Genomic DNA, 461,373 nt, shown 5'->3' on the forward strand with positions numbered 1-461,373 from the left:
TTAATTGCTGAAGGGAAAATATCCGGTAATGGGGGTATGGCCATTAAAGGCGGCAAAGGAAAATATACTGCCACCTTTGAAGGCAATATCAACCACACAAGCGGTGTGATTACCTCCGTTGACGTCACCATTAATGGCGTTAAAATCGGAACGCACAAACACCCGACCCCACACGGCATGTCTGACACGCCGGTTAATTAAGTGCTGAACACCCTCACCTGATTCTGACCTGTCCATGCTGCCAGACTGGCGGCATGGACCAGACGATTTCACCTGCAACCGGCGACTACGAACGCCGCCGGATTTATACACTCCATAACGCGGTTTATCTGCGACTGGCGACACCGCTTGGCAGTTACTGGGCGGATGCGTCGCTGGGGTCACGCCTGCACGAACTGAAGCGGGAAAAAGACGTTTCCCGTGTTCACAGGCTGGCGGCGCAGTATGCCAGCCAGGCACTTCAGCCCCTGCTTGATGACGGGCGGGCAAAATCCATTACCGTTGACACGAAAGCGGGCCAGCGAGGCTGGCTGTTGCTGTTAATCACCGTCACGGATAACGCGGGCACACCGCAGACGTTTGAACACCCTGTGAGGATTATGTAATGCCGTTTCCTGTTCCGGGCGTTGCTGAAAACACAGAACGCCAGCTACGTGATATCGCTAACGCCCTGCCGGGAGAAACCATCGACACCGGCGCTGACAGCGATTACCGCATTCGTGCAAATGCCGTATCCGGCGTGGCGGACGGACTTTATATGCATCAGGGATGGATCCTCCGTCAGGTGTTTCCTGACACGGCAGACCCTGAATATCTGGAGCTGCACTGCCGTACGCGCAATGTTTTTCGTAAAAAAGCAACGGCCTCATCCGGTCCGGTAGTGATTACCGGCACACCCGGTAAGACGCTGCCAGCCGGTGCGGAAATTCGTGGTGAAGGTGTCAGCGTGGCCACCACAGCAGACTGCACCATCGGTGATGAAGGCAGCGCAGAGGTGACGGTAAAAAGCACCGCCACGGGTGTACAGACGAACGCATCCGCAACGCAGACGGCAACGCTGGTCAGCCCGCCGGAAGGCATCAACAGCACGGTGACGATTAAATCCCTGACCGGTGGAACGGACAGGGAAAGTGACACCGACCTGCTGGCGCGTTATCTGGATATCCTGCGCAGGCCGCCCGCTGGCGGTAACAAATATGATTACAAACGCTGGGCGCTGGAAGTGGATGGCGTTACCTCAGCATATGTGGAGCCGTTACGTCGTGGGTTGGGGACGGTTGATGTGGCCATTACGTCAGCCAATGACCTCCCTTCGCAGGAACTGATTAATGCCGTGCTGGCACATATTGAGGAAGTCCGCCCGGTCACAGCGAAGGACACAATGGTACTGGCCCCGACGAAAAAAGCCGTTGATTTCGTTGTTCGGGTAAAAACCAGCGGCCTGACCGTTGAGCAGATAAAACCGCAGATAACTGACGTTATCACGGATTTTATGAACCGGCTGGAGCCGGGGCAGGAATTAATAATTTCACAACTGGAAACCCAGATTTCATTAATTTCCGGTGTCAGTGACCGGCGAATCATTACGCCAGCAGACAACGTAAAAGCCATTATTAACGCGTCAACGTGGGAATGGCTGCGCCCGGGAAATATTGATATTCAGTCTTTTCCACGTGAGGGGTGATTTTATGAATATGGTCGATTTATTTCGCGCCATGCTGCCACCTGTCAGTTATGACCTGAACGGGAAATATATTTCCGCAGAACTGACAGCCGAGGCTGACGTCATGGAGGCCGTGAAGGCCTCAGCGGCGCGCGTTCTGGCACAAATCACCCCGTTGCAGGCATCGATGACGCTGTCCGACTGGGAGCGCGTGTACAGTGTTGTCCCCCGTGAAGAGGCAACACAACAGGAGCGGCGGCAGAACATTCTGGTAAAAATGGCAGCCACTGGCGGACTGTCAATCCCTTACTTTAAGAGCCTTGCCGCCAGTCTGGGCTATACCATCACCATTACGGAGCCGCGACCGTTCCGGGTGGGGATAAACCGCTGCGGCGACCGTCTGCTGATACCGGAAATCCGCTGGGCGTGGCAGGTCAACGTTATCGGGACAAAAACACCGGTCTACCGGTTCAGAACGGGCGCATCGGCAACCGGCGAACCTCTGACGGCCTTTGGTGAATCCATTTTAGAAAACACGTTTAAAGACCTTAAACCGGCTTTTACAGACTGTTATTTTACGTATGAGGTGGAGGAATAATGCAGAATTTAATGCCCCCGGTGAATACGCCGGATAAGTTATTTCATGATGGTGACCCGACTCAGGGAATTGAGGGAACCATCGTTACTGCTGAATTTATGAATAATCATCAGGCAGCAACGCGTGATTTGCAGCAGGAGGTGATTAACGTCCTTAAAGAGGCTGGCGTCACCCCTGACCCGGAAAAACAAAACCAGCTGGTTGAGGCGCTGACCTCGTTTATTGGTCAGAAAGTCCCGGATGCATCACTGACGCAAAAAGGCGTGGTGCAGCTTAACAGTGCTGTTAACAGTGAATCAGAAACAGAAGCTGCCACACCAAAAGCGGTCAAAATTGCGATAGATAACGCAAACGCCAGACTGGCAAAAGACCGTAACGGCGCAGACATCCCGAATAAACAGTTGTTTCTGGATAACATCAGCGGTGTGCCAAAAGCACGCAAGGTCAACGGTATGGCCCTGACTTCGGATATCACCATCAGCAGCATCAGCGGCAACGCCGGAACAGCAACCCGCCTTCAGAACGCCCGCAGAATCAACAATGTGCTGTTTGATGGCTCCAGCGATATCACAATCACCAGTACCGATTCTGGTGCTGTGCGTAATTTCCAGTATACCAACGAGGTGTTTCATAATCCCGGCGGTACTGAAATTACATGGACATTCCGGGCACCTTCCGGCTGTCAGTTGTCAGGCATTTATGTCCAGGAAACGGGAGATAATACAGCAGACAATATCGGTGGTGTGTATTACAAATCCGCGCAGATTTATATCAATGGCTCATGGCGCACCGTATCCGGTTAATTAAGGAGAAAATAATGGAACTCAGAAACGTCACGCGTTATTACCCGGAAGAAATGCCTTATGGTGAAAACATTCAGTATTTCCGCAGTGAAGACGGACAGGATTTTTATGAATCACTGGATAAATTCACGAAGAAATACAAATTGTGTATTCACCCTGAAACCGGCGTGATTTATTCGATGGCGGAAGACGTGTCCCGTCTTTATCCGGCTGGTTTCACTATTGTGGAAGTGGACGAACTGCCGGAGGGTTTTGGCATTGAAGCCTGCTGGTATTACCGGGATGGCGAAGTGCTGCCGGTTCCGGTTGATTATTCGCAACTGGCAGAAAAGCAACGCCAGCGTCTTCTGGCTGAAGCCAGGGACATCACCTCCGACTGGAAAACCGAGCTGGGACTGGGCACCATCAGCGACGATGACAAAGCCCGTCTTACGCAGTGGATGGCATATATCAAAGCGGTGAAGGCGCTCGATTTAAGCCTGGTCAGTGATAAATCTTCCTTTGATTTAATTCAGTGGCCGGAAAAACCTGACGTGTAAAACAGTAACGGTCGCTGTCTGGTGACCGTTTTCAGTTCAGAAGGCTTTATGTCTGTATTAATTTCAGGAGCGCTGATTAATGGCGCTGGCATTCCGATGGCGGAATGCAAAATTTATTTAGATGCACTGGTTAATACCAGTGAAGTGGTTATTGAATCATTTGCGGTTATTGAAACCGATGCGGCGGGACAGTATGCCTTTGAAGCACAAAAAGGCAAATACACCGTACACATCAAACAAAAGAACGGCCCTAAGTGCTGTGTGGGTGATATTTCGGTTTACGATGACTCAAAGCCCGGCACACTGAATGATTTTCTGACCGCGCTGGATGAAGGCGACCTCAAGCCCGACGTGGTGAAACGCTTTGAGGAAATGGTGGCGCAGGCGCAGCAGAGCGCGGAAGCAGCAGCGGAAAGCGAGCGACAGGCCGGGCAACATGTCGCTGATGCGCAGAAGATAAAGGAAGACTGCGAGACGCTGGCGGATAACGTACAGCAGAATGCAGAAGCCGTTGCCGAAGACAAAAATCAGGTGGCGTTGCTGGCGTCATCTGCCACACAGGATGCGGCCCGCGCAGAGCAGGCTGTCAAGGATGCCGACACGATAGTCCGGAAAGCGGTCGATAAACTTGCTGATGCCGCAACGCTGACCGGCGAGGCAAAGGCCAGTGCCGAAGCTGCCGCACAAAGCGAACAGAATGCGGAAAATCACGCTGATAATGCAGCACAAAGCGCACAGCAGACCGCGCAGGATGTGGAGGCAACGGTCACCGCACGTGATGATGCGGAACGTTTTGCGGGTGAGGCAGAAAACAGCGCACAGACATCAGGCACAGCGCGGGACGAATCAGTCGATGCCGCCGAACGTGCCCGCCTTTATCATAATGCCGCATCATCAGCTGCAACCAGCGCGGAAAATGCAGCAAATGCTGCACTCGGGCATGAAAACAGCGCCGCTGAATACGCCCGACAGGCTAAAGCCAGCCAGGATGCAGGTGCAGACAATGCGCAGGAAGCGAAACAGTACAGGGATGAGGCGCAGCAGATAGTTGATGACCTGAATGCAACAAATGCCTCCACGACAGAAAAAGGTCTGGTGCAACTGTGTAGTGATACGGACAACGACAGCGAGGAACTGGCTGCCACGCCAAAGGCTGTCAAAACCGTCATGGACGAGACGAAAACAAAAGCGCCACTGGACAGCCCGGCCTTCACCGGCACCCCAACCACCCCAACCCCACCGGATGATGCAGCCGGTCTGGAAGCAGCGAACGCAGCGTTTGTGCGCAAACTGCTTGCTGCGCTGGTTGGCTCATCGCCGGAAGTTCTGGACACCCTGAACGAGCTGGCAGCGGCGCTGGGCAATGACCCGAACTTTGCGACGACAATCACAAACGCGCTGGCAGGCAAACAACCGCTTAATGACGTCTTAACGGCAATCAGCGCACTGACGCAACGGGCAGATAATCTTCTGTACTTCAATACAGACGGGAATGCCTCACTGTCTCTGCTGTCAGAGAAGGGCCGCGCATTACTGGCGCATGACACGGCTGAAGCCATGCGCACGGAGCTTGAGCTGAGCGCGTCTGCGACGATGGAACCCCAGAGTGATATCCGTGACCGCACACCGGGCAGGCTGGCCCTGTCCGGGATGTATGGGTTTGGACAGGCATTCACCAGCGCCGAAGCTCTGTCATTTAACGGACAGGCTGATTTCGTTGAGTGGTTGAAGAAAGTCACGCCGGGGCGGTATGCGGTCAGTATTGCGGACTCCTCCACGCTGCTGGTGGGCACCACGAAATTTAACGGTATCATTGATGTGATGTGGTCACCCTCTGATAACAATGGTTCAGACTCAGCGCGTAAATTCAAAACGCTGCTGTACTACAACCAGTATTACGAGGATGAGCACAGCATACATTGTATGCGTTATCGCTACAGTGGTAACAGCTGGAATGCAACATCAAGCCTTATTGTGTATGACGGCAACTCCCTGGCATATCTGATGTCCTCAACCGCCGGTAATGGTCCGTTCTCATATTACCAATACCCGGCCGTCGGTGTGCCGATTATGGCGGTATATCAGGGAGAAAGTTTTGGTGAAAATGCTTCTCTGGGACTCGGTGATACTGTGCCGGGTTCCCGTCTTGGTCCTCTGGCCATGAGTGCACAGGTTAGTGATACAGGGACATACGCATCCTCACCGCAGGTTGTGATTGGCGGTGCCGGTGAATACAACTTCCCCGGTCGTTACAAGGCGCTTTCGGGCCTGGGTAACAATTATGGTACTCAGCGTGGCTTTATCGGTCTTTTTGTACGCATTGAGTAATGAGGAAATCAGGCATGAAAATCAGAGCGGTGAAAGGCATCAGAAACGCACATTATCTTGAAAATGGTGCGGTTGACTGCGAGGTGTTATTTGAAGGTGAAACGGAGTTTGCCCTGTATACCGCCATACAGGATGACACGGCCCCGACAGGCCAGCACATCTGGCAGGAGCTGCAAAGCGGGAAATGGGGCGAAATCGCCCCGTTCACTGTCACGCCTGAACTTATTGCAGCGGCAAAGGATGCCAAAAGGCGGGAAATTGAGGCATGGCGCGACAGTCAGGAAAACGTTGAGTTTATTTTCACGTTTGATGGCCGTCGTTTTGATGGCGGAAAAACCTCGCAGTCACGCCTTGCCCCCGTGGTTGCAACAGCACAGGCCGGACTGCTTCCGGATGGTTTTTTCTGGACTGATGCGGATAATAACAACGTCGTACTGACCAGGGAGAAACTTATTGCGCTGAACGATGCCATGATGGTGGCCATGGTGGCGGAGGGCTTTAAAATCCACGAACGTCAGCGGAAGATGAAAGAGGAACTGAGTAGCCTGGAGGATTTACGCTCAATCAGAGCGATGGCGATTAGTGGTAATTAGCGGTCAATTCTGGGCTTTTGGGTTGCGCGCTCCCCGCCCGGAATTGCGCGTCAATTAGCCCAGAAAAAAACGCGAAGTTACACATCGGAAACTCTGCCGCACTGTTACCCGCATGACCATAAACAACGTGAGACTGGATAGCGAGAATATTTTTCATCATGTTCCCTGTATAAAAACCAGGGGGAGTGATTTCTCACTCCCCCTTTCCACTTAATGCATTATTTCCAGCAAATCAGACAGTAATTCTTTTTGCCGCGACGCAGTAAGGTAAAACGACCAAACAGACGATCTTCTTCTTTAAAGAAGTATTCAGGATCGGACTGTTTTTCACCGTTAATGGTGATGGCATTGGAGGCGATAGTTTTACGCGCCTGACCACGGGAAGGTTGCAGTTCGGAATCGACCAGCGCCTGCATCAGGTCTGCACCTTTTTCCATCTCAACCATCGGTACGCCGTCCTGCGCCAGCTGTTCGAAGTCCGCTTCACTCAGCGCACTCAAGGAACCACTGAACAGACATTCGGTAATACGTTTTGCTGCCTGCAAACCTTCTTCACCGTGCACCAAACGTGTCACCTGCTCCGCCAGAACATACTGAGCGCGCGGAGCTTTACCGCTGTTTTTATCTTCTTCTTCGAGGGCATTGATCTCTTCAATGCTCATGAAGGTGAAGAACTTCAGGAAGCGGTAAACGTCCGCATCCGCAGTGTTGATCCAGAACTGGTAGAATTTGTACGGACTGGTTTTCTTCGGATCCAACCAGACTGCGCCGCCTTCAGTTTTACCAAATTTGGTGCCGTCTGCTTTGGTGATCAGCGGAACGGTCAGGCCAAACACCTGATTCTGATGCAGACGACGGGTCAGGTCGATACCAGAAGTGATGTTACCCCACTGGTCAGAACCCCCGATTTGCAGCACGACACCGTACTGTTTGTTCAGACAGGCGAAGTCATAACCCTGCAACAGGTTGTAGGAAAACTCGGTGAACGAAATCCCCTGATCTTCACGGTTGAGACGCTGCTTAACCGCTTCTTTGTTGATCATCTGGTTGACGGAGAAGTGTTTGCCAATATCGCGCAGGAAGGTCAACACATTCATATTGCCGAACCAGTCATAGTTGTTCGCCGCGATAGCAGAGTTTTCTCCACAGTCGAAATCGAGGAACGGGGCAACCTGCTTGCGGATTTTGTCCACCCACTCCTGAACAGTTTCTTCGGTGTTCAGCTTACGCTCGGCAGCTTTGAAGCTCGGGTCGCCAATCAGACCCGTCGCGCCGCCTACCAGCGCAACCGGCTTGTGGCCCGCCTGCTGGAAGCGTTTCAGGCATAACAATGGAACAAGATGCCCCAAATGCAAGCTGTCAGCGGTAGGATCGAAGCCGCAATAGAGCGCGATCGGGCCTTGCGCCAGTCGCTCTGCTAACGCTTCCTCGTCCGTCACCTGGGCTACCAGCCCCCGCTCTTGCAATTGTTTAATCAAGTTACTGCTTGCCATCAAAATCTCCATGTATATAACGACTGCACCTTTGCCGGTACACGACTTTTCGCCAGATGCGAAAGAGACATAGAATAAAGTGCCAGAATCAGGAGTACCAGCGATTAAAGCAAGATTTTTGCATCTTTTCAGGGGGCAAGACGATCAATCTTCCACGCATCATTTTCACGCTGGTACAAAAAGCGGTCATGCAGGCGATGCTCACCGCCCTGCCAGAACTCAATCTGTTCAAGGCTGACGCGAAAACCGCCCCAAAAACTCGGCAATGGCACTTCGCCCTGTTGAAACTTCTGCTTCAGCTCCAGGAATTTACTTTCAAGGATACCGCGGGCAGAAATGCGACTGGACTGCTTCGAAACCCATGCACCAATCTGGCTATCACGTGGGCGACTATGAAAATATTTCATCACTTCGAGAGTCGAAAGTCGTTCCGCTTTACCGATCACCATCACCTGGCGCTCAAGGGTATGCCACGGGAACAGCAGGCTAACGCGCGGATTATTTTCGATTTGATGTGCTTTACGGCTGCCGAGGTTGGTGTAAAACACCATGCCTTTTTCGTCGTAATGTTTGAGTAAAACGATGCGCTGATAAGGCTGACCATGTTCATCCACGGTAGCGACCACCATCGCGGTAGGGTCCGCCAGTTTGGCTTCACACGCCTGAGAGAGCCAGCGTTCAAAAAGGGTTAATGGATCGGCGGGAAGATCGCGGCGGCGTAATCCGCCTTTGGTGTATTCACGGCGCAGATGCGCGATTTGCTGCAATTCGTCGTTATCAGACATGGTTTTCTTTACGGATTGTCAGTGGGTGACGCTATTGTGCGCCGCCCCTGGAAAAATCTCAACGCTGTGGATTTTGTAACTGACAGTTATTCAAGACGATGCGGTCGCGTTTATAGACAGTCGCTTCCTCGCCTTTCGACCAGAAAACATAGATCCCGTCGGTGTAACGTGCACCAGACGCAGAAATGCCCTGTTTGAGATGCAGTAGTTGATTATCGTAAACAAAACTGACTTCCTGGCGCGGATTATTCAGTTTGACCGTCAACGGTTTTTCATCACACTGGTATTCCAGCGTATCGGTTTGCATGCGCTCAACCAGTTGATTGAACGCGCTACAGCCGGTGAGAAGGACCGGCAAACAGATCAGTAACAGTTTTTTCATAGACATATCCCGAAGACTTTCCTGGTCTGGAGGGCAATACGCCCTCCCTAACGTTCCAAGTGTAACGGCAGACGCGGTAAGAAAAATTCAGTTAACTCTGATATCACGGGTTAGCGGGGAAAATAGCCCCCAGTACCGTCTCCTGGCTTGCGCCAGTGACGGAAGGCAGATTTCCTGGTAATCCCGCCAGCGTCCGCCAGGCAAGCCAGGCGAAAGCCAATGCTTCCATGTCATCGCCACTAATGCCAACGGCATCGGTGGTGGTGACTTCTGTGCCTGGCAGTAATGCCGCCAGACGCGCCATGAGTAGCGGATTACGACTTCCTCCACCACATACCATCAATCGTTCGCAGCCACCGCTCAACAAAACTTGTTCAGAAATGGTCACGGCGGTGAGTTCTGCCAGTGTCGCCTGTACATCTCGGGGATCAACACCCGGAAAATGGCACAAATGGCGCTCCAGCCAGCCGTAGTTAAAGTATTCGCGTCCGGTGCTTTTCGGTGCGGGTTGCGAGAAATATGGGTCGCTGAGCATATTTTGCAGCAGTGGGAGAATAACTTTACCCGCCCGTGCCCACTCGGCATCTTTATCGTAAGGTTTACCTGCCTGACGCCAGATCCAGGCATCCATCAGCATGTTACCAGGGCCGGTATCGTAGCCCCCTACCGGCTGCCCAAGAATGAGCAGTGACAGATTGGCGATGCCACCAATATTGAGCACCATTCGTCGCTCGGTTGGGTGGGCCAGCAGCGCATGATGGAACGCAGGTACCAGCGGTGCGCCTTGTCCTCCCAAGGCAATATCGCGACGGCGAAAATCACCGACAACCGTAATTCCGGTGCGTGCCACAATTTGATTGTTATCGCCAATCTGTAAAGTGTGTGGTGCCACGCCCGTCGGTTCATGCCAGACGGTTTGACCGTGACAGCCGATCGCAACGATATCTCTCGCCTGCAGGTTTTGTTCCTTAAGCAAGGCATTGACCGCATCAGCAAAAAGTCGCCCGAGTTGAGTATCAAGCTGTCCAAACTGCGAAAGTGTAAGCTGCTGGCCCTGGCAAATATCCAGTACAGCCTGTTTCAGAGACACCGGGATCGGCCAGCTCAAACTTGCCAGCTGTGCGACCCGGTGTTCATCAATTGTCGCCAACACAACATCAACACCATCAAGGCTGGTGCCTGACATAACGCCAATAAAGCGGCCCGATTTCATAGTTCATCCTTTTTCAATCTGACGTTTGCGCACCACTCAAACATAAACTTTTCGTGAATACCATGCGGAATGACCGATTTTTACCGTTGGTAGTAAAACATTATCTTCAAATCAATAATCATCATGAATGTTTTGTTTATAATTGGTTGATCCTACTTTCATTATGATTTGCTCATATTTGGTAGAACATGTAACCATGGATTCACATATGCCATATACTTTGACCATGAGGGATGCTTGCGTGGCGTTTCATGGTGAACAGGAGATTTTTCAATGATTAAACGCGTATTGGTTGTTTCAATGGTAGGTCTGTCTCTTGTCGGTTGTGTTAATAACGACACCCTGTCAGGGGATGTTTATACCGCTTCTGAAGCGAAACAAGTACAGAATGTCAGCTATGGCACCATCGTTAACGTACGTCCGGTACAGATTCAGGGCGGTGATGATTCCAACGTTATCGGCGCAATTGGCGGTGCTGTTCTTGGTGGTTTCCTGGGGAATACTGTTGGTGGCGGAACCGGGCGTTCTCTGGCTACTGCAGCAGGCGCTGTTGCAGGTGGCGTAGCCGGTCAGGGCGTACAGAGTGCAATGAACAAAACGCAGGGTGTCGAGCTGGAAATTCGTAAAGACGATGGTAATACCATCATGGTGGTACAGAAACAAGGCAACACTCGTTTCTCTCCGGGCCAACGTGTCGTACTGGCCAGCAATGGCAGTCAGGTGACCGTTTCCCCGCGCTAAATAAGTTTGCGTGTGGTCAGGTTACTGACCACACGCCCCCTTCATTTCACCCTTTGGCCTGTAACTCAATGATATTATGCTCAAGTTTTGCGATGAGCTTAATCAGTTGTTCCAGTTCCTCTGCGGAGATGCCATGTAAAATTTCCGCGCGGGTTTTGTTAATAACAGCTTCCATTTCGCTGATCAGCGGCTCTGCCTTTTCCGTCAGTTTAATACGTTTAGCCCGACGATCGCTGGCACAAGTTTGACGCGAAATTAACCCTTTTTCTTCCAGTTGGTCCAGAGTACGGACCAGTGATGGCTGCTCGATGCCAATCGCTTTTGCCAGTTGAATTTGCGACTGGTCTGGAGGTAACTGATGGATATTGTGTAACGTAACCCAATGGGTTTGTGTTAACTCCAGCGGTTTCAGGCGATGGTCTATCAGAGCACGCCATATGCGCACCAACCGTGCCAGATCAGAACCTAGTGGCGATTCCAATTTCATCTCCTTATAATTAGCTTGCTAAGATATTATGCGGCTTTTAGAATAGTGTGCAGCAATTGTATTGCTAAAACAAATGTATTGCTGCATTTGGTTACCGTCAGACATATTTTTCAGAAATTGCGCGTAAATTTTTCGCACTTAAAGAATATTTATTAATCTAACGCAATATATTCGGTCGTAAAGGAATCTACTTTGTGAAGTTTATGCTCAATGCAACAGGATTGCCCTTACAAGATCTGGTGTTCGGTGCGTCCGTCTACTTTCCTCCGTTTTTCAAAGCCTTCGCGTTTGGATTCGTCATCTGGCTTGTCGTACACCGCCTGCTTCGTGGCTGGATCTACGCCGGTGACATCTGGCATCCCTTGTTAATGGATTTATCGCTGTTTGCGATTTGCGTTTGCCTTTCCCTGGCAATACTGAATGCGTGGTAACTATGTCAATTAAAACAATTAAGTATTTCTCAACAATCATTGTAGCGGTAGTTGCGGTTCTTGCCGGATGGTGGCTGTGGAATTATTACATGCAATCTCCGTGGACACGCGACGGGAAAATACGCGCAGAACAGGTTTCTATCACCCCACAGGTGTCGGGACGTATTGTTGAGCTGAATATAAAAGACAACCAGCTGGTTAACGCGGGGGATCTTCTGCTCACGATCGATAAAACGCCCTTTCAGATCGCCGAGCTGAACGCACAGGCTCAGCTGGCGAAAGCGCAATCTGACCTCGCAAAAGCCAATAACGAAGCGAATCGTCGTCGTCATCTCTCACAAAATTTTATTTCTGCCGAAGAACTCGATACCGCTAACCTCAATGTTAAAGCGATGCAGGCCAGTGTTGATGCCGCACAGGCGACGTTGAAACAGGCACAATGGCAACTGGCGCAAACGGAAATTAGCGCCCCGGTGAGCGGATGGGTGACTAATCTTACTACCCGCATCGGCGATTACGCTGACACCGGGAAACCGCTGTTTGCTCTTGTCGATAGCCACTCGTTTTACGTCATTGGTTATTTTGAAGAAACCAAGTTGCGCCATATCCGCGAAGGTGCACCAGCACAAATTACCCTCTATAGTGATAACAAAACGTTACAGGGTCACGTTTCCAGTATCGGTCGGGCGATTTATGATCAGAGCGTTGAAAGTGACTCAAGCCTTATTCCGGATGTGAAACCTAACGTCCCCTGGGTTCGCCTCGCCCAACGTGTTCCGGTCCGCTTTGCGCTGGATAAAGTCCCAGGCGATGTCACGCTGGTGTCGGGCACCACCTGTAGCATTGCCGTAGGTCAATAATGAGTGCATCGTCATGGTCCTTGCGCAATTTGCCCTGGTTCAGGGCCACGCTGGCGCAATGGCGTTATGCGTTACGCAATACCCTTGCCATGTGTCTGGCGCTGACGATTGCCTATTATTTGAATCTTGATGAGCCCTATTGGGCGATGACCTCGGCTGCCGTGGTTAGCTTTCCCACCGTTGGCGGTGTCATCAGCAAAAGCCTCGGACGCATCGCTGGCAGTTTACTGGGAGCCATTGCAGCACTGATTCTTGCCGGACATACGCTCAACGAACCTTGGTTTTTTCTATTGAGTATGTCGGCGTGGCTTGGCTTTTGTACCTGGGCCTGTGCGCACTTCACGAATAACGTCGCGTATGCATTTCAACTGGCGGGCTACACGGCTGCCATCATCGCCTTTCCGATGGTTAATATTACTGAGGCCAGCCAGCTGTGGGATATCGCTCAGGCGCGCGTTTGCGAGGTGATTGTCGGTATTTTGTGCGGCGGCATGATGATGATGATCCTGCCTAGCAGTTCCGATGCTACAGCCCTTTTAACCGCATTGAAAAACATGCACGCCCGACTACTTGAACATGCCAGTTTACTCTGGCAGCCTGAAACAACCGATGCCATTCGTGCAGCACATGAGGGGGTGATTGGACAGATACTGACCATGAATTTGCTGCGTATCCAGGCTTTCTGGAGCCACTATCGTTTTCGCCAGCAAAACGCGCGCCTTAATGCGCTGCTCCACCAGCAATTACGTATGACCAGCGTCATTTCCAGCCTGCGACGTATGTTGCTCAACTGGCCCTCACCGCCAGGTGCCACACGAGAAATTCTCGACCAGTTGCTGACCGCGCTCGCCAGTTCGCAAACAGATTTTTACACCGTCGCACGTATTATTGCCCCGCTACGCCCGACCAACGTCGCCGACTACCGGCACGTCGCCTTCTGGCAGCGACTACGCTATTTTTGCCATCTTTATCTGCAAAGCAGTCAGGAATTACATCGTCTGCAAAGCGGCGTAGATGATCATGCCAAACTCCCACGGACATCCGGCCTGGCACGTCATACCGATAACGCCGAAGCTATGTGGAGCGGACTACGAACATTTTGTACATTGATGATAATTGGCGCATGGAGTATCGCTTCACAATGGGATGCCGGTGCCAATGCATTAACGCTGGCCGCAATTAGCTGCGTACTCTACTCCGCCGTCGCGGCACCGTTTAAGTCCTTGTCACTGCTAATGCGCACGCTAGTGTTACTTTCGCTATTCAGCTTTGTGGTCAAATTTGGCCTGATGGTCCAGATTAGCGATCTGTGGCAATTTTTACTGTTTCTCTTTCCACTGCTGGCGACGATGCAGCTTCTTAAATTGCAGATGCCCAAATTTGCCGCACTGTGGGGGCAACTGATTGTATTTATGGGGTCGTTTATCGCTGTCACTAATCCACCGGTGTATGATTTCGCTGATTTTCTTAATGACAATCTGGCAAAAATTGTTGGCGTAGCGCTGGCGTGGCTAGCGTTCGCCATTCTGCGACCTGGGTCTGACGCTCGTAAAAGCCGTCGTCATATTCGCGCACTGCGCCGGGATTTTGTCGACCAACTAAGCCGCCATCCAACACTGAGTGAAAGCGATTTTGAATCACTCACTTATCATCACGTCAGTCAGTTAAGTAACAGCCAGGATGCGCTGGCTCGCCGTTGGTTATTACGCTGGGGGGTGGTGTTGTTGAACTGTTCTCATGTTGTCTGGCAATTGCGCGAATGGGAATCGCGTTCCGATCCGTTATCGCGAGTACGGGATAACTGTATTTCATTGTTACGTGGAGTGATGAGTGAGCGTGGCGTTCAGCAAAAATCACTGGCGGCCACACTTGCAGAATTACAGCGGATTTGCGACAGCCTTGCCCGTCATCATCAACCTGCCGCCCAGGAGCTGGCGGCAATTGTCTGGCGGCTGTACTGCTCGCTTTCGCAACTTGAGCAAGCACCGCCGCAAGGTACGCTGGCCTCTTAGTTACTTAATTACACCGCAGGCATAGCGTTCACCGCCACCGCCCAGCGGTTTAGGTTGATCGGACATATTATCGCCACCAACGTGGATCATCAGCGCTTTATCTTTGACTTGATCCAGTGATTTCAGACGAGGCGCGATGACGGCATCGGTAGCTTTGCCGTCATTATTGACAACCAGCGCAGGCAGATCGCCTAAGTGCCCAGCACCTTCTGGCCCTTCATGTTTACCGGTATTTTGTGGATCAAGATGCCCGCCTGCGGATTCCGCCGCTGTGGCTTTGCCATCTTTGGTAGCTGGCTGGCAGCTTCCTTTGGCATGAATATGGAAGCCATGTTCACCGGGGGGTAATGCTTTCAGATCGGGCGAAAACTCCAGACCTTTATCGGTTTCAGTAATGGTGACGCTACCAATTGACTGCCCAACCCCTTGCGACGTGACGAGGTTCATCTCGACTTTTTCACTGGCAGCTTGCGCGCCGGTAGCAACAACCAGCGCCAGAATAGCCAGACTAAAACGTTTCATAGGACCTCCGTTCATTGTGCATTCCTGAATAAGTGTAAACCAGTGACACATTTTTGAACGGCGGCTATTCCTAAAGTGCTTACGGTACGTCGTAACCCAGTGCCGCTTTACGGATACGGAACCATTGTTGGCGAGTCATTTTCAGGGTTTCTGCTTCAACAGCTGCTCGCACGCGCTCAATTTTACCGGAGCCGATTATCGGCAGCGGCTGCGACGGTAAACGTAAAACCCAGGCGTAAACCACCTGTTCAATAGAGCCCGCGTTTAACTCCTCCGCCACCACAGCCAGTTCATCACGCAGAGGCTGGAAATAATCATCATTAAACAGACGACCACCACCAAGGCAAGACCACGCCATCGGACGAACACGCAGTTGTTGCAGTTGGTCGAGCGTGCCATCCAGCAGTAACGGCTGATGCACCGGGGATATTTCCACCTGATTAGTGGCAAGGGTAAACGGCAGGCGTGATTGCAACAGCGCAAATTGCGCAGGCGTAAAGTTCGATACGCCAAAATGGCGAACTTTGCCGCTCTGATGCAGATGTTTAAAGGCGTCCGCCACTTCATCGGCATCCATTAACGGGTCTGGTCGGTGGATTAACAGTAGATCCAGATAATCGGTCGAAAGATTAATTAGCGACTGTTCGGCGCTCTTAATGATGTGATCGCGGTCAGTAATGTAATGACCAATGACGTTTTCTTCACGCGCGGTCGTCGCGATACCGCATTTGCTGACAATTTCCATCCGTTCACGCAGATGAGGTGCCAGTTTCAGCGCCTCGCCAAACGCTGCTTCGCACTGATAGCCGCCATAAATATCAGCGTGGTCCACGGTAGTTACGCCGAGATCCAGATGCTCTTCAATAAAGCTGACCAGCTGGCGGGCGGACATATTCCAGTCCATCAATCGCCAGTAGCCCATCACAAAACGGGAAAACTCCGGGCCTTGCGGCGCAATAGTAATACGCTGAACCATAATCGCTTCCTCTTATCAGATATGAGAGGAGTATACGCAAGATTATGCTCAAAAGAGTGATGGTTGCTCCGGTTCGTCTGATGACGCTGGCTTATTTGCACGTAATTTGCGCATTAATCGCTGCCGACAAAGGCGCAGCACCTCTTGTTTTTCGCCATCGCTCATTTTATTCCAGTTAAAACGCTCATCCCGACTACGAAAACAGCCGCGACAAAATCCGCGTTCGTCAGACTGGCAAATTCCCCGGCACGGGCTCTGGACGGGAAAGAACTCTAATTGCTCCGCCACCTCGCCCTCCTCAGATAAGATTATTACCATTATTGAAGCTGTTAATGCCCAAAGTAGCAACTTTACTTGCACTAGACCGACTGGTCTACTACACTCCAACACATGAACAAACACACCGAACATGATACTCGCGAACATCTCCTGGCGACGGGCGAGCAACTTTGCCTGCAACGTGGATTCACCGGGATGGGGCTAAGCGAATTACTAAAAACTGCTGAAGTACCGAAAGGGTCCTTCTATCACTACTTTCGCTCTAAAGAAGCGTTTGGCGTTGCCATGCTTGAGCGCCATTACGCCGCATATCACCAGCGACTGACGGAGTTGCTGCAATCCGGCGAAGGTAACTACCGCGACCGCATACTGGCTTATTACCAGCAAACACTGAACCAATTTTGCCAACATGGAACCATCAGTGGTTGCCTGACAGTAAAACTCTCTGCCGAAGTGTGCGATCTGTCAGAAGATATGCGCAGCGCGATGGATAAAGGGGCTCGCGGCGTAATCGCCCTGCTCTCTCAGGCGCTGGAAAATGGCCGTGAGAACCATTGTTTAACCTTTTGTGGCGAACCGCTGCAACAGGCACAAGTGCTTTACGCACTGTGGCTTGGCGCGAATTTGCAGGCCAAAATTTCGCGCAGTTTCGAGCCACTGGAAAACGCGCTGGCCCATGTAAAAACCATTATTGCGACGCCTGCCGTTTAGCAGGCATTTTTTATCACCAGACCACCGGGAGCCTTTATGTCATCTGAAAAACTGTATTCCCCACTGAAAGTGGGCGCGATCACGGCGGCAAACCGTATTTTTATGGCACCGCTGACGCGTCTGCGCAGTATTGAACCGGGTGACATCCCTACCCCGTTGATGGCGGAATACTATCGCCAACGAGCCAGTGCCGGTTTGATTATTAGCGAAGCCACGCAAATTTCCGCCCAGGCAAAAGGATATGCAGGCGCGCCTGGCATCCATAGTCCGGAGCAAATTGCCGCATGGAAAAAAATCACCGCTGGCGTTCATGCTGAAAATGGTCATATGGCCGTGCAGCTGTGGCACACGGGGCGAATTTCTCACGCCAGCCTGCAGCCTGGCGGTCAGGCACCGGTAGCGCCTTCTGCACTTAGCGCGGGAACGCGTACTTCTCTGCGCGATGAAAAAGGTCAGGCGATCCGCGTTGAAACATCCATGCCACGTGCACTTGAACGGGAAGAGATTCCGGGCATCGTCAATGATTTCCGCCAGGCCATCGCTAATGCCCGTGAAGCTGGGTTTGATCTGGTGGAGCTACACTCTGCTCACGGTTATTTACTGCATCAGTTCCTTTCTCCTTCTTCAAACCATCGTACCGATCAGTACGGCGGCAGCGTGGAAAATCGCGCACGTCTGGTGCTGGAAGTGGTCGATGCCGGGATTGAAGAATGGGGTGCCGATCGCATTGGCATTCGTGTTTCGCCAATCGGTACTTTCCAGAACACGGATAATGGCCCAAATGAAGAAGCCGATGCACTGTATCTGATTGAACAACTGGGCAAACGCGGCATTGCTTATCTGCATATGTCAGAACCAGATTGGGCGGGAGGTGAACCGTATACTGATGCGTTCCGCGAAAAAGTACGTGCCCGTTTCCACGGTCCGATTATCGGCGCAGGGGCATACACGGTAGAAAAAGCCGAAACGTTGATCGGCAAAGGATTGATTGATGCGGTGGCATTTGGTCGTGACTGGATTGCGAACCCGGATTTGGTTGCCCGCTTGCAGCGCAAAGCTGAGCTTAACCCACAGCGTGCCGAAAGTTTCTACGGTGGCGGCGCGGAAGGCTATACCGATTACCCGACGCTGTAATCCAACATTGCGAGCGGCGCAAAGCCGCCGCTATACTAAAACAACATTTTGAATCTGTTAGCCATTTTGAGGATATAAAGATGCGTCTTCTTCATACCATGCTGCGCGTTGGCGATCTGCAACGCTCCATCGATTTTTATACCAAAGTACTGGGCATGAAACTGCTGCGTACCAGCGAAAACCCGGAATACAAATACTCACTGGCGTTTGTTGGCTATGGCCCGGAAACCGAAGAAGCGGTGATTGAACTGACCTACAACTGGGGCGTGGATAAATACGAACTCGGCACTGCTTATGGTCACATCGCGCTTAGCGTAGATAACGCCGCTGAAGCGTGCGAAAAAATCCGTCAGAACGGCGGTAACGTCACCCGTGAAGCGGGTCCGGTAAAAGGCGGCACTACGGTTATCGCATTTGTGGAAGATCCGGACGGTTACAAAATTGAATTAATCGAAGAGAAAGACGCCGGTCGCGGTCTGGGCAACTAATCTCCTGCCGGGCGTGAACTCATCGCGCCCGCATCTTTACTGCATCGACAAGTAATATTTGTCATAATGCGCGCTGCAATTTATCCGTATTAAGAGAATCAGATGTCCGATAACGCTCAACTTACCGGTCTGTGCGACCGTTTTCGTGGTTTTTATCCTGTTGTGATCGATGTTGAAACAGCTGGATTTAACGCCAAAACCGATGCGCTGCTTGAGATTGCCGCCATCACCCTGAAAATGGATGAACAAGGCTGGCTGATGCCGGACACCACATTACATTTCCACGTCGAACCATTTGTCGGCGCAAATTTGCAGCCAGAGGCCCTCGCCTTCAACGGCATTGACCCGAACGATCCCGATCGCGGCGCGGTCAGCGAATACGAGGCGCTGCACGAAATTTTTAAAGTTGTACGTAAAGGCATTAAAGCGAGCGGCTGTAACCGCGCCATTATGGTGGCGCACAACGCCAATTTCGATCACAGCTTTATGATGGCCGCCGCAGAACGCGCCTCACTGAAACGTAACCCGTTCCACCCTTTCGCCACTTTTGACACTGCTGCACTGGCCGGGCTGGCACTCGGACAAACCGTATTGTCAAAGGCTTGCCAGACCGCTGGCATGGACTTCGACAGCACCCAGGCGCACTCCGCGCTGTACGACACCGAACGCACTGCTGTGCTGTTTTGTGAAATCGTCAACCGCTGGAAACGTCTGGGAGGCTGGCCGCTACCTGCCGCCGAAGAGGTGTAATCGAGTCGATGCCTGATGACATGCAATGATTCAGGCATCTATAGTGAGGCTATTCCACGCATCATGCATGATATTCACGGGGAATAGCGTTAATGGCAGATAATCTAAACCCTTCATCGCCCCTGCCGGACGTGTTTTCACCGGCGACCCGCGACTGGTTTCTTCGCGCCTTTAAACAGCCGACCGCTGTCCAGTCGCAAACCTGGCATGTGGCGGCGCGAGGCGAACATGCGCTGGTGATTGCACCGACTGGCTCCGGGAAAACGCTGGCAGCATTTCTCTACGCCCTCGATCAGCTCTTCCGCGAAGGCGGCCAAGATACCCGCGAGGCGCATAAGCGTAAAACCTCACGCATTCTCTATATTTCACCGATCAAAGCTCTGGGCACCGACGTTCAGCGCAACTTGCAGATCCCGTTACAGGGTATTGCCGATGAACGGCGGCGGCGCGGCGAAACGGAAGTCAATCTTCGCGTGGGGATCCGTACTGGCGATACGCCTGCACAGGAACGCAGCAAACTCACCCGTAATCCGCCGGATATTCTGATCACCACACCCGAATCACTCTATCTGATGCTGACCTCCCGCGCGCGCGAAACGCTACGCGGCGTCGAAACGGTAATTATTGATGAAGTCCACGCGGTAGCGGGCAGTAAACGTGGTGCGCATCTGGCGTTAAGTCTGGAGCGGCTCGATGCGCTGCTCCACACCTCAGCACAGCGAATTGGCCTTTCTGCCACTGTACGCTCAGCCAGCGATGTGGCAGCATTTCTTGGTGGCGATCGCCCGGTTACGGTAGTCAACCCGCCTGCAATGCGCCATCCGCAGATACGGATTGTCGTACCGGTCGCCAATATGGATGATGTCTCATCGGTCGCCAGCGGCACCGGCGAAGACAGCCATGCCGGCCGAGAAGGCTCCATCTGGCCATATATTGAAACGGGTATCCTTGATGAAGTTTTGCGCCATCGCTCGACCATTGTCTTTACTAATTCACGCGGGCTGGCGGAAAAACTGACGGCACGATTGAATGAGCTTTACGCCGCACGCTTACAGCGTTCCCCGTCTATCGCCGTTGATGCGGCCCATTTCGAGTCGACCTCCGGCGCAACCTCTAACCGTGTACAAAGTAGCGACATTTTTATTGCCCGCTCACACCACGGCTCCGTGTCTAAAGAACAACGAGCAATCACCGAACAGGCGCTGAAATCGGGTGAATTACGCTGCGTGGTCGCAACCTCCAGTCTCGAACTGGGGATTGATATGGGCGCGGTGGATCTGGTAATTCAGGTGGCAACGCCGTTTTCTGTTGCCAGTGGGTTACAACGCATTGGACGTGCCGGACACCAGGTAGGTGGTATCTCCAAAGGGCTTTTTTTCCCCCGAACCCGGCGTGACTTAGTCGATTCCGCAGTCATTGTTGAGTGTATGTTCGCAGGCAGGCTGGAAAACCTGACACCACCGCATAATCCACTCGACGTCCTTGCGCAGCAGACCGTTGCCGCCGCGGCGATGGATGCATTACAGGCAGACGAATGGTACTCCCGCGTACGCCGTGCCGCACCGTGGAAAGATCTGCCAAGACGTGTTTTTGACGCCACGCTGGATATGCTTTCCGGGCGCTATCCCTCTGGCGATTTTTCTGCTTTTCGACCAAAACTGGTCTGGAACAGGGAGACCGGGATATTGACCGCCCGACCTGGCGCTCAGCTGTTGGCGGTGACCAGCGGTGGCACCATTCCGGATCGTGGCATGTATAGCGTGTTATTACCCGAAGGTGAAGAACAGGCCGGTTCGCGGCGGGTGGGTGAACTGGATGAGGAGATGGTATATGAGTCGCGGGTGAACGACATTATCACTCTCGGCGCTACCTCATGGCGGATCCAGCAAATCACCCGCGATCAGGTGATTGTGACTCCTGCTCCAGGTCGTTCTGCCCGCCTTCCCTTCTGGCGTGGTGAAGGTAACGGCCGTCCGGCTGAATTAGGTGAGATGATCGGCGATTTTCTCCATTTACTGGCAGATGGCGCTTTCTTTTCCGGGAATATTCCCCCGTGGCTGGCAGAAGAAAATACGATCGCCAATATTCAGGGGTTGATTGACGAGCAGCGCAACGCGACGGGCATCGTTCCGGGTAGTCGTCATCTGGTCCTCGAACGGTGCCGTGATGAAATTGGCGACTGGCGTATTATTTTGCACTCTCCCTATGGAAGACGGGTGCATGAACCCTGGGCGCTGGCGATTGCCGGGCGAATACATGCACTATGGGGCGCTGACGCGTCTGTGGTTGCCAGTGATGACGGCATTGTTGCGCGCATTCCTGACACCGATGGTAAATTGCCCGATGCCGCGATTTTTTTGTTTGAACCAGAAAAGTTACTGCAAATTGTCCGTGAAGCGGTAGGCAGCTCGGCACTTTTCGCCGCCCGTTTTCGTGAATGCGCCGCGCGGGCATTATTAATGCCGGGCCGCACGCCGGGCCATCGCACCCCGCTCTGGCAACAACGGCTGCGCGCCAGTCAGTTGCTGGAAATCGCTCAGGGATATCCGGATTTTCCGGTCATTCTCGAAACCCTACGCGAATGTCTGCAAGATGTTTATGATCTTCCCGCGCTGGAGCGTTTGATGCGTCGTCTGAACGGTGGCGAAATTCAAATATCCGATGTAACGACCACTACGCCCTCGCCTTTCGCCGCCAGTTTATTGTTCGGCTATGTCGCGGAATTTATGTACCAGAGCGACGCCCCGCTGGCAGAGCGCCGGGCATCCGTACTGTCGCTGGACAGCGAGTTACTGCGCAATCTACTCGGACAGGTCGATCCGGGGGAATTACTCGACCCGCAGGTCATTCGCCAGGTGGAAGAAGAGTTGCAACGACTGGCTCCTGGCAGAAGAGCGAAAGGTGAAGAAGGATTGTTCGACCTGCTGCGCGAACTGGGGCCAATGACCGTTGAAGACCTGGCGCAACGGCATACAGGCAGCAGTGAAGAGATTGCGTCGTATCTGGAAAATCTTCTTGCAGTAAAACGAATCTTCCCGACGATGATTAGCGGGCAGGAGCGTCTTGCCTGTATGGATGATGCCGCCAGGCTGCGCGATGCCCTCGGCGTACGACTACCAGAGTCACTGCCAGAGATTTATTTGCACCGAGTCAGTTACCCGCTTCGCGACCTCTTTCTGCGCTATCTCCGGGCTCATGCTCTGGTCACGTCTGAACAACTGGCTCATGAGTTTAGTCTCGGTATTGCCATTGTCGAAGAGCAACTTCAGCAACTGCGCGAACAGGGGCTGGTGATGAATCTGCAACAAGACATCTGGGTGAGCGATGAAGTATTTCGTCGTCTGCGTTTGCGCTCGCTGCAAGCCGCCAGAGAAGCGACACGTCCCGTTGCGGCCACGACCTATGCGCGATTGCTGCTGGAACGTCAGGGCGTATTACCCGCCACCGATGGTAGCCCGGCACTCTTTGCCTCAACATCGCCAGGCGTTTATGAGGGCGTGGATGGCGTCATGCGGGTGATCGAACAGCTTGCCGGAGTCGGTTTACCCGCCTCACTCTGGGAAAGCCAGATCCTGCCTGCCCGCGTACGCGACTATTCGCCAGAAATGCTCGATGAATTACTGGCAACCGGTGCGGTTATCTGGTCGGGGCAAAAAAAACTGGGTGATGATGACGGTCTGGTGGCACTGCATCTACAGGAATATGCCGCAGAATCGTTCACTCCCGCCGAAGCGAATCAGGCGAATCGTTCGGCGCTGCAGCAAGCGATAGTCACGGTTCTGGCTGACGGAGGAGCCTGGTTTGCACAACAAATCAGCCAACGGATACGCGATAAAATCGACGAATCGGTTGATCCCTCAGCCCTGCAAGAGGCGTTATGGGCGCTGGTCTGGCAAGGCGTCATCACCAGCGACATTTGGGCACCGTTACGCGCCCTCACCCGCAGCAGTACCAACACACGCACCTCAACTCGTCGCAGCCACAGGGCTCGACGTGGACGTCCTGTCTATGCGCAACCCGTCTCGCCGCTGCTATCTTACAACACACCAAATCTGGCTGGACGCTGGTCGTTATTGCAGGTGGAGCCACTAAACGATACCGAAAGGATGCTGGCGCTGGCGGAAAATATGCTCGACCGCTACGGCATCATCAGTCGTCAGGCGGTGATAGCCGAAAATATCCCTAGCGGGTTTCCATCGATGCAAACGCTTTGTCGAAGTATGGAAGACTCCGGGCGAATTATGCGAGGTCGTTTTGTAGAAGGTCTGGGTGGCGCGCAATTCGCTGAACGTCTGACTATTGACCGATTGCGCGATCTGGCGACACAAGCCACGCAAACGCGCCACTATACACCAGTGGCGCTCTCTGCCAACGATCCGGCTAATGCATGGGGAAATCTTCTGCCCTGGCCTGCACATCCGGCAACGCTGATACCAACGCGTCGGGCGGGTGCGCTGGTGGTCGTTTCTGGCGGCAAATTGTTACTCTATCTGGCGCAAGGTGGCAAAAAAATGCTGGTCTGGCAGGAAAAAGAGGAATTACTCGCCCCAGAGATTTTCCACGCGCTGACTACCGCACTGCGTCGCGAACCACGGCTGCGCTTTACGCTAACAGAAGTGAATGACCTACCGGTCCGGCAAACGCCGATGTTTACGCTGCTGCGTGAGGCGGGATTTTCAAGTTCGCCACAAGGACTGGATTGGGGATAGAGAAAGGATTGACGGATGCCCGTTCGCATCCGTCAGTATTGCAGGACGGATTATTCAGCGTCCGGCTCTTCAGACTTGTATTTAGCGGCAGTTTCTTTGATCAGCTGCTGCAGTTCGCCACGCTGATACATTTCGATCACGATATCACAACCGCCGACCAGCTCGCCGTCAACCCATAGTTGCGGGAAGGTCGGCCAGTTAGCATATTTCGGCAGTTCCGCACGAATGTCCGGATTCTGCAGGATATCAACATAGGCAAAACGTTCGCCACATGCGGCAAGCGCCTGGACTGCCTGGGCAGAGAAACCGCAGCTCGGCAGTTTCGGTGAACCTTTCATGTACAGCAGGATCGGGTTTTCAGCAATCTGGCGTTGGATTTTTTCGATAGTGGTGCTCATTGTCTTGCTTCCTCAAACTTCTTTACGGCAGTAATCTGACATTGTAGCGGGTCAGTGCGGCATCGGAAAATAACATTTTCATCACGCTTTTGCTATTTTATCCCTTTGTTCTATTTGTTGCATTTCAAATATTCGTTTCTTCCCTTATGCACGGCAAACTGGCGTATTTATAACCATTTTTAGCTTCCACTGCTGCATTTTTTTGCGCTCGCCGACGAAACGTATTTTTTAACAATAAAAGCTATTAACTTTCTCTTCTTCTATGCATTAGAATCATCAAGTTTTGTAAATCAGACGCAGGCATGATAGACCTGCCTTAACAGAGGGACGCTCAGTGGCGCGGATAAACCGTATTTCGATCACGCTCTGTGCTTTACTTTTTACCACCCTGCCTTTAACGCCTATGGCCCATGCTTCAAAGCAAGCCAGGGAGAGTTCTGCTACCACTCATATCACCAAAAAAGCAGATAAAAAGAAAAGCACGGCAACCACCAAAAAGACCCAGAAAGCCAGCCAGAAAACAGCGAAAAAAGCCGCCAGTAAAAGTACGACCAAAAGCAAAACCGCTTCTTCCGTTAAAAAATCTTCCATTACCGCTTCTAAAAACGCCAAAACTCGCAGCAAACACGTCGTCAATAAAACGGCCTCAGCCAGCTTTACCGAAAAGTGTACCAAACGTAAGGGCTATAAATCGCATTGTGTGAAAGTCAAAAATGCCGCGTCAGGAACTCTTGCCGACGCACACAAAGCGAAGGTGCAAAAAGCCACAAAAGTGGCAATGAATAAACTGATGCAGCAAATTGGTAAGCCATATCGTTGGGGCGGCAGCTCACCGCGTACCGGTTTTGATTGCAGCGGCCTGGTTTATTACGCTTATAAAGATTTGGTGAAAATTCGTATTCCGCGTACGGCGAATGAAATGTATCACCTGCGAGATGCAGCGCCAATCGAACGTAGTGAACTGAAAAACGGCGACCTGGTCTTTTTCCGTACTCAGGGACGCGGTACAGCCGATCATGTCGGCGTATATGTCGGCAACGGCAAATTTATTCAGTCACCGCGTACGGGTCAGGAAATTCAAATCACTTCTCTCAGTGAAGACTACTGGCAGCGCCACTATGTTGGCGCTCGCCGGGTAATGACCCCAAAAACACTTCGCTAAAACTCTACCCTGTTGTTACGGCAACAGGGTAAGTTCATCTTTTGTCTCACCTTTTAATTTGCTACCCTATCCATACGCACAATAAGGCTATTGTACGTATGCAAATTAATAATAAAGGAGAGTAGCAATGTCATTCGAATTACCTGCACTACCATATGCTAAAGATGCTCTGGCACCGCACATTTCTGCGGAAACCATCGAGTATCACTACGGCAAGCATCATCAGACTTATGTCACTAACCTGAACAACCTGATTAAAGGTACCGCGTTTGAAGGTAAATCACTGGAAGAGATTATTCGCAGCTCTGAAGGTGGCGTATTCAACAACGCAGCTCAGGTCTGGAACCATACTTTCTACTGGAACTGCCTGGCACCGAACGCGGGTGGCGAACCAACTGGAAAAGTCGCTGAAGCTATCGCCGCATCTTTTGGCAGCTTTGCCGATTTCAAAGCACAGTTTACTGATGCAGCAATCAAAAACTTTGGTTCTGGCTGGACCTGGCTGGTGAAAAACAGCGATGGCAAACTGGCTATCGTTTCAACCTCTAACGCGGGTACTCCGCTGACCACCGATGCGACTCCACTGCTGACCGTTGATGTCTGGGAACACGCTTATTACATCGACTATCGCAATGCACGTCCTGGCTATCTGGAGCACTTCTGGGCGCTGGTGAACTGGGAATTCGTAGCAAAAAATCTCGCTGCATAATAACTGATGGCAAATGCAACATTGCCTGATGCGCTTCGCTTACCATGCCAACTCGGATGAGTCGTTAACACCGCATCCGGCAAGATAAATCGCACGTTGCCAGCAACTGTAACGCAGAAGGTTATCCTTCTGCGTTTTTGTTTAATTAGCTGTTGGCAACGCAAACTGCCTCAGGTTGTTTTCTGGCTGACATAAACACCAGCAATAATGCCAGTCCCGCGACAATCGCCCCCATCACCGGCACAAAACTGTATCCCAGCCCAGCGGAAATTACCGCACCACCAGCAGCTGCTCCCAGCGCATTTCCAAGATTAAAGGCACCAATATTGACTGATGAAGACAGACCAGGCGCTTCACTGGCGACACGCATCACGCGCATCTGTAACGGCGGTACGACCGCAAAGGTTGCAGCTCCCCACACCACCATGCTAATAGCTGCGCCGAACTCATTGCGGGCCAGGAACGGGATTGCCAGCATAATCACCATCAGCAGCAACAAAAAGCCTTTCAACGTGCCGTTAACTGAACGATCTGCCAGTTTGCCGCCGAGATAGTTCCCAATAGAGAACCCGACACCAATCAGCACCAGCATTGCCGTGACGAACACCGGTGTTGCGTGGGTAATACTTTGCAGTACCGGAGAGATATAGGTGTAGAGGGTAAACATGGCGCCAGCTCCCAGCACCGTCGTCAGCAATGCAGACAGCACCTGCGGACGCATTAATACCGCCAGCTCTTTTTTCACTTCAGGTCGCGCCCCTGCGCCACCTTTAGGTAATGAGAAGAACAGACTTACTATTGAAATCACGCCCAGCCCCGCCGTTGCCAGAAATGACATCCGCCAGCCGATGGTTTCACCCAACCAGGTCGCCGCCGGAACACCACCGATATTTGCCAGGGTTAACCCCATAAACATAGTGGCAACTGCGCTGGCCTGTTTATGTTTTGGCACCACGCTTGCGGCCACAACTGAACCCAAACCAAAAAATGCTCCGTGATTCAGGCTGGTCAAAATGCGTGAAAGCATCAGGGTCATATAATCCGGCGCGATGGCGGAAAGTACGTTGCCAAGCGTGAAAATCGCCATCAGGACAATCAACGCACTGCGGCGGGCACGATGAGAAAGTAGAAGCGTCATCAGCGGCGCGCCCACCATTACGCCAACTGCATAGGCACTGATTAACATTCCGGCAGCGGGAATCGAGACATCCACACCGCGCGCAATGACGGGCAACAAGCCCATTGGCGAGAACTCCGTTGTCCCGATACCAAACGCGCCAATCGCCAGCGCCAGCAACGGATAGTTAATTTTCATGCCTTATCTCCACCTCTTCGCGTCATTACGCGATATTCATTAAAGTGGCGAAAGCATGACAGCAATCACAAAAAAATGAAAATAACAAAAAGAGAAAACACTTTTGCCATTTTGCTAACAAACAGGAAGGAGATGCGAGGGAGAACGCGCTCCCTCGAGAGGAAATCAGTGCAGCGCGGCAGTCAAACCCACGGCTACGATCAAACCGAGGACGATAATCGTTGTTACCAGTGAAAATTTAAGGTCGGTGCTCATCAAGTTTTCTCCTTTTTTATTACCACACAAAAAGTGATATTACGCATTTTTACACACTGTGATGAAAAAATCTCCCGTCATTTATAATGATAAGTGTTTTTACCACTTCCCCTTTTCGTCAAGATCGGCCAAAATTCCACGCTTACACTATTTGCGTACTGGCCATTGACCCCTTCCTGACGCTCCGTGTCGTTTTTCCGGCGTACCGCAACACTTTTGTTGTGCGTAAGGTGTGTAAAGGCAAACGTTTACCTTGCGATTTTGCAGGAGCTGAAGTTAGGGTCTGGAGTGAAATGGAATGGCAACAATAAAAGATGTAGCGAAACGAGCAAACGTTTCCACTACAACTGTGTCACACGTCATCAACAAAACACGTTTCGTCGCTGAAGAAACGCGCAACGCCGTGTGGGCAGCGATTAAAGAATTACACTACTCCCCTAGCGCGGTGGCGCGTAGCCTGAAGGTTAACCACACCAAGTCTATCGGTTTGCTGGCGACCAGCAGCGAAGCGGCCTATTTTGCCGAGATCATTGAAGCGGTTGAAAAAAATTGCTTCCAGAAAGGTTACACCCTGATTCTGGGTAATGCGTGGAACAATCTTGAGAAACAGCGGGCTTATCTGTCGATGATGGCGCAAAAACGCGTCGATGGTCTGCTGGTGATGTGTTCTGAGTACCCAGAGCCGTTGCTGGCGATGCTGGAAGAGTATCGCCATATCCCAATGGTGGTAATGGACTGGGGTGAAGCAAAAGCTGACTTCACCGATGCGGTCATTGATAACGCGTTCGAAGGCGGCTACATGGCCGGGCGTTATCTGATTGAACGCGGTCACCGCGAAATCGGCGTTATCCCCGGCCCGCTGGAACGTAACACTGGCGCAGGCCGCCTTGCCGGTTTTATGAAGGCGATGGAAGAAGCGATGATCAAGGTGCCAGAAAGCTGGATTGTACAGGGTGACTTTGAACCTGAATCCGGTTATCGCGCCATGCAGCAAATACTGTCGCAGCCGCATCGCCCTACTGCCGTCTTCTGTGGTGGCGATATCATGGCAATGGGCGCACTTTGTGCTGCTGATGAAATGGGTCTGCGCGTCCCACAGGATGTTTCGCTGATCGGTTATGATAACGTGCGCAACGCCCGCTATTTTACGCCGGCGCTGACCACGATCCATCAGCCAAAAGATTCGCTGGGTGAAACAGCGTTCAACATGCTGTTGGATCGTATCGTCAACAAACGTGAAGAACCGCAGTCCATTGAAGTGCATCCGCGGTTGATTGAACGCCGCTCCGTGGCTGACGGCCCGTTCCGCGACTATCGTCGTTAATCACCCGTTGCGGGAGTCTCTTCCGGCTCCCGCAGCCACTCCTTATTCAGCATCTCACTATCGCCGAGATACTCAAGCAACCAGGTTAACGCAGGCGACATATCATTTTGCTGCCATGTCAGACAACATGCCGAATCCGGAAAGGGGTTTTCCAGTTCTAATGCTACCCACTTCCCCTCATTAAGCCACGGTTTGGCGAAATGTGTTGGCACCATCCCTATGCATAATCCTGCCGAGATACAGGTTGCCGATGATTCCCAGTCAGGCACGACAAGTCTTTTTTGGTTATCCAGCAACCAGGTAATACGTTTAGGTAGCGTTCGCGAGGTGTCTTCGCGCACCAATGACGGCCAGTTGCGCAACGTATCATCGCTGAACGGGCCATCCATCAACGCCAGCGGGTGGTGGCTGGCAACAACGCAACTCCAGCTTAGCATCCCCATATCCCGGAAGGCATAACGACCGCCTACCGGAATCGCGCGTGTTGCGCCAATCGCCAGTTCCACGCGCCCGTCGGAAAGCGCATCCCAGACACCGTTGAACACTTCCTGAAAGACAAGAAGTTCGACATCATCAAAATGGCGATAAAAATCAACGATCATCTGCCGTGTACGTTCTGGCCTGACAATATTATCCACTGCGATAGCTAACTGACCGCGCCAGCCGTTCGCTATCTGCTGACATTGCTGCCGAGTGATCTGCATTTTTTTGACAACAGAGCGCCCTTCTTTGAGAAACCACGCCCCGGCAGCGGTCAGTTCCACATCACGGTGACGTCGTTCAAACAGAGGCACCGCCAGCCACTCTTCCAGCTGACGCACGGTATAGCTGACCGCAGAAGGAACGCGATGCAACTCCTGGGCTGCAGCGCTAAAACTACCATTACGCGCTACCGCATCAACAACTTCGAGTGAATATTCTGACCACATAGTCTGCCTGCAAAATTTTTGAAACCAGTCATCAAATATTACCGTTTCACAACACTAATTTCACTCCCTACACTTTGCGGCGGTGTTTAATTGAGAGATTTAGAGAATATACATGCAACCTGGGAAAAGATTTTTAGTCTGGCTGGCAGGTTTGAGCGTACTCGGTTTTCTGGCAACCGATATGTATCTGCCTGCTTTCGCCGCCATACAGGCCGACCTGCAAACGCCTGCGTCTGCTGTCAGTGCCAGCCTTAGTCTGTTCCTTGCCGGATTTGCCGCAGCCCAGCTTCTGTGGGGGCCGCTCTCCGACCGTTATGGTCGTAAACCGGTGTTATTCATCGGCCTGACAATTTTTGCGTTAGGTAGTCTGGGGATGCTGTGGGTTGAAAACGCCGCCACGCTGCTGGTATTGCGTTTTGTACAGGCTGTAGGTGTCTGCGCCGCGGCGGTTATCTGGCAAGCGTTAGTGACGGATTATTATCCTTCACAGAAAGTTAACCGTATTTTTGCGACCATCATGCCGCTGGTGGGTCTATCTCCGGCACTGGCTCCTCTTTTAGGAAGCTGGCTGCTGGTCCATTTTTCCTGGCAGGCGATATTCGCCACCCTGTTTGCCATTACCGTGGTGCTGATTCTGCCTATTTTCTGGCTCAAACCCACGACGAAGGCCCGTAACAATAGTCAGGATGGTCTGACCTTTACCGATCTGCTACGTTCTAAAACCTATCGCGGCAACGTGCTGGTATACGCGGCCTGTTCAGCCAGTTTTTTTGCATGGCTGACCGGTTCACCGTTCATCCTTAGCGAAATGGGTTACAGCCCGGCAGTGATTGGTTTAAGCTATGTCCCGCAAACTATCGCGTTTCTGATTGGTGGCTATGGCTGTCGCGCCGCACTACAAAAATGGCAAGGCAAGCAGTTATTACCGTGGTTGCTGGTGCTGTTTGCTGTCAGCGTCATTGCGACCTGGGCTGCGGGCTTCATTAGCCATGTGTCGCTGGCCGAAATCCTGATCCCATTCTGTGTGATGGCGATTGCCAACGGCGCGATCTACCCGATTGTTGTCGCCCAGGCACTGCGTCCTTTCCCACATGCAACTGGTCGCGCCGCAGCGTTGCAGAACACTCTACAACTGGGTCTGTGCTTCCTCGCAAGTCTGGTAGTTTCCTGGCTTATCAGTATCAGCACGCCATTGCTCACCACCACCAGCGTGATGTTATCAACAGTAGTGCTGGTCGCTCTGGGTTACATGATGCAACGTTGTGAAGAAGTAGACTGCCAGAATCATGGCAATGCCGAAGTCGCTCATAGCGAATCACACTGATCTATATCGATATGCTTATACTTAGGCTGCTAACAAAATTTTGTTGTATGATTGAAATTAGCGGCCTATACTAATTTCGAGTTGTTAAAGCTACGATAAATATTATGTTTTTACGGGGACAGGATCGTTCCCGACTCACTATGGATGGTCATTTCGGCAAGGGTTCCTCCTTTCCCTCTGTTCTACGTCGGATTATAGACTCGCGGTTTTTTCTGCGAGATTTCTCACAAAGCCCAAAAAGCGTCTACGCTGTTTTAAGGTTCTGATCACCGACCAGTGATGGAGAAACTATGAGTTCATCGTGTATAGAAGAAGTCAGTGTACCGGATGACAACTGGTACCGTATCGCCAACGAATTACTTAGCCGTGCCGGTATAGCCATTAACGGTTCTGCCCCGGCGGATATTCGTGTCAAAAACCCCGATTTTTTTAAACGCGTTCTGCAGGAAGGATCGTTGGGGTTAGGCGAAAGTTATATGGATGGCTGGTGGGAATGTGACCGACTGGATATGTTTTTTAGCAAAGTCTTACGCGCAGGTCTCGAGAACCAACTCCCCCATCATTTCAAAGACACGCTGCGTATTGCCGGCGCTCGTCTCTTCAATCTGCAGAGTAAAAAACGTGCCTGGATAGTCGGCAAAGAGCATTACGATTTAGGTAATGACTTGTTCAGCCGCATGCTTGATCCCTTCATGCAATATTCCTGCGCTTACTGGAAAGATGCTGATAATCTGGAATCTGCCCAGCAGGCGAAGCTCAAAATGATTTGTGAAAAATTGCAGTTAAAACCAGGGATGCGCGTACTGGATATTGGCTGTGGTTGGGGCGGACTGGCGCATTACATGGCGTCTAACTATGACGTAAGCGTGGTGGGCGTCACCATTTCTGCTGAACAGCAAAAAATGGCTCAGGAACGCTGTGAAGGCCTGGATGTCACCATTTTGCTGCAAGATTATCGTGACCTGAACGACCAGTTTGATCGTATTGTTTCTGTGGGGATGTTCGAGCACGTCGGACCGAAAAATTACGATACCTATTTTGCGGTGGTGGATCGTAATTTGAAACCGGAAGGTATATTCCTGCTCCATACTATCGGTTCGAAAAAAACCGATCTGAATGTTGATCCCTGGATTAATAAATATATTTTCCCGAACGGTTGCCTGCCCTCTGTACGCCAGATTGCTCAGTCCAGCGAACCCCACTTTGTGATGGAAGACTGGCATAACTTCGGTGCTGATTACGATACTACGTTGATGGCGTGGTATGAACGATTCCTCGCCGCATGGCCAGAAATTGCGGATAATTACAGTGAACGCTTTAAACGGATGTTTACCTATTATCTAAATGCCTGTGCAGGTGCTTTCCGCGCCCGTGATATTCAGCTCTGGCAGGTGGTGTTCTCTCGCGGAGTCGAAAACGGCCTTCGAGTCGCTCGCTAGAGGCTATTCTATCGCCCCCGCTCCGGGGGCGATTTCAGATCAGGCTTCTGTACCTGGTTGATTCATGGCATTTTCTCGTGCCGCCAGCACACGTTCTACCGTATCTACCACTGCCTGAGTTTGTGGATCGATCTCAATATTGACGCGTGCGCCGAGTTTTTTCTTCCCAAGGGTAGTGCGTTCCAGTGTTTCCGGAATTAAATGGACGCAAAAACGCGTTGGCGTTACTTCGCCGACTGTCAGGCTAATACCATCGATTCCAATAAATCCTTTGTACAGGATATATTTCATCAGCTGACTATCCTGGACTTTAAACCAGATCTGGCGATTATTTTCCGAGGTTAATATTTTAGCCACTTCAGCGGTGGTCATAATATGACCTGACATTAAGTGTCCGCCAATTTCATCGCTAAATTTCGCCGCCCGCTCAACATTTACCCAATCCCCCGCTTTTAAATCGCCAAGATTGGTAATACGTAACGTTTCTTTCATCAGGTCAAAACTGACATGGTTGCCGTTAATCTCCGTCACGGTCAGGCAGCAACCGTTATGCGCCACGGACGCACCGGTTTCCAGACCGTCCAGCATGTAGTCAGGTAACTCAACCACATGTGTGCGAAAATTTGGTTTCTCGTCAATCGACACCAGTTTTGCGGTGCCCTGTACAATCCCCGTAAACATACTCACAACTCCTGAAATCAGTTAAGACATTCTGTTCAGCACAATAGCAGGTGGAAAACGCCCTTACCAGTGAAGGGGTAAGAATGGCTATTTTTTCACTGGAGAATTAATAAATCCTCGCTACAATAGACTGAATTTCCCCTGCTTCTTCTTTTTGCTGCCCATTCAGGCGGCTTTTTAGTCTCTCATATAACTACAAATAAAAGGTGTTCACGTGCAGAAGTATATCAGTGAAGCGCGTCTGTTATTAGCATTAGCAATCCCGGTGATTCTCGCGCAAATCGCCCAAACTGCGATGGGTTTTGTCGATACCGTGATGGCGGGCGGCTATAGTGCCACCGACATGGCGGCGGTCGCTATCGGTACTTCTATCTGGCTTCCGGCGATCCTCTTTGGTCACGGGCTGCTGCTGGCATTAACGCCGGTTATCGCGCAATTAAATGGTTCCGGTCGACGTGAGCGCATTGCGCATCAGGTGCGACAAGGGTTCTGGCTGGCAGGTTTTGTTTCCGTTCTTATTATGCTGGTGCTGTGGAATGCGGGTTACATTATCCGATCTATGGAAAATATCGACCCGGCTCTGGCGGACAAAGCCGTGGGTTATTTGCGTGCATTGCTGTGGGGCGCACCGGGCTATCTGTTCTTCCAGGTTGCCCGTAACCAGTGTGAAGGTCTGGCAAAAACCAAGCCGGGTATGGTGATGGGCTTTATCGGCCTGCTGGTGAACATTCCGGTGAACTATATCTTTATTTATGGTCATTTCGGTATGCCAGAGCTCGGTGGCGTTGGTTGTGGCGTAGCTACAGCGGCGGTGTATTGGGTCATGTTCCTTGCCATGGTTTCTTACATTAAACGCGCCCGCTCGATGCGCGATATTCGTAACGAAAAAGGCACCGCGAAGCCCGATCCTGCGGTTATGAAACGACTGATTCAACTCGGTTTGCCGATTGCACTGGCACTGTTCTTTGAAGTAACGCTGTTTGCCGTCGTGGCTCTGTTAGTGTCTCCGCTCGGTATTGTTGATGTCGCAGGACATCAGATTGCCCTGAACTTTAGTTCACTGATGTTCGTGCTTCCCATGTCGCTGGCGGCAGCGGTAACTATCCGCGTAGGTTATCGTCTGGGTCAGGGCTCAACGCTGGATGCGCAAACCGCTGCGCGGACCGGGCTTATGGTGGGTGTCTGTATGGCAACCCTGACGGCCATATTCACGGTTTCACTGCGGGAGCAAATCGCCCTGTTGTACAACGACAATCCCGAGGTTGTAACGCTGGCTGCGCATTTGATGTTGCTGGCGGCGGTATATCAGATTTCTGACTCAATCCAGGTCATTGGCAGTGGGATTTTGCGTGGATATAAAGATACGCGCTCCATTTTCTATATCACCTTTACGGCTTACTGGGTGCTGGGCTTGCCAAGCGGCTATATTCTGGCACTGACCGATCTGGTCGTTGAACCTATGGGGCCAGCAGGCTTCTGGATAGGGTTTATTATCGGCCTGACATCGGCAGCTATTATGATGATGCTGCGAATGCGTTTCCTGCAACGTCTGCCGTCAGCCATCATTCTGCAACGAGCGTCCCGCTAATAAAGACAAGGCGCAACCTTCACGGGTTGCGCCTGTGTTTTTACGCAGGCTGGAGCGTTGCGCCAATCCCGTCTTCGTCTGGCTGTAGTTTCAGTGCGTTACACAGAGTTTGCCGACTGGCATCGGTTATCTCAACGTGTATATCACCGTTAACTTCCCCTTTCACATTGATGAAGTCAGGTGAAATTTCTTTCGCACTGGTTTGCAGGCAAATCGCTCCCTCTCCGCGCAGGTGTTTCACTTTCAGTTGCACATGCGTTGCCGCATCAGTGATCAGCCACAGTTTTCCACCATTCAGATTGATGTTACCAATATTGAAAGTGACACTGTCACCTTTTACCGTGCTGCCATCGAAAATCAACACACCGCCTTGCTGTACAGTAATCGATGATTGTTGCAGATCTGCGCCATAGCCAATAATCATTGAAGCGCCGTCCAGTAATGCAACACTCCCGGTCAGTTCAACCGGTGCGCGATCTTCCTCTACGACAAAATTTTCGTCCGCGCTGGTGGGTGACAACAAGATCACTGTCCCACCTTGTATTACCGCGTTTTCCAGCGTACCAGCATGCACTTCAGCCCGACCACCCACATTAACGGACAGGTTTTGCGTCTTACCGGAACTATAGAGCTGAAGGCCATCCGTCCCCAGACGATAAGTGGATCCATTCTCAACAATAGTGTCAGAGTCTTCACCACCGAGATTATTCATGGTGCCACCAGCAAGCAATGTATCACTGGCTTTCCCCGCCAGCATAAAAACGCCGCCCTGATTAATCTCACAATTGCTGGCTTCCCCACCTGGATACACCAACAATTCACCACCTTCATCTACCACGACCGCTGAGGTTGTCCCATTGACCAACAGGCCGCCCTCTTGATCGAGAATGATTTTTTCCGCGCGATGGCCTTCCAGTACACGCAGGTTACCGCCATTTTCCAGCAACAAACCGCAGGCATAACCCTGATCAACGCTAAATTCACCTTCGGGATGGCGGCCATTAACCGTAGCGAGCGTAGAGAGACTAATTGCGCCTCCCTCTGACTGAACAATATCTGTGGCAATGGCACCGTCACTGACCGATAGCGTGCCATTGTTGCCGTACTGTGTGCATTTGGCGATCCCACCGGTTGCAACTTTCAACCAGCCAGCCCCCGTGACCACGGTATTTTCGGCTCTTCCGCCAGCTTCAACAATTAACTCACCTTCAGTAAGTTGCGTCGCGCCAATGACCTCGCCGGTCTTAACAATTTGCACGTTCCCGTCGCTCATCAAGTTTTTCGCATCAGATCCCATGATTTATTCCTTTGCTGCATCTGTGTGCCTTTATTGCTACCTAAGTGTAAAGGCTACGGAGGATTTATCCACGACAGATTTTGAGATGGTGGCAAACAACTCTGTTTAAACTCTGATACACAGATTATTGGGTTGTGTCAGATGTAAATGCGATCCTGAATAAAAATCGCCCTTGCAAATCAACAAAATATAGCCAATTTGCTTAAAAGCTCTGCAAACGGTCGAAATACCGCAGAAAAATACGTTTTGCCTCTTGCCACCTTCCCACTCTGCCGCTAATATTCGTCCCCGTTGTCACCTACAACGTTGCGTTCATAGCTCAGTTGGTTAGAGCACCACCTTGACATGGTGGGGGTCGTTGGTTCGAGTCCAATTGAACGCACCATCCTGCGTCCGTAGCTCAGTTGGTTAGAGCACCACCTTGACATGGTGGGGGTCGGTGGTTCGAGTCCACTCGGACGCACCAGATTTTCTTAATCTGGTCTTCTCCTTTTCCCCTCTGTTTCTTCTCTGTATCCAATACGTTAAAAGATTTACACTGTCTTCGTATGCGTTATCAGAAGGAGAATCGCTATGGCAACTTTGTTACAACTTCATTTTGCTTTTAATGGCCCATTTGGCGACGCAATGGCTGAGCAGCTTAAACCGCTTGCTGAGTCGATTAATCAGGAACCTGGTTTTCTGTGGAAGGTATGGACAGAAAGTGAAAAGAACCACGAAGCCGGTGGGATCTACCTTTTCACTGATGAAAAAAGCGCCCTTGCCTATCTGGAAAAACATACTGCCCGACTGAAAAATCTCGGCGTTGAGGAAGTTGTCGCCAAAGTTTTCGATGTCAATGAGCCACTGAGTCAAATCAATCAGGCAAAACTCGCCTGACAGATTTTAACCAAGGGCGGTTAGCGCCCTTTTCATCCCTGTCTGAAATTTCTCAAATTCTAAAAATTTCAACCAAACTTATCTGATAACACTAAATTCGAAAGAATGCGTACAGGTAAGTAACAATGAAAAAAATTGCTATTGTGGGTGCCGGGCCTACGGGGATCTACACCTTATTCTCGCTTCTACAGCAACAAACTCCACTTTCTATTTCTATCTTCGAGCAGGCTGACGAAGCCGGTGTCGGGATGCCATACAGTGATGAGGAAAACTCAAAACTGATGCTGGCAAATATTGCCAGTATTGAAATACCGCCGATTTATTGTACATATCTCGAATGGCTACAAAAGCAAGAAGCCAGCCATCTCCAGCATTATGGCGTTAAAAAAGAAACCTTGCACGATCGCCAGTTTTTACCGCGTATTCTGCTGGGCGAATATTTCCGCGATCAATTTTTACGATTAGTAGACCAGGCACGACAGCAAAAATTTGCAGTGGCTGTTTATGAATCATGCCAGGTTACCGATCTGCAAATTATAAATGCTGGCGTCATGCTCGCTACAAATCAGGATTTACCCAGCGAGACGTTTGATTTAGCAGTGATCGCGACGGGTCACGTCTGGCCTGATGAAGAAGAAGCAACCAGAACGTATTTTCCCAGCCCGTGGTCAGGCCTGATGGAAGCAAAGGTCGATGCGTGTAACGTGGGTATTATGGGAACATCCTTGAGCGGACTGGATGCGGCAATGGCAGTGGCTATTCAGCATGGTTCGTTTATTGAAGATGATAAACAACACGTCGTTTTTCACCGCGATAACGCAAGTGAAAAGCTAAATATTACGTTGATGTCGCGCACGGGTATTTTACCCGAAGCCGATTTCTATTGCCCTATTCCCTACGAGCCCTTACACATCGTCACTGATCAGGCATTAAATGCTGAGATTCAAAAAGGCGAAGAGGGCCTTTTGGATCGGGTATTTAGATTGATAGTAGAGGAAATCAAATTTGCTGATCCAGACTGGAGCCAACGCATAGCCTTAGAGAGCCTGAATGTCGATTCCTTTGCTCAAGCCTGGTTTGCCGAGCGCAAACAACGCGACCCATTCGACTGGGCAGAAAAAAATCTCCAGGAAGTCGAACGCAATAAACGAGAAAAACATACTGTTCCCTGGCGTTATGTCATTCTGCGCCTGCATGAAGCCGTACAGGAAATTGTTCCTCATCTGAATGAACACGACCATAAACGGTTCAGTAAAGGCCTTGCCCGGGTTTTTATCGATAATTATGCGGCAATCCCTTCAGAGTCTATTCGTCGACTACTGGCCTTACGTGAAGCGGGAATCATTCATATTCTCGCCCTCGGTGAAGACTACGAAATGGAAATTAATGAGTCGCGCACCGTCCTGAAAACGGAAGACGATAGCTACTCGTTTGACGTTTTTATTGATGCCCGCGGGCAGCGTCCGCTTAAAGTGAAAGATATTCCTTTCCCTGGACTACGCGAACAATTACAGAAAACAGGGGATGAAATCCCTGATGTTGGCGAAGATTATACGCTACAGCAACCCGAAGAAATTCGTGGGCGCGTAGCGTTCGGCGCGTTGCCCTGGTTGATGCACGACCGGCCATTCGTACAGGGACTTACGGCATGTGCAGAAATTGGTGAGGCGATGGCTCAGGCGGTCGTAAAGCCTGCATCCCGTGCTCGTCGGCGTCTTTCGTTTGATCAAATGTAAAGCTATCAGCACTCAACAAACTGATGCTGTTCATTAAGGCGATAGCGGACTCCGGCTCGAATATTGTTTTCACCTTCAATGGCGACGGCGAAGCGAACTCTTTCGCCGTCATGATATGCCAGTGCGGCGCTTCCCCCTGGCCCGAGAATAATTGAGTCGACCACGCCCGTGCTCACTATTGTTGAATCTTCACCGCTGGCAATGATGTGTACATTGTCGCCGCTGTTGGCAATTCTGGCGTTTGCGCCAAAGCTGGCGATTTGCACCAGGTCACCATTACTGGCGACATGACACCGTTCACCCAATGTGCAAACGCGTACTCGCATTCCGGTATTCGCAATCCGACTACTATCTCCAGCGCTGCTTATCCGCGAAGAATTACCGGTTACAGCAACCCGTGCGCGTTCACCGGAGCTGCCAATGTGACTGTTAAAGCCGACACTTCCAATCCGCACGCTATAACCCATACTGGCAATTTGTGCAGCATACCCAGCGGTTGCGATTCTGGCATTATCCTCACAACAGCCGATGCGAGCATGATCGTCGCTGCGGGCAAACTGACTGCAAAATGCTCTCTCTCCGGGATCTGTGGCCAATTTTTGCATAGAGGAAACTTCCTGATGCGCGAAGTTTTCATCCGCCAGCCATTTTTTCCACGCATACTCAACCAGACTCTCCGCCCAGTCCGTATATCCTTCCTCAATCAGTGCATGATGAATATCGGCATAACTACCGCCGCGTGGGAAATGGAGCAGGAACCAGCGATACATCACCGCTCCGATACGCCATTCTCGCAGGTCTGCTCGTGTAATGATCATTCGTTAGTGCCGGTGATAGCCATCGACCATGCTTTTAACGGTTTCGTGTGGCGTACGCCCCGTGGTGCAAAGATAAAGATGACCGAAGATAAAAAAGAGGCTTATAAATGCCAGAGCAAAATGCGCCTGCAATAACCAGTATCTTACGCCAGGAAACACATCTCCCACGGCTTGCGGATAGAGACACAGCAGCCCCGTCAATAGTAACAACGGCAGCAATCCATACATGACACCAACATAGGCGACCTGCTGTAAGGGATTAAATTTAGACTGTGTTGTTGCCGGGAAAGGATGTTCTTCCCCCTGCATAATGCCAAACAAATAAAATCGCGTTTGTTTTGCCGCTCGCTCCAGCCAACCCTGACGACGAATGCGATAGTGGTGACCATTACCCCCAACGGCATTGATCAGAACAAAGCCGAGCCAGCATGCCAGTAACAAAAATCCGCAAACTTCATGCACCGCAACCAGACTTTTAACCGCAGTTGCTCCCACCAGCGCAAAGTGATTTATCAGCCCACTTGCCAGCAACAATACAAAGAGTAACGCATTCGACCAGTGCCATAATCTGACCGCTTTGCTGTAAAGATAAATCATCTCACCATGATCGGTGGCTGATTTCTTCACGCCACGAGCACGAAGCAAGGCATGCAGCCCCAGCACCAACCACATCCCAACCAGCAATAGTCCGGCAATGATCAACCACACCGGCCAAAATTCGGGAGTGAACTGTGGCACATAGTTCGCCAACTGGCTCTGAAACTGTTCAGCATGTTGCGACGGGTTCATACATTTTCCTTTTTAATCAAATGTTGACCGAATCGGCGATACAGATGCGGTTTCCCGGCACCAGGTAGCTGATATTGATAATATTTATTTTCTTGCAACCACGCTTGAATTTCTGGGCTATCTTCGCGACCAAAGATCAATGCATGTTCCGGGCAGGCGCTAACGCAAATGGGCGGAAAGCCTTTTGCTAGTCGGGACTCAGCGCAGAAATCACATTTATCTGCCACTTTAGTGACAGGGTTAAGGTAGCGAACCTGATACGGGCAAGCGCCAATGCAATAACTGCAGCCGATGCACTGCGATTTTTCTACCCGCACGATCCCCTGCATATCACGCCATGACGCTCCTGTTGGGCAAACGTCAATGCAAGGAGCATCTTCGCAGTGCTGGCATGACTGGCGAAAAAAGTGATACTGTGTTTCGTTGTCGTTATCGGTGACTGGAATGTGTGCTATCGATAAACGGCTTCCCTGAGCGGGGACGTGGTTAGTTTTACGGCATGCGCGGGCGCAAATATTACAGCCATTGCACCGTGACTCGTCATGAATCATGGCATACCGAACTTCCTTTTCTTGCCTCGTGTTCGCTAACAGAGAAGACGCAGAACCAGTAAAAAAGATTACTGTTCCCATCCCCAGAACAAATTTGCGTCGAGTGAAGGACATCTGATTATCCCCTAATGCAGTGGCTGCTACTGTCCACCCTATCCATGACATCTCCCTGAAATTTCAGGGGTTCTGAAACTGCTCTACCTCGAACCATTCGCATAAGCCATACGCCTTGCCATAGGTCATAAATCGCTCGCTAAACAAGTACAACACCGCCGTCGATGACTCCACCTGCCGTATATCGGCATATTCAGGTGCAACATCCATCGCGGCGATCGCGGCTTCAATCTGCGCTTCCTGGAAGTAATATGGCGCTTGCATCAGCATGGCGACTTTGTAAGGACGAGGATACGTCTGGCACTCAAAACGAACGGCGTGTGCAATAGCGCGACAAATGTCCTGCTCCACAACTTGCAAAGACATCGCCGCGTAGTTTTCACTCATGGCCTGCGTTGAGTAATAGTAATCATCCTGGCTTCCCGTCATACACGCGATATCCGCGTAGTCTCCGTTCTGCTTAATGTTTTCCAGCAAAACTGACAGTTCCTCTTCTGCAACCGAATAGGGTGGCGAGAGAAACACGGCGCGCGCCACCAGCTGCCCAGCCGCAGAATGCTGGCGAATGAACTCTGCCAGGATTTCAGCAGGTTCTGGTTCTGTGATGTCTTCAATTACCGTATCAACGGGGTGCCGCATCCCCTGCAACCATTGCCGCTTCGCCTCGTCAATTTCGCTGATTTCCGCTAACGGCAAGACATCCTGATGGTTCATCTCACCCATTCCTTACGCAGGCAGTAGATTGTGTGCTGCCAGATCGGCGGCAATATCTTCCAGCCCCAGACGCTGCAATGTTTCGCGGGTCGGACAACCAAGCTGTGGGTCCCAGCCCATTTCTTTGTAGAACATCGTGAGCGAAGCATGCATATCGTCACGATCCATTTTGTCAGTACCTTCAGTAAAGACCGGGATCTGCGGATCCTTGTCGAATACCCAGGAACAGATAAGATCGTGTTCATTACGCATATCTTTGGTTTGCATCAGTTTTACCGTGTAGGCGCGATGCAACGTAAAGATACGCTCTGCAGCTAAATCTAATTTTTCCTGAGTCATATCTTCGCCAGTGATCGCTTTGAAGAATTTGGCTTCAAGCGCCAGATCGCCCCGATAATTACGGCTTTTCAGCGGCGAAACGGTCATTGGCCAGACCCAGTTGCACAGGGTGACGGCGTTATGCAAACAGACCCGCAACAGCGACCACTTAGCATATTTAATTTTTGCGTCATTGATTGGCGTGTAGTTTTTGGTTTCATCGTAAGCATCTTCAGAACCAAAAAGCTCTTTCGCCACTTCACGTTGCAGTTTCAATGGCAAACCGGAACCAATGAAGTTGATATGGGTATGCGTCATGCAGTCACGGTTGAACATACAGTTAACAATGGAGCCGACCTGCGCTGACGCTTCATTGGCGTGGTGAACTGGATAGCCAAACGGCGACCAGAGTTTATTTTTCGCGTAGCCCCAGTACTCTTCACCCAAATTCCAGCGTTCTGCGATAGCATATGAACCATCAGCCAGGTGACTCAGCTCACCCACACGATGCGCCAGACGGTAGTAAAAATCTTTAATGAAGTTAACGTCACCCGCTTCCAGTTGATCCCAGCGAATTTCCGCATACTCTTCAGCAGGCAGAACACGCTTGAACACCCCTTTGCTGTAACAATAGGTAAAGTCGCGATGCAGCTGACCGTAGTTACACCATAGGCCGTAGTCATCGAACAGATTCAAACCAACAAGGTTACCAATCACACGACCATCGTCTTTATCTTCAAAATCTTTCGGACCGTTCGGGAAGATGGTGGTATGGACAAAGTTTGCAACACAAGTGTTACCACCTGTGCTGGGCACGCCAAACTCTTTCACCCGAGGAATATTCATTTGGGTCATACAACGGATCGGGCAAGAGTGGCAGCCGCTCATTTTTACTGTGTATTTCTCTGCCGCCGGACCTAAGTCAAAAACGGATTTATAGGTACGAAAGCCGACCGTGTTCTGATTGCCTGGCGGAATTTCCCCCGTTTCAATCGGACCACCTTCAGCCGCGCCCCAAAACAGCCCTTTACGTGCTGTCCAACGTGATTTGGGATCTGAATACTCTGCCCACGATTGCGGCGTACTTGGCACGACATGGTTGTTATTCGCACCGATAAGTTCAGTCATCATGTAATCGTTGAGACGCTTCATCTCCTGACGATCGGCAATGTTGACTCCTTTCGTCCCTTCCACCGCAATCGCTTTCAGGTTTTTCGAACCCATTATTGCGCCAGTTCCCGCACCACCGCTGTGATTACGGCTATTCAACATGCCAGAGAGAGGTACAAGGTTTTCCCCAGCCTGACCAATAGCCGCCACACAGGTTTCAGGGCTGGTCAATCGACAAATCTCTTCCGTAGTTGCGCGCGTCCCTTTTCCCCATAAGAAATCGGCTTTTTCCAGGCTAACTTTGTCATCTTTAATATTCAGCCATACCGGTGATTTCGCTTTCCCTTCGATAATAATGACGTCGTATCCAGCGAATTTCATTTGCGCTGCAAAAAAGCCCCCCATATGGGCATCGACGACTAAATTTCCTTTGGTAAAAGTAGAAAGTGAGGTGATATTTACGCGAGAACTGCAGGGGGCACCAGATCCAGTTAATGGGCCGGTAGCAAAGACTAATTTATTCGCTTCATCGAAAGGTTTCGTGCCTGGCGGTACTTCGTCATACATAATTTTGTAGCCGAAGCCCATACCACCGACAAAACTTTTAAACTTACTGGAATCTTCGAGGGTAATATTTCCTGTCGTGAGATTGACTCTTAATATATTACCTGTCCAACCGTTAGCCATGATTTTTTCCTTTGCAAGATTCACACAGTAATATCTTTCCACTCGATAATTTTTAACGCCCCTGTTGGGCAGGCGTTTGCGCATTCACCGCATAACACACATTTCGAGGATTTTTTACTTTCGGTATTTACGGTGGCCATCATCCACGGGCATGCCGTCGTACAGGCGCTACAACCAATACAACGTTTATGATCGACGGTAATACAGCCTTCTTCCTGTTGCCAGGTAATCGCACCAATCGGGCAGACATTCATGCATTGCGGTTCTTTGCATTGACGGCAGGTGTCCGCGGTATAGTTGAGATCGCCATACAGGCCGCCACCAGAGCCAACCCCGTTATCGCCAAAGAAATAATTGCGATGGATTTTGATACGGGAGAAGAATGTCCCTACTGAGCCATCGTTGAAGTTGGTACAAGAGATTTCACAGCGGTGGCAACCCGTGCATCGCGCACGTTGGGTCACCAGCACCCCTTTGGGTGTATTAATCAACCCTACTGTGCCGCTATCAATATCTTCCTGTTTGCAACCCAAAAGTGACAGTAACGCAGGGGCAATTGTCAGACCAGAAAGGCCTTTTCCTGATATACGCAAGAATTCTAATCGCGTTAAGCCAATATCTAATAGTGGACGATCAACCGGGTTCATTTATTTCGCATCCTCTTCGCAAACACAGTGCTGACAATTCAGCAGCCTGATATTAAGCATTCAACTAATACGCTGCTGACTCTGTCCCCAACACCAGATATTTTCCCTAACCCGATAGTGTATGAGAAAAGATTTAACGCTGATAAACTAATCCTTTATGGTTAGGAGGAAAAATAATGTGATTATTCTGAGCTCTTAACATTGATCGTTATCAATTAAAAACACAAAGAAAAAAAATATAAGTGAAGTGATATTTATTATCATTTGAAATGAATTTAACTGATCCGACAATTATTTGTGACATTCATAGCAGAAAATAAAAATAATATTGCCGCTATAAATTAAAAAACATATCGAAATTCGTATAATTTCAGAAGTCGTCATTTACAAAAATTAACTGACTCGCAACTGAACTAAAAATATCAGGATGAAGCTTACCGCCTCATCCTGAATGGTCATTTAACCAGTGCGTTAATGACGGTTTCCATCGCCTGCTTTTCCAGCTCACTGCGCTGAATGCGTTTATTGGCTAATGCTGTACGTAATACGCCTGCGATAACAATATGCTTTGGTTCCTGCCCCAGATCGCGCATTTCCAGCACAACTTTACCGACAACTCTGCACATTTCTCGGTACAGTTCATCCTCTTTTGTCCGATTTCCCATTATTTATACCTATTTATCATGCCAGCTATCAGCATATATCAATCTAATCAATTAAACAAAAACCAAAGAAAATCACACAAATAACGCGATAAATTATTTTAACTGAAGCAATTTAGCGATGATGTATTTGTACACCTAATGAATTTTCACTCGTCATCACACTGACAACCCAGGCACCAGACGTTGCGCAAACAGCGAAGTTTTTGCGTAACGTTTTCCCTGGAACGTTAAATCTTTGATAACAATTTATTGTCTAACGAGTTGTATATTTTTTGAAACGCTGTTTTTGTTTTCCTTTTGGATTAATTTCAGCGTATAATGCGCGCCAATTGACTCTTGAATGGTTTCAGCACTTTGGACTGTAGAACTCAACGACTCAAAAACAGGCACTCACGTTGGGCTGAGACACAAGCACACATTCCTCTGCACGCTTTTTCGATGTCACCTATCCTTAGAGCGAGGCACCACCACTTTCGTAATACCGGATTCGCTTTCCGGCAGTGCGCCCAGAAAGCAAGTTTCTCCCATCCTTCTCAACTTAAAGACTAAGACTGTCATGAAAAAGACCAAAATTGTTTGCACCATCGGACCGAAAACCGAATCTGAAGAGATGTTAGCTAAAATGCTGGACGCTGGCATGAACGTTATGCGTCTGAACTTCTCTCATGGTGACTATGCAGAACACGGTCAGCGCATTCAGAATCTGCGCAACGTGATGAGCAAAACTGGTAAAACCGCCGCTATCCTGCTTGATACCAAAGGTCCGGAAATCCGCACCATGAAACTGGAAGGCGGTAACGACGTTTCTCTGAAATCGGGTCAGACCTTTACTTTCACCACTGATAAATCTGTTATCGGCAACAGCGAAATGGTTGCGGTAACGTATGAAGGTTTCACTACTGACCTGTCTGTTGGCAACACCGTACTGGTTGACGATGGTCTGATCGGTATGGAAGTTACCGCCATTGAAGGTAACAAAGTTATCTGTAAAGTGCTGAACAACGGCGACCTGGGCGAAAACAAAGGTGTGAACCTGCCAGGCGTTTCCATTGCCCTGCCAGCACTGGCTGAAAAAGACAAACAGGACCTGATCTTTGGTTGCGAACAAGGCGTAGACTTTGTTGCTGCTTCCTTTATTCGTAAGCGTTCTGACGTTATCGAAATCCGTGAGCACCTGAAAGCGCACGGCGGCGAAAACATCCAAATCATCTCCAAAATCGAAAACCAGGAAGGCCTCAACAACTTCGACGAAATCCTCGAAGCCTCTGACGGCATCATGGTTGCGCGTGGCGACCTGGGTGTAGAAATCCCGGTAGAAGAAGTTATCTTCGCCCAGAAGATGATGATCGAAAAATGTATCCGTGCACGTAAAGTCGTTATCACTGCGACCCAGATGCTGGATTCCATGATCAAAAACCCACGCCCGACTCGCGCAGAAGCAGGTGACGTTGCAAACGCCATCCTCGACGGTACTGACGCAGTGATGCTGTCTGGTGAATCCGCAAAAGGTAAATACCCGCTGGAAGCGGTTTCTATCATGGCGACCATCTGCGAACGTACCGACCGCGTGATGAACAGCCGTCTCGAGTTCAACAATGACAACCGTAAACTGCGCATTACCGAAGCAGTATGCCGTGGCGCGGTTGAAACTGCTGAAAAACTGGATGCTCCGCTGATCGTGGTTGCTACCCAAGGCGGTAAATCTGCTCGTGCAGTACGTAAATACTTCCCGGATGCCACCATCCTGGCACTGACCACCAACGAAAAAACGGCTCATCAGTTGGTACTGAGCAAAGGCGTTGTGCCGCAGCTGGTTAAAGAAATCACTTCTACTGATGATTTCTACCGTCTGGGTAAAGAACTGGCTCTGCAGAGCGGTCTGGCACACAAAGGTGACGTCGTAGTTATGGTTTCTGGTGCACTGGTACCGAGCGGCACTACTAACACCGCATCTGTTCACGTCCTGTAATATTGCTTTTGTGAATTAATTTGTATATCGAAGCGCCCTGATGGGCGCTTTTTTTATTTAATCGATAACCAGAAGCAATAAAAAATCAAATCGGATTTCACTATATAATCCCACTTTATCTAAGATGAATCCGATGGAAGCATCCTGTTTTCTCTCAATTTTTTTATCTAAAACCCAGCGTTCGATGCTTCTTTGAGCGAACGATCAAAAATAAGTGCCTTCCCATCAAAAAAATATTCTCAACATAAAAAACTTTGTGTAATACTTGTAACGCTACATGGAGATTAACTCAATCTAGAGGGTATTAATAATGAAAGCTACTAAACTGGTACTGGGCGCGGTAATCCTGGGTTCTACTCTGCTGGCAGGTTGCTCCAGCAACGCTAAAATCGATCAGCTGTCTTCTGACGTTCAGACTCTGAACGCTAAAGTTGACCAGCTGAGCAACGACGTGAACGCAATGCGTTCCGACGTTCAGGCTGCTAAAGATGACGCAGCTCGTGCTAACCAGCGTCTGGACAACATGGCTACTAAATACCGCAAGTAATAGTACCTGTGAAGTGAAAAATGGCGCACATTGTGCGCCATTTTTTTTGCCTGCCATTTACCGCTACTGCGTCGCGCGTAACATATTCCCTTGTTCTGGTTCACCATTCTGCGCTGACTCTACTGAAGGCGCATTGCTGGCTGCGGGAGTTGCTCCACTGCTCACGGCAACTGGATACCCTGCCCGACGATACAACGCTTTATCGACTAACTTCTGATCTACAACCTTATTATCTTTAAATTGCGTGAAGCCTGCTGGCAGTGTGTAAGGCATTGTCTGAACGTTCTGCTGTTCTTCTGCTGATAGTGGTCGATGCACTTCCACATAACGCATCCCGTTAGGCTCCACAGAATATTTCACCGGTTCGTTGATCACTTTCACCGGCGTTCCCGTCCGCACGCTGGAGAACAAGGCTTTAATATCCGGTGCATTCATGCGAATACACCCTGAACTGACGCGCAAACCGACGCTGTCCGGCGCACTGGTGCCATGAATGAGGTATTCGCCATTACCATGCGCGAGGCGCAGTGCGTAACGTCCTAGCGGGTTATTTGGCCCGGCAGGAACGACGGGCGGTAATTTAATGCCACGCTCCAGCGAACGCTGACGAATGCCCGCCGTTGGCGTCCAGGTTGGATTAGGGATTTTCTGCCCCACACGCGTTTCCATCACCGGCGTTTCCAGCCCCTGCAATCCAATACCTATCGGATAGACCTGCACGATATTTTCTCCCGGCGGATAATAATAAAGGCGCAGCTCTGCAAGGTTAACGATAATCCCCTGACGCGGCGCATCAGGCAATAACAGTTGCGAAGGAATCGTTATCGTCGTACCGGGTTTTGGCACCGGAGCGATAGTGTTATTGGCTTCAAGTATCAACATTGCCGCAGTATCAAAACGTCGGGCGATGGCCTGAAGGTTTTTATCCCCTTCTTGCACCGTATACGTTTGATTTTGCCCAACCAGTCGGCTTCCGGTTGGTGGTAGCGGATAATCAACCGCCCAGGCAGCCTGAATGGCGCTAAAAGCGCCGATAAGCGTGAGTGTAAGCAAAGACGCGCGTTTCATTGTAAACCTCCTGTATTTGCCGGAGACTCACGCTGAAACGTCGGATGGCGCTTATGTTCACCTGAAACCAAAACACTCCTGTGCAGGCCAGTGTAAACATTGACCACCCGGCAATGTGAGTCAACCGGATGAAAGCTGTCCCTTTAGTTTAGCTAAGTGCAGCGGCTTTGGCGCGAATTGCGCGAATCATCGCTTCCAGACCTTGTGAGCGTGATGGGGTGAGATGTTGGGTGAGCGCCATTTTTTCAAACCACGGGCGCACATCGAAATTGACAATATCCTGCGGTGTCATTTGATCGTAAAGAATAAAGACGACCGCAATAAGCCCTTTCACAATCGCCGCATCGCTGTCGCCCTGTAATTCAATAATTCCCTGCGCATTTTGACGCATCACAATCCATACCTGACTCTGGCAGCCCTGGATGCTATTTTGTGGGCTTCGGTCTTCGTCGCGTAATTCTGGCAGACGCTGGCCCAGCTCAATAATGTAGAGATATTTCTCTTCCCAGTTGGCGCAGCGTAAAAAATTACGCAGCAATTTTTCTTTATCCGGCAATACAGCCATAGTGCCTCCCTGTTATCCCAGCAGACGGTGAATACGTTGCAGGCCGGTCACCAGACGATCCACTTCTTCATGGGTGTTATACATAGCCAGCGACGCCCGACACATGGCAGGAACGTTGTAATAGGCCATTAATGGCATAGCGCAGTGATGTCCGGTACGCACAGCAATGCCGTAATTATCGAGAAAACTGCCAACATCATAGGCGTGGTGTTTACCAAGATTAAAAGCAATAACGCCAAGTCTGTTCTGGGGACCATAGAGAGTGAGATCCGGTACAGACTCCAGCTGTGACAGCGCGTAATGCATCAGATTCTGTTCATACTCGGCTATGTTATTAAGCCCCAGCCCCGAAACATACTCGAGTGCCGCGCCAAGACCAATGATGCCTCCGGTATTGGGTGTGCCGGCTTCAAACCGCCATGGTGCTTTAGTCCAGGTAGTGCCTTCACTCAGGCTGACGGTGGCAATCATCGAACCGCCCCCTTCCCACGGCGGCATCTCCTGCAACAAGGCTTCTTTGACATAAAGAATGCCAATTCCAGTGGGGCCATACAGTTTATGCCCGGAGAACACGTAAAAATCGCAATCCAGCGCCTGAACGTCCACCGGATGATGCATCACCGCCTGAGCGCCATCCACCAGTACTTTTGCGCCATGTTGGTGTGCAAGGGTGATCATCTCGGCCAGCGGATTTTCTGTCCCAAGCACGTTGGAGACATGGGTAATTGCCAGCAGGCGAGTTTTCTCATCGAACAGATTAGGCAGTATCTCCAGCTGCAACGTACCGTCGGGGTTGAGAGGAATCACACGCAGCTCTGCACCCACTCGCGCGCAAAGCATTTGCCAGGGAACAATGTTAGCGTGGTGCTCCATCTGGCTGATGATGATGTTATCGCCCGCTCGCACGTTGCTGTTGCCCCAGCTATTGGCGACCAGGTTAATGCCTTCCGTGGTGCCGCGGACAAACACCAATTCTTCCGCGGAACGGGCATTGATAAACAGCGAAGCACGCTTGCGCACGTTTTCCATTTTCTCGGTCGCCTGGGCGCTTAAGGTATGAATACCGCGATGTACCGCCGCGTAGCCGTGACGATAGAACACCGCCTCGGCATCAATCACCTGGCTCGGTTTTTGCGCACTGGCAGCGCTGTCGAGATAAGCCAGCGGCAAACCGTTTACCTCACGAGAAAGCACCGGAAAGTCGGCCCGCACTTTGTCGACGGAAAAAGTCATCTTGCACCTCCTGGCAGTCGTTGACCGATTCGGGCCAGCACCTGCTGTTTAAGCCCCTCATCACGCAGTGCTTCCGTCAGTTCGGCAGCAAAGGCGTAAATGATCATCTGCTGGGCATCCTGCTGATTGATCCCACGCGAGCGCAGATAGAACATCTGTTCATCATCAATACGCCCCACCGTCGCGCCGTGGCTGCATTTCACATCATCTGCATAGATTTCCAGCTGCGGTTTCGTATCCACTTCTGCCAGTTTGCCCATCAGCAGATTATTGTTGGTCATCTGACCATCCGTTTTGATGGCGTGCTGCGCGACGTTGATCAAACCGTTAAATACCGCGCGGCCTTTGTCGCTGACGATAGTTTTGTGCAACTGTCGGCTGTTACAAAAACCTTTATTGTGTTCCAGCCAGGTACGGGTATCACACACCTCGTTTTTCACCGGCATCGCCAGACTATTGATCCGCAGCGTGCTGTTTTCGCCATTGAGTTGCGTACTGGTGTTGTGTCGTAATACTGCGCCACCCAGCAGGAAACTGTGGCTAATTGCAGTGGCATCGTCAGCCAGCAACAAATCGTTATGGGCAAAGTGGTGACTGACCGGGTTTTCAAACGCCAGCTTGATATGCTGCAAGTGGGCGTTCGCTGCGACATTGATGGTAAAGCGCGCTCCGGTGAAATGACGAGCGTCATTCAGGCTAACGAAATGCTCAATCACCGTCGCTTCGGCACCTTCAGCCAGATCCAGATGATGCCGGTAATGAGCTGTGTTCACCACTTCACCTGCCACGCCCTGGGTGATATGCATTAACAGTAATGGCTTTGCCGGCCGTTGACCGCGCTTCACGGCGATATGCGTCACGCTTTGCGCCAGGCTTTCCGTCAGATGGAGAAATACTTCCGCCTGAATAGCATCGGGCAATCCCTGACGGTCGTCGTTAATGCTCACTTCATACCCGCTGCCTTCAGTTGTATCGCTAAGTTCTGGCACGTAGCGTCCATCAACATAAACCAGCCGCACAGCGTCTAATGTTAACGCTAAGGCATCACGCTGCTGTGGGGATATCTCTCCCGCAATGCTGACAAACTGGCTATTGGTCAGCCCTTCCAGCGGCGTATATTTCCAGTTTTCATGTTTACGTGTCGGCAGTCCGGTACGCAGCAATTGTTGTAAATGCTGCTGTGCTTGCGGGGAGCGTTTTGCACCCTCGGCTTCAAACAAATGATGCCACTGTTGCAGCACGTTACTGCTGTTCGGTAAGCCAGCCATAACCCTGCTCCTCCAGTTGTTTGACCAATGTGAAATCGCCGGATTTCACAATTCGTCCCTGATACAGCACATGGACGTAATCAGGCTTGATGTAGTCGAGAATGCGTTGGTAGTGCGTAACAATGATGAATGAACGCTTGCCGTCACGCAGCGAGTTCACGCCATCGGCAACCACTTTTAATGCGTCAATATCCAGCCCGGAGTCCGACTCATCAAGAATGCATAACTCCGGTTCCAGCACCGCCATTTGCAAAATATCGTTGCGCTTTTTCTCGCCGCCGGAAAAACCAACGTTTACCGAACGCGTTAATAAATCTTCCGGCATTTTCAGAAGAGCGATTTTCTCTTCCATCAAATCCTGAAAATCAAAGCGGTCGAGCGTTTCCTGGCCGCGATAGCTGCGTACCGCATTAAGTGCCGTTTGCAGGAAAAACTGGTTACTGACGCCGGGTATTTCCACCGGATACTGGAAGGCCATAAAGATGCCTTCGCCTGCACGTTCTTCCGGCGACAGCGCAAGCAAATCTTTGCCTTTAAACTCAACCGTGCCAGCCGTCACTTCATAATCTTCGCGTCCGGCAAGCGTTGCCGATAAGGTACTTTTCCCCGAACCATTGGGTCCCATAATGGCGTGAACTTCGCCGGGACGAACGTCGAGGCTTAATCCGCGCAGGATAGTTTTATCTTCCACGCTGACGTGTAAATCTTTAATACTTAACATGTTTATTCCTTATCCGACGCTGTGTTCAAGACTGATGGCGAGGAGTTTTTGTGCTTCAACGGCAAATTCCAGCGGCAGTTCTGAGAACACGTCTTTGCAGAAACCGTTAACAATCATCGAGATGGCGTCTTCTTCGCTGATCCCGCGTTGCAGGCAGTAAAACAGTTGATCTTCACCAATACGTGATGTCGTTGCCTCGTGCTCCAGTTGTGCGCTGTTATTGCGACATTCGACATACGGGAAGGTATGCGCCCCACAATTAGCGCCAATCAGCATTGAGTCGCACTGAGTGAAATTGCGCGCATTGGTTGCCGTCGGCATGATTTTCACTAAGCCGCGATAACTGTTCTGACTATGTCCGGCAGAGATCCCTTTCGAGATAATGGTCGATTTGGTGTTTTTACCGATGTGGATCATCTTGGTGCCGGTATCCGCTTGCTGATGACCGCTGGTCAGTGCCACCGAGTAAAACTCACCAATGGAGTTATCGCCGCGCAAAATGCAGCTGGGATATTTCCACGTAATCGCTGACCCGGTTTCTGATTGCGTCCATGACATTTTGCTGTTTTCGCCTTCGCACAAAGCACGCTTGGTGACGAAATTGAGAATACCGCCGGTGTTGTTATCGCCAGGGAACCAGTTTTGTACCGTGGAATATTTCACCTCGGCGTTTTTATGGATGATGACTTCCACCACCGCCGCGTGTAACTGATAGCTGTCACGCACCGGAGCGGAACAGCCTTCAATGTAGCTGACGTAGCTGTCTTCGTCGGCCACCAGAATGGTGCGCTCAAACTGCCCGGTTTTTTCCGCGTTAATGCGAAAATAGGTGGAAAGTTCCATCGGGCAGCGCACGCCTTTAGGCACATAAATAAACGTACCGTCAGAGGCTACCGCCGCATTAAGCGCGGCAAAGAAGTTGTCATTCCCCGGCACCACGGTGCCGAGATATTTACGCACCAGTTCCGGGTGATCGTGGATCGCCTCGCCAAAGGAGCAAAAAATAATTCCCTGCTCCGCCAGTTTTTCGCGATAAGTGGTGGCAACCGAAACAGAGTCGAAAATGGCATCCACCGCCACCTCTTTGCCTTCCCGCACGGGAACGCCCAACTGCTCAAACGCCGCCTCCACCTCTTTACTTAAAAAGGCGTTCGCGCCAGTTTGCTGCACCGCGCCGGGTTCAGACGCGCAGTTGTCGTCACAATTACCGCACGATGGTGCTGAGTAGTAGCTGTAATCCTGATAATTCAGCTTGTCGTAGTGCGCTTTCAGCCAGTGCGGCTCTTCCATCTCCAGCCATGCGCGATAGGCATTGAGACGAAACTCCAGCATCCACTCCGGCTCATTACGCTTCGCCGATATTGCGCGCACCACCTCTTCGTTTATCCCCTTTGCCAGCTCATCAGTGGCTAACTGGGTGAAGAATCCTTCTTTATAATTCAGCGGGCCGCCGGTCCAGGTTTTGACATCGTCAGTTGCTTCAGTATTACGAGACATAGTACCGCCTATACCCCAAAGCTTTCGCCACAGCCACATTCATTCTGGGCTTTCGGGTTGTGAAATTTGAATATCTGATTAAGTCCTTCACGAACGAAATCGACTTCCGTGCCATCAATAAACGGCATCGCTTGCAGCGGGACAAACAGCTTCGCGCCGTCATGTTCAAACAGCAGATCGTCTTTGTCTGGCTCGCTAACACTGTCGAGCACATAGCCAAATCCCGCGCAGCCCGTTTGCTTCACGCCTAAGCGCACGCCGACCATACCTGGTTGCTTTGCCACCAGCTCACGGATGTGGACAGCGGCTGCGGGTGTCAGCGTTAAACCCTGCCAGGCGAAATCCTGTGGATTAAAGGTTCCTGAATGCATGTCCATCGATTTACCTCACTTCATCGCTTTCAGCGTATAACAGCATGTTAGTGATAATGATTATCAGTTCAACCCAGCAAACGCAGGGGCTTTACCGTAAAACATGCTTTTTGCCTGCTTTTAATAAGCATAGACCCTGATGTGTGGGTTAACAGGCACGCTAAGAATTAGGTATCTCATTGTTAGATAATGATTATTATCTAAGGAGCATTAAGGCTGTGATGAAAAAGAAAAAGTTGTATTGAAAATGACTATTTAAGAGATAGGTAAAAAAGTGCAGCGTTCAGAAATAAGAAAACCCTTAAGTCTGTGCATCACAGGCTTAAGGGTTTCTACCCCATCCGGCGCTTATCTCCGGCACTCACAGTGGCTTAGCTCTTGAAGGGGCGATAAGAATAGTCTCATAAAGCTAAGCCGCCGTTTTAGCACAAACTGCGATTTGTATTATTTTTGAACGTTATCAGGCGGGTAGATAAGCAGTATTAAGAAGGCCCTCGAACCTGGACGAAGATTAATCCAGGCCGATTTGGCGAACTCGCGGCATTACGTCAGGATCAATGCACGCCCAAACGCCAGGCAAAGTAGATTTCTTCTTTTAATTCAGCAGAAGAGAGAGTAAGCAAGTCAGCGAATTCAAGTTCTAATTGTTTCAGACGTTTGAGATATTGGGCAGGTGAAAGATTGCTTTGGTCACGGCGTAAAAATTCAATGGCCAGCTGGGTGGGATCAAGTTGAGTAGACATAGCATCCTCGCTTTTAGACAAGACCTGCACAGTATACCACCGTTTACTGTGCAGATAATGACCAAAAGCAATATGCGTCACATTTTTCTGGTGACAACGTCACAAAATGGCTGTCGTCAATCGTGACGAACAGCACAAACGCCCTTTCTCATCGAGGATTTCTATCTGCCAAACCTGATGACGTGAACCGAGATGCAACGGTTTACATACGCCGCGTACCCGCCCTTCTCGTGCCGAGCGAACATGATTAGCATTGATTTCCAGACCAACCACCTTTTGCTCACCTTCGGTACATAAATAACCGGCAACGGAACCGATACTTTCGGCCAATACCACGGATGCCCCTCCATGCAGCAACCCGAAAGGCTGCTTTGTCCGCGAGTCTACTGGCATTGTCGCTTCAAGGGTGTCATCACCAATATGTTCAAAGCGAATATCCAGCAACCCCACCATGTTTCCTTCACCCATTGCATTCAGTGCTTCCAGGGTGATTTTTCGTTTCCATATCATTTAATAATCTCCAGTAAAGCCTGCACAGGATGGCGTACCCCCGTGCCTTCAACCCGTTTTACCTGGCCGCGACAGGAATATCCGGTCGCCAGACAGCGGTTACGCGGCAGTCGCTGCATCGCCTGATGCCAGGATAACTCATAGATCCCGAGCGAGTTTTTATGATTTTTCGCTTCATGTCCGTAAGTCCCTGCCATGCCGCAGCAACCCACGCTGACATTTTCCAGTTTCGCGCCAAAACGGGCAAATATCGCAGCCCATTGTGCTGGCGCGCCCGGCAAAGCGGTAACCTCGGTACAGTGACCAAAGAAATACCATGATTCACCGCTGACTGTAGCCACTGGCTGTGAGTCAAGTGCGCTTGCCAGCCATTCATTCGCCAGTAAGACGTTAAACTCGCCACGTTCCTCGCCCAGCGCCAGTTTATATTCATCGCGATAACAAAGTACCAGCGCCGGATCGACGCCCACCATTGGCATCCCCAGCTTCGCCACACGGTTGAGGAAATCCGCCGTCTTTTTCGCCGTCTTCGCAAAACGATTAAGAAAGCCTTTGATATGCTGGGCTTTGCCATTCGGCGAAAATGGCAGTAACACGGGCTGGAAACCTAATTTTTCGACCAGACGGACAAAATCCGCCACCACTTGCGCATCGTAATAGCTGGTAAAGGGGTCCTGCACCACCAACACCGTGCGCGCTTTCTGCTCTGCATTGAGAACTTCAAGCTGTTCCAGCGTCATGTTTGCCGAGCGATGCCCCACCATTTGTTGTTGCAGCGAGGGAACCGACAGCAGCGGCAAATCAACCATGCCGATATGTTTTTCGGAGAGTTTGCGCACCAGCGGCTGGTTAATGAAGAAGTTAAAAGTCTTCGGTGCACGAGCCATCAGCGGTGCGTAGCTCTCGACCGTGGCGACGAGGTGGTCGCGCAGGGGGCGCAAATAACGGGTGTGATAGAGTTGCAGAAAGCGAGAACGAAACTCAGGCACGTCAATTTTGATGGGGCACTGAGTCGAACACGCTTTACAGGCCAGGCAACCCGACATCGCCTCTTTGACTTCGTGTGAGAAGTCATATTCGCCTTTATTCGCATGCCAGCTATTGCGCGTGCGGGCAATTAACGTCCGCAAACTGACTCCGGATTCAGGCAGTTCTTGTTCCAGTTTGAGTGGGTCAACGCCGCGATCTGCCAACAAACGCAGCCACTCACGCACCAGCGTTGCGCGTCCTTTCGGTGAATGAATCCGGTTCTGAGTAATCTTCATCGACGGGCACATCGGACTGCGGGCATCAAAGTTGAAGCATAAACCGTTGCCATTACACTCCATTGCCCCGCGCCACTGCTGGCGTACCGCGATGGGGATCTGTCGATCATATGTGCCACGCTTCACCGCGTCCACTTTCATCATCGGCGCATCGAGACCTTCTGGCGGGCAAATCTTCCCTGGGTTGAGTCGGTTATGCGGGTCAAATGCCGCTTTCACTTTGCGCAGTTCTGCAAAAAGTTCCTCACCGAAAAACGCCGGGCTGTATTCGGCACGAAAACCTTTACCATGTTCGCCCCACAACAAACCACCGTATTTCGCAGTCAACGCCACTACATCATCAGAGATTTGCTTCATCAAAATCTCTTGTTGCGGATCGCACATATCCAGTGCCGGACGGACGTGCAAGACACCTGCGTCGACGTGACCGAACATACCGTAGCTTAAGCCGTGGCTGTCGAGCAGCGCGCGAAATTCAGCAATATAATCCGCCAGATGTTCCGGCGGTACGCAGGTATCCTCAGCAAACGGAATCGGTTTGGCTGCTCCTTTGGCATTACCGAGCAGGCCGACGGCTTTTTTGCGCATGGCATAAATACGCTCAACACCTGCCAGTTCGCGGCACACCTGCCAGCCAATCACACCTGCCTGTTGGCTGGCAATCAGTTCATCCAACCGCGCACAGAGTGCATTTACCCGCTCATCAATCAGCGTCTCATCATCACCAGCAAATTCCACAATGTTCAGCCCGAGCATTTCTTTGTCAGGCACATCGGTAATCAACTCGCTGACGGAATGCCAGACAATATCTTCCCGCGCCAGATTCAGCACTTTTGAGTCTACCGTCTCTACCGAAAGCGCCCGCGCCTCAACCATAAACGGCGCGTTACGCAGCGCGGAGTCAAAAGAGTCATATTTGACGTTCACCAGACGGCGCACTTTAGGCAAGGGCGTAATATCCAGCCGCGCTTCGGTAATAAAGGCCAGCGTCCCTTCTGAACCCGTCAGAATGCGCGTCAGGTCGAACTCAGTCATCTCATCGTTAAAGACATGACGCAGATCGTAACCCGTCAGAAAACGGTTAAGTTTGGGGAATTTGTCGATAATTAACTGGCGTTGCTGACGGCAACGTTGATAAACCGTGTTATAAATTCGCCCGATTGTAGTATTGGATTTACCCAGCGTTTCCGCCAGTTCGACGGGTAAAGGTTGCGTATCGAGAATATCGCCCCCCAACAACACCGCGCGTACGCCAAGTACGTGATCTGACGTTTTGCCATAGACCAGCGATCCCTGACCGGATGCATCGGTATTGATCATCCCACCGAGCGTTGCCCGGTTGCTGGTCGAAAGTTCCGGCGCAAAAAAGTAGCCGAATGGTTTCAGGTACTGATTGAGTTGATCTTTTATCACCCCGGCCTCAACGCGCACCCAGCCCTCTTCAGGGTTAATTTCGATGATGCGGTTCATATGGCGGGACATATCAACAATAATCCCCTGGTTGAGCGCCTGACCGTTAGTGCCGGTGCCGCCGCCGCGGGGGGTAAAGATCAGCGATGAATAGCGTTCCTGCGCGGCAAGACGGGCGATCAGCGCCACATCTGCGGTTGAACGCGGAAATACCACCGCATCGGGGAGAAGTTGGTAAATACTGTTGTCGGTCGACATTGTCAGACGATCGGCATAACTTGTCGCCGTATCGCCGGTAAAACCCTGTTGCTCCAGCTCTTGCAAAAAATTAAGCACCAATTGAACGACGCCGGGTGCCTGGGAAATCTGTGGAATCATTATATTGACCCTTTCCTGCGGTCTGTGATGTAGAACGATACACTGTTCTTTCAGGCTGCTAATAGCGCACTGAAAGGTGATGTTTGTTTACTCTATGGATTTCGAGTTGCAGGAAGGCGGCAAGCGAGTGAACTCCAGGAGCTTACAAAGTAAGTGACTGGGGTGAACGAACGTAGCCGCAGCACATGCAATTTGAAATACGACGAGTAAATCGTTTGCGTGTTGCCTGAGTTGTTGTACCACATTTTTTTCTAACACGCCCATCAGAATTAAGGGCAGAATCGGCCTGTTAAAAACCGCTGAAATTGCTCATCATTATGCAGGTGAGTTTCGCGTGTTCACGTCGCGTCGACGATTTGACGCACAAAAAAGGTGAAAAGTAGTTATGGTAAATGTTCGTCAGCCCAGGGATGTCGCACAAATTCTGCTTTCGGTGCTGTTTTTAGCCATCATGATTGTGGCATGTCTGTGGATTGTTCAACCCTTTATTCTCGGCTTTGCATGGGCCGGTACGGTGGTTATCGCCACCTGGCCGGTATTGTTACGTTTGCAAAAGATAATGTTTGGCCGCCGCTCTCTCGCCGTTCTGGTGATGACGCTGTTATTAGTGATGGTGTTTATCATCCCTATTGCCTTGTTGGTTAACAGTATTGTCGATGGCAGCGGCCCGCTTATTAAAGCTATTTCCAGCGGTGACATGACGTTACCCGATCTGGCGTGGCTTAATACCATTCCGGTGATTGGCGCGAAGCTATATGCAGGCTGGCACAACTTGCTGGATATGGGGGGTACGGCGATCATGGCGAAAGTCCGTCCTTATATTGGCACCACCACCACCTGGTTCGTTGGGCAGGCGGCGCATATCGGGCGCTTTATGGTGCATTGTGCGCTGATGCTTCTCTTCAGCGCCCTGCTGTACTGGCGCGGTGAACAAGTGGCGCAAGGCATTCGCCATTTTGCTACCCGTCTGGCAGGCGTTCGTGGAGATGCCGCCGTGCTGCTAGCGGCACAAGCTATCCGCGCAGTGGCGCTGGGTGTTGTGGTGACTGCGTTAGTACAGGCAGTGCTTGGTGGTATCGGCCTCGCGGTATCCGGCGTACCTTATGCAACGTTGCTCACGGTGTTAATGATCCTCTCCTGCCTTGTCCAGCTTGGCCCATTGCCGGTACTGATTCCGGCGATTATCTGGCTCTACTGGACCGGCGATACCACCTGGGGAACGGTATTGTTAGTGTGGAGCGGTGTGGTTGGCACGCTGGATAACGTCATCCGCCCAATGTTAATTCGCATGGGTGCCGATTTACCGCTGATCCTGATCCTCTCTGGCGTTATTGGTGGTTTGATTGCTTTCGGGATGATCGGTCTGTTTATTGGTCCGGTTCTGTTAGCCGTTTCCTGGCGTCTGTTTGCCGCGTGGGTGGAAGAGGTCCCACCGCCGACGGATCAACCGGAAGAAATTCTCGAAGAACTTGGCGAAATCGAGAAACCGAATAAGTAATTTCTCATCAGGCGGTTCTGCCGCCTGATTGTTAACCACCGCTAATTGATATTTGCTTGCTCTTCACTATATTTTCCTGCTTACCGCCATTCAGCTGGTAGTACCTGTCGCAAATTCTTTACAGTTTTTAAACTAATGAGACGAATCTGATCGACGCAAAAAGTCCGTATGCCTACTATTAGCTCACGGTTATAAATCAACATATTGATTTATAAGCATGGAAATCCCCTGAGTGAAACAACGAATTGCTGTGTGTAGTCTTTGCCCATCTCCCACGATGGGCTTTTTTTTAACATTTTTCCGCTTCGCTACCTCGCCCCCTCACTCTTTCCAATAATGTTGCACAAGATACTGTGACTCTCTTCAAGCCGTCGGCAGGCTGATAATGTTATTTATATTTTATTGTTTATTTCATGCAGCCATTACACGATGAACGCTTATGAACTCCAGGCACTTCGCCATATTTTTGCCATGACTATTGATGAATGCGCGACCTGGATTGCCCAGACCGGTGACAGTGAAAGCTGGCGTCAGTGGGAAAATGGCAAATGCGCCATTCCTGATCGTGTGGTCGAGCAACTGTTGGCTATGCGACAGCAACGAAAAAAACATCTTCATGCCATCATAGAGAAAATAAATAACCGCATCGGCAACAACACCATGCGTTTTTTCCCTGACTTAACCGCGTTTCAACGTGTCTACCCTGATGGCAATTTTATTGACTGGAAGATCTATCAATCGGTAGCCGCTGAATTATATGCACACGATCTGGAGCGCCTTTGTTAATTTTCCAAAGAAAGGAATTGTCGTTGTTATAACAATAATGAACGGATGCTGACACAACATCGCTTCACTTTTTAAAGCACCTTTGCTAAGTAGAACCTATGAAAAATCCCTATTTCCCTACCGCACTTGGGTTGTATTTTAATTACCTGGTGCATGGTATGGGCGTCATTTTGATGAGCCTGAATATGGCCTCGCTGGAGACGCTTTGGCAGACTAATGCCGCAGGCGTCTCAATAGTTATCTCATCGCTGGGTATTGGTCGATTAAGTGTCTTGCTTTTTGCAGGATTATTATCCGATCGCTTTGGTCGCCGCCCTTTTATCATGCTCGGGATGTGCTGCTATATGGCCTTCTTTTTTGGCATCCTGCACACCAATAACATCATTATCGCTTATGGTTTGGGCTTTCTGGCGGGAATGGCAAACAGTTTTCTCGATGCAGGCACCTATCCCAGTTTGATGGAAGCTTTTCCACGTTCACCGGGTACAGCTAATATTTTAATTAAAGCATTTGTTTCCAGCGGGCAATTTTTATTACCGCTAATCATCAGCCTGTTAGTGTGGGCTGAACTGTGGTTCGGCTGGTCCTTTATGATTGCCGCAGGCATTATGTTTATTAATGCTCTGTTTTTATACCGTTGTACGTTCCCACCCCATCCGGGTCGTCGCTTACCTGTCATAGAGAAAGCCACCAACTCTACGGAACATCGCTGTTCAATTATCGATTTAGCCAGTTATACCTTATATGGCTATATCTCAATGGCAACCTTTTATCTGGTTAGCCAGTGGCTGGCACAGTACGGACAATTTGTTGCAGGCATGTCATACACTATGTCGATCAAACTACTCAGTATCTACACCGTGGGTTCGCTGCTTTGTGTATGGATTTGCCCCTATATTTCCAGACATCTGTTATCACTTAACCCATTACAAGCCCGCTGCCGCAGATATTCCCGTGGCGAGCGATAACCCAGCGCACTATGCGGATGCCATTCGTTATAATGCTCGAACGCCTCTGCAAGGTTCTTTGCTGCCGTTAACCCGTCTGGTTTGGGCATGATACTGATGTAGTCACGCTTTATCGTTTTCACGAAGCTCTCTGCTATTCCGTTACTCTCCGGACTCCGCACCGCCGTGTTCTTCGGTTCAAGTCCCAACATCCGGGCGAACTGGCGTGTTTCATTAGCCCGGTAGCATGAACCATTATCCGTCAGCCACTCCACTGGAGACGACGGAAGATCGTTGCCGAAGCGGCGTTCCACCGCTCCCAGCATGACGTCCTGTACTGTTTCACTGTTGAAGCCGCCAGTAGTCACCGCCCAGTGCAGTGCCTCACGATCACAGCAGTCCAGCGCGAACGTGACACGCAGTCTCTCTCCGTTATCACAGCAGAACTCGAACCCGTCAGAGCACCATCGCTGATTGCTTTCTTTCACGGCCACTCTGCCTGTATGTGCCCGTTTCGATGGCGGTACAGCAGGTTTTCGCTCAAGCAACAGCGCATTCTGGCGCATGATCCGGTAAACACGTTTGGCATTGATCGCAGGCATACCATCAAGTTCTGCCTGTCTGCGAAGCAGCGCCCATACCCGACGATAACCATACGTGGGCAGCTCTCCGATAACATGGTGTATACGGAGAAGCACATCCGTATCATCAGTGTGACGACTGCGGCGGCCATCCATCCAGTCATCGGTTCGTCTGAGAATGACGTGCAACTGCGCACGCGACACCCGGAGACAACGGCTGACTAAGCTTACTCCCCATCCCCGGGCAATAAGGGCGCGTGCGCTATCCACTTTTTTGCCCGTCCATATTCAACGGCTTCTTTGAGGAGTTCATTTTCCATCGTTTTCTTGCCGAGCAGGCGCTGGAGTTCTTTAATCTGCTTCATGGCGGCAGCAAGTTCAGAGGCAGGAACAACCTGTTCTCCGGCGGCGACAGCAGTAAGACTTCCTTCCTGGTATTGCTTACGCCAGAGAAATAACTGGCTGGCTGCTACACCATGTTGCCGGGCAACGAGGGAGACCGTCATCCCCGGTTCAAAGCTCTGCTGAACAATTGCGATCTTTTCCTGTGTGGTACGCCGTCTGCGTTTCTCCGGCCCTAAGACATCAATCATCTGTTCTCCAATGACTAGTCTAAAAACTAGTATTAAGACTATCACTTATTTAAGTGATACTGGTTGTCTGGAGATTCAGGGGGCCAGTCTAGTGTATTTATTACCGCTCCACTCATTCGTAATACCGTTCGCCCAACAACATTACTCATGCTGTACACCTTTATCTCATTTATTGCTCTGTTTACCGTCTGTCTGCATCCCACATTTTATGTGGTGATAATATTTGCTTTTGTCATTGGTTTTACCTCTGCTGGAGGTGTTGTGCAAATTGGCCTGACATTAATGGCTGAACGTTTCCCCTACGCTAAAGGTAAAGCTACAGGGATCTATTACAGTGCGGGCAGTATTGCGACCTTTACTATTCCGTTGATTACGGCTCATCTATCCCAAAGAAGTATTGCCGATATTATGTGGTTCGATACCGCCATCGCTGCCATCGGCTTTTTACTGGCACTGTTTATCGGCTTACGCAGCCGCAAAGAAACGTGGCATCACTCGCTAAAGGAAAATGTCGCTCCGGGTGGGTAATGCAATATTCTTTTCAGGTCATGCAAGATCTTACGGATAAATAACTCTTTCTGCGCCAACTAAGGAAAATCGCGATAAAAAACAAACTATGACATGCAATATTCCTGGAAACATAAACTTTATGCCATGTACCCAGGGAAAATCATCTTCAGTATAGTAATTATGTAAACCGTCGGAGAACAATACGTACGGTAACGAAATTATCTTTCAGCAAGGAGCTGTGAAAATGTCTCAAAATAAGGCTTTCAGCACGCCATTTATCCTGGCTGTTCTTTGTATTTACTTTAGCTATTTCCTGCACGGCATTAGTGTTATAACGCTTGCCCAAAATATGTCATCTCTGGCAGAAAAGTTTTCCACTGACAACGCGGGCATTGCCTATTTAATTTCCGGTATCGGTTTGGGGCGATTGATCAGTATTTTATTCTTCGGTGTGATCTCCGATAAGTTTGGTCGTCGGGCGGTGATATTAATGGCAGTAATAATGTATCTGCTATTCTTCTTTGGTATTCCCGCTTGCCCGAATTTAACTCTCGCCTACTGTCTGGCAGTGTGCGTAGGTATCGCTAACTCAGCGCTGGATACGGGTGGCTACCCTGCGCTCATGGAATGCTTTCCGAAAGCCTCTGGTTCGGCGGTCATACTGGTTAAAGCGATGGTGTCATTCGGACAAATGTTCTACCCAATGCTGGTGAGCTATATGTTGCTCAATAACATCTGGTACGGCTATGGGCTGATTATTCCGGGTATTCTGTTTGTACTGATCACGCTGATGCTATTGAAAAGCAAATTCCCCAACCAGTTGGTGGACGCCAGCGTAGCTAATGAATTACCGCAAATGAACAGCAAACCGTTAGTCTGGCTGGAAGGTGTTTCATCGGTACTGTTCGGTGTAGCTGCATTCTCGACCTTTTATGTGATTGTGGTGTGGATGCCCAAATATGCGATGGCTTTTGCTGGTATGTCAGAAGCTGAGGCATTAAAAACCATCTCTTATTACAGTATGGGCTCGTTGGTCTGTGTCTTTATTTTTGCCGCACTACTGAAAAAAATGGTCCGGCCCATATGGGCTAATGTATTTAACTCTGCACTGGCAACAATAACATCAGCCATTATCTACCTGTACCCTTCTCCACTGGTGTGTAATGCCGGAGCCTTTGTTATCGGTTTCTCAGCAGCTGGCGGCATTTTACAGCTCGGCGTTTCGGTCATGTCAGAGTTTTTCCCCAAAAGCAAAGCCAAAGTCACCAGTATTTATATGATGATGGGTGGATTGGCTAATTTTGTTATTCCGCTGATTACCGGTTATCTGTCGAACATCGGCCTGCAATATATCATCGTTCTCGATTTTACTTTCGCGCTGCTGGCCCTGATTACCGCAATTATTGTTTTTATCCGCTATTACCGCGTTTTTATTATTCCTGAGAATGATGTGCGGTTTGGCGAGCGTAAATTTAGCACCCGGTTAAACACAATTAAGCATAGAGGTTAAAGGAGTTAATTATGGATGTTACCGCAAAATACGAATTGATTGGGTTGATGGCCTATCCTATCCGCCACAGTTTATCGCCTGAAATGCAGAATAAAGCCTTAGAAAAAGCGGGATTGCCATTTACCTATATGGCCTTTGAAGTGGATAACGATAGTTTTCCCGGAGCAATTGAAGGATTAAAAGCCCTCAAAATGCGCGGAACTGGTGTATCAATGCCGAACAAACAACTGGCGTGTGAATATGTTGATGAATTAACACCAGCGGCCAAACTTGTGGGTGCCATCAACACCATCGTTAATGATGATGGCTATCTGCGTGGCTATAACACCGACGGCACGGGCCATATTCGCGCCATTAAAGAGAGCGGTTTTGATATCAAAGGCAAAACAATGGTGCTGTTAGGGGCCGGAGGTGCCTCAACGGCGATTGGCGCGCAGGGGGCAATTGAAGGTTTAAAAGAAATTAAACTCTTTAACCGTCGGGATGAGTTCTTCGATAAAGCCCTCGCCTTCGCGCAGCGGGTTAACGAAAACACCGATTGTGTCGTCACGGTTACCGATCTCGCCGATCAGCAAGCCTTTGCTGAAGCCCTGGCTTCCGCCGACATTTTAACCAATGGCACAAAAGTGGGTATGAAACCCCTTGAGAATGAATCATTGGTTAATGATATCAGTCTGTTACATCCGGGACTTCTGGTCACTGAATGCGTGTATAACCCGCATATGACGAAGTTATTGCAGCAGGCGCAACAAGCTGGTTGCAAAACGATTGATGGATACGGCATGTTGTTGTGGCAAGGGGCTGAACAGTTCACGTTATGGACTGGCAAAGATTTCCCTCTGGAATATGTTAAACAGGTCATGGGGTTCGGTGCCTGACAGGCTGACCGCGTGCAGAAAGGGTAAAAAATGAAAACCGTAACTGTAAAAGATCTCGTCATTGGTACGGGCGCACCTAAAATCATCGTCTCGCTGATGGCGAAAGATATCGCCAGCGTGAAATCCGAAGCTCTCGCCTATCGTGAAGCGGACTTTGATATTCTGGAATGGCGTGTGGACCACTATGCCGACCTCTCCAATGTGGAGTCTGTCATGGCGGCAGCAAAAATTCTCCGTGAAACCATGCCAGAAAAACCACTGCTGTTTACCTTCCGCAGTGCCAAAGAAGGCGGCGAGCAGGCGATTTCCACCGAGGCTTATATTGCACTCAATCGTGCAGCCATCGATAGTGGCCTGGTTGATATGATCGATCTGGAGTTATTTACCGGCGATGATCAGGTTAAAGAAACCGTCGCCTACGCCCACGCGCATGATGTGAAAGTTGTCATGTCCAACCACGACTTCCATAAAACGCCGGAAGCCGAAGAAATCATTGCCCGTCTGCGCAAAATGCAGTCCTTCGATGCCGATATTCCTAAGATTGCGCTGATGCCGCAAAGTACCAGCGATGTGCTGACGTTGCTTGCTGCGACCCTGGAGATGCAGGAGCAGTATGCCGATCGTCCAATCATCACGATGTCAATGGCAAAAACTGGCGTAATTTCTCGTCTGGCTGGTGAAGTATTTGGCTCGGCGGCAACTTTTGGTGCGGTAAAAAAAGCCTCTGCGCCAGGGCAAATCTCGGTAAATGATTTGCGCACGGTATTAACTATTTTACATCAGGCATAAGCAATAATATTTCGGCGGGAATACCCTCCCCCGCCGAACTAAAAAAATATATTCAACCGTATTTAATAAAAATATTTCGTGAGTCTCTGCGCTCTAATTCTCCATCTGGCGTAGGGAAAATCACACCTGAATCAGGAATTAACAATGAAACCTGTAAAACCACCTCGTATTAATGGACGAGTGCCGGTCCTGTCGGCACAGGAAGCGGTGAATTATATTCCCGACGAAGCAACACTTTGTGTGTTAGGCGCTGGCGGCGGTATTCTGGAAGCCACCACGTTAATTACTGCTCTTGCTGATAAATATAAACAGACTCAAACACCACGTAATTTATCGATTATTAGTCCAACAGGGCTTGGCGATCGCGCCGACCGTGGTATTAGTCCGCTGGCGCAAGAAGGTCTGGTGAAATGGGCATTATGCGGTCACTGGGGACAATCGCCGCGTATTTCTGATCTCGCAGAACAAAATAAAATTATTGCTTATAACTATCCACAAGGTGTACTTACACAAACCTTACGCGCCGCCGCAGCCCACCAGCCTGGTATTATTAGTGATATTGGCATCGGAACATTTGTCGATCCACGCCAGCAAGGCGGCAAACTGAATGAAGTCACTAAAGAAGACCTGATTAAACTGGTCGAGTTTGATAACAAAGAATATCTCTATTACAAAGCGATAGCGCCAGATATCGCCTTCATTCGCGCTACCACCTGCGACAGTGAAGGCTACGCCACTTTTGAAGATGAGGTGATGTATCTCGACGCATTGGTTATTGCTCAGGCGGTGCACAATAACGGCGGTATTGTGATGATGCAGGTGCAGAAGATGGTTAAGAAAGCCACGCTGCATCCTAAATCTGTCCGTATTCCGGGTTATCTGGTGGATATTGTGGTAGTCGATCCGGATCAAACCCAACTGTATGGCGGTGCGCCGGTTAACCGCTTTATTTCTGGTGACTTCACCCTTGATGACAGCACCAAACTTAGCCTACCCCTAAACCAACGTAAATTAGTTGCGCGGCGCGCATTATTCGAAATGCGCAAAGGCGCGGTGGGGAATGTCGGCGTCGGTATTGCCGACGGCATTGGCCTGGTCGCCCGGGAAGAAGGTTGTGCTGATGACTTTATTCTGACGGTAGAAACAGGCCCAATTGGCGGTATTACTTCACAGGGGATCGCCTTTGGCGCGAACGTGAATACCCGTGCCATTCTGGATATGACGTCCCAGTTTGATTTTTATCACGGTGGTGGTCTGGATGTTTGTTATTTGAGTTTTGCTGAAGTCGACCAGCACGGTAACGTCGGCGTGCATAAATTCAATGGTAAAATCATGGGCACCGGTGGATTTATTGATATCAGTGCCACTTCGAAGAAAATCGTTTTCTGCAGCACATTAACTGCGGGCAGTTTAAAAACAGAAATTACCGACGGAAAATTAAATATCGTCCAGGAAGGACGGGTGAAGAAATTTATTCGGGAACTACCGGAAATTACTTTCAGCGGAAAAATCGCTCTCGAGCGAGGACTGGATGTTCGTTATATCACTGAGCGCGCCGTATTCACGCTAAAAGAAGACGGCCTGCATTTAATCGAAATCGCTCCTGGCGTCGATTTACAAAAAGATATTCTCGACAAAATGGATTTCACCCCAGTGATTTCGCCAGAACTCAAACTGATGGACGAAAGATTATTTATCGATGCGGCGATGGGTTTTGTCCTGCCTGAAGCGGCTCATTAACAGGAGTATAATGATGGATTTTTCTTTAACTGAAGAACAAGAACTGCTGCTGGCCAGTATTCGCGAATTGATTACGACCAACTTCCCGGAAGAGTATTTCCGCACCTGCGATCAAAACGGGACATACCCGCGTGAGTTTATGCGGGCACTGGCGGATAACGGCATTTCTATGCTTGGCGTGCCGGAAGAATTTGGTGGCATCCCTGCGGATTACGTCACCCAGATGTTGGCGCTGATGGAAGTGTCAAAATGCGGTGCTCCGGCATTTTTGATTACCAACGGTCAATGTATTCACAGCATGCGCCGTTTCGGTTCTGCTGAGCAGCTACGTAAAACGGCAGAGAGCACCCTGGAAACGGGTGATCCCGCCTATGCCCTGGCGTTGACGGAACCAGGCGCAGGCTCAGACAATAACAGTGCCACTACCACTTACACGCGTAAAAATGGCAAGGTTTACATCAACGGCCAGAAAACCTTTATTACCGGCGCGAAAGAGTACCCATATATGCTGGTGCTGGCGCGCGATCCAGAACCGAAAGATCCCAAAAAAGCCTTCACCCTGTGGTGGGTCGACTCCAGTAAGCCCGGCATTAAGATTAACCCGCTGCATAAAATCGGCTGGCATATGCTCAGCACCTGCGAAGTCTATCTCGACAACGTAGAGGTTGAAGAGAGCGACATGGTGGGCGAAGAAGGAATGGGTTTCCTCAATGTGATGTACAACTTTGAGATGGAGCGCCTGATCAACGCCGCGCGCAGCACCGGCTTTGCCGAATGCGCATTCGAAGATGCCGCCCGCTATGCCAACCAACGTATCGCTTTTGGTAAACCCATTGGTCATAACCAGATGATCCAGGAAAAACTGGCGCTGATGGCGATTAAGATCGACAACATGCGCAACATGGTGTTGAAAGTGGCATGGCAAGCCGATCAGCATCAGTCACTGCGCACCAGCGCGGCGCTGGCAAAACTGTACTGCGCACGTACCGCAATGGAAGTTATTGATGATGCGATTCAAATCATGGGCGGTCTGGGCTATACCGATGAGGCGCGCGTCTCTCGCTTCTGGCGTGATGTCCGTTGTGAACGTATCGGCGGCGGTACAGACGAAATTATGATTTACGTAGCGGGTCGGCAGATCCTGAAAGATTATCAGAACAAATAATCTGCAGGCGGCGCAGCTTCTTAACAAACTGCGCCGCCAGATTTATCCGGCAAGACTTACCGGTTGAGGAAATTCAGATAAGATTTCTTGTTCCGCAAAACAGTTTTTAAATTGCCTGCGGTAATCGCTGGGCGAACAGCCGACATGGCGCAAAAACAGTTTGGCAAAGTGATCGACATTTTCATAACCCACACGCCAGGAGATCTCTGCCTGTGATAATTCAGTATTGGTGAGTGACCATTTCGCTTCCGTCATACGCCGTTGAATAACATAGTTAATAGGGGAAATACGATACTCTTTGGTAAATTCATGGCAAATATAACTGACGCTGGCACGAAATTTTTTCGATAACTGCTCTAAAGTGATTTTTTCGCGATAATTATTATTCAGATAGAAAAGAATATCTTTTATCAGAACATCTTTTTTAATATATCCCTGCTCCGAACGATAAGCATTTTTAAAGTTTTCGTAGTAAAGAATTGCTAACGTATAGGCAAATGCGTCCCATAACGAAGATGTTTGGCTATTTTTACTTTGCGGCAAAATCACACTTAGCTCATTAAATAAGGCTTTAATGATTTCTTTTCCCTGCCCTGCGGCAATGACCGGGCAAGAATGCGGTTGCAGTAGCTGATTTTCCTCAGTCCCCTGAAACTGAAAGCCGTACAGCGCACAGGTACACGTCGTTGCTGGATCGTTAACGTCAGAGGCCACCGCATGCAACCTGCCACGTTCTATCACCACAATGTCATCGGCATGCGCGACATATAACGAAGAATCGATGGTAAACCTTGCTACCCCTTTCTTGACGTAAATCAGCTCGGTTTCATTGTCATGAACGTGATGTCCGGACTCCCATTTTGGATCATCGCTAAATGCAAAACGTGAAAGCCGTGGCGTTTTACCGGCGACAAACAGCGTTTCGCTGGCGTTATCAAAACAGCGTTGATACATGACAACCTCCCTATTCCATGAGCAAGCAAAAACAATATATGCCGGATAAAATACGGCGTGTATTGCGGTTATACAACCGCGTTTAGCGAGAGCTAAACAAGATTATTTACACTGAATGCAAGATTGTACGGTCATGGAATAACAACTTTGCCGCAAATTGCACTTTTGTTTTAGCGATCGCATTTTTTTTGCAAGATTGTTGGCAAGGAAAACAGCTTGCTCCGTCGAAAACCCCGCACCGCTATCGCACACTATTTTCAGGCCATTTTTACCTTCCATCGGAGATGGTTCCGTATGCGACTCACAGGAGAAATCATGAAAATAATAACCTGCTTTAAGCTGGTGCCTGAAGAACAGGACATTGTTGTCACTCCAGAATATACCCTGAATTTCGACAATGCCGACGCCAAAATCAGCCAGTTCGATCTCAATGCCATTGAAGCTGCAAGCCAGATTGCAACAGATGACGATGAGATAGCCGCGCTGACCATTGGCGGCTCATTGTTGCAGAACTCGAAAGTGCGCAAAGACGTGCTATCCCGCGGGCCGCATAGCCTGTATTTGGTGCAGGATGCGCAACTTGAACATGCACTGCCTCTCGATACCGCAAAGGCGCTGGCGGCAGCAGTTGAAAAGATCGGCTTCGATTTACTGATCTTTGGTGAAGGTTCCGGCGACCTTTATGCCCAGCAGGTTGGCTTGCTGGTCGGAGAAATTCTGCAACTTCCGGTGATTAATGCAGTGAGTGCTATTCAGCGTCAGGGCAATACACTGGTGATTGAACGCACGCTTGAAGATGATGTTGAAGTTATTGAGCTCTCTGTTCCAGCCGTGCTCTGCGTCACCTCCGATATTAACATGCCACGCATTCCTTCGATGAAAGCCATTCTCGGCGCGGGTAAAAAACCGGTAAATCAGTGGCAGGCAAGTGATATTGGCTGGAGCCAGAGCACACCACTTGCTGAACTGACCGGCATTCGCGTACCGCCGCAAACAGAACGTAAGCACATCATTCTCGATAACGATTCGCCGGAGGCCATTGCCGAGCTGGCGGAACATCTGAAGAAAGCCCTGAACTGAAGCCTACGGAGAAGAAAGGATGAGTCAATTAAACAGCGTCTGGGTCTTTAGCGATAATCCTGAACGTTATGCTGAACTGTTTGGCGGCGCTCAGCAATGGGGCCAACAGGTGTATGCCATTGTACAAAATACCGACCAGGCGCAGGCAGTTATGCCTTATGGGCCAAAATGTATTTATGTTCTTGAGCAAAACGACGCGCTGCAACGTACTGAAAATTACGCCGAAAGCATTGCTGCCCTGCTGAAAGATAAACACCCCGCTATGTTGCTGTTGGCCGCGACGAAACGTGGTAAAGCTCTGGCAGCACGGTTAAGTGTGCAACTGAATGCGGCGCTGGTGAACGATGCCACGGCGGTGGATATTGTCGATGGTCACATTTGCGCCGAACACCGGATGTATGGCGGGTTAGCGTTTGCTCAGGAAAAGATCAACAGCCCGCTGGCGATTATTACCCTTGCACCCGGTGTTCAGGAACCGTGCACCAGTGATATCTCTCATCAGTGCCCGACAGAAACGGTACCTTATGTTGCCCCGCGTCATGAAATTCTCTGTCGCGAACGCCGTGCGAAAGCGGCAAGCAGCGTGGACCTGAGCAAAGCAAAACGTGTGGTTGGCGTCGGTCGTGGTCTGGCGGCGCAGGATGACCTGAAAATGGTCCACGAACTGGCGGCGGTGCTGAATGCTGAAGTCGGCTGTTCACGTCCAATTGCCGAAGGCGAGAACTGGATGGAGCGTGAACGTTATATCGGTGTCTCCGGCGTGTTGCTGAAATCCGATCTCTACCTGACGCTGGGGATCTCCGGGCAGATCCAGCATATGGTTGGCGGCAACGGCGCAAAAGTGATTGTCGCCATCAATAAAGATAAAAATGCGCCAATCTTCAACTATGCCGACTACGGTCTGGTGGGCGATATTTACAAAGTCGTCCCTGCCCTGATTAGCCAGTTGAGCCGCTAATTCCCCTTTCAACCACATCTCCCGCTGTAAATGCAGCGGGAAGGGAGCATAACGCATGTCGGATGACAAATTTGATGCCATTGTGGTCGGTGCGGGCGTTGCCGGTAGCGTTGCCGCACTGGTCATGGCGCGAGCCGGGCTGGATGTCCTGGTGATAGAACGCGGCGACAGTGCCGGATGTAAAAACATGACCGGCGGGCGTCTTTATGCCCACACACTTGAAGCGATTATTCCAGGCTTTGCAGCATCAGCGCCGGTAGAACGCAAGGTCACACGCGAGAAAATCTCCTTCTTAACCGAAGAGAGTGCCGTTACCCTCGATTTTCACCGCGAGCAACCAGATGTTCCGCAACACGCGTCTTATACTGTATTGCGTAATCGTCTGGACCCGTGGTTGATGGAACAAGCCGAACAGGCTGGCGCGCAGTTTATCCCGGGCGTTCGTGTCGATGCGCTGGTTCGTGAAGGAAATAAGATCACTGGCGTTCAGGCCGGGGATGATGTTCTTGAAGCGAATGTGGTGATTCTGGCTGATGGCGTTAACTCGATGCTTGGCCGCTCGCTGGGAATGGTTCCCGCTTCCGATCCGCATCATTACGCTGTTGGTGTTAAAGAGGTTATTGGCCTCACACCAGAACAGATCAACGATCGCTTTAATGTTACGGGCGAGGAAGGTGCCGCCTGGCTGTTTGCCGGTTCCCCTTCTGACGGCTTGATGGGCGGCGGATTCCTCTATACCAACAAGGATTCCGTATCGTTGGGGCTGGTTTGTGGATTGGGTGATATCGCTCATGCGCAAAAAAGTGTGCCGCAAATGTTGGAAGATTTTAAACAACACCCCGCCATTCGCCCGCTGATTAGCGGCGGCAAACTGCTTGAATATTCCGCGCACATGGTGCCGGAAGGCGGTCTGGCGATGGTGCCGCAGCTGGTTAATGAGGGCGTGATGATCGTCGGTGATGCCGCAGGTTTCTGCCTCAATCTGGGCTTTACGGTTCGCGGAATGGATTTAGCCATCGCATCGGCCCAGGCTGCCGCCACAACAGTGATTGCCGCTAAAGAACGCGCTGACTTCTCCGCCAGCAGCCTGGCGCAATACAAACGTGAGCTGGAACAAAGTTGTGTTATGCGCGATATGCAGCATTTCCGCAAGATCCCGGCGCTGATGGAAAACCCGCGCCTGTTTAGCCAATACCCACGAATGGTCGCCGACATCATGAACGATATGTTCACCATCGACGGCAAACCAAACCAGCCGGTACGCAAAATGATCATGGGACACGCGAAGAAAATTGGGCTGATCAACTTGCTGAAAGATGGCATTAAAGGAGCAACCGCGCTATGAGCCAGAACGCTACGGTTAACGTCGACATCAAATTAGGCGTCAATAAATTCCATGTTGATGAGGGCCACCCGCATATCATTTTGGCGGCAAATCCCGATATCAATGAATTCCGTAAATTAATGAAAGCTTGCCCTGCCGGACTTTATAAGCAGGATGACGCTGGAAACATTCATTTCGATTCCGCCGGTTGTCTGGAGTGCGGCACCTGTCGGGTGCTGTGCGGCAACACTATTCTCGAACAGTGGCAATATCCCGCAGGCACCTTCGGTATTGATTTTCGCTACGGCTAATCATGCATCCCACAGGCCCGCATCTCGGGCCTGATGTTCTGTTTCGAGAGTCCAAAATGAAAGTGACATTAACGTTCAACGAACAACGTCGTGCGGCGTATCGTCAGCAAGGATTATGGGGCGATGCTTCGCTGGCCGATTACTGGCAGCAGACCGCTCGTTCGATGCCAGATAAAATTGCCGTGGTCGATAATCATGGTGCATCGTACACCTATAGCGCGCTCGATCATGCCGCGAGCTGTCTGGCAAACTGGATGCTGGCGAAGGGTATTGAATCAGGCGATCGCATCGCATTTCAACTGCCAGGCTGGTGTGAATTTACCGTTATCTATCTTGCCTGCCTGAAAACCGGTGCGGTTTCCGTGCCGCTGTTACCTTCCTGGCGGGAAGCAGAACTGGTGTGGGTACTCAATAAGTGTCAGGCAAAAATGTTCTTTGCACCGACGTTGTTTAAACAAACGCGTCCGGTAGATTTAATCCTGCCGCTGCAAAATCAGCTTCCACAACTACAACAAATTGTCGGCGTGGACAAACTGGCTCCCGCCACCTCTTCCCTCTCATTAAGTCAGATTCTCGCCGACAATACCCCACTGACTACGGCGATAACGACCCACGGCGATGAATTAGCCGCTGTGCTATTTACCTCCGGAACCGAGGGTCTGCCAAAGGGCGTGATGCTAACGCATAACAATATTCTCGCCAGTGAGCGGGCTTATTGCGCGCGGCTGAATCTGACCTGGCAGGATGTCTTTATGATGCCTGCGCCACTTGGTCACGCAACGGGCTTTCTGCATGGCGTAACAGCACCTTTTTTGATTGGTGCTCGCAGCGTGTTGTTAGATATTTTCACTCCTGATGCGTGTCTCGCGCTGCTTGAGCAGCAGCGTTGCACCTGTATGCTCGGCGCAACACCGTTTGTCTATGACCTTTTGAATTTACTGGAGAAACAGCCCGCAGACCTTTCAGCGCTGCGCTTCTTTCTTTGCGGCGGCACCACGATCCCCAAAAAGGTGGCGCGTGAATGCCAACAACGCGGCATTAAATTATTAAGTGTTTATGGTTCCACAGAAAGTTCGCCGCATGCGGTGGTAAATCTCGACGATCCTTTGTCGCGCTTTATGAACACCGATGGTTACGCTGCCGCAGGCGTAGAGATTAAAGTGGTCGATGATGCACGCAAGACCTTACCGCCTGGTTGTGTAGGTGAAGAGGCTTCGCGTGGTCCCAATGTGTTTATGGGTTATTTTGATGAACCTGAATTAACCGCCCGTGCGCTGGATGAAGAAGGCTGGTATTACAGCGGCGATCTCTGCCGAATGGATGAAGCTGGCTATATAAAAATAACCGGGCGCAAGAAAGATATTATTGTCCGCGGCGGGGAAAATATTAGCAGTCGTGAAGTGGAAGATATTTTATTACAGCATCCTAAAATTCATGATGCTTGTGTTGTGGCAATGCCCGATGAACGCTTAGGTGAACGTTCATGCGCTTATGTCGTGCTTAAAGCGCCACATCATTCAATATCGCTGGAAGACATAGTGGCTTTTTTTAGCCGTAAACGGGTAGCAAAATATAAATATCCTGAACATATTGTGGTAACAGAGAAATTACCGCGTACTGCATCAGGTAAAATACAAAAGTTTTTGTTAAGGAAAGATATTATGCGGCGATTAACTCAGGATATCTGCAAAGAGGTTGAATAAGTTTCATACTCGGGGATCACGTAAACCCGGCGACAAAACGCCGCCGGGGATTTATTTTATTTCTTCAGTTCAGCCAGGCTTAACCAGGTTTGTACCACAGTGTCCGGATTCAGGGACAAGCTATCGATCCCCTCTTCCATCAGCCAGGCGGCAAAGTCTTCATGGTCGGACGGACCCTGACCGCAAATCCCGACATATTTGCCCTGCTTCTTCGCGGCACGAATCGCCATCGACAGCAGTGCTTTCACTGCATCGTTGCGCTCATCGAACAGTTCAGACACCACGCCAGAGTCTCGGTCCAGACCAAGCGCAAGCTGCGTCATATCGTTTGAGCCAATTGAGAAGCCGTCGAAATATTCGAGGAACTGCTCTGCCAGTAAGGCGTTGGACGGAATTTCACACATCATGATGATCTTCAGCCCGTTTTCACCACGTTTCAGCCCCTGGCGCGCCAGTTCTTCAACCACCGCTTTCGCCTGATCTACGGTACGCACGAACGGGATCATGATCTCAACGTTGGTCAGTCCCATGTCGTTGCGCACACGTTTCACCGCTTCACACTCCAGTGCGAAGCAGTCGCGGAAGCTGTCGGAAACATAACGTCCCGCGCCACGGAAGCCGAGCATTGGGTTCTCTTCATCTGGCTCGTAACGTTCACCACCGACCAGGTTGGCGTATTCGTTCGATTTAAAATCAGAGAGACGGACAATGACACGCTTCGGATAAAACGCAGCACCCAACGTCGCGATCCCTTCAGTCAGACGACCAACGTAAAACTCACGCGGAGAATCAAAACCTTTCATCATCTCGCGGATTTCGTTTTGCAACTGCGGTTCCTGATCGTCAAACTCAAGCAGTGCGCGTGGGTGGACGCCAATCATACGGTTGATGATAAATTCCAGACGCGCAAGGCCCACGCCTTCGTTCGGCAGGCAGGCGAAATCGAAAGCACGGTCCGGGTTACCGACGTTCATCATCACTTTCAACGGCAGATCCGGCATCGTTTCCACGCTGGAGCTTTTCACGCTAAATTCCAGCAACTCAGCATAGACGTAACCGGTATCACCCTCTGCACAAGAAACAGTGACGTTCTCACCGTCTTTCATCCGTTCTGTTGCATCACCACAGCCCACTACCGCCGGAATGCCCAGTTCACGAGCGATGATCGCCGCGTGACAGGTACGTCCGCCACGGTTAGTGACGATAGCCGATGCTTTCTTCATGATCGGTTCCCAATCCGGGTCGGTCATGTCAGTAACCAGCACGTCGCCAGGTTCGATGCGGTTCATTTCGCTGATGTCATGGATGACTTTCACCGGACCCGCGCCGATGCGATGACCGATAGCACGGCCTTCGGCGATAATCTTACCCTGTGAATGCAACGTATAACGCTCCATGACCTGACCGCGAGAACGCACAGTTTCTGGACGCGCCTGCACGATAAACAATTTACCGGTGTGGCCATCTTTCGCCCACTCAATATCCATCGGGCGACCGTAGTGTTTCTCAATTTGTACGGCCTGTTTTGCCAGTTCCTGCACTTCTTCGTTGGTCAGCGAGAAGATGTCACGCTGTTCCTGCGGTACGTCTTCGATTTTAACCTGCTTGCCGTGCTCCTGGGTCGGCGCGTAAACCATGCGGATTTTTTTTGACCCCATGGTGCGGCGCACGATAGCCGGGCGATTCGCCGCCAGTGTCGGTTTGTGCACGTAAAACTCATCCGGGTTAACCGCACCCTGCACGACCATTTCACCAAGGCCCCATGCGGAAGTGATAAACACCACCTGGTCAAAGCCGGATTCGGTATCAATGGAGAACATCACGCCAGAAGATGCGAGGTCGGAGCGCACCATCCGCTGAACACCGGCGGAGAGCGCCACGCCACGGTGATCGTAACCCTGGTGCACACGATAAGAGATGGCGCGATCGTTAAACAGAGAAGCAAATACATGTTTCACTGCCACGAGAACGGCGTCAAAACCCTGAACGTTGAGGAAAGTTTCCTGCTGACCGGCAAAGGAAGCGTCCGGCATATCTTCTGCAGTAGCGGAGGAACGCACCGCAAAAGAGGCGTTTTCGTCATCGGCGGAAAGCTGCGCATAGGCTTCGCGGATGGCGTTTTCCAGCTCAGGCTGGAAGGGAGTGTCGATAATCCACTGGCGGATTTGCGCGCCCGCTTTCGCAAGCTGGGTAACATCGTCAATATCCGTTTTATCCAGCAGTTCATAAATGCGCTGGTTTACGCCGCTTTGGTCCAGAAACTGGTTAAACGCGTCGGCGGTTGTGGCGAAACCATTCGGAACGGAAACACCCATTCCGGAAAGGTTAGTAATCATTTCACCCAGGGAGGCATTTTTGCCCCCAACCCTGTCTACATCATTCATGCCGAGTTGGTTATACCAAAGCACCAGCGGTGACGAGCCATTGTTGGACATCGAACAATCCTTTTGTGATAAATGAACGGTTTGAGAAACACATTTCTGCGCATTTATCTTTGCATATTTAACCGGATGAAAAAAACGGTGAATCGTTCAAGCAAATATATTTTTTTACTTTTTAAGACTGATCCCAGCGTTGCGCAAATCTGCTCTCTTCGACAATTTCCACATAAACCATCGGTATAAACGAAACCGTAAAAATGAAATGCTGTTTTCATAAAAAATAAAATTGAAGGTTCATTTTATAAACCAGACATAACGTTCTACGCTTCTGTGCGTTTTTAATTTATGCTTTCATAGAATTATGTCTGCATTACGGGAAGAACAAAATGGATAATGCTGTTGATCGCCACGTTTTTTATATTTCTGATGGTACGGCAATAACTGCGGAGGTATTAGGACACGCAGTAATGTCACAATTTCCCGTCACTATCAGCAGCATTACGCTGCCGTTTGTCGAAAATGAGAGCCGTGCACGGGCAGTGAAGGATCAGATTGACGCAATTTATCACCAGACAGGTGTGCGCCCACTGGTATTCTACTCCATCGTGTTGCCGGAGATTCGCGCCATCATCTTGCAAAGTGAAGGCTTTTGCCAGGATATCGTTCAGGCGCTGGTTGCCCCGCTACAACAAGAGATGAAACTGGACCCAACGCCGATTGCTCATCGTACCCACGGCCTTAACCCTAATAATCTCAATAAATATGATGCACGTATTGCGGCGATTGATTACACCCTCGCCCATGATGACGGCATTTCATTACGCAATCTGGACCAGGCACAGGTGATCCTGCTCGGCGTTTCTCGCTGTGGTAAAACCCCCACCAGTTTGTATCTGGCAATGCAGTTTGGTATCCGCGCGGCAAACTACCCCTTTATTGCCGACGATATGGATAATCTGGTGCTACCCGCGTCGCTCAAACCGCTTCAGCATAAATTGTTCGGCCTGACTATCGACCCGGAACGTCTGGCGGCGATTCGCGAGGAACGTCGGGAGAACAGTCGCTATGCCTCGCTTCGTCAGTGCAGGATGGAAGTCGCGGAAGTGGAAGCGTTGTACCGTAAAAATCAGATCCCGTGGATTAACAGTACCAATTATTCGGTAGAAGAGATTGCCACCAAGATCCTTGATATCATGGGCCTTAGTCGTCGAATGTACTAGAGAACTAGTGCATTAGCTTGTTTTTTTGTTATCATGCTAACCACCCGGCGAGGTGTGACACACCTCGCACTTGAAATCAGCTGCGATTGGTTTATCGTGATGCGCATCACTTCCCGGTAGTCCTGCCGTAGAAGCAACAAATTTCTGAGACTTGTAATGAACAGAACTGACGAACTCCGTACTGCGCGTATTGAGAGCCTGGTAACGCCCGCCGAACTCGCGCTACGGTATCCCGTAACGCCTGGCGTCGCCACCCATGTCACCGACTCCCGCCGCAGAATTGAAAAAATACTGAATGGTGAAGATAAGCGACTGTTGGTCATTATTGGCCCCTGCTCGATCCACGATCTCACCGCTGCAATGGAGTACGCCACCCGTCTGCAGTCGCTGCGCAACCAGTACCAGTCACGGCTGGAAATCGTAATGCGCACCTATTTTGAAAAACCACGAACTGTTGTCGGCTGGAAAGGGCTAATCTCCGATCCGGATTTAAACGGCAGCTACCGGGTAAATCACGGTCTGGAGCTGGCGCGCAAATTACTTTTACAGGTCAATGAGCTGGGCGTCCCTACCGCGACTGAGTTCCTCGATATGGTGACCGGTCAGTTTATTGCTGATTTAATCAGTTGGGGCGCGATTGGCGCACGTACTACCGAAAGCCAGATCCACCGTGAAATGGCTTCGGCACTCTCTTGTCCGGTAGGTTTTAAAAATGGTACCGATGGCAACACGCGAATTGCCGTGGATGCTATCCGCGCTGCCCGCGCCAGCCATATGTTCCTCTCGCCTGACAAAAACGGTCAAATGACCATCTATCAGACCAGCGGCAATCCGTATGGCCACATTATTATGCGTGGCGGCAAAAAGCCGAATTACCATGCGGATGATATCGCCGCTGCCTGCGATACGTTGCACGAGTTTGATTTACCTGAACATCTGGTGGTGGATTTCAGCCACGGTAACTGCCAGAAGCAGCACCGTCGCCAGTTAGAAGTTTGTGAGGATATTTGTCAGCAAATCCGCAATGGCTCTACGGCGATTGCTGGAATTATGGCGGAAAGTTTCCTGCGCGAAGGAACGCAAAAAATCGTCGGCGGTCAGCCGCTCACTTACGGTCAATCGATTACCGACCCGTGTCTGGGCTGGGAAGATACCGAACGCCTGGTCGAAAAACTCGCCTCTGCGGTTGATACCCGCTTCTGAATGCGTGCCCATTCCTGACGGAATGGGCATTTCTGCGCAACTTGTTGTCTTCTCAACAAATTACTGCTTGCTCTGGTCCGCCAGAATATTGATAATAAGAATCATTGTTATATCAATTATTATTAATTTTTATGCGTTATACGGATAGCAGAAAACTCACGCCTGAAACGGATGCCAATCACAAGACCGCCTCCCCGCAGCCCATTCGGCGAATTACCAGCCAGACACTGTTAGGTCCGGATGGCAAACTGATTATCGATCATGACGGGCAAGAATATCTGCTTCGTAAAACTCAGGCTGGCAAGCTGCTGTTGACCAAGTAGCCTTTAACTCGAGCAGCTGACTTGAAGCCGTTTACCCCAGTCAGGTGGACGACTGACATAGTCATCATCCCTGTCGCTGAAAGGATTTCGCAACGCCTCATGCAGGCGGTGCAATTCCGTCATATCACCCTTTTCTGCCGCTTCAATCGCCCGTTGCGCCAACCAGTTGCGCAACACCAGCGAAGGATTTACGCTTTGCATCAGCTGCTGACGCTCACTATCGGTAACCTCGTCTTGTTGCAAACGTACCCGATAACGTGCAAACCAGTCATCAAATGCCGCACGATCGATAAACTCATCACGTAGCGGTGACGCCGCGCTGTACTGCTCGGTCAGACTCAGCATGCGGAATGTTCGGGTATAATCGCTGCGCTCTCGCGCCATCAGACTGAATAATTCATTCAGTAGCGCGTTATCCTCTTTTTGCTCCGTCATGAAGCCCAGTTTCTGCCGCATCCGTTGTCCATAATGCGTCAACAAAACCTGCTGATAGCTGTCCAGGGCCTCATTCAGGGCATCTACGGTAACAAATGGTGACAATGTCTGCGCCAGACGCTGTAAATTCCACAACGCGACGGCAGGTTGATTATCAAAGCTATAACGCCCCTGGTGATCCGAGTGATTACAAATAAAACCGGGTTCGTAATCATCAAGAAAACCAAACGGCCCGTAATCAAGCGTCAGCCCCAGCAGCGACATGTTGTCGGTATTCATCACCCCATGAGCAAAGCCGACCGTCTGCCATTGGGCAATTAACGATGCGGTACGTGCGACAACATCGGTAAACCAGAGACGGTATTTGTCCTCATCATCTGCAAGATGTGACCAGTAATGACGAATAGCAAATTCAGCTAACTGACGAACCTTTTCCGGCTCGCGGCGATAGTAAAAATGTTCGAAATGACCAAAGCGCAGATGACTTGGTGCCACACGCATCAGCATCGCGCCTGGCTCCACCGTTTCCCGATACACTGGCGAATCGCTGGTGACGATACTTAACGCGCGGGTCGTCGGAATACCCAGATAATGCATCGCCTCACTGGCGAGACTTTCTCGTATCGTCGAACGTAAAACCGCCCGTCCATCACCCATTCGCGAATAAGGCGTCAGGCCAGCACCTTTCAGATGCCAGTCCATTGTAGTGCCATCAGCAAGCCGTTGTTCGCCGAGTAAAATGCCGCGCCCATCACCCAGTTGGCCCGCCCAGACGCCGAACTGATGACCACTGTAAACCTGCGCCAGTGGTGACATACCAGGCAGTAGGGTTTCGCCCCCCCAGACACCTGCGCCATTTTTAAACAGTGACGATGGAATACCCAGCGTGTTAGCCAGTTCGGCATTATGCCAAATCAGCCGGGCATTATTTAAAGGCGTAGGGGAAAGTGTTGTATAGGTTGCTGGCAATTCATCGCGCCAACGGGTAATAAAAGACAGGGTCATAGATCCTCCTGTTTGATAGTGTAGACGGTTACTCTCGTCTTAAACACCAGCAAACAGGAGGGTTATCGCTGAACCAACGTCGTTATCTGATTTACAGGAACGGCAGGCCACAGGCATCCCTGGAGAGCATGGAAATCAAAGGGGATAATCTGTGCCATTATTTCTGGCGTATCAATGCCCCCCGCGATGATGCAATTGCAACATGGGGAAATTTGCGCCTGGATCGCACGAATAAACGGTTCGAAGGAGCGATGCGTGATTTGTTGCTGAATAAAACTTTTATCCAGCATGACGCGGGTGAAAAGACCATCAAAAACCGCTTTCATTGTGCTATTGCCTGCGCCCAAATTACCTAACACAAGGGGATACATTTGCGATAAGGACAAAAGATCGCGATTATCTTTTCCTTCATCGAGATGCGGGTAATTCTCATTAATCAACAGTTCAATAAACGGATATTTTAATAGTTCGCCCGCGTAATTATCCCTGTCTAATAATAAAGTAGCCACTTGTGGGGTTAAATTAAGACAGGCAAAGAGTTTATGTTGAATAAAAAAGTGTTGGCATGATTTTAGCAATTCCAACTGCTCAGAAAATAATTGCCAATGTTGCTCCTCGGTAAGTTGCGCTATAACCCGACTCGTCGGTATACGAACCGTACCATCTTCACTGGAGAAATGGGTAATTAACTCAACGCCGACAAGGTCTTGCTGGTTATCTCTTATCGGCAGGAAATAGCAATCAGAATGATAAAGATTCTCCAAAAAAATCTTCATGGTAACCGTCCCTCTCGAAGGATGTTTTTCAGTATCCGGCTAAAAGGGATGAGGCCATAAGACATAACAATTACAGAAGGAGTAACTTTCATTTGTTCCATGTTAACCACTTTTTCAGGGGTCCTTTTATTAGATTATCCTGATTATAAACGAATAATCCATATACGGTATTTTTGTCTGTAAAATACTACTGTATTCAGGAGTAAATGGACGGAGATGTATCATCGCCGTCCATTTTTCGACATACTAGATTCGTCTCGCCTGCCAGAAATTTTTCTGCCAATAGACATTATCGAGTGAGGAACGCATCACTCCCTTGCTGGTAGAGGCGTGGATAAATTGGTTGTTGGTATCGTAAATACCTACATGCAAACCATTTTGTCCGGAGCCCGTTTTGAAAAAGACCAGGTCACCAGGCAGCAACTCGTCTTTATCAATTTGCGTGCCGATAGAGGCTTGTTGTTTGGTTTCACGGGGCAGCTGCAAATCGAAACGATCGCGCATCGTCACAACCACAAACCCCGAACAGTCCACACCGCGCCGCGTCATGCCACCATAACGATACGGCGTACCATGCCAGCTCTGTAGCTGGTCGTTCAAACCGGCAATAACGGTAATCGAATCAGAAAGTCTGGCATTTGGCGGCGGTGCTTTATGGTGGCTACACCCGGCCAGAAACAGTGCTGTGATCAAAATAAGGCAGAAACGCATTCCGTACGGTTCCTCTGTTTTTTATTCTTGCATTAATTTAGCGTCGTAATTACCCGATTTTCAAGATACTAATGAAATCAGATGGTCGAAATCAGCATTCTGTGACCTTCGATATCCAGACGGCGAAAATTCATCCCATAGGCCTGCGCCAGATTTGGCGGCGTGAGCACCTCTTCTCTGCGTCCACTGGCCAGCATTTTTCCACCTTTTAGCAACCACGCCCGATGCGCATGACGCAAGGTGTGGTTGAGATCGTGACTGCTCATCACAATCGCCAGTCCTTGCTGACACAGCGCGCTCAGAATTTTGTCTAACGCACTTTGTTGCGCAACATCAAGACTGTTCATAGGCTCATCAAGAAGTAGTAATTGGCCTGCGGGATTGGCTTGTGGTGTGATTTGCAGCACCACCGCAGCAAGACGTACGCGTTGCCATTCGCCGCCGGAAAGTTGATTGGTGCTACGTCCGAGTTTGTCATCAAGAGCCAGCGCCCCTGCGACATCATTCAGTAGTTCGGTACGCGTTTTATCGTGCTGATGCAGTGTCAGGTAGTGCCAGACCGGCATTGCAAACGGTGGCGTCTGTTGTTGTGAAAGATAGGCGCGATGCAGCGCGAGTTTTGTTGCGGACCATGCTTCCAGTGGTTGCCCCGCGAACTGAATGCTTCCCTTACCGCTGGTCATTCCGGCCATTCGCGCCAGTAAGGTACTCTTACCCGCGCCATTCGGCCCCACCAGATGTAGGATCTCCCCAGCCCGAACCTCGCCAGAAAGCGGCCCAAGGCGGGTTGATTCCGCAACATCCTGTAGCTGCATCACAATAGACATTATTTCGCCAACGCCAGTTTAATGCTTTCCATCACAATGGGATCTTCCGGCGTCATATCCGGGGAAAAACGCTGGATGACCAATCCGTCCCTGCCAACTAAAAATTTCTCAAAATTCCATAAAATATCATCAGGGTACAGCGGTGCACGACCTTTGCTGACCATACGGGCATAGAATCCGCTCTCTTCCGGCGCGACTGCCGTCGGCGCTGCGGCAATCAATTTTTGATACAGCGGATGGCGTCCTTCGCCATTAACCTCAATCTTACTGAACATCGGGAACGTCACCCCCCAGGTAGTGGTGCAGTAAGTTTTAATCTCTTCATCGCTGCCCGGTTCTTGCTCCAGAAACTGGTTGCACGGGAATCCCAACACCACAAAACCACGATCGGCCCAGGCTTTCTGAATATTCTCCAACTGCTCATATTGCGGCGTTAAGCCACACTTTGAGGCGACATTGACAATCAACAGCACATTACCGGCGTACTTCTCCAGCGTGGTCACTTCACCGTCGATATCTTTCACTACGGTCGTCAGAATGGAATCTTGCATCGTTTCTCCTGGGTGGTCAGTAAAAATCTTAGCTTTTAATCATAGACCGTCTTTTTGCGGCTAACGTCCTGCTTTTAACAATAACCAGATAAACACCGGCGCACCCAACGTTGCGGTGACCACGCCAATAGGCAGCTCTGCGGCAGCTAATGCCAGGCGCGCTACAACATCGGCCAGCAGCAATGCGCTCGCCCCTGCCAGCGCGCAGCCGGGAAGTAATACGCGATGATCGGTCAAACCACATAACCGGAGAATATGTGGGATCACCAGACCAATAAAGCCGATAGCACCCGCCAACGCCACACTGACGCCAACCATCCAGCCGGTCGCTGCCACCAGCACATTGCGCCAGAACCACAGGGGTAAACCCAGTTGCCGCGCCGAGATCTCGCCAAGTGCTAACATATTCATCGGTCTGGACTGACAACAGATCCACAACAACACGGGGATCAATGCCAGCATCAGCCAACTTTGCCGCCAGTCTACGCCGCCAAAACCGCCCATCATCCAGTACATCAGCTGACGTAAATCAACAGAGGTGGAAAAATAGATAGCCCACGTCATTAGTGCGCTACAGATAATCCCTAATGCAACACCAGCCAGCAATAACCGACTGGTCGAAAGATGACGACGGGCAAAACGTAAGAGTATTAAAGTGATGATAAGCGCGCCAGCAATCGCACACAGCCCTAGTGCCCAGTTTGGGAGTTGCCCTTGCCCAAGCAATACCGCGGCGATAAGCCCTACGCCTGCGCCGTTAGAGACGCCAAGTAGTCCAGGTTCTGCCAGAGGATTTTCAAACAATGCCTGCATTACAGCGCCGGATATAGCCAGCGCCGCACCAACCAGCAATACAGCCAGCGTACGTGGCAGGCGAATTTGCCAGACGAACAGTTCGCCACGAGGAGTAAACCAGTCACCTGGCGAAATCCATTGTTCACCGGCGCAAAGGCTTAAGAGAAGCGCCAGCAGCATCAAAACTGACAGGCATAATAACCAGCGAATATTTTGTCGCTGTTGTTGGCGGGCAAGTGTCAGCATGGTATCCGTTCTGCTGAAGTGTCATAGCGTTGATTTTACGGTGACTCTTCGACAGTGAAAAGAAAAAAGGCCGCAGAGCGGCCTTTTTAGTTAGATCAGATTACTCGTCTTTGGGCGAAGCGTTTTCGACCCGGCTTTTTAACTTCTGCCCGGGTCTGAAGGTCACCACGCGCCGTGCTGTAATGGGAATATCCTCGCCCGTTTTCGGGTTACGTCCCGGGCGTTGATTCTTATCACGCAGATCGAAGTTACCAAAACCAGAGAGTTTCACCTGTTCGCCGTTTTCCAGAGCTCGACGGATCTCTTCGAAAAACAGTTCAACCAGTTCTTTGGCATCCCGCTTGCTAAGCCCAAGCTTATCAAACAGATATTCTGACATTTCAGCTTTTGTAAGCGCCATAGGTTCAATCCCTCAATGATGCCTGGAATCGCTCTTTTAATGCCTCTACACATTTGGCGACGGTAGCGGCAATCTCCTCTTCTTCGAGTGTACGGCTGGTATCTTGCAGGATCAGGCTTATGGCGAGGCTCTTATACCCCTCCGCAACACCCTTACCGCGGTACACGTCAAATAAGTTTACGCCAACTACCTGATTTACGCCAACTTTCTTACATTCGGATAAAATATCCGCTGCGGGAACGTTTTCTGCGACCACCACCGCGATGTCACGACGGTTCGCCGGGAAGCGAGAAATCTCGCGCGCCTGAGGCACCACGCGGTCTGCGAGCTTGTTCCACTCCAGTTCGAACACCAGAGTGCGACCGTTAAGATCCAGTTTACGTTCCAGTTCAGGATGAACAACCCCAACAAAACCAATACGTTCACCTTTCAGATAAATCGCTGCGGATTGCCCCGGATGCAGTGCCGGATTCGCTTCTGCACGGAACTCAACCTCATTCAGTTTACCGGTCAGGTCGAGAACGGATTCAAGATCGCCTTTCAAATCATAGAAATCAACGGTCTCTTTTGCCAGGTTCCAGTGCTCTTCGTAACGGTTACCGCAAATCACACCGGCTAACATCAGATCCTGACGAATGCCCAACGGTGCCTGAGTATCTGGCACGAAACGCAGACCACTTTCGAAAATGCGCACACGGTTCTGCTGACGGTTCTGGTTGTACACCACGGTTGCCAGCAGGCCGGTCCACAGGGAAAGACGCATTGCTGACATTTCAACGGAAATAGGGCTTGGCAGCAGTAAGGCTTCAACGCCTGGATGGATCATCTGCTGCACTTTCGGATCAACGAAGCTGTAGGTGATCACTTCCTGATAGCCTTTGTCGTTGAGCAGCGTTTTCACGCGCTTGAGCGACAGATCGGCTTCGCGGTGAGTACCCATAATCAGGTTTGCCTGCACCGGCTCATCAGGGATGTTGTTGTAGCCGTAAACACGCGCGACTTCTTCGACCAGATCTTCTTCAATCTCCATGTCGAAACGCCAGCTCGGCGCAACTGCCTGCCACTCGTCTTTGCCTTCGGTCACTTCGCAGCCGAGACGACGCAGAATGTCAGTGACCTGCTCATCGGCAATATGATGGCCAATCAGGCGATCCAGTTTGCTGCGACGCAAAGTGATGGTTGCACGCTTCGGCAGCGTTGCTTCGTTGGTGATATCAATTACCGGACCAGCCTCACCACCGCAGATGTCGATCAGCAGACGGGTCGCACGTTCCATCGCTTTGTGCTGCAGTGCCGGATCAACGCCACGCTCATAACGGTGAGACGCATCAGTATGCAGGCCATGACGACGAGCACGACCGGTGATAGACAGCGGGCTGAAGAAAGCGCATTCCAACAGGACGTTTTGCGTTTCGTCATTCACGCCAGAGTGTTCGCCACCAAAGATGCCGCCCATCGCCAGCGCCTTGTTGTGGTCGGCGATGACCAGGGTGTCAGCGTTCAGCTTCGCTTCGGTACCGTCGAGCAGTACCAGCGTTTCGCCCTCTTTCGCCATCCGCACCACAATGCCGCCTTCAATGCGATCTTTATCGAAAGCGTGCATCGGCTGGCCCAGTTCGAGCAGCACATAGTTGGTGACGTCAACAACTGCATCGATAGAACGGATCCCGCAACGACGCAGTTTTTCTTTCATCCACAGCGGAGTTGGCGCTTTAACGTTAATGCCTTTTACCACACGGCCAAGATAACGCGGGCAGGCTTCCGGCGCTTCTACTGCAATCGGCAGCGTGTCGTCGATGGTCGCACCAACCGGAACGATTTCCGGTTCAACCAGCGGCAGCTGGTTCAGCACGGCAACATCACGCGCCACGCCGATAATACCTAAGCAATCGGCACGGTTTGGTGTCACGCTGATTTCGATGGTGTTGTCATCGAGTTTCAGGTATTCGCGGATGTCGGTGCCAATCGGCGCATCCGCTGGCAGTTCGATAATGCCGCTGTGATCGTCAGAAATTCCCAGCTCAGAAAAGGAGCACAGCATCCCTTCAGACGGTTCGCCGCGCAGTTTTGCCGCTTTAATTTTGAAATCACCCGGCAGAACAGCACCAATGGTCGCTACCGCCACACGCAGGCCCTGACGGCAGTTTGGCGCACCGCAGACAATGTCCAGCAGGCGATCGCCGCCGACATTCACTTTTGTCACTCGCAGTTTGTCAGCGTTCGGATGCTGCGCACACTCAACCACTTCACCCACGACCACGCCGTGGAAGCTACCGGCAACCGGTTCTACACCGTCAACTTCCAGGCCCGCCATGGTGATTTGATTTGCCAGCGCATCGCTATCAATCGCCGGGTTCACCCATTCGCGTAACCACAGTTCACTGAATTTCATAATCTATTCCTGCCTTATTTAAACTGTTTGAGGAAACGCAGATCGTTTTCGAAGAATGAACGCAGGTCGGTGACGCCGTAACGCAACATGGTCAGACGCTCCATCCCCATCCCGAAGGCGAAACCAGAGTATACTTCCGGATCGATGCCAACATTACGCAGCACGTTCGGATGCACCATCCCGCAGCCCAGTACTTCCAGCCATTTACCGTTTTTACCCATGACGTCCACTTCTGCAGAAGGTTCGGTAAACGGGAAGTAGGAAGGACGGAAGCGGATCTGCAAATCTTCCTCAAAGAAGTTACGCAGGAAGTCGTGCAGCGTGCCTTTCAGGTTGGTAAAGCTGATGTTGGTATCAACAATCAGACCTTCCATCTGATGGAACATCGGCGTGTGAGTCTGGTCGTAGTCGTTACGATAAACGCGGCCAGGCGCGATGATACGAATCGGTGGCTGCTGAGCTTTCATGGTGCGGATCTGTACGCCAGAGGTCTGGGTACGCAGCAGGCGGGTAGCGTCAAACCAGAAAGTGTCGTGGTCAGCGCGCGCCGGGTGGTGACCAGGAATGTTCAGAGCATCGAAGTTATGATAATCGTCTTCGATTTCCGGCCCGGTTGCCACGGTAAAGCCAAGCTCACCGAAGAAACTTTCGATACGGTCGATGGTACGGGTCACCGGATGCAGACCGCCGTTTTCAATACGACGACCCGGCAGGGAGACATCAATCGTTTCCGCAGCCAGACGCGCATTCAGCGCTGCGCTTTCCAGTTCCGCTTTACGTGCATTCAGCGCCTGCTGAACCTGCTCTTTCGCTTCGTTGATAACCGCACCGGCTGCCGGGCGTTCTTCTGGCGGCAGCTCACGCAGGGTCGTCATCTGAAGGGTTAAGTGCCCTTTTTTACCCAAATATTCGACGCGCACATTGTCTAACGCGGCAACATCTGACGCCTGGCTAATGGCCGCCTTCGCACTGGCAACCAGTTCTGCGAGATGTGACATGGTTTTCCTCATTGTGTCAGTGGTGACACTGGTTCGTTGGACTTAGAGCCTATCCCATCAGGCTATTTTACTTGCCATTTTGGTCCCGGGCAGTGCTCGAAATCCTCACGTACTTAAGTACGCTCCGGTTTCTCCGCGCTGGCCGTGCCCAGACTGGCTGCGACAATTACGCCTGATGAGACAGGCTTTTTATTTTTCAAAACGCGCATACAAAAAAAGCCTCCACTGGGAGGCTTTCAGGCGCTGTTTTCCGTTTCTCTTCTCACGCGCTAGCCTCCTGGAGTCAGGTGCTAAAGTAAAAAAAGAAGCGGAAAATAGCAGCATTCATTGCTTGCGTTACCTTTTGGTACTTTTCAAAAGACCTTTATTGAAAAGGCTACGGCGATAAAAGTCAATGTTTTGATGGCGTTGAAACGAAAAGAGGGAGACTAGCTCCCTCTTTCAACTGGCTTATGCCAGAGCTGCTTTCGCTTTTTCAACCAGAGCGGTGAACGCTACTTTGTCGAATACTGCGATATCAGCCAGGATCTTACGGTCGATTTCAACAGAGGCTTTTTTCAGGCCATTGATGAATTTGCTGTAAGAAATACCGTTCTGACGTGCTGCTGCGTTGATACGCGCAATCCACAGTTGACGGAACTGACGCTTACGTTGACGACGGTCACGGTAAGCATACTGACCAGCTTTGATAACAGCCTGGAAGGCAACGCGGTATACGCGAGAACGCGCACCGTAGTAGCCTTTAGCTTGTTTCAAAATTTTCTTGTGACGTGCGCGTGCAATTACACCACGTTTTACGCGAGCCATATGTGCTCTCCTGTATCTATATTCTAATTAAAAAGTTAAAAACGTTAACGGCTTATGCGTACGGCAGGCACGCGATTACCAGGCCCAGATCGCCTTTGGAAACCATGGCTTTCGGACGCAGGTGACGTTTACGTTTGGTCGCTTTTTTGGTCAGAATGTGACGCAGGTTAGCGTGCTTGTGCTTAAAACCACCTTTACCGGTTTTTTTGAAGCGCTTAGCAGCACCGCGTACGGTCTTAATTTTTGGCATTTTAATAACTTCCACTTCGCATTGTTAATAAACGAAACAAAGGCGAACAATGCCTGTGAAGCCCAAAGGCTCCACAGACAGTGCTACTTGAAGGCCTTACTGTTTCTTCTTAGGAGCGAGCACCATGATCATCTGGCGGCCTTCGATCTTCGTTGGGAAGGATTCGACCACTGCCAGTTCTTGCAAATCGTCTTTCACGCGATTAAGCACTTCCATACCGATTTGCTGGTGCGCCATCTCACGACCGCGGAAACGCAGCGTGATTTTGGCTTTATCACCCTCTTCGAGAAAGCGAATCAGGCTGCGGAGTTTTACCTGATAGTCGCCTTCATCTGTACCAGGACGGAATTTAATTTCCTTAACCTGGATAACTTTTTGCTTTTTCTTCTGTTCCTTAGAAGACTTGCTCTTTTCATAGAGGAATTTGCCGTAATCCATTATACGACAAACCGGCGGCTCGGCGTTAGGGCTGATCTCGACTAAGTCTACTCCGGCTTCTTCTGCTTTCTCCAGAGCTTCTCTCAGACTCACAATACCAAGCTGCTCGCCTTCCAGACCTGTTAAGCGAACTTCCTGGGCGCGAATTTCGCCATTGATACGGTTAGGGCGCGCCGTTTGAACTCGTTTTCCGCCTTTAATACCTTATTCCTCCAATTGTTTAAGACTGCGGCTGCGAATCTCTTGTTGCAGCTTCTCGATCACTTCATTTACGTCCATGCTTCCCAGGTCTTTACCACGGCGGGTGCGAACGGCAACTTTGCCTGATTCCACCTCTTTATCACCACAGACCAGCATATATGGGACGCGACGCAAAGTGTGCTCGCGGATTTTAAAGCCAATCTTCTCATTTCTCAAGTCTGCTTTAACACGAATGCCCGCATTTGATAGTTTTTGCGTCAATTCGTTAACGTATTCAGACTGTGAATCGGTAATATTCATGATAACAACCTGAACCGGCGCAAGCCAGGTCGGGAAGAAACCAGCGAATTCTTCGGTCAGGATACCGATGAAACGTTCCATCGACCCCAGAATTGCGCGGTGAATCATTACCGGTACCTTACGCTCGTTGTCTTCACCCACATAGGAGGCGCTCAGACGAGACGGCAAGGAGAAGTCCAGCTGTACTGTACCGCACTGCCAAGCACGATCGAGGCAGTCATACAGGGTAAATTCAATTTTCGGACCGTAGAAAGCGCCTTCACCCAGTTGATATTCAAACGGGATGTTGTTTTCTTCCAGCGCAACTGCCAGGTCCGCCTCAGCACGATCCCACATTTCGTCGCTGCCAATACGTTTTTCAGGACGAGTGGAGAGTTTGACGACGATCTTCTCGAAGCCAAAAGTGCTGTACATATCATAGACTAAACGGATACATCCGTTAACTTCATCGCGAATTTGTTCTTCAGTACAGAAGATATGCGCGTCATCCTGGGTAAAACCACGTACACGCATCAGGCCATGCAGCGAACCTGACGGCTCGTTACGGTGGCAGCTACCAAACTCGGCCATACGCAGCGGCAGATCGCGATAAGACTTCAGCCCCTGGTTGAAAATTTGTACGTGACCCGGGCAGTTCATCGGCTTAATGCAGTATTCACGGTTCTCAGAAGACGTGGTGAACATTGCATCTTTGTAGTTGTCCCAGTGACCGGTTTTTTCCCACAGAACACGGTCCATCATGAACGGACCTTTAACTTCCTGATACTGGTACTCTTTCAGTTTAGAACGAACAAACACTTCCAGTTCACGGAAGATGGTCCAACCGTCGTTGTGCCAGAAGACCATACCCGGCGCTTCTTCCTGCATATGGTACAGGTCGAGCTGTTTACCGATTTTACGGTGGTCGCGTTTCGCGGCTTCTTCAAGGCGCTGCAGGTAAGCGTTTAGCGCTTTTTTGTCTGCCCACGCCGTACCGTAAATACGTTGCAACATTTTGTTGTTGCTGTCGCCACGCCAGTAAGCCCCTGCCGTTTTCATCAGTTTGAAATGATGGCAGAAACGCATGTTCGGTACGTGCGGACCGCGGCACATGTCGACATATTCTTCATGGAAGTACAGACCTGGCTTGTCATCATGGGCGATGTTTTCGTCAAGAATGGAGACTTTGTAGCTCTCCCCACGGTTGGCGAAAGTTTCACGCGCTTCGTGCCAGCTGACTTTCTTTTTAATGACGTCGTAGTTTTTCTCAGCAAGCTCATGCATCCGCTTCTCGAGTGCTTCGACATCTTCCTGGGTTAACGTGCGGTCAAGATCAACGTCGTAATAAAAACCGTTGTCAATAACCGGGCCGATTGCCATTTTGGTATGCGGCCAAAGTTGTTTAATCGCGTGCCCTAACAGGTGCGCACAGGAGTGACGAATGATCTCCAGACCTTCTTCGTCTTTGGCGGTAATGATCGACAGTTGTGCGTCGTTTTCAATCAGATCGCAAGCATCAACCAGTTCACCATTAACGCGCCCTGCGATACAGGCTTTCGCCAGACCTGGACCAATGTCCAGCGCAACATCCATGGGGCTTACAGCGTGGTCGTAATGGCGTTGGCTGCCATCAGGAAGAGTTATAACAGGCATTTTATATCCTTATTTGCAGTGGTGACCCACACGAAAGATCACATACAAAGAAAAATTTGTTTATTAACAGTTCATTGCGAAACCATCTAGCCAACAAATGCTAAATTGGTTCGCAATCAGGTACACAAATGAAAGACATTAACCTCTCACCTTCCACCCGGTTGAACGATGTTAACACTAAAAAAAGGGAGATTGTACCTTTCCGTTTCACATTGATTCGATTCGCAATTCGTTTGTAGTGAGTACACCAGCAAAACGCTTAAAGAACCACTGATAACATCACGCAGCGTCTGAAAGGTTTACTGCGAGCAGAATTACGCAGATAAACTGAATCTAGCAAAGTTCGTTGCGCTATTTGGCGGTGGTATTTAAACGATCATGAGATTAATGACGAACTGGTCATATCGCAATGATAAAAGTGACACAATTCTTATAGCAATTTTTCGTGCACATTTCGTTCTGGCGATAATAATTAATCATCATACTCAAAACCTCCAGACATATATAAGGCGAATAGATTATGAGTGAAAACGATATCATTATCAGAACTCATTATAAGTCTCCTCATAGAGTGCACATCGATAGCGACATACCAACGCCTTCAGCAGAGCCTATTAATCAATTTGCGCGCCAGCTCATCACCCTACTTGATAGCTCTGATTTAAGTTCGATGCTGTCATACTGTGTTACTCAGGAATTTACCGCAAGCTGTCGAAAAATATCACAAAATTGTTATTCCACTGCCCTTTTTATCATTAACTTTGCCACTTCCCCCATCCATGCAGAAAATATACTCATTACATTACACTATAAAAAAGAAATCATTTCCTTACTTCTGGAAACCACGCCCATTAAAGCTAACCATTTGCGAAGCATACTGGATTATATTGAACAGGAACAGTCAACTGCCGAAAAACGTAACCATTGCATGAAGCTGTCAAAAAACATCCATAGAGAAAAAACTATACAACCAACAGTAAATCTCAATGGTAGTGCATTTTTTTTGCAATCTCCTTCTGACGCTATTTTTTGTCGCCATCTGTCATTACAATACGCCCTTGATTCATTGGGAAATGGAAAAGGCAAAGTCAACCTGATTAAACATTACTCCTCCGTTGAATCCATACAGCAGCATGTCCCTATTGTCCGGGACGCGGAGTTCAGAGCATTACTTCGCCATCCTCCTGCAGGGAGTCGCGTTATCGCGAGTAAGGATTTTGGCTTCGCTTTAGATATTTTCTTCTGTCGGATGATGGCAAACAATGTCAGTCATATGTCCGCGATTTTATATATAGACAATCATACTTTGTCAGTAAGGCTACGAATAAAGCAGTCAGCGTATGGACAATTAAATTATGTTGTGTCCGTTTACGACCCGAACGATACCAACGTTGCTGTCAGAGGCACCCACAGGACAGCACGGGGCTTTCTCTCGCTTGATAAGTTCATCAGTTCAGGTCCCGATGCTCAGACCTGGGCTGATATGTATGTTCGCAACTGTGCAATTGCTATTCTGCCTCTATTACCTGAGGGAGTTCCAGGGGCAATTTTCGCGGGTGTTGCGACACGAATGCCATTTGCCCCTATACATCCATCGGCAATGTTGTTAATAATGGCCACAGGCCAGACTCAACAGCTTATTACATTATTCAAACAGTTACCCATACTCCCTGAAAAAGAAATCATTGAAATAATAACTGCGCAGAATAGCGTTGGTACACCTGCTTTATTTCTGGCTATGATGAACGGACATACTGACAACGTAAAAATATTTATGCAAGAAATTCAGTCACTGGTAGATAATCATATCATTCATGAAGATAATCTGGTTAAATTACTGCAAACTAAAAGTGCTAACGAAACACCTGGACTCTATATCTCCATGTTGTATGGATTCGATGAAATAATCAATATCTTCCTTAATACATTAACCACTCCAATAGCACAAGAGCTTTTAAACAAAAAGCTGGTAATGGATATTTTAGCAATGAAAATACACGACGGTGAACCAGGATTATTCGCTGCAATGGAAAATAATCACCCTTTGTGTGTCACACGGTTCCTCTCAAAAATTTATGGAATCGCCTTTAAATATAACCTCAGTAAAATTAACATCATGGATTTATTAAAAGGCGCAACAGCACATGGAACCCCTGCTTTATACATCGCCATGAGCAAGGGTAATGAAGACGTCGTGCTATCTTATATATCGACGCTGTGTACTTTTGCAAAAAAATATTCTTTTAGTCAACATCAGTTATTCACACTGTTGGCCGCTAAAAATCATGACAACATATCAGCTGTTCATATAGCCATTCATCATAATCATTATAAAACGGTAGAAACATATTATGCAACTATAAATGTAATCAGCCAAAGCCTGAGCTTTAGTCCAGATGAACTACAGGCGTATTTATAACTAAATATTTACGATGTATATGTTGATACATATACTTTAAACTCAATAACAGTGACCGGGTGCACAACGCCACCCGACGGCTGCAATTGCAAAAAATCCCTTGTTGCCTGTCCCTTTTGTTACACTCCGTTATCACGCACAAGAGATATGCAGGACACTGGTATGCCGACTAAACGCTTTGATAAAAAACACTGGAAGATGGTGGTGGTGCTACTGGCAATCTGTGGCGCTATGTTGTTGCTACGTTGGGCAGCAATGATTTGGGGCTGAGCAGTGACAAACGAAAACAGCCAGACCGCATACTACGGTCCGGCAGATAATGTTACATGCTGTAGCCCAGCGATAAGGTTGTCCGACGATCGGTATGTTCCGGTGCAGACTCTGGAGGTTCAGAGTTCCATGTGACGTTGTAAGCCACCTTCAGTCCAAAATGTTCATTAATAGCAACATTTAATGCGCTTTCAGAGTTCAGCGTTGTGTCTTCCGCGCCAAAGACGGAAACACCCTGCGTAAATTTAGCGTTGTCAGTCAACTGCCATGCATAAGCCCCGGAGGCATAACCCAGCGGCTGGGTTTCACTGGCATTGTCGGTATATTTGTCGTAACGCACACCTGGACCGAATTCAAAGCGGAAACTGTGTACCGGGCCATTCAAAAACTGGCGACCATAACCCGCGGTCAACACATCGCGCTCTCGATAGCCGTTATAACGGTCTGTCAGCCAGCTTGCCTGCCCAAATAAATAGTCATAATCAGTTAAATTAAAACGGCTACGCCCGCCCGCCGCATATTTTTCTGAAGAACGCTCATCATTAGAAGAAGTATTACTGGCGTTCCCCCACAGCGACCAGGCAGTGGTTTGTCCATACCAGGTCATGGTGGTGTCAGCCGTAAGTGAGGAGCTTTTCGTATTGCCTGATTGTGCAAGATATCCTGCGTTCAGATTACCTTCGAAAGGTTTTTTAGCGCTGGCAGGATCGTCCATGACAGTAAAAACGGAATCATCGGCAGCTGCATTCAGTGACGCAAACATGCCCCCCGCCAACATAACGATGGCAGGAACTGTCTTCAAAAGCTTCATTTATCAAGAGTCCGTACAACAAAAAAAGAGACCTTCGCGGTCCCGGAAACTTTCTTAAGGATCAAAGATTAGCGTCCCTGGAAAGGTAACGAATTATAAAAAGGCGCGAATAACTTAGCAATGTATTCTTATTTCATTTTTTGAATAAGCATGTGGCGAAAACAGATTTTTATTTATATATATTTATCTGCAAAATTTTAAATAAAGCTCTAATAAATCATATTGTTAATTTCTTCACTTTCCGCTGATTCGGTGCCAGACTGAAATCAGCCTATAGGAGGAAATGATGGTACGTATCTATACGTTGACACTTGCGCCCTCTCTCGATAGCGCAACAATTACCCCGCAAATTTATCCCGAAGGAAAGCTGCGCTGTACCGCACCGGTATTCGAACCCGGAGGCGGCGGCATCAACGTCGCCCGCGCCATTGCCCATCTTGGAGGCAGTGCCACAGCGATCTTCCCGGCGGGTGGTGCGACCGGCGAACATCTGGTTTCACTGTTGGCAGATGAAAATGTCCCCGTCGCTACTGTAAAAGCCAAAGACTGGACCCGGCAGAATTTACACGTACATGTGGAAGCAAGCGGTGAGCAGTATCGTTTTGTCATGCCAGGCGCGGCATTAAGTGAAGATGAGTTTCGCCAGCTTGAAGAGCAAGTTCTGGAAATTGAATCCGGTGCTATCCTGGTCATAAGCGGAAGCCTGCCGCCAGGTGTGAAGCTAGAAAAATTAACCCAACTGATTTCCGCTGCGCAAAACCAAGGGATCCGCTGTATCGTCGACAGTTCTGGCGAAGCGTTAAGTGCAGCACTGGCGATTGGTAACATCGAGTTGGTTAAGCCTAACCAAAAAGAACTCAGTGCGCTGGTGAATCGCGAACTCACCCAGCCAGACGATGTCCGCAAAGCCGCGCAGGAAATCGTTAATAGCGGCAAGGCCAAACGAGTTGTCGTTTCCCTGGGTCCACAAGGGGCGCTGGGCGTTGATAGTGAAAACTGCATTCAGGTTGTGCCACCACCGGTGAAAAGCCAGAGCACCGTTGGCGCTGGTGACAGCATGGTCGGCGCGATGACACTGAAACTGGCAGAAAATGCCTCTCTTGAAGAGATGGTCCGTTTTGGCGTAGCTGCGGGGAGTGCAGCCACACTCAATCAGGGAACACGCCTGTGCTCCCATGACGATACACAAAAAATTTACGCTTACCTTTCCCGCTAACTGAAACATTCCCCCTGCATAGGGGGAATCACCACCAACCTGTCGGCAACGCGTTTCTCCGACTATGCTCAAAAATCATGTGATAACAAAGGGGTGAACTATGGCCAGTGGCGATCTTGTCCGTTATGTCATAACCGTCATGTTGCACGAGGATACATTGACTGAAATTAACGAGTTGAATAATTACCTGACTCGCGACGGTTTTTTGCTCACCATGACGGATGATGATGGAAATATCCATGAGCTGGGGACTAACACTTTTGGACTTATCAGTACCCAAAGTGAAGAAGAAATTAGAGAACTGGTTTCGGGGCTTACCCAAAGTGCAACCGGCAAAGATCCTGAAATCACCATCACGACCTGGGAGGAATGGAATAGCAACAGAAAATAAATGGTTTTTGGGCAATAATCAGTCTGTGGTGTGCGTTAGCTCGTGTTTTTACACCGCATTCTTGCGCTAACCTTATGATCTGGCAGACAACATGGGAGAGACATCATGTGGCAGGCAATCAGTCGTCTTTTGAGCGAGCAGTTAGGTGAAGGCGAAATCGAACTGCGTAATGAACTGCCTGGCGGAGAAGTCCATGCCGCATGGCATTTGCGCTATGCAGGACGTGACTTTTTCGTCAAATGTGATGAAAGGGAACTGCTTCCCGGTTTTACCGCCGAAGCCGACCAACTGGAGTTACTGTCGCGTAGTAAAACCGTCACCGTGCCTAAGATTTGGGCAGTTGGCGCTGACCGTGACTACAGTTTTCTGGTGATGGATTATCTCCCACCTCGCCCGCTGGATGCGCATAGCGCATTTATTCTTGGTCAGCAAATTGCGCGTTTACATCAATGGAGCGACCAACCGCAATTTGGCCTCGATTTCGATAACGCGCTCTCCACAACTCCCCAGCCCAACACCTGGCAACGTCGCTGGTCAACTTTTTTTGCTGAACAACGGATTGGCTGGCAGCTGGAACTGGCGGCAGAAAAAGGGATCGCTTTCGGCAATATCGATGCCATCGTCGAGCATATTCAGCAGCGTCTGGCCTCGCATCAACCGCAGCCTTCTCTGTTGCACGGCGATTTATGGTCCGGCAACTGTGCGCTGGGTCCGGATGGCCCGTACATTTTCGACCCGGCCTGCTACTGGGGTGACCGAGAGTGCGACCTGGCGATGTTACCGCTGCATACTGAACAGCCGCCACAAATCTATGACGGCTATCAGTCAGTATCCCCGCTACCTGCCGATTTCCTTGAACGTCAACCGGTTTACCAACTCTACACGCTGTTAAATCGTGCAAGGTTATTTGGCGGTCAGCATTTGGTTATTGCTCAGCAGTCACTGGATAGATTATTAGCAGCATAATATGGGGTGAGGATAATGGCCGCTCCGTGCGGCCTTTTGATTAAATAAACCCCAGCAGAGAAAAGAACACATAACCTGCAGCAATACAAATAACCGGCAGGATATACAGCGAGAAAAACTGCAGGAAAATAGTATGGTGCGGGACAACAATACGTGACTCAATCTGTTCGCGTGTTAGCCCCTCTTCCCCTTTGGCTTTTTCCAGAATGAGTTGATCTTCAACACCTTCCCGCAAGAAACGCGCCTGGCGACTCATCCGGGCACCGGAGTCCTGCAACGCCAGTCCGACAAAAATCAGGATGAAAATCACCCAGAACATAACGTTCACGCCACCATTAAAATTGGGCGTCGGGGAGTTATACCAGAACAGATTCAAAAAAGGCGTATTCGCCTGCATCATATCGATCATGACATGAGTAAAGTCGAGCATGACCGCATTAATGCCTTCCTGGTTTTCCTGCCGGGTATTCATAAATTTCAGCAAAGAAATCAATGTAGAGATCAATGCAGGTATAAAAATCACCCAACCTAAAATCCTTTTCAAAACAGCAATGCGTCCAGCTTGTTGATACGTCATGAGTTCTCCTTGATTAAGACGCGTCGTTTCACTTAGTTTACCTGTAGATATCTGTTTTCGCCCATTCTTTAAAGGCGATATGATAGGCGCTTAATCATAAGCACGGCTTAATACCTTACACATAATGCTCTAAAGGAGAGGTTGTAATGTCAACCCCGCGTCAGATTCTTGCTGCAATTTTTGATATGGATGGATTACTTATCGACTCAGAACCTTTATGGGATCGAGCTGAACTGGATGTGATGGCAAGCCTGGGGGTGGATATCTCCCGTCGTAACGAGCTGCCGGACACCTTAGGTTTACGCATCGATATGGTGGTCGATCTTTGGTACGCCCGGCAACCCTGGAATGGTCCAAGCCGTCAGGAAGTAGTAGAACGGGTTATTGCTCGTGCCATTTCACTGGTTGAAGAGACACGCCCATTATTGCCAGGCGTGCGTGAAGCCGTTGAGTTATGCAAAGAACAAGGTTTATCGGTGGGACTGGCCTCCGCGTCACCACTACATATGCTGGAAAAAGTTTTGACCATGTTTGACTTACGCGACAGTTTCGATGCCCTCGCCTCGGCTGAAAAATTGCCTTACAGCAAACCGCATCCGCAAGTATATCTCGACTGCGCAGCAAAACTGGGCGTTGACCCACTGACCTGCGTAGCGCTGGAAGATTCGGTAAATGGCATGATCGCCTCTAAAGCAGCCCGCATGCGTTCCATCGTCGTTCCTGCGCCAGAAGCGCAAAATGATCCACGTTTTGTATTAGCAAACGTCAAACTCTCATCGCTGACAGAACTCACCGCAAAAGACCTTCTCGGTTAATAACCAAGGGCAGTTATCACGCTGCCCCTGGTTCTTTATCTGAATTTGCATTCAACTGGCGGATTAATCGTCAATTTAAGATAAAGAGTTACACCGTCACTACTTCCGTGCACTGTATAAAAATCCTATACTGTACGTATCGACAGTTTAGTGAGTTTTATCATGACGGCGGAAGGTCACCTTCTCTTTTCTATTGCTTGTGCGGTATTTGCCAAAAATGCCGAGCTGACGCCCGTGCTGGCACAGGGTGACTGGTGGCATATTGTCCCTTCCGCAATCCTGACGTGTTTGTTACCGGACATCGATCACCCAAAGTCGTTTCTTGGGCAGCGATTAAAGTGGATATCAAAACCGATCGCCCGCGCTTTTGGGCATCGTGGTTTTACCCACAGTCTGCTGGCGGTATTTGCGCTGCTGGCAACCTTTTACCTTAAGGTTCCTGAAAGCTGGTTTATTCCTGCTGATGCGTTGCAGGGAATGGTACTGGGTTATTTGAGCCACATACTTGCCGATATGCTGACACCCGCCGGTGTTCCCCTGCTCTGGCCATGCCGCTGGCGTTTCCGCTTGCCTATCCTGGTTCCCCAAAAGGGCAACCAACTGGAACGTTTTATCTGCATGGCATTATTTGTCTGGTCGGTATGGATGCCCCATTCATTACCCGAAAACAGCGCTGTTCGTTGGTCATCGCAAATGATCAATACCTTGCAGATCCAGTTTCATCGGCTTATTAAGCATCAGGTTGAATACTAAAAAGGCAAAAATCGCCTTTCTGGAATAAGCAATTCCATTTGAATATAAGAGCCAGCTCACAGTTCTGTTAATCTTGCGCCAACACTATTACTGCTACGCAGTGATAGAAATAATAAGATCAGGAGAACGGGGATGAACTTTCCATTAATTGCGAACATCGTGGTGTTCGTTGTACTGCTGTTTGCGCTGGCTCAGACCCGCCATAAACAGTGGAGTCTGGCGAAAAAAGTGCTGGTGGGTCTGGTGATGGGTGTGGTTTTTGGCCTCGCCCTGCATACCATTTATGGTTCTGACAGCCAGGTACTTAAAGATTCTGTACAGTGGTTTAACATCGTTGGTAACGGCTATGTTCAACTGCTGCAAATGATCGTTATGCCGTTAGTCTTCGCCTCTATTCTGAGCGCGGTTGCCCGTCTGCATAACGCATCACAGTTAGGCAAAATCAGTTTTCTGACCATCGGAACGCTTTTGTTTACCACGCTGATTGCGGCGCTGGTCGGTGTGCTGGTCACCAACCTGTTTGGTTTGACGGCTGAAGGTCTGGTTCAGGGTGGTGCAGAAACTGCACGTTTGAACGCCATCGAAAGTAACTATGTTGGTAAAGTCTCTGACCTGAGCGTTCCGCAGCTGGTCTTGTCCTTTATCCCGAAAAACCCGTTTGCCGATCTGACCGGAGCCAATCCGACGTCAATTATCAGCGTGGTAATTTTTGCCGCATTCCTCGGCGTAGCTGCGCTGAAGCTGCTGAAGGATGATGCGCCGAAAGGTGAACGCGTCTTAACCGCTATCGATACCCTGCAAAGCTGGGTGATGAAACTGGTTCGCCTGGTCATGCAGCTGACCCCTTACGGCGTTCTGGCGCTGATGACCAAAGTGGTTGCAGGTTCTAACCTGCAAGACATCATCAAACTGGGTAGTTTCGTTGTCGCGTCCTACCTCGGTCTTCTGATTATGTTTGCAGTGCATGGCCTTCTGCTGGGCATTAATGGCGTGAGCCCGCTGAAGTACTTCCGTAAGGTATGGCCAGTACTGACGTTTGCCTTTACCAGCCGTTCCAGTGCTGCGTCTATCCCGCTTAATGTGGAAGCACAAACGCGTCGACTCGGTGTTCCTGAATCCATCGCCAGTTTCGCCGCCTCTTTCGGTGCGACCATTGGTCAGAACGGCTGTGCCGGTTTGTATCCGGCAATGCTGGCGGTGATGGTTGCGCCTACGGTTGGCATTAACCCGCTGGACCCGATGTGGATTGCGACGCTGGTCGGTATTGTTACCGTTAGTTCCGCAGGCGTTGCCGGTGTCGGTGGTGGCGCAACTTTCGCCGCACTGATTGTGCTGCCTGCGATGGGCCTGCCTGTAACGCTGGTGGCATTGTTAATCTCCGTTGAACCGCTTATCGACATGGGCCGTACGGCGCTAAACGTTAGTGGCTCGATGACCGCTGGCACGCTGACCAGCCAGTGGCTGAAGCAAACCGATAAAGCCATTCTGGATAGCGAAGACGACGCCGAACTGGCACACCGTTAATTCTTATGCTGGCAACGGTCCGTTTTGTATAGGGGCCGTTGCCTTACTTTTTAAATGTTCCATCGCGGCGATGCATACTGACTCATATTTAAACAGATCGTCAGCGAAAAAAATGGCTAACTTATCAATACATTCCTGACTCAATGAATGTGCTTGTAGCGAGAAGCTTAAAACCTCATACCCAAGACGTTTTCTAAGTGAACTATCTGAAATACTCATAATCTCTTCAAGCACACCACTTCCCATTCCCGGAAGATTCAGTGGATTAAAAAGAAGATTGACATTAAGCATTGATATTACCGAAGGAAACTTTAGGAGACTCTCATTTTTTTGAATCGCAGCAAAAATGCTCCCAACAGGATGTATATAATTTTGTTCATAGTATATCGTTCTTAAATACTGAATAACCAACCTGTTTTTTATATTGATCAAATTGGTCATTTTTTCTGGTCGGAATTCACAGGTAAAATCCATCCCAACAAAATTCTCATTAATACCTCTTATCCTAATTTCACTACCATAAAGATTATTAATTATCACTCTATATTTAACATTGTCCTGCAGATATGTATCAAAACTAAGTGCTGGCGCTCCTGGCTTTGAGGCATCATAGTTAATGTTAGACATATAGGTAATCATATAATTGAAGTTTGATTCTGCTATTTCATCGCAGGCACATTGACCCGTTGATATAAAGAAAGTGAGTGCTGTCATGGTAGACTGCAGCCTTTCTTTAAAAGAGTTGAAGGCAAGGTTTTTAATATTTAAATTACCATAATCACTCTGTATTAAGTTTGTAGAAAACATCTCCCACCTCGTATTTCAACAAAATTATTATCTCATTTGAATCTAAGCAATTTACAATATAAGTTTAATGGCAACGCCACAGGATGAACTATCAAAAATAGCTCATTCTGATTAGCTAAACTTAACTATTATAAAATAAATAAACAATTAAAGAAAAAAGATCACTTATTTATAGCAATAGATCGTCAAAGGCAGCTTTTTGTTACAGGTGATTTGAATGAATGTTGCATCGAAATACAGAATTTCAGGCCATGTAACTCCCGGCCAAACCGGGAGGTACGTAATCCTTACTCAGTCACTTCCCCTTCCTGGCGGATCTGATTTGCCCAACGCTGGGCGGATTCAGGCACAGTAAACGCCGGTGAGCGCAGAAATGACTCTCCCATCAGTACAAACGCAACATATTTGCCACGCAGCATCCAGACATCACGAAACGAATCCATCTTTATCGCATGTTCTGGCGGCGCGGGTTCCGTGCGTGGGACATAGCTAATAATCTGGCGGTTTTGCTGACGGAGCGGTTTCTTCATTACTGGCTTCACTAAACGCATATTAAAAATCAGAAAAACTGTAGTTTAGCCGATTTAGCCCCTGTACGTCCCGCTTTGCGTGTATTTCATAACACCGTTTCCAGAATAGTCTCCGAAGCGGGATCTGGCTGGTGGTCTATAGTTAGAGAGTTTTTTGACCAAAACAGCGGCCCTTTCAGTAATACATTAAGGAGACGAGTTCAATGTCGCAACATAACGAAAAGAACCCACATCAGCACCAGTCACCACTACACGATTCCAGCGAAGCGAAACCGGGGATGGACTCACTGGCACCTGAGGACGGATCTCATCGTCCAGCGGCTGAACCAACACCGCCAGGTGCACAACCTACCGCCCCAGGGAGTCTGAAAGCCCCTGATACGCGTAACGAAAAACTTAATTCTCTGGAAGACGTACGCAAAGGCAGTGAAAATTATGCGCTGACCACTAATCAGGGTGTGCGCATCGCCGACGATCAAAACTCACTGCGCGCCGGTAACCGTGGTCCAACGCTGCTGGAAGATTTTATTCTGCGCGAGAAAATCACTCACTTTGACCATGAGCGCATCCCGGAACGTATTGTTCATGCACGCGGCTCAGCCGCTCACGGTTATTTCCAGCCATATAAAAGCTTAAGCGATATCACCAAAGCGGATTTTCTGTCAGACCCCAACAAAATTACCCCGGTCTTTGTCCGATTCTCCACCGTTCAGGGTGGTGCTGGCTCTGCTGATACCGTGCGTGATATCCGTGGCTTTGCCACCAAGTTCTATACTGAAGAGGGTATTTTTGACCTTGTTGGCAATAACACGCCGATCTTCTTTATTCAGGATGCGCATAAATTCCCTGATTTTGTTCATGCGGTAAAACCAGAACCGCACTGGGCAATCCCACAAGGGCAAAGCGCCCACGATACTTTCTGGGATTATGTTTCTCTGCAACCTGAAACTCTGCACAACGTGATGTGGGCGATGTCGGATCGCGGGATCCCGCGCAGTTACCGCACCATGGAAGGCTTCGGTATTCACACCTTCCGCCTGATTAATGCCGAAGGGAAGGCAACGTTCGTACGTTTCCACTGGAAACCACTGGCAGGTAAAGCCTCACTCGTTTGGGATGAAGCACAAAAACTAACCGGACGTGACCCGGACTTCCACCGCCGCGAGTTGTGGGAAGCCATCGAAGCAGGCGATTTTCCGGAATACGAACTGGGCTTCCAGTTGATTCCTGAAGAAGATGAATTCAAGTTTGACTTCGATCTTCTCGATCCAACCAAACTCATCCCGGAAGAACTGGTACCCGTTCAGCGTGTTGGCAAAATGGTGCTCAATCGCAACCCGGATAACTTCTTTGCCGAAAACGAACAGGCGGCTTTCCATCCTGGGCATATTGTCCCCGGTCTGGATTTCACCAACGATCCGCTGTTGCAGGGGCGTTTGTTCTCTTATACCGATACACAAATCAGTCGTCTTGGCGGACCAAATTTCCATGAGATTCCGATTAACCGCCCGACCTGCCCTTACCATAATTTCCAGCGTGACGGCATGCATCGTATGGGGATCGACACTAACCCGGCGAATTATGAACCGAACTCGATCAACGATAACTGGCCGCGCGAAACACCGCCGGGGCCGAAACGTGGCGGTTTTGAATCATACCAGGAACGCGTGGAAGGAAATAAAGTTCGCGAGCGCAGTCCATCGTTTGGCGAATATTATTCCCATCCGCGTCTGTTCTGGCTAAGTCAGACGCCATTCGAGCAGCGCCATGTTGTCGATGGTTTCAGCTTTGAGTTAAGCAAAGTAGTTCGTCCGTATATTCGTGAGCGCGTTGTTGACCAGCTGGCGCATATTGATCTCACTCTGGCCCAGGCGGTGGCGAAAAATCTCGGTATCGAACTGACTGACGACCAGCTGAATATCACCCCGCCTCCGGACGTCAACGGTCTGAAAAAGGATCCATCCTTAAGTCTGTACGCCATTCCTGACGGTGATGTAAAAGGTCGCGTGGTAGCGATTTTGCTTAATGATGAAGTGAGATCGGCAGACCTTCTGGCCATTCTCAAGGCGCTGAAGGCCAAAGGCGTTCATGCCAAACTGCTCTACTCCCGAATGGGTGAAGTGACTGCGGATGACGGTACGGTGCTGCCGATAGCCGCTACATTTGCCGGAGCGCCTTCGCTGACGGTCGATGCGGTTATTGTCCCTTGCGGCAATATCGCGGATATCGCTGACAACGGCGATGCCAACTACTACCTGATGGAAGCCTACAAACACCTTAAACCGATTGCGCTGGCGGGAGACGCGCGCAAGTTTAAAGCAACAATCAAGGTCGCTGACCAGGGTGAAGAAGGGATTGTGGAAGCTGACAGCGCCGATGGTAGTTTTATGGATGAACTGTTAACGCTGATGGCAGCACACCGCGTGTGGTCACGCATTCCTAAGATTGACAAAATCCCGGCGTAAATATGGATAAGGTCACGCCCCCTGGGGAGTGACCTTACCACCTTACTTACACATCAAGATAACTACCCAACCGATAACCACGCTCAGCAATCGCATATTTCAACGACGCTGAAGTCAGCACATCCAGTTCCGTTAACCGAGGGAAGCAATAAGCACTCTGGCGAATCGTATTATCGATAAACGCCGGGTGGCACATCACTTCCAGAGAGCGCTCGCCGCGATGACTGGAGTCATCAAGCACTTGCAGGAACAGTGTCTCGCTAATCTCTTCACCATAAAACGCGCTACTGAATCCCTGCGAACTGCGCAGATTAGCCGGTAAATCACCAACGTTAGACAGCGGCTGACGGTCGATGCGCAACGCTATCCCCTCTTCAGCCGCAAACCTGGCAACAATCGGGAAAATCTGCGGGAACATATGCACATGATGATGGCTATCAAGATGCGTAGGTTTGCGTCCAAATAGCTCAATGAAACGCAAATACTGACTGGCGAGCTCCTGAGTAATTTCTTCCAGCGGTAAAGCATCTTCTTCTGCCAACTGCCAGATCCATTTTCCCAGCACACCATCGCGGGTTAACCCCGGCATAGCTGTCAGTGCCTTGCCCATAGTAAGGACAAAGTGCATCCCTATGGCCAGACTCGGTTCATCACGACTCAACTGCACTGCATGGTCAATAGCCTGCCCATTCACCAGCGCCGTCGTCGACGTGACAATCCCATTGCGACAGGCCTCGATAATGCCGTAGTTCTGACCTTTGCTTAAGCCAAAATCATCGGCATTAACAATCAGTAAGCGTTCCATAATCAGCCTCGGTTAATGTGCTTTTTTAAGCTCTGCGATGCAGTCGGCAAAATTTGGCAGCCATTTCTCGTGCGCCAGAATCATCTCGCGTGCCAGCAGCTCAGCATCGCGATCGGAATGCACCAACGGACTAAGGTTTAGCGCCAGTAACACATCGTTAAATTCCCCGCTAAGTGCGGCGTTGCTGGCAGCAATCTCGAAGCCTTTGATGGTGTGAATCAGCCCCATCACTTTATCATCGAAATGCGTAATGCGCGGATGTGGCGTCGCGCCATCGCGCCCCAGCGTACAGGTCATTTCTACCGCCCAGTCTGCCGGAATATTATCAATATGCCCATGATGCGGGATATTAACGTAATGTTCTGCTTGCTTGTCGTTGTAGATAGCGTTGATCACTTCGCACGCTGCATCAGAGTAATAAGCCCCACCGCGCTGTTCCAGCTCTTTCGGCTTAACATTCAACTCCGGGTTTTTATATAGCTCAAAAAGTTGTTTCTCGACTTTCTGTACTACCTGCGCTCGTGCGCCGCCTTTGTAGTATTCGCCCATTTCAATAGCCAGCATCTCTTTTTGCTTGAAGTAATAAAGCAAATAAGAACACGGCAACAGATTCAGAGAACGAATTAAGCCTTCGCTAAATGGCAGATCGAAAATATTTTTAACGCCAGATGCTTTTAACTGCCCGGATGCCACACCATCAAGCAATTCGGCAAAGCGTGATTTGCCATTTACCAGCACATCCTTAATGAACACCATATGGTTGAGGCCGAACAAATCGATAGATAAATCATCGCTGTCTTTCAGCATCAGAACATCGCGAATAAACATCTTCATGCCGATCGGAATATTACACACGCCGATAAAGCGTTTAAATCCGGTATGACGATAAACGGCTTCAGTGACCATTCCCGCCGGGTTAGTGAAGTTAATCACCCATGCATTCGGACAAAGTTCTTCGACATCTTTTACGATGTCAAAAATCACCGGAATGGTACGCAGACCTTTAAACAAACCGCCCGCGCCGTTAGTTTCCTGACCAAGATAACCATGACTTAATGGAATACGTTCATCCAGTTCGCGCGCCGGTAATTGGCCTACGCGCAGTTGGGTAGTAACGAAATCAGCATCTTTCAATGCTTCGCGGCGATCCAGCGTTTTATAAAGCTTCATCGGGACGCCAGCGTTATCAATCATCCGTTGGCAGAGATCAAAAATAATATCCAGTTTCTCTTTACCATCTTCGACATCCACCAGCCATAATTCGCTGACCGGCAATTCGTGATAACGCTTAATAAATCCTTCCAGTAATTCCGGGGTATAGCTGCTCCCGCCACCAATAGTGACGACTTTTAATATCTGGTTCATAAACTCTCCCTTCAGTACAGAGTACTGATATCTGGCATATCTGCCCCCCCGGACATAAATAATCCAGCAACAGGACAGATATGTGAATTGTCAGGTATAACGACTTACTGATTAAATTCAGTCAATTTCTTACGATAGCTCTTAGGCGTAAAGGACGTTAATTTCTTAAACGTTTTAATAAACAAGCTCGGGCTACTATAACCGGCCTCAAACGCAATATCCGTCACGGAATAGTTGGTCATTTCCAGTTGTTTTTTGGCAAAATTAATACGGATCTCATTAATAATCTGCATTGGTGTTTTGCCATAATATCGTTGAGTCGCTCGCGTCAAATATTCCTGTGATTTGGCTGACAACGTCACCATATTCTCCAGCGCCGATTCACTAAACTGCTCTTTATCATGCATCTTTTCTACCGTACTTTTCAGCCACTGCGGTACATCATCAATCACCTGTTCTTCGCGGTAATGACGCAAACGGTTAATGACATAAAAAGTAACCATCTCAACAAACTCTTCCAGCCCTGTTTCGCGGAAATTCAATGAAGAAATCACGGTTTCCACATAGGTGAGAAAAGCGTTATTGGTCCGGTATACCTGCGAAGCGACAAAGCAATAAGGCAACAACGGCAGGTAATGCTGCTCAAAAAAGCGTTTACTGATCCCAACGTTCAATATGCGCGTGGCACCAAACTCATAAAAACTTTGATGGTGCGAACCTAACGGAATAAAAACAAAATCGCCCCGTTCCAGTAACACGCGCTTACCGTTAATCTCCTGGAAATAACGCCCGGTTAATACCAGAGTAAATTCATAATAGTCGTGCTGATGCAGTCCGCTGATACTCTCAGTTTTGTTGTAGATAAACACATGGAAGTTTTTGCCATTAAACAACTGCTGTTCTCGGGCAGTGGCAATTTCCGGCGCGTTAATCACTGGCTGCATCATCGACTCCTTATGCCTTCAGTTTTTCATGAAGCTCAATTAATTCAGTAATCAGTTCACGCGCAAGCATGGACGTCATTAAATGATCCTGAGCGTGGACCAGCACCAGACTCACTTTCATCTTACCTTCGCCCGCATCGCCTTCAATCAGTTTCGTCTGTACCAGATGCGCTTCATTCAATGCCATCCGTGACTGATCCATCATGGCTTTTGCTGCGGCAAAATCGCCCTGCTTCGCCTGTTTCAGTGCGGCATACGCCAGGCTGCGCGCTTGTCCGGAGTTGATGATAAGCCCCATCACCACTTCTTCCAGCTCTTCAGCTTCCGTTTGCGTATCGGGAATATTATCGAGATCCATCATACATCGTTCCTCTCTATTCTTACCGGCACGATTACCCGTACCGGCATCGATTAAAATTTCAGGGCGTTAGCGATATCTTCTTCGCTCTCTTCTTTATCAATCGCGTTTTGTGCTTTGTTAGCCACCACAACAAAGGGCAGATAAATTAACGTTGCGATACCAAGGTTGAAGAGTGCAACCAGCAATGCGGCGACGCTACCGTTGGTGTTAAAGAAGGCCCCCAGACCGGTTGGCATGGTCCACGGTGCAATATTGGTCACCGGAGGAATAATGCCCATGTAGTACGCTGCCAGAGTGATTGCCGCCAGAATCGGTTGCACCAGTACAAACGGGATAAACATCACCGGGTTCATGATAATTGGCAAACCAAACAGAATCGGTTCGTTAATCTGGAAGATGCCGGACGGCAGCGCCAGTTTTGCCACCTGACGATAATCAGCACGGCGAGAGGCGATAAAGATAGCCAGGATCAGGCCTAAAGTCGCACCACTGCCCCCAAGGAAAATAAAGGAGTCCAGCATCGGCTTGGCCCAGATATGGAAGGTCTTACCGGCTGCCAGCGCCGCTTCGACGGAACCATATTGCTGATAGGTCGCGATATTTTCCAGCGCCCACGGCGTCATAATGCCGTTGTCCAGTGCGGTCAGCGCCAGCGCACCATGAATACCGAAGAACCAGAGCAGTGGAACAAAGATCACATAGGCCCAGCCCACCACGCTACCCAACGATGCCAGTGGGGTTGAGATGGTATCCATAATGATCTGATGGAAGTTGGTGCCCCAGGTATTCAACGCCCAGGCAATAATCCCCATCACGGAAAGAATAATAAAGCCGGGGATTAATGCCGAGAAGGAACGCGATACTGAAGCAGGTACGCTGTCGGGCAATTTAATGACCCAATTGCGGCGGACAATAAAGGTAAACATTTCTGCCACCACCAGGCCAATAATAATCCCGGAGATGATATTCGCCCCACCTAACCAGTTTGCGCCAACCGCATAGGCCTCACCGACACTATATGGGGTGACGGTCATAAATGCTGCAACGGATAACAACCCAGCCGCCAGCGCATCGACTTTACGCTCTTCTGCCAGCGCCATGCCAATAAAGAACGGTGCCATTAAAGACATTATCCCTAATGTTCCGTTATATACGTTGCCGCCAATACCTTTCAGACCATTAAGTGTTTCAATGGTTGAGGCATCCAGGCGAATACCTAAGGAATAAAAAAACGACCCCTCCCCAAAGCTTAGAAAAACGTTGTTAATTAATACAAACATGGCCCCCGCAAGGGTTAACGGCATTAAGCGAATAAAGCCATTTTTGATTGCATTAACGTGTGGCTGCTTTCCTATTTTAACTGCAAAAGGGAGGAGTACCTTTTCAAGCGATGCAATAACATTACTCATAGAAAAATACCCTTAAAAACCGCAATTTAAATATTGCGGTATTGATTTATGAAATAACTCTTTGACGGGAAAATTTAAAATAAATTAATTTGCTGCGGCTTTTTTAATCGCTGCAACCGCAGCCTTAAGCACGCCTAAACCATCGACTTTGCCATAAAGCAGCGAGTCAATTACTTCAACCGGTTTGTTGGGTAACAAACGCTGGATTTCGGGCAACATATAAGCAATCTGCGGCCCTAATAACACGACATCGGCATTCTGACCTTTTTCACCGGCCAGTGTTTCCGGAAATGCTTCAATAATGACCGGAACTTCATATTTTTCTGCCTGTGCGCGCATTTTTGATACCAGTAAAGAGGTAGACATGCCCGCAGAACAAAACAGATAAATGTGTTTCTTTTCCATAAAACTGCCCTCATCGACGATTATCTGTCAGCCAGACACTCCGCAAGCCTTAACCTGCTTCCATGCTCTGGGTAACTTGCGAAACCAACATGACTTTTTTTGTGGCTGAAAGGAGTATACGGTATAGACCTGAGCAATAGTATTTCTTTGACCTTATAAATTGTCTCTCCTTGACCTGCGGTTATGACCCTCTTCACATTTCGGGCAAATAATTCGCGAAGATAATTAAGAACTCAGGCCAAAAAAAACCGGCACAATGGCCGGTTTCCGTTGTAACTCAAGCTTTCAGGCGAAGTGATTACTTCGCAGCCTGTGGATCAGTGTCGTATTCAGCACAGGTCTGATAACCGGAGTTGATGACATGTCCGGTATCATCTAACGCGACAAAGTAGGTTTCTGCTTTACCATCACGTTGACCCAGGATGTAGGTCTGGCAAGTACCACGAGCATGAATCATGCTCACTTCAGACGAAGGTTTACCCGCAATTTGTGCAACCTGCGCCCGGCTCATGCCTTTTTTGACGTCTTTCACCACAGGCTGTACAAACTGGTCTTTGGTACGATCATAAGCCGTACAACCCGCCAGCATGGTTAATACCGCCGCTGCACTCAGAATTCCTGCCATATTCTTGTTCATATTCCGTCCTCTTGTTTATCAGCGTGTTAGATAAGCCTGGAATACATTGGGCGCTTTTTCAAGCCCGTGAACGAAACGGCTCCGCTTTCAGAGGATTCCTGTATGACGTTTTAACCACCATTCAGCCCGCTGTCGCTTGTCGTTTCAGTAGCAACGGGTTAGCTTTAAGGAAGTTTTGTCTTTTCTGTCTGGAGGGGTTCAATGACATTGCAACAACAAATAATAAAGGCGCTGGGCGCAAAACCGCAGATTAATGCTGAAGAGGAAATTCGTCGTAGTGTCGATTTTCTGAAAAGCTACCTGCAAACTTATCCGTTCATTAAATCACTGGTGCTCGGGATCAGCGGCGGTCAGGACTCCACGCTTGCCGGTAAGCTGTGCCAGATGGCGATTAATGAGCTGCGCCAGGAAACCGGCAACGAATCGCTGCAATTTATTGCCGTACGCCTGCCCTATGGTGTTCAGGCCGACGAACAAGATTGTCAGGATGCCATTGCCTTTATTCAACCGGATCGCGTATTAACCGTTAATATCAAGGGCGCGGTATTGGCCAGCGAACAGGCGCTGCGCGAAGCGGGTATTGAATTAAGTGATTTTGTCCGTGGCAATGAAAAAGCGCGTGAGCGGATGAAAGCACAATATAGCATTGCGGGTATGACCAGCGGTGTCGTGGTGGGCACCGATCATGCAGCAGAAGCCATTACCGGATTCTTCACTAAATATGGTGACGGCGGTACGGACATTAATCCGCTGTATCGCCTCAACAAACGTCAGGGTAAACAGTTACTGGCGGCATTAGGTTGTCCGGAACATCTTTATAAGAAAGCCCCAACGGCCGATCTGGAAGATGATCGCCCTTCTCTGCCAGATGAAGTGGCACTCGGCGTGACCTATGACAATATCGACGACTATCTGGAAGGGAAAAACGTACCTGAACAGGTCGCCAGAACAATAGAGAACTGGTATCTGAAAACTGAACATAAACGCCGTCCGCCAATTACCGTTTTCGATGATTTCTGGAAAAAGTAATAATTTGCACATATTGGCTTGTGCGAAAAAGAGCCCTTTGTTCACGCCGGATGCGGCGTGAACGCCTTATTCGACCTACAAAACTATGCAAATTCAATACATTGCAGGAGTCGAATAGGCCTGACAGGCGTAGCACGTCTCATGGTGTAACCTTTGTCATCGACCCGCCTCTTTTTTAATCGCTCCCCACCTGTTACACTGGATAGATAACCAGCACTCGGAGTCAACAGTGGTACGGCGTTTAACTTCTCCGCGGCTCGAATTTGAAGCTGCGGCAATTTATGAATATCCCGAACATTTACGATCATTCCTTAATGACTTACCCACCCGACCAGGGGTGTATCTGTTTCATGGCGAAAGTGACACCATGCCGCTCTATATCGGCAAAAGCGTTAATATCCGCAGTCGGGTGCTTTCTCATTTACGCACCCCGGATGAAGCCGCCATGCTACGGCAATCCCGGCGAATTAGCTGGATCTGCACCGCAGGCGAAATCGGCGCTCTACTCCTTGAAGCGCGATTAATCAAAGAGCAGCAGCCGCTATTTAATAAACGGTTGCGCCGCAATCGCCAGCTCTGCGCCCTGCAGCTGAATGAAAAGCGTGTTGATGTGGTGTATGCCAAAGAGGTGGATTTTTCACGAGCCCCCAACCTGTTTGGCCTGTTTGCCAATCGCCGTGCGGCTTTACAAGCATTGCAGACCATCGCTGATGAACAAAAACTTTGTTATGGCCTGTTGGGACTGGAACCGTTAAGCCGCGGGCGTGCATGTTTTCGTTCTGCATTAAAACGTTGCGCCGGGGCGTGTTGCGGTAAAGAGAGCCCTGAGGAACATGCGCTACGCTTGCGCCAGGCTCTGGCGCGTTTGCGGGTGGTGTGTTGGCCTTGGCAAGGTGCGGTAGCACTGAAAGAACAGCACCCGGAAATGACTCAATATCATATTATTCAAAACTGGCTGTGGCTGGGGGCGGTTAATTCGCTGGAAGAAGCGACAACGTTAATTCGGACACCCGCGGGGTTTGATCACGACGGTTATAAAATTCTCTGTAAACCTTTGCTTTCTGGTAACTATGAAATTACCGAACTTGATCCGGTGAATGACCCGCAAGCCAGTTGATTTCACTGAATAACAGTTTACCTTGCGGTTGTAAAAGCCGCAGGGTGTGTTTGCCATCATACCAGCACGCTCCCTGGTCAGTAGTGAGCAGTTTATCGCCCAATTGCCACGCCCCGTTAATGACAAACACTACCCCGCCGCGTGAGCCAAAGGTAGTAAACGTACGTTCGGCAATTCTGACTTTCGCCTTACAGACATCCAGGCGTGTCATGATGTTGAAATCCAGCGACATCTGCCCTGCCGTCAGTTTCGCTTTTACCACCAGGTCCGCCGCAAAGGCAAAAGGCTGTAACGGTTTTAGGGTATGGTTAAAGCGGTCTGCGCTTTCAAGGAACATCTCGCCGCCTTCCAGCAACGTCACTATCCTTTCCATACCAGGAAACAAAGAAAACTCCCCATTCGCCGCGATGGATGCAATGCTGGCGCGCCAGTAAAAATCACGTTTTGCCGGTGGGAAAGTGCAAATTTCGCGCGTTTCACCGGCAGCGTTTCGCCACAAATTCACCGACATTTTACGCATATCAAAGTATTCCATACTCGCTCCCGGCCCGGTCTTTTCATTGTTATCGTTCAGGTAACCGTGGATGGTTATCGGCAACTCGGGTGATTTACGTTAGTGGCGATCAGGCTTTTTTTGCATCTGTTTGAGAAGAGAAAAGAAAACCGCCGATCCTGTCCACCGCATTACTGCAAGGTAGTGGACAAGACCGGCGGTCTTAAGTTTTTTGGCTGAAAGATTATTCAGCAGTTGCAGGCATTTTACCTTTTGCCGCTGGACGTTCTGTCAGACGCTTCTCAAAATTAGCATTAAATTGCTTTTTCTGTTCCGGCGTCAGGATGTTGTAAATTTTGTTCTGGGTTTCCATGTGCGCCAGCATATTAGCTTTGCGCTGTTCTTCCATTTTTGCGATCTGCGCTTCAGCTTTTGCTTTATCGAAGGTATCGCTGGCAATGATGTCATGCATTGCGCGACGTTCTTCCAGCGGCGGACGTTTCATCTGGTCACGCTGGCCTTTCATGATTTCGCGAATCTGCTGTTTCTGCGCGTCGGTCAGGTTCAGGTCTTTGAACATCATGTCCTGATGCGGACCGAACTTGCCTTTGTGGTGCATCATCGGCTTCGCGTCAGCCGGTGCTGCGGTAGTGGTGTCTGCGGCATGGGCCAGGTTAGCCGCGCCAAGAGCCAGGGTAGAGGCAACAAACAGTGCAGTTAATTTACGCATATTCTATATCCTTCCTTTCAGTTATTTATTACGGCTTTCTTAAGTAGCGTGCCGTGTTGACGAGATTAACTTTACTGATTTTAGCGTCAATTAATCAGAGCAACGGTAAAACAATGAAAGTGTAAAAAACACTTTTGCGCCAATTATGGAGAAAAAAAGAAAATTTGATGGAGAGTGATGAGAGAATATTACAACATGATGATTTTGCAGAGATTATGAAGAACTATACCGGATGACTGGTGATAAATAAAGCAAATAACCAGGATTAATCTGTATTAATTTATAAGAAAGTAACTTAATACCCGCAGAATGATTTCTGCGGGTAAGTATTAGCTTATTTTTTCGAGCATTAATCCCGCGCGTAATCCCAACGCTACCAACGGATTAGGGAATAACACATACTCTACATCATGGGTTACGGTAAAACGTTCTTCACCGTCCTGCGCCAGCAACGTTCCTTTCTTAAACGGCATAAAATTCAGCGTGTCACTTGCCATATGCATTTCGAAGGACGGCGAGTGGCGAGTAATTTGCGAAACCACCCGATAACGTAGTGGCGGCGTTCTCACGATACCGACACTCTCACCAGATAGCAGCGCAGCAATTGCGCTGGCAGTGACTGCAAACTGGCGAAGATCGTTTTGTCCGAAGGGCAACGCTTTGCCGAGTTCCAGCGTACAGGCCAGCGCGCCAAAATGTCTGGCGCTGAAATGGGTAAACGTACCACCAGGCGCCTGATGGAACACCAGTGCCTCCAGCCCCGCCGCCCCCAGCCACGTCAGAAATTTCTCGTCCCAGGGAATATCACGTTGTGGTAAGACACCGAATTGCGGATGCAAGGAGCCACGAATGGCGGTATGCAGATCAAGGTGCCAGCGAATAGATTCCTTGCCCTGGTCATAAAAATCTTCCAGGCACTGTTCCAGTTCGCGCGCGCGACAGGTTTCTCCGCTTTCAGCAAATAGCTGCCAACGTCCGCCAAACATTCGGTTCATATCGCTATGGCAATAACGTTTCCCTTGCTTCAGCGCAGGAGGATTCCCGAGGATCACCAGCAGCCGCCAACGTAACGGGATCTCGCCGTGAGATATCGCTCCAAGCAACGCGTCCAGCATCTCCACAGGTGCCGTCTCATTACCGTGTATTCCCGCTGAAATCACCAGCGCACCTTGCGGTGGCGTTAATGGCGTCAGTTCCAGCACGCCATCGCCCAGCCAGCGCCAGCGAACGCCGTTGATTTCTCGCTCGGTGATAACCGGTTTTTTACCCGTTAAGGTCAGAGCAAGAAAATTATCCATTGCCCCCTCCCTCGCGCTGGAACGGATAAACCGAACCGAGATTCAGTAATTGGCTCAATACATCCAGTGCTTCCCGCCCTTCGCGCAGCAGCAGCGGATCGGCAAGATCCGCCGCAGTAAGACGATCGCGGTAGTAACGCTCCACCCAGTCATTGAGCGCATTAAACAGCGTATCGTTCATCATCACCGCCGGATTCACCGCCCGGCGTTCTTCTTCTGTCAACACCACGCGCAACCGCAGGCACGCCGGGCCGCCGCCGTTTGCCATACTTTCACGTAAATCAAAAACTTTTAGTTCGCTAATCGGGTTGTCAGCGGCAAGGAGTTCATTGAGATAACGCCATACTCCCGCATGTTCCCGACACTCCTGCGGCAGCACCAAAACCATGGAACCATCATTACGGCTCAACAACTGGCTGTTAAACAGATATGTAGACACCGCATCTGACACGGAAACCTGAGTCGCCGGAACTTCTAGCGCCATAAAACCGTTCACCCGCGCACGCAGGTTTGCCAGTAACTGCACCTGTCGAGCGAACGCCTGTTGATGACAAAACAGCACCTGGCGGTTACTCACGGCAATCACGTCATTATGAAAAACGCCCTGGTCGATAACGTCCGGGTTTTGCTGGGCGAAAATCACCTGTTGGGGATTCACCTGATTCAGCCTTGCCACCGCCTCGCTGGCTTCGCGAGTCTGTCGCGCCGGATAACGGGAAGGCCGGGTATCATTGCCCTCTTCTCGCCCGTAGACAAAAAGTTGCATACCCGGTTCACCGTAATGACCGCCGAGACGATTGTGATTTGCCGCCCCCTCATCACCGAGCAACGCTACCTGCGGCAACGCCGAATGGACACTAAATTTCTCTTCGTCGTTAAAAATCGCTTTTAACAGCGATTCGGTGACGGGGGCTTCCAGCGAACGGTGAAATTTATTGTTCAGGTTGGCAACGGTGAGATGCACTTTGCCATCCAGCGTATCGGCAGATGGCGCGATCGTTGCCGCATTGGCTACCCACATTGGCGAAGCGGAGCTGACGCTGGAAAGCCAGTGCGGTGCCTGGCGTGCAACTTTTTCCAGTACCTGCTCATCGTTACCACTGAATCCCAGTTGACGCAGCACCGGAATAAACGGACGCTCGTGCGGCGGGATCACCGCCTGGGGGAATCCCGCATCGGCAAGGGTTTTCATTTTCAGTAAGCCCTGTTTCGCCGCCAGTCGCGGGTTAGACACCTGAAAACGGTGACGGGTAGAGGCTTTATTACCAAACGACAAGCCCGCGTAATGATGCGTCAGCCCTACCAGCCCGTCGAAATTGACTTCCCAGGCGTTCATCGCACCACCTCCTCGGAAAAATCCAGACCTGGGTTAAGCGTGGCGGGCAACGTTAACGAGTCTGACTCCAGGCTTGCCATCGGCCAGGCGCAGTAATCGGCGGCATACCAGGCGCTGGGGCGATGGTTGCCGGAAGCGCCAACGCCGCCGAAGGGTGCGGTACTGGCGGCTCCGGTAAGCGGTTTGTTCCAGTTAACAATCCCTGCCCGCGCTTCCAGTAACAGTTGCTCGAACTTTTCCCGTTTCGGTGAAACCAGCCCACAAGAGAGGCCAAAGCGGGTGTTATTCGCCATTCGAATTGCTTCATCGAAAGTGTCATAACGCCAGACGCGCAATAGCGGCCCGAACACTTCTTCATCCGGCACGCCAGCAACACCCGTCATTTCAACGATCCCCGGCGTAAGCAATGATGTTCCTGCACGCAGTAAACGTGGCGCAAGCAGGGTTCGTCCGCCCATCGCTTCCAGTTCTTGCCAGGCAGTAACCACCTGCTGTGCGGCCTGCTCTGATATCAGCCCGCCAATAAACGGTTGCGGTTCATCGTCCCAGTTGCCCGGCGTTAATCGCTGGCTGACGGCAACCAGGCGAGCAAGAAATGCATCGCCCTGCGCTCCACTTTTCAACAATAAACGGCGGGCGCAGGTGCAGCGTTGCCCGGCTGTGACAAACGCCGACTGAATGGTCAGATGGACAGCCGCGTCGATATCCGCCACGTCATCGATTATTAGCGGGTTATTGCCGCCCATTTCGAGGGCGAGAATTTTCTCCGGCTGACCGGAAAGCTGACGATGCAACTGGTAGCCAGTATTGGCGCTACCGGTAAACAGCAAGCCGTCGAGATCCTCCAGCGCACTCAGCGCCTGACCCGTTTCACGCCCGCCCTGCACCAGGTTCAGCACGCCCGGCGGCAAGCCAGCCTGCTGCCATAAACGCATTACCGCTTCGCCACTCCACGGTGTCAGTTCGCTGGGTTTAAAGATAATGGTGTTACCTGCCAGCAATGCCGGAACGATATGTCCGTTCGGCAGATGCCCGGGGAAATTATACGGCCCAAACACCGCCAGCACACCGTGTGGACGATGGCGCAGGCTCGCCGCGCCGTCCGGCATTTCGCTACGCTGCTCGCCGGTACGAACGTGATACGCCTTAATTGATATCGCGATTTTATTGATCATCGCCGTCACTTCGGTTGCCGCTTCCCAGCGCGGCTTACCGGTTTCTCTGGCAATAATCGCGGTTAATTCGGCTTTATTGCTTTCCAGCAATCCGGCAAAGCGTTCAACTCTTACCTGACGATCGCCAAAGGAGAGTCGTGCCCAGCGCGGAAACGCCGCTCGGGCAGCCCGACAAGCCTGCTCGACCTGAGCGGCATCGGCATCATTGCCTTGCCATAACACCTCGCCCGATACCGGATTACGCTTCACACGCAATGCACCCTGGCCGGTCACCCAGTCACCGTTGATCCATAAAGTCATGCTGTTTTCTCCTCTGCGCACAGGCGCACCAGACGAACGCGATCCCCTGCGTGGCATTTGAGGGCATCCAGTTGTGCGGCGGTTAAAATCAAACGCTCGGTCGCTGGATCGGTACGCACCAGCACCACGCGGAAATGGTGATAATTTTCATTGGCGACCAGGCAGGCCGGGAATTCGCCCTGCGCAGGCTGCCCTTCTGCCACTTCCACCAGCCGACTTTTGCGAATGGCTCGCACGCGGTCGATGTCACACTCAAGCGTCGGCCCGCCGTCAAAAATGTCGATATAGTTACGGTAGCGAAAACCTTCTTTCTCCAGCACCGCGCGGGCAGGCGCGGTCTGCGGATGTACCTGACCGATGACGTCCTGCGCTTCCTGGGATAAAAAGTGGGTATAGATCGGATGTTTCGGCATCAGTTCTGCAATAAACGCCTTTTGCCCGGTGCCGCAGAGAAAATCGGCGCGGCTAAAATCCATCGAAAAGAAGCGTTTACCGAGGCTTTGCCAGAACGGTGAATAGCCGTGTTCGTCTATCACCCCGCGCATTTCGGCGACCACTTTGTCATTAAACTTGTCGCGAAAAGCCGCCATAAACATAAAGCGCGATTTCGACAGCAAATAGCCGTTGCCCTCTTTGCGCCACTCCGGGTCGAGAAATAGCGTGCACAACTCGCTGCTGCCGGTGTGATCATTACTGAGAAACAGCGTCGGTAACGCGTTATAGACATTTAGCTCTTTTGAGGCGTGAACCAGCGTACCGACGCGATAGTTGTACCAGGGATCGTTCAGACCAACCGCTACCTCTATAGCGCAAATTCCCGCCACAGTGCCTGTCTCACTATCTTCCAGTACAAACACATAACCCTGCTCACTTTTGGGCAGTTCGCCTTGCCAGGTTTTGATTGCCCTTTCAATACGCGCCGAAAGCGTGGCTTCATTGGCGGGAAGCGACGTCAGGCCGCCGCCCGTTTTGCTGGCAAGCTGCATTAACGCTGAGACATCAGTGCGTTCAACGGGACGGATGACCATCATGATGAACCTCGGCTAACAAAGTGTTCGCAAGCAGCTGCAAAGCGATCCAGCCCGGTCGTCACCTCTTCTTCGCTGACGTTGAGCGCAGGCGCAAAACGCACCACATTGCCACCAGCAATCAGCACCATCACGCCCGCTTTCGCCGCCTCCTGAGAAATTTGTTTCGCTTGCCCGGCGTAATCGGCATTCAGTACACAGCCAATCAACAAACCTAATCCACGAATTTCACTGAATAAACCGCAGCGGTGATTAATGGTATTTAGACGCTCAACAAACCAGTCGTGACGCTGTTTAACGCCAATAAGCATCTCTGGCGTGTTGATGAGATCCAGCACTTTGCCTGCCACCGCCGAGGCCAGCGGATTACCGCCATAGGTGGTGCCGTGGGTGCCAACAGTCATCACGCTGGCGCACCCTTCGGTTGCCAACAGAGCGCCAACGGGGAAACCGCCGCCCAGCGCTTTGGCGGTAGTTAACAGATCAGGCGTCACGCCGTAGTGCATATAGGCATACAGTTCCCCGGTGCGCCCGACGCCGGTTTGTACTTCATCAAAAATCAACAGCGCATTGTGGCGGTCACACAATTCACGCAGACCTTGTAAAAATGCGTTGCTGGCTGGCACCACACCGCCTTCCCCCTGGATGGGTTCGACAATCACCGCACAGGTAGAGTCGTCAATCAGCGCGCTGGCAGAGTTAATATCGTTATATGCAGCATGACGAATATCCGGTGGCAGTGGCGCAAAATCCTGTGAATAGGCTGGCTGTCCGCCCGCGCTGACGGTAAACAGCGTGCGACCATGAAACGCATTTTTAAACGCCACGATACCGCTCTTATGGCTGCCGTAGCGGTCGTGAGCGAATTTACGCGCCAGTTTTAGCGCCGCTTCGTTGGCTTCCGCACCGGAGTTACAAAAGAAGACGCGATCGGCAAACGTGGCGTCGATCAATTTTTTCGCCAGTCGCAGTACCGGCTCGTTGGTGTAACCATTACCGGTATGCCAGAACTTACTCGCCTGTTCGTTCAGCGCCTCGCGCAGTTCCGGGTGCGCATGGCCCAGTGCGTTCACCGCAATGCCACCCGCGAAGTCGATATACTCTTTCCCCTGCTGATCCCACAAGCGCGAACCTTCGCCACGTACCGGAATAAATGGTGCCGGAGCGTAAACAGGTATCATCCATTCATCAAAGTTTTCACGCGTAATTGGCTGAGACATAGCGACCTCTACAGTAAATAATTAGTTATTTATATGTTAATAATAAGTAATGTTTGCGCTGTAAATGTAGATTGCAGGGTTCGTGCCAGCCAGTGATAAAAGTGCATAAAAGGGGGCGATTAACTGATAATCAAGGAGTTATAACTGTACGCCATGCATTTAAAGTGCATAAAAAGTGAATATGTTTGCGATGATGATGAATAAAAAGAATAAAAAACGCAATGTTATGCAAAAGTAAAATATAATTCTGGAATTGTGATCATTGACGAAATTTACTGGAAATTACTGCGCCATTCTGACGCAGCGCGCACCAAAAGCGGGCAATTTTTGCGCCATCGTTGACATCATTAACAACCATCGATCAAATCACTTAACAACAGGCGGTAAGCAAAGCGAAATTCTGCTACCATCCACGCACTCTTTATCTGAATAAATGGCAGCGACTATGAAATTTGTCTCTTTTAATATCAACGGCCTGCGCGCCAGACCTCACCAGCTTGAAGCCATCGTCGAAAAGCACCAACCAGATGTGATTGGCCTGCAGGAGACAAAAGTTCATGACGATATGTTTCCGCTCGAAGAGGTGGCAAAGCTCGGCTACAACGTGTTTTATCACGGGCAGAAAGGCCATTACGGCGTGGCATTGTTGACCAAAGAGACGCCGATTGCTGTGCGTCGCGGCTTCCCTGACGACGGCGAAGAGGCACAACGGCGAATTATTATGGCGGAAATCCCCTCGCCGCTGGGCAATGTCACCGTGATCAACGGTTACTTCCCGCAGGGTGAAAGCCGCGACCATCCGATAAAATTCCCGGCGAAGGCGCAGTTTTATCAGAATCTGCAAAATTATTTGGAAACCGAACTCAAGCGTGAAAATCCGGTGCTGATTATGGGCGATATGAATATCAGTCCTACCGACCTGGATATTGGCATTGGCGAAGAGAACCGTAAGCGCTGGCTGCGTACCGGAAAATGTTCTTTCCTTCCGGAGGAACGCGAATGGATGGAGAGACTGATGAGCTGGGGGTTGGTCGATACCTTCCGCCATGCGAATCCGCAAACGGCAGATCGTTTCTCATGGTTTGATTACCGCTCAAAAGGTTTTGACGATAACCGTGGTCTGCGCATCGACCTGCTTCTCGCCAGCCAACCGCTGGCAGAATGTTGCGTAGAAACCGGCATCGACTATGAAATTCGCAGCATGGAAAAACCGTCCGATCACGCGCCTGTGTGGGCGACCTTCCGCCGCTAATTTAGCTGCTCTCCTGGCTCAAACGGAGTCAGGAGAATTAACCTTGAGAAAAATCAACAAACTGTCAGTAATGATTTGTTGCTTGTCGTCCTTTGTTATACCGTCACAGCGTTTTTAGTTGTCTGACCACTTCTCTATTATCAAGTTTGATATAGGAAACTCCACAATGAACGCTGAGCGTAAATTTCTTTTTGCCTGTTTTATTTTTGCGCTGGTCATTTACGCTATCCACGCTTGCGGTTTATTCGATCTGCTCACCGATTTACCCCACTTACAAACTCTCATTCGCCAGAGCGGATTGTTCGGTTATTGCCTTTATATTGTGTTATTCATCATTGCCACCCTCTTTCTGTTACCAGGAAGCATACTGGTGATCGCTGGAGGCATAGTTTTTGGCCCGATCTTAGGGACACTACTCTCATTAATTGCCGCCACGCTGGCCTCCTCGAGTTCATTCCTGTTGGCACGCTTTTTGGGGCGCGATTTATTGCTGAAATACGTTGGTCACAGCCATACCTTCCAGGCCATTGAAAAAGGCATTGCACATAACGGTATCGATTTTTTAATTCTTACCCGCTTAATCCCGCTGTTTCCTTACAATATTCAAAATTACGCCTACGGATTAACCACTATCGCCTTCTGGCCTTATACCTTTATTTCGGCACTCACTACCCTGCCCGGTATCGTTATTTATACCGTGATGGCCAGCGATCTCGCCAGTGAAGGCATTACGCTGCGCTTTATTTTACAACTCTGTCTGGCGGGCCTGGCACTGTTTATTCTCGTCCAGCTTGCCAAACTCTACGCCCGACACAAACACGTGGATCTGTCTGCTTCGCGCCGCAGCCCACTTACTCACCCCAAAAATGAAGGATAGAACGATGTTGCAACATTATTCAGCGTCATGGAAAAAAGGACTGGCTGCACTGTGTTTACTGGCCGTTGCAGGGCTTAGTGGCTGCGATCAAAAAGAGAATGCGGCAGCAAAAGTGGAATACGACGGGCTTTCAGACAGCCAACCACTGCGTGTCGATACCAATAACCATACGGTCACCATGCTGGTACAAATTAATGGCCGTTTCCTGACAGACGACACTCGACACGGCATAGTGTTTAAAGATGGCTCCAACGGACATAAATCGCTGTTTATGGGTTATGCGACCCCGAAAGCATTTTATGAAGCACTGAAACAAGCCGGTGGTATCCCGGGCGAAAACATGACGATGGATAATAAAGAAACGACTCATGTAGCGGGCAGCAAACTGGATATTTCGGTCAACTGGCAAGGGGCAGCAAAAGCGTATTCATTCGATGAGGTGATTGTCGACAGTAACGGTAATAAACTGGACATGCGTTTTGGCGGTAATTTAGCCGCCGCAGAAGAGAAGAAAACGGGCTGCCTGGTATGTCTGGATAGCTGCCCGGTCGGCATCGTCAGCAATGCAACATACACTTATGGTGCGGTGGAAAAACGTGGTGAAGTGCAATTCAAAGGCAATGCCTCGGTTCTCCCGGCAGATAACACGCTGGCTACGGTTACCTTTAAAATCACCGAATAAAGCCACGATAAAGGATGATGAAGATGCAATCGCGTAAAATCTGGTACTACCGTATAACCCTCATCATCCTGTTGTTCGCTATGCTGCTGGCATGGGCACTGCTTCCCGGCGTCCATCAGTTTATCAATCGCAGCGTTGCGGCGTTTGCCGCCGTGGACCAACAGGGTATAGAACGCTTTATTCAGTCTTACGGCGCACTGGCAGCAGTTGTCTCGTTCATGTTGATGATTTTACAGGCCATTGCTGCACCGCTGCCTGCATTTTTGATCACCTTTGCCAATGCCTCGCTGTTCGGTGCGTTCTGGGGTGGCTTGCTGTCGTGGAGCAGTTCTATGGCGGGCGCGGCGCTATGCTTTTTTATTGCCAGAGTGATGGGCCGCGAAGTGGTGGAAAAATTAACCGGTAAAACCGTGCTTGACAGTATGGACGGCTTTTTCACTCGCTACGGCAAACACACTATCCTGGTATGCCGGTTATTGCCTTTTGTCCCTTTCGATCCAATCAGCTATGCTGCCGGTTTGACGTCAATACGTTTTCGCTCGTTTTTTATCGCCACCGGGCTTGGTCAGTTACCGGCGACTATTGTTTATTCTTGGGCGGGCAGCATGTTAACAGGCGGTACTTTCTGGTTTATCACCGGACTGTTTATTCTATTTGCCCTGACCGTGGTGATTTTTATGGCGAAGAAAATATGGCTTGAACGCCAGAAGAGGAATGCCTGATGGGTTTACCACCGCTTAGCAAAATTCCTTTAAGTTTACGTCCGCAGGCGTGGCTGCATCGTCGCCATTACGGCGAGGTGCTAAGTCCAATTCGCTGGTGGGGACGGATCCCGTTTATCTTTTATCTGGTGTCGATGTTTGTCGGTTGGCTGGAGCGTAAACGCTCACCGCTCGATCCGGTAGTGCGATCGCTTGTCAGCGCGCGCATTGCGCAAATGTGCCTGTGTGAGTTTTGCGTGGATATCACCAGTATGAAAGTCGCCGAGCGTACCGGCAGCACCGATAAGTTGCTGGCAGTGGCTGACTGGCGGCAAAGCCTGCTCTTTAGCGATGAAGAACGGCTGGCGCTGGAGTACGCCGAAGCCGCCAGCGTAACGCCACCAACAGTCGATGCAGCCCTGCGTACCCGACTGGCTACGCATTTTGACGCTCAGGCGCTCACCGAACTGACGGCATTGATCGGCCTGCAAAATCTGTCAGCCCGTTTTAATTCTGCCATGGACATTCCCGCTCAGGGGCTGTGCCGTATTCCTGAAAAACGTTCTTAAGGAGAGATGATGCGCCATTGTGGGTGGTTGCTGGGATTGTTATCGCTGTTTTCTCTGGCAACACATGCCAGTGACTGGCAGGAAGTTAAAAATGAGGCCAAAGGGCAAACCGTCTGGTTTAACGCCTGGGGCGGCGATACCGCAATTAACCGCTATCTCGACTGGGTTAGCGGCGAGATGAAAACCCATTATGATATAAACCTGAAGATTGTCCGCCTGGCGGATGCCGCAGACGCGGTGAAGCGCATTCAGACCGAAGCTGCTGCCGGGCGCAAAACAGGCGGTTCGGTGGATCTGCTCTGGGTGAACGGCGAAAACTTCCGCACCTTAAAAGAGGCTAATTTATTACAAACAGGCTGGGCGGAGACTCTGCCCAACTGGCGCTATATCGACACACAGCTGCCGGTGCGGGAAGATTTTTCAGTGCCTACAGAAGGGGCTGAATCGCCCTGGGGCGGCGCACAACTGACGTTTATCGCCCGCCGCGATGTTACGCCACTGCCACCACAAACACCGCAAGCCTTACTGGAATTCGCTAAAGCCAATCCTGGCACGGTTACCTATCCGCGCCCGCCAGACTTTACTGGCACCGCATTTCTTGAACAGTTACTGATTATGCTGACGCCAGATCCCGCAGCATTAAAGAAAGCGCCGAACGATGCGACTTTCGCCCGTATCACTGCGCCCTTGTGGCAATATCTTGATGCGCTGCATCCGTATCTATGGCGCGAAGGAAAGGATTTCCCACCTTCGCCCGCGCGGATGGATGCTCTGCTGAAAACTGGCACATTGCGCCTGTCGCTGACCTTTAATCCTGCACATGCCCAGCAAAAAATCGCCAGTGGCGATTTGCCAGCAAGCAGTTACAGTTTTGGCTTTCGCGAGGGGATGATTGGCAACGTGCATTTCGTCACCGTTCCTGCCAACGCGAATGCCAGTGCTGCGGCGAAGGTGGTTGCCAATTTCCTGCTCTCACCTGATGCACAGCTACGTAAGGCAGATCCTGCTGTCTGGGGTGATCCATCGGTTCTCGATCCACAAAAACTGCCTGCCGGGCAGCGTGAAACTTTACAATCAAGAATGCCGCAGGATCTGCCGCCGGTACTGGCGGAACCGCATGCTGGCTGGGTAAATGCGCTGGAACAAGAATGGCTACGCCGTTACGGTACGCATTAATCTTGTTGCTGTGGGCGATGGTGGTGGTGATTTATTCACCGCTGATCCCGGCAGCTCTCACGCTGATATCGCCTGCTTTGTCGTTGGCACACTGGCAGGCGTTATTTGCCGATCCGCAGCTACCGCAGGCCTTACTGGCAACACTGGTGTCAACAACCATCGCGGCGCTCGGCGCATTGACGATTGCCCTGCTGGTAATTATGGCGCTGTGGCCTGGGCCGAAATGGCAGCGTATGTGCGCCCGTCTGCCGTGGCTGCTCGCCATTCCCCATGTGGCTTTTGCCACCAGCGCCCTGTTGCTGTTTGCTGAAGGTGGCCTGGTTTATCAGGTTTTTCCTTTTCTCACTCCGCCGATGGATAAATTGGGTATTGGGCTGGGCCTTACCCTGGCGGTGAAAGAAAGCGCATTTCTGCTGTGGATCTTAGCGGCAGTATTGAGCGAGAAACGGCTGTTGCAGCAGGTTATTGTACTGGATTCGCTGGGCTACAGCCGCTGGCAATGTCTGAACTGGTTGTTGTTGCCCTCCGTCGCGCCTGCACTGGCAATGGCGATGCTGGCTATTGTGGCATGGTCGTTGTCGGTCGTGGATGTGGCAATTATTCTCGGGCCGGGTAATCCACCGACGCTGGCGGTAATTAGCTGGCAGTGGCTAACCCAGGGTGGCATTGACCAACAGACAAAAGGCGCGCTTGTTAGCCTGCTGCTGATGCTGTTACTCGCCGCCTACGTTTTGCTGGGTTATCTGTTATGGCGCGCCTGGCGACGCACGATCCCCCAGGAAGATGGCGTTCGTAAGCACGCCACGCCTTTATTACCCGGTAATACACTGGCGATTTTTTTACCCTTAACCGGTGTGCTCTGTGTGGCTCTGCTGGCGATCCTCGCGGATCAGTCGACGATCAATAGTGAAGCGCTCATCAACAGCCTGACGATGGGACTTACCGCGACGTTTCTCGCTTTAATCCTGTTACTGGCCTGGCTGGAATGGGGATCACTACGGAGGCAATTCTGGCTATGGTTGCCCATATTGTTACCCGCTCTGCCGCTGGTGGCGGGCCAGTACATGCTGGCGCTATGGCTGAACATAGATGGGAGCTGGACAGCGGTGGTCTGGGGGCATCTGCTGTGGGTAATGCCGTGGATGCTGTTTATCCTGCAACCCGCCTGGCAGCGCATTGATTCACGGTTAATTTTGATTGCGCAAACACTGGGCTGGTCGCGGGCCAAAATCTTCTTTTACGTGAAATGCCCACTCATGTTGCGCCCTGCGCTGATTACCTTCGCGGTGGGATTTTCAGTCAGTATTGCGCAGTATATGCCGACGCTGTGGCTGGGCGCGGGGCGTTTTCCGACACTCACCACTGAAGCGGTGGCATTAAGCAGCGGCGGCAGCAACGGCATTCTCGCCGCCCAGGCTTTATGGCAACTACTGTTGCCGCTTATTATTTTTGCCCTGACCGCCCTGCTTGCAAAATGGGTAGGTTATGTCAGACAAGGACTCCGCTAATGCTCTGCGTGAAAGATGTTTCGCTACGTTTGCCTGAAAGGCCTTTGCTGACAAACGTTAACTTTACGGTCAATAAAGGTGACATTGTCACGTTAATGGGTCCCTCAGGCTGTGGTAAATCTTCTCTGTTTTCATGGATGATTGGTGCGCTGGCAGGACAGTTTTCTTGTACAGGTGAGCTATGGCTCAATGAGCAACGGATTGACATGCTACCCACCGCACAGCGTCAGATTGGCATTCTTTTCCAGGATGCGCTGTTATTTGACCAGTTCAGCGTCGGGCAAAATTTATTGCTGGCGCTACCGGCGACACTGAAAGGGGCTGCAAGGCACAATGCAGTAAATGATGCGCTTGAACGGACAGGGCTTGGCGGAACTTTTCATCAGGATCCGGCGACATTATCGGGCGGCCAGCGAGCGCGGGTAGCCTTGCTACGTGCCCTTCTCGCCCAGCCTAAAGCGTTAATACTGGATGAGCCGTTCAGCCGTCTTGATGTGGCTCTGCGCGATAATTTTCGCCAGTGGGTGTTCAGCGAAGTTCGCGAACTGGCGATCCCCGTCGTTCAGGTAACGCACGATCTCCAGGATGTTCCTGCTGATAGTTCTGTTCTGGATATGGCGCAGTGGTCAGAAAATTACAACAAACTGCGATAACGCAAAGTTTTTCCCAATGCGTCAGTTCAGAATGGCGCACTCAAAACTACAATGTCGGGATTTTCGATGAAACGTGTTTCTCAAATGACCGCGCTGGCAATGGCTTTAGGGCTGGCTTGCGCTTCTTCGTGGGCCGCTGAACTGGCGAAGCCTCTTACACTTGACCAGCTTCAACAACAAAATGGCAAAGCGATAGATACTCGCCCCAGCGCGTTTTATAACGGCTGGCCACAAACCTTAAATGGCCCTTCTGGTCATGAACCTGCCGCCTTAAACCTCTCTGCTAGCTGGCTCGACAAAATGAGCACCGAACAGCTCAACGCGTGGATCAAGCAACATAACCTGAAAACCGACGCTCCGGTGGCGCTGTACGGTAATGACAAAGATGTCGACGCCGTCAAAACGCGACTGCAAAAAGCAGGTTTTACGCATATCTCCATCCTGAGTGACGCGCTAAGCGAACCTTCCCGTCTGCAAAAACTGCCGCACTTTGAGCAGCTGGTTTATCCGCAATGGCTGCATGACCTGCAACAGGGTAAAGAGGTTACGGCGAAACCTGCCGGTGACTGGAAAGTCATTGAAGCGGCCTGGGGCGCTCCTAAGCTTTACCTTATCAGCCATATTCCCGGCGCGGATTACATCGATACCAATGAAGTGGAAAGCGAACCGCTGTGGAATAAAGTCTCTGATGAACAACTGAAAGCGATGCTGGCAAAGCATGGCATTCGTCATGACACCACGGTGATTCTATATGGTCGTGATGTATACGCAGCAGCGCGTGTAGCACAGATTATGCTCTATGCAGGGGTGAAAGATGTGCGCCTGCTGGACGGCGGCTGGCAAACCTGGTCCGACGCGGGACTGCCTGTTGAGCGCGGAACGCCACCGAAAGTGAAAGCTGAACCGGATTTCGGCGTGAAGATCCCGGCGCAACCGCAGTTGATGCTTGATATGGAACAGGCCCGTGGGCTGCTGCATCGCCAGGATGCATCGCTGGTGAGCATTCGTTCGTGGCCAGAATTTATCGGTACGACCAGTGGTTACAGCTATATTAAGCCAAAAGGTGAAATAGCCGGAGCCCGTTGGGGACACGCTGGTAGCGACTCGACGCATATGGAGGATTTCCATAACCCGGATGGCACCATGCGTAGCGCCGATGATATTGCCGCTATGTGGAAAGCATGGAATATCAAACCAGATCAGCAAGTTTCATTCTACTGCGGCACCGGCTGGCGCGCGTCCGAAACCTTTATGTACGCACGAGCAATGGGCTGGAATAACGTCTCCGTTTACGACGGCGGCTGGTACGAATGGAGCAGCGATCCGAAAAATCCCGTAGCAACCGGTGAGCGCGGCCCGGACAGCAGCAAATAACATTGCAATTACTGGCGCTGGAGCGACTTCAGCGTCAGATACCCACTCCACACCCGCGTAAAGGTCGTCATCCAGCACAACGCACCAAATACCCACGCAAACCACGGAAAATAAGCTGGCAAGAGGCAACTCAGAACAAACAGCAAAATCGTCTCGCTGCCTTCGGTTAACCCGCCCAGATAATAAAACGATTTATGCGCATAACCGGGATTATCAATCTGATGTTTCGCCGCCAGCGCAGCAAATGCGAGAAAACTGCTGCCCGTGCCGATAAACGCAAACAGCAGCCAGCCGCCTGCCAGCGCGTTTTGCTCCGGTGCGGCGAGGATAAACCCAAAAGGCACCAGTGCGTAAAAAAGAAAATCGAGAGAAATATCGAGAAAGCCACCCGCGTCGGTAAGTCCTCTTCGCCGCGCCAACGCGCCGTCCAGACCATCAAGCAGCCTGTTCAACAAAATGACGATTAGCGCCGCCAGATACCAGCCCAGCGCCAGAAACGGCAGTGCCAGCACGCCGATGGCAAATCCCACTAATGTTAAACCATCTGGCGTAATGCCGGGTTTATCCAGCACCTTCACACACTGATGCAACAAAGGTTTAATTCGGGGATGAAGATGGCGGTCTAACACAGGCACTCCTTAAATATAAAGCCTTTCTGATTGAGCAACAGTGCGGATATTATGGCATTTTTCGCTTATCTGCCCGTGTGTAATTTATGAATATGATTGAAGTTGTTGCCGCCATCATCGAACGTGATGGCAAAATTTTACTCGCTCAACACCCCGCCCATAGCGATCAGGCGGGATTATGGGAGTTTGCCGGTGGTAAAGTCGAGCCGGATGAAAGCCAGCGGCAGGCGCTGGTGCGTGAGTTACGCGAAGAATTGGGCATCGAAGCAACTGTGGGTGAGTATGTTGCCAGCCATCAGCGAGAAGTGTCGGGGCGGATTATCCATCTTCATGCCTGGCACGTACCCCACTTCCACGGGACGTTACAGGCACATGAACATCAGGCGCTGGTCTGGTGCTCACCTGAAGAGGCGCTGCAATATCCGCTGGCCCCTGCTGACATTCCACTATTAAAGGCGTTTATGGCTTTACGCGCCGCCAGACCAGCGGATTAGTGCTAAGAGTTTTGTCATCCCGCTGGCATTGCAGCAGTATTCCTTCGGCTTTAATTACCGCCCCTTCAGAATAGTTTTGATCCTGATAGACGCAGCACTGAGTACAGGGCTGCGCTGACTGCCCGCCTGAACTGAATACTTCAGGCGGTACGTTTACCTCCACGTCCGGACGATAATGCGGGTTAGCCAGTGCAATGAATGGAAATGCCAATGCTAGGGCGAACAATGCTCGACTCACAGGGAACTCCTTAACGTTTTTGTCTCTGCTACTGATAACGGTAGCCTGGCGGCAAAACTTTAGCGTCTGAGTTATCGCTTTTGGTTATGAGATTTCTCCCGTTATTAATTTGCTTTCGTGAGTCATTTTTTTCTTGCTTACCGTCACATTCTTGATGGTATAGTCGAAAACTGCAAAAGCACATGACATAAACAACATAAGCATAATCGTATTAATATATAAGGGTTTTATATCTATGGATCAGACATATTCTCTGGAGTCATTCCTCAACCATGTCCAAAAGCGCGACCCGAATCAAACCGAGTTCGCGCAAGCCGTTCGTGAAGTAATGACCACACTCTGGCCTTTTCTTGAACAAAATCCAAAATATCGTCAGATGTCATTACTGGAGCGTCTGGTTGAACCGGAGCGCGTGATCCAGTTTCGCGTGGTATGGGTTGACGATCGCAACCAGGTACAGGTCAACCGTGCATGGCGCGTTCAGTTCAGCTCCGCCATCGGCCCGTACAAAGGCGGTATGCGTTTCCATCCGTCAGTTAACCTCTCCATTCTCAAATTTCTCGGCTTCGAGCAAACCTTCAAAAATGCCCTGACTACCCTGCCGATGGGCGGTGGTAAAGGTGGCAGCGATTTCGATCCGAAAGGAAAAAGCGAAGGTGAAGTGATGCGTTTTTGCCAGGCCCTGATGACTGAACTGTATCGCCACCTGGGCGCGGATACCGACGTTCCGGCAGGTGATATCGGCGTTGGTGGTCGTGAAGTCGGCTTTATGGCGGGGATGATGAAAAAGCTCTCCAACAATACCGCCTGCGTCTTCACCGGTAAGGGGCTTTCTTTTGGCGGCAGTCTTATTCGCCCGGAAGCAACCGGCTACGGTCTGGTTTATTTCACAGAAGCAATGCTAAAACGCCACGGTATGGGTTTTGAAGGGATGCGCGTTTCCGTTTCTGGCTCCGGCAACGTCGCCCAGTACGCTATCGAAAAAGCGATGGAATTTGGTGCCCGTGTGATTACTGCGTCAGACTCCAGTGGCACTGTCGTTGATGAAAGCGGATTCACTAAAGAGAAACTGGCACGTCTTATCGAAATCAAAGCTAGCCGCGATGGTCGAGTGGCAGATTACGCCAAAGAATTTGGCCTGGTCTATCTCGAAGGCCAACAGCCGTGGTCTGTACCGGTTGATATCGCCCTGCCTTGCGCCACCCAGAACGAACTGGATGTAGACGCCGCGCATCAGCTTATCGCCAATGGCGTTAAAGCCGTCGCCGAAGGGGCAAATATGCCGACCACCATCGAAGCGACTGAACTGTTCCAGCAGGCAGGCGTACTGTTTGCACCGGGTAAAGCGGCTAATGCTGGTGGCGTAGCTACATCCGGCCTGGAAATGGCGCAAAACGCTGCGCGCCTGGGCTGGAAAGCCGAGAAAGTTGACGCACGTTTGCATCACATCATGCTGGATATCCACCATGCCTGTGTTGAGCATGGTGGTGAAGGTGAGCAAACCAACTACGTGCAGGGCGCGAACATTGCCGGTTTTGTGAAGGTTGCCGATGCGATGCTGGCGCAGGGTGTGATTTAAGTCATTAGCGCCGTTTCAGGCGTTTATGCCAGATGCGGCGTGAACGCCTTATCTGGCCTACGAAAACTGACTGCATCAGAGCATTACATTATCACTCCACTGCCCGCCTCTGCTGCTGGCGGGCTTTTTTTCGCTGCTCGCTTACGGGGTGAAGTCTTTTTATTTCCTTCTCCGCCATCTGGAGCCACTATGCCGCGAAACTGCCGCACCGGCGTACGTTTGGCCTGATCAATCAACTGATACAGCGTCCCCACCAACGGTTGCATAAAGTCCTGATAGCGGCACTGCTTTTCGCTGATTTGCGTCAGCACCGATTCCCAGTGCGCGGTCATGTCCGGTCGCGTAGCCATTTCTGGCAGTGAATGGAATAACGCTTTTCCGGCGTCGGTGGAGTGGATATAGCGCCCTTTTTTGGTCAGAAAGCCACGCTTGAACAACAGTTCAATAATCCCGGCACGGGTTGCTTCTGTCCCCAGACCATCGGTGGCACGAAGGATCTTTTTCAGATCTTTGTCCTGCACAAAGCGCGCGATCCCGGTCATCGCCGAAAGCAGTGTTGCATCGGTAAAATGGCGCGGCGGCTGGGTTTGCCGCTCTACCACTTCACCTTTTTCACACAGCAACTCATCGCCTTTCGCCACCACAGGCAGTGGCGTGCCGTCGTTTTCTTCATCGCGCTCTTTGCTGCCTAACAGTGTGCGCCAGCCTGTTTCAGCAAGAAAACGGGCTTTAGCGACAAATTTGCCTTTGGCTATTTCCAGTTCGATAACACACTTGCGGAACACCGCGTCCGGACAGAACTGCATCAAATACTGACGAGCAATCAGGTTATAGACCTTCGCCTCGTTTTCCGTCAGGTTGATGGCAGAACTCCTCGCGGTCGGGATGATGGCGTGGTGCGCATCGACCTTTTTGTCATCCCAACAGCGGTTGCGTATATCTGGATCTACCACTGGTTGCGGCAACAGATCCGGCGCATGGACGCCGATAGCATTCATCACCGCGTGGCGTCCGGCAAAATGCTCTTCTGGCAGATAGCGACAATCGGAACGCGGATAAGTGATTAGCTTGTGCGTTTCGTACAACTTCTGGCAGATATCAAGCACGTTCTGCGCACTCAGACCAAAGCGTTTAGCCGCTTCAATCTGCAACGCCGAAAGCGAAAACGGCAGCGGTGCGGATTCTGATTCCCGTTTATCGTTATAGCTGGTGACAATAGCCGGTTGGCCGCTGATGCGGTTGACCACATGCTCCGCCAGCGGACGATGTAACAAGCGCCCTTCTTCATCCTGGTACGGTTCACACGCTTCGCTCGGTTGCCAGATAGCGGTAAACCGCTCATCGGCAGGTGTCACGATATGCGCTTTGACTTCAAAGAAGTCTTTCGCCACGAAGTTTTCAATTTCTTCATCGCGGCGCACCACCAGCCCGAGCACGGGCGTCTGCACGCGGCCCACGGAAAGCACGCCCTGATAACCCGCATTACGACCGAGAATGGTGTACGCGCGGGTCATATTGATGCCGTATAACCAGTCGGCTCGTGCTCGCGCCAGCGCAGAAACGCACAGTGGTACAAACTCGCTATTGGAGCGAAGACGATCGATCGCCCGCTCAACCGCCTGCGGGTTCAGGTCGTTTATCAAACAACGCTGTACCTGCTGGCGCTTTTCTGGTGCCAGTTGCAGGTAGTCCAGCACTTCATCTACCAGCAATTGCCCTTCACGGTCCGGGTCACCGGCGTGAACGATTTCGCTGGCTTCATGCAGAAAGCGTTTGATGACGTTAAGTTGTTTGGTCACGGAGGGTCGTGGCTGTAATTGCCACTTTTCCGGGACAATGGGGAGATCGGCTAGGTTCCAGCGCGCATAGCGACTGTCGTAGGCGTCTGGCTGCGCCTGCTCAAGCAGGTGACCGATACACCAGGTCACCACCTGGCCATTACCGCACTCGATAAAGCCATCGCCTTTCCGGTGCGGTTTGGGCAGGACATCAGCAATGGCGCGCGCCAGACTCGGTTTTTCGGCAATAAACAACCGCATTGAATTAACGGATCTCAACCATGGCACGACCGCCGCGCGCTGGCACCAGTTCGCCAATCGCCGTCAGTTCAATGCCAAACTCGGCGGCTGTAGCTTTGACCTCATTTTCTGCTTCCGGCATGACCGCCAGCAGCAGACCGCCAGAAGTTTGCGGATCGCACAGCAGATCGCGCACTTCACGCGGCATTTCACCCATCAGATGCCCATAGCTGGCAAAGTTACGTTCGGTGCCGCCAGGCACTGCGCCCAACTTAATGTACTCTTCAACCCCCGGCAGTTTCGGGATCGCTTCATAGTCGACTCGCGCCTGCACACCAGCACCCTGACACATTTCGCTCAAATGCCCCAGCAGACCAAAACCAGTCACGTCAGTCATCGCTTTTACGCCTTCGATGTTGGCAAAGGACGCGCCTGCGATGTTCATCCGGCACATCACTTCCGTCGCTAGTCCCTGATGTTCTGGTTTCAGCAGTGATTTTTTCTCAGCCGTAGTAAGAACGCCAATTCCCAGCGGTTTCGTCAGGAACAGTTTGCATCCGGCTTGTGCAGTACTGTTTTTCTTCACCCGCTCGGTCGGTACGATCCCCGTTACCGCCAGACCAAAAATCGGCTCCGGCGCATCGATGGAGTGACCGCCAGCCAGCGCAATACCCGCCTGACGGCATGCATAGCGTCCACCTTCGGTTACTTCGCGGGCAATTTCAGGGGAAAGTTTGTTAATAGGCCAGCCGAGAATCGCAATCGCCATAATCGGTTTGCCACCCATCGCGAAGATATCGCTGATGGCGTTAGTCGCCGCAATGCGGCCAAAATCGAAAGGATTATCAACGATCGGCATAAAGAAGTCGGTGGTACTGATAACGCTGGTGCCATTGCCCAGATCGTACACCGCCGCATCGTCGCGGGTTTCATTACCCACAAGCAAATTCGGATCAACAAACTTCGCCTGCTCACTGTGCAGGATGGTTTCCAACACTTTTGGGGAAATTTTACAGCCGCAACCTGCACCGTGGCTGTATTGGGTCAAACGAATCGAGTTCTCGCTCATGGACATCTCCTGTCAATGCAATCCGGGTATGGTAACCCTCATTCCATGAAGTGATAAGTGAGAGTGTCTGAATTCCTGCGCCTTTGCTCACAATCCAGACAGTTTCGCGACAATTATCAGAAATAAGTCACAAACGGCGTCGGGTCCGGAACGTTTATCGACGTAGATGCTTTCAACTGCGGCGTACCAAGGTAGAGAAAACCGACAATTTTATCCTGCTCACGGCAACCGAATGCTTCACGCACTACCGGACTTTCAGTTAATGCGCCACTGCGCCAGATGCCGCCAAACCCCTGGGCAACTGCTGCCATTTGCATCGCCATGACCGCACATCCCGCAGACATTTCCTGTTCCCAGCGCGGGACTTTATGATTTTCTTCGCATTTTGCCACCACCGTTATGATGAGCGGTGCGCGGAACGGCGCATTACGCGCTTTGTCGATAGCTTTGTCATCACTACCGGCAGCAATCGCCCCCTGTTCCAATAATGCGCTGAAACGCTCGCGTCCTTCCCCTTCAATCACAAAAAAATGCCACGGTTGCATGGACTTATGGTCCGGGGCACGCATACCCGCTCGCAGTATGTTTTGCAGTTGTTCACCCGTTGGCGCAGGTTCAGCCAGGCGGGAGGCGCTACGGCGATTGATCAATAGTTCGAGTGCATCCATTTGATTAACTCCTGTCATGATATTTATTCACAAAATTAACACGAGAGTGGATTTTGTTACAGCACAGTCCGCAATTCCTGCTGACAAGTGCCGGTTGGGTCATTACGATAACCACATCTATTGCGCCTGTGACAGGTGTGACCTTTAGTTGGGAGAATACATGCGAACCCTTTGGCGATTTATTGCCGGATTTTTTAAATGGACGTGGCGTCTGCTGAATTTCGTCCGTGAAATGGTACTTAACCTGTTCTTTATTTTTCTCGTACTGGTTGGTGTGGGGATTTGGATGCAGGTCAGTGGTGGTGATTCGAAAGAAACGGCCAGTCGTGGCGCGCTGCTGCTGGACATATCTGGTGTAATCGTCGATAAACCCGACAGTTCTCAGCGGTTTAGTAAGCTAAGCCGCCAGCTGCTTGGTGCCAGTTCCGATCGTCTGCAGGAAAACTCACTGTTTGATATCGTCAACACCATTCGCCAGGCGAAGGACGACCGCAATATCACCGGTATCGTGATGGATCTGAAAAACTTCGCAGGCGGCGACCAGCCGTCTATGCAGTACATCGGCAAAGCCCTGAAAGAGTTTCGTGACAGCGGGAAACCAGTTTATGCCATAGGCGAGAACTACAGCCAGGGGCAATATTATCTCGCCAGTTTCGCCAACAAAATTTGGCTATCTCCACAAGGCGTGGTGGATCTGCACGGTTTTGCTACCAACGGCCTGTACTACAAATCGTTGCTGGATAAGCTGAAAGTTTCCACCCATGTGTTCCGCGTGGGTACGTATAAATCTGCCGTTGAACCGTTTATTCGTGATGATATGTCACCGGCAGCCCGCGAAGCTGACAGCCGCTGGATCGGTGAGCTGTGGCAAAACTATCTGAATACTGTTGCCGCTAACCGGCAGATCCCTGCTCAGCAGGTATTCCCTGGTGCGCAAGGGTTGCTTAAGGGTTTAACCAAAACCGGTGGCGATACCGCGAAATATGCGCTGGAAAACAAGCTGGTCGATGCACTGGCATCAAGTGCCGAAATCGAAAAAGCTCTGACCAAAGAGTTCGGCTGGAGTAAGACTGATAAAAATTATCGCGCCATCAGTTATTACGATTACGCATTGAAAACGCCGGCAGATACCGGTGACAGTATCGGTGTCGTCTTCGCTAATGGCGCAATTATGGATGGCGAGGAAACTCAGGGGAATGTTGGCGGTGATACCACTGCGGCACAAATCCGCGACGCTCGCCTTGACCCGAAAGTGAAAGCGATTGTTCTGCGTGTTAATAGCCCTGGCGGCAGCGTTACCGCCTCTGAAGTGATTCGCGCTGAACTGGCAGCAGCCAGGGCAGCGGGTAAGCCGGTGGTTGTATCGATGGGCGGCATGGCGGCATCTGGTGGTTACTGGATTTCCACGCCAGCTAATTACATTGTGGCTAACCCCAGCACCCTGACCGGTTCTATCGGTATCTTCGGCGTGATCACTACCGTAGAAAATAGTTTGGATTCGATTGGTGTTCATACCGATGGCGTCTCAACTTCACCGCTAGCGGATGTTTCTATCACCAAGGCACTGCCGCCGGAAGCGCAGCAGATGATGCAGTTAAGCATTGAGAATGGCTATAAACGCTTTATCACGCTGGTTGCTGATGCGCGTCATTCGACGCCGGAGCAGATTGATAAAATCGCCCAGGGCCACGTCTGGACCGGTCAGGATGCAAAAGCTAACGGGCTGGTCGATAGTCTCGGGGATTTCGATGATGCGGTTGCCAAAGCGGCAGAGCTGGCAAAAGTGAAACAGTGGCATCTGGAATACTACGTTGATGAACCGACCTTCTTCGACAAAGTGATGGACAATATGTCTGGTTCTGTCCGGGCAATGTTGCCAGATGCGTTCCAGGCCATGTTACCTGCACCGCTGGCCTCGGTAGCCTCTACCGTTAAAAGTGAAAGCGACAAGCTGGCAGCGTTTAACGACCCACAAAACCGTTATGCGTTTTGCCTGACCTGCGCCAACGTGCGTTAAATCCTGCAAAAATGTGGCCGATATGCTGTCGGCCACACTCCTGAATCGGACTGTCTTTCACTCCCTCTCTCCACTACATTCCCTTGCTCATTTAGCATCTGATATGGAGTCATCAGTGAATAAGGCCCCCTCTTTAATTGCCGCTATCGTCCTCGGACTGGGGATTAGCGCCTGTGGTTATTTTGTTGGCGATGGTGTTAAACATTTGAAAACCAATAACCGTTATGTAAATGTGCGTGGGCTTTCTGAAAAAGAAGTTCGCGCAGATACGGCAGAATTAACAATTGCGATTAACTTTAAGGGTAATATTCCCGGCGAACTGTTCCCGAAACTGGAAGACGCGCAGAAAAAAATTGTTGCCGAACTCAATGCTCAGGGGATTAACGAGAAAGAGATAACCCTGGGCCAATGGACAAGCAAGCGAACAGATTCCTTTTATCTGAAAGATGATCCCACAATGCCACGCTATAACGCAGACGGGTCAGTGACGATAAAAACCCATAATGTTGCTGCTGTCGAAAAAGTCGTCGCGAAATTAAACGAACTGCAAGTCGCTACGGAGGGCGCTATCGCTGAGAGCAAAGTCGCCTATCGCTTTAATGGTATTGGCGCACTGCGCGCTGAGATGATTGCCGCCGCCACCAAAGATGCACGCAACGCAGCATTACAATTTGCAACGGACTCAGGTAGCCAGGTGGGGTCAATTAGCGATGCCTCACAAGGCGTGTTCCAGATCTTCGCCAGTGGCAGTGATGAAGATGATCCTACGGCGATTAATAAAACGGTACGCGTAGTCACCACCGTAACCTATGCGTTGCAGGATTAACCACTTTTCTCCGGCGGGACACTAATCCCTCCGTTCTGCCGGACTTTTCTCATATCCACAGAGTATCCAGGTGCGCTCGCTGCCCCTCACGTATATACTTTTGCTCTTTCGATATCATTCATATCAATATCATGCAAAAGAAATCAATTTACGTCGCCTACACGGGCGGGACCATCGGGATGCAGCGTTCCGAGCAGGGTTATATTCCGGTGTCAGGTCATCTACAACGCCAACTGGCGCTGATGCCGGAATTCCATCGCCCGGAGATGCCAGATTTCACCATTCATGAATATACGCCGCTGATGGACTCTTCAGATATGACGCCAGAAGACTGGCAGCATATTGCTGAAGATATTAAAGCGCATTATGACGACTATGATGGTTTTGTCATTCTGCACGGCACCGACACGATGGCGTATACCGCCTCTGCGCTGTCGTTCATGCTCGAGAATCTCGGTAAACCGGTCATTGTGACAGGGTCACAAATCCCGCTGGCTGAGTTACGCTCTGACGGACAAATTAATCTGCTGAATGCGTTGTACGTTGCGGCGAATTATCCTATCAACGAAGTAACTCTCTTTTTTAATAATCGACTTTATCGTGGCAACCGTACCACCAAAGCCCATGCCGATGGTTTTGATGCGTTTGCCTCTCCAAACCTTCCTCCGTTACTGGAAGCAGGTATCCATATTCGTCGTTTGAATACGCCACCCGCCCCGCACGGTGAAGGGGAATTGATCGTTCATCCAATCACCCCACAACCAATTGGCGTAGTGACGATTTATCCAGGGATTTCTGCTGACGTCGTGCGCAATTTTCTGCGCCAACCGGTGAAAGCATTGATTCTGCGCTCATATGGCGTGGGTAATGCGCCACAAAACAAAGCCTTCCTGCAAGAATTACAAGAAGCCAGCGATCGCGGAATTGTGGTAGTCAACCTGACACAATGTATGTCCGGTAAAGTGAACATGGGGGGTTATGCCACCGGTAACGCCCTCGCCCATGCCGGCGTTATTGGCGGTGCAGATATGACTGTAGAAGCCACGCTAACCAAACTGCATTACCTGCTTAGCCAGGAACTGGATACTGAAACCATTCGCAAGGCCATGAGCCAAAACCTGCGCGGCGAACTGACGCCGGATGATTAAGGAGACTGCAATGCCCCCTCGCGCCCTGTTACTGGTCGATTTACAAAATGATTTCTGTGCTGGTGGCGCGCTCGCCGTGCCGGAAGGTGACAGTACGGTGGATGTCGCTAACCGCCTGATTGACTGGTGCCAGTCACGCGGTGAAGCGGTTATCGCCAGTCAAGACTGGCACCCGGCGAATCACGGCAGTTTTGCCAGTCAGCACGGTGTAGAGCCTTATACGCCAGGCCAAATCGACGGTTTGCCACAAACCTTCTGGCCAGATCACTGTGTGCAGAACAGTGAAGGCGCACAATTACATCCGTTACTGAACCAAAAAGCGATCGCAGCGGTGTTCCATAAAGGCGAAAATCCTTTAGTTGACAGTTACAGTGCCTTTTTTGATAACGGCCGTCGGCAGAAAACCACGCTCGATGACTGGTTACGCGATCATGAAATCGATGAATTGATCATTATGGGCCTGGCTACTGACTATTGCGTGAAGTTTACCGTGCTGGACGCGTTACAGTTAGGTTATAAGGTTAATGTGATTACCGATGGTTGTCGTGGCGTGAATATCCAGCCACAGGACAGTGCGCACGCGTTTATGGAGATGTCAGCAGCTGGGGCAACGCTATATACGCTTGCAGACTGGGAAGAGACGCAGGAGTAATATTAGTTGGATTCATCTCTGGCCTACATTTCCTCAATGACATTGTAGGCCAGATAATACTTGTCAGTGTTGCATTTAACCTACTTGCAGCTAAAACACGACGTCCGAACAAGTCTATTTGCCCTCCCTTAATAACAGGCTTAAATACTAGACAACTCATTCACTTAAACATGGCAATAGGCTTTGCTGAGATACCAAAATCTTCTTTTAACTGTTGTTTGCTCTTCATAACCATCTGACCATGTGTGTCAATTGTCATATGCTGTGCTTCGGTATTATGGCGGGCTTGCCACAGCATCACCAGCTGTAGGCAGTTCTCTTTTTGTTCCTCGGTCAGCGCAACGCCATCGGGCCATTTCCCCAGCTCAACGGCAGTCGACAAACGCTGGTATACATCAGGCGTCATGCTGTTGATAATGTCATCAAGATTCATAATTTTTCCGCTCCTGTGGAATAAGTTGCTGAATCGTTTTTTCAACCGTTGATTTCTTCGCCGTTTTCGCCATCGGTAAAGCGTAAAGAGGCTGAGTTAACACAATAACGTTCACCCGTTGGCTGCGGCCCGTCGGGGAAGACATGCCCCAGATGGGCATCACAGTTACCGCAACGAATTTCTATGCGCTGCATTCCATGTGACAAGTCTTTGATATAACGAATGGATTCTTCACTCACCGGTTCGTAGAAACTGGGCCAGCCACAGCCGGAATCATACTTGGTTTGGGAATGAAACAGCGGGGCATCGCAGATCAAACAGTGATATACGCCGTCACGCTTGTTATGCAGTAAACGACCCGTAAATGGCGGCTCTGTCCCATGATTCTGCGTCACGTAGAACTGCATCTCGGACAAATTTTTTTTCAGTTCTTCTGCCGAAGGTTTATTAGCCATTTGCTCACATCTCACTTTAATCGTGCTCACATTACGCGACTGATTCTAACAAAACATTAACACCAACTGGCAAAATTTTGTCCTAAACTTGATCTCGACGAAATAGCTGCACCTAAATCGTGATGAAAATCACATTTTTATCGTAATTGCCCTTTAAAATTCGGGGCGCCGACCCCATGTGGTCTCAAGCCCAAAGGAAGAGTGAGGCGAGTCAGTCGCATAATGCTTAGGCACAGGATTGATTTGTCGCAATGATTGACACGATTCCGCTTGACGCTGCGTAAGGTTTTTGTAATTTTACAGGCAACCTTTTATTCACTAACAAATAGCTGGTGGAATATATGACTATCAAAGTAGGTATCAACGGTTTTGGCCGTATCGGTCGCATTGTTTTCCGTGCTGCTCAGAAACGTTCTGACATCGAGATCGTTGCAATCAACGACCTGTTAGACGCTGATTACATGGCATACATGCTGAAATATGACTCCACTCACGGCCGTTTCGACGGTACCGTTGAAGTGAAAGACGGTCATCTGATCGTTAACGGTAAAAAAATCCGTGTTACCGCTGAACGTGATCCGGCTAACCTGAAATGGGACGAAGTTGGTGTTGACGTTGTCGCTGAAGCAACTGGTCTGTTCCTGACTGACGAAACTGCTCGTAAACACATCACCGCTGGTGCGAAAAAAGTGGTTATGACTGGTCCGTCTAAAGACAACACTCCGATGTTCGTTAAAGGCGCTAACTTCGACAAATATGCTGGTCAGGACATCGTTTCTAACGCTTCCTGCACCACCAACTGCCTGGCTCCGCTGGCTAAAGTTATCAATGATAACTTCGGCATCATCGAAGGTCTGATGACCACCGTTCACGCTACTACCGCTACTCAGAAAACCGTTGACGGCCCGTCTCACAAAGACTGGCGCGGCGGCCGTGGTGCTTCCCAGAACATCATCCCGTCCTCTACCGGTGCTGCTAAAGCTGTAGGTAAAGTACTGCCAGAACTGAATGGCAAACTGACTGGTATGGCGTTCCGCGTTCCGACCCCGAACGTATCCGTAGTTGACCTGACCGTTCGTCTGGAAAAAGCTGCAACTTACGAGCAGATCAAAGCTGCCGTTAAAGCTGCTGCTGAAGGCGAAATGAAAGGCGTTCTGGGCTACACCGAAGATGACGTAGTATCTACCGATTTCAACGGCGAAGTTTGCACTTCCGTGTTCGATGCTAAAGCGGGTATCGCTCTGAACGACAACTTCGTGAAACTGGTATCCTGGTACGACAACGAAACCGGTTACTCCAACAAAGTTCTGGACCTGATCGCTCACATCTCCAAATAAGTTGAGATGACACTGTGATCTAAAAAGAGCGACTTCGGTCGCTCTTTTTTTTACCTGATAAAATGAAGTTAAAGGACTGCGTCATGATTAAGAAAATTTTTGCCCTTCCGGTCATCGAACAAATCTCCCCTGTCCTCTCCCGTCGTAAACTGGATGAACTGGACCTCATTGTGGTCGATCATCCCCAGGTAAAAGCCTCTTTTGCATTACAGGGCGCACACCTTCTCTCGTGGAAACCTGCGGGTGAAGAAGAAGTTCTGTGGTTGAGTAACAACACACCGTTCAAAAATGGCGTCGCCATTCGCGGTGGCATACCGGTTTGCTGGCCGTGGTTTGGTCCGGCTGCACAACAAGGTCTGCCTGCGCACGGTTTTGCCCGCAACCTGCCGTGGACGCTGAAATCACATCGTGAAGATGCTGATGGTGTAGCGCTGACTTTTGAATTGACACAAAGCGAAGAGACGAAAAAATTCTGGCCGCACGACTTTACGCTGTTAGCGCATTTCCACGTGGGTAAAACCTGTGAAATCGATCTTGAAGCACACGGCGAATTTGAAACTACCTCTGCTCTGCATACCTACTTTAACGTGGGTGATATCGCTAAGGTAAGCGTCAGTGGACTAGGCGATCGCTTCATTGATAAAGTAAATGACGCGAAAGAAGATGTACTGACCGACGGTATTCAGACCTTCCCTGACCGTACCGATCGCGTGTATCTGAATCCGCAAGATTGCAGCGTAATTAATGACGAAGCGCTGAATCGTATTATCGCCGTAGGCCACCAGCATCATCTGAACGTTGTAGGCTGGAACCCAGGACCGGCGCTTTCAGTTAGCATGGGCGATATGCCGGATGATGGCTACAAGACCTTTGTTTGTGTAGAAACGGCATACGCTTCAGAAACGCAAAAAGTCACCAAAGAGAAACCTGCACATCTGGCGCAATCCATTCGCGTTGCGAAACGTTAATTTGCGTTAATATTGTGTGCCGGGTGCGATGCATCCGGCACGTATCAACATCACACCATATCCAGCGCAGTTTTTCCTTTTGGTGCCGGATACGCTTTATCCAGCATAACTAATTCCGCTGACGAAAGTTCAACCTCAAGCACAGCCGCATTTTGTTGGACATGTGCGACAGTTGCCGCTTTTGGAATCGCCATCACACCCTGATGGCTGATTACCCACGCCAACAATACTTGTGCCGCACTGATATTGTGAGCATGTGCAATTTCGTTGACTACCGCATTTTTTAACAGTCCATTGCGCAACCGCCCGGCCTGGGCTAATGGACTGTAAGCCATCACCGGCATCTGCTGTTTCTGGCACCAGGGAAGTAGATCGTACTCAATCCCTCGTGAACCGAGATGGTAAAGCACCTGATTAGTGGCACACTGATTTCCCCCCGGCAGCTGCCAGAGTTCCTGCATATCGGCATAATCAAGGTTAGAAACGCCCCAGCGGCGGATTTTTCCCTGGGCGATCAATTTTTCCATCGCTGCGACAGTCTCTTCGAGAGCGAAACTGCCAGACCAGTGTAATAGGTAGAGATCGAGATAATCAGTATTGAGACGGCGTAAACTGGCTTCGCATGCATTTATCGCTTTTTGCCCGCCAGCATTCCACGGATAGACTTTAGAGACGAGAAAGACGTTCTCACGCAGACCGGTTAATGCTTCCCCAACCACCTTTTCGGCACCACCATCGGCATACATTTCGGCGGTATCAATGAGGGTTAAACCGAGTTCAATGCCCGCGCGTAGTGCAGCAACTTCTGTTTTACGCTGACTGGCATCTTCGCCCATATACCATGTTCCCTGCCCTATGGCTGGCAGTGAGACATCGCCACTAAATTGAATCATTTTTTGTTGCATTGTTTCCTCCCAGGTATTGCACCACCGTAATGCAAAACAGGGCATTACGCCCTGTTTTTATGCACAAAATGCCCTGGAAAGATGCATTATCAGAATTTGTAGGTGATCCCGGTAGAAATCAGGCCAGTCCAGGATTTATCCACCATTGGGCTGTCAGTAACTTCATCAGACAGACGAGTGTAGCGTGCGGTGCCGTAAACACTCCAGTCGCCGAGGAAGTTGTAGCTGGCACTTAGCTCCAGGTAAGGGTTCCAGCTGTCATTCGGGTTATAGCCACGCAGACCGCTGCGCGCAGACTCTTTACGCGATACGCCATAATAGTATTCGTTCTGGTTTTCGCTGTTCCACTGCACACCAATACCCGGAGTCACGGTCAGGCCACCGTTGGTGTAACGATACAACCAGGCCATATCCCAGACGATGCCGTTGCTGTTATCCAGGGTATCGCCAGCCAGGGTGGTACGCAGGTAACCGTACTGGGTAAAGTGAGCATAAGACAGACCAGCCATCATGGTGCTCTTACGGTCATCCAGGTGACGCATTTGGTGATCGCCACTGTCTTTAGCTTTGAAGTAAAGCGGCGACCAGTAAGCGGTAATTGAAAGTTTATCCGTTGCGTCATTCCACAGGTAGTAACCACCACCTAAGCCACGGAACCAGAAGTTATCGCCTTCATAGTTGATTACCGGTACTGGGTAAACATCGGTATCGTAATCTTTATATGGGTGTTCAACGACACCTACGCCTGCGCCCAGGGAAAATTTACCTTCAGCGTGCGCTACGCCTGCAGACGTTGCGATAAGCACTCCAAGTGCCAGAAGTTTGAGTTTGGTCACAATTAATCATTCCTTAAACAAATGTTTAGCGGGCGACAAAGTTTACCCGTCAATACATCGAAACCCAACCTTTTTACGTTTTCATTTTTTAAAGTAACTGTTTAATTTTCCTGACGCAGATGACACCACGCTTACAGCCAAATGAATTACGCGTTACTGGCGACCCTGGTCTTTACATTAATTATGCAAATTTTATGGATGAGTTGTTGATATGCCATTGAAATTAAGAAAGCCGTGCAGGCAAGTTTTCCATTTGCCATCTACGCTTAATTTTGAAGGTGTATCACCGGGCACGTTGTTCTCATCGTCGATAAAATGGCATGAGAGTTGCTGTGTTTTAGCAAGAGACGTCGTTCAGTTTACCTCTTCCGGGAGCCTCTACTATTCATATGAACGGCTCTTAACCTGTGCTAAAAAACGAAAGGACGGCATACCATGAATATATTCGATCACTATCGCCAGCGATATGAAGCTGCCAAGGACGAAGAGTTCACACTGCAGGAGTTTCTTACCACTTGTCGGCAAGATCGCAGTGCTTATGCCAACGCGGCTGAGCGGCTATTGATGGCTATCGGTGAGCCTGTCATGGTCGATACAGCCCAGGAACCCAGACTTTCTCGACTCTTTTCTAACCGGGTCATTGCACGTTACCCAGCCTTTGAAGAGTTTTACGGCATGGAAGACGCGATTGAACAGATTGTCTCTTATCTGAAACACGCGGCTCAGGGGCTGGAGGAGAAGAAACAAATCCTGTATCTGCTGGGGCCTGTGGGTGGGGGTAAATCATCGCTTGCTGAGCGACTGAAATCATTAATGCAGCTCGTGCCGATCTATGTATTAAGCGCTAACGGTGAGCGGAGCCCGGTCAACGATCATCCGTTCTGTCTTTTCAATCCGCAAGAAGATGCGCAGATTCTGGAAAAAGAGTATGGCATTCCTCGACGCTATCTTGGCACCATCATGTCGCCGTGGGCAGCAAAACGCCTGCATGAATTTGGTGGCGATATTACTAAGTTCCGGGTGGTAAAGGTCTGGCCGTCAATTCTGCAACAAATTGCTATCGCCAAAACGGAACCTGGCGATGAGAACAACCAGGACATCTCAGCGCTGGTAGGGAAAGTCGATATCCGTAAACTCGAACACTACGCGCAGAACGATCCGGACGCCTACGGATATTCCGGTGCACTATGCCGCGCCAACCAGGGGATCATGGAGTTTGTCGAGATGTTTAAAGCCCCGATTAAAGTGCTGCATCCCCTGTTAACCGCCACTCAGGAAGGTAACTACAACGGGACGGAAGGTATCTCCGCCCTGCCGTTTAACGGGATTATTCTCGCCCATTCGAACGAATCCGAATGGGTCACTTTCCGTAATAACAAGAACAACGAAGCCTTCCTCGATCGTGTTTATATCGTGAAGGTGCCATATTGCTTGCGTATTTCCGAAGAGATCAAAATCTACGAGAAATTGCTTAATCACAGTGAACTGACTCACGCCCCCTGCGCACCTGGCACGCTGGAAACGCTGTCTCGTTTTTCCATTCTTTCGCGTCTGAAAGAGCCGGAAAACTCCAGCATTTATTCGAAGATGCGGGTTTATGATGGCGAAAGTCTGAAAGACACCGATCCGAAAGCCAAGTCGTATCAGGAATATCGTGACTACGCAGGCGTTGATGAAGGGATGAACGGTCTGTCCACGCGTTTTGCGTTTAAGATCCTCTCTCGCGTGTTCAACTTCGACCACGTGGAAGTGGCAGCAAACCCTGTTCATCTGTTCTACGTCCTGGAACAGCAGATCGAGCGCGAGCAGTTCCCTCAGGAGCAGGCTGAGCGTTATCTCGAGTTCCTGAAAGGTTACTTGATTCCGAAATATGCCGAGTTTATCGGTAAAGAGATTCAGACTGCGTATCTTGAATCCTATTCTGAATATGGACAAAACATTTTTGACCGTTATGTCACGTATGCAGATTTCTGGATTCAGGATCAGGAGTATCGCGACCCGGATACCGGGCAGCTATTTGACCGCGAATCTCTCAACGCTGAGCTGGAGAAAATTGAGAAACCGGCGGGGATCAGTAATCCAAAAGATTTCCGCAACGAGATTGTCAACTTCGTACTGCGCGCCAGAGCGAATAACAGCGGACGCAATCCGAACTGGACCAGCTATGAAAAACTGCGCACGGTTATTGAGAAGAAAATGTTCTCTAATACCGAGGAGCTGTTGCCGGTTATTTCGTTTAACGCCAAAACGTCAACCGACGAGCAGAAGAAACACGACGATTTTGTCGACCGTATGATGGAAAAAGGCTACACCCGTAAACAGGTGCGTTTACTGTGCGAATGGTATTTGCGCGTACGTAAATCGTCTTAACAACCATGGCCCGGTACGCATGCTACCGGGCCTACAACGACAGCGAACCGTGGGCCAGAGAAGCGGCAACACAGGCGTAGCAAACAGTTGGCAAATGTAGTACGGGGGGCATATGACCTGGTTTATTGACCGGCGTCTGAACGGCAAAAACAAAAGCATGGTGAATCGCCAGCGTTTTTTACGCCGTTATAAAGCGCAAATTAAACAGTCGATCTCCGAGGCCATTAATAAGCGTTCGGTGACTGACGTCGACAGCGGCGAGTCCGTATCCATTCCAACGGAAGATATTAGCGAACCGATGTTTCATCAGGGACGTGGCGGCCTGCGCCACCGCGTTCATCCGGGCAATGACCATTTCGTTCAGAATGACCGCATTGAACGCCCCCAAGGCGGCGGCGGTGGTTCCGGCAGTGGTCAGGGCCAGGCCAGCCAGGATGGTGAAGGTCAGGATGAATTTGTCTTTCAGATTTCGAAAGATGAGTATCTTGATCTGCTCTTTGAAGATTTGGCCTTACCGAATCTGAAACAAAACCAACAACGCCAGCTGACCGAATATAAAACGCATCGGGCGGGTTATACCGCTAACGGCGTTCCTGCCAATATCAGCGTTGTGCGTTCATTGCAGAACTCACTGGCGCGACGCACAGCCATGACGGCGGGCAAGCGGCGGGAACTTCATGCGCTGGAAGAGAATTTGGCCATCATCAGCAACAGTGAGCCTGCGCAACTGCTGGAAGAGGAACGTCTGCGCAAAGAAATTGCAGAATTACGTGCCAAAATTGAACGCGTCCCTTTTATTGACACCTTCGATTTACGTTACAAGAACTACGAAAAACGACCCGATCCCTCCAGCCAGGCAGTGATGTTTTGCCTGATGGACGTTTCGGGTTCAATGGATCAGTCCACTAAAGATATGGCTAAGCGTTTTTATATTCTGCTGTATCTGTTCCTTAGCAGAACGTATAAGAACGTGGAAGTCGTTTACATCCGGCACCATACCCAAGCGAAAGAAGTCGATGAACATGAGTTTTTCTACTCACAGGAAACTGGCGGTACCATTGTTTCCAGCGCCCTGAAACTGATGGATGAGGTGGTGAAAGAGCGTTATAACCCGGCGCAATGGAATATTTACGCGGCACAAGCATCGGACGGCGATAACTGGGCCGATGACTCTCCACTTTGCCATGAAATCCTGGCGAAAAAATTATTGCCCGTTGTTCGTTATTACAGCTATATCGAAATTACCCGTCGCGCTCATCAGACACTGTGGCGAGAATATGAACATCTGCAATCTACTTTCGACAATTTTGCGATGCAGCATATCCGCGACCAGGATGATATTTATCCGGTGTTCCGTGAACTATTTCATAAACAAAATGCAACAACCAAAGACTAAAACTATCAGCCGGGTCATCGTCGCCTGGCTGTTTTTTAGCACACTGTAAATCATCTCATTTATTATATACATTAACTTACAATCGCTTTAAATATAACAGCACAACCTTTACACAATTTAGTTCCAGAAAACAATCATTCGGAAAAATGCTTCGTTCAACACGTATTTACCCGTGTTATTCTTTAATTATTTTGCATCGTTACCGAAAATTGATCTTGGTCAAAACCATATATCTCTGCCATCAATAAAATCCAGCACTCACATTGCTCTCCTTTTTATGGTTTCTATGGGTACACAAAAATTAAAAGCTCAAGGCTTTTTTATTTTCAGCTTATTGCTGACGTTAATTTTATTTTGCATCACCACCTTATATAACGAAAACACGAATGTAAAACTCATTCCACAGATGAATTACCTGATGGTTGTTGTGGCTTTGTTCTTCCTTAACGCCGTCATTTTTCTTTTCATGTTGATGAAATATTTCACTAACAAACAAATTTTACCAACACTCATTTTAAGCCTTGCATTTTTAAGTGGCCTTATCTATTTAGTTGAAACCATTGTAATTATCCATAAACCAATCAACGGCAGTACACTGATCCAGACAAAGTCGAATGATGTTTCTATTTTCTATATTTTCCGCCAACTCAGTTTTATTTGTTTAACCTCGCTGGCGCTCTTTTGTTATGGTAAAGACAACATTCTTAACAACAATAAGAAAAAAACGGGGATCCTGTTACTGACGCTGATCCCTTTTTTAGTATTTCCCCTTCTGGCACACAATCTGAGCAGTTATAACGCTGACTATTCTTTGTATGTCGTCGATTACTGTCCGGACAACCATACTGCGACCTGGGGAATCAACTATACAAAAATATTGGTTTGTCTGTGGGCATTTTTACTGTTCTTTATTATCATGCGTACACGATTAGCCAGCGAACTATGGCCGTTAATAGCATTATTATGTCTGGCATCGCTATGCTGCAACTTACTTCTACTGACTCTGGATGAGTATAATTACACCATCTGGTATATCAGTCGCGGGATTGAAGTTTCCAGTAAACTGTTTGTTGTGTCTTTTCTGATTTATAACATTTTTCAGGAACTGCAACTCTCCAGCAAACTGGCAGTTCATGATGTACTGACCAATATTTATAATCGGCGCTACTTTTTCAACAGCGTAGAGTCATTATTGTCGCGACCTGTTGTTAAGGACTTTTGTGTCATGCTGGTTGATATTAATCAGTTCAAGCGCATCAATGCCCAATGGGGACATCGTGTGGGTGATAAAGTGCTGGTTTCAATTGTCGATATTATCCAGCAAAGCATCCGCCCCGATGATATTTTAGCGCGACTGGAGGGTGAGGTGTTTGGCTTGCTATTTACCGAACTCAATAGTGCCCAGGCAAAAATCATTGCGGAACGTATGCGTAAAAATGTCGAACTCCTGACCGGTTTTAGTAACAGATATGATGTTCCTGAACAAATGACCATCAGTATTGGCACGGTTTTTTCAACGGGTGACACGCGTAATATCTCGCTTGTCATGACGGAAGCAGATAAAGCCTTACGCGAAGCGAAAAGCGAGGGGGGCAACAAAGTGATTATTCATCATATTTAAGTGCAAAAATATTCAGAGCCATGCTTTTTGCGTGGCTTTTGCATACAATTTATTACTATTACCCCTAAATTTCCCCTCCCCAGCGGCGCAGAGATGAGTATAATTAGCGCCCCTGTGCCAGGCCGCAATCGAACTTTATCTGGTTTTCTCGTTTCACTAACCGAAGGAGTGCCATTTATCATGAAATTGCACCATAGAATGCTCCGGCATTTTATCGCCGCAAGTGTCATTGTGCTGACATCTTCCTTCCTTATTTTTGAACTTGTCGCCAGCGACAGAGCAATGAGTGCCTATCTGCGCTATATCGTGCAGAGAGCAGATTCCTCCTTTCTTTATGACAAGTATCAAAATCAGAGTATTGCCGCGCATGTGATGCGCGCTCTCGCTGCTGAGCAGTCGGAAGTGTCGCCAGAACAGCGGCGTACCATCTGCGAGGCTTTTGAGTCTGCCAATAATACCCATGGCTTAAACCTGACTGCCCATAAGTACACGGGCTTACACGGTACACTACAAACCGCATCCACTGAATGCGACACAATTGTGGAAGCTGCAGCACTATTACCCGCTTTTGATCAGGCAGTGGAAGGCAACCGCCACCAGGATGATTATGGTTCAGGTCTTGGAATGGCCGAAGAGAAATTTCACTATTATCTCGATCTCAATGACCTCTATGTCTATTTTTATGAGCCGGTTAATGTTGAGTACTTTGCGATGAATAACTGGTCCTTCCTGCAGTCAGGAAGCATTGGCATCGATCGCAAAGATATTGAAAAAGTTTTTACCGGTCGCACCGTATTATCGAGCATTTACCAGGATCAGCGTACTAAACAGAACGTGATGAGTTTGCTGACGCCAGTGTATGTTGCAGGGCAGCTAAAAGGAATTGTGCTGCTGGATATTAACAAAAACAATCTGCGGAATATCTTTTACACGCATGACCGCCCTCTCCTCTGGCGTTTTCTCAATGTCACGCTAACCGATACAGATTCTGGGCGCGACATTATCATCAACCAGAGCGAAGATAATCTGTTCCAGTATGTCAGTTACGTCCATGACTTACCGGGCGGCATTCGTGTATCGTTATCCATTGATATTCTTTACTTTATCACATCTTCGTGGAAAAGCGTTCTGTTCTGGATTTTGACGGCGTTAATTTTGCTGAATATGGTGCGGATGCACTTCCGTTTATACCAAAATGTGTCGCGAGAAAATATTAGTGATGCGATGACCGGACTGTATAATCGCAAAATATTAACCCCTGAACTGGAGCAGCGGTTGCAAAAACTGGTGCAATCTGGTTCTTCGGTGATGTTTATTGCAATTGACATGGACAAGTTAAAGCAAATAAATGACACGCTCGGTCATCAGGAAGGAGATTTAGCGATTACGTTATTAGCTCAGGCGATTAAACAGTCGATTCGTAAAAGTGATTATGCCATCCGACTCGGTGGCGATGAATTCTGCATCATTCTTGTCGATTCGACGCCGCAAATTGCAGCACAACTGCCTGAACGTATCGAAAAACGTCTGCAACATATCGCGCCGCAGAAAGAGATCGGCTTCTCTTCCGGTATTTATGCGATGAAAGAAAACGATACGTTACATGATGCGTATAAAGCTTCCGATGAGCGTTTATATGTCAATAAGCAGAACAAAAACAGCCGTTCATGATAATCTTCTGTGGTTGTTTGCTTGTAATCTCAGGAGCGTGAAATGACTGAAATGGCTAAAGGAAGCGTGACGCATCAGCGGTTAATCGCTTTATTATCACAAGAAGGTGCTGACTTCCGCGTCGTTACCCATGAGGCGGTAGGTAAATGCGAAGCGGTGTCAGAAATTCGTGGCACCGCTTTAGGCCAGGGGGCTAAGGCACTGGTATGTAAAGTCAAAGGCAATGGCGTAAATCAACATGTTCTGGCGATCCTCGCTGCCGATCAACAGGCCGATCTGAGCCAACTTGCCATCCATATAGGCGGATTACGCGCTTCGTTGGCCAGCCCGGCGGAAGTCGATGAACTCACAGGCTGTGTCTTCGGCGCGATCCCCCCTTTCAGCTTCCATCCAAAACTCAAACTGGTTGCCGACCCCCTACTCTTCGAACGATTTGATGAAATCGCCTTCAATGCAGGCATGCTGGATAAATCCGTTATTTTGAAAACCGCGGATTATTTGCGCATTGCGCAACCAGAACTGGTCAATTTCCGCCGCACTGCGTAACTAGCCTGTCCGTTCAATAAGCAGAACGGACAAAACCAGCACAACAGCAATGGCAAAAAACGATGACGTGATAATCAGTGTCTCGACAAACATTTGATCGTTCATAGTATGCCCCGGGGAGATAGCTGTTTTCACGTTATTGTTAGCGTGCACAAATGGCAGTTTGATGACAGTTCGCCTGATTTTTTATGCAAAAAACGTAAAGATTTTCTACTTCCTTCCTGCAGCAAGCGTAAAGTAAGCAGGCTTATTATTTTTTGGCAAGGAAACCACGATGTTTGATGTCACTTTGCTGATCCTGCTCGGGTTAGCTGCGCTGGGCTTTATCAGTCATAACACCACTGTCGCCGTTTCAATTCTGGTGTTAATCATTGTCCGCGTCACACCGTTAAGCACCTTTTTCCCGTGGATTGAAAAACAGGGGCTAAGTATCGGGATAATCATTCTGACGATTGGCGTTATGGCCCCCATCGCCAGCGGGACGCTACCGCCCTCAACCCTGATTCACTCGTTTCTGAACTGGAAATCGCTGGTGGCAATTGCAGTAGGCGTTATTGTCTCCTGGCTAGGTGGGCGCGGCGTGACGTTAATGGGCAGCCAGCCGCAACTGGTCGCCGGGCTGCTGGTGGGCACTGTTTTGGGCGTGGCGCTGTTTCGCGGCGTACCGGTTGGCCCGCTTATTGCCGCGGGTCTGGTTTCGCTGATTGTGGGGAAACAGTAGTTAATCCCGCAATATATCGGCCTGGCGTTTGCCCCAGGCCTTTCTTAAACATAGTAATAAAGGCCGTTGTTGAATCATACCCCAGCGTATGAGCAACTTTCTGTACAGTATCGCCTTTCACTAATCCCTGAAGCGCCATAATCAGCTGTAACTGCTGACGCCACTGGCGAAAACTCAACCCCGTCTCTTTCACTATCAGTCGGGCAAGATTGCGTTCACTCATCGCAAAAAAGCGAGCCCATTGCCCCAATGCCCCCCACTCGACAGGCTCTTTCGCCATCATCTCCACCATCGTGCGGATTTTAGGATGAGAAGAAACGGGCAGGTGCAGCTGTTGTTGTGGCTGCTGAGGGAGTTCATCAAACAGGACCTGAATTAATCTGCGGGTCATCGGCTCAGCACGCTGAGTCGTCGTCCTGTTTGCCAGGGTTAAAATTAATTCCCGGCATAAGGGCGATATTTTCAATGTGCAACATGTTGTCGGCATTGTCACTGCGCTGGGCTCTATAAACAGAAAACAGAGTTCAGCGTTAGCTGTCACTTGATTGCTATGTTTCACCCCGCCCGGTATCCAAACCGCATATTGTGGCGGCACCATCCACAAAGCATTTTCCACCGTACAGGTAATTGCACCATGTAGCGCCAGTATCAGCTGCCCTTTGCGGTGCTGATGTACAGGACTGGTTAACTCATCCGTTCCGGCGTGAATACAAAATGCGACCGCGGCTTCATGGTGTCGGTCGGGTTCATAACCATTGAGATTCAACCTGTGCATCATTTTGTCCGAATTTAGCGATAATTTGTCATTTTAACTTGATTCAACATAACAATAAAAACGGTAAGGTACAGCCTCGTTTGTATCAATGAGAAACATATGGCCTGTTCAACTTCATTAAGCGGCAAAAACAGGATTGTCCTTATCGCTGGCATTCTGATGATTGCCACAACATTACGCGTCACCTTTACCGGCGCAGCACCGTTACTGGATACGATTCGTTCCGCTTACTCGCTAACGACGGCGCAAACCGGCTTATTAACCACCCTGCCATTATTGGCCTTTGCGCTAATCTCACCTCTTGCCGCCCCGGTGGCGCGACGTTTTGGTATGGAACGTAGCCTGTTTGCCGCGTTACTTTTGATCTGTGCAGGTATCGCAATTCGCTCTCTCCCTTCGCCTTACTTATTATTTGGCGGTACAGCGGTCATTGGCGGTGGGATTGCATTAGGCAATGTCTTACTGCCAGGATTAATTAAACGCGATTTCCCTCATTCCGTCGCCAGACTTACCGGCGCATATTCCCTGACAATGGGAGCTGCGGCGGCACTGGGATCGGCTATGGTCGTGCCGCTGGCTTTGAACGGTTTTGGCTGGCAAGGCGCGTTGCTCATGCTGATGTGTTTTCCTCTGCTGGCTCTTTTTTTATGGCTGCCACAGTGGCGAAGTCAACAACATGCAAATTTGAGTACCTCACGCGCCTTACATACTCGGGGTATCTGGCGTTCGCCGCTTGCCTGGCAGGTAACATTGTTTCTTGGGATCAACTCACTCGTCTATTACGTGATTATTGGCTGGCTTCCGGCGATCCTCATCAGTCACGGCTATAGCGAAGCACAGGCGGGTTCACTGCATGGTTTGCTGCAACTAGCCACAGCAGCTCCCGGTTTGCTGATCCCACTTTTCTTACATCATGTGAAAGATCAGCGTGGTATTGCAGCGTTCGTTGCCTTGATGTGCGCAGTGGGCGCGGTTGGGCTCTGCTTTATGCCAGCACACGCGATCACCTGGACTCTGCTTTTCGGTTTTGGTTCCGGCGCAACAATGATACTGGGGTTGACGTTCATTGGTCTTCGGGCAAGTTCTGCGCATCAGGCGGCAGCACTCTCGGGGATGGCACAATCCGTCGGGTATTTGCTGGCAGCCTGTGGGCCGCCGCTGATGGGTAAAATACACGATGCTAACGGTGACTGGTCCGTACCACTGATGGGTGTTGCAATACTTTCACTACTGATGGCGATTTTCGGACTTTGCGCCGGGAGAGACAAAGAAATTCGCTAATATCCGGTGCTATAGTGACGTGACAAATCATGCGTGAAAGGAAGAACAAATACGATGAATATTCAGTGCAAACGCGTTTATGATCCGGCTGAACAGAGCGATGGTTATCGCGTACTGGTCGACCGCCTCTGGCCACGCGGTATCAAAAAAACCGATTTAGCCCTTGATGAGTGGGATAAAGAAATCACGCCGTCAACGGAGCTGCGCAAAGCCTTTCACGGCGAAGTCGTCGATTTTGCAACCTTTCGCGAGCAATATCTTGCAGAACTGGCGCAACACGAGCAAGAAGGAAAGCGGCTGGCAGACATCGCCAAAAAACAGCCGCTGACCCTGCTCTACTCAGCAAAAAACACCACACAGAACCATGCGCTGGTGCTGGCAGACTGGCTACGTAGCTTGTGATTTTAGTGCAGCATCCGGCGGTTATTTTTCACCAGCCGGATGGTCCCGTCGCCACAATGCCCATTCATCAATCGTTTCACCGCCCGGTAATTTGCAATTGTTGCTGACCCCTTGCGCTGTCTGCACAGGAATGAGCGTCCCGCCCTTCTGCTGGCAATAGACCGACGCCGGATTTGCCATACCAATCTGCGGCGGTTTAGGTGCTTCTGGCTGAGAAGGGGTTGAACAACCAGCCAGGACCAGCAAGCAAGGCAGAACAAAACTGATAATTTTCATTTATTGATCTCACATATTTATCCAAGCTTAGAGTATCGCGGTATCGTTTTGTTTTGCAGCACTATTTTTATTACATTCACTCAAAACATATTACGTCTTGTTTCATCTTTGTTGATGATGTTTTATCATGCCTGCAAAGATTAAATAATCAGCATTTACCCGCCGTATCCTGGAGTTGTTTCGTGTCAGATCAGATTATCGCCCGCGTCTCGCAATCCCTTGCCAAAGAACAGTCACTGGAAAGTCTGGTCCGACAGCTTCTGGAGATGCTGGAAATGGTCACTGATATGGAGTCAACCTACCTGACCAAAGTGGATGTCGAAGCGCGCCTGCAGCATATAATGTTTGCCCGTAATAGCCAGAAAATGCACATCCCGGAGAATTTTACCGTCTCGTGGGATTACTCGTTATGCAAACGCGCCATTGATGAAAACTGCTTTTTCAGCGATGAAGTCCCCGACCGTTGGGGCGACTGTGTTGCGGCACGAAATCTTGGCATCACCACATTTCTGAGCACGCCAATTCACTTACCGGATGGATCATTCTATGGCACACTTTGCGCCGCCAGCAGTGAGAAGCGCCAGTGGAGTGAACGCGCGGAACAGGTTTTACAGCTATTCGCCGGACTGATTGCACAATATATTCAAAAAGAGGCGCTGGTTGAACAGCTGCGCGAAGCAAATGCCGCACTGATTGCGCAATCGTATACCGACTCGTTAACCGGGCTACCGAATCGGCGGGCGATTTTTGAAAACCTGACGACGCTGTTTTCTCTTGCGAGGCATCTTAACCATAAGATAATGATCGCATTTATCGATCTGGATAACTTCAAATTAATCAATGATCGTTTTGGTCATAATAGTGGCGATCTGTTTCTTATTCAGGTTGGCGAGCGCCTTAATACGCTCCAGCAAAATGGCGAAGTTATTGGTCGTCTCGGCGGTGATGAGTTTTTGGTTGTTTCACTGAACAATGAGAATGCGGATATTCCATCGCTGCGAGAACGTATTCAACAGCAAATACGCGGAGAATATCACTTAGGTGATGTTGATTTGTATTATCCTGGTGCCAGTCTTGGCATAGTAGAAGTCGATCCTGAAACGACCGATGCAGACAGCGCCCTGCATGCTGCCGATATCGCGATGTATCAGGAGAAAAAACACAAACAGAAAACACCTTTTGTCGCGCATTCAGCGCTACATTCCTGAGGCGTATTCACATCCTTTTGATTGGTGATAACATGCGAATCGGTATTATTTTTCCGGTTGTAATCTTTATTACAGCGGTCGTATTTTTAGCATGGTTTTTTATTGGCGGCTATGCTGCCCCGGGAGCGTAAAGATGAAAAAAACAACGATTATTATGATGGGCGTAGCGATTATTGTCGTTCTCGGCACTGAGTTGGGATGGTGGTAACGTCACATCTAAAAAATAGCAAAGGCTGCCTGTGTGCAGCCTTTGTGCAATTTACGCGTTAACTTTTGATCTTTCTGTAGATAAACAGCACGACAATCGCACCAATAACGGCAACCACGAAGCTGCCAAAATTGAAGCCATCGACTTTACCAAAGCCAAACAGCGTGCTGATCCATCCGCCGACTACGGCACCGACTATCCCCAGCAGGATAGTCATAAAGAATCCACCACCATCTTTACCTGGCATGATCCACTTCGCCAGAATACCGGCAATAAGCCCAAAAATAATCCATGACAGAATGCCCATTGTTTCCTCACTTATCTGTTTTGCATTAGCGGGTTAGTCGCTGATAAAAAGCATAGCACAACATCAGGAGGGCAAGATTTGTGACAAGCATCACGGAGGATTTTTTTGCGATGGCGCAGAAATTGCGCCATCTACGATCAGTGATAATTACCAACCACAAACATCATGTTCGTTTTCCGTGTCATAAGAACGCACGGTATTCACCAGATCTTTTATCACTTCAGCCGCCACTTCTGGCACCAGCAAAGTCATCGGCGTCTCTGTTTCATAATCGACAGAAACGCCATTACTGTTATTGGTGACGGTCACGGTATACGTTGCTTTGCCCATGATTCATTTCCCGTTATGAATGACTTTTCGTTGTTGCGCGCCTTCCATCAGGACTTCAGGAGCAACGAAGAAGTCAATGTTGAAATAAGTGTCGTCAGTCATGGCTTCAATGTTGTGCCACTTTTCTGGAGGGAACACCGCAAACTGCCCCGCTTCGATAAGGATCACTTGATCAGGCTCTGTACTGTGTTCATCAGCGTAGCCGAGATATTTGACCGCCCCATGCATAACGGAAAGGCGTGGGTAAACCCCCGGGCGCGTTCCTTTATCAAGATGACGTTCGAATATTCCGGCAGGCGCAGTTTGTTTATTCCAGAAAGGCGTTGAGCGCGTATGAATATAATTCTGTGGGATTTGCAGCATCCTTTTCCCTCCTTCGATGAATGTGCTGAAAACAGTTTATTTCAGCCGTTTCAGGGTACGCCTGATAATTTGCATTTTAAATACCATTTATTGGTTACTCTTTAGCACCGTATCAGCGATGAATAAGGAAAGATTACAGGCAGGAAGCCCGCGATAACGCGGGCTGAAAGCATTAGGACTGCAGCGTCGCCAGTCGGGCGGCAAAACCTACGAACATCAAACCAATCAGTGAGTTGCCCACTTTAGCCAGTTTCTTTTTGGTACGTATGTACTGTGTGACAAAAGCACCAGAAATAATCAGGAAGCTCAAATAGCAGAAACTTACCAGTTCCAGCGTCGTCGCCAGAATAAAGAATGAAATTCCCGTATGTGGAGCATTAACATCGATAAACTGTACAAAAAACGACACATAGAACAAAATGGCTTTCGGATTAGTCAGGCTCAAAATTAACGCGCGTTTAAAAATGGCACCGTATTGGGGCTCGTCGGATTTGACCTCGTTATTTTTACCCTTCAGGGTCGCGTAGAGAATTTTACTCCCCAGATAGAGCAAATAAAATGCACCAAGATAACGTACAATGTTGAATAATATCGGGGTGGTCTTAATTAATGTCGCCACTCCAGCCCATGCCAGAAACATCAATACCGCATCGCCAATAAATACGCCACAGGCCGCAAGATAACCGCCTTTGATACCGCTACTGACGCTATTTTTGAGTACAAACAGGGTATTTGGCCCTGGCACCAACACAATAAAAATGGCTCCAACCAGATAGGTCCAGTAATTCAGTACCCCGTATTCAGCGAACACATTAACCTCTTTAATTATCTATCGATCATGCGCGATTAAAGGTGAATATGCTAACCAATCTCTAGCGGCTTAGAAAGGAGAAAATCAGGGTTTAACCTGATATCAACCCGATAATTGAATCATTAATCAGGCGTGGTCCAGTGAAAAATTCGGGTAGTGCTCGGCAAAATACTGGCGTAAAAATTCTACCGTTATCCGCACTTTCGCTGACGTCGCCAGCCTTGAAACATAAACGGCCCAGACATTTGCTGGCTGGTAATATTCCGGTAGCACTTGTACTAAATGACCACTGGCAATGTTTTCGCTAACATCCCACCAGGAGCGCAGAGCAATCCCCTGCCCATCGAGACACCACTGATGGACAATTTCTCCATGATTAGACGACAGTGGGCCGGTAACTTTAATCGCATGGTGGCCTTCTTTATTGCGTAATTGCCAGACACCAAAAGGATGATCGCGCTCTTTAATGACCAGGCACGGCAATGCAGAAAGATCGGTTAAATGTTTCGGCGCGCCATGTTGCGCAATAAATTCCGGCGACGCGCAGAGAATGCGGTAATTAGTCGCCAGTTTGCGGGCGATTAAATTAGGGGCGATATCATCGCCAATGCGAATATCGAGATCGACGCCTTCATTGACCAAATCGACCAGTCGGTCTTCCACATCAAAACGTAACTCCAGTTGCGGATACGCTTTCGCCAGCGCTGATAACGCCGGAGCCACTACCTGTCGTCCAAAACCAAAGCTGCTGATAATACGCAGCATCCCCTGCGGCACCTGACGCACGTCAGAAAGTTCGTCCATCATTTGACCAACATCCTGCAAAATCCGCTGCGCCCATTCATAAATCCGCTCTCCTTCTTCGGTAATGGTGACGCGGCGGGTGGTGCGGTGTAACAACACCACGTTTAGCGTTTGCTCCAGCAAGGCGATGCGCTTGCTGACGAACGCCGGTGAAACGCCCAATTCTTCCGCCACAGCGGCAAAACCAGCCCGGCGAGCCACCAGCATAAAGACGCGCAAATCGTTCAGCAGCGGTAAATTATTCATGATTCGTGTTTTATGTTTCACCAGTTACGGGGATTAATTCCTTTTCAGTCAATTATAGGATGAGGGTATTGTCAATTTTGATGGTCAGGAAGTGAGAACCCAATGATGAAAACGATGCGTATTGCTGCGATCCCGGGAGACGGGATTGGCAAAGAAGTCCTTCCTGAAGGGATTCGCGTGTTACAGGCTGCCGCTGAGCGCTGGGGCTTCGCCTTGAGTTTTGAGCAAATGGAGTGGGCGAGCTGCGAGTATTACAGCCATCACGGTAAAATGATGCCGGACGACTGGCATGAGCAACTTAGCCGTTTCGACGCCATCTATTTTGGTGCCGTCGGCTGGCCGGATACCGTTCCGGACCATATTTCGTTGTGGGGTTCGCTGCTGAAATTTCGTCGTGAGTTCGACCAGTACGTCAACCTGCGCCCGGTTCGTCTCTTTCCTGGCGTTCCCTGCCCGCTGGCGGGAAAACAGCCTGGCGACATCGATTTTTACGTGGTCAGGGAAAACACCGAAGGCGAATATTCCTCGCTCGGCGGTAGAGTGAATGAAGGTACAGAGCATGAAGTCGTCATTCAGGAATCGGTATTTACTCGTCGTGGTGTCGATCGTATTTTGCGCTATGCCTTTGAACTTGCGCAAAGCCGCCCACGTAAGACGCTAACTTCTGCCACTAAATCGAACGGTTTAGCCATCAGCATGCCGTACTGGGATGAGCGAGTGGAAGCAATGGCTGAGAATTACCCGGAGATCCGCTGGGACAAGCAGCATATTGACATTCTCTGCGCACGTTTTGTGATGCAGCCGGAACGCTTCGATGTGGTAGTGGCGTCCAATTTGTTTGGCGATATCCTTTCCGATCTTGGCCCGGCCTGCACCGGCACCATTGGCATTGCCCCATCCGCCAACCTGAATCCCGAACGCACTTTCCCGTCGCTCTTCGAGCCAGTCCACGGTTCCGCGCCGGATATCTACGGGAAAAATATTGCTAACCCTATCGCCACGATTTGGGCCGGTGCAATGATGCTCGATTTTCTCGGCAATGGCGATGAGCGTTTCCAGCAAGCGCATAACGGTATTCTGGCCGCGATTGAAGAAGTGATTGCTCACGGGCCGAAAACACCTGATATGAAAGGCAATGCCACCACGCCACAGGTTGCCGACGCGATTTGCAAAATTCTTTTGCGTTAAGGTCAAACCAGTTTATTTGAACCGCGTCACTGACGCGGTTTTTTTATTCGTTCTTTGCAGTAAATAACCTGCGTCATTTCACCTTTTATTGTTTCCGTTTCGTGTTTTATGGCTTTCCGTATTCTTAATTGTTTAATTTATGTAACATGTAAATAATCAATTTGTTAAACACAACATACAACTCATACCCTGCAAATAATTACAACTGGCAAAAGCCAGAGACGGGCTTTTATGCCCAGGAGATGACTCATGATGAGCAATGTTAAGAAAAAAGATGTGCCGTTGATAAGCATCAGCCTGGTGGCCATTCTTTTCATCGCAGCTGCATTAAGCCTTTTCCCACAACAATCGGCCGACGCGGCCAACGCAATATACACTTTTGTTACGCGTACGTTAGGTTCCGCCGTACAGGTATTGGTTTTGCTGGCAATGGGACTGGTGATTTATTTAGCCACCAGTAAATACGGCAATATTCGTCTTGGCGAAGGAAAACCGGAATACAGCACGCTCTCCTGGCTGTTTATGTTTATTTGTGCAGGTTTAGGTTCTTCTACGCTTTATTGGGGGGTTGCTGAATGGGCCTATTATTATCAAACGCCTGGATTAAATATCGCACCGCGTTCACAACAGGCACTCGAATTTAGCGTTCCCTACTCCTTCTTCCACTGGGGCATCAGCGCCTGGGCAACTTATACGCTGGCCTCATTAATCATGGCTTATCACTTTCATGTGCGGAAAAATAAAGGGCTGAGCCTTTCCGGCATTATTGCTGCTATTACCGGCGTTCGCCCGCAAGGCCCGTGGGGGAAACTGGTCGATTTGATGTTCCTGATCGCCACTGTCGGCGCACTGACCATTTCCCTTGTTGTCACCGCAGCAACCTTTACCCGTGGGCTTTCCGCGCTGACCGGTTTACCCGATAACTTTACCGTACAGGCATTTGTGATCCTGCTTTCCGGCGGCATTTTTTGCCTAAGCTCGTGGATTGGTATCAACAACGGTTTGCAACGTCTAAGCAAAATGGTTGGCTGGGGCGCATTCCTGCTGCCATTACTGGTGCTGATTGTCGGTCCAACCGAATTTATTACCAACAGCATCATCAATGCCATCGGCCTGACCACGCAAAACTTCCTGCAAATGAGCTTATTCACCGATCCGCTTGGCGATGGTTCATTTACCCGCAACTGGACCGTTTTCTACTGGCTGTGGTGGATCTCATACACCCCTGGCGTAGCAATGTTTGTCACCCGAGTTTCGCGCGGTCGTAAGATTAAAGAAGTTATCTGGGGACTGATCCTCGGCAGCACCGTCGGTTGCTGGTTCTTCTTCGGCGTAATGGAAAGCTATGCCATTCATCAGTTTATCAATGGCGTAATCAACGTCCCACAGGTGCTGGAAACACTGGGCGGCGAAACAGCTGTGCAGCAAGTTCTGATGTCTCTACCAGCCGGTAAATTGTTCCTCGCGGCCTATCTGGGCGTGATGATTATCTTCCTCGCCTCGCATATGGATGCGGTGGCTTACACCATGGCGGCGACCAGCACGCGTAATCTCCAGGAAGGTGACGATCCTGACCGTGGGCTGCGTCTGTTCTGGTGCGTAGTGATCACTCTGATCCCGCTTTCCATCTTGTTTACCGGTGCTTCGCTGGAAACAATGAAAACTACCGTCGTCCTCACTGCCCTTCCCTTCCTCGCCATTTTACTGGTGAAAGTCGGCGGATTTATTCGCTGGCTGAAACAGGATTACGCCGACATTCCAGCTCATCAAGTTGAACATTATCTCCCGCAGACACCGGTTGAAGCCCCGGGAAAAGCGCCAGTGCTTCCTGCTGGAACCGTATTCAAAGGCGACAACTGAACGCCATCATCCTAACGATAAAGGTATCCCTATGAGCAATCTGAGCCCTGACTTTGTACTACCCGAAAATTTTTGCGCTAACCCACAAGAGGCGTGGACCATTCCTGCCCGTTTTTATACCGATCAGAACGCGTTTGAACACGAAAAAGAGAACGTCTTCGCCAAAAGCTGGATTTGCGTCGCTCACAGCAGCGAACTGGCGAATGCCAATGATTATGTGACGCGTGAGATCATTGGCGAAAGCATCGTGCTGGTACGCGGTCGTGATAAGGTTTTGCGCGCGTTCTATAACGTTTGCCCGCACCGTGGTCATCAGTTATTGAGCGGCGAAGGGAAAGCGAAAAATGTGATTACCTGCCCGTATCACGCCTGGGCATTCAAACTCGATGGCAACCTGGCCCATGCGCGTAACTGCGAAAACGTCGCCAATTTCGATAGCGACAAAGCGCAACTGGTTCCAGTACGTCTGGAAGAATATGCCGGATTCGTCTTCATCAACATGGACCCCAACGCCACCAGCGTAGAAGATCAGTTACCCGGTCTGGGGGCGAAAGTGCTGGAAGCCTGCCCGGAAGTCCACAACCTGAAACTGGCGGCTCGCTTTACCACCCGCACGCCTGCCAACTGGAAGAACATTGTCGATAACTATCTCGAGTGCTATCACTGTGGTCCGGCGCATCCAGGTTTCTCCGACTCCGTTCAGGTTGATCGTTACTGGCACACCATGCACGGTAACTGGACGCTACAGTACGGTTTCGCCAAACCGTCCGAACAGTCTTTCAAATTCGAAGAGGGCACGGATGCGGCATTCCATGGTTTCTGGCTGTGGCCGTGCACGATGCTGAACGTCACCCCGCTCAAAGGCATGATGACGGTCATTTATGAATTCCCGGTGGATTCTGAAACTACCCTGCAAAACTACGATATTTACTTCACCAATGAAGAGTTAACCGACGAGCAAAAATCACTGATTGAGTGGTATCGCGACGTGTTCCGTCCGGAAGATTTACGTCTGGTTGAAAGCGTACAGAAAGGGCTGAAATCGCGTGGCTATCGTGGTCAGGGGCGCATCATGGCCGACAGTAGCGGTAGCGGAATTTCCGAACATGGTATCGCCCATTTCCATAATCTGCTGGCGCAGGTGTTTAAGGACTAATGACATCGGCGGCGGTATTTTCCGCCGCTGGGCTGATTTTTGATGGAGTACAGCAATGTCAAACTACCAAATGTTTGAAGTACAGGTGAGTCAGGTTGACCCCCTTACCGAACAGGTGAAACGCTTCACGCTGGTGGCAACCGATGGCAAACCATTACCTGCGTTTACTGGAGGAAGTCACATCATTGTGCAGATGAGCGATGGTGATAACCAGTACAGCAATGCGTACTCACTGCTGAGTTCGCCACTCGATACGTCTCGTTATCAGATTGCCGTTCGGCTGGAAGAAAACTCGCGCGGTGGTTCGCGCTTTTTGCATCAGCAGGTGAAAGCAGGCGATCGGTTGACCATTTCGACGCCTAATAATCTGTTTGCGCTAATTCCCTCGGCCAGAAAGCATCTGTTTATCGCGGGCGGTATTGGTATCACCCCTTTCCTGTCGCACATGGCAGAGTTGCAATACAGCGACGTCGACTGGCAGTTACATTACTGCTCGCGAAATCCAGAAAGTTGCGCATTTCGTGATGAGCTAGTCCAGCATCCGCAGGCCGAGAAAGTCCATTTGCATCATTCATCAACCGGAACACGACTGGAATTAGCGCGATTATTGGCGGATATCGAACCTGGCACACATGTTTATACCTGTGGCCCCGAGGCGCTAAATGAGGCGGTAAGAAGTGAAGCTGCGCGTCTGGACATCGCCACCGATACGCTGCACTTTGAGCAATTTGCTATCGAAGACAAAACCGGCGATGCATTTACGCTGGTGCTTGCCCGTTCCGGAAAAGAGTTTGTGGTGCCGGAAGAGATGACTATTTTGCAGGTTATTGAAAATAGTAAAGCAGCTAAAGTGGAATGTTTATGTCGTGAAGGGGTATGCGGAACCTGCGAAACGGCAATACTGGAAGGTGAAGCTGACCATCGGGATCAGTATTTTAGCGATGAAGAGCGTGCCAGCCAGCAAAGTATGTTGATCTGTTGTTCACGCGCGAAGGGTAAACGCCTGGTGTTGGATTTGTAGTTTGCCGAAGCCGGATGTGGCGCTGAGCGCGCCCAGTCCGGCTTCGGAAGATTTTACTGTGGATATTCCTGCAATAAATTGTGTAATGCTTCCGCCATCAGCTCACCACGCCAGCCGGAAATCAGCTCCGGCAAATTGTTCTGCGGTTTCAGTTTCCAGTGCCAGTTCAGCAGCTGGTTGATTTGCCGACGCGATGCCAGCAATTCGGCGCTGATCTTGTGTGTTTCGCTCACGTCAGTAATCAGCGACTTAATCGCTTTAAACGCTTTACGATAACCCGGCATGTCCATCAGGTTAAGCATCGGCTGCGGTAAGGCCTCTTCCGGCAATGTCTGCGCTTTTTCCACCAGCGCCAGCAGCGTTTTACCGTGAAAGCGGATTTCGCTACCGGATAAGCCCAGGCTGTCCAGTTCGCCTAAACTTCCCGGCATATAACGCGCTACCGACCACAAATGCTCTTCACGCACGACAAAGTTCACCGCCAGATCGCGCTCCCGCGCCTTGCGCAGTCGCCAGTCGGCTAACAGTTGCAGACAGGCCAGTTGGCGTGTGCGTAACTGCCAGGCATTGGTGATATCACGCCAGGCATCTTCCGGTGCAACGACTTCCTGACGACGCATTTGCATCAGGCGGCATTCATCCAGCGCCGCAGGTAGCCAGCCGGAGGCCTCCGTTTCTACCATAAGCTTTGCGGTGATCGGTAACAGATACCAGACATCCGCCGCTGCGTATTCACACTGACGTTCGGTCAGCGGTCTGGCCAGCCAGTCGGTGCGCGATTCACTCTTGTCCAGCGTAACGCCGGAATACTCTTCCACCATGGAAGCGAAACCCCATGACATCGGGCGTCCGCAGAAGGCAGCAAGGATTTGCGTGTCAATCAAGGGTTGTGGTAATTCGCCAAAGACATTGAGGAACACTTCCAGATCTTCACTGCCCGCATGGAGAAATTTTGTGATGGACTGATCGCGCAGTATCGCTTTCAGCGGTGACCAGTCGGAGATCCCGAGAGGATCAATTAGCGCCAGATGCTCACCATCAAAAAGTTGAATTAGACCCAGCTGCGGGTAATAGGTGCGCGTACGAACAAATTCAGTATCCAGGGCTATCGCCGGAAAGGCACGGACGGCTTCACACAAAGAAGCCAGCGCATCGTCCGTGGTAATCATTTGGTAATTCAAATTGTATTCTCTTTAGTGGGCGTCAAAAAAAACGCCGGATTAACCGGCGTCTGACGACTGACTTAACGCTCAGGCTTTATTGTCCACTTTGCCGCGCGCTTCGTCACGTAATTCTCGTCGCAAAATTTTTCCGACGTTAGATTTCGGTAACTCATCACGAAACTCCACCAGCTTCGGTACTTTGTAGCCCGTGAGCTGACGGCGGCAAAAGGTCACCAGTGACTCTTCGGTAAGCGATGGATCTTTTTTCACTACGAAGATTTTCACCGCTTCACCACTGGAGCCGGAAGGTACGCCAACAGCTGCGACTTCCTGTACGCCAGGATGCTGCATGACGACATCTTCAATTTCGTTGGGATAGACATTAAAACCGGAAACCAGAATCATGTCTTTTTTACGATCGACAATGCGCAGGAATCCTTCTTCATCCATCACCGCGATATCGCCGGTGTGTAACCAGCCATTTTTGATGATTTCATCGGTAGCATCCGGACGCTGCCAGTAACCCAGCATCACCTGCGGTCCTTTGACACAAAGCTCACCCGGTTGACCCGGTGGTACTTCATTATCATCATCATCCACCAGTTTGGCTTCCGTCGACGGCACCGGCAAACCGATGCTACCACTATGATAATCAATATCATACGGGTTAACGCTGACCAGCGGCGCACACTCGGTCAGGCCATAACCTTCCAGCAGATACTGTCCGGTCAGTTTCACCCAACGTTCAGCCACCACTTGTTGAACAGGCATACCACCGCCTGCAGAAAGATGCAGACTGGAGAAATCCAGCTGCTGGAACTCTTTATTGTTCAGCAACGCATTGAACAAGGTGTTAACGCCGGTTATCGCGGTAAACGGATATTTCGCTAACTCTTTTACCAACCCCGGAATATCGCGCGGGTTAGTGATAAGCAGGTTCTGCCCACCCAGTTCAATAAACAGCAGGCAGTTAATGGTCAGAGCAAAAATGTGATACAGCGGCAGTGCCGTCACCACCAGCTCTTTGCCCGGATGCAACAGCGGCCCATAAGTCGCGTTAACTTGTTCCAGATTCGCCAGCATATTGCGGTGAGTCAGCATCGCGCCCTTCGCCACACCAGTGGTACCGCCGGTATATTGCAGGAAAGCTAAATCTTCTGGCACCAGTTCGGGTTTGACGTACTGCATCCGGTAGCCGTTATGCAGTGCGCTGCGAAATGAGATGGCATCTGGAAGATGGTATTTCGGCACCAGACGCTTGATGTATTTAACAACGAAGTTGACTACCGTGCCTTTTGCCGTGGATAGCTGATCGCCCATACGGGTCAGAATAACGTGCTGAACGGCGGTTTTATCAACCACTTTTTCCAGAGTGTGGGCAAAATTAGACACGATAACAATCGCTGATGCGCCGCTATCGTTAAGCTGATGCTCCAGCTCACGCGGGGTATACAACGGGTTAACGTTTACAACGATCATCCCGGCACGCAAAATGCCAAACAGCGCCACCGGATATTGCAATAAATTAGGCATCATCAACGCAACGCGATCGCCTTTCTTCAGTCCCAACCCTTGTTGCAAATAAGCGGCAAACGCGCGACTGCGTTCTTCCAGTTTGCGGAAGGTCATCACCTCCCCCATATTCACAAACGCGGGTTGATCGGCGTAGCGCGCGACCGACTGCTCAAACATATCTACCAGAGATTGATAACGGTCAGGGTTGATCTCCGTCGGAACGTCCGCGGGATAACGGTTAAGCCAAACCTTCTTCAATTCTTCACCTCTAAAATGCGTGTTCGTCGTCATCGCAACCCCAAATGATATACATGCTGTTAACATAATATTAACTCATCATACCAGCTTGATAATTACCCAACGAAAAGGTTGCGAAGCGCGTCACTATTTATTTTTATCTTTACCGTAAGAATGCAGAAACAGCGGACCAGCCGCTGTTTCTTTTTCTTTAAAAACAAGCAATTATTCAGTTACAACAGTTTGTACTCTCGCGGGGCCGGGATTATACCAGCCCCATCCACCGTAGCCATAGGGCCAGCCACGACCGCCATAAAACCATGGATCAATCGGCTGAGGCGGCATAATCACCTGCTGGGTTAAATGCCAACGTTTGTAACCCGTTACCTGCATCACCATAAATTTATAGGGCGTGTTGCCGATTTTGCCGTCAACCGCACCGGTGATTGGTCCAACTACCGTGACCAATTGTCCACGAAAATCTAGCGGATCCAGAAAACCGTTCACATCGGCATAAATGCGACCGCGAGAAGGTTCTCCCAGCGTCGGTCTGGCTCCACTGTCCAGCGGTACGGTGGCAATTTCCAGCCTGGTTTTCCCTTGCTGGTTTTGTACCGCAACCACTTTGCCGCCAAAGCGTGCCTCCTGACCAACGTACAGCTGCGGCGCACTCATTACCCGAACTAAATCTTGTTGCGGCGTGGGACTGTTGCCTTTAATGGCGTCCGGCACAGTGACACAACCGCTCAGCATTAGCGCAAACGTACCTGCCAGTATGCCTTTGATAACATTCTTTTGAACCGCCATGATGCGACTCCTTTTTTTCTCAGGGCATACTCTTAAGATTCATTCTTTGCCCGGAAGTTTCTTCCATGCGACGTTGTTACGTAAATAAACCGGTTCGGCATGTTCCACCGCCACCGTTTTACCCTCGGCAAACATCTGACAAGCAATCGGCAGCATATCTTCTGCAGCGGGCAGTAACACTTCGCCATCGCGCAGGGCCAAACCGCTCTCTTTACCGAGATCCGGCCAGGCTTGCCAGCCCGTCCCTACCGTCACCCATTCGCCGGAAAGCTGTTGCATCCGTTCATGAACGAGTTCAGGTTTGAGTACGGCTTCGGTTTCTTCACCGTGCCAGATACCATTTTCATCACGCTGATATTCGGCCCAGTAAACTTCGCCCATTCGCGCGTCAATGGCTGCCAGCACGCGGGTTGCGCGGTTTTTGCGCCACGCCCCTTGCGCCATCGTCATTAGCGTGGAGACGCCAATCATCGGTAATTCCGCGCCAAGCGCCAGCCCTTGCGCAATGCCAATACCAATGCGCACGCCGGTAAAGCTACCGGGGCCGCGCCCGTAAGCCAGAGCATTTATGTCCGTCAGGGAAGTTCCGCTGGTGGTCAGGATATCCTGCACCATCGGTAAGATTCGTTGAGTATGTTCACGAGGGCAAAGCTCAAAATGAGCGTTGACAGTACCGTCGTTCCACAGGGCGACAGAGCAGGCCTCTGTCGCGGTATCGATAGCCAGAATTCGCATGGGTCTTCGTGCTTAGATCAATAAAAAGGCGCGCATCATACCATACTCCATCACAAATTACCTGGAGGATGGTATCGCAAGGAAACGAACCGCACGGGCAATGTCACGGGTGCGTGGCGCGGGCGGCAGACTGGCGAGGAAGGTCGCGCCGTAAGGACGCATCACCAGCCGATTATCGCAAATCACCAAAACCCCTCGATCGTCGGCGTCGCGAATCAGTCGCCCTACTCCCTGCTTGAGAGTAATGACCGCATCCGGCAGCTGTACTTCATCGAACGGGTCACCACCGCGCAAACGGCAATCTTCCATGCGCGCTTTTAACAACGGGTCATCTGGGGAGGTAAACGGCAACTTGTCGATAATCACCAATGACAATGTATCGCCACGCACATCCACCCCCTCCCAGAAACTGCTGGTCGCCACAAGCAGCGCGTTACCGGCGCTGACAAACTGCTGTAGCAGTTGGCCTTTGCTGGTTTCCCCCTGCAACAACACGGGAAGCGTCATGGTGGCGCGGAACTGCTCAGCCAGATCGCGCATCATGGCGTGCGAGGTACAAAGCATAAAACAACGACCGTTGTTAGCTTCGATGATCGGTCGCAGCATTGCCGCCAGTTGCCGTGCGGAGCCCGGCTGGTTGGTTTGCGGCAGGTTGCGCGGCACACAGAGTAACGCCTGGCGGCTGTAATCAAACGGGCTGGGTAACAGCAACGACTCTGCCTGTTCAATGCCAAGCCGCGAGGTAAAATGATGCAGATCGTCATTCACCGACAGCGTTGCTGAGGTAAAGATCCAGCTACCTGGTTTTTGCGCCATTAACTCTTTGAATTTATCCGCCACGCTGAGCGGCGTGAGTGCCAGAGTAAAATGGCGCGAAGTGCATTCGTACCAGTAGCTGTAGCCCGGCTGATTGATCTCTTTTAGCCGTTTCAGCCGCGTACGATACAACGTGGCGCGCTCAAATGCCGCATCCAGCAAGGCGGAACGCCCCAGCGACAGTTTCGCCACGTCATAACAAAGTTCCAGGGTGTCATCGAGCAGTAAAAATGCTCGCTGAATTTGCGGATTAGCTAACAGTTCGCGCAGGTTGCCACGATAACCTGGCTCACCTAATTGCAGGCGAAAATCCTGCGCGCTCTGGGCAAGGCGGTCGGCGCACTTTTGTAACTGCTGGGTGTCTTTTAATTCGGTGCGGTAGGCGATGGTGATGTCTTTTGCCAGGTCGAGCAGTTGTCGACTGGAGAGTGACTGACCAAAATACTGGCTGGCAATGTCGGGCAGCTGATGGGCTTCGTCAAAGATCATGACGTCCGCTTCCGGGATCAGTTCGCCAAATCCACTCTCTTTCACCACCATATCCGCCAGAAAGAGATGATGGTTTACCACCACCACATCGGCGTCCATCGCTTTTTTGCGTGCTTTGACCACAAAGCAATCTTTATACATCGGGCAGTCGCTGCCAAGGCAGTTGTCGTTGGTGCTGGTGACCAGCGGCCACGCCTGTGAATCTTCCGCCACGCTGACGCAGGTGCTGATATCACCATCGACTGTTTGATTAGACCAGGAGCGCAGCAGGATCACATCGCTTAAAATTTGTACCGGTAGATCGCCACCCGCCAGCGCCTGCTGTTCGAGACGTTCGAGGCAGAGGTAGTTAGAGCGCCCTTTCAGCAGCGCCACGTTGCCCGTATATTTCAATGCCTTTGAGACTGTTGGCAAATCGCGGCTGTAGAGCTGATCCTGCAACGCTTTTGAGCCGGTCGAGATAATGACTTTCTTTTTCGCCCGCAGCGCAGGAGCCAGGTAAGCGTAGGTTTTGCCCGTACCGGTTCCTGCTTCCACCACCAGCGGCTGGCCTTTTTCTATCGCCTGGGTGACGGCTACCGCCATCTGTCGCTGTGGTTCTCGCGGCTTAAAGCCTGGTATCGCTTTCGCCAGCTGACCGTCTGGTGCAAAATCGTCCGTCACACTACCCCCTGTTGATTTGAACAGGGATTATGTCAGGATGAGGGCGCTTTCGCCAGTTGAAGTGGTGACGGCGACCTCACATTGTGGCAGTCTTTGCAGCACGAAAATGGAAGGATAATGAGGACAAAATGATGACTATCGTTCGTATCGATGCTGAAGCCCGCTGGTCTGATGTAGTAATCCACAACAACACGCTCTACTACACTGGTGTACCGGAAAACCTCGACGCCAATGCCTTTGAGCAAACCGCCAACACGCTGGCGCAGATTGACGCCGTGCTGGAAAAACAGGGCAGCAATAAATCGAGCATTCTGGATGCCACCATTTTCCTGGCTGATAAAAACGACTTCGCGGCGATGAATAAAGCGTGGGATGCCTGGGTTGTCGCGGGTCATGCGCCGGTGCGCTGCACGGTACAAGCGGGTTTGATGAACCCGAAGTATAAAGTTGAAATTAAGATTGTGGCTGCGGTGTAAGCTTTATCGAAGCAAAATAAGTCAGACGATAATTTATCGATAATACTGGTCGGTTTTACATAAATCGACCAGAGATTAAGATATTACTGTTGATGCTCCTGCTAATTCATTATTTATTTTTATAATTTCAATTTTAGCTATAAAACTAACTATATAAATAAACATAACAATGCCGTTGTGTTCGCCCTTCGATTAGCATCTCTTGTTTTCTTTCTTAGCTGAACAATCTGGTTATAGCGTGAGAACTGACCGTTAATTTTCTCCCTCTTACTGGATAACACACCATGAGCTGCTACCTTTAAAACACCTGAATGTCAACAGGTTAACTCGTGCCATATCGTTATAATCCCTTTGATATTAGATGCAAATTAAGGTCATATATAGCCTTATCGATAACATGGTTAATTTTAAGGATAAGAATATGCCTGCTGTAATAGATAAAGCCCTGGATTTCATTGGTGCCATGGATGTATCAGCGCCAACACCAAGTTCGATGAATGAAAGCACGGCGAAGGGAATCTTTAAATATTTGAAAGAACTGGGAGTACCCGCGAGTGCCGCTGATATTACGGCGCGAGCTGACCAGGAAGGCTGGAACCCAGGGTTCACGGAAAAAATGGTTGGATGGGCAAAAAAAATGGAGTCTGGTGAACGCATTGTGATTAAAAATCCTGAATACTTTTCAACATATATGCAGGAAGAACTAAAAGCACTGGTCTAAGTTAAATTTACATCAGCATAAATGGGTCAGGACGCTTTTAATCACATATGAAAAGCGTCCTTTTTCTCACAATCAAATAACCATCGGCTTGTATAACGAAAGCGATACGGATTAGTGTGTTACTCGTCTTCATCCTCAAAACGCGCCACGATTCGCTCACCGGAATGGTTGGCACGCAGCTCTTCTGCCACCAACGCGATTGCCTGGCCGCTGCTCATCCCTTGTGCCATCAGTTCCTGGATCCGCTCGACGGCTTTTTGCTGCTGTTCATGGGTGAGTGAAGGTAAACCTGCAAACATTGTTAACTCCTGCTAAATTGTTGGCGCTAATTATTTCATGCTACCCGGCACATAGCCAGTAGAGTCAGGACTGATGAAGACGTTATCTCCCGCTGTGATTACTTTACCCTGGCGTCAGGACGCCGCTGAATTTTATTTCTCCCGCTTAAGTCACCTGCCGTGGGCGATGCTTTTACACTCCGGCTATGCCGATCATCCATATAGCCGCTTTGATATTGTGGTCGCCGAGCCGATTTGCACTTTAACCACTTTCGGTAAAGAAACCGTTGTTAGTGAAAGCGAAAAACGCACAACGACCACTGATGACCCGCTACAGGTGCTCCAGCAGGTGCTGGATCGCGCAGACATTCGCCCAGCGCATAACGAAGATTTGCCATTTCAGGGCGGCGCGATGGGGTTGTTTGGCTACGATCTGGGCCGCCGTTTTGAGTCACTGCCAGAAATTGCGCAGCAAGATATCGTTCTGCCGGATATGGCTGTGGGTATCTACGACTGGGCGCTCATTGTCGACCACCAGCGTCAAACAGTTTCTTTGCTGAGTCATAATGATGTCAATGCCCGTCGGGCCTGGCTGGAAAGCCAGCAATTCTCGCCGCAGGAAGATTTCACGCTCACTTCCGACTGGCAATCCAATATGACCCGCGAGCTGTACGGCGAAAAATTTCGCCAGGTACAGGAATATCTGCACAGCGGTGATTGCTATCAGGTGAATCTCGCCCAGCGTTTCCATGCGACCTATTCTGGCGATGAATGGCAGGCATTCCTTCAGCTTAATCAGGCCAACCGCGCGCCATTTAGCGCTTTTTTACGTCTTGAACAGGGCGCGATTTTAAGCCTTTCGCCAGAGCGGTTTATTCTTTGTGATAATAGTGAAATCCAGACCCGCCCGATTAAAGGCACGCTACCACGCCTACCCGATCCTCAGGAAGATAGCAAACAAGCAGAAAAACTGGCGAACTCAGCGAAAGATCGTGCCGAAAATCTGATGATTGTCGATTTAATGCGTAATGATATCGGTCGTGTTGCCGTAGCAGGTTCGGTAAAAGTACCAGAGCTGTTCGTGGTGGAACCCTTCCCTGCCGTGCATCATCTGGTCAGCACCATAACGGCGCAACTACCAGAACAGTTACACACCAGCGATCTGCTGCGCGCAGCTTTTCCTGGTGGCTCAATAACTGGAGCACCTAAAGTACGGGCTATGGAAATTATCGACGAACTGGAACCGCAGCGACGCAATGCCTGGTGCGGCAGCATTGGCTATTTGAGCTTTTGCGGCAACATGGATACCAGCATTACTATCCGCACGCTGACTGCCATTAACGGACAAATATACTGCTCTGCGGGCGGTGGAATTGTCGCTGATAGCCAGGAAGAAGCGGAATATCAGGAAACTTTTGATAAAGTTAATCGTATCCTGAAGCAACTGGAGAAATAAACGTGGAATACCGTAGCCTGACGCTTGATGATTTTTTATCGCGTTTTCAACTTTTGCGCCCGCAAATTAACCGGGAAACCCTAAATCATCGTCAGGCTGCCGTGTTAATCCCCATCGTCCGTCGACCGCAACCGGGGTTGTTGCTGACTCAGCGTTCGATTCATCTGCGTAAACACGCCGGACAAGTGGCATTCCCTGGAGGTGCAGTCGATGACACGGACACATCCGTTATCGCCGCCGCGCTGCGCGAAGCTGAAGAAGAGGTCGCTATACCGCCTTCCGCCGTTGAAGTTATCGGCGTGCTGCCGCCCGTCGATAGCGTAACTGGCTACCAGGTAACCCCGGTGGTCGGCATTATCCCGCCCGATCTACCGTATCGCGCCAGTGAAGATGAAGTCTCCGCTGTGTTTGAAATGCCGCTCGCCCAGGCATTACATCTGGGTCGTTATCACCCTTTAGATATCTACCGCCGTGGCGATTCTCATCGGGTATGGCTGTCCTGGTATGAACAGTATTTTGTATGGGGAATGACCGCAGGCATAATTCGTGAGCTGGCGCTGCAAATTGGTGTGAAACCCTGACTATACTTATCTTTACATCTACAAAACACTACTTGAGACAATCATCGCAATATTAGTTAAATCGCGGTTTTTGATTAGTTTAATTCATGTGAATAGTTAAGCCAGTCGCCGCGTTCCCTCTTACACTATGCGCTGTTATTCGTTCGTTACTGGAAGTCCAGTCACCTTGTCAGGAGTATTATCGTGATTAGTCTATTCGACATGTTTAAGGTGGGGATTGGTCCCTCATCTTCCCATACCGTAGGGCCTATGAAGGCGGGTAAACAGTTCGTCGATGATCTGGTCGAAAAAGGCTTACTGGATAGCGTTACTCGCGTTGCCGTGGACGTTTATGGTTCACTGTCGCTGACGGGTAAAGGCCACCACACCGATATCGCCATTATTATGGGTCTTGCAGGTAACGAACCTGCCACCGTGGATATCGACAGTATTCCCGGTTTTATTCGCGACGTAGAAGAGCGCGAACGTCTGCTGCTGGCACAGGGACGGCATGAAGTGGATTTCCCGCGCGACAACGGGATGCGTTTTCATAACGGCAACCTGCCGCTGCATGAAAACGGTATGCAAATCCACGCCTATAACGGCGATGAAGTCGTCTACAGCAAAACTTATTATTCCATCGGCGGCGGTTTTATCGTCGATGAAGAACACTTTGGTCAGGATGCCGCCAACGAAGTGAGCGTGCCGTATCCGTTCAAATCTGCCACCGAACTGCTCGCGTACTGTAATGAAACCGGCTATTCGCTGTCTGGTCTCGCTATGCAGAACGAACTGGCGCTGCACAGCAAGAAAGAGATCGACGAGTATTTCGCGCATGTCTGGCAAACCATGCAGGCATGTATCGATCGCGGGATGAACACCGAAGGCGTACTGCCAGGCCCGCTGCGCGTGCCGCGTCGTGCGTCGGCCCTGCGCCGGATGCTGGTTTCCAGCGATAAACTGTCTAACGATCCGATGAATGTCATTGACTGGGTAAACATGTTTGCGCTGGCAGTTAACGAAGAAAACGCCGCCGGTGGTCGTGTGGTAACAGCGCCAACCAACGGTGCTTGTGGCATTGTTCCGGCAGTGCTGGCTTATTATGACCACTTTATTGAATCGGTTAGCCCGGACATCTATACCCGTTACTTTATGGCTGCGGGCGCGATTGGTGCACTGTATAAAATGAACGCCTCTATTTCCGGTGCGGAAGTCGGTTGCCAGGGCGAAGTGGGTGTTGCCTGTTCAATGGCTGCTGCGGGCCTTGCCGAGCTGTTGGGCGGTAGCCCGGAACAGGTTTGTGTGGCAGCGGAAATTGGCATGGAGCACAACCTCGGTCTGACCTGTGACCCTGTTGCAGGGCAAGTTCAGGTGCCGTGCATTGAACGTAACGCCATTGCGTCAGTCAAGGCGATTAACGCCGCGCGGATGGCCCTGCGTCGCACCAGTGCGCCGCGCGTCTCGCTGGATAAAGTCATCGAAACGATGTACGAAACCGGTAAAGACATGAACGCCAAGTACCGCGAAACGTCTCGTGGTGGTCTGGCAATTAAAGTCCAGTGTGACTAATACTTTATCCTCGCCCATCTGCAACGGATGGGCGAATTTATCCCTGCTTTCTCGTCTGCTGTAATTTTCCCCACTACACTTCCACTGTTGCGTCAGGCGTTTGTCGCCATACGCTTACAGGGTGGCCCGCATGCAAAAAGCACAACGGATCATTAAAACCTATCGCCGTAATCGAATGATTGTTTGTACGATTTGCGCACTCGTTACGCTCGCTTCGACCCTGAGCGTGCGATTTATTTCACAGCGTAACTTAAATCAACAACGGGTAGTACAATTCGCCAATCACGCTGTAGAGGAATTAGATAAAGTACTGCTTCCCCTACAGGCAGGTAGTGAAGTCTTACTTCCGCTAATTGGTCTGCCCTGCTCTGTCGCCCATTTGCCATTACGTAAACAGGCGGCAAAACTCCAAACTGTGCGATCCATTGGCCTGGTGCAAGACGGCACACTTTATTGCTCCAGCATTTTTGGTTATCGCAATGTGCCCGTCGTGGACATTCTGGCTGAACTTCCTGCACCGCAACCACTTTTACGACTGACGACCGACCATGCCCTGATTAAAGGCAGTCCGGTTTTGATTCAATGGACGCCTGCAGCGGGCAGTAGCAATGCTGGGGTCATGGAGATGATCAACATCGACTTACTGGCGGCAATGCTGCTTGAGCCACAACTGCCGCAAATCAGTAGCGCCAGCCTGACGGTGGACGACGGCATTTGCTCTATGGTAATGGGCTGGTAGATTCCCTTCCGCAACCTGAAGACAATGAAAACTATCATGTTTCTTCGCAACGCTTTCCTTTTACCATTAACGTTAATGGTCCGGGGGCTACGGCGCTGGCATGGCACTATCTTCCAACACAATTACCGCTGGCGGTGCTGCTAAGTTTACTTGTGGGCTATATCGCCTGGCTGGCGACCGCTTACCGGATGAGTTTTTCCCGTGAAATCAATCTGGGCCTGGCGCAACATGAGTTCGAATTGTTCTGCCAGCCTTTGCTTAATGCGCGCAGCCAGCAATGTATTGGTGTAGAGATTTTGCTGCGCTGGAACAATCCACGTCAGGGCTGGATTTCACCGGATGTGTTTATTCCTATCGCGGAAGAACATCATTTAATTGTGCCACTGACCCGCTATGTGATGGCAGAAACCATCCGTCAGCGGCATGTTTTCCCAATGAGTAGTCAGTTTCATGTTGGCATTAACGTCGCACCCAGCCATTTTCGCCGTGGTGTGCTGATAAAAGATCTCAATCAGTACTGGTTTAGCGCTCACCCGATTCAGCAACTGATCCTCGAAATCACCGAACGCGATGCCTTACTGGATGTTGATTATCGGATTGCCCGCGAGCTGCATCGTAAAAACGTCAAACTGGCGATTGATGACTTCGGCACCGGCAACAGTTCATTTTCCTGGCTTGAAACATTACGTCCTGACGTGCTGAAAATTGATAAGTCATTTACCGCAGCTATAGGTTCTGACGCGGTTAACTCGACGGTGACCGATATCATCATCGCACTGGGGCAAAGACTGAATATTGAACTGGTGGCGGAGGGTGTGGAAACACAAGAACAGGCGAAGTATTTGCGCCGTCATGGCGTGCATATTTTGCAAGGGTATTTGTACGCACAGCCGATGCCGCTACGTGATTTTCCCAAATGGCTGGCGGGCAGCCAACCGCCGCCCGCCCGGCATAATGGACATATCACGCCCGTTATGCCGTTACGTTAACGCTTACTCATCTTCATCGTGCGCCGGTTGCTCTTTAACAATGCGAACCAGATCAACACGATAATCATTGGCTTCAATGATGGTGATATGCAGTGGCCCTACATCAATCACATCGCCCACACGGGGAATGTGACCATTTGCCGAGATCACGAGGCCCGCGACCGTCGCGATATCATCGTCATCGGCAAGGTGCTCAACATCAAGCGCCTGCTGCAAGGCATGCAAATCTGTACCGCCTTTTACCAGCCAGCCGTCACCATCGGTAATGATTTCCGGCGTTTCGTCAGCGTCCGGGAATTCACCCGCAATGGCTTCCAGCACATCCAGCGGCGTGACCAGGCCTTGTACCACACCAAACTCGTTGGTCACGATAACGAAGCTCCCGCGAGCACGACGCAGCACGCCCAGTAGGTTGATCGGGTCAAGGGTTTCAGGGACGATAATCGCCGGAGACGCCGAAGCAATCGCCGCCACATCAACACCTTCTTCGAGCGCCACCAGCAGTTCTTTAGCACGTACGATACCGATGATTTCATCCAGTTCACCGCGACATACCGGGAACAGACTGTGCGGTGAGGAGAGCAGCTGCTCACGGATTTCATCGACCCCGAGATTAGCGTCAACCCAGCTTATTTCACCGCGCGGCGTCATGATCCCGCGCAGAGAACGCGACGCCAGCGTCAATACACCGTTAATCATGTAACGTTCTTCTTCGGCAAACGCACCTTCCGGTACCGGGATAGGCATCGGGTTATCGGCATCGTGCTGAACATTGGCCTGACGTTTCCCCCCCATCAAACGCAGGATGGCATCGGCAGTACGCGCACGCAGCGGCAAAGTCGACTGGTGACGAATAAAGTTGCGACGCGCAATCTGGTTAAACACTTCGATGATGATCGAGAAGCCAATCGCGGCATACAGGTAACCTTTCGGAATGTGGAAACCGAAACCTTCTGCCACCAGACTCAGACCAATCATTAACAGGAAGCTCAGACAGAGCACCACCACCGTTGGATGCTGATTAACAAATCGCGTCAGCGGTTTCGATGCCAGCAACATGACCGCCATCGCAATCACCACCGCCGCCATCATCACCGGTAGATGGTTAACCATCCCTACTGCCGTAATTACCGCATCCAACGAGAAGACGGCGTCAAGGATGACGATCTGTGTGACGACCACCCAGAAACTGGCGTAGCCTTTACCGTGGCCGGAATCATGATCGCGGTTTTCCAGCCGTTCATGCAGTTCGGTTGTTGCTTTGAACAGCAAGAATATCCCCCCGAACAACATAATCAGGTCGCGTCCGGAGAAGGAGAAATCCATGACGGTAAATAGCGGTTTGGTCAGCGTGACCATCCATGAAATCAGCGACAGCAGCCCCAGACGCATAATCAGCGCCAGTGATAATCCCAGCAAACGCGCTTTATCGCGTTGTTTTGGCGGCAGTTTGTCAGCAAGAATGGCGATGAAGACCAGGTTATCGATACCCAGCACAATTTCGAGAACAACAAGCGTGAGTAGCCCCGCCCAAATTGAGGGGTCCATTAAGAATTCCATGACAAGCTCCTGCTTAAGGAATAGCTATTCGGCGCCAGAAATAATGCAGGCGTAACGACAAAAGGCAAACGAAAGGTGCGGCATAAAGTGCCAGAAAAGCAGGCGTTAAAAGGCCTGATGCTGAAATGACGTCGGTGACGATCCATACTGCGGGCTACTGCCCTATACTCCATGGTTGTTAAACGGGAGTTAAACATATCAGAGACACATCTGATTTGGCAAAGATTTACCTTCCTTTGCAAACGAATGTGACAAGGATATTTTACCTTTCGAAATTTCTGCTAATCGAAAGTTAAATTACGGATCTTCATCACATAAAATAATTTTTTCGATATCTAAAATAAATCGCGAAACGCAGGGGTTTTTGGTTGTAGCCCTTATCTGAATCGATTCGATTGTGGACGACGATTCAAAAATACATCTGGCACGTTGAGGTGTTAACGATAATAAAGGAGGTAGCAAGTGACCATTGCTATTGTTATAGGCACACATGGTTGGGCTGCAGAGCAGTTGCTTAAAACGGCAGAAATGCTGTTAGGCGAGCAGGAAAACGTCGGCTGGATCGATTTCGTTCCAGGTGAAAATGCCGAAACGCTGATTGAAAAGTACAACGCTCAGTTGGCAAAACTCGACACCACTAAAGGCGTGCTGTTTCTCGTTGATACATGGGGAGGCAGCCCGTTCAATGCTGCCAGCCGCATTGTCGTCGACAAAGAGCATTATGAAGTCATTGCAGGCGTTAACATTCCAATGCTCGTGGAAACGTTAATGGCCCGTGATGATGACCCAAGCTTTGATGAACTGGTGGCGCTGGCAGTAGAAACAGGCCGTGAAGGCGTGAAAGCACTGAAAGCCAAACCGGTTGAAAAAGCCGCGCCAGCACCCGTTGCCGCAGCACCAAAAGCGGCTCCAACTCCGGCAAAACCAATGGGACCAAACGACTACATGGTTATTGGCCTTGCGCGTATCGACGACCGTCTGATTCACGGTCAGGTCGCCACCCGTTGGACCAAAGAAACCAATGTCTCCCGTATTATTGTTGTTAGTGATGAAGTGGCTGCGGATACCGTTCGTAAGACACTGCTCACCCAGGTTGCACCTCCGGGCGTAACAGCACACGTAGTTGATGTTGCCAAAATGATTCGCGTCTACAACAACCCGAAATATGCTGGCGAACGCGTAATGCTGTTATTTACCAACCCTACAGATGTAGAGCGTCTCGTTGAAGGCGGCGTGAAAATCACCTCTGTTAACGTTGGTGGTATGGCATTCCGTCAGGGTAAAACCCAGGTGAATAACGCGGTTTCGGTTGATGAAAAAGATATCGAGGCGTTCAAGAAACTGAATGCGCGCGGTATTGAGCTGGAAGTCCGTAAGGTTTCCACCGATCCGAAACTGAAAATGATGGATCTGATCAGCAAAATCGATAAGTAACGTATTGTGTTGATTATCACTCAGTTTTCACACTTAAGTCTTACGTAAACAGGAGAAGTACAATGGAGATTACCACTCTTCAAATTGTGCTGGTATTTATCGTAGCCTGTATCGCAGGTATGGGATCAATCCTCGATGAATTTCAGTTTCACCGTCCGCTAATCGCGTGTACCCTGGTGGGTATCGTTCTTGGCGATATGAAAACCGGTATTATTATCGGTGGTACGCTGGAAATGATCGCGCTGGGCTGGATGAACATCGGTGCTGCCGTTGCGCCTGACGCCGCTCTGGCTTCTATCATTTCTACCATTCTGGTTATCGCAGGTCATCAGAGCATTGGTGCGGGTATCGCACTGGCAATCCCTCTGGCTGCTGCAGGTCAGGTACTGACCATCATCGTTCGTACTATTACCGTTGCTTTCCAGCACGCTGCGGATAAGGCTGCTGATAACGGCAACCTGACAGCGATTTCCTGGATCCACGTTTCTTCTCTGTTCCTGCAAGCAATGCGTGTGGCTATTCCGGCCGTCATCGTTGCGCTGTCTGTTGGTACCAGCGAAGTCCAGAACATGCTGAATGCGATTCCGGAAGTGGTGACCAATGGTCTGAATATCGCCGGTGGCATGATCGTGGTGGTTGGTTATGCGATGGTTATCAACATGATGCGTGCTGGCTACCTGATGCCGTTCTTCTACCTCGGCTTCGTAACCGCAGCATTCACCAACTTTAACCTGGTTGCTCTGGGTGTGATTGGTACTGTTATGGCAGTGCTCTACATCCAACTTAGCCCGAAATACAACCGCGTAGCCGGTGCGCCTGCTCAGGCCGCTGGTAACAACGATCTCGATAACGAACTGGACTAACAGGTGAGCGAAATGGTTGATACAACTCAAACTACCACCGAGAAAAAACTCACTCAAAGTGATATTCGTGGCGTCTTCCTGCGTTCTAACCTCTTCCAGGGTTCATGGAACTTCGAACGTATGCAGGCACTGGGTTTCTGCTTCTCTATGGTACCGGCAATTCGTCGCCTCTACCCTGAGAACAACGAAGCTCGTAAACAAGCTATTCGCCGTCACCTGGAGTTCTTTAACACCCAGCCGTTCGTGGCTGCGCCGATTCTCGGCGTAACCCTGGCGCTGGAAGAACAGCGTGCTAATGGCGCAGAGATCGATGACGGTGCTATCAACGGTATCAAAGTTGGTTTGATGGGCCCGCTGGCTGGTGTGGGCGACCCGATCTTCTGGGGAACCGTACGTCCGGTATTTGCAGCGCTGGGTGCCGGTATCGCGATGAGCGGCAGCCTGTTAGGTCCGCTTCTGTTCTTCATCCTGTTTAACCTGGTGCGTCTGGCAACCCGTTACTACGGCGTAGCGTATGGTTACTCCAAAGGTATCGATATCGTTAAAGATATGGGTGGCGGCTTCCTGCAAAAACTGACGGAAGGGGCGTCTATTCTCGGCCTGTTTGTCATGGGGGCATTGGTTAACAAGTGGACACATGTCAACATCCCGCTGGTTGTCTCTCGCATTACTGACCAGACGGGCAAAGAACACGTTACCACTGTCCAGACTATTCTTGACCAGTTAATGCCGGGCCTGGTACCGCTACTGCTGACCTTTGCTTGTATGTGGCTGCTGCGCAAAAAAGTTAATCCGCTGTGGATCATCGTTGGCTTCTTCGTCATCGGTATCGCGGGTTATGCTTGCGGCCTGCTGGGACTGTAAGACTGTTGTACACTACCGGGGCCTTTTGGCCCCGTTTTTTTATCTGGAGGATTAATGACAATCACGGACCTGGTACTGATTCTTTTTATCGCCGCACTCCTGACCTTCGCGATCTACGATCAGTTCATCATGCCCCGCCGCAACGGCCCCACCCTGCTGGCAATTCCTTTGCTCCGACGTGGCCGCATCGACAGCGTTATCTTCGTAGGACTGATTGTCATTCTTATCTATAACAACGTCACGAATCATGGCGCGCAAATAACGACATGGTTATTAAGTGCACTGGCTCTAATGGGGTTTTATATTTTCTGGATCCGCGTTCCGAAGATCATCTTTAAACAAAAAGGTTTTTTCTTCGCCAATGTCTGGATTGAATATAGTCGAATTAAAGCGATGAACTTGTCTGAAGATGGCGTGTTAGTGATGCAATTAGAACAGCGCCGGCTGTTAATCCGCGTTCGAAATATCGACGACCTGGAGAAAATTTATAAACTTCTTGTTTCCACTCAATAAGTTATGAATTTAGCCAAAGCTATGTTTGCTGTATTTTAAATAATCAGACATAGCTTAGGCTATATTATCCCATCCCTTATTTGTTATTTATTTTAACGTTTCATTGATATATAAATCTAAATGAAAATCGTTATCAATTAACTGCTGAAATAATATATCCCAACAGTTGTTTTATATTCTAAAAATATGTTAATGTTGCGCCCTCATTTGGGGAGTAGCCGATTTCCAGATTCCGGAAATGTACGTGTCAACATACTCGTTGCAAAACGTGGCACGTACGGACTGAACACTTTCAGTCAGGCGAGACCATATGCACATCAATCGCTATGCCTGCATGAACGCGAAAATCATCGCGGTTTGTTGTTCATGTATGCATGTTTGCTGGGGGCGATGATGTGTTTTATGGATACCCCGGTCAGGACGTTGTCATGAATATCACTGCTACTGTTCTTCTTGCGTTTGGTATGTCGATGGATGCATTTGCTGCATCAATCGGTAAAGGTGCCACCCTCCATAAACCGAAATTTTCTGAAGCTTTGCGAACTGGCCTTATTTTTGGTGCCGTCGAAACCCTGACGCCGCTGATCGGCTGGGGAATGGGCATGTTAGCCAGCCGGTTTGTCCTTGAATGGAATCACTGGATTGCGTTTGTGCTGCTGATATTCCTCGGTGGGCGAATGATTATCGAGGGTTTTCGTGGTGCAGATGATGAAGATGAAGAACCGCGCCGTCGACACGGTTTCTGGCTACTGGTAACCACCGCGATTGCCACCAGCCTGGATGCGATGGCTGTGGGGGTTGGTCTGGCCTTCCTGCAGGTCAACATTATCGCGACCGCATTAGCCATTGGTTGTGCAACCTTGATTATGTCGACATTAGGGATGATGGTTGGTCGCTTTATCGGCTCAATTATTGGGAAGAAAGCGGAAATTCTCGGCGGGCTGGTACTGATCGGCATCGGCGTCCAGATCCTCTGGACGCACTTCCACGGTTAATAAGAACGCTGCCAGAGGTGAATATTAAAGTCCGTCTGGCAGTCAAACACTTCTTTTGCTGCCAGCGTTTGCCAGACTTCTGGCTTCGCTCGCCAGGCAAACGGCGTCATCTGCAATAACGCGACGGCTTCGTCACCGCGAAGACGCATCGGATAACACAACTCATCACTCTGCTGTAATGTAAAACCTTCCAGTTGTTCTGCATGAGGTGCATGAAGATGTACTTCATTGTAAATCAGCCCCTTCAGCTCCATCAAATGTCGCGGTCCCGGCGTAGCTGTAATGATCCAACCGCCGGGCTTCACTACGCGCGCTAATTCTTCTGCTTTACACGGCGCATAGATGCGAATAATGGCGTTCATGCTGGCATCGGCAAACGGCAAACGGTGACTGGAAGCGACACAAAAAGTGACCTGCGGATAGCGTTTTGCCGCAGCTTTGATCGCCACCTTCGAGACATCCAGACCAAACGTGGTGATTTCGGGCAACGCATCGGCAAATGCGTGTGTGTAATACCCTTCACCACAGCCGATATCCAGCACCGCCGTGGCCGTTTCATCAAGCTGTTCCCGCAGTTGGGCAACAATTGCATCACGCAGCGGCTGATAATGTCCGGCATCTAAGAATGCGCGTCGTGCTTGCATCATTTCCGCGCTGTCGCCCGGATCACGAGATCGTTTATGCTGAACAGGCAACAGGTTGACATACCCTTCTTTCGCCATATCAAACTGATGTCGCTGGGGACAGATATAGCTGTTTTTTTCACGCGAGAGAGGCTGATGGCAAAGTGGACAGGAAAACGACATGACAACTCCGGCAGGATACTAAAGTCCGCAAGTGTAACGCGAATCACGCGGCGGGCAAATATCCGAATGCCAGGAGCGAAGATAAAGCAAAGTAAAAAGCCTCGCATTCGACGAGGCTTTATAGCGAGATTGAAGTGTCTTCACACTTCAGATCAGTGGATTCGATCAGATAGCTGTTACGTTAACAGCTGCCGGACCTTTCTGGCCGTCCTGAATTTCGAACTCAACGTTCTGACCTTCAGCCAGAGTTTTGAAGCCATTACCCTGGATAGCGGAGAAGTGTACGAACACGTCTTTGCTGCCATCAGCCGGAGTGATGAAGCCAAAACCTTTAGACTCGTTGAACCACTTAACCTGACCTTTAATCTTTGCCATTTGAAAAATTCCTTAGATTGTTTTCTTCGCCCGCAGGCATAACATAGATAAAACTGACACATTACTGCATGAGGCACCAATATAAGGCTCGGCAGAGAAGCGGTATTCAACGTCAACGTGTTTACTCAGGACTTCTTTACTGAAAATGCCACACATAAACAGAACTGTACCTCGTTTAACCCGAAATCTGTTATCACATACAACGTTAATTATGGCAAGCCATTTTTAAACATGTCTCGATCAGACGCACAAATCTCGATACGTCTTCCACTTTTTTTGCACACTTATGCAACGGAATACGCGCCGATATATCATTGTGCTTAACCTTGCCAGTTCAGGCAGATACTTAAACTGACGTATTTTCTAACATAGTTCAATAAGTTCAGTTGTTCCAGGCCAATGGGAGAAGTTATTACATAGTGCGTGCAATATCACATTTTCTGCTATGCAATGAATAAAAAGTTATATCACTTTTTCTCATAAAACAGTCAGTTAACGGCTATCAATCACCCCAAAGAGAAGTCAATCGCCAAAGGTATTGTAAATTTAAAATAAGAAAAATTGATGAATGCGCAAAAAAATCAAGAGAGAAACGTTTCGCTAATAAATAATACCACGCTTAATCACAAATCCGATGTAAACATCCTAATAAATTAATGGGCTAAATATCTTTTTCTGATATCCCGTTACGCAAATAAATAATATGATAATTATTTGAAGTCAGACCAGAGTTTTAATTTGAAGCAGTTGCACCATGACAGTGCGTATAATCAGGATGAATTGAGTAACCCTTCAACGACGGGGTTACTCAAGATTGAGGAAGGATTACCGTTCGGCGACCAGACGAATAATATCTTCGTCTTCAACCGATTTTTGACTCTCAACGGTCTTTTTATCTTCTTTCTCAGGTTCGTTTGCTTCGCACAAACGACGTAACAGTGCATTTTGACGTTTTTGCTGATCCAGCAACGCCTCAAGCAGTTCAATCTGTTCGTTAGTTCGTGAACTGGCACGATTGATAAAAAACCACAAGATGAGCCCGAGAAGAAGAACCACCACCGATACAACCAAAGACGCAATGTTCATCACGCCTGAATTTACAACTTCGTTCATTTCACCACCTCTGAGTAGAGGCGCTATTCTACCACTGCTGGAGAGGAAGAAAATCTAGTGCTGAAAAAATGATATCACCACGGGATAAACTGGTTAATGGCACAAATTCCGCTGAAAAATTGTACATCCTGATCGCACATCATGTTGAATACCTGCGCCCAAAGCAGCAAGCAAGCCAACACCACGACAACCAGAACGACCCATCGAAACTTTTTCACTCCAATCTCCGTTTCACCTACCTTATGTCATTAAACTAGCATGTGTTAGTTAAACAGCGCCTAACTATGTCGATATTCGTGCTTTTTCAGAATGAGTCGCTTGCTTCAGCGCATATTGCCGCTACGATTAAGCGAACATAAAAAGAGAAGAGGTTGTAATGCGATTCATCATTCGCACAGTTATGCTGATAGCACTGGTATGGATAGGATTATTACTCAGCGGATATGGCGTTTTGATTGGAAGCAAAGAGAATGCCGCGGGATTAGGTTTGCAATGTACCTATCTGACCGCCAGAGGCACCAGCACGGTACAATACCTGCACACTAAAAGTGGTTTTCTGGGGATAACAGATTGCCCGTTGTTACGTAAAAGCAATATTGTGGTCGATAATGGTTAAGGGTAATAAATAACCAGATTCTCACTCATAAGTAAAATATTCTTATCGCAAGTGCGTTTAATATAACGCCACCTTCAACTTTATTTTTCTCATGCTAAATAAAGAACCTGTCTGTTTGATATTCAGACAGGTTCTTACTCTCATCAGAACGGATAGTCGTGATAACCCATTTGGGCAGAAATTTTGCGCGCCGCGGTATGCAACATTGCGACATATTCCTGTAAACGCTCTTCAGAGAAACGCAACGTCGGGAAGGAGATGCTCAGACCGGCAATGACCACGCCAAAGCGATCAAATACCGGAACCGCAATGCAACGCAGTCCTTCTTCCTGCTCTTCGTTATCTTCGCCATACCCCTGCTCGCGCACCAGGTCCAGAACGGGTAATAACGCTTCTGTACTGGTGATGGTCCGTTCGGTACTGCGTTTATACTCCACGCCCTCAAGAATTTGCTTCACTTCATCGCGATCGCGCCATGCCAGCAGTACCTTACCAATCGCGGTGCTGTACAGCGGATTACGACGACCAATCCGTGAATACATGCGCAAATTGTACATAGAGTCAATTTTGTGGATGTAAACAATACTGTCTTCGTCCAGTGCGCCGAGGTGGATAGTTTCTTTCGTCAGGCGGGAGATCTCACGCATCTGGATATCTGCGCTACGAATTAAATCGACGTTTTGTAACGCGCGAGCGCCCAGTTCAAACAATTTCAGGGTCAGCGAATATTTCTCCGACTCCCCTTCCTGCGCCACATAACCCAGGGTTTTCATGGTCTGTAAAAAGCGATAAACGGTGCTTTTTGACATCATGACGCGCTGCGACAGCTCGGTTATCCCTATTTCGCGCTCTTCACCCAGCGCCTGCAAAATGCCAAAAACTTTCAGCACGGAAGATACAGAATCAGGCTGTTTATCCAGATCTGCGTTAGCCATTTATCACCTCATTGCGAGTGTTTTATAAAAATCAGAACTGTTTTTTATTATAATTTCGCACCTGGGTGGTCGCAATCCATCTTTTGCCGGTTAGTTACAATTCTGCGACATCCACCGTGAATATCAGTGCTAGAATCTTACCCCTGTTGATTATTCACCAAAGATATAAAATTCCTATGCCAAAAGTTCAGGCCGACGGCCTGCCGTTGCCCCAGCGATACGGTGCGATATTAACCATTGTGATTGGTATTTCGATGGCTGTGCTTGACGGCGCAATCGCCAACGTCGCCTTGCCAACAATCGCCACAGACCTTCATGCCACACCGGCCAGTTCCATCTGGGTAGTGAACGCCTATCAAATCGCCATTGTCATCTCCCTGCTCTCGTTTTCGTTTCTGGGCGATATGTTTGGCTATCGACGTATTTATAAATGTGGTCTGGTCGTTTTTCTGTTGTCTTCACTGTTCTGCGCCCTTTCTGATTCGCTACAAATGCTCACCCTTGCGCGTGTCATACAAGGTTTCGGCGGTGCAGCGTTGATGAGCGTTAATACCGCACTTATCCGCCTGATCTATCCACAACGTTTTCTGGGTAGAGGGATGGGCGTAAACTCGTTTATTGTTGCCGTCTCTTCTGCTGCCGGGCCGACAATTGCTGCAGCAATCCTCTCCATCGCATCCTGGAAATGGTTATTTTTAATCAACGTACCGTTGGGTATTATCGCCCTGCTTCTGGCCATGCGTTTTCTGCCACCCAATGGCTCTCGTGCCAGTAAACCCCGTTTCGACCTGCCCAGCGCCGTGATGAACGCGTTAACCTTCGGCCTGCTTATTACTGCATTGAGTGGTTTCGCTCAGGGGCAATCGCTGACGTTGATTGGCGCGGAACTGGTGGTAATGGTTGTCGTTGGTATTTTCTTTATTCGCCGCCAGCTTTCTCTTCCCGTACCGCTGCTACCGGTGGATTTACTGCGTATCCCGCTGTTTTCACTTTCTATTTGCACATCTGTTTGCTCTTTCTGCGCACAAATGCTGGCAATGGTTTCCCTGCCCTTTTACCTGCAAACCGTGCTCGGGCGTAGTGAAGTCGAAACAGGTTTACTTCTGACACCGTGGCCGTTAGCAACAATGGTGATGGCTCCGCTGGCAGGCTATTTAATTGAACGCGTACATGCAGGATTGCTGGGTGCTTTAGGGTTGTTCATCATGTCTGCGGGGCTTTTTTCCCTGGTTCTGCTGCCCGCGTCACCTGCGGATATCAATATTATCTGGCCGATGATCTTATGTGGCGCTGGATTTGGCTTATTCCAGTCACCCAATAACCACACCATTATTACCTCCGCTCCGCGCGAACGTAGCGGTGGGGCCAGTGGCATGTTAGGGACGGCTCGTCTATTGGGTCAGAGTAGTGGCGCGGCGCTGGTGGCGCTGATGCTAAATCAGTTTGGTGATAATGGTACACACGTCTCGCTGATGGCTGCGGCTATTCTGGCAGTGATTGCTGCCTGTGTCAGTGGCTTACGTATTACCCAGCCACGATCCAGGGCATAAATAAATATCCTCCGGCATAGCCGGAGGTTTTTCAAATGCGCCTGTAAGGCTCTGTTACCAGCCGCGCCCTAACAGGCGCATACGATCTGACATTTGCATTCAACTTCGTTACTTACGGCCCGTAAACGGGCTGCCCGGATATGGAATCGATAACTGCTCCCCCATTTTATCCTCTTCAAGCTGGTGCTTTATGTAGTCCTGTATCTTCGCCGTGTTCTTACCCACCGTATCGACATAGTACCCTCGGCACCAGAACTCCCTGTTTCTGTATTTGAATTTCAAATCCCCAAACTGCTCGTAAAGCATCAGACTGCTTTTCCCTTTCAGATATCCCATAAAGCCGGATACGCTCATTTTGGGTGGGATTTCCACAAGCATATGGATATGATCTGCGCAGCACTCTGCTTCCAGAATCCGTACGCTTTTCCACTCACACAGCTTTCTCAAAATACTGCCTATCGCCCTACGCTTCTCTCCGTAAAACGCCAGTCTTCGGTATTTCGGCGCAAAAACTATGTGATATTTACAGTTCCAGCGGGTGTGCGCTAAGCTCTTTTCGTCCCCCATTGGGACCCCCTTTTGATTTCTTGTTTGACACTTGCAGTTGCCAGACCGCAAGGTGTTTTAACAAATCAAAAGGGGTTTTAATAACTGGCTCAAAGCTGAAAGCTTTCCGGAACCCCCAGCCTAGCTGGGGGTTTTCTGTGCACAAAAAAAGCGCGTCGATCAGGACGCGCTTTTTAGTATTTACTTCATATTACTTCAGGTATTCACCCGTACGCAGAGCTTCAATACGTTTATCCAGCGGCGGGTGAGTCATGAACAACTCACTGAGCGATTTCGACTTCCCGTTAATACAGAAAGCCATCATGCTGGTTGCTTCTTGTGGTTCATAGCTGGTTTTCAGGCGTTGCAGCGCGGCAATCATTTTCTCACGACCAACCAGTTTTGCTGAACCCGCATCGGCGTGGAATTCACGGTGACGCGAGAACCACATGGTGATAATGCTCGCCAGAATACCAAACACCAGTTCCAGCACCGTCGCGACGGCAAAGTAGATCAGTGGGTTGCCGTTGCTCTCTTCACCTTCGTCACGGTTACCGCCCATGAAACCAGCAGCCAGCTGCGCCAGAATACGTGAAATAAAGATAACGAAGGTGTTCACCACGCCCTGAATCAGCGTCATGGTGACCATATCACCATTGGCGATGTGACTGATTTCGTGAGCAATTACCGCCTCAGCTTCATCCGGGCTCATGTTCTGCAGCAAACCGGTGCTGACAGCAACCAGAGAGGCATCACGGCGCGCACCGGTTGCAAAAGCGTTGATGTCCGGCGCATGGTAGATAGCCACTTGCGGCATAGCGATCCCCGCCTGACGAGCCTGGGTTGCTACAGTATTGACCAGCCAACGTTCCCTTTCGTTACGCGGTTGCTCGATCACTTCCCCGCCAACAGATCGTAATGCCATCCATTTGGACATCAGAAGCGAAACGAAGGAACCACCAAAACCGAACAGCAAGGCCATGATCATCAGCCCCTGAACGCTGCTCGACTGTATCCCTGTCAGGCTCAGTACCAGCCCGAAAACGACCATTACGGCCAGGTTCGTTAGCAGGAAGAGCGCGATTCGCATCATAATTTTCTTTTTACCTCAGTTTAACAAAACGCAATATGCGATACCCACATCGTATGGGTTACGCGACTATTTTCAAGTCTGGATAGTGCGTAAGTCACCAGAAAGACACAACTTTACATTTTGTAGCATCTGATTTACGGCATCTTGCCGCTGTTAAAAAATCAGGCACAATTTCTTGTGCCTGATTGATGTTACTTGACGGGAGCGGGTTGTTCCGCGGGTCTGGCTTTTTCAAGCTTCGCCAAATCGAGTGCGATATTCACCGTCTCATCCAGATAAGGATCCGGTTCCTGGTAATCTTTCGGTAGATCATCCAGCTTCTTCAACTCCGGTTTACCTTCGCGTTTAAAGCGTTCGTTCAAACGCGCCAGACGCGTCGCATCATCTTCATTATTCTCTTTCTCACGCACCGCGTAATTCAGAGAAACGATATTGCGCTTGTCCTTCATGGCGTTGAAGCGCGCGATATCCTTCATGATGTTCTGGAACTCAGGATCTTTCGCGATACGCGCATTATGCGCCTTCAGCAACTCCGGTTCAAAGGCCGTTAAATCGCCTGATTTCACATAGGTTGCAGCATCAATGCTATCCCACGGCAGCGCGTTATCTTCAAATTTCTCTCCCGTTTCCGTTTCTTCATTACCTGTCGGCATGATGATGTCTGGCGTTACGCCCTTACGTTGCGTACTGCCGCCGTTAACGCGATAGAATTTCTGGATCGTGTATTGAACAGAACCCAAAGCTGGCCATTCAGGACGTAACATCTGATCGTAAATACGGTTCAATGAACGGTACTGCTGGACAGTGCCTTTACCAAATGTCGGTTCACCCACAACCAGCGCACGACCGTAATCCTGCATTGCCGCAGCAAAGATTTCTGAAGCCGAAGCACTAAAGCGGTCAACCAGCACCACCAGCGGGCCTTTATAGAAGACCTGACCGTCGGTATCGCTGTCTTCACGAACTTTACCGTTGTTATCACGAACCTGAACAATCGGACCTGCAGGAATAAACAGGCCTGAAAGCGATACTGCCTCGGTCAACGCCCCACCGCCATTGCTACGCAGGTCGATGATCACACTGCTGACATTCTGTTTTTCCAGTTTCTGCAGTTGTACTTTGACATCATCTGTCAACCCCACATAGAAGCCAGGAATATCCAGCACGCCAACTTTCTCTTTACCGACGGTCTTCACCGACATTTTAACCGCACGGTCTTCGAGGCGAATACGTTCACGGGTCAACGTTACAGTACGGGTCTTGGTCCCTTTACCAGCAGGTAAAATTTCCAGACGAACTTTACTGCCCTTCGGCCCTTTAATTAAGGCAACCACGTCATCAAGACGCCAGCCAATCACGTCAACCATCGGCTTGCCTGTTTGACCAACACCGACAATTTTGTCACCAACGCTGATAGCTTTACTCTTCGCTGCCGGGCCACCTGCCACCATCGAATTGATAACGGTGTAGTCATCATCCATTTGCAGCACTGCGCCAATACCTTCCAGCGACAAACTCATTTCAGTGTTGAACTGTTCGGTATTACGCGGGGAAAGATAGTTGGTATGCGGGTCTATTTCACGAGCAAACGCCGTCATTGCCAGCGAGAAAACATCTTCGCTGTTGGTTTGCGCCAGACGACGAATGGCAAATTTGTAGCGGCGAGTCAGGGTTTCACGAATTTCTTTATCCGCTTTTCCTGTCAGCTTAAGACTTAACTCGTCGAATTTGACTTTACTGTCCCACAGCGCGTTCAACTCAGCCTCGTTTTTCGGCCATGGAGCTTTGCTGCGGTCAAGGTTATAAGTGTCGTTGCCGGTAAAATCCATTGGCTTTTCCAGTACCGACAAAGCGTACTGGTAACGTTCAAAACGGCGCTTTTGCGCCAGATTGTAGAGATCGTAGAAAACGTCGAGTTTGCCTGAACGAAGTTCATCGCCTAACTCGGTTTTCTTTTTCGCGAACTGTTCAACATCGCTTGCCAACAGCACGTTGTGGCTGTAATCGAGCAGATTCAGGTAGCGGTCAAAGATTTTAGCCGAAAATGCCTGATCGAGGTCGAACTGGCGATAATGAGAACGGGTGAAGCGCGACGTTACGCGCTCACTCACCGTCGCATGCTGCGTCTCTTCCTTTAATACCGGAATTTGATCAGCACGCGTGATATCTTCTACAGCGAAGGTCTGGCCTGCTATTGCAAGCAGGCCAGCTAACGCGGTAAGCCTAAAAAACATGTTCATGCCTGGCCCGGCCTCCGTTTCAGAACACCAGGTGTTCTGCGCGCACAATCAAAGACATACCCGAATTCAGTTGGACGCGGACGCCGTCTTTGGTGATTTCTAATACGGTGGCATCCATCGCGTTTTGACCCGCTTTCACCTTCAGGGCTTGTCCGACAGTCAGAGCTGAAATGTCAGAAACTGGGGTGTGCTGTTCTTCGCGAGGTGCTTTTGCTGTTTTTGGCGCTTTCTCTACCGGCTTTTGCGCACGTGGTTTACGCTCAGCGCCTTCTTTGCGGCGTGGCGTGGTCGGACGTGGCTTGCGTTCACGGCGCGGTGCGTCTTCTTTCTCACCAGCAGCTGCGGCAGCTTCGCGTTTTTTCGCTTGCTGCTCAGCACGCTGTGCCTGAACACGTGCTTTCGCTTCTTCAAGCTGCTTGCGAGCATGCTCTACATGTTGCTCGTCCAGCTCACCGCATGGGTTGCCGTCAAGATCGACACGCGTTGCGCCGGGTTTAACACCGTAAAGGTAACGCCAGCTCGAGGTATAGAGACGTAAAGCGGATCGCAATTGCGTTTTGCTCAGGTTCATTTCCCCGGCAACACGATCGACCAAATCCTGAAAAATACCGATTTTCAGCGGACGCGCTTCACCTTCCGCACTGAAACAGTGGGGAAAACGTTCGGCCAGAAACGCGATTACTTCTTTACTGCTATTCAACTTAGGTTGATTTTCCATGAAATTTCCTGATTACAACGGACGTAGCCAACAAGCGCAGGCATGAACAGGCGTCATTATAATGACGCCATCAGTAAATGCTACGTTATCCGTTGATTATCCTGCGACGCTCGCAAAGAATTTTTTGTAATCCGTCATTGCAAGCACCTTTTCAAGCTGTGCCACAAGCTGACGTAAGCCCTGCTCGTCCTCGTCTGTAAAGCGACCGAAGACGGTACTGTCGATATCGAGAACACCAATAATCTGATTTTTCACCACCAGCGGCAGGACAATTTCAGAATTACTTGCTGCATCACAGGCAATATGCCCGTCAAAAGCGTGAACATCCTCGATTCGCTGCACTTCATTACGGGCAACTGCAGTGCCACACACACCGCGCCCGACGGGGATGCGTACACAAGCAATTTTGCCCTGAAACGGTCCGAGAACCAACGTCTCGTCCTCAAGCAAATAAAAACCTGCCCAGTTTACGTCAGTGAGACGCTCATATAACAACGCACTGGTGTTTGCCAGCGTTGCCAGAAAACTGGTTTCTCCCGCCATCAGCGCGTTAAAGTCACGGTTTAAATCCGCGTAAAATTCTGTTTTGTTCATTATGTAATCACTTGGTTGTCTTACCTGGAACTGCCAGCCTATTAAAATAAGCATTAAATGCGTTAATGCTCAAGATCATTCCCATCATGGGTTAATATTAATGTTAATTCTTATTACATTTGGCACGTCATGGCTCTTAACACACCACAAATTACGCCGACAAAAAAGATAACAGTGATGGCAATTGGCGAGGAACTGCCGCGTGGTGATTACCAACGTTGCCCGCAATGTGACATGCTGTTTAGCCTACCCGAGATAAACTCTCATCAAAGTGCCTATTGTCCGCGCTGTCAGGCAAAAATTCTTGACGGGCGCGACTGGTCGCTAACGCGCCTGGCAGCAATGGCATTCACCATGCTGTTGCTGATGCCGTTTGCCTGGGGCGAACCGCTGTTGCATATCTGGCTGTTAGGTATTCGTATTGACGCCAATGTCATGCAAGGCATCTGGCAAATGACCAAACAGGGCGATGCAATAACGGGGGCGATGGTCTTTTTTTGCGTTATTGGTGCCCCCCTTATTCTGGTGACCTCCATAGCTTATTTATGGTTTGGTAACCGACTGGGAATGAATCTACGCCCGGTACTGCTGATGCTTGAGCGATTGAAAGAGTGGGTGATGCTGGACATCTATCTGGTCGGTATTGGCGTTGCTTCTATAAAGGTGCAGGATTATGCGCACATTCAGGCGGGTATTGGTCTGTTCTCTTTTGTTGCATTAGTGATATTGACCACGGTGACGTTGTCACATCTTAATGTCGAGGAACTGTGGGCGCGATTTTATCCGCAGCTCCCCGCTACACGTAGAGACGAGAAACTCCGTGTCTGTCTTGGGTGCCATTTTACCGGCTATCCTGATCAGCGTGGTCGCTGCCCGCGTTGCCATATCCCGCTACGCCTGCGTCGCCGTCATAGTCTGCAAAAGTGCTGGGCGGCGCTGTTAGCATCAATCGTGTTGTTGTTACCTGCCAACCTGTTACCTATTTCTATCATTTATCTGAATGGTGGCCGGCAGGAAGATACGATTCTTTCCGGGATTATGTCGCTGGCAAGTAGCAACATTGCGGTCGCCGGAATCGTGTTTATCGCCAGTATTCTGGTGCCGTTTACTAAAGTGATCGTCATGTTCACTTTACTGTTGAGTATTCATTTTAAATGCCAGCAAGGTTTACGCACACGCATTCTGTTACTGCGGATGGTGACCTGGATTGGTCGCTGGTCGATGCTCGACCTGTTTGTCATATCTTTAACCATGTCGCTGATTAATCGCGATCAGATCCTCGCTTTTACTATGGGACCGGCTGCGTTTTATTTCGGCGCAGCGGTAATTTTGACTATTCTTGCTGTGGAATGGCTGGACAGCCGCTTACTTTGGGATGCACATGAGTCAGGAAACGCCCGCTTCGACGACTGAAGCGCAGATTAAAAATAAACGCCGTATCTCACCTTTCTGGCTGCTGCCGTTCATCGCGCTAATGATTGCCGGTTGGCTGATTTGGGATAGTTATCAGGACCGGGGTAATACCGTCACCATCGACTTTATGTCGGCGGATGGTATTGTCCCGGGCCGCACCCCTGTTCGTTATCAGGGCGTTGAAGTCGGAACTGTGCAGGATATCAGCCTGAGCGACGATCTTCGTAAGATTGAAGTCAAGGTCAGCATCAAGTCTGATATGAAAGATGCGCTGCGCGAAGAGACACAGTTCTGGCTGGTGACGCCAAAGGCCTCACTGGCAGGTGTCTCCGGGCTGGATGCCCTCGTCGGTGGTAACTATATCGGTATGATGCCGGGTAAAGGTAAAGAGCAGGATCACTTTGTCGCACTCGATACCCAACCGAAGTATCGGCTGGATAATGGCGATCTGATGATCCACCTGCAAGCCCCCGATCTCGGTTCACTGAACAGTGGTTCATTGGTCTATTTCCGCAAGATCCCGGTGGGAAAAGTCTACGACTATGCCATCAATCCCAATAAACAAGGCGTGGTGATTGATGTCCTGATCGAGCGGCGTTTTACCGACCTGGTGAAAAAAGGTAGCCGTTTCTGGAATGTTTCTGGCGTTGATGCCAACGTCAGTATCAGTGGCGCGAAGGTGAAACTGGAAAGTCTGGCGGCACTGGTTAACGGTGCGATTGCCTTCGATTCACCTGAAGAGTCGAAACCTGCCGAGGCGGAAGATACCTTTGGTCTGTATGAAGATCTCGCCCACAGCCAGCGTGGCGTAATAATAAAACTGGAACTGCCGAGTGGGGCCGGATTAACCGCCGACTCGACGCCGTTAATGTATCAGGGGCTGGAAGTCGGACAGCTGACTAAACTGGATTTAAATCCTGGTGGTAAAGTCACTGGGGAAATGACCGTTGATCCCAGCGTCGTCACCCTGCTTCGTGAAAATACTCGCATCGAATTACGCAACCCGAAATTATCCCTTAGCGATGCCAATCTCAGCGCCCTGCTGACCGGAAAAACCTTTGAGTTGGTGCCCGGCGATGGCGAGCCACGCAAAGAGTTCGTTGTTGTGCCAGGCGAAAAAGCCCTGCTACAAGAGCCGGATGTTCTGACACTGACCCTGACAGCACCAGAAAGTTACGGCATTGATGCTGGTCAGCCGCTCATTCTTCACGGCGTGCAGGTAGGCCAGGTTATTGATCGTAAACTCACCAGCAAAGGCGTCACCTTTACCGTCGCCATCGAGCCTCAGCATCGCGAACTGGTAAAAGGCGATAGCAAATTTGTCGTCAACAGCCGTGTCGACGTGAAGGTGGGGCTGGATGGCGTTGAGTTTCTCGGTGCCAGCGCCTCAGAATGGATTAACGGCGGGATACGTATTCTGCCAGGCGATAAAGGCGAGATGAAAGCCAGCTATCCACTGTATGCCAATCTGGAAAAAGCGCTGGAGAACAGCCTTAGCGATTTACCCACCACAACCGTGAGTTTGAGTGCAGAGACGCTGCCGGATGTACAGGCAGGATCGGTAGTGCTATACCGTAAATTTGAAGTTGGTGAAGTTATTACTGTGCGTCCGCGAGCTAACGCGTTTGATATCGATTTGCATATTAAGCCGGAGTATCGCAACCTTCTGACCAGCAACAGCGTGTTCTGGGCAGAAGGTGGGGCGAAAGTTCAGCTAAATGGTAGTGGTCTGACTGTACAGGCATCCCCACTCTCCAGAGCATTAAAGGGGGCTATTAGCTTCGATAACCTCAGCGGTGCCAGCGCCAGCCAACGTAAAGGTGACAAGCGAATTCTGTATGCTTCCGAAACAGCGGCCCGTGCGGTTGGCGGACAGATTACGCTCCACGCTTTCGATGCCGGAAAACTGGCAGTCGGGATGCCAATTCGCTATCTCGGTATTGATATCGGGCAAATTCAGACGCTGGATCTGATTACCGCGCGCAATGAAGTACAGGCAAAGGCGGTGCTCTATCCGGAATATGTCCAGACCTTTGCACGCGGTGGTACACGCTTCTCAGTGGTCACACCGCAAATTTCGGCAGCTGGCGTTGAGCATCTTGATACTATCCTCCAGCCGTATATCAACGTCGAACCTGGCCGGGGCAATCCTCGCCGCGACTTTGAATTACAAGAGGCCACCATAACTGATTCGCGTTACCTGGATGGCTTAAGCATTATTGTTGAAGCGCCGGAAGCCGGTTCGTTAGGCATCGGTACGCCTGTGCTGTTCCGTGGTCTGGAAGTTGGTACGGTTACCGGAATGACGCTGGGGACATTGTCAGATCGCGTGATGATTGCGATGCGCATCAGTAAACGCTATCAACACCTGGTGCGTAACAATTCCGTCTTCTGGTTGGCATCGGGTTACAGTCTGGACTTTGGTCTGACGGGCGGCGTGGTGAAAACCGGCACCTTTAACCAGTTTATCCGTGGCGGCATTGCCTTCGCCACGCCTCCGGGTACGCCACTGGCACCGAAAGCCCAGGAGGGCAAGCACTTCCTGTTGCAGGAAAGTGAACCGAAAGAGTGGCGTGAATGGGGAACTGCGCTGCCCAAATAATGTCCATTGCTCCGGCGTGCCTGCGCCGGAGCGTTTATGCTAAACTGCGCGCCTGTTTTTTTGCCTGTGGTACATGCTCGTGGCCCAACACACCGTTTATTTCCCGGACGCCTTTCTGACGCAAATGCGCGAAGCAATGCCTTCGACGCTCTCATTTGATGATTTTCTTGCCGCCTGTCAGCGCCCGTTGCGCCGCAGTATTCGCGTTAATACGCTGAAAATCTCCGTTGCTGATTTCCTGCAATTAACCGCCCCTTATAACTGGACGCTTACGCCTATTCCGTGGTGTGAAGAAGGTTTCTGGATTGAACGCGACGATGAAGATGCATTGCCGTTGGGTAGTACCGCAGAGCATTTAAGCGGCCTGTTTTATATTCAGGAAGCCAGTTCAATGTTGCCCGTTGCCGCCTTGTTTGCTGACGGTAATTCACCACAACGGGTGATGGATGTCGCTGCTGCGCCAGGCTCCAAAACGACGCAAATTGCTGCACGGATGAATAACAAAGGGGCGATCCTTGCCAATGAGTTTTCCGCCAGTCGGGTAAAAGTGTTACATGCCAATATCAGCCGCTGTGGCATCAGTAATGTTGCGCTCACGCATTTTGATGGCCGCGTATTTGGTGCGGCATTACCAGAAATGTTCGATGCCATTTTGCTGGACGCCCCCTGCTCCGGCGAAGGCGTGGTGCGTAAAGATCCCGATGCGCTGAAAAACTGGTCACCAGAAAGCAATCAGGAAATCGCTGCCACCCAGCGTGAACTGATCGACAGTGCCTTTCATGCATTACGTCCTGGCGGTACGCTGGTTTACTCGACCTGTACCTTAAACCAAGAAGAAAATGAAGCCGTCTGCCGGTGGCTGAAAGAGACTTACCCCGACGCAGTAGAGTTTTTACCGCTTGGCGATCTCTTCCCTGGTGCAAATAAGGCGCTGACCGAAGAAGGCTTTTTGCATGTTTTCCCACAAATTTACGACTGCGAAGGCTTCTTCGTTGCTCGTCTGCGTAAAATTCAGGCGATCCCCGTCTTACCCGCCCCAAAATACAAAGTGGGCAATTTCCCGTTTAGCCCGGTGAAAGATCGCGAAGCCGGTCAAATTCGTCAGGCGGCTGCAAGTGTTGGCTTAAACTGGGATGGAAACCTGCGACTCTGGCAACGCGACAAAGAACTGTGGTTGTTCCCGGTGGGCATTGAAGCCTTGATCGGTAAAGTCCGATTTTCTCGGTTGGGGATTAAACTTGCCGAAACACATAACAAAGGTTATCGCTGGCAGCATGAAGCGGTTATTGCCCTTGCCTCCCCCAACAATGTGAACGCTTTTGAACTGACACCGCAGGAAGCGGAAGAGTGGTATCGCGGGCGCGATGTTTACCCGCAAGCCGCGCCAGTAGCGGATGATGTATTGGTTACTTTCCAACAGCAGCCGATTGGTTTAGCCAAACGGATTGGTTCGCGACTGAAAAACAGCTACCCGCGTGAACTGGTGCGGGACGGGAAACTTTTTACAGGTAACGCCTGACAGCGCACAAAAAAAGCGCACTTTTTGACTGGCACATTCGGCTGCCTCAACTAGGCTGAAAAATGGTGCGATCGAACTGGTCGTACCACAACCGGCAGCTAAATGGAGAGCACGAAGATGAAAACCAGTGTGCGCATAGGCGCTTTTGAAATCGACGACGGCGAGTTACACGGTGAATCGCCGGGTGATCGAACGTTAACCATTCCTTGTAAATCAGACCCCGATTTATGTATGCAACTGGATGCCTGGGATGCTGAAACCAGTATCCCTGCCCTGCTAAATGGCGAACACTCTGTCCTTTACCGTACCCGTTACGATCAACAATCTGATGCCTGGATTATGCGTCTTGCCTGATCCAAAAAGAACCCGTCGGCATGGCGGGTTATTTGTCCTGGTTATTCCCCCGTTGTAAAATCTCTCCTAAACTTAACGGTACGGCACCACACTTCGGGGATGAAATGTTCGCGCTGGTACTTTTTGTTTGCTACCTGGATGGCGGTTGTGAAGATATTGTTGTGGATGTCTACAACACGGAACAACAGTGTCTTTATTCTATGAGCGATCAACGGATCCGCCATGGCGGTTGTTTTCCGATTGAGGATTTTATAGATGGTTTCTGGCGACCTGCACAGGAGTACGGTGATTTTTAATTATTGCAATTGCACAAGAGTCAGTTCTCCCCCAAAGACAGCACCGGTATCAATATAATGCAGGTTGCCAATATCCACGCGATGGCGCAACGGTGTATGACCAAACCAGAAATGATCAGCACCTGTAATTCCCTGCCCTTTTTGGCCTTCACGTAATCGTGAGCGGCTCCACAAGACCTGATGCAAATCGACGTCCTTTTGCCATTCATAAACATCATCCGGATAATCGGCATGGGCAATAACATGTTTGCCGGTGCGACTGTGTACTTCAAGAATAAAGGGCAAATACTGACATTTTTCCAGCGCCGTTTTCGCTTGTTTCTGTTGATTATCTGCCAGCGCAATAAACCAGTCGCCGCCATTCATCAACCACAAAGACATCTGCTGGGATGCCAGCGCATCCATCGCCATCTGTTCATGATTGCCTCTTACCGCACGAACCCAATGTTGTTCCAGTAACTGCAGGCAACGTAAACTTTGCGGCCCACGATCGATAACGTCTCCCACTGAGATAAGTAAATCTCGCCACGGATCAAAACGACAATGCCATAATTTGCGGCGCAACTGCTCAAGACAACCGTGTATATCGCCTGAAAGCCAGATATGTCGCCATTGATGACCCGCAATTCTCTGATAAACGGGCGCAGGCTGTTTCATCAATATTTTCCTCCCGCGCTAAAGATCACATAATCTTAACAAGAATGTTAAAAAACGCTGGACTCAGACAGTAGAGTGTGTGTTATGGTTGACTATATAGTCAGCGAAGGGAATGCTTCTGGCTTTTAACAGATAAAAAGAGACCGAACACGATTCCTGTATTCGGTCCAGGGAAATGGCTCTTGGGAGAGAGCCGTGCGCTAAAAGTTGGCATTAATGCAGGCTTAGTTGCCTTGCCCTTTAAGAATAGATGACGACGCCAGGTTTTCCAGTTTGCGTGCAAAATGGTCAATAAAAAGCGTGGTGGTCATCAGCTTAAATGTTAAAAACCGCCTGTTCTGGTGAAAGAACTGAGGCGGTTTTTTATTGGAAATCAAAAGGCTATTTTAGGTAATTAACAGAGTTTTTCAGCTCGCTCTATAAACGGTGCCAGACTCATTTTTTCACCTGGATTGTTAGGATCATCAATCTGAATCACCGAAATGGGCTGGGCATTGGTCTTCCCGCTGGCGACTTCCTTTTGTGCGATATCGTTCAAAGGATACTGCACGAGGGTACTCGGATTAATAACATACAACGCATGGCCCGGTCGGCATGTCAGCATCACCTCTTCGCGGTTAAATGCCCATTTGTCTTTACCCACTTCAAAACGACTGACGGTAATCACCTGCGGTGCCGCCAGCGCCGCTGCAGAACTGGTGAGTAACAGAAACGCCAGAATACTTTTTTTCATCATTTTCGTAATCCATCAAAAAGGTTCGAGAGTCGCAAGCAGGCTGATGATCACCAGCACTACCGCACCTATCGCCCATTCGAGTTTAGTCATCCACACAAACCAGGGAGCCGCACGATCTTCATCCTGCCTCATGCGCGGTACAAGAACATAACGATTAGCCAGCGCGATGACCACCATAATCATCACCAGGATGGCTTTGAGCAATAAGAGTTGGCCCCAGTAAGTCGTAAGCGTGGGGGGAAATCTGGTAATCAACAATGCATTAAGCACGCCGCTTGCCAGTACGCCGATCACCGCAAAATGCCCGCACCAGGAAAAACGCATCAGCGCCTGAATAGCCTGGTGTCGCCAACGGCCTTTGATGAGTTGCATACACCAGAGCACCGGAAGTAATCCTCCAAACCACGCCGCCGCACAGATCAGGTGAATCGCGTGATTAGTCTGATGGATTTTCGCCGTTACCCCTTCATTCAGCGTCGCATGCCCGACTCCCGCCAGCAGAATAAATTGCGCGGTAGTGAGCATAAACAGCAAACGTGGCATATTCCGCGGTTGCATAAGGGCGACGATCAACGTTACGAGGGCGAGAACAATTTGCCATAACCAGACGCCACCAAACTGCGTTTGCAAAACAGCCTGCCAAATGTTTGGCGAAAATACATCTGACCATCCCGTTCCCATCAACCCGCCCTGAACGGCGAGCATTGCAGTGGCACTGCTCAAACTCCAGACGGCAGCGTGCTGTTGTAAACGCAGAAAACGCTTCGTCAGCAAGCGACGAATCGTTAAGGGGGCCAGCCAGGCACCGTACATTGCGAAGCCAAAAACCAGCATCAGCGAGGTGAAATGGATAAATCGCAGCGCGATCCAGGTAAACGCCAGCATGATTTATTTCACGCTAAAGGTATAGTGTCCTTTCGTTTTATGCCCGTCCACCGAAACAACATGCCAGTCAACGGTGTAGGTTCCGGGTTTCAGCGAATCGGCCAGTGGAACAATCAGTTGCTTTTGGTCCTGCTCATTCCGCTTCGCCGGTAATGTTTTAATATTTTCGTTTTTTGGCCCCGTGATTTTTGCACCACTGAATCCTGTTTCAACGCCTTCCGAGAAGTTTAAAGTGATTGCCTGCGGGGCAGCTGTCACTTGCGCGTTTGCCGCAGGATACTGATGCGTTAAATGCGCATGTGCCCAGACGGAAGGTGTCACCAACGTAGTGGTCAGGATTGCCAGCGCGTAGCGAAGGGAGCGTGCAGTTGAAGTCATATTATCTATTCCTTTTTGTAATAACTTTTTTACAGAGCATAACCTTGTCTAATGTCTGAGTCGAGGATCATCAATTCCGGCTTGCCATCCAGGCTCACTCTTAGTAACTTTTGCCCGCGAATGATGAGGAGATTAAGAATGCTGAAGAATCTGGCTAAACTGGATCAAACAGAAATGGATAAAGTGAATGTCGATTTGGCGGCAGCCGGGGTGGCATTTAAAGAACGCTACAATATGCCGGTGATCGCTGAAGCGGTTGAACGTGAACAGCCTGAACATTTGCGCAGCTGGTTTCGCGAGCGGCTTATCGCCCACCGTTTGGCTTCGGTCAATCTGTCACGTTTACCTTACGAGCCCAAACTTAAATAAAACTTATACAGAGTTACACTTTCTTACATAACGCCTGCTAAATTATGAGTATTTTCTAAACCGCACCCATAATTTGCAGTCATTTTGAAAAGGAAGTCATTATGTCGTTCTGGAAAGTTGCAGCAGCGCAATATGAGCCTCGTAAAACCTCACTGACCGAACAGGTAGCTCATCATCTGGAGTTTGTGAGGGCCGCCGCCAGGCAACAATGTCAGCTGTTAGTTTTTCCATCGCTTTCTTTACTGGGGTGTGATTATTCGCGACGTGCCCTTCCTGCCCCCCCCGATCTCTCGCTGTTAGACCCGCTTTGTTATGCTGCAACGACCTGGCGAATGACCATCATTGCCGGCCTTCCCGTTGAATATAACGATCGCTTTATTCGTGGAATTGCGGTGTTCGCACCGTGGCGAAAAACGCCAGGGATCTACCATCAGAGTCATGGTGCATGTCTGGGCCGTCGTTCCAGAACCATCACGGTGGTCGATGAACAACCGCAAGGTATGGATATGGATCCGACCTGTTCACTATTTACGACAGGGCAATGTCTGGGGGAACCCGACCTGCTGGCGTCGACCCGCCGCTTACAATTTTTTTCACATCAGTACTCAATTGCCGTGCTGATGGCAAATGCCCGTGGTAACAGTGCACTATGGGATGAACATGGTCGTCTCATCGTTCGCGCCGATCGTGGTTCATTATTGTTAGTCGGTCAGCGTTCATCACAGGGTTGGCAAGGCGATATCATTCCATTACGCTAGGCTTTTTCGGCCTGGAGCATGCCATGTTGCGCATTATCGATACAGAAACCTGCGGTTTGCAGGGAGGGATCGTTGAGATTGCCTCTGTTGATGTCATTGACGGAAAAATCGTCAACCCCATGAGCCACCTGGTGCGCCCCGATCGTCCTATTAGTCCACAGGCGATGGCGATTCATCGCATCACCGAAGCCATGGTCGCCGATAAACCGTGGATTGAAGATGTGATCCCGCACTATTACGGTAGTGAATGGTATGTCGCGCACAACGCCAGCTTTGACCGCCGCGTACTGCCTGAGATGCCCGGTGAGTGGATTTGCACTATGAAACTGGCCCGTCGTCTGTGGCCAGGGATCAAGTACAGCAATATGGCGTTATATAAAATACGGAAGCTCAATGTACAGACGCCGCCGGGCCTGCATCATCACCGCGCGTTGTATGACTGTTATATCACCGCTGCGTTGCTTATCGATATTATGAACACCTCCGGCTGGACGGCAGAACAGATGGCCGATATCACCGGACGTCCATCGTTGATGACGACCTTCACCTTTGGCAAATACCGTGGCAAAGCGGTTTCCGACGTTGCCGAACGCGATCCGGGCTATCTGCGCTGGTTATTTAATAACCTGGACAGCATGAGCCCGGAGCTGCGTTTAACACTGAAACATTATCTGGAAAATACTTAATCTACTGGCTTAGCGGGTAATGTTCCCTGTGCCAGCGCGACCAGAAAAGCATATTCCATCGCTACGCCTTCATACGATTTAAAGCGACCAGATTTACCGCCATGGCCTGAGTCCATGTCGGTACAGAGCAATAAAAGATGGTTATCGGTTTTCAGCTCGCGCAATTTAGCGACCCATTTTGCCGGTTCCCAATATTGCACCTGAGAATCGTGCAAACCGGTCGTTACCAGCAAATGCGGATAAGCCTGGGAGGTAACGTTGTCATACGGGCTGTAGCTTTTCATGTACTCGTAATATTGCGGATCCTGCGGATTCCCCCACTCTTCAAACTCACCAGTGGTAAGAGGAATTGATTCATCAAGCATCGTTGTTACAACATCAACAAATGGTACCTGGGCGATAACGCCGTGGAACAATTCCGGGCGTTGATTAATTGCAACGCCCATCAACATGCCCCCCGCACTCCCGCCCATCGCATAACAGAGCGAAGGAGAGCCATAGCCCAGTTTTAACAATGCATCGCAGGCATCAAGATAATCATTAAACGTATTTTTCTTCTTCAGAAATTTTCCGTCTTCGTACCATTGTTGCCCCAGCTCACCACCGCCGCGAACATGGACAATGGCGTAGATAAATCCACGATCCAACAAACTCAAGCGGCTAAAACTGAAATCGGCATCAATACTTGCGCCGTAAGAACCGTAGCCATACACCAGTAGCGGGTTGTGTCCTTTGCGAAAATGTTTGCGATGATAAACCAGCGAAACCGGGACTTCGACGCCATCACGGGCGACTATCCACAGGTGTTCACTGCGGTAATTCGCCGCATCAAAACCGGGAACTTCCGTTTGTTTTAATACACGACGCTCACCGGTATCCATATCCAGTTCAAACAAAGTATCTGGTGTGGTCATGGAAGAATAACCATAACGCAATCGCGCGGTTTCAGGTTCTGGATTGTAGGCAATCCAGGTCACATAGGCCGGATCATCAAAGGCAATGCCAATGACTTCCCGGGTCTTGCGGTTGATTTGGCGCAAACTGGTTAACCCGCGCTGACGCTCTTCAACCACCAGCCAGTCGGTAAACAGCGTAAACCCTTCCAGCATAATGTTATCGCGTGGCGGAATTAACTCTTCCCACTGTTGTTCATCACGCATACGGGTACGGTATAAGCCAAAGTTTTTACCATTGCGGTTGGAACGCAGATAAAACCGCTGCTGGTAGTGATCAAGGCTGTATTCGTGATCTTTGCGTCGCGGCAGAAAAACAAACGGCTCGGCATCGGCCATTTCCGCGTCCAGCAGGCGAACTTCACTGGTGGTGGCGCTGGCCAGATGAATGACTACATAGTGCTTCGAGGTCGTTTTATGCAGGCTGACGTAATAGGTATCGTCTTTTTCTTCGTAGATCAGTTTATCCTGCGATGCTGGCGTACCGATGGCGTGACGCCAGACCTGATAAGGAAGCAGCGTCACCGGATGCTTGCGAACATAGTAGAAAGTCCAGGAATCATTTGCCCAGACAAAGCTGGGTTCAACGTTATCCAGCAGTTCCGGATACCAGTTACCTGTTTCCAGATTACGAAAACGAATGCCGTACTGGCGTCGGGAAAGAAAATCTTCTGCCAGTGCCATAATGGTGTTATCGGGCGTAATCGCCATTCCGCCCATGGAATAAAACTCACTGTGCGCCGCGCGCTTGTTGGCATCGAGCAATGTTTCCCACTCATCCCACTCTTCGCTGAACGCCGATTGACGCTGGTAGATAGCATATTCACAGCCAGGTTCATAAATATGCCGGTAGCGGTAACCATTTTTAATGTAGGGCGCAGAAACTTCTCTTTGCGGAATACGGTCGATGATTTCCTTTAAGATTCGATCCTGCAAGGCTTGTTGTGAGGCCATCACCCGATGACCGTAACTATTTTCTTGTTGCAGGTAGTCCAGCACTTCCGGCTGCGAACGCGTATCGTCCCGCAGCCAGTAGTAATTATCGATGCGCGTATCGCCATGAAGCGTCATGGCGTGGGGAATGCGAGCGGCTTTTGGTAGCATGTTATTGTTCTTTCTGGTTGAAACATCTTATAAGGGTGGCAAAACTCACCGGGGATGCAAGCGAAACAGGGTAGTCATTGCTTAGATGATGACAGGTAATGGCGCGGATATCGAATGTTATGCAGACAGAGAAAATCAGCCTGCTCAAATGGCTGTGCGGTTCTGGATAGCCCGAAATAGTCAACTTCAGGCTATCCAGAGCGGAATTATTCCGCCAAAGTGCGTTTTTGCTGTTCGAGATCGCGTTCAATGCCTTCACGAACGTCCTGGGGGATTTTCAGCGCGTCACCCAGTGCATTCAGGTAACTGCGTTCCATAAAATGGTCAATATCAATAGCCGCGCAGCTCAGGAAATAGATTTCCAGCGCCTCTTCTTCATTACGAACCCCGGTAGCCAAGCGTTGTGGATCCAGCGGTTGTTCGATTGCCTGCTCAATGAGTACACGCCCCTGCTCTTCCACGCCGGCTTCACGCAATTGCTGGTCGATTGCCGCACGTTCTTTGGCATCAATATGACCATCACTTTTAGCGGCAAAGACCAGCGCAAGGATCAAACGTTCCGTACGCTCATCCAGCGGCGTACTTTGCGCGCCAAACTGCGGTTCGTCCTGATGCGCCGCGCGAATTTTATCTTTGTATTTATTCCACAGCACCGTACCCGCGACCGCTCCGCCGCCAACCAGTAACGCGTTGGTGCCATATTTCGTAAGAAGTTTACGTGCTGATTTATTTGCGACCAGCAGCCCAGCCAATCCGCCTAATGCGCCTGGCACTAAAAGTTTGCCCAATCCCTGATCCGCAGACGAGGAGGCAGAAGAACTGCTTTGCCCAAGCAGGGATTGCAGTTGATTTAACCAGTTAGCCATATTTGCTCCTCAATAACCATTTTTAGTGCCTGTAGCATAGCGGATGAGGATGTCAGAAAATGTATATCGAGACAAAAGATGCGCAAATAAGCGGGTCGGTAGGCCGTTATTCAAAGAAATTCGCGCCAGGTAAGGTGTTCACTGTATATCAGGTGATAAGGGTATTTTAGGTGAACGTAATTTGACGTTTTGAGTGGCATTGTTTGATGCTGATTGCCCGATGCGACGCTGTTGCGTCTTCCCAGGCCTACGATTGAGGTGCCTTGTAGGGCGGATCAGGCACTCGCGCCGCATCCGCCGACGGTCAATCGAATTATCAGAGGCCATTAACGCCGCTGATATTCCGCCATTCCCGCTTTGCAGTCCACGCTGACCTGGTAATGAATATCGGCACTTTTACCACGCACGGTTAGCGGTACTGACCATTTATCATCTTTACCCTGAATGTCCTGCAAACTGACCCATGCCACAGGATCGGCCTGACCGACAATTTTTTGATCATCTGCCCAGCGCGCCACGCGATTTTGTTGATAATCACGTTTTACGCTCGCGGCAATTCCGGCAGCATCCAGACCTTCACACTTTGGGAAAGTGACCGACTTGCTGGTTTCATTATTGGCAGCGAAAACTGATGCGCAGGCAGAAACCAACAACAGCCCTAAAAACGCCCCTCTTTTTTTCATGTTTTTCTCCATAGCACAATGATTCAGGAGAAAGCATGGTACAAATTGTCAGGAGCGCAAGTTGCTTCAGGCCGCGTGTGAGGCATCTTCCTCTTCGGATTCAGCACCGACGACCTGTGGGGACGGTAATTTGCCGGTTTTCAGAATGGTGCTCAGCACATCTTTTTGTTCTGCCAGCCATAGCGAAAGGGCTTCACGTTGCTCGTCTTCCATTTGCACTGGAGAATTTGTCAGCCAGGTGTCAAGCAGATCCGCCGTATCAAGCATTTTGTCATAAGCATCGGCTTCCTTTTTGCTGGTAAACGACATTTTCTCTTCGCCCTCACGAATGACTACGTATTTAACTTCAACCGCCATTTGCAGCCTCTCATAATAACTGTGATTTTATACAGTATATTTCTTCTCGATTGGGAAATCAACATCAACAATAAAGACACGCGCAAACGTTTTCGTTTATACTGCGCGCGGAATTAATCAGGGGATATTCGTTATGACGTTATTAGGCACTGCGCTGCGTCCGGCAGCAACTCGCGTGATGTTATTAGGCTCCGGTGAACTGGGTAAAGAAGTGGCCATCGAGTGTCAGCGTCTCGGCGTAGAGGTGATTGCCGTCGATCGCTATACCGACGCGCCAGCTATGCATGTTGCGCATCGCTCCCATGTCATTAATATGCTTGATGGTGATGCATTACGCCGTGTGGTTGAACTGGAAAAACCACATTATATCGTGCCGGAGATCGAAGCTATTGCCACCGATATGCTGATCCAGCTTGAAAAGGAAGGACGGAATGTTGTCCCCTGCGCGCGCGCAACGAAATTAACGATGAATCGCGAGGGTATTCGTCGCCTGGCGGCAGAAGAACTGCAGCTACCCACTTCAACTTATCGTTTTGCCGATAGCGAAAGTCTTTTCCGCGAAGCAGTTGCCGCTATTGGCTATCCCTGCATAGTTAAACCGGTAATGAGCTCTTCCGGCAAAGGGCAGACGTTTATTCGTTCCGCCGAGCAGCTTACACATGCGTGGGAATACGCTCAGCAAGGCGGTCGCGCCGGAGCGGGCCGCGTAATTGTTGAAGGCGTCGTTAAGTTTGATTTCGAAATTACCCTGCTAACCGTCAGCGCGGTGGATGGCGTCCATTTCTGTGCACCGGTAGGTCATCGCCAGGAAGATGGCGACTATCGTGAATCCTGGCAACCGCAGCAAATGAGTCAGCTGGCTCTGAAACGTGCGCAGGAGATTGCCCGCAAAGTAGTACTGGCGCTGGGCGGTTATGGTCTGTTTGGTGTCGAGCTGTTTGTCTGTGGTGATGAGGTGATTTTCAGTGAGGTCTCCCCTCGCCCACATGATACCGGGATGGTGACGTTAATTTCTCAGGATCTCTCGGAGTTTGCCCTGCATGTGCGAGCCTTGCTCGGACTTCCGGTTGGCGAGATCCGTCAGTATGGTCCTGCAGCTTCTGCCGTTATCCTGCCACAACTGACCAGTCAGAATGTCACGTTTGATAATGTGCAGAATGCCGTAGGCGCAGGCCTACAGATTCGTTTATTTGGTAAGCCGGAAATTGATGGCAGCCGTCGTCTGGGGGTGGCACTGGCTACTGCAGAGAGTGTTGATGAAGCGATTGAGCGCGCAAAGCACGCCGCCGGACAGGTAAAAGTACAGGGTTAAACCCGGCAAAAAAATGCTACAAAAATGCCCGATCCTCGATCGGGCATTTTGACTTTTACAGCTTAGCGCCTTCTACAGCTTCACGCGCCAGCTTAGTAATGCGGTCGTAATCGCCCGCTTCCAGCGCATCTGCCGGAACCAGCCAAGAACCACCGATGCAGAGCACGCTTTTCAGCGCCAGGTAGTCACGGTAGTTAGCCGGAGAAATACCACCTGTCGGGCAGAAACGGACCTGGGAGAACGGACCCGCGATCGCCTGCAGGGCTTTCACGCCGCCGTTAGCTTCAGCCGGGAAGAATTTGAACTCTTTCAAACCGTAGTCCATACCCAGCATCAGTTCGGAAACAGTGCTGATCCCCGGAATCAGAGGAATAGTCCCTTCGGTAGCAGCTTTCAGCAGCGGCTCGGTCAGACCCGGGCTAATTGCGAACTGTGCACCCGCTTCGGTGACTTCTGCAAGCTGCTGTGGATTTAGCACCGTACCGGCACCCACAATCGCTTCAGGCACTTCTTTGGCGATAGCACGGATAGCGTCAACTGCACACTCGGTACGCAGAGTCACTTCCAGAACGCGCACCCCACCAGCAACCAACGCTTTTGCCATCGGCACCGCGTGTTCCAGTTTTTTTACCACGATAACCGGTACAACCGGGCCGGTGGTGAGGATTGATTCTGCACTTGTTTTCCAGTTTTTCATCAGAGTTTTCTCTCGCCTGATTACAAATTTGTCGTCTTAAAAAGTGATACAGGTTGCGCCCTGTTCGGCACCGGACAGTTTTTCACGCAAGGCGCTGAATAATTCACGTCCTGTTCCCACGCGTGACGCGCTCAGATCAGGAATGTGCGGTTCGCGAGCAGCCAGTTCCGCTTCGTCTACCAGCAGCGTCAGTTCGCCTGTCTGTCCATTCACACGAATGATGTCCCCGTCGCGCACTTTTGCCAGCAGCCCGCCATCGTAGGCTTCTGGTGTTACGTGGATAGCTGACGGCACTTTACCTGAAGCGCCGGAGAGTCGTCCATCAGTAACTAACGCAATTTTGAAACACCGGTCCAATAATACACCAAGTGGCGGCATGAGTTTATGTAATTCTGGCATTCCGTTCGCTTTTGGCCCCTGATGACGGACAACAACGACACAATCGCGGTCCAGCAAACCCGCTTCAAAGGCCGGCATAACGTCATGCTGGCTTTCAAAAACAACCGCAGGCGCTTCAATCACCTGGTTCTCAACCGGCACGGCAGAGGTTTTCATAACCGCGCGGCCCAGGTTACCGCTTAACACTTTTGTCCCACCATGATGAGAGAAAGGTTGTTCGAAGGAAGCGATCACATTGCTGTCGAGTGATTTTTCCGCCCCTTCCCGCCAGTCCAGTTCACCATTATTCAGCCATGGTTCAAGGGTATAACGAGACAGACCAAAGCCTGCCACCGTATTGACATCTTCATGCAGCAGGCCTGCTTTGAGCAGTTCACGCACCAGAACCGGTACGCCACCTGCCGCCTGGAAGTGGTTAATATCGGCCGGACCGTTCGGGTAGAGACGTGCCATCAGCGGTACAACATCAGAAAGGTCAGAGAAGTCATCCCAGTTAATCTGAATACCAGCCGCGCGCGCCATCGCCACCAGGTGCATGGTGTGGTTAGTGGAACCACCGGTCGCCAGCAGTGCAACGATACCGTTCACCACCACTTTCTCATCTATCATCTTACCGATCGGCATCCATTCATTACCGTTACCGGTCATGCGTGTAACCTGACGCGCAGCGGCTGCGGTCAAAGCATCGCGCAGCGGTGAATCCGGATGAACAAAAGAAGAGCCTGGCAACTGCATCCCCATAAACTCCACCACCATCTGGTTGGTGTTGGCAGTACCGTAGAAAGTACATGTTCCCGGCGCATGATAAGATGCGGCTTCTGACTCCAGTAGTGCCATGCGGTCCACTTTACCTTCGGCATAAAGCTGACGAATACGCACTTTTTCTTTATTTGGCAAACCGCTTGCCATCGGTCCAGACGGCACAAACACCGCAGGCAAATGCCCAAACGACAGGGCTGCCATCGTCAGACCCGGAACAATCTTGTCGCACACTCCGAGGAACAGCGCACCATCAAACATGTTATGGGACAGCCCCACCGCCGCAGACATCGCAATCACTTCGCGGCTTAACAGCGACAATTCCATTCCATCCTGCCCCTGGGTGACACCATCACACATCGCCGGAACACCGCCCGCAACCTGACCAACCGCATTCGCTTCATGCAGGGCTTTACGAATGATTTCTGGATAGTGTTCATAAGGCTGGTGTGCGGAGAGCATGTCGTTATAGGAAGTGATGATGGCGATATTGTTACGCAACATGCTTTTCAAAGAGGCTTTGTCTTCTGGCTGGCAGGCAGCGAAACCGTGTGCCAGGTTACCACATGCCAACTGCGAACGATGAACGGTCGAAGTTTTCGCTTGTTCTATCCGGGCGAGGTAAGCAGAGCGAGTCTCGCGCGAACGTTCAATGATTCGATTTGTTACGCGTAACAATTGTGGATTCATAAAGGCTCCTGAAATTGAGTTGTCAGAGCAGGATGATTCACAACGCGTTTCATTCAGAGGATTTATGACTGAAACGCCTGTAACCGGAGCTCATAGGGCAAAAACGTTTCAGTCAGTGTAATAAAAAAAGCCTCGTGGGTGAATCCACACGAGGCCTGAAAGTGTAAAAATTGTTCTACAATCTGTGCAAGATCATGTTACCGGTAAAATAACCATAAAGGATGAGTGCAGATATTACTCAAACTCATTCCAGGAACGGCCATCACGAGTAATCATCGCCACCGAGGCAACCGGTCCCCAGGTTCCGGCCTGATACGGTTTCGGCGCATCATTGTCCATCGCCCACGCCTCAGTAATGGAGTCCACCCATTTCCAGGCTTCTTCTACTTCATCACGACGTACAAACAGTGCCTGAATACCGCGCATGGTTTCCAGCAGCAGACGTTCATAGGCATCTGCTAAATGCGTCTGATTAAAGGTTTCTGAATAGCTCAAGTCCAGCTTGGTGATTTGCAGGTTATGTTTGTGGTCAAGGCCAGGAACTTTATTCAGTACCTGGATATCCACGCCTTCATCAGGTTGCAGACGGATAGTCAGTTTATTCTGCGGCAGATCCTGCCACGACTCTTTAAACAGATTCAGTTCAGGTGTTTTGAAATAGACCACGACTTCAGAACATTTGGTCGGTAGACGTTTACCAGTACGCAGGTAGAATGGCACACCGGCCCAGCGCCAGTTATCAATGTCGACGCGGATCGCCACGAAGGTTTCTGTATTGCTGCTCTTGTTCGCGCCCTCTTCTTCCAGATAGCCCGGCACTTTTTTGCCCTGGGCGAAGCCCGCAGTATATTGCCCGCGTACGGTTTTTTCGCGCACGTTGGAGCGGTCAATGCGGCGCAGAGACTTCAGTACTTTGACTTTTTCATCGCGGATGCTGTCTGCACTCAAATCAGACGGCGGAGACATCGCAATCATGCAAAGAATTTGCAGCAGGTGGTTTTGGATCATATCGCGCATCTGACCGGCTTTATCAAAATAGCCCCAGCGCCCTTCGATCCCCACTTCTTCTGCCACGGTAATCTCAACATGATCAATAGTGCGATTGTCCCAGTTATTCACAAACAGGGAGTTAGCAAAACGCAGCGCCAACAGGTTCAGCACCGTTTCTTTACCAAGATAGTGGTCGATACGGTAAACCTGGCACTCCTCGAAGTATTCGCCAACCTGATCGTTGATTTCCCGCGAGGTCGCCAACGACGTCCCCAGCGGTTTCTCCATGACTACGCGTGCCGGTTTAGCATTCAGTTTTGCCTCACCAAGCCCTTTGCAAATTGCGCCAAAAGTGCTGGGCGGCATGGCAAAGTAGTTAATGGTGATACGATTTTTTTGATCCAGCATCGCGCCGAGACGGCTGAATGCAGCTGTGTCATTGACATCGAGATTACAAAAATCCAGACGTGCACTCAGGGTGTCCCATAAACCTTCATCAATGGTTTCTTTCATGAAAGTTTCGAGTGCCTCGCGGACAACTTTGGTATATGCCGCTTTATCCCAGTCAGCACGCCCTACGCCGATAATCCGGGTGTCCGGGTTGAGCTGACCGGCTTTTTCCAGTTGATACAGGGAAGGCAGCAATTTACGACGCGCAAGGTCGCCTTTCGCGCCGAAAATGACCAGGTCACAGGCCTGGGCTGTTTGCGTTACCGCCATGTCATTCTCCTTAAGTTAACTAACCCGGTACTTAAGCCAGGGTATACTTGTAATTTTCTTACGGTGCACTGTACTGCTTTTACGAGCTTGCGAAAACTGTAAACGCTTATCCACCCGTGCGATTACGGTAAAAGCGCGCAAAGTGCGGCAAAACTGATAAAAAAATCATCGTTTTCCATTGGGTAAAAATCTGACACTGATCATGTTATGAAAAAAAATAACAACTTTTTTATCTGCTTTTGTCATTAACACAGCACACAGGCGTAATATCTGACAAAACTGCATTTCGATTTCTTTCAGTGCGGAAATCGTCATTACCCGTGAGTCTCTTTACATCATGAATATGCTGGAAAAAATCCAGTCTCAGCTGGAACATTTGAGCAAATCAGAGCGCAAAGTTGCCGAGGTCATTCTGGCTTCGCCCGATAACGCGATCCATTCGAGTATTGCTGCTCTGGCGCTGGAGGCCAATGTTAGTGAACCGACGGTGAATCGTTTCTGTCGCAGTATGGACACGCGCGGTTTTCCTGATTTTAAACTGCATCTGGCACAAAGTCTGGCGAATGGCACCCCCTATGTTAATCGCAACGTCAATGAAGATGACAGCGTTGAATCATACACGGGAAAAATATTTGAGTCGGCAATGGCGACGCTCGATCATGTCCGTCATTCACTGGATAAATCTGCCGTTAACCGCGCCGTCGACTTGCTCACTCAGGCCAAAAAAATCGCGTTTTTTGGATTAGGCTCTTCTGCTGCCGTTGCCCACGATGCGATGAATAAGTTCTTTCGTTTTAATGTTCCGGTGGTGTACTCCGATGATATCGTGCTGCAACGCATGAGTTGTATGAATTGTAGCGACGGAGACGTGGTGGTGCTGATTTCTCACACTGGAAGAACAAAAAATCTGGTCGAGTTGGCGCAGCTGGCACGCGAAAACGACGCCATGGTGATTGCCCTCACCTCTGCGGGTACCCCGCTTGCCCGAGAAGCAACGCTAGCAATTACCCTCGATGTACCGGAAGATACTGACATTTATATGCCCATGGTTTCTCGACTTGCACAGCTGACCGTGATAGATGTGCTGGCAACAGGTTTTACTTTGCGACGCGGTGCAAAATTCAGAGATAACTTGAAGCGGGTCAAGGAAGCGCTGAAGGAATCGCGTTTTGATAAGCAGTTACTTAATTTAAGTGACGATCGCTAAAAACGACTGTCACTGTTCTAATCTTATACGACATCCGAATGAGATTACTTTATCGCCATCGCGGCGTTATTTCATTCGGATTTCATGTTCAAGCAACACCTGGTTGTTTCAGTCAACGGAGTATTACATGTCCAGAAGGCTTCGCAGAACAAAAATCGTTACCACGTTAGGCCCAGCAACAGATCGCGATAATAACCTTGAGAAAGTTATCGCTGCGGGTGCAAACGTTGTACGTATGAACTTTTCTCACGGCTCTCCTGAAGATCACAAAATGCGCGCGGATAAAGTTCGTGAAATTGCCGCAAAACTGGGGCGTCATGTGGCTATTCTGGGTGACCTCCAGGGGCCCAAAATTCGTGTATCCACCTTTAAAGAAGGCAAAGTTTTCCTCAATATTGGGGATAAATTCCTGCTCGACGCCAACCTGGGTAAAGGTGAAGGCGACAAAGAAAAAGTCGGTATCGACTACAAAGGCCTGCCTGCTGACGTCGTGCCTGGTGACATCCTGCTGTTGGACGATGGTCGCGTCCAGTTAAAAGTACTGGAAGTTCAAGGCATGAAAGTATTCACCGAAGTGACCGTCGGCGGTCCGCTCTCCAACAATAAAGGTATCAACAAACTCGGCGGTGGTTTGTCGGCTGAAGCGCTGACCGAAAAAGACAAAGCAGACATTAAGACTGCGGCGTTGATTGGCGTAGATTACCTGGCTGTTTCCTTCCCGCGCTGCGGCGAAGATCTGAACTATGCACGCCGCCTGGCTCGCGACGCAGGTTGTGATGCAAAAATTGTCGCCAAAGTTGAACGTGCGGAAGCCGTTTGCAGCCAGGATGCAATGGATGACATCATCCTCGCCTCTGACGTGGTAATGGTTGCTCGCGGCGACCTCGGTGTGGAAATTGGCGACCCGGAACTGGTCGGCATTCAGAAAGCGTTGATCCGTCGTGCACGTCAACTAAACCGCGCGGTAATCACTGCGACCCAGATGATGGAGTCAATGATTACTAACCCGATGCCGACGCGTGCGGAAGTCATGGACGTAGCAAACGCCGTTCTGGATGGTACTGATGCTGTGATGCTGTCTGCAGAAACTGCTGCTGGTCAGTATCCTTCAGAAACCGTTGCAGCCATGGCGCGTGTTTGCCTGGGTGCTGAAAAAATCCCGAGCATCAACGTTTCTAAACACCGTCTGGACGTTCAGTTCGACAATGTGGAAGAAGCTATCGCCATGTCAGCGATGTACGCGGCTAACCACCTGAAAGGCGTTACGGCGATCATCACTATGACCGAATCGGGTCGTACCGCTCTGATGACCTCCCGTATCAGCTCCGGTCTGCCGATTTTCGCTATGTCGCGCCATGAACGTACGCTGAATCTGACTGCTCTCTATCGTGGCGTTACGCCGGTGCACTTTGATAGCGCTAATGACGGCGTAGCAGCTGCCAGCGAAGCGGTTAATCTGCTGCGCGATAAAGGTTACTTGATGTCTGGTGACCTGGTGATTGTCACCCAGGGCGACGTGATGAGTACCGTGGGTTCTACTAATACCACGCGTATTTTAACTGTAGAGTAAGTACGTTGCCGGATGCGGCGAAAACGCCTCATCCGGCCTACAGTTCAATGATAGTTCAACAGATTTCGAATCTTCTGAAGCAAACTTGAACTTATCACACGGCGGAAGCCTCTCCTCGCGAGAGGCTTTTTTTATTTGATGGGATAAAGATCTTTGCGCTTATACGGTTGGATTTCGCCCGGTTTGCGAGTTTTCAGCAATTTTAATATCCAGGTGTATTGTTCTGGTCGCGGACCAACAAAAATCTCGACTTCTTCATTCATCCGCCGCGCAATCGTATGGTCATCCGCCTCTAACAGATCATCCATCGGTGGGCGCACCTGAATCGTCAAACGATGCGTTTTGCCATCATAAATTGGAAACAGCGGTACAACGCGCGCACGGCACACTTTCATCAATCGACCAATCGCGGGCAACGTCGCTTTATAGGTGGCAAAGAAATCAACAAACTCACTGTGCTCGGGGCCATGATCCTGATCGGGTAAATAATATCCCCAGTAGCCCTGACGTACCGACTGGATGAAAGGCTTAATACCATCATTTCTCGCATGCAGACGACCGCCAAAACGACGACGCACCGTGTTCCAGACATAATCAAAAACCGGGTTACCCTGATTATGGAACATCGCTGCCATTTTCTGCCCTTGCGAGGCCATCAGCATGGCAGGGATATCGACGGCCCAGCCGTGCGGCACCAGAAAGATCACTTTCTCGTTATTACGCCGCATCTCTTCAATGATCTCCAGTCCTTGCCAGTCAACACGCGGCTGAATTTTCTCCGGCCCGCGTATTGCCAACTCAGCCATCATTGCCATCGCTTGCGGCGCGGTGGCAAACATCTCATCAACAATCGCTTCGCGCTCGGCTTCACTACGTTCTGGAAAGCAGAGCGACAGATTGATTAACGCACGACGGCGTGAGCTTTTTCCCAGTCGTCCAGCAAAACGTCCCAGCCGTGCCAGAATGGGATCGCGGAACTTTGGCGGTGTTAAAGCGATACCCGCCATCGCTGCTACGCCCAGCCATGCTCCCCAGTAGCGAGGATGGCGAAAGGATTTATCAAACTCAGGAATGTATTCGCTATTATTTTTTTTCGTTTCCATGCTTTTCCAGTTTCGGATAAGGCAAAAATCAATCTGGTGATAGTGTAGCGGCGCAACTTGCCCCGCACCAAATAAAAAAAGCCGGTACTGACTGCGTACCGGCTGCGAATGGATGTTAATTAATCAAACCGTAGCTGCGGCACAATCTCTTTGGCCTGCGCCAGGAATTCGCGACGATCGGAGCCGGTCAGCCCTTCGGTACGCGGCAATTTTGCCGTCAACGGGTTTACGGCCTGCTGGTTGATCCAGACTTCATAGTGCAAATGCGGCCCGGTTGAACGCCCAGTATTACCGGAAAGCGCGATACGGTCGCCACGTTTCACTTTCTGTCCTGGTTTCACCAGAATCTTACGCAAGTGCATATAACGCGTGGTGTAGCTACGACCATGACGAATAGCCACATAATAACCTGCTGCGCCACTGCGTTTGGCAACCACCACTTCACCGTCACCCACTGAAAGCACTGGCGTACCCTGTGGCATGGCGAAATCAACACCTCTGTGTGGCGCAACACGACCAGTCACCGGATTAGTACGACGCGGGTTAAAGTTAGACGAGATACGGAACTGTTTCGCCGTCGGGAATCGCAAGAATCCTTTCGCCAGACCAGTACCGTTACGATCGTAGAATTTGCCATCTTCAGCGCGGATTGCGTAATAATCTTTACCTTCTGAACGCAAACGTACGCCCAGCAGTTGGCTTTGCTCACGTTTGCCATCAAGCATTTCTCGTGACATTAACACCGCAAATTCATCGCCTTTTTTCAGTTTGCGGAAATCCATTTGCCACTGCATGGCTTTAATCACTGCGCTCACTTCGGCGCTGGTTAAACCGGCGTTTCTGGCGCTGGCAACAAAGCTTCCCCCGACGGTACCTTTCAGCAGATTGTTGACCCACTCTCCTTGCTGCATTTCGCTGGTCATTTTAAAACCGTTAGCGGCAGTACGGTCATAGGTTCGGGTTTCCCGACGAGATACTTCCCAGGTAAGGCGCTGCAATTCGCCGTCCGCGGTTAATGTCCAGGAAAGTTGTTGACCGATTTTCAGGTTACGCAATTCTTTGTCAGCAGCAGCCAGTTGGGTGATATCACCCATATCAATACCATACTGATTGAGAATGCTGCTTAGCGTATCGCCAGTGGAAACAACATATTCATGCACGCCCGCTTCACCGGCGATTTTGTCATCCAGTTCATCCTGGGGAATGGCTTCATCTTCTTGTGCAGCTTGATCAATCGGCTCACTGGCTTCAGGTAAGAGCGAACGAATTTCGTTCTGTTCCAGCTCAATGGTTTTGACAATTGGCGTGGCATCGCGGTGATAAACATAGGGCCGCCAGACAGCGACGGCCAGAGTAAGAACGGTGAGCGACCCCAACATAACGCGGTGTGGTCGCGGTAAATTATTAAACGCCAGGGCGACAGAGCGGGCTATCTGTTGCACGTAATCACTTCCTCATTAATCTCCTTTCAGGCAGCTCGCATACTGGTTGGCTAATTGATTCAGGAATTCTGAATAGCTTGTTTTACCCAGTTTGATATTCGTCCCCAGGGGATCCAACGTTCCCATACGAACGGATGTCCCTCGTGCGACGCTCTCAACGACCGCTGGCCTGAACTGTGGCTCAGCAAAAACGCAGGTTGCTTTTTGCTCAACCAACTGTGTTCTTATTTCATGTAAACGCTGCGCGCCAGGTTGAATCTCAGGGTTAACGGTAAAATGACCAAGCGGTGTCAGTCCGAACTGTTTTTCGAAATAGCCGTAAGCATCGTGAAAAACGAAATAACCTTTCCCCTTGAGCGGCGCGAGCTCGTTACCAACCTGCTTTTCGGTTGAGGCTAATTGTGCCTCAAAATCCTTCAGGTTGGCGTCAAGTTTGGCTCGACTTTGCGGCATAAGTTCCACTAATTTTCCATGGATTGCAACCGCTGTAGCCCGCGCTATCTCTGGGGAAAGCCAAAGATGCATGTTGAAATCGCCGTGATGGTGATCTTCGTCACTTTTTTCCGCGTGGTCGTGATCATCATCATCGCCGTGAATACTTTTCATCAGCAGCGGTTTCACATTCTCTAGCTGCGCAATCGTTACCTGTTTCGCTTCAGGTAATTTACTTACCGGTTTTTGCATGAACGCTTCCATCTCCGGGCCAACCCAAACGACTAAGTCCGCGTTCTGTAAGCGTTTTACATCTGATGGACGCAGTGAATAATCATGTTCTGAAGCGCCGTCAGGTAGTAAAACCTCCGTTTCTGTTACCCCATCAGCAATGGCAGAAGCGATGAACCCAACGGGTTTAAGCGAAGCGACAACGGCAGCATCTGCGGCCTGTGTTGCACCCCCCCAGAGAGCGGCGGATAATGCTGCGAAAAGAAGCGTTTTTTTATGTAACATAATGCGACCAATCATCGTAATGAATATGAGAAGTGTGATATTATAACATTTCATGACTACTGCAAGACTAAAATTAACATGACAAGTCTGGTTTCCCTGGAAAATGTCTCGGTTTCTTTCGGCCAACGCCGCGTCCTCTCTGATGTGTCGCTGGAACTTAAACCTGGAAAAATTTTAACTTTACTTGGGCCAAATGGCGCAGGTAAGTCGACACTGGTACGGGTAGTGCTCGGACTGGTAACACCCGATGAAGGGGTTATCAAGCGCAACGGAAAACTGCGCATCGGCTACGTACCGCAGAAGCTGTATCTCGACACAACATTGCCACTGACCGTAAATCGATTTTTACGCTTACGCCCTGGCACACATAAAGAAGATATTTTGCCTGCACTGAAACGTGTCCAGGCCGGGCATCTGATTAACGCACCGATGCAAAAGCTCTCGGGTGGCGAAACACAGCGTGTATTGTTAGCGCGAGCATTGTTAAATCGACCGCAATTATTAGTGCTGGATGAACCCACTCAGGGCGTGGATGTGAATGGTCAGGTGGCGTTATATGACCTTATTGACCAGTTGCGTCGCGAACTGGATTGTGGCGTTTTAATGGTCTCTCACGATCTGCATCTGGTAATGGCAAAAACCGATGAAGTGCTTTGCCTGAATCACCACATTTGTTGTTCCGGCACACCGGAAGTTGTTTCCCTGCATCCGGAGTTTATTTCTATGTTTGGTCCTCGTGGTGCTGAACAACTGGGTATCTATCGCCATCATCATAATCATCGTCACGATTTACAGGGACGAATTGTTTTGCGTCGGGGAAATGATCGCTCATGATTGAATTATTATTTCCTGGTTGGTTAGCCGGGATCATGCTCGCCTGTGCCGCGGGTCCGCTGGGTTCGTTTGTGGTCTGGCGTCGTATGTCTTATTTCGGTGATACACTGGCTCATGCCTCGTTACTTGGCGTCGCGTTTGGTTTGTTGCTGGACGTTAATCCATTCTATGCGGTGATTGCGGTTACGCTGCTGCTGGCGGGCGGTCTGGTATGGCTGGAGAAGCGCCCACAGCTGGCGATCGACACGTTATTAGGGATTATGGCGCACAGTGCCCTGTCGCTGGGCCTGGTGGTCGTTAGTCTGATGTCTAACATTCGTGTTGATTTGATGGCTTACCTGTTCGGTGATTTGCTGGCAGTGACGCCAGAAGATCTCATCTCTATTGCGATTGGCGTGGTCATCGTGGTGGCGATTCTGTTCTGGCAATGGCGCAATTTGCTGTCAATGACGATTAGCCCGGATCTGGCGTTTGTTGATGGTGTGAAATTACAGCGCGTGAAATTGTTGTTGATGCTGGTGACAGCATTGACGATTGGTGTAGCGATGAAATTTGTCGGCGCGTTGATTATTACTTCGCTGCTGATTATTCCTGCAGCTACAGCGCGTCGCTTTGCCCGCACGCCGGAACAGATGGCCGGTGTCGCTGTTTTGGTGGGAATGGTGGCAGTAACTGGCGGTTTAACCTTTTCCGCATTTTACGATACGCCGGCGGGTCCGTCGGTAGTGCTATGTGCGGCACTGTTATTTATTATCAGTATGATGAAAAAGCAGGCCAGCTAATCTGTCGCTGAACACATTTGTCGGATGCGGCGCGAGCGCCTTATCCGACCTACGGTTCGCTACTTCTGGTAGGCCTGATAAGACGCGAACAGCGTCGCATCAGGCTTATCGCCAATGTCGGAAGCGGCTTGAATACCTTATTCAACTTAAGGCATTTCTGGTGGCGTGATGCCGAAGTGGTTCCACGCCCGCACTGTCGCCATACGCCCGCGCGGTGTACGCTGCAAAAAGCCTTGCTGAATCAAATAAGGTTCCAGCACATCCTCAATGGTTTCACGCTCTTCGCCAATGGCAGCCGCCAGGTTATCCAGACCTACCGGCCCACCAAAGAACTTATCGATTACCGCCAGCAACAATTTGCGGTCCATATAATCGAAACCTTCGGCATCGACATTCAGCATATCCAGCGCCTGAGCAGCGATATCAGCCGAGATGGTGCCATCGTGCTTCACTTCGGCGAAGTCACGCACTCGACGCAGCAGACGGTTGGCAATACGTGGCGTACCACGCGCCCGGCGAGCAACTTCCAACGCGCCATCGTCACTCATCTCAAGCCCCATAAAGCGTGCGCTGCGACTGACAATATATTGCAGATCCGGCACCTGATAAAACTCCAGACGTTGCACAATACCAAAACGATCACGCAGCGGTGATGTCAGCGAACCTGCGCGCGTGGTTGCACCAATCAGAGTAAACGGCGGCAAGTCAATTTTAATGGAGCGTGCCGCCGGACCTTCACCAATCATAATATCCAGTTGGTAGTCTTCCATTGCCGGATACAACACCTCTTCCACCACTGGTGAAAGACGGTGGATCTCATCAATAAACAGCACGTCATGCGGTTCAAGGTTAGTGAGCATCGCTGCCAGATCGCCCGCCTTTTCCAGTACTGGACCGGAAGTCGTGCGTAAATTCACGCCCATTTCATTGGCGACAATGTTGGCAAGCGTAGTTTTACCTAAACCCGGAGGACCAAAAATCAACAGATGATCGAGGGCATCGCCGCGCAGTTTCGCTGCTTTGATGAAAATCTCCATCTGTGAACGAACCTGCGGCTGACCAACATACTCTTCCAGTAATTTGGGGCGAATGGCGCGATCTGCCACATCTTCCGGCAAAGTGGTACCGGCAGAAATCAGACGGTCTGCTTCAATCATCCTTTACCTCATAACGCGGCGCGCAGGGCTTCGCGAATTAATGTTTCACTGCTGGCGTCAGGGCGAGCGATTTTGCTCACCATGCGGCTTGCTTCTTGTGGTTTATAGCCCAGCGCCACCAGCGCGGCAACCGCTTCCTGTTCGGCATCATCGGTCGCCGGGCTGGCAGGTGACGTGAGTACCAGGTCGGCAGCTGGCGTAAAGAGATCGCCATGTAAACCTTTAAATCGGTCTTTCATTTCGACAATCAAGCGTTCGGCGGTTTTTTTGCCAATACCCGGCAGTTTCACCAGCGCCCCCACTTCTTCACGCTCAACGGCATTAACGAACTGCTGCGCTGACATTCCGGAGAGGATTGCCAATGCCAGTTTAGGCCCAACGCCGTTGGTTTTGATCAACTCTTTGAACAACGTGCGCTCTTGTTTATTGTTAAAACCGTACAGCAGTTGCGCGTCTTCACGCACCACAAAGTGGGTGAAAACGATCGCTTCCTGACCCGCTTCAGGGAGTTCATAAAAACAGGTCATCGGCATATGCACTTCATAGCCTACGCCGCCCACTTCAATTAATACCAGTGGGGGTTGTTTTTCAATGATGATGCCTCTGAGTCTGCCTATCACATGACGCTCCTGCGTAATGAATCAAAGATAATGCTGTATGATAAAAAAATGCTGGATAGATATCCAGCGAGGGATGATATTAAATCATTTCAGAAATGATAATCCTTTTGCTCACAGCATCAGAAATTCTGTATGAATCCCCCTTACATCACACTTCTAATGCCCAATTTTTCAACGCCCCTTGCTGGCGTGCTTCCATTTGCGGCATTTTTTTAGTCTGTGAAGGAGTAAGACCGCAAATATAAATGCGCTGATTGCCCATATAGCTATCAGAATCGGCAAAGGGCTGACATTGAAAAACGCGTTTTCACAGGATTTCCCGATGGCGGGGCGATCTTTTACAACCTTCACGCACATGGTGAATCCTGGTTTTATACGCTTGTCCTCAACATGCAAATTCCAGGTCTTACCGTCAATCTGCCAGGTCAGGTCATAGGCATACAGCCCCGTGCAATCAATCCTTCCTCCCCGCAGTAAATTGCAGGAGTGCGAGGCGCTACGCTCAAAATTACTGGTATAACGAACCGAAGAAACTTTTGCGAGCGTAGTCAAGCTAGTGCGGTGGTACTCATACTCCAGAACGGCAGCATAACTGGTATAAATTGCTAAGAAGAAGTAAAAGAACGCAATTGGCTTCCTGAAACGCGGGTAGTGAGCTTCCATGAGATAGCTGCTTGATATCAACGTCCCGGCAAGAGCTAATGAGATTAAAAGCTGATTGAATACGCTTGATAAATTCATCCGCGCCTCTGTATCTGGCAAGCAGGTAGAGGACGATTCATTCAGCGAGTCCCTGAACGCTGAATTTTTCCGGGATCATTCCGCTATCAATTCGCCACTGATAGGACTCCGTATGTGCTAACTCGTCACCATTAAGATCAATCGACACCTGGTTTGAGTAAATATCATACTCATCAATTATGTCAGCGCCTGAGTATTCATACAGAGCATAATATCCTGCCATCAAATCCCCCTTTGACACCCTTTCATAACTTTTTAGCACATAGCCATATCGCCAGTTAATCAAATCAAAAAGAATGCTTTCGGCATCTTCTCTTGCAAAAATATCATCCCCGACTCTGATGATAAAACCTCCGGCATTAATTTTATAATGATGTTTTCCCGGCAAGAATTCAAAAGCCTGAGTGAGTGAAAACGATTCTTTATAATGCTCACCCGCAGGAATAACTTGCCAGCCATCGACCCCATCATAAATTCCACACATCCCATCAAGGACAATGTTGTTTGTTGTGATGTCAAAGGCTTTATTGCAGGACAATAAACCGCCTTCAAATATATAAGCAGGTTGATTATTGCTATTGTAGAAATCCAGTAAAGCATTCACCACCTGCCCCTGCTGTATAACGCTAAGCCTCACGGTGACACCACTTTGCGCCATTCTCGCATCGTTAAGGCTTGCACCAACTTCACCCACGCCGTAGATATCATCACGCATATGAATAATTTGAGGCACAAACTCATTATTCTCATTTAAAGAAATACGTCCATATCGCCAGGGATAGCGAATGACATTATCTTGAGCAAATACATTCACGCATTGACTGATCGAAACTATCATTATCACATTAATAAATAACCGCATAAAACATTCCTTGTCATTATTACAATACAATGCTAATGCTTTACCATCACGAAAGATAGATGCTGTTTTATATATAAATAATGGATTGATATAGTGAAAATAAATTACCCAGCTAAATATGAAACCGGTGATATTGTTTTTACCTGCATCGGTGCTCGCCTGTTTGGGCAAATCTCTGCAGCCTCGAAATGCTGGAGCAACCATGTGGGGATAATCATCGGACATGACGGTGATGATTACCTGGTTGCGGAGAGTCGAGTTCCGCTCTCCACAATCACAACTTTGTCACGATTTATTGAACGGTCGACCGAGCAACGCTACGGTGTTCGCCGCCTGGCAGGAGGTTTAACCGCAGAGCAGAAACTTGCTCTTGTCGAAAAGGTCCCTGCCCGGTTGCATAAGTTCTACCACACCGGTTTTAAATACGAATCTTCCCGCCAGTTCTGTTCAAAATTCGTTTTTGATATTTATAAAGAGGCGTTATGTATTCCGGTGGGTGAAATAGAGACGTTTGGAGAACTGCTAAACAGCAATCCAAATGCAAAACTCACTTTCTGGAAATTCTGGTTCTTAGGTTCTATTCCGTGGGAGCGTAAAACCGTCACGCCAGCCAGTTTGTGGCATCATCCGGGGTTGACGTTAATCCATGCCAGTCATAATGACTAAACCAGGCTGCCAGAAGCAGTGTGAGTCGCATATCATGGCAAAAACCATTGGTGATGGTTTTTGCCATTTACGTATGTTCACCTGGTTGATTTTCCCAACGGGATATATCCGGTTTCAGCGACCATTTTCTGCCCCTGCGCACTCAAAAACCAGTCGATTATTTTTTGCACCTGCGCGTCAGGTCTTCCCGCGCTAACCATATAAACCGTTACCGTATAGGGGTACTTCCCGCTGCGAATATTTTCTGCCGTTGGCGCAATACCATTTACCGCTAGCAAGCGGAGATTATCGCTGTGGTGCATTTGTGTTGAGTAGTACCGGAACGTATACCCCAAAGCATTTGTACTGTTCTGATAGCTGGCAACATTACGTATCAACCCCTGCATTTCGCTTATCCGTTCCGTTTCCAGCGGTTTGCGCATTTTTTCCTGCTTCATCACAGCCGCTAACATAATTGTCTGGCTACCTGAGCCTTCCGGTCGCTGAAAAGGCATGATCCGTGCGTCGCGCCCGCCAACATCCTGCCAGTTATTGATGTCGCCAGAATAGATTTGGCGGATCTGTTTATCACTCAACGCTGTAACCGGATTATCTTTATGAGTGACAAAAACAAAAGCCTCTCGCGCCAGAGGATAAAAATGCAAACCAACGCCACTGTTACGCGCCTGCTCTCGTTGCTCATCAGAGGGTTCGGCGACAAAAATAAGATCCGCGCGCCCTTCTATCAAAGCTGTGTAGGCTCCCTGGGTTTTCCAGCACTTTATATAATCCTCGGCACTTTCCTCATTCAGATTGCGATAAACCATTTGCGCCATCGAGGCATACAGTGGATAGAGCGCTGTCGCGCCATTCAGTTGCGGCCAGTTACTCGCTATCGCCAGCGTGGCCTGTTCATTGAGGTGTGTTAATTTATTATTGGCGGTAAAGGGAGAATAATCTTTTAATGCCAAGCGCTCAGAAAGCTGCGTTTCTGGCACACTGACCACTTTTCTTTCACTTCTGTCATGGATTTGCCATGCGAGTAATCCCGCAATGCTTATAACCGCCATTAAAACCGGGATTACGATATAACGCCATCCTACAATGTTCGTCAGCCGGTTTCGCCCTCTTGCAGCATGCGTCAGTGAGACAATATAGACCAGAATACCCACAGCCGGTATCGCAGGCGTAGCCACCTGCATTAACGATGGCGTAAAAAATTCGTCTTCCGTCGCAGCCTCAGTTAATAGGCTGAAAATGCCCAACCAATCCTGCCCGGTATAAAATAGTCCACTATTAAACTCACTATCCGTAATAATAAGTAATGTTAGCCAGACAACAAGTGTATAAAAAAGTAGCAGGATTTCCGGGAGGATCAGGGAAATGAATGATAAATTTAGCGGGACAAAGGCACTTCTTACCCTTCCTAACGCCAGACCACTTAAAGCAGTCACTATTAGTGTGGCGCTAAACTCCAAGATACCGCCTTCGGCGTAAAAAGGAAAAAATAGAGTACAGGAGTAAAAAATTATCGCTAATACGGGCAACACAACTGCCAGCAGTATTAATTCGACGAGCCAGAATCTTACTGTTTTTAACATTGTCATCAGAGGCACTCCCTGCCCTAGTAATTGCCAGTCGGCAATGAATATTCCCTGAATCTTATTAACGCAGTCTCCCGCGAGCCAGGTTCAGCCGCGATTCGCTCATCTGCATCGCATTCTGACTAACGTGGCAGTGGGTGATGGCAATTGCCAGCGCATCAGCGGCATCCGCCTGAGGATTAGCGGGGAGTTTCAGCAAGGTGCGAACCATATGCTGCACCTGGCTTTTTTCGGCACTACCAATACCTACCACCGTTTGCTTTACCTGACGTGCCGCGTATTCAAATACCGGTAATTCCTGATTCACCGCCGCCACAATCGCCACGCCACGCGCCTGCCCCAGCTTCAGGGCCGAGTCGGCATTTTTAGCCATAAAGACTTGTTCAATGGCGAAATAATCAGGCTGGAACTGGGTGATGATTTCCGTCACGCCCGCATAGATGAGCTTAAGACGAGACGGTAAATCATCCACTTTGGTGCGTATACATCCGCTACCCAGGTAGGACAGCTGCCTGCCTACCTGGCGGATGACGCCATAGCCGGTCACGCGCGAACCCGGGTCAATGCCGAGAATAATAGCCATCACGCGTCTCCGTTTTGCTGTTTAGCAGGCCTCATCAGAGAGTCGCTGCAACCTCATCAGAGATTTCACCGTTATGGTAGACTTCCTGCACGTCGTCGCAATCTTCCAGCATATCGATCAGACGCATCAGTTTCGGTGCGGTTTCTGCATCCATATCAGCTTTGGTGGACGGGATCATGGAAACTTCCGCGCTGTCTGCTTTCAGACCTGCCGCTTCCAGAGCGTCGCGTACTTTGCCCATTTCCTCCCATGCAGTGTAGACGTCAATCGCGCCATCATCATAGGTCACAACATCTTCAGCACCAGCTTCCAGAGCTGCTTCCATGATGGTGTCTTCATCGCCTTTCTCGAAGGAGATCACGCCTTTTTTGCTGAACAGATAGGCTACGGAACCATCAGTACCGAGGTTACCGCCACATTTGCTGAATGCGTGACGCACTTCAGCAACGGTACGGTTGCGGTTATCAGACAGACATTCAATCATGATTGCCGTGCCGCCAGGACCGTAACCTTCGTAGATGATGGTTTCCATGTTTGCATCATCATCACCACCCACACCACGGGCAATTGCGCGGTTCAGGGTGTCACGGGTCATGTTGTTAGACAGTGCTTTGTCAATGGCTGCTCGCAGACGCGGGTTAGCATCCGGATCTCCACCGCCCAGCTTCGCCGCGGTTACCAGTTCACGAATGATTTTAGTGAAGATTTTACCGCGCTTAGCATCCTGCGCAGCTTTACGATGTCTGGTGTTGGCCCATTTACTATGACCTGCCATAAAAATATCTCCAGGTAGCCCTGCCTGTTCAGGCAGCGTTAATTACAAACTGTTCAATCGCCTGCCGGTTGCTCCATGACTTTGTGAGCGCCGCCGCAGCATGCGCATCAAGCCACTTGTAGGCCAGATGTTCAGTGAAAACGATCTGGCGCTCGTGCGGGAGTGCAAGACAGAACCAAGATTCCGTATTACGCGTTACGCCCGGCGCATAGCGATGACGTAAATGTGAAAAAATTTCAAACTCCACCGTGCGCTGACAGTCAATTAAGGCCAGTTGTTCAGCGACAACATCAATGGTGACCTCTTCCTTTACTTCGCGCATGGCGGCTTGCGGCGCGGTTTCCCCCTCTTCCACACTGCCGGTTACTGACTGCCAGAAATCGGGATCATCACGCCGCTGTAACATCAGCACCCGTTTCGTATCTTGCGCATAAATAACCACCAGAATAGAAACGGGACGCTTATAAGTCATATCAATTATTCTCTGCCTTCTTCACAACCTGAATGCTCAGCTCGGACAGAGCAGTCGGGTTAGCAAAGCTTGGCGCTTCGGTCATCAGACACGCTGCCGCCGTGGTTTTCGGGAAGGCGATAACGTCACGGATGTTGTCGGTACCGGTCAGCAGCATGGTCAGACGGTCAAGACCGAATGCCAGACCTGCGTGCGGCGGAGTACCGTATTTCAGGGCGTCGAGCAGGAAGCCGAATTTCTCGCGCTGTTCCTCTTCGTTGATCCCCAGAATACCAAACACCGTCTGCTGCATATCCCCATTATGGATACGCACAGAACCACCGCCCACTTCGTAACCATTGATGACCATATCGTAAGCGTTCGCCACCGCATTTTCCGGTGCAGCTTTCAACTCTGCCGCCGTCATGTCTTTCGGTGAGGTGAACGGATGGTGCATTGCCGTCAGGCCGCCTTCACCGTCGTCTTCAAACATCGGGAAGTCGATAACCCACAGCGGTGCCCATTTGCTTTCGTCGGTCAGACCAAGGTCTTTACCCACTTTCAGACGCAATGCGCCCATCGCGTCGGCAACAATTTTCTTGTTATCAGCACCGAAGAAAATCATATCGCCATCTTGCGCGGCAGTACGATCCAGGATGGCTTCGATGATTTCAGCGTTGAGGAACTTCGCTACCGGGCTGTTGATACCTTCCAGACCTTTCGCACGTTCGTTAACTTTGATGTACGCCAGACCTTTCGCGCCGTAGATTTTAACGAAGTTACCGTATTCGTCGATCTGCTTACGGGTCAGCGATGCGCCACCCGGAACACGCAGAGCGGCAACGCGGCCTTTCGGATCGTTCGCCGGACCTGCGAATACCGCGAACTCAACGGATTTCAGCAGATCAGCAACGTCAGTCAGTTCCATCGGGTTACGCAGATCCGGTTTATCAGAACCATAACGGCGTTCTGCTTCCGCAAAGGTCATTACAGGGAAATCACCGAGATCCACGCCCTTCACTTCCAGCCACAAATGGCGTACCAGCGCTTCCATCACTTCACGCACTTGCGGCGCGGTCATGAAAGAGGTTTCCACATCGATCTGGGTGAATTCAGGCTGACGATCAGCACGCAGGTCTTCGTCACGGAAGCATTTTACAATCTGATAGTAGCGGTCAAAACCAGACATCATCAGCAGCTGTTTGAACAGCTGCGGAGACTGCGGCAGTGCGTAGAATTTCCCTTTGTGCACACGAGAAGGCACCAGGTAGTCACGCGCGCCTTCCGGCGTGGCTTTGGTCAGCATCGGAGTTTCGATGTCGAGGAAGCCGTGGTCATCCATAAAACGGCGCACCAGGCTGGTGATTTTAGCGCGGGTTTTCAGGCGCTGAGCCATTTCCGGACGACGCAGGTCGAGGTAGCGGTATTTCAGTCGCGCTTCTTCGGTGTTGACGTGGTTAGAGTCAAGCGGCAGAACGTCTGCGCGGTTGATGATGGTCAGCGAGGAGGCCAGCACTTCGATTTCGCCGGTCGCCATATCGCGGTTGATATTTTTTTCGTCACGCGCACGTACGGTGCCCGTGACCTGAATGCAGAACTCATTACGCAGTTCAGAGGCCAGCTTTAACGCGTCCGCACGATCCGGATCGAAAAATACCTGCACGATACCTTCGCGGTCGCGCATATCGATGAAGATCAGGCTACCAAGATCACGACGACGGTTGACCCAACCACACAGAGTCACCTGCTGCCCCACGTGGGACAAACGGAGCTGTCCACAATATTCTGTACGCATGAGATATCCCTTAACTTAGCTGCCGGCGGATGCCCCCTGCTGCGCAGGTGACCAAGTCGCAGCGTTAGCTGTATGTCACAACTGAATGAAAAAAGGCGGCTATTATACTGGAAATTCTGCCGCACCGTAAGAGCCTGGCCCGCGCTGGAACGCCTCGTTACCACTTTATATCGGGCCTGAAATCAGACTCTACGCCAGTTTGCTATAAAGGTGTTGCCCGAACTCATAAAAATTAACAAAATTTGTCGTTCCGCCATCAGCTAATCGCATTAAGGTGAAAGGCACGATTTCGTTTTATCAGGAGACAACATGCTTGAACTGAATGCTAAAACCACTGCGCTGGTGGTGATTGATTTACAAGAAGGCATCTTACCTTTTGCCGGTGGCCCGCATACTGCCGATGAGGTGGTTAATCGCGCCGGGAAGCTGGCGGCGAAATTTCGCGCGAGCGGTCAGCCCGTGTTTCTGGTGCGCGTTGGCTGGTCTGCCGATTATGCCGAAGCATTAAAACAGCCGGTTGATGCCCCCTCCCCCGCTAAAGTGTTACCCGAAAACTGGTGGCAACATCCTGCTGCATTAGGTGCAACCGACAGCGATATCGAAATCATCAAACGTCAATGGGGTGCGTTTTACGGTACGGATCTGGAGTTGCAATTACGCCGCCGGGGTATCGATACAATAGTATTATGTGGGATCTCGACCAATATCGGTGTTGAATCCACCGCCCGCAATGCCTGGGAACTTGGTTTTAATCTGGTGATTGCCGAAGACGCCTGCAGCGCCGCCAGCGCCGAGCAGCACAATAACAGCATCAACCATATCTACCCACGCATCGCCCGTGTGCGCAGTGTGGAAGAGATCCTCAACGCATTATGATTTACATCGGTCTGCCGCAATGGTCGCATCCTAAATGGATCCGTCTGGGGATAACCAGCCTGGAAGAGTATGCCCGCCATTTTAACTGTGTGGAGGGCAACACCACGCTATACGCTCTGCCGAAACCCGAGGTTGTCCTGCGCTGGCGTGAGCAGACCACAGATAATTTTCGCTTCTGTTTTAAGTTTCCGGCGACCATTTCGCATCAGGCAGCATTACGGCATTGCGATGATTTAGTAACTGGATTTTTGACTCGCTTGTCACCGTTAGCGCCGCGCATTGGGCAATACTGGCTGCAACTGCCTGCCACATTTGGCCCACGGGATCTGCCTGCGCTTTGGCATTTTCTCGACTCTCTTCCCGGCGAGTTTAATTATGGTGTGGAAGTCCGACATCCACAGTTTTTCGCCAAAGGGGAAGAGGAACAAACACTTAATCGCGGTTTACATCAGCGCGGCGTTAATCGGGTGATTTTAGACAGCCGCCCGGTTCATGCAGCACGCCCACACAGTGAAGCTATTCGCGACGCTCAACGGAAAAAACCTAAAGTTCCCGTACATGCTGTGCTGACGGCGACAAATCCGCTGATCCGTTTTATCGGTAGTGATGATATGACGCAAAACCGAGAGTTGTTTCAGGTTTGGTTACAAAAATTAGCGCAGTGGCATCAGACCACTACGCCTTATCTTTTTTTACATACGCCAGATATTGCCCAGGCACCGGAACTGGTACATACCCTGTGGGAAGACTTACGTAAAACGCTTCCAGAGATCGGAGCAGTTCCGGCTATTCCACAGCAATCTTCTCTTTTCTGAATTTGCCACCTATCATAGACAGGTGCCATCGGCCATTTTAAAGGGAGTTTGTATGGTAAGCGCGCTATATGCCGTTTTAAGTGCGTTGTTATTAATGAAGTTCTCTTTTGATGTCGTTCGCCTGCGAATGCAGTACCGCGTTGCCTATGGTGACGGAGGTTTTAGCGAACTGCAAAGCGCTATTCGCATTCATGGTAACGCGGTGGAATATATTCCCATCGCGATTGTGTTGATGCTGTTTATGGAAATGAATGGCGCAGAAACCTGGATGGTGCATATTTGCGGCATCGTTTTGCTTGCTGGTCGTCTGATGCATTATTACGGTTTTCATCACCGTCTGTTCCGCTGGCGACGTTCTGGCATGAGCGCCACCTGGTGTGCGCTGTTGCTGATGGTGCTGGCGAATCTTTGGTATATGCCCTGGGAGTTGGTTTTCTCCCTGCGTTAGCGCACAATACGCCACTTTCTTTTTCCCGGATTTTTACGTTATGTCTCACCGCGACACGCTATTTTCTGCCCCTATCGCCAGACTGGGCGACTGGACCTTTGATGAACGGGTAGCCGAAGTCTTCCCGGATATGATCCAGCGTTCCGTTCCCGGCTACTCCAATATTATTTCCATGATTGGTATGTTAGCCGAACGCTTCGTTCAACCTGGTACGCAGGTTTACGATCTGGGTTGTTCTCTGGGCGCGGCGACGCTCTCAGTGCGTCGCAATATTCATCATGATAATTGCAAAATTATCGCCATCGACAACTCTCCGGCGATGATTGAACGCTGCCGTCGTCATATTGACGCTTATAAAGCCCCTACGCCAGTAGACGTTATTGAAGGTGATATTCGCGATATCACCATTGAAAACGCATCAATGGTTGTGCTGAATTTTACCCTGCAATTCCTGGAACCTTCAGAGCGTCAGGCGTTACTGGATAAAATTTATCAAGGGCTGAACCCGGGCGGTGCGCTGGTGCTTTCGGAAAAATTCAGTTTCGAAGATGCCAAAGTTGGTGAATTGCTGTTCAACATGCACCACGACTTTAAACGTGCCAACGGTTACAGCGAACTGGAGATCAGCCAGAAGCGCAGCATGCTGGAAAATGTGATGCTGACCGATTCCGTGGAAACACATAAAGCTCGCCTGCATCAAGCCGGTTTTGAACATAGCGAGCTATGGTTCCAGTGCTTTAACTTTGGTTCACTGGTGGCATTAAAAGCAGAGGACGCTGCATGATCGACTTTGGTAACTTTTATTCTCTGATTGCCAAAAATCATCTTTCACACTGGCTGGAAACGCTGCCCGCGCAGATTGCCAGCTGGCAGCGCGAACAGCAGCATGGTCTGTTTAAACAGTGGTCCAATGCGGTGGAATTTCTGCCTGAAATTAAACCGTATCGTCTTGATTTACTGCATAGCGTGACGGCAGAAAGCGAAGAGCCACTGAGCGCAGGGCAGATTAAGCGCATTGAAACACTGATGCGCAACCTCATGCCGTGGCGCAAAGGGCCGTTTTCACTGTATGGCGTTAACATCGATACCGAATGGCGTTCTGACTGGAAATGGGATCGTGTTCTGCCCCATCTTTCTGATTTAACCGGGCGCACCATTCTTGATGTCGGCTGCGGCAGCGGTTATCACATGTGGCGCATGATTGGCGCAGGTGCGCACCTCGCGGTGGGGATCGACCCTACGCAACTGTTTCTTTGCCAGTTTGAAGCGGTGCGTAAACTGCTGGGTAACGATCAGCGCGCGCATCTGCTGCCGTTAGGTATTGAACAACTTCCGGCACTGAAAGCCTTTGATACCGTCTTTTCGATGGGCGTACTTTATCATCGTCGTTCACCGCTGGAGCATCTCTGGCAGTTAAAAGATCAACTGGTGAATGAAGGTGAACTGGTGCTGGAAACGCTGATTATTGATGGCGATGAAAATACCGTCCTGGTGCCAGGCGATCGTTACGCGCAAATGCGTAATGTTTATTTCATCCCGTCAGCCCTGGCGTTGAAAAACTGGCTGAAGAAGTGTGGTTTTGTTGATATTCGCATTGCGGATGTGAGCGTTACCACCACAGAAGAACAGCGACGCACCGAATGGATGGTTACTGAATCGCTGGCCGATTTTCTCGACCTGCATGATCCGGGTAAGACGGTAGAAGGTTATCCGGCACCTAAACGCGCGGTGTTGATTGCGCGTAAGCCGTAAAAATTTAGCGCCCATTTCCGGGCGCTGAGATAGATGACAAACGCAAAAACTGCCTGATGCGCTACGCTTATCAGGCCTACTCATCTCCTGCAATATATTGAATTTGCACAATTTTGTAGGCCGGATAAGGCGTTCACGTCGCATCCGGCATGAACAAAGCACACTTTCTCAGCAATTTAGCGCCCGTTTCCGGGCGCTTTTCACGTCTTATGCCTGAACAGCTGGCTGATCAAACGCCGTTAACTTCGGTGCATTGCCCGTATATTTTTCGATATACACCAGCGCAGAGTTACCGGCACAGGCATTCGCCAGCTGCGAGCTGGGAATATCCGCCGTTAACACGTTCGCACTGCCGTTTTTACACAGGCCATTTTCCAGATCCGGCCATGCACCTTCATGCACGCATACCACGCCTTTTTTAATCCCGTCAGTCACCACCGCGCCTGTCAGGATTTGACCACGTTTGTTCCAGACACGCACCAGATCGCCATTCGCAATACCAAAGCGAGCAGCATCTTCGGTGTGAATAGTGATCGGCTCACGATCGGCAACCGCATATTTTTTACGCAACTCAGCATAGTTAAGCTGACTGTGTAAACGGTGTGCCGGATGCGCGGTCAGAAGCTGCAACTGTTTCTCGTCGGCGGCACCCTTCCACTCATCAGGCGCAAGCCAGGTTGGGTGTGCCGGACAATCCTTATAGCCAAATTTTTCCAGCGTTTTAGAGTAGATCTCAATTTTGCCGCTTGGCGTACCCAGCGCATTTTTCACCGGATCGGCGCGGAAATCAGCATAACGAACGTACTGTTCGTTCTTCTCGCTGCGGCGCATTTCGATCAGTTTATTTTGCTGCCAGAAAGCATTAAACATCGGCATAGTCACGCGTTGCGCACGCGCACCTTTCTGAGCGGCATCATAGAAAAATTTCAGCCACGCCATTTCATCTCTACCTTCGGTATAGATCTCTTTTCCGCCAGGTTTGAGTAATTCAGCAAGATCGGCAAACACATCAAAATCGTTACGCGCTTCAAATTGCGGAGCGACAGCCTGCTTCATCGGTACAATATGCTGGTTGCTGTAATCACCGGTCATCGTCAAGTCATTGCGCTCAAACGATGTAGTGATCGGTAATACGATATCTGCATGTTTAGCAGCTGCGGTCCAGTAGCATTCAGAAACGACGATCATCTCCGGTTTCTGCCATGCTTTAATCAGACGATTGGTATCCTGGTGATGGGTAAAGTTACCGCCACCCGCCCACCAGATCATTTTGATATTCGGATACGTTTGTTCTTTACCGTTATGCTGATATTTGCCGCCAGGATTTTCCAGCGCATCAACAATACGGGCGACAGGAATCGCCGTCATTCCGCCATCATCAGCTTCCTCGCTGGCCTGTCCGGCAATCGCCGCAGACATTTCCGGCAGCACGCCGCCAACACGCGTCGGGTTGCCACCGTTTGAGTAATGATAAGAGAAACCAAACCCGCCGCCCGGTGTACCAATCTGCCCTAACATCGCCGCCAGCGTCACCAGCATCCAGTGTTTCTGTTCACCATATTGCTGGCGTTGAATTCCCCAGCCTGCCATCAGCATTGTGCGATTCGCCGCCATCAGTTCGGCGAGTTTGACTATCTGCGCTTCCGCTACGCCAGTAATTTCCGCCGCCCAGGCCGCGTTCTTCGGCGTATTATCGCTCTTACCTGCGAGGTACTCTTCAAATTGCGGATATCCGGTGGTGTATTTTTCAAGGAACACTTTGTCGTGTTTGCCTTGTGTCATCAGGGTATGTGCAATCCCTAACATCAGTGCCACGTCGGTGCCCATATTCGGCGCGATCCAGGTGGCATTATTGCCAAAGAATTCGATGGTTTCGGAGCGGATAGGATCAATGGCAATCACTGGTTTGCCAGATTTTTTCAGCTGATGGAAGTATTCCAGACCTTGCTCATCGGTACTGCTCCAGGCAATTTTTAAGGTATTCAGCGGGTTCATCCCCCACAACACCACCACCTGACTGTTTTCCAGAATCAGTGGCCAGGAGGTCTGCTGTTCATACACCTCCACGGAACCCACCACGTGCGGCATGATTACCTGTGCCGCCCCGGTTGAATAATCGCCGCTATGCCCTGAATAACCGCCCGCAAGATTCATATAACGTTGCAGTAAGGTTTGCGCTTTATGTAACACGCCAGAAGAGCGCCAGCCGTAAGATCCGGCAAAAATGGCCGATGGTCCGTTAGCTTTGCGAATGCGATCGTGTTGCTCATGAATAAGTTTTAATGCTTGTTCCCAGCTCACCTGTACATAGGTATCTTCGCCACGACCTTTCGCCGGTTGCAGTGGATTATCGAGATAGCTTTTTCTCACCATCGGATGCTGAATACGCGCCGTTGTATGTACCTGATCCGCCGCCGTAGACTGTAAGGAGTTCGGTATGGTTTTCGCCAGCGCGCCTGTCGAAGAAACAATCTTCCCGTCCTTCACTTCTACGTTCATCGCTCCCCAACGGCCCGCGGTGAGGATTTTGCCCCCCTTCTCTTCTGCCCATGCGGGTAGCGGTGCAGCCGATGTCACCACCAGCGCCCCAGCGGCAATACCGCTGTGTTTAATAAATTCACGTCTTGTTAATGTCATAACTTCCTCCCTGATCAACGAGGATCACTGTTTCTCGGTAATATCTTTGGCGTTGTACTGGAAGTACCGCGTCAAAATGTCCAGTTCGTTTTCGCTCATGCTGGTTCGCGCACCCATTCCTTTGGCAATGGACGGCCATGCATTGACGGTGTAATGGTCGGAGGCAATAGGGGCATGGCAACCAGCGCAATAGGTATCGTCAAGTTTTTCAGCGTATTGCCATAGCGGTTTACGGTCCGCTAATGCGGGATCGGTAAGCACACCCTGTAAAGACGCCTGACGCCATTGATTGCCGTATTCGTCAGCCTGCCATTCCCCGTTTACCGTTAACGCCTTGATACCTTCTTCACTTAATGTGGCCAGCGCCAGCCGTTGACCTGCCGCCAGGTAGAGCGTGTTTTCACTGCCCTGCATTTGATAACCCTGCAACAGAACGATCGGCTGTTTGCCACTGGCATCAACGACGGTGAGATCGGTACCAGGATTCACGGTAGCCAGCTCGCCTATGCGAGAAGTTTTGAAAGGATAAATATGTGCGCCATTGGTAACTGAAGTAGCGGCCTGACTTTCCAGCTCATGTGCCGCGTTGTCATCCATTTTTATTTCTGGTGGAAAATGGGCAATGCCTTTATGACAATCGATACAGGTTTCGCCGTCCTTTTGCGCTTTGTTATGCATTTTCTGCGCAGATTCACTTTGCGAGGCAATATCCATGGCATCAAAAGAATGGCAACTACGACACGTTGCAGAATCAGTTGCTTTTAATTCTTTCCATACTGTTTCGGCCATTTCCTGACGATGCGCTTCGAACTTATCGTCACTGTCTATTTTGCCGCTAACAAATTCATGATAAATATCTTTGGAAGCTTTTAATTTAGCAAATAAATAATCCACCCCTGACTTTGGAATATGGCAATCGGCACATTCCGCACGTATCCCTTTCTGGTTAGAAAAGTGGACAGTTCCCTGATATTCCTCAAAAGGTTTACTCATCGAGTGGCAGGAAAGGCAAAATGCGGTATCCGACGTTTTATGTAAGGCTTTTTGCGCCAGTAATAACCCGCCGCCACCAACCACAACCGTTATCAGCAAAAATAATAACCCAATGCGTTTTTTCCCTCGCATAGATTCCTCTAATTAATTCCAGAACACCGAAATCATTGTATAATTAAATATACAACGAATTGACCGCTTGCATAATTCGGCACAACACTGCCTGAAATAATCGATAAAGAATATGATTTATTACAATGTAATCATTAATTGCTAAGGAATAACCCAGTTGTTATTTAGAATATATATTTGTCAGTTTTAGTAATTTAAATTACATAATTAATATGAATATATAAAAATTTTTAGCACAACGCTATGCGCACTGTCACGCGCTCAACTGATCACAGAAATCGTTCGTTTTTTATACTTCTCGGGGATAAAAAAAGGCCCCTGTTGAAATTGCAGGGGCCTGGTACGAGCAAGCATCATATTGGGCGACATGATGCAACGGTAAAAATCATTTGGCCTGACGGCGTTCAATGATTCCTTTCATTTCTGCAACCGCCGCCCCGTCTACGACATAACGCGAATACTCGTCCGCGTGTGCATCTGATGACATGGACAATCCTTGATTACGATAACGCATTGGTGAGGCTTGCCAAGCTCCCGCGGAGCTATGGACTTCCAGCACTCCGGCATCGAGGAAGTGGTGCAGGTTTTCTGCACGGACTCCTGCTCCGGCCATAATGATTGGAGCATCACCATGGGCAATAAGTTCCATAATTTTTGATAAACCTTGCAGTGCGTCTGATTTTTGCCCTGATGTCAGTACCCGAGCAACGCCCAATTCCGCAAGATTATTGAGTGTTTTTAAAGGGTTAGCGCACATATCGAAGGCGCGATGAAAAGTCACTGCCAGCGGACCGGCAACAGCCATTATTTTTTCCATTCGTGGCATATCGACATTCCCGTCAACATCGAGAACGCCCGTCACCAGTCCAGGAAAACCTAATTCGCGGACTGTGCGCACATCCTCAAGAATGGCGGCAAACTCACCGTCGCTGTAGCAAAAATCACCACCGCGTGGGCGAATAATTGGATGCACAGGGATCGTCACCCGCTGGCGCACGGATTTCAATACCCCCAACGACGGCGTTAAGCCCCCCTCTTTTGGGGCTGCGCATAATTCAACTCTGTCTGCGCCGTTTTGCTGCGCCATTAGCGCGCATTCCATGCTGTAACAGCAAATTTCCAGTAATGCCATTTTTGCTCCTTAATTACGCCGACTGCTCGCTGGCAACGATCTCTTCAATGGACCACGGATGAAATTTAATGGTCGTTTTGCCATCGGTGACCGCCAGCGTCGGGTTCGGTAATCGCTCATGCTCACCTTTTGGCGAACTGGTTTTAACTGAGATCCCCGGCAGGCTGAGTCCTTCATCAGAAAGCAATGCCAGCGCACGGGAATTCAGCGTTTCTGGATCGCCCGGCAGAACGATTTCAATATGTTCCCAACCTTCGTGCGGGTAACGTTTTTCCCCGGGCCACGGTAGCTCCACAATGGAAAACTGCCAGTGCGCAACCTGTACCGGTTCATGCAATTTAAACAGACAAATCGGCCTGCCATTGATCATATTTTCTGACAAAAGCTCGCCGCACTGTTCAAACCCGCGACGCCAGCGTTCAGCGGTGACGTTTTGATGGCAACGCAAAGAAATGTGATCGGCAGTCAGTGGAGTGATATCCAACCCAAGACGGCGAGAAAGTTCATCTAATGCGTGGGTAAATCGCGGTAAATCCAATGCAATATCCTGCAGCTCGTCGATAGATTGCCAGTTCGCCATAATCACTCTTCGTCTTTCAGTAAAAGCGTTAATTTACCCTGTTGCCCTGCGCCAACCAACCGCTGATTTCACGCCGCTTCTGATGCAATAGTGAAAACGGCAATACACCACGCGCACGTTGCTGACGAAAACAGCCATTTGCAGTATACTCCCGCCCTAATTTCTTTAACTGGTGCGGGCAATTTTTGCTCGCTTCATCAATGTAAGGTATTCCGGTGAATATTCAGGCTCTTCTCTCAGAAAAAGTCCGTCAGGCCATGATTGCGGCAGGCGCGCCTGCGGATTGCGAACCGCAGGTTCGTCAGTCAGCAAAAGTTCAGTTCGGCGACTATCAGGCTAACGGCATGATGGCAGTTGCTAAAAAACTGGGTATGGCACCGCGACAATTAGCAGAGCAGGTGCTGACTCATCTGGATCTTAACGGTATCGCCAGCAAGGTTGAGATCGCCGGACCAGGTTTTATCAACATTTTCCTTGATCCGGCATTCCTGGCTGAACATGTTCAGCAGGCGCTGGCGTCCGATCGTCTCGGTGTTGCTACGCCAGAAAAACAGACCATTGTGGTTGACTACTCTGCGCCAAACGTGGCGAAAGAGATGCACGTTGGTCACCTGCGCTCTACCATTATTGGTGACGCAGCCGTTCGTACTCTGGAGTTCCTCGGTCACAAAGTGATTCGCGCAAACCACGTCGGCGACTGGGGCACTCAGTTCGGTATGCTGATTGCATGGCTGGAAAAGCAGCAGCAGGAAAATGCCGGTGAAATGGAGCTGGCAGATCTTGAAGGTTTCTACCGCGATGCGAAAAAGCATTACGATGAAGATGAAGCGTTCGCTGAGCGTGCACGTAACTACGTGGTAAAACTGCAAAGCGGTGACGAATACTTCCGTGAGATGTGGCGCAAACTGGTCGACATCACCATGACGCAGAACCAGATCACCTACGATCGTCTGAACGTGACACTGACCCGTGATGACGTGATGGGCGAAAGCCTGTACAACCCGATGCTGCCGGGTATCGTGGCTGATCTCAAAGCCAAAGGTCTGGCTGTAGAAAGCGAAGGCGCAACTGTCGTATTCCTTGATGAGTTCAAAAACAAGGAAGGCGAACCGATGGGCGTGATCATTCAGAAGAAAGATGGCGGCTATCTCTACACCACCACTGATATCGCCTGTGCGAAATATCGTTATGAAACATTGCATGCCGATCGCGTGCTGTATTACATCGACTCCCGCCAGCATCAACACCTGATGCAGGCGTGGGCGATCGTCCGTAAAGCAGGCTATGTGCCGGAATCCGTACCGCTGGAACATCATATGTTCGGCATGATGCTGGGCAAAGACGGCAAACCGTTCAAAACGCGTGCTGGCGGTACGGTGAAACTGGCCGATCTGCTGGATGAAGCCCTGGAACGCGCACGCCGTCTGGTGGCAGAGAAGAACCCGGATATGCCAGCCGATGAGCTGGAAAAACTGGCTAATGCGGTTGGTATTGGTGCGGTTAAATACGCAGATCTCTCCAAAAACCGTACCACTGACTACATCTTCGACTGGGACAACATGCTGGCGTTTGAGGGTAATACCGCGCCATACATGCAGTATGCTTACACGCGTGTATTGTCCGTGTTCCGTAAAGCAGAAATTGACGAAGAGCAACTGGCTGCAGCTCCGGTAATCATCCGTGAAGATCGTGAGGCACAACTGGCAGCTCGCCTGCTGCAGTTTGAAGAAACCCTCACTGTGGTTGCCCGTGAAGGCACGCCGCACGTGATGTGTGCTTACCTGTACGATCTGGCCGGTCTGTTCTCTGGCTTCTACGAGCACTGCCCGATCCTCAGCGCAGAAAACGAAGAAGTGCGTAACAGTCGTCTGAAACTGGCACAACTGACGGCGAAGACGCTGAAGCTGGGCCTGGATACGCTGGGTATTGAGACAGTAGAGCGTATGTAATCGATTTTTCGTGAGAGTGAAGCCTGATCAGGGTTACCTGATCAGGCTTTTTTATTGCCATCTAAATGTATTCTGAAAATGGACATGCCACTGTTTTCTCACTGTTGGATAAGAGGCCAGAAGCGTAATATCCGGCCCCAGGGAAACGATAACGGTTGAATTTAAGGAATACCGCAGTGTTTAAATTTCTTGTATTAACATTAGGCATTATCTCTTGCCAGGCTTACGCAGAAGATACGGTTATAGTCAATGACCATGACATTTCAGCCATCAAAGATTGTTGGCAAAAAAATTCAGATGATGATACTGACATAAACGTGATCAAATCATGCCTGCGACAAGAATACAATCTCGTCGATGCGCAATTAAATAAAGCTTATGGTGAAGCTTATCGTTATATAGAACAAGTACCACGCACAGGTGTCAAAAAACCTGATACCGAACAACTTAACTTGCTTAAAAAATCACAACGAGCCTGGCTGGATTTTAGGGACAAAGAATGTGAATTAATCCTTTCAAATGAAGACGTTCAGGATTTAAGTGACCCTTATTCTGAATCAGAATGGCTCTCATGTAGGATCATACAGACCAATACGCGAACTCGCCAGTTGCAGTTATACCGTAACTCTGAAGATTTTTATCCAAGCCCTTTGACAAGAGGATAATTCACATATTTTTGGCATGTTTTGTTGCAAGCTATTCCTGATAAATAATTGCAACAAAACATCGAGCCTTTTTCACTGAGTTATTAAACATGCCGCGAGCGCGTAATTTTTATTTGTCCTTCAGCGATAATTCACAATCACTTCATTACGCTGTACTTTTAGCGGCGGAATTAACCGCCCGCCGCCAGGCACTTCCCAGATAAATCGCAACGGTTCTGCCGCCGGTATACCGGAAAAGGCCACGGTGGTTCCGCTCTGCCCCTCTAATTCGACACAACGAGATTGTGAACACAAGCGAACCCGCAGCCCTACGGGAGTTGGGCCGATAAGCTGATAACGCCACGCAACCAGCGTCATCAATCCTGATGCAGGTTGTCGCGAAGAAAGAGGCGCTGACGACATCGATTCACCACGGTGATTCAACGTAACGCCCACACTGCTCGCCTGCCACATCCCCTCCCCGGCGGCTTGCGCCAGCAGCGGAAACAATAATATTGCTAATAAGGCTCTCATTATTTGCCGCCAATCGTCGCCGTCATACGGATATGTCGGTTATCTGATAGTTCCAGATTCGACAGCACCACTAACTGCGGCAGGCTGCGACGCAGGAAGCGAGACAATAATGGTCGCAGCGCGTGGTTCACCAATAATACTGGCGGCGCACCCAGCATCTCCTGACGGGATAGCGCTTCCTGAGTTTGTGCCAGTAAACGATCCGCCAGCCCAGGCTCCAGTCCGCCCCCACCCTGCAAGGCCTGTAGTAACAAACGTTCCAGCGGTGTATCGAGGCCAATAACATGGACTTCATCTTTGCCAGGAAACCACTGCTGGGTTATAGCCCGTCCTAACGCCACGCGCACGACGGCGGTTAATTCATGTGGATCGCTTTGGATGGGCGCATGTTCCGCCAGCGTTTCGAGAATAGTGCGCATATCGCGAATCGGGACTTTTTCATCGAGCAGATTTTGCAGCACTTTATGCAGTGTGGTGAGCGTGACGACGCCAGGAACGAGATCTTCCGTCAGCTTTGGCATCTCCTGAGCGACACGATCCAGCAACTGTTGCGCCTCCTGACGACCAAACAGCTCTGCGGCATGCTGGCTTATGAGGTGGTTAAGATGCGTAGCCACCACCGTGCTGGCCTCAACCACGGTATACCCTTGAATCTGCGCCTGTTCTTTTAGCGCACTTTCAATCCAGATAGCATTCAGGCCAAATGCTGGATCGACGGTCGCCTCACCAGGTAACGTCCCGGCAGCGGTACCAGGGTTAATCGCCAACCAACGCCCCGGATAAGCATCACCACTGCCTATCTCCACGCCTTTCATCAAAATGCGATAGCGGGCAGGTTGCAGATCCATATTGTCGCGAATGTGCACCACTGGCGGCAGAAACCCCATCTCCTGGGCAAATTTCTTGCGAATACTGCGTATACGGCCCAGCAACTCACCATCCTGCTGGAAATCGACCATCGGGATCAGGCGATAACCCACTTCCATTCCCAGAGAATCTTCCAGTTGTACATCGTTCCACGTTGCTTCAACAACGGCATTATTCTCTGCCATTTTTACCGGTTTTGGTTCGGCAGGCGCTTTTTGTTCGCGTCCGCGGATCCACCAGGCCAGCCCCAGCAATCCGGCAGTGAACAGCAAAAATACCAGGTTCGGCATTCCAGGCACCAGGCCGAGTAAACCGAGCACGGCGGCGCTTAACAACATAACGCTCGGGTTACTGAAAAGCTGATTCACCATCTGCTCGCCAACATCCTGATCGGTGCTGACACGCGTAACGATGACCCCCGCGGCGGTAGAAATCACCAGCGCCGGGATTTGTGCTACCAGACCGTCACCAATGGTCAATAGCGTATAACTTTCCGCCGCATGTCCCATGCTCATGCCATGTTGCAGCACACCGACCAGCAATCCGCCGACAACGTTAATGACCATGATGAGGATCCCGGCGATGGCATCGCCGCGAACAAACTTACTTGCCCCGTCCATTGAGCCGTAAAAATCGGCTTCCTGAGTGACTTCACTGCGGCGTTTTTTCGCCTCATCTTCACCAATCAGTCCGGCGTTAAGGTCGGCATCAATCGCCATCTGCTTTCCTGGCATACCATCGAGAACAAAGCGCGCGCCTACTTCTGCGATACGCCCGGCACCTTTGGTGATAACCATAAAGTTGATGATCACGAGAATGACGAACACCACGATACCGATAGCGAAATTGCCACCAACGAGGAAGTGACCGAACGCTTCGACCACCTTCCCAGCCGCCGCCGCGCCGGTATGCCCTTCCATCAAAATGATACGGGTTGAAGCCACGTTAAGTGCCAGACGCAACAGCGTGGTAAACAACAGAATGGTCGGAAACGCAGCAAACTCGAGCGTGCGCTGGGTAAACATCGCCACCAGCAACACCATGATCGACAAGGCAATATTGAAGGTGAACAGCAGGTCGAGTATGAATGCGGGCAGTGGCAGCACCATCATCGACAAGATCAACAGGATCAAAATCGGTCCGGCAAGGATCTGCCATTGTGTCGATTTCAGGTTTGCGGGCAGGCGCAGCATCGCGGCCAGATTACTCATGGGTCGGTTTCTCGTTAATAAAATCCAGGGCTTCCGGCACCGGAAGATGAGTAGGTTGTACAGGGCGCTGTCCACCAGCCAGACGCCAGCGTTTCAGTTGCCAGACCCAGGCCAGCACCTCCGCCACCGCGGCGTACAGTTGACCTGGGATTTGTTGGCCGATCTCCGCATGTCGATACAGCGCTCGCGCCAGCGGCGGCGCTTCAAGCGTCGGGACGTTATTTTCAGCGCCAATTTCACGAATGCGCAGCGCGACCAGTCCTGCACCTTTAGCGACCACTTTCGGTGCGCTCATTTTGTTTTCGTCATACTGCAACGCTACCGAATAGTGGGTCGGGTTATTGACAATGACATCCGCTTTCGGCACATCGGCCATCATCCGACGCCGCGCGGCAGCTCGCTGCATCTGACGGATCCGCCCTTTAACATGAGGATCGCCTTCGCTTTGTTTGAACTCATCACGAATATCCTGCCGCGACATTCGCAGCTTTTTCAGGTGGCTGAAGATTTGGAAAAAGACGTCAAATCCCACCATCGGAATAACACCAAGTACCACCAGCAGCGCGCATAGCCCTACCAGATCCATCGCATTACCCATGGCGGTAATCGGAGACTCGGCCATTAAGCGCATCATCTGCGGCCAGTGATGCCAGAGAAAAAATCCCGTCACGCTGCCAACCAGGATGGTTTTCAAAATTGCTTTAAGCAACTCCGCGCCAGTCTGTGCCGAGAACATCCGTTTAATCCCCGGTAGCGGGTTGAGTTTGGAAAACTTCGGCTGCAAGGATTTGCCGCTAAATACCAGCCCCCCCAGCATGACCGGAGAAATGAGCGCCACCAGCACCACGCCGCTAATCAGCGGCAGCAGCCCCAACATGGCTTCTCTGATCAGCAGAATAATCTGCCCGAGGATCAGATTCGGGTCATTGATAATATTGTGATCAAAATGCAGCCCAGCGGAGAGCATGCCCGACAATCGACGGGCCAGCGACACACCGCCAAACCAGATAACACTAACGCCCACCAACAAAATCAGCAGTGAGGTCAGTTCACGGGAACGCGGGATTTGCCCCTCTTCCCGCGCTTTTTCTAGTCGGTGAGGTGTGGGGGCTTCTGTTTTGTCGTCGCTCTCGTCAGACACGTCGCCAATCCTGGAAAGAGTATTAAGCGTGAATGATGCCAGAGCGAAAAGCGTTCAATGGTCTGAGTAAGGGGCAAAACAGGGGGGATTTAGGGCTTTTGCTGCACACATCAAGCATGGTGTGCGTTTGTCGGATGCGGCGTCATCGCCTGATATGACGCGGTTACGCCACATCAGGCAATACAAATCAAAATCCAAGGCTATCCAACAAATCGTCCACCTGATCCTGACTGGCTACCACACCGGCTTTGCTGGTATCAACCTGAGGTCCATTAAGCAAACTCTGGTTTTCACGTTTTGGACGCGACTCCTGTTCCGGGATGTTTTCCAACAGCACCATCAGCAATTGACGTTCGATCTCCTGAATGACATCCATCATCCGCTTAATGACCTGTCCGGTGAGATCCTGAAAATCCTGCGCCATCATGATTTCCAGCAGTTGCGCGTTAGTAAAGCTGGTATGCGCGGGGACATCTGCCAGAAATTGCCGCGTATCTGTCACCAGTTCACGGGCATCGGCAAGGTCAATCGGATCGGCAAACCAGTCATCCCAACGTTGGGTTAATGCTTTTGCTGATTTCTCCATTTGATCTTGATGTGGTTGTGACGCTTCAACACTGTTCAGCGCCCGCTCTGCAGCCTGGGCAGTCATCTGCACAACATAGTACAAACGATCGCGGGCATCGGGGATGGCTTCCGCCGCTTCGGCAATTGCCTGATCCAGCCCCAGCTCCCGCAAACTGTCGCGCAGCATACGCGTCAGGCTGCCGATGCGCGCAATGATATCGCCAGCTGAATGCTCGTCAGCAGGTTTGATTGATGGTTGCATCATAGTCGCATCCTCACATGCCCAGTTTCTCAAAGATTTTGTTGAGTTTTTCCTCCAGCGTCGCGGCGGTAAATGGCTTCACCACATAGCCACTGGCCCCCGCTTGCGCCGCAGCAATAATGTTTTCTTTCTTCGCTTCTGCAGTCACCATTAACACTGGCAATGCTGACATCCCGCCATCTGCACGAATCGTTTTCAGCAACTCCAGGCCATCCATGTTGGGCATGTTCCAGTCGGAGATAACAAATCCATAACCGCCTGCCTGCAACTTATTGAGGGCGTCGACACCATCTTCCGCTTCCTCAACATTATTGAATCCCAGCTCTTTCAGCAGGTTACGCACTATGCGTCGCATGGTGGAAAAGTCATCCACAACCAAAAATTTAAGTTCTTTATCCGCCATTTCACACTCCTGATTTAAATACGTATCGCCTGTCCGGCACTGATTTTCGCCAGCATTTGCTGGCTTACCTGGCTAAGATCGACCACTTCGCAAACACCACCCATATTGATGGCCTCGCGCGGCATGCCGAACACCACGCAACTTGCTTCGTTTTGTGCAAGGGTCCATGCCCCCGCCTGACGCATCGCTAACATTCCCGCCGCGCCGTCGTTGCCCATACCGGTCAGGATCACCCCAACCGCATTACGCCCCGCCTGTTTGGCAACAGAATGGAACAACACATCTACCGAAGGCCGATGACGGTTAACCGCCGGGCCATCGTGGATTTTGATTTGATAATTCGCGCCGCTACGCGCCAGTTCCATATGCCGATCTCCCGGTGCGATATAAGCATGCCCCGGCAGAACGCGTTCTCCGTCTTCGGCTTCTTTAACACCGATTTGGCACAGCTTATTAAGTCTGTCGGCAAAAGAGCGAGTGAAACCGGGTGGCATATGCTGGGTAATTAACAGTGCCGGGCTGGAAAGCGGTAACGGTTGCAGGACGTGACGAATTGCCTCAGTTCCCCCCGTTGAAGCACCAATCGCAATCAGTTTTTCAGAACTCAACAACGGCCCCGCTTTCAGCGTTGTCGGTGCCGACAATGGTTTATGTGCCGCAAGGCTCGCCTTTGCTGCTGTACGCACCTTTTCAGCAATCATTTCGCTGTACGCCAGCATTCCTTCGCGAATACCCAGTTGCGGTTTGGTGACAAAATCTATCGCCCCCAGCTCCAGCGCGCGCAGAGTGACTTCTGACCCTTTGCCGGTCAGGGAAGAAACCATCACAACGGGCATTGGGCGCAAACGCATTAATTTTTCGAGAAAATCCAGTCCGTCCATCCGCGGCATTTCAACATCCAGCGTCAATACATCGGGATTGAATTTCTTAATCAAATCACGCGCAACCAGCGGATCAGGGGCGGTCGCCACCATTTCCATGTCGCTATGGCTGTTGATGATTTCTGTCATGATCTGGCGCATTAGTGCCGAATCATCGACAGATAACACCCTGATTTTGCTCATCGTTAATCCTTACTTAGCGCATACACCGTCTGACCACGCAGCGTGAAGCGGCGCTCAAGGTGGCTAAAGTTTTCAGAGTGACCCGCAAACAGCAATCCGTCGGGTTTAAGGAGCGGAACAAAGCGGCGCAAAATCTCCTGCTGGGTAGTTTGATCGAAGTAGATCATGACGTTACGACAGAAGATCGCATCAAACGGCCCCGGCACGGTGTATTGTTTCGCCAGTAAATTCAGCGGGGCAAAATCAACATAGTTCGCCAACTCCTGACGCACGCGTACCAGCCCTTCATGCGGTCCCGTCCCTCGCATGAAGTACCGCTGCAGTTGCTGCGGCGTCAGATTTTTCAGCTCTTCATGGCGATAAATACCGCTTCTGGCTTTTTCCAGCACCTCGGTGTCGATATCGCTGGCAAACACTTTCCAGCGTCCGGGCGCGGTGCCCAATATGTCAGCCAGCGTCATCGCAATGCTGTACGGCTCTTCGCCGGTCGAAGCCGCCGCGCTCCATACGCGATACTCGCCAGAACGACGCCGGGCGTGATCCGCGAGCAGAGGAAAATGATGCGCCTCACGGAAAAATGCCGTCAGATTCGTGGTCAGCGAATTGATAAACGCCTGCCACTCACCGCTGTGCTGGTTAGATTCCAGCAAGTTCAAGTAATGGCCGAAATCCGTCAGTCCCAGCGAACGCAAACGACGAACCAGTCGGTTGTAAACCATGTCGCGTTTATGGTCAGCCAGAACGATCCCGGCTCGTTGATAGATCAATTGACTTATCCGCCGAAAATGCGCGTCGGAAAGCGCCAGGCGCTCGGTCATCTGTAACAATAAAGACGTTTGCCCACAGGGCAGAGATGAAGTCATAGCGCCTTCTCAATCACTTCAGGATACCACTGGCGCAATTTGTAACTGCGCCGACTCATGTCGTGCTACTTCATGTTCTTCAAGGGTAAATACCGCCACACGCGACGAAAGATGGTCAGCCTGGTTCGCCAGTTGTTCCGTTGCCACCGCCGCTTCTTCTACCAGGGAGGCGTTCTGCTGAGTCACCTGATCCATCTGGCTGACAGCCTGTGCAACCTGCTCAATCCCCCGCCGTTGTTCTTCCGACGCCGAAGCAATTTCTCCCATAATGTCGTTCACGCGGGTCACCGAACTGACAATATCGGTCATGGTCGCGGCGGCGTTATTCACCAGTTTCGAACCCTGCTGGACACGATTGACTGACTCTTCGATCAGCCCTTTGATCTCTTTTGCCGCCTGGGCGCTACGGCTGGCAAGATTGCGCACTTCACCTGCCACTACCGCAAATCCACGACCCTGCTCTCCGGCGCGAGCCGCTTCCACTGCCGCATTCAGGGCCAGAATATTGGTCTGGAAAGCAATGCCGTCGATAACGCTGATAATGTCGCCAATTTTTTGCGAGCTGGTGGCGATCTCCTGCATGGTGTGAGTCATGGTACTGACCTGAACACCGCCCGACTGCGCCGTTGTCGCGGCATTTTTTGCCAGTTCCGACGCCTGTCGTGCGTTATCGGCGTTTTGCCCTACCGTGGCGGTTAATTGCTCCATACTGGCGGCCGTTTGTGCCAGCGATGCCGCCTGCTGTTCAGTACGACTTGAGAGATCGTTATTGCCTGCGACAATCTCCGCGATACCAATGTGCATCTCCTGGCTTCCCTTACGCACATCACTTACCGTCCCACGCAAAGCCTGCTGCATGGTCTTCAGACTGGCAAAAATGGCGGTGATCTCATTGCGACCATACACCGCAATCGGACGCGCCAGATTACCCGCAGCAATGCTGTCAAAATGGCTACCGATAATGGCCAGTGGTTGAACAATCATCTTGCGCGTCCACCACAGCGCACTGCTGATGTAGATCGCCGCAACAATAATCATGCTGATAAACACCAGCGCCGAAATCTGATAGTTACGCTGGCTTTGCGCACCGGCGGCTTCCAGCACATGGTTGATCTCCAGCTGCCAGGCCTCAAAGTTAACGTCAAACGCATTCTGTGATCCCTGCACCGGCGCAGTGAGGAAATCCGAAAGTTGATTACTTTCAAGCCAGGTCGCCTGATGTTCGAGATCGTTGTGCCAGCGGGCAAAACTTTTCTCCGTCTCTTTTTGCAACGCCCTGACGTGCTCGTTGCCCGCAGTCATCGCCATAAAACTTTTAAACAGCGTGGTGGATTGCGTCAGACTGGCGCGCGCCGTCGTCATCAACGTTTTAATGTCATCCGCCGGATAGCTAAGCGCCGTCAGAGTGCCCGCTTTATTCAGCGCGGTGCTGGCCTGTAACATCACCGCCCGAGTTTGCGCTAATGCCGCACGTTGCTGATTGCTCTGCTCGACCTGATTCAATCGTTGCAAATCATCGCGAAATGCCCAAAAAGACATGCCGTTACTGCCAATCTGCAAGATCCCGCAGAGAATCAAAATTAAAAACAGCGTGGTCGAAATTCGAATACGATTAAACATCAACGCTCCCCATCAGGCGGCAATGACCGCGTTAGTCAATACTCGTTAAAATGTTTCCCAGTTTGGATCTTGTTCAGCAATTCGCAGTCGTGGCTGTGCCGGTGGTTGCTCACTGGCAGGACGAGATGATGTTTGCGTTTTATTGGTGAGTGGGCTGGCTGCCAGATGGAACGCAGAAACCGCTTGTGTTAAACGACTGGCCTGTTCTTCCAGCGCAGCGGCGGCAGCAGCTGATTCCTGCACCAGCGATGCGTTCTGTTGCGTGACGCGATCCATTTCCGAAACCGCCAATGCGACTTGATCGATGCCGCGGCTCTGTTCATCTGATGCCGATGCAATCTCGCCCATAATGTCAGTCACGCGAGTGACAGCATTGACGATATTGTTCATTGTTTCCCCGGCGCTTTCGACCAGCACCGAACCGGTATCAACGCGCGAAACGGAGTCTTCAATAAGTGCTTTGATCTCTTTTGCCGCCTGGGCGCTGCGACTGGCAAGATTACGCACTTCGCCCGCCACCACGGCAAAACCACGGCCTTGTTCACCCGCTCGCGCGGCTTCAACAGCGGCATTCAGCGCGAGGATATTAGTCTGGAAGGCAATACCATCGATAACGCTGATAATGTCGGCAATTTTCTTCGAACTATCGGCGATCTCATGCATCGTTTTCACTACGCCATCCACTACTTTGCCGCCATGCTGGGCGGTGTCGGAGGCACTTTGCGCCAGTTGTGAGGCCTGGCGGGCGTTATCGGCGTTTTGCTTCACTGTCGCGGTGAGCTGCTCCATGCTGGCGGCAGTTTCTTCCAGCGCGGATGCTTGCTGTTCAGTACGGGAAGAAAGATCGGTATTGCCCGCCGCAATTTCACGGGTGCCAGCATAGATGGCATCTGAACCTTCGCGCACATGAGTGACGGTGTCAGTCAAAGAGCGTTGCATATGTGAAACGCTCTGCGCCAAGTCGCCCATTTCACTGCGCCCGTCAATGGTCAGGGTATTCGCCAGGTTACCACCGGCGATTTCGCGAATATGAGCAATAATTTTTGCCAGCGGTGTAAGCAACATACGGCGAATGCCGTACCACGCCACCAGCAGAATTAATACCACCACCAGCGCAATAACCGCCAGTTGCCACTGGGCAAATCGGTAATCATCTGCGTTGTCAGTGACGATATCGCGATACAGTTTTTCACTGCTGAGGGCGTACTGAGCAAACGCTTCGCCCATTGCATTTTGCATTCCCTGGGTTGGCTGAGCGAAATAAGCTCCAGTATTGCCATAATCAAGATAATCAATCAGTTCAGTTAATGCTGTGTGATAGTTTTTATATTTTTCATCAATATTACGACTGGTAGCGACCATTTCAGGTAACGGCGCCATGCTTTTGAATTTTTTATAATGTGTCGCGGCCTGGGCCAAAGTTTTCCTGGCGCTATCAAGCAATTCAACTTTGGCGTTACTTTGTTGATTGGAAGAATCCATCATCATCCGCACCGCTGATCGACTCAGGTTAATGCGCGTTTGCAGCATTAAATCCCAGGTTGACGTCAGCTCGCCCTGCTGTTCCCGTAATTGATTGGAAACCACAAAGCTCTTCTGGCTATGGTGAAGGGAAGAAAAAAACAGACTGCCGGAAATAAGCTGTAACAGTGCGAATACCCCCAGCACCATTACCAACAGCGTGACTACGCGGATACGGTTAATCATAAGGCACCTTCCTGAAAACAAGTTGATCTCGTTATCGGCAAGGAAGGGGGAAACTTTATTGCTGATGCCACCCGCCGCGAAACTGAAATAAAAAACCCGATGCGCAGGTCATCGGGTTCATTGCAATTGAGGAAATCAGGAGAATTACGCCACTTCTGACGCCGCGCTATCTAACAGCGCCATCTCTTCACTGTTCAGCAGTTTTTCGATGTTCACCAGAATCAACATGCGGTCGCCCAGTGCGCCGAGTCCAGTGAGATATTCTGTTGAAAGCGTCACGGCAAATTCCGGTGCCGGGCGAATTTGCTCCGCCGTCAATGAAAGAACGTCCGAAACCCCGTCCACTACGATGCCGACTACCCGCTGCCCGAGATTCAGGACGATAACTACTGTGTTGTCGTTATAGTCCACATCCACCTGACTGAACTTAATTCGTAAGTCGACAATCGGCACAATAACACCGCGCAGATTAGTGACACCTTTGATAAACGCTGGCGTGTTCGCAATCCGTGTTACCTGATCATAGCCACGGATCTCCTGCACTTTCAGAATATCAATACCGTACTCTTCGTCACCAAGGGTAAATACCAGGAATTCCTGGCCTGACGGCTCGCTGGCCAGCTTTGTTACATTCGTCATACCGGTCATATTGTTACCTTTTTACTCATTCAGGCGGCGGTGTTCGCCATACGTTGTTCGCGGTTTATCGCCTGCAAGGCGGAGACATCAACAATCAGTGCCACGCTGCCGTCGCCAAGAATGGTCGCAGCAGAAATGCCGGGGACTTTGCGATAGTTACTTTCAAGGTTTTTAACCACAACCTGGTGTTGACCGATTAATTGATCCACCAGCAAGGCGTAGCGGCGACCGCCACTTTGCAGGATCACCACAATTCCCTGGGTGGCTTCGGTTTTCGCGCCCGCGACGTTGAACACTTTCCACAATTCAACGATGGGCAGATATTCACCACGCACTTCCAGCACCCGCTCGCCGCCTGCCAGTGGATGGAGATCAGCTTCACGGGGTTGCAGTGATTCCATGACCGCATTCAGCGGCAGAATGAAAACTTCATCCGCAACGCGTACGGACATGCCGTCGAGGATTGCCAGCGTCAGCGGCAGTAAAATGCGGATGGTAGTACCTGTGCCCTGCTTCGACTGGATTTCGACATGACCGCCCATCTCCTGGATATTACGTTTAACGACGTCCATGCCGACGCCGCGCCCGGAGACGTCGGTGACCTGCTCCGCCGTGGAGAAGCCAGGTGCAAATATCAGCATCGCGACTTCGTCGTCGCTCATGTTTTCGCTGACAGTCAAACCTTGCGAGGCCGCTTTTGCCAGAATTCGCTCACGGTTTAGCCCCGCCCCATCGTCGGTCACTTCAATGCAAATGTTGCCGCCCTGATGTTCGGCAGACAGAATTAAATTTCCGACACTGTTTTTACCTGCGGCGAGCCGTTTTTCTGGCAGTTCAATACCGTGATCGAGGCTATTGCGTACCAGGTGGGTCAGCGGATCGATAATGCGTTCTATCAGGCTCTTGTCGAGTTCGGTAGAACTCCCCACCAGCGTCAGTTCTACCTGCTTGCCGAGTTTTCCCGCCAGATCACGCACCAGCCGGGGATAGCGACTAAAGACATACTCCATCGGCATCATGCGAATCGACATCACTGATTCCTGCAAATCACGGGCGTTACGTTGTAACTGCCCCATGCTGGTAATCAAATCACCATGATTAACCGGGTCAAGTTCGCTGGAACGCTGGGCAAGCATAGACTGAGTGATGACCAGCTCTCCGACGAGGTTAATCAATTGATCAACCTTTTCTACCGCCACACGAATGCTGGTGGATTCACTGCTGCGTGTCGTTTTTTCCCGCTCCACGCGACCGGTTGGCGCTTGTTCGGCTGCCAGTTTAAGCACTGGTGGGGGGGATATTTTTGGCGAGACTTCTACTGTTTCAAAGGTAATCTGATCGGCTTCAATCACAAAACAAAGTACCGCTGTGATGTCATCTTCGGCGATGTCGCCCGGTAATATTGCCGAGAGAGAATCCGCCCCTTTCACCACGTCAGTTAACGTTGTCAGATGCCCCAGCTCTTCTTCCAGCAGGTCGACTTCCCCGGCCTTCAGGCGAGTAAGGATAATTCGTCGCGGCGACTGATTGCGGCTCTGCTCATCTTGCGGTTCACTTTTGGCAACCACACTTAATCGGGTCACTGCGGATGGCGTTTCGCCTTTCGCTTCTAATGCCAGTTGACGCAAGGCCTGGCAGATATAATCGAAGCTGGCGGCATCCGGCTCTTGCGACTGTTTATAAGCGTCGAGCTGTTCTTGCATGATGTCCTTCGTTTCCAAAAACAGATTGATAATGTCGGTGTTGAGTTGCATCTCACCTCGTCTGGCTTCATCGAGCAGGTTTTCCATCAGATGCGTGGTTTCCTGCAAAACGCTGAAGCCAAAAGTTCCTGCCCCTCCTTTGATCGAGTGGGCAGCCCGAAAGATGGCATTCAATTGTTCGGCATCTGGCGCTTCCGGCTGCAAAACCAGCAGATGCTGCTCCATATCAGCCAACAGTTCGTCCGCTTCATCAAAAAATGTCTGATAAAAATCGCTTATATCCATACTCACGCTGTCACCTCGGTTCGGCTGATGGCATTGTGGGAACACTGACCTGTGGTGCAACCTCAGGTTTTTCCAGGGCGCTTACTGGCTCATTCTGGCTTTCGGCGTTTTCATGCAAAATGGCCTGTTCGGCTTGTTTGTTCAGTACCAGCAGGCTGATGCGACGGTTGACAGCATCATCAGGACCGCGATCGCTTAAGCGCATCGTTGCCGCCATGCCGACGACACGTAACACTTTGCCGCCATCCAATCCGCCAACCATCAGTTCGCGGCGGGAAGCATTGGCTCGATCGGCAGAAAGCTCCCAGTTGCTATATCCTTTCTCACCACTGGCGTAAGGGAAATCATCGGTATGACCCGAAAGGCTAATACGGTTGGGAATACCATTCAGAACGGGCGCGATGGCGCGCAGAATGTCGCGCATATAGGGTTCGACGTCGGCACTGCCGGTTCTGAACATCGGGCGATTCTGGCTATCGATGATCTGAATACGTAGACCTTCCTGGACCAGATCGATTTTGAGATGTGGACGTAACGCCCGCAGTTTCGGATCGGATTCAATCAACTGGTCGAGATCGCCACGCAATTTCCGCAATCGACTTTGCTCCATGCGTTTTTTCAGCTCTTCGATGTTCGGCTGCTTATTCACTTCCCCCTGGCTTTGGGTGTAATCATCACCCCCACCGGGAATTGGGCTTTCACTATTAGAAATGCGATCGCCGCCCGTAACCGCAGTCGCCAGTGGAGTCCGGAAGTACTCCGCAATCTGAATCAGCTCTTTTGGGCTGGAGATGGAGATTAGCCACATCACCAGAAAAAAGGCCATCATCGCGGTCATAAAGTCGGCATAAGCAATCTTCCACGATCCATGTGCTGCCCCGTGGCTTTTGGCTTTGCGTCGTTTGACGACAATAATCGGATGCGCTTGATTCTTCATGCTTCCTCGGTTGTCGTCTGTTGTTGCGGATTTTTCACCGCACGCACATGCTCTTCCAGTTCAATAAACGACGGACGTTCGCTGGAATAGAGCGTTTTGCGACCAAACTCAACGGCGATAGGCGGTGCGTAACCGTTCAGATTAGAAAGCAGTGTGACTTTCACGCATTGCATCATTTTGCTGGTTTCGGCGCTTTTCTGACGTAAAACACTCGCTAATGGGGAAATAAATCCGTAAGCCAATAAAATACCGAGGAAAGTCCCCACCATCGCATGTGCGATAAGCGCCCCCAGCTCGGCGGCAGGACGATCGGCTGAACCTAACGCGTGAACGACCCCCATCACAGCCGCGACAATACCAAACGCCGGAAGTGAGTCCCCGACCAATGCCAGACTGTTCGCCGGGACTTCTGCTTCGCTTTCGTGCGTCTCAATCTCTTCATCCATCAGGGCTTCAATTTCGAAGGTATTCATGTGACCGCTGATAATCAGGCGCAGATAATCGACGATAAAATCAAGCATGACGCTATCCGCAAGGATGCGTGGGTAGCTGGCGAAGATTTCGCTCTCACGGGGATTTTCAATATCGCGTTCCAGCGAAAACATCCCCATCTGCCGCGATTTCGCCATCAACCGATAAAGCAGAGCCAGCAGATCCATATACATAGCTTTGGTGTATTTGGAGCGACGAAACAGCAACGGCAGCGCCTTCAGCGTGCCTTTAATCGCTTTGCCATTATTGCCGACGATAAACGACCCAATCCCTGCACCGGCAATAATCACCAGTTCAGCGGGTTGATAGAGTGCTCCAAGGCTTCCACCGGTCATCAAATAACCGCCGAAAACTGTACCGAGAACAACCAGGTAACCTAATAAGATAAGCACGACATCATCCTTCCACTGTTGACCATGACAGGATGTTCAGTCGTCAGACGTTAACGCGCGATTGGGGCAAAAAAAAGCAGCGGTACGTCGTTACCGCTGCTGGAATGTTTCGCCACACCGTATCAGTTAAACAGCCTGTACTCTCTGTTCATCCAGCAGTTGTGGGATAATATCGGCAGGATTCTGGGAAAGTTTACGTCTTTTTACTGCCCGGGATGGCGGCTGACATAAGCTGCAGGCAAAGCTGCCAACAGGCTGGTGAGCGTGGGTAATAAAATTGCCGCCGCAGCAGTTGCAGCTGGAAAGTTGCAGTAATCCACTTTCAACAAACCGCACCAATGTCCAGGCACGGGTTAATGCCAGTAGCGGTCCTTCTTCTGCTTGCGGACACTGTTCAAGGTATAAACGGTAGGCTTTGATCACCGCATCGACGCCATTACACAAGCCGGTTTTCAGTAAAAACTGCCATGCGTTACAGAACATCGAAGCATGAACGTTTTGTTCCCAGGTCATAAACCAGTCGGTTGAGAATGGCAGCATGCCTTTCGGCGGTGGGCTTCCGCGCAGTTCTTTATAGAGTTTTATCAGGCGTCCGCGACTTAACTGTGTTTCGCTTTCCAGCATCTGCAAACGAGCGCCCAGGGTGATCAATTCCATTGCCAGCTGAATATCCCGCGCTTCCTGAACAATGCTTTTTTCACTCATGATCACGCCCTTTTCTTGCGCAGCGCTTCTTCAGGCTGATTAACATCATTCAGCAAGCGTGTTGAGAGCATGATGCCGGTATGAATTTGCTGGAGATCGTCAACGCGGGAATCTTGCGTCAACTGAGTAATCGTCTGGTGGCTGTCAAAACGAAAGTGACAAACCAGTTGATTGGTTTCGGCCAGCTTAACCATTTGCGGAAGAGTCAGTGCCGCTAACGTTGTCGCCATTTCTTCATTTATGCCGAGACGAAACATTGCGGACGCTTTGTCCTGAACAATCAGACGCTGTGCAAGTAGTAAATATGACAAGTTGATGTCATAAATGTGTTTCAGCAACTCGGAGGTATGCATTATTCCCACCCAGAATAACCAACTTTATTTTTATGCGGTCTCACCGCACCCCGTGATGTCGCCGGGAAGCCCCGGTAAAAAATAATTAGCATTAGAATAGTTGCGATAAGCTGCAATAGGCAGAGCCCCCTTTTTTGGATTTAATAAGTCCTTACAAATAGAAGGGGTTCTTTACACTTATCTAAGATTTTTCCTAAATCGACGCAACTTTACTCGTCACTACACTCACATACAACGGAGGGGGGCTGCGATTTTCAATAATGTGTGATGCAGATCACACAAAACGCTCAATTACTTAACATAAATGTATAAGTCATACTTTTGTTTTGGGTGTATTTCAATCTGTTAAAAAGTTTTTCGCTACGATAGCAAGTAAAAATGAAACAGGAATAATCGAAATGGGATGTTGCGCACAGTTAAAATAACTCACCGTAAATAATCATCTGCTATAAATAATTGCTTTAAGGCAATACCCGATAAGCTATTTTTAAACAGACACTTACCGCACAACAAACTAATTAAATACAAAGAAAGGCAACAATCAACTTAATGTTAATAAAATGTTTTACATATATTAACCACTTGTTTAATATGGAGAATCAGTACATTATTTTCTTATAATTACAGTTGAAATCATATGATCACCGAGAGTGATTGATTAATTGTATTTACTAATAATCACACTAATATTTACCTGTTTGACTGAGTTGGGATTGCGTCGATTCTCCATTAGGAGTAAAGCTTTAATGTCACCTGAAGTTCACAGAATAAGGAACAGGTTATGAGCTATAGCAATATTCTTGTCGCCGTTGCGGTTACACCGGAAAGTCAGCAACTGCTAGCAAAAGCGGTATCTATCGCCAGGCCAGTAAAGGGACACATCAGTTTAATTACTCTCGCTTCCGACCCGGAAATGTACAATCAATTAGCCGCGCCGATGCTTGAAGATTTACGCAGCGTGATGCAGGAAGAAACGCAAAGCTTTCTTGATAAGTTAATTCAGGATGCGGGGTATCCCGTTGACGAGACGTTTATTGCCTACGGTGAGTTAAGCGAACATATTCTGGAGGTTTGTCGCAAACATCATTTCGATTTGGTGATTTGCGGTAATCACAATCACAGTTTCTTTTCGCGAGCATCCTGCTCGGCGAAAAGAGTGATTGCCTCAAGTGAGGTCGATGTGCTGTTAGTTCCACTTACGGGAGATTAACCGCACTTACGCAAGCTTAGGAAAGGTAGCAACTTTATCGCGCTGCTGGCTTTCCGCGCTTCGCGGAACTATCTGCTTTAGGTCGCTAATGAAGCACTCCTGCCAGTGGTTAATATCGTTTTTCACGATAACGTCCAGCATTTCTGCATGACGGGAAATACGTTCCGCCAGCGACATAGTCAATGCACGATCCAGCGCAGCTGCAACTTCGTCACGATCGTAGGGATTAACAATTAACGCCGACGTTAACTCGTTTGCCGCTCCCGCAAATTGCGAAAGAACAAGTACGCCCGGGTTGGCTGGGTCCTGAGCGGCAACATACTCTTTTGCCACCAGGTTCATCCCGTCACGCAGTGGCGTCACTAAGCCCACGTCAGAGTAGCGGAATATTTTCATCAGTAATTTACGGTCAAAATGCTGATTCAAATAATAAAGCGGCGTCCAGCCTAATTGCCCATATTTACCATTAATTCGTCCGGCTTCATTTTCGAGCTGATGACGAATATCCTGATAGGCTTGCACATCACCACGCGACGTTGGCGCGATCTGGGTATAACGAATTTTACCGTGATGTTGCGGATATTTTTCCAGTAACGCTTCATAGGCGAGAAAACGCTCCGGCAAACCTTTGGAATAATCCAGTCGTTCGACAGAAAAGATATTTTGTACGTTTTTCAGTTCCGCTTTGAGTTGCGCCAGTTTTGGCGGCAGTGGTCCGGCAGCCTGTTTCGCTATTTCTTTCGGCTCAATGCCGATCGGGTAAACTTCTGTTCGAAACGCTTTGCCGCAGGCCGTATGGCTTTTTGCGCTACGCGTCGTGACACGGGTCAGGTTAGAAAGGCAATCCAGGAACGCCAGACGATCGTTTTCTGTCTGGAAACCCAGCAAATCATAATCACAAAGCTGTTCAAGCAAGGTGTCATATGTCGGCAGCGCGTTGAAGATTTCCGGTGTCGGGAAAGGAATATGCAAAAAGAAACCAATGCGATTATTCACCCCACGTTTGCGTAATTCATGCGCAAAGGGCAACAGGTGATAATCGTGGATCCAGATAATGTCATCGTCTTGCAACAGCGGCAGTAATTTATCTGCCAGCAACGCATTTACGCGTAGATAGCCATCCCAGGCAGGACGCTGAAATTGCACCAGATCGAGCCGATAATGAAAAGCAGGCCAGAGAACGGCATTGGAGAATTGGTTGTAGTATTCGTCAAGATCCTGTTCGCTGAGGTTAAAAGAGGCCCACGTAATGTTACCCTTTTTCACCTTTTTTAGCGGCTGATCCTCATTTCCTGTTTCGCCACTCCAGCCAAACCACAGTCCACCTGCGGCTTTCAGTGCCCCCAGTATGCCGACAGCAAGGCCACCGGCACTGGCGGCGTGCTCGTCTGGTGGTGCAATCCGGTTAGATACTACGACTAAACGACTCATAGTCATCGCTCCTGTTATTTTCTCTTTTTTGTTGTAATGCGGTGGTTATCATTTCAAGCCAGCTCCAGACATCCGGCACGCCCGCCAGTCGCCATGATGCCTGAGTTGCGCCTGTGCCAATTTTTACTGACATTCCGCCCAGCCGGTTAACGACAGCGAAGCCAGATTCATCGGTTAAATCATCGCCCAGAAATACCGGCGTTCGCCCGATAAAGGGAGCTTCCTGCATAAAGGCAGCAATCGCCTCACCTTTACTGGTGCCTCGCGGCTTGATCTCGACAACACACTTTCCCTGCTGTAACGCCATTTGTGGCCAGATCTGAGTAATACGTTGCGCTAATGTCATTAATGCGTCTTCATGCTGCGGAGCCTGACGATAATGCAGCGCAAAGGCCATCCCTTTCGTCTCCAGCTCAGCACCGGGAAGCTGGGCGATAGCCGTATGCAGTTGCACGCTAATATCACGCGCAATCGCATCCGGCAGATGAACGATATGCGTTTTACCATTGATGTCACGGCGCTCCGCCCCATGCACGCCCGCTAACGGGAAGCGATAAGGTTTTGCCAAAGCGTCAAGCTCTACCATTGAGCGCCCTGATATCAATGCCAATGCACCATCACTTGCGGTTGCCAGTAGCTGAAGTCCTTGCAGAATATTGTCAGGCACGAGCACCTGATCGGGATGCGGTTTAATTTCCGCCAGCGTTCCATCGAGATCAAAAAACCAGGCATATTTCGCGGATAGTTCAGGGGTTTCGGTTAACGGTTCTGTCACCCGGTTCTCCTCCTTCTCTTTTCTTATTGTGTTGCGCAGAACGCGCTTTACAGACATGTAAGTATAGACAGTGTGACGGGGGTCGCCATTTGCAATGAAGAACAGCCAACCGTTGTGGCGGCTGGCTGTGGTGGGAAAAAACGCTAAATTGTTGCAGAAAAAAGCATCAAACAGTACGTTTCGCTTTTTGCTTGTAACGGTCGAAGATCACCGCTGCCAGCAGGATTAAGCCGCGAACCACGTACTGGGCGAAAGGAGAAATATTAAGCAGGTTCATGGCATTTTCCACGGTGCCTAAAATTAAGATACCCGCCACCACATATGAGATTTTTCCGATGCCACCTTTCAGAGAAACGCCACCTAAAACGCAGGCGGAGATAACAATCAGCTCATAACCAATCGACGTCATTGGCTGCCCACTGGTCATACGTGAAGCCAGAATAATTCCGGCTATCGCTGATACCAGACCAGAGAGAACAAAGATAATAATTTTGGTGCGAACAACCGGTACACCCGCCAGACGCGCAGCCTCTTCGTTCCCGCCAATCGCCAGGGTGTTACGCCCAAAGGTGGTTTTATTCAACAGCAAACCAAAGACAATCAGACACGCGACGGTAAGCCAGATTGGCGCAGGCAGACCGAACCAGTTGGCGTAACCAAGGGCAAAGAAGCTTTCATCTTCGATACCGACCGCTTTACCGTCTGAAATGATGTACGCCAGACCTCGAACAATCTGCATCGTTGCCAGTGTCGTGATCAGGGCATTTATTTTCAGTTTGGCGATAACAAAGCCATTGACCAGACCACAGAGAACGCCCAGCAACAAACCCGCTGCCACGCCAATCCACAGGCTTTCAGTCAGGTTGATAACCACCGCCGTGGTGACACCCGCACAGGCAATTACGGAGGCGACAGAAAGGTCAAAGTCACCGGAAGCAAGGCAGAACAACATGCCACACGCCACCATCCCCGACATAGAAATTGCCAGGCCCAACCCTTTCATATTAATGAAGGTGGCAAAATTTGGGACAAAAATGGCACAGGCGATAAAAAGCACCGCAAACACCACCAGCATGCCGTACTGATCCCAGATACGCCCAAAGCTGAAAGACGACTTAGGTGCGCCAGAACCCGATGTAGAAACAGAAGACATCATACTCTCCTTACTCAGGCAACTGCCTGGCTGACTTTAGGCATCGCAAGGCTTAATGCCTGACGCTCATCTGCCTGCTCGTGTAACAATTCACCGGCGATTTCGCCTTCGCGCATCACCACAATCCGGTCGGCAACTCCGAGGACTTCGGGTAAGTCGCTGGAGGCAAACAGCACCGCCACGCCCTGCGCTGCCAGCGCATAAATCACGTTGTAAATTTCATGCTTAGCACCAACATCAATGCCGCGCGTAGGTTCATCCAGCAAAATGACCTTCATCTCTTCCGATAACCAGCGGCCCAGAATGGCTTTTTGCTGATTTCCGCCTGAAAGATTCATGATCAGTTGCTCTGCGCCCGGCGTTTTGATGTTGAGCGAACGAATGTGGTGATCGGCATTGTTTTCTTCCCAACCGTTGTTGATTACACAACCGCCGAGCACATGTTTGCGTCTGGCACTGATGTTGATATTGTCGCGAACGGAGTGCACAGGAATAATGCCTTCCGCTTTGCGATCTTCCGGGCAGAGCATCATGCCTGCGGCAATAGCGTGGCTCGGTTTACGAATATCAATCGGCCGTTGGTCGATATAAACCTGACCGGCGGTGATTTGCGTACCGCCAAACATGCCTTTCATTAATTCGCTACGCCCTGCCCCGACCAGACCAAACAGACCGACAATTTCTCCACTGCGAACCGCCAGACTTATTGGCGTACGCACGCCTGGTGCTTTCACAGCATCAAGACGCAGCCGCTCCTCGCCATAACTACGCGGTTGCCAACCGTAGATATCGCCGATGTCGCGCCCGACCATCGCCTGCACCAGGGCGTCGTGGTCAACCTGCTGCATATCAGTAAAGGTTTTGACATAACGCCCATCTTTAAAGACGGTGATGGCATCGCTGAGGGCAAATATTTCTTCCATACGGTGAGAAACGTATAAGATCACCCGCCCCTCTTTTCGCAGTTCACGAATAACGCGGAAAAGATTGTCGATTTCACGGGCAGAGAGGGAGCTGGTTGGCTCATCAAAGGCGATAATTTTGGCGTTACGCGCCAGCGCTTTGGCAATTTCAACCATCTGCCACTGACCAATGGAGAGATATTTCAGCGGCGTGTCCGGGTCAATATCCATACCAAGATGTTTAAGTTGTAAACCCGCCTCATAATTCAGCAATGAGCGATTCACAATGCCGCCTTTATGCGGCAGCTGGCCGAGATAGATGTTTTCCGCGACGGTCATTTCCGGCACGAGATGCAGTTCCTGGTAAATAATCGCCACACCCGCGTTAAGTGCTGCGGTTGTGTCGGAAAAGGACATTTCCTGCCCATTAATCACTACAGAACCCGTGGTTGGCGCATAGTTGCCGCTGAGGATTTTTAAGAGAGTTGATTTTCCTGCGCCATTTTCACCCATCAACGCATGAACCTGACCGGCATAGCAGTCAAAACTAATATCCGTCAGCGCCTTAACGCCGGGAAACGTTTTACCGATGCCGCGAAATGAGAGATACGGGGTAGACTGTTGCATAACGTCTCCGAGAATCACTGGTCGTTCACACCCCCTCTGCATCATGCAGAGGGGAATTTTTTCGGCAGATTACTTACCGCCTAACCCTTTTTTCTCCAGTTCTTCTTTAAAATTGTCACGCGTGATCAACACCACGTCGGTAACTTCGGTGAATTTGGTCGGTTCGACACCTTTTGCGACCCAGTTGTAAAGCATTTCGCTGGACTTATAACCATGTACGTCCGGGCTTGGCAGCAGTGATCCGTAGAAGCCGGTTGCCTGTGCCTTAGACAGTTCGCTCACCGCATCCACACCGTTAATACCGATACCGATAATATCGGCCGCTTTAAAGCCCTGACCTTCCGTCGCGCGTACGCCGCCCAGCACGGTGCTGTCGTTCATACCGACGATCAGCCAATGTTTAACTTCCGGATGTTGAACCAGCATTGAGTTGGCAGCGTCAAATGCCCCCGGGATGTCGTTAGATTTGGTAGGTACCTGATAAATTTGTTTTTCCGGGAATCCTGCAGCTTTCAGCGCATCCATAGAACCCGTAGTACGGCGACGAGCCGTATCCAGTTCGTTGGAGGTAATCGCCATCACCGCGCTTTCTTTGACATCCCAGCCACGTTTCTGCATCTCTTTATACAGTTCCTGGCCCTGACGTTCGCCAATTTTGGTCGCTGCCATCATCACCAGCGGAACGGTATCCATTGGCTTGCCTTTGGCGTTAACAAACTGGTCATCCACGGCAATGACTTTCATATCGTAGCCACGCGCTTTCGCCACGATGGCAGAGCCGAGCTTAGGGTCCGGAGTACAAATAACGAAACCTTTCGCGCCACTGGCAGCCAGGCTGTCGATAGCGTTCAATGTTTTTTCGCCATCCGGCACGGCAATCTTAATAACCTCAAACCCTAAATCCTTCCCGGCTTTATCGGCAAACTTCCATTCGGTCTGGAACCACGGCTCTTCCGGTTGCTTCACCAGGAAACCGAGCTTCAGGTTCTCCGCCATAGCGGATTGTGACATAACGGCTGCCAGACCAATGGCTGCCAGGGCTTTAGTAAATTTGTGCATGGTTCTCTCCAGCTTTAGTGTCGTTTTGTGTAGGGCAAAAACGAATGACTTTCGTTAAATTAATCGGAAAACAAAGCATTACCTTTTAACTAAAAGATAAGTGACTGTGTTGACATAGTTTTAGCGAGAAATTAATTCTCCATAGGAGAGCAATATCACATCGCAGAATTACAGTGAGAACGTGCATAAATTTAGCGGGAAAAGACATAAGGGAAAGCCAATTTGTCAGACAAATTGTCGAATGCACAGCAGATTAATCCATAAGATTAGCCTGGAAATCCTTGTTGTCTTTGGTACCCATGCGGGATGTCTTCTTTTTAACCAGTCAATAGGCCGCATTACCTGGCGTTGAGTTTTTGAAATGGTGTAATAACCACAACTCAAAGATGTGGAAAATGCGCGTCATTCATTTCGCCATTAATTATCACTGTGCTCATTAATTAACAGAACACGTATACTGAGAGCCATATCTCAAAAATGAAAAAACGTTTTAAAAAATCATTTCTTCATCATGAATTCAAATCCCCCTATTAATATCAACAAGATACAAAAAGCATCATCATTAAAATTCATTGCAGTTACATTGATTTCATCAATGAAATGTAAAAATATATAAACTTGATGATTTAAGCATTTTCTTATACCCGTTCAGACGTTATTCTTATTTCAGATCATCGTCAGAATTGACTCCACGATCACATTTCGGACCGGCAGAAAGGAATTATTCTGCAAACAGTAATTATGGTGTTTTGATTTATCTTGCACCTCTCCACTTCTGGATATAAGGATATTAGGTATGGCAACCGCTGGAATGCTTCTCAAACTCAACTCTCAAATGAACCGCGAGTTTTACGCATCCAATCTCTACCTTCACCTGAGTAACTGGTGTTCTGAACAGAGTCTGAACGGCACCGCCACTTTCCTTCGCGCCCAGGCACAGAGTAACGTGACCCAAATGATGCGCATGTTTAACTTTATGAAGAGTGTCGGCGCTACTCCCATCGTTAAAGCCATTGATGTTCCCGGTGAAAAACTGAACTCACTGGAAGAACTTTTCCAAAAAACGATGGAAGAATACGAGCAACGTTCAAGCACGCTGGCACAGTTAGCCGATGAAGCTAAAGAACTGAATGATGATTCAACCGTCAATTTCCTGCGCGATCTGGAAAAAGAACAGCAGCATGATGGCCTGTTGCTGCAAACCATTCTTGATGAAGTGCGCAGTGCGAAACTTGCTGGTATGTGCCCTGTGCAGACCGACCAACATGTTCTGAATGTCGTGTCGCATCAGCTGCATTGATCATCATCGGCGCTAATGCATTGCGCCGATGAAGTTTTTGAGAAACCGCTGCCTCATCTTTTTGAAGCAGCGGTTTTTTAATGGGATTCGCCCTGTGGGGTAAACTTGAGTTCAATCAGCGCGATGGCTTTTTGGATTGCCCGCATGGTGACCGGGTCTGCGGCGGCGGGATGGTGAGTAAAGTCGATATTCTTCAGCTGGCTGGACATTTTTTCGCGAACTTCAACGGGCGCGATTACATCCAGAACGTCGAGAATTTGTTTGATAACCAACTGGCAAGCAACCACATCAGAAACCAGTTCCTGATCGGCATTCAGCGGCTGGGACATCGTAAACTCCTGATAGCATTTTGAAAGCCGTTATAGTAGCGGCTTCACATCTTCAGTGATAGTCACATCCACCGTCATCAGGACACAAAAAAACCTGCCGGAGCAGGTTTTTTGTTATCGGAACATATTGCCTGGCGGTACGTCTTTGAACGTCTTGCAATAGTTATTGAACATACTTTTCAGGATCTTGCGCAGTTTCATCGCGGCACTCCGACTATTTGTTATGCAGGTGTTATTGTCTTTGCACTTATAATATGACAACCATCACAAAAATCAATCTTTATGTGATACAAATCACATAAATACCCCTTTAATGTTATAAAAATGATAATCAAAAAGCAGCACCCCCATTTCTGACACATACAGATGGCGAGAAATAGCGCCTGCCAGGCGTCTTTTCCGGCCATTGTCGCAGCGCTGTAACGCGTAAAATACTGCTTTCTTTTACTCTTCTGGCTGGACCATGAGACTTCTGATTCTGACTCTTTCATTAATAACGCTGGCGGGGTGCACAGTTACTCGCCAGGCTCATGTGGGCGAAGTTGACGCGGCAACAGGTATTGTTCGGTTGGTTTATGATCAGGCTTTTTTGCAGCATGCCCGTACCGATCGTTATGTCAGTCGCGGGATCGCCGATCGCGCATGCCAGCAGGAAGGCTATACCCACGCTATCCCCTTTGGTCAGCCAGTAGGCAACTGTAGCCTCTTTGCGGGTTCCTTATGTTTGAATACGGAATTCACTTTGTCATATCAGTGCCATCATTCCGCCTTCCCTGTCTTTCTCTAAACGTTTTAATCAGCGAGGGGGATCTTCGCTGATTAAATAAATAGCGGTAATGCGTTTTATTCCCATTCGTATTTTTAATAAATGAAGTTTATATTTTACCTTTTGCAAATAATAAAATAACAAATTATAGTGACGCCACAGCAACAAATATAACCTTTGTGGAGCACTATCATGCTGAAACCAGAAATGATTGAAAAACTTAATGAGCAGATGAACCTGGAACTGTACTCTTCACTGCTTTATCAGCAAATGAGCGCCTGGTGCAGCTATCATACCTTCGAAGGTGCTGCCGCGTTCCTGCGCCGCCACGCCCAGGAAGAGATGACGCATATGCAGCGTCTGTTTGATTATCTGACTGATACCGGCAACTTACCGCGTATTAATACCGTTGAATCTCCGTTTGCTGAATATTCCTCACTTGATGAATTATTCCAGGAAACCTATAAACACGAACAATTAATCACGCAGAAAATTAACGAACTGGCTCATGCTGCAATGACCAATCAGGACTACCCAACATTTAATTTCCTGCAATGGTATGTTTCTGAGCAGCATGAAGAAGAGAAACTGTTCAAATCGATTATTGATAAATTAAGCCTGGCAGGCAAAAGCGGCGAAGGTTTGTATTTTATCGACAAAGAACTCTCTACCCTCGACACACAAAACTAATGCTCTCAGGCGGCAGGTTTACTGCCGCCGTTTCAAATCAGTGACGGCAAATCTTACTCTGATCGGTTGAAAAACCGTCTTCCGAAGGTATAAATTTGCCTTTTGCTGCCAGAAACGCTACCAGCTCTCCCGCTGTCATCCCTTCTGCCGAGCAGGTGTGAAAACGTGCCTGTTCACCAAAACGCGCTTTAATCGCTGCTTCCAGACTGGCATGCGTATATTGCTCGCCTGATTCAATCATCATATTTAACACTTCATGACCGTGAATAGAGTCCATCGTTCCTCCTCAAAAAAAGGCTAGCGTAGCGATTGCCGCTTACCAAGACTTTGCGCCAGCGCAGGACTGAACGCATTTTATTGTACATCTATATTTACACCATATGTAACGCCGGTTTGACGAATCCGCCGTTATGCCTTAACCTGCGCCGCAGATATCACTCATAAAGATCGTCAGGACAGAAGAAAGCGTGAAAAACAGAACTCTGGGAAGTGTTTTTATCGTGGCGGGAACCACAATTGGCGCAGGCATGCTGGCAATGCCGCTGGCTGCGGCAGGTGTTGGTTTTAGCGTCACGTTAATCTTGTTGATTGGGCTTTGGGCGTTGATGTGCTACACGGCGCTATTACTACTGGAGGTGTACCAGCATGTCCCGGCAGATACCGGTCTGGGCACGCTGGCAAAACGCTATCTGGGACGCTACGGTCAGTGGCTGACGGGCTTCAGTATGATGTTCTTAATGTATGCTCTGACTGCGGCATACATCAGCGGTGCTGGTGAATTGTTGGCTTCCAGCATCAGCGACTGGACAGGTATTTCAATGTCGGCAACCGCTGGCGTGCTGTTGTTCACTTTTGTTGCCGGTGGCGTGGTTTGTGTCGGAACTTCGCTGGTCGATTTATTTAACCGTTTTCTGTTCAGCGCCAAAATTATTTTTCTGGTGGTGATGCTGGTACTGCTACTTCCGCATATTCATAAGGTGAATCTTTTAACCCTGCCGTTGCAACAGGGGCTGGCACTGTCTGCAATCCCAGTGATTTTTACGTCGTTTGGTTTTCACGGTAGCGTGCCGAGCATTGTCAGTTATATGGATGGCAATATTCGTAAGCTACGCTGGGTGTTTATAACCGGTAGTGCGATCCCCCTGGTGGCATATATTTTCTGGCAGCTGGCGACGCTTGGCAGCATTGATTCAACCACCTTTATGGGATTGCTGGCTAATCATGCCGGATTAAACGGGCTGTTACAGGCATTACGCGAAATGGTGGCCTCTCCGCATGTTGAGCTGGCGGTGCATTTATTTGCTGATTTAGCCCTCGCCACGTCATTCCTCGGCGTTGCGTTAGGTTTATTTGATTATCTGGCAGATTTGTTTCAGCGTTCAAATACCGTTGGTGGACGATTGCAAACTGGTGCAATTACCTTTCTGCCGCCGTTAGCGTTTGCACTGTTTTATCCACGAGGATTTGTAATGGCGCTGGGTTACGCCGGTGTGGCGCTGGCGGTACTGGCATTGATTATCCCTTCGCTGTTGACCTGGCAAAGCAGAAAGCACAATCCTCAGGCGGGTTACCGGGTGAAAGGTGGTCGTCCGGCGCTGGTGGTGGTGTTTCTCTGTGGTATTGCTGTGATTGGCGTGCAATTTTTGATTGCGGCAGGCTTGTTACCAGAAGTGGGATGATTAGATCTTATTGGGTGCCAGAATTAACGCTGACACCCAATTTGACCTCTTAATGCAGGCAGCACTGCTTAAATTTCTTACCACTGCCGCACGGACAAGGATCGTTACGACCCGGTTTCTCTTCTGCTTTGATCGGTTGCTGAACAGCTTTTTCCTGCGGATGCGCCATCCAGTATGCATGTAAATCAAGCGCCGCCAGTCGAATGGCATCTACGCTCTCTTCAAACGCTTCTGGCGACATCTTCTCTACCCGCTCGAAGTTTTCCTCAGTACCGTGCAGCGCAATCGCCTCCAGCGCCGGTTTTAACGAATCGGGCAACGTTGACCAGTCAGAAAGTGCCACGCCCCGCATATAGCCAAAGCACCACTCTTCAACAATCGTCAGCTCACTGCCATCGACTTCTCGCAAGCCAAATAACGGCTCAAACTGCTCCGGGAATTCGTTCAGACGCTCTGCGGTATCAGCCATATGTTGAAAAGCCAGATTCATAAAGCGCGTCATCTCTTTCTCTGACGCCCAGCGTGGCACATAGTCAGCCCCACCCCATACGGCAACCAGCCACTGTGCCGGTTCAATCTCTTGCGGAGAACTCAACACCGCCGTCAATAAACCGTCCAGCTCCGCCACATCAAGAATGGCGTGGTCAGTGTTGTATTTGGTCAGAATATCGTCCAGCCATTCCAACTCACTTTCGTTTAACGGTCCCGTTTTCATACGCTTTTCCTTGTGGATCTCAACTCGCCAACACCTATCTTACATGTCGGTCCGTATCAGAGATACTTTTTGAGTGGCTTTGCCGGTGATTAAAAATTAAGGAGGGTGTAACGACAAGTTGCAGGCACAAAAAAACCACCCGAAGGTGGTTTCACGACATTGCTTATCGTATAGGAACTCATTCCACCACTTTGCGGAGATTGACTATCTACTACCTTTGCCGTAACTAGCAGAAAATAGATAGTCAAAGATAACTTTGAGCAAAGAAACGGCGCATAGACTGAAACTCATCGAGTGTTTCGGTGTAGCTCTCCACACGGCGCTTAAGGGGTACTGAATCTATTCACTCACCGCAATTACGCTCAGTGCGTGCCAATTGTTCGTGGGTAAGATTATTACTCATTACTTAATTTAGCCAGTCGGGTGCAAAGGTCTGATATTATTGTTAATGCTTTATTAGGCTCTTCACAGAAGTACACATAATTATCATTACTACACCCCCAATCTTCAGGATTGTAATCCTTTGAATCAGCAAGAACAATAAACCCACAGGATTCCATATTGCTCCGCAATTCATCTGAGAATAATGCTGTCTCATCATTACGGTAAAACAATATGTTATATTGATCGTCACTGTAGAATATTTCCACTTGAAACTGTTGCTCATCGAGGGAAAAACCACTTAAATTTATAAGTGATATATCTTCGCCACTACGTACACTATTGTAGTTACTTTGCTTGAAAGGGGCTATATTCAGTTCTTTATCTTTCAGTTCCAGCGCTAAGAACCTGGAGTAAAGTTCACTTTGATAGTGATTTCTCTGAGACTCATGTAATAGTACGATTTCGTGAGCGTTTTTAACAATAAACCCCTGATTACAAAAACTAAATAACTCTGGTTTCACAATCAACATAGTACGCCAGTTAAATGGCTGCTCGCTTACTGCCTTAATGCATATCTTCTCTAATCCAGCTTTTAAATCACACATGTCAAAAGCCGGATCATCCAGCACTGCCTTAACATATTGTTGCCGTGTCTTCCATGAAGTGTTTGATTCTTGCCGCAACAGACGCCGCCAGGAATGATCACGGTCAACATTATTTTTATTAGTACGTGAACTGAGAAGGTTAAATCTATCCGCAGTTGTCGGGGTAAGATAATCACCTTTTGAAAGTACAGCACGCTCCCATGCAAAACCTAATGCTTCAGAACTTTGTCCTATGGCACTGAATACTGCAGAACTACTATCCGCATAGTGTTTGAAACGTACAAAATAGTTTTCCTTCGCATCAATCCAGTCAACGTTTCCATGACAGTTAAAGTAGTCAACAATGCCGCTAAAATTTAATGCGAAACCTATTTGGCCCCTGAAGTACTCGTGGTTTTCAAGTTCAAGAATGGCTGTTTTCCACTCAGAAGATTTTATCAAAAGGTGAGCTTTCAGTTTTTCTTCAAATACCTGAACCGCAAGAAAACCTTTTATCGTTACATCGTGAATGAGCAAATTTAGCACAGTGTCATCTCTTTGGGACAATTCATTAATAGACAACAATGCTTTATGATAATCATCTACAGTATTAAAAATTGTATTCTCCGTAAGATTGAATACAACCCGCATCCAGGAAGCTAACTCTGGCCCCCTCTTGCCATTTGCCAAAGCCGCGTAAAAAGCATGAAACCTTAGCTTTTCAGAAAAATTTGAGCTATTGAGGATAATCTTTTTAAATACAGCCACCTCATCGTAATACCTATTATTTTCCATGTATTTAGCCACACCAGTACATGAATTGGTATGACCTCGCAATAGATCCAACCGTACAATCAAATCAATTATCAGTGGTTGTGACAAATATCCATATTGTTCATAATCGACAAAGGATAACGAGCTAATTTTACCGCCAGATCCGAACAGTTGCTTTTGCAAGCTATATCTACCGTCTGCATCTTGTAGTAACAGAAAATTGGCTATGCATATGGAAATAAAATTCATTAACTCATCATCAAAAGAATCATCTTTTGTCACAGCATTTCGGTAACACCAGAACAAGTCAGCCCAATCCGTATCTATCTTGTGAATGAAGTACTCATAGCCAGACGCAGGCGTATCTTTGAAGCTTAATCGATATTCCGGCCACTCTCCGGTAAATGACTTAATAGTTTTTTCCAGCCTTGCCTTAAAGTTTTCAAAGCCAGTCAGAGGCTTGCCTCGGGCATTCATTTTGATATACAGATCATCCGTGAGTTTAAATTCAGCAAGGTTCAGGAATCGAAATGTGATTACTGGATTGTCTTTGTCGATCAGTTTATCAAAGTAATCTGGATTTTCGGAAAAGTTAAGGTGAATCGCATCCAGCATCGTCAGCATTGAACTTATGGTAGGGTCGCTCACCCATGACAAATAGAACCACGCTCTGTCTTTAATCGTCTTACTCAGACACTCAGTACCAGACTCCAGCAATAAGGCACAGAAATCTATGTCATTAGCAACTAATGCATTGCAAAACTCTCTCGAACTACTGCGAGTTTCATAGGTAAAATGGGAATGCCCGTCAGTACTTAATACCCGTCGAAAGGATTCTTGCTGACCTGCAATTTGAGCAAGGTACCAGTGTAGTAAGAATAAGGTGGTCAATCGTTGCTGACCATCCAAGGGCGTGAAACGATGCCGTCCAGTATCATTTTTAGTCACGCTACCGTAAATAAAGTCCAAATCCTGAAAAGACTCCCCCTTCTTCAAATAGTCATGTAATGCTTGTAAAAAAGTATCTCTTATCTCTGAAACTTCTGTCCGACCTTGGGCATAATCCCGTTGGATTATAGGGATTTCTACCTGCATATATTTTTGTTCAAACAACTGGTAAAAACTGAGTCGTTCACCCGAACGCGAATCGATTTTTATATCATTCATTATTTTTTCCTTGTTCAGGCAAATAATCTTTCAACGCTTGAAATATTGCTTCCTGATAATATTTTGCATCCGATTCAGACCAATGAATCAGTTCAGTCACAGATTGACTATAATATTTTAAAAAGACATTCTTAGTACAAATGGGGATAAAAACTCCGCGCTTATCGTTGTCTATGATGCGGGCGCGTTTAATTGGAAACAGGGCATTTTTGTAACTGCGGTTGGTTGAAGAGTCTAGTAGTGCCAGATTGCCTAACTCATCTACCCAGGACACTTTATCCTGGCCAAAATAACTAACTACGTCATTATAAAGCTTGTCGAATTTGGCATCGATATGTTCCTGGCTCAGGAGTTCGGTGGCTAAGGCAGCAAATTCTTGTTCTCTTTTTAAAGAATCAACTTTAAACCGACTACCACTAAAGTAAACCTCAATGTCCGATAGCCACTCCCTACGGGCAGCCCCAACAGGGACAGAATCTGTCTGTGACCGAATATGCTCAATATCCCATTTTTCTTGCTTGTAGCGGTCAAAAGGAAAACGTGTGTCTGCTTCCCTCGTTGATAGCAAAGTGTGAATATTGAACAATAATAGCAATTTTTTAATAACAGGCTCATCATAGTAAAGCTCATCTAACTGGCACCTGACCTGGAGACGAATACGATCTTGCAAATATTTTTTGAATTCTGTTTTCGTTGAATTCTCCCGTTCTGACTCAGCTTTTAAATCCGCGACTTTCTCACCACAATCCACCAGAAAGCCTATAAAATGGTACAACTCTCTGTCCTGGAACCATTCATCAAAGCTCAGGAAATAACGCTTAACTCCTTGCCACAGCTGATCAATATTAGCCGAACCAGACTTGAAATCTTCATGGAACTTATGGAATGTGAAAAATGCCTCGTCACCAGCCTTTTTCCCTTTCATTAAATCGAAGATGTATTCAATTCGAGTTGGGTAGTGTTTGTTTGAATTACTGATGAAATACCAGAATGCAGGCTCCTGTAACCTCTTTTCAATAATATCCCATTCTGTAGCAATTTGTAACTGCTTCAATATTGCCTGGTCATTATGGAAATGACTGCGTTGCAAAAACAGAGCTTTAATCAACTCAGCATTAGTTAAAGGTATTTTACCAATATTGATACGGGAAAAAACATCAATTGCATAATCGTTGTTAAGGCATTCGTCACTTAAATCGTACCAAATAACCTTTACAGACCGTTCTTCAGATGACTTTGCCAGTAAAGTAGCGAGGAGTTTATTGTTATCATTATAATCTTTTTCGGAGAACCAATTTCTAATAGCCTTATATGCTTGGACCATATGAAAAAAGTCAATATTGCCAGAGTTGGATGCTTTATGAATCTCCTGTAAAAATTCTTCACACCCCGATCGGGTCTCATACTTCAACATATACACGTTTTTTTTGTAGGCATCCGCTAAAGGTCGCTTCAGGTGTTCTTGCTCCAAAAAGTGCAGGATAAGACGTAGCGTGGTTAGCCTTTGTTGCCCATCCACGACCTGCCAACAATCTTCTCCTCGAACCACAACCACCGGCTGGAGACAGTAAAATGCAGAGTCATTACCACCATGCGGCTGACTGAACTCCCAGATATCATCCAGAAGTTCTTTCACCTGGATAGCCCCCCAGCGATATCCCCGCTGATAAGCAGGGATGTAGAAATTTTCTCCCAAAAGTTCATGGATATTTCTGAGATAAAGTTTCTCAGTTGGATAAGTTATATTCATCGTTGTTGAACTTCCCGTGTTGTCGCTACCGAAGGATTTGATGCTAGCAAAGCACCAGCCGTACTTATACGCCTGACAACACGATTACTCATTTTTATTTCTTCAGCAACCAATCATGTTGGTTGGACGTGAAGTCGCTGGCTGGAATACGCTGAATGGTAAGAATTGGATATCACAAGTGCTGGGACTTATACCGGTTGTCACAATTGAGCTGATGGTTGAAGATGCTGTAGCGCGTTACAAGAAACATTTTTGGTAATAAGCAATGGAGACACAAACTTCAAATCACGTTGCCGCTTCACGCAGTAGCATTTCCAGTTGCCCTGTAATATGACTGGTTTCTGAATTGCTCATCCAGAAGCTACACATGGGCATCAGAAGCCCAGAGATGAGGTGATTGAACGCATTAAGCTACGTTGTACCGAGTGCCTCTGATTGTGGCATTACAGGTAATGCCCCCTTCCCCGAACAGTACCAGAAAGCGGACAAACCGGCGTGGGCCTCTATGTTGAAGTCGTGGTGAGAAAATGTATACAGGCAAGCTGGAGATTGCACTTCATTGAACGCCGTGAACACAGCCCTCAAATTTCAGCCACAATAAATATCCTCCGGCATAGCCGGAGGTTTTTCAAATGCGCCTGTAAGGCTCTGTTACCAGCCGCGCCCTAACAGGCGCATACGATCTGACATTTGCATTCAACTTCGTTACTTACGGCCCGTAAACGGGCTGCCCGGATATGGAATCGATAACTGCTCCCCCATTTTATCCTCTTCAAGCTGGTGCTTTATGTAGTCCTGTATCTTCGCCGTGTTCTTACCCACCGTATCGACATAGTACCCTCGGCACCAGAACTCCCTGTTTCTGTATTTGAATTTCAAATCCCCAAACTGCTCGTAAAGCATCAGACTGCTTTTCCCTTTCAGATATCCCATAAAGCCGGATACGCTCATTTTGGGTGGGATTTCCACAAGCATATGGATATGATCTGCGCAGCACTCTGCTTCCAGAATCCGTACGCTTTTCCACTCACACAGCTTTCTCAAAATACTGCCTATCGCCCTACGCTTCTCTCCGTAAAACGCCAGTCTTCGGTATTTCGGCGCAAAAACTATGTGATATTTACAGTTCCAGCGGGTGTGCGCTAAGCTCTTTTCGTCCCCCATTGGGACCCCCTTTTGATTTCTTGTTTGACACTTGCAGTTGCCAGACCGCAAGGTGTTTTAACAAATCAAAAGGGGTTTTAATAACTGGCTCAAAGCTGAAAGCTTTCCGGAACCCCCAGCCTAGCTGGGGGTTTTCTGTGCACAAAAAAACCACCCGAAGGTGGTTTCACGACACTGCTTATTGCTTTGATTTTATTCTTATCTTTCCCATGGTACCCGGAGCGGGACTTGAACCCGCACAGCGCGAACGCCGAGGGATTTTAAATCCCTTGTGTCTACCGATTCCACCATCCGGGCTCGGGAAGAAAGTGGAGGCGCGTTCCGGAGTCGAACCGGACTAGACGGATTTGCAATCCGCTACATAACCGCTTTGTTAACGCGCCAAATTCTTCAGGCCTTTCAGCCGGACATCCGCTTAAGCCGATGTCTTTTAAACTGGAGCGGGAAACGAGACTCGAACTCGCGACCCCGACCTTGGCAAGGTCGTGCTCTACCAACTGAGCTATTCCCGCATTCATCAAGCAATCAGTTAATCACTTGATTTTATTATCGTCTGGCAATCAGTGCCGCCGTTCGATGCGTTGCATTCTACTTACCTGGCGCGATGAGTCAACGATATTTTTCACCACTTTTGATCGTTTGCTGAAAATTGCGCCGAAACGATCACTGATCAAGCAAATCTGCACGCGCAGCGCTCAAATATTGCAACATTGACCACAGAGTCAGTACCGCAGCCACAAAGAAAAGTGCAATACCGGCGTACTCAACCCAAATGTTCGGACGCCACAGCAGCCAGGCCAGCGCTACCATCTGGGCAGTGGTTTTCACTTTCCCAATCCAGGAGACAGCCACGCTACTGCGTTTACCCAACTCTGCCATCCATTCGCGTAGCGCAGAAATAATAATTTCACGGGCGATCATCGTTGCCGCCGGTAATGTCACCCACCAGCTGTGATAATGCTCGGTTACCAGCACCATGGCGATAGCCACGAGAACTTTATCTGCTACAGGGTCAAGGAAAGCACCAAACCGGGTACTCTGGTTCCAGCGGCGTGCCAGAAAACCATCGAACCAGTCAGTCACCGCCGCGACGCAGAAAATGAGCGCGGCGGCAAACGGCGACCAGGTGACAGGTAGATAAAAGACCAATACAAAGAATGGGATAAGGATGACACGGAACAGTGTAAGCAACGTAGGAATATTAAATTGCATAATGACGGGTAACTATCTGTTGTCAGTAAGATTACCCCTATGTTGCTACAGAGACATCAATGTTTCAACGACCAGAAGATCTTTTCTGCCAGACCTTGCGAAATACCCGGCACTTTTGCAATTTCCTCGACGCTGGCGTTACGTAAACCTTGCAAACCGCCCATATATTTCAACAACATTTGCCGACGTTTTGGCCCGACGCCTTCAATGGTTTCCAGGGAACTGGTATTTTTGACCTTCGCCCGTTTTTTGCGGTGCCCGCCAATCGCGTGATCGTGTGATTCGTCGCGAATATGTTGGATAACATGCAGCGCGGGAGAATCTGGCGGCAAACTGAATCCCTCACCTTCCGGCTCAAAGAACAGCGTTTCCAACCCAGCCTTCCTATCTGCTCCTTTGGCAACGCCAAGTAGCAGCGGATGATTTTTATCCCATGAGACATCCAGTTCGGCGAAGACATTTTTCGCCTGTGCAAGCTGGCCTTTGCCGCCGTCGATAAGGATCACATCCGGGATCTTACTGTCGTCGATGGCTTTACCATAACGCCGACGCAGCACCTGATTCATCGCCGCATAATCATCGCCCGGCGTAATGCCAGTAATGTTATAACGCCGATACTCCGCACGCAGCGGGCCGTTAGCATCAAATACCACACAGGAGGCGACGGTTTGTTCACCCATGGTATGGCTGATGTCAAAGCACTCCATCCGCTTCACTTCCGGCAATTTCAACACGCTGGCAAGCGCGGTCAGTCGCTGGTGAACGGTAGATTGCTGCGAAAGTTTGCTGGTTAAGGCCGTCGCCGCATTGGTGCGCGCGAGTTTCAGATAACGCGCCCGATCGCCGCGAGGTTTAGTTTGAACATTAATCTTGCGTCCCGCCAGTTCTGAAAGGGAATCGGCGAGTAGCGTTTTATCGCTAAGATTAAAATCGAGCAGGATCTCACCCGGTAAGGTGCGCATCTGGCTGCCTTGTAAATAGAACTGACCTACGAAGGTTTCCACCACCTCGCTCAGTTCCGTACCGCCCGGCACTTTCGGGAAATAGCTGCGGCTGCCGAGCACTTTACCCTGACGAATGAACAATACGTGGACACAAGCCATGCCCGCATCGAACGCCACACCAATAACGTCAAGGTCGTCGCCGGTATTGGACACAAACTGTTTTTCGGTGACGCGTCGCACCGCCTGAATTTGGTCGCGAATACGTGCCGCTTCTTCAAACTCCAGATTCTGGCTGGCAGTTTCCATACGGCTAATGAGTTGCGTAAGCACCTGATCATCTTTGCCAGACAAAAACAGGCGCACATACTCGACCTGCTGAGCGTATTCTTCTTCACTCACCAGTCCTTCAACGCACGGTCCCAGACAGCGCCCTATCTGATATTGCAGACACGGACGCGAGCGATTGCGATAAACACTATTTTCGCACTGGCGAATGGGGAATATCTTTTGCAGTAACGCCAGTGTTTCACGTACGGCATAGCCATTCGGGAACGGGCCGAAATATTCACCTTTGGCATGCTTCGCACCACGATGCATCGCCAGACGCGGGTGGGTATCGCCACTCAGGAAGATAAAAGGATAAGATTTATCATCGCGTAGCAAAACGTTGTAACGCGGCTGATAGAGTTTGATGTAGTTGTGTTCCAGCAACAGCGCTTCGGTTTCTGTATGAGTAACCGTTACATCAATTTGCTGGATCTGGGCGACCAGCGCTTCGGTTTTGCGCGAAGCGAGGTTGCTACGGAAATAGCTGGAAAGCCGTTTTTTCAGGTCTTTCGCTTTGCCGACATAGATAACCGTACCACCAGCATCGTACATGCGATAAACGCCTGGCTGGCTGGTTACGGTTTTTAAAAACGCTTTTGCGTCAAACTGATCACTCACTGACTTGATAATGTCTCCGCATTACACAGACCATGGCGAATTGCCAGGTGAGTCAGCTCAACATCGCCATGAATGTTTAGTTTACTGAACATACGATAGCGGTAGCTGTTCACCGTTTTCGGACTGAGATTGAGCTGTTCTGAGATCTCATTGACCTTCTGGCCCTTGGTGATCATCAGCATAATCTGCAATTCACGTTCAGACAAACTGGCAAATGGGCTTTCTGTTTTTTCTGGTTCGATCTGGCTTAACGCCATTTGTTGAGCGATGTCAGAAGCAATGTAACGCTGCCCTGAATAGACAGAACGGATCGCACTCACGACTTCCTGCGGAGCCGCGCCTTTGCTGAGGTAGCCCGCAGCACCGGCCTGCATGACTTTCGCTGGTAAAGGGTTTTCTGTATGGACCGTAAGCATGATGATTTTCACATCAGCTGTGGAACGCGCGATTTTACGCGTCGCCTCAAGACCGCCAATGCCCGGCATACTCATGTCCATTAGCACCACGTCAACGGCATTTGCCCGGCACCACTTAACGGCGTCTTCACCGCACGATGCCTCACCGACGACTTTTATACCCTTTATATCTTCCAGAATGCGTCGTATCCCTGCGCGCACCAGTTCGTGGTCATCAACAAGTAGAACGTTGATCAAAGGAATATCTCCAGAAATAGGGATAACGCTACTGATAGTTAGTCATTCGTATATTAGCGGTTTTTATTGCAACTTTGAAACGTTAAAAATGGTGGGTATTCGATTTTTCTCTCGTTTTTGTCAATTCGATTGTCCACAGTTATGGTCACGCCCGTCACCAACGGCTTACCGGATCGTTTCACAGTAAGCCCTGCGACGAAATGTGACAAAAATTACCTTTATTCAGCAAAAATGAAAATCAGCCCGCTGAATATGTAACATTAATTAACCCGAACAATACGGGCAAAAAACATTCATGATAAAAATATTTATTGGTCATTATATTAACGCATTTAATAGCACCGTTGACGGCACGCTCAAAAAACAACCACTGCTATTTTTAGCAAAGCTTATGGTATACTCCGCCGCCTTAACATTTTTCACCGCAAATTTTCATTGCAACATGACGAGGAAAATAAATGAGTACGCCTGATTTTTCTACTGCCGAGAATAATCAAGAACTGGCAAATGAAGTCTCCTGCCTGAAAGCGATGCTGACGCTGATGCTGCAGGCGATGGGACAAGCTGACGCGGGCCGCGTGATGTTAAAGATGGAAAAACAGCTTGCGCTGATCGAAGACGAAACCCAGGCTGCAGTATTTTCCAAAACGGTTAAGCAAATTAAACAAGCCTACCGTCAGTAATATAAAACCGGCTGAGAGCGTGCCTTTCAGCCGGTTTTTGCATCTGGCACGCAGAAAGAAAAGCGATCAAATTAAGCCAGTAGCGGCCGCGTAACAGGCAACCTGGGTCTTATTCGGTGCATTGATTTTTTTCTGCATGTTTTTCTGATGGAAATTGACCGTATTCTCAGAGATTGACAAAATCATCGCTATCTCTGCTGATGTCTTCCCTTCCGCCGTCCATTTCAGAATTTCTTTTTCGCGCTTGCTGAAATTCATCTCTGGCGTCATCACTATTTCATCATTTAAACGCATCAGAGCCATCAGACTTTCGCGCACCAGTAACTGCATTTTTAATTGCAGTTCATCACTAAGAATGGGTATTTCGCGCGCGCTGCAACGGGAAAAGGACAAAAAGCCCAGCGCCCGGTTTGGCAGCATTAAATACTGGGTGACACCACGGCGTAAACCGTGTGCGCGCGCGGCTTCCCATAACGGCTGTGCTTCGCTGAATAAGTCATCATTCCACATTAAATGGCCCTGACTAAAGTTTTCAGGGTTCAGCACAGGATCAATTGCGAGAAAGTTTTTTGCCTGATAATAACTCACCCACGCCTCAGGGTAATTGGTGTAGAAAGCTACTTTAGGTCGCGTGAATGGTACCGGGTGGCGAACACATAACGAATAGTAATCGTACTCCAGCTGCTGAGCCTGAAGCTCTATTTCATGGTAGACCTCTTCTGCGGCCTCCATCCTCTGAAAACGCAACAGCATCGTGCGACGCCAGCTGAAAAAATCCGTATCCTGCATAGTAAACCGCAACGCCCCTGAGAGTGAGTATCATTTATAATGATAATTCAAACTATCACATAAATAAGATTTATATATAATTTATATTATTCAGACAATGAATTACTTTTGCAAGCCATCGCATTCTCTTATGTTATTAATGAGTTATGCTGATTTGTTAAGCAGTTTTATCACGTTTGAAGTGGCGTCCCGCCCCGACTGGTAAATCGTCGGGGCTGATTTTTTCTTATTATTGCAGCAGAAACTTCTCGAGGAACTGGCGGGTGCGAGGCAGCTGAGGATCGGCAAATAACGCTTTTGCGGCCCTCTGCTCGACTATCCGCCCCTGGTCCATAAAGATCGCCCGGTCCGCAACATCCCGGGCAAAGCTCATTTCGTGCGTCACAATCACCATCGTGCGCTTTTCCTGCGCCAGCTGACGGATGGTGTTCAGGACTTCGCCCACCAGCTCTGGATCCAGCGCCGACGTTGGCTCGTCAAACAAAATCACCTCAGGACGCATAGCCAGCGCTCGCGCAATCGCGACACGCTGCTGTTGACCGCCAGACAAACGACGTGGATAGCTGGTTTCTTTACCGGCCAGCCCAACTTTCGCCAACAGCTCGCGAGCGCGCGCCGTGGCCTCTTCTTTCGGTTCGCCTTTGACGATCACCAGCCCTTCAATAATGTTTTCCAGCACCGTACGATGCGGAAACAAATTAAAGTTCTGGAAGACAAACCCGACGTGCTGACGCAACTGGCGAATCAGCGATTTTTGCTGACTTAATGAACGTGCAGTATCAATGGTGATATCGCCAACGGTGATGGTTCCCGCTTCCGGTTGTTCCAGCAGATTTATGCTGCGTAGCAACGTGGTTTTGCCGGAACCACTCGGACCGATAATTGCCACTACTTCGCCAGGCTTCACCTCAAGGTCGATACCGTGCAGCACCGTCTGACCGTGGAATTTTTTCACCAGGTTCTTAACTTCAATGGCACTCATTTTGGTTCTCTCTCCTGGCGATTAAGTTGATTCTCAAAATGGTTCTGCAACGTCGATAACACTGTCGCCATGATCCAGTAGATGAGCGAAGCCGCCAGGTACATGGTGAACACCTCCAGCGTACGCGAGGTAATCAACTGCGCCTGACGGAACAGCTCCGGCACCTGGATTGTCGCGGCCAGCGATGTATCTTTTACCAGGCTGATAAAGCTGTTCGACAGTGGCGGCAACGCCACCCGCGCCGCCTGCGGCAAAATCGCGCGACGCATGGTTTGCCACGGCGTCATACCAATACTGGCAGCAGCTTCCCACTGACCTTTATCAATAGAAGAAATGGCGGCGCGCAGCGTTTCGGCAGCATAGGCGGCAGTGTTTAGCGACAGACCAATCATTGCTGACGGAATGGGATCTAGTTCGATGCCAAACTGCGGCAAGCCGTAATAGATCATAAACAGTTGTGCGATGAGTGGCGTACCACGAAAAATAGAGATATAAAAACGCGCCAGCCAGCGCACGGGCCAGATTGGCGAAAGGCGCATCAGCGCGAGAATAAACCCTAGCAGTAAGCCAAAAAACATGCCGCCGATACTGAGTTGCAGCGTATACCCAGCCCCTTTCAGCAGGAACGGCAAGGAATCAATAACCAGTTGTATACTTTCTTGCATGAGCGTTTCCGGAGCTAAACGTGGGGATGATAGGCGAACAGCGCAGGCGCGCCGCCGGTATGAATAAACAGAATCGGCCCTTCATCTTTGAAGCGTTTCTGACTGATACCGTCAATCAGCCCCGCCATCGCTTTTCCGGTATACACAGGATCAAGCAGAATGCCTTCCAGCCGCGCCAGCAATTTCACTGCTTCCATGCCTTCGTCGTTCGGCACGCCGTAGCCAGGTGCAAAATAGTCATCCCAGAGTAAAATTTCCGCTGATGCGGTCAGCTCCAGTTCTTTCGCAATCGCCTGTTGGAGGTTAACCACTTTCGGCAATTGATCGGCAACGGAACGCGACACGGTCACGCCAATCAGTTCGCTTTCAGGCATCAGGTGTTCCAGCCCAACAGCCAGTCCGGCGTGAGTTCCGGCACTGCCCGATGCGACCACCACCGACGAAATATTAACCGCCCCTTCACACTGTTGCGCGATTTCCAGCGCACTCTCCACATAACCCAGCGCACCCAAAGCATTAGAACCGCCAACCGGAATGACATACGGGCGAAAGCCTTGTGCTTCGACTCGCGTCGCCAGCTCCTCCAGTTGGGCATTGGGATCGGTCAGTGCGTCGCACATTTCAATCTGGGTATTGAACAGATCCAGCAACAAACGATTGCCGTTGGTTAAATAGTTTTCTGCGGTTGTGCCAATAGGATTTTCCAGCAGCGCCACGCAGTGCAGACCGAGTTTCGCAGCGACTGCGGCAGTCTGGCGCACATGGTTAGACTGGATCGCCCCGGCAGTAATCAGCGTATCGGCACCTTCGCGCAGAGCATCTGCCGCAAGAAATTCCAGCTTACGTAATTTATTGCCGCCCATTGCCATGGGTGTGACGTCATCCCGTTTGATGAAAATTTCCCGTCCAAGATAATCAGAAAAGCGCGGCAGATATTCGAGCGGCGTTGGCGCGCCGATAAACTCCAACCGTGGAAAACGGGTTAAATTATGCAGTGGCATAACAGCCTCCGATGTGTGTTGTTGTGATTTTCTTATTATGCACGCTGAAAACGCGTAAATAAAAAAGGCGCTAGTGAAAGCGCCCTTTTTTGTCATTATGCTGATTATTTGGTCACATCAGCACCAAACCATTTTTCAGAAAGGGCTTGCAGAGTGCCATCTTTTTGCATTTCCGCAATTGCATCATTCACCGCTTTCAGCAGGTCTTCATTTCCTTTACGCAGCGCTACGCCAGACTCCTGACGGGAGAATGCTTCACCGGTTACTGCCAGCGTATCGTTGGTTTTCTTCACCAGATCCAGCGCAGCCAGACGGTCAACGAGGATCGCATCGATACGGCCTACGCGCAGATCCTGATATTTGGTCGGGTCATCATCATAGGTACGCACATCGACGCCCTGAACATTCTGACGCAGCCACTCTTCATAGTTGGTGCCCAGACCGACACCCACTTTTTTGCCTTTCAGATCATCAGCCGTTTTAATGCTGCCTTCGTTACCTTTTTTCACCAGCGCCTGAATACCGGAAATGGTGTACGGGGTAGAGAAATCGTATTTTTTCTTGCGCTCGTCAGAAATAGTGACCTGGTTAATCACCACATCAATGCGTTTAGAGTCCAGCGACGCCAGCATACCGTCCCATTTGGTCGGTTTTAGTGACGCCTCAACGCCAAGATGTTTTGCCAGCTGTTGGGCGAATTCCACTTCAAAACCGGTTAATTTGCCGTCATCCCCCTGAAAACTGAACGGCGGATAAGTTCCTTCCAGCCCTACGAGCAGCGTACCGCGCTCTTTAACTTTATTAAGCAGACCTTCATCTGCAAAACTTTTAACGCTCATGCCCGCAACCAGCGCCACGGCCATCACACCCATCAATGCCTGACGTCCCAGATGTGCTAATTTCATATTCACCCCGAATGTTGTTATGTCTGTTTGCAGTGTAGAGCCATTGTTTGTAAACACAAAAACAACTCCGCTACATCTTATTCTTATTTAATATATATCAGAAGCAGGCAGGCTGGAGGATTTCTGCACAAGTCCGGTACACGTTTGACGCTGATAGTGTTGATACTTCCGTAATGCGATGCGGTAATTGTTGGTGCTGGTGGTGGGCAGCCACGGGGCGAGGATTTCATCAAGGAAACCACCCTGCAGCTGTTCGAGGGAAATATTTTGCTCGTGTAGATGATTCCCCAAACGGCGCAGACGAACGACATATTCACGCACCGTACCTGGGCTCATTTCAGTTTGCTCAAAAAGAAATTGCTTAAAGCCGATAATATCGAAAAAATCACTCTGTGTTTTGCAATGTAAATCACCGCAGAATCGGCACAATGCCGCCCATGATTTTTGTTCCACTTGCCAGCCATTTTCATCAAGCAGCATGTCCAGGCGGGAAATCTCGATTTTATTCACTATTTTGCCGTCGCGAACGAGGGTAATGCGGTCGAGTAATTTACGGCAATGCGCGCAATGGGTCTGGCTGTGTTTAAAGTCTTTAAGATAGCGGCTTAATGGCCGTCTTTTCAGGTGCTGCACCATCATTAAGAACTCCTGGTAGTCAAAGTTAAAGTGCGGCATTTACTGACGTTATAACTTACCCAGTTTAGTGCGTAACCGTTTAATGGCCTGGCTGTGTAACTGACTGACCCGCGATTCCCCGACCTCCAGCACCGCACCAATCTCTTTGAGATTCAGCTCTTCCTGGTAATAGAGGGTTAATACCAGTTTTTCGCGCTCAGGCAACGTTTCGATGGCTTCCATCACCCGCTGGCGCAGATTACTGTCCAGCAGTTGTTGTAGCGGGTTTTCTCGCTGATGATCATCAGTAACCAGTTCGATGCTATCGCCGTGCTCTTCGCGCCACTCATCGTAGGAGAAGAGCTGGCTGTTATTGGTGTCGAGCAACATTTGGCGATAGTCGGCAATATCGATCCCTAAACGTTCCGCTACCTCAGTTTCCGTGGCGTTGCGGCCAAGTTCCTGCTCCAGTTGCCCTATTGCCTGTGCCACTTCACGCGCGTTGCGTCGCACGCTGCGCGGCACCCAGTCACGGCTGCGAAGTTCATCCAGCATAGCGCCACGGATACGCTGCACTGCGTAAGTTGTAAATGCCGTTCCTTGTAGGGCGTCATAGCGTTCGACGGCATTAAGTAACCCAATGCCGCCCGCCTGTAGCAGATCGTCAAGTTCCACGCTCGCGGGCAGTCGAACCTGCAGGCGCAATGCTTCGTGACGCACCAGCGGGACATAACGCTGCCACAGCGAGTGTTTATCCATTACACCTTCAGCGGTATAGAGTGAATTCACGATAAACAGCCCTGCGTTATATGAGTTATCGGCATGATTATCCGTTTCTGCAGGGTTTTTAATCGGACGATTAGTGGGTGAAATGAGGGGTTATTTGAGGGTTACCGGTAAATTGCGGACTGAAAAAACCCCGCCGGTGGCGGGGAACACGTTGCTGACAAATTACGCTTCATGTTGCCGGATGCGGCGTGAACGCCTTATCTGGCCTACAAAAATATGCAAATTCAATAAATTGCAATTCACCTTGTAGGCCTGATAAGCGCAGCGCATCAGGCAATTTGGCGTTGCCGTCAGTCTCAGTTAATCAGGTTACGACGATTAACCCTGCAGCAGAGACAGAACCTGCTGCGGTACCTGGTTAGCTTTTGCCAGCACGGAGTTACCGGCCTGCTGGATGATCTGCGCTTTCGACATGTTGGACACTTCGGTCGCATAGTCGGCGTCCTGAATACGGGACTGCGCTTCAGACAGGTTGGTAGTGGTGTTGTTCAGGTTAGTCACCGCAGAATCCAGACGGTTCTGGATAGCACCCAGGGATGAACGGAATTTGTCGATGGAGCTGATAGCGTCGTCCAGGGCAGCCAGAGGATCTTTGGTTGCAGTGCCTGCACTGGTGGTTTCAGTGGTCAGTTTACCTGTAGAGTTAACATAAGCCTGTGCCCCAACAGTAGCTGCAAATTTACCAGTTGCACCTGCGCCATTTGAAGCTACAGTTACTGTACCGGTATCCTTATCGACGTTGTAGTTGATAGTGTAAGATGCGGTTGTGGTGAGCTCTTTGTCTGCATCAGTATAGGTGTCATTCGAATTACCAGCACCATTAGTATTCGCACCACCGAAAGACGCAGTTGCAGACTGAATACCTGTATTATACTTAATTGTCGCACCAGTAACTGCTGTGTTAGCCGTTGCAGCACTCTGTACTGTGCTCAGAACAGTATCAGCACTTACCGTTTTGGTGTAGGTTACGCCAGAAGTTGCCGCAGCACCAAAGTTATAAGTTGTGCCAGACAGCTGGATAGAACCAGTTGTCGCTAAAGTACTACCGCTAGCAAACAGATCGGACAATTTCGCTGAAGATGCAATGCCGGCGTTGTTTGTAGATAGGTTACCAGTGGCGTCCAGGTACGCGGCTTTACCACCGATGGTCACATCGCCATTAGCATCTACATCAAACTTCACATCACCAGTACTACGAGTATAAACACCTGATGCAGTAGTGCCAGCCGCTGGTTTCAGAGTATTTGCAAAGTTAACAACATCACCATCTGCAACTGTTGCTTGAGTGGTGAAGTTCCCTTTAGCCGCATCATAAGTATAGGTCGCAGCACTCGAGCCAGTAGTAGTAACTGTATCTCCGGTTTTCAGGCGAGACAGTGCATCGCTAGCGCTGAGAGCTGTATTGTTTGTGGTCACAGCATAAGGACCTGTTCCCGTTGCACCAGCAGCGGTCAGATCGCTGACTGTAGCAGCTTTGTTCGCAATAGTACCTTTGCCGTTAACGTTAAACCCATTCAGCCCCAGCGTATCAGAGTCAATTTTCTTCAGATCAATAGTGATAGTCTGGCCGTCATTCGCACCAACCTGAATTTTCATCGAACCGTCTTTTGCCAGTACGTTCACGCCGTTGAACTGGGTCTGGCCGGATACGCGGTCAATTTCGTCGAGACGGGATTTGATTTCGTCCTGGATGGAGTCCAGGTCAGAATCGGAGTTAGTCCCTGTAGTGGCCTGAACCGTCAGTTCACGAATACGCTGTAAGTTGTTGTTGATTTCGGACAGCGCGCCTTCAGTGGTCTGCGCAACAGAAATACCGTCGTTGGCGTTACGTGCAGCCTGAGTCAGGCCTTTAATGTTAGAAGTAAAACGGTTAGCAATCGCCTGACCCGCTGCGTCATCCTTCGCGCTGTTAATACGCAAGCCAGAAGACAGACGCTCGATAGAACTCGACAGCGCAGACTGGTTCTTGTTGATATTATTTTGAGTGATCAGCGAGAGGCTGTTGGTATTAATGACTTGTGCCATGATTCGTTATCCTATATTGCAAGTCGTTGATTACGTATTGGGTTTCCACCCGTCGGCTCAATCGCCGTCAACCCTGTTATCGTCTGTCGTAAAACAACCTTTAGAATTTTTTTCACAAACAGCCATTTTTTGTTAATCGCCGAAATACTCTTTTCTCTGCCCCTTATTCCCGCTATTAAAAAAAACAATTAAACGTAAACTTTGCGCAATTCAGGCCGATAACCCCGGTATTCGTTTTACGTGTCGAAAGATAAAAGGAAATCGCATGGCAAGTATTTCATCGCTGGGAGTCGGGTCAGGTCTGGATTTAAGTTCAATCCTCGATAGCCTCACCGCCGCGCAAAAAGCGACGCTAACCCCTATTTCAAATCAGCAATCGTCGTTTACCGCTAAACTTAGCGCCTACGGTACGCTGAAAAGCGCGTTGACGACTTTCCAGACCGCCAATACTGCATTGTCTAAAGCCGATCTTTTTTCCGCCACCAGCACTACCAGCAGCACCACCGCGTTCAGTGCCACCACCGCGGGTAACGCCATCGCCGGGAAATACACCATCAGCGTCAGCCATCTGGCGCAGGCGCAAACCCTGACCACGCGCACCACCAGAGACGATACGAAAACGGCGATCGCCACTAGCGACAGCAAACTCACCATTCAACAAGGCGGCGACAAAGATCCGATTACCATTGATATCAGCGCGGCTAACTCATCGTTAAGCGGGATCCGTGATGCCATCAACAACGCAAAAGCAGGCGTAAGCGCAAGCATCATTAACGTGGGTAACGGTGAATATCGTCTGTCAGTCACATCAAATGACACCGGCCTTGATAATGCGATGACACTCTCGGTCAGCGGTGATGATGCGCTACAAAGTTTTATGGGCTATGACGCCAGTGCCAGCAGCAACGGTATGGAGGTCTCGGTCGCCGCCCAGAATGCGCAGCTGACGGTCAACAACGTCGCCATTGAGAACAGCAACAACACAATCAGCGACGCGCTGGAAAACATCACCCTGAACCTGAACGATGTCACCACGGGCAACCAGACGCTAACCATCACTCAGGACACCTCCAAAGCGCAAACGGCGATTAAAGACTGGGTGAATGCCTATAACTCGCTAATAGATACCTTCAGCAGCCTGACCAAATACACCGCCGTAGATGCGGGAGCTGATAGCCAGAGTTCTAGCAATGGCGCACTGCTCGGCGACTCCACGTTGCGGACGATTCAGACGCAGTTGAAATCGATGCTGAGTAATACCGTTAGTTCTTCCAATTATAAAACATTGGCGCAGATTGGTATCACGACCGATCCCAGCGATGGCAAACTGGAACTGGATGCCGACAAACTCACCGCTGCATTGAAAAAAGATGCCAGCGGCGTAGGTGCATTGATTGTTGGCGATGGTAAAAAAACCGGCATCACGACCACCATCGGCAGCAACCTGACCAGTTGGCTTTCGACAACGGGCATTATTAAAGCCGCTACCGATGGCGTTAGTAAGACCCTGAATAAGTTAACTAAAGACTACAACGCCGCCAGCGATCGCATTGATGCGCAGGTCGCTCGCTACAAAGAACAATTTACCCAACTGGACGTTTTAATGACCTCGTTAAACAGCACCAGCAGCTACTTAACGCAGCAGTTCGAAAACAACAGTAATTCCAAGTAATCAATATTCATCGGGAGACAGGTCATGTACGCGGCAAAAGGCACCCAGGCCTATGCACAAATTGGCGTCGAAAGCGCCGTAATGAGCGCCAGCCAGCAACAGCTGGTCACCATGCTATTTGATGGAGTGCTGAGCGCACTGGTTAGAGCGCGCCTGTTTATGCAGGACAACAATCAGCAAGGCAAAGGCGTCTCTTTGTCAAAAGCGATCAACATCATTGAGAACGGGCTGCGGGTGAGTCTTGATGAAGAGAGCAAAGACGAACTAACCCAAAACTTGATTGCTCTTTATAGCTATATGGTCAGGCGCTTGCTGCAAGCCAATTTACGCAACGATGTCTCCGCAGTCGAAGAAGTGGAAGCATTAATGCGTAATATTGCCGATGCCTGGAAAGAGTCGTTACTCTCCCCTTCTTTGATTCAGGACCCAGTCTGATGAACCATGCACCGCATTTGTATTTCGCCTGGCAACAACTCGTCGAAAAAAGCCAGCTCATGTTACGCCTGGCAACGGAAGAACAATGGGACGAACTCATCGCCAGCGAAATGGCGTATGTGAATGCGGTGCAGGAGATTGCACATCTGACTGAAGAGATTGATCCGTCCACCACGATGCAGGAGCAACTCCGCCCGATGCTGCGCCTGATTCTCGACAACGAAAGCAGGGTAAAGCAGTTATTGCAGATTCGGATGGATGAACTGGCGAAACTGGTCGGTCAGTCATCGGTGCAAAAATCGGTGTTAAGTGCCTATGGCGATCAGGGCGGCTTTGTGCTGGCTCCGCAGGATAACCTCTTTTGAATCTTAACGAGCCGATGGCTCGCGAATAATCCGATTACGGCTACGCTTCTAATGTTCCCCTTGAATGGAGTCGAAGAATGCGTAATCCCACGCTGTTACAATGTTTTCACTGGTATTACCCGGAAGGCGGTAAGCTCTGGCCTGAACTGGCCGAGCGCGCCGACGGTTTTAATGATATTGGTATCAATATGGTCTGGTTGCCGCCCGCCTATAAAGGCGCATCGGGCGGGTACTCGGTCGGCTACGACTCCTATGATTTATTTGATTTAGGCGAGTTTGATCAGAAAGGCAGCATCCCTACTAAATATGGCGATAAAGCACAACTGCTGGCCGCCATTGACGCCCTGAAACGCAATGACATTGCGGTGCTACTGGACGTGGTAGTCAACCACAAAATGGGGGCGGATGAAAAAGAAGCTATTCGCGTGCAACGTGTAAATGCTGATGACCGTACGCAAATTGACGAAGAAATCATTGAGTGCGAAGGCTGGACGCGTTACACCTTCCCCGCGCGTGCCGGGCAATACTCGCAGTTTATCTGGGATTTCAAATGTTTTAGCGGTATCGACCATATCGAAAACCCTGATGAAGATGGCATTTTTAAAATTGTTAACGACTACACCGGCGAAGGCTGGAACGATCAGGTTGATGATGAACTCGGTAATTTCGATTACCTGATGGGCGAGAATATCGATTTTCGCAATCATGCCGTGACGGAAGAGATTAAATACTGGGCGCGCTGGGTAATGGAACAAACACAATGCGACGGTTTTCGTCTTGATGCGGTCAAACATATTCCAGCCTGGTTTTATAAAGAGTGGATCGAACACGTACAGGAAGTTGCGCCAAAGCCGCTGTTTATTGTGGCGGAATACTGGTCGCATGAAGTTGATAAGCTGCAAACGTATATTGATCAGGTGGAAGGCAAAACCATGCTGTTCGATGCGCCGCTGCAGATGAAATTCCATGAAGCATCGCGCATGGGACGCGACTACGACATGACGCAGATTTTCACTGGGACGCTGGTGGAAGCCGATCCTTTTCACGCCGTAACCCTCGTTGCCAACCACGACACCCAACCGTTGCAAGCCCTCGAAGCGCCGGTCGAACCGTGGTTTAAACCGCTGGCGTACGCCCTAATTTTGTTGCGGGAAAATGGCGTTCCTTCGGTGTTCTATCCGGATCTCTACGGTGCACATTACGAAGATGTCGGTGGTGACGGGCAAACCTATCCGATAGATATGCCAATAATCGAACAACTTGATGAGTTAATTCTCGCCCGTCAGCGTTTCGCCCACGGTGTACAGACGTTATTTTTCGACCATCCGAACTGCATTGCCTTTAGCCGCAGTGGCACCGACGAATATCCCGGCTGCGTGGTGGTCATGTCGAACGGAGATGATGGCGAAAAAACCATTAATTTAGGAGAGAATTACGGCAATAAAACCTGGCGTGATTTTCTGGGGAATCGGCAAGAGAGCGTAGTGACCGACGAAAACGGCGAAGCGACCTTCTTTTGCAACGGCGGCAGCGTTAGCGTGTGGGTTATCGAAGAGGTGATTTAAATTCATCCCCGGCGGCAAGCCGGGGAGATTTCATTACGGCAGTGGCGTCGGTAACGGCGCTTTATCCAGCGCGGCGGCACACTCTGCCGTCGGGCGATCCACACGCTCCATCGTCATACCATCGTACTCAATGGTGTTACCGTCACGCTCAACCTCGTACAGCTCACGTTTTACGGTAACGTTAGTGAGATCGTCAGACATCAATGTCAACTTACCCGGCACAGCAATCACCCGCTGCCACTGACGGCAATCCAGGGTATCGCCCTCTTTAGTGACAATCAGGCTGCCTATCGCTTCCGGACTGACCAGCGCACTTTGCGGCCCTTTGGTCTGCCAGTAGCCCGCCAGCCAGTCCGGCGCGGGGGTTTTAACGACATTGTTATAGTTTTCGACTTCGGCACAGCCCGCCAGCAACATGAGCGCGCCTGCAATTGCGAGTTTTTTCATCATTCGTCCTGCATGAGAAGAAAAGAGGATTGTGGCATTAAAGCCCTGATGTCGCCAGCCTTTCCAGGTTCAGAGAGAAATTTGATCTAACTATTATTTTTGTGAATTATTACCCCGAAAATAAATTTGCTTGATGTATGATTCGCGACTCTTGTTTCAAACCTTCTGAGTTCAGAGGCTACATACATGTCATGGCAGCAATTCAAACACGCCTGGTTGATTAAATTCTGGGCACCCATCCCTGCGGTCATCGCGGCGGGTATTCTCTCCACTTACTACTTTGGCATCACTGGCACCTTTTGGGCTGTCACGGGTGAATTTACCCGTTGGGGCGGTCAGCTCCTGCAGCTGTTCGGCGTCCATGCTGAAGAGTGGGGTTATTTTAAAATTATCCATCTGGAAGGATCGCCATTAACCCGCATCGACGGCATGATGATCCTCGGTATGTTTGGCGGCTGCTTTGCTGCAGCGCTGTGGGCCAACAATGTCAAACTACGCATGCCACGCAGCCGTATCCGCATTATGCAGGCCATCATTGGCGGCATTATCGCCGGTTTTGGCGCGCGTCTGGCAATGGGCTGTAACCTGGCGGCGTTCTTTACCGGCATTCCTCAGTTCTCGCTGCATGCCTGGTTCTTTGCCATCGCCACTGCCATTGGTTCATGGTTTGGCGCGCGCTTTACCCTGCTGCCCATCTTCCGTATTCCCGTGAAAATGCAGAAAGTTTCTGCCGCCTCACCGCTGACGCAAAAACCGGATCAGGCGCGGCGTCGTTTTCGTCTCGGGATGCTGGTCTTTTTCGGCATGCTGGGCTGGGCGCTGCTGACGGCGATGAACCAACCAAAACTGGGGCTGGCAATGCTGTTTGGCGTCGGCTTTGGTTTACTGATTGAACGTGCGCAAATCTGCTTTACTTCGGCGTTCCGCGATATGTGGATCACCGGACGTACCCACATGGCGAAAGCAATCATTATCGGTATGGCGGTAAGTGCCATCGGGATCTTCAGTTACGTCCAGTTAGGCGTTGAACCCAAAATCATGTGGGCGGGGCCGAACGCGGTAATCGGTGGTTTACTGTTTGGTTTTGGCATCGTGCTGGCAGGCGGTTGCGAAACCGGCTGGATGTACCGCGCGGTAGAAGGCCAGGTGCACTACTGGTGGGTCGGTCTGGGCAACGTGATCGGCTCAACGATTCTGGCGTATTACTGGGATGATTTCGCTCCGGCGCTGGCCACCGACTGGGACAAAATCAACCTACTGAAAACCTTTGGTCCGATGGGTGGCCTGCTGGTGACATATTTGCTGCTGTTTGCTGCGCTGATGTTGATTATCGGCTGGGAAAAACGCTTCTTCCGCCGTGCGGCACCGCAGACTGCTAAGGAGATCGCATGAAAAATATCGTTCCTGATTACCGCCTTGATATGGTGGGTGAACCCTGCCCTTATCCGGCAGTCGCAACCCTTGAGGCGATGCCGCAATTAAAAAAAGGTGAGATCCTGGAAGTGGTGAGCGACTGTCCGCAGTCGATCAATAATATTCCACTGGATGCGCGTAATCACGGCTATACGGTGCTGGATATTCAGCAAGACGGGCCGACCATTCGTTATTTAATTCAGAAGTAATCCCTCATTCCCGCTGTGGCCAACAGCGGGAACATCGTTACCTCTGTATCACATAGATTTTACCCGCCCCCTCTCCTATTCTTTTCAGTATGATCTCAGGAGGTTGCTATGTGTGGACGCTTTGCCCAATCCCAAACGCGTGAAGATTACCTTGCGCTTCTCGCGGAAGATATTGAACGCGATATTCCCTACGATCCCGAACCCATTGGCAGATACAACGTCGCGCCGGGAACCAAAGTTCTTCTGCTCAGTGAACGTGATGAACACCTTCATCTGGATCCGGTTTTCTGGGGATATGCTCCCGGATGGTGGGATAAACCGCCGCTGATTAACGCCCGCGTAGAAACTGCGGCAACCAGTCGTATGTTTAAACCGCTCTGGCAACATGGTCGGGCAATCTGTTTTGCCGATGGCTGGTTTGAGTGGAAAAAAGAAGGCGACAAAAAACAGCCTTATTTTATCTATCGCGCTGATGGACAACCTGTTTTTATAGCCGCGATAGGTAGCACACCGTTTGAGCGTGGTGACGAAGCCGAAGGATTTTTAATTGTCACTGCAGCAGCAGACCAGGGTCTGGTAGATATTCATGACCGCCGCCCGCTGGTACTGTCGCCAGAAGCTGCGCGGGAATGGATGCGGCAAGATATTGGTGGTAAAGAAGCATCTGAAATCGCAGCCAGGGGATGTGTGTCAGCAAACCAGTTCACCTGGCACCCGGTATCGCGCGCGGTGGGTAATGTCAAAAACCAGGGCGCAGCGTTAATTCACCCTGTTTGATAAGCCTGGAGATTATTGTTCAACAATACTGCGTCATAAGAAATCTCTATTAGACAAAGATTTCATTACCTGTTGGCATATTGCAAAAATAACACCAATACGGAATCGTCATGTTCACGATTAAAACAGATGATCTCACCCATCCAGCAGTGCAAGCATTAGTGGCTTACCATATTTCCGGCATGCTGCAGCAGTCTCCCCCCGAAAGCAGTCATGCTTTAGATGTGCAAAAATTACGTAACCCGACAGTGACATTCTGGTCAGTATGGGAAGGCGAACAACTCGCAGGAATTGGTGCGCTGAAGTTGCTGGATGATAAACATGGCGAACTGAAATCAATGCGTACCGCGCCAAATTATTTACGTCGGGGTGTCGCCAGTCTGATTTTACGCCACATTTTGCAGGTCGCCCATGACAGATGCCTTCATCGCCTGAGCTTAGAAACGGGTACACAGGCTGGATTTACGGCCTGCCATCAACTTTATTTGAAGCATGGTTTCGTTGATTGCGAACCGTTTGCTGATTATCAACTTGATCCACACAGTCGATTTTTGTCATTGACGCTATGCGAAAATAATGAATTGCCATGAGCCAGACGCAGCACATTCTTGCATTCGACGTGCTGCGCCTTTATTTATCACCAGCCGGAAACGCCTTGTCTCTAGACGCCCCTTCCACATACGCCACAAGAAATCTGTATTCCAGTGACACAATCACGCCTGATTATTTCCCTAGCCCGGAATATGAATAAAAACATCAACAAAGATTAAATTATCCAAACGTTACTATTGCGTCTGTGGTTGTAACAACAACCGACCTGGTGATGCGTGTTAAAGGAGACACTCTGATGTTCAGGGGGGTTATCGCGTTTACAGATCGTGGATGGCAGAAAACTTTCAGAATCAGGTTCCATTTTAAACCAGAAATTGAGTGTGTTTGCCCCATCCATGCCCCACGCGGTGAGATCGGATGTAATCAACAACAGGTTACATAACTTACACCTGCATGCTCATCACTTCCTGATACGCCGCCACCAACTTATTACGCACCTGAATCCCCATTTGCATTGAAACTGAGGCTTTTTGCATATCGGTCATCACATCGTTTAACGCCACGCCGGGTTCGCCGAGGGTGAATTTTTCTGCCTGCGTGCGGGCGGCGGTTTGTGTATCGCTTATGCGATCGAGCGCGGCATGCAGCTGCCCGGCAAAACTAATGGTCGGTTGCGGTAGTGATTCCTGCGCACGCGCACTCATCGCCGTAGCCTGTAACTGACTGATAACCCCTTCAATCCCCTGTATCGCTGACATTTTCATCTCCCGGATAATTTCTGGTAGCAAAGCCTACCAGTAAGTCAATAAGACAAAGGCGCTAAATAGCAACAAAAAAACGGGTTTATTGGCGGATAGAAAAAAACGAAAGCACAAATAATGGGAGCGTCAATTTTTCGAGTTTGCTGACCCGGGAGTGAGTCTTGTTCCACTTTGCCAATAACGCCGTCCATAATCAGCCACGAGGTGCGCGATGAATGCGACTGCAGCCCAGACAAAATCTCTTGAGTGGCTTAATCGCCTGCGTGCGAATCCGAAAATTCCATTGATTGTTGCCGGTTCCGCGGCAGTGGCGGTCATGGTCGCACTGATCCTGTGGGCGAAAGCCCCCGACTACCGCACATTATTCAGCAATCTGTCCGATCAGGATGGTGGCGCAATCGTCAGCCAACTGACGCAAATGAATATTCCTTACCGCTTTAGCGAAGCCAGCGGCGCGATTGAAGTTCCGGCAGAAAAAGTTCACGAACTGCGTCTGCGCCTGGCGCAACAAGGTTTGCCCAAAGGCGGCGCGGTCGGTTTCGAACTGCTCGATCAGGAAAAGTTTGGCATTAGCCAGTTCAGCGAACAGGTGAATTATCAGCGGGCGCTGGAAGGCGAGCTTTCTCGTACCATCGAAACTATCGGCCCGGTAAAAGGGGCGCGTGTCCATTTGGCATTGCCGAAACCCTCTTTATTTGTCCGTGAGCAAAAATCCCCTTCTGCATCGGTGACGGTAAATCTGTTACCCGGCCGCGCACTCGATGAAGGGCAAATTAGCGCCATTGTGCATCTGGTTTCCAGCGCGGTGGCTGGTCTGCCTCCGGGGAACGTCACGTTGGTGGATCAGGGCGGACATCTGTTAACCCAGTCCAACACCAGCGGGCGCGATCTTAATGATGCTCAGTTGAAATATGCCAGTGATGTCGAAGGCCGAATTCAGCGGCGTATTGAAGCGATCCTGTCGCCTATTGTCGGCAACGGCAATATTCACGCCCAGGTTACGGCGCAACTGGACTTCGCCAGTAAGGAGCAAACCGAAGAGCAGTATCGCCCTAACGGTGATAAATCTCAGGCGGCGCTCCGCTCACGCCAGCTTAATGAGAGCGAGCAAAGCGGTTCCGGTTATCCAGGCGGCGTACCGGGTGCGTTGTCGAATCAACCAGCACCCGCAAATAACGCACCGATCAGCACGCCTCCGGCAAATCAAAATAATCGCCAGCAGCAGGCAAGCACCACCAGCAATAGTGGGCCGCGTAGCACACAGCGTAATGAAACCAGTAACTACGAGGTCGATCGCACCATTCGTCATACCAAAATGAACGTGGGCGATGTGCAACGTCTGTCAGTCGCGGTAGTGGTGAATTACAAAACCTTGCCAGATGGCAAACCGTTGCCTCTCAGCAACGAACAGATGAAGCAAATTGAAGATCTGACTCGCGAGGCGATGGGCTTTTCTGAAAAACGCGGTGACTCGCTCAATGTCGTTAACTCGCCGTTCAATAGCAGCGACGAAAGCGGTGGAGAACTGCCGTTCTGGCAACAACAGGTATTTATCGATCAGTTGCTGAGCGCCGGACGCTGGTTGCTGGTACTGCTGGTGGCGTGGCTACTGTGGCGTAAAGCGGTACGTCCACAGCTAACTCGTCGCGCTGAGGCGATGAAAGCTGTGCAGCAACAGGCGCAGGCCCGCGAGGAAGTGGAAGATGCGGTGGAAGTCCGCCTGAGCAAAGATGAACAACTCCAACAACGACGCGCGAACCAACGTCTGGGGGCAGAGGTCATGAGCCAGCGTATCCGTGAAATGTCTGATAACGATCCGCGCGTGGTGGCGCTGGTCATTCGCCAGTGGATAAATAACGATCATGAGTAACCTGACAGGCACCGATAAAAGCGTCATCCTGCTGATGACCATTGGCGAAGACCGGGCGGCAGAGGTGTTCAAGCACCTCTCCCAGCGCGAAGTGCAAACCCTGAGTGCAGCAATGGCGAACGTCACGCAGATCTCCAACAAGCAGCTAACCGATGTGCTGGCGGAGTTTGAGCAAGAAGCTGAACAGTTTGCCGCACTGAATATCAACGCCAACGATTATCTGCGTTCGGTGCTGGTCAAAGCCCTCGGTGAAGAACGTGCCGCCAGCCTGCTGGAAGATATTCTCGAAACCCGCGATACCGCCAGCGGTATTGAAACGCTCAACTTTATGGAGCCGCAGAGCGCCGCCGATCTGATTCGTGACGAACATCCGCAGATTATCGCCACTATCCTGGTGCATCTGAAACGCGCCCAGGCCGCCGATATTCTGGCGTTGTTCGATGAGCGTCTGCGCCACGATGTGATGTTGCGTATCGCCACCTTTGGCGGCGTGCAGCCAGCCGCGCTGGCGGAACTGACCGAAGTACTGAATGGCTTGCTCGACGGTCAGAATCTCAAGCGCAGCAAAATGGGCGGCGTGAGAACGGCAGCCGAAATTATCAACCTGATGAAAACGCAGCAGGAAGAAGCCGTTATTACCGCCGTGCGTGAATTCGACGGCGAGCTGGCACAAAAAATTATCGACGAGATGTTCCTGTTCGAAAATCTGGTGGATGTCGACGATCGCAGCATCCAGCGTCTGTTGCAGGAAGTAGATTCCGAATCGCTGTTGATCGCGCTGAAAGGGGCCGAGCAACCACTGCGCGAGAAGTTCCTGCGCAATATGTCGCAGCGTGCCGCCGATATTCTGCGCGACGATCTCGCCAACCGTGGTCCGGTGCGTCTGTCGCAGGTGGAAAACGAACAGAAAGCGATTCTGCTGATTGTGCGCCGCCTTGCCGAAACTGGCGAGATGGTGATTGGTAGCGGCGAGGATACCTATGTCTGATAATTTGCCGTGGAAAACCTGGACGCCAGACGATCTCGCGCCACCACAGGCAGAGTTTGTGCCAATGGCCGAGCCAGAAGAAACCATCATTGAAGAGACTGAACCCAGCCTTGAGCAGCAACTGGCACAACTGCAAATGCAGGCCCATGAGCAAGGTTATCAAGCGGGGATTACTGAAGGCCGTCAGCAAGGTCACGAACAGGGCTATCAGGAAGGTCTGGCCCAGGGGCTGGAACAAGGGCTGGCACAGGCAAAATCCCAGCAAGCGCCAATTCATGCCCGGATGCAGCAACTGGTCAGCGAATTTCAAACTACCCTTGATGCACTTGATAGTGTGATTGCTTCGCGCCTGATGCAGATGGCGCTGGAGGCGGCGCGCCAGGTCATCGGTCAAACGCCAACGGTGGACAACTCGGCGCTGATCAAACAGATCCAACAGTTATTGCAGCAAGAACCGTTATTCAGTGGCAAACCGCAACTGCGCGTGCACCCGGATGATCTGCAACGTGTTGATGATATGCTGGGCGCAACCTTAAGTTTGCATGGCTGGCGCTTGCGGGGCGATCCCACGCTCCATCCAGGCGGCTGCAAAGTCTCCGCCGATGAAGGCGATCTCGATGCCAGCGTCGCTACTCGCTGGCAAGAACTCTGCCGTCTGGCAGCACCAGGAGTGGTGTAATGACCACGCGCCTGACTCGCTGGCTAACCACGCTGGATAACTTCGAAGCCAAAATGGCGCAGTTGCCTGCGGTACGTCGCTACGGGCGATTAACCCGCGCCACCGGGCTGGTGCTCGAGGCTACCGGATTACAATTGCCGCTCGGCGCAACCTGTGTGATTGAGCGCCAGAACGGGTCGGAAACGCATGAAGTAGAAAGCGAAGTGGTTGGCTTTAACGGTCAACGGCTGTTTTTAATGCCGCTGGAAGAAGTGGAAGGTGTCCTGCCCGGCGCGCGCGTTTATGCCAAACACATTTCGGCTGAAGGGCTGCAAAGCGGCAAGCAGTTGCCACTCGGTCCGGCGTTATTAGGTCGCGTTCTGGATGGCAGCGGTAAACCGCTTGATGGCCTTCCCTCCCCCGATACGACCGAAACAGGTGCGCTGATCACCCCGCCTTTTAACCCGTTGCAACGTACCCCAATTGAGCATGTGCTGGACACGGGCGTGCGCCCAATCAATGCCCTGCTTACCGTTGGGCGCGGGCAGCGTATGGGGCTATTTGCTGGTTCTGGTGTCGGTAAAAGTGTGCTGCTGGGGATGATGGCACGTTACACCCGCGCCGATGTCATTGTCGTGGGTTTGATTGGTGAACGTGGGCGCGAAGTAAAAGATTTTATTGAGAATATCCTCGGTGCCGAAGGGCGTGCACGCTCCGTGGTAATTGCCGCTCCAGCGGATGTGTCTCCGCTCCTGCGAATGCAAGGTGCCGCCTATGCCACGCGCATTGCCGAAGATTTTCGCGATCGTGGTCAGCATGTGTTACTGATTATGGACTCCCTCACCCGCTACGCGATGGCCCAACGTGAGATTGCGCTGGCAATTGGCGAACCGCCTGCCACCAAAGGTTATCCACCGTCGGTATTCGCCAAATTACCGGCGCTGGTCGAGCGTGCCGGTAACGGTATCAGCGGCGGCGGCTCAATTACGGCGTTTTATACCGTGCTCACCGAAGGCGATGACCAGCAGGACCCGATTGCCGACTCCGCACGGGCGATCCTCGACGGTCACATTGTTCTTTCTCGTCGTCTGGCGGAAGCCGGACACTATCCGGCGATTGATATTGAAGCGTCGATCAGCCGTGCAATGACGGCGTTGATCAGCGAGCAACATTACGCGCGAGTGCGCACCTTCAAACAGCTGTTGTCGAGTTTTCAGCGTAACCGCGATCTGGTTAGCGTCGGCGCGTATGCCAAAGGCAGCGATCCAATGCTCGATAAAGCCATCGCTCTGTGGCCGCAGCTGGAGGGCTATTTGCAACAAGGCATTTTTGAACGCGCGGACTGGGAAGAGTCTCTCCAGGGGCTGGAGCGCATATTCCCGACAGTGTGAAAACGCAGGAGATAACGGCAGATGGCAGAACATGGCGCGCTGGCGACCCTGAAAGATCTGGCAGAAAAAGAGGTAGAAGATGCCGCGCGCCTGCTGGGTGAAATGCGTCGCGGATGCCAGCAGGCAGAGGAACAACTCAAAATGCTGATCGATTATCAGAATGAATATCGCAATAACCTCAACAGCGATATGAGTGCCGGGATGACCAGTAACCGCTGGATCAACTATCAGCAGTTTATCCAGACGCTGGAAAAAGCCATTACTCAGCATCGCCAGCAACTTAATCAGTGGACGCAGAAAGTTGACATTGCCCTGAACAGCTGGCGAGAAAAGAAACAACGTTTGCAAGCCTGGCAGACACTGCAGGAACGGCAATCCACGGCGGCACTGCTTGCAGAAAACCGTCTCGATCAGAAAAAGATGGATGAGTTCGCCCAACGTGCCACCATGAGGAAACCCGAATGATTCGCTTAGCGCCCGTGATTACCGCTGACGTTGACACCGCCATATTGCCCGGCGGTAAAGCCAGCGATGTTACACAAGATTTTCTCGCATTGTTGAGCGGAGCATTAGCAGGTGAAACAACAACCGACAAAGCGGCCCCCCAGTTGCTGGTGGCAACAGAGAAGCCCACAACAAAAGGCGAGCCGCTGGTTAGCGATATTCTTTCCGATGTGCAACAAGCGGATTTACTGATCCCTGAGGATGGAATACCGCCTGTCATCAACGACGAACAATCCACATCAACACCGTTAAACACCGCTCAGACGATGACGTTGGCTGCGGTGGCTGACAAAAATACGACAAAAGACGAAAAAGCGGATGAGCTTAATGAAGACGTCACCGCAAGCCTGAGCGCCCTTTTTGCGATGTTGCCGGGTTTTGACAATACGCCCAAAGTGGCTGATGCGCCGTCAACCGTGTTACCGACAGAGAAACCAACTCTCTACACAAAACTGACTACTGCGCAATTCACAACCGCACAGCCTGATGACGCCCCCGACGCGCAAGCTCAGCCAGTAACACCGCTGGTAGCAGAAGCCCAGAGTAAAGCGGAAGTCATCAGCACACCTTCGCCGGTGACCGCTGCCGTCAGCCCGCTCATCACTCCGCACCAGACACAGCCGCTGCCCACCGTCGCAGCACCTGTTTTGAGTGCGCCGCTGGGTTCTCACGAATGGCAACAATCATTAAGCCAGCATATTTCGCTGTTTACCCGCCAGGGGCAACAAAGTGCAGAGTTGCGTCTGCACCCGCAGGATTTAGGTGAAGTACAAATCTCCCTCAAAGTGGATGATAGCCAGGCGCAAATCCAGATGGTGTCACCGCATCAGCACGTACGCGCCGCGCTGGAAGCTGCGCTACCGGTACTGCGTACGCAGCTGGCAGAAAGTGGCATTCAGTTAGGGCAAAGCAACATCAGTGGCGAAAGCTTTAGTGGTCAGCAACAGGCCGCTTCACAGCAACAGCAAAGCCAGCGCACAGCAAATCATGAACCTCTGGCGGGTGAAGACGACGATGCGCTACCCGTTCCCGTCTCTTTACAAGGGCGCGTAACAGGCAACAGCGGCGTTGATATTTTCGCCTAACGTCAGAGGTAGCACCGTAATCCGCGTCTTTTCCCCGCTTTGTTGCGTTCAAGACGCAGGATAATTAGCCGATAAGCAGTAGCGACACAGGAAGACCGCAACACATGACTGATTACGCGATAAGCAAGAAAAGCAAGCGATCGCTTTGGATCCCGATTCTGGTATTCATTACCCTCGCGGCCTGTGCCAGCGCAGGTTACAGCTACTGGCATTCGCATCAGGTTGCTGCTGACGACAAAGCGCAGCAACGCGTCGTGCCCTCCCCGGTCTTCTATGCACTGGATACCTTTACGGTCAATTTGGGTGATGCGGATCGCGTGCTTTATATCGGCATAACTCTGCGGCTAAAAGATGAAGCTACCCGCTCGCGGCTAAGTGAGTATTTGCCGGAAGTCCGTAGCCGCTTGCTGTTACTGTTTTCGCGTCAGGATGCTGCCGTACTGGCGACAGAAGAAGGCAAGAAAAGCCTGATTGCTGAGATTAAAGCCACACTTTCCACCCCGCTTGTTGCCGGGCAACCGAAACAGGATGTCACCGACGTGCTGTATACCGCTTTTATTCTGCGATAACGACATGGGCGATAGTATTCTTTCTCAAGCTGAAATTGATGCGCTGTTGAATGGTGACAGCGAAGTCAAAGACGAACCGACGGCCAGTGTTAGCGGCGATAGTGACATTCGTCCGTACGATCCGAATACCCAACGACGGGTTGTACGCGAACGTTTGCAGGCGCTGGAAATCATTAATGAGCGTTTTGCCCGCCATTTCCGTATGGGGCTGTTCAACCTATTGCGCCGTAGTCCGGACATTACCGTCGGGGCCATCCGCATTCAGCCGTACCATGAATTTGCCCGCAACCTGCCGGTGCCGACCAACCTGAACCTAATCCACCTGAAACCGCTACGCGGCACAGGGCTGGTGGTGTTCTCGCCGAGTCTGGTGTTTATCGCCGTGGATAACCTGTTTGGCGGCGATGGACGCTTCCCAACCAAAGTGGAAGGTCGCGAGTTTACCCATACTGAACAGCGCGTCATCAACCGTATGTTGAAGCTGGCGCTGGAAGGCTATAGCGACGCCTGGAAGGCAATTAATCCGCTGGATGTCGAGTACGTGCGTTCGGAAATGCAGGTGAAATTTACCAATATCACCACCTCGCCGAACGACATCGTGGTTAACACACCGTTCCATGTGGAGATTGGCAACCTGACCGGCGAATTTAATATCTGCCTGCCATTCAGCATGATCGAGCCGCTACGGGAATTGTTGGTTAACCCGCCGCTGGAAAACTCACGAAATGAAGATCAGAACTGGCGCGATAACCTGGTGCGTCAGGTGCAGCACTCACAGCTGGAGCTGGTCGCTAACTTTGCCGATATATCGCTGCGTCTGTCGCAGATTTTAAAACTGAAACCCGGCGACGTCCTGCCGATAGAAAAACCCGATCGCATCATCGCCCATGTTGACGGCGTTCCGGTGCTGACCAGCCAGTACGGCACCCTCAACGGCCAGTATGCGTTACGGATTGAACATTTGATTAACCCGATTTTGAATTCTCTGAACGAGGAACAGCCCAAATGAGTGACTTGAATAATCCGGCCGATGATAACAACGGCGCAATGGACGATCTGTGGGCTGAAGCGTTGAGCGAACAAAAATCAACCAGCAGTAAAAGCGCTGCAGACGCGGTATTCCAGCAATTTGGCGGCGGTGATGTCAGCGGAACGTTGCAGGATATCGACCTGATTATGGATATTCCGGTTAAGCTGACCGTCGAACTGGGCCGCACGCGGATGACCATCAAAGAGCTGTTGCGCCTGACACAAGGGTCAGTCGTAGCGCTGGACGGCCTGGCAGGCGAACCGCTGGATATTCTGATCAACGGTTATTTAATCGCTCAGGGCGAAGTGGTGGTCGTTGCCGATAAATATGGCGTGCGGATCACCGATATCATTACTCCGTCTGAGCGAATGCGCCGCCTGAGCCGTTAGCGATGAATAACCACGCTACTGTGCAACCGTCCGCGCCGGTTTCTGCTGCGCCGCTGCTGCAGGTGAGCGGCGCACTGATCGCCATTATTGCCCTGATCCTCGCTGCTGCCTGGCTGGTAAAACGGCTGGGATTTGCCCCCAAACGAACTGGCGTTAACGGTCTGAAAATTAGCGCCAGTGCTTCGCTGGGCGCGCGTGAAAGGGTCGTGGTAGTCGATGTGGAAGATGCACGCCTGGTGCTCGGCGTTACCGCAGGGCAAATCAATCTGCTGCATAAACTTCCCTCTTCTGCGCCAACGGAAGAGATACCGCAGACCGATTTTCAGTCGGTCATGAAAAACTTGCTTAAGCGTAGCGGGAGATCCTGATGCGTCGTTTGTTGTCTGTCGCACCTGTTCTTCTCTGGCTGGTTCCCCCCCTCGCCTTCGCACAACTGCCGGGTATCACCAGTCAGCCGCTGCCTGGCGGTGGACAAAGCTGGTCCCTCCCGGTGCAGACGCTGGTGTTCATCACCTCGTTGACGTTTATTCCAGCGATTTTACTGATGATGACCAGTTTCACCCGTATCATCATTGTTTTTGGATTATTGCGAAACGCGCTGGGCACGCCCTCCGCACCACCCAACCAGGTATTGCTGGGGCTGGCACTGTTTTTGACCTTTTTTATAATGTCGCCGGTGATCGACAAAATTTATGTCGATGCGTACCAGCCGTTCAGCGAAGAGAAAATCTCAATGCAGGAGGCGCTGGAAAAAGGGGCGCAGCCGCTGCGTGAGTTTATGCTGCGTCAGACCCGCGAGGCTGATTTAGGGTTGTTTGCCAGACTGGCGAATACCGGCCCGTTGCAGGGACCTGAAGCCGTGCCAATGCGCATTTTGCTCCCGGCCTACGTGACCAGCGAGCTGAAAACCGCATTTCAGATAGGCTTCACGATTTTCATTCCTTTTTTGATTATCGACCTCGTGATTGCCAGCGTACTGATGGCATTGGGGATGATGATGGTGCCCCCGGCCACCATTGCTCTGCCCTTTAAACTGATGCTGTTTGTACTGGTGGATGGCTGGCAATTGCTGGTCGGTTCGCTGGCGCAGAGCTTTTACAGCTAGAGAGGCAAAATGACACCTGAATCGGTCATGATGATGGGGACTGAAGCGATGAAAGTTGCGCTGGCGCTGGCTGCCCCGCTGTTGCTGGTGGCGTTGGTCACGGGCCTTATCATCAGTATTTTGCAGGCCGCCACGCAGATTAATGAAATGACGCTGTCGTTTATTCCGAAAATCATCGCCGTATTTATCGCCATTATTATTGCCGGACCGTGGATGCTCAATCTGTTGCTGGATTACGTCCGTACCTTGTTCACTAACCTGCCGTATATCATCGGGTAGCCCGTACAATGTTGCAGGTGACAAGCGATCAATGGCTTTCCTGGCTAAGTCTGTACTTCTGGCCGTTACTGCGCGTGCTGGCGCTCATTTCTACCGCGCCAATTCTGAGCGAACGCAGCGTGCCGAAACGGGTAAAACTGGGTCTGGCAATGATGATCACGTTCGCCATTGCCCCATCATTACCTGCCAACGATGTTCCTGTTTTTTCATTCTTTGCTCTGTGGCTGGCCGTGCAGCAGATCCTGATCGGCATTGCGCTTGGTTTTACCATGCAGTTTGCCTTTGCCGCTGTACGAACGGCTGGCGAAATTATCGGTCTGCAAATGGGGCTGTCATTTGCGACGTTTGTCGATCCGGGCAGCCATCTCAATATGCCCGTTTTAGCACGCATCATGGATATGCTGGCGTTACTGCTGTTCCTGACATTTAACGGTCATTTATGGCTGATTTCACTGCTGGTGGATACCTTTCACACCCTGCCTATTGGTGGCGAGCCGCTGAATAGCAATGCGTTTCTGGCACTCACCAAAGCAGGGAGTTTGATTTTCCTCAATGGACTGATGCTGGCGTTACCGCTCATTACTCTGCTGCTGACACTGAATCTGGCATTAGGTTTACTGAATCGTATGGCCCCGCAATTATCCATTTTTGTTATTGGATTTCCATTAACTCTGACTGTCGGTATCTCATTAATGGCGGCATTAATGCCGTTAATTGCGCCTTTTTGCGAACATTTATTCAGTGAAATTTTTAATTTGCTGGCAGATATTATCAGCGAATTACCTGTAATATGATTCCCTAATGTTTATCTTGTTATCCTAAGGATTATCTGAAAAATAATACCCACGAACATCTTCCAGGATACTCCTGTGGCGAAATATTTGTTTTAACCTCACTCACATATCGCAACATTTACTTTACTTTAAGACAATTCCAGGCAAATTATACAACACTTTACGGGATAGTAAGTCCGCCTGAAAAATCGCGAGAGTGGCGCATTAGGTGACCCATGTTGTTCCGTTTAGTCATGATGAAATATTCAGGTAAGGGGAATTATCGTTACGCATTGAGTGAGGGTATGCCATGTCAACGATTATTATGGATTTATGTAGTTACACCCGACTAGGTTTAACCGGGTATCTGTTGAGCAGAGGGGTTAAAAAAAGAGAAATCAACGACATTGAAACCGTTGATGACCTTGCCATAGCTTGTGATTCACAGCGCCCTTCAGTGGTGTTTATTAATGAGGACTGTTTCATCCACGATGCTTCTAACAGTCAGCGTATCAAGCTCATCATTAATCAACATCCCAATACGTTATTTATCGTTTTTATGGCAATTGCCAATGTTCATTTTGATGAATATCTATTGGTCAGAAAAAATTTATTGATCAGTTCTAAATCGATTAAACCGGAATCTCTCGACGATATCCTTGGCGATATTCTGAAAAAAGAGACAACGATAACCTCGTTTTTAAATATGCCGACGTTATCATTGAGCCGAACCGAATCGAGTATGTTGCGAATGTGGATGGCAGGTCAGGGAACCATTCAAATCTCCGACCAAATGAATATCAAAGCCAAGACCGTTTCATCGCATAAAGGTAATATTAAACGTAAGATCAAAACGCATAATAAACAGGTTATCTACCATGTCGTCCGACTGACGGATAATGTGACTAATGGTATTTTTGTCAACATGCGCTAACACATTCTGACTGGTGGTTTCCCACCAGTCAGGCTGAATTAGATTACTCTGCTTTCTCCACAAAGATACCGTCCTGATGCCCTGCTTCATTAAAGAACCAGATGCCGAGCGGGTAGTCTTCCAGCGAAACCAGGTACATTGTGCCTTCACTAAACTCCTCAACTGCCAGTACCACGCCAGGACGACGCGGACCGCCATCCGTTTTGACTGTTACCCGATCATTCACCTTCATCGTTTTCCTCCTGTGGCTTTGTGCCAGTGTAGAACAAATTCGTTTTTCTGGCAGCGCCAGGCGCGCGCGAGTGCTGATTTTCTCGACGGTCTATACTTAAGAGATGCCAGGCGGACTTAACGACTGGCGGCAACAACAGAGTAACGGTTGCGAGGAAAGATGATGAAAACCGCAAAAGAGTACAGCGATACCGCAAAACGTGAGGTCAGTGTCGATGTCGATGCCCTGCTGGCGGCGATCAATGAAATTAGCGAAAGCGAAGTTCATCGCAGCCTGCACGATCCTGAACACGTTAGTGTCGATGGACGTGAATATCATACATGGCGTGAATTGGCGGATGCCTTCGAACTGGATATTCATGACTTCAGCGTCTCTGAAGTGAATCGTTGAATGCACAATAAAAAAATCCCGACCCTGAGGGGGTCGGGATTAAACTTGCTTAAGCAAGAAGCACTTAAAAAATTCGTTACACCAGGAAATCTGATGTGTTCATCACCTTATCCGCAATTTTTTTCGCTGACAAGAAAATATTCGTGATATGAATGATTAACGCTACTTATGAATAGAAATGTGACGCGCGTCACCCCTTGGTGGCTCTGGCGTCAACGGGATCGCTCCCGAAAAAATCATCTTTGATAATTTGTGCTGTTTTGAGAATCATCCTGGTAAGGGGAGTACTGCGCAACCATGCTTTCAATTCAACAACCACTACTGGTTTTTAGCGATCTTGATGGCACCCTGCTGGACAGTCATAGTTATGACTGGCAACCAGCTGCCCCCTGGCTCAGCCGTTTACGCGAAGCGAATGTTCCCGTCATTCTCTGTAGCAGTAAGACCTCGGCGGAAATGCTGTACTTGCAAAAAACGTTGGGGCTACAAGGTTTACCGCTGATTGCCGAAAATGGCGCAGTGATCCAGCTAGCTGAGCAATGGCAGGATATAGACGGTTTTCCACGCATCATCTCAGGTATTACCCATGGCGAAATCAGCCAGGTATTAAATACGCTGCGTGAGAAAGAGCATTTTAAATTCACAACTTTTGATGATGTCGACGATGAAACCATCGCCGAATGGACGGGATTAAGCCGTAGCCAGGCGGCACTGACGCAGTTACATGAGGCATCTGTAACGCTTATCTGGCGCGACAGTGACGAGCGGATGGCGCAATTTACCACCCGTCTGAACGAGCTGGGCTTGCAGTTTATGCAGGGTGCGCGCTTCTGGCACGTCCTGGATGCCTCTGCCGGAAAAGATCAGGCTGCCAACTGGATTATCGCGACTTATCAACAATTGTCAGGCAAACGCCCAACCACACTTGGCCTGGGCGATGGGCCAAACGATGCGCCCTTACTGAAGGTAATGGATTACGCGGTGATTGTGAAAGGGCTAAATCGTCAAGGGGTGCATCTGCATCATGAGGATCCGGCCCGCGTCTGGCGAACGCAGCGAGAAGGACCGGAAGGCTGGCGTGAAGGCCTGGACCATTTTCTCTCTGCCCATTAAGCGTTGTCGCTCGCGAACACCCGATTGCGCCCTGCCTGTTTAGCGAGATAAAGCCGACGGTCAGCCAGTGACTGGAGTTGTTCAAAATCATAATCACCTGTTTCCTCGCTGCTGCTTACCCCCAGCGAGGCACTAATGCGTATCGTCGTACTCTTGGCGATCAACATCTCTTTTTCATTTAACTTCAGGCGAATATGTTCTGCAACTTCCGCGGCCTGCGCCAGATTCGCCCCTGGCAGAATCACACAAAATTCCTCGCCACCGACCCGCCCGGCAACATCCAGAGCACGCAAGGAACTGCTAATTAACCCGGCAGCATGAGAAAGCACACGGTCGCCCGCCTGATGACCAAAGCGGTCATTAATCGCTTTAAAATGGTCAAGGTCGACCTGAATGACAGAAAAAGGATGTTGGTGTGTCTGACACAATTTAGCGAGCTGACGGGCTTTTTCGAACAGGGCGCCACGGTTATATAAATGGGTTAAGGTGTCGTGCCACGCCTGCCACTGCAACGAGCTTTGCAGAACATACATGTTGCTGACCATCCGGCGAATCACATACCAGGAGATGAGTAACATGGAGGTAAAGAGCGCCCACAGCAGGGTTAATGCAATGCTGATGCTGCCGAAATCGCCGCGCACCCCTTCGCTTAGCGTATGGACGCGCACCAGCACACCGTCAAAGTGATCCAGCCGTTCCCAGCTAACATAGCGACTGTTCATACGAATGCCGCCCCGCGTGTCATGTTCCATTGCCTGCGCCAGTAAGGCGAGTTCACGAGGATCAAAAATATTCCCTGTTGAATGGTCAGGATTCGAAGAGGTCAATAATCTCAGCTTACTGTCATAGAGCTGATACTCACCGTCGAGGTTTTTATCGATGGCGTTTTGTAGAAATTGTTGCATGGTACGTACAGGAATATTCATCCCCAGCACGCCATACCAGTAGTTATTACTGTCTACCGGAACACTGACGGTAACCTGAGGTTCAGTATTGCTGGCGTGTTCTGACTGCGAGGTGAACCAACGTACCGCGCGTTGACGATTTTCTCGTTGAGAATGACCGATAAACCAGGGTTGGGTGACATAGCCGTAATAACGCGTTGGTACATTGCGCGTAAACAAGGTCGGCTGCGTCGAAACGTAAAATCCGGCACGCGAGACATACATAGCTTGTTCGACCATCGACGAGGAATTGTGCGCCAGTCGTAGCAAGTAACCAACCTCCAACGCAGCAGTAACTTCATTGTCGAGGCTTTCATTTTCGCGAGACAGGAGATTTCCCTCGCTGACTAATGCATCCGAAACGCCATTGACTGGCAGGGTGCGTCGTCGGTTGAGTTCGATTTGCCAGGCGTGATCGTCGCGACGCTGTTCGAACTCCGTTACGGCATTACGCAAAGAGGTAAAATCCAGTGGCGCTACGAGAGCTTCGCGCATGCCATTACGCAAAAAGATCAGTTTGTCGACGTTATACTGCAGATGCTTATCGAGCGCGTTAGCTACGTTTTCCAGATGATTACGCTGGCTGGAGATATAGGCATCTTCCAGAACCACCACTTCACGCCAGGTGAGCAAGGTGGAAAAAAGCAGCACTACGATAAAGCAGAGATTAACGACATGACCAGGCCCCAGGCGGCGCGCAAGTTTTTTCAACCAGCTCTGGTTTTCCATTTTTGTCTCGTGCTGCACCCTGACGACTCCCAACCTGCTTTTTTATGATTCTGGCATAACCTGGCGATAGCGTACCGCAAAACAGTCATAATTTTATAATGGTGACATAACAAGACGCGACAATCATTCATTGCAGGCATTGGCATATCAGGCCGGATGTGATCCGGCCTGATGTTAATGATACTCTTTCAAACTTCTTCCGCAGGACGACTCCCCTCCCCCGGAACAAGCTCGGTTTCATGAAAAGCTTCCCGCTTGACCCCATAACCGTCATACCAACGACACTCAACCATACCGCTGGAATAGCCGGTGACAATCATCCGCGGGCCGCCCTCTTTAACCGTAACTTCCTCACTAATCATAAAGCTCATACTCGCCTCCTTTTTTCGAGTGAAACTTGTTCACCTTAGTTGAAGATGGCGAATTTTGCATAATAGCCAGTGCGAGTATTAATGTGCCTGACCGCGCATTTTCGCAACCGCTTTCACTCCCAGCACCACAATGCCGCCGATGATAAAACCAAGTATCAGATTTAAAACAGTCGGTAATATCATCGCCACCACTGCACTTTGCTGCCCGGCGAAATGTTCAATGGCGTGATGCAGCGGCGCAATACCATGAACCACAATCCCGCCACCGACGAGGAACATCGCCAACGTGCCGACAATCGATAACGCTTTCATCAGCCAGGGCGCGATAATCAATAACCCTTTACCCAATGCCTGCATCAGCGCGCTGGATTTTTCCGCCAGCCAATACCCCAGGTCATCAATCTTAACAATAACCCCTACCAGCCCATAGACGCCCACGGTCACTACCAGTGCGATGCCTGAAAGCACCAGCACCTGATTAAGCAACGGCGCTTCTGCCACAATCCCCAGCGTGATGGCGACGATTTCCGCAGACAAAATAAAATCAGTACGAATCGCCCCTTTTATTTTGTCCTTTTCAAACTTCAGCGGATCCTGCGCCGCCAGCTTCTCCAGACGCTGCTGACTCTGCGCCGGATCTTCTTTGTGTTTACGCGCCTCCAGCATATGCAGCACTTTCTCTACCCCTTCAAAGCAGAGAAACGCGCCGCCAATCATCAACAAAGGCGTAATCGCCCACGGGATAAATGCACTGATGATCAGCGCCAGCGGCACCAGAATCACTTTATTGATCAGCGATCCTTTCGCCACCCCCCAGACCACGGGAAGTTCCCGGTTGGCACGCACACCTGAAACTTGTTGTGCATTGAGCGATAAATCATCCCCTAGTACACCGGCGGTTTTCTTCGCCGCCAGTTTGCCCATCACGGAGATATCGTCCAGCAGTGTGGCGATATCATCGAGCAACGTCAGTAAACTACTCCCGGCCAAAAGCATTCCCTCTCATTTTTATTGTTGAAGGGAGTAAGTATGAAGCAAAAACGGCAGCTCTGATACTTGCTTCATAGGTCAACATTTTTTTAACAATCAAGTGCAATTATATCTCTCGCCAGCAGAATGATTTTCACGTTTACTATGAACCACCTTTTTATTTTCACCGTGAGGGATTATGCGTTTCCGCCAGTTGTTACCGCTTTTTGGCGCGCTGTTTGCGTTGTATATCATTTGGGGCTCAACCTATTTTGTCATTCGGATTGGCGTGGAAAGCTGGCCTCCGTTAATGATGGCGGGCGTTCGATTCCTGGCAGCCGGTATTTTATTGATGGCATTTTTGCTACTGCGCGGACACAAACTTCCCCCGCTACGTCCGCTGCTCAATGCCGCGCTGATTGGCCTGTTATTGCTGGCTGTCGGTAATGGCATGGTAACGGTTGCTGAACATCAAAATATTCCTTCCGGCATCGCCGCCGTAGTGGTTGCAACCGTCCCCCTCTTTACCCTGTGCTTCAGCCGCCTGTTTGGCATTAAAACGCGCAAACTGGAATGGATGGGTATCGCCATTGGGCTTGCCGGAATCATCATGCTCAATAGCGGGGGCAATTTAAGCGGCAATCCGTGGGGCGCGATTCTGATTTTAATCGGCTCGATTAGCTGGGCGTTTGGCTCGGTTTACGGTTCGCGCATTACCTTGCCAGTAGGAATGATGGCGGGTGCGATTGAGATGCTGGCGGCAGGCGTGGTGTTAATGATCGCGTCGACGATTGCGGGTGAAAAACTGACGGCGCTCCCTTCCCTTTCAGGCTTCCTTGCGGTCGGCTATCTGGCGCTGTTTGGTTCGATTATCGCCATTAACGCTTATATGTATTTAATCCGCAACGTCAGTCCGGCTCTCGCCACCAGCTACGCCTACGTTAACCCGGTGGTCGCGGTCTTGCTGGGTACGGGACTGGGCGGAGAGACGCTGTCTAAGATTGAATGGCTGGCGCTCGGCGTGATTGTCTTCGCGGTGGTACTGGTCACGTTGGGAAAATATCTCTTCCCGGCAAAACCCGTAGTTGCGCCAGTTATTCAGGACGCATCAAGCGAGTAAATGAATCCCCTGCGTGTCGATCTGCGCGCTGGCACCTTCGCCGCAGATCCACTCTTCCAGACGCTCGCTAAGCGCTTCATCCGTCAGCTTCTCGCGCCCACGTAACGCACACTCCCAGACAATCAGTACGCGCCAGCCAAGCTCCTGCAAGCGACTGATATCGCGGCGATCGCGCTCAACATTTTTACCTATCTTCTCCAGCCAGAACTCGGTTCGAGTCGCAGGCACTTTAAACAGATAGCAGTGATGATGGTGCCAGAAGCAGCCGTGGGTAAATATCACGCAGCGATATTCATCAAGAACAAAATCCGGGCGTCCGGGCAAACTGGCGTCCTGAACGCGAAACGCCAGTCCCTGCCCGGTTAACAAACTGGCGAGGCGCTTCTCAATCGCCGTATCGCGCGTGGCAATTGCGCGCATATTTTTGCTGCGTGTAGCCTTATCGTGAACGTCGGCCATGTTTTGCTTCCTGCTGACGCAACGCCACTGCCTGTTTGATTTTTGGCTCAAGCAGTTTTGCCACCGCGGCAAAGACCGGCACGACCACCGAGTTACCGAACTGGCGATAGGCCTGAGTGTCCGAAACCGGAATGCGAAATTTCGCTTCTCCTGGTGCTTCAAAGCCCATTAAGCGCGCACATTCACGAGGCGTTAACCGACGTGGGCGGTGTTGCTGGTTCTGCGGATCGTCAAAGTCTTTCTCACCCGTGGCTATATCCCAGCCGCGATCAATTAAAATTTCCGCGCCATCTTTGTAATAACGAGCAGAAAGCGTACGCGTGACGCTTTGCGGATTGTTCGGATAAACCATTCCATAACCGAAGCCGTTACCGCGCGCCTGATGTTTTTTCGCATAACGATAGAGGTACTTCCACAGCACCGGCGTCAGGATATATTTCGCCTCAACCATCGGGTCCAGTAACTGCGCCAGTGTCACTCGCTGTGCAGGGAAACATTTGCTGATCTCACGCAGGGTAAAATCGGCTTTCAGATTCAGGTCGCGACGAAAACCCACCAGCACGATGCGTTCACGGTGCTGCGGAAGGAAATGTTTACCGTCAATGATTTTCGGATCGTCCGGGCCATTATCTTCTGCATCTGCCACGTCATAGCCCAGTTCGTCCAACGTCTGCATGATGATACGGAACGTTTTCCCCTGGTCGTGGCTTTTCAGGTTTTTGACGTTTTCGAGCACAAAAATCGCCGGGCGACGCGCGTCGATAATACGCACCACATCGAAGAACAGCGTGCCCTGGGTATCACAGGCAAAACCGTGCGCTCGTCCGAGTGAGTTCTTTTTCGATACGCCAGCCAGAGAAAACGGCTGACAAGGAAAACCGGCCAGTAAAACATCGTGCTCAGGAATATGTTGACGGATATGTTCCGCCGCCGCGTCATCACCTATACCCTCTTTGTGGCTGAGAGTGATGTCGCGAATATCTTCATTAAAGTGATGCGCCGCCGGGTCGCAATAATAGTTGGCTTTATAAGTGCGTACAGCATGTTTGTTCCATTCGCTGGTAAACACGCACTGCCCACCAATCGATTCAAAACCGCGACGAATACCACCAATCCCGGCAAATAGATCGATAAAGCGAAACGCATAATGCGGATGATGTGCCGGTGGAATGGGTAACAACGTTTGCAGATGGGCGAACTCTTTCTCACTTAAACGGTGCCATGCTGAGTCATTCGCCAGCGCACGTTTTAAAATTGCCGCGCTCCAGTGATTCTCACCCACACCATTAAGCTGCGCCACCAGCGTTTTGACATCATAAATTTGCAGCAGTTGCTCCAGCATTGCCTGTGCGGCATTCCCGGTGCTGTATGAATCGGTTACTGATATATTTTCCTGCATAGATTTAACCGGCCATCTGAGATGGTCGACAGGTTAACATAATTACCATCATTTAGGGCCACGCGCTCAGCCAACCGGTGAAAACGTATCAATCACCTTGTGATCGATACCTTCATTCTCCCCCGCCAGCTCGGCACTGAGCTTCGCCATAAACTCGACTAAAAATTGCGCGTTGTACTGCGCCAGTTGTTTGCCTTTTATGGTTTGCATGGTGTGCGGTAGCTTCAGCAACTTAGTCTGAAAATGATCCAGCGCGTAACGTTTATCATCAAGTGGGCGATGCTGCGCGAACGGATCTTCGCCATCAAACAATGCCACGCCCAACGCCCCCGAAACGGCAAACACACGCGCCAGGCCAATCGCCCCCAGAGCTTCCAGCCGATCCGCATCCTGAACGATTTTAGCTTCCGCCGTTAAAGGGGCGATTTGCGCGCTAAAACTGTGTGCGGCAATGGCATGGCAAACAGCCTCGATTTTTTCCGCTGGAAATTGCGCGAATTCTTCACGCAGCAGGCGACGCGTCTTTTCTGCTGCCAGTATTGAAGAACGCTGCCGTTGCGGATGATTTTTCGCCAGGCTCACGATATCGTGAAAATAACAGGCGGTTAAAATCACCAGCATATCAACGTCGTCATCTGCCGCTAGTTTCTGTGCCGTAGCCCAGACGCGGCGAAAATGACACAGGTCATGTGCCGCGTCCTGATGTTGATGATGGTTTTTCAACCAGTTTTCGAACTGTGCCTGCCAGTGTTGTAAGTCCATACGCGCTCCGTTGCCAAAGAGTCGCAACCTTAGCAGTTTTTATTCATAGCGTCTGCTACGTGCGGGACGAGGTCGGGTGTACCAGGCAATGCCGCCTAGCAAGGCACCAACCAGGGCCATAAACAGAAATCCGACCAATGCTCCTAACCACTTCCCCGCAGTAGATCCTAAATCACTTTCAAATCCCGACACGGGGGCATCGGGGATCCGGCTCATCACCCAGATGTATCGCGCCATTGCCCAGACGAAATAGCCACACCATGTATAGAAAGCCCACAAAGCCAATTTGCCGCCAGGGCTGCGAGAGAGTCTCTCTTCCATCTTTGTCGAACCGTATTCCATTTTGAGATAACCCGGAAAATTCAGACTTAGTACTATTATGTGATAAAAGTCACATTTTTCCACATTGGATGAGTCAGTCAAGACTCAATCATTTTTTGAGCAAATAGATAGTTTTTGCGCAACGGCAATAATTACCGGAAAAACAGCAATAAAGATTTATGTTTATCTTGGATAATGGTTTTATTAATTCACCCAAACAATACATTAGCACTGAATACAATTATACCTTTTTAGATTTCTGTGTCATGATAACCCCGTTATTAGCCTTTTATCGTCTTGTTTATATTTTTTGGGCCGGCATGATGCCGGCTTTTTTTATGCTTTCATTAATGTGCGCGCGATCACATAGGCCGTTTAGCGCAACAATCATTGACACTTCCCATCTTTCCAATCAACTCATAACATATTGATGTATATTCATAATTTTCATGAATGTATATATCTAGAATTCATAATTCTGAATTATATTAAATAGATTGGAAACATTTTAAAATCTTTTAAATACATTTGTTACATGTAATCCTTAAAATAAAATGAACTTCATAGAATAGTATCCAAATGTGCTTTTTTTTGGATAACGGCACTTATTGATATATTCATGAAGATTATAATCACAAGGGAATACATAATGAAAAGAAAAGTTCTGGCAATGCTGGTCCCGGCGTTATTAGTTGCTGGCGCAGCAAATGCGGCTGAAGTCTATAATAAAGATGGCAATAAACTGGATTTGTACGGAAAAGTAGCGGGTCTGCACTACTTCTCTGATGATTCTGGCAGCGATGGCGACATGTCATATGCCCGTATCGGTTTCAAAGGTGAAACTCAGATCGCTGACCAATTCACTGGTTACGGTCAGTGGGAATTTAACATTGGCGCAAACGGTCCTGAAAGCGACAAAGGTAATACCGCAACGCGTCTGGCATTTGCAGGTTTCGGCTTTGGTCAGAATGGTACTTTCGACTATGGTCGTAACTACGGTGTCGTTTATGACGTAGAAGCATGGACCGATATGCTGCCAGAATTTGGTGGCGATACCTATGCTGGCGCTGACAACTTCATGAACGGTCGTGCTAATGGTGTTGCAACCTACCGTAACAATGGCTTCTTTGGTCAGGTCGATGGCCTGAACTTTGCTCTGCAATATCAGGGTAATAATGAAGATGATGGATTATTCGGTCAGGAAGGTTCTGGTAACGGTAATGGCCGTAAGTTAGCTAAAGAGAACGGCGACGGCTTCGGTATGTCCACTTCCTATGACTTCGACTTCGGTTTAAGTCTGGGTGCTGCATATTCTAATTCTGACCGTACTGACAATCAGGTTCACAAAGGTTTGCATAACACTCGTTATGGAGATCGCTTCGATGCAACTGCTGGCGGTGAAACAGCTGAAGCATGGACCGTTGGTGCTAAATACGACGCTAATAACGTTTACTTAGCAGCTATGTATGCTGAAACCCGTAACATGACTGGTTACGGTGATGCTGATGCCATCGCTAACAAAACCCAAAACTTTGAAGTTGTTGCTCAGTATCAGTTCGACTTCGGTCTGCGCCCGTCCATCGCTTACCTGCAATCTAAAGGTAAGGATTTAGGCGGTGTAAATAGTGATAACTTCGACAGCCAGGGTAATCATCATTACACCAACAAAGATCTGGTTAAATATGTTGATATTGGTATGACCTACTACTTCAACAAAAACATGTCCACCTACGTTGATTACAAAATTAACCTGCTGGACAACGATGATGACTTCTACGAAGCAAACGGCATCGCTACCGATGATATCGTTGCTGTGGGCTTAGTCTACCAGTTCTAATCAGCCAACACGCCTCGGCGTGTTACTGTAAAACATAACACTAGGCTGTGTCCCTTAATTACGCAACCGTTGATAAAAGAGTCGGATGCAGCCCAGTTTCACCATCGCCAGATAATTTCTCGCCGTTTTGTCGTAACGCGTAGCGATGCGGCGGTATTCTTTCAGGCGACCAAAGCACCGTTCAACGACGTTGCGATTGCGATATGCATCGCGATCAAGCCGTGCTCGTCCATCCGATGCCATTTTTTCATTTGATTTTCGGGGGATGACTGCCTTTATGCCTTTATTTTTCAGCTCGTTGCGCAATGTGAGTCCGGAGTACGCTTTGGCGGCCAGCACAACATGACCACGGCGTTTCATGCAACCGTTCTGACGATGAACGCCAATGCCGTCCAGAAGTCGTTGCGCGAACTGGCTTTCATGAGACTGCCCGGGGCTTAGCACGATATTTAACGGGAGGCCGCTTCCGTCTGTTGCCAGATGGATTTTGGTGCCCAAACCGCCTCGAGAGCGACCCAGCCCATTATCTCCGTCGATATCGGAATTTTTTTTGAGCTCCGGCGGCGCATTTTAGTGCCCGGATATTACTGCCATCCAGCGCTGTGGCAGACCAGTCAACAAAGCCGTTCGCATCAGGTAGTGAAAGCAATCTGTTGAAAATGATGTTAATCACGCCTGACTTTGACTACCTGTTAAAGCGGTTATAAACGGTTTTCCATGGCCCAAATCGTTCGGGTAAATCGCGCCATGGTGCGCCGGAACACAATACCCAGAACATGCCGTTGATGATTTTACGATGCTCTGCACATGGGCGCCCGGCCCGTCGTGTGGCAGGTTCAGGGGGCAACAAGGGCTTGATGATGGTCCATGCTTCATCGGGGAGGTCGTAGCGAGCTATGGTTCAATATGTTGTGGAAACAGACCGTTACTATAGCTCAAACTATTACGGGACACAGCCTAATAAAATCATGGCTCCTCACAAAGAAAACATCATTGAAAGAGCTCAGCAGTTTAAAAGAGTTTTAGTTTTACAGGATACAATTGAACTTAATTATTCTGATCTGAATGAAAAACAGGGAGTTGGTCCTAAAAAATATAAAGATGAAAGAAACTTATTTCTTCATCCTCAACTCGTCATCAGTGAGTCAGGTGTTTGCCTTGGGGTTTATGATGACTATCAGTGGTTCAGGGATGAATTAAAGACCAGTAAAAATACCCGATAAGAAATCTGCAATGATTTACTTCATAAAAACATGTCAGTGAAAAAGAAACCTGGCGTTGGGTTGAAGGATATAATAAAGCAACAGAACTGGCCCGCCAATGCCCTGCTACCCATGTATTGTCAATTTCTGAGCGCGAAGGCGATTATTATGATCTGTTTGAACACGCAGAACAGACTCCCTGAATAAAAGCTGACTGGCTTGTCAGAATGAAATTTAATAACAGAGCCACGCTGAATATCAATGGAAAACGTGATCATAGGTTGTTGCACGAAAGAATCATGGAGATTACACCGCAGCAACTGGTTGAATTCGCTATACCAGATGGGCGGGGGCAGCCAGCCAGAACAGTGACACAGGAATTGCGCCTGGCCAGACTGACACTGCATCCCCCCACCGGACGTAGAGGAAAGCTTCGTTGTGTTCCGGTAACCGTAACAGTTTTGCTTGCAAAAGAAAGAAACCCACCGAAAGGGACCCAACCTCTTATCTGGTAGTTAATGAGTAATATTCCTGTTGAAGATTTAACGGAACCAGCACAACTTATTCAGTGGTATTTACAACGCTGGCAAATTGAAGTTTTTTTTAAGTATTAAAAAGTGGATGTCAGGTTGAGACATTACAGCTTGAAACGTTTGAAAGAACCCGGAACAGTCTCGCGCTATATTTAATAATAGCCTGGCGAATCATGTATATAACCTCATTGTATAAAACTATGCCAGAAATATCTAGCAAATTTATTTCCCCCGGAGATGAGTGGAAATACCTCTGGCTTCTTGTTGAAAATACAGCACCTCCGAAAAATCCTCCTGATATAAAAACAGCAACAGTAATGTTGGCGAGACCTGGAGGATATCTGGCAAGAAAAAATGATTCGCCACCAGGCCCAAAAGCAATATGGTCAGGATTAACACGATTAATGTTGTCAATTAATGACATAGAAATATCCCAGAAAACTTGTGGGTAAGGGTATGTAAGGGCAACGGTGATCATGATTGGATCCTGGCGGATAAAAACGCGCATACCTTAACGATAAGCGCGATGTTGTTCAAGTAGATATGGGGTATGTATTGGCCTAATGATGTTGGGTTTATCGTCAAAACGCTTACCTGAGAGGTAAGCGTTTTGCGCGTATTACTGAAAAAAGCGAATTATTTGTAAGTTGCAATCGTAATATTGCCAGAGAAATTTCTCCTTATATTGCGGATATCATTATCCCTTGACCGATTATCATCTTTAGCGTAGTTATGGATGATACTTTCGCCTTTAGTGGTATAGATATAATTAGCAATATCAAAGGTGTTATTCTCGCTATTTACGACTGCTCTTAAAACGTAAAGGGTTTGTGTGAATCCGTTTGCTGAGAAATCGGCATGAAAATGGTTATGTCTACCATTCAAAGCAACAAAACTCGGACAATCAATTAATTTATCGCTAACAGCTAGAGCGGCGCTACGCACATCATGTGCAGCGTTATCATTAGCAACATGAAATGCTTGTGAACAAGCATAAAACAAATTTCCAATCCCGGTAGGACTGGATAAACAAGAAATAATTTCTTCTCTTTTTTCTGGCGTTATACGATCCTGCTTTAAAGACTCTCTCACCAGATGACATTCATCAGATTTGAAAATAAATTCCTCGAATATTTTCTCATAAACATCATGAGAAAGAGATCCAGAGCGAGTGAAAGATTCGTAGGCATGAAATTTTTCGCGAAGTAAGTCTCTTATAGTGCTGTTTATTTTTTCACCACAACATAAAACAAATGAACTTCCCTCCAGAACTTGTCTTTCTGCATCTGCAAGGAGTGAGCTAAATTCCGCCTCTCCAAGCGTAAGGTTTTCCATACCTGATTGATGTAAATACTGTTCTGGAATTAAATCTTTTTGTTCCTTTAGAAGCTCGATCATTCGGCATTCGGTTTGCTTATCAGTACAGGAGGACATGTTATAGTTATTTTTAGCAACTTCCAGCTTAAGAGCATTTGCAGCAACTGTTAATTCTGAGAGTTGATGTTTTTCAAATTGATCGTGATCTGATAATAACCTTATAAACTCTTTTACATTTCGACCACTAAAATCCTGTTCCCTACTCTTTTGATCAAAACATTTTTTTTGTTATTGAGCTCACGATACATATCAGTGACTTTAAATTTATTACTTCCGGTCTGCTCAATTTTTGTATAACTATCCATGCCTGTAACGGCAATCCATGTCTTATAATTCGTATTCTCCGATTCAGGCGTAACATGAAAATAAGGAACCAATTTATCACTAATATCATGCCGATAGATATGAAAAGAATCTAAAATGTATAATAATAAACTGCGAAAAACTTCACGAAAACTGTCATCGTGAGACCTTGCCCTATAATTATCGAGCAGGCCACTTTGTTCCATCGCATTTAACTTAGAAATATTACTCTCGAGGCTTTTTTCGATACTCTCCCTTAGATTCTGATTTTGTAACTGGCTATTATCATTCTCTGTTTTATTTGGATATATATTACTCGTCACACTAACCATAGTAACCTCGCTATTCCTCACGATGAACTATTAATTTATACACAACAATCCGAATTTAACACCATCGCTGAATATCTTAGCCCTAACTATCAACACCCAAGTTACCAGTGCAGCGACTTAAATTAACGTCCTGGGCTAATAAATTGTGCCTGAGATGATCTCTGGCACAATTTCACCTTATATATCTGAACGGAACTATCAAAAATCGCTCATCAGTAATCCCCTGAGCTATTTAGTTGTTTGTTTAATTACCCTTGGCTTCTATGCCGCTGGGTTTAATACCTTGTTACACCCCTGGCACCCACAGGGACGGGCTGTTATACGGAAAACGATCTACTGGGGCATTTTCAAATCCATGGCTTGGTGAATCCGGTATTAGTACCAGTCCGTTGTGAGCTGCGTGAATATGCAGCAGTGAATCACTCCCTGTGTCGATATGCAGCGTCGGTACACCCCGGTCGATCTCAAGAATGAGGCCGAAACACGCCGTGCCGGATACATCCACAACTTCACACTGAAGGTTTTGATCTGCTGAAATATTTACCTGATAGGACTGACAGACTTCTTCTGGCTGCTCAACGTTACCCAATTCTCAGTCCTGTAACGTCATGGTCATCGTTCAAGGCTAGTCTGTGAGTATGACATTAGCAGCGCACACACCTGATGGCGGAACTGCTGACGCTTGCTTATCCTTGTACGCCGCTGACACCATGTATACCAGCCGCTGCGGGCCACCCGGAGCACACGGCACATTGCTTTGATGCTGAACTCCGCCTGATGTTTTTCAATAAAGACATACTTCATTTCAGGTGCTTCGCGAAGTATGTCGCGGCCTTTTGGAGGATGGCCAGCTCTTCATCCCGCTCTGCCAGCTGGCGTTTGAGACGTGCAACCCCGGTGGGCATCTCCAGCTCACGTTCAGAAGAACGTCTGCTGATGTTGCTGTTTACTGCGCCAGTTGTAGAGCTGTGATTCATACAGGCTGAGTTCACGGGCTGCGGCAGCACACCGATGCGTTCAGCAAGTTTCAGGGCTTCACTGCGAAATTCAGGCGAATGTTGTTTACGTGCTTTTTTGCTGGTTGATACAGATTTTGTCATGTGAGTCACCTCTGACTGAGAGTTTACTCACTTAGCCGAGTGTCCACTTACTGGGTAAGATCATTTCATCTCCATCTACGGCACACGCAATTGCCAAACATATCGATACAGCACCTTACCCTGCCCCTCCTGGCACAATAACATCTACCAGCGACTCTTCCAGCCCCCCCCAAATGCATTTCTTTATGAATTAATCTGCAACAAAACCGCCTCCCATATAGAAATATTTGCAAAAATAGTGCATGAAAAAAGCTTTTTCTCTGCCAATCCGGGATATAAATATTCATCAGCACCACGATATTCCACAGTACTAAATCTCTCCCCGCCGCCCCGTACCTCTGATAATGGTCTAAAATCATTGAGGCCACTTGCGACGGCGTTGCTCAATAAGGAAAATTTGGCGTGAATAATATTCAACACCAGTGCAGCATCATCATTACATACTTACGCCCGTCGCCTACCGCTTTCGATATATTGACTCAATTTTCCAGCCTGGTTAAAAATAGCGACCAGCTCAGTCGCAAATATAGTGACTAACCTAACTAAGCAACAACAAGGAATACACTATGACTGTTCAAAAAAGTAAAGATCCGCAGGTCGATACTGCTGAAGATAATGCATTCTTCCCTTCAGAATATTCGCTTAGCCAATATACCAGTCCTGTCTCTGATCTTGATGGCGTGGACTATCCAAAACCGTATCGCGGTAAACACAAAATTCTGGTGATCGCCGCGGACGAACGTTATTTGCCGACCGACAACGGCAAATTGTTCTCAACCGGTAACCATCCGATTGAAACGTTGCTGCCGTTGTATCATCTCCATGCTGCAGGTTTCGAATTCGAAGTGGCGACCATTTCCGGCCTGATGACCAAGTTTGAATACTGGGCTATGCCACACAAAGATGAAAAGGTAATGCCGTTCTTTGAGCAGCATAAATCGTTGTTCCGCAATCCAAAGAAACTCGCGGATATTGTCGCCAGCCTCAATGCTGACAGCGAATATGCAGCAATCTTTGTTCCTGGTGGTCATGGCGCACTTATTGGTTTACCAGAAAGCCAGGACGTAGCTGCCGCTTTACAGTGGGCAATCAAAAATGACCGTTTTGTTATCTCCCTTTGCCACGGCCCGGCGGCATTTCTGGCGCTTCGCCACAGCGATAACCCACTGAACGGTTATTCCATTTGCGCATTCCCAGACGCCGCAGACAAACAAACGCCAGATATTGGCTATATGCCGGGTCATCTCACCTGGTACTTCGGCGAAGAGCTGAAGAAAATGGGCATGAACATTATTAATGACGACATCACCGGGCGAGTTCATAAAGACCGTAAACTGCTCACCGGCGACAGTCCTTTCGCAGCGAATGCGTTGGGTAAACTGGCAGCACAGGAAATGCTGGCAGCTTACGTGGGTTAATCCCTGTTACATTGTAATGTAAGCGCATAATCAATCGCAGCCACGTGAGCACTCACGACGTGGCTGCGTTTTTTCACGGTTAACCTGTGGCGTACTGAAGCCATAGGTTAATTTCTTTGCGGTAACGTAATACGGAACACATTATGCTTATTTAAATAGTGATATGTAGCACTTCCCCCATGCAATTCGGCAATTGCTTTGACTAAAGAAAGGCCAAGCCCCTGACCTGCAGAATGACGCGAATTATCTCCCCGCCAAAATCTACGGAAGAGTTTTTCCGGCTCATTAATTTTCGATCCAGGGCTGGCGATATCAATATTAAGAGAGCCGTTGACATCAAGAAAACTGGTTATATGAATGCACGATTTTTCTGGTGAATATCGAATGGCGTTAACAATAAGATTCGATAACATTCGTTGAAGTAAAATTTCATCCGCAAAGATTTGCTGATTGCACTCGACCTGAAAACGAATCTCTTTCTCTTCTGAAAGGTATTCAAGATAGTCTAACAAATTCCCAATTTCCTTGTTAAGAGAGAGCGAATCCAGTTTCACCAAAACATTGCTTTTATCTGCTCTGGCAAGAAACAGTATGTTCTCTGTTAACCGCGAAATATTTTCCAGCTCTTCAATGTTTCCGGCAATTGTTTTTTGATACTCAGCGATACTTCGGGTTTGACTGAGCGTCACCTGATTCTGACCCAGTAATGCATTAATTGGTGTTCTAAGTTCATGAGCGAGATCGTCAGCAAATTGGCTAAGGCGCTCAAAATCTTTTACTAAAGCATGGTGCATTTTATTCAACGCCTGACCGAGAGGTTTTAATTCACTCGGTAGTGCGATAACCTCAACAGGCTCTCGGGTGTCGCTATAATTTAATGCTTCCGTTACCCCACTCAACTTTTTGATCTCTCGTAATCCCGTTCTGATTAACAGCGGACTTAATACTGAGCACAGTATAATGGCGACGATGCAAATTATAATGCTATTAATTTTATACTGTTCAAGCATGTTATGTCTGGCTGAAGCCAATTTAGCCACAGTAACCGTTAATGATGGCGAAATTTCATCAATGTTAATTCGTAAAGCATCTATCTCTGTGTCATTAATAATGCTTCTGTAAATGCCAGCTGCACTGATTGTCTCAGAAGCAGGTATGTTATTTAACATGTCATCACTGACATTTGTCCGGTTAACAATTTTATTGATGCCATGACCATGAATGATCAAAATATCCTGACTAACATCCATCATCCGGTTAAAATAGACAGGTAAAGTATCTGGATTTACCCCATCAATTAGTAACTGCTTGATCTGTGCAGTCCGGTTAATGAGTGTTGTATCATCGCGCCATTTCAACTCACTTGCCAGGCCATTATAGAGAGTCCAGACAATTCCAGCGCCAGCGACAGACAGTAGCAATATAAAAAGCAAGGTTAAACGGACGGTTATAGATAATCTTTTCATTATTTTTTTACCGCTACAAATGAATACCCCATTCCCCGGATTGTAGCGATTAGCTTTTCAGGAAAAGGATCATCAACTTTTGCGCGGAGCCTGCGAATAGCGACATCCACCGTATTAGTATCACTATCGAAATTGATTCCCCAAATTTCACTCGCAATAACCGTTCTGGGTATAATTTCGCCAGCTCTGGAGGCCAGTAGCCAAAGTAACTGAAACTCCTTGCGCGTCAGTGTAATACTGATATTGTCCCTGCTCACACTTTGGCTGACAGAGTCCATTCTTAATCCGCTGATTTCTAATGTTGAATTCAGCGCATGATGTTGCCTTAATTGTGCCCGAACCCTCGCCAGCAACTCAGAAAATGAAAAAGGTTTTACCAGATAATCATTTGCCCCACTGTCCAGCCCTCTGACTCTGTCATCGACAGAATCCCTTGCTGTAAGGCAAATAACGGGGGTTTGCTTTGCCGTTCGTAACGTTTGTAAGATCTGCCAGCCATCCATACCCGGAAGCATAATATCCAGAATGATCAATGAATAATCATCCTTCAGCGCAAGATAAAGCCCATCTCTGCCATCAGAAACCGCATCAATGACATAACCTGCTTCTGAAAGCCCCTGCGTTACCCATTCCTGGGTCCTTTGATTATCTTCAATAAGTAGAATCTTCATGAAAATAATATGCCATAAATCATATGTTATAGAAACAGCCTGGTTCATTACAAAATTGTAATGCTTCTGTAAGGTTATCACAGACGTTTTTTCGCTATCCTCAAAACTCATTCACATGACAAGGATATAAACATGTTAAAGCGTTATTTACTACTCTCGGTTGCAACGGCTGCATTTTCATTACCTTCTTTGGTTTATGCCGCACAACAAAACATTCTTAGCGTGCACATTTTGAACCAGCAAACAGGAAAACCCGCTGCCGACGTGACAGTCACTCTGGAAAAGAAAGCGGATAACGGCTGGTTACAACTTAATACCGCCAAAACAGATAAGGATGGACGAATCAAGGCACTGTGGCCCGAGCAAACTGCAACCACGGGCGATTACCGTGTTGTATTTAAAACTGGAGAATATTTTAAGAAACAAAATCTTGAAAGTTTCTTCCCTGAGATCCCTGTTGAGTTTCAAATTAATAAAGTGAACGAGCATTATCATGTGCCTTTGTTACTTAGCCAATATGGGTATTCAACATATCGTGGCAGTTAATGCGTAAATATGTAAAAGCAGATCTCTGCTACTGTTAGGGAGGAGACTCCCTGACAGATTAACAATCTCTTACTGGTTAACGACAAAACAGTGTGATGGCTTATGAAAAAGAATCAATTTTTAAAAGAATCTGATATTACTGCCGAGTCGGTATTCTTTATGCAGCGTCGGCAGGTGTTAAAAGCACTGGGCATCAGCGCAGCTGCACTTTCTTTGCCTCACGCCGCACATGCTGATCTGCTTAGCTGGTTTAAAGGGAACGATCGTCCGCCCGCCCCCGCAGGGAAACCGCTGGAGTTCAGCAAGCCTGCCGCCTGGCAAAATAACCTACCGCTGACGCCAGAAGATAAAGTTTCCGGCTATAACAACTTCTATGAATTCGGGCTAGATAAAGCCGATCCCGCCGCTAATGCTGGTAGCCTGAAAACCGATCCATGGACACTGAAAATCAGTGGCGAAGTGGCAAAACCATTAACACTCGATCACGATGATTTAACTCGTCGCTTTCCGCTGGAAGAGCGTATTTATCGTATGCGCTGCGTGGAAGCGTGGTCGATGGTGGTGCCGTGGATTGGTTTTCCGTTGCATAAATTGCTGGCGCTTGCAGAACCCACCAGCAATGCAAAGTATGTTGCTTTCGAAACGATTTATGCGCCGGAACAGATGCCAGGCCAGCAGGATCGCTTTATTGGCGGCGGGCTTAAATATCCTTATGTCGAGGGATTACGTCTCGACGAAGCAATGCATCCGCTCACACTGATGACCGTAGGTGTTTATGGCAAGGCGTTACCGCCACAAAATGGCGCGCCGGTGCGACTGATTGTGCCGTGGAAATATGGCTTTAAAGGGATTAAATCGATCGTCAGTATTAAGCTGACCCGCGAGCGTCCGCCAACCACCTGGAATATGGCAGCGCCTGATGAATACGGTTTTTACGCCAACGTTAATCCGCATGTTGATCACCCCCGCTGGTCACAGGCTACTGAGCGATTTATTGGTTCAGGCGGCATCCTCGATGTACAGCGCCAGCCAACGCTACTGTTTAATGGTTACGCCGACCAGGTGGCATCGCTGTATCGTGGCCTGAATTTGCGGGAGAATTTCTAAATGCGTCTGACAGCAAAACAGGTGACATGGCTGAAAGTTTGCCTGCATCTTGCCGGATTGTTGCCGTTGCTCTGGCTTGCCTGGGCGATCAATCACGGTGGACTGGGAGCCGATCCGGTGAAAGATATTCAGCATTTTACCGGACGCACTGCACTGAAATTTTTGCTGGCGACCTTGTTAGTTACACCTCTGGCACGTTACGCAAAGCAGCCATTATTGATACGCACTCGCCGCCTGTTAGGCTTATGGTGCTTTGCCTGGGCGACACTGCATTTAACCAGTTACGCATTACTGGAGCTGGGCGTGAATAATCTGGCGCTATTAGGTAAGGAGTTAATCACCCGACCTTATTTAACGTTAGGTATTATTAGCTGGGTAGTTTTGCTTGCTTTAGCGTCCACTTCAACCCAGGCGATGCAACGAAAACTCGGTAAACACTGGCAACAGTTGCATAACTTCGTCTATCTTGTCGCGATCCTGGCCCCAATACATTATCTGTGGTCAGTGAAGATTATTTCACCGCAGCCACTCATCTACGCAGGGCTGGCAGTACTGCTTTTAGTCTTACGGTATAAGAAGTTGCTTTCCCTTTTCAACCGGCTACGCAAGCAGGTTCACAACAAATTATCTCTATAACTTCATATTGCCGATAAAGTATGCGTTATCCCTGCCGGATGCGGCGTGAGCGCCTTATCCGGCCCACACAGATCGCATCAAGTTATGTTTCGTTTGTCATCAACCTCAAATCATCGAAGTAATTTATTTTATTTCAATAAGATAGAGAGTACACCTGGGTACACTATGCACTCGTCTCCCAAGAGTTGTTGCATTTTGTTATGTGTTACAATATAACATTACATATCATATAAAATAACTCTGGAGGAAACTGTTTTGGCGATTCGTCTTCATAAAATGGCTATTGCTTTAGGTGTATTTATTGTTAGCGGTCCTGCCTTTTCGCATGGTCATCACTCACACGGTAACCCCCTAACAGAGGTCGAACAAAAAGCGGCTAACGGTGTTTTTGATGATGCCAATGTACAAAACCGAACGCTCAGTGACTGGGATGGAGTCTGGCAATCCGTTTATCCCTTACTGCAAAATGGCAAGCTTGACCCCGTCTTTCGAAAGAAAGCGAATGCAGATAAAACCAAAACATTCGCAGAAGTTAAAGATTATTATCAGAAAGGCTACGCGACAGATATCGAAATGATTGGTATTGAGGACGGCATTATTGAATTCCATAGAAATAACGAAACTACATCCTGTAAATATGATTACGATGGCTACAAAATACTCACCTATAAATCAGGCAAGAAAGGCGTTCGTTACTTATTCGAATGTAAAGATCCTGAAAGCAAAGCCCCTAAATATATACAATTTAGCGATCATATAATTGCACCACGAAAATCATCTCATTTTCACATTTTTATGGGTAATGATTCACAGCAATCTTTATTGAATGAAATGGAAAACTGGCCAACGTATTATCCCTATCAGTTGAGTAGCGAAGAAGTGGTCGAGGAGATGATGTCTCATTGATTTTTTTGCGCTGACTTCAGTTATTTAACAGAACAGTGCCTGGTAGTAACGACAATAATTTACCAAGACAAATAAATAAGACAAACTCAGACACGCTTATGCTTGAGACGTGTCTTTTTTATTATGTCTGTAGAAAAAAACTGAGGAAACGGCGAACAATAAATACACAACTCACCAATACAGACTGGTAGCGCCAATGTCTCCAGGAGCAAGTCATCTGTCATGGTAAAGCTAACCAGAAATATAGGTTAATTTTGGTATTTAAACCTTTTTTACTTGTTAGTATGATACAAAGGCTTTCAAAAAAGCTGGGAAATTCAACAACTCTTGGAAATTATGGACTTTGTCCCGCGGCTTTAATCTGACGGCCGCGTTCCTTTTTTGGCTCAATTATTGCCCCCTTCTCTACGCAACTTCAGTTCCCACCACCAACTTTGCGGCAGCTTCGTAGGATCAATGTCTAAAAGAATAATGGTGACCGAAAAGAAAACGACTGAATAACTGCAGATTTACGCTCGAAACCCTCATGTCAGATCAATAGCTAATCAAGTGCTGAATGTCACAGTATCGAACAGAAAACAGTGACGATCTAAACCTTCAAGAATATTCTACGGTTGTTCTGTTAAGAAAAAGCAAGGCGGGAAGTTAGGAGATAAGTCATTGATAAAGTGGCGGAGAGAGGGGGATTTGAACCCCCGGTAGAGTTGCCCCTACTCCGGTTTTCGAGACCGGTCCGTTCAGCCGCTCCGGCATCTCTCCGTTCAGATGGTTGCCATGATGCCAGGAAATTTGGCATTTTAACAGTCCCTGTCCGTGCAATTTTGTTCAAGTGACGAGTTTGCGAGCAAAACGATGATTAAGTGGCCCTGGAAAGTACAAGAATCAGCACATCAAACTGCCCTTCCCTGGCAGGAAGCATTATCGATCCCCCTTTTAACGTGTCTGACGGAACAGGAACAAAGCAAATTAGTCACTCTTGCCGAACGTTTTTTACAGCAAAAGCGGCTTGTTCCTTTACAGGGCTTTGAACTGGATTCATTAAGAAGCTGCCGGATAGCACTTCTATTTTGCCTGCCCGTTCTGGAGTTAGGACTGGAATGGCTGGATGGTTTTCATGAAGTCTTAATTTATCCTGCGCCATTTGTGGTCGATGACGAATGGGAAGACGATATCGGTCTGGTGCATAACCAACGTATTGTTCAGTCAGGTCAGAGCTGGCAGCAAGGGCCAATCGTTTTGAACTGGTTGGATATACAAGATTCGTTTGATGCTTCTGGTTTTAACCTGATTATTCATGAAGTCGCTCATAAGCTGGACACCCGTAACGGCGATCGCGCCAGCGGAGTTCCCTTTATTCCGTTGCGTGAGGTTGCTGGCTGGGAACACGATCTTCATGCCGCAATGAACAACATTCAGGAAGAGATCGAATTAGTCGGTGAGAATGCGGCGAGCATCGATGCTTATGCTGCCAGTGATCCTGCTGAGTGTTTTGCTGTACTTTCTGAATATTTCTTTAGCGCCCCAGAACTTCTTGCTCCTCGTTTCCCTTCATTGTGGCAACGTTTCTGCCAATTTTATCAACAAGATCCTTTGCAGAGACTGCATCACGCTAATGATACAGACTCGTTTTCGGCGACGAATGTTCATTAATTAACAACTTTGCAGATTAATTAACCAATTGAAATGACTTATGAAATTTAGTGTTGACAGACAAGGTACCGCTAAGTAATATGCGCCTCGTTCTCACGATTCCTCTGTAGTTCAGTCGGTAGAACGGCGGACTGTTAATCCGTATGTCACTGGTTCGAGTCCAGTCAGAGGAGCCAAATTCAAGTTTTCATGCTTATCTGTACGTCTCTATTTGTTTACGATTCAATAAGTTAGCGTGAAAATCGTTCCCAGTGCGTATCTGGTTTTCTCTCCGCATCGCGATGATTTGGTGGTCAGATCTGGAGTCAGTTTGGTTCGATTCTGGTGTGCCCCCCAAATGTCTTTAAACGATTCTAAAATCCGCAAGTTAAAATCTTCTTCCCGTCCGGTAAAACTCTCCGACTCTCATGGCCTGTATCTGCTCGTCAATCCGGGCGGTTCACGCATCTGGTATCTCAAATATCGTTTCAACGGAAAAGAATCCAGAGTCAGTCTTGGTGCATACCCGCTGGATCTGGATGTTCAGTTCGCGTAAATGCTCACTGAACCGTTTTGTAATATGGATACGGTCATTTACCGTTTTGAAGCTGCCGCCTGCTTTCTTCGTCAGGGCCTTCATTTCACTACTTAATTTGCTCATGACTACCCTCTACAACCAAAAAAACAGTCTCCGGCATGTGCTTTTTGGCTGCGCCAGAACGATACCTTCACGTCGAAGTGGCAGTTTGTTGAGGTTTAGGGAGTTTCAGGCTGTACGCGGTACAGACTGTCTGACGAAACAGGGGTGTCTCCGGGGCGTCGTGCCCCCTCGGTATCGATCTTTTTCTCCTTTACTCTGAACTGACAGCGGCCCCAAAGGACATGTCAGGCGGCGAAAGGCAGATATGCTAGTCCGCCGGCATCATGCCGCCACCTCATCAATTAGTTTCACGCCCTTGGCGATACGTATCCCGCAGGACGCCCTCAGTTCATCGGCAAAATACCAGGCAGATCCGCCAACAGACCGCGCACTGTCTGTACGGCCTGTGATGACAATACGCAGGAGTGAACCGCCCCGGTTTTCCTGGAGAGTGTTTTATCTGTGAACTCAGGCTGCCAGATCATCGTTTCTGATGGAAGCATAATAAGCTTTTTCTGCTTCTGCCGGAGGGATATGACCCAGCCTTCCCAGCAATCGTCGATTGTTATACCAGTCCACCCACGTGAGTGTGGCCAGTTCCACTTCTGCACGGTTTTTCCAGCTCTTACGGTGTATTACCTCCGCTTTGTAAAGACCATTGATGCTCTCCGCCATCGCGTTGTCATACGAGTCACCTGTACTCCCTGTTGATGCCAGCAGTTTTGCTTCTTTTAGTCGCTCCGTATAGGCCAGTGATACATACTGAGAACCTTTATCACTGTGATGGACTGTGCCGGACGGCCGACGGGCCCACAACGCCTGCTCCAGTGCATCCAGCACGAATGTCGTTTCCATAGACGATGAGACTCGCCACCCCACGATACATCCGGCAAACACATCAATGATGAACGCCACATAGACGAAGCCCTGCCATGTGCTGACGTAAGTAAAATCAGCCACCCACAGCTGGTCAGGACGTTCTGCCACGAACTGACGGTTTACGCGGTCGCCTGCGGAAACGGCTTTCCGGCTGACGGTAGTACGGACCTTTTTACCCCGGAGAACACCGGCAAGTCCCATAACCGCCATGAGGCGCGCCACTGTACATCTGGCCACCCTGATACCTTCGCGTAACAACTGGCGCCAGACTTTACGCACACCGTACACCTGATGATTTTCATCGTATACGCGCTGTATCTCTCTCTTCAGCCAGTCATCGCGCTGAGCACGGGCACTGCGTTTATCAGGATGATGTCGCTGTTGCTGACAGTGGTAATACGTTGACGGGGCAATATGCAGCTCACTGCATACCGGTCCGACCCCGTACTGCTCACGCAGCTTATCCAGCAGTGGCATTATTTTTTCCAGAGGCGGTCGAACTCCGCCTTCGCAAAATAAGCGGAAGCCTGGCGAAGGATATCGTTACTGCGGCGCAGTTCACGATTTTCACGTTCCAGCTCTTTCAGACGCTGACGTTCAGCGGTGGTGAGTCCACCATCACCGCCCCCGGTATCCCGCTCATGCTGACGAACCCACACACGCAGAGTCTCTGGTGTACAGCCAATCTTTGGGGCAATGGAACAAATTGCCGCCCATTGTGAGTCATATTCGCCCTGACTTTCCAGAACCATACGGACTGCCCGTTGACGGACCTCGGGGGAAAAACGTGTATTTTTAGTCATCCTGTTTACCTCTTTCTCAGGGAGTTTAGTCTCCAGGATTCCCGGGGCGGTTCAATGCGGTAGCAATAACCACTTGCCCCAATGAAATACCACCATCGTTAGTCGGAACTAACTGATGGCTGTAAGGCCGGAATCCACAAGACTCCAGACTGTTAAGAGGATGAATTCATTGCAGAACACGCCGCCGCTCAGGACAATTTGTTGCGTGCCTGAGCGTGCCACCAGACGTTTACAGACCTCGCAAATCATGTCGACGATGGTAGAGTGAAAGCGCCGACTTAGTTCGGCCATATCAAAACCGGGCTGGCTGAAGCATTGCACCAGTTCCCTTATCATCGGGCGATAATCCACCTCGAGCTTATTCTCGACATCGGCAATGATGTAGCTGAACGGAGCCGTCATATGAAGTTTACACTGCAGCAGCGCTTCCAGTTCAATGGCCGCCTGGGCTTCGTACTCCACCTGAGTGCAAACGCCCATCAGCGCGGCGATGCCGTCAAATAGTCTGCCCATGCTGCTAGTCGTGGTGGTGTTGATTTTTCTGGTCGCCATTTTACTGAATATATCGCGCTGCTGAGGCTGGAGCGCCTGCAAGCCTGGTACTGCGAGCGTACTGATATCTTCGCCGAAGGTTTCCACCAGTAAGGAGATGCCGACGCGCAGCGGCTCTTTAACTGCCCGATCGCCTCCGGGCAGGGTCATTGAACGCAAGCATCCTGCACGCTCGAATTTTTCGAAATCACCAACGAGAAACTCACCGCCCCAAATGGTGCCGTCGGTGCCATATCCTGTACCGTCAAAAATTACGCCTAGAGTAGTACCTGACAGGCCATTTTCCGCCATGCAGGATGCCATATGCGCGTGATGGTGTTGAACCTGAACGACCTGATGCTCTAAATTCTCCAGCGCATGCCGGGTAGAGCGGAAAGAGGGATGCAAATCGCAGGCCACGACATTTGCCTTCACGTTCAGCAGGTTTTGAAGATGATCAATACATTCGATATGTGATTTAAAAGTCACGTTATTCTTAAGATCGCCAATATGCTGGCTCAGAAAAACCTGTTTTCCTTTGCCGATGCTGATCGTGTTTTTTAGCTCCGCCCCGAGCGCGATAATGGAATCCACTGCGTAAGGTAGATGAATAGGGTATGGCGCGTAACCGCGGGAGCGGCGCAAAAACGATAGCTGCGAGGTAATGGCGTCGTTGCGAAACACCGTGCGGACCACCGAATCGTCAACACGCGTATGAATATCGCGATTATTCAGAATGAAGTAATCCGCGATTTTCCCGAGTTGCTTAATTGCCATGTCGTTGTCAAAGACGATCGGATGACCGGAAATATTACCGCTGGTCATAATCAGGATCGGCAGAGACGGGTCTTCCAGCAATAAATGCTGAAGCGGCGTTGAAGGCAGCATTACACCGATGTTCGGATTATGTGGCGCAACGGTACTCGCCAGCAGGACGTTGCGCTTATACAACAAGACAATGGGACGCTGCGGGCTTTCCAGCAATTTGTGATTACAGGGGGGGATGAAAGCAATACGCGACGCGCTTTCCACATCCGCGACCATCACTGCAAAAGGTTTGGCGTCTCTTCGCTTGCGTTGCCGAAGTTCATTGACAGCATTCTCATTGCAAGCATCGGCCACGAGATGAAAGCCACCAAGGCTCTTTATTGCAAGAATTCCGCCTTCTTTTAGTTTCGTAATGGCAAATTTGACAATATCATCTGTGTGAACGGATGTGCCCTGTCGATCGGTAAGTTGCAACTGTGGGCCGCAAACTGGGCAGGCATTGGGCTGGGCATGATAGCGTCGATCCTCAATATCGTTGTATTCACGCTCACAGGTTGGACATAAAGGGAATTTACGCATAGTGCTCTGGGCACGATCGTAAGGCATACCAAGAATAATGGAATAGCGCGGCCCACAATTGGTGCAATTGGTGAAAGCGTAACGATAACGATGATTATCAGGATCGCTTATCTCGCGCAGGCAATCGCTGCAGACGTTGGTATCTGGCGGGATAATCGTGTCCATGCCGGTATGATCGCGGCTTTTACGGATGCTGAACGTTTCATAGTGCGCTCTGGTATCCGTTGGGCTAACTTCCTGCGTACTGATGATTTTTGCCAGTGGTGGTGCCTCGGTCACCAGTTTGTCCATGATTCTGGCAATAACCGTGCCGGATGCCTGCAGCTCAAGCAACACGCCTTCTGAATCGTTTAACACCCAGCCGGTGGCACCATAGGTGCGGGCCAGTCGGTGAACAAAGGGACGAAATCCAACGCCCTGAACGACCCCACAGATGCGGTAACGCCGGGTTTCCGGCGTCTCGTGAAGCTCAACAGAGTCTGGGTAATTCTGCGCCATATAATTCCTCGACTTCTGTGTGTGTTCCATCAGCTTCAATCATATAGACTTCAGTACCCGAGACAGCGGTGATCTCGCCGATAATTGTCGCGTGCTTGCCGACAGGATGCTCCTGCAGCAAATGTAGTACCTTCTGAGCATACTCAGGTTCAACAAACAGGCATAAACAACCTTCATTAGCGAGATTAATGACGTCAACACCCAGCATATTAGCTGCCATGGCGGTTTCCGGCTGTATGGGCAAAGATGGCTGGTCGAAATGAATCTGATAATTTGTTGCGCGCACATGTTCGTGTAAAACAGCGGACAGCCCACCGCGCGTAACGTCTCGCATTGACGCTATTTTGCCTTCAGGGATGTTGCTGATGAGTTTGTCAATAATGTGGTTCAGCGGTGCGCAATCACTAAGAATATTTCGCTCGAACCCCAATCCTTCCCGCATCGACAGCAGGTGAATCGAGTGATTGCCGATATATCCGCTCAGGATTATTTTCTGCCCCGGACGCACGTTCTTAACTGAGACTGGCGGATGTTCAAACACGCCGATGCCAGCAGTATTGATAAACAGCCGATCTGCTTCACCTTTGCCTACGACCTTGGTATCACCGGCGACAATCTTGACCTCTGCCTCACGAGCCGTTTCACGTACGGACTCGATGATTCTGACCAGATCAGCCATCGGCATACCTTCCTCAATGATAAGACTGAGTGTGATGTAAAGGGGACGAGCCCCACTGACAGCGAGATCGTTAACGGTGCCGCAGACGGCGATTTTGCCAATATCACCGTTGCCGAAAATCAGCGGCGTGGCAACAAAGGAGTCGGTGGTGAAGGCAATTCGCCTGGTGGATAACCCCAGCACCGCGCTGTCTTCCATCACGCCCAGATAGGTGTCACCGAGAATGTTAGCAATTTTTTCAACCAACTCGCGGCTTAATTTCGCCCCGGTGCCATGATCCAGTACAACGACCTCTTCATGATTTAGCGTCTGGGTTAAGCTCATGATGCTTCCCTTTCGCCGCGCTCAGGCAGATCGTTCTGTTTTTGCAATATTGATAAAATTTCCGCAGAAGGTGCTACAGTTGCGCAATAGCTGGCAAGCCACTCGAGTGCACGCTCTGTATCTTCGGACGAAGGCGCGAACACGCAGTCGTCCGGTACCCAGACGTTATAGCCGCGAAAGAAGGCATCTGCTGCAGTAGTCTGCACGCAAACATGAGTTTGCAACCCGGTAACGATTACGGTTTTTACCCCGAGTTGCTGGAGGATTTCGTCGAGATCGTTATTAAAAAAACCGCTGTCTCTGCCCTTAACTACAACCTGGTCTGTGGAGCGATATACTTTATCGATAATCTGGTTTTCCGGGCGACAAGCTAGTGCAGGAATGCCCGCTTCGCGGTTGCGATAGCGCTTTTGTACCGCCGGGTCATTAGGATCGTTGATAAGTTGCAGGTGGATAATGGATTGATCCAGAGCGCGAATGCCATCGAGAAACTGATTAAACTGGACAAGTTTTTGCGCCAGAATTTCTGGAGAGCGTGTTATTTTGTAGGTAAACTCATACTGCAGGTCATTAGTGAGAACGGCAATATTTGGCATAAACATTTAACCCTTATTGTATTTATATAATGAATGTTTTTGAATGATTTATGATGTCAATTTTTATAAATAACCTGTGCACTAGTGAGTGCTAAATAGAACCAAGAGCAGCATGTATGGCGTTTCTGAGTTTGACAAACCAAGGGGATCTCGGCGTAAATCATTTTACGCATCATGTCATCTGTTGCGGGTATTTGTATAATTCCAATTTTTCAGGATTCAATAAATGTCAGGAATAGATATAAGGCTACTGCGTGCATTTGTGACACTGGCGGAAAAGGGAAACTACAATAAAGCTGCAGAAGCTTTATTTCTGACACAACCTGCGCTTTCAAAGCAGATCAAGATGCTCGAACAGAAGACCGGAGGGCAGCTTTTCCTGCGTGGTCGCCACGGGGCAGTGTTGACGATGGTTGGCAGGCAGTTGTTTGCTAAAGCTTATGAGTTGCTGAAATCCCACCACGATTTTTTAACCTACGCCAGAGAAATCCAAAAGGGGAGTACGGGTAAACTGGTGCTCGGATTTGGTATATCTTCGTTTAAAAGCACACCAGTTTGGATTAATACTTTTCGCCAGAAATTTCCCGACTGCGACGTTGTTATCAGCCAAATCGCATCCAGCGTACAAGCCAGAATGTTGATGGAAGGTGAACTGCATGCTGGTTTTGTTCGTATGCCGGTAACAGAATTATTGGCCTCTCGCTTAATAAATAAAGAAAATCTGGTGTTGGCTGTCCCGGTAGCCGTCGATATTGATCCCACCGATCTCCAGCGTACGCTGGCAATCTATCCGATTTTATGCATGGATCCAGCGGTCAGCCCTTGTCTGGCGGAGCAAACGACTGCGTTCCTGCGGGATAATGAACTCATCATTGAGCCAATCTCTGCGACGAATGATATTCATTCCCTGCTAGCATTGATAGCCGGAGGGAATGGTCTCGCGCTGCTACCCGCCAGCGTCGAGAATTTTTTACCTGTAGGAGTCAAGCTGATTACTCTGTGGGGAAAGCAGATCATATGGAACATTGGTGTGGCATGGAATCCGAAAATCGACAACCAGATGCGGGATGAGTTCCTGCAGATTGTCACGCATTATTTACCGTAAACGCGTTCGAAACGTCGGGGCATTTTAGAGTGAAGGCGAACTGGGATTTGGTACATTACAACGCAATTGCCTTGCAAGCCAGCACCCGACTTATTGATTATCATGCACGGTAGTGCCAGAGTGGATAACAGGTGATGTTTGTCGTCGGATCTGTAATAAGTTATTGCGATTGTAGGTACAGCTATCTTCACAGGTTAATTGATTGTAAGTGAAGCTAAAGGTGCTACTGAGTAAACTTCAAATGTTACTTTAAAATGGTGGTCATTCTGGTGGTCTTGACAAACTCAATTTTTTTTTAGCTTTACCAATCAGCCTGTTAATGGCTACGGCGATCCCAGTCAGAGGAGCCAAATTCTAAAAATTTCGCTTTTATCGTGCAATGCAACTCATCTACATTAAGCATTGATTCTTTAACGAAGAGCGGGTTTGTCATCTTAAGCGCCCTCGACCTTATGGTTGGGGGCGTTTTGTTATGGACGCCGTCTACAGCTTTCCTGTCGAGAGTGAGAAGTTACGGTTATTTTTGTGCCACATAACCTTCTGCTGGCAAAGAGTTCAGCACTATCTTCTCTACTCCGTCCCTATATTCGTCACCATTGCCCCCTCAATTATTAAACTGAGTTATTCAGTAGTCTCCCCTCTTGCAACTCACACCCAAAACTGCTTAACGAAAAGTTATTAATTTTCAATCATATTGCTATCAGGATTTATATTTTTTCGCTGTGCTAGAAAGGGCGCATTTATGTTAGCTCGTTCAGGGAAGGTAAGCATGGCTACGAAAAAGAGAAGTGGAGAAGAAATAAATGATCGGCAAATCTTATGCGGGATGGGTATTAAACTACGCCGCTTAACTGCGGGTATCTGCCTGGTAACTCAACTTGTGTTCCCTATGACTGCGGCAGCACAAGGTGTGGTAAACGCCGCAACCCAACAACCAGTTCCTGCACAAATCGCCATTGCAAATACCAATACGGTGCCCTACACCCTTGGAGCGCTCGAATCGGCCCAAAGCGTTGCCGAACGTTTCGGTATTTCGTTGGCTGAGTTACGCAAACTCAACCAGTTTCGTACGTTTGCTCGAGGTTTTGATAATGTCCGCCAGGGTGATGAACTGGATGTCCCGGCACAAGTTAGTGAAAAAAATTTAACCCCGTCGCCGCGTAATAGCAGTGACAACCTTGAGCAACAGATAGCCAGTACTTCACAGCAAATCGGGTCTCTGCTCGCCGAAGATATGAACAGCGAGCAAGCGGCCAATATGGCGCGTGGATGGGCCTCTTCTCAGGCATCTGGCGCAATGACAGACTGGTTAAGCCGCTTCGGCACCGCAAGAATCACGCTGGGCGTGGATGAAGATTTTAGCCTGAAGAATTCCCAGTTCGATTTTCTCCATCCATGGTATGAAACGCCTGATAATCTCTTTTTCAGCCAGCATACTCTCCACCGTACTGACGAGCGTACACAGATTAACAACGGCTTGGGTTGGCGTCATTTCACTCCCACATGGATGTCGGGCATCAACTTCTTTTTCGACCACGATCTTAGCCGTTACCACTCCCGCGCCGGCATTGGCGCGGAGTACTGGCGCGACTATCTTAAATTAAGCAGTAACGGCTATTTGCGACTGACCAACTGGCGCAGCGCACCTGAACTGGACAACGATTATGAAGCACGCCCGGCCAATGGCTGGGATGTACGCGCAGAAGGCTGGTTACCCGCCTGGCCGCACCTTGGCGGTAAACTGGTCTATGAACAGTATTATGGCGATGAAGTGGCCCTGTTCGATAAAGACGATCGGCAAAGTAATCCTCATGCCATAACCGCTGGACTTAACTATACCCCCTTCCCGCTGATGACCTTCAGCGCGGAGCAACGCCAGGGTAAACAGGGCGAAAATGACACCCGTTTTGCCGTCGATTTTACCTGGCAACCTGGCAGCGCAATGCAGAAACAGCTTGACCCGAACGAAGTCGCTGCACGGCGTAGCCTTGCAGGCAGCCGTTATGATCTGGTGGATCGCAACAACAACATCGTTCTGGAATATCGCAAAAAAGAACTGGTTCGCCTGACCCTGACAGACCCCGTGACAGGGAAGTCAGGAGAAGTGAAATCACTGGTTTCGTCGCTACAAACCAAATATGCCCTGAAAGGCTATAACGTCGAAGCCACCGCTCTGGAAGCTGCCGGTGGTAAAGTGGTCACAACGGGTAAAGATATTCTGGTTACCCTGCCTGGTTACCGGTTCACCAGTACGCCAGAAACCGATAACACCTGGCCGATTGAAGTTACCGCTGAAGACGTCAAAGGCAATTTGTCGAATCGTGAACAAAGCATGGTGGTCGTTCAGGCACCTGCGCTAAGCCAGAAAGATTCCTCGGTATCGTTAAGTACCCAAACATTGAGTGCGGATTCCCATTCAACCGCCACACTGACTTTTATTGCTCATGATGCAGCTGGTAATCCTGTTATCGGGCTGGTGCTCTCGACGCGTCATGAAGGTGTTCAGGACATTACCCTTTCTGACTGGAAAGATAATGGTGACGGAAGCTATACCCAAGTCCTGACCACAGGAGCGATGTCTGGCACGCTGACGCTGATGCCACAGCTGAACGGTGTGGATGCGGCTAAAGCCCCCGCCGTGGTGAATATCATTTCTGTTTCGTCATCCCGAACTCACTCGTCAATTAAGATTGATAAGGACCGTTATCTCTCCGGCAATCCTATCGAGGTGACGGTAGAACTGAGAGATGAAAATGACAAACCTGTTAAGGAGCAAAAACAGCAACTGAATACTGCAGTCAGCATCGACAACGTGAAACCAGGAGTCACTACAGACTGGAAAGAAACCGCAGATGGCGTCTATAAGGCAACCTATACCGCCTATACCAAAGGCAGTGGACTTACTGCGAAGCTGTTAATGCAAAACTGGAATGAAGATTTGCATACCGCTGGATTTATCATCGACGCCAACCCGCAGTCAGCGAAAATTGCGACATTATCTGCCAGCAATAATGGTGTGCTCGCCAATGAGAATGCAGCAAATACCGTCTCGGTCAATGTCGCTGATGAAGGAAGCAACCCAATCAATGATCATACCGTCACGTTTGCGGTATTAAACGGATCGGCAACTTCCTTCAACAATCAAAACACCGCAAAAACGGATGTTAATGGTCTGGCGACTTTTGATCTGAAAAGTAGTAAGCAGGAAGACAACACGGTTGAAGTCACCCTTGAAAATGGCGTGAAACAAACGTTAATCGTCAGTTTTGTCGGTGACTCGAGTACCGCGCAGGTTGATCTACAGAAGTCGAAAAATGAAGTGGTCGCTGACGGCAATGACAGCGCCACCATGACCGCGACAGTCCGGGATGCAAAAGGCAACCTGCTCAATGACGTCAAGGTCACCTTCAATGTTAATTCAGCAGAGGCGAAACTGAGCCAAACCGAAGTGAATAGCCACGACGGGATCGCCACAGCCGCGTTGACCAGTTTGAAAAATGGTGATTATACGGTTACGGCCTCTGTGAGCTCTGGTTCCCAGGCTAGTCAACAGGTGAATTTTATCGGTGATCAAAGTACTGCTGCCCTGACCCTCAGTGTGCCTTCAGGTGATATCACCGTCACCGACACAGCGCCTCAACAGCTGACGGCAACCTTGCAGGATAAAAATGGCAACCCACTAAAAGATAAAGAAATCACTTTCTCTGTGCCGAACGACGTCGCAAGTCGGTTCTCGATTAGCAACAGCGGAAAAGGCATGACGGATAGCAACGGGATTGCAATCGCCTCCCTGACCGGCACGTTAGCGGGCACGCATATGATCACGGCTCGTCTGGCTAACAGCAATGTCAGCGATGCTCAGCCAATGGCGTTTGTGGCGGATAAAGACAGAGCGGTTGTCGTTCTGCAAACATCGAAAGCGGAAATCATTGGGAATGGCGTGGATGAGACGACGCTGACAGCAACAGTGAAAGATCCTTTTGATAACGTGGTTAAAAATCTGTCAGTAGCCTTCCGCACCTCCCCCGCAGACACACAACTGAGCCTGAACGCGCGTAATACTAATGAGAACGGTATTGCTGAAGTTACCCTTAAGGGCACGGTTTTGGGTGTTCATACAGCCGAAGCCACACTGCCTAACGGCAACAACGATACGAAGACAGTCAATATTGCGCCCGATGCCAGCAACGCACGGCTCACGCTGAACATCCCTGCTCACCAGGTGGTGACGAATAACAGCGACAGTGTGCAGCTGACAGCTACAGTGAAAGATCCGTCGAATCATCCGGTGGCGGGGATAGCGGTGAATTTCACCATGCCACAAGACGTCGCGGCAAACTTTACCCTTGAAAATAACGGTATTACTGTCACCCAGGCCAATGGGGAAGCGCATGTCACCCTCAAAGGTAAAAAAGCGGGCACGCATACAGTTACCGCGACGCTGATTAATAACAATGCCAGTGATTCGCAGCCGGTAACATTTGTGGCAGACAAAGCCTCGGCTCAGGTTGCCCTGCAGTTGTCAAAAGATGAGATCACGGGTAATGGCGTCGATAACGCAACGCTAACTGCAACGGTTAAAGATCAGTTCGACAATGAGGTGAACAATCTTCCGGTAACATTCAGCTCAGCCTCTTCAGGACTCACCCTGACCCCGGGAGTGAGTAATACCAATGAGTCTGGCATCGCGCAGACCACTCTCGCAGGCGTTGCCTTTGGTGAGCAGACGGTCACTGTATCACTTGCTAATAATGGTGCCAGCGACCACAAAACTGTGCAGTTTATTGGCGACACAGCTGCGGCAAAAATTATTGGGTTGACGTCTGTCCCAGACAGCATAATCGCCGGTACCCCGCAGAATAGCACCGGCAGCGTCATCACCGCGACAGTCGTTGATAATAATAGCTTTCCGGTGAAAGGTGTAACTGTGAGTTTCACCAGCAGTACAAACTCTGCTGAAATGACGAATGGCGGCCAAGCCGTAACGAACGAACAGGGTAAGGCAACCGTCACTTATACCAATACCCGTTCCTCGACAGAATCAGGAGGGAGGCCGGATACCGTTGAGGCCAGTCTGGAAAATGGTAGCTCCACGCTTAGCACATCAATTAATGTCAACGCTGATGCGTCTACGGCACATATCACCTTGTTACAAGCACTTACTGATACAGTCTCCGCAGGCAACACGACCGATCTGTATGTTGTGGTAAACGATAATTACGGAAACTGTGTACCCCAACATAAGGTGACCATCAGCGTTTCGCCAAGTGAAGGTGTGACCCCCAGTAATAACGCTATATATACTACCAACTCCTACGGCCATTTTTACGCAAGCTTTACCGCTACAAAAGCCAGGGTTTATCAAGTGACGGCAACGCTCGACAATGGCGATTCGATGCAACAAACAGTGACCTATGTGCCGAACGTGGCGAATGCTGAAATCACGCTGGGAGCCTCGAAGGATCCGGTGATTGCCGACAATAACGATCTCACGACACTAACAGCAACAGTCGCTGATACAGAGGGCAATGCGATAGCCAACACTGAGGTAACATTTACTCTGCCGGAAGATGTGAGGGCGAACTTCACGCTGAGCGATGGCGGTAAAGCGATTACTGATACTGAAGGCAAAGCGAAAGTCACGCTGAAAGGTACAAAAGCAGGTGCTCATACTGTTACAGCATCGATGGCTGGCGGTAAGAGTGAGCAGTTGGTGGTGAACTTTATTGCGGATACGCTCACTGCGCAGGTTAATCTTAATGTTACCGAAAACAACTTTATCGCCAATAACATTGGAATGACCATACTTCAGGCAACAGTGACTGATGGAAACGGCAACCCGTTAGCCAATGAGGCGGTGACATTCACGCTACCGGCAGATGTGAGTGCAAGCTTTACTCTCGGACAAGGCGGTTCCGCCATTACTGACATCAACGGCAAGGCTGAAGTTACACTGAGCGGTACAAAATCCGGCACCTATCCCGTGACGGTCAGCGTGGACAGTTATGGTGTCAGTGATACGAGGCCGGTGACTTTGCTTGCCGATGCAAGTACCGCTAAACTGGCTGATTTTACCGCATCATCAAGCTCATTAATCGCCAGCACAACCGAGGGTGCGACCCTGACGGCAAGTGTCACTGACGCTTATGACAATCCATTAGAAGGCATCAAGGTCAATTTCCGCGGCTTATCCGCCACGCTGAGTAACACCACCGCTGAAACAGATGCTCAGGGTAAGGCAGAAATTCTTGTAACAAGCACCATTGCAGGGACGAAAATTGTTGTGGCTAATCTGGCAAATGCACCTACAGATACCATCATGCAAACGTTGACTGTCAAAGCAGATGCTGATTCTGCGACGATCACCAGTCTGGAAATGCCTGAAGGTCAGGTTATGGTCGCAACCCCCCTGGCGGTTAAAGCGCACGTCGACGACCAGTTTGGCAATCCAGTTTCTGAACAGCTTGTGACATTCAGTGCAGAGCCGTCAATTTTTAACATGGTCATTAGTCAGGATACGGTCTCTACGAATACACTGGGTATAGCCGAAGTCACCATGACGCCCAAAAGATACGGTTCGTATACTGTGCAAGCATCCCTGGCGAATGGCTCCTCTTATGAGAAGGACCTGGTGGTAATCGATTTAAAACTGACACTCACAGCATCAAGTCCACTTATCGGCATCAATGACCCATTAGGTTCAACTCTGACAGTAAGGCTAACCAATCCAAATGGGACCCCAGTGAACAATGAACTCGTTACCTTTAGCGTAACGCCAGAAGATGCAACGTTAAGTAGCGGAACAATGAAAACCAATCCTTCCGGGGAGGCACAAGTCGTTCTGACCAGCAATAAAGTCGGTACGTATACGGTTACAGCATCTATCACTAGTGGCGTAATTATTCAGGCGCAGACAATCGTGAAAGTTACTGGCAACCAAAGCACAGCCCATGTGGTCAGCCTAAGCGCTGATCCGTCAACTATCACTGCCAACGACAGCGATATCAGCACGCTGAAGGCTACTGTTGAGGACGGCAGTGGTAACCAAGTCGAAGGCGTCAATGTGAACTTCGCATTAAAAAGTGGCTCTGCCACATTAGGGTCATTAACAGCGGTGACCGATCAACACGGATTTGCGACAACCACCGTGAAAAGTGCGCGAACTGGGAGCGTAACTGTTAGTGCAGGAACGAGCACAGGTGCAACGCAAACAGCTAATATAACGCTGGTGGCAGGCCCGGCAGACGCCTCGCAGTCCGTCCTTAAGAACAATCGGTCATCACTAAAAGGGGACTATACCGATAGTGCTGAGCTACATCTTGTTTTGCACGATATATCAGGCAATCCGATCAATGTTTCTGAAGGGATGGAATTTGTGCAGTCAGATACCAACGTGCCCTATGTGCAAGTTAGCGCAATTGACTACAGTAATAATTTCTCCGGCGAGTACAAAGCCACCGTTACAGGCGGTGGAGAGGGTATTGCAACGCTGATCCCTGTATTGAATGGTGTTCATCAAGCGGGTCTGAGTACCACAATACAATTCACTCGCGCAGAAGACAAAATAATGAGCGGTACAGTGTTAGTCAATGGTGCTAACCTACCGACAACTACATTCCCTTCGCAGGGGTTCACTGGGGCGTATTATCAGTTGAATAATGACAACTTTGCCCCAGGAAAAACGGCGGCTGATTATGAGTTTTCAAGCTCTGCCTCCTGGGTTGATGTTGATGCTACCGGTAAAGTGACATTTAAAAATGTCGGCAGCAATTGGGAAAGGATTACGGCGACGCCAAAAACAGGCGGCCCTAGCTATATATACGAAATCCGAGTGAAGAGTTGGTGGGTGAACGCCGGCGATGCTTTCATGATATACAGCCTTGCTGAAAATTTTTGCAGTAGCAATGGCTACATGCTTCCCCGTGCAAGCCTTTTAAGCCAGGGTCGTTCCCGAGGTATAGGGACATTGTACAGTGAATGGGGAGATATGGGGCATTACATGAATGAAGCCGATTTTTATTCAGATATGTATTGGTCATCTAGTCCCGCAAACTCCAATGAACAATACGAAATTTCCCTGGCAACAGGTGAGCAAAGCGTAATGGCAAAACTTGGATTTGCTCATGCGACATGTTATAAAAACATTTGATTTTCCGCTATAATTTCTTAAAGAGTGCTCCATTCGGGGCACTCTTTTTTACATTCCCTCTACAGAACTTGCCCTTCTCTCACAGAAAATGAATAAATAAAAATGCGATACCGCCAGATTCGCGTTCGGTGTGACTATGGTTGTATCTGGTGAGTACAGCTTTGATCCAAAGGCTGGCTTCTGTGATGATTAACCAGCCTCAGGGTATTGATGACACCACCGTTCATAACAGATCGGCATTACTTTGCATACGTACTGCTTCATATTCTCGCCAAAACACTTTTTAATGCCTTTGCGAATTCATCCAGACTTATATTGTCAATTTTTTGCCCAACGACGACTGACTCCGAAACATCGGCCATTGCTGGCCATCGCGTTTTGTAATCAGCATAAATTGCAACAACGGAGGTATTATAGGCACTTGCCATATGTAATATTGAGGTGTCAGGAGTTATTGCGATATAAGCATCTTTTATGATTGCTGCTGAAAGTTTAATCGAGGGTGATAAGGATAAACGGTAGACATTATTATAACAATCCACTAATGCCCTGGCTTTATCTTCCCCTTTGGGTCCATGAACGATCACTATTGGCATATCTGTTTCATTTTTAATTTTTGCTATTAGATTTTCTGCTATCGATAATGAAAATGTACGTTCCTGTGCACTACCTTCTAAATTGAGCGCAATGTAAGCTCCTAACGATCGCATTTCCTCGCGCACCTCATCGAGTACATCCTCGCTTAATGGCAATTCATATATTGGCCTGACTGCAGGAAAACCCGCTTCACGCATCATAAACGCCCATGTCATGGGTACGGGAGCCCTGAGATTCTGATCCATCCGGGACGCGTTCTTACACAAAGGGGAATAGCACTTCATGGTTAAACCGACAACCTGAAAATTCGTTTTTGCTTTCAACTGACTGATAAATAACATCGTTTTCAGGTTCTTTTTACGCATCGCCTCTATACAAAGATCCGGCGTACCGTATCGCTGTGTTATGTTCTTCGCTAAATCTTTTATTTCTTTTAATGTTGCGTGATCCTGCATAGTCATTGTTACTAATGTTAATTTAGTCTGTTCAAGGTTGAGCGCATTAAAGACTTCTAAATTAATAGTCGAAGTAACAATTAAAAGATGCTTAATTTTATGCAATTCAAGCGCCCGAATAACTGGAAAGATGGCCATAGCATCGCCAATTTGATCGGGAATGTGGATAACAACAAAGTCTGTTTTTCCAATATTGAAATTATTAGCTTTATAATCGTAGTAACTAAATGCAATACGTCTCAACAATGATGCTAAAAACATACCTAACCTCGCCTCCCTACTGGTTATAATGCAATGCAGTCTATCAGAATCATCAGGGTGCAATTTTGTGCATATGCGGACTTTTATGTTTCATATCTCAAAACTGTAGGTGCTCTGCTCAATCCTTATGCAACTCCTGCGATTTCATCTTCCATCGAATTTTTCATGTTGCCGTTAATCAGCCATAAAATCATTTGCAGATGCGCTCTGTCGAGGTAGTCTCATAAGGTTCGTTTATAGATCGACGGCAATGTGAGTTACCTTTTCCATACTAATTATAAAAAGACAGTACAAACAGGATCATTATGGACTCCACGCTCATCTCCACTCGTCCCGATGAAGGGACGCTTTCGTTAAGTCGCGCCCGACGAGCTGCGTTAGGCAGTTTCGCTGGTGCCGTCGTCGACTGGTATGATTTTTTACTCTATGGCATTACCGCCGCACTGGTGTTTAATCGCGAGTTTTTCCCGCAAGTCAGCCCGGCAATGGGAACGCTCGCCGCATTTGCCACCTTTGGTGTCGGCTTCCTTTTCCGTCCACTTGGCGGTGTCATTTTCGGTCACTTTGGCGACCGACTGGGACGTAAGCGCATGTTAATGCTGACCGTCTGGATGATGGGCATCGCGACAGCCTTGATTGGCATTCTTCCTTCCTTCTCGACCATAGGTTGGTGGGCCCCCATTTTACTGGTGACGCTGCGTGCCATTCAGGGATTTGCCGTCGGCGGCGAATGGGGAGGCGCGGCGTTGCTTTCCGTTGAAAGCGCACCTAAGAATAAAAAAGCCTTTTACAGTAGCGGTGTACAAGTTGGTTACGGTGTAGGTTTACTGCTTTCAACCGGACTGGTTTCACTGATCAGTATGATGACGACTGACGAACAGTTTCTAAGCTGGGGCTGGCGTATTCCTTTCCTGTTTAGCATCGTACTGGTGCTGGGAGCATTGTGGGTGCGTAATGGCATGGAGGAGTCCGCGGAATTTGAACAACAGCAACATAATCAAGCGGCAGAGCAAAAACGCATCCCGGTTATCGAAGCACTGTTACGACATCCCGGTGCTTTTCTGAAGATTATTGCGCTACGACTGTGCGAGTTGCTGACGATGTACATCGTTACCGCCTTTGCGCTTAACTATTCAACCCAAAATATGGGGTTACCGCGCGAACTTTTCCTTAATATCGGTTTGCTGGTAGGTGGACTAAGCTGTCTGACAATTCCCTGTTTTGCCTGGCTTGCCGATCGTTTTGGTCGCCGCAGGGTGTATATCACAGGCGCGTTAATCGGAACGTTGAGCGCATTTCCTTTCTTTATAGCGCTTGAAGCACAATCTATTTTCTGGATAGTTTTCTTCTCCATAATGCTGGCAAACATTGCGCATGACATGGTGGTGTGCGTGCAACAACCGATGTTTACCGAAATGTTTGGTGCCAGTTATCGCTATAGTGGAGCTGGAGTCGGATATCAGGTTGCCAGTGTGGTCGGCGGCGGATTTACACCTTTTATTGCTGCTGCACTCATCACTTATTTTGCCGGAAACTGGCATAGCGTCGCCATTTATTTGCTGGCTGGGTGCCTCATTTCAGCAATCACCGCTTTGTTAATGAAAGACAATCAACACGCTTGATAGTCAGGCGAAGATCATCCGATCTTCGCCTTACACTTTTGTTTCACATTCCTGTGACATACTATCGGAAGTGCGGTAATTGTATGGAACAGGAGACACACATGAATAATAAGGGCTCCGGTCTGACCCCAGCTCAGGCACTGGATAAACTCGACGCGCTGTATGAGCAATCTGTAGTCGCTTTACGCAACGCCATTGGCAAATATATTACAAGTGGCGAATTACCTGATGAAAACGCCCGCAAACAAGGTCTTTTTGTCTATCCATCACTGACCGTAACCTGGGACGGTAGCACAACCAATCCCCCCAAAACGCGCGCATTTGGTCGTTTTACCCACGCAGGCAGCTACACCACCACGATTACTCGCCCTACTCTCTTTCGTTCGTATCTGAATGAACAACTTACGTTGCTGTATCAGGATTATGGTGCGCATATCTCGGTGCAACCCTCGCAGCATGAAATCCCTTATCCTTATGTCATCGATGGCTCTGAATTGACACTTGATCGCTCAATGAGCGCTGGGTTAACTCGCTACTTCCCGACAACAGAACTGGCGCAAATTGGCGATGAAACTGCAGACGGCATTTATCATCCAACGGAATTCTCCCCGCTATCGCATTTTGATGCGCGCCGCGTCGATTTTTCCCTCGCGCGGTTGCGCCATTATACCGGTACGCCAGTTGAACATTTTCAGCCGTTCGTCTTGTTTACCAACTACACACGTTATGTGGATGAATTCGTTCGTTGGGGATGCAGCCAGATCCTCGACCCTGATAGTCCCTACATTGCCCTTTCTTGTGCTGGCGGGAACTGGATCACCGCCGAAACCGAAGCGCCAGAAGAAGCCATTTCCGACCTTGCATGGAAAAAACACCAGATGCCAGCATGGCATTTAATTACCGCCGATGGTCAGGGTATTACTCTGGTGAATATTGGCGTGGGACCGTCAAATGCTAAAACCATCTGCGATCATCTGGCGGTGCTGCGCCCGGATGTCTGGTTGATGATTGGTCACTGTGGTGGCTTACGTGAAAGCCAGGCCATTGGAGATTATGTACTTGCACACGCTTATTTACGCGATGACCACGTTCTTGATGCGGTACTGCCGCCCGATATTCCTATTCCGAGCATTGCTGAAGTGCAACGTGCGCTTTATGACGCTACCAAGTTAGTCAGCGGCAGGCCCGGAGAGGAAGTTAAACAGCGGCTACGTACTGGCACTGTGGTAACCACAGATGACAGGAACTGGGAATTACGTTACTCAGCTTCTGCACTTCGTTTTAACTTAAGCCGGGCCGTAGCAATTGATATGGAAAGTGCAACCATTGCCGCGCAAGGATATCGTTTCCGCGTGCCATACGGGACACTACTGTGTGTTTCAGATAAACCGTTGCATGGTGAGATTAAACTTCCCGGTCAGGCTAACCGTTTTTATGAAGGCGCTATTTCCGAACACCTGCAAATTGGCATTCGGGCGATCGATTTGCTGCGCGCAGAAGGCGACCGACTGCATTCACGTAAATTACGAACCTTTAATGAACCGCCGTTCCGGTAATAAGTTCTGTTCCTTTTTATCAGGAATAGATGTGAAGGATTTAGTAAGTCATCCAGCAAATAGCCTGCAATAAAGCAGGCTGTTTGCTTCCTGGGGCGGATACGAGTTTTATTATAGCCTTAATGATTTACATATATTAAAAGCAAGTATGCTTTCAAAACACAATTATAAAAAAATCCGCCAACAACATTAGTTTTTATGAGATTAAATATAAGATTATGGATTTAGAATATTTTTATTTCTAATAGACGAGATTTTTCCTGTTATGATATAATATGCCGAATTAACGCATGTTAACGATTTACCAGTAATGTAAATAAATTTTCGAGGAGATCATTCCAGTGGGACGTAAATGGGCCAATATTGTTGCTAAAAAAACGGCTAAAGACGGTGCGACGTCTAAAATTTATGCAAAATTCGGTGTAGAAATCTATGCTGCTGCCAAACAAGGTGAACCCGATCCAGAATTAAACACATCTTTAAAATTCGTTATTGAACGAGCAAAGCAGGCACAAGTTCCAAAGCATGTTATTGATAAAGCAATTGATAAAGCCAAAGGCGGCGGAGATGAAACGTTCGTGCAGGGCCGTTATGAAGGCTTTGGTCCTAATGGCTCAATGATTATCGCTGAAACCTTGACTTCAAATGTTAACCGTACGATTGCTAACGTTCGCACAATTTTCAATAAAAAAGGCGGCAATATCGGAGCGGCAGGTTCTGTCAGCTATATGTTTGACAATACGGGTGTGATTGTATTTAAAGGTACAGACCCTGACCATATTTTTGAAATTTTACTTGAAGCTGAAGTTGATGTTCGTGATGTAACTGAAGAAGAAGGTAATATTGTTATTTATACTGAACCTACTGACCTTCATAAAGGAATCGCGGCTCTAAAAGCAGCTGGAATCACTGAGTTCTCAACAACAGAATTAGAAATGATTGCTCAATCTGAAGTTGAGCTTTCCCCAGAAGATTTAGAAATCTTTGAAGGGCTTGTTGATGCCCTTGAAGATGACGACGATGTTCAAAAAGTTTATCATAACGTCGCAAATCTCTAATTATAATTTAAAGAAATCTGTCTTTATGGCAGATTTCTTTAATCTCATATAATTCTTATAATAAATGTAATATTCAACTCGTCATATTGATTATAAAAATACCGGTCCCAGAGAAATAATATTTATTAAAATTCCAGGTTTTCTTTTTCTGATTACAGAAGACAAAGTGGCAATTACGTTTAGTTTCCCGATAAAAACGCGACAGCAACATCCCGCATAAGGCATTTTTCTCTATACCTTTGTACGGTACTTCACGGAACGAATTTTTTGACCTTGCGAATCGTGATGTCTGTTGGGGGGCAATTTGCTCACTGAAGCGTGAGACTCGATTAAGCGCACGAAACACAGAAATCAAAAAACCCAGTCACTTTTTTACAAGGTAACCGGGTAAAAATAATTTTTATTTTTTAACTGTCTTGAGACTCATAGAGATGTCTCAAAACTAAAATTTGGCTCCTCTGACTGGACTCGAACCAGTGACATACGGATTAACAGTCCGCCGTTCTACCGACTGAACTACAGAGGAATCGTGAGAACGAGGCGAATATTAGCGACGCCCATCCACAATGTCAAAGCCTGTTTTTTAAATTTGAAATCGTTTGCTGAAATAATCTGCACTTTGTCGTTTATTCCGACACAGCTGGCTTTTTTTCACACTTTTGCGGCTCAGGTCGAGGGTATTTCCACAGCCAACGTCCAGTAACCATGCGCCAGTAAAACAGCACGGCCCGCACAGCCCAGTCGGCAAACATTCCCATCCAGACACCAACCACACCCCAGCCAAGCATGATTCCCAGCACATAACCGACTACAACCCGGCAACCCCACATGCTCAACATAGAAACCCACATGGCGTAACGGGCATCGCGAGCACCCTTAAATCCAGCGGGTAGCACCCATGAGGCAGACCAAATAGGCATAAATAAAGCATTTAGCCAAATCAGAATCACAACGACATGTTTAACCTGTGGATCCTGGGTGTAAAACGATGCCATAACCCCAGCAAAGGGAGCCGTTAGCCAGGCGATGGCCGTTAATCCAAGAGTGGACAGCCAGAACACATGCCGCAACTGAATCTCTGCTTGCGCTATCTGCCCTACCCCCAACCTTCGGCCTGTAATGATCGTAGAAGCAGAGCCGAGCGCACTTCCGGGTAAGTTGATAAGAGCCGCAATTGAAAACGCGATAAAATTCCCGGCAATAACACTGGTCCCCATCCCGGCAACGAACATTTGGGTTAATAACCGACCACTGGTAAATAACACTGATTCGACACTCGCTGGAATACCAATCCCCATGACTTCCCAGATAATGCTAAAATTCAGCGGTTTAAAATAGCTCTTTAACGAAATCCTTAGCGCAGGATTAAAACCAATCGCCAGCACCCACAAAATTGCCACTGCGCCAATATAACGAGAAATGGTTAACCCCAACCCAGCCCCGACAAATCCCAGTCCCGGCCAGGAGAAAAGGCCGTAAATCAATATGCCGCTAATAATAATATTAAGAATATTCAGGCTACCGTTAATCAGTAGCGGTATTTTCGTATTCCCTGCACCACGAAGTGCCCCGCTACCAATCAAAGTGATGGCAGCTGCTGGATAACTGAGTACCGTCAGCTCCAGATAAGTCAACGCCAGTGCTTTAACTTCTGTCGTGGCATCACCCGCGACGAAATCAATAATTTGTTCGCCAAAATGATGAATAAGCGTTGCCAACAGTACGGCAAACAACGTCATGATCACCAATGACTGTCGCGTCGCCACCCTCGCTCGTCGTCGATCCCGCTTACCGAGACTAAATGCCACAACGACAGTAGTACCAAGATCGATAGCTGCAAAAAAAGCCATAATGACCATATTGAAGCTGTCCGCCAATCCCACGCCGGCCATCGCATCTTTTCCCAGCCAGCTGACCAGAAAAGTGCTCAGGACACCCATCAACAGGACACAGGCGTTCTCCATGAAGATAGGAACAGCAAGCGGGGTTATCTCGCGCCAGAACAACACTTTGTAACTCTTGCGTTTGGCGTGCCAGCGAGTGCCGTGAACAACCTGGCGTAAAGCAGAGGAGATATTCAAAGCCGACCTTAATTGCAGAAAGTGAAACCACATTTCAAATAATGAGGGAGAATCAGCAAAGCTGCAAAGATTTTCGCCAACAAATTGTCTGCAAATGCAACAAACTGTTGATAGAAACGGCAAACAGTTGGGAAATTTAAAAATCGGGTTTGACAAAAGATTTTTCGCCGTTAAGATGTGCCTCAACAGCGATTCCTCTGTAGTTCAGTCGGTAGAACGGCGGACTGTTAATCCGTATGTCACTGGTTCGAGTCCAGTCAGAGGAGCCAAATTTCTGAAAAGCCCGCTTTTATAGCGGGGTTTTTTGCTATATCTGATAATCAATTTCCTCTTCACTGTTCTCCATCACCTGGCGCTTGATATCCTCAACTGACAGTCCTGCATTACAAAGTTCCAGAAAGCGCCAGACATAGTTACGCTGAAGTTGTCCTCGCTTGAGTCCCAACCAGACAGTATTAGCATCGAAAAGATGCCGCGTATCCAGACGGATTAAATTCTTTTCCTCTTGTTCACCGCTGGATTGTTCGGCAACTAATCCGATCCCCAGCCCGAGTGCAACATAGGTTTTAATGACATCAGAATCCTGCGCACTTAATACAATATCTGCCAGCAAACCTTTGCGGACAAATGCGTCATCAATACGTGAGCGCCCCGTAATCCCCTGTCGGTAAGTGATTAACGGCCACTTCGCTATTGATTCCAGCGTCAACGGTATAATTTGCGTCAAGGGATGATCGAGTGGAACAAGCAAACTATGGTGCCAACGAAACCACGGGAAGGCGACGAGCTGCGGGTCATTACTTAAACGCTCGCTGGCGATACCAATATCAGCTTCGCCATTTTGCAACAACGTCGCAATTTCCTGTGGTGTACCCTGGATTAGCTCCAGCCGAACCTCCGGGAAAAGTTCGCGAAAAGCTTTAATGACCTCAGGCAAGCTATAACGTGCCTGAGTATGCGTCGTTGCAATAGTGAGAACGCCAGACGTATCGTTGGTAAACAGGTCTGCAAGCCGACGAACATTACTGGCTTCATTCAGAATACGTTCTGCAATGACCAGTAATGCTTTGCCCGGTTCAGTCATGCCCAGCAGTCGCTTACCTCGTCGAACAAATATTTCGATGCCAAGTTCATCCTCCAGTTCCCGAATGTGACGGCTGACGCCTGACTGTGAGGTAAAAAGCATATTCGCAACCTCTGTCAGGTTGTAATCCTGACGTGCAGCCTCGCGGATTATCTTTAGTTGTTGGAAATTCACGGTAAACTCCGGGCAGTTCAGATATCACGTTATTGTTAAAGTCTAATGCCCGGCATAACAAATAATAAAAACCCGCATCTTATTCCATCCCGATATAACGCTTAGCTCACCAATTGCCACTGCCTTTTTTCCATCACTGGAGAACTCATCACTGACATTAACAACTCTTTCACTGCTTGCGCCTGTGGTGATAAGTTCGCTCTGGCGGGTAAATTTAATGACAAAGAGAGACTCATTGAAGGTGTGGTAATACGTGACATCCATCCGTTTACTGCGCCACATAACGAACGCGCGGCCGATTCGGGTAATACTGCAACGCCCATGCCGCTGGCAATCGCTGCGGTAAGCGTGGCAATAGACTCAATTTCACCAATGACTTTTGCCGTGAGTCGCCGTAGGGAAAAAGCCTCATCAACACGAAGTCTAATAGCACTGTAATCACTGGGGAGAAAGAGGTTCATTTGCGCAATAGCATTAACATCAACGCTTTGCCCCGGGCAATCTTGCGTTCCTACCAGAAAAAGATCTTCTTTCAGTAAAGCCTGACTGGATACACCAGCCACAGGGGAATGCTCATAAATCACCGCCATATCGAGTTGGTGATTTATCAGTTTTTCGTTAAGCACTGCACCGCTATTTTCATGAAGATAGATAACGACCTCCGGGAATTCAGCGCGAACCGCCTGTAATAAGGGCATGGTGATGGATGACGCAGCGGTTCCTGGCGCAAAGCCAATCGAGACTTGCCCCGATAATGCCTGACCAACGTTATGCACCGCCAGTTGGGCCTGCTCACACTGACGTAAAATGGCCCGCGCATGGGTATAGAGAATTTTTCCGGCGTCAGTTGGCGTAACGCCCCGTTTTGTGCGAATCAAAAGTTGTTGATTTAACTCACCTTCCAGTGTGGCAACCTGCTGACTGAGCGCTGGTTGTGCGATATGCAATACTTCAGCAGCCTGGGTCAGGCTACCAATATCTACAATTTTTACGAAGTATTTCAGGCGTCTGAAGTTCATGTTGCCTCCGGTGTTTAAGAATCGGCCCAAGTGCCGCCATTACTTACAACCAGAGTGCAAGATGCTTGCCAGTTTTATTTTGGCGTTGATGTACAAGCTAAGCAACTGTCAAATAAGAGATTATGATAGATTCGTCATAGGCTCCTTTAATCAGCTGTCGCGTTCCCCTGCCCTATAAAAGGAGGGTATGCACCACGATGGTTCATTACCCAATAAGATTGAAAGCTCACCACTTTGTTGAAATTGACAGCAAACAAACAAAAAAATGCATTTCACCCTTTGACATCACCATGCACTGCCATTAATATGCGCCCCGTTCACACGATTCCTCTGTAGTTCAGTCGGTAGAACGGCGGACTGTTAATCCGTATGTCACTGGTTCGAGTCCAGTCAGAGGAGCCAAATTCAAAAAAGCCTGCTTTCGAGCAGGCTTTTTGCTTTCTAATTAACAACGCTCTTAAAACATCTGTCTTGAACCAGAACTAATTTGCACAGGCATTCCTGATCGGCGCTGCAATGCAGCATTTGCGCGATTCACATCAACTTCTTGCCCGTTGATAAACGCCCGCAAAGATGGCGTTACTGGCAAAGGCACTTTTCGGTCTGACTCATATTCCGCACGGTTGCGCGACAGCGGCTCATGAACTTCCAGCCACTTTGATCCATCCGGTTCCGTTGTGTATTTCACTGGCTGATCAATAATTTGTACACGAGTACCTACAGGAACATTATCAAACAGATATTTGATATCGTCATTGCGCAGACGAATACAGCCCTGACTTACCCGGAGCCCAATACCAAAATTGGCATTGGTACCGTGGATGGCATATAGCCTGCCAATATAAATCGCGTACAGCCCCATGGGATTATCAGGCCCCGCAGGAACAAATGCGGGCAAACTCTCCCCTCGTTTCGCATATTCGCGCCGGGTGTTCGGCGTTGGCGTCCAGGTTGGTGCTTCTTGTTTACGTTCAACGGTAGTCACCCAGTTACGCGGGGTTTCTCGCCCAGCCTGGCCGATACCAATAGGAAAGACTTCCACAGTATTACTGTCTGGAGGGTAGTAATAAAGACGCATCTCAGCGACGTTAATCACAATCCCTTTACGAACAGTGGCGGGCAAAATCAGTTGCTGCGGAATGGTGAGTTGCGAGCCTGACTTCGGCAAGAAAACATCAGCGCCCGGATTCGCTTCCAGCATGTTACTTAACCCTTGCCCGTATTGTGCGGCAAAAGTCTCCAGCGGCTGGGTATTGTGATCAGGAACAGTTACAGTAAGCGACTGTCCCACTAAACGGCTACCCTCTGGAGGTAATGGATAAGTTACCGCCAGGCTATTATGGCTGGCAAAAAGTAGAGCAAATGAGCAAAAAATATTTACACGACGCATCATGTCCCTTTCCTAAGTCGCGAATACTATCCGATAAGTATAGCTTTTATCAGACTTTTCGTTTTTAACTGTTCAAATCAGAAGTCGTATTCCCCGGTAGAACAATATTACTGGCAGCAAGTTCGCCCATGCTGTTGTATATCGCACAGGCAGCTTCGATGATGGGCATCGCCAGAGCTGCGCCACTTCCCTCACCTAAACGCATATCCATATTGAGATAAGGCTCCAGCCCCAAATGCGACAGCGCTATACGCGCCCCTTTTTCTGCCGACAGGTGAGAAGGAATGAGATACGGTTTGATTGCAGGAGACATCTGGCAGGCTGCGAGCGCGGCAGCATAAGAAAGAAATCCATCCAGCAACACGGGTAAACCGCAGGAAGCAGCGCCTAACATCACGCCAGCCATTCCGACCAAATCAAATCCACCCACTTTTGCCAGAACATTAACGCCATCCTGCGGATTTGGTTGATTCAACGTAATCGCCCGTCGCACAACATCAATTTTATTAGCCAGTTTATCTGTCGGCAGGTTTGCGCCAATCCCAACCACTTCTTCAGGATCCCGGCCAGTGATAGTGCTCACTATCGCCGCTGCCGGTGTCGTGTTTGCCATCCCCAGTTCACCTACGCCAAACAACGTGACACCGTTTGTTGCCAGCTCCCGCGTATAACATATGACGTCCAAAAGCAACTCTTCAGCCTGACAGCGACTCATTGCCGGACCTGAAGCAATGTTGCCGCTACCTCGTGCGACACGCATGTTGATAAGCCCGGGGATAGGCTCAGCAGTATCAATACCAACATCAATTACGTGGACGTTAGCGCCCGCTTGTGCTGCCAGCACACACACGCCGGTTGTTCCGCGGGTCATATTTTCAGCCTGAATGGCTGTCACTTCTTTTGGGGAAATAGCGACCCCTTCCTCCCAGACGCCGTGATCGGCACACATAACCAGTACCGCTTTTTTGCCCACATGCGGTATGCCATTCAACCCCGGCATTCCCGCCAGTTGTACGCCAAGCGCCTCCAGCCTTCCCAGGCTACCAACAGGTTTGAGTAACCCGTCAATATGCCGTTGTGCACGCGACATAGCGGCAGGATCGATGGCAGGGATCGTATTCAGTAAATTGGCAAGTGTTTGCATGTCACGTCTCTTTATAGCAGTGCCAGCAGGAAGACCAGTTCACCAAGCTCTATGGCTGCTCCCAGCGTATCGCCGGTTTGCCCGCCCAGCGTACGTTTGAGAAGCTGACCGAGGATGAAGATCGCCACCATCGTCACCACCATAGCAGCCACACCATGCATACCTGGCAATAATACGGCAGCAAAAATAGCGGCTAAACCGAGTGTGACGCAGGTTTGTCGCCCATCAATTTTGCCAATGAACACATTGCCAAGCCCTTCTTCCCGGGCATAACGATGACGATACATCAATAATGCGGCAGTCCCGCGGCTGACCGCGCATGCTGTCGCCAGCGATGCAAGGATCGGTTCGCCACGCAAAGCCAGCTCGCTTAACACCAGAATCTTTGCCAGTACAACAAAAATCAATGCCAGACCGCCGTGGGTGCCTAAACGGCTATCACGCATGATTTCCAACATGCGATCGCGGCTACGTGCAGAAAATACGCCATCACAGGTATCAGCGAGGCCGTCCAGGTGGAATCCCCCGGTCATCAGCGCCAGCACAAGTACGCTAAACAATGCCGCCAGTGGTACGCCACACCATGCCTGCAGCACCATGAAGACTAGCCCGCTAATCGCGCCAAGCAATAATCCAATTAAAGGAAAAGTAATAATACCGCGAGAATAATGCTCGAAATCCAGTCCCTGGGACCAGCGACGCGGTACAGGCAGACGCGTAATAAATGAGAGCATCGCCCAAAATAATTTACTCATTTGATTTTTACTCCAATACCCGAAACCACCAGCAATACTTCATTTGCCGCAGCGGCCAGCTGCTGATTTACTCGCCCGGCAATATCACGAAAATGTCGTGCCAGACGACTCTCCGGCACAATCCCCATTCCCACTTCGTTAGTCACTAATACAACCTTTGCGGGGCAACGTTGGCAGGCAGCAATCAACGACTGAATCTCAGCATTAATCGCCTGTTCCATCGCCTGATAATCCCATTCATCAGGGTCTTTATCGCCGCCATAATCAAACAACAGATTAGTCACCATTGTGGTAACGCATTCCAGCAACACAGCCTCATTCGGGTTAATGTCTGCATGAATTAATTCATCAAGATGTTGCCAGCGCTCCACTGTGCGCCAGTGAGCCGGGCGGCCTTGCCGATGATGTTCTATCCGTGCAGCCATCTCATCATCAAGGATTTGCGAGGTGGCGATATACAGAACCTGTGAAGAGTCCCCAATAAGCGCCTCTGCGTGGCGACTCTTCCCGCTCCGTGCGCCCCCCGTCACCAAAATCATCATACCGACTCCTGATTCAATTGTATGATGGTATTCATTGAACAGAACAATGGTTCCCCCACTGTTGCTGACCGCAAAACATTTACGCGATTAATACTGCGCGTAATATAATTAAAAATCCAGCATTCTCAATCCATTACGAAAGAAGATGGCATTGCGGAATAGCCAGACTTCCTCGTGTTAACGTCCGACAAAATGCGTCATTGACAGCGGTTTCTCTGGCATGACAGATTTCATTCAGATAATGGATCAATGCTACAGCCCCACCAGCCGGACCATTCAGCAAACGGGCATTGTGTTCTGCAATCAAAATTACCGTCGTTCCCTCAGAATGAGCGAGCCATTCTGGTACGGATATCTCGCTTTCAGCTGCTATCAATAGCAGCACTGAATAATCGCTATACGCATCTGATAACGATTGCACTGGCCCACCGTCAAAAGGCTGGAAATCTTGCTGCCAGTCCTCACCGATAAAACCGCAGCCTCTACAGTGCTCTGTTAGTCAGCGCCTGCGAAGCGGACATTATCGCCCTGGTGCTTAATGCGGACGCACCGTGGTCCCCTTTTTCGCCAGGCTTTACCTCGTCAATGAATCGCCCTGTTACTGGAGTAGTCACCAAAGCAGATTTAGCCAGTATGGAACAAATATCTTTGGTGAAATGTTGGTTACGGGAAGCTGGAGCGCACAACGTGTTAGTAACCAGTGCGGTTAATAACAATGGAGTTACAGAACTTTTTGCCTTGCTGCATACAGAAGAAGGCTGTCGCTAATTTCAATAGGTTATCAGATGGGAATGATGACGGTGATACACAGAAAAGAAACAATGAGCAATGAGGGTTACCGGGCAACCCTCATTGAATAAAACAGGAATTACTTCGCTTCGCCGTTTTTCATTTCGCCCATAGCTTTCAGCTTTTTGGAGATATCGCGGCGTTCTTTGGAGAGCTCGGCATTTTTGATGATGTAATCGTCAACGCGATCTTCATAGTCACCTTTCATGCTGGCGATGATGCCCTGGATTGCTTCAACGCTCATCCCCGGCTTGATGTAATCACTCAGGTTGTCCAGCAGCAGGACGCGCTTCTGGTTGTCACGGATCTTTTTCTCAACGTCCTGAATTTCACGTTGCAGTTTGTTCTTACGACGGAACAGACGAACAAATTCCAGTACATCCTGGAATGAAGGCTTGGTAGTTTCCATTTTTATACCCCTGATAATGTGAGAGTCGGATTCGTTTAAGCAACCGCTATTCGTTAGGGCCAACATTACTCATAGCTGCCGCAGATGACAATGCTTTTATCCCTTTTCACTATCATACCCTTTATCCTTGCTGAATCGAAGCAGCAGCAAGATGATTCTGAAGTTCAGGAATTATTTGCGCAAGGCCCGGCAAATCAGATTCGATAGCAACTCAAGCTGATGTGCCGTTTCCATGTTCAGCCACACATAGCCATAGATTGGTGTTTCCACGACCTTCAGGTCATGGTGGTTATCGAGCAACTGACGCAGCTCTTCCACAGCATCGTTCAATTTTTCCGTATTGGCAAAAACCGGCTGCGGATTACCTTCGTACAGCGCATGAACAAGGCTCAGCAGTATTTGCTGCATCATGTGCTGGGTATCACGAAGTTTTTGCGCGTTCAATAACACGAAATGGCTGGGGCGCGTGGCCCAGTATGCATTGATTTGCAACTCCAGCATACAAACCAGATTGCGATTAATGGTCTGGATACCTTCATATATCGATTTGGGAATACGGGTTTCTTTGCTGGCGGGCGCAATCAGCCCACGCATTTTCACGGCATCGGTCAGGAGTTTTTGTAGATGGCTTTCCAGACGTGGGCGTTCGAGTAAGTTCGGTGAGAATGCAGATTGATAGACCCGATTATACTCGGTCAGACTTTTCGCCAGTTGAATGCGCCAGTGGATGAACGCCCGTTGTGGCCAGATGCCGGTAAACAACATTGCCAGTAAAGAGCCGAGGATCACATCGCCGCTTCGCCATAACGCCGTATCAATTTCACCTGTCGGGGAACCAACAACAATTGCCAGCGTCACCCCAATCAATAAACCTTGATACGGTTTCTTGCCCAGCGCCAGCCAACCGCAAAGAAACATAGCCGCCGCGCACCAGACCAACATCAGAGGTAACGAGATTAACTCCAGTTGCAGAGCGATAAGACCTAAAATCGACCCCAACACCGTACCGCCAATACGTTCGAATGCGCGAGGGACAACGTTACCCCAGAACGAGATTGGCCCCATAATCACCACCATGGTGACCAGCGGCCAGGTGCTTTCCGGGATAGTAAACAGGCGGATAATGAGAAAAGTGAGCAGGAATGCCAGCGCGACCCGAGTACCATGCACAATGCGGTAATGGCGGTATACCCGGATTTCAAACGGGCTTAATGACTTATCGGCACGCACGCAGAAACTCCGTTAATGAAGATTAAAAGCGCTCATAACACATCTGTCGGCCAGAAGGCGCGCCTCTGAATTATCCGACGGACATACCGGGAACAGTGTAATTTCCCGGCAGGAGCGAAAAATTTGAAAGGCGCATCTTACTCTTTTCGCTTTCAAAAAAAGAGTGGTCTTCGCGTTAATACACCGCCCTGAGATGAATTAGTGATGTTTTGGCTGCACCGCAACATACATTTCGATATCCCAGTACCCCTCTTCCGCGCCATTGTTCAAATAAACCTCAAAGCAGGGCTTTGGTAACATTTCATAAGCACTGTCCTGCAAGAGACTATTAAAGAACTGATACCAGGGTTTAGCAAAATCATCACCGACTACACGAGCCACCGCCACCGCATACTGACCACCTGAAATTTCTGTCAGAATGACGCCCTCACTGTTTTCAGGGAGCGTAAAGTTATTCGGCACCGTCACGACGGTGTCGCAGCGTAATTTTTCGGCGGGTGTTTCATCTGGATTGTCGTAATAGACAGCAACCCACTCCTTCGGCACAATATTTTTGCTATCTACCCACATCATCAACTGCTCAAAGCCTTTCTTTACCGTCTGTTCCCACGGGCCAACGAGATGGAAACCTGCAACGGTACGTTTATCTTCCTGCTTAATCTCGTAGTTCATGACGCCTCCATTAATACTGTTTTTATATACAGTATAGTTGCAATATTAAAACCACAAGGAATGAGTGTTGATTATGCGAGCAGACTCGCACTCCTGCCAGTCTGCTGCAAAAGAAAGGTCAAGCCTTATGGTGGAAATAATCACTCAGGCGGGAAAACATGCTGCCTTCCCCGACAGATTCCAGGGTAACCAGCGGCCAGTGCGCCACCTGTTTATCACGGTCGTAAAGTTCAATTTCCCCTACCCGCTGATGGGCGTTAATTGGCGCGGTGAGTTCTTTACCATCAAGGGTATATTTGGCTTTGATATGTGGAATTTCGGCTTTCGGTAGCACCATCCAGAACTCTTGTTCCGTTCCCAGGTCGATATTTTCTTTATCACCATACCAGATGCGTTCCGTTCCGACCTTTTTCCCACGGTGCAAAATTTGCACCGTAGTAAAGTTTTGTTGCCCCCAACGCAGTAATTTTCTTGCCTCTTCCTCACGACCTTTTGCACTGTCAGCCCCCATTACCACTGCAATGAGACGACGCTGCCCGTCTACAGCCGAAGCAATGAGATTAAACCCGGCACCAGAAGTATGACCCGTTTTCAGGCCGTCAACATTCATGGTTTTATCCCACAATAACCCGTTACGGTTTTGCTGGGTAATACCGTTCCAGGTGAGGCTTTTCTCACTGTACATATGATAAAACTCGGGCTCGCCGTGGATGATAGCGCGAGAAAGCACAGCTAAATCATAAGCCGAGCTATGCTGGCCTGGTGCATCCAGACCATGCACTGTTTCAAAATGCGTATCCTTGAGATGCAGCTTTTCGGCATAGTTGTTCATCATTTCAACAAACTGCCGTTGCCCACCGGCAATATAGTCAGCCAGTGCAACACAAGCGTCATTTCCGGAATCCACAATTAAACCACGGCTTAAATCACGTACCGATACGCGATCGCCCTCTTTCAAAAACATCAGTGAAGAACCGACAAACACCGGATTATCTTTCGCCCACGCATCACGCCCCACGGTGACAATATCGTCTGGCGTAATGCGATGACTATCGATAGCGCGATCCACGACATAGCCCGTCATCAGCTTTGTCAGGCTGGCGGGATTGCGCTGTTGATGCTCATTACCCGCGGTGAGAATCTGACCGGTGGTGTAATCCATCAATACCCAGGACCCGGCATGAATCTCTGGAGGTTGAGGTGAAAAAGGAATGTTTTCCGCCGCAAAACCAGACGATAAATTAAAAACGAACAAAGAAGCAGCAATAATAAGACGGCGTTTCAACAGCAAACCCTCAGGTGTTTCAAATAGCTGTTCTTTTTACGGAAATACTTATGAACTGGCTGGAATAAAGTGCAAGAAAATGTGACTACTATCTCATTTTTATCTGACATGATCTGTTGCCACTCGCTGCCAAATTGTCGCGCTAAAGCTGATTAGCACGGTGATATTTGATACTCTGGCAGACAGCAGAAATAACGGATTTAACCTAATGATGAATGACGGTAAGCAACAATCTACCTTTTTGTTTCACGATTACGAAACCTTTGGAACGCACCCCGCGTTAGATCGCCCTGCACAGTTCGCAGCCATTCGCACTGATAACGAATTCAATGTCATCGGCGAACCCGATGTTTTTTACTGCAAGCCCGCGGATGACTATTTACCCCAGCCTGGAGCAGTATTAATTACCGGTATTACCCCGCAGGAGGCACGGGCGAAAGGAGAAAACGAAGCCACGTTTGCCGCCCGTATTCACTCGCTTTTTACCGTACCGAAGACCTGTATTCTGGGCTACAACAATGTGCGTTTCGACGACGAAGTCACACGCAACGTTTTTTATCGTAATTTCTACGATCCTTACGCCTGGAGCTGGCAGCATGATAACTCGCGCTGGGATTTACTGGATGTTATGCGTGCCTGTTATGCCCTGCGCCCGGAAGGAATAAACTGGCCTGAAAATGATGACGGTCTACCGAGCTTTCGCCTTGAGCATTTAACCAAAGCGAATGGTATTGAACATAGCAACGCCCACGATGCGATGGCTGATGTGTACGCCACTATTGCGATGGCAAAGCTGGTAAAAATGCGTCAGCCACGCCTGTTTGATTATCTCTTTACCCATCGCAATAAACACAAACTGATGGCGTTGATTGATGTTCCGCAGATGAAACCCCTGGTTCACGTTTCCGGAATGTTTGGGGCATGGCGCGGCAATACCAGCTGGGTAGCACCGCTGGCGTGGCATCCTGAAAATCGCAATGCCGTAATTATGGTGGATTTGGCAGGAGACATTTCGCCATTACTGGAACTGGATAGCGACACATTGCGCGAGCGTCTATATACCGCAAAAGCCGATCTTGGCGATAACGCCGCCGTTCCGGTTAAACTGGTGCATATCAATAAATGTCCGGTGCTGGCCCAGGCGAATACGCTACGCCCGGAAGATGCCGACCGACTGGGAATTAATCGTCAGTATTGCCTCGATAACCTAAAAATTCTGCGTGAAAATCCGCAAGTGCGTGAAAAAGTGGTGGCCATATTCGCCGAAGCCGAACCGTTTACGCCTTCAGATAACGTGGATGCACAGCTTTATAATGGCTTTTTCAGTGACGCCGATCGTGCAGCAATGAAAATTGTGCTGGAAACCGAGCCGCGTAATTTACCGGCACTGGATATCACTTTTGTTGATAAACGGATTGAAAAGCTGTTGTTCAATTATCGGGCGCGCAACTTCCCGGGGACGCTGGATTATGCCGAGCAGCAACGCTGGCTGGAGCACCGCCGCCAGGTTTTCACGCCAGAGTTTTTGCAGGGCTATGCTGATGAATTGCAGATGCTGGCACAACAATATGCCGATGACAAAGAGAAAGTGGCGCTGTTAAAAGCGCTTTGGCAGTACGCGGAAGAGATCGTCTGAAACAAAAAAGCCGGAGCGACAAACTCCGGCTTTTTGAGATTTACCGGATGATTATGTCATCCGGCTTGTAAGATTATGCAACGTCTTCGTACTGCGGAACCGGGTTACGGAAGCTCTTGGTGACACAAGCCAGGTAAATCAGGCCGATTGCCGCCCAGATCAGACCCAGAACCATTGAGCTTTCTTCCAGGTTAACCCACAGCGCACCTACAGTCAGCGCACCACACATCGGCAGGAACAGATACTGGAAGTGATCTTTCAGCGTCTTGTTACGCTTCTCACGGATCCAGAACTGCGAGATAACCGACAGGTTAACGAAGGTGAACGCCACCAGCGCACCAAAGTTAATCAGCGCCGTAGCCATTACCAGGTCAAAGTTGATTGCCAGCAGGGCAATCGCGCCAACCAGGATGATGTTCATTGCCGGAGTACGCCATTTCGGGTGCACATAACCGAAGAAGCTTTTCGGGAATACGCCGTCACGCCCCATTACGTACATCAGACGCGCCACGCCTGCATGCGCCGCCATACCGGACGCCAGTACGGTAATGGTGGAGAAGATCAGCGCGCCAACCTGGAACGCTTTACCCGCAACGTACAGCATGATTTCAGGCTGTGACGCATCCGGATCTTTAAAGCGAGAGATATCCGGGAAATACAGTTGCAGGAAGTAAGTTGCAAAGATGAAGATCATGCCGCCGATCAGCGCGGTCAGGAAAATCGCACGTGGGATCACGCGCTCTGCATCTTTGGTTTCTTCCGACAAGTTGCTGATGCCGTCAAAGCCGGTAAAGGAGAAGCACAGGATTGTCGCCCCGGTAATCATCGGAATGACATGTGCATCACCAGACCAGAACGGACGAGTGCTCGCCAGCGTACCAGCGCCTTCACCTTCAAATACGCCGTAAACTACCATGCCCAGAATTACCGCGATCAGCACTACCTGCAACACGACGATTACAGTGTTGAAGTTCGCTACGGATTTCAGACTACGCAGGTTAAAGGCGGTCATAAAGGCCACCAGCGCCACCACAAACATCCACGATGGAATGGAAGGCACCAGAGCTTCAAAATAGATTTTCGCCAGCAGAATGTTGATCATCGGCGCGAACAGATAGTCGAGCAGAGAAGACCAACCCACCATAAAGCCGACAGTCGGGCTAATGGATTTCTGGGCGTAAGTGTATGCAGAGCCAGCAGAAGGATAGCGGCGAACCAGCTTCCCGTAGCTCAGAGCCGTAAACAGGATCGCAATCAATGCGAACGCATAGGCTGTCGGCACATGACCATCCGTGAGGCCTGAAACGATACCAAATGTATCAAACAGCGTCATCGGCTGCATATAGGCAAGACCCATCATTACAACCGGAACTAACGTAAGCGTTTTACGCAATTCCACGCGAGAGGTGTTTGGAGTAACGTTATGCGACATGGTCATTCTCCTTTACGGTAATAACCGTCGCGTAAGCAAAAAATTGCCCCATTTTTTTGGATTCCTCAGCGACAACAACTGTCGATTTTTAGTAAATATCTATCCGGTACGAAGCCCGGCCTCTTGGTATGAATGATTGGTTTGAAGCAAAAAATAACCGACGCTAATTAAACGTCGGTTTTTAGTCATTTTTTGACAGCGGCGCATTGTGCCTAAATGGGGGGGAAATGACAAGAGAATGAGAGGCTTGTCATAATAATTTTTCTTTAAATGGCTGATTTTCCGTCATCAGATTTTGCATAAACACCGGCGATCGCACTATTTGCTAAAATCTCGTCTCGCCACCAGCCGCTGGCAAGTCCTGCGGTCTGTTCGTTCCAGCCAATCCAGACAGGTTCAAAGAGAGTTTGGGCGACCACTTTCTTCTCGATTAACGCGCCACTATCGAGAAAACGTTGCGCCAGATAACGGGGTAAATAGCCGCAGCCGAGGCCGCTAATTTGCAGCTCCAGCTTGGTTTTAAAATCGAAAACGGTAATGGCTTCTTGTTCGTCGAGAAGTTGCGAGGCCGTAGAAGCGCCTGCCTGCGCAGTATCCCCTACCACAATCGCCCTATATCGCTTAATGATACGACGGTTTAACGGTTCTTCTTCCTGGGCTAACGGATGATGGGGCGCGACCGCAAAGACTTGTTCAAGATCGCCCAACCGTGAAAAACCAAACTCACTGGAAGATGGTGGCTCATGCATCGCACCAACAATAATATCCGCTCGTCCCTGAGTCAGGGCATCCCAGGAACCACCGAGCACGCCATTGATAAACTTCAGGCGCGTCACGCTATGATGTTGATAAAAAGCTTCAATAAGTGGCGCGAGAAGAGAAAAAGGGAAGGTGTCGTCCACGCCAATCACCAGCTCGTTTTCCCAGCCTTCATGCAGTTTTATCGCCTGTTTTTCCAGTTCTCGCACGGTATGCAGAACTTCCCGCCCCTTCTCTAATAACATTTTTCCGGTGCGGGTGAATTTAGCGCGGTGTCCGCTACGATCAAGCAATTGAATATTAAGGTCGCTTTCCAGCTTGTGAACGGTGTAACTCAGAGCGGACGGCGTCTTGTAGAGTTTGGCCGACGCCGCCGCAAAACTGCCTTCTTTTTCTAAGGCATCGAGGATCATCAACACATCCAGCAGTGGTTTCATACACGCCCCCTTGCAGTGCATGCGGCATCCTGCTGGCGTGATCGTTTACTCCAGCGGCATTACCAGCGGATCGGGATACTGGTATTCAAATCCCAGTTCATTACAAATCCGGCTGCCATCAATAATCTTACCTTTGCCGCTATCCAGACTATTTCTGAACTGCGGAGGTTCAAGCCCCAGTAAACGGGCCATTTGCGGATAAAAAACATTACGCGCAGGGTGAGCTGGCGCACATATATTATAGATGTGTCCGCCTTTAGGTGCCTGTAACAACAGGGTGATAGCGCCAATAACATCTTCTAAATGGACTAAATTGACACCATGTTCACCATCAGGCGCGGTTTTTCCGGCAAAAAAGCGACCAGGATGACGTTCCGGCCCGACCAGGCCCGCAAGACGCAGAATATCGACTGAAGTACCGGGTAAATTGTGCAGCCAGTCTTCAAGTTCTTTTAATACTCGTCCACTGTTGGTCACCGGATTACGCGGGGTGGTTTCTTTAACGGTGCCTTGTGCGTCGCCATAGACAGACGTTGAGCTGGTAAAAATAATGCGGGGAATATGATGAGCCAGCGCGCTATCCACTAACTCTTGTACCGCTTGTAAATAGAACTCATCGCCGGGGCCGCTACGACGTGCCGGAAGCGTGATGACCAGCGCATTAGCATCCATCAGGGCATCCAGATCGTCAGAATCGCAAACTAACTCAGGTTCCATGCGAAGCAGATAGCTATCAATGCCACTCATTCGGGCCGCTTCGACACCATCTTGTGTGGTTTTACTCCCGGTGACTTGCCAGCCTCGCGCTGAAAGTGACATCGCCAGCGGCATGCCTAACCACCCTAACCCGACAATTGCGACCTTTTTCATCCGTTATCTCCTGATACACCTTAGATCTATAAGGCTACGCTAGCGTATCAAAACTGACAATTCATTCTATGAATGAAATCGAAACTGTTAGCAAATATACAATTGCCTGATGCGCTCCGCTTATCAGTCCTACAAAAACATCAATATATTGAATTTAGGCAACATTTGTAGACCAGATAAGGCGTTCACGCCGCATCCGGCATGAACAAAGCCCACTTTAGTTACAGAACACAATGTTCTTGAGGGTTTTAAAGACATATTTTCACGATTACTTTTTTTAACGTAGTCACTCCTGGCCCCCTCCTTTCCCCGCTCATTCATTAAACAAATCCATCGCCATAAAATATATAAAAAAGCCCTTGCTTTCTAACGTGAAAGTGGTTTAGGTTAAAAGACATCAGTTGAATAAACATTCACAGAGACTTTTATGACACGCGTTCAATTTAAACACCACCATCATCACCATCATCCTGACTAGTCTTTCAGGCGATGTGTGCTGGAAGACATTCAGATCTTCCAGTGGTGCATGAACGCATGAGAAAGCCCCCGGAAGATCACCTTCCGGGGGCTTTTTTATTGCGCGGTTGTTAACGGTTCAGACAGGTTTAAAGAGGAATAAGAAAATGACAGATAACACTCGTTTACGCATAGCTATGCAGAAATCCGGCCGTTTAAGTGATGACTCACGCGAATTACTGGCGCGCTGCGGCATTAAAATTAATCTTCACACCCAGCGCCTGATCGCGATGGCAGAAAACATGCCGATTGATATTCTGCGCGTGCGTGACGACGACATTCCCGGTCTGGTAATGGACGGCGTGGTTGACCTTGGGATTATCGGCGAAAACGTGCTGGAAGAAGAGCTGCTTAACCGCCGCGCCCAGGGTGAAGATCCGCGCTACTTTACCCTGCGTCGTCTGGATTTCGGCGGCTGTCGCCTTTCGCTGGCAACGCCGGTTGATGAAGCCTGGGACGGCCCGCTCTCCTTAAACGGTAAACGTATCGCCACCTCTTATCCTCACCTGCTCAAGCGTTATCTCGACCAGAAAGGCATCTCTTTTAAATCCTGCTTACTGAACGGTTCTGTCGAAGTCGCCCCGCGCGCCGGACTGGCGGATGCGATTTGCGATCTGGTTTCCACCGGTGCCACGCTGGAAGCTAACGGCCTGCGCGAAGTCGAAGTTATCTACCGCTCGAAAGCCTGCCTGATCCAGCGCGATGGTGAAATGGAAGAATCCAAACAGCAACTGATCGACAAACTGCTGACGCGTATTCAGGGCGTGATCCAGGCGCGCGAATCAAAATACATCATGATGCACGCACCGACCGACCGACTGGATGAAGTCATCGCCCTGCTGCCAGGTGCCGAACGCCCAACCATTCTACCGCTGGCGGGTGATCAACAACGCGTAGCGATGCACATGGTCAGCAGCGAAACCCTGTTCTGGGAAACGATGGAAAAACTGAAAGCGCTGGGTGCCAGTTCAATCCTGGTCCTGCCGATTGAGAAGATGATGGAGTGATCGCCATGAGCTTTAACACAATCATTGACTGGAATAGCTGTACTGCGGAGCAACAACGCCAGCTGTTAATGCGCCCGGCGATCTCCGCCTCTGAAAGTATTACCCGCACTGTTAACGATATTCTCGATAACGTGAAAACGCGTGGCGATGAGGCCTTGCGGGAATACAGCGCGAAGTTTGATAAAACCACGGTTACCGCGTTGAAGGTATCTGCGGATGAGATCGCCGCAGCCAGCGAACGCCTGAGCGACGAGCTAAAACAAGCGATGGCGGTGGCAGTAAAGAATATTGAAACCTTCCACACTGCGCAAAAACTGCCGCCGGTAGATGTTGAAACTCAGCCTGGCGTGCGTTGCCAGCAGGTCACGCGCCCGGTCGCTTCAGTGGGTTTGTATATTCCTGGCGGCTCCGCACCGCTCTTCTCAACGGTATTAATGCTGGCAACTCCGGCGCGTATAGCAGGCTGTAAAAAAGTAGTGTTGTGCTCACCGCCGCCGATTGCCGATGAAATTCTTTACGCGGCGCAGCTGTGCGGCGTGCAGGACGTGTTTAACGTCGGCGGCGCACAGGCCATTGCCGCACTGGCGTTTGGTACAGAATCCGTGCCAAAAGTGGACAAAATCTTCGGGCCTGGCAACGCCTTTGTCACCGAGGCAAAACGTCAGGTGAGCCAGCGTCTGGACGGTGCGGCGATCGATATGCCCGCAGGCCCATCGGAAGTGTTGGTGATTGCCGACAGCGGCGCAACGCCGGATTTCGTGGCTTCTGATTTGCTCTCTCAGGCTGAACACGGCCCGGATTCACAGGTGATTTTGCTGACTCCTGATGCTGATATGGCGCGTCGCGTTGCCGAAGCCGTCGAACGCCAGCTGGCAGAACTGCCGCGAGCCGAAACCGCCCGTCAGGCACTGAGCGCCAGCCGCCTGATCGTAACCAACGATTTAGCGCAGTGCGTGAAGATCTCCAACCAGTACGGCCCGGAGCATCTGATCATTCAGACCCGCAACGCCCGCGATCTGGTCGATGGCATCACCAGCGCCGGTTCGGTATTTCTCGGTGACTGGTCACCGGAATCGGCAGGTGATTACGCCTCCGGCACCAACCACGTGCTGCCGACTTACGGTTATACCGCCACCTGTTCCAGCCTCGGGCTGGCAGATTTCCAGAAACGCATGACCGTACAGGAACTGTCGAAAGAAGGTTTCTCCGCGCTGGCTTCGACCATTGAAACACTGGCCGCCGCCGAGCGCCTGACCGCCCACAAAAATGCCGTTACTTTGCGTGTTAACGTCCTTAAGGAGCAAGCATGAGCACCGTGACTATTACCGATTTAGCGCGTGAAAACGTCCGCAACCTGACGCCGTATCAGTCGGCGCGTCGTCTGGGCGGTAACGGCGACGTCTGGCTGAACGCCAACGAATATCCCACAGCCGTGGAGTTTCAGCTTACTCAGCAAACGCTCAATCGCTACCCGGAATGCCAGCCAAAAGCAGTGGTTGAAAATTACGCGCAATATGCAGGCGTAAAACCGGAACAGGTGCTGGTCAGCCGTGGCGCGGACGAAGGTATTGAACTGCTGATCCGCGCTTTTTGCGAACCGGGTAAAGACGCCATCCTCTACTGTCCGCCAACGTATGGCATGTACAGCGTTAGCGCCGAAACCATTGGTGTCGAATGCCGCACAGTGTCGACGCTGGACAACTGGCAACTGGACTTACAAGGCATTTCCGACAAGCTGGACGGGGTAAAAGTGGTCTACGTTTGCAGCCCCAACAACCCAACCGGGCAACTGATCAACCCGCAGGATTTTCGCACTCTGTTGGAGTTAACCCGCGGTAAGGCGATTGTGGTTGCCGATGAAGCCTATATTGAGTTTTGCCCGCAGGCATCGCTGGCTGGCTGGCTGGCGGAATATCCGCACCTGGCTATTTTGCGTACCCTTTCGAAAGCCTTCGCGTTGGCGGGGCTTCGTTGCGGATTTACGCTGGCAAACGAAGAAGTCATCAACCTGCTGATGAAAGTGATCGCCCCCTACCCGCTCTCGACGCCGGTTGCCGACATTGCCGCACAGGCGTTAAGCCCGCAGGGAATCGACGCCATGCGCGAACGGGTGGCGCAAATTATTGCAGAACGCGAATACCTGATTGCCGCACTGAAAGAGCTCCCCTGCGTGGAGCAGGTTTTCGACTCTGAAACCAACTACATTCTGGCGCGCTTTAAAGCCTCCAGCGCAGTGTTTAAATCTTTGTGGGATCAGGGCATTATCTTACGTGATCAGAATAAACAACCCTCTTTAAGCGGCTGCCTGCGAATTACCGTCGGAACCCGTGAAGAAAGCCAGCGCGTCATTGACGCCTTACGTGCGGAGCAAGTTTGATGAGTCAGAAGTATCTTTTTATCGATCGCGATGGAACCCTGATTAGCGAACCGCCGAGTGATTTTCAGGTGGACCGTTTTGACAAACTCGCCTTTGAACCGGGCGTGATCCCGGAACTGCTGAAGCTGCAAAAAGCGGGCTACAAGCTGGTGATGATCACTAATCAGGATGGTCTGGGAACACAAAGTTTCCCGCAGGCGGATTTTGATGGCCCGCACAACCTGATGATGCAGATCTTCACCTCGCAAGGCGTGCAGTTTGATGAAGTGCTGATTTGCCCACACCTGCCCGCCGATGAGTGCGACTGCCGTAAGCCGAAAGTCAAACTGGTGGAGCGTTATCTGGCTGAGCAAGCGATGGATCGTGCCAACAGTTATGTTATTGGCGATCGCGCGACCGATATTCAACTGGCCGAAAACATGGGCATTAATGGTTTACGTTACGACCGCGATACTCTGAACTGGCCGATGATTGGCGAACAACTCACTAAACGCGATCGTTATGCCCACGTGGTGCGCAACACCAAAGAGACGCAGATTGACGTTCAGGTGTGGCTGGATCGCGAGGGTGGCAGCAAGATTAATACCGGCGTTGGCTTCTTTGATCACATGCTGGATCAGATTGCCACTCACGGCGGTTTCCGTATGGAAATCAACGTTAAAGGCGACCTCTATATCGACGATCACCACACTGTCGAAGATACCGGTCTGGCGCTGGGCGAAGCGTTAAAAATAGCTCTTGGCGACAAACGCGGTATTTGCCGCTTCGGTTTTGTGCTGCCGATGGACGAATGCCTTGCCCGCTGCGCGCTGGATATCTCTGGTCGCCCGCACCTGGAATATAAAGCCGAGTTTACCTACCAGCGCGTGGGCGATCTCAGCACCGAAATGATCGAGCACTTCTTCCGTTCGCTCTCTTACACCATGGGCGTGACGTTGCACCTGAAAACCAAAGGTAAAAACGACCACCACCGTGTAGAGAGTCTGTTCAAAGCTTTTGGTCGCACCCTGCGCCAGGCTATCCGCGTGGAAGGCGATACCCTGCCCTCGTCGAAAGGAGTGCTGTAATGAACGTGGTGATCCTTGATACCGGCTGCGCCAATTTGAACTCGGTGAAGTCTGCCATTGCGCGTCACGGTTATGAACCCAAAGTTAGCCGTGACCCGGACGTCGTGTTGCTGGCCGATAAACTGTTTTTACCCGGCGTTGGCACCGCACAAGCAGCGATGGATCAGGTGCGTGAGCGCGAACTGTTTGATCTCATCAAAGCCTGTACCCAACCGGTGCTGGGCATCTGCTTAGGGATGCAACTGCTGGGGCGGCGCAGCGAAGAGAGCAACGGTGTCGATTTGCTGGGCATCATCGACGAAGACGTGCCGAAAATGACCGACTTTGGTTTGCCGCTGCCGCATATGGGCTGGAATCGTGTTTACCCGCAGGCAGGCAACCGCCTGTTTCAGGGGATTGAAGACGGCGCGTACTTTTACTTTGTTCACAGCTACGCAATGCCGGTCAATCCGTGGACCATCGCCCAGTGTAACTACGGCGAACCGTTCACCGCGGCGGTACAAAAAGATAACTTCTATGGCGTGCAGTTCCACCCGGAGCGTTCTGGTGCCGCTGGCGCTAAGTTGCTGAAAAATTTCCTGGAGATGTGATGATTATTCCGGCATTAGATTTAATCGACGGCACCGTGGTGCGTCTCCATCAGGGCGATTACGGCAAACAACGCGATTACGGTAACGACCCGCTGCCACGCTTACAGGATTACGCCGCGCAGGGTGCCGAAGTACTGCACCTGGTGGATCTGACCGGGGCAAAAGATCCGGCTAAACGTCAAATCCCGCTGATTAAAACCCTGGTCGCGGGTGTTAACGTTCCAGTGCAGGTTGGCGGCGGCGTGCGTAGCGAAGAAGACGTGGCGGCGTTACTGGAAGCAGGCGTTGCGCGTGTGGTGGTTGGCTCCACCGCGGTGAAATCACCAGAAATGGTGAAAGGCTGGTTTGAACGCTTCGGTGCCGATGCCTTAGTGCTGGCGCTGGATGTCCGTATCGACGAGCAAGGCAACAAGCAGGTGGCAGTCAGCGGCTGGCAAGAGAACTCAGGCGTTTCGCTGGAACAACTGGTGGAAACCTATCTGCCCGTCGGCCTGAAACATGTGCTGTGTACCGATATCTCGCGCGACGGCACGCTGGCAGGTTCTAACGTCTCTTTATATGAAGAAGTGTGCGCCAGATATCCGCAGGTGGCATTTCAGTCCTCCGGCGGCATTGGCGACATTAACGATGTTGCTGCCCTGCGTGGCACTGGTGTGCGCGGCGTAATAGTTGGTCGGGCATTACTGGAAGGTAAATTCACCGTGAAGGAGGCCATCGCATGCTGGCAAAACGCATAATTCCATGTCTCGACGTTCGTGATGGTCAGGTGGTGAAAGGCGTACAGTTTCGCAACCATGAAATCATTGGCGATATCGTGCCGCTAGCAAAACGCTACGCCGAAGAAGGTGCGGACGAGCTGGTGTTCTACGATATCACCGCTTCCAGCGATGGACGCGTGGTAGATAAAAGCTGGGTATCCCGCGTGGCGGAAGTGATCGACATTCCGTTCTGTGTGGCGGGTGGGATTAAGTCTCTGGAAGATGCCGCGAAAATTCTTTCCTTTGGCGCGGATAAAATCTCCATTAACTCCCCTGCGCTGGCGGACCCGACGTTAATTACTCGCCTGGCGGATCGCTTTGGCGTGCAGTGTATTGTGGTCGGTATTGATACCTGGTACGACGCCGAAACCGGTAAATATCATGTGAATCAATATACCGGCGATGAAAGCCGCACCCGCGTTACTCAGTGGGAAACACTCGACTGGGTACAGGAAGTGCAAAAACGCGGTGCCGGAGAAATCGTCCTCAACATGATGAATCAGGACGGCGTGCGTAACGGTTACGATCTCGAACAACTGAAAAAAGTGCGTGAAGTTTGCCACGTCCCGCTGATTGCCTCCGGTGGCGCAGGCACCATGGAACACTTCCTCGAAGCCTTCCGCGATGCCGACGTTGACGGCGCGCTGGCGGCTTCCGTATTCCACAAACAAATAATCAATATTGGTGAATTAAAAGCGTACCTGGCAACACAGGGCGTGGAGATCAGGATATGTTAACAGAACAACAACGTCGCGAACTGGACTGGGAAAAAACCGACGGACTGCTGCCGGTAATTGTGCAACACGCGGTATCCGGCGAAGTGCTAATGCTGGGCTATATGGACCCGGAAGCCTTAGACAAAACCATCGAAAGCGGCAAAGTCACCTTCTTCTCGCGCACTAAACAGCGACTGTGGACCAAAGGCGAAACGTCGGGCAATTTCCTCAACGTAGTGAGCATTGCGCCGGACTGCGACAACGACACATTGCTGGTGCTGGCGAATCCCATCGGCCCGACCTGCCACAAAGGCACCAACAGCTGCTTCGGCAACACCGCTCACCAGTGGTTGTTCCTATATCAACTGGAACAACTGCTCGCCGAACGTAAATCTGCCGACCCGGAAACCTCCTACACCGCCAAACTGTATGCCAGCGGCACCAAGCGCATTGCGCAGAAAGTGGGCGAAGAAGGCGTGGAAACCGCACTGGCCGCGACGGTACATGACCGCTTTGAGCTGACCAACGAGGCATCGGATTTGATGTATCACCTGTTAGTGTTGTTGCAGGATCAGGGGCTGGATTTAACAACGGTGATTGAGAACCTGCGTAAACGGCATCAGTGAGTTGCGTGCTGACCGGATGCGATGTTGTTGTCGCATCCGGCAAAAAAAAGGCAAGGTGTCACCACCCTGCCCATTTTCTTTAAAACCAAAAAGATTACTTCGCGTTGTAATTACGCAGAGCGTTACGCCCCAGCACAATCCCCGCGCCAACCATGCCGCCCAGCAGCACCGCCAGAATCAAGGTAATTGCCTTTTTCGGGCTATCGCGACGAATAGGTAACGTCGGTTTCATCACATAACGGTAAGCATGAATATCAAGATCATCAACCTTTAAGTTTTCGATATCCAGCAGGTTTTGACGAGTCTGATAGTAGTTTGGCGAGAACACCAACGGACGGGTCGCCTCGTGCTTAATCATCGACTCCAGCGCTTCGCTCCCCAAAAGGAACAACGTATCTTGCGTCACATCTTCAGTCTGCTGAACCTGTGGCTTTGTCACCTGCGCCTGATTTGCATACTGCAACGCTTCCTGAATCTGACGGATACGCAGATCTTTCTGTTCCTGCGCAACCACTTCCTGTGTTATTAAAGAGTCCTGCAAGTTTTTCCGTCCCAGAGCAATGTTGTCCTTGAGATCCTTTTCTAGCTCTTGATTCACTTTATCGTCAACTTGCTGAATGTATTGGGCCAACTTCATTTGTGCGCCCTCTGCAGTTTGCCCAACATAAGAAACAGTCAATGGTAATTGCTGGTTCTTAACAGAAGGTTCGATGGTAAGTTTTTCTGGTTCTTCCTGATTATCCAGCGTTTCTGCTAATGCAGAGAAGGCAGAACTGAAGCGACCAATTAACGTCTCCTGCAAATCCGATACTTTCGGTGCAGCCTGACCATAGATAACATTCATGGCATTGTTATAGCCAGCAATTTGCCCCACGTCGGGCTGAGTGATAATTGCTGTTGACGTCCATTTCTCCTTCGCTACTGCCAAATATCCAATAGCCAGGGCAATAGCCACAATGACGGAAATGATGATTGTCATCTTGCCACGCCACAACTGCACTAGTAAATCAATCAAATCAATCTGTTCCGGGTCATGGTTTTGCCCAGAAACATTATTATTTTCTACTCTCATCATTACCCTAACTGACGGAAATTTCCAAGTCCGCATAGTTTAGCGATAATCCTCGTGAATGCTATAGGATAAGTGATAAAAATAATGAATTGTTGAGGAAGTAACAAAAGACAATCAGGGCGTAAATAGCCCTGATAACCAGGGAAAGATTACGAAAGCCCGCTCCCCGCAAGGACTGACGCCAGATACTTTCTGTCCATGGCTGCTTTTCGCATCTTACGTCTTAACCCTGCCTTGAATACCTTATCATTCGTCAAAATATTAATAGCGATGTGCCGTATCCCTGAAAATAATTCTGCTGCATTTCCTCTTCTTATTTTGCAGTCGTCTTCATTCATTACCACGTCCAGACGCCAGTGCAGCTTATTCTCCACGTGCCAGTGGTTTCGGATTGCTGTGGCGAACTTCTCTGCGGTTAAATCAGCAGAACTGATATAATATCTGACCGTCATTTCAGACTCTTTATTTTGTTCTGCTATTACTGACCGAAAGGAGACTGCCACACATAATTTCTTCAGACCTTTCCATTCAAACGTGAAATCAATAAGTTCATCAGGGACATCGCAAACAATGTGAAGACGGATTTCTTCTCTGCCGTGACTCTTTTCACTAATTGCGTAACTGTCATGCTCTGGATTATTTAATTCTTTCAGCGGAAATTTTTCCTCGAAGCCTTTATTTAGCCGCCCCTGGTTTCCTTTTACAGCGAATAAATAATCACCTCCCTGTTTTTGTATCTTCTCTGCAATATCTTTCTGGCAACCCATCGCATCAGTTGTGATGATTTTTCCTTTAATATCCAGCATGTTAAGAAGTTCTGGGATAGCTGTAATCTCATTGGATTTCTCATCCGTCTTGATCTGTCCGATGACCAGACTGTGCATTGTTGAGAACGCACTAATGACATGAATCGCTCCCCTGCGGCGACTCTTGTCATAAGAGTGCCGGAGCGTTTTTCCATCAATTGCAATGACGCCTTTATCATCTGAAGAATGGCAGTCACGCATCCAGTTAATAAAGCACTCGTGAAATTTTGCAAGACTGATACAGGATACAACTCTGGCAATGGTATCGTGAACAGGAATACCATTTTCAAAATCACCATATTGCTTCAAAAAATCGAGATGTGTTTCCCCAAAATCCTCTATATCTTCCCAACCTTCTGCACCCGAAATAACGGCGCAAATAGTCAACAGTAGAATATCCGATAATTTATGTTCCACTTTCCAGGCTTGTCTGTAATCGGGGATAATAGAAATATGTTCCATCAATTTTTTAAGTACCATTTTGTTCTCCTTAATTATGTAAGGAGTATTTGATCATGTATAAGCAATAAAAAACAGCTTCAGGTAATGAGGAATATCTCAATTTTTAAACATAAAATGCGAATTGTTTAGTACAAAAAAGCAGCGTTACGTGATCTTTCCCTGCCCTGATAACAAGATGTTAGTCGCTGCCAAAGAGATCGCGGGTGTAGACCTTATCTGCCACATCCTTAAGCTCTTCTGCCATACGGTTGGAGATAATGACGTCGGCTTGTTGTTTGAAGGTGGCGAGATCACGTTCCAGGCGAGAGTTGAAGAATGAATCTTCTTTCATCACCGGTTCGTAAATGATTACTTCAACGCCTTTCGCCTTGATACGTTTCATAATCCCCTGAATGGAAGACGCACGGAAGTTATCTGACCCGCTCTTCATAATCAGACGATAAATACCCACCACTTGCGGTTTGCGTGACAAAATGGCATCGGCAATAAAGTCTTTACGTGTGCGGTTAGCATCGACAATTGCCGAAATCAGGTTATTCGGCACAGACTGGTAGTTCGCCAGTAACTGCTTGGTATCTTTCGGCAGACAATAACCACCATAACCAAACGACGGATTGTTGTAATGGTTGCCAATACGCGGATCGAGACAAACGCCTTCGATAATCTGGCGAGTATTCAGACCTAAACTTTCTGCATAGCTATCCAGTTCATTAAAGTACGCTACGCGCATCGCCAGATAGGTATTAGCGAAAAGTTTAATCGCTTCTGCTTCGGTTGAGTCGGTAAACAGGGTCGGGATATTTTGCTTAATCGCGCCTTCCTGTAACAGAGCAGCAAAACGTTCTGCGCGTTCTGAACGCTCACCGATGACAATACGTGAAGGATGGAGATTATCGTAAAGGGCTTTACCCTCACGGAGAAATTCCGGAGAGAAAATAATATTTTCAGTACGATATTTCTTATGCATCGCTGCGGTAAAGCCAACGGGTACCGTTGATTTGATGACCATAACCGCATAAGGATTTATCTCTACTACGTCCTTAATTACTGATTCTACACTCGATGTATTGAAATAATTAGTTTTAGGATCATAGTCGGTTGGAGTGGCGATGATGACATAATCAGCATCCCGGTAGGCTTCATTTTTATCTAATGTGGCATTAAAGTGTATTTTATCTGATTGCAAAAACTGCTGAATTTCCTTATCAACTATAGGAGATATCCGATCATTCAGCATAGCAACGCGTGACGGTAAAATATCTAATGCCACAACCTCATGATTTTGTGCGATTAGAAGCCCGTTTGACAAGCCTACATAGCCAGTACCGGAAATGGTGATTTTCATTTCATGCTCTCAGAATTAACTTAACTGTGAATCATGATGTTTTTAGCATCCTGATAAGAGCTAAAAGTTTTAACGCTACGTTGTTCGATGGTCAACGCAACGAAAAACAATTCAGATTTTCTTTATAAGAATAGCTGATATTTATTAAGTTAATATTAAGCAGTAAAATTTAGTCTATAAGATAATTGGCAAAAAAAAGCCCGGTGCAATATACGCCGGGCCTCAATTTTATTGTTGGTTAAATCAGATTAATCCAGCCATTCAGTATGGAACACACCTTCTTTATCAATGCGCTTATAAGTATGTGCACCGAAATAGTCACGCTGTGCCTGGATCAGGTTCGCAGGCAGAACAGCGGCACGGTAGCTATCGTAATAGGCAACCGCAGCGGCGAAGGTCGGAACCGGGATACCGTTCTGTACTGCATAAGCAACGACATCACGCAGCGCCTGCTGGTAGTCATCGGCAATTTGCTTGAAGTACGGAGCCAGCAGCAGGTTAGCGATCTGCGGATTTTCGGCATAAGCATCGGTGATTTTCTGCAGGAACTGCGCACGGATGATGCAGCCAGCACGGAAAATCTTCGCTATTTCGCCGTAGTTCAGATCCCAGTTGTACTCTTCAGACGCCGCACGCAACTGAGAGAAGCCCTGAGCGTAAGAAACGATTTTGCCCAGATACAGCGCACGACGAACTTTCTCGATAAACTCAGCCTTATCGCCTGCTGGCTGTGCTTGCGGGCCAGAGAGAACTTTAGATGCGGCAACACGCTGATCTTTCAGAGAAGAGATATAACGTGCAAACACAGACTCGGTAATCAGCGACAGCGGTTCGCCGAGATCCAGCGCACTCTGGCTGGTCCATTTACCGGTACCTTTGTTAGCCGCTTCATCCAGAATCACATCAACCAGGTAGTTACCGTCTTCATCTTTTTTAGTGAAGATGTCTTTAGTGATGTCGATCAGGTAGCTGCTCAGTTCACCGTTATTCCACTCGGTAAAGGTCTGTGCCAGTTCTTCGTTGGTAAGGTTCAGGCCACCTTTTAGCAGAGAATAGGCTTCGGCAATCAGCTGCATATCACCGTATTCAATACCGTTGTGAACCATCTTCACATAATGACCTGCACCATCGGCACCAATATAGGTAACGCATGGCTCACCGTCTTCAGCCACTGCGGCGATTTTGGTCAGGATCGGTGCAACCAGTTCATAGGCTTCTTTCTGCCCACCAGGCATAATGGAAGGACCTTTCAGCGCACCTTCTTCACCGCCGGAAACACCGGTACCAATGAAGTTAAAGCCTTCTGCAGAAAGCTCACGATTACGACGAATGGTGTCCTGGAAGAAGGTGTTACCACCATCAATGATGATGTCGCCTTTATCGAGATATGGTTTGAGGGAATCAATAGCAGCATCCGTGCCTGCACCTGCTTTCACCATTAACAGGATGCGACGAGGCGTTTCCAGAGATTCAACAAACTCTTTCACCGTATAGTAAGGAACCAGTTTCTTGCCTGGATTCTCGGCAATCACTTCTTCCGTCTTTTCACGGGAGCGGTTGAAAATAGAGACGGTATAACCACGGCTTTCGATGTTGAGCGCAAGGTTGCGCCCCATCACTGCCATACCGACGACGCCGATCTGTTGCTTTGACATTGTTTACTCCTGTCAGGGGGGTAGTCACCGTGCCAGATTGACACATGTTGTAACATATAATTATGATAAATAATATATGTTTATTTATCATACTTATATTATATATAACATAACTTTTCCATTATTAACATTAGAATTAAATCAACTTGAAATATGATTTAATTTAAAAACACGCCTCAAGAACAGAATAAAAAACATGCAAAAACAATTTGGTGTTTATAACATGAATATACTCTACACGATCTTGTTTAAATACAGTTTTTCTATCTTTTTAATTCTACTTGAAATATTATGATTAATCATCACATCAAGACGCGAGTTTTTGCCAAGGATAGTTCTTAATCTTGAATCTTCAATAAGCAGTTTTAATTTATCATGTAAATCATGCCAATTTAAATTCAAATCAAACAATAGTCCATTATCAACTCCGTTAATTATGTTGCGATTCCCTTGAATATTGGATACGACACAAGGAAGCCCACAACTTTTGGCTTCAAGAATAGCTAATGGCATCCCCTCCCAAAGGGAAGGTAATACAAAGATATCCATAGCATTAAGTAAAATAGGTGTATCATTACGCCACCCCAATAATTGAACACTATCATGAAGTGCATTATCATTAATGAAGTCAGCCATTTCACCATATAACTCACCATCACCAATAAAAACACATTTTATTTTTTTATTACTTTTAATAAGTTGTGAAATAGCCTTTAATAAACAAAGTGGGTTTTTTTGTGGCCAAAGACGTCCTATCATCCCAATAATAATATCGTCATCGCAAATATTGTATATATTACGCCGGCAAAGTTCCTTATCATTTTTAGCATATGGTCTGAATTTTTCCGTATCAACGCCATTACTTATTATGAATATTTTATCCTTACCGGTCCTAAGTATGGTTTGTGCTATTTTAGCATCATCTTCATGCAAGCAAATTATTACGTCACCACAAAGAGAACCAATTTTTTCCATTAAATAAAATAATAATTTTTGTAATTTATTTTTAGCAGCAGGAAAGGAAAATCCATGGACAGTATGTACTATCAGTTTCGTGCTACCTAGCCACGCAGCAACTCGTCCTAGCACCCCTGTCTTAGATGAGTGGGTATGAACGATATCAAAATTATGCTGCTTAATAAGTTTCCATAAATACCAAAGTGCTTTAAAATCGTTTTTTAACGATATCTCTCTAACAAGAGATTTCACAAATAAACATTTTATTCCATATTTTTGCGCTTCAATTGTTAGGGGGCCCTCCTCTTTACATATCAAATACCTATCAAATGTCCTTGGGTCAAGACGAATTAATTCGTCCAGGCAAACTCGTTGGACACCACTTAATAGCGGAAGAAGTTGTATGTGAGCAATTTTAATCATATCAAAACTTATACTTACAAGGCCCAAACTTACCAGAAACGCCGTCCTTAAATGCAACGACAGTATATTTAGTGAAACTTTTCTTATCTGTACTCGTTGCAAACCCAATGATGACTCTTAAAATATTGAAGATAGTTTCACGAATTTTATATCCAATAGGAACATAAGGTAATCTCAGCATTTTGAAACTATTCCGAACAAGATAATAACGACGCAATGGACTATGACAAGATATAGTACGTCCAAAAAAAGAGATACGTTTATCACCAATTGAGTGAGCCATAGAAGATTTGGGAGTAATAAATAATTTATAGCCAAATTTTTTTGCACGCAGTGACCATTCAACATCAATGTAATCTATAAAAAGATCCTCAAGCATATATCCAATATGTTTGATAACATCCATATTAATCAAGCAACCTGATGCTATCAGAAAGGTTGCTTCAACTGGTTGTTTATCAAGCATAACTTTTCGTATGAATGGACCACAGTATAAAGTGGCCGGATAAATTTTATTATTCTCAGGGTCATAAAAGCTGGGACCTATTGCTGCAATTTTATAACCTTCATGTTTTAACTTTAATTCCTCATTAATTAAATTCACAACAAAGTTGGGTTCTATGATGCTATCCTGATCAAATAAAATTATATGTGTCGAATTTAATATATCTTTTGCATATTTAATGCCGATATTTTGTGCTGCCGCCAATCCTATATTATTCTCTTGGGGCAACAATATTATACCATTTTGCTGGTTTAGAAAAAATTCGAATTCCTTTCTGTTTTTGGATGAATTATCAACAATAATAATATTTTGTAATTGTGAAGATAAAGAGTCTATTACTTTATAAAATATATTTGGTTCCGGGTTGAATGTAACAAGGATCGCCGTTACAGATGAAGCTTCTGATGACACAATAAATTCCTTCTTATCATTTAATTTAAAATTTAATGATTGGATTAACATAATAATAAGCTATAAATCGATGTACTGAAATTAGCCAAAGAACTGAGAACAGTGTTCTTCTAAAAAAAGCCAGCCTTGAATCGGAATGAAAAATAATTTTAAAACTTTTAGCATATAGTATTGCAATAATAACAAAAGGGCTTAGGGAAAATAACTCATACAATCTTATTGATATAACCGGAGAAAATGATAATGCTGATAAAAGTATTATACTTGAAAGATAAAGAAATGAAAACAAATTATATTGTTTAAAAATAAAATCATTATTGGTATTATAACAGTTAAGTCTTCTGCCAAGGAAGAAATTTATTATAAAAAATGCAATAGCAAATATCGAAGTAAATGAAAACTTGTTTATCTGCGTATCATCGGAGTTCTGTAGATATAATGTAAATAATGGATTAATACTCTCCAATATATTTGAATATTGTTGTAAAAATAAAGGCATAATTGTTGATATAGAAATAACAACAAGTAACCAGGTAAACTTATACGGTTTGGCTACAATATTTAGCATATATAAGACGATGAATAAAATGGCTGAATAATGAAACATTGCTGAAAATAGAAGTAAGCAAACTCCAAGTCGTTTATTTTTACATCGGTATCCCACCATGCCTATGGCTATTGCAATAGCTGCGCGTATTTGCGTACCTTCGTGTAAAGCCAATAATGATATGCAATATAAAAAATATAACCAAAATAATACTGAGATTTTTGAATCAAACGATTTTAGTACATAAAATTTTAATAGTACGGAAGTAAAAGCAATTAAAAGCCAAAGAAATTCAAAACTAAAATCTATTGATTTAAATAACACCATAAAACTTTTGAATCCGACTTCCATTCTTTCATAAGATGAATCATAGATAGTAAATTTATATAAATCCAAATATGCTTGATGGTCGTTAGAATATGGCATTATTTTCATAGCAAAAATGGTAGCACACAGCACCATTATAAAAAACAATAAATTACGAGTTCTTATTTGCATGTTAATCTCTTAAAAGGTAATATGTTTTGCATGCATTTTAGTTTAGAGAAATAACCCTCCCCCAAGTAAAGATCTTGGTTTGCAATAAACGCTCCATGATCTTTTCTTATAGAAATCATAATCTTTAATATTTCAGAAAATACGTGAATAGATAATGTCCCTACGTCAGGTTTTTGACATCTTTTAATACATTAATTTTCCAAGTCCGTATTAGCCCCTTTAAAAATATTTATCAATACTAGTTTGGAATGCTCGGTTAGACTTTGAAAATGAGCTAACACTCTATAATTATTTTCAACTTTTTCATATAATTCTTCCATTTTAAGAGGACTACAAATTTCATCAACTTTAATAAATGAATAGCCTAGCGAATTGAAATCACCTATATCTGGAGATTTAACAACAGGAACAACACCACATTCAAGGTATTCAATTAATTTAGTTGGGCAGGCAACTCTATTTACAACTATGTCATCTCTTAAAACAAATCCCAAATGGCAGCTAGCCATAACATTAATTACATCTTCTTTTGGCAATGAATCAACTGTAATATTTTTATCATTAAAACAATTACCGATTCTACTATTGAATTCACAAATTAAATTTTGCGGAAAGAAAAAGTTGAATTTGATATTTTTATTATATGTCCGTTTAGTTGTCTCTATCATCAAATCAATATTTTGCCAAGCTTGCATGCCCCCTGCATAAATGAATTCATACACATTTGAATTCCATTTATTCTGATCAACATGAATCTTGTTCTTTTCAAAAATTGGCAATACAATAGATCTTTTATCTAAACTAGTATTATATTTAGCCTCGTAAAATTTTTTCATTTCCGAAGTAACATGTATTATTTTAAAGCACCTCTGTATCGATTCCCTCTCAATTATATTATAAATGGATGCTTTTGCTCTTTTACCAAGGAATCTCATTTCCTCAGGAACTACCCCGTGTATATCAAGAATAATTTTATTATAATCACCAAAGGGATATATTTTCAACATGTTATATACTGAGTGAACATAAATTATCGTAGCTTTTTTTAAATATTCTCTTATTGTCCGATTATGTAAAAAATAATTTAGACTCTCTACTTTGCAAGTATCGTAAACAGATATTTTTCTTTTTGTATTTTTCCTAAATGAAATATTTAAATATACTCTCTCCTTATTTTGCGTTAAAGAATCTATCGCAGAAATTCTTTGAAACATACCATCACGAATATTTTCTTCTGTAGGAAAGTCAGCTATAAACAAAATCATATTACACCGTTAGCCAGATTTTAATCAATTTTTTAAATTACTAATAATATTAACAAGTTACATATTATTAGTTTAAATTATACCATTCAGCCAATATCTCTGTTATTCGTGTCGAGGTTTGACCATCACCATACGGATTAGAAGCAGTTGACATTTTTTCATATACACTTTTATCAGTCAGTAAAAGGTTCAATTCATTAAATATTATGTCTTTATCAGTACCTACTAGTCTAACAGTACCAGCTGTAACAGCTTCCGGTCTCTCTGTAGTGTCTCTTGTAACTAAAACAGGTTTTCCTAAAGACGGAGCTTCTTCTTGAATACCACCAGAATCAGTCACAATAATATATGCTTTGTCCATTAAATAAACGAACTGCATATACTCTAATGGTTCAATCAGGTAGATATTACTTATGCCACTTAGTATGTCTTTTACCGGTTTCCGTACTGACGGATTAAGATGTACCGGATATACAAAATTATAATCTTTGAATTTCAATGCAGCATTACGAATTGCGAAAAATATATTTTCAAAACCAATCCCGAAGTTTTCTCTTCTATGACCTGTTATTAAGATAATTTTATTGGTGTTGACATCAAATGGAAGATTTTTCACCATTTCTTTCTGCAATTCCGGCTCTTTGCGAACTTTGGTAACAATAGCCATAAGTGCATCAATAACAGTATTACCAACTATATAAATATTTTTTTCAGCTATATTTTCTTTTAATAAATTTAATTTTGCAGTCTCTGTTGGAGCAAAGTGCAAATCAGTTATAGCAGCTGTAAGTTTGCGATTTCCTTCCTCAGGCCAAGGGGAGTATAAGTCTCCGGTACGTAGTCCAGCTTCTACGTGACCGATCCTTACTTGATTATAATATGCTGCAAGGGACGCAGCTATAGTAGTAGTTGTATCTCCATGAACGAGAATCATATCGGGTTTATCTGCTATAAAGATCTCATTAAGCTTGTCTAAGATAATACTAGTCAGAGATACAAGTGTTTGTCCCGGCTTCATTACATTTAAATCATAGTCCGGCTTTATTTGGAACAGGTCTAAAACTTGATCGAGCATTTCACGATGCTGGCCCGTTACACAAACCTTGCAGCAAAATCTATTATCCCCCTTTAAGCTTTCTATTAAAGGAGCCATTTTTATTGCTTCTGGTCGAGTACCAAAAATTAGAAATATCTTTTTCATATTAAATTTCTTTAAATAAAATGTTGATTTTTGATCTTACTTATATTACTTAGCAGCAGTATGCTTAAAAGTAGTTCTCCACTCGATACTGCTATTGCAGCCCCATAACCATTATATAAGCCTGCAAGTAATAAAAGAAAAATTACCGTAAATACAGCAGAATAAATGAAACTACAACTATACATTTTGGCAAAACCTGCGGCACTCAGGATTTGAATACCAAGAACATTATTAAGAACGCCCAAACACATCCATGGAGCAAGTAAGAAGGCAAAAGCCAGAGTTTCTTGGGGCAAATCTTCTCTAGAAGATACGATCCACCATGTAAGTATAAAAATCAAACTTACGATTAGACCTAATAAAACTAAGGGACGCCCAGTGCGTATAGCTGACGACATGCCGACATCAAATGATTCCTTAAACTTCCTACAACTATGTGGATAAAGTGACTGCGTCAACGGAGAAAATAATGATACTATAGCTTTTGCTATTCGCTCTACAACTGCATAGATACCTACAGTAGATGGCGTATGGTATATACCAAGAATAAAAACAGCACTGTTTGTTAGCAATGTTGAGGCAAGTGTTGCTAAAAAATAATCCCACCCTTCCTTAAGGGATACCATTATATATTTTATAGAAGGCAGTATGAAATTTATATATTTTTTTTGAATAATATATATGTTAGCATAAACCGCGCCAATAAGCACAGGAAATGCTTGTGAAAATATAGCAGTACTAATATCATTTTCATTACGAACAAAATATAACACACAAATACATGACATTATTCGCGATAAAATATTGATAACAGCAACTACTTTTAATCTTTCAATGCCTTGATAAAACCATAGTGGGTACATTGAATTAGAAAATGCCCATAAAAAGGCACTGAGTATTATAGTATAATAATTGCTATCATTAACAAAACTCCAGCATATAATATATAAGACGCTATATAATAAAATTGTTAGAACAAATTTGATGAAATTGGTTGCGAAATATATACGTGATATTTGACAAATATTATCTCTACTTTGTGAAATAGCTCGACTGGAACTGTAAGCAAATCCATAATCAATAACAACCTGGAAATAAGCCATCAGTACCAATGCAAATGCATATTTGCCAAAGCCATCAATTCCCAAGGTTGTTATAAGATGACCCAGCACGATAATCGGTGCAAGATACGCAACACCTTGAGTACATAGCAAATAGCCAGCATTATATATTACATTTTTGTAATCTTTATTTATCAACAAAAAAACCTCTTGCGTAATTCCACTCACCTGTAGAGAAATGGTTGCTTAGAATCTTTCTCTGATACAATAGGCTCATTATATAGAGGCCAATCGATTTTTAGATCTGGATCATTCCAAGCTAAACCACAATCACTGGTCGGAGCATAATAATTCGTCGTTTTATATAAAAACTCCGCCGTCTCACTCAGCACCAAAAACCCATGTGCAAATCCTTCAGGTATCCACAATTGTCGTTTATTCTCAGCAGATAAATTCACACCAACCCATTTACCAAACGTAGGGGATGATTTACGAATATCCACCGCAACATCAAAAACTTCACCAACAACGCAGCGTACCAGTTTTCCTTGCGCATAAGGTTCTAACTGATAGTGCAGCCCGCGTAAAACGCCTTTACTAGACTTCGAATGATTATCCTGAACAAATTCAACCTTACGCCCTACAGCCTCTTCGAAAACTTTCTGATTAAAGCTTTCCATAAAGAAACCACGCTCATCACCAAAAACTTTCGGCTCGAAAATTAACACATCAGGAATTTCAGTTTTAATTACGTTCATTTTATTAATAACCTTTAATCATTTTTAGCAGGTACTGACCATAAGCATTTTTCTTCAACGGTTCAGCTAATATTTTCACCTGTTCAGCATTGATAAACCCTTTACGGTAAGCAATTTCTTCCGGACAGGAAACTTTCAACCCTTGACGCTCTTCAATTGTAGCAATGAAGTTGCTTGCCTCAATCAGGCTTTGATGTGTCCCCGTGTCTAACCATGCATATCCACGTCCCATCATGGCAACAGATAAACGCCCTTGTTCCATGTAGATACGGTTAATATCGGTAATTTCCAGTTCACCGCGGGCAGAAGGCTTAAGATTTTTCGCCATTTCGACAACGTCGTTATCATAGAAATAAAGCCCAGTTACCGCATAATTACTTTTTGGCTGTAGCGGTTTTTCTTCCAGGCTAATTGCCGTACCGTTTTTATCAAACTCAACGACACCATAGCGTTCAGGATCATTAACGTGATAGGCAAATACCGTTGCACCACTTTCTTTGTTAACAGCGACATCCATTAACTTCGGCAGGTCGTGACCGTAAAAGATATTATCACCAAGAACCAGAGCACAATCATCACCACCGATAAACTCTTCACCGATAATAAACGCCTGCGCAAGACCATCCGGACTCGGTTGAACTTTGTACTGAAGATTCAGGCCCCACTGGCTCCCGTCACCCAGCAGTTGTTGAAAACGAGGAGTATCCTGTGGCGTACTGATAATCAAAATATCGCGAATACCCGCTAACATCAGTGTAGAGAGCGGATAATAGATCATCGGTTTATCATAAATCGGTAACAGCTGTTTACTGACTGCCATAGTCACAGGATAAAGACGAGTACCAGAACCACCTGCTAAAATAATACCTTTACGCGTTTTCATTTCATCATTCCTTTTAATTCATCTTGTTCCACCATCACGAACAAGATGCAAAAACTATTAAATTGCTGTAGTCGTAAATAATTCGTTGAGCATGCGTTTCACGCCAACCTGCCAGTCAGGCAAGACAAGCGCAAAGTTCTGCTGAAATTTTTCTGTATTAAGGCGAGAGTTATGTGGACGACGAGCTGGTGTAGGATAGGCTGTTGTTGGTACCGCATTGAGTTTGTTGAGTGCGAGGGGAATGCCTGCTTTGCGCGCCTCTTCAAAAACCAGCGCAGCATAATCGTGCCAGGTTGTGGTACCACTGGCTACCAAATGGTACAAGCCTGCGACTTCTGGTTTATTCAGTGCGACACGAATGGCATGTGCTGTACAATCAGCCAGCAGCTCAGCACCTGTTGGCGCACCAAACTGATCGTTAATAACGGCCAATTCTTCACGCTCTTTTGCCAGACGTAACATCGTTTTGGCGAAGTTATTTCCTTTACCTGCATAGACCCAGCTGGTCCGGAAAATAAGGTGCTTCACACAATGCTCTTGTAATGCTTTTTCTCCGGCTAACTTGGTTTCACCGTAAACATTTAGCGGTGCGGTTGCATCCGCCTCCTGCCATGGTATTTCACCGGTTCCCGGAAATACGTAGTCAGTAGAGTAGTGAATAACCCAGGAGCCGACTTCATTGGCTGCTTTCGCAATCGCTTCGACACTTGTCGCGTTAAGTAATTGTGCAAACTCCGGTTCTGATTCTGCTTTGTCAACTGCGGTGTGAGCGGCTGCGTTGACAATAATATCAGGCCGAATGCTTCTTACGGTTTCAGCTACACCTTCAGGATTACTAAAATCACCACAATAATCAGTGGAGTGAACATCAAGAGCAATCAAATTACCCAGAGGTGCCAGAGCACGCTGTAGTTCCCAACCTACCTGCCCTGTTTTGCCGAATAGGAGGATATTCATTACTGGCGTCCCTCATAGTTTTGTTCAATCCACGATTGATAGGCGCCACTTTTCACATTATCAACCCATTTTGTATTGGACAGGTACCATTCTACTGTCTTCCGAATCCCGCTCTCAAACGTTTCCTGTGGTTTCCAACCCAATTCGCGACTAATCTTCTCAGCATCAATCGCATAACGGCGATCGTGTCCTGGGCGATCAGCAACATAAGTAATTTGCTCACGATAAGATTTCTCTTTCGGGACTATCTCATCCAACAAATCACAAATAGTCAGCACAACATCGATGTTTTTCTTTTCGTTGTGTCCGCCAATGTTATAGGTTTCACCCGCTTTACCTTCAGTAACTACGGTATATAGCGCACGAGCATGATCCTCTACATACAACCAGTCGCGAATTTGATCTCCTTTGCCATAAATAGGTAATGCCTTACCTTCCAGTGCATTAAGAATAACCAGTGGAATAAGCTTTTCCGGGAAATGATAAGGGCCATAGTTGTTCGAGCAATTAGTCACGATTGTCGGTAAACCATAAGTACGTTTCCATGCGCGAACCAAATGATCGCTTGACGCTTTAGAAGCAGAATATGGACTACTTGGCGCGTATGCTGTCGTTTCCGTAAATAACGGCAATGTTTCATTGCTATTTACTTCATCCGGATGGGGTAAGTCACCATACACTTCATCAGTAGAAATATGATGAAAGCGAAAGTTTTTTTTCTTTTCATCATCCAGACCAGACCAATAATTGCGCGCTGCTTCTAAAAGTACGTAAGTACCTACAATATTAGTTTCAATGAATGCCGCCGGACCAGTTATTGAGCGGTCAACGTGGCTCTCAGCCGCCAGGTGCATTACCGCATCTGGCTGGTGTTGTGAAAAAATACGAGCCATCGCTGCGGCATCACAGATATCTGCATGCTCAAATGAATAACGTTCAGAATCAGAAACATCAGCAAGTGATTCCAGGTTTCCGGCGTACGTTAATTTATCGACATTAACAACACTATCCTGCGTATTATTTATAATGTGACGAACTACAGCAGAACCAATAAATCCTGCGCCACCAGTAACAAGTATTTTCACTTAATTTATTCCATATTACTTCAGAGCATGCTGTGAAATAAGCGGCTCTCAGTTTGATTAATAGAGATATTAATGCACGCTACCGCCCCTGGCTTTACAGCTACCAGAGCACTGCATGCATGTCTACGATGTGACGAGCGTTACCCACTCGCGCTAAACCCGAAAAATTCAAACGCTAATTGTCTTACCAATCCGCTCTGGAAACAAGGAAAATCCTGGAAAACTTTGACGAAAATCCTATTGCTAACTCGTTGTTATTCTGATTGTTTATATAAAACAACGGCAGGAAAATTCGCAACAAATTACTTTCGCCACGAATCTTCACTGCCGTTATAATTTTCTTATCAACCGTTACATCCGGTCAGATATTCATTATTCGCTTAACAGCTTCTCAATCCCTTTACGGAACTTCGCCCCTTCTTTGAGGTTGCGTAGTCCATACTTCACGAACGCCTGCATATAGCCCATTTTTTTACCGCAGTCGTAGCTGTCTCCAGTCATCAGCATGGCATCAACGGACTGTTTCTTCGCCAGTTCGGCAATGGCATCAGTGAGTTGGATACGTCCCCATGCACCTGGCTGAGTGCGTTCCAGTTCCGGCCAAATATCGGCAGAAAGCACATAGCGACCAACGGCCATGATGTCTGAGTCCAGCGTCTGCGGTTGATCCGGTTTTTCGATAAATTCAACAATGCGGCTGACTTTACCTTCACGATCCAGTGGTTCTTTGGTTTGGATGACGGAGTATTCAGAGAGATCGCCCGGCATACGTTTTGCCAGCACCTGGCTGCGGCCCGTTTCGTTGAAGCGCGCAATCATGGCAGCAAGGTTGTAGCGCAGCGGGTCGGCGCTGGCGTCGTCGATCACAACGTCCGGCAATACCACAACAAATGGGTTGTCACCAATGGCGGGTCGTGCACACAAAATGGAGTGGCCTAAACCTAAAGGTTCGCCCTGACGCACGTTCATAATGGTCACGCCCGGCGGACAGATGGACTGTACTTCCGCCAGCAGCTGACGCTTCACGCGCAGTTCAAGGAGAGATTCTAATTCATAAGAGGTGTCGAAGTGGTTTTCGACCGCGTTCTTGGACGCGTGAGTTACCAGGAGGATTTCTTTGATCCCTGCAGCCACAATCTCGTCAACAATGTACTGAATCATTGGCTTATCGACGATCGGTAGCATCTCTTTGGGAATCGCCTTAGTGGCAGGCAACATATGCATCCCAAGACCCGCTACAGGAATAACTGCTTTTAAATTCGTCATTATTTCATCCACCTGTAAAATGGTTGCTGAATTATAGCTTGTTCGATTTTTTTCGCCAGCATCAATTACCCTGAATTGATTACTGAATTACTTGTGATGTTACGCCGCTTCGTTGTGGATTGCAGTAGCATTGTTCCTAAGTATGGCTCCATTTTTCCAGGAATGGTCGCAAATCTACTCCCTCCGTTCCGGCAATCTAAAGTTAATCTTTTCCACATTAACAATATGGTGATTAATCCTGTCGATATCGACGGAGCTTTGTCCTTTTTCATTCACCGCATGAACATTTGCAAGAGACAGCAGTGTTTCTTTTTTAGCCATGAATTTACCACGAACGTCCTGGCGCAAGTCGAAGTTCATGGTCAATGCAGGCCCAACAGAAAATTCCTGCATCACATTGATATTTCTCATAAAAAAGTGTTGCGGCTGGTTATGTAGTTCCAGTGATGCGTGTTTCATTTCAATATTGGTGAGTGCAACAAAAGAGAGCGCATTTCCGGCAGAAATCTGAATTCCGCGTAATTTTCTGGTCAGCTGTGTATTATCCAAACGAATGTTATTGAGCTTAAAATTTTGTGGGATCGATAAGTATTTTCCTTTGATTACGCCATAACCAATTAATAACCCAGCGCTATTAGCTATATCTATATTATCGATTATGAAATTATCACAGCCATATATGGCAATCGTTGCGTTATCAATACCTGCTTTTTTACTGTAATCCGGTGTTATGTTCTTCGCATTTACGTTACGGATGACGAAATGTTTGCCGTTCTCAACATGAATCAACTGCCGACAGTCCGATCCGGTGATATTCGCCACAACAAAGTTTTTCACTGCCTGGTCTTCCGGGTAGTTGTTATCGTAAGTACTCCCCGCAAGACCTATGCCAATGCCCCAGTTGATTTTGCCGTTAGTACAGTTGATGCGCTCGATGACATGGTCAGATATCAAAATATCACGGTCGTTAATCGCCACATTCCATTCAATGGCGTCGCCCTGGAGGTCGCTGAACTTACAGTTGGTGATGTTGGCACCGATAATCTGGTTATGAAATCCCTGGCGTAAGATAGCGTAGTTAGCATGGCTAACGGTCAGGTTATCGATGGTCAGGTTGTGCATGACGCGTTTGTTTTTGCCACCGATATAAATCTGCGTTACTGGGCCAAAGCCGCTCATCGCCAGCCCTTTGATGGTGCAGTCAGAACCACGCACATCCAGGGTGATGTTATGCATACTGCCGCCCTTCTCCCCTGTCACCTGGCTACCGTCCTGTAAGACAAATCGCCCTCTGCCGTTGCCGCGCAGGCTTCCCAGGATGTGTAACGTTTTGCCAGGGGGGATGAAGATGCCAGTGTTGATATTGTCACAAACCAATCCGGCAGGCACGACAACTGTTTGCCCTTCGCTGAAGGCTTGTTTAAATGAGGCGATCCAGTCGTGTGGGTTGTAGTCGTTAATGTTAACGCTTTGTCGGGCGGGAAGTGCGCGAGCGAAAGGGGTATGGAGGAAGGCAAGCGCGGAGCTTGCCGTCAGGAAGGTGCGTCGGGAGAGTTTTTTAAATGGCATACGTTCTCCTCTATAAAGCCTGCAACAAGCTGGCGAGTTCTCGGTTAATCACCTGCTGGTTAAAATCGTGTTCGACTTTTTCGCGCGCACGTTTGATAACCGGAGCCAGTTCGTCAGTGTCCAGTTGGCTAAATGCCGCCAGACGTTGTGCCAGTGCGCGAGCATCGTTCTCAGGCACCAGCCAGCCGGATTTATCGGCCTCCACCAGTTCCGGTATTCCGCTATGCAGAGTGGAAACTACTGGAATGCCGACCGCCATCGCTTCCATTAGCGCTACCGGAATGCCTTCCATATCACCATCCGCGCCCGTTACCGATGGCAACAGGAAGACATCCGCGTCGTCGAGCATCGCTTTCACTTCATGGCTCGGTTTAAAGCCAGGCATCTCTACCACATCTTCCAGTTGATATTGTTCGATGAGCGTGCGCAGGCGTCGTTCCCACGGGCCAATGCCGAGAATGCGATAGCGAAATGCCACGCCCTGCTCTTTCAACTGACGGCAGGCTTCAATCGCCACATGCAGGCCTTTTTTCTCGGTTAAGCGTGCGACAGATATGATTTCCAGCGGCGTTGCGGGCGCTTTCACCGGACGCGGGCTAAAACGCGTCATGTCCACGCCCATGCGCGATACGGCAATTTTTTCCCTCGGGCAGCCCATTTTTTGCAGCCTTCCGGCCCACAGATCGCTTATCGGTAACATCAGGTCGCCACGGCGAAACAGTTGTTGATATTCGGGAGTGTAGTGGTTGAGCACTTCCCGACTGGAGATATCAATGCCGTGGAAGATAGTAGCGATTTTGCCGCGAATGACACCCAGTTCGCGTAGTTTTGCTGCGGTTACCCCCGCCGGGCCAAAATGAGCGATGAACACATCGGCGCGAAACGGTGTTGCGACCTGACCACAAATGGCAGACAAAATCAGGTTCCGCGACTCGGCACCATAGCGTTTGAGGTTGAGCGCCTGCCAGGTATTTTTACGATGAATGCCGCGTAAGGTCTGGCTGGCACGGTGGCGCAGTTTCGCTATTTTGCCCGTAGGTTCGTCCTGTAACCAGCGGGTTCTGGCGGCAAGGTTGTATTTCGTCCAGGCCGCGTGGGTGTTTTGTGTGTCGCCTTTTTGCAGCGCGACAATCTCCACCTCAAAGCCCATATCAATAAACGCGGTAATTTGATTGAGGACGAAGGTTTCCGACGACAGCGGGAATTTCAGTAAAAAGAAGCCGACCTTCATTTCGCCTCCCCGATGCGCTCAAGCACAGACTGCACCATCCGCATTCCCGTCTGGCGTTCGCGACTGACGGCTTCGCTAAGTCGTGCGTTCAGCGCCGGAAGTTGGCCTAAGGTATCCGCAACCATCGCTTGCAAGCTGCCGTCCAGTAAATGACGGATATCAATCGCCATCTCTTGCAGCCCCAGCTGCTGCATAATCCCGGCGGATTTGTGTTCGTAGTTGATGGCAATTGCCGGAGTGGAGAAATTCATCGAGATAATGGCAGAGTGCAGGCGCGTACCGACGGTGAGTTCACAGGCACCGAGGATTTTGCCCATTTCCAGATCGTTGAGCTCATCCATCACCACGTGATAACGAGCAGGATCGCTGATGTGCTGACGCAGGTTGAGCGCCACCATGCGGTCGTCTTTGTTATAACTGTCGATGCCCGTACAGGTGGAGAGCGCAATCACCTGATACCCTTCGTCGAGAATGCGATTGACCACCCCGGCAAAGGCTTTTTCATACGCTTGTTGAGTGGTGCCGAGACGTTTGTCGAACGGTGCCAGTTCGCGCAGGGTAATGGCCACCGTTTTCTGCTGTGCGGCTACGTCCAGCCAGTGTTGAACAGCATAGCTGGCGGTGAAGTCTTCGGTGTGGTGATCGACCAGCCACGCGGTATCGACGCCATGTTCAACTTTTGCGGTAGTGATATTGCTGCGTTTCATTAGATCCAAGCTGACCGATTCGCGCAGGATCAGCGCGTCGCAGTGCCCGAATACGTAGTTTGCCAGTTGGTTAAATTGCTCATCCTGGAACGGGCCGACGCTGTGACCAATCATAAACAGCGGCTTTTTCGCCATAAACGTGCAAAGCGCATGTTCAAACTGCGGCACGCCGTAGAGATCGACAAAAAACGATCCGCCGACCTGGATAATGGCATCGTAACCTGACAGCAGGCGCACAAAGTCAGTGAATCCCCGGGCAATGGCGATATTACGCAGCTTGCCGGTGTCGGTGACGCGTGAGAGCAATACCTGGTGCTGGTAGCGGCGACGGAGGACTTTTTTTACGCGCCCGACAACGCCCGCAGCGCTGTTGTGTTGTTTCATTTGCAGGAACAGCGGATCACCCATTACCGGGCGGTTGAGCAGCCAGGAAGAACTGACCGGATAGCGGCTCATTACGTCCACTTCGGCGTGTGGATTGAGAATGTTGATGGCATCAAGTAAGCCGCGCAAGATGGCGCTGTCGCCGCGATTGCCGCAAGTGTGGTTGCCCAGAATCAGTAATTTCATTTTTTCCTCATAAATTTGATGCCAGGTGAGGCTGTGTTTGTTGTGTTCGTTGCCGGAACCGAAAACAACTATTCACCCGGCCCGCAAAAGCATTTTCATTTTTTCGCTGCGACAAAACTGACGCTTCACTTCCACCACCAGCGGATGGCGCGACAGCACAATCATCACCACAAACGCCAGCACGCCCGCGGCTATTTGCACCGCCAGCAGCATCCCCAGCGCCAGTTGCCCTTTCAGCACAATGCCCAGCGCATAACTGACCACCAGCGTCGGCAGCGAGAGATAAAACGGCAGCCATAAACTCAGGATGTACTGGCGATAACTGGAACCAAGAACCGGTTTAATCATCACGAAATAACTCAGAATGGTGTTGATAATCTGCACCAGCAGGAAACCAAGCGTGACGCCGATTGCGCCCGCCATCTGCCCGCCAATAACAATCGCCGGAATAAACAGAAAGGTTTTGAATACATTGAATTTAAAGCTGATATCCACCCGCGCTTTCGCCATCAGCAGCGAGCCAATCGGGTTACCCACTGAGCGCAGTAGCCCCACAATACACAGCAATTGCAGCACCGGAATAATGCTGTTCCACTTTTCACCAAAGACCAGCGGTACAAAGTTATTCGACACCACCATCAGCCCCAGCAGCGCCGGAAAGTTGATAATCCCCACTACCGACAGCAGCTTGTAGAAGTTAACGCGCAGCTTTTCGGTGTCGTCCTGAATTTTGGCAAACGCCGGAAACAACACGCGGGTGATGATCGGGTTCAGTTTCATCGGCGGCACAACGGCCACGTTGTACGCCAGATTGTATCCCCCTGCCACGCCCGCGCCGAGAATACGCGCCAGCACCAGCGTCGAAAGGTTGGTGTTGAGATAGTTGATGATGCTGTCCGCCGTCAGCCAGGCACCAAAGCGTAAGTTCGGTGCAACAGACGCCAGCGAGAAATGTAGACCGGGGCGATAAATTTTGCGGCCAAAGTAGCCAAACAGCAGCGTTCTTACCGCACTATTGACCAGATAACCGAGGATCGCGGTCATCGCCAGCGGCCAGAAATGGGCGCTAACCACCGTAAAAGTAAAGCCCGCCAACACCGCGCTGGTTTCTATCATGCCGATTTTGTTGAACTCCAGCTCCTTCTGCATCAACGCGCGAAACTGTTGCCCGTGGGGGATCACCACAAACGCCAGCGACAATGTTTTAATCAATGGCGCCAGATCCGGGTTATTCAGCACGTCACCAATGGCATCACTCAACAAAAACACCGCCACACACACCACGATCCCCAGCCCGACGTTCAGCCAGTACAGCGTGGTGAGTTCAAGGTAGCTGATTTCTTTTCGCTGAATAATCGAGTTAGCGATGCCGAAGTCAGAAAGCGTGTCTGCCAGCGCGATAATCACCAGCGACACGGTAAGCAAACCGAACTGGTGGTTGTCGATAATCCGCGCCAGCACGGTCATCTGCACCAGCCCGAGGCCGATGATGATTACTGTGGCAATCGCCGACCACTTCGCGCCGCTGATGGTTTTTTCACGTAAGCTCATATCAATATGCCGCTTTGTTAACGAAGCCTTTGAATACCGTAAGGAAAACGATTTTGATATCGAACCAGACGCTCCATTCGCGGATGTACTCAAGGTCGAACTCGACGCGTTTTTCCATTTTCTCCAGCGTGTCGGTTTCGCCGCGCCAGCCGTTAATCTGCGCCCAACCGGTAATGCCCGGTTTCACTTTGTGGCGCAGCATGTAGCCTTCAATGAGCTGGCGATATTGTTCGTTATGCGCCACCGCGTGCGGACGTGGGCCCACAATCGACATCCCCCCGGTCAGCACATTGATAAACTGCGGCAATTCATCCAGCGAGGTGCGGCGCAGAAAGTTCCCCACTTTGGTGACGCGCGGATCGTTCTGCGTCGCCTGAGTCACCACTTTGTCGTTCTCCATCACTTTCATGGAACGGAACTTCCACACTTTGATCGGCTTGCCATCCATGCCGTAGCGAGTCTGGCGGAAAATAACCGGCCCTGGTGAACTGAGTTTCACCGCCAGCGCAATACAGCACAGCACCGGGGAGATCAGCAGCAAGATCAGCGTTGCCAGCACAATGTCTTCCGCACGTTTTATCAGGCGGTTAACCCCGGAAAGTGGCGTGTCGTACAGCGGCACCACCGGAACGCCGTTCATCTCTTCGAGGCGTGAATGGAGAATGTTGAAGGTAAAGACGTCGGGGATCAGCAGCACCGAACAGGTGGTGTCCGCCAGTTGATGGACCAGTTTTTTCACGCGTGCGCCGTCGCACATTTGCATCGCGATATAGACGTTGTGAATCTTGCCCGCTTTTGCATCCTCGACCAGCTGTTGCAGATTGCCCGCCCAGTCGTTAGAAACGCCGCCCGGTTTTGGGTCGTGGTAAACGCCCACCACTTCAAACCCTAACCACGGCTGATTACGGAAGCTCTCCATCAGCATTTGCCCGGCAGCTAAATCCCCCGCCACGGCAACCATACGCTTGTTAAAGCCATGATTACGCAACCAGCCCGCACCAATGCGAATACACGAACGACACGCCACCAACCCGATGCTGGTCAGCCCATACCACGCCAGCCAGATTTTCAGTTGCGTGTCGAAATCATTGTTGAACGCCACCAGTCCGGCGCTAAAAATCACGCTTAAGGTCCAGTTTTGCAGCAGCAGGGCAAATTCTGTCGTTGCCCGAACACCGCGCCATGAGCGATAAAAATCGGTGATGCCGCCCAACATCTGGAACACCACCAGCGTAATCAGCGCCACCAACAGGTGCATGTAGAGGAATGACAGTCCGCTGACTTCGCAAACCAGCCATAGCCCGGCAAACATGATGGTGATATCTGAAAAGCGTTGCACCATAGAGATTAACGATGCATTGGTTTTCGCTCGCTCGCGCTTTTTTAGATTTGTCATCGTTGTTCCTGTTATTAGCCCCTTACCCGCAATGGGGTAAGGGAAGATCCGACATTACTCGTTCAGCAACGTCAGCAGAGTTCGCGTTCGCGCTTCCATCAGCGGCACATCACCGCGCGATTCCACATTCAGGCGTACCACCGGTTCGGTGTTGGAGGAGCGCAGATTAAAGCGCCAGTCGGCAAAGGTCATGCTGATGCCATCGGTGCGATCCACCGCCAGCGCCTCGCGGCTAAAATGCTGTTCGACGCGATTAATCGCCTCAACGGGTTGCGCCAGTTTGCTGTTGATCTCACCGCTTGCCGGGAATGCCGCCATGCGGTCGTGCACCAGTTCGCCCAGCGTTTTCTCTTTCAGGCACACCAGTTCGGCGACCAGCAGCCACGGGATCATGCCGCTGTCGCAGTAAGCGAAATCACGGAAGTAATGGTGGGCGCTCATTTCGCCACCGTAGATGGCGTCTTCCTTGCGCATACGTTCTTTAATAAAGGCGTGTCCGGTTTTCGACATCACCGGGGTGCCGCCTGCGGCAGTCACTACATCAACGGTGTTCCAGGAAAGACGCGGATCGTGGATGATCTTCGCGCCGGGATTTTTTTCGAGGAACGCTTCTGCCAGCAGGCCGACAATGTAGTAGCCCTCGATAAACTGTCCTTTTTCGTCAAACAGGAAACAGCGGTCAAAATCGCCATCAAAAGCAATACCCATATCCGCGCCGTGTTTAATGACCGCATTGCGGGTATCGTCGCGGCATTCCGGCAGCAGCGGGTTAGGAATACCGTTGGGGAAATTGCCGTCCGGCGTGTTGTGCACTTTGATCAATTCCACGGGTGCGCCGAGGGCTTTAAAGCGGGCTTCGATGGCGTCCACCACCGGCCCCGCCGCACCGTTCCCGGAGTTGATCACCAGCTTGAGCGGCGTAAGGTTTTTGACGTTGATATAACCGAACAGATGATCAACGTAAGCGTCGCGCAGGTTGATTTGCTGATAGCGACCGCGTTTGGTTTCATCGACGGGAGGAAAATCGTTGGCTTCTGCCAGACGCTGGACGTCGCGCAGTCCAGTATCACCGCTGATCGGGCGAGCCCCTTCGCGCACCAGTTTCATGCCGTTGTAATCCATCGGATTATGGCTGGCGGTAACTTCGATGCCGCCATCCACGCCGAGATGGAACGTGGCGAAATAGATCTCTTCGGTGCCGGACATGCCGATATCCAGCACGTCAACGCCCGCATCCTGTAACCCTTTTGCCAGCGCCAGTTTTAAGGTTTCGCTGGTGAGACGGACATCACCGCCTAAAACAATGGTTTTCGGTTTGAGAAATTCGCCATAGGCACGCCCAATACGCCAGGCGATATCTTCATTCAGTTCTTCGCCTAATTTTCCGCGAATATCATAGGCTTTAAAGCAGGTTAATTTTTTCATATCGTTACCCTTTTTCAGGCAATAGTTGGCCCTGACCGAAGCGGCCAATTTTGTTTTTGTCGTTATTTACATCGCTGTTTTGCATTCATTGCCTGATGCGACGCTGCTGCGTCTTTTCAGGCCTACAAATCCGAACCGTAGGTCGGATAAGGCGTTCACGCCGCATCCGACAGCCAGCGCCTGATGCAACGCTGCTGCGTCTTATCAGGCCTACAAATCCGAACCGTAGGTCGGATAAGGCGTTCACGCCGCATCCGACAGCCATCGCCTGATGCGACGCTGTCGCGTCTTATCAGGCCTACAAATCCGTACCGTAGGTCGGATAAGGCGTTCACGCCGCATCCGACAAACAGCGCCTGATGCGACATTTACACCCGTCCGTAGCGATCCGCGAAGCGCACCACATCATCCTCTTCGAGATAAGAGCCGGAGCGCACTTCAATTAAATCGAGGGGAATTTTCCCCGGGTTTTCCAGGCAGTGCTTCGCCCCCAGCGGAATATAAATGGACTCGTTTTCACCAAGCAGTTTGATATCACCGTCAATGGTGACTTTTGCCGTTCCCGCGACCACTACCCAGTGTTCCGCGCGGTGATGGTGCATCTGTACCGACAAGCCCTCGCCCGGTTTCACGGTGATGCGTTTCACCTGGTAGCGGTCGCCCGCGTCGATAGAGTCATATTTGCCCCACGGGCGATACACTTCGCGATGCACCCGATGCTCATGGCGACCATCGGCTTTGATCTGCTCGACCACTTTTTTCACATCCTGCACCGCGTTACGGTCGGCAATCAGCACCGCGTCTTTGGTCTGCACCACTACCAGATCTTTCACCCCGACGGTGGTGACCAGGCCAGATTCGGCATACACGTAGCTGTTTTCGGTTTTGTGATTAATCACATCGCCGTGGCAAACGTTGCCTTCCGCGGTGTGGGCGCTGATCTCCCATAAAGAGGACCAGGAACCGACATCGCTCCACCCCGCATCCATCGGCACCACAACGGCATCTGCCGTACGTTCCATGACCGCGTAATCCACCGACTCTTCAGGGCAAGCGAGAAACGCCTCTTCATCCACGCGAATAAAATCAAGATCCGGATCGACGGCGCTCATCGCTTTTTCGCAGGCGTCGAGAATATCCGGGCGATATTTTCTCAGTTCTTCGAGATAACGTCCGGCGCGGAACAGGAACATACCGCTGTTCCAGTAATATTCGCCGCTTGCCACATAGGCCTGGGCGGTTTCCAGATTCGGTTTTTCGACAAACTGCGCCACTTCAAAGGCCACCGTATCCTGCTCGCCCGCAGACACTTCACCGCGACGAATATAGCCATAACCGGTTTCTGGTAGATCCGGCACAATGCCGAAGGTGACCAGCTTGCCCGCTTCGGCATACGGCATGGCATTACGCACGGCGGCGCGGAACGCGTCTTCGTCAGCAATCACATGATCTGCCGCCAGGACCAACATTAACGGATCGCTGTCCGGACTATGACGTTTTGCCGCCAGCGCCGCCAACGCAATGGCAGGCGCAGTGTTACGCCCTGCCGGTTCGAGAATAATGTTCTCGGTGAGTTTGTTCAGTTGACGCAGCTGTTCCGCGACAATAAAGCGGTGCTGCTCATTGCAAATCACCACCGGGCTTTCGCACTCCACGCCGTTCAGGCGGCAGATGGTGGTTTGCAGCATGGTGAGATCGCCTTTCAGGCATAAAAACTGCTTGGGGTAAAGTACGCGGGAAAGCGGCCATAAGCGGCTACCGGAGCCACCTGCCATCACAACTGGATAGAGTTTCGACTGCGCCATAATTATCCCCGAATATCATGTATAAATTGACGTAACACGTTCTCTTTATCGAGCGTGCGTTCGGCATATTCACGTGCCACCGTGTTGTGTTTGGGCAGCAGGAGCGCCTGACGGATCCCCGCCACCAGCGCCTCGACCGATTCTGGTTCTACGCAAACCGCAATTCCTGGGAAGGTTTCGCAAAGCTGCCCCAGTTCTGTGTGAGCTTCTGCGGTAATTACCGCGTTACCGCCTACCGCCAGAATATTGGTCAGTTTCGACGGCAATACGGCATCTGCCGCACCGCGTTTTTGCACCACCAGATGGCAGTCGCCCATCTTCAGCAGTGCAGGCAAGGCGTCATACGATTGCAGCGGGAAAAATTGCATATTGCGCAGTCCGCGCTGCTGCGCCATTTTTTCCAGCCGCGCTTTGCCGCCGCCCTGCCCGACAATGGCAAAAATCAGCGGTTCATCGCGCAGGCGATCGGCAGCTTCAATAACGTTTTCCAGCCCCTGCTTTTCACCAATATTGCCGGAGTAAAGAATGATTTTTTTGTTATCCGGCAGGCCAAGCTGGTTACGAAGGGCATCAACATCGGCGTCTGCAACATATTGAAAACGGGCGATTTCCGACCAGTTGGGGAAGAAGATGACGTTTTCTGCCGCCACGCCTTTTTCGATGGCTTTATTCATCATCGAGCGCGAAATCGTGGAAACGTTATCGACGTTATGCAGTCCGCTACGTTCGAAGGCTGTCGCCAGCTGTGCCACTTTGCCGCCTTTGCCTTTTCCGGCAAGGCCCAGCCCCAGCATCGCATCTACTTCGTAATCCTGAATATGCAGCACGGTACGCGCACCAGAGAGTTTCGCCAGCAGGCGCATTCCCGGCGTGCAAAACAGCGTTGGCACTACGCCGATAATGCGATCCGGCTTCCAGCGACGTTGCGCCATCAACGGGAAAAAACTGCTGACGGCAAAACTGCCGAGATGCAACAGGCGTTTCAGGGTGCTCGGCTGTTTTGGCACATACAGCGGGCAGCGCCACACCGTGGCGGCCCCCTCTTCTCGTTTGTAGCGCCAGGCGGAATAGTTCTCGCCCACCTGCCACTGCGGGTAGTACGGCGGTGCGGTAATGACCCGCACCTCATGACCTTGTGCTGCCAGCCATTCCACCATCTCGCCGGTGTATTTGCCGATGCCGGTTAACTCCGGCGAGTAGTTAATACCGTAGACCAGTATTTTCATAATCCGGGTACTCCGGCACGCTTCTCAGCGAGAAAATAGGCACGGCTGTTAGGGTGAACATTGTCACTGGCCAGCAGCGCATCCGGCGTCAGCCAGCGGTAATCGTCATGCTGTTCATCCGGCAGTAACAGCTCTTCTTCCGCGACGCTGAAGCGAAAACCGAGCACCACATAGTGCGTGGTGAAATCCGTGCCGGAGAAGTTATCGTCATAAAAGTGCTGCCAGACGCCGTAAAACTGGCCTGCTGTTATCGGCAGACGCAGCCCCAGTTCCGCCATCGTCAGCCGCTCAAATGCGGCTTCCAGCGTTTCGTCTTTCTGCACGCGCCCTCCCGGCACAAACCAGTAACCCTGCGCCGGGCGGTTGGTTCTTTTGCCAAGCAGAAACTCGCCGCGACTGTTCTCGACAATAAAGTCGAGAGAGACAAGCGGTGTGGAGCGCACTACCGTGGCAAAGTCTTCCTGACGTAAAAACATCATTACCCCCGAAAACGGTCTTGATTCTCAAGGAACCACTGGTAAGTGCTGGCAAGCCCCGCTTCCAGTGAGATTTCGTGATACCAGCCAAGCTGATGCAGGCGCGTCACATCCAGCAGTTTGCGCGGCGTACCATCCGGTTTGCTGGCATCGAAAACCACCCGACCTTTGTAACCCACCACTTTGGCGATGGTTTGCGCCAGCTCGCGGATAGTGCAGTCAACACCCGTGCCGACGTTAATGTGCGACAGCATCGGCTGGGTGTTTTCCAGCCAGACTTCGTGCGCCAGCTCCATGACATGAATGCTTGCCGCCGCCATATCATCGACATGCAGAAATTCGCGCATCGGCGTACCGCTGCCCCACACCACCACGTCCGGTGCATTCTGTGCCGTCGCCTCGTGGAAGCGGCGCAGCAATGCGGGGATCACATGCGAATTATTCGGATGGAAGTTGTCGTGCGGCCCGTACAGGTTGGTCGGCATGACAGAGCGGTAATCGCGTCCATACTGGCGGTTGTAAGATTCGCACAGTTTGATCCCGGCGATTTTGGCAATGGCGTATGGCTCGTTGGTCGGCTCCAGCGTGCCCTGTAACAGCTCGCCTTCTGCCATCGGCTGTTTTGCCAGTTTTGGGTAGATGCAGGACGATCCGAGAAACAGCAGTTTGTTCACGTCGTTCTGATGCGCAGCGTGAATGATGTTGCTCTCAATCATCATATTCTGGTAGATGAAATCCGCCGGATACGTGTTGTTGGCGACAATCCCGCCCACTTTCGCCGCCGCCAGATAGACCTGGTCAATGCGCTCGCTGGCAAAGAAATCATGCACCGCGCGGCTGTCCAGCAGGTTCAGTTCGTCGCGGGTGCGTAATACCAGTTCCACATCACCGCGCTGTTCGAGCTGTCGCTTGATGGCAGAACCGACCATCCCGCGATGGCCAGCGATAAAAATGCGTTGTTTACTCATGCTTATGACTCCAGCGCGATCGCCACGTCGTAGCCGTGAGATTTCAGCAGAGAGTGTTTTTTCGCCGCTTCAAGGTCATTAGCCACCATTTCAGACACCATCTCTCTGAGGGTGATTTCCGGTTTCCAGCCCAGCTTTTCGTGCGCTTTGGTCGGGTCGCCGAGCAGCGTTTCTACTTCAGCAGGACGGAAGTAACGCGGGTCAACGGCGATAATCACATCGCCCGGTTTAACGCCCGGCGCGTCATGCCCTGTGACGGAAACCACAATGCCCTTCTCTTCAACGCCCGTGCCTTCAAAGCGCAGTTTGATGCCCAGCTGTGCTGCCGCCATTTCCACGAACTGACGTACGGAGTACTGAACGCCGGTAGCAATAACGAAATCTTCCGGTTGTTCCTGTTGCAGCATCATCCACTGCATTTTTACGTAGTCTTTGGCATGGCCCCAGTCACGCAGGGAATCCATATTGCCGAGGTACAGGCACGATTCCAGCCCCTGGGCGATGTTGGCGATTGCGCGGGTGATTTTGCGGGTAACGAAGGTTTCGCCGCGGCGCGGGGATTCATGGTTGAAGAGAATACCGTTACAGGCGTACATGCCGTAGGATTCGCGGTAGTTAACGGTGATCCAGTAGGCGTACAGTTTGGCGACCGCATATGGAGATCGCGGATAGAACGGCGTGGTTTCTTTCTGCGGAATTTCCTGCACCAGACCGTACAGTTCAGAAGTGGAAGCCTGATAGAAACGGGTTTTCTTTTCCAGACCAAGGAAGCGGATCGCCTCCAGCAGACGCAGTGTGCCCATCGCATCAACGTCTGCGGTATATTCCGGTGACTCAAAAGAAACCGCAACGTGGCTCATTGCGCCCAGGTTGTACACTTCATCCGGCTGCACTTCACGCAAAATACGCGTCAGGTTGGAGGTATCACTCAGGTCGCCATAATGCAGATGGAATTTCGGGTTGCAGGTGTGCGGATCCTGATAAATGTGATCCACGCGCTCGGTGTTGAATGACGATGCACGACGCTTAATACCATGTACCTCGTAACCTTTTTCCAGCAGAAACTCTGCCAGGTAAGAACCGTCTTGTCCGGTTACACCGGTGATGAGAGCGACTTTTGACATGTCTTATTCCTCTGTATTTTTTGAATTTATTCAGTTTCAACGCGTTCGCGTATCACCACTGCGGGATTCCCCCGGCAAACTCTATTTGCCGGAAGCGATTTAAAAACACTGCTTCGCGCACCCACGACGGTGCCGTCGCCGATCGTGACGCCAGGAGCAACAAAAACATCGGTTGCCAGCCAGCATTTCTCACCAATCACAATGGGCGTGGCGTTTATGGTGAAATGTCGACTTGCATGGTCGTGGCTCCCGGTGCATAAATAACTTTTTTGCGATATCACCGAATGTGCGCCAATGGTTATTTCACCGAGGGTATATAAATTGACGTCATCGCCGACCCACGCGTAATCACCTAAGGTTAATTTCCACGGATAGGTAATTTTTACTGACGGACGAATAACTACGTTTTTTCCTATTTTTGCGCCGAATAAACGTAATAAAAATGCCCGCCAGCGATACAATACTTGTGGCGAACAGGCAAATAATGTTGCCTGTACTGCCCACCACAATTGCACTTTAATAGCGTTGCCGCCCCTGAACCCTTTCGGCACCGAGAAACCGCTTAAATCTTGCATTGGTATTCCTTATATTCAGACTTTGTTATATAAGGCTTTAGTCTTACCCGTCGTGCGCTGGCGTAAATGCCAGGATAATTCAGCCCAGAAGCCAGGCACATGTAATATTTGCCGTTGGACTTTTTTCGCGTCAGCACACAATTCCATATTATTGGTGGTAGATACCCCACCCATAGAAAATTCAGACACCAGGCCATTGAGATTTTTAAATGCATAACCGGCTTTATACATTTTGGCCGCTAGCGCATAATCGGAAGAAACTTTATACTCCAGGTCATAATGCCATTTTTTCAAGCCGGATACCGGGAAAAATATCGCCTGATGGCTGGCGGGCAGGCTGTGATAAATATACCAGCCCGGTTTAGCGCGACGTTTAATTTTATGCCCGTCGCCAAAATCCAGCAGCGCATCGCCGGTAATCATCACGTTATCTTTTTGCATTTTTAATCTACGGACAAAATTTGCGGCATCCTGATGAAAAATATCGCCCGAGTTGAGAAACAGCGCAAACTTGCCTTGTGCCATCGCAATGCCTTTGTTCATGGCGTCGTAGATGCCCTTATCTGGTTCACTGACAAAGCGTAGGTTATAGATACCATTGAGATTTTCCAGATACTCACGGGTGCCGTCATTGGAACCGCCATCGACAACAATCCATTCGAAGCTGATATCGTCAGCCTGCGCCAGATGCGCCAGCGAGGCGTGTGTTTTGACTATCCCTTCGAGGTTACGAAACGCAACGGTGATTATGCTAAGCAACATTTTTTACCTCGTAATACCCGTCATACTTCAAGCTGCATGTGCGTTGGTTTTCCTCGCTCACCCCAGTCAGGTACTCGTGTACGCTCCTGGGGATTCGCTGCGTCACCAACTTCCTGCAACTCGAATTATTTAGGGTGTATATTTAACGCTTTTCGCAAAATAAATGGACAGACGATTAAAAATGCATATTCCGGGCTAAATATCGAACCGGTAAAAAACAGCGACACCGGAGTAAAAAGATAGAGCTGCACACGAAAATTGCGATTATCACCAAAAGCGTTGATCATCATTTTTATCACTTTCCCCATGTACCACAGTGATAAAAGCACTGCGAACCAGGAAAAATAAATAATCAGCAGATACAAACCATTGTCTATGGTTTTTCCGACATCCGCACCGTTAAATATTCCGAATGATGCGACATATTCATAAAGTGAGCCAAATCTGACTACACCGTCAATATGGCTCAAAGAATAACCGACCATCACCAGTGGACCGACAATACGATAATACGATGACGATCCTTCCGTACCTAAATCGCCCAAGCGGGTGGAAATATAAGGAAACGCGATTACCACACCAACCAGGAATACAGCCAGAGAAATCAATGCTAACGGTAACTTTTTCTTAATCGCCTCTTTGTTCAGATATTGAAACGCCCACTCCAACAAATAAAACAGGATAAAGGTCATAACCCCTGAAAACGATCCGGATAATATTATCCCTGCGAGAATCATAGCATCGGTTTTAGGCGTTTTGATACCAAACTGTTTGATGCTGAGCCAAATTGAGATTAATGCCAGAGCGAAAAATGCCGGTTCGAAATAAAGTGCTGTCGTGCGCTTGCCGCCGAATTTAATGAAATTCAGCACATAACTGTTGCTGTAAATCAGATATTTCGAAATCGACTCCATAATACTGCTGCCGCCAGTGAGGATAATTTGCGCCATCTCCACCGCCGCCAGCGCCACCACCAGCCCCACCACCAGATAAAAGAAACGTAATATCTTGCGATAGTTGTGTGGCGAAATTGTTTTAAAACGAATACTCCACACCATGCCAATAATGATCACAATATAGACAAACAGCATAGTTGAAGTGACGTATTTACTGGCATCCAGCGACTGACCAAACAGGTAGTTAAACGCCGTGAGTCCCGCACCAATCCCTAAGGCAATCATCAATTTTTTAACGCTGATGCGCTCTAAAAACAGCAGTAACAAGACAGGTAAAAAAGTGACGATGGTGATGGGGAAACTTTCGCCAAGCTGGGCGATTTTGACGTTAACCAGCAGGTAAATCAGCGGCAGCAGCAGGTAGCTACAGATTCTGATAGAAGTTGACATACTCCTCCAGCATCTGTTGTCCACTGTAGGCGGCGCGGCTGCGTTGGCTGAACTCAGCCAGCGTGGTACCAAATATCGCCTGCGCGATTTCCGGTTTGCTTAACTGCACCAGTTTCAGCACCTCTTCTTCGCTGACGGTTTGACCGCCGGATTTTTGCAGCACTTCCCGCGCCGCATCGCTATGGGTGGCAATCACCGGCACACCAATCGATAGCGCCTCACACAAAATCAGCGGGTAGTTATCGACGCGAGAACTGAATACCAGCGCATCCATCTGATTGAGCGCGCTCATCAACTTGCGCTTGTCAGTTTCAAAGCCGTGATTAACCACGTTGCCAGCGGTGAACGGCGAGAACTTACCGAAGGTATGCAGTTCGATTTTGTCGCCCAGCGCTATCATCTCGCGCACCAGTTGCTGGTTAGTTTTGCCGTCGTAACGCAGGTCATGCGCCACCACCGCGATTTTCGGCTTGCCCTGGGTTTCGCGCACCGGAGGCAAGTCCGCCAGAATCGCTTCGGTTGCCATATCAATGCCATTATTGATAATCCGGCAACGCCCTGGACCGTACAGACTATTGAAAGCATCAGCCACATGCTGGCTGGGGGAAATAAACTGACAGCCCAGCGCCAGCATCTCGCGGAATAACTGGCGTTTGCCCGCCACCAGCTGGTGTGCGCGATCAATCTTCACCGGCGGATAGTTATTTAAGGTCGGGCATTTCTGGCAGCCCGTTTTCCAGCCTTCACAACCGTCGGTAAAGGCGCAGCGTCCGGTAACGCTCCAGTGATCGTGTAGCGTCCAGACCAGAGTGACGTCCGGTTTGTGGTTTTTCACTTTTTCGCAAAAGCGCACCACGCTCTTAAGATTCAACCAGTAGCTGTGTAGCACATGAAAATGCAGGACCACCGGTCCCGGTGTGCGAGTAATGGTGCGATATAACTCATTGAAATTGCCGAACAGATCGCGATTAAACAGACGAAACAGGGCAATGTTCGCCATCGCGGTCATCCGCGGCGTATGTTTGATGACCTGCGGATAGTTCTGATGGCTGACGCTCTCTTTGCCGCCTTTGCCGTAGCCGTAGACAAAATGTGACGCCAGCCCCTGTTGCAGCGCGCGCTGGTGGAGATCTAACGCCACACCTGCCGCCCCGCCTTCCGCCAGTCGCACATTAAATTGCAGAATATTCATTTAATTACCTTCACTCGCGCTTTTTCTCCCACCACCAGCGCGTTGTCCGGGATTGCGTCGAGCACCACGCTGCCCGCCCCCACGGTAACGTTGTTACCAATCGTGATATCGCCGAGAATAATGACGTTGGCACCGAGTTCGACGCCGTTGCCAATGTGTGGACATGCCATGTTATCGGCACCACGATTGCCGATAGTGACGCCGTGGCGAATGGTGAAATCATCCCCCGCGACCACGTTTTTATTGATCACTACGGCATAGCCGTGATGGATAGTAAAGCGTCGGCCAATGGTCGCGGCGGCCTGGATTTCATAACCGAAAATGCATTCGGTGATAATGCGATACAGCACCAACAGCGGGGCCGCCCACAGATTGTTGAGGACGTTTTTTTTGCGCCACACTGAACAAAAATGAGCAACGCGATAGGCAAGAACCATGCAGCACGGGCGTAAACTCCAGCTGTTGGCGCGCAGATCTTCCAGCATCTTTAGCGCCCCCGAATTCCATCAGCCAGACGTTTGCCGTTACGCACCGACAGCAGCGTCAACAAGGTGCGCCAGGTCATGCGTTTATTGCGGATCTGGTAGAGGGTAAACAACTGATATTTCTTGCTGGCGCGGTCGAATTTGTCTTTGTGCTTACGATAAAAGTGGAAGTACCCGGAGAATTTTTTCGGTGACGAGGTGATCTGCATTTCGCCGTGATTGATATGCAGGATCTGCGTCGCCTCTTCCACTTTCCACGGTTCGCCGTACTCCACCACCATTCGCAGGAAGATGTCGTAATCCTGTGCCGCTTTCAGTTCGGTATCGAACAAGCACTCTTTGAAACGCCACGCCCAGGTAAAGACCTGATTACCAATGATATTGCGTTTGTAGAACAGGCGGCGTGAATACGGCGATTTGGGATACAGCGGCAAGCTTGCCGGTTGGGAATAAACTTCGCCCTGGCAAACGTAGTCGTTGGCGTACAAGAACGCATGTGTGACCAGTTGCTGTTTATGGGCGAGGAAGACGCTCAGGCGGTTGGGTGTCCATTCATCGTCGTCATCGATCCCGGTGATGTATTCCCCTTGTGCCAGCATAATCGCCTGGTTACGTACCGCGCACGCCCCGCTGTTAATGTCGTTGTGAATGTACGTAATACGCGGATCGTTGAGGGCGGTGACGTACTGTTGCAGTTGTTCCCAGGAGGTGGAGCAATCATCCACGATGATCATCTCCCAGTTGCTGTAGTCCTGGCGCAGGACCGATTTTATCGCCCGAATCGCCAGTTGTTGGCGGTTCCAGGTCGGCATATAGATTGAGATCAGCGGATTGTCTTTCATAGGTTGTTCTCCCGGAGTATCGAGATGTTCTGCCGGTTTATAAGCTGGTTTACAGGTTCTGTTGCCGGATGCGGCGTGAACGTAGGTCGGATAAGATGCGTCAGCATCGCATCCGACAGCGGATCTCGTTATTTCGCGTCCGACTTATATTCGTATTCGTAATAGCCATAATCCTGATACGCGCTGGCGCGGCGGAAGATAGAGTTCAGAATCACCCCTTTCACCGGAATACCGTTTTGCTCAAAGCGGCTCAGACTGGTTTCCACTTCTTTCAAGGTGTTGACCGCATAACGCGCCACCATTAACGTGGTTCCGACGTGACGCCCGACAATTGCGGCATCGGTCACAGCCAGAATCGGCGGCGTATCAATCAACACCAGGTCGTAGTTTTTACTCGCCCAGTTCACCAGTTCGGTAAAGCGTTCGCTCATCAACAGTTCAGAAGGATTTGGCGGCACCTGGCCGCGCGGGATCAGGTCAAATTTGGCAATCGAAGTGGGTTTAGCAGCGGTAGTAATATCGCCCTGACCAATCAGAATTTCCGACAGGCCATTGACGTTATTGGTGCCCAACAGCTCGTGGGTGTAGCCTTTGCGCATATCACAGTCGATCAACAACACCCGTTTATTGGTCTGGCTAATGACCGCCGCCAGGTTGGCGCAGACAAAGGTTTTACCGATTGACGGGCTAACCCCGGTCATCATCAACACATTGTTCTGTGCCTGCATCATCGCGAAGTGCAAACTGGTACGCAGACTACGGATGGCTTCAATCGCCAGATCGGTTGGATTCCCCACCGCCAGTAGCTGGCTCTGTTTATAGCGTTTAACCCCTTTGATGGTTTTGACGCTATCGCGCGCTTTCTGCCATTCCGACAACGGGATGCTGGCATAGACGCTGATACCGTGTTCTTCCAGCACCTGCGGGCTTTCAATGCCGCGATTGAACAACGAGCGCAGCAGCACACCCACGATAGAAAGCATCAGGCCGAGGATGATTGCGCCGAGAATAATCAGCCCTTTCTTCGGTTTCAGCACGCCAGGCTGGGTGATTGCCGGGTCAACAATACGCACATCGCCGACGGTGCTGGCCTCGGTAATTTTCAGCTCCTGCTCTTTATTCAACAGTTGCATATAGACCTGCTGCCCAGACTCGACATCGCGCGTCAGACGCACAATCTCCTGCTGGGTTTTCGGCATCGCCGTTACGCGACCGTTAAGTTTGGCCTTCTCTTCTTCCAGCGCCTGACGTTTCTCCAGCAGCGTGCGGTACGCCGGGTGAACTTTGGTGTACAGCTTGGAGATTTCCGCCTCTTTAAAGGTCAGTTCGTTCAACTGCGCGTCGATGTTCACCATTGAATCAAGCACCGCTTTCGCTTCCAGCGGCAGATCAACAGAATCTTTATCCTGACGGAAGGCATTCAGTTTGTTTTCAGCAACATCAAGGCGGCTGCGTACTTCTGGTAACTGTTGCGCGAGGAAGGCGAGGCTTTTCGACGCTTCCGCCGATTTGCGCTCAATATTTTGTTCCTGATAGTTACGGGCGATACTGTTAAGAATATCGCGGATCTGTTCGCGATCTTCACCGGTATATGTCAGGCTCAGTACGCCAGCGTCTTTGCCATTCTCTGTTACCGTCAGGCTGTTTTGCAGTTGATTGATCATCCCCAGCGTGGAGTATTTAGTGACGGTAAACTCACTGCCCGGGCTGGCGTGAATGGCTTCAACCATCAGCGTGACGCCTTCTTTTTTCAGCATCTGACCCGCTTGCCCACGAGCGCTAAAGCCGCCGTCGCTGCTCAAAGTGTAGTTTTTGTTGTCCAGCACATTAAGCGTAAACACCTGATCCACCATCTCTTTTGGACGGTTAAAGGTGGTCACTTTTACGGTCTCGTTCTGACGTCCCATCAGGCGATCCCAGCCCGCACCGAAAATCGGGAACGTGTTTTTGCTCACCGCAATATCGAGGTCGAGATCGTCCACCGTTTTACCAAGCACCAGGCGCGAACGAATCAACTGGATCTCAGCATCCGATGCTGGCGGTTTGTTGGCTAATGCCGAGCCGATATCCTGCACTAACGAATTGCCGCTGTTTTGCTCGATTTGTACCAGTGCGTCGGCGCTGTATATCGGCGTGGCGAAGAAGGTGTAAACCACGGCACAGAGGGCGAATACGGCGGTGATGCCAATTACCCACCAGCGCGCTTCAATGACGGTGCCGACCAGGCGACCAATATCGATTTCATCACTGCCCGTTACCGGAGCGGCATGTTGTTTTACTTTTTCTGTCATTGTTATACCTGCTCTGCGTTCAATGCCTGCGCCCACTGGCGGGCAGACCGTTCAAGTAATGTGTACACCGCTGCAAACGTTTCCCGGCTTTTGCGATACGGATCGGGGATTTCACATTCGTTATCCCAGTGACCAAACAGCATCACTTTGCCGCGCATCTCAGGTGCCATCTCGCATAAGCGTTCGATATGGCGCTTTTCCATAGTCAATATCAGGTCGTAGTTGCGACACAGGCGGCGGCTGATTTGCCGTGCACAGTGACCTTCCAGAGACAGTTGATGTTCTGCGGCGACGCTGATAGCGGTAGGATCAGCGCCCTTACCGACCAGCGCGCCGAGTCCAGCGGATTCTACTTTCAGCTCAGGGTGATAACGTTGCAGTAAGCGTTCCGCCGTCGGGGAACGGCAAATATTGCCGACACAGACAACTAAGATGTTGTTAAACATGACGATTACCAGTTATGAATGTCGCTGGCTGTATCCGTCATGTAACGGACACCGCTAATAGTTGGCAGCAACTGATTGATCAGACGGTTCCAGCGGGAAACCGGAGCGGTGGTGACATACACCACGTCATAAGGCTGCAGGCGGAATTCTGTCGCCATCACCAGCGACGTGGCATCGGACATATCCAGCTGATAGATATTGGCAATCTTGCCGTTACGCCCGCCCTCGCCTTTCAGCGGACGAATGACAAAGATGCCGCTGGCGTTGGAGGTGGTCATGTCGATGCCTTCAGCATTGCCCAGGGCTTCAGTCAGGGTCATGCCGCTAAAGTCCATTTTCAGGGTGCTCTGTTTCTTCACTTCACCCATCACAAATACTTTCAGATCATCATTACGCGGCACGTAGAGAATATCGCCGGGGTAAAGCAGTCGGTTCTGATTGAGGTCGCCGTTTTGCATCAGCGCCTGCAAAGAAATGCGTTCTTCACGACCATTGTGTGTTAGCACCACGTTGCGCCAGTCAGCGGTATCGGTCAGGCCACCTGCGGCGTTAATGGCGTCGAGAATGGTCAATGGTACGTTGGTGATCGCCTGTTGACCGGATTTATTCACCTGACCGGAGATATAGGCTTTTTGCGAGCGGAAGGCGGCGATATTAACGTCCACCTGCGGGTCAGCGATGTACGTCGCTAAGCGCCCGGTAATATCACTGCGGATTTCAGCGAGCGTTTTCCCCACCACGTGAACCTTGCCGATATACGGGTAGAACATAGTGCCGTCAGGCTGTACCCAGTTGCCGGTGTCGCTGGAGCTGCGGTACTGACCAGCTGGAGTGGTGAGTTCCGGGTGATCCCAGACGGTGACATTAAGAACGTCGCCCGGCCCGACACGATATTGATAATTGGCAATCTCGCTTTCCAGCGTCATATTGGGGCGCGCGACGTTGGGTCGTGGGCGTAATTGATCAATCAGGCGCGGGGTCAGCGGATAAACATTCACCATTTTGTCGAGATCGAAATCAGCATCCTGCTGTTTGATGACGTCTTTACCCATCGTCGACATATTGCTGCCCGGAAGTACTGTGCAACCGCTTATCAAGGTTACTGACACCAATAATGGCATCAATTTCATTTTGGATTTCATCATTGTTTATTTATCACTTTGGCAGAGTAATTATCCTGTGCACTATTAATAGCAATGTCGCCATGCACATTTACCTTGCAGTTAATTGAATAAAAATTTAACTGGCATCAGTCCTAAAAAAATTGATTTCATCCGCAGGCTATTGACAGAATAATTCAGACTGGTCTCTCAGGCGTCCAGACACGCTACCGCCCCTGGCTTTTTAGCTACCAATACACTGATTTAGTTTAGATTTTCTAACTCTTTCATCATGCAGTTGATTATGAAAAAGCGTTATTCCGTGAATTAATTTTCCAGATATAAGGTGGCATTATGGTAATTGAATATTGGCTTCCCATAATGCAGGAGGAAGTGTTACAGCTAACGGAATAGCAGGCAAGGTAACAATTCGGCAATTGGCTATTTTTAAGAATTATATTAAGTGTCATTCAATATGGTTTTTAGGAGTTTCTTTAGGTTGACAATATTTAATATAGTGTCTCCACATGCGATATTTCTTAAATAATGTTTTATTATTACCACTTTTAATTCAGGGATAATGTGAGGTTATAAACCTCAAATAATATGAGATAAATAGTGCTGCAACATTGCATTTTTGCCCCGATTTATCCATGATCGAATTGTGACATTTGTCATACAACGAATAGGTTTTGTACTTACTATGGAATGGATTGCCGATCCGTCTATCTGGGCCGGGTTAATCACGCTGATTGTGATCGAACTGGTCCTCGGCATTGATAACCTGGTCTTTATTGCCATCCTCGCCGAAAAACTACCGCCGAAGCAGCGCGACCGCGCACGGGTTACCGGGCTGCTGCTGGCAATGTTAATGCGCCTGTTACTGCTGGCGTCAATCTCCTGGCTGGTCACCCTGACTCAACCACTGTTCAGCTTCCGCTCGTTTACCTTTAGCGCCCGCGACTTAATCATGCTGTTTGGTGGTTTCTTCCTGCTGTTCAAAGCCACGATGGAGTTGAACGAACGGCTGGAGGGGAAAGACAGCAATAACCCCACGCAACGCAAAGGTGCGAAGTTCTGGGGCGTGGTGACGCAAATTGTGGTACTGGACGCCATCTTCTCACTTGACTCGGTGATTACTGCCGTCGGGATGGTCGACCATTTACTGGTCATGATGGCCGCCGTTGTTATCGCGATCAGCCTGATGCTGATGGCAAGCAAGCCGTTAACGCAATTTGTTAACAGTCACCCGACCATCGTCATACTCTGCCTAAGTTTCCTGTTGATGATTGGCTTTAGCCTGGTGGCGGAAGGTTTCGGCTTCGTCATTCCGAAAGGCTATCTGTATGCTGCCATTGGTTTCTCGGTGATGATCGAGGCGCTCAATCAGTTGGCTATCTTTAACCGGCGACGTTTTCTTTCCGCTAACCAGACACTGCGCCAGCGGACTACCGAAGCGGTAATGCGCCTGCTTAGCGGGCAAAAAGAAGATGCGGAACTGGATGCCGAAACCGCGTCCATGCTGGTGGATCATGGTAACCAGCAGATCTTTAATCCGCAGGAACGGCGGATGATTGAGCGGGTACTTAATCTTAACCAGCGTACTGTCAGCAGCATCATGACGTCGCGCCACGATATTGAGCATATCGATCTCAACGCGCCAGAAGAGGAGATCCGCCAGCTGCTGGAGCGAAATCAGCACACGCGTCTGGTCGTTACCGACGGCGATGATGCAGAAGATTTGCTCGGTGTCGTTCACGTTATCGACCTGTTACAACAGTCACTGCGCGGCGAACCGCTCAACCTGCGGGTGTTGATTCGCCAACCGCTGGTGTTCCCGGAAACTTTACCGTTGTTACCTGCCCTGGAGCAGTTCCGTAATGCCCGCACACACTTTGCTTTTGTGGTGGATGAGTTTGGCTCGGTGGAAGGGATTGTGACATTAAGTGACGTCACTGAAACCATTGCCGGTAACTTACCGAACGAAGTGGAAGAGATCGACGCCCGCCATGATATTCAGAAGAATGCCGACGGTTCCTGGACGGCGAATGGTCATATGCCGCTGGAAGATCTGGTGCAATATGTGCCGCTGCCGCTGGATGAAAAACGTGAATATCACACCATTGCCGGGCTGTTGATGGAATATTTACAGCGTATTCCAAAACCTGGCGAAGAAGTTCAGGTGGGGGATTATTTGCTTAAAACGTTGCAGGTGGAAAGCCATCGCGTGCAGAAGGTGCAGATTATTCCGCTGCATAAGGATGGCGAGATGGAGTACGAGGTGTGATGGTATGTAGGCCTGATAAGACGCGTAAGCGTCGCATCAGGCGTTTCATTCAACCGGGAGAGTATGTGACATTAGAGGCTGTTCCGTTCACTTTATGTTCCTCGCTACTTTGGAACGCTCAAGCCGGTGAACGTGCCAGGGTGGCTCAATCGCCACCACCCTGGCAACCCGGGCTCCCGGCGGTAAATCGCCGCTAGCGCGGTCCCCTCATCTTATTCCTTTCGGCTATCGGGTACGGGCGCGAGGTAACATCCCTGTAAAACGCGCCCTCAGCCCACATCCATGTGGGCTGCCCCGGCCTACAGGAAACGATTCGGCGATTTACAGCCGGACCAACACCCTCGCTGAAGTATCTTACTTATACAGATGATTCATCTTTGCTGAAAGTAATCTACGTGATTGCCTGATGCGACGCTTACGCGTCTTATCAGGCCTACAGCATATATCATCTGGATGACTTACATCTTCTCCAGCAACTTCTTCACATCTTTGCCATTGCGGGAATCTTTATTCCGCTCGGCCCAGTCATTCAGGCGACGTTTGGCTTCGTCCTGTAGATGTTTGCGTAGCAGCTGGTCCACTTGCAGACTGTAATTAAGTTGCTGCCAGTTGCCATAAACCCGCAGCGGTACTGGCGTTTCTTTGAGGAAATCAATCAGTTTGCTTTCCCCGTTCCAGCCACCCACGACCCGAATATCAAACTGGGTGTCGCAGGTTTGATCTGCCAAATTCAACATGCCTTCCCCTGTCAGCGCCAGCACAGGCGATTGACCTTGCATGTCGTTTAACGTCACAACGCCATCCTTCAACGTCAAATCGGTGGTAAAGCGGTCAAGACGCGTCACGTTATCGAAGTTTTCAGCGGCCTTCACATCACCACCATTACGCTCTACCGCTTGCTGAATCATCTGCTGGAAGTTCATCCCTTCCATACGTGTGTCCGTCATTTCGACATGCGCCTGTCCTTGCCAGTTGTGGCGGAATGCGTCGGCATCTATGTCAGCACCGGAGAAATCACCAGCCAGTGACATCTTTCCGGTCAACGAAATCGGATAGTTAAACGCCTTCAGAATGGTGCCAATCTCAACGTTTTCCAGCCGTGGCTGGAAGTTTATCCGCGGATTTGTTGATGTTGCATCCAGCGTGCCCGGCAGTGAAACCTGTCCACCGTTAAGCTTGCCCTGCAGTTGAGTAATTTCCAGCAAACCCGACTTGTTGGTCATTTGCGTGGCAACGTCTGTAAAATTCATTCCGCGCCAGCGCACGTTACTGGCCTGCAACAAAATATCAGCCGTAAAGCCTTGCAATCCCTGATAGGCCGGTTCATCAATACGCGAAGAAATGACCGGGCGCGGCAACGTGGATTGGCTCTGCCCCTGCTGCGCGGCACCGTTTTCACCGTTCGCTGTTTCTTTAAGCGGGATGAGGTTGTCAAGATTCAGTTGCGGGAATTGCAGTCTCAGCTGCCATTCCGGTTTCTCTGTCAGCGTGACCTGTGCTTGCCCGCTCAGCGTACTGTCATTGGCGGTCAAACTAATTTGGTTAAATGAAAGGCGTTTATGTGACTCCTGCCACTGGGCCTGGAAACTCCCCTGCCCCTGAATACCTTGTTTTGGTAAATCGGCACCCTGCAACTGCCAGTTAATTTGTTCAATAGCCGCCGTTAAATCATGCGGATAATCAGAAGCATCTACCGTACCGTTAAGGGATATCGTGAGATCGCGCTGATCGCGATTAACCCGCCCGGAGAACTCAAATGAACCACGATGTTGGGGATCTTGTTCCATTTGCAGGCGGATATTACGGATTGTCACCTGCTCGTCATCTTCATGCTGGAACACCAGCACGCTGTCCGCCACCTTAAGACTGGATATATCAAACGACCATCCGCGATCGTCTGACAGATCCGGCAAGGTATTGTCGCGCGGTGCAACCGGGGCATCTTCGCTGCGTACCGCTTCCGTCTGCGGCGTCAGTTGGATCACTGCCCCTTTTAGCATCACCTGCTTAACGCTCAGTTGATGACTCAGCAGTGGTAAAAGCGCCACGTCCAGACGCATGTTGTCTGCGCGAACCAGTGGCTGGCTCGCGCCCTGGGCAGTGAGAGACATTCGCCCGGAGAGGATACTAAGTTGCGGCCAGACGTGCCAACGCAGTGGCCCGTCGAGCTGCAATTGATAACCGCTACGTGCAGCAACTTGCTTGACCATATAGTCGCGGAAATCATTCGGATTCACCAGCAACACTAACGCAGATAACCCGGCCACCAGCACGACCAGGAGTATCATCAGCGTCGTCAGAAATCGTCTCATGGTATCCTCAATGGGCCTGAATTAGTCTTTATCGATTCGGCTGGCTACCGCGCCCTGCTGGTTGCGATATTTCGCATCTTCACGGCGGTTGTAAGGTCGCGCCGCCGGGCCGGAAAGCGGCTCAAAGCTCAGCGCACCAATTAACATGCCCGGACGCAGCGCCAGCGGCAGCTTACCGGAGTTGTAGAACTCCAGCACAATGCAGCCAGACCAGCCCGGATCGATACGGTGCGCGGTGACGTGCACCATAAGCCCCAGACGCGCCAGTGAGGAACGACCGTCCAGCCATCCCACCAGATCGGCTGGCAGCGTCACCGACTCCAGCGTCACCGCCAGCGCCAGCTCTCCTGGGTGAAGATAAAACGCCTCGCTTTCATCGAGTACGATCTCATCGCTCATCACGCGGTCAAGCGCGGCGCTCACTTCATCTTTGGGACCGCTCAGATCGATAAACGCTGCCGTGTGACCACGGAAGGTACGAAATTTATTGCCCAGGCGCACATCCACCGTCGCGCCATTAATACGCTCCACTGGCGGACGTGGGTTGATCGACAAACGGCCTTCATCAAGCCAGGCTTCAATATCTCGGTCACACAGACGCATGGCATTTTCTCCTTTCGTGCATCACTCCCTTAACGCCAATTACGTCAAGGGCATACCAGGTTATCACTGAACGGTACACAATTTATCAAGCTTATTCAAAGAACTGACTTATTTTCGCTTTCAATATATCGATGGCGATGCGGTTTTTCCCGCCGCGCGGCACGATAATGTCCGCATATTGTTTAGAAGGCTCAATGAATTGCAGAAACATCGGGCGCACGGTTTTTTGATATTGCGCCATCACGGAATCCATTGAACGCCCACGCTCGTTAACATCACGCTTGATGCGGCGCATCAAGCAGATATCCAGCGGGGTATCAACGAAAATTGAGAAGTTAAGTTCATCACGCAAACGCGCATCCGTCAGCAGCAAAATGCCTTCGAGAATGATGACCTTCTTCGGCTCAACCTTTACCGTTTCTTTCATACGCGTATGTTCAACATAGCTGTAAACCGGCAGGTCAATTGCCGAGCCGCGTTTCAATGCTTGTAAATGCTCAAGCAGCAGGCTGTGATCCATCGCGCTGGGATGGTCGTAGTTGGTCTTAACGCGTTCTTCCATCGACAGATGGCTTTGATCTTTGTAATAGCAGTCTTCGGGAATTACGCCGATGTGTTCATCACCGACTTGCTCACGTAATTCACGATAAAGGGTACTGGCAATAAGACTCTTGCCGGAAGCCGATGCGCCAGCGATACCGATAATGACGCACTGATGAGACTGATCAGTCATATATTTAGCGACCTGATTAACCTGGATGTTAGGAAGGGGGCGACGAAGCGCCAAACGCGGCAATTATAGGGATTTCATCCGCCTGATACCAGTCGAATAGCGTTGCCGCGCGCTCAGAGTTAATTGTTGACGAAGAATTCCCGGTGGCAAATTACGTTGATCAGTTTTATACAAGGTAAAAAATGTTATACGCAGTTGCGCAAATTATCCGCCTTTACGTCACTTTATGAGCAATTCGCATATAAAATGTAAAACTTTTGTACTAGCATAAACACAGAAACGAATACTGGCGACCAGGTCTTGCGGATAAAGCGGTAATGAGCAAACAATCACAGCATGTATTAATTGCCCTGCCCCACCCGCTGCTTCACCTGGTCAGTTTAGGTTTAGTCTCGTTTATCTTTACCCTTTTCTCGCTTGAGCTTTCGCAGTTTGGCACCCAACTCGCCCCATTGTGGTTCCCGACGTCCATCATGATGGTGGCGTTTTATCGCCATGCCGGACGCATGTGGCCAGGGATTGCACTGAGCTGCTCGCTGGGAAATATCGCTGCATCCATCCTGCTTTTTTCCACCAGTTCGCTGAACATGACCTGGACGACCATCAATATTGTTGAAGCCGTGGTCGGGGCAGTGCTGCTGCGTAAATTGCTGCCGTGGTATAACCCATTGCAAAATCTGGCTGACTGGCTGCGTCTGGCACTCGGTAGCGCCATTGTTCCACCTCTGTTAGGGGGTGTTCTGGTTGTCCTGCTGACGCCCGGAGACGATCCTCTCAGGGCATTTTTGATATGGGTACTGTCAGAATCCATCGGCGCACTGGCACTGGTGCCGCTGGGATTGTTATTTAAACCACACTATCTGCTGCGCCATCGCAACCCAAGGTTGCTTTTTGAGTCGCTGCTCACGTTAGCCATCACACTGATGTTAAGTTGGCTTTCGATGCTGTATCTGCCGTGGCCTTTTACTTTCATTATTGTGCTGTTGATGTGGAGCGCCGTGCGCCTGCCACGAATGGAAGCCTTTTTGATCTTCCTTACCACGGTGATGATGGTGTCACTGATGATGGCCGCTGATCCCTCCCTGCTTGCTACGCCGCGTACATACCTGATGAGCCATATGCCGTGGCTACCGTTTTTGCTGATCCTGCTGCCCGCCAACATCATGACGATGGTGATGTATGCCTTTCGTGCGGAACGCAAACACATTTCCGAAAGCGAAACCCGCTTTCGGAACGCGATGGAATATTCCGCCATCGGCATGGCATTAGTGGGCACCGAGGGGCAATGGCTGCAATCCAACAAAGCGCTCTGCCAGTTTCTCGGTTACAGTCAGGAAGAACTGCGCGGACTCACCTTTCAGCAACTGACCTGGCCGGAGGATCTCAATAAAGATCTCCAACAGGTTGAAAAGCTGATAAGTGGTGAAATAAACACCTATTCAATGGAAAAACGCTACTACAACCGCAATGGCGATGTTGTCTGGGCGTTGCTTGCCGTCTCACTGGTGCGCCACACCGATGGTACGCCGCTCTATTTTATCGCTCAGATTGAAGACATTAACGAGCTAAAACGCACCGAACAGGTGAACCAGCAACTGATGGAGCGCATCACGCTGGCTAACGAAGCGGGCGGGATTGGCATCTGGGAGTGGGAGCTAAAGCCGAATATTTTTAGCTGGGATAAGCGGATGTTCGAGCTGTATGAAATTCCTCCGCATATCAAACCGAACTGGCAGGTGTGGTACGAGTGCGTGCTGCCGGAAGATCGCCAGCACGCCGAAAAAGTAATTCGCGATTCATTGCAATCGCGCTCTCCCTTTAAACTGGAATTTCGCATTAACGTGAAAGACGGTATTCGCCATATCCGCGCCCTCGCCAACCGGGTACTGAATAAAGAAGGCGAAGTCGAACGCCTGCTCGGCATTAATATGGATATGACCGAAGTGAAACAGCTTAACGAGGCATTGTTTCAGGAAAAAGAGCGCCTGCACATTACGCTGGATTCCATCGGCGAAGCCGTGGTCTGTATTGACATGGCGATGAAAATTACCTTTATGAATCCAGTGGCGGAGAAGATGAGCGGCTGGACGCAGGAAGAAGCGTTAGGTGTTCCGCTCCTGACGGTGTTGCATATTACTTTTGGCGACAACGGGCCATTAATGGAGAACATTTACAGTGCCGACACCTCACGTTCTGCGATTGAACAAGATGTGGTGTTGCACTGCCGGAGCGGCGGCAGCTACGACGTGCATTACAGTATTACGCCGTTAAGTACTCTGGACGGCAGCAATATAGGCTCGGTTCTGGTGATTCAGGACGTCACCGAATCACGCAAAATGCTGCGCCAGCTGAGCTACAGCGCCTCCCATGATGCACTGACGCATCTCGCCAATCGCGCCAGTTTTGAGAAGCAACTACGCATCCTGCTGCAAACGGTAAACAGTACACATCAGCGACATGCCCTGGTGTTTATCGATCTTGATCGCTTTAAAGCGGTGAATGACAGCGCCGGGCACGCCGCTGGCGACGCTTTGCTGCGCGAACTGGCATCATTGATGCTGAGTATGCTGCGCTCCAGCGACGTACTTGCGCGACTCGGTGGCGATGAATTTGGTCTGCTGCTGCCAGATTGTAATGTCGAAAGTGCGCGTTTTATCGCTACACGCATTATCAGCGCCGTGAATGACTATCACTTTATATGGGAAGGACGTGTACATCGGGTAGGTGCCAGTGCCGGGATTACCTTGATTGATGACAACAATCATCAGGCGGTTGAAGTGATGTCGCAGGCTGATATCGCCTGTTATGCCTCCAAAAATGGTGTACGGGGCCGGGTGACGGTTTACGAACTACAGCAAGCTGCCGCACATAGCGAACGGGCGGCGATGTCGCTTGATGAACAGTGGCGGATGATTAAAGAGAATCAGTTGATGATGATCGCCCACGGCGTCGCTTCGCCACGGATCCCGGAAGCGCGTAATTTGTGGTTGATATCACTAAAACTCTGGGGTTGCGAAGGCGAGATTTTTGATGAACAAACATTTCGTCGTAGCTTCGGTGATCCGGCGCTTAACCATGCTCTTGACCGCCGGGTATTCCATGAATTTTTCCAGCAGACCGCAAAAGCGATTGCCAGTAAAGGCTTAAGCATCGCCCTCCCCCTTTCTGTTGCCGGTTTGAGTAGCGCCGCGCTGGTGAATGAACTGCTTGAGCAGCTGGAAAATAGCCCTCTACAACCACGGTTATTACATCTGATTATTCCGGCAGAAGCGGTTATCGATCACGCAGAAAGCGTGCAAAAACTGCGGCTGGCCGGTTGCAGGATCGTACTCAGCCAGGTGGGTCGCGATCTGCAAATTTTCAACACGCTGAAAGCGAATATGGCAGATTACCTGCTACTTGACGGTGAGCTATGCGCCAGCGTGCAGGGTAATTTGATGGATGAGATGCTGATTACGATTATTCAGGGGCACGCTCAGCGACTCGGGGTGAAGACTATCGCCGGGCCAGTTGTTTTACCCTTAGTGATGGATACGCTTTCTGGCATCGGCGTCGATCTGATTTATGGCGATGTGATTGCCGATGCCCAACCGTTGGATTTGCTGGTGAATAGCAGTTATTTCGCGATTAACTGAGGGAGCGTTTGCCCATTGCCTGATGCGACGCTAACGCGTCTTATCATGCCTACAAATCGCTCATTCCCCAGGCCGGATAAGGCGCTCGCACCGCATCCGGCGACCAACGTCATGCTTCGTCGGGTTGCCAGCCTTCCGTATACCAGATATGCAACAGCGCATAAGAACGCCAGGGCTTCCAGCGCTCGGCATATCGGCAGATTTGTGCCGGTGTCATTCCCGGAAATCGCTGTTTAATCAGATAATCATCCGGCAGAAAAACATCTTTCGCCTGCCAGCCGCGCAAGGCGAAATAATTCGCCGTCCAGCGCCCGATACCCGGAAAAGTTTGCAGCGTTTTCATCGCTTGTTCTACGTCGCCCGGTATTGTCATTGGTAAGGTGCCCTCCAGCGCCGCATTTGCCAGATGAATCAGTGCCTCTGCCCGTTTCAACGGCATACCTAACGCTTTTAATGCCTGCGGGTCGGCTGCAGCCAGCCGCTGAGGCGTGGGGAAGCAGACATACTCCGGAAAATCATCCAGCCGTTCGCCATAAAGCTGTGCCACTCTGGCGGTCAATTTTGCCGCCATCGCCACGCTCACCAGTTGGCCTAAAATCGCCCGCACGCCCTGCTCAAAAGCATCAACACAACCAGGTAAACGCAATCCGGGCCGCGCTGCGCCTAACTCGCCCAACGCCCCATTAACAATCTGCGGGTTACATTGCAGATCAAACAGGCGGCTCATTTTCGCCAGGCACTCAGCGGCAACAGGTTCTAAACCTGCACTTAAATTTATGTGCAGAGTAAGGCTGGCTATATCCGGAATAGCAGTCACCACGCCGCGATATTCGCCCACCGCCAGACTACGGGCATAAAAATCGTCAGCGACCGTTTCCACGCCGCTCACCGCGCGGGCGGCGAGAAATCCCAATATCCACGACCAGTCATACGGCGGCTGCCAGTTCAGGGTATACATCGCTTCTCCTTGTTTATCCGCTTTCAGCATAAACGTTATTCAGACGCTGCGCTTTGCTTTCATATTCCGGTTGTCGCGACGGCAACATTTCGCTAAAGTCACGCCCCTTCTTCACCGGCATGGGGATTATTTCGTGTTTATTGGTTTTGATTACGGTACAGCAAACTGTTCAGTGGCGGTCATGCGTGACGGTAAACCGCATTTGCTAAAAATGGAAAACGACAGCACGCTGCTGCCTTCAATGCTTTGCGCGCCAACGCGTGAAGCCGTAAGCGAATGGCTGTACCGCCATCATGATGTTCCGGCAGACGACGATGAAACGCAGGCGCTGCTGCGTCGGGCGATTCGTTATAACCGCGAAGAAGATATCGATGTCACGGCGAAAAGCGTGCAGTTCGGTCTTTCTTCACTGGCACAATACATTGATGATCCGGAAGAAGTGTGGTTTGTGAAATCACCAAAATCGTTCCTCGGTGCCAGCGGCTTAAAACCGCAGCAGGTAGCGCTGTTTGAGGATCTGGTCTGCGCAATGATGCTGCACATTCGCCAACAGGCACAGGCGCAATTGCCAGAAGCGATTACCCAGGCGGTGATTGGTCGCCCGATCAACTTCCAGGGGCTGGGCGGCGATGAAGCAAACGCCCAGGCACAAGGGATTCTGGAGCGCGCAGCGAAGCGTGCCGGGTTTAAGGATGTGGTATTCCAGTACGAGCCGGTGGCGGCTGGGCTGGATTACGAAGCCACCTTGCAGGAAGAAAAACGGGTGCTGGTGGTGGATATTGGTGGTGGTACGACTGACTGTTCTTTACTGCTAATGGGGCCACAGTGGCGTTCGCGTCTCGATCGTGAAGCCAGCCTGCTGGGTCATAGTGGTTGCCGTATTGGTGGTAACGATCTGGATATCGCGCTGGCGTTTAAAAACCTGATGCCGTTACTGGGCATGGGTGGCGAAACCGAAAAAGGCATCGCCCTGCCGATTCTGCCGTGGTGGAATGCGGTTGCCATCAACGATGTACCTGCGCAGAGTGATTTCTACAGTAGTGCTAACGGTCGTCTGCTTAACGACCTGGTACGCGACGCCCGCGAACCGGCGAAAGTGGCCCTGTTACAGAAAGTCTGGCGTCAGCGTTTAAGTTATCGGCTGGTACGCAGCGCGGAAGAGAGCAAAATCGCCCTTTCCAGCGCAGCGGAAACCCGCGCATCGCTGCCGTTTATCAGCGATGAGCTGGCAACACTGATTAGCCAACAAGGGCTGGAAAACGCCCTCAGTCAGCCGCTGGCGCGAATTCTGGAACAGGTGCAACTGGCGCTGGATAACGCCCAGGAAAAACCGGATGTCATCTATCTGACTGGTGGTAGCGCCCGATCCCCGCTGATTAAAAAAGCGCTGGCAGAACAGTTGCCGGGCATTCCGATTGCAGGCGGCGATGACTTTGGGTCGGTTACCGCCGGGCTGGCACGTTGGGCTGAAGTGGTGTTTCGTTAATTGAAAAATGGCTCAGCAGCGGCTTAAATCAGCCTGCGCCTGAGCCAGTTTCTCCGCTGCCTGACGTAATGGTTCCATCAACGGAATGGTCCGTGCAGGAGCATGAAGGCGGAATCGCTGCAACTCTGTCGCGCCGACAGTCAACGCCGATTCCAGCCGATGTCGTTTGGCGGTCATTTTCGCCATTACCGCTTGTCTGTCTGCTGGCATTATCGCTTCATTCGGCCTGAACACAAAACGGCGTTCGCAACTCGCTTTCCAGTCAATAACCGCCTGGGTCAGATGATCACCAAAACCTTTAACTTGCTTAACGCTCCGTCGGGTAACGTCTGCCGCCGTTTCAATACCAAAGGACCGTAACGCCGCTTTACGCGCAGGGCCAACGCCGGGAATAGAGGCAACATCAATAAAAAATCCCTCCAGAAACTTCTGCTTCTGCCGTTCCCTTGCGGTGTCGTGAAGTGCTGCCACCGCGCGCTTTTCTTCTTCCGGTAAACCGAGAATTTCGTCCTTCATTTTGTCGAGCATCGTCCGTTTGGCGATAAAACCTTCCAACCCGCCCAACTGTTGGATCTGGCTGACTAAATGGTCATAGTCCATTTTCGCGCGATTAAACGCCTCACGGCGTTGCTGGATTTCTGCTTTGTACGCTTTGCTTGTCAGGCTGCCAATAATCCAGATAGCCGCCAGCACAGGAACCAAAATAATATAACGCGGTTCTGCCTGAAGGCCGCAAAGCAACAGCGATAACGCTGACAGTGCGATCTCAATCAGAATGATGTATTCACGCCGTAACAGGCCTAAAGGAAGCGGCCTGCCAGTCGGTTGGAAATGATCGGGTAATGGTAACTGTAGTGCTGGCGGTGCTACTGACGCCATCACCATCGCCCAGACTTTCGCCAGCACAAAATCACCGCCGGTGGTAATCACCTCTTCGCCAAGATCAATAAAATAGATAACGCCTTGATTATCCAGTGTACACCACGGGCAGTCGGTTAAATGACCAGGGTAAACATGCATTGCTGAAACGGTACATTTCTTTAATTGTTGGCGTAGAGAATCCAGTGCCGCAACCCACGCTTTTGCCGTCGGACGCCCGGTTGCCACGCCACTTTCCGTGAACGCCTGCTGAAACATGGCTGCAACATCACCCGGTAACATCGATAGCGGAATCGATCGTGGCGGCGGTTTTAAGCCACGTCTCTGATTGTCTGACGCGTAGGCATAACGAAAATGGGCAATATCCGTCTCCAGCGCATTACCCGCATCAGAGATAAGCGGCACACCAGAATAAGGATGCCGCCCACCAAACAATACGTGAAAAATCAGCAATGCAAGGCCAAAATTATCGTGATTTTCTGTGCGTTCAAAGCCAATAAATGATGGCAAGGTTTGCAGCTCTGGCGACGTAAAATGCGACACGCCCACTTCGCATAAATGCAGCGTTCCATTGGCGTTAATCTGAAAGGAGTCGCTATCAATCAACACCACTTTGCTGTCACGGCCTACCATAAAGCTGTTCTGGTTTACGTCACCCACGACGTGCCCGTGCTCGTGAACCGTAGCAAAAGATGAAGCAATATTGCGCGCAACATAGAGGAGAAAATCCCACGCACAATGAGGGTAACTCTGACGACGATGTGCCGGGCTATAGATCATATGAATCGGTTCTTTACCTGAAACCTTCGGCATCATAAAACCGATAACCTTCCCACCTCGTCCACTATGAAGCGTTGCCTGCGGCCAGGCGACATAATTCAGCAACTGCGCGTCAACTGTCGCAGCCATAAAGGCAAGTTTATCCTGTTTTAAGGCGGGTGGCGGCGTGTGATAAATCTTGGCAACGCTATCGACAAACTCCTCGATATCATAAACCGCACCTTCGCCGCCTTTGCCCAGTTCACGCCCGAGAGTGGTCAATTCACCTGTCGATGTAAATACTTTTATATTTGTCTTCATAATGTTTCAAGGGCAGTTATATTATATTTCTATGAATAATAACACTGTCCATTATAATTATTTCTATATTGGAAGAGTCCCACTCAAGAATAAAAATGATAATGCAATTTCATCAGGATACAATTCAATTCCAACCTGATAATGATTCACTTCCACAGGTTTTTTGCTAACTTTTACTACACAGGGATTCTGGAGAAAAAATGAAAAAGATATTACTTATGTTGAGTCTGCTATTTTTTACTACCGCAAGCTATTGTGAGATTTCGGATACGTTAGTGACAGGAGGTTATGATAAAAAGGCGATGTCTGACGCCATTCAACATGCGCGGAAAGAAACCGATCAATTCATCGAAGTTATGAATAAAAAAGATGCTGATACTTTCGCAGTCAAAGCCCCGATAACCGATCGCGGAGAAACCGAGCATTTCTGGCTCACGGATGTCACTTATTCTAACGGCATGTTTATTGGTATAATAAGCAATGACCCTGGTATTGTTACAAACGTAGAATATGGCCAGGAGTGGAAAATCAAGAAAGAAGATATTTCAGACTGGATGTATACGCGCGGAGATAAAATTTACGGTGGTTATACCATTGATCCTTTATTGGTCACCTATCCAAAAGAAGAAGCCGACGAGCTAAGAGCAAAATTAGTTCGCTAGCCAGCCATTATATTGATTGCTTAAACTGGCGGTTGAACCGTTGTCTTCAACCGCCATGCGATGTTCATTCTGTCCACAGCGCCAGTGCCAACGTTTTATCATCATCCGTACGCTCGTTTACCGCCGGGCTGGACAAAAACTGCTTTAACAATTCAGGTAATAAATCGAGTTGTTCCTGCGTTGCTGACGCCAGTCCATTGAAAAACGGGGTAAAGAAAGGCACATGCGGAGAATTATCCAGCATATTTAACGCCAGTCTCTGAATACCATCCGTAAATGCTGCAACTCTATGCGCACGCTCAGTGCTGGTGAAAATTTCCAGTCTGGAAACGGCATCTTCATCGGTAATGAAATGCGTCATGTTGGCATATTCACCCACCATCGGCGTGAGCGGCAATTGCAGACCGTGCCCCAAATCTACCACCACGCCACCATCGCCAATCTGCATAATCAATGTGCCGTTAGGTGATGAAATCAGTCCCAGAAATGTGCAGGCAAAATCACGAACCGCTAATTCTTTGGCCTCTGCCTCGGCAAAAAGTCGCTGACGAATAGTCAGTACAATATCCGTGGCGAGGACATCATTAAGCTCCAATTCCCCACCCTGCACTTTTTGCGATATATAAGCCATCGCTTCATTGACGGCAAGCTTCGCACCTTCGCCTCCCTGCGAGACGCTGCCTGCGCCATCAGCGACAAATACCGACAATAATGGCTGCTGGTCTTCTAGCCAGGCAACCTGCATCTGGCAGGCATCCTGGCAAGACAAGTCAGCGCTGATGTGCGACGTTCCAACGGCTGATGCATAAACCAGACGCCAGCTCACACTGACGTCCAGCCTTTTGGCGCTTCCAGTACAACTTCCGTTCCCGGCGTGGAGCGGGAAACCGAACGCAGCGAACTGGATAACCAGCTAAACAGTTCGCGGAATTGTAATCCTTGAAGAGGCAAAGGCTGACGAACGCTGATTTGGGCCAGCGTCTTCATATCCGCCCCCTGAACACCGATGGAAAAGAAGGCAAACTTCTTATCTTCTTCCCCCTGAAACACCTTGTTGGCAGCAGCCTGCCACTCATCGGTTGGTGCGCCATCGGTAATCAGGAAAATCCACGGACGATAATAGGAAATACCATTGGCTCGATACTCACGTTTGCGCTCCTCAACCATATCCAGGGCTTTGGTAATGGCGGCCCCCATTGGTGTATCGCCCTGGGCAAACAGGATGGGCGGGAAAAAATTAGCGGCGCTGGTAAATGGTTGTTCCACATGCACCGGGCCGAACGTCACAATACCGAGTTCCACTCTTTTTAAAGCCAGCGAATCGGCAAGCAGCTCATCGCGAAAGGCAACCAATCCGGCGTTAAGTTCATTAATAGGTCTACCACTCATCGAACCAGAAACATCCAACAGCAAAATGCAGGGGCAACGTGGTTCCGGGTTACTGGCAAAATCGCTGGTGGCAAACGTGATTTGTTCGCTCATAAGAAATCCTTTCTTAGAGAATTATTGAGGTCCGGTATCATACCGACTGCAACAATGAAATAAGAGCAGGCAAAGCAACTTTCAGAATTCGGCCCATAAGCGCAGAGGGTTTTGCTATTCGCCCCGCAAGAACGTGGACTTACAGATTGACAATAAGGGTGGAGTAACATAACTTCAGGAGTGAGGGTAGAGCGGGGTTTCCCCCCGCCCTGGTAGTCTTAGTAAGCTGGCCAGCTAATAACTAAGAGCACCACGATGATGAGTAGCTTCATCATGACCCTTTCCTTATTTAAGGCCCCTTCCTCGGGAGGGGCTTTCCCGTTTCAGCGTCCCGCTGAAATCGGCGGCCTACCTCCTTTCGCCATGCAAGCAGTCTATCGCTAACTTGCAGATAAAATAGTTTCACATGTGATTATTGCGTAACGTCTCGCAAAGAATATTTGCTGGCAGGATCGCAGACTACAAAGCCTGCGGATTGACAATCTGATTGTGAAAGCATACTTTCAGGAGTGAGGGTAGAGCGGGGTTTCCCCCGCCCTGGTAGTCTTAGTAAGCCGGTAAGCTAATGACTAAGAGCACCACGATGATGAGTAGCTTCATCATGACCCTTTCCTTATTTAAGGCCCCTTCCTCGGGAGGGGCTTTCCCGTTTCAGCGTCCCGCTGAAATCGTCGGCCTACCTCCTTTTGCCCTGAATGCAGTCTATCGCTAACGCGTAGATAAAATAGTTTCATCTGTGATTATTGCGTAACGACTCGCAAAGAATATTTGCTGGCAGGATCGCAGACTGCAAAGCCTGCGGATTGACATTCTGACCGTGAAGGCATATTTTCAGGAGTGAGGGTTGAGCGGGGTTTCCCCCGCCCTGGTAGTCTTAGTAAGCTGGGTAGCTAACGACTAAGAGCACCACGATGATGATCCACTTCATCATGACCCTTTCCTTATTTAAGGCCCCTTCCTCGGGAGGGGCTTTCCCGTTTCAGCGTCCCGCTGAAATCGTCGGCCTACCTCCTTTTGCCCTGAATGCAGTCTATCGCTAACGCGCAGATAAAATAGTTTCCTGTGTTATTACTGGATGCGTGCTCGCAAAAGTGCCTGCCATTCAGACGATTCCCGACAGTGTTTCATAATTCCTCCATTTTTCTCCCTTATTGGCTGGCTACACTAGTATCATTCCGCGAAACGTTTCAGGAAGAGAAACTCTTAACGATGAAAGGCAGTAATAAATCCCGTTGGGTAATCGTAATCGTGGTGGTTATCGCCGCCATCGCCGCTTTCTGGTTCTGGCAAGGCCGCAATGAATCCCAGAGCGCAGCGCCAGGTGCGACGAAGCAAGCGCAGCAATCGCCAGCGGGTGGTCGCCGTGGTATGCGTTCCGGCCCATTAGCCCCGGTTCAGGCGGCGACAGCCGTAGAACAGGCAGTTCCGCGTTACCTCACCGGGCTTGGTACGATTACCGCTGCTAACACCGTTACGGTGCGCAGTCGCGTAGATGGTCAACTGATGGCATTACATTTCCAGGAGGGTCAGCAGGTCAAAGCAGGCGATTTACTGGCAGAAATTGACCCCAGCCAGTTCAAAGTTGCATTAGCACAAGCCCAGGGCCAACTGGCAAAAGATAAAGCCACGCTTGCCAACGCCCGCCGTGATTTAGCGCGTTATCAGCAACTGGCAAAAACCAATCTCGTCTCCCGTCAGGAACTGGATGCCCAACAGGCGCTGGTCAGTGAAACCGAAGGCACCATTAAGGCTGATGAAGCAAGCGTCGCCAGCGCACAGCTGCAACTCGACTGGAGCCGCATCACCGCGCCAGTCGATGGTCGCGTTGGTCTCAAGCAGGTTGATGTTGGTAACCAAATCTCCAGTGGTGATACCACCGGGATTGTGGTGATCACCCAGACGCACCCTATCGATTTAGTCTTTACCCTGCCGGAAAGCGATATCGCTACCGTTGTGCAGGCGCAAAAAGCCGGAAAACCGCTGGTGGTAGAAGCCTGGGATCGCACCAACTCGAAGAAATTAAGTGAAGGCACGCTGTTAAGTCTCGATAACCAAATCGATGCCACTACCGGTACGATTAAAGTGAAAGCACGCTTTAATAATCAGGATGATGCACTGTTTCCCAATCAGTTTGTTAACGCGCGTATGTTAGTCGACACCGAACAAAACGCCGTGGTGATCCCAACTGCCGCCCTGCAAATGGGCAATGAAGGCCATTTTGTCTGGGTGCTGAATAGCGAAAACAAGGTCAGCAAACATCTGGTGACGCCGGGCATTCAGGACAGTGAGAAAGTGGTTATCCGCGCAGGTATTTCTGCGGGCGACCGCGTAGTGACAGACGGCATTGATCGCCTGACCGAAGGGGCGAAAGTGGAAGTAGTGGAAGCCCAGAGCGCCACCACTTCGGAAGAGAAAGCCACCAGCCGCGAATACGCGAAAAAAGGAGCACGCTCCTGATGCAGGTGTTACCCCCGAGCAGCACAGGCGGTCCGTCGCGCCTGTTTATTATGCGTCCTGTTGCCACCACGCTGCTGATGGTGGCGATCTTACTCGCCGGGATTATCGGATATCGCGCCCTGCCCGTTTCGGCGCTGCCGGAAGTGGACTATCCGACCATTCAGGTGGTCACGCTCTACCCTGGCGCCAGCCCGGATGTCATGACCTCCGCCGTTACTGCGCCGCTCGAACGCCAATTTGGGCAGATGTCTGGCCTGAAACAGATGTCATCGCAAAGTTCCGGCGGCGCGTCAGTTATCACCTTGCAATTCCAGCTAACATTGCCGCTGGATGTCGCCGAGCAGGAAGTGCAGGCCGCGATTAACGCCGCCACTAACCTGTTGCCGAGCGATCTGCCTAACCCTCCGGTATACAGCAAAGTGAATCCGGCAGATCCGCCGATCATGACGCTTGCCGTCACATCAACCGCCATGCCGATGACGCAAGTGGAAGATATGGTGGAAACCCGCGTCGCGCAGAAGATCTCGCAGATTTCCGGCGTCGGGCTGGTGACGCTTTCCGGCGGTCAGCGTCCGGCTGTTCGCGTCAAACTTAACGCCCAGGCGATTGCCGCCCTCGGCCTGACCAGCGAAACCGTGCGCACCGCCATTACCGGTGCTAACGTTAACTCGGCTAAAGGTAGCCTCGACGGCCCTTCCCGCGCGGTCACCCTTTCCGCGAACGACCAGATGCAATCCGCCGAAGAGTATCGCCAGCTAATTATTGCCTACCAGAACGGCGCGCCGATTCGTCTTGGTGATGTCGCAACCGTTGAACAAGGCGCAGAAAACAGTTGGCTTGGCGCATGGGCGAACAAAGAACAGGCCATTGTGATGAATGTTCAGCGCCAGCCTGGTGCTAACATTATCTCCACCGCCGACAGCATCCGGCAGATGCTGCCACAGCTCACCGAGAGTCTGCCGAAATCGGTAAAAGTGACGGTACTTTCCGATCGCACTACCAATATCCGCGCATCGGTCAACGATACCCAGTTTGAATTGATGATGGCTATCGCGCTGGTAGTCATGATTATCTACCTGTTTTTGCGCAATATTCCGGCGACTATCATTCCTGGCGTCGCCGTGCCGCTGTCGTTAATTGGCACCTTTGCGGTTATGGTGTTTCTCGATTTTTCAATCAATAACCTGACGCTGATGGCGTTAACTATCGCCACCGGATTCGTGGTCGATGACGCCATCGTGGTGATCGAAAACATTTCCCGCTATATCGAAAAAGGCGAAAAACCGTTGGCGGCGGCGCTCAAGGGCGCGGGTGAAATCGGCTTTACCATTATCTCGCTGACCTTCTCACTGATTGCGGTGTTGATCCCACTGCTGTTTATGGGCGATATCGTCGGGCGACTGTTCCGCGAATTTGCTATTACTCTGGCCGTCGCGATTTTGATCTCAGCCGTGGTGTCTCTGACCCTGACACCGATGATGTGCGCGCGGATGCTCAGCCAGGAGTCGCTGCGTAAACAGAACCGCTTCTCCCGGGCCTCGGAAAAAATGTTCGACAGGATAATTGCCGCCTATGGTCGTGGACTTACGAAAGTGCTGAATCATCCGTGGCTGACCTTAAGCGTGGCGCTCAGCACGCTGCTGCTGAGCGTTCTCTTATGGGTGTTCATTCCGAAAGGTTTCTTCCCGGTACAGGACAACGGCATTATTCAGGGCACTTTGCAGGCACCGCAGTCCAGCTCCTTTGCCAATATGGCCCAGCGGCAACGCCAGGTCGCGGATGTGATTTTGCAGGATCCGGCAGTGCAAAGTCTGACCTCATTTGTTGGCGTTGATGGCACTAACCCATCACTGAACAGTGCGCGTTTACAAATCAACCTCAAACCGCTGGATGAACGTGATGACCGGGTGCAAAAAGTTATCTCCCGTCTACAATCGGCGGTCGATAAAGTGCCGGGTGTCGATCTCTTCCTTCAACCAACGCAGGATCTGACTATCGATACTCAGGTCAGCCGCACCCAGTACCAGTTTACCTTGCAGGCCACATCGCTGGATGCGCTCAGCACCTGGGTGCCGCAACTCGTGGAAAAACTCCAGCAGCTGCCACAGCTTTCTGATGTCTCCAGTGACTGGCAGGACAAAGGGCTGGTGGCGTATGTCAATGTTGATCGCGACAGCGCCAGCCGTCTGGGGATCAGCATGGCGGACGTCGATAACGCCCTGTACAACGCGTTTGGTCAGCGACTGATTTCCACTATTTATACTCAGGCCAACCAGTATCGCGTGGTGCTGGAACACAACACCGAAAATACCCCAGGCCTCGCGGCGCTGGATACTATCCGCCTGACCAGCAGCGACGGTGGCGTGGTGCCGCTAAGCTCAATTGCCAAAATTGAGCAGCGTTTTGCGCCGCTCTCCATCAACCATCTGGATCAGTTCCCGGTAACGACCATCTCCTTTAACGTGCCGGATAACTATTCGCTGGGCGATGCGGTGCAGGCGATTATGGACACCGAAAAGACGCTGAATCTGCCGGTGGATATCACCACGCAGTTCCAGGGTAGCACCCTCGCCTTCCAGTCGGCATTGGGCAGCACTGTCTGGCTGATTGTCGCGGCGGTGGTGGCGATGTATATCGTGCTCGGCATTCTGTATGAAAGTTTTATTCACCCGATCACCATTCTCTCGACGTTGCCAACGGCAGGTGTTGGCGCACTGCTGGCGCTAATGATTGCCGGAAGTGAGCTGGATGTGATCGCCATCATCGGCATTATTTTGCTGATCGGTATTGTGAAGAAAAACGCCATCATGATGATCGACTTCGCGCTGGCTGCCGAGCGCGAGCAAGGCATGTCGCCGCGCGATGCTATTTACCAGGCCTGTTTGCTGCGTTTTCGCCCGATCCTGATGACCACTCTGGCGGCTCTGCTTGGCGCGTTGCCGCTGATGTTAAGTACCGGGGTCGGCGCGGAACTGCGTCGTCCGTTAGGTATCGGCATGGTCGGCGGTCTGATTGTTAGCCAGGTGCTGACGCTGTTTACCACGCCGGTGATTTATCTGCTATTCGACCGCCTGGCATTGTGGACCAAAAGCCGCTTTGCTCGTCATGAAGAGGAGGCGTAAGTGAAGTTTTTTGCCCTCTTCATTTACCGCCCGGTGGCGACGATTTTACTGTCGGTCGCCATTACCCTGTGCGGCATACTGGGCTTCCGTATGCTGCCGGTCGCCCCGCTGCCACAGGTCGATTTTCCGGTGATTATGGTCAGCGCCTCGCTGCCCGGTGCGTCGCCGGAGACAATGGCGTCTTCCGTTGCCACTCCGTTGGAGCGCTCACTTGGGCGCATTGCCGGGGTCAGTGAAATGACCTCCAGCAGTTCGCTCGGCAGCACGCGCATTATTTTGCAGTTTGATTTTGATCGGGATATCAACGGCGCAGCGCGCGATGTGCAGGCGGCGATCAACGCTGCACAAAGTTTGCTGCCCAGTGGGATGCCCAGCCGTCCGACCTATCGCAAAGCGAACCCGTCGGATGCGCCAATTATGATCCTCACGCTGACATCCGATACTTATTCGCAGGGTGAACTGTACGATTTCGCCTCGACGCAACTGGCTCCGACAATTTCGCAAATCGACGGTGTCGGTGATGTCGATGTCGGCGGCAGCTCGTTGCCCGCCGTGCGCGTTGGGCTGAACCCGCAGGCGCTGTTTAATCAGGGCGTGTCGCTGGACGACGTACGCACTGCCATCAGCAATGCCAACGTGCGTAAACCGCAGGGCGCGCTGGAAGATGGCACTCACCGCTGGCAGATACAGACCAATGATGAGCTAAAAACCGCTACCGAATACCAACCGCTGATTATTCATTACAACAACGGCGGCGCGGTTCGTCTGGGCGATGTAGCGACGGTGACCGACTCAGTGCAGGATGTGCGCAACGCCGGGATGACCAACGCCAAACCGGCTATTTTGCTGATGATCCGCAAGCTGCCGGAAGCCAATATTATCCAGACGGTTGACAGCATCCGGGCAAAATTACCGGAGTTGCAGGAGACCATTCCGGCGGCGATTGATCTGCAAATTGCCCAGGATCGCTCCCCCACCATTCGCGCCTCGCTGGAGGAAGTCGAGCAAACGCTGATTATCTCGGTGGCGCTGGTGATTCTGGTGGTCTTTTTATTCCTGCGCTCGGGTCGCGCCACTATTATTCCCGCCGTTGCGGTGCCGGTTTCGCTGATTGGTACGTTTGCGGCGATGTACCTGTGCGGTTTCAGTCTCAATAATCTTTCGTTAATGGCGCTCACCATCGCTACTGGTTTCGTGGTGGATGACGCCATCGTAGTGCTGGAAAACATTGCCCGTCATCTGGAAGCGGGGATGAAACCGCTACAGGCCGCGCTGCAAGGTACTCGCGAAGTCGGCTTTACGGTACTGTCGATGAGTCTGTCACTGGTGGCGGTGTTCCTGCCGCTGCTGTTGATGGGCGGATTGCCGGGCCGACTGTTACGCGAATTTGCCGTGACGCTTTCTGTCGCCATTGGTATTTCGTTGCTGGTTTCCCTGACGTTAACGCCGATGATGTGCGGCTGGATGCTAAAAGCCAGCAAGCCGCGCGAGCAAAAGCGTCTGCGTGGTTTTGGTCGCATGTTGGTTGCTCTGCAACAAGGCTACGGCAAGTCGCTGAAATGGGTGCTCAATCATACCCGTCTGGTGGGCGTGGTGCTGCTTGGCACCATTGCGCTGAATATCTGGCTGTATATCTCGATCCCGAAAACCTTCTTCCCGGAGCAGGACACTGGTGTACTGATGGGCGGGATACAGGCGGATCAGAGTATTTCGTTTCAGGCGATGCGCGGCAAATTGCAGGATTTCATGAAAATTATCCGTGACGATCCGGCAGTGGATAATGTCACCGGCTTTACCGGTGGCTCGCGGGTGAACAGCGGGATGATGTTTATCACTCTCAAACCACGCGACGAACGCAGCGAAACGGCGCAGCAAATTATCGACCGTCTACGGGTGAAGCTGGCGAAAGAACCGGGAGCGAATCTGTTCCTGATGGCGGTGCAGGATATTCGCGTTGGCGGACGTCAGTCGAACGCCAGTTACCAGTATACGTTGCTCTCCGACGACCTGGCGGCGCTGCGCGAATGGGAGCCGAAAATCCGCAAAAAACTGGCGACATTGCCGGAACTGGCGGACGTGAATTCCGACCAGCAAGATAACGGCGCGGAGATGAATCTGGTTTACGACCGCGACACTATGGCACGGCTGGGAATCGACGTGCAGGCCGCCAACAGCCTGTTGAATAACGCCTTCGGTCAGCGGCAAATCTCGACCATTTACCAGCCCATGAACCAGTATAAAGTGGTGATGGAAGTGGATCCACGCTATACCCAGGACATTAGTGCACTGGAAAAAATGTTCGTCATTAATAACGAAGGAAAAGCGATCCCTCTGTCATATTTCGCTAAATGGCAACCGGCGAATGCCCCGCTGTCGGTGAATCATCAGGGATTATCGGCGGCCTCGACCATCTCGTTTAACCTGCCGACCGGGAAATCGCTCTCGGACGCCAGTGCGGCGATCGACCGCGCAATGACCCAGCTTGGTGTGCCTTCGACGGTGCGTGGCAGTTTTGCCGGAACAGCGCAGGTATTCCAGGAGACGATGAACTCGCAGGTAATCCTGATTATCGCAGCCATCGCCACGGTGTATATCGTGCTGGGTATCCTTTACGAGAGTTACGTGCATCCACTGACGATTCTCTCCACCCTGCCCTCGGCGGGCGTTGGGGCGCTGCTGGCGCTGGAGCTATTCAATGCCCCGTTCAGCCTAATCGCCCTGATAGGGATCATGCTATTAATCGGCATCGTGAAGAAAAACGCCATTATGATGGTCGATTTTGCGCTCGAAGCCCAACGGCACGGTAACCTGACGCCGCAGGAAGCTATTTTCCAGGCCTGTCTGCTGCGTTTTCGCCCGATTATGATGACTACCCTGGCGGCGCTGTTTGGTGCGCTGCCGTTGGTATTGTCGGGCGGTGACGGCTCGGAGCTGCGCCAACCCCTGGGGATCACCATTGTCGGCGGTCTGGTAATGAGCCAGCTCCTGACGCTGTATACCACGCCAGTGGTGTATCTCTTTTTTGACCGTCTGCGGCTGCGTTTTTCGCGTAAACCTAAACAAACGGTAACCGAGTAAATGACAGATCTTCCCGACAGCACCCGCTGGCAATTGTGGATTGTGGCTTTCGGCTTCTTTATGCAGTCGCTGGACACCACCATCGTTAACACCGCGCTTCCCTCAATGGCGCAAAGCCTCGGGGAAAGCCCGCTGCATATGCACATGGTCATCGTATCTTATGTACTGACCGTGGCGGTGATGCTGCCCGCCAGCGGCTGGCTGGCGGACAAAGTCGGCGTACGCAATATCTTCTTTACCGCCATCGTGCTGTTTACCCTCGGTTCGCTGTTTTGCGCGCTTTCTGCCACGCTAAACGAACTGTTGCTGGCACGCGCGTTACAGGGCGTTGGCGGCGCGATGATGGTGCCGGTCGGCAGGCTTACGGTGATGAAAATTGTACCGCGCGAGCAATATATGGCGGCGATGACCTTTGTTACGCTGCCCGGTCAGGTCGGCCCACTATTGGGTCCGGCGCTCGGCGGCCTGCTGGTGGAATACGCGTCCTGGCATTGGATCTTTTTGATCAACATACCGGTAGGGATTATCGGTGCGATCGCCACGCTGATGTTAATGCCAAACTACACCATGCAGACGCGGCGTTTCGATCTCTCCGGTTTTTTATTGCTGGCGGTCGGCATGGCGGTATTAACGCTGGCGCTGGATGGCAGTAAAGGCACGGGACTTTCACCGCTGGCGATTGCCGGACTGGCAGCGATTGGCGTGGTAGCACTGGTGCTTTATCTGCTGCACGCCAGAAATAACAACCGCGCTCTTTTCAGTCTGAAACTGTTCCGTACTCGTACTTTTTCGCTGGGTCTGGCGGGGAGTTTTGCCGGACGTATCGGTAGCGGCATGTTGCCCTTTATGACGCCGGTTTTCCTGCAAATTGGCCTTGGCTTCTCACCGTTTCATGCCGGACTGATGATGATCCCGATGGTGCTCGGCAGCATGGGGATGAAGCGAATTGTGGTACAGGTAGTGAATCGCTTTGGTTATCGTCGGGTACTGGTGGCGACCACGCTGGGTCTGTCGCTGGTCACCCTGCTATTTATGACCACTGCTCTGCTGGGCTGGTACTATGTTTTGCCGTTCGTCCTGTTTTTACAAGGGATGGTCAACTCGACGCGTTTCTCCTCCATGAACACCCTGACGCTGAAAGATCTCCCGGACAATCTGGCGAGCAGCGGAAACAGCCTGCTGTCGATGATTATGCAATTGTCGATGAGTATCGGCGTCACTATCGCCGGGCTGTTGCTGGGACTTTTTGGTTCACAGCATGTCAGCGTCGACAGCGGCACCACACAAACCGTCTTTATGTACACCTGGCTTAGCATGGCGTTTATCATCGCCCTTCCGGCGTTTATCTTTGCCAGAGTGCCAAACGATACGCATCAAAATGTCGCTATTTCGCGGCGAAAAAGGAGCGCGCAATGAAGTTCTGGCGACCCGGTATTACCGGCAAACTGTTTCTGGCGATTTTCGCCACCTGCATTGTCTTATTGATCACGATGCACTGGGCGGTACGTATCAGTTTTGAGCGCGGCTTTATCGATTACATCAAGCATGGTAATGAACAACGGCTGCAAATGCTCGGCGATGCGCTTGGTGAGCAGTACGCCCAGCACGGGAACTGGCGCTTCCTGCGTAATAACGATCGCTTTGTATTTCAGATCCTACGTTCGCTGGAGCATGATAACAACGAAGATAAGCCCGGCCCCGGTATGCCGCCACACGGTTGGCGCACGCAATTCTGGGTGGTTGATCAAAACAACAAAGTGCTGGTTGGCCCGCGAGCACCGATTCCACCAGACGGCACACGGCGGCCCATTATGGTCAATGGGGCGGAAGTGGGTGCGGTGATCGCCTCCCCTGTTGAACGACTGACCCGCAATACCGATATCAATTTTGACAGACAACAGAGGCAAACCAGTTGGCTGATTGTCGCTTTATCTACCTTGTTAGCGGCGCTGGCGACATTCCCACTGGCGCGCGGTTTGCTGGCTCCGGTCAAACGACTGGTGGACGGTACACACAAACTGGCAGCGGGCGATTTCACTACTCGCGTGACGCCCACCAGTGAAGATGAATTGGGCAAACTGGCGCAAGACTTCAACCAGCTCGCCAGCACGCTGGAGAAAAACCAACAGATGCGCCGCGATTTTATGGCCGATATCTCCCACGAGCTGCGCACGCCTTTAGCGGTACTGCGCGGCGAACTGGAAGCTATTCAGGATGGCGTGCGTAAATTCACGCCGGAGACGGTGGCTTCTTTACAGGCAGAGGTCGGTACACTGACCAAACTGGTGGATGATCTTCATCAATTGTCGATGTCTGATGAAGGCGCTCTCGCCTACCAGAAATCGTCGGTGGATCTGATCCCGCTACTGGAAGTCGCGGGTGGCGCATTTCGTGAGCGTTTCGCCAGCCGCGGGCTGAAACTGCAATTTTCCCTGCCAGACAGCATTACCGTATTTGGCGATCGCGATCGTTTAATGCAGTTGTTCAATAACTTACTGGAAAACAGCCTGCGCTATACCGACAGCGGCGGCAGCCTGCATATCTCTGCCGAGCAACATGACAAAACGGTGCGCCTGACCTTTGCCGACAGTGCACCGGGCGTTAGTGACGATCAACTGCAAAAATTGTTTGAGCGTTTTTATCGCACTGAAGGTTCCCGCAACCGTGCCAGCGGCGGTTCCGGCCTGGGGCTGGCGATTTGTCTTAACATTGTTGAAGCACATAATGGTCGCATTGTTGCCGCTCATTCGCCTTTTGGCGGGGTAAGCATTACAGTAGAGTTACCGCTGGAACGGGATTTACAGAGAGAAGTATGACCGAGTTACCAATCGACGAAAACACGCCACGTATTTTGATCGTGGAAGATGAACCGAAGCTGGGGCAGTTGCTTATTGATTATCTGCGTGCTGCGAGCTATGCGCCGACGCTTATCAGCCACGGCGATCAGGTACTGCCATATGTGCGCCAGACACCACCGGATCTGATCCTGTTGGATCTGATGCTCCCTGGCACCGATGGCCTGACGTTGTGTCGGGAAATTCGTCGTTTTTCTGACATTCCGATCGTGATGGTGACAGCAAAAATCGAAGAGATCGACCGCCTGCTCGGGCTGGAGATTGGCGCAGATGATTATATCTGTAAGCCGTACAGTCCACGGGAAGTGGTAGCGCGCGTCAAAACCATTTTGCGCCGTTGCAAACCGCAGCGCGAGTTGCAGCAACAGGATGCCGAAAGCCCGTTGATTATCGACGAAGGTCGTTTTCAGGCTTCATGGCGCGGTAAAATGCTTGACCTGACGCCTGCGGAATTTCGTCTGCTGAAAACGCTCTCTCATGAACCGGGAAAAGTATTCTCCCGTGAGCAGTTGTTGAACCACCTTTATGACGACTACCGCGTAGTAACTGACCGCACCATCGACAGCCACATTAAAAACCTGCGTCGCAAGCTGGAAGCTCTGGACGAAGAGCAGTCTTTTATCCGCGCCGTCTACGGTGTCGGTTATCGCTGGGAAGCCGACGCCTGCCGCATCGTTTAACATTTTTACCTGCCGGAGAAGGCATTCACGCCACATCCGGCAGCATTATCCCGCGCATTGTCGGCTATCTGACATTATCTCTCCGCCCTGGCAAGCACCTGAAAATCGCTCATACTTTAATCGGCAAACAGTCCTTTTAGATGCTGTTTTCGATACGCAATTTCAATCAAGGAGTCATTATGGCTGGTTGGTTTGAACTCAGTAGGAGCAGTGATAATCAATTCCGGTTTGTGCTAAAAGCGGGCAATGGTGAGACTATCCTCACCAGCGAGCTGTATACCTCAAAAGCCTCTGCGGAAAAGGGCATCGCGTCAGTGCGTAGCAACAGCCCACAAGAAGAACGCTATGAGAAAAAAACAGCAAGCAACGGCAAATTCTATTTCAATCTGAAAGCCGCCAATCATCAAATTATCGGCTCCAGCCAGATGTACGCCACCGCGCAATCTCGTGAAACCGGAATTGCCTCCGTTAAAGCCAATGGCACAAGCCAGACGGTGAAAGACAATACGTAATTACGATGCCGGGCGTAGGTTGTTGGCGTCCGGCTTTATTTTCTCTCATCACAGAGTTACTATCCCTCAGGAAATTATTAATCATGAAATGAGTTTTCTCCTCATAACTGATAAGGAAAATTATGCTCAAAGGATTGCGTACATTATTTACACGCAGGGTTTTGTTTAACGTCGAAATGAATAATTCTGTTGACTGTGAATTATTTCTTATCCAGCAACAACTCCAGTCGATGATAGCCGATCCAGGCAATTATATAGCGCATGATTGTGATCTCAACGATACTCTGGTTCTTTGCCAGCTTACCCATCACCACAATGGATATATACGAGAAAAGGCCGTGCAATGTCTGGGACAAAAAGAGGATGTTGCAGCTATAGAAGAATTATTACTTGCAGCTAATGACTGGGTAAAAGAGGTTCGCCTTGCTGCAACCATAGCGTTACGTCATTTAAAGAAGGATAAGAATGCAGCGGCATTTGCCGTTAATCTTCCCTTGATACGTAACCTTCTCCAATGCCAGCGTTACGATCACCGTGCATTTGTAGACGAGATACTTAGATTTTTATTGACAGAAAATAGCCGTCCACAATTAACGTGTTGGCTTACTTGCCCTGATAAAAAACTCTCCCGCGCAGTATTACAAACGCTGATTGAATATGGCTACTTTAATGATGAATCTTCGCTGCTTTTAATACTCAAGCAGCCCGACGAAGGTTTACGAATGCTGGCGGTCACCCACTGGCTGCGTCAACAATTACCGTTAAGCGAAGCGGTATTAACTCGTCTGTTAAAAGACCGCTGGCCGCGTATTCGACAAGCAACGTTGTTTAGCCTTACTGACCGAGCTATAGAAATTCCTCCGGCGTTGTACAGCGCATTACTGCTGGATAACAATATGTTGATCCGTCTACGCGCTAAAAACATGCTTAATGACGTCATGGATGTTGTGCAATTCTGGCGTCATGTTGTCACCTCGACTGAATATACTCCCTCACAGCGCCGGGCAGCTTTATACGGGCTGGACTCCATTCATGATGCCAATATTTTAAAACTGGCAGAATGGGGATTATCACAGGATGTATTCCCACTGCGATTAGCCGCTATGTATATTCTTGCGAAAGCCAATCCTGATGGTGGTGTCAAAGGGATTATTCTGACCACACTGGCTAACCCGGACGCCTCCGGGCTTCGATTTATGGTTAACATCTGTGTATGGTGTCGAGTTCCGCTCACGTTCGAGGAAATACGTCAGTTGCTGGAAAACGCACCATCAGTTAAACATGCTTGCGCATATTGTCGGCTGTATCATAACTTGAACAAATGGGCCTGTTTAATTCTTCTTCTGCAATCGCAACACAAGCTAACTGAAGAATTTGCAGGTAAACAGCTCGCGATATGGCAACGCAATTTCAATCTTTCGGACATTCAACCAAATGCTCCTCAGCGTCAGCAACTTCAGGCGCTTTTTACCTGCAATCCGGAACTTCACAACAAGTTATGGGGTTATATTCCCTTTCTTTAACACCAAATTAAGGTCAACTGATAACAATTGAACCTGACGACTATCGGAATCAAAACGAAATAAATGCGCTCAGTCTTTCCCTTAACATTGTCACTGGAGTCAACCCCACCGATTGCGCTACAATGCCCGCCCTTAAAGTGGGGGCACTCCCCTAACCGCTTCATCAGGTGAAGCGGATCTGACCTGTCATCAGAACGAGAGAATTATGTTTAAACCGGAACTCCTTTCCCCGGCGGGAACGCTGAAAAATATGCGTTACGCTTTCGCTTATGGCGCAGATGCTGTTTATGCGGGCCAGCCGCGTTACTCCCTGCGTGTGCGCAACAACGAATTCAACCACGAAAATCTCCAGCTCGGCATTAATGAAGCCCACGCGCTGGGGAAAAAGTTTTATGTTGTGGTCAACATTGCACCGCACAACGCTAAGTTGAAAACCTTTATCCGTGACCTGAAACCGGTGGTGGAAATGGGGCCGGATGCGCTGATTATGTCCGATCCAGGGCTGATTATGCTGGTGCGTGAGCACTTCCCTGAAATGCCGATCCATCTCTCGGTACAGGCTAACGCCGTGAACTGGGCGACGGTGAAATTCTGGCAGCAAATGGGCCTGACCCGTGTGATCCTCTCTCGCGAGCTGTCGCTGGAAGAGATTGAAGAGATCCGCAATCAGGTGCCGGATATGGAGGTAGAGATCTTCGTTCACGGCGCGCTGTGCATGGCCTACTCCGGTCGCTGCCTGCTCTCTGGCTATATCAACAAGCGCGACCCGAACCAGGGCACCTGCACCAACGCCTGCCGCTGGGAGTACAACGTCCAGGAAGGTAAAGAAGATGACGTTGGCAACATCGTTCACAAGTACGAACCAATTCCGGTGCAAAACGTTGAGCCGACGCTGGGTATCGGCGCGCCAACCGACAAAGTGTTTATGATCGAAGAAGCCCAGCGTCCGGGCGAGTATATGACCGCGTTTGAAGATGAGCACGGCACTTACATCATGAACTCAAAAGATTTGCGCGCCATTGCCCACGTTGAACGCCTGACCAAAATGGGCGTGCATTCGCTGAAAATCGAAGGTCGTACAAAATCTTTCTACTATTGCGCACGCACCGCGCAGGTTTACCGTAAAGCTATCGATGACGCAGCTGCGGGAAAACCATTCGATACCAGCCTGCTGGAAACTCTGGAAGGTCTGGCGCATCGTGGCTATACCGAAGGTTTCCTGCGTCGTCATACTCACGACGATTATCAGAACTACGAATACGGTTATTCAGTTTCTGACCGCCAGCAGTTTGTTGGTGAGTTTACCGGTGAGCGCAAGGGCGACCTCGCGGCGGTAGCGGTGAAAAATAAATTCTCCGTTGGCGACAGCCTTGAGCTGATGACGCCGCAAGGGAACATTAACTTTACCCTTGAGCATATGGAAAACGCCAAAGGCGAAGCAATGCCGGTCGCACCGGGCGATGGTTATACTGTGTGGATCCCGGTCCCGCAGGATCTTGAGCTAAATTACGCGCTGCTGATGCGTAATTTCTCCGGGGAAACCACGCGTAACCCCCACGGTAAGTGATTAATTTCGATTATTTTTCCCGGATGGAAAATTCTTAGAAACCGATCACATACAGCTGCAGTTATTAAGGTTATCATCCGTTCCGCTGAAAAACATAACCCATAAAATGCTAGCTGTACCAGGAACCACCTCCTTAGCCTGTGTAATCTCCCTTACACGGGCTTATTTTTTATGCGTAATTCAATGAAACAGAAGGAAGGATTCATACCTGGTTACCTCCTTCCATTGACCATATCGATAGAATTCCCCTTCATAGCACGATGCCTTTCACTTAACGGCATCGTGCTCGCACAGGGTCCGGCTACGCACAGCCAGAACGCGCATGTTTGACGCTTACAAAAAATGAAGCTAAAGCATAGGAATATTTATGCCATCATTTTCTGATAGCCGCATAAAATAAAAATTCTGCTGTAGTTTCATCTATCTGCTTGTCATTATTACTCACATTCAATAATGGTGTTGAAGAATACCTTATCAGAGATAAAAATGGATGTGTCCATGGTAGTCTTGAATCTATTCTCACTCTCCACATTTGAATGTCAGACGCGCGACGCCATGTAATCCTGCCCCTTCAGTCTTCAGGTTAACTATCTGCATTTTTTTGCCCTGAGTAACACAGAAATTAGCTGCATCATTTTTCACTATATTTTCCGCACCAGATATTCTGCCCCTGGCTAAAGATGCTTCGGCTTCAGTGTAGTATTGGTTATCGAGTTTACGCTGGATATTACTTTTATAGGCAAGACCGAATTTACCGATACTTGTCTCATCATTATGCACAGCACAACCAGACATAAGAAAAACACTAATTAATGATATAGCAGCTGTCTTTTTCATCTCACCTTCCCCCATTAAACACCAACGACACTCTCTAGTGTTGAAATATAATAATGACATCATTGTCATTATTGAATAGGATTATAATAAATGTTTTGTGCAGAATTTCCTACATAAGTAGGAAATACAGACATGGAGGCCTATCACAGATAACCTCATAGGAATTATTTAATATAATTGGAATCGTACATTGAGGATGCCATTGCTTTGTTGAATATGATGCATATGCTCTTTTGAAGTTTGTCCCTGACTACCGTTAATGTTCGCTGCCACGCTGAATCCACAGTAAAATAATGCTTAAGTGCTTTCAGTGATCATTTATGCCGATAAAAACCGAGTGTACCGTTGCCCCCCTTACTGGTAACCACTGAATTCCCCATCCTTGAACTGATTTTTTATCCTCCGATTTTCATCCTGTTCTGACTCCGCCTTTTCTTTTCTGCTCTACACTATCTACAGACCAATCATAAAGGCATACGATTATGGCAGAATTTCCCGCCAGCTTACTGATTCTTAACGGCAAAAGTACTGACAATCAACCCTTGCGCGAAGCAATTATGCTGTTGCGCGAGGAAGGAATGACGATCCATGTGCGGGTCACCTGGGAGAAAGGCGATGCCGCCCGATTTGTAGAAGAGGCCCGGAAGCTGGGCGTCGCAACGGTAATTGCCGGTGGTGGCGATGGCACTATTAATGAAGTTTCCTCGGCGCTGATTCAGTGTGAGGGCGATGACATACCCGCGCTGGGGATTTTGCCACTAGGTACAGCGAACGATTTCGCGACCAGCGTGGGTATACCTGAGGCACTGGATAAGGCGCTGAAACTAGCAATTGCTGGTGACGCTATTGCGATTGATATGGCGCAGGTCAACAAGCAAACCTGTTTTATTAATATGGCAACGGGTGGGTTTGGGACACGTATTACCACAGAAACGCCGGAAAAATTAAAAGCCGCGCTGGGTGGCGTCTCTTACATCATTCACGGCTTAATGCGCATGGATACACTGCAACCGGACCGTTGTGAAATCCGCGGTGAAAACTTTCACTGGCAAGGTGACGCACTAGTCATTGGTATTGGTAACGGCCGTCAGGCAGGTGGCGGTCAGCAATTGTGCCCGAACGCATTAATTAACGACGGCTTACTGCAACTGCGCATTTTCACCGGCGATGAAATTCTTCCGGCTCTCGTATCAACCTTAAAATCTGACGAAGATAACCCGAATATTATCGAAGGTGCTTCGGCGTGGTTCGATATACAAGCACCACACGAAATTACCTTTAATCTTGATGGCGAACCGTTGAGTGGGCAAAACTTTCATATTGAAATACTTCCGGCGGCGTTGCGCTGTCGATTACCACCGGATTGTCCATTATTGCGTTAATCAAATTTCCCTTTCTTAATTCAGGGAGTATCAGTGATGCCGGATTCGGTGTACACACCTTATCCGGCATAAAGAACAATGCTACACCGTAATTAATTTCACCCGTGTTTTCTGCAATGCCAGTTTATCCACCTCTGACACGGCATCATCAGTAATAATAATATCAATTTTTTCGATTGGCAGTACCTGATTAAAACCGCGACGGTTAAATTTCGATGAATCGAGAACGGCAATCACTTTATTAGCGGCTGTGACCATCGCACCGCTAATCGAATAACCTTCATTAAAGGTCGTAATACCATTAACCGCATCAATACCATCAGCACCGACAAACATTAAATCGGCATTAATATCCTGCAATGAACGCTCGGCAATGGAGCCATGCATCGAGCGCGTTTTATGGCGGACCGTGCCACCACAGACGACCAGAGTAATGTCTTTATTTTCGGAAAGGGCAAACGCCGCTGGGAGACTGTTGGTAATCACCGTGATATTTTTGGCGGTCATTAAACCTTCGGCGATAAGCATTGTCGTACTTCCGCTGTCGAGAATAACGGTCATCCCTTCGTGGATCATTTTGACTGCCGCCTGCGCTATTCTGTTTTTCGGCGCGCTGGCGAGCTGAAATCGCTCTTTAAACCCGACTTCCTGGGTCTCGGTTTCACTATTACCGGACATTATTTTCGCCGCACCGCCATGAAAGCGCGTAACCACGCCTTTTTGTTCGAGAAAGCGCAAATCGGCACGGATTGTCGCTTCCGAGGCAGCAAAAACTCCCGCCAGATCCTGAACAAGCACGGTTCCCTGTTCATTCACTAATTGGATGATCTTATTCCTTCGCTCGAATGAATTCATCGTCATTTACCCATATTCAATTGTGGCTAGTGTAAACGAAGGGGGACCATTGGTGAATGATCTGTTTTGCACAATACCGGGCCAGCATCACGCTGGCCCGCGGTTTCAGGGAATAAGCAACACTTTGCCCGGCATAGCATTACGAGCGATGTCACGCACCGCCTGGGCGAAGCTTTCAAAGCTTCCACGGTGAGCGATTAATGGCTCCAGGCTTAACTTACGTTCTGTCAGCAACCGGCTCGCCGTTTCCCACTCCTGCCCCGGCCAAGGGCTGGAGTAGTTCATCCAACTGCCGATAACCGTCAGCTCTTTACGTAATATTTTGCCAAACGTTGTCGATGTTAAATGCAGATCCTGATGCAACGTGCCCACCAGCGCCAGCTGGGCATGAGGCCCGGCAATCTCTACCGCCAGTTCGACGGTTTGCGGGACGCCAGCCGTCTCGAGGATAAGCTGATTAAAGCGCAGCTCGCGTAAAACGCCCTGCATTTGCGGCGCGCTCATTTCAAGGCTGTTAAATGTTTGCATCGCACCGAAAGATTTTGCCAGTGCCAGTTTTTCTGAGCTAATGTCGATAGCCGTCACACTCTTTGCTCCCAGCGCGACAGCGCACTGAATGGCCAGCAGGCCAATGGTTCCGGCACCAATAATAATAACGTTTTTATTCTCACAACCTTGCGCTAAATGGAAAGCATGCAGGCCAACGGTAATCGGTTCAATAAAAGCCCCATCCTCAATAGGCATATGCGCAGGTAGAGCAAAGACATTTTTCCGCTTAACGACAATATATTCGGCAAACCCACCAT

The 461,373-nt window shown here is 49.6% G+C and carries 441 protein-coding genes, 10 tRNA genes, 1 other RNA gene, 12 pseudogenes and 3 other annotated features (2 of these 467 only partly in view); of the genes and pseudogenes, 203 read left to right on the forward strand and 261 right to left on the reverse strand.

The features are described 5' to 3' along the window. The 8 genes in view from QUE34_RS10355 to QUE34_RS10390 are tightly spaced (at most 53 nt apart) and all read left to right on the forward strand, a layout consistent with a single transcriptional unit that may run on beyond the window. Positions 1–201: the 3' portion of a phage baseplate assembly protein V gene (locus tag QUE34_RS10355; RefSeq protein WP_042966138.1), read on the forward strand. The gene continues 453 nt to the left of window position 1, outside the view; the window shows 201 of its 654 coding nt (coding positions 454–654); the start codon falls outside the window, past its left edge; the stop codon is at positions 199–201. 53 nt (positions 202–254) lie between these two features. Beyond that, positions 255–605 carry a phage GP46 family protein gene (locus QUE34_RS10360; protein ID WP_000372931.1) on the forward strand — a complete coding sequence of 117 codons (351 nt, stop codon included), beginning with the start codon at positions 255–257 and terminating at the stop codon, positions 603–605. After that, positions 605–1,684 carry a baseplate J/gp47 family protein gene (locus QUE34_RS10365; RefSeq protein WP_042966139.1) on the forward strand — a complete coding sequence of 360 codons (1,080 nt, stop codon included), beginning with the start codon at positions 605–607 and terminating at the stop codon, positions 1,682–1,684. Before QUE34_RS10360 ends, QUE34_RS10365 begins: the two co-directional genes overlap by 1 nt. 4 nt (positions 1,685–1,688) lie before the next feature. Then, a complete protein-coding gene (locus QUE34_RS10370) occupies positions 1,689–2,261 on the forward strand; it encodes a YmfQ family protein (protein WP_042966140.1) in 573 nt (190 codons plus the stop codon). Continuing rightward, the gene (locus tag QUE34_RS10375; protein WP_042966141.1) at positions 2,261–3,064 is read left to right on the forward strand and encodes a phage tail protein; all 804 of its coding nucleotides are present in this window, start codon (positions 2,261–2,263) and stop codon (positions 3,062–3,064) included. The genes QUE34_RS10370 and QUE34_RS10375 overlap by 1 nt, the downstream gene beginning before the upstream one ends. A gap of 14 nt (positions 3,065–3,078) precedes the next feature. Next, positions 3,079–3,603, forward strand: a complete 525-nt coding sequence (locus tag QUE34_RS10380) for a tail fiber assembly protein (RefSeq protein ID WP_042966142.1) — start codon at positions 3,079–3,081, stop codon at positions 3,601–3,603. Positions 3,604–3,651: 48 nt separating this feature from the next. Next, the gene (locus QUE34_RS10385) at positions 3,652–5,931 is read left to right on the forward strand and encodes a prophage tail fiber N-terminal domain-containing protein (RefSeq protein ID WP_286338960.1); all 2,280 of its coding nucleotides are present in this window, start codon (positions 3,652–3,654) and stop codon (positions 5,929–5,931) included. A 14-nt stretch (positions 5,932–5,945) separates the two neighbouring features. Next, positions 5,946–6,524 carry a DUF4376 domain-containing protein gene (locus QUE34_RS10390; protein ID WP_050937700.1) on the forward strand — a complete coding sequence of 193 codons (579 nt, stop codon included), beginning with the start codon at positions 5,946–5,948 and terminating at the stop codon, positions 6,522–6,524. 82 nt (positions 6,525–6,606) lie between these two features. Here the strand turns inward: QUE34_RS10390 and QUE34_RS28600 are convergent. The 5 genes and pseudogenes from QUE34_RS28600 to anmK all read right to left on the reverse strand — a co-directional run. Further along, a pseudogene (locus tag QUE34_RS28600) lies at positions 6,607–6,681 on the reverse strand (hypothetical protein); the annotation flags it as partial. Positions 6,682–6,742: 61 nt separating this feature from the next. Then, positions 6,743–8,017 (reverse strand): tyrosine--tRNA ligase, encoded by a 1,275-nt coding sequence (tyrS, locus tag QUE34_RS10395; RefSeq protein ID WP_001295400.1) that lies wholly within the window; start codon positions 8,015–8,017, stop codon positions 6,743–6,745. A gap of 128 nt (positions 8,018–8,145) precedes the next feature. Continuing rightward, complete coding sequence (pdxH, locus tag QUE34_RS10400; RefSeq protein WP_001282319.1) at positions 8,146–8,802, reverse strand: pyridoxamine 5'-phosphate oxidase; 657 nt, start codon at positions 8,800–8,802, stop codon at positions 8,146–8,148. A 58-nt stretch (positions 8,803–8,860) separates the two neighbouring features. Beyond that, positions 8,861–9,190 carry a C-type lysozyme inhibitor gene (gene mliC / locus QUE34_RS10405; RefSeq protein ID WP_000061974.1) on the reverse strand — a complete coding sequence of 110 codons (330 nt, stop codon included), beginning with the start codon at positions 9,188–9,190 and terminating at the stop codon, positions 8,861–8,863. Positions 9,191–9,287: 97 nt separating this feature from the next. Further along, positions 9,288–10,397, reverse strand: a complete 1,110-nt coding sequence (gene anmK, locus QUE34_RS10410; protein WP_286338961.1) for an anhydro-N-acetylmuramic acid kinase — start codon at positions 10,395–10,397, stop codon at positions 9,288–9,290. A gap of 273 nt (positions 10,398–10,670) precedes the next feature. On the opposite strand from anmK, the gene slyB reads away from it, so the two are divergent. Then, positions 10,671–11,138 (forward strand): outer membrane lipoprotein SlyB, encoded by a 468-nt coding sequence (gene slyB, locus QUE34_RS10415; RefSeq protein WP_000597196.1) that lies wholly within the window; start codon positions 10,671–10,673, stop codon positions 11,136–11,138. Between the two features lie 46 nt (positions 11,139–11,184). Here slyB and slyA read toward each other — a convergent pair whose 3' ends face one another. Beyond that, positions 11,185–11,619, reverse strand: coding sequence for a transcriptional regulator SlyA (gene slyA, locus QUE34_RS10420; protein ID WP_000445640.1), 435 nt, complete (start codon positions 11,617–11,619; stop codon positions 11,185–11,187). 200 nt (positions 11,620–11,819) lie between these two features. On the opposite strand from slyA, the gene QUE34_RS10425 reads away from it, so the two are divergent. The 3 genes from QUE34_RS10425 to QUE34_RS10435 are packed head-to-tail and all read left to right on the forward strand — an operon-like array spanning position 11,820 to position 14,928. Then, the gene (locus QUE34_RS10425; protein WP_032303125.1) at positions 11,820–12,056 is read left to right on the forward strand and encodes a DUF1656 domain-containing protein; all 237 of its coding nucleotides are present in this window, start codon (positions 11,820–11,822) and stop codon (positions 12,054–12,056) included. A gap of 2 nt (positions 12,057–12,058) precedes the next feature. Further along, entirely contained in the window at positions 12,059–12,916 is an 858-nt protein-coding gene (locus QUE34_RS10430) for an efflux RND transporter periplasmic adaptor subunit (RefSeq protein WP_032303126.1), read from the forward strand. Next, entirely contained in the window at positions 12,916–14,928 is a 2,013-nt protein-coding gene (locus tag QUE34_RS10435; RefSeq protein ID WP_032303127.1) for an FUSC family protein, read from the forward strand. Before QUE34_RS10430 ends, QUE34_RS10435 begins: the two co-directional genes overlap by 1 nt. On the opposite strand, the gene sodC is transcribed toward QUE34_RS10435, so the two are convergent. The 3 genes from sodC to QUE34_RS10450 form a co-directional block, all read right to left on the reverse strand. After that, positions 14,929–15,450 carry a superoxide dismutase [Cu-Zn] SodC gene (gene sodC, locus QUE34_RS10440; RefSeq protein WP_001353183.1) on the reverse strand — a complete coding sequence of 174 codons (522 nt, stop codon included), beginning with the start codon at positions 15,448–15,450 and terminating at the stop codon, positions 14,929–14,931. It lies immediately after the preceding gene. Positions 15,451–15,529: 79 nt separating this feature from the next. Further along, positions 15,530–16,426, reverse strand: coding sequence for an aldo/keto reductase (locus QUE34_RS10445; RefSeq protein WP_032303128.1), 897 nt, complete (start codon positions 16,424–16,426; stop codon positions 15,530–15,532). 48 nt (positions 16,427–16,474) lie between these two features. Beyond that, positions 16,475–16,714, reverse strand: coding sequence for a DUF1289 domain-containing protein (locus QUE34_RS10450; RefSeq protein WP_000840481.1), 240 nt, complete (start codon positions 16,712–16,714; stop codon positions 16,475–16,477). Positions 16,715–16,816: 102 nt separating this feature from the next. Here QUE34_RS10450 and nemR point away from each other — a divergent pair, with 102 nt between their 5' ends. The 5 genes from nemR to QUE34_RS10475 all read left to right on the forward strand — a co-directional run bounded on the left by nemR (position 16,817) and on the right by QUE34_RS10475 (position 24,497). Continuing rightward, the gene (nemR, locus tag QUE34_RS10455; RefSeq protein WP_001032937.1) at positions 16,817–17,416 is read left to right on the forward strand and encodes a DNA-binding transcriptional regulator NemR; all 600 of its coding nucleotides are present in this window, start codon (positions 16,817–16,819) and stop codon (positions 17,414–17,416) included. 36 nt (positions 17,417–17,452) lie between these two features. After that, positions 17,453–18,550, forward strand: coding sequence for an N-ethylmaleimide reductase (nemA, locus tag QUE34_RS10460; protein WP_000093576.1), 1,098 nt, complete (start codon positions 17,453–17,455; stop codon positions 18,548–18,550). 80 nt (positions 18,551–18,630) lie between these two features. After that, positions 18,631–19,038: a lactoylglutathione lyase gene (gene gloA, locus QUE34_RS10465; RefSeq protein ID WP_001237796.1), complete on the forward strand. Its 408-nt coding sequence runs from the start codon at positions 18,631–18,633 to the stop codon at positions 19,036–19,038. A gap of 102 nt (positions 19,039–19,140) precedes the next feature. Next, entirely contained in the window at positions 19,141–19,788 is a 648-nt protein-coding gene (rnt, locus tag QUE34_RS10470; RefSeq protein ID WP_001282281.1) for a ribonuclease T, read from the forward strand. A gap of 92 nt (positions 19,789–19,880) precedes the next feature. After that, positions 19,881–24,497: an ATP-dependent helicase gene (locus QUE34_RS10475; RefSeq protein ID WP_105268560.1), complete on the forward strand. Its 4,617-nt coding sequence runs from the start codon at positions 19,881–19,883 to the stop codon at positions 24,495–24,497. Between the two features lie 50 nt (positions 24,498–24,547). Here the strand turns inward: QUE34_RS10475 and grxD are convergent, their stop codons facing one another. Continuing rightward, complete coding sequence (grxD, locus tag QUE34_RS10480; RefSeq protein WP_000108172.1) at positions 24,548–24,895, reverse strand: monothiol glutaredoxin 4; 348 nt, start codon at positions 24,893–24,895, stop codon at positions 24,548–24,550. Between the two features lie 334 nt (positions 24,896–25,229). Between grxD and mepH the strand changes: the two genes are divergently transcribed. Beyond that, a complete protein-coding gene (gene mepH, locus QUE34_RS10485; protein WP_000101187.1) occupies positions 25,230–26,057 on the forward strand; it encodes a peptidoglycan DD-endopeptidase MepH in 828 nt (275 codons plus the stop codon). A gap of 127 nt (positions 26,058–26,184) precedes the next feature. Continuing rightward, positions 26,185–26,766 carry a superoxide dismutase [Fe] gene (gene sodB, locus QUE34_RS10490; protein WP_000007283.1) on the forward strand — a complete coding sequence of 194 codons (582 nt, stop codon included), beginning with the start codon at positions 26,185–26,187 and terminating at the stop codon, positions 26,764–26,766. Between the two features lie 145 nt (positions 26,767–26,911). On the opposite strand, the gene QUE34_RS10495 is transcribed toward sodB, so the two are convergent. Together QUE34_RS10495 and cydH are read right to left on the reverse strand one after the other, a co-directional pair. Beyond that, the gene (locus QUE34_RS10495; protein WP_103253680.1) at positions 26,912–28,081 is read right to left on the reverse strand and encodes an MFS transporter; all 1,170 of its coding nucleotides are present in this window, start codon (positions 28,079–28,081) and stop codon (positions 26,912–26,914) included. A gap of 165 nt (positions 28,082–28,246) precedes the next feature. Further along, positions 28,247–28,336, reverse strand: coding sequence for a cytochrome bd-I accessory subunit CydH (gene cydH / locus QUE34_RS10500; RefSeq protein ID WP_000102278.1), 90 nt, complete (start codon positions 28,334–28,336; stop codon positions 28,247–28,249). Between the two features lie 298 nt (positions 28,337–28,634). Between cydH and purR the strand changes: the two genes are divergently transcribed. Beyond that, positions 28,635–29,660, forward strand: coding sequence for an HTH-type transcriptional repressor PurR (purR, locus tag QUE34_RS10505; protein ID WP_000190982.1), 1,026 nt, complete (start codon positions 28,635–28,637; stop codon positions 29,658–29,660). On the opposite strand, the gene punR is transcribed toward purR, so the two are convergent. After that, complete coding sequence (gene punR, locus QUE34_RS10510) at positions 29,657–30,589, reverse strand: DNA-binding transcriptional activator PunR (RefSeq protein ID WP_286338962.1); 933 nt, start codon at positions 30,587–30,589, stop codon at positions 29,657–29,659. The genes purR and punR overlap by 4 nt on opposite strands. A gap of 112 nt (positions 30,590–30,701) precedes the next feature. Between punR and punC the strand changes: the two genes are divergently transcribed. Continuing rightward, positions 30,702–31,913, forward strand: a complete 1,212-nt coding sequence (gene punC / locus QUE34_RS10515; protein WP_001182340.1) for a purine nucleoside transporter PunC — start codon at positions 30,702–30,704, stop codon at positions 31,911–31,913. A gap of 290 nt (positions 31,914–32,203) precedes the next feature. After that, positions 32,204–33,352, forward strand: a complete 1,149-nt coding sequence (gene cfa / locus QUE34_RS10520) for a cyclopropane fatty acyl phospholipid synthase (RefSeq protein ID WP_000098896.1) — start codon at positions 32,204–32,206, stop codon at positions 33,350–33,352. A 39-nt stretch (positions 33,353–33,391) separates the two neighbouring features. Here cfa and ribE read toward each other — a convergent pair whose 3' ends face one another. Continuing rightward, positions 33,392–34,033, reverse strand: a complete 642-nt coding sequence (gene ribE, locus QUE34_RS10525; protein WP_103253679.1) for a riboflavin synthase — start codon at positions 34,031–34,033, stop codon at positions 33,392–33,394. Positions 34,034–34,247: 214 nt separating this feature from the next. On the opposite strand from ribE, the gene mdtK reads away from it, so the two are divergent. Continuing rightward, positions 34,248–35,621, forward strand: a complete 1,374-nt coding sequence (mdtK, locus tag QUE34_RS10530) for a multidrug efflux MATE transporter MdtK (protein ID WP_001174940.1) — start codon at positions 34,248–34,250, stop codon at positions 35,619–35,621. A 40-nt stretch (positions 35,622–35,661) separates the two neighbouring features. On the opposite strand, the gene QUE34_RS10535 is transcribed toward mdtK, so the two are convergent. Then, a complete protein-coding gene (locus QUE34_RS10535) occupies positions 35,662–36,918 on the reverse strand; it encodes an AIDA repeat-containing protein (protein WP_105268558.1) in 1,257 nt (418 codons plus the stop codon). A 308-nt stretch (positions 36,919–37,226) separates the two neighbouring features. Here QUE34_RS10535 and QUE34_RS10540 point away from each other — a divergent pair. From QUE34_RS10540 to QUE34_RS10555, 4 genes are all read left to right on the forward strand, one after another. Beyond that, a tRNA-Val gene (locus tag QUE34_RS10540) sits at positions 37,227–37,303 on the forward strand. Positions 37,304–37,307: 4 nt separating this feature from the next. Then, positions 37,308–37,384 (forward strand) — tRNA-Val (locus tag QUE34_RS10545). A 107-nt stretch (positions 37,385–37,491) separates the two neighbouring features. Next, positions 37,492–37,797 carry a monooxygenase gene (locus tag QUE34_RS10550; RefSeq protein WP_000212657.1) on the forward strand — a complete coding sequence of 102 codons (306 nt, stop codon included), beginning with the start codon at positions 37,492–37,494 and terminating at the stop codon, positions 37,795–37,797. A gap of 125 nt (positions 37,798–37,922) precedes the next feature. Then, entirely contained in the window at positions 37,923–39,533 is a 1,611-nt protein-coding gene (locus QUE34_RS10555; protein WP_103253678.1) for an FAD-NAD(P)-binding protein, read from the forward strand. Positions 39,534–39,538: 5 nt separating this feature from the next. On the opposite strand, the gene ydhT is transcribed toward QUE34_RS10555, so the two are convergent. The 7 genes from ydhT to fumD form a co-directional block, all read right to left on the reverse strand. Then, complete coding sequence (gene ydhT, locus QUE34_RS10560) at positions 39,539–40,351, reverse strand: protein YdhT (protein ID WP_105268557.1); 813 nt, start codon at positions 40,349–40,351, stop codon at positions 39,539–39,541. A 3-nt stretch (positions 40,352–40,354) separates the two neighbouring features. Then, entirely contained in the window at positions 40,355–41,140 is a 786-nt protein-coding gene (gene phsC / locus QUE34_RS10565) for a thiosulfate reductase cytochrome B subunit (protein ID WP_105268556.1), read from the reverse strand. Next, complete coding sequence (locus QUE34_RS10570; RefSeq protein WP_050486602.1) at positions 41,137–41,805, reverse strand: 4Fe-4S dicluster domain-containing protein; 669 nt, start codon at positions 41,803–41,805, stop codon at positions 41,137–41,139. Before QUE34_RS10570 ends, phsC begins: the two co-directional genes overlap by 4 nt. Positions 41,806–41,868: 63 nt before the next feature. Then, the gene (locus QUE34_RS10575) at positions 41,869–42,519 is read right to left on the reverse strand and encodes a YdhW family putative oxidoreductase system protein (RefSeq protein WP_001353180.1); all 651 of its coding nucleotides are present in this window, start codon (positions 42,517–42,519) and stop codon (positions 41,869–41,871) included. Between the two features lie 12 nt (positions 42,520–42,531). Continuing rightward, positions 42,532–44,634 (reverse strand): aldehyde ferredoxin oxidoreductase, encoded by a 2,103-nt coding sequence (locus QUE34_RS10580; RefSeq protein ID WP_001273559.1) that lies wholly within the window; start codon positions 44,632–44,634, stop codon positions 42,532–42,534. Between the two features lie 20 nt (positions 44,635–44,654). Beyond that, positions 44,655–45,281 carry a ferredoxin-like protein gene (locus QUE34_RS10585; protein ID WP_032303137.1) on the reverse strand — a complete coding sequence of 209 codons (627 nt, stop codon included), beginning with the start codon at positions 45,279–45,281 and terminating at the stop codon, positions 44,655–44,657. Positions 45,282–45,736: 455 nt separating this feature from the next. Then, positions 45,737–45,946, reverse strand: a complete 210-nt coding sequence (gene fumD / locus QUE34_RS10590; RefSeq protein WP_000528342.1) for a fumarate hydratase FumD — start codon at positions 45,944–45,946, stop codon at positions 45,737–45,739. Positions 45,947–46,300: 354 nt separating this feature from the next. Here fumD and ynhH point away from each other — a divergent pair, with 354 nt between their 5' ends. The 3 genes from ynhH to lpp all read left to right on the forward strand — a co-directional run bounded on the left by ynhH (position 46,301) and on the right by lpp (position 48,462). Further along, entirely contained in the window at positions 46,301–46,495 is a 195-nt protein-coding gene (ynhH, locus tag QUE34_RS10595) for a protein YnhH (protein ID WP_240806354.1), read from the forward strand. Positions 46,496–46,502: 7 nt separating this feature from the next. Further along, positions 46,503–47,915: a pyruvate kinase PykF gene (gene pykF / locus QUE34_RS10600; RefSeq protein WP_032303138.1), complete on the forward strand. Its 1,413-nt coding sequence runs from the start codon at positions 46,503–46,505 to the stop codon at positions 47,913–47,915. 310 nt (positions 47,916–48,225) lie between these two features. After that, positions 48,226–48,462, forward strand: coding sequence for a murein lipoprotein Lpp (gene lpp / locus QUE34_RS10605; protein WP_000648420.1), 237 nt, complete (start codon positions 48,226–48,228; stop codon positions 48,460–48,462). 63 nt (positions 48,463–48,525) lie between these two features. Here lpp and ldtE read toward each other — a convergent pair whose 3' ends face one another. The 10 genes from ldtE to ydiJ form a co-directional block, all read right to left on the reverse strand. Further along, positions 48,526–49,530, reverse strand: coding sequence for a L,D-transpeptidase LdtE (gene ldtE, locus QUE34_RS10610; RefSeq protein ID WP_032303139.1), 1,005 nt, complete (start codon positions 49,528–49,530; stop codon positions 48,526–48,528). 148 nt (positions 49,531–49,678) lie between these two features. Next, positions 49,679–50,095: a cysteine desulfuration protein SufE gene (sufE, locus tag QUE34_RS10615; RefSeq protein WP_000279734.1), complete on the reverse strand. Its 417-nt coding sequence runs from the start codon at positions 50,093–50,095 to the stop codon at positions 49,679–49,681. A 12-nt stretch (positions 50,096–50,107) separates the two neighbouring features. Further along, complete coding sequence (gene sufS, locus QUE34_RS10620; protein ID WP_103253676.1) at positions 50,108–51,328, reverse strand: cysteine desulfurase SufS; 1,221 nt, start codon at positions 51,326–51,328, stop codon at positions 50,108–50,110. Continuing rightward, positions 51,325–52,596 carry a Fe-S cluster assembly protein SufD gene (gene sufD, locus QUE34_RS10625; RefSeq protein WP_103253675.1) on the reverse strand — a complete coding sequence of 424 codons (1,272 nt, stop codon included), beginning with the start codon at positions 52,594–52,596 and terminating at the stop codon, positions 51,325–51,327. The genes sufS and sufD overlap by 4 nt, the downstream gene beginning before the upstream one ends. Beyond that, positions 52,571–53,317, reverse strand: a complete 747-nt coding sequence (sufC, locus tag QUE34_RS10630; protein ID WP_000948889.1) for a Fe-S cluster assembly ATPase SufC — start codon at positions 53,315–53,317, stop codon at positions 52,571–52,573. The genes sufD and sufC overlap by 26 nt, the downstream gene beginning before the upstream one ends. Positions 53,318–53,326: 9 nt before the next feature. Continuing rightward, positions 53,327–54,814 (reverse strand): Fe-S cluster assembly protein SufB, encoded by a 1,488-nt coding sequence (gene sufB / locus QUE34_RS10635; protein WP_001308677.1) that lies wholly within the window; start codon positions 54,812–54,814, stop codon positions 53,327–53,329. Positions 54,815–54,822: 8 nt separating this feature from the next. Beyond that, the gene (gene sufA, locus QUE34_RS10640) at positions 54,823–55,191 is read right to left on the reverse strand and encodes a Fe-S cluster assembly scaffold SufA (RefSeq protein WP_000367171.1); all 369 of its coding nucleotides are present in this window, start codon (positions 55,189–55,191) and stop codon (positions 54,823–54,825) included. Positions 55,192–55,739: 548 nt separating this feature from the next. Beyond that, positions 55,740–55,928: a YdiH family protein gene (locus tag QUE34_RS10645; protein ID WP_001296104.1), complete on the reverse strand. Its 189-nt coding sequence runs from the start codon at positions 55,926–55,928 to the stop codon at positions 55,740–55,742. 99 nt (positions 55,929–56,027) lie between these two features. Then, positions 56,028–56,438: a 1,4-dihydroxy-2-naphthoyl-CoA hydrolase gene (menI, locus tag QUE34_RS10650; RefSeq protein WP_032184335.1), complete on the reverse strand. Its 411-nt coding sequence runs from the start codon at positions 56,436–56,438 to the stop codon at positions 56,028–56,030. Further along, on the reverse strand, positions 56,435–59,491 hold the full coding sequence (ydiJ, locus tag QUE34_RS10655; protein WP_103253674.1) for a D-2-hydroxyglutarate dehydrogenase YdiJ: 3,057 nt from the start codon (positions 59,489–59,491) through the stop codon (positions 56,435–56,437). Before ydiJ ends, menI begins: the two co-directional genes overlap by 4 nt. Before the next feature lie 385 nt (positions 59,492–59,876). On the opposite strand from ydiJ, the gene ydiK reads away from it, so the two are divergent. From ydiK to QUE34_RS10675, 4 genes and pseudogenes are all read left to right on the forward strand, one after another. Continuing rightward, the gene (gene ydiK, locus QUE34_RS10660) at positions 59,877–60,989 is read left to right on the forward strand and encodes an AI-2E family transporter YdiK (RefSeq protein ID WP_000248636.1); all 1,113 of its coding nucleotides are present in this window, start codon (positions 59,877–59,879) and stop codon (positions 60,987–60,989) included. Positions 60,990–61,174: 185 nt separating this feature from the next. Then, positions 61,175–61,282: antisense sRNA RprA (gene rprA, locus QUE34_RS10665), an RNA gene on the forward strand. A gap of 136 nt (positions 61,283–61,418) precedes the next feature. Continuing rightward, positions 61,419–61,775 carry a YdiL family protein gene (locus QUE34_RS10670; RefSeq protein WP_001310864.1) on the forward strand — a complete coding sequence of 119 codons (357 nt, stop codon included), beginning with the start codon at positions 61,419–61,421 and terminating at the stop codon, positions 61,773–61,775. Between the two features lie 98 nt (positions 61,776–61,873). Further along, positions 61,874–62,683: pseudogene (locus QUE34_RS10675) on the forward strand (MFS transporter); the annotation flags it as partial. Here QUE34_RS10675 and QUE34_RS10680 read toward each other — a convergent pair. After that, a protein-coding gene (locus QUE34_RS10680; protein WP_088895425.1) for an IS3-like element IS2 family transposase occupies positions 62,668–63,896 on the reverse strand; the annotation gives its coding sequence in 2 pieces (ribosomal slippage) (positions 62,668–63,581 and positions 63,581–63,896; 1,230 coding nt in all). The pseudogene QUE34_RS10675 and the gene QUE34_RS10680 overlap by 16 nt on opposite strands. A 78-nt stretch (positions 63,897–63,974) precedes the next feature. Here QUE34_RS10680 and QUE34_RS10685 point away from each other — a divergent pair. The 6 genes and pseudogenes from QUE34_RS10685 to QUE34_RS10710 form a co-directional block, all read left to right on the forward strand. Next, positions 63,975–64,424, forward strand: a pseudogene (locus QUE34_RS10685) (MFS transporter); the annotation flags it as partial. A 226-nt stretch (positions 64,425–64,650) separates the two neighbouring features. Continuing rightward, a complete protein-coding gene (locus QUE34_RS10690; RefSeq protein WP_032303145.1) occupies positions 64,651–65,916 on the forward strand; it encodes an MFS transporter in 1,266 nt (421 codons plus the stop codon). Positions 65,917–65,927: 11 nt separating this feature from the next. Continuing rightward, entirely contained in the window at positions 65,928–66,794 is an 867-nt protein-coding gene (gene ydiB, locus QUE34_RS10695; RefSeq protein WP_000383469.1) for a quinate/shikimate dehydrogenase, read from the forward strand. A 30-nt stretch (positions 66,795–66,824) separates the two neighbouring features. Continuing rightward, positions 66,825–67,583 carry a type I 3-dehydroquinate dehydratase gene (gene aroD / locus QUE34_RS10700; RefSeq protein ID WP_000860201.1) on the forward strand — a complete coding sequence of 253 codons (759 nt, stop codon included), beginning with the start codon at positions 66,825–66,827 and terminating at the stop codon, positions 67,581–67,583. Between the two features lie 144 nt (positions 67,584–67,727). Beyond that, entirely contained in the window at positions 67,728–69,323 is a 1,596-nt protein-coding gene (locus QUE34_RS10705; protein WP_103253672.1) for an acyl CoA:acetate/3-ketoacid CoA transferase, read from the forward strand. 13 nt (positions 69,324–69,336) lie between these two features. Then, positions 69,337–70,488, forward strand: a complete 1,152-nt coding sequence (locus QUE34_RS10710) for an acyl-CoA dehydrogenase (protein WP_000347836.1) — start codon at positions 69,337–69,339, stop codon at positions 70,486–70,488. A 42-nt stretch (positions 70,489–70,530) separates the two neighbouring features. Here the strand turns inward: QUE34_RS10710 and QUE34_RS10715 are convergent, their stop codons facing one another. Beyond that, on the reverse strand, positions 70,531–71,442 hold the full coding sequence (locus QUE34_RS10715; RefSeq protein WP_103253670.1) for an AraC family transcriptional regulator: 912 nt from the start codon (positions 71,440–71,442) through the stop codon (positions 70,531–70,533). A gap of 315 nt (positions 71,443–71,757) precedes the next feature. On the opposite strand from QUE34_RS10715, the gene QUE34_RS10720 reads away from it, so the two are divergent. From QUE34_RS10720 to fadK, 5 genes are read left to right on the forward strand one after another with little or no spacing between them, the layout of a single operon-like run. Further along, the gene (locus QUE34_RS10720) at positions 71,758–72,522 is read left to right on the forward strand and encodes an electron transfer flavoprotein (RefSeq protein ID WP_000692119.1); all 765 of its coding nucleotides are present in this window, start codon (positions 71,758–71,760) and stop codon (positions 72,520–72,522) included. A 19-nt stretch (positions 72,523–72,541) separates the two neighbouring features. Next, the gene (locus tag QUE34_RS10725; protein ID WP_000080696.1) at positions 72,542–73,480 is read left to right on the forward strand and encodes an electron transfer flavoprotein subunit alpha; all 939 of its coding nucleotides are present in this window, start codon (positions 72,542–72,544) and stop codon (positions 73,478–73,480) included. Between the two features lie 55 nt (positions 73,481–73,535). Continuing rightward, complete coding sequence (locus QUE34_RS10730; protein WP_032303151.1) at positions 73,536–74,825, forward strand: FAD-dependent oxidoreductase; 1,290 nt, start codon at positions 73,536–73,538, stop codon at positions 74,823–74,825. Further along, the gene (locus QUE34_RS10735) at positions 74,822–75,115 is read left to right on the forward strand and encodes a ferredoxin family protein (protein ID WP_000081071.1); all 294 of its coding nucleotides are present in this window, start codon (positions 74,822–74,824) and stop codon (positions 75,113–75,115) included. The genes QUE34_RS10730 and QUE34_RS10735 overlap by 4 nt, the downstream gene beginning before the upstream one ends. A gap of 56 nt (positions 75,116–75,171) precedes the next feature. Further along, positions 75,172–76,818 (forward strand): medium-chain fatty-acid--CoA ligase, encoded by a 1,647-nt coding sequence (gene fadK, locus QUE34_RS10740; protein WP_032303183.1) that lies wholly within the window; start codon positions 75,172–75,174, stop codon positions 76,816–76,818. 56 nt (positions 76,819–76,874) lie between these two features. On the opposite strand, the gene ppsA is transcribed toward fadK, so the two are convergent. After that, entirely contained in the window at positions 76,875–79,253 is a 2,379-nt protein-coding gene (ppsA, locus tag QUE34_RS10745) for a phosphoenolpyruvate synthase (protein ID WP_000069375.1), read from the reverse strand. Positions 79,254–79,585: 332 nt separating this feature from the next. Here ppsA and ppsR point away from each other — a divergent pair, with 332 nt between their 5' ends. From ppsR to hemP, 3 genes are all read left to right on the forward strand, one after another. Continuing rightward, positions 79,586–80,419 (forward strand): posphoenolpyruvate synthetase regulatory kinase/phosphorylase PpsR, encoded by an 834-nt coding sequence (gene ppsR / locus QUE34_RS10750; protein WP_000368046.1) that lies wholly within the window; start codon positions 79,586–79,588, stop codon positions 80,417–80,419. A gap of 156 nt (positions 80,420–80,575) precedes the next feature. Beyond that, positions 80,576–81,622 (forward strand): 3-deoxy-7-phosphoheptulonate synthase AroH, encoded by a 1,047-nt coding sequence (aroH, locus tag QUE34_RS10755; RefSeq protein ID WP_001082226.1) that lies wholly within the window; start codon positions 80,576–80,578, stop codon positions 81,620–81,622. A 131-nt stretch (positions 81,623–81,753) separates the two neighbouring features. After that, the gene (gene hemP / locus QUE34_RS10760; RefSeq protein WP_001270810.1) at positions 81,754–81,945 is read left to right on the forward strand and encodes a hemin uptake protein HemP; all 192 of its coding nucleotides are present in this window, start codon (positions 81,754–81,756) and stop codon (positions 81,943–81,945) included. Positions 81,946–81,948: 3 nt separating this feature from the next. On the opposite strand, the gene selO is transcribed toward hemP, so the two are convergent. The 14 genes from selO to thrS all read right to left on the reverse strand — a co-directional run bounded on the left by selO (position 81,949) and on the right by thrS (position 94,709). Then, positions 81,949–83,385, reverse strand: a complete 1,437-nt coding sequence (gene selO / locus QUE34_RS10765; protein WP_103253669.1) for a protein adenylyltransferase SelO — start codon at positions 83,383–83,385, stop codon at positions 81,949–81,951. A gap of 62 nt (positions 83,386–83,447) precedes the next feature. Further along, positions 83,448–84,161, reverse strand: coding sequence for an anti-FlhDC factor (ydiV, locus tag QUE34_RS10770; RefSeq protein WP_032303153.1), 714 nt, complete (start codon positions 84,159–84,161; stop codon positions 83,448–83,450). Positions 84,162–84,407: 246 nt separating this feature from the next. Continuing rightward, positions 84,408–84,872, reverse strand: a complete 465-nt coding sequence (locus tag QUE34_RS10775; RefSeq protein WP_001209785.1) for a C40 family peptidase — start codon at positions 84,870–84,872, stop codon at positions 84,408–84,410. Positions 84,873–84,949: 77 nt separating this feature from the next. Next, positions 84,950–85,699 (reverse strand): vitamin B12 ABC transporter ATP-binding protein BtuD, encoded by a 750-nt coding sequence (btuD, locus tag QUE34_RS10780; protein ID WP_000029466.1) that lies wholly within the window; start codon positions 85,697–85,699, stop codon positions 84,950–84,952. Next, positions 85,699–86,250: a bifunctional thioredoxin/glutathione peroxidase gene (gene btuE / locus QUE34_RS10785; RefSeq protein WP_001154187.1), complete on the reverse strand. Its 552-nt coding sequence runs from the start codon at positions 86,248–86,250 to the stop codon at positions 85,699–85,701. The genes btuD and btuE overlap by 1 nt, the downstream gene beginning before the upstream one ends. Positions 86,251–86,310: 60 nt before the next feature. Beyond that, complete coding sequence (gene btuC / locus QUE34_RS10790; protein WP_000956530.1) at positions 86,311–87,291, reverse strand: vitamin B12 ABC transporter permease BtuC; 981 nt, start codon at positions 87,289–87,291, stop codon at positions 86,311–86,313. A 100-nt stretch (positions 87,292–87,391) separates the two neighbouring features. Beyond that, positions 87,392–87,691: an integration host factor subunit alpha gene (gene ihfA, locus QUE34_RS10795; protein ID WP_001229265.1), complete on the reverse strand. Its 300-nt coding sequence runs from the start codon at positions 87,689–87,691 to the stop codon at positions 87,392–87,394. A 4-nt stretch (positions 87,692–87,695) separates the two neighbouring features. Beyond that, positions 87,696–90,083, reverse strand: coding sequence for a phenylalanine--tRNA ligase subunit beta (gene pheT, locus QUE34_RS10800; RefSeq protein ID WP_032303156.1), 2,388 nt, complete (start codon positions 90,081–90,083; stop codon positions 87,696–87,698). 14 nt (positions 90,084–90,097) lie between these two features. Further along, entirely contained in the window at positions 90,098–91,081 is a 984-nt protein-coding gene (pheS, locus tag QUE34_RS10805) for a phenylalanine--tRNA ligase subunit alpha (protein ID WP_000018588.1), read from the reverse strand. Positions 91,082–91,290: 209 nt separating this feature from the next. Continuing rightward, positions 91,291–91,415, reverse strand: a sequence feature (Phe leader region). Beyond that, a complete protein-coding gene (pheM, locus tag QUE34_RS10810) occupies positions 91,365–91,409 on the reverse strand; it encodes a pheST operon leader peptide PheM (protein WP_001386830.1) in 45 nt (14 codons plus the stop codon). It overlaps the preceding feature by 45 nt. A 116-nt stretch (positions 91,416–91,531) precedes the next feature. Further along, positions 91,532–91,888 (reverse strand): 50S ribosomal protein L20, encoded by a 357-nt coding sequence (gene rplT / locus QUE34_RS10815; RefSeq protein WP_000124850.1) that lies wholly within the window; start codon positions 91,886–91,888, stop codon positions 91,532–91,534. A 52-nt stretch (positions 91,889–91,940) separates the two neighbouring features. Next, entirely contained in the window at positions 91,941–92,138 is a 198-nt protein-coding gene (rpmI, locus tag QUE34_RS10820; RefSeq protein ID WP_001124225.1) for a 50S ribosomal protein L35, read from the reverse strand. A gap of 96 nt (positions 92,139–92,234) precedes the next feature. Next, positions 92,235–92,777 (reverse strand): translation initiation factor IF-3, encoded by a 543-nt coding sequence (gene infC, locus QUE34_RS10825; RefSeq protein WP_001700733.1) that lies wholly within the window; start codon positions 92,775–92,777, stop codon positions 92,235–92,237. 3 nt (positions 92,778–92,780) lie between these two features. Next, positions 92,781–94,709, reverse strand: a complete 1,929-nt coding sequence (gene thrS, locus QUE34_RS10830; RefSeq protein ID WP_001144202.1) for a threonine--tRNA ligase — start codon at positions 94,707–94,709, stop codon at positions 92,781–92,783. 520 nt (positions 94,710–95,229) lie between these two features. Between thrS and espL1 the strand changes: the two genes are divergently transcribed. After that, the gene (gene espL1 / locus QUE34_RS10835; protein WP_105268616.1) at positions 95,230–97,128 is read left to right on the forward strand and encodes a type III secretion system effector EspL1; all 1,899 of its coding nucleotides are present in this window, start codon (positions 95,230–95,232) and stop codon (positions 97,126–97,128) included. 162 nt (positions 97,129–97,290) lie between these two features. Then, positions 97,291–97,398 (forward strand): small membrane protein YniD, encoded by a 108-nt coding sequence (gene yniD, locus QUE34_RS10840; protein WP_001142445.1) that lies wholly within the window; start codon positions 97,291–97,293, stop codon positions 97,396–97,398. A 52-nt stretch (positions 97,399–97,450) separates the two neighbouring features. Here yniD and QUE34_RS10845 read toward each other — a convergent pair whose 3' ends face one another. After that, a complete protein-coding gene (locus tag QUE34_RS10845) occupies positions 97,451–98,209 on the reverse strand; it encodes a DUF481 domain-containing protein (RefSeq protein ID WP_000771396.1) in 759 nt (252 codons plus the stop codon). 286 nt (positions 98,210–98,495) lie between these two features. Between QUE34_RS10845 and pfkB the strand changes: the two genes are divergently transcribed. The 3 genes from pfkB to QUE34_RS10860 all read left to right on the forward strand — a co-directional run bounded on the left by pfkB (position 98,496) and on the right by QUE34_RS10860 (position 100,782). Further along, the gene (gene pfkB / locus QUE34_RS10850) at positions 98,496–99,425 is read left to right on the forward strand and encodes a 6-phosphofructokinase II (RefSeq protein ID WP_032303158.1); all 930 of its coding nucleotides are present in this window, start codon (positions 98,496–98,498) and stop codon (positions 99,423–99,425) included. 100 nt (positions 99,426–99,525) lie between these two features. Then, positions 99,526–99,816 carry a type V toxin-antitoxin system endoribonuclease antitoxin GhoS gene (ghoS, locus tag QUE34_RS10855; RefSeq protein ID WP_000146149.1) on the forward strand — a complete coding sequence of 97 codons (291 nt, stop codon included), beginning with the start codon at positions 99,526–99,528 and terminating at the stop codon, positions 99,814–99,816. Positions 99,817–99,921: 105 nt separating this feature from the next. Beyond that, positions 99,922–100,782: a fructosamine kinase family protein gene (locus tag QUE34_RS10860; RefSeq protein WP_032303159.1), complete on the forward strand. Its 861-nt coding sequence runs from the start codon at positions 99,922–99,924 to the stop codon at positions 100,780–100,782. 40 nt (positions 100,783–100,822) lie between these two features. Here QUE34_RS10860 and QUE34_RS10865 read toward each other — a convergent pair whose 3' ends face one another. Next, positions 100,823–101,359: a YniB family protein gene (locus QUE34_RS10865; protein ID WP_000222172.1), complete on the reverse strand. Its 537-nt coding sequence runs from the start codon at positions 101,357–101,359 to the stop codon at positions 100,823–100,825. A 146-nt stretch (positions 101,360–101,505) separates the two neighbouring features. Between QUE34_RS10865 and hxpB the strand changes: the two genes are divergently transcribed. The 3 genes from hxpB (at position 101,506) to tcyP (ending at position 104,451) form a co-directional block, all read left to right on the forward strand. Further along, complete coding sequence (gene hxpB, locus QUE34_RS10870; protein ID WP_032303160.1) at positions 101,506–102,174, forward strand: hexitol phosphatase HxpB; 669 nt, start codon at positions 101,506–101,508, stop codon at positions 102,172–102,174. Between the two features lie 162 nt (positions 102,175–102,336). Continuing rightward, a complete protein-coding gene (locus QUE34_RS10875) occupies positions 102,337–102,927 on the forward strand; it encodes a metal-dependent hydrolase (RefSeq protein ID WP_001295408.1) in 591 nt (196 codons plus the stop codon). A gap of 132 nt (positions 102,928–103,059) precedes the next feature. Continuing rightward, positions 103,060–104,451, forward strand: coding sequence for a cystine/sulfocysteine:cation symporter (gene tcyP, locus QUE34_RS10880; protein WP_001010714.1), 1,392 nt, complete (start codon positions 103,060–103,062; stop codon positions 104,449–104,451). 3 nt (positions 104,452–104,454) lie between these two features. On the opposite strand, the gene QUE34_RS10885 is transcribed toward tcyP, so the two are convergent. Both QUE34_RS10885 and cedA read right to left on the reverse strand, forming a co-directional pair. Further along, on the reverse strand, positions 104,455–105,258 hold the full coding sequence (locus QUE34_RS10885; protein ID WP_001354710.1) for a hypothetical protein: 804 nt from the start codon (positions 105,256–105,258) through the stop codon (positions 104,455–104,457). 287 nt (positions 105,259–105,545) lie between these two features. Further along, complete coding sequence (cedA, locus tag QUE34_RS10890) at positions 105,546–105,809, reverse strand: cell division activator CedA (protein WP_001241561.1); 264 nt, start codon at positions 105,807–105,809, stop codon at positions 105,546–105,548. 182 nt (positions 105,810–105,991) lie between these two features. Between cedA and katE the strand changes: the two genes are divergently transcribed. Further along, complete coding sequence (katE, locus tag QUE34_RS10895) at positions 105,992–108,253, forward strand: catalase HPII (protein WP_032303161.1); 2,262 nt, start codon at positions 105,992–105,994, stop codon at positions 108,251–108,253. A 46-nt stretch (positions 108,254–108,299) separates the two neighbouring features. Here katE and chbG read toward each other — a convergent pair whose 3' ends face one another. The 7 genes from chbG to osmE form a co-directional block, all read right to left on the reverse strand. Beyond that, a complete protein-coding gene (chbG, locus tag QUE34_RS10900) occupies positions 108,300–109,058 on the reverse strand; it encodes a chitin disaccharide deacetylase (RefSeq protein WP_032184358.1) in 759 nt (252 codons plus the stop codon). Between the two features lie 12 nt (positions 109,059–109,070). After that, the gene (gene celF / locus QUE34_RS10905; RefSeq protein ID WP_103253667.1) at positions 109,071–110,423 is read right to left on the reverse strand and encodes a 6-phospho-beta-glucosidase; all 1,353 of its coding nucleotides are present in this window, start codon (positions 110,421–110,423) and stop codon (positions 109,071–109,073) included. A 104-nt stretch (positions 110,424–110,527) separates the two neighbouring features. Continuing rightward, the gene (gene chbR, locus QUE34_RS10910; protein WP_000983653.1) at positions 110,528–111,370 is read right to left on the reverse strand and encodes a transcriptional regulator ChbR; all 843 of its coding nucleotides are present in this window, start codon (positions 111,368–111,370) and stop codon (positions 110,528–110,530) included. Positions 111,371–111,377: 7 nt separating this feature from the next. Further along, positions 111,378–111,728, reverse strand: coding sequence for a PTS N,N'-diacetylchitobiose transporter subunit IIA (gene chbA / locus QUE34_RS10915; protein WP_000968919.1), 351 nt, complete (start codon positions 111,726–111,728; stop codon positions 111,378–111,380). A gap of 50 nt (positions 111,729–111,778) precedes the next feature. Next, complete coding sequence (gene chbC / locus QUE34_RS10920; protein WP_000073041.1) at positions 111,779–113,137, reverse strand: PTS N,N'-diacetylchitobiose transporter subunit IIC; 1,359 nt, start codon at positions 113,135–113,137, stop codon at positions 111,779–111,781. 84 nt (positions 113,138–113,221) lie between these two features. After that, positions 113,222–113,542 carry a PTS N,N'-diacetylchitobiose transporter subunit IIB gene (chbB, locus tag QUE34_RS10925; protein WP_000412169.1) on the reverse strand — a complete coding sequence of 107 codons (321 nt, stop codon included), beginning with the start codon at positions 113,540–113,542 and terminating at the stop codon, positions 113,222–113,224. Between the two features lie 298 nt (positions 113,543–113,840). Further along, entirely contained in the window at positions 113,841–114,179 is a 339-nt protein-coding gene (gene osmE / locus QUE34_RS10930) for an osmotically-inducible lipoprotein OsmE (RefSeq protein ID WP_001039044.1), read from the reverse strand. 201 nt (positions 114,180–114,380) lie between these two features. Between osmE and nadE the strand changes: the two genes are divergently transcribed. Continuing rightward, on the forward strand, positions 114,381–115,208 hold the full coding sequence (gene nadE / locus QUE34_RS10935; protein ID WP_000175037.1) for an NAD(+) synthase: 828 nt from the start codon (positions 114,381–114,383) through the stop codon (positions 115,206–115,208). Positions 115,209–115,437: 229 nt separating this feature from the next. Continuing rightward, a complete protein-coding gene (gene cho, locus QUE34_RS10940; protein ID WP_032303166.1) occupies positions 115,438–116,325 on the forward strand; it encodes an excinuclease Cho in 888 nt (295 codons plus the stop codon). Here cho and ves read toward each other — a convergent pair. From ves to astC, 7 genes are all read right to left on the reverse strand, one after another. Continuing rightward, positions 116,285–116,860 carry an environmental stress-induced protein Ves gene (ves, locus tag QUE34_RS10945; protein ID WP_032303167.1) on the reverse strand — a complete coding sequence of 192 codons (576 nt, stop codon included), beginning with the start codon at positions 116,858–116,860 and terminating at the stop codon, positions 116,285–116,287. The genes cho and ves overlap by 41 nt on opposite strands. A gap of 202 nt (positions 116,861–117,062) precedes the next feature. Then, a complete protein-coding gene (spy, locus tag QUE34_RS10950) occupies positions 117,063–117,548 on the reverse strand; it encodes an ATP-independent periplasmic protein-refolding chaperone Spy (protein ID WP_001228981.1) in 486 nt (161 codons plus the stop codon). 329 nt (positions 117,549–117,877) lie between these two features. Then, positions 117,878–118,846, reverse strand: coding sequence for a succinylglutamate desuccinylase (gene astE / locus QUE34_RS10955; RefSeq protein ID WP_000368494.1), 969 nt, complete (start codon positions 118,844–118,846; stop codon positions 117,878–117,880). After that, positions 118,839–120,182, reverse strand: a complete 1,344-nt coding sequence (gene astB / locus QUE34_RS10960; protein WP_105282981.1) for an N-succinylarginine dihydrolase — start codon at positions 120,180–120,182, stop codon at positions 118,839–118,841. Before astB ends, astE begins: the two co-directional genes overlap by 8 nt. Beyond that, positions 120,179–121,657 carry a succinylglutamate-semialdehyde dehydrogenase gene (gene astD / locus QUE34_RS10965; RefSeq protein ID WP_032303169.1) on the reverse strand — a complete coding sequence of 493 codons (1,479 nt, stop codon included), beginning with the start codon at positions 121,655–121,657 and terminating at the stop codon, positions 120,179–120,181. Before astD ends, astB begins: the two co-directional genes overlap by 4 nt. Continuing rightward, complete coding sequence (astA, locus tag QUE34_RS10970; RefSeq protein WP_000989455.1) at positions 121,654–122,688, reverse strand: arginine N-succinyltransferase; 1,035 nt, start codon at positions 122,686–122,688, stop codon at positions 121,654–121,656. The genes astD and astA overlap by 4 nt, the downstream gene beginning before the upstream one ends. Next, the gene (gene astC, locus QUE34_RS10975; RefSeq protein ID WP_032303170.1) at positions 122,685–123,905 is read right to left on the reverse strand and encodes a succinylornithine/acetylornithine transaminase; all 1,221 of its coding nucleotides are present in this window, start codon (positions 123,903–123,905) and stop codon (positions 122,685–122,687) included. The genes astA and astC overlap by 4 nt, the downstream gene beginning before the upstream one ends. A 445-nt stretch (positions 123,906–124,350) precedes the next feature. On the opposite strand from astC, the gene xthA reads away from it, so the two are divergent. The 9 genes from xthA to ynjE all read left to right on the forward strand — a co-directional run bounded on the left by xthA (position 124,351) and on the right by ynjE (position 132,697). Then, positions 124,351–125,157 carry an exodeoxyribonuclease III gene (gene xthA, locus QUE34_RS10980; protein WP_032184371.1) on the forward strand — a complete coding sequence of 269 codons (807 nt, stop codon included), beginning with the start codon at positions 124,351–124,353 and terminating at the stop codon, positions 125,155–125,157. Between the two features lie 166 nt (positions 125,158–125,323). Next, complete coding sequence (locus QUE34_RS10985; RefSeq protein ID WP_001353166.1) at positions 125,324–126,034, forward strand: TVP38/TMEM64 family protein; 711 nt, start codon at positions 125,324–125,326, stop codon at positions 126,032–126,034. A 4-nt stretch (positions 126,035–126,038) separates the two neighbouring features. Next, positions 126,039–126,716 carry a lipoprotein YdjY gene (gene ydjY, locus QUE34_RS10990; RefSeq protein ID WP_103253664.1) on the forward strand — a complete coding sequence of 226 codons (678 nt, stop codon included), beginning with the start codon at positions 126,039–126,041 and terminating at the stop codon, positions 126,714–126,716. Between the two features lie 14 nt (positions 126,717–126,730). Further along, positions 126,731–127,438, forward strand: a complete 708-nt coding sequence (locus QUE34_RS10995) for a TVP38/TMEM64 family protein (RefSeq protein ID WP_032303172.1) — start codon at positions 126,731–126,733, stop codon at positions 127,436–127,438. Continuing rightward, positions 127,438–127,986 carry a carboxymuconolactone decarboxylase family protein gene (locus tag QUE34_RS11000; protein WP_000524103.1) on the forward strand — a complete coding sequence of 183 codons (549 nt, stop codon included), beginning with the start codon at positions 127,438–127,440 and terminating at the stop codon, positions 127,984–127,986. The genes QUE34_RS10995 and QUE34_RS11000 overlap by 1 nt, the downstream gene beginning before the upstream one ends. A gap of 9 nt (positions 127,987–127,995) precedes the next feature. Next, positions 127,996–129,162 carry an ABC transporter substrate-binding protein gene (locus QUE34_RS11005; RefSeq protein ID WP_103253639.1) on the forward strand — a complete coding sequence of 389 codons (1,167 nt, stop codon included), beginning with the start codon at positions 127,996–127,998 and terminating at the stop codon, positions 129,160–129,162. Continuing rightward, positions 129,135–130,670, forward strand: coding sequence for an ABC transporter permease family protein (locus tag QUE34_RS11010; RefSeq protein ID WP_286338963.1), 1,536 nt, complete (start codon positions 129,135–129,137; stop codon positions 130,668–130,670). The genes QUE34_RS11005 and QUE34_RS11010 overlap by 28 nt, the downstream gene beginning before the upstream one ends. Then, complete coding sequence (locus tag QUE34_RS11015; protein WP_032303176.1) at positions 130,670–131,323, forward strand: ATP-binding cassette domain-containing protein; 654 nt, start codon at positions 130,670–130,672, stop codon at positions 131,321–131,323. The genes QUE34_RS11010 and QUE34_RS11015 overlap by 1 nt, the downstream gene beginning before the upstream one ends. Before the next feature lie 66 nt (positions 131,324–131,389). Continuing rightward, complete coding sequence (ynjE, locus tag QUE34_RS11020; RefSeq protein WP_032184379.1) at positions 131,390–132,697, forward strand: thiosulfate sulfurtransferase YnjE; 1,308 nt, start codon at positions 131,390–131,392, stop codon at positions 132,695–132,697. An 8-nt stretch (positions 132,698–132,705) separates the two neighbouring features. Here ynjE and QUE34_RS11025 read toward each other — a convergent pair whose 3' ends face one another. Next, positions 132,706–133,326 (reverse strand): CDP-alcohol phosphatidyltransferase family protein, encoded by a 621-nt coding sequence (locus QUE34_RS11025; RefSeq protein ID WP_001353164.1) that lies wholly within the window; start codon positions 133,324–133,326, stop codon positions 132,706–132,708. An 86-nt stretch (positions 133,327–133,412) separates the two neighbouring features. On the opposite strand from QUE34_RS11025, the gene nudG reads away from it, so the two are divergent. Beyond that, on the forward strand, positions 133,413–133,820 hold the full coding sequence (gene nudG / locus QUE34_RS11030) for a CTP pyrophosphohydrolase (protein WP_103253640.1): 408 nt from the start codon (positions 133,413–133,415) through the stop codon (positions 133,818–133,820). Here the strand turns inward: nudG and QUE34_RS11035 are convergent. Next, positions 133,786–134,058: a YnjH family protein gene (locus tag QUE34_RS11035; RefSeq protein ID WP_000085223.1), complete on the reverse strand. Its 273-nt coding sequence runs from the start codon at positions 134,056–134,058 to the stop codon at positions 133,786–133,788. The two genes, nudG and QUE34_RS11035, sit on opposite strands and share 35 nt — an antisense overlap. A gap of 235 nt (positions 134,059–134,293) precedes the next feature. Between QUE34_RS11035 and gdhA the strand changes: the two genes are divergently transcribed. After that, on the forward strand, positions 134,294–135,637 hold the full coding sequence (gene gdhA / locus QUE34_RS11040; protein ID WP_000373043.1) for an NADP-specific glutamate dehydrogenase: 1,344 nt from the start codon (positions 134,294–134,296) through the stop codon (positions 135,635–135,637). A gap of 83 nt (positions 135,638–135,720) precedes the next feature. Here gdhA and topB read toward each other — a convergent pair whose 3' ends face one another. The 3 genes from topB to QUE34_RS11055 all read right to left on the reverse strand — a co-directional run bounded on the left by topB (position 135,721) and on the right by QUE34_RS11055 (position 139,392). Continuing rightward, complete coding sequence (topB, locus tag QUE34_RS11045) at positions 135,721–137,676, reverse strand: DNA topoisomerase III (protein ID WP_032303179.1); 1,956 nt, start codon at positions 137,674–137,676, stop codon at positions 135,721–135,723. A gap of 4 nt (positions 137,677–137,680) precedes the next feature. Then, positions 137,681–138,724, reverse strand: coding sequence for a selenide, water dikinase SelD (selD, locus tag QUE34_RS11050; protein ID WP_001295485.1), 1,044 nt, complete (start codon positions 138,722–138,724; stop codon positions 137,681–137,683). A gap of 116 nt (positions 138,725–138,840) precedes the next feature. Continuing rightward, a complete protein-coding gene (locus QUE34_RS11055) occupies positions 138,841–139,392 on the reverse strand; it encodes an NAD(P)H nitroreductase (RefSeq protein ID WP_000339269.1) in 552 nt (183 codons plus the stop codon). Positions 139,393–139,552: 160 nt separating this feature from the next. On the opposite strand from QUE34_RS11055, the gene sppA reads away from it, so the two are divergent. The 4 genes from sppA (at position 139,553) to pncA (ending at position 144,035) form a co-directional block, all read left to right on the forward strand. Next, on the forward strand, positions 139,553–141,409 hold the full coding sequence (gene sppA, locus QUE34_RS11060) for a signal peptide peptidase SppA (RefSeq protein WP_032303180.1): 1,857 nt from the start codon (positions 139,553–139,555) through the stop codon (positions 141,407–141,409). 115 nt (positions 141,410–141,524) lie between these two features. Then, positions 141,525–142,235: an SIMPL domain-containing protein gene (locus tag QUE34_RS11065; protein WP_001030438.1), complete on the forward strand. Its 711-nt coding sequence runs from the start codon at positions 141,525–141,527 to the stop codon at positions 142,233–142,235. 131 nt (positions 142,236–142,366) lie between these two features. Then, positions 142,367–143,383 (forward strand): asparaginase, encoded by a 1,017-nt coding sequence (gene ansA, locus QUE34_RS11070; RefSeq protein WP_001170162.1) that lies wholly within the window; start codon positions 142,367–142,369, stop codon positions 143,381–143,383. Positions 143,384–143,393: 10 nt separating this feature from the next. Next, the gene (gene pncA, locus QUE34_RS11075; RefSeq protein WP_032303187.1) at positions 143,394–144,035 is read left to right on the forward strand and encodes a bifunctional nicotinamidase/pyrazinamidase; all 642 of its coding nucleotides are present in this window, start codon (positions 143,394–143,396) and stop codon (positions 144,033–144,035) included. A gap of 160 nt (positions 144,036–144,195) precedes the next feature. Here pncA and QUE34_RS11080 read toward each other — a convergent pair whose 3' ends face one another. Together QUE34_RS11080 and msrB are read right to left on the reverse strand one after the other, a co-directional pair. Beyond that, positions 144,196–144,468 (reverse strand): YeaC family protein, encoded by a 273-nt coding sequence (locus tag QUE34_RS11080; RefSeq protein WP_032303188.1) that lies wholly within the window; start codon positions 144,466–144,468, stop codon positions 144,196–144,198. 41 nt (positions 144,469–144,509) lie between these two features. Then, on the reverse strand, positions 144,510–144,923 hold the full coding sequence (gene msrB, locus QUE34_RS11085; RefSeq protein WP_001284618.1) for a peptide-methionine (R)-S-oxide reductase MsrB: 414 nt from the start codon (positions 144,921–144,923) through the stop codon (positions 144,510–144,512). 341 nt (positions 144,924–145,264) lie between these two features. On the opposite strand from msrB, the gene gapA reads away from it, so the two are divergent. Then, the gene (gapA, locus tag QUE34_RS11090; RefSeq protein ID WP_000153502.1) at positions 145,265–146,260 is read left to right on the forward strand and encodes a glyceraldehyde-3-phosphate dehydrogenase; all 996 of its coding nucleotides are present in this window, start codon (positions 145,265–145,267) and stop codon (positions 146,258–146,260) included. A gap of 83 nt (positions 146,261–146,343) precedes the next feature. Beyond that, positions 146,344–147,228: a D-hexose-6-phosphate mutarotase gene (locus tag QUE34_RS11095; RefSeq protein WP_001296124.1), complete on the forward strand. Its 885-nt coding sequence runs from the start codon at positions 146,344–146,346 to the stop codon at positions 147,226–147,228. 50 nt (positions 147,229–147,278) lie between these two features. Here QUE34_RS11095 and yeaE read toward each other — a convergent pair whose 3' ends face one another. Continuing rightward, positions 147,279–148,133, reverse strand: coding sequence for a methylglyoxal reductase YeaE (gene yeaE, locus QUE34_RS11100; protein WP_032303189.1), 855 nt, complete (start codon positions 148,131–148,133; stop codon positions 147,279–147,281). 89 nt (positions 148,134–148,222) lie between these two features. After that, entirely contained in the window at positions 148,223–148,969 is a 747-nt protein-coding gene (gene mipA, locus QUE34_RS11105; protein WP_032303190.1) for a scaffolding protein MipA, read from the reverse strand. 435 nt (positions 148,970–149,404) lie between these two features. On the opposite strand from mipA, the gene yeaG reads away from it, so the two are divergent. From yeaG to yeaK, 5 genes are all read left to right on the forward strand, one after another. Continuing rightward, positions 149,405–151,339, forward strand: coding sequence for a protein kinase YeaG (gene yeaG / locus QUE34_RS11110; protein WP_001019882.1), 1,935 nt, complete (start codon positions 149,405–149,407; stop codon positions 151,337–151,339). A gap of 112 nt (positions 151,340–151,451) precedes the next feature. Then, complete coding sequence (locus tag QUE34_RS11115) at positions 151,452–152,735, forward strand: YeaH/YhbH family protein (RefSeq protein WP_032303191.1); 1,284 nt, start codon at positions 151,452–151,454, stop codon at positions 152,733–152,735. A gap of 277 nt (positions 152,736–153,012) precedes the next feature. Then, the gene (locus QUE34_RS11120; protein WP_123059897.1) at positions 153,013–154,356 is read left to right on the forward strand and encodes a sensor domain-containing diguanylate cyclase; all 1,344 of its coding nucleotides are present in this window, start codon (positions 153,013–153,015) and stop codon (positions 154,354–154,356) included. 180 nt (positions 154,357–154,536) lie between these two features. After that, entirely contained in the window at positions 154,537–156,027 is a 1,491-nt protein-coding gene (gene dgcJ, locus QUE34_RS11125) for a diguanylate cyclase DgcJ (RefSeq protein ID WP_032303193.1), read from the forward strand. Between the two features lie 42 nt (positions 156,028–156,069). Continuing rightward, positions 156,070–156,573, forward strand: a complete 504-nt coding sequence (gene yeaK, locus QUE34_RS11130) for a mischarged aminoacyl-tRNA deacylase (protein ID WP_032303194.1) — start codon at positions 156,070–156,072, stop codon at positions 156,571–156,573. Here yeaK and yoaI read toward each other — a convergent pair whose 3' ends face one another. Further along, complete coding sequence (gene yoaI / locus QUE34_RS11135; RefSeq protein ID WP_000999630.1) at positions 156,574–156,678, reverse strand: small membrane protein YoaI; 105 nt, start codon at positions 156,676–156,678, stop codon at positions 156,574–156,576. A 169-nt stretch (positions 156,679–156,847) separates the two neighbouring features. Here yoaI and QUE34_RS11140 point away from each other — a divergent pair, with 169 nt between their 5' ends. Beyond that, positions 156,848–157,294, forward strand: a complete 447-nt coding sequence (locus QUE34_RS11140; RefSeq protein ID WP_000460707.1) for a DUF441 domain-containing protein — start codon at positions 156,848–156,850, stop codon at positions 157,292–157,294. On the opposite strand, the gene nimR is transcribed toward QUE34_RS11140, so the two are convergent. After that, positions 157,251–158,072, reverse strand: coding sequence for a DNA-binding transcriptional regulator NimR (gene nimR / locus QUE34_RS11145; RefSeq protein ID WP_032303195.1), 822 nt, complete (start codon positions 158,070–158,072; stop codon positions 157,251–157,253). The two genes, QUE34_RS11140 and nimR, sit on opposite strands and share 44 nt — an antisense overlap. A gap of 96 nt (positions 158,073–158,168) precedes the next feature. Between nimR and nimT the strand changes: the two genes are divergently transcribed. Together nimT and QUE34_RS11155 are read left to right on the forward strand one after the other, a co-directional pair. Continuing rightward, a complete protein-coding gene (nimT, locus tag QUE34_RS11150) occupies positions 158,169–159,350 on the forward strand; it encodes a 2-nitroimidazole transporter (protein WP_032303196.1) in 1,182 nt (393 codons plus the stop codon). Positions 159,351–159,404: 54 nt separating this feature from the next. Then, positions 159,405–159,752, forward strand: a complete 348-nt coding sequence (locus QUE34_RS11155; RefSeq protein ID WP_001025381.1) for a DUF488 domain-containing protein — start codon at positions 159,405–159,407, stop codon at positions 159,750–159,752. A 21-nt stretch (positions 159,753–159,773) separates the two neighbouring features. Here the strand turns inward: QUE34_RS11155 and yoaF are convergent, their stop codons facing one another. Beyond that, complete coding sequence (yoaF, locus tag QUE34_RS11160) at positions 159,774–160,028, reverse strand: DUF333 domain-containing lipoprotein YoaF (RefSeq protein WP_000691930.1); 255 nt, start codon at positions 160,026–160,028, stop codon at positions 159,774–159,776. 182 nt (positions 160,029–160,210) lie between these two features. On the opposite strand from yoaF, the gene dgcP reads away from it, so the two are divergent. From dgcP to yoaJ, 3 genes are read left to right on the forward strand one after another with little or no spacing between them, the layout of a single operon-like run. Next, positions 160,211–161,236 carry a diguanylate cyclase DgcP gene (gene dgcP / locus QUE34_RS11165; RefSeq protein WP_105268614.1) on the forward strand — a complete coding sequence of 342 codons (1,026 nt, stop codon included), beginning with the start codon at positions 160,211–160,213 and terminating at the stop codon, positions 161,234–161,236. 32 nt (positions 161,237–161,268) lie between these two features. Continuing rightward, a complete protein-coding gene (locus QUE34_RS11170) occupies positions 161,269–161,367 on the forward strand; it encodes a YoaK family small membrane protein (RefSeq protein ID WP_001219350.1) in 99 nt (32 codons plus the stop codon). A gap of 2 nt (positions 161,368–161,369) precedes the next feature. After that, a complete protein-coding gene (gene yoaJ, locus QUE34_RS11175) occupies positions 161,370–161,444 on the forward strand; it encodes a protein YoaJ (protein WP_001386836.1) in 75 nt (24 codons plus the stop codon). 58 nt (positions 161,445–161,502) lie between these two features. Here the strand turns inward: yoaJ and QUE34_RS11180 are convergent, their stop codons facing one another. The 5 genes from QUE34_RS11180 to dmlR form a co-directional block, all read right to left on the reverse strand. After that, a complete protein-coding gene (locus tag QUE34_RS11180; protein WP_000512153.1) occupies positions 161,503–161,751 on the reverse strand; it encodes a GlsB/YeaQ/YmgE family stress response membrane protein in 249 nt (82 codons plus the stop codon). A gap of 147 nt (positions 161,752–161,898) precedes the next feature. Next, a complete protein-coding gene (locus tag QUE34_RS11185; protein WP_000513737.1) occupies positions 161,899–162,081 on the reverse strand; it encodes a DUF1869 domain-containing protein in 183 nt (60 codons plus the stop codon). A 3-nt stretch (positions 162,082–162,084) separates the two neighbouring features. Then, the gene (gene yeaR / locus QUE34_RS11190) at positions 162,085–162,444 is read right to left on the reverse strand and encodes a DUF1971 domain-containing protein YeaR (protein WP_000939322.1); all 360 of its coding nucleotides are present in this window, start codon (positions 162,442–162,444) and stop codon (positions 162,085–162,087) included. A gap of 172 nt (positions 162,445–162,616) precedes the next feature. After that, a complete protein-coding gene (gene leuE, locus QUE34_RS11195) occupies positions 162,617–163,255 on the reverse strand; it encodes a leucine efflux protein LeuE (protein WP_000457193.1) in 639 nt (212 codons plus the stop codon). Positions 163,256–163,381: 126 nt separating this feature from the next. Beyond that, complete coding sequence (gene dmlR, locus QUE34_RS11200; RefSeq protein ID WP_032303198.1) at positions 163,382–164,305, reverse strand: DNA-binding transcriptional regulator DmlR; 924 nt, start codon at positions 164,303–164,305, stop codon at positions 163,382–163,384. 102 nt (positions 164,306–164,407) lie between these two features. Between dmlR and dmlA the strand changes: the two genes are divergently transcribed. From dmlA to yeaX, 4 genes are all read left to right on the forward strand, one after another. Beyond that, positions 164,408–165,493 carry a multifunctional D-malate/3-isopropylmalate/tartarate dehydrogenase gene (gene dmlA / locus QUE34_RS11205; protein ID WP_032303199.1) on the forward strand — a complete coding sequence of 362 codons (1,086 nt, stop codon included), beginning with the start codon at positions 164,408–164,410 and terminating at the stop codon, positions 165,491–165,493. Positions 165,494–165,742: 249 nt separating this feature from the next. Further along, positions 165,743–167,353: a BCCT family transporter YeaV gene (gene yeaV, locus QUE34_RS11210; protein ID WP_000987522.1), complete on the forward strand. Its 1,611-nt coding sequence runs from the start codon at positions 165,743–165,745 to the stop codon at positions 167,351–167,353. A 31-nt stretch (positions 167,354–167,384) separates the two neighbouring features. Further along, on the forward strand, positions 167,385–168,509 hold the full coding sequence (gene yeaW / locus QUE34_RS11215) for a carnitine monooxygenase, oxygenase subunit YeaW (RefSeq protein WP_032303200.1): 1,125 nt from the start codon (positions 167,385–167,387) through the stop codon (positions 168,507–168,509). A 55-nt stretch (positions 168,510–168,564) separates the two neighbouring features. After that, entirely contained in the window at positions 168,565–169,530 is a 966-nt protein-coding gene (yeaX, locus tag QUE34_RS11220; protein ID WP_032303201.1) for a carnitine monooxygenase reductase subunit YeaX, read from the forward strand. Between the two features lie 53 nt (positions 169,531–169,583). Here yeaX and rnd read toward each other — a convergent pair whose 3' ends face one another. The 5 genes from rnd to yoaA all read right to left on the reverse strand — a co-directional run bounded on the left by rnd (position 169,584) and on the right by yoaA (position 175,955). Continuing rightward, positions 169,584–170,699 (reverse strand): ribonuclease D, encoded by a 1,116-nt coding sequence (gene rnd, locus QUE34_RS11225; protein WP_123057322.1) that lies wholly within the window; start codon positions 170,697–170,699, stop codon positions 169,584–169,586. Positions 170,700–170,780: 81 nt separating this feature from the next. Beyond that, positions 170,781–172,466, reverse strand: coding sequence for a long-chain-fatty-acid--CoA ligase FadD (gene fadD, locus QUE34_RS11230; protein ID WP_000758422.1), 1,686 nt, complete (start codon positions 172,464–172,466; stop codon positions 170,781–170,783). A gap of 204 nt (positions 172,467–172,670) precedes the next feature. After that, positions 172,671–173,252 carry a Slp family lipoprotein YeaY gene (gene yeaY, locus QUE34_RS11235; RefSeq protein WP_032303203.1) on the reverse strand — a complete coding sequence of 194 codons (582 nt, stop codon included), beginning with the start codon at positions 173,250–173,252 and terminating at the stop codon, positions 172,671–172,673. 39 nt (positions 173,253–173,291) lie between these two features. Then, complete coding sequence (tsaB, locus tag QUE34_RS11240) at positions 173,292–173,987, reverse strand: tRNA (adenosine(37)-N6)-threonylcarbamoyltransferase complex dimerization subunit type 1 TsaB (protein ID WP_032303204.1); 696 nt, start codon at positions 173,985–173,987, stop codon at positions 173,292–173,294. 57 nt (positions 173,988–174,044) lie between these two features. After that, a complete protein-coding gene (gene yoaA / locus QUE34_RS11245) occupies positions 174,045–175,955 on the reverse strand; it encodes a DNA repair helicase YoaA (RefSeq protein ID WP_000128847.1) in 1,911 nt (636 codons plus the stop codon). 131 nt (positions 175,956–176,086) lie between these two features. On the opposite strand from yoaA, the gene QUE34_RS11250 reads away from it, so the two are divergent. Further along, positions 176,087–176,431: a RidA family protein gene (locus QUE34_RS11250; protein WP_001354727.1), complete on the forward strand. Its 345-nt coding sequence runs from the start codon at positions 176,087–176,089 to the stop codon at positions 176,429–176,431. Between the two features lie 421 nt (positions 176,432–176,852). Then, a complete protein-coding gene (locus QUE34_RS11255) occupies positions 176,853–177,152 on the forward strand; it encodes a DUF1889 family protein (RefSeq protein ID WP_001111989.1) in 300 nt (99 codons plus the stop codon). Between the two features lie 119 nt (positions 177,153–177,271). Here the strand turns inward: QUE34_RS11255 and QUE34_RS11260 are convergent, their stop codons facing one another. Then, the gene (locus tag QUE34_RS11260) at positions 177,272–177,451 is read right to left on the reverse strand and encodes a YoaH family protein (protein ID WP_000457334.1); all 180 of its coding nucleotides are present in this window, start codon (positions 177,449–177,451) and stop codon (positions 177,272–177,274) included. Positions 177,452–177,524: 73 nt separating this feature from the next. Here QUE34_RS11260 and pabB point away from each other — a divergent pair, with 73 nt between their 5' ends. The 4 genes and pseudogenes from pabB (at position 177,525) to pdeD (ending at position 182,743) form a co-directional block, all read left to right on the forward strand. Beyond that, positions 177,525–178,886: an aminodeoxychorismate synthase component 1 gene (pabB, locus tag QUE34_RS11265; protein ID WP_103253650.1), complete on the forward strand. Its 1,362-nt coding sequence runs from the start codon at positions 177,525–177,527 to the stop codon at positions 178,884–178,886. A 2-nt stretch (positions 178,887–178,888) separates the two neighbouring features. Further along, entirely contained in the window at positions 178,889–179,467 is a 579-nt protein-coding gene (locus QUE34_RS11270; RefSeq protein ID WP_000456733.1) for a CoA pyrophosphatase, read from the forward strand. Positions 179,468–179,650: 183 nt separating this feature from the next. Next, positions 179,651–181,015, forward strand: a complete 1,365-nt coding sequence (gene sdaA / locus QUE34_RS11275; RefSeq protein ID WP_000624298.1) for an L-serine ammonia-lyase — start codon at positions 179,651–179,653, stop codon at positions 181,013–181,015. 130 nt (positions 181,016–181,145) lie between these two features. Further along, positions 181,146–182,743 (forward strand): annotated as a pseudogene (pdeD, locus tag QUE34_RS11280) (cyclic di-3',5'-guanosine monophosphate phosphodiesterase PdeD). A gap of 3 nt (positions 182,744–182,746) precedes the next feature. Here the strand turns inward: pdeD and yoaE are convergent. Further along, a complete protein-coding gene (gene yoaE, locus QUE34_RS11285; protein ID WP_000394976.1) occupies positions 182,747–184,303 on the reverse strand; it encodes a CNNM family cation transport protein YoaE in 1,557 nt (518 codons plus the stop codon). After that, positions 184,291–184,449, reverse strand: a complete 159-nt coding sequence (locus QUE34_RS11290) for a protein YoaL (RefSeq protein ID WP_269218577.1) — start codon at positions 184,447–184,449, stop codon at positions 184,291–184,293. Before QUE34_RS11290 ends, yoaE begins: the two co-directional genes overlap by 13 nt. A gap of 316 nt (positions 184,450–184,765) precedes the next feature. On the opposite strand from QUE34_RS11290, the gene manX reads away from it, so the two are divergent. From manX to mntP, 5 genes are all read left to right on the forward strand, one after another. Beyond that, positions 184,766–185,737: a PTS mannose transporter subunit IIAB gene (manX, locus tag QUE34_RS11295; protein ID WP_000150550.1), complete on the forward strand. Its 972-nt coding sequence runs from the start codon at positions 184,766–184,768 to the stop codon at positions 185,735–185,737. 62 nt (positions 185,738–185,799) lie between these two features. Then, on the forward strand, positions 185,800–186,600 hold the full coding sequence (gene manY, locus QUE34_RS11300; protein ID WP_000406926.1) for a PTS mannose transporter subunit IIC: 801 nt from the start codon (positions 185,800–185,802) through the stop codon (positions 186,598–186,600). A gap of 12 nt (positions 186,601–186,612) precedes the next feature. Then, positions 186,613–187,464, forward strand: a complete 852-nt coding sequence (gene manZ, locus QUE34_RS11305) for a PTS mannose transporter subunit IID (protein ID WP_000228655.1) — start codon at positions 186,613–186,615, stop codon at positions 187,462–187,464. Between the two features lie 54 nt (positions 187,465–187,518). Beyond that, the gene (locus QUE34_RS11310; RefSeq protein WP_000156290.1) at positions 187,519–187,977 is read left to right on the forward strand and encodes a DUF986 family protein; all 459 of its coding nucleotides are present in this window, start codon (positions 187,519–187,521) and stop codon (positions 187,975–187,977) included. Positions 187,978–188,405: 428 nt separating this feature from the next. Next, positions 188,406–188,972: a manganese efflux pump MntP gene (mntP, locus tag QUE34_RS11315; protein WP_001296134.1), complete on the forward strand. Its 567-nt coding sequence runs from the start codon at positions 188,406–188,408 to the stop codon at positions 188,970–188,972. Here mntP and rlmA read toward each other — a convergent pair. From rlmA to mgrB, 5 genes are all read right to left on the reverse strand, one after another. After that, on the reverse strand, positions 188,969–189,778 hold the full coding sequence (gene rlmA, locus QUE34_RS11320) for a 23S rRNA (guanine(745)-N(1))-methyltransferase (protein ID WP_000010111.1): 810 nt from the start codon (positions 189,776–189,778) through the stop codon (positions 188,969–188,971). The two genes, mntP and rlmA, sit on opposite strands and share 4 nt — an antisense overlap. 165 nt (positions 189,779–189,943) lie before the next feature. Continuing rightward, entirely contained in the window at positions 189,944–190,153 is a 210-nt protein-coding gene (gene cspE / locus QUE34_RS11325) for a transcription antiterminator/RNA stability regulator CspE (protein ID WP_001062678.1), read from the reverse strand. A gap of 12 nt (positions 190,154–190,165) precedes the next feature. Next, positions 190,166–190,309 (reverse strand): DUF2627 domain-containing protein, encoded by a 144-nt coding sequence (locus tag QUE34_RS11330; protein ID WP_001295496.1) that lies wholly within the window; start codon positions 190,307–190,309, stop codon positions 190,166–190,168. A gap of 669 nt (positions 190,310–190,978) precedes the next feature. Further along, on the reverse strand, positions 190,979–191,266 hold the full coding sequence (locus QUE34_RS11335; RefSeq protein ID WP_103253651.1) for a YebO family protein: 288 nt from the start codon (positions 191,264–191,266) through the stop codon (positions 190,979–190,981). A 74-nt stretch (positions 191,267–191,340) separates the two neighbouring features. Continuing rightward, complete coding sequence (gene mgrB, locus QUE34_RS11340; RefSeq protein WP_000714550.1) at positions 191,341–191,484, reverse strand: PhoP/PhoQ regulatory lipoprotein MgrB; 144 nt, start codon at positions 191,482–191,484, stop codon at positions 191,341–191,343. Between the two features lie 158 nt (positions 191,485–191,642). On the opposite strand from mgrB, the gene QUE34_RS11345 reads away from it, so the two are divergent. Continuing rightward, positions 191,643–191,882 carry a YobH family protein gene (locus QUE34_RS11345; RefSeq protein WP_001211011.1) on the forward strand — a complete coding sequence of 80 codons (240 nt, stop codon included), beginning with the start codon at positions 191,643–191,645 and terminating at the stop codon, positions 191,880–191,882. Between the two features lie 143 nt (positions 191,883–192,025). On the opposite strand, the gene kdgR is transcribed toward QUE34_RS11345, so the two are convergent. Beyond that, complete coding sequence (kdgR, locus tag QUE34_RS11350) at positions 192,026–192,817, reverse strand: DNA-binding transcriptional regulator KdgR (RefSeq protein WP_032184413.1); 792 nt, start codon at positions 192,815–192,817, stop codon at positions 192,026–192,028. 176 nt (positions 192,818–192,993) lie between these two features. On the opposite strand from kdgR, the gene QUE34_RS11355 reads away from it, so the two are divergent. Continuing rightward, positions 192,994–194,367 (forward strand): MFS transporter, encoded by a 1,374-nt coding sequence (locus QUE34_RS11355; RefSeq protein WP_032303209.1) that lies wholly within the window; start codon positions 192,994–192,996, stop codon positions 194,365–194,367. A gap of 108 nt (positions 194,368–194,475) precedes the next feature. Here the strand turns inward: QUE34_RS11355 and tnpA (QUE34_RS11360) are convergent, their stop codons facing one another. The 5 genes from tnpA (QUE34_RS11360) to msrC all read right to left on the reverse strand — a co-directional run bounded on the left by tnpA (QUE34_RS11360) (position 194,476) and on the right by msrC (position 199,558). Next, the gene (gene tnpA, locus QUE34_RS11360; protein ID WP_000502112.1) at positions 194,476–194,934 is read right to left on the reverse strand and encodes an IS200/IS605 family transposase; all 459 of its coding nucleotides are present in this window, start codon (positions 194,932–194,934) and stop codon (positions 194,476–194,478) included. Positions 194,935–195,124: 190 nt separating this feature from the next. Next, a complete protein-coding gene (htpX, locus tag QUE34_RS11365) occupies positions 195,125–196,006 on the reverse strand; it encodes a protease HtpX (protein ID WP_000984517.1) in 882 nt (293 codons plus the stop codon). Positions 196,007–196,197: 191 nt separating this feature from the next. Beyond that, on the reverse strand, positions 196,198–198,246 hold the full coding sequence (gene prc / locus QUE34_RS11370; RefSeq protein WP_103253653.1) for a carboxy terminal-processing peptidase: 2,049 nt from the start codon (positions 198,244–198,246) through the stop codon (positions 196,198–196,200). A 19-nt stretch (positions 198,247–198,265) separates the two neighbouring features. Beyond that, on the reverse strand, positions 198,266–198,964 hold the full coding sequence (gene proQ / locus QUE34_RS11375; RefSeq protein ID WP_000431368.1) for an RNA chaperone ProQ: 699 nt from the start codon (positions 198,962–198,964) through the stop codon (positions 198,266–198,268). Positions 198,965–199,060: 96 nt separating this feature from the next. Continuing rightward, on the reverse strand, positions 199,061–199,558 hold the full coding sequence (msrC, locus tag QUE34_RS11380; RefSeq protein ID WP_001043890.1) for a free L-methionine (R)-S-oxide reductase MsrC: 498 nt from the start codon (positions 199,556–199,558) through the stop codon (positions 199,061–199,063). A 129-nt stretch (positions 199,559–199,687) separates the two neighbouring features. Here msrC and yebS point away from each other — a divergent pair, with 129 nt between their 5' ends. The 5 genes from yebS to QUE34_RS11405 all read left to right on the forward strand — a co-directional run bounded on the left by yebS (position 199,688) and on the right by QUE34_RS11405 (position 205,742). Beyond that, positions 199,688–200,971: a membrane integrity lipid transport subunit YebS gene (gene yebS, locus QUE34_RS11385; RefSeq protein ID WP_103253654.1), complete on the forward strand. Its 1,284-nt coding sequence runs from the start codon at positions 199,688–199,690 to the stop codon at positions 200,969–200,971. Then, on the forward strand, positions 200,940–203,573 hold the full coding sequence (yebT, locus tag QUE34_RS11390; protein ID WP_001306757.1) for a lipid-binding membrane homeostasis protein YebT: 2,634 nt from the start codon (positions 200,940–200,942) through the stop codon (positions 203,571–203,573). Before yebS ends, yebT begins: the two co-directional genes overlap by 32 nt. Positions 203,574–203,652: 79 nt before the next feature. Continuing rightward, the gene (rsmF, locus tag QUE34_RS11395) at positions 203,653–205,092 is read left to right on the forward strand and encodes a 16S rRNA (cytosine(1407)-C(5))-methyltransferase RsmF (protein ID WP_103253662.1); all 1,440 of its coding nucleotides are present in this window, start codon (positions 203,653–203,655) and stop codon (positions 205,090–205,092) included. A 117-nt stretch (positions 205,093–205,209) separates the two neighbouring features. After that, entirely contained in the window at positions 205,210–205,446 is a 237-nt protein-coding gene (locus tag QUE34_RS11400) for a YebV family protein (RefSeq protein WP_001295499.1), read from the forward strand. A gap of 104 nt (positions 205,447–205,550) precedes the next feature. Further along, a complete protein-coding gene (locus QUE34_RS11405; protein WP_001296140.1) occupies positions 205,551–205,742 on the forward strand; it encodes a YdfD/YebW family protein in 192 nt (63 codons plus the stop codon). On the opposite strand, the gene pphA is transcribed toward QUE34_RS11405, so the two are convergent. From pphA to yobA, 4 genes are all read right to left on the reverse strand, one after another. After that, complete coding sequence (pphA, locus tag QUE34_RS11410) at positions 205,743–206,399, reverse strand: protein-serine/threonine phosphatase (protein ID WP_000812737.1); 657 nt, start codon at positions 206,397–206,399, stop codon at positions 205,743–205,745. Positions 206,400–206,793: 394 nt separating this feature from the next. Then, positions 206,794–207,135 (reverse strand): YebY family protein, encoded by a 342-nt coding sequence (locus tag QUE34_RS11415; protein WP_000976467.1) that lies wholly within the window; start codon positions 207,133–207,135, stop codon positions 206,794–206,796. Positions 207,136–207,147: 12 nt separating this feature from the next. Next, a complete protein-coding gene (gene copD / locus QUE34_RS11420) occupies positions 207,148–208,020 on the reverse strand; it encodes a copper homeostasis membrane protein CopD (RefSeq protein WP_039020725.1) in 873 nt (290 codons plus the stop codon). A gap of 3 nt (positions 208,021–208,023) precedes the next feature. Beyond that, entirely contained in the window at positions 208,024–208,398 is a 375-nt protein-coding gene (yobA, locus tag QUE34_RS11425; RefSeq protein WP_000204701.1) for a CopC domain-containing protein YobA, read from the reverse strand. 138 nt (positions 208,399–208,536) lie between these two features. Here yobA and holE point away from each other — a divergent pair, with 138 nt between their 5' ends. The 3 genes from holE (at position 208,537) to exoX (ending at position 210,211) form a co-directional block, all read left to right on the forward strand. Beyond that, positions 208,537–208,767, forward strand: coding sequence for a DNA polymerase III subunit theta (gene holE, locus QUE34_RS11430; protein WP_000916763.1), 231 nt, complete (start codon positions 208,537–208,539; stop codon positions 208,765–208,767). A gap of 101 nt (positions 208,768–208,868) precedes the next feature. After that, positions 208,869–209,525 carry a carbon-nitrogen hydrolase family protein YobB gene (gene yobB, locus QUE34_RS11435; RefSeq protein ID WP_000011660.1) on the forward strand — a complete coding sequence of 219 codons (657 nt, stop codon included), beginning with the start codon at positions 208,869–208,871 and terminating at the stop codon, positions 209,523–209,525. A gap of 23 nt (positions 209,526–209,548) precedes the next feature. Then, entirely contained in the window at positions 209,549–210,211 is a 663-nt protein-coding gene (exoX, locus tag QUE34_RS11440) for an exodeoxyribonuclease X (protein WP_000944249.1), read from the forward strand. Here exoX and ptrB read toward each other — a convergent pair. From ptrB to yebG, 4 genes are all read right to left on the reverse strand, one after another. Beyond that, complete coding sequence (ptrB, locus tag QUE34_RS11445) at positions 210,208–212,268, reverse strand: oligopeptidase B (RefSeq protein ID WP_103253655.1); 2,061 nt, start codon at positions 212,266–212,268, stop codon at positions 210,208–210,210. The two genes, exoX and ptrB, sit on opposite strands and share 4 nt — an antisense overlap. 206 nt (positions 212,269–212,474) lie before the next feature. Beyond that, on the reverse strand, positions 212,475–213,134 hold the full coding sequence (locus QUE34_RS11450) for a tellurite resistance TerB family protein (protein ID WP_000024733.1): 660 nt from the start codon (positions 213,132–213,134) through the stop codon (positions 212,475–212,477). Positions 213,135–213,460: 326 nt separating this feature from the next. Further along, positions 213,461–213,817, reverse strand: a complete 357-nt coding sequence (gene yebF, locus QUE34_RS11455; RefSeq protein ID WP_001295500.1) for a protein YebF — start codon at positions 213,815–213,817, stop codon at positions 213,461–213,463. Positions 213,818–213,883: 66 nt separating this feature from the next. Further along, positions 213,884–214,174, reverse strand: coding sequence for a DNA damage-inducible protein YebG (gene yebG, locus QUE34_RS11460; RefSeq protein WP_000257738.1), 291 nt, complete (start codon positions 214,172–214,174; stop codon positions 213,884–213,886). Positions 214,175–214,307: 133 nt separating this feature from the next. Here yebG and purT point away from each other — a divergent pair, with 133 nt between their 5' ends. Next, positions 214,308–215,486, forward strand: a complete 1,179-nt coding sequence (gene purT, locus QUE34_RS11465; protein ID WP_103253656.1) for a formate-dependent phosphoribosylglycinamide formyltransferase — start codon at positions 214,308–214,310, stop codon at positions 215,484–215,486. Between the two features lie 55 nt (positions 215,487–215,541). Here the strand turns inward: purT and kdgA are convergent, their stop codons facing one another. From kdgA to zwf, 3 genes are all read right to left on the reverse strand, one after another. Continuing rightward, complete coding sequence (gene kdgA, locus QUE34_RS11470; RefSeq protein ID WP_000800512.1) at positions 215,542–216,183, reverse strand: bifunctional 4-hydroxy-2-oxoglutarate aldolase/2-dehydro-3-deoxy-phosphogluconate aldolase; 642 nt, start codon at positions 216,181–216,183, stop codon at positions 215,542–215,544. Positions 216,184–216,219: 36 nt separating this feature from the next. Then, positions 216,220–218,031 carry a phosphogluconate dehydratase gene (edd, locus tag QUE34_RS11475; protein WP_001069467.1) on the reverse strand — a complete coding sequence of 604 codons (1,812 nt, stop codon included), beginning with the start codon at positions 218,029–218,031 and terminating at the stop codon, positions 216,220–216,222. A gap of 234 nt (positions 218,032–218,265) precedes the next feature. After that, positions 218,266–219,741, reverse strand: a complete 1,476-nt coding sequence (zwf, locus tag QUE34_RS11480) for a glucose-6-phosphate dehydrogenase (RefSeq protein ID WP_000301730.1) — start codon at positions 219,739–219,741, stop codon at positions 218,266–218,268. A 337-nt stretch (positions 219,742–220,078) separates the two neighbouring features. On the opposite strand from zwf, the gene hexR reads away from it, so the two are divergent. Then, positions 220,079–220,948 carry a DNA-binding transcriptional regulator HexR gene (gene hexR / locus QUE34_RS11485; RefSeq protein WP_001056701.1) on the forward strand — a complete coding sequence of 290 codons (870 nt, stop codon included), beginning with the start codon at positions 220,079–220,081 and terminating at the stop codon, positions 220,946–220,948. Between the two features lie 127 nt (positions 220,949–221,075). After that, a complete protein-coding gene (gene pyk, locus QUE34_RS11490; protein WP_000091148.1) occupies positions 221,076–222,518 on the forward strand; it encodes a pyruvate kinase in 1,443 nt (480 codons plus the stop codon). Between the two features lie 131 nt (positions 222,519–222,649). Here pyk and lpxM read toward each other — a convergent pair whose 3' ends face one another. The 3 genes from lpxM to znuA form a co-directional block, all read right to left on the reverse strand. Further along, positions 222,650–223,621, reverse strand: a complete 972-nt coding sequence (lpxM, locus tag QUE34_RS11495) for a lauroyl-Kdo(2)-lipid IV(A) myristoyltransferase (protein ID WP_000448381.1) — start codon at positions 223,619–223,621, stop codon at positions 222,650–222,652. 119 nt (positions 223,622–223,740) lie between these two features. Further along, complete coding sequence (gene mepM, locus QUE34_RS11500) at positions 223,741–225,063, reverse strand: murein DD-endopeptidase MepM (RefSeq protein ID WP_001184045.1); 1,323 nt, start codon at positions 225,061–225,063, stop codon at positions 223,741–223,743. 15 nt (positions 225,064–225,078) lie between these two features. Beyond that, positions 225,079–226,011, reverse strand: a complete 933-nt coding sequence (gene znuA / locus QUE34_RS11505; RefSeq protein WP_011076428.1) for a zinc ABC transporter substrate-binding protein ZnuA — start codon at positions 226,009–226,011, stop codon at positions 225,079–225,081. A gap of 78 nt (positions 226,012–226,089) precedes the next feature. Here znuA and znuC point away from each other — a divergent pair, with 78 nt between their 5' ends. Together znuC and znuB are read left to right on the forward strand one after the other, a co-directional pair. Further along, entirely contained in the window at positions 226,090–226,845 is a 756-nt protein-coding gene (gene znuC, locus QUE34_RS11510; protein ID WP_000202996.1) for a zinc ABC transporter ATP-binding protein ZnuC, read from the forward strand. Next, positions 226,842–227,627 carry a zinc ABC transporter permease subunit ZnuB gene (znuB, locus tag QUE34_RS11515; RefSeq protein ID WP_000571478.1) on the forward strand — a complete coding sequence of 262 codons (786 nt, stop codon included), beginning with the start codon at positions 226,842–226,844 and terminating at the stop codon, positions 227,625–227,627. The genes znuC and znuB overlap by 4 nt, the downstream gene beginning before the upstream one ends. Positions 227,628–227,773: 146 nt before the next feature. Here znuB and ruvB read toward each other — a convergent pair whose 3' ends face one another. The 4 genes from ruvB to QUE34_RS11535 form a co-directional block, all read right to left on the reverse strand. Further along, a complete protein-coding gene (gene ruvB, locus QUE34_RS11520; protein WP_000568522.1) occupies positions 227,774–228,784 on the reverse strand; it encodes a Holliday junction branch migration DNA helicase RuvB in 1,011 nt (336 codons plus the stop codon). 8 nt (positions 228,785–228,792) lie between these two features. Next, positions 228,793–229,404 (reverse strand): Holliday junction branch migration protein RuvA, encoded by a 612-nt coding sequence (gene ruvA / locus QUE34_RS11525; protein WP_000580323.1) that lies wholly within the window; start codon positions 229,402–229,404, stop codon positions 228,793–228,795. Between the two features lie 171 nt (positions 229,405–229,575). Beyond that, positions 229,576–230,145: a hypothetical protein gene (locus QUE34_RS11530; protein WP_105268682.1), complete on the reverse strand. Its 570-nt coding sequence runs from the start codon at positions 230,143–230,145 to the stop codon at positions 229,576–229,578. A gap of 37 nt (positions 230,146–230,182) precedes the next feature. Further along, positions 230,183–231,232 (reverse strand): hypothetical protein, encoded by a 1,050-nt coding sequence (locus QUE34_RS11535; RefSeq protein ID WP_241232085.1) that lies wholly within the window; start codon positions 231,230–231,232, stop codon positions 230,183–230,185. Here QUE34_RS11535 and QUE34_RS11540 point away from each other — a divergent pair. Beyond that, positions 231,140–231,673 carry a YebB family permuted papain-like enzyme gene (locus QUE34_RS11540; protein ID WP_241232084.1) on the forward strand — a complete coding sequence of 178 codons (534 nt, stop codon included), beginning with the start codon at positions 231,140–231,142 and terminating at the stop codon, positions 231,671–231,673. The genes QUE34_RS11535 and QUE34_RS11540 overlap by 93 nt on opposite strands. Positions 231,674–231,750: 77 nt before the next feature. On the opposite strand, the gene QUE34_RS11545 is transcribed toward QUE34_RS11540, so the two are convergent. From QUE34_RS11545 to aspS, 5 genes are read right to left on the reverse strand one after another with little or no spacing between them, the layout of a single operon-like run. Then, positions 231,751–233,259, reverse strand: a complete 1,509-nt coding sequence (locus tag QUE34_RS11545; RefSeq protein ID WP_286338964.1) for a PstS family phosphate ABC transporter substrate-binding protein — start codon at positions 233,257–233,259, stop codon at positions 231,751–231,753. 58 nt (positions 233,260–233,317) lie between these two features. Continuing rightward, a complete protein-coding gene (gene ruvC / locus QUE34_RS11550; RefSeq protein ID WP_001295503.1) occupies positions 233,318–233,839 on the reverse strand; it encodes a crossover junction endodeoxyribonuclease RuvC in 522 nt (173 codons plus the stop codon). Positions 233,840–233,873: 34 nt separating this feature from the next. Beyond that, positions 233,874–234,614: a YebC/PmpR family DNA-binding transcriptional regulator gene (locus tag QUE34_RS11555; RefSeq protein ID WP_000907234.1), complete on the reverse strand. Its 741-nt coding sequence runs from the start codon at positions 234,612–234,614 to the stop codon at positions 233,874–233,876. A gap of 28 nt (positions 234,615–234,642) precedes the next feature. Continuing rightward, the gene (gene nudB, locus QUE34_RS11560) at positions 234,643–235,095 is read right to left on the reverse strand and encodes a dihydroneopterin triphosphate diphosphatase (RefSeq protein WP_077756973.1); all 453 of its coding nucleotides are present in this window, start codon (positions 235,093–235,095) and stop codon (positions 234,643–234,645) included. Further along, positions 235,088–236,860: an aspartate--tRNA ligase gene (gene aspS, locus QUE34_RS11565; RefSeq protein ID WP_001258663.1), complete on the reverse strand. Its 1,773-nt coding sequence runs from the start codon at positions 236,858–236,860 to the stop codon at positions 235,088–235,090. The genes nudB and aspS overlap by 8 nt, the downstream gene beginning before the upstream one ends. 309 nt (positions 236,861–237,169) lie before the next feature. On the opposite strand from aspS, the gene QUE34_RS11570 reads away from it, so the two are divergent. Genes QUE34_RS11570 through cmoB form a run of 5 tightly spaced genes read left to right on the forward strand, consistent with a single transcriptional unit; the run spans position 237,170 to position 240,751 of the window. Next, positions 237,170–237,736, forward strand: coding sequence for a hydrolase (locus tag QUE34_RS11570; protein ID WP_000891621.1), 567 nt, complete (start codon positions 237,170–237,172; stop codon positions 237,734–237,736). Continuing rightward, complete coding sequence (locus QUE34_RS11575; RefSeq protein ID WP_105268678.1) at positions 237,733–238,551, forward strand: DUF72 domain-containing protein; 819 nt, start codon at positions 237,733–237,735, stop codon at positions 238,549–238,551. Before QUE34_RS11570 ends, QUE34_RS11575 begins: the two co-directional genes overlap by 4 nt. Positions 238,552–238,603: 52 nt before the next feature. Further along, complete coding sequence (locus QUE34_RS11580) at positions 238,604–238,999, forward strand: MAPEG family protein (RefSeq protein ID WP_000252980.1); 396 nt, start codon at positions 238,604–238,606, stop codon at positions 238,997–238,999. A 40-nt stretch (positions 239,000–239,039) separates the two neighbouring features. Next, positions 239,040–239,783, forward strand: a complete 744-nt coding sequence (gene cmoA / locus QUE34_RS11585; RefSeq protein WP_000019597.1) for a carboxy-S-adenosyl-L-methionine synthase CmoA — start codon at positions 239,040–239,042, stop codon at positions 239,781–239,783. After that, entirely contained in the window at positions 239,780–240,751 is a 972-nt protein-coding gene (gene cmoB / locus QUE34_RS11590) for a tRNA 5-methoxyuridine(34)/uridine 5-oxyacetic acid(34) synthase CmoB (protein WP_105268677.1), read from the forward strand. Before cmoA ends, cmoB begins: the two co-directional genes overlap by 4 nt. 207 nt (positions 240,752–240,958) lie before the next feature. Here cmoB and torZ read toward each other — a convergent pair whose 3' ends face one another. The 4 genes from torZ to QUE34_RS11610 all read right to left on the reverse strand — a co-directional run bounded on the left by torZ (position 240,959) and on the right by QUE34_RS11610 (position 246,225). Further along, a complete protein-coding gene (gene torZ, locus QUE34_RS11595; RefSeq protein ID WP_105268676.1) occupies positions 240,959–243,388 on the reverse strand; it encodes a trimethylamine N-oxide reductase TorZ in 2,430 nt (809 codons plus the stop codon). Between the two features lie 24 nt (positions 243,389–243,412). Then, positions 243,413–244,513, reverse strand: a complete 1,101-nt coding sequence (locus QUE34_RS11600; RefSeq protein WP_032184432.1) for a NapC/NirT family cytochrome c — start codon at positions 244,511–244,513, stop codon at positions 243,413–243,415. A 385-nt stretch (positions 244,514–244,898) separates the two neighbouring features. Next, positions 244,899–245,645, reverse strand: coding sequence for a copper homeostasis protein CutC (gene cutC / locus QUE34_RS11605; RefSeq protein WP_039020716.1), 747 nt, complete (start codon positions 245,643–245,645; stop codon positions 244,899–244,901). 13 nt (positions 245,646–245,658) lie between these two features. Continuing rightward, on the reverse strand, positions 245,659–246,225 hold the full coding sequence (locus tag QUE34_RS11610; protein ID WP_032303226.1) for a VOC family protein: 567 nt from the start codon (positions 246,223–246,225) through the stop codon (positions 245,659–245,661). 215 nt (positions 246,226–246,440) lie between these two features. Here QUE34_RS11610 and argS point away from each other — a divergent pair, with 215 nt between their 5' ends. Continuing rightward, a complete protein-coding gene (argS, locus tag QUE34_RS11615) occupies positions 246,441–248,174 on the forward strand; it encodes an arginine--tRNA ligase (RefSeq protein WP_001025314.1) in 1,734 nt (577 codons plus the stop codon). A gap of 41 nt (positions 248,175–248,215) precedes the next feature. Here the strand turns inward: argS and yecV are convergent, their stop codons facing one another. Beyond that, positions 248,216–248,260, reverse strand: a complete 45-nt coding sequence (yecV, locus tag QUE34_RS11620; RefSeq protein WP_211180499.1) for a protein YecV — start codon at positions 248,258–248,260, stop codon at positions 248,216–248,218. A gap of 90 nt (positions 248,261–248,350) precedes the next feature. Here yecV and QUE34_RS11625 point away from each other — a divergent pair, with 90 nt between their 5' ends. Then, a complete protein-coding gene (locus tag QUE34_RS11625; protein ID WP_105268675.1) occupies positions 248,351–248,839 on the forward strand; it encodes a lysozyme inhibitor LprI family protein in 489 nt (162 codons plus the stop codon). A 120-nt stretch (positions 248,840–248,959) separates the two neighbouring features. Here QUE34_RS11625 and flhE read toward each other — a convergent pair whose 3' ends face one another. The 15 genes from flhE to flhD all read right to left on the reverse strand — a co-directional run bounded on the left by flhE (position 248,960) and on the right by flhD (position 264,563). After that, positions 248,960–249,352, reverse strand: a complete 393-nt coding sequence (gene flhE / locus QUE34_RS11630) for a flagellar protein FlhE (protein WP_001202066.1) — start codon at positions 249,350–249,352, stop codon at positions 248,960–248,962. After that, positions 249,352–251,430: a flagellar biosynthesis protein FlhA gene (flhA, locus tag QUE34_RS11635; protein WP_000066967.1), complete on the reverse strand. Its 2,079-nt coding sequence runs from the start codon at positions 251,428–251,430 to the stop codon at positions 249,352–249,354. Before flhA ends, flhE begins: the two co-directional genes overlap by 1 nt. Continuing rightward, positions 251,423–252,571 (reverse strand): flagellar biosynthesis protein FlhB, encoded by a 1,149-nt coding sequence (gene flhB / locus QUE34_RS11640; protein WP_105268674.1) that lies wholly within the window; start codon positions 252,569–252,571, stop codon positions 251,423–251,425. The genes flhA and flhB overlap by 8 nt, the downstream gene beginning before the upstream one ends. Positions 252,572–252,758: 187 nt before the next feature. Further along, positions 252,759–253,403, reverse strand: coding sequence for a protein phosphatase CheZ (cheZ, locus tag QUE34_RS11645; RefSeq protein ID WP_000983609.1), 645 nt, complete (start codon positions 253,401–253,403; stop codon positions 252,759–252,761). Positions 253,404–253,413: 10 nt separating this feature from the next. Next, positions 253,414–253,803, reverse strand: coding sequence for a chemotaxis response regulator CheY (gene cheY / locus QUE34_RS11650; protein ID WP_000763871.1), 390 nt, complete (start codon positions 253,801–253,803; stop codon positions 253,414–253,416). A 14-nt stretch (positions 253,804–253,817) separates the two neighbouring features. Continuing rightward, on the reverse strand, positions 253,818–254,867 hold the full coding sequence (gene cheB / locus QUE34_RS11655) for a protein-glutamate methylesterase/protein glutamine deamidase (protein ID WP_000036371.1): 1,050 nt from the start codon (positions 254,865–254,867) through the stop codon (positions 253,818–253,820). 2 nt (positions 254,868–254,869) lie between these two features. After that, a complete protein-coding gene (gene cheR / locus QUE34_RS11660) occupies positions 254,870–255,730 on the reverse strand; it encodes a protein-glutamate O-methyltransferase CheR (protein ID WP_105268673.1) in 861 nt (286 codons plus the stop codon). 18 nt (positions 255,731–255,748) lie between these two features. After that, complete coding sequence (gene tap, locus QUE34_RS11665) at positions 255,749–257,350, reverse strand: methyl-accepting chemotaxis protein IV (RefSeq protein WP_032303229.1); 1,602 nt, start codon at positions 257,348–257,350, stop codon at positions 255,749–255,751. A gap of 45 nt (positions 257,351–257,395) precedes the next feature. After that, complete coding sequence (tar, locus tag QUE34_RS11670) at positions 257,396–259,057, reverse strand: methyl-accepting chemotaxis protein II (RefSeq protein WP_032303230.1); 1,662 nt, start codon at positions 259,055–259,057, stop codon at positions 257,396–257,398. A 144-nt stretch (positions 259,058–259,201) separates the two neighbouring features. After that, entirely contained in the window at positions 259,202–259,705 is a 504-nt protein-coding gene (gene cheW / locus QUE34_RS11675; RefSeq protein WP_000147302.1) for a chemotaxis protein CheW, read from the reverse strand. 20 nt (positions 259,706–259,725) lie between these two features. After that, on the reverse strand, positions 259,726–261,690 hold the full coding sequence (gene cheA, locus QUE34_RS11680; protein WP_077756975.1) for a chemotaxis protein CheA: 1,965 nt from the start codon (positions 261,688–261,690) through the stop codon (positions 259,726–259,728). Between the two features lie 4 nt (positions 261,691–261,694). Further along, a complete protein-coding gene (gene motB, locus QUE34_RS11685) occupies positions 261,695–262,621 on the reverse strand; it encodes a flagellar motor protein MotB (protein ID WP_000795625.1) in 927 nt (308 codons plus the stop codon). After that, entirely contained in the window at positions 262,618–263,505 is an 888-nt protein-coding gene (gene motA / locus QUE34_RS11690) for a flagellar motor stator protein MotA (RefSeq protein WP_000906336.1), read from the reverse strand. The genes motB and motA overlap by 4 nt, the downstream gene beginning before the upstream one ends. Positions 263,506–263,631: 126 nt before the next feature. Next, positions 263,632–264,210 carry a flagellar transcriptional regulator FlhC gene (gene flhC / locus QUE34_RS11695; RefSeq protein ID WP_001291603.1) on the reverse strand — a complete coding sequence of 193 codons (579 nt, stop codon included), beginning with the start codon at positions 264,208–264,210 and terminating at the stop codon, positions 263,632–263,634. Positions 264,211–264,212: 2 nt separating this feature from the next. Continuing rightward, a complete protein-coding gene (gene flhD, locus QUE34_RS11700; RefSeq protein ID WP_001295647.1) occupies positions 264,213–264,563 on the reverse strand; it encodes a flagellar transcriptional regulator FlhD in 351 nt (116 codons plus the stop codon). Positions 264,564–265,344: 781 nt separating this feature from the next. On the opposite strand from flhD, the gene uspC reads away from it, so the two are divergent. Further along, on the forward strand, positions 265,345–265,773 hold the full coding sequence (uspC, locus tag QUE34_RS11705; RefSeq protein WP_000122421.1) for a universal stress protein UspC: 429 nt from the start codon (positions 265,345–265,347) through the stop codon (positions 265,771–265,773). Between the two features lie 6 nt (positions 265,774–265,779). On the opposite strand, the gene otsA is transcribed toward uspC, so the two are convergent. The 5 genes from otsA to araF all read right to left on the reverse strand — a co-directional run bounded on the left by otsA (position 265,780) and on the right by araF (position 271,720). Beyond that, positions 265,780–267,204 carry an alpha,alpha-trehalose-phosphate synthase gene (gene otsA / locus QUE34_RS11710; protein ID WP_001559270.1) on the reverse strand — a complete coding sequence of 475 codons (1,425 nt, stop codon included), beginning with the start codon at positions 267,202–267,204 and terminating at the stop codon, positions 265,780–265,782. Further along, positions 267,179–267,979: a trehalose-phosphatase gene (gene otsB, locus QUE34_RS11715; RefSeq protein WP_032303233.1), complete on the reverse strand. Its 801-nt coding sequence runs from the start codon at positions 267,977–267,979 to the stop codon at positions 267,179–267,181. The genes otsA and otsB overlap by 26 nt, the downstream gene beginning before the upstream one ends. Positions 267,980–268,145: 166 nt before the next feature. Beyond that, a complete protein-coding gene (araH, locus tag QUE34_RS11720) occupies positions 268,146–269,132 on the reverse strand; it encodes an arabinose ABC transporter permease AraH (RefSeq protein ID WP_001306740.1) in 987 nt (328 codons plus the stop codon). A 14-nt stretch (positions 269,133–269,146) separates the two neighbouring features. Beyond that, the gene (araG, locus tag QUE34_RS11725) at positions 269,147–270,661 is read right to left on the reverse strand and encodes an arabinose ABC transporter ATP-binding protein AraG (protein WP_001187824.1); all 1,515 of its coding nucleotides are present in this window, start codon (positions 270,659–270,661) and stop codon (positions 269,147–269,149) included. A gap of 69 nt (positions 270,662–270,730) precedes the next feature. Next, complete coding sequence (gene araF, locus QUE34_RS11730) at positions 270,731–271,720, reverse strand: arabinose ABC transporter substrate-binding protein AraF (protein WP_000548680.1); 990 nt, start codon at positions 271,718–271,720, stop codon at positions 270,731–270,733. 796 nt (positions 271,721–272,516) lie between these two features. On the opposite strand from araF, the gene QUE34_RS11735 reads away from it, so the two are divergent. Further along, complete coding sequence (locus QUE34_RS11735) at positions 272,517–273,020, forward strand: non-heme ferritin-like protein (RefSeq protein ID WP_000179469.1); 504 nt, start codon at positions 272,517–272,519, stop codon at positions 273,018–273,020. Positions 273,021–273,097: 77 nt separating this feature from the next. On the opposite strand, the gene yecJ is transcribed toward QUE34_RS11735, so the two are convergent. Both yecJ and azuC read right to left on the reverse strand, forming a co-directional pair. Beyond that, entirely contained in the window at positions 273,098–273,349 is a 252-nt protein-coding gene (yecJ, locus tag QUE34_RS11740; RefSeq protein ID WP_000082120.1) for a DUF2766 family protein YecJ, read from the reverse strand. A 114-nt stretch (positions 273,350–273,463) separates the two neighbouring features. Then, entirely contained in the window at positions 273,464–273,550 is an 87-nt protein-coding gene (gene azuC, locus QUE34_RS11745) for a stress response protein AzuC (RefSeq protein WP_010723106.1), read from the reverse strand. 262 nt (positions 273,551–273,812) lie between these two features. Between azuC and QUE34_RS11750 the strand changes: the two genes are divergently transcribed. Together QUE34_RS11750 and ftnA are read left to right on the forward strand one after the other, a co-directional pair. Continuing rightward, on the forward strand, positions 273,813–274,136 hold the full coding sequence (locus QUE34_RS11750) for a YecR-like family lipoprotein (protein ID WP_001237859.1): 324 nt from the start codon (positions 273,813–273,815) through the stop codon (positions 274,134–274,136). 171 nt (positions 274,137–274,307) lie between these two features. Next, a complete protein-coding gene (gene ftnA, locus QUE34_RS11755; RefSeq protein ID WP_000917208.1) occupies positions 274,308–274,805 on the forward strand; it encodes a non-heme ferritin in 498 nt (165 codons plus the stop codon). A gap of 37 nt (positions 274,806–274,842) precedes the next feature. On the opposite strand, the gene QUE34_RS11760 is transcribed toward ftnA, so the two are convergent. After that, positions 274,843–275,082 carry a YecH family metal-binding protein gene (locus QUE34_RS11760; protein WP_000377223.1) on the reverse strand — a complete coding sequence of 80 codons (240 nt, stop codon included), beginning with the start codon at positions 275,080–275,082 and terminating at the stop codon, positions 274,843–274,845. A gap of 190 nt (positions 275,083–275,272) precedes the next feature. Between QUE34_RS11760 and tyrP the strand changes: the two genes are divergently transcribed. After that, entirely contained in the window at positions 275,273–276,484 is a 1,212-nt protein-coding gene (gene tyrP, locus QUE34_RS11765; RefSeq protein ID WP_000797564.1) for a tyrosine transporter TyrP, read from the forward strand. A 49-nt stretch (positions 276,485–276,533) separates the two neighbouring features. On the opposite strand, the gene yecA is transcribed toward tyrP, so the two are convergent. From yecA to QUE34_RS11780, 3 genes are all read right to left on the reverse strand, one after another. Then, positions 276,534–277,199: a UPF0149 family protein YecA gene (gene yecA, locus QUE34_RS11770; protein ID WP_000847882.1), complete on the reverse strand. Its 666-nt coding sequence runs from the start codon at positions 277,197–277,199 to the stop codon at positions 276,534–276,536. A gap of 395 nt (positions 277,200–277,594) precedes the next feature. After that, entirely contained in the window at positions 277,595–280,108 is a 2,514-nt protein-coding gene (locus QUE34_RS11775) for a DUF262 domain-containing protein (protein WP_032303237.1), read from the reverse strand. After that, positions 280,101–281,858, reverse strand: coding sequence for a DUF262 domain-containing protein (locus QUE34_RS11780; protein WP_032303238.1), 1,758 nt, complete (start codon positions 281,856–281,858; stop codon positions 280,101–280,103). Before QUE34_RS11780 ends, QUE34_RS11775 begins: the two co-directional genes overlap by 8 nt. 85 nt (positions 281,859–281,943) lie before the next feature. Between QUE34_RS11780 and QUE34_RS11785 the strand changes: the two are divergent. Then, a pseudogene (locus QUE34_RS11785) lies at positions 281,944–282,164 on the forward strand (hypothetical protein); the annotation flags it as partial. Between the two features lie 399 nt (positions 282,165–282,563). Here QUE34_RS11785 and tnpA (QUE34_RS11790) read toward each other — a convergent pair. The 7 genes from tnpA (QUE34_RS11790) to uvrY form a co-directional block, all read right to left on the reverse strand. Then, positions 282,564–283,022 carry an IS200/IS605 family transposase gene (gene tnpA / locus QUE34_RS11790; protein WP_000502112.1) on the reverse strand — a complete coding sequence of 153 codons (459 nt, stop codon included), beginning with the start codon at positions 283,020–283,022 and terminating at the stop codon, positions 282,564–282,566. 210 nt (positions 283,023–283,232) lie between these two features. After that, positions 283,233–283,319, reverse strand: a tRNA-Leu gene (locus QUE34_RS11795). A 12-nt stretch (positions 283,320–283,331) separates the two neighbouring features. Continuing rightward, positions 283,332–283,405: transfer RNA gene (locus tag QUE34_RS11800), tRNA-Cys, on the reverse strand. Positions 283,406–283,458: 53 nt separating this feature from the next. Beyond that, positions 283,459–283,534: transfer RNA gene (locus QUE34_RS11805), tRNA-Gly, on the reverse strand. 151 nt (positions 283,535–283,685) lie between these two features. Further along, positions 283,686–284,234 carry a CDP-diacylglycerol--glycerol-3-phosphate 3-phosphatidyltransferase gene (gene pgsA / locus QUE34_RS11810; protein ID WP_001160187.1) on the reverse strand — a complete coding sequence of 183 codons (549 nt, stop codon included), beginning with the start codon at positions 284,232–284,234 and terminating at the stop codon, positions 283,686–283,688. A 56-nt stretch (positions 284,235–284,290) separates the two neighbouring features. Beyond that, entirely contained in the window at positions 284,291–286,123 is a 1,833-nt protein-coding gene (gene uvrC, locus QUE34_RS11815) for an excinuclease ABC subunit UvrC (RefSeq protein ID WP_001283421.1), read from the reverse strand. Then, positions 286,120–286,776, reverse strand: a complete 657-nt coding sequence (gene uvrY, locus QUE34_RS11820) for a UvrY/SirA/GacA family response regulator transcription factor (protein WP_000611328.1) — start codon at positions 286,774–286,776, stop codon at positions 286,120–286,122. The genes uvrC and uvrY overlap by 4 nt, the downstream gene beginning before the upstream one ends. Before the next feature lie 141 nt (positions 286,777–286,917). On the opposite strand from uvrY, the gene QUE34_RS28445 reads away from it, so the two are divergent. From QUE34_RS28445 to yecF, 3 genes are read left to right on the forward strand one after another with little or no spacing between them, the layout of a single operon-like run. Next, on the forward strand, positions 286,918–287,034 hold the full coding sequence (locus QUE34_RS28445) for a hypothetical protein (protein ID WP_001302039.1): 117 nt from the start codon (positions 286,918–286,920) through the stop codon (positions 287,032–287,034). Positions 287,035–287,071: 37 nt separating this feature from the next. Next, positions 287,072–287,248, forward strand: coding sequence for a protein YecU (gene yecU, locus QUE34_RS11825; RefSeq protein WP_001302050.1), 177 nt, complete (start codon positions 287,072–287,074; stop codon positions 287,246–287,248). Further along, positions 287,235–287,459, forward strand: a complete 225-nt coding sequence (yecF, locus tag QUE34_RS11830; RefSeq protein WP_000106474.1) for a DUF2594 family protein YecF — start codon at positions 287,235–287,237, stop codon at positions 287,457–287,459. The genes yecU and yecF overlap by 14 nt, the downstream gene beginning before the upstream one ends. Before the next feature lie 66 nt (positions 287,460–287,525). On the opposite strand, the gene sdiA is transcribed toward yecF, so the two are convergent. The 8 genes from sdiA to QUE34_RS11870 all read right to left on the reverse strand — a co-directional run bounded on the left by sdiA (position 287,526) and on the right by QUE34_RS11870 (position 295,230). Continuing rightward, a complete protein-coding gene (sdiA, locus tag QUE34_RS11835) occupies positions 287,526–288,248 on the reverse strand; it encodes a quorum-sensing transcriptional regulator SdiA (protein ID WP_001154267.1) in 723 nt (240 codons plus the stop codon). Between the two features lie 229 nt (positions 288,249–288,477). Then, positions 288,478–289,230 carry an L-cystine ABC transporter ATP-binding protein TcyN gene (gene tcyN / locus QUE34_RS11840; RefSeq protein WP_105268805.1) on the reverse strand — a complete coding sequence of 251 codons (753 nt, stop codon included), beginning with the start codon at positions 289,228–289,230 and terminating at the stop codon, positions 288,478–288,480. Continuing rightward, positions 289,227–289,895, reverse strand: a complete 669-nt coding sequence (gene tcyL / locus QUE34_RS11845; protein ID WP_001158220.1) for a cystine ABC transporter permease — start codon at positions 289,893–289,895, stop codon at positions 289,227–289,229. Before tcyL ends, tcyN begins: the two co-directional genes overlap by 4 nt. Positions 289,896–289,909: 14 nt before the next feature. After that, entirely contained in the window at positions 289,910–290,896 is a 987-nt protein-coding gene (gene dcyD / locus QUE34_RS11850) for a D-cysteine desulfhydrase (protein WP_001128215.1), read from the reverse strand. Positions 290,897–291,000: 104 nt separating this feature from the next. Further along, positions 291,001–291,801 carry a cystine ABC transporter substrate-binding protein gene (gene tcyJ / locus QUE34_RS11855; protein WP_001353139.1) on the reverse strand — a complete coding sequence of 267 codons (801 nt, stop codon included), beginning with the start codon at positions 291,799–291,801 and terminating at the stop codon, positions 291,001–291,003. A gap of 87 nt (positions 291,802–291,888) precedes the next feature. Continuing rightward, positions 291,889–292,440: a flagella biosynthesis regulatory protein FliZ gene (gene fliZ, locus QUE34_RS11860; protein WP_032303260.1), complete on the reverse strand. Its 552-nt coding sequence runs from the start codon at positions 292,438–292,440 to the stop codon at positions 291,889–291,891. 45 nt (positions 292,441–292,485) lie between these two features. Further along, positions 292,486–293,205 carry an RNA polymerase sigma factor FliA gene (gene fliA / locus QUE34_RS11865; protein ID WP_001087467.1) on the reverse strand — a complete coding sequence of 240 codons (720 nt, stop codon included), beginning with the start codon at positions 293,203–293,205 and terminating at the stop codon, positions 292,486–292,488. A gap of 318 nt (positions 293,206–293,523) precedes the next feature. Continuing rightward, the gene (locus QUE34_RS11870; RefSeq protein ID WP_000079725.1) at positions 293,524–295,230 is read right to left on the reverse strand and encodes a FliC/FljB family flagellin; all 1,707 of its coding nucleotides are present in this window, start codon (positions 295,228–295,230) and stop codon (positions 293,524–293,526) included. A gap of 265 nt (positions 295,231–295,495) precedes the next feature. Here QUE34_RS11870 and fliD point away from each other — a divergent pair, with 265 nt between their 5' ends. The 4 genes from fliD to amyA all read left to right on the forward strand — a co-directional run bounded on the left by fliD (position 295,496) and on the right by amyA (position 299,267). Beyond that, entirely contained in the window at positions 295,496–296,902 is a 1,407-nt protein-coding gene (gene fliD / locus QUE34_RS11875) for a flagellar filament capping protein FliD (RefSeq protein WP_032303262.1), read from the forward strand. A 24-nt stretch (positions 296,903–296,926) separates the two neighbouring features. Then, on the forward strand, positions 296,927–297,337 hold the full coding sequence (fliS, locus tag QUE34_RS11880; protein ID WP_000270663.1) for a flagellar export chaperone FliS: 411 nt from the start codon (positions 296,927–296,929) through the stop codon (positions 297,335–297,337). Next, positions 297,337–297,702 (forward strand): flagella biosynthesis regulatory protein FliT, encoded by a 366-nt coding sequence (gene fliT, locus QUE34_RS11885; protein WP_001015026.1) that lies wholly within the window; start codon positions 297,337–297,339, stop codon positions 297,700–297,702. Before fliS ends, fliT begins: the two co-directional genes overlap by 1 nt. 77 nt (positions 297,703–297,779) lie before the next feature. Beyond that, the gene (amyA, locus tag QUE34_RS11890; RefSeq protein ID WP_001245704.1) at positions 297,780–299,267 is read left to right on the forward strand and encodes an alpha-amylase; all 1,488 of its coding nucleotides are present in this window, start codon (positions 297,780–297,782) and stop codon (positions 299,265–299,267) included. Positions 299,268–299,300: 33 nt separating this feature from the next. Here the strand turns inward: amyA and yedD are convergent, their stop codons facing one another. Next, positions 299,301–299,714, reverse strand: coding sequence for a lipoprotein YedD (gene yedD, locus QUE34_RS11895; RefSeq protein WP_001353137.1), 414 nt, complete (start codon positions 299,712–299,714; stop codon positions 299,301–299,303). 186 nt (positions 299,715–299,900) lie between these two features. On the opposite strand from yedD, the gene yedE reads away from it, so the two are divergent. The 5 genes from yedE to QUE34_RS28450 all read left to right on the forward strand — a co-directional run bounded on the left by yedE (position 299,901) and on the right by QUE34_RS28450 (position 302,778). Beyond that, on the forward strand, positions 299,901–301,106 hold the full coding sequence (gene yedE, locus QUE34_RS11900; RefSeq protein WP_000118897.1) for a selenium metabolism membrane protein YedE/FdhT: 1,206 nt from the start codon (positions 299,901–299,903) through the stop codon (positions 301,104–301,106). Next, positions 301,103–301,336 (forward strand): sulfurtransferase-like selenium metabolism protein YedF, encoded by a 234-nt coding sequence (yedF, locus tag QUE34_RS11905; protein WP_000790504.1) that lies wholly within the window; start codon positions 301,103–301,105, stop codon positions 301,334–301,336. The genes yedE and yedF overlap by 4 nt, the downstream gene beginning before the upstream one ends. Before the next feature lie 108 nt (positions 301,337–301,444). Next, complete coding sequence (locus tag QUE34_RS11910) at positions 301,445–302,113, forward strand: SOS response-associated peptidase (protein WP_032303263.1); 669 nt, start codon at positions 301,445–301,447, stop codon at positions 302,111–302,113. Between the two features lie 110 nt (positions 302,114–302,223). Further along, complete coding sequence (locus QUE34_RS11915; RefSeq protein ID WP_000494170.1) at positions 302,224–302,703, forward strand: GNAT family N-acetyltransferase; 480 nt, start codon at positions 302,224–302,226, stop codon at positions 302,701–302,703. 18 nt (positions 302,704–302,721) lie between these two features. Beyond that, entirely contained in the window at positions 302,722–302,778 is a 57-nt protein-coding gene (locus QUE34_RS28450; protein ID WP_108990983.1) for a cyclic lactone autoinducer peptide, read from the forward strand. Between the two features lie 330 nt (positions 302,779–303,108). Here the strand turns inward: QUE34_RS28450 and fliE are convergent, their stop codons facing one another. Next, complete coding sequence (gene fliE / locus QUE34_RS11920) at positions 303,109–303,423, reverse strand: flagellar hook-basal body complex protein FliE (RefSeq protein WP_001274299.1); 315 nt, start codon at positions 303,421–303,423, stop codon at positions 303,109–303,111. A 214-nt stretch (positions 303,424–303,637) separates the two neighbouring features. Here fliE and fliF point away from each other — a divergent pair, with 214 nt between their 5' ends. The 14 genes from fliF to rcsA all read left to right on the forward strand — a co-directional run bounded on the left by fliF (position 303,638) and on the right by rcsA (position 315,001). Then, positions 303,638–305,296, forward strand: coding sequence for a flagellar basal-body MS-ring/collar protein FliF (gene fliF / locus QUE34_RS11925; RefSeq protein ID WP_000994448.1), 1,659 nt, complete (start codon positions 303,638–303,640; stop codon positions 305,294–305,296). Then, positions 305,289–306,284 (forward strand): flagellar motor switch protein FliG, encoded by a 996-nt coding sequence (gene fliG / locus QUE34_RS11930; protein WP_000067950.1) that lies wholly within the window; start codon positions 305,289–305,291, stop codon positions 306,282–306,284. The genes fliF and fliG overlap by 8 nt, the downstream gene beginning before the upstream one ends. Continuing rightward, on the forward strand, positions 306,277–306,963 hold the full coding sequence (gene fliH, locus QUE34_RS11935) for a flagellar assembly protein FliH (RefSeq protein WP_001755088.1): 687 nt from the start codon (positions 306,277–306,279) through the stop codon (positions 306,961–306,963). Before fliG ends, fliH begins: the two co-directional genes overlap by 8 nt. After that, positions 306,963–308,333, forward strand: a complete 1,371-nt coding sequence (fliI, locus tag QUE34_RS11940; RefSeq protein WP_000213273.1) for a flagellar protein export ATPase FliI — start codon at positions 306,963–306,965, stop codon at positions 308,331–308,333. Before fliH ends, fliI begins: the two co-directional genes overlap by 1 nt. Before the next feature lie 21 nt (positions 308,334–308,354). Continuing rightward, positions 308,355–308,798 carry a flagellar export protein FliJ gene (gene fliJ / locus QUE34_RS11945; protein WP_000807585.1) on the forward strand — a complete coding sequence of 148 codons (444 nt, stop codon included), beginning with the start codon at positions 308,355–308,357 and terminating at the stop codon, positions 308,796–308,798. Continuing rightward, the gene (locus QUE34_RS11950) at positions 308,795–309,922 is read left to right on the forward strand and encodes a flagellar hook-length control protein FliK (RefSeq protein ID WP_032303264.1); all 1,128 of its coding nucleotides are present in this window, start codon (positions 308,795–308,797) and stop codon (positions 309,920–309,922) included. The genes fliJ and QUE34_RS11950 overlap by 4 nt, the downstream gene beginning before the upstream one ends. 104 nt (positions 309,923–310,026) lie before the next feature. Beyond that, positions 310,027–310,491: a flagellar basal body-associated protein FliL gene (gene fliL / locus QUE34_RS11955; protein ID WP_000133109.1), complete on the forward strand. Its 465-nt coding sequence runs from the start codon at positions 310,027–310,029 to the stop codon at positions 310,489–310,491. Positions 310,492–310,495: 4 nt separating this feature from the next. Further along, complete coding sequence (gene fliM / locus QUE34_RS11960; RefSeq protein ID WP_001353133.1) at positions 310,496–311,500, forward strand: flagellar motor switch protein FliM; 1,005 nt, start codon at positions 310,496–310,498, stop codon at positions 311,498–311,500. Continuing rightward, positions 311,497–311,910, forward strand: a complete 414-nt coding sequence (fliN, locus tag QUE34_RS11965; RefSeq protein WP_001281692.1) for a flagellar motor switch protein FliN — start codon at positions 311,497–311,499, stop codon at positions 311,908–311,910. Before fliM ends, fliN begins: the two co-directional genes overlap by 4 nt. A gap of 2 nt (positions 311,911–311,912) precedes the next feature. Continuing rightward, positions 311,913–312,278 (forward strand): flagellar biosynthetic protein FliO, encoded by a 366-nt coding sequence (gene fliO / locus QUE34_RS11970; RefSeq protein WP_001059109.1) that lies wholly within the window; start codon positions 311,913–311,915, stop codon positions 312,276–312,278. Then, the gene (fliP, locus tag QUE34_RS11975; protein WP_032303266.1) at positions 312,278–313,015 is read left to right on the forward strand and encodes a flagellar type III secretion system pore protein FliP; all 738 of its coding nucleotides are present in this window, start codon (positions 312,278–312,280) and stop codon (positions 313,013–313,015) included. Before fliO ends, fliP begins: the two co-directional genes overlap by 1 nt. A 9-nt stretch (positions 313,016–313,024) precedes the next feature. Further along, positions 313,025–313,294, forward strand: coding sequence for a flagellar biosynthesis protein FliQ (fliQ, locus tag QUE34_RS11980; RefSeq protein ID WP_000187358.1), 270 nt, complete (start codon positions 313,025–313,027; stop codon positions 313,292–313,294). A gap of 8 nt (positions 313,295–313,302) precedes the next feature. Further along, on the forward strand, positions 313,303–314,088 hold the full coding sequence (gene fliR / locus QUE34_RS11985; protein ID WP_000942317.1) for a flagellar biosynthetic protein FliR: 786 nt from the start codon (positions 313,303–313,305) through the stop codon (positions 314,086–314,088). Between the two features lie 289 nt (positions 314,089–314,377). Continuing rightward, positions 314,378–315,001, forward strand: a complete 624-nt coding sequence (gene rcsA, locus QUE34_RS11990) for a transcriptional regulator RcsA (protein WP_000104001.1) — start codon at positions 314,378–314,380, stop codon at positions 314,999–315,001. A gap of 43 nt (positions 315,002–315,044) precedes the next feature. Here rcsA and dsrB read toward each other — a convergent pair whose 3' ends face one another. Further along, positions 315,045–315,233 (reverse strand): protein DsrB, encoded by a 189-nt coding sequence (gene dsrB / locus QUE34_RS11995; RefSeq protein ID WP_000867217.1) that lies wholly within the window; start codon positions 315,231–315,233, stop codon positions 315,045–315,047. A gap of 162 nt (positions 315,234–315,395) precedes the next feature. Between dsrB and yodD the strand changes: the two genes are divergently transcribed. Continuing rightward, positions 315,396–315,623: a peroxide/acid resistance protein YodD gene (yodD, locus tag QUE34_RS12000; RefSeq protein WP_032303267.1), complete on the forward strand. Its 228-nt coding sequence runs from the start codon at positions 315,396–315,398 to the stop codon at positions 315,621–315,623. Between the two features lie 297 nt (positions 315,624–315,920). Beyond that, positions 315,921–316,736, forward strand: coding sequence for a mannosyl-3-phosphoglycerate phosphatase-related protein (locus QUE34_RS12005; protein ID WP_105268765.1), 816 nt, complete (start codon positions 315,921–315,923; stop codon positions 316,734–316,736). Here the strand turns inward: QUE34_RS12005 and dgcQ are convergent. The 3 genes from dgcQ to QUE34_RS12020 all read right to left on the reverse strand — a co-directional run bounded on the left by dgcQ (position 316,733) and on the right by QUE34_RS12020 (position 319,776). Beyond that, positions 316,733–318,427, reverse strand: a complete 1,695-nt coding sequence (dgcQ, locus tag QUE34_RS12010) for a cellulose biosynthesis regulator diguanylate cyclase DgcQ (protein ID WP_105268766.1) — start codon at positions 318,425–318,427, stop codon at positions 316,733–316,735. The two genes, QUE34_RS12005 and dgcQ, sit on opposite strands and share 4 nt — an antisense overlap. A gap of 170 nt (positions 318,428–318,597) precedes the next feature. Beyond that, a complete protein-coding gene (locus QUE34_RS12015; RefSeq protein ID WP_000009244.1) occupies positions 318,598–318,780 on the reverse strand; it encodes a YodC family protein in 183 nt (60 codons plus the stop codon). Positions 318,781–318,858: 78 nt separating this feature from the next. Next, complete coding sequence (locus tag QUE34_RS12020) at positions 318,859–319,776, reverse strand: DUF808 domain-containing protein (RefSeq protein WP_000922683.1); 918 nt, start codon at positions 319,774–319,776, stop codon at positions 318,859–318,861. Between the two features lie 172 nt (positions 319,777–319,948). Here QUE34_RS12020 and yedA point away from each other — a divergent pair, with 172 nt between their 5' ends. Beyond that, the gene (gene yedA / locus QUE34_RS12025; protein WP_032303269.1) at positions 319,949–320,869 is read left to right on the forward strand and encodes a drug/metabolite exporter YedA; all 921 of its coding nucleotides are present in this window, start codon (positions 319,949–319,951) and stop codon (positions 320,867–320,869) included. Here the strand turns inward: yedA and vsr are convergent. The 4 genes from vsr to drpB form a co-directional block, all read right to left on the reverse strand. Then, a complete protein-coding gene (gene vsr, locus QUE34_RS12030; protein ID WP_000785992.1) occupies positions 320,858–321,328 on the reverse strand; it encodes a VSPR family DNA mismatch endonuclease in 471 nt (156 codons plus the stop codon). The two genes, yedA and vsr, sit on opposite strands and share 12 nt — an antisense overlap. Then, positions 321,309–322,727, reverse strand: coding sequence for a DNA-cytosine methyltransferase (dcm, locus tag QUE34_RS12035; RefSeq protein ID WP_032303270.1), 1,419 nt, complete (start codon positions 322,725–322,727; stop codon positions 321,309–321,311). The genes vsr and dcm overlap by 20 nt, the downstream gene beginning before the upstream one ends. 66 nt (positions 322,728–322,793) lie before the next feature. Then, positions 322,794–323,489, reverse strand: coding sequence for a phosphohydrolase (locus tag QUE34_RS12040; protein ID WP_032303271.1), 696 nt, complete (start codon positions 323,487–323,489; stop codon positions 322,794–322,796). A gap of 39 nt (positions 323,490–323,528) precedes the next feature. After that, positions 323,529–323,810, reverse strand: a complete 282-nt coding sequence (drpB, locus tag QUE34_RS12045) for a cell division protein DrpB (RefSeq protein WP_243040254.1) — start codon at positions 323,808–323,810, stop codon at positions 323,529–323,531. A gap of 649 nt (positions 323,811–324,459) precedes the next feature. Here drpB and ompC point away from each other — a divergent pair. Then, positions 324,460–325,647: a porin OmpC gene (ompC, locus tag QUE34_RS12050; RefSeq protein ID WP_032303273.1), complete on the forward strand. Its 1,188-nt coding sequence runs from the start codon at positions 324,460–324,462 to the stop codon at positions 325,645–325,647. A 54-nt stretch (positions 325,648–325,701) separates the two neighbouring features. Here ompC and QUE34_RS12055 read toward each other — a convergent pair. Further along, positions 325,702–326,545 (reverse strand): annotated as a pseudogene (locus QUE34_RS12055) (IS5 family transposase). Positions 326,546–326,558: 13 nt separating this feature from the next. Here QUE34_RS12055 and QUE34_RS12060 point away from each other — a divergent pair. Together QUE34_RS12060 and QUE34_RS28455 are read left to right on the forward strand one after the other, a co-directional pair. Next, positions 326,559–326,870, forward strand: a complete 312-nt coding sequence (locus QUE34_RS12060) for a hypothetical protein (RefSeq protein WP_157945238.1) — start codon at positions 326,559–326,561, stop codon at positions 326,868–326,870. Between the two features lie 712 nt (positions 326,871–327,582). Then, on the forward strand, positions 327,583–327,834 hold the full coding sequence (locus tag QUE34_RS28455; RefSeq protein ID WP_349817641.1) for an IS4 family transposase: 252 nt from the start codon (positions 327,583–327,585) through the stop codon (positions 327,832–327,834). A gap of 184 nt (positions 327,835–328,018) precedes the next feature. On the opposite strand, the pseudogene QUE34_RS28460 reads toward QUE34_RS28455, so the two are convergent. The 4 genes and pseudogenes from QUE34_RS28460 to QUE34_RS12090 all read right to left on the reverse strand — a co-directional run bounded on the left by QUE34_RS28460 (position 328,019) and on the right by QUE34_RS12090 (position 330,914). Then, positions 328,019–329,394, reverse strand: a pseudogene (locus QUE34_RS28460) (hypothetical protein). A gap of 286 nt (positions 329,395–329,680) precedes the next feature. Then, positions 329,681–329,983 (reverse strand): hypothetical protein, encoded by a 303-nt coding sequence (locus QUE34_RS12080; protein ID WP_248793828.1) that lies wholly within the window; start codon positions 329,981–329,983, stop codon positions 329,681–329,683. A 26-nt stretch (positions 329,984–330,009) separates the two neighbouring features. Next, positions 330,010–330,494 (reverse strand): annotated as a pseudogene (locus QUE34_RS12085) (transposase); the annotation flags it as partial. A gap of 183 nt (positions 330,495–330,677) precedes the next feature. Beyond that, positions 330,678–330,914, reverse strand: coding sequence for a hypothetical protein (locus QUE34_RS12090; protein WP_157945177.1), 237 nt, complete (start codon positions 330,912–330,914; stop codon positions 330,678–330,680). A 146-nt stretch (positions 330,915–331,060) separates the two neighbouring features. On the opposite strand from QUE34_RS12090, the gene hchA reads away from it, so the two are divergent. Continuing rightward, on the forward strand, positions 331,061–331,912 hold the full coding sequence (hchA, locus tag QUE34_RS12095; protein WP_000218041.1) for a glyoxalase III HchA: 852 nt from the start codon (positions 331,061–331,063) through the stop codon (positions 331,910–331,912). A gap of 107 nt (positions 331,913–332,019) precedes the next feature. Here the strand turns inward: hchA and hprS are convergent, their stop codons facing one another. Further along, on the reverse strand, positions 332,020–333,378 hold the full coding sequence (gene hprS / locus QUE34_RS12100) for a two-component system sensor histidine kinase HprS (protein ID WP_032303278.1): 1,359 nt from the start codon (positions 333,376–333,378) through the stop codon (positions 332,020–332,022). Further along, complete coding sequence (gene hprR / locus QUE34_RS12105) at positions 333,378–334,049, reverse strand: response regulator transcription factor HprR (protein WP_032303405.1); 672 nt, start codon at positions 334,047–334,049, stop codon at positions 333,378–333,380. Before hprR ends, hprS begins: the two co-directional genes overlap by 1 nt. A gap of 132 nt (positions 334,050–334,181) precedes the next feature. Between hprR and hiuH the strand changes: the two genes are divergently transcribed. The 4 genes from hiuH (at position 334,182) to zinT (ending at position 337,244) form a co-directional block, all read left to right on the forward strand. After that, positions 334,182–334,595, forward strand: a complete 414-nt coding sequence (gene hiuH / locus QUE34_RS12110; protein ID WP_000920116.1) for a hydroxyisourate hydrolase — start codon at positions 334,182–334,184, stop codon at positions 334,593–334,595. A 102-nt stretch (positions 334,596–334,697) separates the two neighbouring features. Next, on the forward strand, positions 334,698–335,702 hold the full coding sequence (msrP, locus tag QUE34_RS12115) for a protein-methionine-sulfoxide reductase catalytic subunit MsrP (RefSeq protein ID WP_032303279.1): 1,005 nt from the start codon (positions 334,698–334,700) through the stop codon (positions 335,700–335,702). Next, the gene (gene msrQ / locus QUE34_RS12120; RefSeq protein WP_032303280.1) at positions 335,703–336,338 is read left to right on the forward strand and encodes a protein-methionine-sulfoxide reductase heme-binding subunit MsrQ; all 636 of its coding nucleotides are present in this window, start codon (positions 335,703–335,705) and stop codon (positions 336,336–336,338) included. It begins immediately after the preceding gene. Positions 336,339–336,593: 255 nt separating this feature from the next. Beyond that, on the forward strand, positions 336,594–337,244 hold the full coding sequence (zinT, locus tag QUE34_RS12125) for a metal-binding protein ZinT (RefSeq protein WP_032303281.1): 651 nt from the start codon (positions 336,594–336,596) through the stop codon (positions 337,242–337,244). Between the two features lie 669 nt (positions 337,245–337,913). Here zinT and QUE34_RS12130 read toward each other — a convergent pair. Next, a tRNA-Ser gene (locus tag QUE34_RS12130) sits at positions 337,914–338,003 on the reverse strand. A 93-nt stretch (positions 338,004–338,096) separates the two neighbouring features. Here QUE34_RS12130 and mtfA point away from each other — a divergent pair. From mtfA to QUE34_RS12145, 3 genes and pseudogenes are all read left to right on the forward strand, one after another. Beyond that, on the forward strand, positions 338,097–338,894 hold the full coding sequence (gene mtfA / locus QUE34_RS12135; RefSeq protein WP_032303406.1) for a DgsA anti-repressor MtfA: 798 nt from the start codon (positions 338,097–338,099) through the stop codon (positions 338,892–338,894). A 100-nt stretch (positions 338,895–338,994) separates the two neighbouring features. After that, a tRNA-Asn gene (locus QUE34_RS12140) sits at positions 338,995–339,070 on the forward strand. Positions 339,071–339,231: 161 nt separating this feature from the next. Beyond that, a pseudogene (locus tag QUE34_RS12145) lies at positions 339,232–339,405 on the forward strand (Arm DNA-binding domain-containing protein); the annotation flags it as partial. Here the strand turns inward: QUE34_RS12145 and QUE34_RS12150 are convergent. From QUE34_RS12150 to QUE34_RS12170, 5 genes and pseudogenes are all read right to left on the reverse strand, one after another. Next, positions 339,397–339,534: pseudogene (locus tag QUE34_RS12150) on the reverse strand (phage integrase N-terminal domain-containing protein); the annotation flags it as partial. The pseudogenes QUE34_RS12145 and QUE34_RS12150 sit on opposite strands and share 9 nt — an antisense overlap. 447 nt (positions 339,535–339,981) lie before the next feature. After that, positions 339,982–341,195 (reverse strand): IS3 family transposase gene (locus tag QUE34_RS12155; protein ID WP_394295875.1). Its coding sequence is split into 2 segments (ribosomal slippage): positions 339,982–340,907 and positions 340,907–341,195, totalling 1,215 coding nucleotides; the frame shifts between segments, so codons are not numbered across the junction. Continuing rightward, positions 340,798–340,914: a sequence feature (AL1L pseudoknot), on the reverse strand. (Overlaps the previous gene by 117 nt.) A 25-nt stretch (positions 341,196–341,220) precedes the next feature. Next, positions 341,221–343,601: pseudogene (gene hypF, locus QUE34_RS12160) on the reverse strand (carbamoyltransferase HypF). After that, a complete protein-coding gene (hypE, locus tag QUE34_RS12165; RefSeq protein ID WP_286338965.1) occupies positions 343,543–344,574 on the reverse strand; it encodes a hydrogenase expression/formation protein HypE in 1,032 nt (343 codons plus the stop codon). Before hypE ends, hypF begins: the two are co-directional and overlap by 59 nt. After that, positions 344,571–345,170 (reverse strand): cysteine hydrolase family protein, encoded by a 600-nt coding sequence (locus QUE34_RS12170; protein WP_032303408.1) that lies wholly within the window; start codon positions 345,168–345,170, stop codon positions 344,571–344,573. The genes hypE and QUE34_RS12170 overlap by 4 nt, the downstream gene beginning before the upstream one ends. A gap of 226 nt (positions 345,171–345,396) precedes the next feature. On the opposite strand from QUE34_RS12170, the gene QUE34_RS12175 reads away from it, so the two are divergent. Further along, on the forward strand, positions 345,397–346,275 hold the full coding sequence (locus QUE34_RS12175) for a LysR family transcriptional regulator (protein WP_000014150.1): 879 nt from the start codon (positions 345,397–345,399) through the stop codon (positions 346,273–346,275). Positions 346,276–347,044: 769 nt separating this feature from the next. Then, on the forward strand, positions 347,045–354,424 hold the full coding sequence (locus tag QUE34_RS12180; RefSeq protein ID WP_286338966.1) for an Ig-like domain-containing protein: 7,380 nt from the start codon (positions 347,045–347,047) through the stop codon (positions 354,422–354,424). A gap of 260 nt (positions 354,425–354,684) precedes the next feature. On the opposite strand, the gene QUE34_RS12185 is transcribed toward QUE34_RS12180, so the two are convergent. Continuing rightward, entirely contained in the window at positions 354,685–355,737 is a 1,053-nt protein-coding gene (locus tag QUE34_RS12185) for a glycosyltransferase family 9 protein (protein ID WP_105268647.1), read from the reverse strand. Between the two features lie 305 nt (positions 355,738–356,042). On the opposite strand from QUE34_RS12185, the gene shiA reads away from it, so the two are divergent. The 3 genes from shiA to QUE34_RS12200 all read left to right on the forward strand — a co-directional run bounded on the left by shiA (position 356,043) and on the right by QUE34_RS12200 (position 359,973). Beyond that, positions 356,043–357,359: a shikimate transporter gene (gene shiA, locus QUE34_RS12190; protein WP_105268646.1), complete on the forward strand. Its 1,317-nt coding sequence runs from the start codon at positions 356,043–356,045 to the stop codon at positions 357,357–357,359. A gap of 101 nt (positions 357,360–357,460) precedes the next feature. Further along, positions 357,461–358,915, forward strand: coding sequence for an AMP nucleosidase (gene amn, locus QUE34_RS12195; protein WP_001060231.1), 1,455 nt, complete (start codon positions 357,461–357,463; stop codon positions 358,913–358,915). 341 nt (positions 358,916–359,256) lie between these two features. Beyond that, positions 359,257–359,973, forward strand: coding sequence for a YebC/PmpR family DNA-binding transcriptional regulator (locus tag QUE34_RS12200; RefSeq protein WP_000532923.1), 717 nt, complete (start codon positions 359,257–359,259; stop codon positions 359,971–359,973). 450 nt (positions 359,974–360,423) lie between these two features. On the opposite strand, the gene QUE34_RS12205 is transcribed toward QUE34_RS12200, so the two are convergent. Both QUE34_RS12205 and yeeO read right to left on the reverse strand, forming a co-directional pair. Then, positions 360,424–360,499, reverse strand: a tRNA-Asn gene (locus QUE34_RS12205). A 100-nt stretch (positions 360,500–360,599) separates the two neighbouring features. Further along, the gene (yeeO, locus tag QUE34_RS12210) at positions 360,600–362,087 is read right to left on the reverse strand and encodes a toxic metabolite efflux MATE transporter YeeO (protein ID WP_001312931.1); all 1,488 of its coding nucleotides are present in this window, start codon (positions 362,085–362,087) and stop codon (positions 360,600–360,602) included. Between the two features lie 160 nt (positions 362,088–362,247). Here yeeO and QUE34_RS12215 point away from each other — a divergent pair. Continuing rightward, a tRNA-Asn gene (locus QUE34_RS12215) sits at positions 362,248–362,323 on the forward strand. A 38-nt stretch (positions 362,324–362,361) separates the two neighbouring features. Here QUE34_RS12215 and cbl read toward each other — a convergent pair. Both cbl and nac read right to left on the reverse strand, forming a co-directional pair. Then, positions 362,362–363,312, reverse strand: coding sequence for an HTH-type transcriptional regulator Cbl (gene cbl / locus QUE34_RS12220; protein WP_001011014.1), 951 nt, complete (start codon positions 363,310–363,312; stop codon positions 362,362–362,364). Between the two features lie 101 nt (positions 363,313–363,413). Continuing rightward, entirely contained in the window at positions 363,414–364,331 is a 918-nt protein-coding gene (gene nac, locus QUE34_RS12225) for a nitrogen assimilation transcriptional regulator NAC (protein ID WP_001011472.1), read from the reverse strand. Between the two features lie 326 nt (positions 364,332–364,657). Between nac and QUE34_RS12230 the strand changes: the two genes are divergently transcribed. Next, positions 364,658–364,733, forward strand: a tRNA-Asn gene (locus QUE34_RS12230). Positions 364,734–364,788: 55 nt separating this feature from the next. Here QUE34_RS12230 and ldtA read toward each other — a convergent pair. The 5 genes from ldtA to QUE34_RS12255 all read right to left on the reverse strand — a co-directional run bounded on the left by ldtA (position 364,789) and on the right by QUE34_RS12255 (position 368,631). Next, positions 364,789–365,724 carry a L,D-transpeptidase gene (ldtA, locus tag QUE34_RS12235; RefSeq protein WP_123057659.1) on the reverse strand — a complete coding sequence of 312 codons (936 nt, stop codon included), beginning with the start codon at positions 365,722–365,724 and terminating at the stop codon, positions 364,789–364,791. A 61-nt stretch (positions 365,725–365,785) separates the two neighbouring features. Then, complete coding sequence (gene cobT / locus QUE34_RS12240; protein ID WP_032303292.1) at positions 365,786–366,865, reverse strand: nicotinate-nucleotide--dimethylbenzimidazole phosphoribosyltransferase; 1,080 nt, start codon at positions 366,863–366,865, stop codon at positions 365,786–365,788. 11 nt (positions 366,866–366,876) lie between these two features. Continuing rightward, complete coding sequence (gene cobS, locus QUE34_RS12245) at positions 366,877–367,620, reverse strand: adenosylcobinamide-GDP ribazoletransferase (RefSeq protein WP_032303293.1); 744 nt, start codon at positions 367,618–367,620, stop codon at positions 366,877–366,879. Beyond that, entirely contained in the window at positions 367,617–368,162 is a 546-nt protein-coding gene (cobU, locus tag QUE34_RS12250; RefSeq protein WP_032303294.1) for a bifunctional adenosylcobinamide kinase/adenosylcobinamide-phosphate guanylyltransferase, read from the reverse strand. Before cobU ends, cobS begins: the two co-directional genes overlap by 4 nt. Positions 368,163–368,295: 133 nt before the next feature. Next, positions 368,296–368,631 (reverse strand): hypothetical protein, encoded by a 336-nt coding sequence (locus tag QUE34_RS12255; RefSeq protein WP_032303295.1) that lies wholly within the window; start codon positions 368,629–368,631, stop codon positions 368,296–368,298. Between the two features lie 2 nt (positions 368,632–368,633). Between QUE34_RS12255 and QUE34_RS12260 the strand changes: the two are divergent. Beyond that, positions 368,634–368,930, forward strand: a pseudogene (locus QUE34_RS12260) (EutP/PduV family microcompartment system protein); the annotation flags it as partial. Between the two features lie 100 nt (positions 368,931–369,030). Here QUE34_RS12260 and QUE34_RS12265 read toward each other — a convergent pair. The 4 genes from QUE34_RS12265 to dacD all read right to left on the reverse strand — a co-directional run bounded on the left by QUE34_RS12265 (position 369,031) and on the right by dacD (position 372,547). Beyond that, the gene (locus QUE34_RS12265) at positions 369,031–369,360 is read right to left on the reverse strand and encodes a DUF496 family protein (protein WP_000450409.1); all 330 of its coding nucleotides are present in this window, start codon (positions 369,358–369,360) and stop codon (positions 369,031–369,033) included. 171 nt (positions 369,361–369,531) lie between these two features. After that, positions 369,532–370,590 (reverse strand): FUSC family protein, encoded by a 1,059-nt coding sequence (locus QUE34_RS12270; protein WP_001200890.1) that lies wholly within the window; start codon positions 370,588–370,590, stop codon positions 369,532–369,534. Between the two features lie 198 nt (positions 370,591–370,788). Then, complete coding sequence (sbmC, locus tag QUE34_RS12275) at positions 370,789–371,262, reverse strand: DNA gyrase inhibitor SbmC (protein ID WP_001602831.1); 474 nt, start codon at positions 371,260–371,262, stop codon at positions 370,789–370,791. 118 nt (positions 371,263–371,380) lie between these two features. Further along, a complete protein-coding gene (dacD, locus tag QUE34_RS12280) occupies positions 371,381–372,547 on the reverse strand; it encodes a serine-type D-Ala-D-Ala carboxypeptidase DacD (RefSeq protein ID WP_032303296.1) in 1,167 nt (388 codons plus the stop codon). Positions 372,548–372,755: 208 nt separating this feature from the next. Between dacD and sbcB the strand changes: the two genes are divergently transcribed. Continuing rightward, positions 372,756–374,183: an exodeoxyribonuclease I gene (sbcB, locus tag QUE34_RS12285; protein WP_077756988.1), complete on the forward strand. Its 1,428-nt coding sequence runs from the start codon at positions 372,756–372,758 to the stop codon at positions 374,181–374,183. A gap of 73 nt (positions 374,184–374,256) precedes the next feature. Here the strand turns inward: sbcB and plaP are convergent, their stop codons facing one another. From plaP to QUE34_RS12305, 4 genes are all read right to left on the reverse strand, one after another. Continuing rightward, a complete protein-coding gene (gene plaP, locus QUE34_RS12290) occupies positions 374,257–375,615 on the reverse strand; it encodes a putrescine/proton symporter PlaP (RefSeq protein ID WP_000019197.1) in 1,359 nt (452 codons plus the stop codon). Further along, entirely contained in the window at positions 375,605–375,667 is a 63-nt protein-coding gene (yoeI, locus tag QUE34_RS12295) for a membrane protein YoeI (RefSeq protein ID WP_010723108.1), read from the reverse strand. The genes plaP and yoeI overlap by 11 nt, the downstream gene beginning before the upstream one ends. A gap of 214 nt (positions 375,668–375,881) precedes the next feature. Further along, complete coding sequence (locus QUE34_RS12300; protein ID WP_000803366.1) at positions 375,882–376,811, reverse strand: LysR substrate-binding domain-containing protein; 930 nt, start codon at positions 376,809–376,811, stop codon at positions 375,882–375,884. A gap of 45 nt (positions 376,812–376,856) precedes the next feature. Beyond that, positions 376,857–377,681, reverse strand: a complete 825-nt coding sequence (locus tag QUE34_RS12305) for an SDR family oxidoreductase (RefSeq protein ID WP_032303297.1) — start codon at positions 377,679–377,681, stop codon at positions 376,857–376,859. A 427-nt stretch (positions 377,682–378,108) separates the two neighbouring features. On the opposite strand from QUE34_RS12305, the gene hisL reads away from it, so the two are divergent. From hisL to hisIE, 9 genes are all read left to right on the forward strand, one after another. Continuing rightward, complete coding sequence (gene hisL, locus QUE34_RS12310) at positions 378,109–378,159, forward strand: his operon leader peptide (protein WP_001364200.1); 51 nt, start codon at positions 378,109–378,111, stop codon at positions 378,157–378,159. Then, positions 378,135–378,258: a sequence feature (His leader region), on the forward strand. Its footprint overlaps the gene before it by 25 nt. Positions 378,259–378,304: 46 nt before the next feature. Beyond that, positions 378,305–379,204 (forward strand): ATP phosphoribosyltransferase, encoded by a 900-nt coding sequence (hisG, locus tag QUE34_RS12315; RefSeq protein WP_000131779.1) that lies wholly within the window; start codon positions 378,305–378,307, stop codon positions 379,202–379,204. A 5-nt stretch (positions 379,205–379,209) separates the two neighbouring features. Next, positions 379,210–380,514: a histidinol dehydrogenase gene (gene hisD, locus QUE34_RS12320; RefSeq protein WP_032303298.1), complete on the forward strand. Its 1,305-nt coding sequence runs from the start codon at positions 379,210–379,212 to the stop codon at positions 380,512–380,514. Then, positions 380,511–381,581 (forward strand): histidinol-phosphate transaminase, encoded by a 1,071-nt coding sequence (hisC, locus tag QUE34_RS12325; protein ID WP_032303299.1) that lies wholly within the window; start codon positions 380,511–380,513, stop codon positions 381,579–381,581. Before hisD ends, hisC begins: the two co-directional genes overlap by 4 nt. Continuing rightward, positions 381,581–382,648 (forward strand): bifunctional histidinol-phosphatase/imidazoleglycerol-phosphate dehydratase HisB, encoded by a 1,068-nt coding sequence (gene hisB, locus QUE34_RS12330; RefSeq protein ID WP_000080079.1) that lies wholly within the window; start codon positions 381,581–381,583, stop codon positions 382,646–382,648. The genes hisC and hisB overlap by 1 nt, the downstream gene beginning before the upstream one ends. Continuing rightward, positions 382,648–383,238, forward strand: a complete 591-nt coding sequence (gene hisH / locus QUE34_RS12335) for an imidazole glycerol phosphate synthase subunit HisH (protein ID WP_001103560.1) — start codon at positions 382,648–382,650, stop codon at positions 383,236–383,238. The genes hisB and hisH overlap by 1 nt, the downstream gene beginning before the upstream one ends. Next, complete coding sequence (hisA, locus tag QUE34_RS12340) at positions 383,238–383,975, forward strand: 1-(5-phosphoribosyl)-5-[(5-phosphoribosylamino)methylideneamino]imidazole-4-carboxamide isomerase (RefSeq protein ID WP_000586449.1); 738 nt, start codon at positions 383,238–383,240, stop codon at positions 383,973–383,975. Before hisH ends, hisA begins: the two co-directional genes overlap by 1 nt. After that, on the forward strand, positions 383,957–384,733 hold the full coding sequence (hisF, locus tag QUE34_RS12345) for an imidazole glycerol phosphate synthase subunit HisF (RefSeq protein ID WP_000880182.1): 777 nt from the start codon (positions 383,957–383,959) through the stop codon (positions 384,731–384,733). The genes hisA and hisF overlap by 19 nt, the downstream gene beginning before the upstream one ends. Continuing rightward, positions 384,727–385,338 carry a bifunctional phosphoribosyl-AMP cyclohydrolase/phosphoribosyl-ATP diphosphatase HisIE gene (gene hisIE, locus QUE34_RS12350; RefSeq protein ID WP_032303300.1) on the forward strand — a complete coding sequence of 204 codons (612 nt, stop codon included), beginning with the start codon at positions 384,727–384,729 and terminating at the stop codon, positions 385,336–385,338. Before hisF ends, hisIE begins: the two co-directional genes overlap by 7 nt. Before the next feature lie 94 nt (positions 385,339–385,432). On the opposite strand, the gene wzzB is transcribed toward hisIE, so the two are convergent. The 35 genes from wzzB to wza all read right to left on the reverse strand — a co-directional run bounded on the left by wzzB (position 385,433) and on the right by wza (position 425,627). Continuing rightward, positions 385,433–386,410 carry an LPS O-antigen chain length determinant protein WzzB gene (wzzB, locus tag QUE34_RS12355; protein ID WP_032303301.1) on the reverse strand — a complete coding sequence of 326 codons (978 nt, stop codon included), beginning with the start codon at positions 386,408–386,410 and terminating at the stop codon, positions 385,433–385,435. Between the two features lie 149 nt (positions 386,411–386,559). Then, positions 386,560–387,696 (reverse strand): ISAs1 family transposase, encoded by a 1,137-nt coding sequence (locus QUE34_RS12360; protein WP_032303302.1) that lies wholly within the window; start codon positions 387,694–387,696, stop codon positions 386,560–386,562. Positions 387,697–387,856: 160 nt separating this feature from the next. Continuing rightward, positions 387,857–389,023: a UDP-glucose 6-dehydrogenase gene (gene ugd, locus QUE34_RS12365; RefSeq protein WP_000704862.1), complete on the reverse strand. Its 1,167-nt coding sequence runs from the start codon at positions 389,021–389,023 to the stop codon at positions 387,857–387,859. Between the two features lie 248 nt (positions 389,024–389,271). Continuing rightward, positions 389,272–390,678 carry an NADP-dependent phosphogluconate dehydrogenase gene (gene gnd, locus QUE34_RS12370; RefSeq protein WP_000043483.1) on the reverse strand — a complete coding sequence of 469 codons (1,407 nt, stop codon included), beginning with the start codon at positions 390,676–390,678 and terminating at the stop codon, positions 389,272–389,274. A 234-nt stretch (positions 390,679–390,912) separates the two neighbouring features. Beyond that, positions 390,913–392,058: a glycosyltransferase family 4 protein gene (locus QUE34_RS12375; RefSeq protein WP_032303304.1), complete on the reverse strand. Its 1,146-nt coding sequence runs from the start codon at positions 392,056–392,058 to the stop codon at positions 390,913–390,915. Position 392,059: 1 nt separating this feature from the next. Beyond that, entirely contained in the window at positions 392,060–392,974 is a 915-nt protein-coding gene (locus QUE34_RS12380; protein ID WP_032303305.1) for a glycosyltransferase family 2 protein, read from the reverse strand. Between the two features lie 25 nt (positions 392,975–392,999). Beyond that, a complete protein-coding gene (locus QUE34_RS12385; protein WP_105268643.1) occupies positions 393,000–394,019 on the reverse strand; it encodes an EpsG family protein in 1,020 nt (339 codons plus the stop codon). A gap of 191 nt (positions 394,020–394,210) precedes the next feature. Further along, a complete protein-coding gene (locus QUE34_RS12390; RefSeq protein WP_105268642.1) occupies positions 394,211–395,284 on the reverse strand; it encodes a glycosyltransferase family protein in 1,074 nt (357 codons plus the stop codon). A gap of 67 nt (positions 395,285–395,351) precedes the next feature. After that, on the reverse strand, positions 395,352–396,485 hold the full coding sequence (gene wecB / locus QUE34_RS12395) for a non-hydrolyzing UDP-N-acetylglucosamine 2-epimerase (RefSeq protein WP_032303307.1): 1,134 nt from the start codon (positions 396,483–396,485) through the stop codon (positions 395,352–395,354). A gap of 11 nt (positions 396,486–396,496) precedes the next feature. Beyond that, on the reverse strand, positions 396,497–397,744 hold the full coding sequence (locus QUE34_RS12400; protein WP_064735145.1) for an oligosaccharide flippase family protein: 1,248 nt from the start codon (positions 397,742–397,744) through the stop codon (positions 396,497–396,499). 26 nt (positions 397,745–397,770) lie between these two features. After that, a complete protein-coding gene (gene rfbC / locus QUE34_RS12405) occupies positions 397,771–398,304 on the reverse strand; it encodes a dTDP-4-dehydrorhamnose 3,5-epimerase (RefSeq protein WP_032303308.1) in 534 nt (177 codons plus the stop codon). A 4-nt stretch (positions 398,305–398,308) separates the two neighbouring features. After that, positions 398,309–399,187 (reverse strand): glucose-1-phosphate thymidylyltransferase RfbA, encoded by an 879-nt coding sequence (rfbA, locus tag QUE34_RS12410; protein WP_105268641.1) that lies wholly within the window; start codon positions 399,185–399,187, stop codon positions 398,309–398,311. 57 nt (positions 399,188–399,244) lie between these two features. After that, complete coding sequence (gene rfbD / locus QUE34_RS12415; RefSeq protein WP_001023640.1) at positions 399,245–400,144, reverse strand: dTDP-4-dehydrorhamnose reductase; 900 nt, start codon at positions 400,142–400,144, stop codon at positions 399,245–399,247. Continuing rightward, positions 400,144–401,229 (reverse strand): dTDP-glucose 4,6-dehydratase, encoded by a 1,086-nt coding sequence (gene rfbB / locus QUE34_RS12420; protein ID WP_032303311.1) that lies wholly within the window; start codon positions 401,227–401,229, stop codon positions 400,144–400,146. Before rfbB ends, rfbD begins: the two co-directional genes overlap by 1 nt. 372 nt (positions 401,230–401,601) lie before the next feature. Continuing rightward, complete coding sequence (galF, locus tag QUE34_RS12425; RefSeq protein WP_000183032.1) at positions 401,602–402,495, reverse strand: UTP--glucose-1-phosphate uridylyltransferase GalF; 894 nt, start codon at positions 402,493–402,495, stop codon at positions 401,602–401,604. A gap of 174 nt (positions 402,496–402,669) precedes the next feature. Continuing rightward, the gene (gene wcaM, locus QUE34_RS12430) at positions 402,670–404,064 is read right to left on the reverse strand and encodes a colanic acid biosynthesis protein WcaM (protein WP_032303312.1); all 1,395 of its coding nucleotides are present in this window, start codon (positions 404,062–404,064) and stop codon (positions 402,670–402,672) included. A gap of 10 nt (positions 404,065–404,074) precedes the next feature. Further along, on the reverse strand, positions 404,075–405,295 hold the full coding sequence (wcaL, locus tag QUE34_RS12435) for a colanic acid biosynthesis glycosyltransferase WcaL (RefSeq protein WP_032303313.1): 1,221 nt from the start codon (positions 405,293–405,295) through the stop codon (positions 404,075–404,077). After that, positions 405,292–406,572 (reverse strand): colanic acid biosynthesis pyruvyl transferase WcaK, encoded by a 1,281-nt coding sequence (wcaK, locus tag QUE34_RS12440; RefSeq protein ID WP_032303314.1) that lies wholly within the window; start codon positions 406,570–406,572, stop codon positions 405,292–405,294. The genes wcaL and wcaK overlap by 4 nt, the downstream gene beginning before the upstream one ends. Positions 406,573–406,644: 72 nt before the next feature. Continuing rightward, positions 406,645–408,123 (reverse strand): colanic acid undecaprenyl disphosphate flippase WzxC, encoded by a 1,479-nt coding sequence (wzxC, locus tag QUE34_RS12445; protein WP_032303315.1) that lies wholly within the window; start codon positions 408,121–408,123, stop codon positions 406,645–406,647. 1 nt (position 408,124) lies between these two features. After that, entirely contained in the window at positions 408,125–409,519 is a 1,395-nt protein-coding gene (wcaJ, locus tag QUE34_RS12450; RefSeq protein ID WP_032303316.1) for an undecaprenyl-phosphate glucose phosphotransferase, read from the reverse strand. A 54-nt stretch (positions 409,520–409,573) separates the two neighbouring features. Then, positions 409,574–410,944 carry a colanic acid biosynthesis phosphomannomutase CpsG gene (gene cpsG / locus QUE34_RS12455; RefSeq protein WP_103253878.1) on the reverse strand — a complete coding sequence of 457 codons (1,371 nt, stop codon included), beginning with the start codon at positions 410,942–410,944 and terminating at the stop codon, positions 409,574–409,576. Between the two features lie 368 nt (positions 410,945–411,312). Beyond that, the gene (cpsB, locus tag QUE34_RS12460; RefSeq protein ID WP_032303318.1) at positions 411,313–412,749 is read right to left on the reverse strand and encodes a mannose-1-phosphate guanyltransferase; all 1,437 of its coding nucleotides are present in this window, start codon (positions 412,747–412,749) and stop codon (positions 411,313–411,315) included. A gap of 2 nt (positions 412,750–412,751) precedes the next feature. Then, complete coding sequence (gene wcaI / locus QUE34_RS12465) at positions 412,752–413,975, reverse strand: colanic acid biosynthesis fucosyltransferase WcaI (RefSeq protein WP_000699738.1); 1,224 nt, start codon at positions 413,973–413,975, stop codon at positions 412,752–412,754. After that, positions 413,972–414,451, reverse strand: a complete 480-nt coding sequence (gene gmm, locus QUE34_RS12470; RefSeq protein WP_032303319.1) for a GDP-mannose mannosyl hydrolase — start codon at positions 414,449–414,451, stop codon at positions 413,972–413,974. The genes wcaI and gmm overlap by 4 nt, the downstream gene beginning before the upstream one ends. Before the next feature lie 2 nt (positions 414,452–414,453). Next, entirely contained in the window at positions 414,454–415,419 is a 966-nt protein-coding gene (gene fcl / locus QUE34_RS12475; RefSeq protein WP_000043584.1) for a GDP-L-fucose synthase, read from the reverse strand. A 2-nt stretch (positions 415,420–415,421) separates the two neighbouring features. Continuing rightward, positions 415,422–416,543 (reverse strand): GDP-mannose 4,6-dehydratase, encoded by a 1,122-nt coding sequence (gene gmd, locus QUE34_RS12480; protein WP_000048190.1) that lies wholly within the window; start codon positions 416,541–416,543, stop codon positions 415,422–415,424. 26 nt (positions 416,544–416,569) lie between these two features. Further along, positions 416,570–417,118 (reverse strand): colanic acid biosynthesis acetyltransferase WcaF, encoded by a 549-nt coding sequence (gene wcaF / locus QUE34_RS12485; RefSeq protein ID WP_032303320.1) that lies wholly within the window; start codon positions 417,116–417,118, stop codon positions 416,570–416,572. A gap of 15 nt (positions 417,119–417,133) precedes the next feature. After that, positions 417,134–417,880, reverse strand: coding sequence for a colanic acid biosynthesis glycosyltransferase WcaE (gene wcaE, locus QUE34_RS12490; protein ID WP_103253880.1), 747 nt, complete (start codon positions 417,878–417,880; stop codon positions 417,134–417,136). 125 nt (positions 417,881–418,005) lie between these two features. Continuing rightward, on the reverse strand, positions 418,006–419,226 hold the full coding sequence (gene wcaD, locus QUE34_RS12495) for a colanic acid polymerase WcaD (protein ID WP_032303322.1): 1,221 nt from the start codon (positions 419,224–419,226) through the stop codon (positions 418,006–418,008). After that, positions 419,201–420,418: a colanic acid biosynthesis glycosyltransferase WcaC gene (wcaC, locus tag QUE34_RS12500; RefSeq protein WP_032303323.1), complete on the reverse strand. Its 1,218-nt coding sequence runs from the start codon at positions 420,416–420,418 to the stop codon at positions 419,201–419,203. Before wcaC ends, wcaD begins: the two co-directional genes overlap by 26 nt. Then, entirely contained in the window at positions 420,415–420,903 is a 489-nt protein-coding gene (gene wcaB / locus QUE34_RS12505; protein WP_032184535.1) for a colanic acid biosynthesis acetyltransferase WcaB, read from the reverse strand. The genes wcaC and wcaB overlap by 4 nt, the downstream gene beginning before the upstream one ends. Positions 420,904–420,905: 2 nt before the next feature. Then, positions 420,906–421,745: a colanic acid biosynthesis glycosyltransferase WcaA gene (gene wcaA, locus QUE34_RS12510; protein WP_000654503.1), complete on the reverse strand. Its 840-nt coding sequence runs from the start codon at positions 421,743–421,745 to the stop codon at positions 420,906–420,908. A 128-nt stretch (positions 421,746–421,873) separates the two neighbouring features. Next, the gene (gene wzc / locus QUE34_RS12515; RefSeq protein WP_000137145.1) at positions 421,874–424,036 is read right to left on the reverse strand and encodes a tyrosine-protein kinase Wzc; all 2,163 of its coding nucleotides are present in this window, start codon (positions 424,034–424,036) and stop codon (positions 421,874–421,876) included. A gap of 2 nt (positions 424,037–424,038) precedes the next feature. Beyond that, complete coding sequence (gene wzb / locus QUE34_RS12520) at positions 424,039–424,482, reverse strand: low molecular weight protein-tyrosine-phosphatase Wzb (protein WP_000482901.1); 444 nt, start codon at positions 424,480–424,482, stop codon at positions 424,039–424,041. 5 nt (positions 424,483–424,487) lie between these two features. Further along, a complete protein-coding gene (gene wza / locus QUE34_RS12525) occupies positions 424,488–425,627 on the reverse strand; it encodes a polysaccharide export protein Wza (RefSeq protein WP_000978094.1) in 1,140 nt (379 codons plus the stop codon). A 658-nt stretch (positions 425,628–426,285) separates the two neighbouring features. Between wza and QUE34_RS12530 the strand changes: the two genes are divergently transcribed. Then, complete coding sequence (locus tag QUE34_RS12530; RefSeq protein ID WP_001366304.1) at positions 426,286–427,869, forward strand: TerC family protein; 1,584 nt, start codon at positions 426,286–426,288, stop codon at positions 427,867–427,869. A 458-nt stretch (positions 427,870–428,327) separates the two neighbouring features. Here QUE34_RS12530 and asmA read toward each other — a convergent pair whose 3' ends face one another. From asmA to udk, 3 genes are all read right to left on the reverse strand, one after another. After that, positions 428,328–430,181, reverse strand: coding sequence for an outer membrane assembly protein AsmA (asmA, locus tag QUE34_RS12535; protein ID WP_032184537.1), 1,854 nt, complete (start codon positions 430,179–430,181; stop codon positions 428,328–428,330). A gap of 21 nt (positions 430,182–430,202) precedes the next feature. Further along, a complete protein-coding gene (gene dcd, locus QUE34_RS12540) occupies positions 430,203–430,784 on the reverse strand; it encodes a dCTP deaminase (protein WP_001234777.1) in 582 nt (193 codons plus the stop codon). Between the two features lie 91 nt (positions 430,785–430,875). Then, positions 430,876–431,517, reverse strand: coding sequence for a uridine kinase (gene udk / locus QUE34_RS12545; protein WP_000132077.1), 642 nt, complete (start codon positions 431,515–431,517; stop codon positions 430,876–430,878). Positions 431,518–431,834: 317 nt separating this feature from the next. Here udk and QUE34_RS12550 point away from each other — a divergent pair, with 317 nt between their 5' ends. After that, on the forward strand, positions 431,835–435,152 hold the full coding sequence (locus QUE34_RS12550; RefSeq protein ID WP_105268640.1) for a diguanylate cyclase: 3,318 nt from the start codon (positions 431,835–431,837) through the stop codon (positions 435,150–435,152). A 109-nt stretch (positions 435,153–435,261) separates the two neighbouring features. On the opposite strand, the gene alkA is transcribed toward QUE34_RS12550, so the two are convergent. Next, positions 435,262–436,110, reverse strand: coding sequence for a DNA-3-methyladenine glycosylase 2 (gene alkA / locus QUE34_RS12555; RefSeq protein WP_105268649.1), 849 nt, complete (start codon positions 436,108–436,110; stop codon positions 435,262–435,264). 133 nt (positions 436,111–436,243) lie between these two features. Here alkA and yegD point away from each other — a divergent pair, with 133 nt between their 5' ends. Further along, on the forward strand, positions 436,244–437,596 hold the full coding sequence (yegD, locus tag QUE34_RS12560; protein WP_032303325.1) for a molecular chaperone: 1,353 nt from the start codon (positions 436,244–436,246) through the stop codon (positions 437,594–437,596). A gap of 12 nt (positions 437,597–437,608) precedes the next feature. Here the strand turns inward: yegD and yegI are convergent, their stop codons facing one another. Beyond that, positions 437,609–439,555 carry a protein kinase YegI gene (yegI, locus tag QUE34_RS12565; protein WP_286338967.1) on the reverse strand — a complete coding sequence of 649 codons (1,947 nt, stop codon included), beginning with the start codon at positions 439,553–439,555 and terminating at the stop codon, positions 437,609–437,611. A gap of 200 nt (positions 439,556–439,755) precedes the next feature. Between yegI and QUE34_RS12570 the strand changes: the two genes are divergently transcribed. Further along, the gene (locus QUE34_RS12570) at positions 439,756–440,217 is read left to right on the forward strand and encodes a YegJ family protein (RefSeq protein WP_032303327.1); all 462 of its coding nucleotides are present in this window, start codon (positions 439,756–439,758) and stop codon (positions 440,215–440,217) included. 64 nt (positions 440,218–440,281) lie between these two features. On the opposite strand, the gene QUE34_RS12575 is transcribed toward QUE34_RS12570, so the two are convergent. From QUE34_RS12575 to QUE34_RS28465, 5 genes are all read right to left on the reverse strand, one after another. Further along, on the reverse strand, positions 440,282–441,043 hold the full coding sequence (locus QUE34_RS12575) for a PP2C family serine/threonine-protein phosphatase (RefSeq protein ID WP_032303328.1): 762 nt from the start codon (positions 441,041–441,043) through the stop codon (positions 440,282–440,284). Then, a complete protein-coding gene (locus QUE34_RS12580; protein WP_032303329.1) occupies positions 441,040–441,699 on the reverse strand; it encodes a vWA domain-containing protein in 660 nt (219 codons plus the stop codon). Before QUE34_RS12580 ends, QUE34_RS12575 begins: the two co-directional genes overlap by 4 nt. Positions 441,700–441,917: 218 nt before the next feature. Beyond that, the gene (locus tag QUE34_RS12585; protein WP_100249772.1) at positions 441,918–441,974 is read right to left on the reverse strand and encodes a type I toxin-antitoxin system Ibs family toxin; all 57 of its coding nucleotides are present in this window, start codon (positions 441,972–441,974) and stop codon (positions 441,918–441,920) included. 271 nt (positions 441,975–442,245) lie between these two features. Further along, positions 442,246–442,302: a type I toxin-antitoxin system Ibs family toxin gene (locus QUE34_RS12590; protein ID WP_103054298.1), complete on the reverse strand. Its 57-nt coding sequence runs from the start codon at positions 442,300–442,302 to the stop codon at positions 442,246–442,248. Positions 442,303–442,573: 271 nt separating this feature from the next. Further along, entirely contained in the window at positions 442,574–442,630 is a 57-nt protein-coding gene (locus tag QUE34_RS28465) for a type I toxin-antitoxin system Ibs family toxin (protein WP_100733666.1), read from the reverse strand. 278 nt (positions 442,631–442,908) lie between these two features. Here QUE34_RS28465 and mdtA point away from each other — a divergent pair, with 278 nt between their 5' ends. From mdtA to trhP, 9 genes are all read left to right on the forward strand, one after another. Further along, on the forward strand, positions 442,909–444,156 hold the full coding sequence (gene mdtA, locus QUE34_RS12595; RefSeq protein ID WP_032303330.1) for a multidrug efflux RND transporter subunit MdtA: 1,248 nt from the start codon (positions 442,909–442,911) through the stop codon (positions 444,154–444,156). Then, a complete protein-coding gene (gene mdtB / locus QUE34_RS12600) occupies positions 444,156–447,278 on the forward strand; it encodes a multidrug efflux RND transporter permease subunit MdtB (protein WP_032303331.1) in 3,123 nt (1,040 codons plus the stop codon). The genes mdtA and mdtB overlap by 1 nt, the downstream gene beginning before the upstream one ends. Next, positions 447,279–450,356 (forward strand): multidrug efflux RND transporter permease subunit MdtC, encoded by a 3,078-nt coding sequence (gene mdtC, locus QUE34_RS12605; RefSeq protein WP_088845938.1) that lies wholly within the window; start codon positions 447,279–447,281, stop codon positions 450,354–450,356. Then, positions 450,357–451,772 (forward strand): MFS transporter, encoded by a 1,416-nt coding sequence (locus QUE34_RS12610; RefSeq protein WP_032303333.1) that lies wholly within the window; start codon positions 450,357–450,359, stop codon positions 451,770–451,772. Further along, on the forward strand, positions 451,769–453,172 hold the full coding sequence (baeS, locus tag QUE34_RS12615; protein ID WP_000675173.1) for an envelope stress sensor histidine kinase BaeS: 1,404 nt from the start codon (positions 451,769–451,771) through the stop codon (positions 453,170–453,172). The genes QUE34_RS12610 and baeS overlap by 4 nt, the downstream gene beginning before the upstream one ends. Continuing rightward, positions 453,169–453,891, forward strand: a complete 723-nt coding sequence (gene baeR, locus QUE34_RS12620; protein WP_000137876.1) for an envelope stress response regulator BaeR — start codon at positions 453,169–453,171, stop codon at positions 453,889–453,891. Before baeS ends, baeR begins: the two co-directional genes overlap by 4 nt. Positions 453,892–454,070: 179 nt before the next feature. Then, the gene (locus QUE34_RS12625; protein ID WP_001364219.1) at positions 454,071–454,403 is read left to right on the forward strand and encodes a YegP family protein; all 333 of its coding nucleotides are present in this window, start codon (positions 454,071–454,073) and stop codon (positions 454,401–454,403) included. A 122-nt stretch (positions 454,404–454,525) separates the two neighbouring features. Continuing rightward, positions 454,526–455,926, forward strand: coding sequence for a HEAT repeat domain-containing protein (locus tag QUE34_RS12630; RefSeq protein WP_045145364.1), 1,401 nt, complete (start codon positions 454,526–454,528; stop codon positions 455,924–455,926). A 205-nt stretch (positions 455,927–456,131) separates the two neighbouring features. After that, a complete protein-coding gene (gene trhP, locus QUE34_RS12635; RefSeq protein ID WP_000476037.1) occupies positions 456,132–457,493 on the forward strand; it encodes a prephenate-dependent tRNA uridine(34) hydroxylase TrhP in 1,362 nt (453 codons plus the stop codon). Between the two features lie 519 nt (positions 457,494–458,012). On the opposite strand, the gene yegR is transcribed toward trhP, so the two are convergent. After that, positions 458,013–458,330, reverse strand: coding sequence for a lipoprotein YegR (gene yegR, locus QUE34_RS12640; protein ID WP_001353116.1), 318 nt, complete (start codon positions 458,328–458,330; stop codon positions 458,013–458,015). A gap of 482 nt (positions 458,331–458,812) precedes the next feature. Between yegR and yegS the strand changes: the two genes are divergently transcribed. After that, complete coding sequence (gene yegS, locus QUE34_RS12645) at positions 458,813–459,712, forward strand: lipid kinase YegS (RefSeq protein ID WP_000807382.1); 900 nt, start codon at positions 458,813–458,815, stop codon at positions 459,710–459,712. Between the two features lie 81 nt (positions 459,713–459,793). Here the strand turns inward: yegS and QUE34_RS12650 are convergent, their stop codons facing one another. After that, positions 459,794–460,567, reverse strand: a complete 774-nt coding sequence (locus QUE34_RS12650) for a DeoR/GlpR family DNA-binding transcription regulator (RefSeq protein WP_001295426.1) — start codon at positions 460,565–460,567, stop codon at positions 459,794–459,796. 105 nt (positions 460,568–460,672) lie between these two features. Beyond that, on the reverse strand, positions 460,673–461,373 hold the 3' portion of the coding sequence (gene gatD, locus QUE34_RS12655) for a galactitol-1-phosphate 5-dehydrogenase (RefSeq protein WP_032303335.1). Its footprint extends 340 nt past the window's final position; 701 of the gene's 1,041 nt are visible here — the last part of the coding sequence; its start codon lies off the right edge, out of view; its stop codon occupies positions 460,673–460,675.

This window comes from Escherichia sp. KS167_9B, from assembly GCF_030295215.1.
Classification (GTDB): Bacteria; Pseudomonadota; Gammaproteobacteria; order Enterobacterales; family Enterobacteriaceae; genus Escherichia; species Escherichia coli_F.

Excerpts from the sequence above, each read along its gene's own strand:
- QUE34_RS10360 (WP_000372931.1), top strand. The coding sequence starts at position 255 with ATGGACCAGACGATTTCACCTGCAACCGGCGACTACGAACGCCGCCGG.
- QUE34_RS10365 (WP_042966139.1), top strand. The coding sequence starts at position 605 with ATGCCGTTTCCTGTTCCGGGCGTTGCTGAAAACACAGAACGCCAGCTA.
- QUE34_RS10370 (WP_042966140.1), top strand. The coding sequence starts at position 1,689 with ATGAATATGGTCGATTTATTTCGCGCCATGCTGCCACCTGTCAGTTAT.
- QUE34_RS10375 (WP_042966141.1), top strand. The coding sequence starts at position 2,261 with ATGCAGAATTTAATGCCCCCGGTGAATACGCCGGATAAGTTATTTCAT.
- QUE34_RS10380 (WP_042966142.1), top strand. The coding sequence starts at position 3,079 with ATGGAACTCAGAAACGTCACGCGTTATTACCCGGAAGAAATGCCTTAT.
- QUE34_RS10385 (WP_286338960.1), top strand. The coding sequence starts at position 3,652 with ATGTCTGTATTAATTTCAGGAGCGCTGATTAATGGCGCTGGCATTCCG.
- QUE34_RS10390 (WP_050937700.1), top strand. The coding sequence starts at position 5,946 with ATGAAAATCAGAGCGGTGAAAGGCATCAGAAACGCACATTATCTTGAA.
- tyrS (WP_001295400.1), bottom strand. The coding sequence starts at position 8,017 with ATGGCAAGCAGTAACTTGATTAAACAATTGCAAGAGCGGGGGCTGGTA.
- pdxH (WP_001282319.1), bottom strand. The coding sequence starts at position 8,802 with ATGTCTGATAACGACGAATTGCAGCAAATCGCGCATCTGCGCCGTGAA.
- mliC (WP_000061974.1), bottom strand. The coding sequence starts at position 9,190 with ATGTCTATGAAAAAACTGTTACTGATCTGTTTGCCGGTCCTTCTCACC.
- anmK (WP_286338961.1), bottom strand. The coding sequence starts at position 10,397 with ATGAAATCGGGCCGCTTTATTGGCGTTATGTCAGGCACCAGCCTTGAT.
- slyB (WP_000597196.1), top strand. The coding sequence starts at position 10,671 with ATGATTAAACGCGTATTGGTTGTTTCAATGGTAGGTCTGTCTCTTGTC.
- QUE34_RS10430 (WP_032303126.1), top strand. The coding sequence starts at position 12,059 with ATGTCAATTAAAACAATTAAGTATTTCTCAACAATCATTGTAGCGGTA.
- QUE34_RS10435 (WP_032303127.1), top strand. The coding sequence starts at position 12,916 with ATGAGTGCATCGTCATGGTCCTTGCGCAATTTGCCCTGGTTCAGGGCC.
- sodC (WP_001353183.1), bottom strand. The coding sequence starts at position 15,450 with ATGAAACGTTTTAGTCTGGCTATTCTGGCGCTGGTTGTTGCTACCGGC.
- QUE34_RS10445 (WP_032303128.1), bottom strand. The coding sequence starts at position 16,426 with ATGGTTCAGCGTATTACTATTGCGCCGCAAGGCCCGGAGTTTTCCCGT.
- nemR (WP_001032937.1), top strand. The coding sequence starts at position 16,817 with ATGAACAAACACACCGAACATGATACTCGCGAACATCTCCTGGCGACG.
- nemA (WP_000093576.1), top strand. The coding sequence starts at position 17,453 with ATGTCATCTGAAAAACTGTATTCCCCACTGAAAGTGGGCGCGATCACG.
- gloA (WP_001237796.1), top strand. The coding sequence starts at position 18,631 with ATGCGTCTTCTTCATACCATGCTGCGCGTTGGCGATCTGCAACGCTCC.
- rnt (WP_001282281.1), top strand. The coding sequence starts at position 19,141 with ATGTCCGATAACGCTCAACTTACCGGTCTGTGCGACCGTTTTCGTGGT.
- QUE34_RS10475 (WP_105268560.1), top strand. The coding sequence starts at position 19,881 with ATGGCAGATAATCTAAACCCTTCATCGCCCCTGCCGGACGTGTTTTCA.
- grxD (WP_000108172.1), bottom strand. The coding sequence starts at position 24,895 with ATGAGCACCACTATCGAAAAAATCCAACGCCAGATTGCTGAAAACCCG.
- sodB (WP_000007283.1), top strand. The coding sequence starts at position 26,185 with ATGTCATTCGAATTACCTGCACTACCATATGCTAAAGATGCTCTGGCA.
- QUE34_RS10495 (WP_103253680.1), bottom strand. The coding sequence starts at position 28,081 with ATGAAAATTAACTATCCGTTGCTGGCGCTGGCGATTGGCGCGTTTGGT.
- cydH (WP_000102278.1), bottom strand. The coding sequence starts at position 28,336 with ATGAGCACCGACCTTAAATTTTCACTGGTAACAACGATTATCGTCCTC.
- purR (WP_000190982.1), top strand. The coding sequence starts at position 28,635 with ATGGCAACAATAAAAGATGTAGCGAAACGAGCAAACGTTTCCACTACA.
- punR (WP_286338962.1), bottom strand. The coding sequence starts at position 30,589 with ATGTGGTCAGAATATTCACTCGAAGTTGTTGATGCGGTAGCGCGTAAT.
- punC (WP_001182340.1), top strand. The coding sequence starts at position 30,702 with ATGCAACCTGGGAAAAGATTTTTAGTCTGGCTGGCAGGTTTGAGCGTA.
- cfa (WP_000098896.1), top strand. The coding sequence starts at position 32,204 with ATGAGTTCATCGTGTATAGAAGAAGTCAGTGTACCGGATGACAACTGG.
- ribE (WP_103253679.1), bottom strand. The coding sequence starts at position 34,033 with ATGTTTACGGGGATTGTACAGGGCACCGCAAAACTGGTGTCGATTGAC.
- QUE34_RS10535 (WP_105268558.1), bottom strand. The coding sequence starts at position 36,918 with ATGGGATCTGATGCGAAAAACTTGATGAGCGACGGGAACGTGCAAATT.
- QUE34_RS10550 (WP_000212657.1), top strand. The coding sequence starts at position 37,492 with ATGGCAACTTTGTTACAACTTCATTTTGCTTTTAATGGCCCATTTGGC.
- QUE34_RS10555 (WP_103253678.1), top strand. The coding sequence starts at position 37,923 with ATGAAAAAAATTGCTATTGTGGGTGCCGGGCCTACGGGGATCTACACC.
- ydhT (WP_105268557.1), bottom strand. The coding sequence starts at position 40,351 with ATGATCATTACACGAGCAGACCTGCGAGAATGGCGTATCGGAGCGGTG.
- phsC (WP_105268556.1), bottom strand. The coding sequence starts at position 41,140 with ATGAACCCGTCGCAACATGCTGAACAGTTTCAGAGCCAGTTGGCGAAC.
- QUE34_RS10570 (WP_050486602.1), bottom strand. The coding sequence starts at position 41,805 with ATGTCCTTCACTCGACGCAAATTTGTTCTGGGGATGGGAACAGTAATC.
- QUE34_RS10575 (WP_001353180.1), bottom strand. The coding sequence starts at position 42,519 with ATGAACCATCAGGATGTCTTGCCGTTAGCGGAAATCAGCGAAATTGAC.
- QUE34_RS10580 (WP_001273559.1), bottom strand. The coding sequence starts at position 44,634 with ATGGCTAACGGTTGGACAGGTAATATATTAAGAGTCAATCTCACGACA.
- QUE34_RS10585 (WP_032303137.1), bottom strand. The coding sequence starts at position 45,281 with ATGAACCCGGTTGATCGTCCACTATTAGATATTGGCTTAACGCGATTA.
- fumD (WP_000528342.1), bottom strand. The coding sequence starts at position 45,946 with ATGGGAAATCGGACAAAAGAGGATGAACTGTACCGAGAAATGTGCAGA.
- pykF (WP_032303138.1), top strand. The coding sequence starts at position 46,503 with ATGAAAAAGACCAAAATTGTTTGCACCATCGGACCGAAAACCGAATCT.
- lpp (WP_000648420.1), top strand. The coding sequence starts at position 48,226 with ATGAAAGCTACTAAACTGGTACTGGGCGCGGTAATCCTGGGTTCTACT.
- ldtE (WP_032303139.1), bottom strand. The coding sequence starts at position 49,530 with ATGAAACGCGCGTCTTTGCTTACACTCACGCTTATCGGCGCTTTTAGC.
- sufE (WP_000279734.1), bottom strand. The coding sequence starts at position 50,095 with ATGGCTGTATTGCCGGATAAAGAAAAATTGCTGCGTAATTTTTTACGC.
- sufS (WP_103253676.1), bottom strand. The coding sequence starts at position 51,328 with ATGACTTTTTCCGTCGACAAAGTGCGGGCCGACTTTCCGGTGCTTTCT.
- sufD (WP_103253675.1), bottom strand. The coding sequence starts at position 52,596 with ATGGCTGGCTTACCGAACAGCAGTAACGTGCTGCAACAGTGGCATCAT.
- sufC (WP_000948889.1), bottom strand. The coding sequence starts at position 53,317 with ATGTTAAGTATTAAAGATTTACACGTCAGCGTGGAAGATAAAACTATC.
- sufB (WP_001308677.1), bottom strand. The coding sequence starts at position 54,814 with ATGTCTCGTAATACTGAAGCAACTGACGATGTCAAAACCTGGACCGGC.
- sufA (WP_000367171.1), bottom strand. The coding sequence starts at position 55,191 with ATGGACATGCATTCAGGAACCTTTAATCCACAGGATTTCGCCTGGCAG.
- QUE34_RS10645 (WP_001296104.1), bottom strand. The coding sequence starts at position 55,928 with ATGTCTACTCAACTTGATCCCACCCAGCTGGCCATTGAATTTTTACGC.
- menI (WP_032184335.1), bottom strand. The coding sequence starts at position 56,438 with ATGATATGGAAACGAAAAATCACCCTGGAAGCACTGAATGCAATGGGT.
- ydiJ (WP_103253674.1), bottom strand. The coding sequence starts at position 59,491 with ATGATTCCACAGATTTCCCAGGCACCCGGCGTCGTTCAATTGGTGCTT.
- ydiK (WP_000248636.1), top strand. The coding sequence starts at position 59,877 with ATGGTAAATGTTCGTCAGCCCAGGGATGTCGCACAAATTCTGCTTTCG.
- QUE34_RS10670 (WP_001310864.1), top strand. The coding sequence starts at position 61,419 with ATGAACGCTTATGAACTCCAGGCACTTCGCCATATTTTTGCCATGACT.
- QUE34_RS10690 (WP_032303145.1), top strand. The coding sequence starts at position 64,651 with ATGTCTCAAAATAAGGCTTTCAGCACGCCATTTATCCTGGCTGTTCTT.
- ydiB (WP_000383469.1), top strand. The coding sequence starts at position 65,928 with ATGGATGTTACCGCAAAATACGAATTGATTGGGTTGATGGCCTATCCT.
- aroD (WP_000860201.1), top strand. The coding sequence starts at position 66,825 with ATGAAAACCGTAACTGTAAAAGATCTCGTCATTGGTACGGGCGCACCT.
- QUE34_RS10705 (WP_103253672.1), top strand. The coding sequence starts at position 67,728 with ATGAAACCTGTAAAACCACCTCGTATTAATGGACGAGTGCCGGTCCTG.
- QUE34_RS10710 (WP_000347836.1), top strand. The coding sequence starts at position 69,337 with ATGGATTTTTCTTTAACTGAAGAACAAGAACTGCTGCTGGCCAGTATT.
- QUE34_RS10715 (WP_103253670.1), bottom strand. The coding sequence starts at position 71,442 with ATGTATCAACGCTGTTTTGATAACGCCAGCGAAACGCTGTTTGTCGCC.
- QUE34_RS10720 (WP_000692119.1), top strand. The coding sequence starts at position 71,758 with ATGAAAATAATAACCTGCTTTAAGCTGGTGCCTGAAGAACAGGACATT.
- QUE34_RS10725 (WP_000080696.1), top strand. The coding sequence starts at position 72,542 with ATGAGTCAATTAAACAGCGTCTGGGTCTTTAGCGATAATCCTGAACGT.
- QUE34_RS10730 (WP_032303151.1), top strand. The coding sequence starts at position 73,536 with ATGTCGGATGACAAATTTGATGCCATTGTGGTCGGTGCGGGCGTTGCC.
- QUE34_RS10735 (WP_000081071.1), top strand. The coding sequence starts at position 74,822 with ATGAGCCAGAACGCTACGGTTAACGTCGACATCAAATTAGGCGTCAAT.
- fadK (WP_032303183.1), top strand. The coding sequence starts at position 75,172 with ATGAAAGTGACATTAACGTTCAACGAACAACGTCGTGCGGCGTATCGT.
- ppsA (WP_000069375.1), bottom strand. The coding sequence starts at position 79,253 with ATGTCCAACAATGGCTCGTCACCGCTGGTGCTTTGGTATAACCAACTC.
- ppsR (WP_000368046.1), top strand. The coding sequence starts at position 79,586 with ATGGATAATGCTGTTGATCGCCACGTTTTTTATATTTCTGATGGTACG.
- aroH (WP_001082226.1), top strand. The coding sequence starts at position 80,576 with ATGAACAGAACTGACGAACTCCGTACTGCGCGTATTGAGAGCCTGGTA.
- hemP (WP_001270810.1), top strand. The coding sequence starts at position 81,754 with ATGCGTTATACGGATAGCAGAAAACTCACGCCTGAAACGGATGCCAAT.
- selO (WP_103253669.1), bottom strand. The coding sequence starts at position 83,385 with ATGACCCTGTCTTTTATTACCCGTTGGCGCGATGAATTGCCAGCAACC.
- ydiV (WP_032303153.1), bottom strand. The coding sequence starts at position 84,161 with ATGAAGATTTTTTTGGAGAATCTTTATCATTCTGATTGCTATTTCCTG.
- QUE34_RS10775 (WP_001209785.1), bottom strand. The coding sequence starts at position 84,872 with ATGCGTTTCTGCCTTATTTTGATCACAGCACTGTTTCTGGCCGGGTGT.
- btuD (WP_000029466.1), bottom strand. The coding sequence starts at position 85,699 with ATGTCTATTGTGATGCAGCTACAGGATGTTGCGGAATCAACCCGCCTT.
- btuE (WP_001154187.1), bottom strand. The coding sequence starts at position 86,250 with ATGCAAGATTCCATTCTGACGACCGTAGTGAAAGATATCGACGGTGAA.
- btuC (WP_000956530.1), bottom strand. The coding sequence starts at position 87,291 with ATGCTGACACTTGCCCGCCAACAACAGCGACAAAATATTCGCTGGTTA.
- ihfA (WP_001229265.1), bottom strand. The coding sequence starts at position 87,691 with ATGGCGCTTACAAAAGCTGAAATGTCAGAATATCTGTTTGATAAGCTT.
- pheT (WP_032303156.1), bottom strand. The coding sequence starts at position 90,083 with ATGAAATTCAGTGAACTGTGGTTACGCGAATGGGTGAACCCGGCGATT.
- pheS (WP_000018588.1), bottom strand. The coding sequence starts at position 91,081 with ATGTCACATCTCGCAGAACTGGTTGCCAGTGCGAAGGCGGCCATTAGC.
- rplT (WP_000124850.1), bottom strand. The coding sequence starts at position 91,888 with ATGGCTCGCGTAAAACGTGGTGTAATTGCACGCGCACGTCACAAGAAA.
- rpmI (WP_001124225.1), bottom strand. The coding sequence starts at position 92,138 with ATGCCAAAAATTAAGACCGTACGCGGTGCTGCTAAGCGCTTCAAAAAA.
- thrS (WP_001144202.1), bottom strand. The coding sequence starts at position 94,709 with ATGCCTGTTATAACTCTTCCTGATGGCAGCCAACGCCATTACGACCAC.
- espL1 (WP_105268616.1), top strand. The coding sequence starts at position 95,230 with ATGAGTGAAAACGATATCATTATCAGAACTCATTATAAGTCTCCTCAT.
- yniD (WP_001142445.1), top strand. The coding sequence starts at position 97,291 with ATGCCGACTAAACGCTTTGATAAAAAACACTGGAAGATGGTGGTGGTG.
- QUE34_RS10845 (WP_000771396.1), bottom strand. The coding sequence starts at position 98,209 with ATGAAGCTTTTGAAGACAGTTCCTGCCATCGTTATGTTGGCGGGGGGC.
- pfkB (WP_032303158.1), top strand. The coding sequence starts at position 98,496 with ATGGTACGTATCTATACGTTGACACTTGCGCCCTCTCTCGATAGCGCA.
- ghoS (WP_000146149.1), top strand. The coding sequence starts at position 99,526 with ATGGCCAGTGGCGATCTTGTCCGTTATGTCATAACCGTCATGTTGCAC.
- QUE34_RS10860 (WP_032303159.1), top strand. The coding sequence starts at position 99,922 with ATGTGGCAGGCAATCAGTCGTCTTTTGAGCGAGCAGTTAGGTGAAGGC.
- QUE34_RS10865 (WP_000222172.1), bottom strand. The coding sequence starts at position 101,359 with ATGACGTATCAACAAGCTGGACGCATTGCTGTTTTGAAAAGGATTTTA.
- hxpB (WP_032303160.1), top strand. The coding sequence starts at position 101,506 with ATGTCAACCCCGCGTCAGATTCTTGCTGCAATTTTTGATATGGATGGA.
- QUE34_RS10875 (WP_001295408.1), top strand. The coding sequence starts at position 102,337 with ATGACGGCGGAAGGTCACCTTCTCTTTTCTATTGCTTGTGCGGTATTT.
- tcyP (WP_001010714.1), top strand. The coding sequence starts at position 103,060 with ATGAACTTTCCATTAATTGCGAACATCGTGGTGTTCGTTGTACTGCTG.
- QUE34_RS10885 (WP_001354710.1), bottom strand. The coding sequence starts at position 105,258 with ATGTTTTCTACAAACTTAATACAGAGTGATTATGGTAATTTAAATATT.
- cedA (WP_001241561.1), bottom strand. The coding sequence starts at position 105,809 with ATGCGTTTAGTGAAGCCAGTAATGAAGAAACCGCTCCGTCAGCAAAAC.
- katE (WP_032303161.1), top strand. The coding sequence starts at position 105,992 with ATGTCGCAACATAACGAAAAGAACCCACATCAGCACCAGTCACCACTA.
- chbG (WP_032184358.1), bottom strand. The coding sequence starts at position 109,058 with ATGGAACGCTTACTGATTGTTAATGCCGATGATTTTGGCTTAAGCAAA.
- celF (WP_103253667.1), bottom strand. The coding sequence starts at position 110,423 with ATGAACCAGATATTAAAAGTCGTCACTATTGGTGGCGGGAGCAGCTAT.
- chbR (WP_000983653.1), bottom strand. The coding sequence starts at position 111,370 with ATGATGCAGCCAGTGATTAACGCGCCGGAAATTGCCACTGCCCGAGAA.
- chbA (WP_000968919.1), bottom strand. The coding sequence starts at position 111,728 with ATGATGGATCTCGATAATATTCCCGATACGCAAACGGAAGCTGAAGAG.
- chbC (WP_000073041.1), bottom strand. The coding sequence starts at position 113,137 with ATGAGTAATGTTATTGCATCGCTTGAAAAGGTACTCCTCCCTTTTGCA.
- chbB (WP_000412169.1), bottom strand. The coding sequence starts at position 113,542 with ATGGAAAAGAAACACATTTATCTGTTTTGTTCTGCGGGCATGTCTACC.
- osmE (WP_001039044.1), bottom strand. The coding sequence starts at position 114,179 with ATGAACAAGAATATGGCAGGAATTCTGAGTGCAGCGGCGGTATTAACC.
- nadE (WP_000175037.1), top strand. The coding sequence starts at position 114,381 with ATGACATTGCAACAACAAATAATAAAGGCGCTGGGCGCAAAACCGCAG.
- ves (WP_032303167.1), bottom strand. The coding sequence starts at position 116,860 with ATGGAATACTTTGATATGCGTAAAATGTCGGTGAATTTGTGGCGAAAC.
- spy (WP_001228981.1), bottom strand. The coding sequence starts at position 117,548 with ATGCGTAAATTAACTGCACTGTTTGTTGCCTCTACCCTGGCTCTTGGC.
- astE (WP_000368494.1), bottom strand. The coding sequence starts at position 118,846 with ATGGATAATTTTCTTGCTCTGACCTTAACGGGTAAAAAACCGGTTATC.
- astB (WP_105282981.1), bottom strand. The coding sequence starts at position 120,182 with ATGAACGCCTGGGAAGTCAATTTCGACGGGCTGGTAGGGCTGACGCAT.
- astD (WP_032303169.1), bottom strand. The coding sequence starts at position 121,657 with ATGACTTTATGGATCAACGGTGACTGGGTGACCGGCCAGGGTGCATTG.
- astA (WP_000989455.1), bottom strand. The coding sequence starts at position 122,688 with ATGATGGTCATCCGTCCCGTTGAACGCACTGATGTCTCAGCGTTAATG.
- astC (WP_032303170.1), bottom strand. The coding sequence starts at position 123,905 with ATGTCTCAGCCAATTACGCGTGAAAACTTTGATGAATGGATGATACCT.
- xthA (WP_032184371.1), top strand. The coding sequence starts at position 124,351 with ATGAAATTTGTCTCTTTTAATATCAACGGCCTGCGCGCCAGACCTCAC.
- QUE34_RS10985 (WP_001353166.1), top strand. The coding sequence starts at position 125,324 with ATGAACGCTGAGCGTAAATTTCTTTTTGCCTGTTTTATTTTTGCGCTG.
- ydjY (WP_103253664.1), top strand. The coding sequence starts at position 126,039 with ATGTTGCAACATTATTCAGCGTCATGGAAAAAAGGACTGGCTGCACTG.
- QUE34_RS10995 (WP_032303172.1), top strand. The coding sequence starts at position 126,731 with ATGATGAAGATGCAATCGCGTAAAATCTGGTACTACCGTATAACCCTC.
- QUE34_RS11000 (WP_000524103.1), top strand. The coding sequence starts at position 127,438 with ATGGGTTTACCACCGCTTAGCAAAATTCCTTTAAGTTTACGTCCGCAG.
- QUE34_RS11005 (WP_103253639.1), top strand. The coding sequence starts at position 127,996 with ATGCGCCATTGTGGGTGGTTGCTGGGATTGTTATCGCTGTTTTCTCTG.
- QUE34_RS11010 (WP_286338963.1), top strand. The coding sequence starts at position 129,135 with ATGGCTACGCCGTTACGGTACGCATTAATCTTGTTGCTGTGGGCGATG.
- QUE34_RS11015 (WP_032303176.1), top strand. The coding sequence starts at position 130,670 with ATGCTCTGCGTGAAAGATGTTTCGCTACGTTTGCCTGAAAGGCCTTTG.
- ynjE (WP_032184379.1), top strand. The coding sequence starts at position 131,390 with ATGAAACGTGTTTCTCAAATGACCGCGCTGGCAATGGCTTTAGGGCTG.
- nudG (WP_103253640.1), top strand. The coding sequence starts at position 133,413 with ATGAATATGATTGAAGTTGTTGCCGCCATCATCGAACGTGATGGCAAA.
- gdhA (WP_000373043.1), top strand. The coding sequence starts at position 134,294 with ATGGATCAGACATATTCTCTGGAGTCATTCCTCAACCATGTCCAAAAG.
- topB (WP_032303179.1), bottom strand. The coding sequence starts at position 137,676 with ATGCGGTTGTTTATTGCCGAAAAACCGAGTCTGGCGCGCGCCATTGCT.
- selD (WP_001295485.1), bottom strand. The coding sequence starts at position 138,724 with ATGAGCGAGAACTCGATTCGTTTGACCCAATACAGCCACGGTGCAGGT.
- QUE34_RS11055 (WP_000339269.1), bottom strand. The coding sequence starts at position 139,392 with ATGGATGCACTCGAACTATTGATCAATCGCCGTAGCGCCTCCCGCCTG.
- sppA (WP_032303180.1), top strand. The coding sequence starts at position 139,553 with ATGCGAACCCTTTGGCGATTTATTGCCGGATTTTTTAAATGGACGTGG.
- ansA (WP_001170162.1), top strand. The coding sequence starts at position 142,367 with ATGCAAAAGAAATCAATTTACGTCGCCTACACGGGCGGGACCATCGGG.
- pncA (WP_032303187.1), top strand. The coding sequence starts at position 143,394 with ATGCCCCCTCGCGCCCTGTTACTGGTCGATTTACAAAATGATTTCTGT.
- QUE34_RS11080 (WP_032303188.1), bottom strand. The coding sequence starts at position 144,468 with ATGAATCTTGATGACATTATCAACAGCATGACGCCTGATGTATACCAG.
- msrB (WP_001284618.1), bottom strand. The coding sequence starts at position 144,923 with ATGGCTAATAAACCTTCGGCAGAAGAACTGAAAAAAAATTTGTCCGAG.
- gapA (WP_000153502.1), top strand. The coding sequence starts at position 145,265 with ATGACTATCAAAGTAGGTATCAACGGTTTTGGCCGTATCGGTCGCATT.
- QUE34_RS11095 (WP_001296124.1), top strand. The coding sequence starts at position 146,344 with ATGATTAAGAAAATTTTTGCCCTTCCGGTCATCGAACAAATCTCCCCT.
- yeaE (WP_032303189.1), bottom strand. The coding sequence starts at position 148,133 with ATGCAACAAAAAATGATTCAATTTAGTGGCGATGTCTCACTGCCAGCC.
- yeaG (WP_001019882.1), top strand. The coding sequence starts at position 149,405 with ATGAATATATTCGATCACTATCGCCAGCGATATGAAGCTGCCAAGGAC.
- QUE34_RS11115 (WP_032303191.1), top strand. The coding sequence starts at position 151,452 with ATGACCTGGTTTATTGACCGGCGTCTGAACGGCAAAAACAAAAGCATG.
- QUE34_RS11120 (WP_123059897.1), top strand. The coding sequence starts at position 153,013 with ATGGTTTCTATGGGTACACAAAAATTAAAAGCTCAAGGCTTTTTTATT.
- dgcJ (WP_032303193.1), top strand. The coding sequence starts at position 154,537 with ATGAAATTGCACCATAGAATGCTCCGGCATTTTATCGCCGCAAGTGTC.
- yeaK (WP_032303194.1), top strand. The coding sequence starts at position 156,070 with ATGACTGAAATGGCTAAAGGAAGCGTGACGCATCAGCGGTTAATCGCT.
- yoaI (WP_000999630.1), bottom strand. The coding sequence starts at position 156,678 with ATGAACGATCAAATGTTTGTCGAGACACTGATTATCACGTCATCGTTT.
- QUE34_RS11140 (WP_000460707.1), top strand. The coding sequence starts at position 156,848 with ATGTTTGATGTCACTTTGCTGATCCTGCTCGGGTTAGCTGCGCTGGGC.
- nimR (WP_032303195.1), bottom strand. The coding sequence starts at position 158,072 with ATGATGCACAGGTTGAATCTCAATGGTTATGAACCCGACCGACACCAT.
- nimT (WP_032303196.1), top strand. The coding sequence starts at position 158,169 with ATGGCCTGTTCAACTTCATTAAGCGGCAAAAACAGGATTGTCCTTATC.
- QUE34_RS11155 (WP_001025381.1), top strand. The coding sequence starts at position 159,405 with ATGAATATTCAGTGCAAACGCGTTTATGATCCGGCTGAACAGAGCGAT.
- yoaF (WP_000691930.1), bottom strand. The coding sequence starts at position 160,028 with ATGAAAATTATCAGTTTTGTTCTGCCTTGCTTGCTGGTCCTGGCTGGT.
- QUE34_RS11170 (WP_001219350.1), top strand. The coding sequence starts at position 161,269 with ATGCGAATCGGTATTATTTTTCCGGTTGTAATCTTTATTACAGCGGTC.
- QUE34_RS11180 (WP_000512153.1), bottom strand. The coding sequence starts at position 161,751 with ATGGGCATTCTGTCATGGATTATTTTTGGGCTTATTGCCGGTATTCTG.
- QUE34_RS11185 (WP_000513737.1), bottom strand. The coding sequence starts at position 162,081 with ATGGGCAAAGCAACGTATACCGTGACCGTCACCAATAACAGTAATGGC.
- yeaR (WP_000939322.1), bottom strand. The coding sequence starts at position 162,444 with ATGCTGCAAATCCCACAGAATTATATTCATACGCGCTCAACGCCTTTC.
- dmlR (WP_032303198.1), bottom strand. The coding sequence starts at position 164,305 with ATGAATAATTTACCGCTGCTGAACGATTTGCGCGTCTTTATGCTGGTG.
- dmlA (WP_032303199.1), top strand. The coding sequence starts at position 164,408 with ATGATGAAAACGATGCGTATTGCTGCGATCCCGGGAGACGGGATTGGC.
- yeaV (WP_000987522.1), top strand. The coding sequence starts at position 165,743 with ATGATGAGCAATGTTAAGAAAAAAGATGTGCCGTTGATAAGCATCAGC.
- yeaW (WP_032303200.1), top strand. The coding sequence starts at position 167,385 with ATGAGCAATCTGAGCCCTGACTTTGTACTACCCGAAAATTTTTGCGCT.
- yeaX (WP_032303201.1), top strand. The coding sequence starts at position 168,565 with ATGTCAAACTACCAAATGTTTGAAGTACAGGTGAGTCAGGTTGACCCC.
- rnd (WP_123057322.1), bottom strand. The coding sequence starts at position 170,699 with ATGATTACCACGGACGATGCGCTGGCTTCTTTGTGTGAAGCCGTCCGT.
- yeaY (WP_032303203.1), bottom strand. The coding sequence starts at position 173,252 with ATGGCGGTTCAAAAGAATGTTATCAAAGGCATACTGGCAGGTACGTTT.
- tsaB (WP_032303204.1), bottom strand. The coding sequence starts at position 173,987 with ATGCGAATTCTGGCTATCGATACCGCGACAGAGGCCTGCTCTGTCGCC.
- QUE34_RS11250 (WP_001354727.1), top strand. The coding sequence starts at position 176,087 with ATGACTATCGTTCGTATCGATGCTGAAGCCCGCTGGTCTGATGTAGTA.
- QUE34_RS11255 (WP_001111989.1), top strand. The coding sequence starts at position 176,853 with ATGCCTGCTGTAATAGATAAAGCCCTGGATTTCATTGGTGCCATGGAT.
- QUE34_RS11260 (WP_000457334.1), bottom strand. The coding sequence starts at position 177,451 with ATGTTTGCAGGTTTACCTTCACTCACCCATGAACAGCAGCAAAAAGCC.
- pabB (WP_103253650.1), top strand. The coding sequence starts at position 177,525 with ATGAAGACGTTATCTCCCGCTGTGATTACTTTACCCTGGCGTCAGGAC.
- yoaE (WP_000394976.1), bottom strand. The coding sequence starts at position 184,303 with ATGGAATTCTTAATGGACCCCTCAATTTGGGCGGGGCTACTCACGCTT.
- QUE34_RS11290 (WP_269218577.1), bottom strand. The coding sequence starts at position 184,449 with ATGGATCGTCACCGACGTCATTTCAGCATCAGGCCTTTTAACGCCTGC.
- manY (WP_000406926.1), top strand. The coding sequence starts at position 185,800 with ATGGAGATTACCACTCTTCAAATTGTGCTGGTATTTATCGTAGCCTGT.
- manZ (WP_000228655.1), top strand. The coding sequence starts at position 186,613 with ATGGTTGATACAACTCAAACTACCACCGAGAAAAAACTCACTCAAAGT.
- QUE34_RS11310 (WP_000156290.1), top strand. The coding sequence starts at position 187,519 with ATGACAATCACGGACCTGGTACTGATTCTTTTTATCGCCGCACTCCTG.
- mntP (WP_001296134.1), top strand. The coding sequence starts at position 188,406 with ATGAATATCACTGCTACTGTTCTTCTTGCGTTTGGTATGTCGATGGAT.
- rlmA (WP_000010111.1), bottom strand. The coding sequence starts at position 189,778 with ATGTCGTTTTCCTGTCCACTTTGCCATCAGCCTCTCTCGCGTGAAAAA.
- cspE (WP_001062678.1), bottom strand. The coding sequence starts at position 190,153 with ATGGCAAAGATTAAAGGTCAGGTTAAGTGGTTCAACGAGTCTAAAGGT.
- QUE34_RS11330 (WP_001295496.1), bottom strand. The coding sequence starts at position 190,309 with ATGTGTGGCATTTTCAGTAAAGAAGTCCTGAGTAAACACGTTGACGTT.
- QUE34_RS11335 (WP_103253651.1), bottom strand. The coding sequence starts at position 191,266 with ATGAACGAAGTTGTAAATTCAGGCGTGATGAACATTGCGTCTTTGGTT.
- QUE34_RS11345 (WP_001211011.1), top strand. The coding sequence starts at position 191,643 with ATGCGATTCATCATTCGCACAGTTATGCTGATAGCACTGGTATGGATA.
- kdgR (WP_032184413.1), bottom strand. The coding sequence starts at position 192,817 with ATGGCTAACGCAGATCTGGATAAACAGCCTGATTCTGTATCTTCCGTG.
- QUE34_RS11355 (WP_032303209.1), top strand. The coding sequence starts at position 192,994 with ATGCCAAAAGTTCAGGCCGACGGCCTGCCGTTGCCCCAGCGATACGGT.
- tnpA (WP_000502112.1), bottom strand. The coding sequence starts at position 194,934 with ATGGGGGACGAAAAGAGCTTAGCGCACACCCGCTGGAACTGTAAATAT.
- htpX (WP_000984517.1), bottom strand. The coding sequence starts at position 196,006 with ATGATGCGAATCGCGCTCTTCCTGCTAACGAACCTGGCCGTAATGGTC.
- prc (WP_103253653.1), bottom strand. The coding sequence starts at position 198,246 with ATGAACATGTTTTTTAGGCTTACCGCGTTAGCTGGCCTGCTTGCAATA.
- proQ (WP_000431368.1), bottom strand. The coding sequence starts at position 198,964 with ATGGAAAATCAACCTAAGTTGAATAGCAGTAAAGAAGTAATCGCGTTT.
- msrC (WP_001043890.1), bottom strand. The coding sequence starts at position 199,558 with ATGAACAAAACAGAATTTTACGCGGATTTAAACCGTGACTTTAACGCG.
- yebS (WP_103253654.1), top strand. The coding sequence starts at position 199,688 with ATGGCTCTTAACACACCACAAATTACGCCGACAAAAAAGATAACAGTG.
- yebT (WP_001306757.1), top strand. The coding sequence starts at position 200,940 with ATGAGTCAGGAAACGCCCGCTTCGACGACTGAAGCGCAGATTAAAAAT.
- QUE34_RS11400 (WP_001295499.1), top strand. The coding sequence starts at position 205,210 with ATGAAAACCAGTGTGCGCATAGGCGCTTTTGAAATCGACGACGGCGAG.
- QUE34_RS11405 (WP_001296140.1), top strand. The coding sequence starts at position 205,551 with ATGTTCGCGCTGGTACTTTTTGTTTGCTACCTGGATGGCGGTTGTGAA.
- pphA (WP_000812737.1), bottom strand. The coding sequence starts at position 206,399 with ATGAAACAGCCTGCGCCCGTTTATCAGAGAATTGCGGGTCATCAATGG.
- QUE34_RS11415 (WP_000976467.1), bottom strand. The coding sequence starts at position 207,135 with ATGATGAAAAAAAGTATTCTGGCGTTTCTGTTACTCACCAGTTCTGCA.
- copD (WP_039020725.1), bottom strand. The coding sequence starts at position 208,020 with ATGCTGGCGTTTACCTGGATCGCGCTGCGATTTATCCATTTCACCTCG.
- yobA (WP_000204701.1), bottom strand. The coding sequence starts at position 208,398 with ATGACTTCAACTGCACGCTCCCTTCGCTACGCGCTGGCAATCCTGACC.
- holE (WP_000916763.1), top strand. The coding sequence starts at position 208,537 with ATGCTGAAGAATCTGGCTAAACTGGATCAAACAGAAATGGATAAAGTG.
- yobB (WP_000011660.1), top strand. The coding sequence starts at position 208,869 with ATGTCGTTCTGGAAAGTTGCAGCAGCGCAATATGAGCCTCGTAAAACC.
- exoX (WP_000944249.1), top strand. The coding sequence starts at position 209,549 with ATGTTGCGCATTATCGATACAGAAACCTGCGGTTTGCAGGGAGGGATC.
- ptrB (WP_103253655.1), bottom strand. The coding sequence starts at position 212,268 with ATGCTACCAAAAGCCGCTCGCATTCCCCACGCCATGACGCTTCATGGC.
- QUE34_RS11450 (WP_000024733.1), bottom strand. The coding sequence starts at position 213,134 with ATGGCTAACTGGTTAAATCAACTGCAATCCCTGCTTGGGCAAAGCAGT.
- yebF (WP_001295500.1), bottom strand. The coding sequence starts at position 213,817 with ATGAAAAAAAGAGGGGCGTTTTTAGGGCTGTTGTTGGTTTCTGCCTGC.
- yebG (WP_000257738.1), bottom strand. The coding sequence starts at position 214,174 with ATGGCGGTTGAAGTTAAATACGTAGTCATTCGTGAGGGCGAAGAGAAA.
- purT (WP_103253656.1), top strand. The coding sequence starts at position 214,308 with ATGACGTTATTAGGCACTGCGCTGCGTCCGGCAGCAACTCGCGTGATG.
- kdgA (WP_000800512.1), bottom strand. The coding sequence starts at position 216,183 with ATGAAAAACTGGAAAACAAGTGCAGAATCAATCCTCACCACCGGCCCG.
- edd (WP_001069467.1), bottom strand. The coding sequence starts at position 218,031 with ATGAATCCACAATTGTTACGCGTAACAAATCGAATCATTGAACGTTCG.
- zwf (WP_000301730.1), bottom strand. The coding sequence starts at position 219,741 with ATGGCGGTAACGCAAACAGCCCAGGCCTGTGACCTGGTCATTTTCGGC.
- hexR (WP_001056701.1), top strand. The coding sequence starts at position 220,079 with ATGAATATGCTGGAAAAAATCCAGTCTCAGCTGGAACATTTGAGCAAA.
- pyk (WP_000091148.1), top strand. The coding sequence starts at position 221,076 with ATGTCCAGAAGGCTTCGCAGAACAAAAATCGTTACCACGTTAGGCCCA.
- lpxM (WP_000448381.1), bottom strand. The coding sequence starts at position 223,621 with ATGGAAACGAAAAAAAATAATAGCGAATACATTCCTGAGTTTGATAAA.
- znuA (WP_011076428.1), bottom strand. The coding sequence starts at position 226,011 with ATGTTACATAAAAAAACGCTTCTTTTCGCAGCATTATCCGCCGCTCTC.
- znuC (WP_000202996.1), top strand. The coding sequence starts at position 226,090 with ATGACAAGTCTGGTTTCCCTGGAAAATGTCTCGGTTTCTTTCGGCCAA.
- znuB (WP_000571478.1), top strand. The coding sequence starts at position 226,842 with ATGATTGAATTATTATTTCCTGGTTGGTTAGCCGGGATCATGCTCGCC.
- ruvB (WP_000568522.1), bottom strand. The coding sequence starts at position 228,784 with ATGATTGAAGCAGACCGTCTGATTTCTGCCGGTACCACTTTGCCGGAA.
- QUE34_RS11530 (WP_105268682.1), bottom strand. The coding sequence starts at position 230,145 with ATGAATTTATCAAGCGTATTCAATCAGCTTTTAATCTCATTAGCTCTT.
- QUE34_RS11535 (WP_241232085.1), bottom strand. The coding sequence starts at position 231,232 with ATGTCCGATGATTATCCCCACATGGTTGCTCCAGCATTTCGAGGCTGC.
- QUE34_RS11545 (WP_286338964.1), bottom strand. The coding sequence starts at position 233,259 with ATGACAATGTTAAAAACAGTAAGATTCTGGCTCGTCGAATTAATACTG.
- ruvC (WP_001295503.1), bottom strand. The coding sequence starts at position 233,839 with ATGGCTATTATTCTCGGCATTGACCCGGGTTCGCGCGTGACCGGCTAT.
- QUE34_RS11555 (WP_000907234.1), bottom strand. The coding sequence starts at position 234,614 with ATGGCAGGTCATAGTAAATGGGCCAACACCAGACATCGTAAAGCTGCG.
- aspS (WP_001258663.1), bottom strand. The coding sequence starts at position 236,860 with ATGCGTACAGAATATTGTGGACAGCTCCGTTTGTCCCACGTGGGGCAG.
- QUE34_RS11570 (WP_000891621.1), top strand. The coding sequence starts at position 237,170 with ATGCTTGAACTGAATGCTAAAACCACTGCGCTGGTGGTGATTGATTTA.
- QUE34_RS11575 (WP_105268678.1), top strand. The coding sequence starts at position 237,733 with ATGATTTACATCGGTCTGCCGCAATGGTCGCATCCTAAATGGATCCGT.
- QUE34_RS11580 (WP_000252980.1), top strand. The coding sequence starts at position 238,604 with ATGGTAAGCGCGCTATATGCCGTTTTAAGTGCGTTGTTATTAATGAAG.
- cmoA (WP_000019597.1), top strand. The coding sequence starts at position 239,040 with ATGTCTCACCGCGACACGCTATTTTCTGCCCCTATCGCCAGACTGGGC.
- cmoB (WP_105268677.1), top strand. The coding sequence starts at position 239,780 with ATGATCGACTTTGGTAACTTTTATTCTCTGATTGCCAAAAATCATCTT.
- torZ (WP_105268676.1), bottom strand. The coding sequence starts at position 243,388 with ATGACATTAACAAGACGTGAATTTATTAAACACAGCGGTATTGCCGCT.
- QUE34_RS11600 (WP_032184432.1), bottom strand. The coding sequence starts at position 244,513 with ATGCGAGGGAAAAAACGCATTGGGTTATTATTTTTGCTGATAACGGTT.
- cutC (WP_039020716.1), bottom strand. The coding sequence starts at position 245,645 with ATGGCATTACTGGAAATTTGCTGTTACAGCATGGAATGCGCGCTAATG.
- QUE34_RS11610 (WP_032303226.1), bottom strand. The coding sequence starts at position 246,225 with ATGGCGAACTGGCAATCTATCGACGAGCTGCAGGATATTGCATTGGAT.
- flhE (WP_001202066.1), bottom strand. The coding sequence starts at position 249,352 with ATGAGAGCCTTATTAGCAATATTATTGTTTCCGCTGCTGGCGCAAGCC.
- flhA (WP_000066967.1), bottom strand. The coding sequence starts at position 251,430 with ATGAGTAATCTGGCCGCGATGCTGCGCCTGCCCGCAAACCTGAAATCG.
- cheZ (WP_000983609.1), bottom strand. The coding sequence starts at position 253,403 with ATGATGCAACCATCAATCAAACCTGCTGACGAGCATTCAGCTGGCGAT.
- cheY (WP_000763871.1), bottom strand. The coding sequence starts at position 253,803 with ATGGCGGATAAAGAACTTAAATTTTTGGTTGTGGATGACTTTTCCACC.
- cheB (WP_000036371.1), bottom strand. The coding sequence starts at position 254,867 with ATGAGCAAAATCAGGGTGTTATCTGTCGATGATTCGGCACTAATGCGC.
- cheR (WP_105268673.1), bottom strand. The coding sequence starts at position 255,730 with ATGACTTCATCTCTGCCCTGTGGGCAAACGTCTTTATTGTTACAGATG.
- tap (WP_032303229.1), bottom strand. The coding sequence starts at position 257,350 with ATGTTTAATCGTATTCGAATTTCGACCACGCTGTTTTTAATTTTGATT.
- tar (WP_032303230.1), bottom strand. The coding sequence starts at position 259,057 with ATGATTAACCGTATCCGCGTAGTCACGCTGTTGGTAATGGTGCTGGGG.
- cheW (WP_000147302.1), bottom strand. The coding sequence starts at position 259,705 with ATGACCGGTATGACGAATGTAACAAAGCTGGCCAGCGAGCCGTCAGGC.
- motB (WP_000795625.1), bottom strand. The coding sequence starts at position 262,621 with ATGAAGAATCAAGCGCATCCGATTATTGTCGTCAAACGACGCAAAGCC.
- flhC (WP_001291603.1), bottom strand. The coding sequence starts at position 264,210 with ATGAGTGAAAAAAGCATTGTTCAGGAAGCGCGGGATATTCAGCTGGCA.
- flhD (WP_001295647.1), bottom strand. The coding sequence starts at position 264,563 with ATGCATACCTCCGAGTTGCTGAAACACATTTATGACATCAACTTGTCA.
- uspC (WP_000122421.1), top strand. The coding sequence starts at position 265,345 with ATGAGCTATAGCAATATTCTTGTCGCCGTTGCGGTTACACCGGAAAGT.
- otsA (WP_001559270.1), bottom strand. The coding sequence starts at position 267,204 with ATGAGTCGTTTAGTCGTAGTATCTAACCGGATTGCACCACCAGACGAG.
- araH (WP_001306740.1), bottom strand. The coding sequence starts at position 269,132 with ATGTCTTCTGTTTCTACATCGGGTTCTGGCGCACCTAAGTCGTCTTTC.
- araG (WP_001187824.1), bottom strand. The coding sequence starts at position 270,661 with ATGCAACAGTCTACCCCGTATCTCTCATTTCGCGGCATCGGTAAAACG.
- araF (WP_000548680.1), bottom strand. The coding sequence starts at position 271,720 with ATGCACAAATTTACTAAAGCCCTGGCAGCCATTGGTCTGGCAGCCGTT.
- QUE34_RS11735 (WP_000179469.1), top strand. The coding sequence starts at position 272,517 with ATGGCAACCGCTGGAATGCTTCTCAAACTCAACTCTCAAATGAACCGC.
- yecJ (WP_000082120.1), bottom strand. The coding sequence starts at position 273,349 with ATGTCCCAGCCGCTGAATGCCGATCAGGAACTGGTTTCTGATGTGGTT.
- azuC (WP_010723106.1), bottom strand. The coding sequence starts at position 273,550 with ATGAAACTGCGCAAGATCCTGAAAAGTATGTTCAATAACTATTGCAAG.
- QUE34_RS11750 (WP_001237859.1), top strand. The coding sequence starts at position 273,813 with ATGAGACTTCTGATTCTGACTCTTTCATTAATAACGCTGGCGGGGTGC.
- ftnA (WP_000917208.1), top strand. The coding sequence starts at position 274,308 with ATGCTGAAACCAGAAATGATTGAAAAACTTAATGAGCAGATGAACCTG.
- QUE34_RS11760 (WP_000377223.1), bottom strand. The coding sequence starts at position 275,082 with ATGGACTCTATTCACGGTCATGAAGTGTTAAATATGATGATTGAATCA.
- yecA (WP_000847882.1), bottom strand. The coding sequence starts at position 277,199 with ATGAAAACGGGACCGTTAAACGAAAGTGAGTTGGAATGGCTGGACGAT.
- QUE34_RS11775 (WP_032303237.1), bottom strand. The coding sequence starts at position 280,108 with ATGAATGATATAAAAATCGATTCGCGTTCGGGTGAACGACTCAGTTTT.
- QUE34_RS11780 (WP_032303238.1), bottom strand. The coding sequence starts at position 281,858 with ATGAATATAACTTATCCAACTGAGAAACTTTATCTCAGAAATATCCAT.
- tnpA (WP_000502112.1), bottom strand. The coding sequence starts at position 283,022 with ATGGGGGACGAAAAGAGCTTAGCGCACACCCGCTGGAACTGTAAATAT.
- pgsA (WP_001160187.1), bottom strand. The coding sequence starts at position 284,234 with ATGCAATTTAATATTCCTACGTTGCTTACACTGTTCCGTGTCATCCTT.
- QUE34_RS28445 (WP_001302039.1), top strand. The coding sequence starts at position 286,918 with ATGGTCACGCCCGTCACCAACGGCTTACCGGATCGTTTCACAGTAAGC.
- yecU (WP_001302050.1), top strand. The coding sequence starts at position 287,072 with ATGATAAAAATATTTATTGGTCATTATATTAACGCATTTAATAGCACC.
- yecF (WP_000106474.1), top strand. The coding sequence starts at position 287,235 with ATGAGTACGCCTGATTTTTCTACTGCCGAGAATAATCAAGAACTGGCA.
- sdiA (WP_001154267.1), bottom strand. The coding sequence starts at position 288,248 with ATGCAGGATACGGATTTTTTCAGCTGGCGTCGCACGATGCTGTTGCGT.
- tcyN (WP_105268805.1), bottom strand. The coding sequence starts at position 289,230 with ATGAGTGCCATTGAAGTTAAGAACCTGGTGAAAAAATTCCACGGTCAG.
- tcyL (WP_001158220.1), bottom strand. The coding sequence starts at position 289,895 with ATGCAAGAAAGTATACAACTGGTTATTGATTCCTTGCCGTTCCTGCTG.
- dcyD (WP_001128215.1), bottom strand. The coding sequence starts at position 290,896 with ATGCCACTGCATAATTTAACCCGTTTTCCACGGTTGGAGTTTATCGGC.
- tcyJ (WP_001353139.1), bottom strand. The coding sequence starts at position 291,801 with ATGAAATTAGCACATCTGGGACGTCAGGCATTGATGGGTGTGATGGCC.
- fliZ (WP_032303260.1), bottom strand. The coding sequence starts at position 292,440 with ATGATGGTGCAGCACCTGAAAAGACGGCCATTAAGCCGCTATCTTAAA.
- QUE34_RS11870 (WP_000079725.1), bottom strand. The coding sequence starts at position 295,230 with ATGGCACAAGTCATTAATACCAACAGCCTCTCGCTGATCACTCAAAAT.
- fliD (WP_032303262.1), top strand. The coding sequence starts at position 295,496 with ATGGCAAGTATTTCATCGCTGGGAGTCGGGTCAGGTCTGGATTTAAGT.
- fliS (WP_000270663.1), top strand. The coding sequence starts at position 296,927 with ATGTACGCGGCAAAAGGCACCCAGGCCTATGCACAAATTGGCGTCGAA.
- fliT (WP_001015026.1), top strand. The coding sequence starts at position 297,337 with ATGAACCATGCACCGCATTTGTATTTCGCCTGGCAACAACTCGTCGAA.
- amyA (WP_001245704.1), top strand. The coding sequence starts at position 297,780 with ATGCGTAATCCCACGCTGTTACAATGTTTTCACTGGTATTACCCGGAA.
- yedD (WP_001353137.1), bottom strand. The coding sequence starts at position 299,714 with ATGAAAAAACTCGCAATTGCAGGCGCGCTCATGTTGCTGGCGGGCTGT.
- yedE (WP_000118897.1), top strand. The coding sequence starts at position 299,901 with ATGTCATGGCAGCAATTCAAACACGCCTGGTTGATTAAATTCTGGGCA.
- yedF (WP_000790504.1), top strand. The coding sequence starts at position 301,103 with ATGAAAAATATCGTTCCTGATTACCGCCTTGATATGGTGGGTGAACCC.
- QUE34_RS11910 (WP_032303263.1), top strand. The coding sequence starts at position 301,445 with ATGTGTGGACGCTTTGCCCAATCCCAAACGCGTGAAGATTACCTTGCG.
- QUE34_RS11915 (WP_000494170.1), top strand. The coding sequence starts at position 302,224 with ATGTTCACGATTAAAACAGATGATCTCACCCATCCAGCAGTGCAAGCA.
- fliE (WP_001274299.1), bottom strand. The coding sequence starts at position 303,423 with ATGTCAGCGATACAGGGGATTGAAGGGGTTATCAGTCAGTTACAGGCT.
- fliF (WP_000994448.1), top strand. The coding sequence starts at position 303,638 with ATGAATGCGACTGCAGCCCAGACAAAATCTCTTGAGTGGCTTAATCGC.
- fliG (WP_000067950.1), top strand. The coding sequence starts at position 305,289 with ATGAGTAACCTGACAGGCACCGATAAAAGCGTCATCCTGCTGATGACC.
- fliH (WP_001755088.1), top strand. The coding sequence starts at position 306,277 with ATGTCTGATAATTTGCCGTGGAAAACCTGGACGCCAGACGATCTCGCG.
- fliI (WP_000213273.1), top strand. The coding sequence starts at position 306,963 with ATGACCACGCGCCTGACTCGCTGGCTAACCACGCTGGATAACTTCGAA.
- fliJ (WP_000807585.1), top strand. The coding sequence starts at position 308,355 with ATGGCAGAACATGGCGCGCTGGCGACCCTGAAAGATCTGGCAGAAAAA.
- QUE34_RS11950 (WP_032303264.1), top strand. The coding sequence starts at position 308,795 with ATGATTCGCTTAGCGCCCGTGATTACCGCTGACGTTGACACCGCCATA.
- fliL (WP_000133109.1), top strand. The coding sequence starts at position 310,027 with ATGACTGATTACGCGATAAGCAAGAAAAGCAAGCGATCGCTTTGGATC.
- fliM (WP_001353133.1), top strand. The coding sequence starts at position 310,496 with ATGGGCGATAGTATTCTTTCTCAAGCTGAAATTGATGCGCTGTTGAAT.
- fliN (WP_001281692.1), top strand. The coding sequence starts at position 311,497 with ATGAGTGACTTGAATAATCCGGCCGATGATAACAACGGCGCAATGGAC.
- fliO (WP_001059109.1), top strand. The coding sequence starts at position 311,913 with ATGAATAACCACGCTACTGTGCAACCGTCCGCGCCGGTTTCTGCTGCG.
- fliP (WP_032303266.1), top strand. The coding sequence starts at position 312,278 with ATGCGTCGTTTGTTGTCTGTCGCACCTGTTCTTCTCTGGCTGGTTCCC.
- fliQ (WP_000187358.1), top strand. The coding sequence starts at position 313,025 with ATGACACCTGAATCGGTCATGATGATGGGGACTGAAGCGATGAAAGTT.
- fliR (WP_000942317.1), top strand. The coding sequence starts at position 313,303 with ATGTTGCAGGTGACAAGCGATCAATGGCTTTCCTGGCTAAGTCTGTAC.
- rcsA (WP_000104001.1), top strand. The coding sequence starts at position 314,378 with ATGTCAACGATTATTATGGATTTATGTAGTTACACCCGACTAGGTTTA.
- dsrB (WP_000867217.1), bottom strand. The coding sequence starts at position 315,233 with ATGAAGGTGAATGATCGGGTAACAGTCAAAACGGATGGCGGTCCGCGT.
- yodD (WP_032303267.1), top strand. The coding sequence starts at position 315,396 with ATGAAAACCGCAAAAGAGTACAGCGATACCGCAAAACGTGAGGTCAGT.
- QUE34_RS12005 (WP_105268765.1), top strand. The coding sequence starts at position 315,921 with ATGCTTTCAATTCAACAACCACTACTGGTTTTTAGCGATCTTGATGGC.
- QUE34_RS12015 (WP_000009244.1), bottom strand. The coding sequence starts at position 318,780 with ATGAGCTTTATGATTAGTGAGGAAGTTACGGTTAAAGAGGGCGGCCCG.
- QUE34_RS12020 (WP_000922683.1), bottom strand. The coding sequence starts at position 319,776 with ATGCTTTTGGCCGGGAGTAGTTTACTGACGTTGCTCGATGATATCGCC.
- yedA (WP_032303269.1), top strand. The coding sequence starts at position 319,949 with ATGCGTTTCCGCCAGTTGTTACCGCTTTTTGGCGCGCTGTTTGCGTTG.
- vsr (WP_000785992.1), bottom strand. The coding sequence starts at position 321,328 with ATGGCCGACGTTCACGATAAGGCTACACGCAGCAAAAATATGCGCGCA.
- dcm (WP_032303270.1), bottom strand. The coding sequence starts at position 322,727 with ATGCAGGAAAATATATCAGTAACCGATTCATACAGCACCGGGAATGCC.
- QUE34_RS12040 (WP_032303271.1), bottom strand. The coding sequence starts at position 323,489 with ATGGACTTACAACACTGGCAGGCACAGTTCGAAAACTGGTTGAAAAAC.
- drpB (WP_243040254.1), bottom strand. The coding sequence starts at position 323,810 with ATGGAAGAGAGACTCTCTCGCAGCCCTGGCGGCAAATTGGCTTTGTGG.
- ompC (WP_032303273.1), top strand. The coding sequence starts at position 324,460 with ATGAAAAGAAAAGTTCTGGCAATGCTGGTCCCGGCGTTATTAGTTGCT.
- QUE34_RS28455 (WP_349817641.1), top strand. The coding sequence starts at position 327,583 with ATGCCAGAAATATCTAGCAAATTTATTTCCCCCGGAGATGAGTGGAAA.
- hchA (WP_000218041.1), top strand. The coding sequence starts at position 331,061 with ATGACTGTTCAAAAAAGTAAAGATCCGCAGGTCGATACTGCTGAAGAT.
- hprS (WP_032303278.1), bottom strand. The coding sequence starts at position 333,378 with ATGAAAAGATTATCTATAACCGTCCGTTTAACCTTGCTTTTTATATTG.
- hprR (WP_032303405.1), bottom strand. The coding sequence starts at position 334,049 with ATGAAGATTCTACTTATTGAAGATAATCAAAGGACCCAGGAATGGGTA.
- hiuH (WP_000920116.1), top strand. The coding sequence starts at position 334,182 with ATGTTAAAGCGTTATTTACTACTCTCGGTTGCAACGGCTGCATTTTCA.
- msrP (WP_032303279.1), top strand. The coding sequence starts at position 334,698 with ATGAAAAAGAATCAATTTTTAAAAGAATCTGATATTACTGCCGAGTCG.
- msrQ (WP_032303280.1), top strand. The coding sequence starts at position 335,703 with ATGCGTCTGACAGCAAAACAGGTGACATGGCTGAAAGTTTGCCTGCAT.
- mtfA (WP_032303406.1), top strand. The coding sequence starts at position 338,097 with ATGATTAAGTGGCCCTGGAAAGTACAAGAATCAGCACATCAAACTGCC.
- hypE (WP_286338965.1), bottom strand. The coding sequence starts at position 344,574 with ATGAGCTTAACCCAGACGCTAAATCATGAAGAGGTCGTTGTACTGGAT.
- QUE34_RS12170 (WP_032303408.1), bottom strand. The coding sequence starts at position 345,170 with ATGCCAAATATTGCCGTTCTCACTAATGACCTGCAGTATGAGTTTACC.
- QUE34_RS12175 (WP_000014150.1), top strand. The coding sequence starts at position 345,397 with ATGTCAGGAATAGATATAAGGCTACTGCGTGCATTTGTGACACTGGCG.
- QUE34_RS12180 (WP_286338966.1), top strand. The coding sequence starts at position 347,045 with ATGGCTACGAAAAAGAGAAGTGGAGAAGAAATAAATGATCGGCAAATC.
- QUE34_RS12185 (WP_105268647.1), bottom strand. The coding sequence starts at position 355,737 with ATGTTTTTAGCATCATTGTTGAGACGTATTGCATTTAGTTACTACGAT.
- shiA (WP_105268646.1), top strand. The coding sequence starts at position 356,043 with ATGGACTCCACGCTCATCTCCACTCGTCCCGATGAAGGGACGCTTTCG.
- amn (WP_001060231.1), top strand. The coding sequence starts at position 357,461 with ATGAATAATAAGGGCTCCGGTCTGACCCCAGCTCAGGCACTGGATAAA.
- yeeO (WP_001312931.1), bottom strand. The coding sequence starts at position 362,087 with ATGTGGTTTCACTTTCTGCAATTAAGGTCGGCTTTGAATATCTCCTCT.
- nac (WP_001011472.1), bottom strand. The coding sequence starts at position 364,331 with ATGAACTTCAGACGCCTGAAATACTTCGTAAAAATTGTAGATATTGGT.
- ldtA (WP_123057659.1), bottom strand. The coding sequence starts at position 365,724 with ATGATGCGTCGTGTAAATATTTTTTGCTCATTTGCTCTACTTTTTGCC.
- cobT (WP_032303292.1), bottom strand. The coding sequence starts at position 366,865 with ATGCAAACACTTGCCAATTTACTGAATACGATCCCTGCCATCGATCCT.
- cobS (WP_032303293.1), bottom strand. The coding sequence starts at position 367,620 with ATGAGTAAATTATTTTGGGCGATGCTCTCATTTATTACGCGTCTGCCT.
- cobU (WP_032303294.1), bottom strand. The coding sequence starts at position 368,162 with ATGATGATTTTGGTGACGGGGGGCGCACGGAGCGGGAAGAGTCGCCAC.
- QUE34_RS12265 (WP_000450409.1), bottom strand. The coding sequence starts at position 369,360 with ATGGAAACTACCAAGCCTTCATTCCAGGATGTACTGGAATTTGTTCGT.
- sbmC (WP_001602831.1), bottom strand. The coding sequence starts at position 371,262 with ATGAACTACGAGATTAAGCAGGAAGATAAACGTACCGTTGCAGGTTTC.
- sbcB (WP_077756988.1), top strand. The coding sequence starts at position 372,756 with ATGATGAATGACGGTAAGCAACAATCTACCTTTTTGTTTCACGATTAC.
- plaP (WP_000019197.1), bottom strand. The coding sequence starts at position 375,615 with ATGTCGCATAACGTTACTCCAAACACCTCTCGCGTGGAATTGCGTAAA.
- QUE34_RS12300 (WP_000803366.1), bottom strand. The coding sequence starts at position 376,811 with ATGAAACCACTGCTGGATGTGTTGATGATCCTCGATGCCTTAGAAAAA.
- QUE34_RS12305 (WP_032303297.1), bottom strand. The coding sequence starts at position 377,681 with ATGAAAAAGGTCGCAATTGTCGGGTTAGGGTGGTTAGGCATGCCGCTG.
- hisG (WP_000131779.1), top strand. The coding sequence starts at position 378,305 with ATGACAGATAACACTCGTTTACGCATAGCTATGCAGAAATCCGGCCGT.
- hisD (WP_032303298.1), top strand. The coding sequence starts at position 379,210 with ATGAGCTTTAACACAATCATTGACTGGAATAGCTGTACTGCGGAGCAA.
- hisC (WP_032303299.1), top strand. The coding sequence starts at position 380,511 with ATGAGCACCGTGACTATTACCGATTTAGCGCGTGAAAACGTCCGCAAC.
- hisB (WP_000080079.1), top strand. The coding sequence starts at position 381,581 with ATGAGTCAGAAGTATCTTTTTATCGATCGCGATGGAACCCTGATTAGC.
- hisH (WP_001103560.1), top strand. The coding sequence starts at position 382,648 with ATGAACGTGGTGATCCTTGATACCGGCTGCGCCAATTTGAACTCGGTG.
- hisA (WP_000586449.1), top strand. The coding sequence starts at position 383,238 with ATGATTATTCCGGCATTAGATTTAATCGACGGCACCGTGGTGCGTCTC.
- hisF (WP_000880182.1), top strand. The coding sequence starts at position 383,957 with ATGCTGGCAAAACGCATAATTCCATGTCTCGACGTTCGTGATGGTCAG.
- hisIE (WP_032303300.1), top strand. The coding sequence starts at position 384,727 with ATGTTAACAGAACAACAACGTCGCGAACTGGACTGGGAAAAAACCGAC.
- wzzB (WP_032303301.1), bottom strand. The coding sequence starts at position 386,410 with ATGAGAGTAGAAAATAATAATGTTTCTGGGCAAAACCATGACCCGGAA.
- QUE34_RS12360 (WP_032303302.1), bottom strand. The coding sequence starts at position 387,696 with ATGGTACTTAAAAAATTGATGGAACATATTTCTATTATCCCCGATTAC.
- ugd (WP_000704862.1), bottom strand. The coding sequence starts at position 389,023 with ATGAAAATCACCATTTCCGGTACTGGCTATGTAGGCTTGTCAAACGGG.
- gnd (WP_000043483.1), bottom strand. The coding sequence starts at position 390,678 with ATGTCAAAGCAACAGATCGGCGTCGTCGGTATGGCAGTGATGGGGCGC.
- QUE34_RS12375 (WP_032303304.1), bottom strand. The coding sequence starts at position 392,058 with ATGATTAAAATTGCTCACATACAACTTCTTCCGCTATTAAGTGGTGTC.
- QUE34_RS12385 (WP_105268643.1), bottom strand. The coding sequence starts at position 394,019 with ATGCAAATAAGAACTCGTAATTTATTGTTTTTTATAATGGTGCTGTGT.
- QUE34_RS12390 (WP_105268642.1), bottom strand. The coding sequence starts at position 395,284 with ATGATTTTGTTTATAGCTGACTTTCCTACAGAAGAAAATATTCGTGAT.
- wecB (WP_032303307.1), bottom strand. The coding sequence starts at position 396,485 with ATGAAAAAGATATTTCTAATTTTTGGTACTCGACCAGAAGCAATAAAA.
- rfbC (WP_032303308.1), bottom strand. The coding sequence starts at position 398,304 with ATGAACGTAATTAAAACTGAAATTCCTGATGTGTTAATTTTCGAGCCG.
- rfbA (WP_105268641.1), bottom strand. The coding sequence starts at position 399,187 with ATGAAAACGCGTAAAGGTATTATTTTAGCAGGTGGTTCTGGTACTCGT.
- rfbD (WP_001023640.1), bottom strand. The coding sequence starts at position 400,144 with ATGAATATCCTCCTATTCGGCAAAACAGGGCAGGTAGGTTGGGAACTA.
- galF (WP_000183032.1), bottom strand. The coding sequence starts at position 402,495 with ATGACGAATTTAAAAGCAGTTATTCCTGTAGCGGGTCTTGGGATGCAT.
- wcaM (WP_032303312.1), bottom strand. The coding sequence starts at position 404,064 with ATGCCATTTAAAAAACTCTCCCGACGCACCTTCCTGACGGCAAGCTCC.
- wcaL (WP_032303313.1), bottom strand. The coding sequence starts at position 405,295 with ATGAAGGTCGGCTTCTTTTTACTGAAATTCCCGCTGTCGTCGGAAACC.
- wcaK (WP_032303314.1), bottom strand. The coding sequence starts at position 406,572 with ATGAAATTACTGATTCTGGGCAACCACACTTGCGGCAATCGCGGCGAC.
- wzxC (WP_032303315.1), bottom strand. The coding sequence starts at position 408,123 with ATGAGCTTACGTGAAAAAACCATCAGCGGCGCGAAGTGGTCGGCGATT.
- wcaJ (WP_032303316.1), bottom strand. The coding sequence starts at position 409,519 with ATGACAAATCTAAAAAAGCGCGAGCGAGCGAAAACCAATGCATCGTTA.
- cpsG (WP_103253878.1), bottom strand. The coding sequence starts at position 410,944 with ATGAAAAAATTAACCTGCTTTAAAGCCTATGATATTCGCGGAAAATTA.
- cpsB (WP_032303318.1), bottom strand. The coding sequence starts at position 412,749 with ATGGCGCAGTCGAAACTCTATCCAGTTGTGATGGCAGGTGGCTCCGGT.
- wcaI (WP_000699738.1), bottom strand. The coding sequence starts at position 413,975 with ATGAAAATACTGGTCTACGGTATTAACTACTCGCCGGAGTTAACCGGC.
- gmm (WP_032303319.1), bottom strand. The coding sequence starts at position 414,451 with ATGTTTTTACGTCAGGAAGACTTTGCCACGGTAGTGCGCTCCACACCG.
- fcl (WP_000043584.1), bottom strand. The coding sequence starts at position 415,419 with ATGAGTAAACAACGCATTTTTATCGCTGGCCATCGCGGGATGGTCGGT.
- gmd (WP_000048190.1), bottom strand. The coding sequence starts at position 416,543 with ATGTCAAAAGTCGCTCTCATCACCGGTGTAACCGGACAAGACGGTTCT.
- wcaF (WP_032303320.1), bottom strand. The coding sequence starts at position 417,118 with ATGCAAGATTTAAGCGGTTTCTCGGTGCCGAAAGGGTTCAGGGGCGGC.
- wcaE (WP_103253880.1), bottom strand. The coding sequence starts at position 417,880 with ATGTTGCTTAGCATAATCACCGTTGCGTTTCGTAACCTCGAAGGGATA.
- wcaD (WP_032303322.1), bottom strand. The coding sequence starts at position 419,226 with ATGTCAACTTCTATCAGAATCTGTAGCTACCTGCTGCTGCCGCTGATT.
- wcaC (WP_032303323.1), bottom strand. The coding sequence starts at position 420,418 with ATGAATATTCTGCAATTTAATGTGCGACTGGCGGAAGGCGGGGCGGCA.
- wcaB (WP_032184535.1), bottom strand. The coding sequence starts at position 420,903 with ATGCTGGAAGATCTGCGCGCCAACAGCTGGAGTTTACGCCCGTGCTGC.
- wcaA (WP_000654503.1), bottom strand. The coding sequence starts at position 421,745 with ATGAAAGACAATCCGCTGATCTCAATCTATATGCCGACCTGGAACCGC.
- wzc (WP_000137145.1), bottom strand. The coding sequence starts at position 424,036 with ATGACAGAAAAAGTAAAACAACATGCCGCTCCGGTAACGGGCAGTGAT.
- wzb (WP_000482901.1), bottom strand. The coding sequence starts at position 424,482 with ATGTTTAACAACATCTTAGTTGTCTGTGTCGGCAATATTTGCCGTTCC.
- wza (WP_000978094.1), bottom strand. The coding sequence starts at position 425,627 with ATGATGAAATCCAAAATGAAATTGATGCCATTATTGGTGTCAGTAACC.
- QUE34_RS12530 (WP_001366304.1), top strand. The coding sequence starts at position 426,286 with ATGGAATGGATTGCCGATCCGTCTATCTGGGCCGGGTTAATCACGCTG.
- asmA (WP_032184537.1), bottom strand. The coding sequence starts at position 430,181 with ATGAGACGATTTCTGACGACGCTGATGATACTCCTGGTCGTGCTGGTG.
- dcd (WP_001234777.1), bottom strand. The coding sequence starts at position 430,784 with ATGCGTCTGTGTGACCGAGATATTGAAGCCTGGCTTGATGAAGGCCGT.
- udk (WP_000132077.1), bottom strand. The coding sequence starts at position 431,517 with ATGACTGATCAGTCTCATCAGTGCGTCATTATCGGTATCGCTGGCGCA.
- QUE34_RS12550 (WP_105268640.1), top strand. The coding sequence starts at position 431,835 with ATGAGCAAACAATCACAGCATGTATTAATTGCCCTGCCCCACCCGCTG.
- alkA (WP_105268649.1), bottom strand. The coding sequence starts at position 436,110 with ATGTATACCCTGAACTGGCAGCCGCCGTATGACTGGTCGTGGATATTG.
- yegI (WP_286338967.1), bottom strand. The coding sequence starts at position 439,555 with ATGAAGACAAATATAAAAGTATTTACATCGACAGGTGAATTGACCACT.
- QUE34_RS12570 (WP_032303327.1), top strand. The coding sequence starts at position 439,756 with ATGAAAAAGATATTACTTATGTTGAGTCTGCTATTTTTTACTACCGCA.
- QUE34_RS12580 (WP_032303329.1), bottom strand. The coding sequence starts at position 441,699 with ATGAGCGAACAAATCACGTTTGCCACCAGCGATTTTGCCAGTAACCCG.
- mdtA (WP_032303330.1), top strand. The coding sequence starts at position 442,909 with ATGAAAGGCAGTAATAAATCCCGTTGGGTAATCGTAATCGTGGTGGTT.
- mdtB (WP_032303331.1), top strand. The coding sequence starts at position 444,156 with ATGCAGGTGTTACCCCCGAGCAGCACAGGCGGTCCGTCGCGCCTGTTT.
- QUE34_RS12610 (WP_032303333.1), top strand. The coding sequence starts at position 450,357 with ATGACAGATCTTCCCGACAGCACCCGCTGGCAATTGTGGATTGTGGCT.
- baeS (WP_000675173.1), top strand. The coding sequence starts at position 451,769 with ATGAAGTTCTGGCGACCCGGTATTACCGGCAAACTGTTTCTGGCGATT.
- baeR (WP_000137876.1), top strand. The coding sequence starts at position 453,169 with ATGACCGAGTTACCAATCGACGAAAACACGCCACGTATTTTGATCGTG.
- QUE34_RS12625 (WP_001364219.1), top strand. The coding sequence starts at position 454,071 with ATGGCTGGTTGGTTTGAACTCAGTAGGAGCAGTGATAATCAATTCCGG.
- QUE34_RS12630 (WP_045145364.1), top strand. The coding sequence starts at position 454,526 with ATGCTCAAAGGATTGCGTACATTATTTACACGCAGGGTTTTGTTTAAC.
- trhP (WP_000476037.1), top strand. The coding sequence starts at position 456,132 with ATGTTTAAACCGGAACTCCTTTCCCCGGCGGGAACGCTGAAAAATATG.
- yegR (WP_001353116.1), bottom strand. The coding sequence starts at position 458,330 with ATGAAAAAGACAGCTGCTATATCATTAATTAGTGTTTTTCTTATGTCT.
- yegS (WP_000807382.1), top strand. The coding sequence starts at position 458,813 with ATGGCAGAATTTCCCGCCAGCTTACTGATTCTTAACGGCAAAAGTACT.
- QUE34_RS12650 (WP_001295426.1), bottom strand. The coding sequence starts at position 460,567 with ATGAATTCATTCGAGCGAAGGAATAAGATCATCCAATTAGTGAATGAA.